At 74.8% G+C, this 461,373-nt stretch carries 347 protein-coding genes, 4 tRNA genes, 3 rRNA genes, 1 other RNA gene, 15 pseudogenes and 1 riboswitch (1 of these 371 only partly in view); of the genes and pseudogenes, 164 read left to right on the forward strand and 206 right to left on the reverse strand.

Features of this window, described 5'->3' with window-relative positions; genetic code table 11:
• Window positions 1-123: 123 nt before the first annotated feature.
• The 6 genes from CP974_RS10905 to CP974_RS10930 all read right to left on the reverse strand — a co-directional run bounded on the left by CP974_RS10905 (window position 124) and on the right by CP974_RS10930 (window position 9,412).
• A complete protein-coding gene (locus CP974_RS10905; protein ID WP_031131401.1) occupies window positions 124-1,548 on the reverse strand; it encodes an NAD-dependent malic enzyme in 1,425 nt (474 codons plus the stop codon).
• Window positions 1,549-2,204: 656 nt separating this feature from the next.
• Window positions 2,205-4,502, reverse strand: coding sequence for a HelD family protein (locus tag CP974_RS10910; RefSeq protein WP_031131399.1), 2,298 nt, complete (start codon window positions 4,500-4,502; stop codon window positions 2,205-2,207).
• A gap of 159 nt (window positions 4,503-4,661) precedes the next feature.
• A complete protein-coding gene (locus tag CP974_RS10915) occupies window positions 4,662-5,318 on the reverse strand; it encodes a CGNR zinc finger domain-containing protein (RefSeq protein WP_031131397.1) in 657 nt (218 codons plus the stop codon).
• A 360-nt stretch (window positions 5,319-5,678) separates the two neighbouring features.
• Window positions 5,679-6,824 (reverse strand): uroporphyrinogen-III synthase, encoded by a 1,146-nt coding sequence (locus tag CP974_RS10920; protein WP_031131395.1) that lies wholly within the window; start codon window positions 6,822-6,824, stop codon window positions 5,679-5,681.
• Between the two features lie 75 nt (window positions 6,825-6,899).
• Window positions 6,900-8,258: a nitrate/nitrite transporter gene (locus tag CP974_RS10925; protein ID WP_031131393.1), complete on the reverse strand. Its 1,359-nt coding sequence runs from the start codon at window positions 8,256-8,258 to the stop codon at window positions 6,900-6,902.
• A gap of 188 nt (window positions 8,259-8,446) precedes the next feature.
• The gene (locus CP974_RS10930; protein WP_031131391.1) at window positions 8,447-9,412 is read right to left on the reverse strand and encodes a LysR family transcriptional regulator; all 966 of its coding nucleotides are present in this window, start codon (window positions 9,410-9,412) and stop codon (window positions 8,447-8,449) included.
• Window positions 9,413-9,496: 84 nt separating this feature from the next.
• Here CP974_RS10930 and CP974_RS10935 point away from each other — a divergent pair, with 84 nt between their 5' ends.
• A complete protein-coding gene (locus tag CP974_RS10935; RefSeq protein WP_223844589.1) occupies window positions 9,497-10,933 on the forward strand; it encodes an MFS transporter in 1,437 nt (478 codons plus the stop codon).
• A gap of 219 nt (window positions 10,934-11,152) precedes the next feature.
• Window positions 11,153-11,611 (forward strand): hypothetical protein, encoded by a 459-nt coding sequence (locus tag CP974_RS10940; protein ID WP_031133232.1) that lies wholly within the window; start codon window positions 11,153-11,155, stop codon window positions 11,609-11,611.
• A gap of 151 nt (window positions 11,612-11,762) precedes the next feature.
• Here the strand turns inward: CP974_RS10940 and ssrA are convergent.
• The 5 genes from ssrA to ftsE form a co-directional block, all read right to left on the reverse strand.
• Window positions 11,763-12,132, reverse strand: a transfer-messenger RNA (tmRNA) gene (ssrA, locus tag CP974_RS10945).
• A gap of 134 nt (window positions 12,133-12,266) precedes the next feature.
• Window positions 12,267-12,746, reverse strand: coding sequence for an SsrA-binding protein SmpB (smpB, locus tag CP974_RS10950; protein ID WP_031133233.1), 480 nt, complete (start codon window positions 12,744-12,746; stop codon window positions 12,267-12,269).
• Between the two features lie 18 nt (window positions 12,747-12,764).
• The gene (locus CP974_RS10955; RefSeq protein WP_031133235.1) at window positions 12,765-13,991 is read right to left on the reverse strand and encodes a S41 family peptidase; all 1,227 of its coding nucleotides are present in this window, start codon (window positions 13,989-13,991) and stop codon (window positions 12,765-12,767) included.
• 69 nt (window positions 13,992-14,060) lie between these two features.
• Complete coding sequence (ftsX, locus tag CP974_RS10960; RefSeq protein WP_031133237.1) at window positions 14,061-14,978, reverse strand: permease-like cell division protein FtsX; 918 nt, start codon at window positions 14,976-14,978, stop codon at window positions 14,061-14,063.
• 62 nt (window positions 14,979-15,040) lie between these two features.
• Window positions 15,041-15,730 carry a cell division ATP-binding protein FtsE gene (gene ftsE / locus CP974_RS10965; protein ID WP_031133239.1) on the reverse strand — a complete coding sequence of 230 codons (690 nt, stop codon included), beginning with the start codon at window positions 15,728-15,730 and terminating at the stop codon, window positions 15,041-15,043.
• A gap of 277 nt (window positions 15,731-16,007) precedes the next feature.
• Between ftsE and CP974_RS10970 the strand changes: the two genes are divergently transcribed.
• The gene (locus tag CP974_RS10970; protein ID WP_031133241.1) at window positions 16,008-16,205 is read left to right on the forward strand and encodes a hypothetical protein; all 198 of its coding nucleotides are present in this window, start codon (window positions 16,008-16,010) and stop codon (window positions 16,203-16,205) included.
• Between the two features lie 240 nt (window positions 16,206-16,445).
• Here the strand turns inward: CP974_RS10970 and CP974_RS29595 are convergent, their stop codons facing one another.
• The 4 genes from CP974_RS29595 to CP974_RS10990 form a co-directional block, all read right to left on the reverse strand.
• Window positions 16,446-17,498 carry an LPXTG cell wall anchor domain-containing protein gene (locus CP974_RS29595; protein ID WP_031133243.1) on the reverse strand — a complete coding sequence of 351 codons (1,053 nt, stop codon included), beginning with the start codon at window positions 17,496-17,498 and terminating at the stop codon, window positions 16,446-16,448.
• Window positions 17,499-17,978: 480 nt separating this feature from the next.
• A complete protein-coding gene (gene prfB, locus CP974_RS10980) occupies window positions 17,979-19,091 on the reverse strand; it encodes a peptide chain release factor 2 (protein ID WP_031133245.1) in 1,113 nt (370 codons plus the stop codon).
• 222 nt (window positions 19,092-19,313) lie between these two features.
• Window positions 19,314-20,558, reverse strand: a complete 1,245-nt coding sequence (locus tag CP974_RS10985) for a serine/threonine-protein kinase (RefSeq protein WP_031133247.1) — start codon at window positions 20,556-20,558, stop codon at window positions 19,314-19,316.
• 539 nt (window positions 20,559-21,097) lie between these two features.
• Entirely contained in the window at window positions 21,098-22,843 is a 1,746-nt protein-coding gene (locus CP974_RS10990) for a serine/threonine-protein kinase (RefSeq protein WP_037938323.1), read from the reverse strand.
• 589 nt (window positions 22,844-23,432) lie between these two features.
• Between CP974_RS10990 and CP974_RS10995 the strand changes: the two genes are divergently transcribed.
• From CP974_RS10995 to CP974_RS11010, 4 genes are all read left to right on the forward strand, one after another.
• Window positions 23,433-27,053, forward strand: a complete 3,621-nt coding sequence (locus CP974_RS10995; protein WP_085921494.1) for an FHA domain-containing protein — start codon at window positions 23,433-23,435, stop codon at window positions 27,051-27,053.
• Window positions 27,054-27,182: 129 nt separating this feature from the next.
• Window positions 27,183-28,553 carry an ABC transporter substrate-binding protein gene (locus CP974_RS11000; RefSeq protein ID WP_031136575.1) on the forward strand — a complete coding sequence of 457 codons (1,371 nt, stop codon included), beginning with the start codon at window positions 27,183-27,185 and terminating at the stop codon, window positions 28,551-28,553.
• Window positions 28,554-28,661: 108 nt separating this feature from the next.
• The gene (locus tag CP974_RS11005; RefSeq protein WP_085921495.1) at window positions 28,662-30,056 is read left to right on the forward strand and encodes a carbohydrate ABC transporter permease; all 1,395 of its coding nucleotides are present in this window, start codon (window positions 28,662-28,664) and stop codon (window positions 30,054-30,056) included.
• Entirely contained in the window at window positions 30,053-31,027 is a 975-nt protein-coding gene (locus CP974_RS11010; RefSeq protein WP_223844667.1) for a carbohydrate ABC transporter permease, read from the forward strand. Before CP974_RS11005 ends, CP974_RS11010 begins: the two co-directional genes overlap by 4 nt.
• Window positions 31,028-31,166: 139 nt before the next feature.
• On the opposite strand, the gene CP974_RS11015 is transcribed toward CP974_RS11010, so the two are convergent.
• Window positions 31,167-31,790 carry a TetR/AcrR family transcriptional regulator gene (locus CP974_RS11015; protein ID WP_031132864.1) on the reverse strand — a complete coding sequence of 208 codons (624 nt, stop codon included), beginning with the start codon at window positions 31,788-31,790 and terminating at the stop codon, window positions 31,167-31,169.
• A 192-nt stretch (window positions 31,791-31,982) separates the two neighbouring features.
• Here CP974_RS11015 and CP974_RS11020 point away from each other — a divergent pair, with 192 nt between their 5' ends.
• From CP974_RS11020 to CP974_RS11030, 3 genes are all read left to right on the forward strand, one after another.
• A complete protein-coding gene (locus CP974_RS11020) occupies window positions 31,983-32,939 on the forward strand; it encodes an ABC transporter permease (RefSeq protein WP_085921256.1) in 957 nt (318 codons plus the stop codon).
• Window positions 32,932-33,738, forward strand: coding sequence for an ABC transporter ATP-binding protein (locus tag CP974_RS11025; protein WP_031132868.1), 807 nt, complete (start codon window positions 32,932-32,934; stop codon window positions 33,736-33,738). The genes CP974_RS11020 and CP974_RS11025 overlap by 8 nt, the downstream gene beginning before the upstream one ends.
• A gap of 260 nt (window positions 33,739-33,998) precedes the next feature.
• Window positions 33,999-35,294: a glycosyltransferase 87 family protein gene (locus tag CP974_RS11030; protein WP_085921254.1), complete on the forward strand. Its 1,296-nt coding sequence runs from the start codon at window positions 33,999-34,001 to the stop codon at window positions 35,292-35,294.
• 134 nt (window positions 35,295-35,428) lie between these two features.
• Here the strand turns inward: CP974_RS11030 and CP974_RS11035 are convergent, their stop codons facing one another.
• The 3 genes from CP974_RS11035 to CP974_RS11045 all read right to left on the reverse strand — a co-directional run bounded on the left by CP974_RS11035 (window position 35,429) and on the right by CP974_RS11045 (window position 42,436).
• Window positions 35,429-40,369, reverse strand: a complete 4,941-nt coding sequence (locus tag CP974_RS11035) for an NAD-glutamate dehydrogenase (RefSeq protein WP_031132871.1) — start codon at window positions 40,367-40,369, stop codon at window positions 35,429-35,431.
• A gap of 853 nt (window positions 40,370-41,222) precedes the next feature.
• Complete coding sequence (locus CP974_RS11040; protein WP_031132873.1) at window positions 41,223-41,885, reverse strand: HAD family hydrolase; 663 nt, start codon at window positions 41,883-41,885, stop codon at window positions 41,223-41,225.
• Window positions 41,886-41,926: 41 nt separating this feature from the next.
• Window positions 41,927-42,436 (reverse strand): DUF6912 family protein, encoded by a 510-nt coding sequence (locus CP974_RS11045; protein WP_031132875.1) that lies wholly within the window; start codon window positions 42,434-42,436, stop codon window positions 41,927-41,929.
• Between the two features lie 832 nt (window positions 42,437-43,268).
• Here CP974_RS11045 and CP974_RS11055 point away from each other — a divergent pair.
• Window positions 43,269-43,751: an Rv3235 family protein gene (locus tag CP974_RS11055; protein ID WP_373366045.1), complete on the forward strand. Its 483-nt coding sequence runs from the start codon at window positions 43,269-43,271 to the stop codon at window positions 43,749-43,751.
• A gap of 453 nt (window positions 43,752-44,204) precedes the next feature.
• Here the strand turns inward: CP974_RS11055 and secA are convergent, their stop codons facing one another.
• Window positions 44,205-47,015, reverse strand: coding sequence for a preprotein translocase subunit SecA (secA, locus tag CP974_RS11060; protein ID WP_031134693.1), 2,811 nt, complete (start codon window positions 47,013-47,015; stop codon window positions 44,205-44,207).
• 251 nt (window positions 47,016-47,266) lie between these two features.
• On the opposite strand from secA, the gene CP974_RS11065 reads away from it, so the two are divergent.
• Together CP974_RS11065 and CP974_RS11070 are read left to right on the forward strand one after the other, a co-directional pair.
• Window positions 47,267-47,848 carry a GNAT family N-acetyltransferase gene (locus tag CP974_RS11065; protein ID WP_031134695.1) on the forward strand — a complete coding sequence of 194 codons (582 nt, stop codon included), beginning with the start codon at window positions 47,267-47,269 and terminating at the stop codon, window positions 47,846-47,848.
• A 57-nt stretch (window positions 47,849-47,905) separates the two neighbouring features.
• Window positions 47,906-49,072: a winged helix-turn-helix domain-containing protein gene (locus tag CP974_RS11070; RefSeq protein WP_031134698.1), complete on the forward strand. Its 1,167-nt coding sequence runs from the start codon at window positions 47,906-47,908 to the stop codon at window positions 49,070-49,072.
• Between the two features lie 149 nt (window positions 49,073-49,221).
• Here the strand turns inward: CP974_RS11070 and CP974_RS11075 are convergent, their stop codons facing one another.
• The 8 genes and pseudogenes from CP974_RS11075 to mtnA form a co-directional block, all read right to left on the reverse strand.
• On the reverse strand, window positions 49,222-49,635 hold the full coding sequence (locus tag CP974_RS11075) for a hypothetical protein (RefSeq protein WP_031134700.1): 414 nt from the start codon (window positions 49,633-49,635) through the stop codon (window positions 49,222-49,224).
• A gap of 241 nt (window positions 49,636-49,876) precedes the next feature.
• Window positions 49,877-50,647, reverse strand: a complete 771-nt coding sequence (locus CP974_RS11080; protein ID WP_031134701.1) for a response regulator — start codon at window positions 50,645-50,647, stop codon at window positions 49,877-49,879.
• A 191-nt stretch (window positions 50,648-50,838) separates the two neighbouring features.
• Window positions 50,839-51,528, reverse strand: a complete 690-nt coding sequence (gene hpf, locus CP974_RS11085; protein WP_031134703.1) for a ribosome hibernation-promoting factor, HPF/YfiA family — start codon at window positions 51,526-51,528, stop codon at window positions 50,839-50,841.
• 762 nt (window positions 51,529-52,290) lie between these two features.
• A pseudogene (locus CP974_RS30130) lies at window positions 52,291-53,058 on the reverse strand (ComF family protein); the annotation flags it as partial.
• 104 nt (window positions 53,059-53,162) lie between these two features.
• Complete coding sequence (locus CP974_RS11095) at window positions 53,163-55,025, reverse strand: LpqB family beta-propeller domain-containing protein (protein WP_031133713.1); 1,863 nt, start codon at window positions 55,023-55,025, stop codon at window positions 53,163-53,165.
• A complete protein-coding gene (gene mtrB, locus CP974_RS11100) occupies window positions 55,015-57,156 on the reverse strand; it encodes an MtrAB system histidine kinase MtrB (protein ID WP_078915737.1) in 2,142 nt (713 codons plus the stop codon). Before mtrB ends, CP974_RS11095 begins: the two co-directional genes overlap by 11 nt.
• Before the next feature lies 1 nt (window position 57,157).
• Entirely contained in the window at window positions 57,158-57,847 is a 690-nt protein-coding gene (gene mtrA, locus CP974_RS11105) for a two-component system response regulator MtrA (protein WP_187703247.1), read from the reverse strand.
• Window positions 57,848-57,851: 4 nt separating this feature from the next.
• The gene (gene mtnA / locus CP974_RS11110; protein ID WP_031133717.1) at window positions 57,852-59,003 is read right to left on the reverse strand and encodes an S-methyl-5-thioribose-1-phosphate isomerase; all 1,152 of its coding nucleotides are present in this window, start codon (window positions 59,001-59,003) and stop codon (window positions 57,852-57,854) included.
• A gap of 194 nt (window positions 59,004-59,197) precedes the next feature.
• Between mtnA and CP974_RS11115 the strand changes: the two genes are divergently transcribed.
• The 5 genes from CP974_RS11115 to CP974_RS11135 are packed head-to-tail and all read left to right on the forward strand — an operon-like array spanning window position 59,198 to window position 64,626.
• Window positions 59,198-60,427, forward strand: a complete 1,230-nt coding sequence (locus CP974_RS11115; protein ID WP_031133719.1) for a DUF7847 domain-containing protein — start codon at window positions 59,198-59,200, stop codon at window positions 60,425-60,427.
• A gap of 4 nt (window positions 60,428-60,431) precedes the next feature.
• Complete coding sequence (locus CP974_RS11120; protein ID WP_031133722.1) at window positions 60,432-61,124, forward strand: DUF4129 domain-containing protein; 693 nt, start codon at window positions 60,432-60,434, stop codon at window positions 61,122-61,124.
• Window positions 61,121-62,323 carry a DUF4350 domain-containing protein gene (locus tag CP974_RS11125; protein ID WP_031133724.1) on the forward strand — a complete coding sequence of 401 codons (1,203 nt, stop codon included), beginning with the start codon at window positions 61,121-61,123 and terminating at the stop codon, window positions 62,321-62,323. The genes CP974_RS11120 and CP974_RS11125 overlap by 4 nt, the downstream gene beginning before the upstream one ends.
• Complete coding sequence (locus CP974_RS11130) at window positions 62,320-63,312, forward strand: AAA family ATPase (protein WP_031133726.1); 993 nt, start codon at window positions 62,320-62,322, stop codon at window positions 63,310-63,312. The genes CP974_RS11125 and CP974_RS11130 overlap by 4 nt, the downstream gene beginning before the upstream one ends.
• 3 nt (window positions 63,313-63,315) lie before the next feature.
• A complete protein-coding gene (locus tag CP974_RS11135) occupies window positions 63,316-64,626 on the forward strand; it encodes a DUF58 domain-containing protein (RefSeq protein WP_031133728.1) in 1,311 nt (436 codons plus the stop codon).
• Window positions 64,627-64,755: 129 nt separating this feature from the next.
• Here CP974_RS11135 and rrf read toward each other — a convergent pair.
• The 4 genes from rrf to CP974_RS11155 all read right to left on the reverse strand — a co-directional run bounded on the left by rrf (window position 64,756) and on the right by CP974_RS11155 (window position 71,487).
• Window positions 64,756-64,872, reverse strand: a 5S ribosomal RNA gene (rrf, locus tag CP974_RS11140).
• A gap of 78 nt (window positions 64,873-64,950) precedes the next feature.
• Window positions 64,951-68,069, reverse strand: a 23S ribosomal RNA gene (locus CP974_RS11145).
• Window positions 68,070-68,385: 316 nt separating this feature from the next.
• Window positions 68,386-69,913 (reverse strand): 16S ribosomal RNA (locus CP974_RS11150).
• The 16S, 23S and 5S rRNA genes sit together here, the layout of an rRNA operon.
• A 566-nt stretch (window positions 69,914-70,479) precedes the next feature.
• Window positions 70,480-71,487 (reverse strand): stage II sporulation protein M, encoded by a 1,008-nt coding sequence (locus CP974_RS11155; protein WP_031137042.1) that lies wholly within the window; start codon window positions 71,485-71,487, stop codon window positions 70,480-70,482.
• A 120-nt stretch (window positions 71,488-71,607) separates the two neighbouring features.
• On the opposite strand from CP974_RS11155, the gene CP974_RS11160 reads away from it, so the two are divergent.
• Window positions 71,608-72,660 carry an RDD family protein gene (locus tag CP974_RS11160; protein WP_174887810.1) on the forward strand — a complete coding sequence of 351 codons (1,053 nt, stop codon included), beginning with the start codon at window positions 71,608-71,610 and terminating at the stop codon, window positions 72,658-72,660.
• 122 nt (window positions 72,661-72,782) lie between these two features.
• Here CP974_RS11160 and CP974_RS11165 read toward each other — a convergent pair whose 3' ends face one another.
• From CP974_RS11165 to CP974_RS11205, 8 genes are all read right to left on the reverse strand, one after another.
• Window positions 72,783-73,397: a hypothetical protein gene (locus CP974_RS11165; protein ID WP_031136435.1), complete on the reverse strand. Its 615-nt coding sequence runs from the start codon at window positions 73,395-73,397 to the stop codon at window positions 72,783-72,785.
• Window positions 73,398-73,544: 147 nt separating this feature from the next.
• The gene (ahcY, locus tag CP974_RS11170) at window positions 73,545-75,002 is read right to left on the reverse strand and encodes an adenosylhomocysteinase (protein WP_031136433.1); all 1,458 of its coding nucleotides are present in this window, start codon (window positions 75,000-75,002) and stop codon (window positions 73,545-73,547) included.
• A 351-nt stretch (window positions 75,003-75,353) separates the two neighbouring features.
• Window positions 75,354-76,271: a cation diffusion facilitator family transporter gene (locus CP974_RS11175; protein ID WP_051840045.1), complete on the reverse strand. Its 918-nt coding sequence runs from the start codon at window positions 76,269-76,271 to the stop codon at window positions 75,354-75,356.
• Between the two features lie 130 nt (window positions 76,272-76,401).
• Complete coding sequence (gene manA / locus CP974_RS11180; RefSeq protein WP_085921284.1) at window positions 76,402-77,577, reverse strand: mannose-6-phosphate isomerase, class I; 1,176 nt, start codon at window positions 77,575-77,577, stop codon at window positions 76,402-76,404.
• A 112-nt stretch (window positions 77,578-77,689) separates the two neighbouring features.
• Entirely contained in the window at window positions 77,690-78,829 is a 1,140-nt protein-coding gene (locus CP974_RS11190) for an SIS domain-containing protein (RefSeq protein ID WP_031137277.1), read from the reverse strand.
• Between the two features lie 59 nt (window positions 78,830-78,888).
• Window positions 78,889-79,071 carry a Trm112 family protein gene (locus tag CP974_RS11195; RefSeq protein ID WP_031137275.1) on the reverse strand — a complete coding sequence of 61 codons (183 nt, stop codon included), beginning with the start codon at window positions 79,069-79,071 and terminating at the stop codon, window positions 78,889-78,891.
• Window positions 79,072-79,741: 670 nt separating this feature from the next.
• Entirely contained in the window at window positions 79,742-81,103 is a 1,362-nt protein-coding gene (locus tag CP974_RS11200) for a phosphomannomutase/phosphoglucomutase (protein WP_031130196.1), read from the reverse strand.
• 289 nt (window positions 81,104-81,392) lie between these two features.
• Window positions 81,393-81,821, reverse strand: coding sequence for a DUF3499 domain-containing protein (locus tag CP974_RS11205; protein WP_078915494.1), 429 nt, complete (start codon window positions 81,819-81,821; stop codon window positions 81,393-81,395).
• Between the two features lie 285 nt (window positions 81,822-82,106).
• Here CP974_RS11205 and CP974_RS11210 point away from each other — a divergent pair, with 285 nt between their 5' ends.
• On the forward strand, window positions 82,107-82,535 hold the full coding sequence (locus CP974_RS11210; protein ID WP_078915491.1) for a metallopeptidase family protein: 429 nt from the start codon (window positions 82,107-82,109) through the stop codon (window positions 82,533-82,535).
• A gap of 223 nt (window positions 82,536-82,758) precedes the next feature.
• Here CP974_RS11210 and CP974_RS11215 read toward each other — a convergent pair whose 3' ends face one another.
• The 3 genes from CP974_RS11215 to CP974_RS11225 all read right to left on the reverse strand — a co-directional run bounded on the left by CP974_RS11215 (window position 82,759) and on the right by CP974_RS11225 (window position 89,098).
• Window positions 82,759-84,435 carry a DUF5719 family protein gene (locus tag CP974_RS11215; protein WP_031130193.1) on the reverse strand — a complete coding sequence of 559 codons (1,677 nt, stop codon included), beginning with the start codon at window positions 84,433-84,435 and terminating at the stop codon, window positions 82,759-82,761.
• Window positions 84,432-88,253 carry a glycosyltransferase family 2 protein gene (locus CP974_RS11220; protein WP_031130192.1) on the reverse strand — a complete coding sequence of 1,274 codons (3,822 nt, stop codon included), beginning with the start codon at window positions 88,251-88,253 and terminating at the stop codon, window positions 84,432-84,434. The genes CP974_RS11215 and CP974_RS11220 overlap by 4 nt, the downstream gene beginning before the upstream one ends.
• Window positions 88,254-88,834: 581 nt before the next feature.
• Window positions 88,835-89,098, reverse strand: a complete 264-nt coding sequence (locus CP974_RS11225) for a WhiB family transcriptional regulator (RefSeq protein ID WP_031130191.1) — start codon at window positions 89,096-89,098, stop codon at window positions 88,835-88,837.
• Window positions 89,099-89,897: 799 nt separating this feature from the next.
• On the opposite strand from CP974_RS11225, the gene CP974_RS11230 reads away from it, so the two are divergent.
• Genes CP974_RS11230 through CP974_RS11240 form a run of 3 tightly spaced genes read left to right on the forward strand, consistent with a single transcriptional unit; the run spans window position 89,898 to window position 92,794 of the window.
• Entirely contained in the window at window positions 89,898-90,527 is a 630-nt protein-coding gene (locus CP974_RS11230) for a cysteine dioxygenase (RefSeq protein ID WP_031130190.1), read from the forward strand.
• Window positions 90,528-90,539: 12 nt separating this feature from the next.
• Complete coding sequence (gene cofD, locus CP974_RS11235; RefSeq protein WP_031130189.1) at window positions 90,540-91,496, forward strand: 2-phospho-L-lactate transferase; 957 nt, start codon at window positions 90,540-90,542, stop codon at window positions 91,494-91,496.
• The gene (locus CP974_RS11240; RefSeq protein WP_031130188.1) at window positions 91,493-92,794 is read left to right on the forward strand and encodes a coenzyme F420-0:L-glutamate ligase; all 1,302 of its coding nucleotides are present in this window, start codon (window positions 91,493-91,495) and stop codon (window positions 92,792-92,794) included. The genes cofD and CP974_RS11240 overlap by 4 nt, the downstream gene beginning before the upstream one ends.
• A gap of 195 nt (window positions 92,795-92,989) precedes the next feature.
• On the opposite strand, the gene CP974_RS11245 is transcribed toward CP974_RS11240, so the two are convergent.
• The 3 genes from CP974_RS11245 to CP974_RS11255 all read right to left on the reverse strand — a co-directional run bounded on the left by CP974_RS11245 (window position 92,990) and on the right by CP974_RS11255 (window position 97,796).
• Window positions 92,990-93,949 (reverse strand): DNA-3-methyladenine glycosylase family protein, encoded by a 960-nt coding sequence (locus CP974_RS11245; RefSeq protein WP_051839240.1) that lies wholly within the window; start codon window positions 93,947-93,949, stop codon window positions 92,990-92,992.
• Between the two features lie 803 nt (window positions 93,950-94,752).
• Window positions 94,753-95,835: a mannose-1-phosphate guanylyltransferase gene (manB, locus tag CP974_RS11250; RefSeq protein ID WP_031130186.1), complete on the reverse strand. Its 1,083-nt coding sequence runs from the start codon at window positions 95,833-95,835 to the stop codon at window positions 94,753-94,755.
• A gap of 167 nt (window positions 95,836-96,002) precedes the next feature.
• A complete protein-coding gene (locus tag CP974_RS11255) occupies window positions 96,003-97,796 on the reverse strand; it encodes an N-acetylmuramoyl-L-alanine amidase (RefSeq protein ID WP_037937395.1) in 1,794 nt (597 codons plus the stop codon).
• Window positions 97,797-97,924: 128 nt separating this feature from the next.
• Between CP974_RS11255 and CP974_RS11260 the strand changes: the two genes are divergently transcribed.
• From CP974_RS11260 to CP974_RS11275, 4 genes are all read left to right on the forward strand, one after another.
• Window positions 97,925-98,734, forward strand: a complete 810-nt coding sequence (locus CP974_RS11260; RefSeq protein ID WP_031130185.1) for a TIGR03089 family protein — start codon at window positions 97,925-97,927, stop codon at window positions 98,732-98,734.
• Between the two features lie 280 nt (window positions 98,735-99,014).
• Window positions 99,015-100,238, forward strand: a complete 1,224-nt coding sequence (locus CP974_RS11265) for an LCP family protein (protein WP_031130184.1) — start codon at window positions 99,015-99,017, stop codon at window positions 100,236-100,238.
• 258 nt (window positions 100,239-100,496) lie between these two features.
• Window positions 100,497-102,386 carry an LCP family protein gene (locus CP974_RS11270; RefSeq protein ID WP_031130183.1) on the forward strand — a complete coding sequence of 630 codons (1,890 nt, stop codon included), beginning with the start codon at window positions 100,497-100,499 and terminating at the stop codon, window positions 102,384-102,386.
• 30 nt (window positions 102,387-102,416) lie between these two features.
• On the forward strand, window positions 102,417-104,303 hold the full coding sequence (locus CP974_RS11275; RefSeq protein ID WP_174887809.1) for an LCP family protein: 1,887 nt from the start codon (window positions 102,417-102,419) through the stop codon (window positions 104,301-104,303).
• 125 nt (window positions 104,304-104,428) lie between these two features.
• Here CP974_RS11275 and CP974_RS11280 read toward each other — a convergent pair whose 3' ends face one another.
• Window positions 104,429-105,724, reverse strand: a complete 1,296-nt coding sequence (locus tag CP974_RS11280) for an LCP family protein (protein ID WP_174887808.1) — start codon at window positions 105,722-105,724, stop codon at window positions 104,429-104,431.
• Window positions 105,725-105,843: 119 nt separating this feature from the next.
• Between CP974_RS11280 and CP974_RS11285 the strand changes: the two genes are divergently transcribed.
• The gene (locus tag CP974_RS11285) at window positions 105,844-106,377 is read left to right on the forward strand and encodes an acyl-CoA thioesterase (RefSeq protein ID WP_031130179.1); all 534 of its coding nucleotides are present in this window, start codon (window positions 105,844-105,846) and stop codon (window positions 106,375-106,377) included.
• A gap of 363 nt (window positions 106,378-106,740) precedes the next feature.
• Here CP974_RS11285 and CP974_RS11290 read toward each other — a convergent pair whose 3' ends face one another.
• Complete coding sequence (locus CP974_RS11290; protein WP_443078504.1) at window positions 106,741-108,465, reverse strand: LCP family glycopolymer transferase; 1,725 nt, start codon at window positions 108,463-108,465, stop codon at window positions 106,741-106,743.
• A gap of 207 nt (window positions 108,466-108,672) precedes the next feature.
• Between CP974_RS11290 and CP974_RS11295 the strand changes: the two genes are divergently transcribed.
• The 7 genes from CP974_RS11295 to CP974_RS11325 all read left to right on the forward strand — a co-directional run bounded on the left by CP974_RS11295 (window position 108,673) and on the right by CP974_RS11325 (window position 115,764).
• Window positions 108,673-109,683 (forward strand): glycosyltransferase family 2 protein, encoded by a 1,011-nt coding sequence (locus tag CP974_RS11295; RefSeq protein WP_031131801.1) that lies wholly within the window; start codon window positions 108,673-108,675, stop codon window positions 109,681-109,683.
• A 586-nt stretch (window positions 109,684-110,269) separates the two neighbouring features.
• Complete coding sequence (locus CP974_RS11300) at window positions 110,270-111,916, forward strand: amino acid adenylation domain-containing protein (protein WP_031131803.1); 1,647 nt, start codon at window positions 110,270-110,272, stop codon at window positions 111,914-111,916.
• 4 nt (window positions 111,917-111,920) lie between these two features.
• A complete protein-coding gene (locus tag CP974_RS11305; protein WP_051839433.1) occupies window positions 111,921-112,190 on the forward strand; it encodes an acyl carrier protein in 270 nt (89 codons plus the stop codon).
• Window positions 112,191-112,260: 70 nt separating this feature from the next.
• On the forward strand, window positions 112,261-113,217 hold the full coding sequence (locus CP974_RS11310; RefSeq protein WP_031131807.1) for a chlorinating enzyme: 957 nt from the start codon (window positions 112,261-112,263) through the stop codon (window positions 113,215-113,217).
• A 78-nt stretch (window positions 113,218-113,295) separates the two neighbouring features.
• The gene (locus CP974_RS11315) at window positions 113,296-113,949 is read left to right on the forward strand and encodes an alanyl-tRNA editing protein (RefSeq protein ID WP_031131809.1); all 654 of its coding nucleotides are present in this window, start codon (window positions 113,296-113,298) and stop codon (window positions 113,947-113,949) included.
• Complete coding sequence (locus CP974_RS11320; RefSeq protein ID WP_196786107.1) at window positions 113,936-114,943, forward strand: DMT family transporter; 1,008 nt, start codon at window positions 113,936-113,938, stop codon at window positions 114,941-114,943. Before CP974_RS11315 ends, CP974_RS11320 begins: the two co-directional genes overlap by 14 nt.
• Window positions 114,940-115,764 carry a thioesterase II family protein gene (locus tag CP974_RS11325; protein WP_051839434.1) on the forward strand — a complete coding sequence of 275 codons (825 nt, stop codon included), beginning with the start codon at window positions 114,940-114,942 and terminating at the stop codon, window positions 115,762-115,764. The genes CP974_RS11320 and CP974_RS11325 overlap by 4 nt, the downstream gene beginning before the upstream one ends.
• Before the next feature lie 91 nt (window positions 115,765-115,855).
• Here CP974_RS11325 and CP974_RS11330 read toward each other — a convergent pair whose 3' ends face one another.
• Complete coding sequence (locus CP974_RS11330) at window positions 115,856-117,013, reverse strand: acyl-CoA dehydrogenase (RefSeq protein WP_031131815.1); 1,158 nt, start codon at window positions 117,011-117,013, stop codon at window positions 115,856-115,858.
• A gap of 209 nt (window positions 117,014-117,222) precedes the next feature.
• Here CP974_RS11330 and CP974_RS11335 point away from each other — a divergent pair, with 209 nt between their 5' ends.
• Entirely contained in the window at window positions 117,223-118,566 is a 1,344-nt protein-coding gene (locus CP974_RS11335) for a UDP-glucose dehydrogenase family protein (protein WP_031131817.1), read from the forward strand.
• A gap of 161 nt (window positions 118,567-118,727) precedes the next feature.
• On the opposite strand, the gene CP974_RS11340 is transcribed toward CP974_RS11335, so the two are convergent.
• The 3 genes from CP974_RS11340 to CP974_RS11350 all read right to left on the reverse strand — a co-directional run bounded on the left by CP974_RS11340 (window position 118,728) and on the right by CP974_RS11350 (window position 121,649).
• The gene (locus CP974_RS11340; protein ID WP_037937909.1) at window positions 118,728-119,885 is read right to left on the reverse strand and encodes a dipeptidase; all 1,158 of its coding nucleotides are present in this window, start codon (window positions 119,883-119,885) and stop codon (window positions 118,728-118,730) included.
• 116 nt (window positions 119,886-120,001) lie between these two features.
• Window positions 120,002-120,499 (reverse strand): 5-(carboxyamino)imidazole ribonucleotide mutase, encoded by a 498-nt coding sequence (purE, locus tag CP974_RS11345; RefSeq protein ID WP_373276775.1) that lies wholly within the window; start codon window positions 120,497-120,499, stop codon window positions 120,002-120,004.
• Window positions 120,500-120,527: 28 nt separating this feature from the next.
• Window positions 120,528-121,649, reverse strand: a complete 1,122-nt coding sequence (locus CP974_RS11350) for a 5-(carboxyamino)imidazole ribonucleotide synthase (RefSeq protein ID WP_231717402.1) — start codon at window positions 121,647-121,649, stop codon at window positions 120,528-120,530.
• Window positions 121,650-121,876: 227 nt separating this feature from the next.
• Here CP974_RS11350 and CP974_RS11355 point away from each other — a divergent pair, with 227 nt between their 5' ends.
• Window positions 121,877-122,428 (forward strand): GtrA family protein, encoded by a 552-nt coding sequence (locus CP974_RS11355; protein WP_037937904.1) that lies wholly within the window; start codon window positions 121,877-121,879, stop codon window positions 122,426-122,428.
• A gap of 38 nt (window positions 122,429-122,466) precedes the next feature.
• Here CP974_RS11355 and CP974_RS11360 read toward each other — a convergent pair whose 3' ends face one another.
• Together CP974_RS11360 and CP974_RS11365 are read right to left on the reverse strand one after the other, a co-directional pair.
• On the reverse strand, window positions 122,467-123,759 hold the full coding sequence (locus CP974_RS11360; protein WP_031131827.1) for a sensor histidine kinase: 1,293 nt from the start codon (window positions 123,757-123,759) through the stop codon (window positions 122,467-122,469).
• Between the two features lie 11 nt (window positions 123,760-123,770).
• Window positions 123,771-124,451, reverse strand: coding sequence for a response regulator transcription factor (locus CP974_RS11365; RefSeq protein WP_031131829.1), 681 nt, complete (start codon window positions 124,449-124,451; stop codon window positions 123,771-123,773).
• A gap of 421 nt (window positions 124,452-124,872) precedes the next feature.
• Here CP974_RS11365 and CP974_RS11370 point away from each other — a divergent pair, with 421 nt between their 5' ends.
• From CP974_RS11370 to CP974_RS11380, 3 genes are all read left to right on the forward strand, one after another.
• Window positions 124,873-126,372, forward strand: a complete 1,500-nt coding sequence (locus CP974_RS11370) for a peptide MFS transporter (RefSeq protein WP_031131831.1) — start codon at window positions 124,873-124,875, stop codon at window positions 126,370-126,372.
• Window positions 126,373-126,981: 609 nt separating this feature from the next.
• The gene (locus CP974_RS11375) at window positions 126,982-128,043 is read left to right on the forward strand and encodes an LCP family protein (RefSeq protein ID WP_031135924.1); all 1,062 of its coding nucleotides are present in this window, start codon (window positions 126,982-126,984) and stop codon (window positions 128,041-128,043) included.
• Window positions 128,044-128,259: 216 nt separating this feature from the next.
• Window positions 128,260-128,970: a CDP-alcohol phosphatidyltransferase family protein gene (locus CP974_RS11380; RefSeq protein ID WP_031135922.1), complete on the forward strand. Its 711-nt coding sequence runs from the start codon at window positions 128,260-128,262 to the stop codon at window positions 128,968-128,970.
• Between the two features lie 41 nt (window positions 128,971-129,011).
• Here CP974_RS11380 and CP974_RS11385 read toward each other — a convergent pair whose 3' ends face one another.
• Window positions 129,012-129,485 (reverse strand): FAD synthase family protein, encoded by a 474-nt coding sequence (locus CP974_RS11385; RefSeq protein WP_031135921.1) that lies wholly within the window; start codon window positions 129,483-129,485, stop codon window positions 129,012-129,014.
• Window positions 129,486-129,621: 136 nt separating this feature from the next.
• Between CP974_RS11385 and CP974_RS11390 the strand changes: the two are divergent.
• From CP974_RS11390 to CP974_RS11400, 3 genes and pseudogenes are all read left to right on the forward strand, one after another.
• A pseudogene (locus CP974_RS11390) lies at window positions 129,622-130,863 on the forward strand (glycosyltransferase); the annotation flags it as partial.
• A gap of 344 nt (window positions 130,864-131,207) precedes the next feature.
• A complete protein-coding gene (locus CP974_RS11395) occupies window positions 131,208-133,220 on the forward strand; it encodes a lipopolysaccharide biosynthesis protein (protein WP_169731624.1) in 2,013 nt (670 codons plus the stop codon).
• A 53-nt stretch (window positions 133,221-133,273) separates the two neighbouring features.
• The gene (locus CP974_RS11400) at window positions 133,274-134,500 is read left to right on the forward strand and encodes an MATE family efflux transporter (protein ID WP_085921181.1); all 1,227 of its coding nucleotides are present in this window, start codon (window positions 133,274-133,276) and stop codon (window positions 134,498-134,500) included.
• Between the two features lie 60 nt (window positions 134,501-134,560).
• On the opposite strand, the gene CP974_RS11405 is transcribed toward CP974_RS11400, so the two are convergent.
• Complete coding sequence (locus CP974_RS11405) at window positions 134,561-136,051, reverse strand: hypothetical protein (protein ID WP_223844519.1); 1,491 nt, start codon at window positions 136,049-136,051, stop codon at window positions 134,561-134,563.
• A gap of 509 nt (window positions 136,052-136,560) precedes the next feature.
• Here CP974_RS11405 and CP974_RS11410 point away from each other — a divergent pair.
• The gene (locus CP974_RS11410) at window positions 136,561-137,100 is read left to right on the forward strand and encodes a WcaF family extracellular polysaccharide biosynthesis acetyltransferase (RefSeq protein ID WP_031131211.1); all 540 of its coding nucleotides are present in this window, start codon (window positions 136,561-136,563) and stop codon (window positions 137,098-137,100) included.
• Entirely contained in the window at window positions 137,097-138,254 is a 1,158-nt protein-coding gene (locus CP974_RS11415; RefSeq protein ID WP_051839354.1) for a glycosyltransferase, read from the forward strand. The genes CP974_RS11410 and CP974_RS11415 overlap by 4 nt, the downstream gene beginning before the upstream one ends.
• A gap of 143 nt (window positions 138,255-138,397) precedes the next feature.
• Here the strand turns inward: CP974_RS11415 and CP974_RS11420 are convergent, their stop codons facing one another.
• The 3 genes from CP974_RS11420 to gmd form a co-directional block, all read right to left on the reverse strand.
• Window positions 138,398-139,141: a hypothetical protein gene (locus CP974_RS11420; protein ID WP_031131207.1), complete on the reverse strand. Its 744-nt coding sequence runs from the start codon at window positions 139,139-139,141 to the stop codon at window positions 138,398-138,400.
• Between the two features lie 72 nt (window positions 139,142-139,213).
• Window positions 139,214-141,925, reverse strand: coding sequence for a CBM96 family carbohydrate-binding protein (locus tag CP974_RS11425; protein WP_031131205.1), 2,712 nt, complete (start codon window positions 141,923-141,925; stop codon window positions 139,214-139,216).
• A 288-nt stretch (window positions 141,926-142,213) separates the two neighbouring features.
• Window positions 142,214-143,227 (reverse strand): GDP-mannose 4,6-dehydratase, encoded by a 1,014-nt coding sequence (gene gmd, locus CP974_RS11430; protein WP_031131203.1) that lies wholly within the window; start codon window positions 143,225-143,227, stop codon window positions 142,214-142,216.
• Between the two features lie 122 nt (window positions 143,228-143,349).
• Here gmd and CP974_RS11435 point away from each other — a divergent pair, with 122 nt between their 5' ends.
• Complete coding sequence (locus CP974_RS11435) at window positions 143,350-144,360, forward strand: GDP-L-fucose synthase family protein (RefSeq protein ID WP_031131201.1); 1,011 nt, start codon at window positions 143,350-143,352, stop codon at window positions 144,358-144,360.
• Between the two features lie 11 nt (window positions 144,361-144,371).
• On the opposite strand, the gene CP974_RS11440 is transcribed toward CP974_RS11435, so the two are convergent.
• From CP974_RS11440 to CP974_RS11450, 3 genes are all read right to left on the reverse strand, one after another.
• Window positions 144,372-145,871 carry a sugar transferase gene (locus CP974_RS11440; RefSeq protein WP_373366027.1) on the reverse strand — a complete coding sequence of 500 codons (1,500 nt, stop codon included), beginning with the start codon at window positions 145,869-145,871 and terminating at the stop codon, window positions 144,372-144,374.
• 162 nt (window positions 145,872-146,033) lie between these two features.
• Window positions 146,034-146,558, reverse strand: a complete 525-nt coding sequence (locus tag CP974_RS11445; protein ID WP_031131196.1) for an ATP-binding protein — start codon at window positions 146,556-146,558, stop codon at window positions 146,034-146,036.
• A 200-nt stretch (window positions 146,559-146,758) separates the two neighbouring features.
• Window positions 146,759-147,127, reverse strand: coding sequence for an STAS domain-containing protein (locus CP974_RS11450; RefSeq protein ID WP_031131194.1), 369 nt, complete (start codon window positions 147,125-147,127; stop codon window positions 146,759-146,761).
• Window positions 147,128-147,381: 254 nt separating this feature from the next.
• Between CP974_RS11450 and CP974_RS11455 the strand changes: the two genes are divergently transcribed.
• On the forward strand, window positions 147,382-148,281 hold the full coding sequence (locus tag CP974_RS11455) for an RNA polymerase sigma factor SigF (protein WP_031131192.1): 900 nt from the start codon (window positions 147,382-147,384) through the stop codon (window positions 148,279-148,281).
• Between the two features lie 110 nt (window positions 148,282-148,391).
• Here CP974_RS11455 and CP974_RS11460 read toward each other — a convergent pair whose 3' ends face one another.
• The 5 genes from CP974_RS11460 to hutU all read right to left on the reverse strand — a co-directional run bounded on the left by CP974_RS11460 (window position 148,392) and on the right by hutU (window position 154,644).
• The gene (locus CP974_RS11460; RefSeq protein ID WP_031131190.1) at window positions 148,392-148,598 is read right to left on the reverse strand and encodes a DUF4287 domain-containing protein; all 207 of its coding nucleotides are present in this window, start codon (window positions 148,596-148,598) and stop codon (window positions 148,392-148,394) included.
• Between the two features lie 508 nt (window positions 148,599-149,106).
• The gene (gene hutI, locus CP974_RS11470) at window positions 149,107-150,366 is read right to left on the reverse strand and encodes an imidazolonepropionase (RefSeq protein WP_031131188.1); all 1,260 of its coding nucleotides are present in this window, start codon (window positions 150,364-150,366) and stop codon (window positions 149,107-149,109) included.
• Between the two features lie 29 nt (window positions 150,367-150,395).
• Window positions 150,396-151,742, reverse strand: coding sequence for a formimidoylglutamate deiminase (locus CP974_RS11475; protein ID WP_031131186.1), 1,347 nt, complete (start codon window positions 151,740-151,742; stop codon window positions 150,396-150,398).
• On the reverse strand, window positions 151,733-152,935 hold the full coding sequence (locus CP974_RS11480; protein ID WP_031131184.1) for an allantoate amidohydrolase: 1,203 nt from the start codon (window positions 152,933-152,935) through the stop codon (window positions 151,733-151,735). Before CP974_RS11480 ends, CP974_RS11475 begins: the two co-directional genes overlap by 10 nt.
• A gap of 50 nt (window positions 152,936-152,985) precedes the next feature.
• On the reverse strand, window positions 152,986-154,644 hold the full coding sequence (gene hutU, locus CP974_RS11485) for a urocanate hydratase (protein ID WP_031131182.1): 1,659 nt from the start codon (window positions 154,642-154,644) through the stop codon (window positions 152,986-152,988).
• A gap of 141 nt (window positions 154,645-154,785) precedes the next feature.
• On the opposite strand from hutU, the gene CP974_RS11490 reads away from it, so the two are divergent.
• From CP974_RS11490 to CP974_RS11510, 5 genes are all read left to right on the forward strand, one after another.
• Window positions 154,786-156,117: a type III PLP-dependent enzyme domain-containing protein gene (locus tag CP974_RS11490; protein ID WP_031131180.1), complete on the forward strand. Its 1,332-nt coding sequence runs from the start codon at window positions 154,786-154,788 to the stop codon at window positions 156,115-156,117.
• Between the two features lie 552 nt (window positions 156,118-156,669).
• Window positions 156,670-157,164 carry a hypothetical protein gene (locus CP974_RS11495; protein ID WP_031137324.1) on the forward strand — a complete coding sequence of 165 codons (495 nt, stop codon included), beginning with the start codon at window positions 156,670-156,672 and terminating at the stop codon, window positions 157,162-157,164.
• Entirely contained in the window at window positions 157,164-158,171 is a 1,008-nt protein-coding gene (locus CP974_RS11500; protein ID WP_223844612.1) for a hypothetical protein, read from the forward strand. Before CP974_RS11495 ends, CP974_RS11500 begins: the two co-directional genes overlap by 1 nt.
• Window positions 158,172-158,210: 39 nt before the next feature.
• Window positions 158,211-158,648, forward strand: coding sequence for a roadblock/LC7 domain-containing protein (locus CP974_RS11505; RefSeq protein ID WP_174887807.1), 438 nt, complete (start codon window positions 158,211-158,213; stop codon window positions 158,646-158,648).
• A 101-nt stretch (window positions 158,649-158,749) separates the two neighbouring features.
• Complete coding sequence (locus CP974_RS11510; RefSeq protein WP_031134376.1) at window positions 158,750-159,124, forward strand: hypothetical protein; 375 nt, start codon at window positions 158,750-158,752, stop codon at window positions 159,122-159,124.
• 340 nt (window positions 159,125-159,464) lie between these two features.
• Here the strand turns inward: CP974_RS11510 and CP974_RS11515 are convergent, their stop codons facing one another.
• Together CP974_RS11515 and CP974_RS11520 are read right to left on the reverse strand one after the other, a co-directional pair.
• Window positions 159,465-160,031, reverse strand: a complete 567-nt coding sequence (locus tag CP974_RS11515) for a hypothetical protein (RefSeq protein ID WP_031134378.1) — start codon at window positions 160,029-160,031, stop codon at window positions 159,465-159,467.
• A gap of 143 nt (window positions 160,032-160,174) precedes the next feature.
• Window positions 160,175-161,035: a MurR/RpiR family transcriptional regulator gene (locus tag CP974_RS11520; RefSeq protein ID WP_031134380.1), complete on the reverse strand. Its 861-nt coding sequence runs from the start codon at window positions 161,033-161,035 to the stop codon at window positions 160,175-160,177.
• A 532-nt stretch (window positions 161,036-161,567) separates the two neighbouring features.
• On the opposite strand from CP974_RS11520, the gene CP974_RS11525 reads away from it, so the two are divergent.
• From CP974_RS11525 to CP974_RS11540, 4 genes are all read left to right on the forward strand, one after another.
• On the forward strand, window positions 161,568-162,008 hold the full coding sequence (locus CP974_RS11525; protein ID WP_051839779.1) for a hypothetical protein: 441 nt from the start codon (window positions 161,568-161,570) through the stop codon (window positions 162,006-162,008).
• A gap of 13 nt (window positions 162,009-162,021) precedes the next feature.
• Window positions 162,022-163,461: a hypothetical protein gene (locus tag CP974_RS11530; protein WP_031134384.1), complete on the forward strand. Its 1,440-nt coding sequence runs from the start codon at window positions 162,022-162,024 to the stop codon at window positions 163,459-163,461.
• A gap of 11 nt (window positions 163,462-163,472) precedes the next feature.
• Complete coding sequence (locus CP974_RS11535) at window positions 163,473-164,087, forward strand: hypothetical protein (RefSeq protein WP_031134392.1); 615 nt, start codon at window positions 163,473-163,475, stop codon at window positions 164,085-164,087.
• Between the two features lie 63 nt (window positions 164,088-164,150).
• Window positions 164,151-164,999: a hypothetical protein gene (locus tag CP974_RS11540; protein WP_031134394.1), complete on the forward strand. Its 849-nt coding sequence runs from the start codon at window positions 164,151-164,153 to the stop codon at window positions 164,997-164,999.
• Window positions 165,000-165,609: 610 nt separating this feature from the next.
• On the opposite strand, the gene CP974_RS11545 is transcribed toward CP974_RS11540, so the two are convergent.
• A complete protein-coding gene (locus CP974_RS11545; protein ID WP_031134395.1) occupies window positions 165,610-166,995 on the reverse strand; it encodes a cystathionine beta-synthase in 1,386 nt (461 codons plus the stop codon).
• 116 nt (window positions 166,996-167,111) lie between these two features.
• On the opposite strand from CP974_RS11545, the gene CP974_RS11550 reads away from it, so the two are divergent.
• The 3 genes from CP974_RS11550 to CP974_RS11560 all read left to right on the forward strand — a co-directional run bounded on the left by CP974_RS11550 (window position 167,112) and on the right by CP974_RS11560 (window position 170,882).
• The gene (locus CP974_RS11550; RefSeq protein WP_174887806.1) at window positions 167,112-168,095 is read left to right on the forward strand and encodes an SGNH/GDSL hydrolase family protein; all 984 of its coding nucleotides are present in this window, start codon (window positions 167,112-167,114) and stop codon (window positions 168,093-168,095) included.
• Window positions 168,096-168,495: 400 nt separating this feature from the next.
• Window positions 168,496-169,716, forward strand: coding sequence for an acetyl-CoA C-acetyltransferase (locus CP974_RS11555; protein WP_031136868.1), 1,221 nt, complete (start codon window positions 168,496-168,498; stop codon window positions 169,714-169,716).
• A gap of 236 nt (window positions 169,717-169,952) precedes the next feature.
• Window positions 169,953-170,882 carry a hypothetical protein gene (locus CP974_RS11560; protein WP_031136870.1) on the forward strand — a complete coding sequence of 310 codons (930 nt, stop codon included), beginning with the start codon at window positions 169,953-169,955 and terminating at the stop codon, window positions 170,880-170,882.
• A gap of 381 nt (window positions 170,883-171,263) precedes the next feature.
• Here CP974_RS11560 and CP974_RS11565 read toward each other — a convergent pair whose 3' ends face one another.
• The 3 genes from CP974_RS11565 to CP974_RS11575 all read right to left on the reverse strand — a co-directional run bounded on the left by CP974_RS11565 (window position 171,264) and on the right by CP974_RS11575 (window position 173,043).
• Window positions 171,264-171,689: a hypothetical protein gene (locus CP974_RS11565; protein WP_085921341.1), complete on the reverse strand. Its 426-nt coding sequence runs from the start codon at window positions 171,687-171,689 to the stop codon at window positions 171,264-171,266.
• 232 nt (window positions 171,690-171,921) lie between these two features.
• Entirely contained in the window at window positions 171,922-172,812 is an 891-nt protein-coding gene (locus CP974_RS11570) for a Bax inhibitor-1/YccA family protein (RefSeq protein ID WP_031135579.1), read from the reverse strand.
• Between the two features lie 150 nt (window positions 172,813-172,962).
• Window positions 172,963-173,043 (reverse strand) — tRNA-Leu (locus tag CP974_RS11575).
• A 420-nt stretch (window positions 173,044-173,463) separates the two neighbouring features.
• On the opposite strand from CP974_RS11575, the gene CP974_RS11580 reads away from it, so the two are divergent.
• Together CP974_RS11580 and CP974_RS11585 are read left to right on the forward strand one after the other, a co-directional pair.
• Window positions 173,464-174,234: an ABC transporter ATP-binding protein gene (locus CP974_RS11580; protein WP_031135581.1), complete on the forward strand. Its 771-nt coding sequence runs from the start codon at window positions 173,464-173,466 to the stop codon at window positions 174,232-174,234.
• A 208-nt stretch (window positions 174,235-174,442) separates the two neighbouring features.
• Complete coding sequence (locus CP974_RS11585; protein WP_031135583.1) at window positions 174,443-176,974, forward strand: ABC transporter permease; 2,532 nt, start codon at window positions 174,443-174,445, stop codon at window positions 176,972-176,974.
• A gap of 93 nt (window positions 176,975-177,067) precedes the next feature.
• Here CP974_RS11585 and CP974_RS11590 read toward each other — a convergent pair whose 3' ends face one another.
• The gene (locus CP974_RS11590) at window positions 177,068-178,411 is read right to left on the reverse strand and encodes a class I SAM-dependent methyltransferase (RefSeq protein WP_031135586.1); all 1,344 of its coding nucleotides are present in this window, start codon (window positions 178,409-178,411) and stop codon (window positions 177,068-177,070) included.
• Window positions 178,412-179,490: 1,079 nt separating this feature from the next.
• Complete coding sequence (locus CP974_RS11595; protein ID WP_078915747.1) at window positions 179,491-180,870, reverse strand: NAD(P)/FAD-dependent oxidoreductase; 1,380 nt, start codon at window positions 180,868-180,870, stop codon at window positions 179,491-179,493.
• 572 nt (window positions 180,871-181,442) lie between these two features.
• On the opposite strand from CP974_RS11595, the gene CP974_RS11600 reads away from it, so the two are divergent.
• The 4 genes and pseudogenes from CP974_RS11600 (at window position 181,443) to CP974_RS11615 (ending at window position 182,682) form a co-directional block, all read left to right on the forward strand.
• Window positions 181,443-181,715: a type II toxin-antitoxin system Phd/YefM family antitoxin gene (locus CP974_RS11600; protein ID WP_085921342.1), complete on the forward strand. Its 273-nt coding sequence runs from the start codon at window positions 181,443-181,445 to the stop codon at window positions 181,713-181,715.
• A pseudogene (locus tag CP974_RS11605) lies at window positions 181,712-181,989 on the forward strand (type II toxin-antitoxin system RelE family toxin). Before CP974_RS11600 ends, CP974_RS11605 begins: the two are co-directional and overlap by 4 nt.
• A 154-nt stretch (window positions 181,990-182,143) precedes the next feature.
• Window positions 182,144-182,416: a type II toxin-antitoxin system Phd/YefM family antitoxin gene (locus tag CP974_RS11610; RefSeq protein WP_048457331.1), complete on the forward strand. Its 273-nt coding sequence runs from the start codon at window positions 182,144-182,146 to the stop codon at window positions 182,414-182,416.
• Window positions 182,413-182,682, forward strand: coding sequence for a type II toxin-antitoxin system RelE family toxin (locus CP974_RS11615; protein ID WP_069976691.1), 270 nt, complete (start codon window positions 182,413-182,415; stop codon window positions 182,680-182,682). Before CP974_RS11610 ends, CP974_RS11615 begins: the two co-directional genes overlap by 4 nt.
• A gap of 37 nt (window positions 182,683-182,719) precedes the next feature.
• Here the strand turns inward: CP974_RS11615 and CP974_RS11620 are convergent, their stop codons facing one another.
• The 11 genes from CP974_RS11620 to CP974_RS11675 form a co-directional block, all read right to left on the reverse strand.
• Window positions 182,720-183,646, reverse strand: a complete 927-nt coding sequence (locus CP974_RS11620; protein WP_031133871.1) for a Ppx/GppA phosphatase family protein — start codon at window positions 183,644-183,646, stop codon at window positions 182,720-182,722.
• Window positions 183,643-184,194: a DUF501 domain-containing protein gene (locus CP974_RS11625; protein ID WP_031133873.1), complete on the reverse strand. Its 552-nt coding sequence runs from the start codon at window positions 184,192-184,194 to the stop codon at window positions 183,643-183,645. The genes CP974_RS11620 and CP974_RS11625 overlap by 4 nt, the downstream gene beginning before the upstream one ends.
• Before the next feature lie 85 nt (window positions 184,195-184,279).
• On the reverse strand, window positions 184,280-184,768 hold the full coding sequence (locus tag CP974_RS11630; RefSeq protein ID WP_031133874.1) for an FtsB family cell division protein: 489 nt from the start codon (window positions 184,766-184,768) through the stop codon (window positions 184,280-184,282).
• A gap of 99 nt (window positions 184,769-184,867) precedes the next feature.
• A complete protein-coding gene (gene eno / locus CP974_RS11635) occupies window positions 184,868-186,157 on the reverse strand; it encodes a phosphopyruvate hydratase (RefSeq protein WP_174887805.1) in 1,290 nt (429 codons plus the stop codon).
• A 452-nt stretch (window positions 186,158-186,609) separates the two neighbouring features.
• Window positions 186,610-187,314, reverse strand: coding sequence for a LysM peptidoglycan-binding domain-containing protein (locus CP974_RS11645; protein WP_031137219.1), 705 nt, complete (start codon window positions 187,312-187,314; stop codon window positions 186,610-186,612).
• Window positions 187,315-187,317: 3 nt separating this feature from the next.
• A riboswitch (cyclic di-AMP (ydaO/yuaA leader) is annotated at window positions 187,318-187,490 on the reverse strand.
• Window positions 187,491-187,750: 260 nt separating this feature from the next.
• The gene (locus CP974_RS11650) at window positions 187,751-188,809 is read right to left on the reverse strand and encodes a LysM peptidoglycan-binding domain-containing protein (protein WP_079140092.1); all 1,059 of its coding nucleotides are present in this window, start codon (window positions 188,807-188,809) and stop codon (window positions 187,751-187,753) included.
• A gap of 97 nt (window positions 188,810-188,906) precedes the next feature.
• Window positions 188,907-190,178 carry a cytochrome P450 family protein gene (locus CP974_RS11655; protein ID WP_037939275.1) on the reverse strand — a complete coding sequence of 424 codons (1,272 nt, stop codon included), beginning with the start codon at window positions 190,176-190,178 and terminating at the stop codon, window positions 188,907-188,909.
• Between the two features lie 167 nt (window positions 190,179-190,345).
• Window positions 190,346-191,479 (reverse strand): nucleoside triphosphate pyrophosphohydrolase, encoded by a 1,134-nt coding sequence (locus CP974_RS11660; protein ID WP_078915851.1) that lies wholly within the window; start codon window positions 191,477-191,479, stop codon window positions 190,346-190,348.
• Between the two features lie 23 nt (window positions 191,480-191,502).
• Window positions 191,503-192,153 (reverse strand): SurA N-terminal domain-containing protein, encoded by a 651-nt coding sequence (locus CP974_RS11665; protein ID WP_031135665.1) that lies wholly within the window; start codon window positions 192,151-192,153, stop codon window positions 191,503-191,505.
• Between the two features lie 83 nt (window positions 192,154-192,236).
• Complete coding sequence (locus CP974_RS11670; protein WP_078915850.1) at window positions 192,237-192,719, reverse strand: GtrA family protein; 483 nt, start codon at window positions 192,717-192,719, stop codon at window positions 192,237-192,239.
• Window positions 192,716-193,678, reverse strand: coding sequence for a glycosyltransferase family 2 protein (locus CP974_RS11675; RefSeq protein ID WP_031135661.1), 963 nt, complete (start codon window positions 193,676-193,678; stop codon window positions 192,716-192,718). The genes CP974_RS11670 and CP974_RS11675 overlap by 4 nt, the downstream gene beginning before the upstream one ends.
• Before the next feature lie 358 nt (window positions 193,679-194,036).
• On the opposite strand from CP974_RS11675, the gene CP974_RS30140 reads away from it, so the two are divergent.
• Entirely contained in the window at window positions 194,037-196,847 is a 2,811-nt protein-coding gene (locus CP974_RS30140; protein WP_223844610.1) for a YfhO family protein, read from the forward strand.
• A 10-nt stretch (window positions 196,848-196,857) separates the two neighbouring features.
• The gene (locus CP974_RS11690) at window positions 196,858-197,640 is read left to right on the forward strand and encodes a hypothetical protein (protein ID WP_031136485.1); all 783 of its coding nucleotides are present in this window, start codon (window positions 196,858-196,860) and stop codon (window positions 197,638-197,640) included.
• Window positions 197,641-197,815: 175 nt separating this feature from the next.
• On the opposite strand, the gene CP974_RS11695 is transcribed toward CP974_RS11690, so the two are convergent.
• The 4 genes from CP974_RS11695 to CP974_RS11710 form a co-directional block, all read right to left on the reverse strand.
• Window positions 197,816-198,118: a hypothetical protein gene (locus tag CP974_RS11695; protein ID WP_031136487.1), complete on the reverse strand. Its 303-nt coding sequence runs from the start codon at window positions 198,116-198,118 to the stop codon at window positions 197,816-197,818.
• A gap of 104 nt (window positions 198,119-198,222) precedes the next feature.
• Window positions 198,223-199,890, reverse strand: a complete 1,668-nt coding sequence (locus CP974_RS11700; RefSeq protein ID WP_031136489.1) for a serine/threonine-protein kinase — start codon at window positions 199,888-199,890, stop codon at window positions 198,223-198,225.
• Entirely contained in the window at window positions 199,887-200,519 is a 633-nt protein-coding gene (locus CP974_RS11705; RefSeq protein ID WP_031136491.1) for a hypothetical protein, read from the reverse strand. Before CP974_RS11705 ends, CP974_RS11700 begins: the two co-directional genes overlap by 4 nt.
• Before the next feature lie 191 nt (window positions 200,520-200,710).
• Window positions 200,711-202,927: an N-6 DNA methylase gene (locus tag CP974_RS11710; protein WP_085921581.1), complete on the reverse strand. Its 2,217-nt coding sequence runs from the start codon at window positions 202,925-202,927 to the stop codon at window positions 200,711-200,713.
• Between the two features lie 238 nt (window positions 202,928-203,165).
• Here CP974_RS11710 and CP974_RS11715 point away from each other — a divergent pair, with 238 nt between their 5' ends.
• A complete protein-coding gene (locus tag CP974_RS11715) occupies window positions 203,166-204,002 on the forward strand; it encodes a DUF4190 domain-containing protein (RefSeq protein WP_031133201.1) in 837 nt (278 codons plus the stop codon).
• A 234-nt stretch (window positions 204,003-204,236) separates the two neighbouring features.
• On the opposite strand, the gene CP974_RS11720 is transcribed toward CP974_RS11715, so the two are convergent.
• From CP974_RS11720 to CP974_RS11755, 8 genes and pseudogenes are all read right to left on the reverse strand, one after another.
• A complete protein-coding gene (locus CP974_RS11720) occupies window positions 204,237-204,986 on the reverse strand; it encodes an N-acetyltransferase (protein WP_031133199.1) in 750 nt (249 codons plus the stop codon).
• Window positions 204,987-205,047: 61 nt separating this feature from the next.
• Window positions 205,048-205,242, reverse strand: a pseudogene (locus tag CP974_RS11725) (hypothetical protein); the annotation flags it as partial.
• Between the two features lie 72 nt (window positions 205,243-205,314).
• On the reverse strand, window positions 205,315-208,845 hold the full coding sequence (gene mfd / locus CP974_RS11730; RefSeq protein WP_031133197.1) for a transcription-repair coupling factor: 3,531 nt from the start codon (window positions 208,843-208,845) through the stop codon (window positions 205,315-205,317).
• A 443-nt stretch (window positions 208,846-209,288) separates the two neighbouring features.
• On the reverse strand, window positions 209,289-209,858 hold the full coding sequence (locus tag CP974_RS11735; RefSeq protein ID WP_140160881.1) for a phospholipase: 570 nt from the start codon (window positions 209,856-209,858) through the stop codon (window positions 209,289-209,291).
• Between the two features lie 414 nt (window positions 209,859-210,272).
• A complete protein-coding gene (locus CP974_RS11740; RefSeq protein WP_031133193.1) occupies window positions 210,273-210,488 on the reverse strand; it encodes a hypothetical protein in 216 nt (71 codons plus the stop codon).
• Window positions 210,485-210,889, reverse strand: coding sequence for a DUF6415 family natural product biosynthesis protein (locus CP974_RS11745; RefSeq protein ID WP_488199799.1), 405 nt, complete (start codon window positions 210,887-210,889; stop codon window positions 210,485-210,487). The genes CP974_RS11740 and CP974_RS11745 overlap by 4 nt, the downstream gene beginning before the upstream one ends.
• A 48-nt stretch (window positions 210,890-210,937) precedes the next feature.
• Window positions 210,938-212,122 carry a helix-turn-helix transcriptional regulator gene (locus CP974_RS11750; protein WP_031133189.1) on the reverse strand — a complete coding sequence of 395 codons (1,185 nt, stop codon included), beginning with the start codon at window positions 212,120-212,122 and terminating at the stop codon, window positions 210,938-210,940.
• 50 nt (window positions 212,123-212,172) lie between these two features.
• Complete coding sequence (locus CP974_RS11755; protein WP_031133187.1) at window positions 212,173-212,820, reverse strand: HAD family hydrolase; 648 nt, start codon at window positions 212,818-212,820, stop codon at window positions 212,173-212,175.
• Window positions 212,821-212,856: 36 nt separating this feature from the next.
• On the opposite strand from CP974_RS11755, the pseudogene CP974_RS11760 reads away from it, so the two are divergent.
• From CP974_RS11760 to CP974_RS11770, 3 genes and pseudogenes are all read left to right on the forward strand, one after another.
• Window positions 212,857-213,498 (forward strand): annotated as a pseudogene (locus CP974_RS11760) (NsdA family TPR-like regulatory protein); the annotation flags it as partial.
• A gap of 374 nt (window positions 213,499-213,872) precedes the next feature.
• Window positions 213,873-214,202 carry a hypothetical protein gene (locus CP974_RS11765; protein WP_031133183.1) on the forward strand — a complete coding sequence of 110 codons (330 nt, stop codon included), beginning with the start codon at window positions 213,873-213,875 and terminating at the stop codon, window positions 214,200-214,202.
• Window positions 214,203-214,371: 169 nt separating this feature from the next.
• A complete protein-coding gene (locus tag CP974_RS11770; RefSeq protein WP_140160880.1) occupies window positions 214,372-214,878 on the forward strand; it encodes a hypothetical protein in 507 nt (168 codons plus the stop codon).
• Between the two features lie 46 nt (window positions 214,879-214,924).
• Here the strand turns inward: CP974_RS11770 and CP974_RS11775 are convergent, their stop codons facing one another.
• Together CP974_RS11775 and CP974_RS11780 are read right to left on the reverse strand one after the other, a co-directional pair.
• The gene (locus CP974_RS11775) at window positions 214,925-218,086 is read right to left on the reverse strand and encodes an SUKH-4 family immunity protein (RefSeq protein ID WP_150485799.1); all 3,162 of its coding nucleotides are present in this window, start codon (window positions 218,084-218,086) and stop codon (window positions 214,925-214,927) included.
• Window positions 218,087-218,093: 7 nt separating this feature from the next.
• Entirely contained in the window at window positions 218,094-219,083 is a 990-nt protein-coding gene (locus tag CP974_RS11780) for an SMI1/KNR4 family protein (RefSeq protein WP_031130608.1), read from the reverse strand.
• Between the two features lie 231 nt (window positions 219,084-219,314).
• Between CP974_RS11780 and CP974_RS11785 the strand changes: the two genes are divergently transcribed.
• Both CP974_RS11785 and CP974_RS11790 read left to right on the forward strand, forming a co-directional pair.
• The gene (locus CP974_RS11785) at window positions 219,315-219,854 is read left to right on the forward strand and encodes a YwqJ-related putative deaminase (protein WP_031130606.1); all 540 of its coding nucleotides are present in this window, start codon (window positions 219,315-219,317) and stop codon (window positions 219,852-219,854) included.
• A gap of 10 nt (window positions 219,855-219,864) precedes the next feature.
• Window positions 219,865-220,368, forward strand: coding sequence for an SUKH-3 domain-containing protein (locus tag CP974_RS11790; RefSeq protein ID WP_031130604.1), 504 nt, complete (start codon window positions 219,865-219,867; stop codon window positions 220,366-220,368).
• 201 nt (window positions 220,369-220,569) lie between these two features.
• On the opposite strand, the gene CP974_RS11795 is transcribed toward CP974_RS11790, so the two are convergent.
• The gene (locus CP974_RS11795; RefSeq protein ID WP_037937598.1) at window positions 220,570-221,976 is read right to left on the reverse strand and encodes a sensor histidine kinase; all 1,407 of its coding nucleotides are present in this window, start codon (window positions 221,974-221,976) and stop codon (window positions 220,570-220,572) included.
• A 125-nt stretch (window positions 221,977-222,101) separates the two neighbouring features.
• Between CP974_RS11795 and CP974_RS11800 the strand changes: the two genes are divergently transcribed.
• The 7 genes from CP974_RS11800 to CP974_RS11830 all read left to right on the forward strand — a co-directional run bounded on the left by CP974_RS11800 (window position 222,102) and on the right by CP974_RS11830 (window position 228,290).
• Window positions 222,102-222,174 (forward strand) — tRNA-Gln (locus CP974_RS11800).
• 116 nt (window positions 222,175-222,290) lie between these two features.
• A complete protein-coding gene (gene glmU, locus CP974_RS11805; RefSeq protein WP_031130600.1) occupies window positions 222,291-223,736 on the forward strand; it encodes a bifunctional UDP-N-acetylglucosamine diphosphorylase/glucosamine-1-phosphate N-acetyltransferase GlmU in 1,446 nt (481 codons plus the stop codon).
• A gap of 111 nt (window positions 223,737-223,847) precedes the next feature.
• Window positions 223,848-224,825 (forward strand): ribose-phosphate diphosphokinase, encoded by a 978-nt coding sequence (locus tag CP974_RS11810; protein ID WP_031130598.1) that lies wholly within the window; start codon window positions 223,848-223,850, stop codon window positions 224,823-224,825.
• A 501-nt stretch (window positions 224,826-225,326) separates the two neighbouring features.
• Window positions 225,327-225,914 carry a 50S ribosomal protein L25/general stress protein Ctc gene (locus CP974_RS11815; protein WP_031130596.1) on the forward strand — a complete coding sequence of 196 codons (588 nt, stop codon included), beginning with the start codon at window positions 225,327-225,329 and terminating at the stop codon, window positions 225,912-225,914.
• 213 nt (window positions 225,915-226,127) lie between these two features.
• On the forward strand, window positions 226,128-226,724 hold the full coding sequence (gene pth / locus CP974_RS11820) for an aminoacyl-tRNA hydrolase (protein WP_031130594.1): 597 nt from the start codon (window positions 226,128-226,130) through the stop codon (window positions 226,722-226,724).
• A 150-nt stretch (window positions 226,725-226,874) separates the two neighbouring features.
• Complete coding sequence (locus tag CP974_RS11825) at window positions 226,875-227,297, forward strand: hypothetical protein (protein ID WP_051839296.1); 423 nt, start codon at window positions 226,875-226,877, stop codon at window positions 227,295-227,297.
• 219 nt (window positions 227,298-227,516) lie between these two features.
• Entirely contained in the window at window positions 227,517-228,290 is a 774-nt protein-coding gene (locus CP974_RS11830; protein ID WP_031130590.1) for an LAVTG motif-containing sortase-dependent surface protein, read from the forward strand.
• A gap of 104 nt (window positions 228,291-228,394) precedes the next feature.
• On the opposite strand, the gene ppc is transcribed toward CP974_RS11830, so the two are convergent.
• Entirely contained in the window at window positions 228,395-231,124 is a 2,730-nt protein-coding gene (ppc, locus tag CP974_RS11835) for a phosphoenolpyruvate carboxylase (protein WP_031130588.1), read from the reverse strand.
• A gap of 302 nt (window positions 231,125-231,426) precedes the next feature.
• Between ppc and CP974_RS11840 the strand changes: the two genes are divergently transcribed.
• Together CP974_RS11840 and CP974_RS11845 are read left to right on the forward strand one after the other, a co-directional pair.
• Window positions 231,427-232,410: an acyl-CoA desaturase gene (locus tag CP974_RS11840; protein ID WP_373276774.1), complete on the forward strand. Its 984-nt coding sequence runs from the start codon at window positions 231,427-231,429 to the stop codon at window positions 232,408-232,410.
• Window positions 232,407-233,081 carry a TetR/AcrR family transcriptional regulator gene (locus tag CP974_RS11845; RefSeq protein WP_037937596.1) on the forward strand — a complete coding sequence of 225 codons (675 nt, stop codon included), beginning with the start codon at window positions 232,407-232,409 and terminating at the stop codon, window positions 233,079-233,081. The genes CP974_RS11840 and CP974_RS11845 overlap by 4 nt, the downstream gene beginning before the upstream one ends.
• A gap of 301 nt (window positions 233,082-233,382) precedes the next feature.
• On the opposite strand, the gene CP974_RS11850 is transcribed toward CP974_RS11845, so the two are convergent.
• Window positions 233,383-234,210, reverse strand: a complete 828-nt coding sequence (locus CP974_RS11850) for a trans-aconitate 2-methyltransferase (protein ID WP_031130583.1) — start codon at window positions 234,208-234,210, stop codon at window positions 233,383-233,385.
• Between the two features lie 129 nt (window positions 234,211-234,339).
• On the opposite strand from CP974_RS11850, the gene CP974_RS11855 reads away from it, so the two are divergent.
• Complete coding sequence (locus tag CP974_RS11855; RefSeq protein ID WP_031130581.1) at window positions 234,340-234,837, forward strand: MarR family winged helix-turn-helix transcriptional regulator; 498 nt, start codon at window positions 234,340-234,342, stop codon at window positions 234,835-234,837.
• On the opposite strand, the gene CP974_RS11860 is transcribed toward CP974_RS11855, so the two are convergent.
• The 8 genes and pseudogenes from CP974_RS11860 to CP974_RS11895 form a co-directional block, all read right to left on the reverse strand.
• Window positions 234,796-235,569, reverse strand: coding sequence for a response regulator transcription factor (locus tag CP974_RS11860; protein ID WP_031130579.1), 774 nt, complete (start codon window positions 235,567-235,569; stop codon window positions 234,796-234,798). The genes CP974_RS11855 and CP974_RS11860 overlap by 42 nt on opposite strands.
• Window positions 235,570-236,008: 439 nt before the next feature.
• A complete protein-coding gene (galK, locus tag CP974_RS11865) occupies window positions 236,009-237,190 on the reverse strand; it encodes a galactokinase (RefSeq protein ID WP_031130578.1) in 1,182 nt (393 codons plus the stop codon).
• Window positions 237,191-237,285: 95 nt separating this feature from the next.
• Window positions 237,286-238,236, reverse strand: a pseudogene (gene galE / locus CP974_RS11870) (UDP-glucose 4-epimerase GalE); the annotation flags it as partial.
• Entirely contained in the window at window positions 238,233-239,282 is a 1,050-nt protein-coding gene (galT, locus tag CP974_RS11875) for a galactose-1-phosphate uridylyltransferase (RefSeq protein ID WP_031130574.1), read from the reverse strand. The gene galT and the pseudogene galE, both read right to left, overlap by 4 nt.
• A gap of 561 nt (window positions 239,283-239,843) precedes the next feature.
• On the reverse strand, window positions 239,844-240,536 hold the full coding sequence (locus tag CP974_RS11880; RefSeq protein ID WP_031136903.1) for a helix-turn-helix transcriptional regulator: 693 nt from the start codon (window positions 240,534-240,536) through the stop codon (window positions 239,844-239,846).
• Between the two features lie 234 nt (window positions 240,537-240,770).
• Window positions 240,771-242,699: an outer membrane protein assembly factor BamB family protein gene (locus CP974_RS11885; protein WP_150485800.1), complete on the reverse strand. Its 1,929-nt coding sequence runs from the start codon at window positions 242,697-242,699 to the stop codon at window positions 240,771-240,773.
• A gap of 69 nt (window positions 242,700-242,768) precedes the next feature.
• Window positions 242,769-244,823 (reverse strand): outer membrane protein assembly factor BamB family protein, encoded by a 2,055-nt coding sequence (locus CP974_RS11890; protein WP_085921173.1) that lies wholly within the window; start codon window positions 244,821-244,823, stop codon window positions 242,769-242,771.
• A gap of 270 nt (window positions 244,824-245,093) precedes the next feature.
• Window positions 245,094-246,929, reverse strand: coding sequence for an ABC-F family ATP-binding cassette domain-containing protein (locus CP974_RS11895; RefSeq protein WP_031134865.1), 1,836 nt, complete (start codon window positions 246,927-246,929; stop codon window positions 245,094-245,096).
• A 110-nt stretch (window positions 246,930-247,039) separates the two neighbouring features.
• On the opposite strand from CP974_RS11895, the gene CP974_RS11900 reads away from it, so the two are divergent.
• Window positions 247,040-247,912, forward strand: a complete 873-nt coding sequence (locus CP974_RS11900; RefSeq protein WP_223844608.1) for a lipoprotein — start codon at window positions 247,040-247,042, stop codon at window positions 247,910-247,912.
• Window positions 247,913-248,475: 563 nt separating this feature from the next.
• Window positions 248,476-249,543: a hypothetical protein gene (locus CP974_RS11905; protein ID WP_031134861.1), complete on the forward strand. Its 1,068-nt coding sequence runs from the start codon at window positions 248,476-248,478 to the stop codon at window positions 249,541-249,543.
• Between the two features lie 196 nt (window positions 249,544-249,739).
• On the opposite strand, the gene CP974_RS11910 is transcribed toward CP974_RS11905, so the two are convergent.
• The 7 genes from CP974_RS11910 to rsmI all read right to left on the reverse strand — a co-directional run bounded on the left by CP974_RS11910 (window position 249,740) and on the right by rsmI (window position 257,679).
• Window positions 249,740-251,218: an acyltransferase family protein gene (locus CP974_RS11910; protein WP_031134859.1), complete on the reverse strand. Its 1,479-nt coding sequence runs from the start codon at window positions 251,216-251,218 to the stop codon at window positions 249,740-249,742.
• Window positions 251,219-251,387: 169 nt separating this feature from the next.
• Window positions 251,388-252,281 (reverse strand): 4-(cytidine 5'-diphospho)-2-C-methyl-D-erythritol kinase, encoded by an 894-nt coding sequence (locus CP974_RS11915; RefSeq protein WP_031134858.1) that lies wholly within the window; start codon window positions 252,279-252,281, stop codon window positions 251,388-251,390.
• Window positions 252,278-253,135, reverse strand: a complete 858-nt coding sequence (rsmA, locus tag CP974_RS11920) for a 16S rRNA (adenine(1518)-N(6)/adenine(1519)-N(6))-dimethyltransferase RsmA (RefSeq protein ID WP_031134855.1) — start codon at window positions 253,133-253,135, stop codon at window positions 252,278-252,280. Before rsmA ends, CP974_RS11915 begins: the two co-directional genes overlap by 4 nt.
• Window positions 253,132-254,874 (reverse strand): resuscitation-promoting factor, encoded by a 1,743-nt coding sequence (locus tag CP974_RS11925; protein WP_308425553.1) that lies wholly within the window; start codon window positions 254,872-254,874, stop codon window positions 253,132-253,134. Before CP974_RS11925 ends, rsmA begins: the two co-directional genes overlap by 4 nt.
• Before the next feature lie 175 nt (window positions 254,875-255,049).
• The gene (locus tag CP974_RS11930) at window positions 255,050-255,922 is read right to left on the reverse strand and encodes a TatD family hydrolase (protein ID WP_031136542.1); all 873 of its coding nucleotides are present in this window, start codon (window positions 255,920-255,922) and stop codon (window positions 255,050-255,052) included.
• A gap of 169 nt (window positions 255,923-256,091) precedes the next feature.
• Window positions 256,092-256,547, reverse strand: coding sequence for a hypothetical protein (locus tag CP974_RS11935; protein ID WP_031136541.1), 456 nt, complete (start codon window positions 256,545-256,547; stop codon window positions 256,092-256,094).
• 244 nt (window positions 256,548-256,791) lie between these two features.
• Window positions 256,792-257,679: a 16S rRNA (cytidine(1402)-2'-O)-methyltransferase gene (gene rsmI, locus CP974_RS11940; RefSeq protein ID WP_037939792.1), complete on the reverse strand. Its 888-nt coding sequence runs from the start codon at window positions 257,677-257,679 to the stop codon at window positions 256,792-256,794.
• Window positions 257,680-258,236: 557 nt separating this feature from the next.
• Between rsmI and CP974_RS11945 the strand changes: the two genes are divergently transcribed.
• Complete coding sequence (locus CP974_RS11945) at window positions 258,237-260,069, forward strand: dolichyl-phosphate-mannose--protein mannosyltransferase (RefSeq protein ID WP_031130570.1); 1,833 nt, start codon at window positions 258,237-258,239, stop codon at window positions 260,067-260,069.
• A gap of 355 nt (window positions 260,070-260,424) precedes the next feature.
• Window positions 260,425-262,053, forward strand: a complete 1,629-nt coding sequence (locus tag CP974_RS11950) for a penicillin-binding transpeptidase domain-containing protein (RefSeq protein ID WP_031130569.1) — start codon at window positions 260,425-260,427, stop codon at window positions 262,051-262,053.
• Between the two features lie 265 nt (window positions 262,054-262,318).
• Here CP974_RS11950 and CP974_RS11955 read toward each other — a convergent pair whose 3' ends face one another.
• The gene (locus CP974_RS11955) at window positions 262,319-264,055 is read right to left on the reverse strand and encodes a fibronectin type III domain-containing protein (RefSeq protein ID WP_078915531.1); all 1,737 of its coding nucleotides are present in this window, start codon (window positions 264,053-264,055) and stop codon (window positions 262,319-262,321) included.
• 218 nt (window positions 264,056-264,273) lie between these two features.
• A complete protein-coding gene (locus tag CP974_RS11960) occupies window positions 264,274-265,449 on the reverse strand; it encodes a serine hydrolase domain-containing protein (RefSeq protein WP_031130565.1) in 1,176 nt (391 codons plus the stop codon).
• A 243-nt stretch (window positions 265,450-265,692) separates the two neighbouring features.
• Here CP974_RS11960 and CP974_RS11965 point away from each other — a divergent pair, with 243 nt between their 5' ends.
• Window positions 265,693-266,097 carry an SsgA family sporulation/cell division regulator gene (locus tag CP974_RS11965; RefSeq protein WP_078915530.1) on the forward strand — a complete coding sequence of 135 codons (405 nt, stop codon included), beginning with the start codon at window positions 265,693-265,695 and terminating at the stop codon, window positions 266,095-266,097.
• Between the two features lie 296 nt (window positions 266,098-266,393).
• Here CP974_RS11965 and CP974_RS11970 read toward each other — a convergent pair whose 3' ends face one another.
• Together CP974_RS11970 and CP974_RS11975 are read right to left on the reverse strand one after the other, a co-directional pair.
• Window positions 266,394-268,676, reverse strand: coding sequence for an MMPL family transporter (locus tag CP974_RS11970; protein WP_031130561.1), 2,283 nt, complete (start codon window positions 268,674-268,676; stop codon window positions 266,394-266,396).
• Window positions 268,677-268,851: 175 nt separating this feature from the next.
• Window positions 268,852-269,427 (reverse strand): TetR/AcrR family transcriptional regulator, encoded by a 576-nt coding sequence (locus CP974_RS11975; RefSeq protein ID WP_031130559.1) that lies wholly within the window; start codon window positions 269,425-269,427, stop codon window positions 268,852-268,854.
• Between the two features lie 203 nt (window positions 269,428-269,630).
• On the opposite strand from CP974_RS11975, the gene CP974_RS11980 reads away from it, so the two are divergent.
• Together CP974_RS11980 and CP974_RS11985 are read left to right on the forward strand one after the other, a co-directional pair.
• Complete coding sequence (locus CP974_RS11980) at window positions 269,631-273,293, forward strand: S41 family peptidase (RefSeq protein WP_031130557.1); 3,663 nt, start codon at window positions 269,631-269,633, stop codon at window positions 273,291-273,293.
• A 240-nt stretch (window positions 273,294-273,533) separates the two neighbouring features.
• On the forward strand, window positions 273,534-274,109 hold the full coding sequence (locus tag CP974_RS11985; RefSeq protein ID WP_031130556.1) for a DinB family protein: 576 nt from the start codon (window positions 273,534-273,536) through the stop codon (window positions 274,107-274,109).
• Window positions 274,110-274,217: 108 nt separating this feature from the next.
• Here CP974_RS11985 and CP974_RS11990 read toward each other — a convergent pair whose 3' ends face one another.
• The 4 genes from CP974_RS11990 to CP974_RS12005 form a co-directional block, all read right to left on the reverse strand.
• Window positions 274,218-274,418, reverse strand: a complete 201-nt coding sequence (locus CP974_RS11990) for a hypothetical protein (RefSeq protein WP_031130554.1) — start codon at window positions 274,416-274,418, stop codon at window positions 274,218-274,220.
• Window positions 274,419-274,514: 96 nt separating this feature from the next.
• Window positions 274,515-275,396 (reverse strand): SDR family oxidoreductase, encoded by an 882-nt coding sequence (locus tag CP974_RS11995; RefSeq protein WP_031130552.1) that lies wholly within the window; start codon window positions 275,394-275,396, stop codon window positions 274,515-274,517.
• Complete coding sequence (locus CP974_RS12000; RefSeq protein WP_031130551.1) at window positions 275,393-276,352, reverse strand: alpha/beta fold hydrolase; 960 nt, start codon at window positions 276,350-276,352, stop codon at window positions 275,393-275,395. Before CP974_RS12000 ends, CP974_RS11995 begins: the two co-directional genes overlap by 4 nt.
• Window positions 276,349-278,013 carry a flavin-containing monooxygenase gene (locus CP974_RS12005; protein ID WP_051839286.1) on the reverse strand — a complete coding sequence of 555 codons (1,665 nt, stop codon included), beginning with the start codon at window positions 278,011-278,013 and terminating at the stop codon, window positions 276,349-276,351. The genes CP974_RS12000 and CP974_RS12005 overlap by 4 nt, the downstream gene beginning before the upstream one ends.
• A 155-nt stretch (window positions 278,014-278,168) precedes the next feature.
• Here CP974_RS12005 and CP974_RS12010 point away from each other — a divergent pair, with 155 nt between their 5' ends.
• A complete protein-coding gene (locus CP974_RS12010; RefSeq protein ID WP_051839295.1) occupies window positions 278,169-278,795 on the forward strand; it encodes a MerR family transcriptional regulator in 627 nt (208 codons plus the stop codon).
• 34 nt (window positions 278,796-278,829) lie between these two features.
• Here the strand turns inward: CP974_RS12010 and CP974_RS12015 are convergent, their stop codons facing one another.
• The 3 genes from CP974_RS12015 to CP974_RS12025 all read right to left on the reverse strand — a co-directional run bounded on the left by CP974_RS12015 (window position 278,830) and on the right by CP974_RS12025 (window position 280,805).
• On the reverse strand, window positions 278,830-279,159 hold the full coding sequence (locus CP974_RS12015) for a hypothetical protein (RefSeq protein ID WP_031130545.1): 330 nt from the start codon (window positions 279,157-279,159) through the stop codon (window positions 278,830-278,832).
• Window positions 279,160-279,230: 71 nt separating this feature from the next.
• Window positions 279,231-280,142, reverse strand: coding sequence for a hypothetical protein (locus CP974_RS12020; RefSeq protein WP_051839293.1), 912 nt, complete (start codon window positions 280,140-280,142; stop codon window positions 279,231-279,233).
• A 72-nt stretch (window positions 280,143-280,214) separates the two neighbouring features.
• Window positions 280,215-280,805: a DNA-binding protein gene (locus CP974_RS12025; RefSeq protein WP_085921643.1), complete on the reverse strand. Its 591-nt coding sequence runs from the start codon at window positions 280,803-280,805 to the stop codon at window positions 280,215-280,217.
• Between the two features lie 288 nt (window positions 280,806-281,093).
• Here CP974_RS12025 and CP974_RS12030 point away from each other — a divergent pair, with 288 nt between their 5' ends.
• From CP974_RS12030 to CP974_RS12040, 3 genes are all read left to right on the forward strand, one after another.
• Window positions 281,094-281,291: a hypothetical protein gene (locus CP974_RS12030; protein ID WP_079140095.1), complete on the forward strand. Its 198-nt coding sequence runs from the start codon at window positions 281,094-281,096 to the stop codon at window positions 281,289-281,291.
• 390 nt (window positions 281,292-281,681) lie between these two features.
• Window positions 281,682-282,863, forward strand: a complete 1,182-nt coding sequence (locus CP974_RS12035) for a helix-turn-helix domain-containing protein (RefSeq protein ID WP_031130260.1) — start codon at window positions 281,682-281,684, stop codon at window positions 282,861-282,863.
• 78 nt (window positions 282,864-282,941) lie between these two features.
• Window positions 282,942-283,142 (forward strand): hypothetical protein, encoded by a 201-nt coding sequence (locus tag CP974_RS12040; RefSeq protein ID WP_079140096.1) that lies wholly within the window; start codon window positions 282,942-282,944, stop codon window positions 283,140-283,142.
• Window positions 283,143-283,383: 241 nt separating this feature from the next.
• Here the strand turns inward: CP974_RS12040 and CP974_RS12045 are convergent, their stop codons facing one another.
• The gene (locus CP974_RS12045; protein ID WP_031130259.1) at window positions 283,384-284,181 is read right to left on the reverse strand and encodes an exodeoxyribonuclease III; all 798 of its coding nucleotides are present in this window, start codon (window positions 284,179-284,181) and stop codon (window positions 283,384-283,386) included.
• A gap of 66 nt (window positions 284,182-284,247) precedes the next feature.
• Between CP974_RS12045 and CP974_RS12050 the strand changes: the two genes are divergently transcribed.
• Window positions 284,248-284,733 carry a GNAT family N-acetyltransferase gene (locus CP974_RS12050; RefSeq protein ID WP_031130258.1) on the forward strand — a complete coding sequence of 162 codons (486 nt, stop codon included), beginning with the start codon at window positions 284,248-284,250 and terminating at the stop codon, window positions 284,731-284,733.
• A gap of 180 nt (window positions 284,734-284,913) precedes the next feature.
• Window positions 284,914-285,960 carry a trypsin-like serine peptidase gene (locus tag CP974_RS12055; RefSeq protein WP_031130257.1) on the forward strand — a complete coding sequence of 349 codons (1,047 nt, stop codon included), beginning with the start codon at window positions 284,914-284,916 and terminating at the stop codon, window positions 285,958-285,960.
• Window positions 285,961-286,113: 153 nt separating this feature from the next.
• Here CP974_RS12055 and CP974_RS12060 read toward each other — a convergent pair whose 3' ends face one another.
• Window positions 286,114-287,133, reverse strand: a complete 1,020-nt coding sequence (locus CP974_RS12060; protein ID WP_031130256.1) for an asparaginase — start codon at window positions 287,131-287,133, stop codon at window positions 286,114-286,116.
• Between the two features lie 126 nt (window positions 287,134-287,259).
• Here CP974_RS12060 and CP974_RS12065 point away from each other — a divergent pair, with 126 nt between their 5' ends.
• The gene (locus CP974_RS12065; RefSeq protein ID WP_031130255.1) at window positions 287,260-287,715 is read left to right on the forward strand and encodes an Lrp/AsnC family transcriptional regulator; all 456 of its coding nucleotides are present in this window, start codon (window positions 287,260-287,262) and stop codon (window positions 287,713-287,715) included.
• 228 nt (window positions 287,716-287,943) lie between these two features.
• On the opposite strand, the gene CP974_RS12070 is transcribed toward CP974_RS12065, so the two are convergent.
• The gene (locus tag CP974_RS12070; RefSeq protein ID WP_031130254.1) at window positions 287,944-288,318 is read right to left on the reverse strand and encodes a hypothetical protein; all 375 of its coding nucleotides are present in this window, start codon (window positions 288,316-288,318) and stop codon (window positions 287,944-287,946) included.
• Between the two features lie 150 nt (window positions 288,319-288,468).
• Window positions 288,469-294,726 carry a DNRLRE domain-containing protein gene (locus CP974_RS12075; RefSeq protein WP_223844447.1) on the reverse strand — a complete coding sequence of 2,086 codons (6,258 nt, stop codon included), beginning with the start codon at window positions 294,724-294,726 and terminating at the stop codon, window positions 288,469-288,471.
• A 319-nt stretch (window positions 294,727-295,045) separates the two neighbouring features.
• On the opposite strand from CP974_RS12075, the gene CP974_RS12080 reads away from it, so the two are divergent.
• Complete coding sequence (locus CP974_RS12080; protein WP_031130252.1) at window positions 295,046-296,833, forward strand: FG-GAP-like repeat-containing protein; 1,788 nt, start codon at window positions 295,046-295,048, stop codon at window positions 296,831-296,833.
• Window positions 296,834-297,066: 233 nt separating this feature from the next.
• Here the strand turns inward: CP974_RS12080 and CP974_RS12090 are convergent, their stop codons facing one another.
• Both CP974_RS12090 and CP974_RS12095 read right to left on the reverse strand, forming a co-directional pair.
• Window positions 297,067-298,188, reverse strand: coding sequence for a CU044_5270 family protein (locus CP974_RS12090; RefSeq protein ID WP_031130251.1), 1,122 nt, complete (start codon window positions 298,186-298,188; stop codon window positions 297,067-297,069).
• Between the two features lie 197 nt (window positions 298,189-298,385).
• The gene (locus CP974_RS12095) at window positions 298,386-298,949 is read right to left on the reverse strand and encodes an RNA polymerase sigma factor (protein WP_037937456.1); all 564 of its coding nucleotides are present in this window, start codon (window positions 298,947-298,949) and stop codon (window positions 298,386-298,388) included.
• Window positions 298,950-299,271: 322 nt separating this feature from the next.
• Between CP974_RS12095 and CP974_RS12100 the strand changes: the two genes are divergently transcribed.
• A complete protein-coding gene (locus tag CP974_RS12100) occupies window positions 299,272-300,900 on the forward strand; it encodes a hypothetical protein (RefSeq protein WP_031130249.1) in 1,629 nt (542 codons plus the stop codon).
• On the opposite strand, the gene CP974_RS12105 is transcribed toward CP974_RS12100, so the two are convergent.
• On the reverse strand, window positions 300,885-301,334 hold the full coding sequence (locus CP974_RS12105) for a DUF4259 domain-containing protein (RefSeq protein WP_037937448.1): 450 nt from the start codon (window positions 301,332-301,334) through the stop codon (window positions 300,885-300,887). The genes CP974_RS12100 and CP974_RS12105 overlap by 16 nt on opposite strands.
• 171 nt (window positions 301,335-301,505) lie before the next feature.
• Here CP974_RS12105 and CP974_RS12110 point away from each other — a divergent pair, with 171 nt between their 5' ends.
• Entirely contained in the window at window positions 301,506-301,940 is a 435-nt protein-coding gene (locus tag CP974_RS12110; RefSeq protein ID WP_051839252.1) for an ester cyclase, read from the forward strand.
• Window positions 301,941-301,969: 29 nt separating this feature from the next.
• Here CP974_RS12110 and CP974_RS12115 read toward each other — a convergent pair whose 3' ends face one another.
• A complete protein-coding gene (locus tag CP974_RS12115) occupies window positions 301,970-303,235 on the reverse strand; it encodes an erythromycin esterase family protein (protein WP_031130246.1) in 1,266 nt (421 codons plus the stop codon).
• A gap of 126 nt (window positions 303,236-303,361) precedes the next feature.
• On the opposite strand from CP974_RS12115, the gene CP974_RS12120 reads away from it, so the two are divergent.
• Together CP974_RS12120 and CP974_RS30145 are read left to right on the forward strand one after the other, a co-directional pair.
• Complete coding sequence (locus tag CP974_RS12120) at window positions 303,362-303,898, forward strand: hypothetical protein (protein ID WP_223844448.1); 537 nt, start codon at window positions 303,362-303,364, stop codon at window positions 303,896-303,898.
• Between the two features lie 431 nt (window positions 303,899-304,329).
• Complete coding sequence (locus CP974_RS30145; protein ID WP_223844449.1) at window positions 304,330-304,614, forward strand: hypothetical protein; 285 nt, start codon at window positions 304,330-304,332, stop codon at window positions 304,612-304,614.
• Between the two features lie 145 nt (window positions 304,615-304,759).
• On the opposite strand, the gene CP974_RS12130 is transcribed toward CP974_RS30145, so the two are convergent.
• Window positions 304,760-305,584, reverse strand: a complete 825-nt coding sequence (locus CP974_RS12130) for a DUF4253 domain-containing protein (protein ID WP_223844450.1) — start codon at window positions 305,582-305,584, stop codon at window positions 304,760-304,762.
• 218 nt (window positions 305,585-305,802) lie between these two features.
• On the opposite strand from CP974_RS12130, the gene CP974_RS12135 reads away from it, so the two are divergent.
• The 3 genes from CP974_RS12135 (at window position 305,803) to CP974_RS12150 (ending at window position 307,453) form a co-directional block, all read left to right on the forward strand.
• Window positions 305,803-306,282 (forward strand): hypothetical protein, encoded by a 480-nt coding sequence (locus CP974_RS12135; protein WP_031130243.1) that lies wholly within the window; start codon window positions 305,803-305,805, stop codon window positions 306,280-306,282.
• The gene (locus CP974_RS12140) at window positions 306,279-306,638 is read left to right on the forward strand and encodes a hypothetical protein (RefSeq protein ID WP_031130242.1); all 360 of its coding nucleotides are present in this window, start codon (window positions 306,279-306,281) and stop codon (window positions 306,636-306,638) included. Before CP974_RS12135 ends, CP974_RS12140 begins: the two co-directional genes overlap by 4 nt.
• Before the next feature lie 638 nt (window positions 306,639-307,276).
• Window positions 307,277-307,453, forward strand: a complete 177-nt coding sequence (locus CP974_RS12150; RefSeq protein WP_174887761.1) for a hypothetical protein — start codon at window positions 307,277-307,279, stop codon at window positions 307,451-307,453.
• Here CP974_RS12150 and CP974_RS12155 read toward each other — a convergent pair.
• Window positions 307,454-307,789: pseudogene (locus tag CP974_RS12155) on the reverse strand (UTRA domain-containing protein); the annotation flags it as partial.
• A gap of 2 nt (window positions 307,790-307,791) precedes the next feature.
• Between CP974_RS12155 and CP974_RS30970 the strand changes: the two are divergent.
• The 3 genes and pseudogenes from CP974_RS30970 to CP974_RS30975 all read left to right on the forward strand — a co-directional run.
• Window positions 307,792-307,944, forward strand: a complete 153-nt coding sequence (locus CP974_RS30970) for a MerR family transcriptional regulator (RefSeq protein ID WP_031137070.1) — start codon at window positions 307,792-307,794, stop codon at window positions 307,942-307,944.
• A gap of 180 nt (window positions 307,945-308,124) precedes the next feature.
• Window positions 308,125-308,502: a hypothetical protein gene (locus CP974_RS30150; RefSeq protein WP_224354475.1), complete on the forward strand. Its 378-nt coding sequence runs from the start codon at window positions 308,125-308,127 to the stop codon at window positions 308,500-308,502.
• A 203-nt stretch (window positions 308,503-308,705) separates the two neighbouring features.
• Window positions 308,706-308,936 (forward strand): annotated as a pseudogene (locus CP974_RS30975) (tyrosine-type recombinase/integrase); the annotation flags it as partial.
• Window positions 308,937-309,087: 151 nt separating this feature from the next.
• On the opposite strand, the gene CP974_RS12170 reads toward CP974_RS30975, so the two are convergent.
• The 7 genes from CP974_RS12170 to galU form a co-directional block, all read right to left on the reverse strand.
• A tRNA-Ala gene (locus CP974_RS12170) sits at window positions 309,088-309,161 on the reverse strand.
• 84 nt (window positions 309,162-309,245) lie between these two features.
• On the reverse strand, window positions 309,246-310,388 hold the full coding sequence (sepX, locus tag CP974_RS12175) for a divisome protein SepX/GlpR (RefSeq protein ID WP_150485801.1): 1,143 nt from the start codon (window positions 310,386-310,388) through the stop codon (window positions 309,246-309,248).
• A gap of 140 nt (window positions 310,389-310,528) precedes the next feature.
• Window positions 310,529-311,152 (reverse strand): GNAT family N-acetyltransferase, encoded by a 624-nt coding sequence (locus CP974_RS12180; RefSeq protein WP_031131032.1) that lies wholly within the window; start codon window positions 311,150-311,152, stop codon window positions 310,529-310,531.
• Window positions 311,149-311,649 carry a MogA/MoaB family molybdenum cofactor biosynthesis protein gene (locus CP974_RS12185; RefSeq protein ID WP_078915560.1) on the reverse strand — a complete coding sequence of 167 codons (501 nt, stop codon included), beginning with the start codon at window positions 311,647-311,649 and terminating at the stop codon, window positions 311,149-311,151. Before CP974_RS12185 ends, CP974_RS12180 begins: the two co-directional genes overlap by 4 nt.
• Entirely contained in the window at window positions 311,634-312,113 is a 480-nt protein-coding gene (moaC, locus tag CP974_RS12190) for a cyclic pyranopterin monophosphate synthase MoaC (protein ID WP_031131036.1), read from the reverse strand. Before moaC ends, CP974_RS12185 begins: the two co-directional genes overlap by 16 nt.
• A gap of 92 nt (window positions 312,114-312,205) precedes the next feature.
• A complete protein-coding gene (gene glp, locus CP974_RS12195; protein ID WP_373276742.1) occupies window positions 312,206-313,594 on the reverse strand; it encodes a molybdotransferase-like divisome protein Glp in 1,389 nt (462 codons plus the stop codon).
• A gap of 77 nt (window positions 313,595-313,671) precedes the next feature.
• Window positions 313,672-314,583, reverse strand: coding sequence for a UTP--glucose-1-phosphate uridylyltransferase GalU (galU, locus tag CP974_RS12200; protein WP_031131040.1), 912 nt, complete (start codon window positions 314,581-314,583; stop codon window positions 313,672-313,674).
• Window positions 314,584-314,793: 210 nt separating this feature from the next.
• Between galU and CP974_RS12205 the strand changes: the two genes are divergently transcribed.
• Window positions 314,794-315,387, forward strand: a complete 594-nt coding sequence (locus CP974_RS12205; protein ID WP_031131042.1) for a 5-formyltetrahydrofolate cyclo-ligase — start codon at window positions 314,794-314,796, stop codon at window positions 315,385-315,387.
• Between the two features lie 79 nt (window positions 315,388-315,466).
• Here CP974_RS12205 and CP974_RS12210 read toward each other — a convergent pair whose 3' ends face one another.
• Window positions 315,467-318,280 carry a penicillin acylase family protein gene (locus tag CP974_RS12210; RefSeq protein ID WP_031131044.1) on the reverse strand — a complete coding sequence of 938 codons (2,814 nt, stop codon included), beginning with the start codon at window positions 318,278-318,280 and terminating at the stop codon, window positions 315,467-315,469.
• A gap of 788 nt (window positions 318,281-319,068) precedes the next feature.
• Between CP974_RS12210 and CP974_RS12215 the strand changes: the two genes are divergently transcribed.
• The 7 genes from CP974_RS12215 (at window position 319,069) to mscL (ending at window position 327,521) form a co-directional block, all read left to right on the forward strand.
• Entirely contained in the window at window positions 319,069-320,562 is a 1,494-nt protein-coding gene (locus CP974_RS12215) for a potassium/proton antiporter (RefSeq protein ID WP_078915557.1), read from the forward strand.
• Between the two features lie 384 nt (window positions 320,563-320,946).
• Window positions 320,947-322,233 carry an MFS transporter gene (locus tag CP974_RS12220; protein ID WP_031131048.1) on the forward strand — a complete coding sequence of 429 codons (1,287 nt, stop codon included), beginning with the start codon at window positions 320,947-320,949 and terminating at the stop codon, window positions 322,231-322,233.
• A gap of 68 nt (window positions 322,234-322,301) precedes the next feature.
• A complete protein-coding gene (locus CP974_RS12225; RefSeq protein WP_031131051.1) occupies window positions 322,302-322,622 on the forward strand; it encodes an FmdB family zinc ribbon protein in 321 nt (106 codons plus the stop codon).
• A gap of 146 nt (window positions 322,623-322,768) precedes the next feature.
• Window positions 322,769-323,605, forward strand: a complete 837-nt coding sequence (locus CP974_RS12230; protein WP_031131053.1) for an S-methyl-5'-thioadenosine phosphorylase — start codon at window positions 322,769-322,771, stop codon at window positions 323,603-323,605.
• A 340-nt stretch (window positions 323,606-323,945) separates the two neighbouring features.
• Complete coding sequence (locus CP974_RS12235; RefSeq protein ID WP_078915561.1) at window positions 323,946-325,865, forward strand: ATP-binding SpoIIE family protein phosphatase; 1,920 nt, start codon at window positions 323,946-323,948, stop codon at window positions 325,863-325,865.
• A 927-nt stretch (window positions 325,866-326,792) separates the two neighbouring features.
• On the forward strand, window positions 326,793-326,918 hold the full coding sequence (locus tag CP974_RS30840; RefSeq protein WP_308425534.1) for a hypothetical protein: 126 nt from the start codon (window positions 326,793-326,795) through the stop codon (window positions 326,916-326,918).
• A gap of 111 nt (window positions 326,919-327,029) precedes the next feature.
• The gene (gene mscL, locus CP974_RS12245) at window positions 327,030-327,521 is read left to right on the forward strand and encodes a large conductance mechanosensitive channel protein MscL (RefSeq protein ID WP_031131058.1); all 492 of its coding nucleotides are present in this window, start codon (window positions 327,030-327,032) and stop codon (window positions 327,519-327,521) included.
• A 56-nt stretch (window positions 327,522-327,577) separates the two neighbouring features.
• Here mscL and CP974_RS12250 read toward each other — a convergent pair whose 3' ends face one another.
• Window positions 327,578-327,790: a hypothetical protein gene (locus CP974_RS12250; protein WP_031131059.1), complete on the reverse strand. Its 213-nt coding sequence runs from the start codon at window positions 327,788-327,790 to the stop codon at window positions 327,578-327,580.
• A gap of 367 nt (window positions 327,791-328,157) precedes the next feature.
• Between CP974_RS12250 and CP974_RS12255 the strand changes: the two genes are divergently transcribed.
• Window positions 328,158-329,309 carry a P1 family peptidase gene (locus CP974_RS12255; RefSeq protein ID WP_051839343.1) on the forward strand — a complete coding sequence of 384 codons (1,152 nt, stop codon included), beginning with the start codon at window positions 328,158-328,160 and terminating at the stop codon, window positions 329,307-329,309.
• A gap of 133 nt (window positions 329,310-329,442) precedes the next feature.
• On the forward strand, window positions 329,443-330,222 hold the full coding sequence (locus CP974_RS12260; RefSeq protein WP_031131062.1) for a DUF6227 family protein: 780 nt from the start codon (window positions 329,443-329,445) through the stop codon (window positions 330,220-330,222).
• 392 nt (window positions 330,223-330,614) lie between these two features.
• Here CP974_RS12260 and CP974_RS12265 read toward each other — a convergent pair whose 3' ends face one another.
• The gene (locus CP974_RS12265) at window positions 330,615-332,189 is read right to left on the reverse strand and encodes an MFS transporter (protein ID WP_223844452.1); all 1,575 of its coding nucleotides are present in this window, start codon (window positions 332,187-332,189) and stop codon (window positions 330,615-330,617) included.
• Here CP974_RS12265 and CP974_RS30160 point away from each other — a divergent pair.
• Together CP974_RS30160 and CP974_RS12270 are read left to right on the forward strand one after the other, a co-directional pair.
• Window positions 332,188-332,400: a hypothetical protein gene (locus tag CP974_RS30160; protein ID WP_223844453.1), complete on the forward strand. Its 213-nt coding sequence runs from the start codon at window positions 332,188-332,190 to the stop codon at window positions 332,398-332,400. The two genes, CP974_RS12265 and CP974_RS30160, sit on opposite strands and share 2 nt — an antisense overlap.
• A gap of 37 nt (window positions 332,401-332,437) precedes the next feature.
• Window positions 332,438-333,488, forward strand: a pseudogene (locus CP974_RS12270) (helix-turn-helix transcriptional regulator).
• Between the two features lie 262 nt (window positions 333,489-333,750).
• Here CP974_RS12270 and CP974_RS12275 read toward each other — a convergent pair.
• The gene (locus CP974_RS12275; RefSeq protein WP_031136143.1) at window positions 333,751-334,749 is read right to left on the reverse strand and encodes a sigma-70 family RNA polymerase sigma factor; all 999 of its coding nucleotides are present in this window, start codon (window positions 334,747-334,749) and stop codon (window positions 333,751-333,753) included.
• 675 nt (window positions 334,750-335,424) lie between these two features.
• Between CP974_RS12275 and CP974_RS12285 the strand changes: the two genes are divergently transcribed.
• Window positions 335,425-336,804 carry a questin oxidase family protein gene (locus CP974_RS12285; protein WP_223844454.1) on the forward strand — a complete coding sequence of 460 codons (1,380 nt, stop codon included), beginning with the start codon at window positions 335,425-335,427 and terminating at the stop codon, window positions 336,802-336,804.
• 45 nt (window positions 336,805-336,849) lie between these two features.
• Here CP974_RS12285 and CP974_RS12290 read toward each other — a convergent pair whose 3' ends face one another.
• Window positions 336,850-337,611 carry a dioxygenase family protein gene (locus CP974_RS12290; RefSeq protein WP_031137057.1) on the reverse strand — a complete coding sequence of 254 codons (762 nt, stop codon included), beginning with the start codon at window positions 337,609-337,611 and terminating at the stop codon, window positions 336,850-336,852.
• A 270-nt stretch (window positions 337,612-337,881) separates the two neighbouring features.
• Between CP974_RS12290 and CP974_RS12295 the strand changes: the two genes are divergently transcribed.
• Both CP974_RS12295 and CP974_RS12300 read left to right on the forward strand, forming a co-directional pair.
• The gene (locus CP974_RS12295; protein WP_031137055.1) at window positions 337,882-338,418 is read left to right on the forward strand and encodes a MarR family winged helix-turn-helix transcriptional regulator; all 537 of its coding nucleotides are present in this window, start codon (window positions 337,882-337,884) and stop codon (window positions 338,416-338,418) included.
• Window positions 338,419-338,716: 298 nt separating this feature from the next.
• A complete protein-coding gene (locus CP974_RS12300) occupies window positions 338,717-340,030 on the forward strand; it encodes a M6 family metalloprotease domain-containing protein (RefSeq protein WP_031132195.1) in 1,314 nt (437 codons plus the stop codon).
• 183 nt (window positions 340,031-340,213) lie between these two features.
• Here CP974_RS12300 and CP974_RS12305 read toward each other — a convergent pair whose 3' ends face one another.
• Both CP974_RS12305 and CP974_RS12310 read right to left on the reverse strand, forming a co-directional pair.
• Window positions 340,214-341,959, reverse strand: a complete 1,746-nt coding sequence (locus tag CP974_RS12305) for a class I adenylate-forming enzyme family protein (protein WP_037938015.1) — start codon at window positions 341,957-341,959, stop codon at window positions 340,214-340,216.
• A gap of 283 nt (window positions 341,960-342,242) precedes the next feature.
• Window positions 342,243-344,795 carry a heavy metal translocating P-type ATPase gene (locus CP974_RS12310; protein ID WP_078915627.1) on the reverse strand — a complete coding sequence of 851 codons (2,553 nt, stop codon included), beginning with the start codon at window positions 344,793-344,795 and terminating at the stop codon, window positions 342,243-342,245.
• 310 nt (window positions 344,796-345,105) lie between these two features.
• On the opposite strand from CP974_RS12310, the gene CP974_RS12315 reads away from it, so the two are divergent.
• A tRNA-Arg gene (locus CP974_RS12315) sits at window positions 345,106-345,178 on the forward strand.
• A gap of 132 nt (window positions 345,179-345,310) precedes the next feature.
• Here CP974_RS12315 and CP974_RS12320 read toward each other — a convergent pair.
• The 3 genes and pseudogenes from CP974_RS12320 to CP974_RS12330 all read right to left on the reverse strand — a co-directional run.
• Window positions 345,311-345,781, reverse strand: a pseudogene (locus tag CP974_RS12320) (integrase); the annotation flags it as partial.
• Between the two features lie 119 nt (window positions 345,782-345,900).
• Window positions 345,901-346,671 (reverse strand): very short patch repair endonuclease, encoded by a 771-nt coding sequence (locus CP974_RS30170; protein ID WP_223844455.1) that lies wholly within the window; start codon window positions 346,669-346,671, stop codon window positions 345,901-345,903.
• A 5-nt stretch (window positions 346,672-346,676) separates the two neighbouring features.
• The gene (locus CP974_RS12330; RefSeq protein ID WP_031132186.1) at window positions 346,677-348,035 is read right to left on the reverse strand and encodes a DNA cytosine methyltransferase; all 1,359 of its coding nucleotides are present in this window, start codon (window positions 348,033-348,035) and stop codon (window positions 346,677-346,679) included.
• 135 nt (window positions 348,036-348,170) lie between these two features.
• Between CP974_RS12330 and CP974_RS12335 the strand changes: the two genes are divergently transcribed.
• Both CP974_RS12335 and CP974_RS12340 read left to right on the forward strand, forming a co-directional pair.
• Window positions 348,171-348,869, forward strand: a complete 699-nt coding sequence (locus CP974_RS12335) for an Eco29kI family restriction endonuclease (protein ID WP_051839483.1) — start codon at window positions 348,171-348,173, stop codon at window positions 348,867-348,869.
• A 287-nt stretch (window positions 348,870-349,156) separates the two neighbouring features.
• Window positions 349,157-349,496 (forward strand): annotated as a pseudogene (locus CP974_RS12340) (transposase); the annotation flags it as partial.
• Here the strand turns inward: CP974_RS12340 and CP974_RS12345 are convergent.
• Window positions 349,468-349,803 carry an ankyrin repeat domain-containing protein gene (locus tag CP974_RS12345; RefSeq protein WP_031132182.1) on the reverse strand — a complete coding sequence of 112 codons (336 nt, stop codon included), beginning with the start codon at window positions 349,801-349,803 and terminating at the stop codon, window positions 349,468-349,470. The pseudogene CP974_RS12340 and the gene CP974_RS12345 sit on opposite strands and share 29 nt — an antisense overlap.
• Window positions 349,804-349,996: 193 nt before the next feature.
• On the opposite strand from CP974_RS12345, the gene CP974_RS12350 reads away from it, so the two are divergent.
• A complete protein-coding gene (locus CP974_RS12350; protein ID WP_031132180.1) occupies window positions 349,997-350,401 on the forward strand; it encodes an SCO4402 family protein in 405 nt (134 codons plus the stop codon).
• An 870-nt stretch (window positions 350,402-351,271) separates the two neighbouring features.
• A complete protein-coding gene (locus CP974_RS12355; protein ID WP_031132178.1) occupies window positions 351,272-351,598 on the forward strand; it encodes a GYD domain-containing protein in 327 nt (108 codons plus the stop codon).
• Between the two features lie 384 nt (window positions 351,599-351,982).
• Here the strand turns inward: CP974_RS12355 and CP974_RS30175 are convergent.
• From CP974_RS30175 to CP974_RS12390, 6 genes and pseudogenes are all read right to left on the reverse strand, one after another.
• Window positions 351,983-352,452 (reverse strand): annotated as a pseudogene (locus tag CP974_RS30175) (type II toxin-antitoxin system VapC family toxin).
• Window positions 352,445-352,711, reverse strand: a pseudogene (locus CP974_RS30180) (type II toxin-antitoxin system Phd/YefM family antitoxin); the annotation flags it as partial. The pseudogenes CP974_RS30180 and CP974_RS30175, both read right to left, overlap by 8 nt.
• A gap of 641 nt (window positions 352,712-353,352) precedes the next feature.
• On the reverse strand, window positions 353,353-353,736 hold the full coding sequence (locus CP974_RS12370; RefSeq protein ID WP_031132174.1) for a hypothetical protein: 384 nt from the start codon (window positions 353,734-353,736) through the stop codon (window positions 353,353-353,355).
• Between the two features lie 65 nt (window positions 353,737-353,801).
• A complete protein-coding gene (locus CP974_RS12375; protein ID WP_085921199.1) occupies window positions 353,802-355,412 on the reverse strand; it encodes an aldehyde dehydrogenase family protein in 1,611 nt (536 codons plus the stop codon).
• A gap of 2 nt (window positions 355,413-355,414) precedes the next feature.
• Window positions 355,415-358,033 carry an aminotransferase class III-fold pyridoxal phosphate-dependent enzyme gene (locus tag CP974_RS30845; protein ID WP_317984097.1) on the reverse strand — a complete coding sequence of 873 codons (2,619 nt, stop codon included), beginning with the start codon at window positions 358,031-358,033 and terminating at the stop codon, window positions 355,415-355,417.
• A gap of 740 nt (window positions 358,034-358,773) precedes the next feature.
• Window positions 358,774-360,939 carry a restriction endonuclease gene (locus tag CP974_RS12390; RefSeq protein ID WP_031132169.1) on the reverse strand — a complete coding sequence of 722 codons (2,166 nt, stop codon included), beginning with the start codon at window positions 360,937-360,939 and terminating at the stop codon, window positions 358,774-358,776.
• 250 nt (window positions 360,940-361,189) lie between these two features.
• Between CP974_RS12390 and CP974_RS12395 the strand changes: the two genes are divergently transcribed.
• Together CP974_RS12395 and CP974_RS12400 are read left to right on the forward strand one after the other, a co-directional pair.
• Window positions 361,190-361,423 (forward strand): cold-shock protein, encoded by a 234-nt coding sequence (locus CP974_RS12395; RefSeq protein WP_031132167.1) that lies wholly within the window; start codon window positions 361,190-361,192, stop codon window positions 361,421-361,423.
• Window positions 361,416-361,835 (forward strand): VOC family protein, encoded by a 420-nt coding sequence (locus CP974_RS12400; protein WP_069976796.1) that lies wholly within the window; start codon window positions 361,416-361,418, stop codon window positions 361,833-361,835. The genes CP974_RS12395 and CP974_RS12400 overlap by 8 nt, the downstream gene beginning before the upstream one ends.
• A gap of 29 nt (window positions 361,836-361,864) precedes the next feature.
• Here the strand turns inward: CP974_RS12400 and CP974_RS12405 are convergent, their stop codons facing one another.
• Both CP974_RS12405 and CP974_RS12410 read right to left on the reverse strand, forming a co-directional pair.
• The gene (locus CP974_RS12405; RefSeq protein WP_373276743.1) at window positions 361,865-363,640 is read right to left on the reverse strand and encodes a DUF8823 domain-containing protein; all 1,776 of its coding nucleotides are present in this window, start codon (window positions 363,638-363,640) and stop codon (window positions 361,865-361,867) included.
• Between the two features lie 238 nt (window positions 363,641-363,878).
• Window positions 363,879-366,557: a D-alanyl-D-alanine carboxypeptidase gene (locus CP974_RS12410; protein WP_031132161.1), complete on the reverse strand. Its 2,679-nt coding sequence runs from the start codon at window positions 366,555-366,557 to the stop codon at window positions 363,879-363,881.
• 179 nt (window positions 366,558-366,736) lie between these two features.
• Between CP974_RS12410 and CP974_RS12415 the strand changes: the two genes are divergently transcribed.
• The 3 genes from CP974_RS12415 to CP974_RS12425 all read left to right on the forward strand — a co-directional run bounded on the left by CP974_RS12415 (window position 366,737) and on the right by CP974_RS12425 (window position 369,191).
• Window positions 366,737-367,477: a GOLPH3/VPS74 family protein gene (locus CP974_RS12415; RefSeq protein ID WP_031132159.1), complete on the forward strand. Its 741-nt coding sequence runs from the start codon at window positions 366,737-366,739 to the stop codon at window positions 367,475-367,477.
• 399 nt (window positions 367,478-367,876) lie between these two features.
• Window positions 367,877-368,770 carry a helix-turn-helix domain-containing protein gene (locus CP974_RS12420; RefSeq protein WP_037938008.1) on the forward strand — a complete coding sequence of 298 codons (894 nt, stop codon included), beginning with the start codon at window positions 367,877-367,879 and terminating at the stop codon, window positions 368,768-368,770.
• Window positions 368,771-368,987: 217 nt separating this feature from the next.
• A complete protein-coding gene (locus CP974_RS12425) occupies window positions 368,988-369,191 on the forward strand; it encodes a DUF397 domain-containing protein (RefSeq protein WP_031132155.1) in 204 nt (67 codons plus the stop codon).
• A 576-nt stretch (window positions 369,192-369,767) separates the two neighbouring features.
• On the opposite strand, the gene CP974_RS12430 is transcribed toward CP974_RS12425, so the two are convergent.
• A complete protein-coding gene (locus CP974_RS12430) occupies window positions 369,768-370,889 on the reverse strand; it encodes an ADP-ribosylglycohydrolase family protein (RefSeq protein ID WP_031129372.1) in 1,122 nt (373 codons plus the stop codon).
• A 187-nt stretch (window positions 370,890-371,076) separates the two neighbouring features.
• Between CP974_RS12430 and CP974_RS12435 the strand changes: the two genes are divergently transcribed.
• From CP974_RS12435 to CP974_RS12445, 3 genes are all read left to right on the forward strand, one after another.
• Complete coding sequence (locus tag CP974_RS12435; protein ID WP_223844457.1) at window positions 371,077-372,144, forward strand: ABC transporter substrate-binding protein; 1,068 nt, start codon at window positions 371,077-371,079, stop codon at window positions 372,142-372,144.
• An 86-nt stretch (window positions 372,145-372,230) separates the two neighbouring features.
• Window positions 372,231-373,250 (forward strand): FecCD family ABC transporter permease, encoded by a 1,020-nt coding sequence (locus tag CP974_RS12440; RefSeq protein ID WP_223844460.1) that lies wholly within the window; start codon window positions 372,231-372,233, stop codon window positions 373,248-373,250.
• A complete protein-coding gene (locus CP974_RS12445; protein ID WP_037936897.1) occupies window positions 373,247-374,056 on the forward strand; it encodes an ABC transporter ATP-binding protein in 810 nt (269 codons plus the stop codon). The genes CP974_RS12440 and CP974_RS12445 overlap by 4 nt, the downstream gene beginning before the upstream one ends.
• A gap of 2 nt (window positions 374,057-374,058) precedes the next feature.
• Here the strand turns inward: CP974_RS12445 and CP974_RS12450 are convergent, their stop codons facing one another.
• Window positions 374,059-374,895 (reverse strand): helix-turn-helix domain-containing protein, encoded by an 837-nt coding sequence (locus CP974_RS12450; protein WP_140160791.1) that lies wholly within the window; start codon window positions 374,893-374,895, stop codon window positions 374,059-374,061.
• Window positions 374,896-375,517: 622 nt separating this feature from the next.
• On the opposite strand from CP974_RS12450, the gene CP974_RS12455 reads away from it, so the two are divergent.
• The 5 genes from CP974_RS12455 to CP974_RS12475 all read left to right on the forward strand — a co-directional run bounded on the left by CP974_RS12455 (window position 375,518) and on the right by CP974_RS12475 (window position 382,047).
• Window positions 375,518-376,189: an HAD-IA family hydrolase gene (locus CP974_RS12455; RefSeq protein WP_051839067.1), complete on the forward strand. Its 672-nt coding sequence runs from the start codon at window positions 375,518-375,520 to the stop codon at window positions 376,187-376,189.
• Between the two features lie 32 nt (window positions 376,190-376,221).
• Entirely contained in the window at window positions 376,222-377,199 is a 978-nt protein-coding gene (locus CP974_RS12460; protein WP_031129367.1) for an L-tyrosine/L-tryptophan isonitrile synthase family protein, read from the forward strand.
• Entirely contained in the window at window positions 377,196-378,005 is an 810-nt protein-coding gene (locus tag CP974_RS12465; RefSeq protein WP_031129366.1) for a TauD/TfdA dioxygenase family protein, read from the forward strand. Before CP974_RS12460 ends, CP974_RS12465 begins: the two co-directional genes overlap by 4 nt.
• 494 nt (window positions 378,006-378,499) lie before the next feature.
• Entirely contained in the window at window positions 378,500-380,272 is a 1,773-nt protein-coding gene (locus CP974_RS12470) for an NAD(P)/FAD-dependent oxidoreductase (protein ID WP_078915392.1), read from the forward strand.
• A 173-nt stretch (window positions 380,273-380,445) separates the two neighbouring features.
• Window positions 380,446-382,047 (forward strand): FAD-binding oxidoreductase, encoded by a 1,602-nt coding sequence (locus CP974_RS12475; RefSeq protein ID WP_051839066.1) that lies wholly within the window; start codon window positions 380,446-380,448, stop codon window positions 382,045-382,047.
• Between the two features lie 118 nt (window positions 382,048-382,165).
• Here the strand turns inward: CP974_RS12475 and CP974_RS12480 are convergent, their stop codons facing one another.
• On the reverse strand, window positions 382,166-383,758 hold the full coding sequence (locus CP974_RS12480) for an MFS transporter (protein WP_078915391.1): 1,593 nt from the start codon (window positions 383,756-383,758) through the stop codon (window positions 382,166-382,168).
• 392 nt (window positions 383,759-384,150) lie between these two features.
• Between CP974_RS12480 and CP974_RS12485 the strand changes: the two genes are divergently transcribed.
• Genes CP974_RS12485 through CP974_RS12495 form a run of 3 tightly spaced genes read left to right on the forward strand, consistent with a single transcriptional unit; the run spans window position 384,151 to window position 387,256 of the window.
• Window positions 384,151-384,399 (forward strand): hypothetical protein, encoded by a 249-nt coding sequence (locus CP974_RS12485; protein ID WP_031129362.1) that lies wholly within the window; start codon window positions 384,151-384,153, stop codon window positions 384,397-384,399.
• Entirely contained in the window at window positions 384,396-386,759 is a 2,364-nt protein-coding gene (locus CP974_RS12490) for a heavy metal translocating P-type ATPase (RefSeq protein ID WP_031129361.1), read from the forward strand. The genes CP974_RS12485 and CP974_RS12490 overlap by 4 nt, the downstream gene beginning before the upstream one ends.
• On the forward strand, window positions 386,756-387,256 hold the full coding sequence (locus tag CP974_RS12495) for a copper chaperone PCu(A)C (RefSeq protein WP_031129360.1): 501 nt from the start codon (window positions 386,756-386,758) through the stop codon (window positions 387,254-387,256). The genes CP974_RS12490 and CP974_RS12495 overlap by 4 nt, the downstream gene beginning before the upstream one ends.
• A 90-nt stretch (window positions 387,257-387,346) precedes the next feature.
• Here the strand turns inward: CP974_RS12495 and CP974_RS12500 are convergent, their stop codons facing one another.
• The 10 genes from CP974_RS12500 to CP974_RS12545 form a co-directional block, all read right to left on the reverse strand.
• Entirely contained in the window at window positions 387,347-388,216 is an 870-nt protein-coding gene (locus CP974_RS12500) for an alpha/beta hydrolase (protein WP_051839064.1), read from the reverse strand.
• A gap of 192 nt (window positions 388,217-388,408) precedes the next feature.
• Window positions 388,409-389,821 (reverse strand): NDP-hexose 2,3-dehydratase family protein, encoded by a 1,413-nt coding sequence (locus CP974_RS12505; RefSeq protein ID WP_037936894.1) that lies wholly within the window; start codon window positions 389,819-389,821, stop codon window positions 388,409-388,411.
• On the reverse strand, window positions 389,818-390,972 hold the full coding sequence (locus tag CP974_RS12510; protein ID WP_078915390.1) for an NAD-dependent epimerase/dehydratase family protein: 1,155 nt from the start codon (window positions 390,970-390,972) through the stop codon (window positions 389,818-389,820). The genes CP974_RS12505 and CP974_RS12510 overlap by 4 nt, the downstream gene beginning before the upstream one ends.
• Complete coding sequence (locus CP974_RS12515) at window positions 390,963-391,565, reverse strand: dTDP-4-dehydrorhamnose 3,5-epimerase family protein (protein WP_031129356.1); 603 nt, start codon at window positions 391,563-391,565, stop codon at window positions 390,963-390,965. The genes CP974_RS12510 and CP974_RS12515 overlap by 10 nt, the downstream gene beginning before the upstream one ends.
• A gap of 95 nt (window positions 391,566-391,660) precedes the next feature.
• The gene (locus CP974_RS12520; protein ID WP_031129355.1) at window positions 391,661-392,785 is read right to left on the reverse strand and encodes a DegT/DnrJ/EryC1/StrS family aminotransferase; all 1,125 of its coding nucleotides are present in this window, start codon (window positions 392,783-392,785) and stop codon (window positions 391,661-391,663) included.
• Window positions 392,786-392,984: 199 nt separating this feature from the next.
• Complete coding sequence (gene rfbB, locus CP974_RS12525; protein ID WP_031129354.1) at window positions 392,985-393,965, reverse strand: dTDP-glucose 4,6-dehydratase; 981 nt, start codon at window positions 393,963-393,965, stop codon at window positions 392,985-392,987.
• Window positions 393,962-394,870 (reverse strand): glucose-1-phosphate thymidylyltransferase RfbA, encoded by a 909-nt coding sequence (rfbA, locus tag CP974_RS12530; protein WP_031129353.1) that lies wholly within the window; start codon window positions 394,868-394,870, stop codon window positions 393,962-393,964. Before rfbA ends, rfbB begins: the two co-directional genes overlap by 4 nt.
• A gap of 227 nt (window positions 394,871-395,097) precedes the next feature.
• On the reverse strand, window positions 395,098-396,462 hold the full coding sequence (locus tag CP974_RS12535; RefSeq protein WP_051839062.1) for a cation:proton antiporter: 1,365 nt from the start codon (window positions 396,460-396,462) through the stop codon (window positions 395,098-395,100).
• 126 nt (window positions 396,463-396,588) lie between these two features.
• Window positions 396,589-397,701, reverse strand: a complete 1,113-nt coding sequence (locus CP974_RS12540) for an L-tyrosine/L-tryptophan isonitrile synthase family protein (protein WP_078915389.1) — start codon at window positions 397,699-397,701, stop codon at window positions 396,589-396,591.
• 110 nt (window positions 397,702-397,811) lie between these two features.
• Entirely contained in the window at window positions 397,812-399,128 is a 1,317-nt protein-coding gene (locus tag CP974_RS12545) for a cytochrome P450 family protein (RefSeq protein WP_037936892.1), read from the reverse strand.
• A 746-nt stretch (window positions 399,129-399,874) separates the two neighbouring features.
• Here CP974_RS12545 and CP974_RS12550 point away from each other — a divergent pair.
• Window positions 399,875-403,000, forward strand: a complete 3,126-nt coding sequence (locus tag CP974_RS12550) for an AfsR/SARP family transcriptional regulator (protein WP_224354476.1) — start codon at window positions 399,875-399,877, stop codon at window positions 402,998-403,000.
• A gap of 319 nt (window positions 403,001-403,319) precedes the next feature.
• Here the strand turns inward: CP974_RS12550 and CP974_RS12555 are convergent, their stop codons facing one another.
• From CP974_RS12555 to CP974_RS12600, 10 genes are all read right to left on the reverse strand, one after another.
• A complete protein-coding gene (locus CP974_RS12555; protein WP_078915827.1) occupies window positions 403,320-403,649 on the reverse strand; it encodes a ferredoxin in 330 nt (109 codons plus the stop codon).
• 21 nt (window positions 403,650-403,670) lie between these two features.
• Entirely contained in the window at window positions 403,671-404,312 is a 642-nt protein-coding gene (locus CP974_RS12560; protein ID WP_223844562.1) for a dTDP-4-dehydrorhamnose 3,5-epimerase family protein, read from the reverse strand.
• Window positions 404,313-404,568: 256 nt separating this feature from the next.
• Window positions 404,569-405,720, reverse strand: coding sequence for a nucleotide disphospho-sugar-binding domain-containing protein (locus CP974_RS12565; RefSeq protein WP_031135193.1), 1,152 nt, complete (start codon window positions 405,718-405,720; stop codon window positions 404,569-404,571).
• 151 nt (window positions 405,721-405,871) lie between these two features.
• The gene (locus CP974_RS12570) at window positions 405,872-407,092 is read right to left on the reverse strand and encodes an FAD-dependent oxidoreductase (protein ID WP_031135195.1); all 1,221 of its coding nucleotides are present in this window, start codon (window positions 407,090-407,092) and stop codon (window positions 405,872-405,874) included.
• 50 nt (window positions 407,093-407,142) lie between these two features.
• Complete coding sequence (locus CP974_RS12575; RefSeq protein ID WP_031135197.1) at window positions 407,143-408,345, reverse strand: cytochrome P450; 1,203 nt, start codon at window positions 408,343-408,345, stop codon at window positions 407,143-407,145.
• Between the two features lie 1,193 nt (window positions 408,346-409,538).
• Window positions 409,539-410,573 carry a ParB/RepB/Spo0J family partition protein gene (locus CP974_RS12580; protein ID WP_078915772.1) on the reverse strand — a complete coding sequence of 345 codons (1,035 nt, stop codon included), beginning with the start codon at window positions 410,571-410,573 and terminating at the stop codon, window positions 409,539-409,541.
• 195 nt (window positions 410,574-410,768) lie between these two features.
• On the reverse strand, window positions 410,769-411,629 hold the full coding sequence (locus CP974_RS12585) for an ABC transporter permease (RefSeq protein ID WP_031134329.1): 861 nt from the start codon (window positions 411,627-411,629) through the stop codon (window positions 410,769-410,771).
• A gap of 61 nt (window positions 411,630-411,690) precedes the next feature.
• Window positions 411,691-412,719, reverse strand: a complete 1,029-nt coding sequence (locus tag CP974_RS12590; protein WP_031134327.1) for an ATP-binding cassette domain-containing protein — start codon at window positions 412,717-412,719, stop codon at window positions 411,691-411,693.
• Window positions 412,720-412,725: 6 nt separating this feature from the next.
• Window positions 412,726-413,019 (reverse strand): DUF3817 domain-containing protein, encoded by a 294-nt coding sequence (locus tag CP974_RS12595; protein ID WP_037938682.1) that lies wholly within the window; start codon window positions 413,017-413,019, stop codon window positions 412,726-412,728.
• A 5-nt stretch (window positions 413,020-413,024) separates the two neighbouring features.
• Window positions 413,025-413,516, reverse strand: a complete 492-nt coding sequence (locus tag CP974_RS12600; RefSeq protein ID WP_031134323.1) for a hypothetical protein — start codon at window positions 413,514-413,516, stop codon at window positions 413,025-413,027.
• 103 nt (window positions 413,517-413,619) lie between these two features.
• Here CP974_RS12600 and CP974_RS12605 point away from each other — a divergent pair, with 103 nt between their 5' ends.
• The 4 genes from CP974_RS12605 (at window position 413,620) to CP974_RS12620 (ending at window position 416,338) form a co-directional block, all read left to right on the forward strand.
• Window positions 413,620-413,964 carry a PadR family transcriptional regulator gene (locus CP974_RS12605; RefSeq protein WP_031134321.1) on the forward strand — a complete coding sequence of 115 codons (345 nt, stop codon included), beginning with the start codon at window positions 413,620-413,622 and terminating at the stop codon, window positions 413,962-413,964.
• On the forward strand, window positions 413,961-414,686 hold the full coding sequence (locus tag CP974_RS12610; RefSeq protein WP_218046248.1) for a permease prefix domain 1-containing protein: 726 nt from the start codon (window positions 413,961-413,963) through the stop codon (window positions 414,684-414,686). Before CP974_RS12605 ends, CP974_RS12610 begins: the two co-directional genes overlap by 4 nt.
• A gap of 212 nt (window positions 414,687-414,898) precedes the next feature.
• Window positions 414,899-415,588, forward strand: a complete 690-nt coding sequence (locus CP974_RS12615) for a hypothetical protein (protein WP_069979709.1) — start codon at window positions 414,899-414,901, stop codon at window positions 415,586-415,588.
• A gap of 156 nt (window positions 415,589-415,744) precedes the next feature.
• A complete protein-coding gene (locus CP974_RS12620) occupies window positions 415,745-416,338 on the forward strand; it encodes a sigma-70 family RNA polymerase sigma factor (protein ID WP_031134315.1) in 594 nt (197 codons plus the stop codon).
• A gap of 163 nt (window positions 416,339-416,501) precedes the next feature.
• Here the strand turns inward: CP974_RS12620 and CP974_RS12625 are convergent, their stop codons facing one another.
• Window positions 416,502-419,087: a bifunctional FO biosynthesis protein CofGH gene (locus tag CP974_RS12625; RefSeq protein WP_031134314.1), complete on the reverse strand. Its 2,586-nt coding sequence runs from the start codon at window positions 419,085-419,087 to the stop codon at window positions 416,502-416,504.
• A 601-nt stretch (window positions 419,088-419,688) separates the two neighbouring features.
• Between CP974_RS12625 and CP974_RS12630 the strand changes: the two genes are divergently transcribed.
• The gene (locus CP974_RS12630; RefSeq protein ID WP_196786105.1) at window positions 419,689-421,458 is read left to right on the forward strand and encodes an NAD(P)/FAD-dependent oxidoreductase; all 1,770 of its coding nucleotides are present in this window, start codon (window positions 419,689-419,691) and stop codon (window positions 421,456-421,458) included.
• A gap of 51 nt (window positions 421,459-421,509) precedes the next feature.
• Here the strand turns inward: CP974_RS12630 and CP974_RS12635 are convergent, their stop codons facing one another.
• From CP974_RS12635 to CP974_RS12660, 6 genes are all read right to left on the reverse strand, one after another.
• A complete protein-coding gene (locus tag CP974_RS12635; RefSeq protein WP_051839967.1) occupies window positions 421,510-422,805 on the reverse strand; it encodes an FG-GAP repeat domain-containing protein in 1,296 nt (431 codons plus the stop codon).
• A gap of 86 nt (window positions 422,806-422,891) precedes the next feature.
• Window positions 422,892-423,395 carry a DinB family protein gene (locus CP974_RS12640; protein WP_031135806.1) on the reverse strand — a complete coding sequence of 168 codons (504 nt, stop codon included), beginning with the start codon at window positions 423,393-423,395 and terminating at the stop codon, window positions 422,892-422,894.
• A gap of 205 nt (window positions 423,396-423,600) precedes the next feature.
• Window positions 423,601-423,918 (reverse strand): cupin domain-containing protein, encoded by a 318-nt coding sequence (locus CP974_RS12645; protein ID WP_031135804.1) that lies wholly within the window; start codon window positions 423,916-423,918, stop codon window positions 423,601-423,603.
• 201 nt (window positions 423,919-424,119) lie between these two features.
• Entirely contained in the window at window positions 424,120-425,685 is a 1,566-nt protein-coding gene (locus tag CP974_RS12650) for an APC family permease (protein ID WP_031135803.1), read from the reverse strand.
• Between the two features lie 480 nt (window positions 425,686-426,165).
• Window positions 426,166-427,098: a serine/threonine dehydratase gene (locus CP974_RS12655; protein ID WP_037940192.1), complete on the reverse strand. Its 933-nt coding sequence runs from the start codon at window positions 427,096-427,098 to the stop codon at window positions 426,166-426,168.
• Window positions 427,099-427,103: 5 nt separating this feature from the next.
• Window positions 427,104-428,138, reverse strand: a complete 1,035-nt coding sequence (locus CP974_RS12660) for a 2OG-Fe(II)-dependent halogenase WelO5 family protein (RefSeq protein ID WP_223844561.1) — start codon at window positions 428,136-428,138, stop codon at window positions 427,104-427,106.
• Window positions 428,139-428,538: 400 nt separating this feature from the next.
• Here CP974_RS12660 and CP974_RS12665 point away from each other — a divergent pair, with 400 nt between their 5' ends.
• The 3 genes from CP974_RS12665 (at window position 428,539) to CP974_RS12675 (ending at window position 433,357) form a co-directional block, all read left to right on the forward strand.
• A complete protein-coding gene (locus tag CP974_RS12665) occupies window positions 428,539-429,288 on the forward strand; it encodes an SDR family oxidoreductase (protein ID WP_031135045.1) in 750 nt (249 codons plus the stop codon).
• Window positions 429,289-429,592: 304 nt separating this feature from the next.
• On the forward strand, window positions 429,593-432,928 hold the full coding sequence (gene afsR / locus CP974_RS12670; protein ID WP_223844560.1) for an SARP-family global regulator AfsR: 3,336 nt from the start codon (window positions 429,593-429,595) through the stop codon (window positions 432,926-432,928).
• A gap of 201 nt (window positions 432,929-433,129) precedes the next feature.
• The gene (locus tag CP974_RS12675; protein ID WP_069976839.1) at window positions 433,130-433,357 is read left to right on the forward strand and encodes a hypothetical protein; all 228 of its coding nucleotides are present in this window, start codon (window positions 433,130-433,132) and stop codon (window positions 433,355-433,357) included.
• 126 nt (window positions 433,358-433,483) lie between these two features.
• Here CP974_RS12675 and CP974_RS12680 read toward each other — a convergent pair whose 3' ends face one another.
• A complete protein-coding gene (locus CP974_RS12680) occupies window positions 433,484-434,017 on the reverse strand; it encodes a hypothetical protein (protein WP_051839863.1) in 534 nt (177 codons plus the stop codon).
• Between the two features lie 191 nt (window positions 434,018-434,208).
• Between CP974_RS12680 and CP974_RS12685 the strand changes: the two genes are divergently transcribed.
• Window positions 434,209-435,021 carry a hypothetical protein gene (locus CP974_RS12685; protein ID WP_078915817.1) on the forward strand — a complete coding sequence of 271 codons (813 nt, stop codon included), beginning with the start codon at window positions 434,209-434,211 and terminating at the stop codon, window positions 435,019-435,021.
• Between the two features lie 82 nt (window positions 435,022-435,103).
• Here the strand turns inward: CP974_RS12685 and afsK are convergent.
• Both afsK and kbpA read right to left on the reverse strand, forming a co-directional pair.
• Window positions 435,104-437,634, reverse strand: a pseudogene (gene afsK / locus CP974_RS30980) (protein serine/threonine kinase AfsK).
• A gap of 356 nt (window positions 437,635-437,990) precedes the next feature.
• Window positions 437,991-438,818 (reverse strand): AfsK-binding protein KbpA, encoded by an 828-nt coding sequence (kbpA, locus tag CP974_RS12700; RefSeq protein WP_031136751.1) that lies wholly within the window; start codon window positions 438,816-438,818, stop codon window positions 437,991-437,993.
• A gap of 543 nt (window positions 438,819-439,361) precedes the next feature.
• On the opposite strand from kbpA, the gene CP974_RS12705 reads away from it, so the two are divergent.
• The 3 genes and pseudogenes from CP974_RS12705 to CP974_RS12715 all read left to right on the forward strand — a co-directional run.
• Window positions 439,362-440,009, forward strand: coding sequence for a TetR family transcriptional regulator (locus CP974_RS12705; RefSeq protein ID WP_031136749.1), 648 nt, complete (start codon window positions 439,362-439,364; stop codon window positions 440,007-440,009).
• A 327-nt stretch (window positions 440,010-440,336) separates the two neighbouring features.
• Window positions 440,337-440,966, forward strand: coding sequence for a pyridoxine/pyridoxamine 5'-phosphate oxidase (locus CP974_RS12710; RefSeq protein ID WP_031129589.1), 630 nt, complete (start codon window positions 440,337-440,339; stop codon window positions 440,964-440,966).
• A gap of 101 nt (window positions 440,967-441,067) precedes the next feature.
• Window positions 441,068-442,240, forward strand: a pseudogene (locus tag CP974_RS12715) (flavin-containing monooxygenase); the annotation flags it as partial.
• A gap of 364 nt (window positions 442,241-442,604) precedes the next feature.
• On the opposite strand, the gene CP974_RS12725 reads toward CP974_RS12715, so the two are convergent.
• Window positions 442,605-443,951: a COG1361 family protein gene (locus CP974_RS12725; protein WP_031129586.1), complete on the reverse strand. Its 1,347-nt coding sequence runs from the start codon at window positions 443,949-443,951 to the stop codon at window positions 442,605-442,607.
• Window positions 443,952-444,266: 315 nt separating this feature from the next.
• On the opposite strand from CP974_RS12725, the gene CP974_RS12730 reads away from it, so the two are divergent.
• Window positions 444,267-446,237, forward strand: coding sequence for an acetate--CoA ligase family protein (locus CP974_RS12730; RefSeq protein WP_373276764.1), 1,971 nt, complete (start codon window positions 444,267-444,269; stop codon window positions 446,235-446,237).
• Between the two features lie 117 nt (window positions 446,238-446,354).
• Here CP974_RS12730 and CP974_RS12735 read toward each other — a convergent pair whose 3' ends face one another.
• The 3 genes from CP974_RS12735 to CP974_RS12745 form a co-directional block, all read right to left on the reverse strand.
• Window positions 446,355-447,176 (reverse strand): hypothetical protein, encoded by an 822-nt coding sequence (locus CP974_RS12735; RefSeq protein ID WP_051839113.1) that lies wholly within the window; start codon window positions 447,174-447,176, stop codon window positions 446,355-446,357.
• A gap of 497 nt (window positions 447,177-447,673) precedes the next feature.
• A complete protein-coding gene (locus CP974_RS12740; protein WP_078915417.1) occupies window positions 447,674-448,150 on the reverse strand; it encodes an ATP-binding protein in 477 nt (158 codons plus the stop codon).
• A 347-nt stretch (window positions 448,151-448,497) separates the two neighbouring features.
• A complete protein-coding gene (locus CP974_RS12745) occupies window positions 448,498-448,896 on the reverse strand; it encodes an STAS domain-containing protein (protein WP_051839111.1) in 399 nt (132 codons plus the stop codon).
• Between the two features lie 206 nt (window positions 448,897-449,102).
• Between CP974_RS12745 and CP974_RS12750 the strand changes: the two genes are divergently transcribed.
• Window positions 449,103-449,687 (forward strand): sigma-70 family RNA polymerase sigma factor, encoded by a 585-nt coding sequence (locus tag CP974_RS12750; RefSeq protein WP_031129580.1) that lies wholly within the window; start codon window positions 449,103-449,105, stop codon window positions 449,685-449,687.
• The gene (locus tag CP974_RS30200; protein WP_373276763.1) at window positions 449,684-450,997 is read left to right on the forward strand and encodes a zf-HC2 domain-containing protein; all 1,314 of its coding nucleotides are present in this window, start codon (window positions 449,684-449,686) and stop codon (window positions 450,995-450,997) included. The genes CP974_RS12750 and CP974_RS30200 overlap by 4 nt, the downstream gene beginning before the upstream one ends.
• 157 nt (window positions 450,998-451,154) lie before the next feature.
• Here CP974_RS30200 and purU read toward each other — a convergent pair whose 3' ends face one another.
• Both purU and CP974_RS12770 read right to left on the reverse strand, forming a co-directional pair.
• Window positions 451,155-452,006: a formyltetrahydrofolate deformylase gene (purU, locus tag CP974_RS12765; protein ID WP_031129576.1), complete on the reverse strand. Its 852-nt coding sequence runs from the start codon at window positions 452,004-452,006 to the stop codon at window positions 451,155-451,157.
• A gap of 108 nt (window positions 452,007-452,114) precedes the next feature.
• On the reverse strand, window positions 452,115-452,597 hold the full coding sequence (locus CP974_RS12770) for an SCO4402 family protein (RefSeq protein WP_078915415.1): 483 nt from the start codon (window positions 452,595-452,597) through the stop codon (window positions 452,115-452,117).
• 215 nt (window positions 452,598-452,812) lie between these two features.
• Between CP974_RS12770 and CP974_RS12775 the strand changes: the two genes are divergently transcribed.
• Window positions 452,813-454,081, forward strand: coding sequence for an ABC transporter substrate-binding protein (locus CP974_RS12775; protein ID WP_031129574.1), 1,269 nt, complete (start codon window positions 452,813-452,815; stop codon window positions 454,079-454,081).
• Window positions 454,082-454,154: 73 nt separating this feature from the next.
• Here the strand turns inward: CP974_RS12775 and CP974_RS12780 are convergent, their stop codons facing one another.
• Entirely contained in the window at window positions 454,155-455,804 is a 1,650-nt protein-coding gene (locus CP974_RS12780) for a hypothetical protein (RefSeq protein WP_051839109.1), read from the reverse strand.
• A 226-nt stretch (window positions 455,805-456,030) separates the two neighbouring features.
• The gene (locus tag CP974_RS12785) at window positions 456,031-457,413 is read right to left on the reverse strand and encodes an NsdA family TPR-like regulatory protein (protein ID WP_031129571.1); all 1,383 of its coding nucleotides are present in this window, start codon (window positions 457,411-457,413) and stop codon (window positions 456,031-456,033) included.
• 322 nt (window positions 457,414-457,735) lie between these two features.
• Here CP974_RS12785 and CP974_RS12790 point away from each other — a divergent pair, with 322 nt between their 5' ends.
• The 3 genes from CP974_RS12790 to CP974_RS12800 form a co-directional block, all read left to right on the forward strand.
• A complete protein-coding gene (locus tag CP974_RS12790; RefSeq protein ID WP_031129570.1) occupies window positions 457,736-458,416 on the forward strand; it encodes a bifunctional DNA primase/polymerase in 681 nt (226 codons plus the stop codon).
• Window positions 458,417-458,841: 425 nt separating this feature from the next.
• Entirely contained in the window at window positions 458,842-459,660 is an 819-nt protein-coding gene (locus tag CP974_RS12795; RefSeq protein WP_031129569.1) for an ABC transporter ATP-binding protein, read from the forward strand.
• 62 nt (window positions 459,661-459,722) lie between these two features.
• Window positions 459,723-461,373 carry the 5' portion of a transporter gene (locus tag CP974_RS12800; RefSeq protein WP_373276765.1) on the forward strand. It continues 5 nt past the right edge of the window, so the window shows 1,651 of its 1,656 coding nt (coding positions 1-1,651); the start codon lies at window positions 459,723-459,725; its stop codon lies off the right edge, out of view.

Raw genomic sequence — 461,373 nt, forward strand, 5'->3', positions numbered from 1 at the left:
AACGACGTCCCGGAGTCGGACCGCAACCCTACGGGCGGATGCGGAGGCGCACGGTCCGCGACGCGCCGGGCGCCGCGCGACCGTGCGTACCGTCACATCGGGCGACAGGCCCCGGGGGCGGCGTCAGAGCGGCTTGCCGTCGGCCGTGGCGGCCTTCGCGGCGTTGCGGACGGCACCGGCCACGGCGCCCGCGACCTTGTCGTTGAAGACCGACGGGATGATGTAGTTCGGGTTCAGCTCGTCGCCGGTGACGACGTCCGCCAGGGCGGCCGCGGCGGCGAGCATCATGTCCGTGTTGACCGTACGGGACTGGGCGTCCAGCAGGCCGCGGAACACACCGGGGAAGACCAGCACGTTGTTGATCTGGTTGGGGAAGTCGGACCGGCCGGTGGCCACGACGGCGGCGGTCTGGCGGGCGACGGCGGGATCCACCTCGGGGTCCGGGTTCGCGAGCGCGAACACGATGGCGTCGTCGGCCATGGCGGCCACGTCCTGCGCGTCCAGCAGGTTCGGGGCGGAGACGCCGATGAAGACGTCGGCGCCGACCACGGCCTCCCTGAGCGTGCCGGTGACGCCCTCCGGGTTGGTGTTGTCGGCGATCCAGCGCAGCGGCGACTCGGGCGCGGCGTCCACCAGGTCCTCGCGGCCGGCGTGGACGACACCGTGGATGTCGGCGACGACGGCGTGCTTGACGCCCGCCGCGATGAGCAGCTTCAGGATGGCCGTGCCGGCGGCGCCCGCACCGGACATGACCACGCGGACGTCCCCGACGGCCTTGCCGACGACGCGCAGGGCGTTGGTGAGCGCGGCGAGGACGACGATGGCGGTGCCGTGCTGGTCGTCGTGGAAGACCGGGATGTCGAGGGCCTCGCGCAGGCGGGCCTCGATCTCGAAGCAGCGCGGCGCGGAGATGTCCTCCAGGTTGATGCCGGCGAAGCCGGGCGCGATGGCCTTGACGATCTCGACGATGGCGTCGGTGTCCTGGGTGTCCAGGCAGATCGGCCAGGCGTCGATGCCGGCGAACCGCTTGAAGAGGGCCGCCTTGCCCTCCATGACCGGCAGGGCGGCCTTCGGGCCGATGTTGCCGAGGCCGAGCACGGCGGAGCCGTCGGTGACGACGGCGACGGAGTTGCGCTTGATGGTGAGGCGGCGGGCGTCCTCGGGGTTCTCGGCGATGGCCATGCACACGCGGGCGACACCGGGCGTGTAGACCATGGAGAGGTCGTCGCGGTTGCGGATGGGGTGCTTCGACGCCATCTCGATCTTGCCGCCGAGGTGCATCAGGAACGTACGGTCGGAGACCTTGCCGAGCACGACGCCCTCGATGCCGCGCAGCTTGCCGACGATCTCGTCGGCGTGGGCGGTGGAGGTGGCCGCGATGGTCACGTCGATCCGCAGCTTCTCGTGGCCGGAGGCGGTCACGTCGAGGCCGGTGACCGAGCCTCCGGAGGACTCCACGGCCGTGGTGAGCTGGGAGACCGCTGTTCCGCTCGCGGGCACCTCCAGCCGGACCGTCATCGAGTACGAGACGCTGGGCGCCGTTGCCATGGCCGTGTTCCTCTGCTTTCCCTGGTCTGCTGCCGCCTCCGGCCGCGCGGGCGGCCGTGCGAGGCCTTCCGATAGTCGCACCTACCGGCCGGTAGGAGGTAATACGGTCGTTTCGTTCTCGGAAACAGCTTTCCACGATGCGAGAGACCGGGCGGCGGCGCGTCGGCGGCGGTCGCGGTCCGGCGGTGGGGCGGCGGACGACGGGCCACAGGCGGCGGGCCACGGGCGAGGAGCCACGGGCGGCGGGTCACGGGCGGCGGGCCACGGGCGGCTGGCCACGCGGAAGGTCCGCGCCGTCGACCGGAGGCACAGCACCGGGACGACGCGGACCTGATCGCATGCGGCGCGCACGGCCCGTGGGGCATGTGCGGCGGTGAGGAGAAGGTGACACCGGCCCGCCATGCTCGCCTCGCGGCAAGTGGTCGCTCGTGGCGACGAAGGTTGGGCCCGGGGGCTTGGATCGAGCCGGTGTCTCCTCCAGGCTAACAAACCCCTCGCGGTTCGGCTGCGTTCCCGCTCGACCTGGTCCTCGCCCGCTCCCGGTCCGACCCGGGCCGGCCCGACCCGGTCCAGTCCGACCCGGTCCAGTCCGGGCCGGTCCGGGCCGGCAGCGGTGCGCGCGGGGCCGGCAGCGGCCCCGGGCCGCCCGCCGCGCCTCAGTCGCGCAGGAGGTCGGGCACCCCGGCCTGGTCCGGGTCGTCCCGCCGCCCGGAGACGACCGTCAGCTGCTGGGTGGCGCGCGTCAGCGCCACGTACAGCACCCGCAGTCCGGCCGGGGACTCGTCGGCGATCTCCGCGGGCGACACGACCACCGTCGCGTCGTACTCCAGGCCCTTCGCCTCCAGGCTGCCCAGCGCCACCACGCGGTCGCCCAGGTCCGCGAGCCAGGCCGCCGCCTGCTCCCGGCGGTGCATGGCGACGACCACGCCCACGGTGCCGTCCACGCGCTCCAGCAGGCGGCGCGCCTCGTCCCGTACGGCCTCCGCCAGGTCCCGGTCCCCCACGGCCGCGAACCGGGGCTCCACGCCCGTGGAGCGCACCGCGCGCGGCGACCGCGCCCCCGGCATGGCGAGGGCCAGGACCCTGGCGGCCAGCTCGGCGATCTCGGCGGGGTTGCGGTAGTTCACCGTGAGGGTGAAGCGGCGGCGCGGACGGCTGCCGAGGGCCTCGTCGCGGGCCTCGCCGGCCTCGTCCGGGTCCGACCAGGACGACTGGGCCGGGTCGCCGACCACGGTCCAGGTGGCGTGCCGCCCGCGGCGGCCGACCATCCGCCACTGCATGGGCGTCAGGTCCTGCGCCTCGTCCACGATGACGTGCGCGTACTCGATGCGCTCGCGCTCCAGCCGCTCGGCCCGCTCGCGCTGCGTCTCCTCCCGTACGGGCATCAGCTCCTCCAGGCCGGTGAGCTGGTCCAGCGGGTCCAGCTCCCGCTTGCGGCGGGGCCGGGCGGGGGCGCCGAGGAGGGTCTGGAGCTCGTCGAGGAGGGCCACGTCGTGCACGGAGTACGCGTCGCGGCGCAGCGAGCGGGCGAGGCGGCGGACCTCGCCGGGGTTGAGGACGCGGCGCGCCCAGCGGCCCAGGCGCCTCTCGTCGGCCATCGCGGCCAGCACGCCCCGCGGGGTCAGCTCGGGCCACCAGGCGTCGAGGAACTCGGTGAACGAGTCCTCCGAGGTGACGTCCTCGTCGAAGGAGGAGCGCAGCTCGGCGGCGAGCTCGGGGTCGTTCTGCCGGGAGCCCGCGCCCGTCTTGGCGTACAGGGCGTCGAGGACCAGGCGGCGGGCGCGGGGGCGCAGCAGGTTGACGGGGGCGGTGCCGCCCAGGGCCGCGTGGCGGATGCGCCGCAGCTCCTCCGCCTCCAGCTCGACGCGGCGGCCGAAGGCGACGACCCGCAGCCGGTCGGGCGCCTCGCCGCGCTCCAGGGCGCCGCGCGCGGCCTTGCGGAGCACCTTGAGCATCCGCGAGGAGCCCTTGACGCGGGCGACGGCCGGCTCGTCGTACGCGGTGGCCTCCACGCCGTCGACGAGGCTGCCGACGGCGCGGATGGCGACCTGGCCCTCCTCGCCCAGCGACGGGAGGACGCCCTCGGTGTAGGCGACGAGCAGCGGGGTCGGCGAGACGATGAGGATGCCCCCGGCGTACCGGCGGCGGTCCTGGTACAGCAGGTACGCGGTGCGGTGCAGGGCGACGGCGGTCTTGCCCGTGCCGGGGCCGCCCTCGACGTACGTGACGGAGGCGGCGGGCGCGCGGATGACGAGGTCCTGCTCGGCCTGGATGGACGCCACGATGTCGCGCATCGTGTGGCCGCGGGCCCGGCCGAGCGCGGCCATGAGGGCGCCGTCGCCGATGACGGGCAGCTCGGCGCCGTCGAGGGTGGCGGTCAGCTCGGGGCGCATCAGGTCGTCCTCGACGCCGAGGACGCGGCGGCCCTTGGAGCGGATGACGCGGCGGCGCACGACCCGGCCGGGCTCGACGGGCGTGGCCCGGTAGAACGGCGCGGCGGCGGGGGCGCGCCAGTCGATGACGAGGGGGCTGTAGTCGGCGTCGAGGACGCCGAGGCGGCCGATGTGGAGCGTCTCGGCGATCTCGGCGGTGCCGTCGGGCCGCACGGCGTCGTCGGCGGGCTCGACGGAGGTGTACGCCCCGTCGGGGCCCTTCTTGCCGTCCTTGCCGCGCAGGAGGTCGATGCGGCCGAAGAGGAAGTCCTCGAACTCGGAGTTGAGCCGGTTCAGGTGGATCCCGGCGCGGAACACCTGGGCGTCCCGCTCGGCGAGCGCGCCGGGGGTGCCGACCTGGCCGCGCTGGGCGGCGTCGTGCATGAGGAACTCCGCCTCGTGGATCTTCTCCTCGAGACGGCGGTACACCTGGTCCAGGTGGTCCTGCTCGACCGCGACCTCACGGTCCCGGATCGTGTCGACCTCGCGGTCGACCACACGATCGGCTTCCTGCGCGGCCACCGGGGCCCCCTTCTGACGTGCACTGGGCAGCCGTCGAGGGTACGCCACGTTCCGGCCCCGTGTCAGTCCGGGCACCCCGTTCGACCTCCCCGGAAGCCGGCCGCGCCACCGCACCCGCCCCGCGCCGGGCGGGCGGGGCCGTCGAGGCCGTCGGGGCCGTCAGGGCGGAGCGCCCCGGCGCGGCCCGGGGCCTTGCCCGGAGGAGTCGCGGGCGGCCCCGGTACGGGCCCGGTGGCGGGCCACCCGGTCGCGGTTGCCGCAGGCCGCGCTGGAGCACCAGCGGCGGCGCCCGCCGTGGGAGGCGTCGAGGTACACGCGGTGGCAGCCCTCGCCCTGGCACCGGCGCAGCCGCGCCCGCGCGCCGGGGTCGGTGAGCAGGTCGACGGCGTCGCGCGCGAGGGCGGCGAGGAGGGCGCCGCAGCCGGGAGCGGCGTCCAGGACCCGTACGAGCCGCCCGTCGGGCCCCGGCACCGCGCGGTACGCGGGCGGCGCGACGGCGGCCAGCGCGTTGACCCGGGCGAGCCGGGCACGCAGGACGGAGGGGCGGCCGGGGCCGGGCGGACCCTCAAGGCCGGGCGGACCCCCAAGACCGGGCGGGGCCGTCCCGGCCAGCTCCGCCCGTACGAGGGCGTCCACGCACCCGCGCAGTTCGGCGAAACGTTCCACCCAGGTGGCGTCCACGGCGCCCAGCGGTGTGCCCTCCGGGACGAGGCCGCACTCCACCAGCCACCCCGCGAGCGCGCCGGGCCCGCCGCGCGGCGAGTCCAGCAGGGCCAGGCACCGCCGCCCGGCGTCGAACCGCCGCCCACCCGCCACGCCCGCTCACCCCCCCCCCGGGGCCGCCTGCCCTCCCCCAGCGTGCCCGCATATCCCGTTCCTGGGGACCCCATCGGAACGCCCACGTGATGACGCGCGGAGCGCCGCCGCAGGACCGAGGCACGCTCGCGCCACTTGCGAGCGGCGCGGACGCGGGATGAGGAGAGCTTCCGGCAGGCGCACGTGCCGGGGAGAAGGACACCGCCTGACGTGCTGCGCCACCCAGTCGACTCGACGGCCGTACGGCGCCTGCCGCGTGACCCCGCCCTGGCCGCGGCGTGGGCGCACGGAACCGACGAGGGGAGTCCCGGCTCCGGGCACAACGTGCACGCCGTCCCCGTGCGGGAAGGACGGCCCCGCCTATCCCTCCCCGTCCGCGGGCGGCGCGGACGTCGGGTCGAGGGACAGCCGGTAGCCGCGCTTGACCACCGTCTGGATCAGGTTCGGGGCGCCCAGGGCCGTGCGGAGGCGGGCCATCGCGGTCTCCACGGCGTGCTCGTCGCGGCCCGCTCCGGGCAGGGCGCGCAGCAGGTCGGCACGGGAGACGACCCAGCCGGGGCGGCGGGCCAGCGCGTGCAGCAGCGCCATCCCGGCGGGCGGCACGGGCCGCAGCCCGCCGTCGACCAGCACCGCGTGGCCCCGGATCTCGACGCGCCGCCCGGCCACCGGCAGCGTCCGGGCCCGCGCGGGCAGCTCCCGGCACAGGAGCTGGACCAGCGGGCCGAGCCGGAAGCGGTCCGGCTGGAGGGTGTCCACGCCCCGGCTCTGCAGCGGCACGGCGGTGACCGGCCCGACGCACGCCGGCAGCACGTCGTGGCGCAGCGCCTCCAGCACGTCGGCGCGCAGCCCCCGGTGCTCGGCGCGGGCCAGCATCGACGCGGCGGCCGGCGCGCTGGTGAAGGTGACCGCGTCCAGGGTGCGGGCGGCGACCGCGTCCAGCAGCCGGTCCAGCGGGGCCGGGTCCTCGGGCGGCATCCACCGGTAAACCGGGACGACCACGACCTCCGCGCCCGCGTCCCGCAGCGCCTCCACGAAGCCGGGCAGCGGCTCCCCGTGCAGCTGGAGGGCGACCCGCAGCCCGGCCACGCCCTGCTCCAGGAGCCGGTCGAGGACCTCGGCCATCGACTCGGAGGCGGGCGACCACTCCTCGGTCAGCCCGGCCGCCCGTACGGCGCCCTTCACCTTGGGGCCGCGCGCGAGGATCCGCGACCGCCGCAGGCAGGCGAGCAGTTCCTCCCCGTGCCCCCAGCCGTCCGCCGCCTCCAGCCAGCCGCGGAAGCCGATCGCCGTCGTGGCGACGACGACGTCCGGGGCGTCGGCGACGAGGGCCGCTGTCGCCCGGAGGAGTTCCGCGTCGTCGGCGAGGGGCACGATCCGCAGGGCCGGGGCGTGCAGCACGGCCGCGCCCCGGCGCTGCAGCAGCGCACCCAGTTCGTCCGCGCGGCGGGCCGCGGTGACACCGACCGTGAAGCCCGCGAGGGGGCCGTTCTCCTGCTGCTCGTGCATGGCGTCCGAGCCTGGCAAAGGCGCGTGACGGGCCGGGTTCGCGGACGTTTCCCCGCCGTTACGGACCATGCGCGATCAGACCTCCGAGTAGTCGAGCCGCCGCCGGGCCGGGGCTTCGGAAGCGGTCGCCGCGCCGGTCGGGGCCGGCCCGCGAAGGTATACCGCCCACGTCACGGCGATGCACACAGCGTAGAAGGCGAGGAAGGCGGTGAAGGCGTAGGCGCCGGACCCGGTGGCCTGGAAGGACTGGCGGAAGGCGAGGTTGATGCCGAGCCCGCCGACCGCGCCGACGGCGCCGATCAGCCCCATGGCGGCGCCGGAGAGGCGGCGGCCGTACGCGTCGGCGGCCTCGCCGGTGAGCCCGGCGGCGTACGCCTGCGACCGGAAGATGGCCGGGATCATCTTGTACGTCGAGCCGTTGCCGAGGCCGCTGAGGACGAACAGGGCGGTGAACCCGACGAGGAAGACCGCCAGGGACTCGACCGCCGACGCGTACACGACGACGCCCGTGGCGGCGGCCATCGCGGCGAACGTGCCGAGCGTGATGCGGGCGCCGCCGTAGCGGTCGGCGAGCCAGCCGCCGACGGGCCGGATCAGCGAGCCGAGGAGCGGGCCGACGAAGGTGAGGGACGCCGCCTGGAGCGGGGTCCGGCCGAACTGGGTCTGGAGGACCAGGCCGAAGGCGAAGCTGTACCCGATGAACGAGCCGAAGGAGCCGATGTAGAGGAGCGCCATGATCCAGGTGTGCCGGGCGCGCACGGCCTCCCGGGCGGCTCCCGTGTCGTTCCGCACGGGCGCCAGGTTGTCCATGAACAGGGCGGCGCACACGGCGGCGGCGACGATGAGCGGGATGTAGACGCCGAGGACGATCCTCGGGTGGGCGGCGCCGGCGGTGCCGATGACCGCCAGCCCGGCCAACTGCACCACGGGCACGCCGATGTTGCCGCCGCCCGCGTTCAGGCCGAGCGCCCAGCCCTTGCGGTGGAGCGGGAAGAAGGCGTTGATGTTGGTCATGGAGGAGGCGAAGTTGCCGCCCCCGACGCCGGTGAGCGCCGCGACGAGCACGAACGTCGTGTACGAGGTGCCCGGCTCCATCACCGCGTACGCGGCGCCCGTCGGCAGCAGGAGCAGCAGGGCGCTGAAGACGGTCCAGTTGCGGCCGCCGAACCGGGCCACCGCGAAGGTGTACGGCACCCGGACGACGGCGCCGACGAGCGTGGCGACGGCGATCAGGAAGAACTTCCCCGCCGGGTCGACGCCGTACTCGGGGCCCATGAACAGGACCATCACGGACCACAGGGTCCACACGGAGAAGCCGATGTGCTCGGAGATCACCGAGAAGAGGAGGTTCCGGTTGGCGATCCGCCGCCCCGTCGTCCTCCAGAACGCCTCGTCCTCCGGGTCCCAGTGCTGGATCCATCGTCCGCCGCTCATCGCGCGCCACCTCCGCCGTGTCGATCCCTGGTGCTGAACCCGTCGGGGCCGACGCTAGGGAGGCCGCGTTTCATGCCGGTCATCCGAGGTGACCGGCCGGAAACCTTGCTCTCACGCGGGGGCGGCGGTCGCTGTGAGCGACGGGGGCGGGGCGGTGGCGGACGGGTGGCCGAGCGGGTCGGCAGGGCTCACGCGGGGCGCATCAGGGCGGCGTCGGGCTCGGGGAGCCACGCCCCGTCCGGCACGGCGAGCCAGTCCTCCTCGGCGGCGAGGCGGGCGGCGGCGGTCCGCAGCGCGTCCAGGGCCGGGTGCTCCAGCCCCTTGCGCCACACGAGCGCGATCGGCGACAGGGGCACCGGGTCCACGAGCGGGCGCAGGACGGCGTCCGGCATGGGCGGGAAGCCGACCGCCGCCAGCACGGGCGTACGGGTCTTGGCCATGACCCGGCGGAACTCCTCGACGCCCACCGCGAGCGGGGCGGGCGGGGCCACACGGATGCCGTGTTCGGCGAAGAGCAGCGCCGCCAGGTCGGTCCACTCGCGGGTGCGGGGGTTGCCCGCGCCCGCGTACACGGCCTGCCCGGCGAGCGAGGCCAGGTCCACCTCGGCGCGGGGGGCCAGCGGGTGGTCCGCGGGCAGGATGACGGCCATCGGCTCGTACCGCACGGGCTGCCAGGCGAGCCGGGCCCGGACCGCCGGGTCGAGGCCGGCGACCCGGCCGAACGACGCGTCGAGGCGCCCGGCGAGGATCTCGACGGCGGCGCCGGTCAGGCCGCTCTCGAAGCGGGCCATCAGTTCGCAGTCGGGCGCGAGCCGGCGGGCCAGCTCCAGGACCCGGTCGGCGCTCAGGCCGGGCGAGTTGAGGTCCACGAGCAGGGGGCGGGGCCCGCTGCCGGAGAAGGCGCCGGCCAGGTCGTCGTAGGCGGCGAGCACGGCCCGCGCGTACGGGCGGAGCCGCTCGCCGTCGGCGGTCAGGGCGACCTGCCGGGTGGTGCGGACGAACAGCTCGGTGCCGAGCTGCCGCTCCAGTCGCCGGACGTCCCGGCTGAGGGCCTGCTGGGCGACGTACAGGCGGGCGGCGGCGCGCGTGAAGTGCAGTTCGTCCGCGACGGCGTCGAAGGCCCGCAGCAGCCGGGGGTCGATGTCGGGAAGCACTCGTGGAACTTACAACAGCGGTGCGTGAATGCGCTCCGAACAGGTGTTGGACCGGGTCCGGGGCGGACCGGGAGGCTGTGTGGCATGCCCCCGCAGACCACCGCACCGGCCACGGAGCCGGCCGAGACACCGACCACCACACCGGCCACGGAGCCGACCGAGACACCGGCCACGGCGCGGGCCACGGGCGGCACGGCTCCCACCACCGCGCGCCACCCGGACGCCTCCGCACCCACCACCGCGCCCTACCCGGATGCCTCCGCACCCGCGTCCGCGCCCGCCGCCACGCCCGGTCCCGGAGCCCCCGCCTCCGCGCCCGCCGCGCGCCGGCTCCCCCGCAACCCCTACCTCCGGCTGTTCACCGTGCCGGGCACGCGGGCGTTCACCGCGGGGAACCTCGTCGCGCGCGTCCCCATGGGCATGTTCACCGTCAGCGCGGTCATCATGATCGCCGGGTCGCGCGGCTCGTACGCCCTCGCCGGGGCCGTCACCGCGACCGGGCTCGCCGCGACGGCGGTCGTGGCGCCCTTCACGGCGCGGCTGATCGACCGGTACGGGCAGGCGCGGGTGGCCGTACCGGCCACGGTGCTCGCCGTCCTCGGCTCGCTCGCCCTGCTGCTGTGCGTGCGATACGGCGCGCCGGACTGGACGCTGTTCGCCGCGTACGCCGCGACCGCGACGACCCCGAACATCGGCGGCATGTCCCGCGCCCGCTGGGCCCACCTGTACCGCTCCGACCCGCGCGCGGCGCACACGGCGAACGCCTTCGAGCAGGCCGTGGACGAACTGTGCTTCATGACCGGCCCGGTGCTGGCGGCGTTCCTGTGCGCGGCGCTGTTCCCGGAGGCGGGCACGCTGATCGGCGCGGTCATGCTGCTCGCCGGGATGCTGCTGTTCACCGCGCAGCGCGCGACGGAGCCGCCGGTCGCCCCGCGCACGGCCGGACTGCGGGCGCGCTCGCCGCTGCGTACGGCGGGCATGCCCGCGCTGCTGTCGGTGTTCCTGGCGACGGGCGCGATCTTCGGGTCGATGGAGATCGTGACGCTGGCGTACGTGGAGGGGCCGTGGGCGGGCCCGGTGATGGCGCTGCAGGCGTTCGGCTCGTTCCTGGCGGGGCTGGTGTACGGCTCGGCGCGCCCGGCGGCGGACGCCCGGCGGCGGCTGCTGGTGTGCCTCGCGGGGATGACGGTCCTGATGTCGATGCCGCTGCTCGCGGCGTCCGCCGCGGGCTCGCTGCCCGCCCTGGCGGGGGCGCTGCTGCTGGCGGGGATGGCGACGGCGCCGACGATGGTGACGGGCATGTCCCTGGTGCAGCGGCTCACCCCGGCCGGGCAGCTCAACGAGGGCATGACGCTGGCCGTGACGGCGCTGCTGGGCGGCATCTCGGCGGGCGCGGCGGGCGGCGGCTGGCTCGTGGAGCGGGCGGGGGCGGCCACCGCGTACGTCCTGCCGGTGGCGGCGGGCGCGGCGGCGCTGTGCCTGGCGGCGGCCGGTGTCCGGGCGCGCAGGGCGGTGGCGTAGGCCCCGCACGCGGCGGAAGGGGCGGGGAGGCGCGGCCGGCCCGACCCGCCTCCCCGGCCCGGGGCGCCTCTCCGGCCCGACCCGCCTCCCCGGCCCGGCCCGCCTCCCCGGCCCGCGGCGACCCGGCGGCACGGGGGGGCGGGGGCAACGGATACGCTGCGGCGCCCGCCCACCGCTCGGGCGGAGCCGTACCGTCCCTCCCCTCCCCGTGGAGTCCCCGTGGCCATCAAGAAGGCGACCATCCAGCAGCAGGTCGCCGCAGCCCTCGCCCAGGCCAATCCGGCCGACCGCCCGCTCGTCACGATCCAGGCCGTCGCGGGCCCGAGCGTCTGGCTGATGAGCATGCTGGGCCTGATCGGCCAGCTCTTCCTGACGTACTACTTCGTCACCGTGACCGAGCAGGCGGTCGTCATCCACAAGGCGGACCGCCTCACCAACCGCCCCGACGAGATCGTGTACGCGCTGCCCCCGGCGCAGGTGGCGGGCGCGATCGGCGACATACGCCGCAACACGCTGTGGAGCTCGTTCCGCTTCCGGCTCCCGGGCCGGGCCCAGCCCACGCGGATGAACGTCCACCGCCAGTGGCGCGACGAGATGGACCACCTCCTCACGCTCCTCACCGGCACGAACCCGGCCCCCGGCGCCGCCGGAGCCGCCGTGCCCGGCCCCCGCGCCTGAGGCACATCGCCTGCCGCCGCGAACCGTCATACGTCGCGAACCGCTGCGGGCCGCGAACCGTCACGCGTCGCGAAACGCCCCCGCCCGGCCGCTCCGGGCACGGCGAAGGCCCGGCCGCCTTGGGGGCTGCCGGGCCTTCGTCTACATGGGAAAGTGGAGATGGCGGGAATCGAACCCGCGTCCAACGGTGCGGAACCAGGGCTTCTCCGTGCGCAGTCCGCTTCGCTTTTCTCAGCCCCGGAGATCACGCGAACAAGTCTCCGACGGGCTCAGTCACTGTTTGTTGTCCCTCTACACCCCGCGACCGGGCCTAGAGGTGGAGTTCCCTAGCTGATGCCAGGATCCGGGTCGGGAACAGCCCCGGGCTGACACTTCGCGAGTCGCTACTTAGGCAGCGAGGGCGAAGGAATCGCGCTTGGTGTTGGCGATTATTGGTTTCGGCCTGTGGTTTACGAGATCATGGCCGCTTCCTCGACACGCTTCCCCTGCTTCGACATCCGCTGTCGAAACCGATCATCCCCATGTTGATCTTTCAAGCCCCCGGAGGGGCGCCGCCCCTGCCGTGAGGGGCAAGAGCCATCGTACGGGACCAACGCCGGACCGCGCCAACATATTTCCCCGGACGTGTGACGCGCGCCACGCGGACCCGCGGCGGTCAGGCGCGCTGGCGGCGGCGGACCGCCGAGATGACGCGCTCGGCCTCGCGGCGGTCCTGCTTCTCGCGCAGGGTCTGCCGCTTGTCGTACTCCTTCTTGCCCCTCGCCAGGGCGATCTCGACCTTGGCCCGGCCGTCCTTGAAGTACAGCGCGAGCGGCACGATCGTGTGCCCCGTCTCCTGCGACTTCGACTCCAGCTTGTCGATCTCCGCCCGGTGCAGGAGCAGCTTCCGCTTGCGCCGGGCGCTGTGGTTGGTCCACGTGCCCTGGCTGTACTCCGGCACGTGGACGTTGTGCAGCCAGGCCTCGTTCCCGTCGATCTGCACGAAGCCGTCCGCCAGCGAGGCCCGCCCCTGGCGCAGCGACTTCACCTCGGTGCCGGTCAGCACGAGACCGCACTCGTAGGTGTCCAGGATGTGGTAGTCGTGCCGCGCCTTCTTGTTCTGCGCGATCAGCTTGCGCCCTTTTTCCTTAGCCATAGTGCGCCCATTTTCGCACTACGCCCCCGCCCCGAGGCCACTCAATACCGTGCGGGCCCGCTCCTCGGCGCGGGCGGGCGCCGGAACGTCCGGGGCGATGCCGCGCCCGTCGACCGTCGCCCCCGCCGGAGTGCGGTAGTGGCCGACCGTGAGTTCGGCGACCGAGCCGTCCGGGAGGCTGCTCGGCATCTGCACCGAGCCCTTGCCGAAGGTGCGCGCCCCGACGGTGACGGCCCTGCCCCGGTCCTTCAGGGCCCCGGTCAGCAGCTCGGCCGCGCTCATCGTGCCGCCGTCGATCAGGGCGACGACGGGCCTGCCGGTGTCGCCGCCCGGCTCGGCGTACAGGGCCGTCTCCCGGCCGTGCACGTCGTACGTGGCGACGAGCCCGCCGTCGAGGAACGCGGAGGCCGCGTCGACCGCCTCGGTGACCAGCCCGCCGCCGTTGCCGCGCAGGTCCAGCAGGACCCCGGCCCCGGCGGGCGCCCGCGCCACGGCCTCGCGCACCCGCGCGCCGCTGCCGCGCGTGAACGCGCTCACCCGGATCAGCACCACGTCGCCCACCCGCCGCACGGTGACCGCCTCGGCGGCGAGCCGGGCGCGCCGCAGGGTCACCGTCCACACGCGCGTACCGCGCTGCACGTCCAGGGCCACCCGGGTGCCGGCCTGCGCGCGCGCGGCGCCCCCGTCCGGGCCGTCGCCGCGCAGCAGGGCGACCACCTCGGCGGCGGTGCGCCCCCGCACCGGGCGGCCGTCGATCGTGCGGAGCCGGTCGCCCGGCCGCAGGCCCGCCCGCTGGGCCGGGCCGCCGTCCTGCACGCGGGCCACCTCCACCCGGCCGTCGGCGGTGCGGCGCGCCCACAGCCCGACGCCCGTGTAGGAGCCGTCCAGGGCCCGCTGGTAGTCCTCGTACTCACTCCTGTCGTACACGGCGCCCCACCGGTCCCCGCTGCGGCTGACGACCTCCTCGGCGGCCTTCGCCGCCGACTTGCCGTCCGCGGCGGCCTCGGCGGCGGCCCGTACGACCTCGTCGCGGACGGCGCCGTCCCCGGGCTGGGGGGCGGGGCGCGGCGCGGGGTGCGCGGAGGGGCCGCCGCGCACGGCCCGCGCCGCGTCGGCCTCGTCGCCGGGCGGCAGCGCGCCGGTGGCGGCGGCCGTCACGAGGACGGCCGCGAACAGCACGGTCAGTGCGGCTCCGCGCCCGAGGTGGCGCGGCCGGAGCGAGTACGCGGGACCCGGCAGCGACATGCCGCCCACTCTAGGACAAGCCGAAGGCGCCGTACGGGCGTTGGCCGCACGGCGCCTCCGGGGTGCTTGTCACACCTTCAGGTACTTGCGCAACGCGACCGCGGCCGCCAGCGACGGCATCAGCAGGCCGAGGACGAGGACCAGCGGCAGGACGGAGAAGACCGCGTCCCAGCCGATGAACTGGACCAGCGGCATCTGCTCGGCCAGCGACAGGCCCGCGTCGATCAGGAAGTACCGCCCCACCAGCAGCAGTACGCAGGCGACCAGGCCGCCCAGCAGCCCGGCGAAGGCGGCCTCCATGATGAACGGCATCTGGATGTAGAAGCTGGAGGCGCCGACCAGCCGCATGATCCCGGTCTCGCGGCGGCGGCTGAACGCCGACACCCGCACCGTGTTGACGATCAGCATCAGCGCGATCAGCAGCATCAGGCCCATGACGACGAGGGCGGCGACGTTCATGCCGCGCATCATGTTGAACAGGGTCTCCAGGATGCCGCGCTGGTCCTGCACCGAGTGGACGCCGGAGCGGCCCGAGAAGGCCGTGGCCACCACCTCGTACTTCTCCGGGTTCTTCAGCTTGACCCGGAAGGACTCCTGCATCTGGTCCGGGGTGATGACGCTGGCGATCGGCGTCTCGCTGTACTGCTCCCGGTAGTGCTTGTACGCCTCCTCCGCCGACTCGTGGTGGACGGTCTCCACGATGTCGAGCTTCTTGAGGTCCGCCTCGATCTGCTCCTTCTGCTGGGCGGTCACGGCGCCCTTGGAGCAGGTCTCCGCGCCCTCCGCGTCGTTCTTGTTGCAGAGGTAGATGGTGACGTTGACCTTGTCGTACCAGAAGTCCTTCATCGCGTCGACCTGCTGGCCCATGAGCACGGCGCCGCCGAACAGGGCCAGCGACAGGGCCACGGAGACGATGACGGCGAAGGTCATCGTGAGATTGCGACGGAGGCCGACACCGATCTCCGAGAGTACGAACTGGGCGCGCATCGCGTGCGTAGAGCCTTTCCTTGCCGTGCCTGAAGCCTGCTGCTGCTACTGCCCGCCGCGGGTCAGTGCTGGTAGCCGTAGACGCCGCGGGCCTGGTCGCGGACGAGCCGGCCGTTCTCCAGCTCGATGACGCGCTTGCGCATCTGGTCGACGATGTTCTGGTCGTGGGTCGCCATGACGACGGTGGTGCCCGTGCGGTTGATCTTGTCGAGGAGCTTCATGATGCCCACCGAGGTCTGCGGGTCGAGGTTGCCCGTCGGCTCGTCCGCGATCAGCAGCATCGGCCGGTTGACGAACGCGCGCGCGATGGCCACGCGCTGCTGCTCACCGCCCGACAGCTCGCCGGGCATCCGGTCCTCCTTGCCCGCGAGGCCGACCAGGCCCAGCACCTGCGGCACGGACTTGCGGATCTCGCCGCGGGACTTGCCGATGACCTCCTGCGCGAAGGCGACGTTCTGCGCGACCGTCTTGTTCGGCAGCAGCCGGAAGTCCTGGAACACCGTGCCCAGTTGGCGGCGCATGTGCGGCACCTTCCAGTTGGACAGGCGGGCGAGGTCCTTGCCGAGGACGTGCACCGTCCCCGTGGAGGCGCGCTCCTCGCGCAGGAGGAGCCGCAGGAAGGTGGACTTTCCGGAGCCGGAGGACCCCACCAGGAAGACGAACTCGCCCTTCTCGATCTCCAGGGAGACGTCCCTGAGGGCGGGCTGGTTCTGCTTCGGGTAGGACTTGGAGACGTTGTCGAATCGGATCACGGATGCACCCACGGTCGGCCGGGAGGAGTAGGTGAGCGTGACCATACGCGAACCGGGACGCCCCGCGCAGGCACCGTTCGGGCTTGCCCGGTTTGCCCCACATCGCCGGTCGGGGTGTACCGCCTGACCGGCGGGGATCCGGCGGGGCGCGCCTAAACTCGTGGGACCTGGCACAGTGGGGATGGGGAACGGACGCGTTTCCCTGAGCGTTGTGCGGAGAGAACCGGGTGGACGGTCCGCGGTCCGGCGGCTCCGCCGCGCGGGAGGAGGAGAGCGCATGACCTACGACCGACTGGTGTGCGCCAACTGCGCCGCGCCCGTGACCGAGGGCCGCTGCCCCGTCTGCCGGGCGAACCGCGCGCGGATGCAGCAGCAGAGCCCCTGGGGCAATCTGGGCCCGTCGGCGCTGCTGGCGCTGTTCCTGCTCCTGGTGGCGACGGCGGCGGCGCTGGTCGTGGCCCACCAGCCGGCCTAGCCGCTCCCGCCACCCGGCCCGGTCCCCCGGCCTGGCGGACCGGTGCCCCGCCGGGCCCCGGGCGGCCGGCCCCCGCGGCGCCTGTCCTCGTGCGCCCGACCGCCGGACGGCGGGGCGCCCGCGCGGACGGGTCCCACGGCTCGGGGCCGCCACGTGCCGTACGGAAGGAGAGGGCCCGGTCACCGCGCGTGCGGTGGCCGGGCCCTTCCGTGTGCCCGGTCACCCGGGCACGGGGGTCGCTCAGGCGGCGGCGCGCCCGCCGCCGACCACGCGCGGCAGCATGCGGAAGCCGATGCCGCCGGCGATCATCGTCGCGGCGCCGATGAGGAGGAACGAGGTCTCGGCGGCGCCGGTCTCCGCCAGCTCCTCCTTGGCCTCACCCTGCTGCACCGGCTGGGAGCCGGCGTTGTTCGGGCCGGGGTTGTTGTTGGTGGTGTCGGCGCACTCGGCGCCCTCGGCGGTCACCTCGCACGCGCCGGCGCCGCCGCCGGCCGTGCCGGAGCCGCCGGTGGACGCGGTGCCGCCACCACCGGTGCTGGAGCCGCCGTTGCCGGAGCCGCCGTTGCCGGAGCCGCCGTCGGTGCCGGTGGAGCCGGTGCTGCCGGTGGAGCCCGTGGAGCCGTTGCCGCCGGTGGAGGAACCGCCGTTGGAGGAGCCGCCGTTGGAGCTGCCACCGTTGGAGGAGCCGCCGTTGGAGCTGCCGCCGTTGGTGGAGCCGCCGTTGGAGGAACCGCCGTTGGAGCTGCCACCGTCGGACGAACCGCCGTTGGAAGAGCCACCGTCGGACGAACCGCCGTTGGAAGAGCCACCGTCGGACGAACCACCGTTGGAGGCGCCACCGTCGGAGGAACCGCCGTCGGAGGAGCCACCGTCGGAGGAGCCACCGTCGGACGAACCACCGTCGGACGAACCACCGTCGGAGCTGCCACCGTCGGAGGAACCACCGTCGGACGAACCGCCGTCGCTGGAGCCACCGTCCGTGGTGGAGCCGCCGTCGGAGGAACCGCCGTCGGACGAGCCGCCGCCGATGGACACGCCGCCGCTCACGGTCGTACCGCCGTCGGAGGTGGAGCCGCCGTCGGACGAACCGCCTTCGGAGGAGCCACCGCCGGAGGAAGTGCCGCCGCCGGTGCTGTCGTCACAGGTGGGGTCGAGCGGGGAGCAGGCCTCGCCGCCGAAGCCGAGCTCGATGCCCGCCGCCTGAGCGGCCCCTGCCGCGGTCAGGGAGGCACCCGCGGCGATCACCGCACCAGCGGCTATCCGCGCGACCCTGACCCGCATCTTCTTGGTCATATAGCTGCTACCCCCAGTAGCTGTTCTCGTCAGTGGAGCAGCGCACCAGGGCCAGGACAGGGGGGTGCGACATCACCGGACCAGCCCCCGTACACACGCGCCCCGGTTTCCGCGCATGCCGCGCTCCAGCCTTTCGGCTTTTGGAGGGGGCGTCAAGGACGTTGTGCCGCCTAGGGAAGGGAAGGTGACGCTTTGCCCGCTATACGGCATGCAACTGTGACGTAAACACGAAAGCCGCAGGCAGCAGGGCTGATCACCTTGTCGACAAAGCCATCCGGGCGGACGGCTGCGGCTCCGGTCAGACCTCGCCCGGCCCCTGGGCGGACCCCCGGGCGCGGGGCCGGCGCCCGCGCGGGCGGGCCCTCGGCGGCACGGCATCAGAGCGCCGGCGCCGCACCCCCTTCGCGGGGTGCGGCGCCGGCGGTGCGTCGTGGGCGAGCGGCGGGCGGGGGCGCGCTTCGCCGCTCGCGTCCGAGCCTCCTACTTCTCCTGCTCCTGCTGCTTGCGCCAGCGGATGCCCGCCTCCAGGAAGGCGTCGATCTCGCCGTCGAGGACCGCCTGCGGGTTGCCGACCTCGTGCTCCGTGCGCAGGTCCTTCACCATCTGGTACGGGTGCAGGACGTAGGAGCGCATCTGGTTGCCCCACGAGCTGCCGCCGTCGCCCTTGAGGGCGTCCATCTTGGCGCGCTCCTCCTGGCGCTGGCGCTCCAGCAGCCGGGCCTGGAGGACGCGCATCGCGGACGCCTTGTTCTGGATCTGCGACTTCTCGTTCTGGCAGGAGACGACCACGCCCGTGGGGATGTGGGTGATGCGGACGGCGGAGTCCGTGGTGTTGACGGACTGGCCGCCGGGGCCGGAGGACCGGTACACGTCGATGCGGAGCTCGTTCTCCGGGATGTCGATGTGGTCGGTCTGCTCGACGACCGGCAGCACCTCGACGCCCGCGAAGGACGTCTGGCGGCGGCCCTGGTTGTCGAACGGGGAGATGCGGACCAGGCGGTGCGTGCCCTGCTCGACGGAGAGCGTGCCGTACGCGTACGGCGCGTGGACGACGAACGTGGTCGACTTGATGCCGGCCTCTTCCGCGTACGACGTCTCGTAGATCTCGGTCTTGTAGTCGTGCCGCTCCGCCCAGCGCAGGTACATGCGCTGCAGGCGCTCCGCGAAGTCGGAGGCGTCGACGCCGCCGGCCTCGGCGCGGATCGTGACCAGGGCCTCGCGCTCGTCGTACTCGCCCGACAGGAGCGTGCGGACCTCCATCTCGTCCAGGGCCTTGCGGACGTCGGCCAGCTCCGCCTCGGCCTCGGCGAGGGTGTCCTGGTCGTCCTCGGCCTCGGCGAGCTCGAACAGCACCGCCAGGTCGTCGATCCGGCCGCGCAGGGACTCCGCCTTGCGCACCTCGGCCTGGAGGTGCGAAAGCCTGCTGGTGATCTTCTGCGCCGCCTCGGGGTCGTCCCACAGGGACGGCGCGGCCGCCTGCTCCTCGAGCACGGCGATGTCTGCCCTCATCTTGTCGAGGTCGAGGACCGCCTCGATGGACCCCATGGTCGAGGTGAGGGACTTCAGCTCTTCGGATACGTCGACGACTGCCACGGGTCCAGCGTAACGGCTGGCCGCGACAGTCCCCTCCCCCGAGGGCTCCGGACCGCCGCCGGGGCCCCCTCGCGCGCCCGCCGGGGTCGTGCGGGGCGGCCCGCGCGGGCGGCCCCGCACGGGCGGGCCTCGGGGGCGTCCCCCGGCGGCTGTCCGGTGGTGCGCACCCTCGGTCGGCGTCCCCCGGCGCCTGCCGGGCCGCGCCTCCCGCGCGGTGCGGCGTCAGGGCTCCGGGGCGGTCTCGGGGGCCGAGCGGCGGGGGTCCTGGCGCGGGGCCTCGACCTCGTCGCCGCCCGCGGCGAACCAGCCGCCGACGCCCACCGCAGCGACCAGGGCGACACCCGCCACGGACAGCGCGAGACGGCGCCTGCGGGCGGCGGAGGGCTTGTTGCGGGCCGATCCGGGACGGCGCTGGCCCGGCGCGCGCGGGGCGCGGGCCGTGCCCAGGGGGCCGCCGGACAGCTCGTCGGGCCCCGGTACCCGCATGGAGGTGTGGGTGTCGCGGCTGGAGTCCGCGTACGAGCCGGGCACCAGCGGGACGGCGGCGCGGCGCGGGCCGTCGGGCAGCGTTCGGTACGGGTCCTCCTCGCGCGGCTCCGGCGACGGCTCGGCGCCGGGCTCGTCCACCTCCAGGGGCGGCATGTGCGCGACGAGCGGCGCCAGCTCGTGCAGCCGGGCGGCCATCTCGGAGGCCCGCAGCCGGGACGCGGGCGCCTTGGCCAGGCACTGGACGATCAGCTGCCACAGCTCGTCGGGGATGCCGGGCAGCGGCACGACGGTCTCGGTGACGTGGCGGCGCAGCACCGCGCCCGGGTGCCCGCCGCCGAACGGCGTGAAGCCGGCCAGCAGCTCGTACAGGACCGTCGCGAGGGCGTAGATGTCGACGGCGGCGCGCGGCGGCAGGCCCTCGACGATCTCGGGGGCCAGGTAGTCGGGGGTGCCGATGATGCGGTTGGTGCGGGTGCGGCGCGGGGTGTCGATCAGCTTGGCCACGCCGAAGTCGGTCAGGAGGGCGGGGTGGGCTCCGCCCGGACCGAGGGGCCCCTCCATGTCGAGGAGGATGTTCTCGGGCTTCACGTCCCGGTGGACGACCCCGGCGGCGTGCGCGGCGGCGAGGCCCTCGGCGACGTCGGCGGCGATGGCGACGGCCGCGGCGGGCGCGAGGCGGCGCTCGCGGTCCAGACGGCTGCGCAGGTCGGTGCCGCGCACGAGGTCCATGACCAGGGCCAGGTCGTTGCCGTCGACGACCAGGTCGCGCACGACCACCACGCGCGGGTGCTCGAGCCCGAGCAGGGCGGTGCGCTCCCGGACGAAGCGGCCGACGAGTTCCTGGTCCGAGGCGAGGTCCTCGCGCAGCAGCTTGATGGCGACGGGGCCCTCCGGGCCCTCCCCGAGCCACACCGTGCCGGCGCTGCCCCGCCCCAGGATCTGGTGAGCCGTGTACCGGCTGCCGATTTTCCGTGCCAAGACTGCTCCCTCAGCGGCTGGCGTTCCCGACCAAGTTACGCGGGTGCGGGGACCGCCACTCACACGGGAGCGGAAATCACCCGCGTGAAGTCGACAAGTCGATGGGGTGGGCGGTGGAGGGCCGCGGCGCCCGCCGCGGGTGGCGGGTGGCCTGCGCCGTGGAAGCGGGCGGACGGCCTGCGCCGTGGGCGCGGGCGGGTGGCCCGCGACGGGGGCGCGTGGGCGAGCGCGGGTGGACGGCCGTGCGCCGGGGCGCACGGGCGCCGGACGGGCGCCCGTGGCCGCGTGCGCGTGCTGGGCGGGGGCTGGAGGGTGCGTCGACCCTGCCCCAGCTCCGTCGTGGCCGCGTGACGCGCGCGGGGCGGGGGTGGGCGACGGCTGTGGGGCCGGGCCCGCGAGCGGGGTGGCGGTCGTACGGGCGGGGTGCCGGCCGTCCCGGCGGACAGCGGCGGGGCGGCTCGCCGGGTGCGGCGGCCCGTGCGGGGCCGGCTGCGCGGGCCGCGCCAGAGGGCGCCGGGGCCTTCGGGCCCCGGCGCCGGTCACTGCTGGACGTCCGGGGTGGCGGGGGTCTCCGTGCTGCCCGTCAGCTCGGAGATCCAGTCGCTCACCGCCGTGAACGCGTCGCCGATGGCCTGCCAGTAGCCCTTGCCATGGGCGATCCAGTCCTGGAGCGGGGTGAGCTCCCAGATCAGCCAGCCGGCCACGACGAACAGCACGATCGTGAACAGGCAGCCCTTCAGGCAGCCCAGGCCGGGGATGCGCATCGGGTTGGCACTGCGCTGCCGCGGCGCCCGGGGCGCCGGCGGCTGGGGCTGCTGCGGCTGCTGTGGCGGCTGCGGGGCGTACTGCTGCCGGGGCGGCTGGGGCTGCGGCTGGGGCGCCGGGGCGTACTGCTGCGGGGGCTGCGGCGCGTACTGCGGCGGCTGCTGGGCGTACGGCTGGGGCGGCTGCTGCTGCGGGCGGTACTGCGCCGGCGGCGGCGCGGGGTGCTGGGGCGCGGCCGGCTGGGGCGCGGAGTGCTGCGGCGGCTGCGGGCGGCGCTGGGGGCGGCGGCGCAGCGGGTCCTCGGCGGGGTCGAGGTACTGCATCTGCGTCTGCTCGTTGCGGTCCCGCGCGGCGCGCAGCTGGGTCTGCCACGGGTGCGGCTCCTCCGGCCGCGGTACGGGGGGCATGACCGCGGTCGGGTCGGCGGCCCCCGGACCGCCCGCGTCGGCGCCGGGGCCGCCCGGGCCGGGGCCGGTCTGCGGCAGGACGCTGGTCGCCGCCGCGGGGTCGTACTGGGAGGCGGCGCCCTGACCGGTGCTCGGCAGGACCTGCGTGGCGTCGAAGGCGCCCGGCGCGTCGGGCTCCGCCGTGCCGGGGACGGGCGCCGGGGACGGGTCGGGGGCCAGCAGCGCGCCGACCCCGTCGGCCGCCTCGATCTCGGCGACCGACGCGTGCACGCCGATGCCCGCCGCTACCGTGCGCAGCGCGCGGGCCAGGCTCTCCGCGCCGGGGCGGCGGTCCGGGTCCTTGCTGAGGCACCGCTCGATGACCGTCCACAGCGGGGCGGGCACCGTGGAGGGGCGGCGGGGCTCCTCGCTGAGGTGCCGGTGCAGGACCTCCAGCGCCGTGCCGCCCGCGAACGGCGGACGGCCGGTGACCAGCTCGTACAGCAGGATGCCCGCGCCGTAGACGTCCACGGCGGAGGTCTGCGGGCGGCCCTCGGCGGACTCGGGCGCGACGTAGGCGGGCGTGCCGACGAACTCGTGGGTGCGGGTCAGTCCGGGCGAGTCCGCGAGGCGGGCGATGCCGAAGTCGGTGAGCATCGGGTGCATCTGCCCGCCCCGCTCGGCGAGGAGCACGTTCGCCGGCTTGAGGTCGCGGTGCACGATGCCGTCGGCGTGGCTGGCGGCGAGCGCGTCGGCGATCTGCGCGGTGAGGAGCGCGGCCGCGACCGGGGTCAGCGGGCCGTTCTCGCGGAGGTACCGGTGCAGGTCCGGGCCGTCGACGAGGTCCATGACGAGGGCGAGCAGGTCGCCCTCGACCACCAGGTCGCGGGTGCGGACGATGTTGGGGTGGGTGAGGCGGAGCAGGACGGACCGCTCGCGCAGGAAGCGCATCACGACGTCCGCGTCGCTCGCCAGCTCCTCCTTGAGGACCTTGATCGCGACGGTCTCGCCGGGCTGGCCGGGTACGGCCGCCTCGGCGCCCGCCGTCTCCCGCTGGCGGGCACGCCAGACGGTGCCCGTGGCGCCGCGTCCGAGCGGCTGCTCGAGCAGGTACTTGCTGCCGACTGGCCGCACGGTCATGTGCTCCCTGCGATCGTGGTCCGAAGCTGCGTTCTGCGTCCGACCCACTCTAGGGCCTGCGTTCCGTATCTTCCCCGGTCCGCGGGGGCCCGGCCCACGCGCGTGGGCGGGGTCCCCGCCTCGCGCGCGGGTGGTGCGCGGGGCGGGCCGGGGCCGCGCCGGGCGGCCGGTCGGGTGCGGGGCGCCGACGGTGGCCCCGCGGGCGGTCCCCCGGCGTCGCTCCGGCCGCCGCGCCGCTCCCCGGACACCGGGTCCGGTGCTCCGGTGCGCGGTGTCCCGGCATGGGGGAGGACGTCCGGGGAGGGCCTGCGGTTGCCCGGTGCGCAGATGCGATCAGGTGGGGCGCAATCCGGCGTTTCCTCCGGAGACCCCGGAATTCCAAGATCGTTTTTTGCCCTTCGGCGGGCATCGTGTCGGTGGCAGGTGGGAGGATGCATCTGCACGGCGCAGCGTGGGGCGGCAGTCCCGCGGGCGGGCCGTGCAGACCTGTACCGGACGACGTGTCCGCGCGCGGGCGGGGGGACGTGCTGGGCCTGTCCCCGCCGCTGCCGGGCGCGTCGCGCAGAAGGGACCGCTGACCGCGATGCAGATCCGGCTGACCGTCCTCGCGGCGCCGCCCGGCGGGCAGACCGCACGGCGCGCCTGCGACGTGCTCGTCACCGCCCCCGCCGGGACCGCGCTGGCCGCCGTGGCCTCGGGTGTGGCCGCCGCCGTGGCGGGCCCGGACGGTGCGGCGGGCACGGGCCCCGTCGTGCTGTACGCCGGGGGCGAACGGCTCGACCCGCAGCGCTGCGCCCTGGGCGAGCCGCCGCTCGTCGACGGGGCGGTGCTGGCGCTGCAGGTCCCGGCGGAGGGCGCGGCCGTCCCGGACGGCGCGGTCGCGCGCCTGCACGTGGTGGCGGGCCCCGACGCGGGCGGCGTCCACCTGCTGCACCCCGGCCGCGTCCGCGTGGGCCGCTCCACCGAGGCCGACGTCCCGCTGGACGACCCGGACGTCTCCCGCCTCCACTGCGAGCTGACGGTCGGCGACGACGGGCGGGTGACCGTCGCCGACCCGGGCTCGACCAACGGGACCACGCTCGACGGCCGCCCGGTCGGCCCGCGGCCCGTCCGGCTGCCCGCGGGGGCGCTGCTGCGGGTCGGGGAGTCGGCGCTGCGGCTGACGGCGGGCGCCGGCGCCTCCGCTCCGCTGCCGACGGCCCCCGACGGCGAGGGCCACGTACGCGTCGCTCGCGTGGACGCGCCGGTCTCGCCGGGGGCTCCCGGCGACGAGGGAGCCCGGTCTCCGGACGGCTCCGCCGACGAAGCCCCGGCCGCGACCGGGACGGCGGGAGCCGCCCGCGCGCCCGGGGGCCACGACGGCCCCCACGCGGGCGGCGGCCGCGACGGCTTCCCGGACGGCGGGCGCGGCACCACCGGGGCGGGCACGGGTACGGCGCCGGGGCTCCGGAGGGCCGGCGCGGCTCCGGCGCCCGAGGGCCCTGCCGGCGCCTCCGGCGGGCATGGAGCCCCCGGCGGGCATGGAGCCCCCGGCGGGCATGGAGCCCCCGGCGGGCACGGCGCCGGCCGGGACGGCTCCGGCGCCCACGCGGGCGGCCCGGCCCCGCGCCCCGGCGCGCACCTGCCGCACGCCCGGCCCGGCGGCGACGGCGCCCGTCCGGGCGGGTCCGGTCCCGCGCGCGAGGGCGGCCCGTCCGGTGCCTCCCCGGCCCCGGCGGACCCCCGGTTCGGCGCCGCCGCCGCGTACGACCGCGCCGCCCCCGGCCACGCCCCGTACGCCGAGAGCTCGGACGGCCCCGCCCCGTCCCCCGGCGGGGCCGCCCGCGACGGCGCCGCCGAGCCGCACGGCACCGCCGGGCCCGGCGCGTACGACGGGATGGCACACGACCAGGGCGGCGCCGCGGGGACGCCCGCGCGGGGCACCCGCCTGCCCGAGCCGCCCGCCCGGCGACGCGGGATAGGCGCCTGGGCGCGGCGGCTCACCGGGGCGCGCGGCGACCAGCCGGCCCCCGGCCCCGGCGGCCCGCAGGGTGCAGCCGGGGCGCCGGGCACCCCGCTGGGAGCGGGCGCCGAGGCGTGGCCCGACCCGGCCGCCGTCCTGCTGACCGCCCTCGGGCCCGGCGCGCGGCTCTGGGAGCGGACGCACGGCCACCCGGAGGCGCTCGCGGTGCGGCTGGGCACGACGGACCGGGAGGGCCTGGCGGCCGTGCCCGTCACGGTGGGACTGCGCGAGGCGGGCTCGCTGGGCCTGGCCGGACCGCGCCCCCGGCTGCTGGGCCTGGCCCGGTCGGTGGTGGCGCAGCTCGCCGCCCTGCACGCCCCGGCCGACCTGGAGGTGGTGCTGGTCTGCGCCGACCGGTCCAGGCCCCTGGAGGAGCGGCGCCGCGACTGGGGCTGGCTGGGCTGGCTGCCGCACGTGCGGCCCGCGCACGGCCAGGACTGCCGGCTGCTGCTGGCCTACGACCGCGACCAGGCCGCCGCGCGGGCGGCGGAGCTGACGCGGCGGCTGGACGACGGCCCGCTGGGCCACGGCTGGGCGGAGGCGGACCACAGGGCGGTCGCCGAGGCGGCCGAGCGGTTCCGCCGGGACCACCTGTCGGGCGCCGGCAGCGGCACGTACACGGTGGTCGTCGTGGACGGCGACCCGGGCACGGCCGAGCTGAGGGAGACCGTGGCGCGGCTGGCGGGCGCGGGCGCGGCGGCCGGGATCCACCTGGTGTGCCTGGCGGAGACGGCGCCCGCGACGGCGGTGTTCCCGGCCGCGGCGGCGTACGAGGCGGCGTGTGCGGCGGCCCCGGCGTTCCGCGAGTGCGGGGCGGTGGGCCTGCTGACGGGCGATGTGGCGTCGGCGCTGCGGGTGATGCGGACGGCGGGCGGGCACCCGGCGGGCCACGGCACGGTCGCGGCCGTCGACGCGGTGTCGCCGGCGTGGGCGGAGCGGTTCGCCCGCGCGCTGGCGCCGCTGCGCGCGGACGGGACGGAGCGGCGCGGGCGGGCCGCCGTGGCGCTGCCCCGGTCCTCGCGCCTCCTGGACGAGTTGGAGCTGGCCCGCGCGACCCCCGCGTCGCTGATGGCCCGCTGGGCGACGGCCCCGGACGGGACGGCGGTCCTCGGCGCAGGTCCGCACGGCCCGCTCAGCGTGGACCTGACGGGCCCGGACGGGCCGCATCTGCTGGTGGAGGGCCCGGCGGGCAGCGGCCGCACGGAGCTGCTGCGGTCGGTCGCCGCGTCGCTGGCCGCCTCGTCCCGGCCGGACCGGCTGGCGCTGCTGCTGGTGGACGGCGCGGGCGGGGAGCGGGGCGACGGGCTCGCCCCGTGCACGGACCTGCCGCACGCGGTGGACCATCTGGCCGCCTCCGACCCGGTGCGGATGCGGGCCTTCGCGCAGGCGCTGGGCTCCGAGCTGAAGCGGCGCGCGGAGCTGCTGGGCCGGGGCGGGTTCCCCGGCGCGTACGGCGAGGAGCCGGACCACGCGATCGCCGGCCGCCCCGCGCGCGAGGGCGACCGGCCGACACGGGAGCGCCCCGCGCGCGAGGGCGAGGGGCCCGCGTGGGATCCCGGGCGCCCCGCGCGCGAGGCGGTGCCCGGACAGCGCGGTGGCGAGCCGGGCCCGGCGGCCGGCCGCACCCCGCGGCCACGACCGGGGGCGGGCGCCGCGCCGCCCCGCCTGGTCGTGCTGGTCGACGACCTGGACGCCCTGGTCGCGCCCGCGCTCGGCAGCCCCGGCCGCCCCGCCGCGGGTTCGGTCGTACGGGCGCTGGAGGCCGTCGCCCGCGACGGTGAGCGGCTCGGGGTGCACCTCGTCGCGTCGACGGCGCACCCGGACCGTACGGCCGGCACGGAGCCGGACCGCCGGGCGCGCACGCGCGTCGTGCTGGACCCGCCGCCCGGCTCGCCGGGCCCCGACGATCCGGCGCCCGGCCGGGGGCGGCTGTGCGGCGCCGACGGGCGGGTGACGCCGTTCCAGGCGGGCCGCGTGACCGGGCGCATCCCGCGCACCGCGACGCTCCGCCCCACCGTCGTACCGCTGGAGTGGGAGCGCATGGGCGACCCTCCGGCGCGGCGCCCCGTGCGGGAGCTGGGCAACGGCCCGACGGACCTGGCGCTGCTGGCCAGCGCCCTGGACCGGGCGGCCCGCTCGGTCGGCGCGGAGCCCGTGCCACCGCTGGCCCCCGTCTCCGGCACGGCGGGATCCGTCCGGTGACGGGACGTCACGAGCCCATCACGATAGGGGAGTAGGGCCCGACGGCGGTATTGCGGGCCCCCGGTGTGCGGCGTAGACCAGAGCGAAAGGGACGACAGGGACGACGCACACGGGAGAAACGGGGCAGTGATGCGTACGACTGCGCGCAACCGCCGGACCGTCGCCGCCTTCGCGGCCATCGGGGCCCTGGCGCTCACCCTCGCCGGCTGCGGCGGCGGTTCCGAGGGCGCCTCCGCCCCGGAGGCGTCCACCGAACCCACCAGGCCGTCCGTCGCGTTACCGAGGCTGGAGGGGCAGCGGCTCCAGGTGGTCGCCGTGTGGACGGGGCCGGAGCAGGAGGCGTTCACCAAGGTCCTCAAGGAGTTCGAGAGGCGCACCGGCGCGCGCGTCTCGTACGTGCCGACCCAGGACGCGATGCTCAACTACATCGGCACGAAGATCGCGGGCGGGTCACCGCCCGACGTGGCGATGCTCCAGCAGGTCGGCGCGTTGCGGCAGGCCGTCGAACGGAAGTGGGCGAAGCCCGCCGGCGCCGACGCGAAGGCGCAGCTGGCCAGGAACTACTCGCAGGGCTGGCGGGACCTCGGCGCGGTGGACGGCACGCAGTACGGCGTGTACTTCAAGGCCGCCAACAAGTCGCTGATCTGGTACAACACCGCCGTCTTCGACAACGCCGGCGTGTCCGAGCCGAAGACGTGGAAGGAGCTGCTGGCCACCGCCGAGACGATCTCCGCGTCCGGGGTCACGCCCGTGTCGATCGGCGGCGCGGACGGGTGGACGCTCACGGACTGGTTCGAGAACGTCTACCTGTCGCAGGCCGGGCCGGAGAAGTACGACCAGCTCGCCCGGCACGGCGTCAAGTGGACCGACCCGTCGGTGACCCGCGCCCTCACCACGCTCGCCGAGCTGTTCGGCAGGCCGGAGCTGATCGCGGGAGGCGCGGCCGGGGCGCTGCAGACGGAGTTCCCGGCGTCGGTGACGCAGACGTTCACCGGCGGCGACCAGCCGAAGGCCGCGATGGTCTTCGAGGGCGACTTCGTGTCCGTCAACATCGCCCAGACCGAGGCGAAGGTCGGCACCGACGCGAAGGTGTTCCCGTTCCCGGCCGTGGGCGGCGGCGACGCGCCCGTGGTGACCGGCGGGGACGTGACGGTGGCGCTGACGGACAAGCCGGCGGCGCAGGCGCTCCTGACCTTCCTGGCGTCGCCGGACGCGGCCGCGGTCTGGGCGGCGGAGGGCGGGTTCCTCTCGCCCAACAGGTCCCTCGACCCGGCCGCGTACCCCGACGACGTGCAGCGCGGCATCGCCAAGGCGCTGCTCGACGCCGGTGACGACTTCCGCTTCGACATGTCGGACCAGATGCCGCAGTCGTTCGGCGGCACGCCCGGCAAGGGCGAGTGGAAGGCGCTCCAGGACTTCCTGAAGAACCCGAAGGACATCGCGGGGACGCAGGCGCGCCTGGAGGCGGACGCGGCCAAGGCGTACCGGAACGAGGGCTGAGCCGTGGCAGCCGCTCCCCCGCCGCCGCCTCCCCCGCCCCCGCCGCCTCCCCCCGGCGCGCCTCCGCCACCGGGCGCCGCTCCTCCGCCGGACCGGACCCCGTCCCCGGTGGTGCGGGGGCGGCCGGGGGCGGCCGGCGGGGCGGGCGCGCGGCGGTCCGCGCGCGGGGGCGCCGGCAGTGGCGGCGGCGCGCGGGGCGCGAAGGGCGCACGCCGGGGCGTGACGGGGACGCGCGGGCTGCTCGCCGCCGCGTTCCTGCTGCCCGCGCTGGTGCTGCTGGGCGCGCTCGTCGTGTACCCGATCGGATACTCCGTCCGGCGGTCGTTCCTCGACCGGGCGGGCACGGGCTTCGCCGGCCTCGACAACTACGTGGAGATCTTCACCGACGACACGATCCTGACGGCGGTGCGGAACAACGCGGTCTGGCTCGTCGCCGCCCCCGCCCTGGCGACCGCCCTCGGGCTGGTCTTCGCCGTGCTGACCGAACGCGTCCGCTGGGGCACGGCGTTCAAGCTGGTCGTCTTCATGCCGATGGCCGTCTCCATGCTGGCCGCCGGGATCATCTTCCGGCTGGTGTACGAGCAGGACCCGGAGCGGGGCGTGGCGAACGCGGTCTGGGTGGGCGTCCACGACACGTTCACCGAGTCGGCCGGGTACCCGAAGGCCCGCCCGCTGCCGGTGCACCCGCTGGAGGCGGCCGGCGGGGGCGCGTACGTGACGAAGGAGCCGGTACGGGCGGGCACCCCGGCGCTGCTGCCGCTCGTCGGCGTGGCGCCCGCCGCGATGCCCGGCGACGCCCGGCCCGCGAGGCCACCGGTGCCGGAGCCCGGCGCGGTGACCGGCACGGCGTGGCTGGACTTCACCAGGGGCGGCGGGGGCACCCCCAACACCGTCGACGCGCGCGAACCCGGCCTGAAGGGGCTGCGGATCGAGGCGGTGAAGGACGGCAGGGTCGTCGCCGCGGCGACGGCGGCGGCGGACGGCTCGTTCAGCCTGCCCGCCGCGGCGGACGGGGCGCTGCTGCGGCTGCCCGAGGCGAACTTCCGGGAGCCGTACAACGGTGTGGACTGGCTGGGCCCGACGCTGGTCACGCCCGCCGTCATCGGCAGCTACGTGTGGATGTGGGCGGGCTTCGCGATGGTCCTCATCGGGGCGGGACTCGCCGCTCTGCCGCGCGAGCTGCTGGAGGCGGCGCGGGTGGACGGCGCCGGCGAGTGGCAGGTGTTCCGCCGCGTGACGGTGCCCCTGCTCGCTCCGGTGCTGGCGGTGGTGCTGGTGACCCTGATGATCAACGTACTGAAGATCTTCGACCTGGTGTTCATCATCGCGCCCGGTTCGGTCCAGGACGACGCGAACGTCCTGGCGCTCCAGCTGTACCGGTCGTCGTTCGGCACGGACGCCCACCTGGGCGTGGGCAGCGCGATCTCGGTGCTGCTGCTGTTGCTGGTGATACCGGTGATGTTCTTCAACATCCGGCGGATACGGAGGGAGTCGCGGCGATGACGTCGTCTCGTACCGGAGCGCTCCCGCCGGATCCGCCCCCGCCGGCTCCGGGCGGGCCGCGGGCCGGGGCGCGGGGCTCCAGGGCGGGGGCGGGCGGCTCGGGGCGCTCGGGGTCGCGGGGCGGGTCGCGGGCGGGCGCGTGGGCCGCGCGGCTGGGCGGGGGCGCCGCGCGGCTGTTCCTCGTCGTGGTCGCGCTGTTCTGGCTGATGCCGACGGTGGGCCTGCTGCTGTCGTCGCTGCGGTCGCCCTCCGACATCAGCGGCAGCGGCTGGTGGACCGTGTTCACGGCGCCCGCGCAGCTGACGGTGGAGAACTACTCGGCGATCCTGCGCGACGGCACCATCACCGGCTCGCTGCTGTCCACCGTGATGATCACGGTGCCGGCGACGCTGCTGGTCGTGGTCGTCGGATCGCTCGCCGGGTACGCGTTCGCGTGGATGGAGTTCCCGGGGCGGGACTGGTGGTTCCTGGCCGTCGTGGGACTGCTGGTGGTGCCGGTCCAGGTGGCGCTGGTACCGGTGTCGAGGCTGTTCGGGGAGATCGGCGTCTTCGAGACGACCCTGGGCGTGGTCCTCTTCCACACGGCGTTCGGCCTGCCGTTCGCCATCTTCCTGCTGCGGAACTTCTTCGCGGAGATCCCCCGCGAGCTGCTGGAGGCGGCCCGGCTCGACGGGGCCGGCGAGATCCGCCTCTTCGCGCGCGTGGTGCTGCCGCTCGGCGGACCGGCCATCGCGTCGCTCGGCATCTTCCAGTTCCTGTGGGTGTGGAACGACATGCTGGTCGCCCTGATCTTCGCCGACTCGGACGCCCCGCCGATCACGGTGGCGCTCCAGCAGCAGGTCCGCCAGTTCGGCAACAACATCGACGTGCTGGCGCCGGGCGCGTTCGTGTCGATGGCGGTGCCGCTGGCGGTCTTCTTCGCGTTCCAGCGGCAGTTCGTGTCGGGCGTGATGGCGGGGGCGGTGAAGTAGCGGGCGGGACGACCCGGTGGGCTCCGGTCGCGCCGGGTCGTCTGGCGCGGTCTGCCGGCTCCGCATGGTGCGCCGGATCGCCTTGCGCGGTCCTGCCGGCTCCGCATGGTGCGCCGGACCTCGGCGGTTCCCGCGGTGGTCAGGCCCGCAGGGCCGCCACCGCCGCCGCGGCCAGGTCGTCGAGGTACCCCTCCGGCAGCCGCGCGTCCCGGACGACCACCAGCCGCCAGTACAGCGGCCCCACGACGAGGTCGAGCGCCCGGTCGGGGTCGGCGCCCTCGGCCAGCTCGCCCCGTGCGACCGCGTCCCGCACCACGCTCGCGACGACCCCGCGCTGGCCGTCGAGGAGCACCCCCCGCACCGCGTCCGTGATCTCCGGGTGCCGGGCCGCCTCCACCAGCAGGTCCGGGATGACCTGGGAGGCCACCGGGTGGCGCAGCGCGTGCGCGGCGACCTCCAGCAGGGCGCGCACGTCTCCGTACAGCGAGCCGGTCGCGGGGGCGGGCAGCCCGTCGGCGGCGAACGCGGTCAGCAGGTCGAGCACCAGCGACAGCTTGGACTTCCACCGGCGGTAGACGGCCGTCTTGCCGACGCCCGCGCGGCGCGCGATGCCCTCAATGGACATGCGCGCGAACCCGACCGCGGCCAGCTCCTCGAAGACGGCGGCGCGGATCGCTTCGGTCACGTCCGCGCGGAGCACTGCGGCCCCTGCGGGTGCGCGGCGGGGGGTACCGGGCGGGGGTGGCGTCATGCCGGGGATCATAGCGCGCCACCCGCGTCACGACGGGATGGTTGCGTTCCGGCGCACCGGCGCCCTAACCTCGCCGTAGCGACGATACGGACGCGTCCCGACGACGTGCCGTACCAGGATCCAGACCCCGGACCCCGGACCTCAGACTCCAGACTCCAGACTCCAGACGAAAGGGGGGCGCCCCCGGTGAGTCCCGTGAGCACCATCGCGCCACCACCGGCCGCGCCTCGACCACCCGCTCCCGGGACGGAGGCGGGCGCCGCCTACGAGGTCCCCGCGTACGAGGTCCCCGAGGAGGATCTGCGGGCCCTCGCCCTGCGGCACGGGCTCACCGTCAGCGGCTCCCGCCCGCAGCTCCCCCGCTATGCGCGGCAGTTGTGGGAGCGGCGCCACTTCATCACCGCGTTCGCCACCGCCCGGCTGACCGCCCAGTACAGCCAGGCGCGGCTCGGACAGCTGTGGCAGGTGGTGACGCCGCTGCTCAACGCGGCCGTGTACTACCTGATCTTCGGCGTCCTCATGGACACCAGGAAGCAGGTCCCCGACTTCGCGGCGTTCCTGGTGACGGGCGTCTTCATCTGGACGTTCACCTCCAGCACGATCACCGCCGGGACGCGGGCCGTCAGCGGCAACCTCGGGCTGGTGCGCGCCCTGCACTTCCCGCGCGCGAGCCTCCCCCTGGCACTGGCGCTCCAGCAGCTCCAGCAGCTGGCGTTCTCGCTGGCCGCGCTGCTCGCGATCCTGGTCGGCTTCGGGGCGCGGCCGGGGCCGGCCTGGCTGCTCGCCGTCCCCGCGCTGGCGCTCCAGACCCTCTTCAACGCGGGCGTCTCGCTCGTTCTGGCGCGGCTGGCGGCGCGGACGCCGGACGTGGCGCAGGTGGTGCCGTTCGTCCTGCGGACCTGGATGTACGCGTCGGGCGTCATGTGGAGCGTCCAGCACGTGCTGGCCGGGCGGGACCTGCCGGGGCTGGTGGAGCTGGCCCTGCGGTACAACCCGGCCGCGCTCTACATCGACCTGGTCCGCTTCGCGCTGATCGACAGCTTCACCGCGGCGCAGCTGCCGGCCCATGTGTGGGCCGCGGCGGCGGGCTGGGCGCTGGCCGCCTTCGCGGGCGGGTTCATCTACTTCTGGCAGGCAGAGGAGACGTACGGCCGTGGCTGAACGCGTTCCGACCGTCGTCGTCGACGGCGTCCACGTGACCTACACCGTCCAGGGGGCGGGGCCGGCCGGCCCAGCGGCCCGGCACCCCGAGGTCGGCTCGCCCGGTCCGAGCGGCCGGGCGGGCGCGGCGCTCGGCCGGCTCCTCGCGCGCGGGAGGGCCGTCCCGGCCACGCGCACGGTGCACGCCGTCAAGGGCGTCAGCTTCGCCGCGTACAAGGGCGAGGCCATCGGGCTCATCGGCAGCAACGGCTCCGGCAAGTCCACGCTCCTGAAGGCCGTCGCCGGCCTGCTGCCGCCCAGCCGGGGCCACGTCTACACGCAGGGCCAGCCCAGCCTCCTCGGCGTCAACGCCGCCCTGATGGGCGACCTGACGGGCGAGCGGAACATCGTGCTCGGCGGCCTGGCCATGGGCATGACCCGCGAGGAGGTGGCGGAGCGGTACCAGCGGATCGTGGAGTTCTCCGGCATCAACGACAAGGGCGACTTCGTGTCGCTGCCGATGCGCACGTACTCCTCCGGCATGGGCGCCCGGCTGCGGTTCTCCATCGCCGCCGCCCGCTCGCACGACGTGCTGCTCATCGACGAGGCACTGGCCACCGGCGACGCCGCGTTCCGGCGGCGCAGCCAGGAGCGGATCAACGAGCTGCGCGCCGAGGCCGGCACGGTCTTCCTCGTCAGCCACAGCAATTCGACCATCCGGGAGACCTGCGACCGGGCGATCTGGCTGGAGTCCGGCCGCGTCCTGATGGACGGCCCGTCCGACGAGGTCGTCACGGCGTACGAGCGCGCCACACGCTGACCGCCCCACCCCGTCCTCCGGCCACCGCAGACCTCACCACCCGTCACACCCGACCCTCCCGCGCACCTCACCACCCGTCACCCCGCGCCACGCCGACGCCTCACCACCCGCCACCCTGCACCCGCGCGCCCGGCACCCCAGCACCCCGGCACCCCGGCACCCCGGCACCCGTGACCTCCGCACCCGACACCCGCCTCCCGTCACCCCACCGCCGCAGACAACGGGCGTACCCTCCCAAACCGTCACTAGTGTTCGCGGGGATGACCAAGCACCGGCTCAGCCCCTCACAGACCTTCAGCCGGCGCCGGCTCCGCATCCGGGAGCGGCGCCGCCCCGAACTGCTGCCCCTCCTCGCCGTCTGGGCGGTCAGCCGCGCCGCGCTCCTGTGGCTGCTGACCCACGACACGCTCGGCATCGGCCAGGTCGGCCAGGAGGTGCACGTCCTCTACCGGCACTGGTACGAGCGGATCGCCGGCGGTGACCTGCCCGGCGACGAGACGACCTGGCAGTACCCGCCCGGCGCCGCCCTGGTGCTGCTCGCGCCCGGCGCGGTGCCCGGCCTGACGTACTTCCAGGCGTTCGTCGCGCTGGCCCTGCTCGCCGACCTCGCGGTCGTCCTCGCCCTGGCGCGGGCCGGCGGGGACGGCGCCTGGTACTGGACCGGCGGCCTGCCCCTGCTGCTCCACACCCCGCTCGCCCGCTACGACCTGCCCGTCACCGCGCTGGCCGTGGCCGCCCTCCTCGCCCTGTACGCCGGGCGGGCCCGGCTCGGCGGCGCCCTGGCGGGGCTCGGGGCGCTCGCCAAGGGCTGGCCACTGCTGACCCTGACCGGCACGGCACCGGGGCCCGGCACGCGGCGGTCCTGGTGGTCGGCGGTCGCCACCGCGCTGGGCGGGGCGGCGGCCCTGGCGGTGGCGTTCCCGCACACCCTGGACTTCCTGCGGCACCAGGGCGGCCGGGGCGTGCAGGTCGAGTCGGTCGGCGGGACCCTGCTGTCGCTGGCGCACCTGGCGGGGTGGCGGGGCCAGGTCGTCTACCGCTACGGGGCGTACGAGTTCACCGGGCCGTTCACGGACGCCGTCGCGGCCGGGTCGCTGCTGTGCACGGGGGCGGCCGTGCTGTGGCTGGTGGTGTGGCGGGTGCGCTCGCCGCACCGGTCGCGGGCCACGCCCCTGGACGCCGCGCTGGCCGCCGTCCTGCTGGTGACGGTGACGAGCCGGGTGATCAGCCCCCAGTACCTGGTGTGGCTGCTGGGGCTCGCCGCCGTGTGCCTGACGGCCCGCGACACCACGCAGCGGCCCGTCGCGCTGCTGCTCCTGCCCGCGGCGGTGCTGACCTCGTTCGCGTACCCGCTGCTGTACGGGGAGGTGCTGGCCGTCAGTCCGCTCGGCTGCCTGCTGATGCTCGCCCGCAACGGGCTGCTGGTCGCCGCCGCGCTGCTGTCGGGCCGGCTGCTGTGGGCGGAGTCGGCGCCCGGCGTGCTGCGGGTGCCGCGGAGCACGGCACGCGGCGTGGCGCGGGAGGCGGCGGCGAAGAGCGCGGCGCCGGTGCCCTGAGCGGGGGGCGCCTGAGCCGGCAGGAGGACGCCGTGAGCCGGCGGGAAGCCGCGGGACGGGCGCCGTGAGACGCGCCGGGGCGCCCACCCGCGCGGGTGGGCGCCCCGGCCACGGCCGTGCGTACGGCCGGCGGCTCAGCTGTGGGCGCGCAGCAGGGTGCGCATCGTCCGCATCGCCACCGACAGGTTCGCCAGGTCGAACGCGTCGGAGCCCTGGATCTCCTCCAGCGTCGTGCGGGCGCGGGCCAGCAGGGAGGCGTTCTTCTCCTCCCAGGCCGCGAACCGCTCCTCCGGCGTGGACGTGCCGTTCCCGGCCGACAGCACGTCGGAGGTGAGGGCCGCGTGCGCCGCGTACAGGTCCTCGCGGATCGCGGCGCGCGCCATGGACTGCCAGCGGTCGGCCCGCGGCAGCTCGATGATCCGGTCCATGAGCTGGGTGATCCGCAGCCGGTCCGCGAGGTCGTAGTACACCTCGGCGACGGCCAGCGGGTCCTTGCCCGTGCGGTCCGCGATGGCGACGATGTCCAGCGTCGGGAAGGCCGAGGAGAACCCGGCGACCCGCGCCGCCAGCTCGCCCGGCACGCCCGCCGCGGTCAGCTCGGCGACCAGGCCCTCGTACCACTCCAGGTCGGCGCCGCGCAGCATCTTCGGCAGCTCGGCCCACACGTGCTCGACGCGGTCGCCGAAGAAGTCGATCGTCTCCGCGAGCTGGAGCGGCTGCTGCCGGTTGTTGAGCAGCCAGCGCGTACCGCGCTCGACGAGCCGGCGGGAGTGCAGCCGGATGCGCGACTGGACCTCGGCCGGGACCTTGTTGTCGAGTGCCTCGACGGCGTCCCAGACGGCACCCAGGCCGAAGATCGCGCGGGCGGCGGTCTGCGCGCGGACGATCTCCGCGATCGACGCGCCGGTCTCCTCGCGGAGCCGGTGCAGGAACGTCGAGCCGCCGCTGTTGACGGTGTCGTTCACCAGGATCGTGGTGATGATCTCGCGGCGCAGCGCGTGCCCGTCGACCTGGTCGGGGAACTGCTCGCGCAGGATGGTCGGGAAGTACGTGTGGAGCAGGCTCCGCAGGTACGGGTCGTCCGGCAGGTCGGTGGCGATCAGCTCCTGCGCCACCGTGATCTTCGTGTACGCCATGAGGACGGCCAGCTCCGGCTGGCTGAGGCCCTTCCCGGCGTTCAGCAGCTCGCGGATCTGCCGGTCCCCCGGCAGGAACTCCAGGTCCCGGTCGAGGTACCCGTCGCGCTCCAGGCGGCGCAGGAACCGCTGGTGGGCGTGGAGCAGCGAGTGGGACTGGTGGACGGCGAGGGCGAGCGCCACGTTCTGCGCGTAGTTGTTGCGCAGGACCAGGCGGCCCACCTCGTCGGTCATCTCGGCGAGGATCCTGTTGCGCTGCTTGACGGTCATGTCGCCGTCGGTGACGAGCCCGTTCAGCAGGATCTTGATGTTCACCTCGTGGTCGGAGGTGTCGACGCCCGCGCTGTTGTCGATGGCGTCGGTGTTGACCTTGCCGCCGGTGCCGGCGGGGCCGCCGGCGCGGGCGAACTCGATGCGGCCGAGCTGGGTGAGGCCGAGGTTGCCGCCCTCGCCGACGACCTTGACCCGCAGGTCCTCGCCGTTGACGCGGATCGCGTCGTTGGCCTTGTCGCCGACGTCGGCGTGCGACTCGGCGGACGCCTTGACGTAGGTGCCGATGCCGCCGTTCCACAGCAGGTCGACCGGCGCCTTCAGGACGGCCTTCATCAGCTCGGCGGGGGTCAGCTTGGTGACGCCCTCGTCGATGCCGAGCGCCGCCCGCATGTGCGCGTTGACCGGGATGGACTTGGCCTGCCGCGAGTGGACGCCGCCGCCCGGCGAGAGCAGCGCGCGGTCGTAGTCGGCCCAGGAGCTGCGGGGCAGCTCGAACAGGCGGCGCCGCTCGGCGTACGAGACGGCCGCGTCCGGGTTCGGGTCGATGAAGATGTGGCGGTGGTCGAAGGCGGCGACGAGGCGGATGTGCTCGGACAGCAGCATGCCGTTGCCGAAGACGTCGCCGGACATGTCGCCGACGCCGACGACCGTGAAGTCCTGCGTCTGCGTGTCGTGGCCCAGCTCGCGGAAGTGGCGCTTGACCGACTCCCAGGCGCCGCGCGCGGTGATGCCCATGCCCTTGTGGTCGTATCCGGCGGAGCCGCCGGACGCGAAGGCGTCGCCGAGCCAGAAGCCGTAGCCGACGGCGACCTCGTTGGCGATGTCGGAGAAGGTCGCCGTGCCCTTGTCGGCGGCGACGACCAGGTAGGTGTCGTCCTCGTCGTGGCGGACCACGTCGGCGGGGGGCACGACCTCGCCGCCGACCAGGTTGTCGGTGATGTCGAGCAGCGCCGAGATGAACGTGCGGTACGAGGCGACGCCCTCGGCCAGCCACGCGTCGCGGTCCACGGACGGGTCGGGCAGCTGCTTGGCGACGAAGCCGCCCTTCGCGCCGACGGGGACGATGACGGTGTTCTTCACCATCTGCGCCTTGACCAGGCCGAGGATCTCCGTACGGAAGTCCTCCCGCCGGTCGGACCAGCGCAGGCCGCCGCGCGCGACCTTGCCGAAGCGCAGGTGGACGCCCTCGACCCGCGGCGAGTACACCCAGATCTCGAACGCGGGGCGCGGCGCCGGCAGGTCGGGGATGGCCTGCGGGTCGAACTTCATCGACACGTAGGCGTGCGGCCTGCCGTCGGCGCCCTTCTGGAAGAAGTTCGTCCGCAGGGTCGCCTTGATGACGGTGAGGAAGGAGCGCAGGATGCGGTCCTCGTCGAGGGACGCGACCTGGTCGAGGGCGCCGTCGAGCTCCTCCAGGATGCCGTCCGTCAGCTCCGTGCCGGCGCGCTGCCGCTCGGGCGCCATCCGCGCCTCGAACAGCGAGACGAGCAGGCGCGTGGTGTGGACGTTGTCGCGGAGGGTGTCCTCCATGTAGTCCTGGCTGAAGGTCGAGCCGGCCTGCCGCAGGTACTTGGCGTACGCGCGCAGCACCATCGCCTGGCGCCAGTTGAGCCCCGCGGTGAGGACGAGGGCGTTGAAGCCGTCGTTCTCGGCCTGCCCGGTCCACGTCGCGGCGAACGCCTCCTGGAACCGCTCGCGGGCGTCGTCGCCGAGGTAGTCGCCGCCGTTGCCGGTGGGCGCCGGCATGCGCAGGCCGAAGTCGTAGATCCAGGCGTGCGTGCGGTCGGCGCAGCGCAGCTCGTACGGGCGCTCGTCGACGACCTCGACGCCCAGCCGGTTGAGGACGGGCAGCACGGCGGAGAGGGAGACCTGCTCGCCCCGCTTGAAGATCTTGAAGCGGCGGTCGCCCGGCGCGGCGCCGACCGGTTCGTACAGGGAGAGCGCGAAGTCCTCGCCGCCCTGTGCGAGCTGCTCCAGCTGGAGGACGTCGGCGACGGCGGCGCGCGGCGGGTGGTCGGCCTTGTACCCCTCCGAGAAGGCGTTGCCGTAGCGGCGCATCAGGTCGGCGGCGCGCTCCTCGCCGGTCTCGGCGTTGAGGGCCTCGCTGAAGCCGTCGGCCCACGAGCGGGCCGCCTCGGCGAGGCGGTGCTCGATGCGGTCGGCGTCGTCGTCGGTGAGCGGGGTGACCGTGGTGCCCTGCGGGACGCGGACGACGAAGTGGAGGCGCGAGAGGACCGACTCGGTGTTCCAGGCGGTGAAGTCGACGCTGGTGCCGCCGAGCTCCTCCTTCAGGATGTCGGTGAGCCGCTCGCGGACCGTGGTGTTGAAGCGGTCGCGCGGCAGGTAGACCAGCGCGGAGTAGTAGCGGGCGTACTCGTCGCGGCGCAGGTAGAGGCGCAGCCGGCGGCGCTCCTGGAGGTACAGGACGCTGGTGGCGATGGCCATCAGCTGGTCGACGGGCGTCTGGAACAGCTCGTCGCGCGGGTAGGTCTCCAGGATCTGCAGCAGGTCGCGGCCGTCGTGGCTGGCGGGCGCGAAGCCGGCGGCGTCGAGGACCTCGGCGACCTTGCGGCGGATGACGGGGACGCGGCGCACGGACTCGGTGTACGCGGCGGACGAGAACAGGCCGAGGAAGCGGCGCTCACCGATGACGTTGCCGCTCGCGTCGAACTTCTTGACGCCGATGTAGTCCAGGTACGACGGGCGGTGGACGGTGGAGCGGCTGTTGGCCTTGGTGAGGATCAGCAGCTTGTGCTCGCGGGCCTTGGCGCGCGCGTCGGCCGGCAGCCGGTTGAACGACGGAGAGACGGGGTGGCCGTGGACCTCCTCGCCGCTGTGGTGCGGGTCGGAGCGCAGCACGCCGAGGCCGGTGCCGGGGACGGCGGCGAGGCCGTCGCCGTCGACCAGGTCGTACTCGCGGTAGCCGAGGAAGGTGAAGTGGTCGTCGGCGAGCCAGCGCAGCAGCTCGCGGGCCTCCTCGACCTCGCCGGGCCGCAGGTCCGCGGCGGTCGGCTCGTCGGCCAGGCCGTCGGCCAGGCGCAGCGCCGCGTCGCGCATCTTCTCCCAGTCCTCGACGGCCTCGCGGACGTCGGACAGGACGCGCAGCAGGTCTGCGGTGATCTGCTTGAGGTCGGCGCGGTCGGTCTCGCGGTCGATCTCCACGTGGATCCACGACTCGACGAGCGCGTCGTGCGGCCTGGTGCGGGCGCCGTTCTCGGAGCCGGGGCCGGAGGGGAGGACCTCGACGAGCCTGCCGGTCACGTCGCGGCGGACGACCACCTGGGGGTGCACGACGAGGTGGATGCCGCGGTTCTGCCGGGACAGCTCGTTGGTGACGGAGTCCACCAGGAACGGCATGTCGTCGGTGACGACCTCGACGACGGAGTGGCTGCACGTCCAGCCGTTCTCCTCGACGGTCGGCGTGTGCACGCGGACGCTGGCCGTGCCCTGGGGACGGTTCTCGGCCAGGCGGTAGTGCGAGAGCGCCGCGCCGTACACGTCGACGGGGTCGCGGTCCGTGAGGTCCTCGGGAGCGGTGTGCAGGTAGTAGCGCTGGAGGTACTCGAGCACCGTGCCCGCGTCGGGCCGGTCCCCGGACTCGTTCTCAGCTACCCGGGCGGCCCGTTCGAGCAGCTCGGCCTTGGCTTCGTCCAGCTTGGTCTGCATGTCCTCTGGCTCCTGTCGCGCGCCGTTGCGTGACGTAGGGGAAGGGGGTGGCAGGTCGGTCACGCTTCCAGGCGGTGTAACCGCTCGGCGTGGTCGCCATGCCCGAATGAGAGAAGCCCGGATCGCCACCGGCCGGCTTCGGCCGCTTGGCCTGGGACGGCGGGGGAACCGGGCGGGAAGGACCAGCTGCCGCCCGGGCACGAAGGCACTCCGGGCGCCGGCCGGGGGCTCCGCTGCCCCCACGGCATATAGCGCTGATCACGGGTCCAGGCTATCGCCCCTCACCCCTCGGCCGTCATGAGCCGTATGTGTACAAAAGACGACCCCGAAGTTTGACAGTGTGGACAGCGACAGACGCGCGCGATGCGCACCCGCCATCCCGCCCGGTGCCGAATCCCTCCCTTTCCGGTACGAAACCCCCATGCGGAGCAGGTACGACGGCCCTGCGGCCGTGTCCGAAACCCTCTCCCCCGCGCGCCCGCCCCCTCCCGCCTCCGGCGGCCCGCCGACGGTGCCCGGGTCGCACCGGGTCCCCCGCTCGGACGCACCCGCCCGTGAGCGGCGCACGGCCGGCCCCGCGACGTCACCCGGCGCGCGGCCCCACCCGCCCGCCACACCCGCCGCCGGGACCGCGGGTCCGTCCCCGGCCGCACGCGGCGGCCGCGGGGCGGGCCGTACGCGGCCCTACGAGGACGTAGGCGGACGTGCGCGGCCGTGGCGGACGTGCCCCCGGCCCTGCGCGGCCGTGGCGGACGTACCCCGGCCCTGCGCGGCCGTGCGGGCCGTGCGGGCCGTGCGCGGACGAAGGCCGCATGGGGACGGAGGCCGCATGGGGACGGAGGCCGCACGCGGCTCAGGCCAGCATGTCCTCCGCCACGGCGACGGCCTCCGCCAGTGTGTCGACCACCGGGGCGCCGGCGGCCCGCAGGCTGGCGCGGCTGTGGGAGCCGCCCGTGTACAGCACGGCGCGCGCGCCGACATGGGCGGCGGCGACCGCGTCGTCGGCGGCGTCCCCGATGACGACGATCCGCTCCGGCGCCACGCCGTCCAGGGCCTCCAGGTGGCGCACCATGTGCTCGGCCTTGCCGGACGCGGAGTGGCCCGTGCGCCCGTCGACGCGGACGAACCACTCCTCGATGCCGTACCGCCGCACCAGCGGCACGAGGCGCTCGTGCGGCGCCAGCGACAGCAGCGACTGCGTCCGGCCGAGCTCGCTCGCCGCCGCCAGCAGCTCGGCGGCCCCGGCGGTGAGCCCGCAGGCGTCGGCGCGCGCCCAGTAGTGCCGGTGGAACGCGCCGTCCATGACGGCCCACTCGTCCTCGCTGGGGAGCCGGCCGAGCAGCCGCTCGTAGAACAGGGGGACCGGCACGCAGTACAGCTCCCGGTACCGCTCGAGCGTGATCGGCGGCAGGCCTATCTCCTCGAAGGCGGCGTTCGTCGCCTCGATGACGGCGCCGATGTCGTCGAGCAGCGTTCCGTTCCAGTCCCAGACCAGATGCGTGCGGTGCTTCCCCATGCGGAAACCGTACCGGCCGGGTCCGACAACGGGCCCGCGCGTCAGCCGACCAGGCTCGGGATCTCCTGGACGCCGTACCAGAGCAGCTCGTGGTCCTCGGCGCCGTCGACCGTGAACCGGGCGTCGTCGTCGCCCAGGTCGGCCGCGCCGAGCGCGTCGGCCGCGGCGGTCACGTCGGCCTCCGCCTCGTCGGAGTCGGCGTGCACGGCGGCGGCCTTGGCCAGCGGCACCGGACCGGCGATCCGGACCTCGCCGACGGACGCGGGGTCCAGGCCCCGGTCGGGGTCGGCGGTCGCGGCGCCGTCGGGGACGTCCACGGCGACGACGACACGGCGGCGCGCGGCCCGCGGGTCGGCGGCGAGGAGGCGCAGCGAGCCGGCGGCGGCCCGGCTGAGCGCCGCGTACTCCAGTTCCTCGATGTCGTCGGAGACGTACCACTCGCGCAGCCCGGGCGTGACGGCGTACGCGGTGAGCGGCCCGCCGGCGCCGATCGCGCCCGTCCGGTGCGCCTGCGCGAGACCGGGGAGGGTCAGGGGAACGTACACGCGCATGGCAGGCCGCTTTCGTAGTCGGAGGACGTCCCCAGGATACGTGCGGCGGCACCCCTTCGGGGGCTCCTGCCGCCCCTCCCGGACGTCCACCCGGCGATACGCCGACCCGGCCCGCGGCCAGGCGCCCCATGGGCCCCGCCACCCGTACAGGTGAATCCGGGTCGTCGCGCCACGGACTTGACGGGTCGTTGCGGGGCGCGGTGCGCCCCCGTAGAAGTGGGCCACCGCGAAGTTACCGCCCGGTAATGCCGGGCTGACGGAAGGGACCACGCCGATGCCGCACCCCCCGACCCCCGCTCCCGCCCCAGCCCCTGCTCCCGCACCCGCGCCCGCCCCAGCTCCTGCTCCCGCACCCGCGCCCGCCCCAGCTCCTGCTCCCGCACCCGCGCCCGCTCCAGCTCCCGCCCCCGCTGCTGCTCCTGCTCCTGCTCCCGCTCCAGCTCCCGCTCCAGCTCCCGCCCCCGCTGCTGCTCCCGCTCCCGCGACGCGAGCCTTCGCCGCCGCCCCCGGCGCGCGGGCCCTCCGCGTTCCTGCGGCGCGGGGCCCTGCGGACGCGAACGCCGCCCGCGCCCTGTGGAAGGCCCCGGAGGGGCTGGGCACGGCAGCCGCACGCAACGCGGCCGCGTACCTCCTGAGCCCGACGGCCCCCGCCCCGGCACCCGGCCCCGCCCCGCGGGACACCGCACGGGGCGCCTCGGAGCACGCCCCGCAGGGCGGCTCGCGGGCCGTCCCGGTGTCCGCGGCGACGGATCTGCTGGCCGCGGGGGCCCCGGCGGGAGCAGCGGAAGGGAGGGCGGCACGCGCGGCGGGGCGGCCCGGCGGACGGCGCGACCTGCGGCGCCCCGGCGGCGGGGCGCGGCCGGGCGGCGCCCGCCCGGGCGAGGCCCGTCCGGGCGCCGTACGGCCCCGGCCGCCCCGCCCGCCGGCCGGCTCGGGCACCGGCGCCGCAGGCGGTGCCGCCCCGGGGGCCCGGCCGCGCCTCGCGCCGCCGTACGTCGTGTTCGCCGAGCGGCTGCTCGCCGTGCTGACCGGGGAACGGCCGGTGCACTGGATGCTGGGCCAGACGATCGGTGACGCGTACGAGCAGCTCGTCCGCCTGGCACCGGCCAACCCCCTGCGCCCCTCCGGCACCGCCCGGCGCTCGCGCCCCGTGCTGCGCCGCTGTCGCAGCGCCTCGCCCGGACCGGACGTGCTGGAGGCGTACGCCAGCATCGTGACCGGGGCGCGCGTGCAGGCGATGGCGTTCCGCCTGGAGCGGGGCGCCGACCGCAGGTGGCGCTGCGCGGCGGTGGAGCTGGGCCCGGCGGCCACGTAGCGGCCGGTACGGGTCCGGGCGCCCGGGGCTCGGGGCCCGGCGAACGGCCCCAGCGCCCCGGGAGCCCCGAGTCCCCGCCCGCCCAGAGCCACGTCCCGCCCGGACGGCTGCGGGCGACCGCAAGGGACCCCCGCTACCGGCACGGCGCTTCGGCCCGAAGCGCCCGAGCCGGGCGCCCAAGCCGGGCCCAAGCCGACGCCCGAGCCGGCGCCCCAGCCGGCGCCCCAGCCGGCGCCCGAGGGGCCGCCGTCCCCGCACGTCCCCGCCCTGCGCCGGCCCCCGGCACACCCGGCCCGACGGCTCCCGGCCCCGGCCCCGCCGCCGGGAACGCGCAAGGCGGGACCGGCCCGTACAGGTTCCCGTACGGTCCGGTCCCGCCTTCCGACGGAACTCCCACCCCGAAGGGCCCCGGCCCCCGGTCACCGGCCACGGGCCGGGGCCGGGGCACCGCCGTCACTTCTTGCGACGGCGACCGCCCTTCTGGGCCTTGCGGCGCTCGGCGCGCGTCATGCCGTCCGTCTCGGACCGGGCGGCGCCGTTGTCGAAGTCGCCCTCCACGACACCGCCCTCGCCGTCGACGGTCGGCGCGGAGAAGTGCAGCCGGTTGGGCCGCTGCGGGGCCTCCAGGCCCTTGGCGCGGATCTCGGGGCGGCCGGCGCCGGCGGGGACGGCGGCCTCCTTCTCCAGCGACGGCCGCTCGGGCGCCGCCTCCACCGGGACCTCCTCGACCTGCTGCTCGACCTGGACCTCCAGGTTGAACAGGTAGCCGACGGACTCCTCCTTGATGCCCTCCATCATGGCGTTGAACATGTCGAAGCCCTCGCGCTGGTACTCGACCAGCGGGTCCTTCTGGGCCATCGCGCGCAGGCCGATGCCCTCCTGGAGGTAGTCCATCTCGTACAGGTGCTCGCGCCACTTGCGGTCGAGCACCGACAGCACGACACGGCGCTCCAGCTCACGCATGATGTCGGAGCCGAGCTGCTTCTCGCGGGCCGCGTACTGCTCGTGGATGTCGTCCTTGACGGACTCCGCGATGAACTCCGCCGTGATGCCGGCGCGGTCCCCGGCGGCGTCCTCCAGCTCCTCGATGGTGACCTTGCACGGGTAGAGCTGCTTGAACGCGCCCCACAGCCGCTCCAGGTCCCACTCCTCGGCGAAGCCCTCGACGGTCTCGGCCTGGATGTAGGCGTCGATCGTGTCGTCCATGAAGTGGCGGATCTGCTCGTGCAGGTCCTCGCCCTCCAGGACGCGGCGGCGCTCGCCGTAGATGACCTCGCGCTGCCGGTTGAGGACCTCGTCGTACTTGAGGACGTTCTTGCGCGTCTCGAAGTTCTGCTGCTCGACCTGCGACTGCGCGGAGGCGATGGCCCGCGTGACCATCTTGTTCTCGATCGGCACGTCGTCCGGCACGTTCGCCATCGCCATGACGCGCTCGACCATCTGCGCCTTGAACAGCCGCATCAGGTCGTCGCCCAGCGACAGGTAGAAGCGGGACTCGCCGGGGTCGCCCTGACGCCCGGAACGGCCGCGCAGCTGGTTGTCGATACGCCGCGACTCGTGCCGCTCCGTGCCGAGCACGTACAGGCCGCCGAGCTCCTTGACCTCCTCGGACTCGGCCTTGACGGCCAGCTCCGCCTTCTCCAGCGCGGCGGGCAGGGCGGCGACCCACTCCTCCGCGTGCTCCACCGGGTCCAGGCCGCGCTGGCGCAGCTCCGCCTCGGCGAGGTCGTCCGGGTTGCCGCCGAGCTTGATGTCCGTACCGCGGCCCGCCATGTTCGTCGCGACCGTGACGGCGCCCTTGCGGCCCGCCTGGGCGACGATCGACGCCTCGCGCTCGTGGTTCTTCGCGTTCAGCACCTCGTGCGGGATGCCGCGCTTCGACAGCTGCTGCGAGAGGTACTCGGACTTCTCGACCGACGTCGTGCCGACGAGGATCGGCTGGCCCTTCTTGTGCTTCTCCGCGATGTCGTCCACGACGGCCGCGAACTTCGCGACCTCCGTACGGTAGATCAGGTCGGACTGGTCCTTGCGGACCATCGGCCGGTTCGTCGGGATCGGCACGACGCCCAGCTTGTAGATCTGGTGGAACTCGGCGGCCTCGGTCATCGCCGTACCGGTCATGCCGGACAGCTTGTCGTACAGGCGGAAGAAGTTCTGCAGGGTGATCGTGGCGAGCGTCTGGTTCTCGTCCTTGATCGGGACGCCCTCCTTCGCCTCGATCGCCTGGTGCATGCCCTCGTTGTAGCGGCGGCCCGCGAGGATACGGCCCGTGTGCTCGTCGACGATCATGACCTCGCCGTCGATGACGACGTAGTCCTTGTCCTTCTTGAACAGCTCCTTCGCCTTGATGGCGTTGTTCAGGTAGCCGACGAGCGGCGTGTTCACCGACTCGTAGAGGTTGTCGATGCCCAGCCAGTCCTCGACCTTGGCCACGCCGGCCTCATGGATGCCGACGGTCCGCTTCTTCTCGTCGACCTCGTAGTCGCCGGTCTCCTCGATGCCCTTCAGCGGATTGCCCGGCTCGCCGCGCTTCAGCCGCCGCACCAGCTTCGCGAAGTCGCCGTACCACTTCGTCGCCTGGTCCGCGGGGCCCGAGATGATCAGCGGCGTACGGGCCTCGTCGACGAGGATCGAGTCGACCTCGTCGACACAGGCGAAGTTGTGGCCGCGCTGCACCAGCTCGTCCTTCGACCACGCCATGTTGTCGCGCAGGTAGTCGAAGCCGAACTCGTTGTTCGTGCCGTACGTGATGTCGCAGTCGTACTGCGCGCGGCGCTGCGCCGGCGACATGTTCGCCAGGATGCAGCCGACCGACAGGCCCAGGAACTGGTGGACCCGGCCCATCATCTCCGAGTCGCGCTCGGCGAGGTAGTCGTTCACCGTGATCAGGTGCACGCCCTTGCCGGACAGCGCGTTCAGATACGCGGGGAGCGTACCGACCAGGGTCTTGCCCTCACCGGTCTTCATCTCCGCCACGTACCCGAGGTGCAGCGCGGCGCCGCCCATCAGCTGGACGTCGTAGTGACGCTGGCCGAGCACGCGCTTGGCCGCCTCACGCACGGTCGCGAAGGCCTCCGGGAGCAGGTCGTCGAGGCTCTCACCGTCCTGGTACCGCTGCTTGTACTCGTCGGTGAGGGCACGCAACTCGGCGTCGGAGAGGTTGACGAAGTCCTCTTCGATGGAGTTGACCTGGTCCGCGATGCGGTGCAGTTTGCGCAGGATCTTGCCTTCGCCTGCACGCATGAGCTTGTTGAAGACGGACACTGAGGCTGGTCTCCTTGCCGGTCGGGCCTGGCACTGGGTCTTGTCATGGACACGGGCACGGGCACGGCAGGCGGGCCCCACCGCAACGGTCATCGTAAGCGAGGACCCCGCCCCGCCGGGAGGTCCGCACCTCCGGGGAACGCCCGTCCGGGCCCCAGCCGCCCGAAAGAAGAACGCACGGGACGCGCCGAAGGTGCCGCACCCCGCCGAAACAGTTCGCCCGCGCGCCCCTCCCCCACCACAATCCCGGCATGGAACCCGTCACCCTCACCTCCGAACGCCTGCTGCTGCGCCCCTTCGGCCCCGGCGACGCCGAAGAGGTCCGGGCCGCCGTCCAGGACCCGCAGATCACCCGCTGGATACCGCTGCCCGACCCGTACGGCATCGCCGAGGCGCAGGACTTCGTCGGCCGGTACGCCCCCCAGGCCTGGCGCGACGACACCGAGTACACCTTCTCCGTACGCCCCCGCGGCCGGCACGACGGCCCCCTGCTGGCCTCCGCCGGCCTCCACCACCCGCGCGCCGGCACCTGGGAGGTCGGCTTCTACACGGTCCGCGAACACCGCGGCAACGGCTACGCCACCGAAGCCACCCGCACCCTCGCCCACTGGGCGTTCACCGCCCTCGGCTGCGTCCGCCTGGAATGGCGCGCCGAGGTCGGCAACACCGCCTCCCGGCTCGTCGCCGAGAAGGCCGGCTTCACCCCGGAGGGCACCCTGCGCGCCGCGTTCGCCCGCCCCGACAGCCACCGCGACTGCTGGCTCGCCTCCCTGCTCCCCTCCGACCTCGGCCTCCCCTCCCGCACCCCGTACCTGCCCGCCCGACAGCCCTGACCCCGCCCTGTGGAGAACCCGCCGGGCGTGTCAGTGGCGCCGTCTATCGTGCGAAGCATGACCACGACGCCGCCGCGACCCACCACCGACCTCTCGGCCGACGACGCCCGCCGCATAGCCCTGCGCGCGCAGGGCTTCCTCGGCGCCCCCGACCGGCGGGCGGGCGTGCGCGGCGTCCTGCGGCACCTCGGCGCGGTCCAGCTGGACACGATCTCCGTCCTGGCCCGCTCCCACGAGCTGGTGCCCTACGCACGCCTCGGCGCCGTGGGCCGCCAGGCCGTCGACACGGCGTACTGGACGGGCCGGCACGCCTTCGAGTACTGGTCCCACGCAGCGTGCGTCCTGCCCATCGAGGAGTGGCCGCACTTCGCGTTCCGCCGCCGCGCCTACCGGCGCAGCCCCCAGTGGCACCACGACCTCCCGGACGGCGCGTACAACGCCGTCATCGGCCAGCTGCGCGCCGAGGGGCCCCTGACGGCGACGGAGCTGGGGGGCGCCAAGAACGGCGGCGAGTGGTGGGACTGGTCCGCCTCCAAGGTCGCCGTCGAGCGGGCGCTGATGTACGGCGAGGTGGTGTGCGTCGAGCGGCGCGGCTGGAAGCGCGTCTACGACCTCGCCGAGCGCGCCGTCCCCGCCGACCTCCTCCACGACGAGCTGGACGACACCGAGTGCCTGCGCCGCCTCGTGCGGCTGGCCGGACAGGCCCTGGGCGTCGGCACCCGCGCGGACATCGCCGACTACCACCGCATCAAGGGCGAGCAGTTCGACGCCGTCGTCGCCGACTCCGGCCTCCTGCCCGTACGGGTCGAGGGCTGGGACAAGCCCGCCTGGGCGGACCCGGCGGCGCTGGCGAGCGAGCCCCGCGGCCGGCACCGCACGACACTGCTGTCCCCCTTCGACTCGCTGATCTGGGAGCGGGCCCGCACCGAACGGATCTTCGGCTTCACACACCGCCTGGAGGCGTACGTGCCGAAGCAGAAGCGGGTGCACGGCTACTTCGCGATGCCGCTGCTGGCGGGCGGCAGGCTGCTCGGCCGCGTCGACCCGGCCCGCGAGGGCGGCACCCTGGTGGCCCGGCAGCTGTCGCTGACGGGACCCAAGGCGATAGCCCCGATGGCCCAGGCCCTGCGCGAGGCCGCGGAGTGGGTGGGCTGCGACGCGGTACGCATCGAGCGCACCGACCGCCCCGATCTCACCCCCGCACTCACCGCCGCACTGGCCTGACGCCCACCGGGCGGCCCCGGCGGAGAGGCCCCGGCGGGATGGCCACCTGGCCGCCGGGGCGCCCGGCCCCCGCCGAGCGGGAGGCGCGCCGCGCCCGATCCGGCCGGCCGGCAGTTCGAGGGCCGGCCGGCGTCACACGAGGCTGAGGGTCAGGCCCTGTCCGGGGCGGAGCCGACGGCACCGGCCGAGCGAAGCGAACGCCCGAGGTCCCCGGTGAGGATGCGGGGATGGCGCCGCCACCACCACAGGTCGGGGCCGGGCAACCCGTGAAACCGGTCGAGGGCTTGGCCGTCGTCGTCGACGGTCGCGGCCTTGAACCGCGCGTCCAGGGCTTTGATCCGCGGGGTCCAGAGCTGGACGATGTAGTCGTCCAGCAGGAGCCACGCCTCGTGCAGCCAGCTCCGGCAGTAGAGGTCGTTGGTGTACTCGTAGATGTCGTCGCCGTAGCCGCGCTCGACGGCGCTCACCAGGGCGGCCCAGGCGTTCACCCTTTCAGCGACCGTGAACGCCGCCCGCCAGCCGCGCCGGTGCAGCAGCCGTCCCACCTCGGTTTCCGTAGCCACGGGTGTGAGACTCTCATGCAAGGCGTGAGAGGCCCCGAACCAAGTCCGCCGTCGGCAAGACCACCACGATCACGATCGGCGGCTGCCCAGGAACCGGGCCCTCGTCCCACCGCCGCCGCGTAAGCGCCGGGCCGATCGGACAACCGGGCAACCGGGAAGCCGGGAAGCCGGGCAACCGGGAAGCCGGGAAGCCGGGCAACCGGGCAACCGGGCAACCGGAAGACCATGCACGGGACAGCCCTCAGCGAATCTCCAGGATCTTCTCCCGCATCGCGTAGACCACGGCCTCCATCCGGGAGTGCAGCTGGAGCTTCTCCAGGATGTTGCGGACGTGGTTCTTCACGGTGTTCTCGGAGATGAACAGCTCCTTGGCGATGTCGCGGTTGTTCATCCCCGTCGCCACCAGCTTCAGCACCTCCAGCTCACGGTCGGTGAGCCGGGGCGCGGGGACGAGGCGGCGCTCGTCGGTGCGCTGGATCATCGACTTGAACTCGGTGAGCAGCTTCGACGCCATGGAGGGACTGATCTGCGACTGCCCGTCGGCGACGGCCCGGATCGCGGTGGCGACCTCGTCGGTGGAGATCTCCTTCAGCAGGTACCCGGTGGCCCCCGCCTTGATCGCGTCGTAGAGGTCGGCCTCCTCGTCGCTGATCGTCAACATGATGATCTTCGCGCTCGGCGCGACCTCCTTGATGGACGTGCACGCCTCGATCCCGCCCCGCCTGGGCATGCGCACATCCATCAGCACGATGTCGGGAAGCAGGTCGGCGGCCTTGTCGACGGCCTCCGCGCCGTCCCCCGCCTCGCCCACGACCTGGATGTCCTCCTCCTGCGCGAGGACGATCTCCAGCCCTCGGCGGAAGAGCGCGTGATCGTCCACGACGAGGACCCTGATGGGCTCCTTCCGGGACGCGTCATCCCTCCCGTGCCCGGAGGCGCCGTGCGAGGCCGCCCCGCAGTCCGGGGCGCCGGAGCCGCCCGGATGGTGCACCGGGCCGAAGCTGTCCGCCATCGTTCCTCCCCCTGCGGGCCGGGGCCCTCAAGTACACGGTCGACGCACCAACACCGGCCCCGCAGGGACCGGTTGGTACGTGTCGCCATGATTTCATGCCCCGGAGGCACCGCGGTGATCCTCTGGTGGCACGGGGGTGCCCCCGGGGGCGCACGGGGCGCTCCCGGGGGCACCACTTCCTCCGGGGCCGGTCAGCCGCCGAGCGCACCGCCCGCGCCGCTGCCCTCGCTCCCCGCCAGGGGGTCGTTCTCCAGGTGGATGACGCCGTAGTCGTAGGCGTGGCGCCGGTACACGACGCTCGGCTGCTTCGTCTCGGCGTCGACGAACAGATAGAAGTCGTGCCCGACCAGCTCCATCTCGTACAGCGCCTGGTCGAGCGACATGGCGGCCGCCTTGTGCGTCTTCTCCCGGACGACGAGCGGCCCCTCACCCTGCACCTCGAGCGAGCCGATCCTCGTGGTCGGAACGGCCTCCTCGGACTCCTCCAGTACGGCGACTCCCGCGCCGTTCAGCCGGGCGACGCCCGGCACCACGTCGGCCACCTCCGCGGCTGTCAGCCGGCCGTTGCCGCGGCGGGTGTGCCGCTTGTCGTGCTGCTTGCGCAACCGCGCCTCGAGCTTGGCGGTCGCGAGGTCGAGCGCTGCGTACGGGTCGGCCGCGGCCGCCTCGGCCCGGATGACCGGGCCTCGTGAGTGGAGGGTGATCTCCACGCGGTCGGACCGGTCGGCCTGCCGCGGATTGTGCTCCTTGGACACCTCGACGTCGAGGCTGATCACCTTGCCGTCGAGCTTCTGGATCTTCTCCAGCTTCAGCTTCTCGGCCACGTGCTTGCGGAACCGCTCGGGCACCTCGGTCTTGCGGCCCTTGACGACGATGTCCACGCAGAACTCCGTTCCCGGATCGCTCCGACCAGCTCAACCGCTGGCGAGCATCTCCCTTTCGCACCAGACCCCGATGAGCACCGGAGTCTCGGACTTGGCGACTTACACCTCCTCCTCCCCAGCCGACAAGATTCCACCCCCACGACTTCGATGTGCTGACCGGCTCCGGTTCCGTACGGACGCATGGCTGCTCATTCGGTGAAGGGCGGCATTCGCCATTCCTGTACAACCGAACATAGCTCGCCGGGACGCGTCTCGGCACCCGCTACCAGCACAAACCTCCGATCAGGTGCCCTGACGCCCTCACTACCTGCAACGTTCGACGACGTTCGGCGGTTCCGGTTTATCCGCGAACGCTTTTGGAGAAGCAGCCACTACAGCCGCGCCGATCAGCACACCCCCATGATCGCCCCGCGGCAATTCCCCGCGCCCGGGGCCACAAGTCGCCGGACTGGTTCCGAAGGTCCCGCGTACCCCCGCCGAATCCCCTTCATTCGCCCTCCTGCGCCCCGGTGTCCCCCGCAGGATCACGGGGCCGCCCCCCGGCCGCATTCCGCCGATCCGGCGCATCTCCGCCCGGCGCACGGCCTCGGCCTCGGCCTCGGTCTCGGTCTCGGTCTCGGTCTCGGTCTCGGTCTCGCGGACCGTGCCCGCATCGCGCCCATCCCGCGTTCCGCCCACCGCCCATGTCCCGGACCCGGCCCCTGCCCCGCCCTGGCCCCCCGCCTCGCACCCAGGCCCCACCCCGAAGTCGGGCGCGGCCCCGCGCCCCATCCCCGCCTCACGCACGGTCCCCGCCTCGCACAGTGCCCTCGCCGCCTCGTTCAGGGTGGCGCCCGTCGTCATCAGGTCGTCGACCAGCACCACCCGCGCGCCCGCCAGCAGCCGGGCGCCGCCCGGAACCACCTCCAGCGCACCCGCGAGGTTGGCGTGCCGCTGCCGGGCGCCGAGTCCCGCCTGGTCGGCCACGACCCGCCGCTGCCGCAGCACCGGCGCCACCCGCGCCTCGATCCCGGTCCGCCGCAGCTCCCGCGCCGCGGCCACCGCCACCCGCCGAACCGCGTCGTGCCCCCGGGCCCGCACCGAGCGCCGCGCCGACGGAACCGGGACCAGCGCCAGGGGGAGGGCCCCCACCCCCACCCCTCCCCCACCCGCCCCCTCCACCGCCTCCGCCCCCATCGACGCCGCACCGCCCACTGCGGCCACCCCACCGGGCCACAGCCCCGCAGCCGCGGCCGCGACCGCAGCGGCTCGCGCCGCGCCCGCCAGGGCCTCGCCCAGGGGAGCGGCCAGGGCGAGGGCGCCGCGCTCCTTGTGGGCGAGCAGGGCCGCCCGTACGGCGCCCTCGTACGGTGCGGCGGCCCACACGTCGGGGAGCCCGCCGGGCTCCGGTTCGGGTCGTACGTGTGCCGCCGGCCGCTTGTGGAGCGACCGGGCGCACACGTCGCACAGGGTCGTACGAGGACGGCCGCAGCCGGCGCAGGCCACCGGTAGTACGAGCCCGGTGATCTCCTGCCACCATCCCCGCATGGCTTCTACGGTGCCCTGGCGGGGCGGGCCCCGCCACCCCTGTGGAAAACCGGCTGTGGACAACCGGTGAGCCGCTCGCCCGGCCGCTTCGGGGCGTCGCTCGGTCAGCCCGGATAGACGGGTGAGGTGCCCTTCTCGACCATGGGCTGCCAGTTGACGCCGGACTGCAGTCGGACGATGCCGTCGTCGGCGGCGGCGACCAGCGGGGCGCGTTCGTCGCTGGCGGCGGCGACGCTCTTGACCTGGTTGAGGCCGGGGATGACGGCGGCGGAAGCGGAGCCGTCCGTCTGCAGGTAGCGGACCTGCTGGACGCCTCCGGCCTGCTTGCCGAGGACGATGAGGCGGCTGGGGCCCGCCCAGGACACGGATGTCACCGACTCCATGCGGGGGGCGATGGACTGGATGTCGACGACGGAGACCTTCTGGCTGTCGCCGGAGCCCTGCCGTTCGACGCGGCCGATGTGGAGGGTGGTCTTGCCGTTGCGGGTGAGGCGCAGGGCGATGCGTACGCCGTCCTCGGACAGGCGCAGTTCGTCGATGCGCACGTCCGAGTCCAGCCAGGGCGTGTGAACGGTGACGGGTTCGCCGGTGCCGCCGCGGAGGACGAGCAGCCGGGGGGCGGCGGGGTTGCGGTCGGCGACCCACAGGTCGTTGCGGCCGTCCCAGCTGGGGGCGGAGAGCCGGTTGCCGGGGTGGCTTCCGCGGCTGGTCACGAGAGGTTCGGGAAGGTCGTTGTCGGATTCGATGGAGGCGACGCGGAGGCTGCGGCCGTTCTCGGAGACCGCGGCCGCGAGCTTCTCGTCCCGGGCCACGGCGACGGACTCGACTTTGGCCGTGCCGTCGCCGAACGGCCCGTAGACGTGGCGGGGCTCGACGGATTCCCGGGCGCCGGGGAGGAGCTGGGCCAGTTTCCCGGCGGCGTCGACGTAGTAGGGCACCTCCCGGAGACCGGGGGTGGGGTCGGCCATGAAGTCGGACTTCTGGCCCTCGCCGAACACGCAGAGGGAGCGGCCGTCGGCGCGCTGGAGCTCCACCTGCTCGACACGGGTGGAGGCGAGGTCACCGACGGTGAAGAGGACCTGTGCGGCCATCTTGCGGCACTGCTCGTGGCCGACGGCGCTCGCCTTGTCGTTGAGCGGGACCTTGAGGGTGTTGCGGTCGTCGGTGGTGAGGGCGGTGGTCTCCTTCCTCAGCTCCGTCCCCGCGGGGAAGCGCGTGTCGACGGCGGGCTTGAGCCAGTTCGTGGGCCCTTCGAGGAGCGCCTCCACCGTCTGTGTCAGGAAGTCCATGCCGGTCACGGGGTCCTGGCGCTTGCGGATCCACACCGGGTCGGCGACGACCCAGTGCCGGCCGGACGCGAAGTAGTACTTGTTGACCGAGCGGTAGTTGCGCTGGAAGTCGGACTCGCTGAGGAGGAGGCCCTGCGGGAGGGCGTCGATCCGCCAGTCCTGCTGCTTGCCGTCGGCGGAGCGCTGCTGTACGAGCTGGATGGACTCGCCGTAGGTGACGGACCCGACGGGCTGGTAGGCGTGCCGGTCGTCGACGGTGGCGATCTTCTGGCCGGAGAGGCGGTAGAGGAGGGTCTCGGGGTCGCCGAGGGCGCCGTTCGGCTGCGGGCCGGTGCCGCTCTGCTGGGCGACGGGGGCGGCGCTGAGGACGGTGGTGCGTTCCTCGGGCTTCCAGGTGCGGGCGGCCTGCTTGGTGAGGTACTTGCGGGCGGTGGCGAATCCGGGGTCGTCGCCGGTCATCGCTTCGAGGAAGCCTTCGACGATCTCGGCCGGCTCGGCGTTCTCGCGGGGCGGTACGGGGTAGACGCGGACCTGTGAGTCGCCCTGCCGGGACGCCTTGACGCCGCTCACGTCGCCGCTGTCGGGCATGGAGGCGCAGCCGGCGAGGAGGGCGGCGGAGCCGAGGACGGCGACGGCGCGGGTGGTGCGGCGGTGGGTGGGGCGGCGGTCAGCGGCCACGGGTGGTGTCCTTCCGCTTCGTCCGGTCCTGGTCTTCGCCCTGGTCCGTGGGCTGCGGCTGCTGTCGTGCGGGGGGTGGTGCGCCGGTTCCGGTGGTCCCGGTGCCCTCGGTGGTCCCGGTGGCCCCGGTGGTTTCGACCTGCCTGGTGGTGCCGGAGCTGCCGGTGGTCGCGGTGGTGCCGCGTGGGACGACACGGGTGCCGTTGCCGGGGAGCGCGGTGGGGTCGGCGGTGGCGGCGCGGGCCTGGCGGGGCGGTCCGGGCAGGGTGCGGCCGGTGCCGCCGCTGCTTCCTCCCTGCGCCTGTCCGGGTACGGCGGTGCCGGTGTGCCGCGTGTTCTCGGGGGCGTGGCCGGTGGTGTCGTGCTGCCGGTTGCGGCGGGAGTCCTCGGGTTCGAGCGGTATGGGTGAGCCGCGCAGGGGCTCGTCGGCGGTGCGGGGCAGGGTGAGGCGGAACTGCGAGCCGCCGCCGGGTTCGCCCCAGGCCTGGAGCCAGCCGCCGTGGAGGCGGGCGTCTTCGAGGGCGATGGACAGGCCGAGGCCGGTGCCGCCGGTGGTGCGGGCGCGGGCGGGGTCGGCGCGCCAGAAGCGGTTGAAGACGCGGGTGGCTTCGCCGGGCTTGAGGCCGACCCCGTAGTCGCGTACGGCGACGGCGACGGCGCCTCTGGCGGAAGCGAGGCGTACGACGACGTCTCGTCCCTCGCCGTGCTCGACGGCGTTGACGACGAGGTTGCGCAGGATGCGTTCGACGCGGCGGGCGTCGGCTTCGGCGATGACGGGCTGCTCGTCGCCGACGACGCGGATGTGGCCGCCCTTGTGTTCCGCGAGGGGCCGGGCGCCGTCGATGACGCGGTGGACGACGTCGCGGAGGTCTATGGGCTCGGCTTCGAGGGCGGCGGCGCCGGCGTCGAAGCGGCTGATCTCGAGGAGGTCGGCGAGGAGGCTTTCGAACCGGTCGAGCTGGTCGCCGAGGAGTTCCGCGGAGCGGGCGGTGACGGGGTCGAAGTCGCCGCGGGCCTCGTAGATGACGTCGGCGGCCATGCGGACGGTGGTGAGGGGGGTGCGCAGTTCGTGGGAGACGTCGGAGACGAAGCGGCGCTGCATGCGGGACAGGTCCTCCAGCTGCTGGATCTTGTGCTGGAGGTTCTGCGCCATCTTGTTGAAGGCTTCGCCGAGGCGGGCGATGTCGTCTTCGCCGGTGACCTTCATCCGTTCCTGGAGGCGTCCGGCGGAGAGACGTTCGGCGACTCCCGCGGCCATGCGGACGGGGTTGACGACCTGGCGGACGACGAGCCAGGCGATGGCGCCGAGGAGGACGACGACGAAGAGCCCGGCGGTGGTGATGGTGGTCTTGACGAGGGCGAGGGAGGCCTCTTCCTGGGTGAGGGGGAAGAGGTAGTACAGCTCGTAGGTGTTGCCCTCGACGTCGTTGAGGCGCTTGCCGATGACGAGTCCGGCCGCGGAGCGCTGTCCGTCGGTGTAGTGGATGCGGGTGTACGTCTGGAAGGTGCCGGTGCCCTGGGCTACGGATTCGCGGAGGGCGACGGGGATGCTCTCGACCTTGACTCCGCCGGAGGCGCGGGCGCCGCGGCTGGGGGCGGTGCCGGCGGAGTCGGAGCTGAGGGCGACGACGTCGAAGGCTCCGGCGCCGCCGCTGGCGAGCTGGACGACGAGGTCGGAGCGCCAGTTGAGGAGGGAGCGGGAGGGGGCGCCGGGGGTGTCGGCGTCGGCGGGGGCGGAGCCGGTCGCGGCGCTGGCTTCTTCCTGCGCGGCGGAAAACCCTCCGGCGGCCTGGCTCTGCGCGGCGCGTTCCTTGGCGTCGAGGAGGCCGTTGCGGACCTGGCCCATGACGACGAAGCCGAGCAGGAGGACCACGCCGAGTGACATGAGGAGGGTGGCGGCGACGACGCGGAGCTGGATGTTGCGCCGCCACAGCCGCACGGCGGGCAGGAGGGGGCGGCGGAACCAGCGGGCCAGGAGGCGGAGCACCGGGCCTGCCGGTGCTCCGTCCTGGAGGATGCGTCCGCCGTGGAGGAGGCGGCCCAGGCGGTTGGGGCCGTGTCCGGTCCCGGCAGCCCGCCCCGCACGGACTCCCGGCTTCCCGGGCTTCGGAGCAGCGCTGCCTCGGGTCATGTCAGTTCGGTCCCGCCTTGTAGCCGACGCCGCGGACGGTGACGACGATCTCGGGCCGCTCGGGGTCCTTCTCGACCTTGGAGCGGAGTCGCTGGACGTGGACGTTCACCAGGCGTGTGTCGGCGGCGTGGCGGTAGCCCCAGACCTGTTCGAGGAGGACTTCCCGGGTGAAGACCTGCCACGGCTTGCGGGCGAGGGCGACGAGGAGGTCGAACTCGAGGGGGGTGAGGGCGATGGACTGCCCGTCGCGCTTCACGGAGTGCCCGGCGACGTCGATGACGAGGTCGCCGATGGTGAGCTGCTCGGGTGCGGGCTCCTCGGACCTGCGCAGGCGCGCGCGGATGCGGGCGACGAGCTCCTTCGGCTTGAACGGTTTGACGATGTAGTCGTCGGCTCCGGATTCGAGGCCGACGACGACGTCGACGGTGTCGCTCTTGGCGGTGAGCATGACGATCGGTACGCCGGATTCGGCGCGGATGAGCCGGCAGACCTCGATGCCGTCCCGTCCGGGCAGCATGAGGTCGAGGAGGACCAGGTCGGGCTTGGTCTCCCGGAATGCGGCGAGTGCCTTGTCGCCGTCCGCTACGAACGACGGCTCGAACCCTTCACCACGCAGCACGATTCCGAGCATCTCGGCCAGTGCGGTGTCGTCGTCGACGACAAGGACGCGTCCCTTCATAATCGACATCATCCCATTAGCTAATCGTTACCTGGAGTGACCTGGCACACAGCTCGGCGATTCCGTCTCCGGTCACCGGGGAGACGACTCCCGCCTCGGTGACGATCGCGGTGACCAGTTCGGGCGGTGTGACGTCAAACGCCGGGTTGTAGGCCCGCGTTCCCGGAGGCGCCGAGGCCGCCGGACCGCCGGGCGGGGCCGCCGCCACCCCCGCCGCCCCCAACACTGTGAGCTGCGTCACCTCACTGGCCGGTCGTTGTTCGATTTCGATGGACGCGCCGTCGGGGGTACCGATGTCGATCGTGGTCACGGGGGCGACGACGACGAACGGTACGTGGTGGTACTTGGCGAGGACCGCGAGCGGATAGGTGCCGACCTTGTTGGCGACGGAGCCGTCGGCGGTGATCCGGTCGGCGCCGACGAGGACGGCGTCGACCTCGCCGGCCGCGAACAGCGATCCGGCGGCGTTGTCGGTGAGCAGGGTGTGGGGGAGGCCGTTGCGGGCGGCCTCGTACGCGGTGAGGCGGGCGCCTTGGAGGAGGGGCCGCGTCTCGTCGACCCACAGCCTCTGGAGCCGTCCGGCGCGGTGGGCGGCGAGGGCGACGGCGAAGGCGGTGCCCTCGCCTCCGGACACGAGCGCTCCGGTGTTGCAGTGGGTGAGGATGCGGTGGCTCCCGCCGGGGAGGAGCTCGTCGAGAAGGGCGAGACCGCGGGCGGCCATGGCGGTACTGGCGTCGGCGTCCTCCCGGTGCAGGCGCCGTGCCTCGTCCAGCGCCGCCCGCGCGGCCTCCTGCCGGTCGGCGCCCCGTTCCGTGACGGCACGGTGCGCGGCGAGGGCCCGCCGTACGCCGTAGGCGAGGTTGACGGCCGTGGGCCGCGCCCCGGAGAGCTGCAGGGCGGCCTCCTCGACGTCGTAGCCGCGGGCGGCGGCGAGCGCCACTCCGTACGCTCCGGCGATGCCGAGGAGGGGTGCTCCGCGCACGGCGAGGGTCTGGACGGCCCGGACGAGGGCGGGCACGTCGGTGCAGACGACTTCGGTCTCCTCGGCGGGGAGCCTGGTCTGGTCGAGGAGCACCACGACGGGCCCCTCCGGGGGTTCCGCCCAGCGGAGGGCGGACGGTGCGGGCGGCTGTCCGCCGAGGTCCGTTCCTGCGTACTGATCAGCCATTCGCCCAGTCTGCCCGCTGAGCCGGTGACAATGAAGGTGTCGCGACGGGCGGCGGGGGCGTCAGGGCCCTGGCCTTCGGCCGGGTGGCTCGTGGCACGATGGCTGCCGACCTGCCGCTCCGCGGGGTGGCGGGCCGCCGTGACCGAGCCGGCTCGACGAGCGGGCCCCACGACCAAGCCACGAGGTGGACGACTGTGAACGACTCTCCGGGCTGGGCCTCGCCCGGATCTCCTTCCCCGTCCGGTGACCAGGGCACCGGTTCGCCCCAGCCGGCCGGCGATCAGGCCGGGTCCGCGGCCGGGCCCGCTCCGAAGTGGTCGGAGAAGCAGCCGCCGCCCGGTCAGTGGTCGCCGCCCGCGGCGCAGCCCGGTGGCCGGGTGCCGCCCGCTCCCGCGCCGGGCTGGGGCGGTGGAGGCCCGCACGGGGGGTGGGGGCCGCCGCCGGCACCGAAGCCGGGGGTGATCCCGCTGCGCCCGCTCGGTGTCGGGGAGATCCTGGACGGCGCCGTGTCGACGCTCCGCGCGCACTGGCGGACGGTGCTCGGGATCACGCTCGCCGTGGCGACCGTGGTGCAGATCGCGGAAGTCCTCCTGCAGCGGTACGTGCTGCCGCGGGCACCGGCGCTGGACGCCGACGCGAGCCCGTCGGAGGTGCTGGAGCAGACGGCCGAGTCGCTGCGGGTGAGCATGGTGGGGGCGGTGCCCTCGACCCTGCTGGGCCTGGCCGCGACGTTCGTGACGACGGCGCTGCTGACGTTCGTGGTGAGCCGCTCTGTGCTCGGACGGCCCGTGACCTTCGGCGACGTGTGGCGGGACGCCCGGCCGCGGCTGGTGCCGCTGCTGGCCCTGACGCTCCTCATCCCGCTGATCGTCGTCGCCGTCGTGGCCGTGGGTGTCCTGCCCGGCTGGCTGGTCGGCTCGACCGCTGGTGCGCTGCTCGTGTTCTTCGGCGGTCTGGCGGCGCTGCTCGTGGTGGTGTGGCTGACCGTGCGGTTCAGCCTCGCGTACTCGGTGGTGATGCTGGAGGGCCAGGGCGTCGTCGCCTCGCTGCGGCGCTCCGCGAAGCTCGTGCGGGGCTCGTGGTGGCGGATCTTCGGCATCCTGCTGCTGACGGCCCTGCTGACCGCGCTCATCACCGTGATCATCGTGATCCCGTTCTCGCTGATCGCCCTGGCGCTCAGCGAGGGGGGGATGAGCGGCGTGCTGGAGGGAAACCCCGAGTACAGCTGGTCGTTCCTGATCGTCACCGCTGTCGGCGGAGTCATCGCATCGGCGATCATGTATCCGATCTCGGCCGGGGTGACGGTCCTGCTCTACGTGGACCAGCGCATCCGCCGTGAAGCGCTCGACCTCGAGCTCGCCCGCGCGGCGGGCGTACCCGGCTACGGCTCCGTGTCGCCGGGCGACACGACTCCTGGGAGCTGATGCGGTGCCCGTCACGGGGGGAACGGCGGCGGAGCCCACGCGCGCCTCGGCGGACGGCGACGGCCCGCCGCTGGACATCCCGCGCCTACCGGCTCGAGAGGCGGCGGAGCGAGAGCTGTCCAAGCCGATGTACGAGGAGGACGAGCAGAACATCGCGCTCCGCGCCTTGGACGCCTTCCTCGACTGGCTCGACGACCTGTTCGACGCAGCGTCCGGGGCCTCTCCGGGCGGCTGGCTGGGCATCGCGGTGATCGTCGTCATCGTCGTGGGGCTGTTCGCCGCCCTGTGGTGGCGGCTCGGCACTCCCCACCGGGTCCCGGCACCGGCGGACTCCCTGTTCGACGAAGGGCCGCGCACGGCGGCCGACCACCGGGCGGCCGCCGATCGGCACGCCGCGGCGGGACGCTGGAACCAGGCCGTGCAGGACGGGATGCGGGCCGTCGTCCGCTCCCTGGAGGAGCGCACGCTCCTCGACCCGCGTCCCGGCCGCACGGCGGACGAGGCGGCCTCCGAGGCGGGCCGCGCACTGCCCGCCCACGCCGACGAGCTGCGGGCCGCCGCCCGCGCCTTCGACGACGTCACATACGGCGGCCGCACCGCCGACGGGCGTGCGTACCAGCGGGTGAAGGACCTCGACGCGGCCGTGCAGCGGGCCAAGCCCCAGTGGAGCCACACCGTCGAGGGAGCCGCCCAGTGACCTCCGCCGGCACGTCCCTGTCCCGGAGCCCCGCCCACGTCTGGTCGCGGGCACGGGGCATCCTGCTCGCGCTCGCCCTGCTGATCATCGCGGGGCTCACCCTGGCCCTGCTGCGCACCGGCGAGGCGTATGGCCGGCTCGACCCCCGCTCCGCCGACCGCAACGGCAGCCGTGCCGTCGCCGAGCTGCTGAAGGCCCGCGAGGTGTCCGTCAGGATCGCGACCACCCTCGACGAGGTCACCGCGGCCGCCGGACCCGACACCACCGTCCTCGTCACGGCCCCCAACCTGCTCAGCGCCGGGCAGCAGACCGCGCTGCGCTCCCTGGCCGACACATCGGGCGGCCGGACCGTGCTCCTCGCCCCGGACTCGTTCTCCCTCGACGTGCTGGTCCCCGGCGTCACGGCCGGAGAACCCGCCACGGTCGCGACCGCCCAGCCGGGCTGCGACCTGCCGGAGGCCCGCCGCGCGGGCGCGGTGAGCCTCGGCGGCGAACGGTACGAGACCGCCACCTCGGTCTCCGCGGACAGGTGCTACCACCGCGGTGGCCTGCCCACCCTGATCAGGGTGGAGAACCCCGCCGGCGGAGACACCGTCCTCCTCGGCGCGGCCGACCTGCTGCTCAACGAGCGCCTCGCCGACGAGGGCAACGCGTCCCTCGCCCTGCAACTCCTCGGCTCCCGCAGTCATCTCGTCTGGTACCTCCCGTCGCTCGCCGACCCGTCCGCCGCCGATGACCCGGACGGTGGACAGCGGGTGGAAGGGGAGGCCGACTTCCTCGGCCTCATCCCCTCGGGCTGGTTGTGGGGCACGCTGCAGCTCGCCCTCGCGGCGGTCCTGGCCGCGATCTGGCGCGCCCGCCGTCTGGGCCCGCTCGTCCCGGAACGCCTCCCCGTCGCCATCCGCGCGTCGGAGACGACGGAGGGCCGTGCCCGCCTCTACTTCCGTGCCGACGCCCGGGACCGTGCCGCCGCCGTACTCCGCTCGGCGGCCCGGCTCCGCCTCGCTCCTCTCGTGGGCGTCCCGTCGCGGGAGGCCCACTCCCCCGACGCCCTGCTCCCCGCCCTTTCCTCCCGCCGCATCGCCGACTCCGGCGACCTTCGGGACCTGCTGTTCGGTCCGGCTCCCACCGGTGACGCCGAACTCGTCCTCCTGGCAGACCGACTCGACGCCCTCGAAAGAGAGGTACGCACCTCATGAGTGCCCCGACCCCCGAGACCCCTGAGAACTCGGACGGCGCCCGCTCCTCCCTGGAAGCCCTGCGCACCGAGATCGCCAAGGCCGTGGTCGGGCAGGACCCCGCAGTCACCGGGCTGGTCGTCGCCCTGCTCTGCCGTGGCCACGTCCTGCTGGAGGGCGTGCCGGGTGTCGCCAAGACGCTGCTGGTCCGCGCACTCGCCGCGTCCCTGGAACTCGACACCAAGCGCGTCCAGTTCACCCCCGACCTGATGCCCAGTGACGTGACGGGCTCCCTCGTCTATGACACGAGGACCTCCGAGTTCTCCTTCCAGCAGGGGCCCGTGTTCACGAACCTGCTACTCGCCGACGAGATCAACCGCACGCCGCCCAAGACCCAGTCGTCGCTCCTCGAGGCGATGGAGGAGCGCCAGGTCACCGTCGACGGCACCGCGCGGCCGCTGCCCGAGCCGTTCCTGGTCGCGGCGACGCAGAACCCTGTCGAGTACGAGGGCACCTACCCGCTCCCCGAAGCACAGCTGGACCGCTTCCTGCTGAAACTGACGGTCCCCCTGCCCTCCCGAGAGGACGAGATCAACGTCCTCACCCGTCACGCGGAAGGCTTCAACCCTCGCGACCTGAAGGCCGCGGGTGTACGCCCCGTCGCGACCGCCGCCGACCTGGAGGCCGCCCGCCAAGCGGTCGCCCGCACCTCGGTGTCCCCCGAGATCGCCGGCTACGTCGTCGATATCTGCCGTGCCACGCGTGAATCCCCCTCGCTCACCCTTGGCGTCTCACCCCGAGGCGCCACCGCCCTGCTCTCCACCGCCCGCGCCTGGGCCTGGCTCACCGGCCGGGACTACGTCACCCCTGACGATGTGAAGGCCCTCGCCCTGCCCACGCTGCGCCACCGGGTCCAGCTCCGCCCCGAGGCGGAGATGGAGGGTGTGACCGCCGATTCCGTCATCAACGCGATCCTCGCCCATGTCCCCGCCCCGTCGCTGAGGCAGTGATCCATGGCCCTCACCGGACGCACCGCACTCCTGGCCGCGATCGGCTCGCTGCCGGTCGGCATCCTGGCTCCCAGCTGGACGGGGATGCTGGCGGTCAACGCCCCCCTGTCCCTCGCAATTCTGTGCGACTACGCCCTGGCCGCGCCAGTGAGAACGCTGCGGTTCACCCGAAGTGGTGACACGTCCGTTCGATTGGGTGACAGCGCCGAAGTGGACCTGCTGGTGGCGAACAGCTCCCGGCGCCGCCTACGCGCCCAGATCCGGGACGCCTGGCCCCCGAGCTCCTGGCCGGCGGGCACCGACCAGGAGGCGTCACGCCACGGCGTGACCGTCCCCGCGGGCGAGCGGCGCAGGCTCACCACCGTCCTGAGACCGACGCGCCGCGGCGACCGGCAGGCGGACCGGGTCACGGTCCGCTCGTACGGGCCACTGGGGCTCGCCGCCCGTCAGGGGTCTCACCGTGTGCCGTGGACCGTCCGCGTGCTGCCTCCGTTCGCCAGCCGGAAGCACCTGCCGTCGAAGCTGGCCCGGCTGCGGGAACTGGACGGCCGGACGAGCGTGCTCACCCGTGGCGAGGGCACGGAGTTCGACAGCCTCCGCGAGTACGTGCCGGGTGACGACACCCGCTCCATCGACTGGCGGGCCACGGCACGCCAGTCGACTGTCGCCGTCCGTACCTGGCGTCCGGAGCGGGACCGGCACATCCTGCTCGTCCTGGACACGGGCCGCACCTCGGCGGGGCGCGTCGGCGACGTTCCCCGCCTGGACGCGGCGATGGACGCCGCTCTGCTGCTGACCGCGCTGGCCTCGCGCGCCGGCGACCGCGTGGACCTCGTGGCCTATGACCGCCGGGTCCGCGCGCGTGTGCAGGGCCGCGGGGCGGGTGACGTGCTGCCGGCCATGGTGCAAGCCATGGCCACACTGGAGCCCGAGCTCGTGGAAACGGACGCGCGGGGCCTGAGCGCCGCGGCGCTGGCCGGTGCTCCACGGCGATCCCTCGTGGTGCTGCTGACGAGCCTGGACGCGGCGCCGATCGAGGAAGGTCTTCTCCCGATGCTGTCGCAGCTCACGCAGCGCCACACGGTCGTCGTGGCGTCCGTGGCGGACCCGCGTGTGGACGCGATGACGGAGTCCCGCGGTTCGACCGAGGCGGTGTACGAGGCTGCCGCCGGCGCTCAGGCACAGGCTCAGCGCCGCAACACGGCGGAGCAGTTGCAGCGCCATGGTGTGACGGTCGTCGACGCGAAGCCCGAGGACCTGGCTCCGGCTCTGGCCGACGCGTACCTGGCGCTGAAGGCCGCAGGCCGGCTCTGACACCGCCGTACGTCGGTACGAGGGGCGGGCCCCCGAAAGGGGCGTCCGCCGTCTCGTCTGCTGGTCGGTCTGGTCCCGGAAATGCGGAAAGCCCCGTGCCATCAGGCACGGGGCTCCCCGTCAACAATAGTTCGGCGGCGTCCTACTCTCCCACAGGGTCCCCCCTGCAGTACCATCGGCGCTGAAAGGCTTAGCTTCCGGGTTCGGAATGTAACCGGGCGTTTCCCTAACGCTATGACCACCGAAACACTATGAAGATAACAACCAACCGGCAACATGGTGGTGTTCGTTACTTCAGAACTAACACAGTGGACGCGAGCAACTGAGGACAAGCCCTCGGCCTATTAGTACCGGTCAACTCCACCCATCACTGGGCTTCCATATCCGGCCTATCAACCCAGTCGTCTACTGGGAGCCTTACCCTCTCAAGGAGGTGGGAACACTCATCTCGAAGCAGGCTTCCCGCTTAGATGCTTTCAGCGGTTATCCCTCCCGAACGTAGCCAACCAGCCATGCCCTTGGCAGAACAACTGGCACACCAGAGGTTCGTCCGTCCCGGTCCTCTCGTACTAGGGACAGCCCTTCTCAATGTTCCTGCGCGCGCAGCGGATAGGGACCGAACTGTCTCACGACGTTCTAAACCCAGCTCGCGTACCGCTTTAATGGGCGAACAGCCCAACCCTTGGGACCGACTCCAGCCCCAGGATGCGACGAGCCGACATCGAGGTGCCAAACCATCCCGTCGATATGGACTCTTGGGGAAGATCAGCCTGTTATCCCCGGGGTACCTTTTATCCGTTGAGCGACGGCGCTTCCACAAGCCACCGCCGGATCACTAGTCCCGACTTTCGTCCCTGCTCGACCCGTCGGTCTCACAGTCAAGCTCCCTTGTGCACTTACACTCAACACCTGATTGCCAACCAGGCTGAGGGAACCTTTGGGCGCCTCCGTTACCCTTTAGGAGGCAACCGCCCCAGTTAAACTACCCATCAGACACTGTCCCTGATCCGGATCACGGACCCAGGTTAGACATCCAGCACGACCAGAGTGGTATTTCAACGACGACTCCACCATGACTGGCGTCACAGTTTCACAGTCTCCCACCTATCCTACACAAGCCGAACCGAACACCAATATCAAACTGTAGTAAAGGTCCCGGGGTCTTTCCGTCCTGCTGCGCGAAACGAGCATCTTTACTCGTAGTGCAATTTCACCGGGCCTATGGTTGAGACAGTCGAGAAGTCGTTACGCCATTCGTGCAGGTCGGAACTTACCCGACAAGGAATTTCGCTACCTTAGGATGGTTATAGTTACCACCGCCGTTTACTGGCGCTTAAGTTCTCAGCTTCGCCCGGACGAATCCAAGCTAACCGGTCCCCTTAACGTTCCAGCACCGGGCAGGCGTCAGTCCGTATACATCGCCTTACGGCTTCGCACGGACCTGTGTTTTTAGTAAACAGTCGCTTCTCGCTGGTCTCTGCGGCCACCCCCAGCTCACACTGCAAGAGTGATCACCAGAAGTGGCCCCCCTTCTCCCGAAGTTACGGGGGCATTTTGCCGAGTTCCTTAACCATAGTTCACCCGAACGCCTCGGTATTCTCTACCTGACCACCTGAGTCGGTTTAGGGTACGGGCCGCCATGAAACTCGCTAGAGGCTTTTCTCGACAGCATAGGATCATCCACTTCACCACAATCGGCTCGGCATCAGGTCTCAGACTATGTGTCACGCGGATTTACCTACGTAACGTCCTACACCCTTACCCCGGGACAACCACCGCCCGGGCTGGACTACCTTCCTGCGTCACCCCATCGCTCACCTACTACCAGTCTGGGCCACCGGCTCCACCACTCCGTGCTTGTCCGAAGACGCACACGGCGGTTTCACGGGCTTAGCATCGCTGGGTTCAGCGCTGGCGCTTCAAAACGGGTACCGGAATATCAACCGGTTGTCCATCGACTACGCCTGTCGGCCTCGCCTTAGGTCCCGACTTACCCTGGGCAGATCAGCTTGACCCAGGAACCCTTAGTCAATCGGCGCACACGTTTCTCACGTGTGTATCGCTACTCATGCCTGCATTCTCACTCGTGAACCGTCCACAACTCGCTTCCGCGGCTGCTTCACCCGGCACACGACGCTCCCCTACCCATCACAGCACCCGTTGGGGCTTATGCTGCAATGACACGACTTCGGCGGTACGCTTGAGCCCCGCTACATTGTCGGCGCGGAATCACTTGACCAGTGAGCTATTACGCACTCTTTCAAGGGTGGCTGCTTCTAAGCCAACCTCCTGGTTGTCTCTGCGACTCCACATCCTTTCCCACTTAGCGTACGCTTAGGGGCCTTAGTCGATGCTCTGGGCTGTTTCCCTCTCGACCATGGAGCTTATCCCCCACAGTCTCACTGCCGCGCTCTCACTTACCGGCATTCGGAGTTTGGCTAAGGTCAGTAACCCGGTAGGGCCCATCGCCTATCCAGTGCTCTACCTCCGGCAAGAAACACACGACGCTGCACCTAAATGCATTTCGGGGAGAACCAGCTATCACGGAGTTTGATTGGCCTTTCACCCCTAACCACAGGTCATCCCCCAGGTTTTCAACCCTGGTGGGTTCGGTCCTCCACGAAGTCTTACCTCCGCTTCAACCTGCCCATGGCTAGATCACTCCGCTTCGGGTCTTGAGCGCGCTACTCGATCGCCCTATTCGGACTCGCTTTCGCTACGGCTTCCCCACACGGGTTAACCTCGCAACGCACCGCAAACTCGCAGGCTCATTCTTCAAAAGGCACGCAGTCACGAGACATGCAAAGCATGTCCGACGCTCCCACGGCTTGTAGGCACACGGTTTCAGGTACTATTTCACTCCGCTCCCGCGGTACTTTTCACCATTCCCTCACGGTACTATCCGCTATCGGTCACCAGGGAATATTTAGGCTTAGCGGGTGGTCCCGCCAGATTCACACGGGATTTCTCGGGCCCCGTGCTACTTGGGTGTCTCTCAAACGAGCCGTCAATGTTTCAGCTACGGGGGTCTTACCCTCTACGCCGGACCTTTCGCATGTCCTTCGCCTACATCAACGGTTTCTGACTCGTCTCACGGCCGGCAGACCGTGAAAGAGAGATCCCACAACCCCGCATGCGCAACCCCTGCCGGGTATCACACGCATACGGTTTGGCCTCATCCGGTTTCGCTCGCCACTACTCCCGGAATCACGGTTGTTTTCTCTTCCTGAGGGTACTGAGATGTTTCACTTCCCCTCGTTCCCTCCACACTGCCTATGTGTTCAGCAGTGGGTGACAGCCCATGACGACTGCCGGGTTTCCCCATTCGGACACCCCCGGATCAAAGCTCGGTTGACAGCTCCCCGGGGCCTATCGCGGCCTCCCACGTCCTTCATCGGTTCCTGGTGCCAAGGCATCCACCGTGCGCCCTTATAAACTTGGCCACAGATGCTCGCGTCCACTGTGCAGTTCTCAAGCAACGACCAGCCACCCATCACCCCCGGACAAGATCCGGAGTTCACTGGGGCCGGCGTGTGAAGGAACAAGACCATACGGCCCGTACCTTCAGACACCCAACAGCGTGCCCGACCTGGTCCCGTCCGAAGATCACGCGTTCCACGCTCCGAAGAGCAGTACTTGCGGCCTTCGACCCGTGAACCAGATCGAGTAGTCAACGTTCCACCCATGAGCAACCAGCATCAGACGTTCGCTGATGTACTGGCCTCTGACCAAGCAAGCTTGGTGAGAAGTGCTCCTTAGAAAGGAGGTGATCCAGCCGCACCTTCCGGTACGGCTACCTTGTTACGACTTCGTCCCAATCGCCAGTCCCACCTTCGACAGCTCCCTCCCACAAGGGGTTGGGCCACCGGCTTCGGGTGTTACCGACTTTCGTGACGTGACGGGCGGTGTGTACAAGGCCCGGGAACGTATTCACCGCAGCAATGCTGATCTGCGATTACTAGCGACTCCGACTTCATGGGGTCGAGTTGCAGACCCCAATCCGAACTGAGACCGGCTTTTTGAGATTCGCTCCACCTTGCGGTATCGCAGCTCTTTGTACCGGCCATTGTAGCACGTGTGCAGCCCAAGACATAAGGGGCATGATGACTTGACGTCGTCCCCACCTTCCTCCGAGTTGACCCCGGCGGTCTCCCGTGAGTCCCCAGCACCACAAGGGCCTGCTGGCAACACGGGACAAGGGTTGCGCTCGTTGCGGGACTTAACCCAACATCTCACGACACGAGCTGACGACAGCCATGCACCACCTGTACACCGACCACAAGGGGGCACCCATCTCTGGGTGTTTCCGGTGTATGTCAAGCCTTGGTAAGGTTCTTCGCGTTGCGTCGAATTAAGCCACATGCTCCGCCGCTTGTGCGGGCCCCCGTCAATTCCTTTGAGTTTTAGCCTTGCGGCCGTACTCCCCAGGCGGGGAACTTAATGCGTTAGCTGCGGCACGGACGACGTGGAATGTCGCCCACACCTAGTTCCCAACGTTTACGGCGTGGACTACCAGGGTATCTAATCCTGTTCGCTCCCCACGCTTTCGCTCCTCAGCGTCAGTATCGGCCCAGAGATCCGCCTTCGCCACCGGTGTTCCTCCTGATATCTGCGCATTTCACCGCTACACCAGGAATTCCGATCTCCCCTACCGAACTCTAGCCTGCCCGTATCGAATGCAGACCCGGGGTTAAGCCCCGGGCTTTCACATCCGACGTGACAGGCCGCCTACGAGCTCTTTACGCCCAATAATTCCGGACAACGCTTGCGCCCTACGTATTACCGCGGCTGCTGGCACGTAGTTAGCCGGCGCTTCTTCTGCAGGTACCGTCACTTTCGCTTCTTCCCTGCTGAAAGAGGTTTACAACCCGAAGGCCGTCATCCCTCACGCGGCGTCGCTGCATCAGGCTTTCGCCCATTGTGCAATATTCCCCACTGCTGCCTCCCGTAGGAGTCTGGGCCGTGTCTCAGTCCCAGTGTGGCCGGTCGCCCTCTCAGGCCGGCTACCCGTCGTCGCCTTGGTGAGCCGTTATCTCACCAACTAGCTGATAGGCCGCAGGCTCATCCTGCACCGCCGGAGCTTTCCACCACCATCAGATGCCTGAAGTGGTCGTATCCGGTATTAGACCCCGTTTCCAGGGCTTGTCCCAGAGTGCAGGGCAGATTGCCCACGTGTTACTCACCCGTTCGCCACTAATCCCCCACCGAAGTGGGTTCATCGTTCGACTTGCATGTGTTAAGCACGCCGCCAGCGTTCGTCCTGAGCCAGGATCAAACTCTCCGTGAATGCTTCCCGGTACTCCGGGTGAACACTCGCGTTGAGCGGAACCGGAAGGAGGAATGATCCTTCTGGTTCTCAGCGTCCTCGCTGTGTGTTTCAAAGGAACCTCGTCTCTGAGAGACGGGGTTATCAACATATCTGGCGTTGACTTTTGGCACGCTGTTGAGTTCTCAAGGAACGGACGCTTCCTTTGTACTCACCCTCAGGCTTCCCTGCGGGCTTTCCTCCGGGCGCTTCCCTTCGGTGTTTCCAACCTTACCAGATCCTTTTCCGTTCCGTTTCCGGTGCGGATTTCGTTTCCGGTGGCCGTTGGAGGGCCTTTGCCTTTCGGCTTGATTCGACTTTATCAGATTCAGTCCGGCTGATTTACATCAGCGTTCGCGATCCGAGTGTGGAATCAGTTGGCTCCAGTGGGAACCTGACCGGTTCCGCGGAGCGAGAGAGACTCTAGACGCCACCCGCGAGCTTGTCCAGCTCCAGGCAACCGTTTAAATCTACCTCCCCACCATGCCTGTGTCAACAGGTTTGGCGGGCGAAGAGGACAGTAGCAGGTCCGAGGGGTGGAACGCACATCAGGCGGCGGTGGGCAGCTCGGCGCTTCGCTGGTCGGCGTCCACGTCGCCCGCCTCGCCGGCGCGGGAGGCCCGGCCGCCGAGCACGTACACGTACACGAGGAAGGCGGCCTCGGCGGCGACTCCGATGGCGACGCGGGCCCAGGTGGGCAGACCGGACGGGGTCACGAAGCCCTCGATCACGCCCGATACGAACAGGACCAGCGCGAGGCCGATGGCCATGCCGATCGCGGCGCGGCCCTGCCGGGCGAGGGCGGTGCGGCGGGAGTACGGGCCGGGGTCGATCAGCGTCCAGCCCAGGCGGAGGCCCGTACCGGCGGCGACGAAGACCGCCGTGAGCTCCAGGAGGCCGTGCGGGAGGACCAGGCCGAGGAAGGTGTCGAGGCGACCGGCCGACGACATGAGGCCGATGCCGACGCCCAGGTTGAGCATGTTGATGAACAGGACCCACAGCACCGGGAAGCAGAGGAACGCGCCCAGGGCGAGGCACAGGGCCGCCGCCCGCGCGTTGTTCGTCCACACCTGGGCGGCGAAGGACCCGGCCGGGTGGCTGGAGTAGTACGTCTCGTACTCGCCGCCGGGGCGGGTCAGCTGGCGCAGCTCGTCGGGGGCCGCGATGGCGGCCTGGATCTCGGGGTGCGTACCGATCCACCAGCCGATGACCGCCGCGAGGAGGGTCGAGAGCACTGCGGTGGGGATCCACCAGTGGCGGGAGCGGTACACGGCTGCGGGGAACCCGGCGGTGAGGAACCGGACCACGTCGCGCCAGGTGGAGCGGCGGGTGCCGGTGACGGCGGACCGCGCGCGGGCGACGAGCTGGGTGAGGCGCGCGGTGAGCGCCGGGTCCGGGGCGGTGCTCTGGATGACGGAGAGGTGCGTGGCGGTGCGCTGGTACAGCGCGACGAGTTCGTCCGCTTCGGCGCCGGTCAGCCGGCGGCCTCGCTTCAGGAGGTGGTCCAGGCGGTCCCACTCTGCGCGGTGGGCGGTGACGTAGACGTCGAGGTCCATGATCGGCTGAGGCTCCAGTGCACGGGGTGCGTACGGTGCGTACTACTGCGGCGCGCTGCCGGTCAGCTTGGCAGACTGGCCCGGGGAGCGGTTGCGCAAGGTCGGAGAAGGGTGGGCGGCATGAGCGAGGTCGTGACGGGGGACGCGGTCGTGCTGGGGCTGCGGCCGGCCAGGCTGCCGAGCCGGGCGCTGGCGCTGCTCATCGACCTCGTCGTGGTGTGGACGGTGTACCTGGTCATATCCATCGCGCTCGCCCTGGCCACCGCGTCGTTGGACGAGGCGGCGGTGATGGCGGTGTCGATCGCGTCGTTCGTGCTGGTGCTGATCGGTGGGCCGATCATGGTGGAGACGCTGAGCCGCGGGCGGTCGCTGGGGAAGATGGCGTGCGGGCTGCGGGTGGTGCGGGATGACGGCGGGCCGATCCGGTTCCGGCACGCGCTGGTGCGGGGGCTGCTCGGGATGGTGGAGATCCTGATGTCGTTCGGGGTCATCGCGTGCATCGCCTCGCTGGTGTCGGCGCGCGGGCGGCGGGTCGGTGATGTGTTCGCGGGGACGCTGGTGGTGCGGGAGCGGGTGCCGGTGGGGCGCACGGCTCCGGTGCCTCCGCCGCCGCCGTGGCTGGTGGGGCGGTTCTCGCAGCTGGACTTGTCGGCGGTGCCGGACTCGTTGTGGCTGGGGATACGGCAGTGCCTGACGCGGATGGGGCAGCTGGACCCCGAGGCGGGGAGGGCGCTGGCCGAGCGGCTGGCCGATGAGCTGGTGGCGCGGACCGGGGCGCCCGCGCCTGCGGGGGTGCCCGCGGTGATGTTCCTGGCGGCCGTCGTGCATGAGCGGCAGGAGAGGGAGGCTCGGCGGGTGGCGCCTGGAGGCGCGGGTGTGGGGGTCGCTGGGGCTGGTGTGCTTGGGGCTGGGGTTGGTGTGTCTGGGGCTGGTGTGGCCGGGGCCGGTGTGGTGGGTGGTGGTGACGCTGGGGTCGTGGGTGGTTTCGGTGCGGTGGGTGGTGCTGGCGTGGGTTCGGGGGCTGGGGTTGACGGGGCTGGGGGTTCTCGGGGTGGAGGGGGCTTCGGTGGGGTGGCTGAGGCGGTGGGCCCCGGTGCGGCGAGGGTGCGGGGTGACGGTGGTGAGAGCGTGCCGGAGGGGCGGCCCGCCACGGGGTTCGCGCCGCCTGCCTAGTCGGCGACTGCTTCCGCCCGGGCGCGGCCGGGGGTCGGGGCCGCGGTGCGGTGCGTCGTCGGGTCGGCGGCGCTGCGGGTCGGGGGCGGGGGTCCTGGCGGCGCGGCGGCTTGCGTCGAGGGTCAGGTGAAGGCGGAGGGCGGGTCCTGGAGGTCTTCCAGTTCGATGCCGGGGGCCGCGAGGACCACGTCGCCGGCGATGTGGACGGTGTGCCGCTCGCCGGTGTCCAGGGCGCTGACCTGGTACTCGTCCACGGTGAGGGGGCCGTTGTCAGTGGCGTGCGCTTCACTGTTCACCAGGGCCCAGGACTGGTCGACGGTCAGGGGGGCGAGGACCGGGTCCGTGAAGGCGACGAGGCGGACGCGGGTCGCGTCGGAACGGGGGGTGAGACGCAGGAGACGGGTCAGGGCCACCAGGAAGGCCGGGGAGCTGCCGGTGAAGGTGTGGGCGCGCACATTGCCTTCGGCGGCGTGGGATCCGGTGGGGTCGGTGCGTACCCAGGTGACGCCGTCGAGGGCGGCGCCGCGTACCTGCCAGCCGCCGGCGTGGAGTTCGAGGCGGAGGGGGCGGCCGAGGTCGTCGAGGGCGAGGTCGACGGAGCCGGCGTGGTCGCCGGAGGGGGTGGTGCGTTGCGCGACGTAGCGCCAGCCGGAGGGACCGGGGGCGCAGTGGAAGTGTTCTTCACCGAGGGGGGTGTGATCGTGCGGATCGTGGAGCGAATAGCGTCCTCGGGGCATGGGTCCTCGGGGGTCTGGTCGGGGTCCGGGCGCCGCGGCTGAGCGGCGGCCGGGTCGGCCGGGTACGGGGCAGGCCCCCGACACGGGGGTGCGGGGGCCTGCCTGGGTACCTGCTGCCGGGCGCGGCGGGTGGCCGTGCGGGCGGGGTCAGTAGCGGTAGTGGTCCGGCTTGTAGGGGCCTTCGACCTCGACGCCGATGTACTCGGCCTGCTCGGGGCGGAGCGTCGTGAGCTTGACGCCGAGCGCGTCCAGGTGGAGGCGGGCGACCTTCTCGTCGAGGTGCTTGGGCAGGACGTAGACGTCGGTCGGGTACTGCTCCGGCTTCGTGTAGAGCTCGATCTGGGCCAGGGTCTGGTCCGCGAACGAGTTGGACATCACGAAGGACGGGTGGCCCGTGGCGTTGCCCAGGTTCAGCAGGCGGCCCTCGGAGAGGACGATGATCTTCTTGCCGTCGGCGAAGGTCCAGGTGTGGACCTGCGGCTTGACCTCGTCCTTGACGATGCCGGGGATCCGGGCGAGGCCGGCCATGTCGATCTCGTTGTCGAAGTGGCCGATGTTGCCGACGATGGCCTGGTGCTTCATGCGCTGCATGTCCGCGGCCATGATGATGTCGCGGTTGCCGGTGGTGGTGATGAAGATGTCGGCGGTCTCGACGACCTCGTCGAGGGTGGTGACCTGGTAGCCGTCCATCGCGGCCTGGAGCGCGCAGATGGGGTCGATCTCGGTGACGATGACGCGGGCGCCCTGGCCCCGGAGGGACTCAGCGCAGCCCTTGCCGACGTCGCCGTAGCCGCAGACGACGGCAACCTTGCCGCCGATGAGGACGTCGGTGGCGCGGTTGATGCCGTCGACGAGGGAGTGGCGGCAGCCGTACTTGTTGTCGAACTTCGACTTGGTGACGGCGTCGTTGACGTTGATCGCCGGGAAGAGCAGGGTGCCGTCGCGGTGCATCTCGTACAGGCGGTGGACGCCCGTGGTGGTCTCCTCGGTGACGCCGCGGATCTCGGAGGCGAGGCGGGTCCACTTCTGCGGGTTCTCGGCGAGGGTGCGGTTGAGGAGGCGCAGGATGTGGGCGTACTCCTCGCTGTCGGCGGTGGAGGGGTCCGGGGCCTGGCCGGCCTTCTCGAACTCGACGCCCTTGTGGACGAGGAGGGTGGCGTCACCGCCGTCGTCGAGGATCATGTTGGGACCGCCGGTGGGGCTGTCCGGCCAGGTCAGGGCCTGCTCGGTGCACCACCAGTACTCCTCCAGCGTCTCGCCCTTCCAGGCGAAGACGGGGACGCCCTTCGGGTCGTCCGGGGTGCCGTCGGGGCCGACGGCGATGGCGGCGGCGGCGTGGTCCTGCGTGGAGAAGATGTTGCAGGAGGCCCAGCGGACGCGGGCGCCGAGGGCGACGAGGGTCTCGATGAGGACGGCGGTCTGCACGGTCATGTGCAGGGAGCCGGTGACGCGGGCGCCGGCGAGGGGCTGGGCGGCGGCGTACTCCTCGCGGATCGCCATCAGGCCGGGCATCTCGTGCTCGGCGAGGGTGATCTCCTTGCGGCCGAACTCGGCCAGGGAGAGGTCGGCGACCTTGAAGTCCTGTCGGTTGTCGACAGTGGTCATGTCGGGCTGCTCCTCGTTGTCGGGTGCGAGGTGGGTACGGCTGGCTCCGCGCCGGCGGACACAAGGATGCCCGGGCACGCGCGGTGCAGTCGTCGGAGGCCCTCTCTCCCTCGGCCGGTCCGTCGGGACCGCCCGACCGCCATCAGCAGCGACGTCTGGCTCGGTATTCGAATCTACACCGATCCGGTGCGCGGGCTTCAAGTCCGCCGGACCGGTTCCGTTCGTCCGGTGCTGGGGGGCGGGCACGCGCGAGGCCCCGGTAGGTGGACCGGGGCCTCGGGGTCGGCGGGTGTGGGGGGGCTTTGGCCGGCGCTTGGTGGAGGGCTTGGTGTGGCCGGTGGGTGCTGTGGGTCAGCGGGGGGTGCGGAGTATGTCGGGCTCGAGGTAGATGACCCGGGCGATCGGGACGGCGCTGCGGATGCGCTGCTCGGCGGCGTCGATGGCGGAGGCGATCTGTGCGGCCGTGTCGTCGTGCTGGACGGCGATCTTGGCGGCGACGAGGAGTTCCTCGGGGCCGAGGTGGAGGGTGCGCATGTGGATGACGCTGGTGACGGTGGTGCCGTCGACGAGTGCCGCCTCGATCTTGCGGACCTCTTCCAGGCCGGCGGACTCGCCGAGGAGCAGCGACTTGGTCTCGGCGGCGAGGACGATGGCGATCAGGATGAGCAGGACGCCGATGCAGAGGGTGCCGATGCCGTCCCAGACGCCGTTGCCGGTGACGAGGGCGAGGCTGACGCCGGCGAGGGCGAGGATCAGGCCGACGAGGGCTCCGAGGTCCTCCAGGAGGACGACGGGCAGCTCGGGGGCCTTGGCGGTGCGGACGAAGTCCTTCCACGAGCGCTTCCCGCGGACTTCGTTGGACTCCTTGATGGCGGTGCGGAAGGAGAACGTCTCGGCGATGATCGCGAAGACGAGGACGCCCACGGGCCAGTACCACGCCTCGATCTCATGGGGGTCCTTGATCTTCAGGTAGCCCTCGTACAGGGCGAACATGCCGCCCACGGAGAAGAGCACGATGGAGACCAGGAAGGCGTAGATGTAGCGCTCGCGGCCGTAGCCGAAGGGGTGCTGCGGGGTGGCCTCGCGCTGCGCCTTCTTGCCGCCGAGGAGGAGCAGTCCCTGGTTGCCGGAGTCGGCGAGGGAGTGCACCGACTCGGCGAGCATGGACGAGGACCCGCTGAAGAGGAACGCCACGAATTTGCTCACGGCGATCGCGAGGTTGGCGGCGAGTGCCGCCACGATCGCCTTGGTTCCGCCTGACGCGCTCATGCGTGTCCTGTCCCTTCGCTGGTCCCGCCGGTCCCGGTGGCCCCGGTGGTCCGGGGCCCGGGCGGCCGAATGGATTCGGCCCGTCCCTACGGCGGGCCATTGTTGCAGCAGCGGGTGACGGCGGTGTGGGTCAGGCCAGCACCGTGGCTCTGAAGAGGGTGCCGCCGCCGGAGAGTTCGACGGTCTCCCCGGCCGGCACGAACACCGACTGGCCGGGGGTGAGGGTGAGTTCGCCGACGCGGGGGCTTCCCGCGGTGGCGAGGAGGATCTGCGGGGTGGCGGTGGTGAGGTCGGCGGGGGCGGCGCCCTCGGGGCGCGCGTACCGGGAGAGGCGGAACTCGTCGACGGGCGTCTCGTACACCTCCTCGCCGGCCGGGGACGCCTCGGGGCGCAGGACGCCGGGGTCGCCGGCCTCGAAGCGGACGACGCGGAGGAGCTCGGGGACGTCGATGTGCTTGGGGGTGAGGCCGCAGCGCAGGACGTTGTCGGAGTTGGCCATGATCTCGACGCCCAGGCCGGTGAGGTAGGCGTGGGGGACGCCCGCGCCGAGGTAGAGGGCTTCGCCGGGCTGGAGCAGGACGTGGTTGAGCAGGAGGGCGGCGAGGACGCCGGGGTCGCCGGGGAAGTGGTGGGCGAGGGCCGCGTACGGGGCGTGGGCTCCGCCGAGGCGGGCGCAGGCGGCGGCGGTCTCGTCGACGGTGGTGGCGATGCCGGCCGGGTCGGCGGTGAGGACGGCGGTGAGGACCTCGCGGAGGGCGGCGTCCTCGGGGTGGGCGTGGAGGAGGTCCACGTACGGCTTGAGGGAGTCGACATCGAGCGCGGCGAGGAGGTCGGCGGTCTCGGCCGGGCGCCGGAAGCCGCAGAAGCCCTCGAAGGGGGTGAGGGCGCAGATCAGTTCGGGCTTGTGGTGGGGGTCCCGGTAGTTGCGGTGCGGGGCGTCGAGGGGGATGCCGGCGCGTTCCTCGGCGTCGTAGCCGGTGCGGGCCCGGGCCGCGTCGGGGTGGACCTGGAGGGAGAGGGGGGCGCCGGCGGCGAGGATCTTGAGCAGGAAGGGGAGGCGGGGGCCGAACCTGGCGAGCGCGGCGGGGCCGAGTTCCCGCTCGGGGTCGGCGGCGATGACCTCGTCGAGGGACAGTTCGCGTGCGCCTTGGGGTGTGTGGCGGGTGACGCGGGAGGGTGCGCCGGGGTGGGCGCCCATCCACATCTCGGCCTGTGGCTCGCCGGTGGGGGCGGTGCCGAGCAGTTCCGGGATGGCCGTCGTGGAGCCCCAGGCGTAGGGGCGGACGGTGGTGGAGAGGCGGTCCATGGGCGGTGCTTTCCGTGTGCGCGGTGCGGGAGGGAGGGGCGGAGGGCGGAGGGGGGAAGCGCGGAAGGGGGGAGGGAGGGGGAGGTGAAGGGGGATGGCCTGGGGGTGGAGGTCAGGGGCGGCGGGAGGAGGCCAGGGAGAGGTAGCAGGCGGCGAAGTCGGTGATGGCCAGCAGTTCGGCGAGCGCTTCGAGTTCGGTGCTTTCCTCCGGCTCCAGCTCGCTGATCGGGGTGTCGTGGCCGAGGGCGAGTTCGCGGGCGGCGGGGACCGCGCTGAGGCCGCCCGCCGCGGCCGGCCGGTCGCGGAGGAGCAGGACGCGGGCGTGGAGCGCCTGCGGGTCCTCGACGCGGTCGCGGAAGAAGTCGTCCGGGTCGGCGCCTCCGGCGAAGTCGCCCGCCAGGAGGCCGGCGTGGGCGTGGAGCGCCTCGGGCAGCTCGGCGGCGAGGGCGGGGCGGCCGGCGAGTTCGGCGAGGACCGCGGCGAAGCGTCGGCCCACCGGGGCGGCGGCCGTGCCCTCCGTCCAGATGAGGGGCAGGGCGTCGGCCAGTTCCGCGGCGAGTGTCTTGGCGGGGTTGCTGTACGTGGCGACGGCGGGGCCGCAGCGTTCGGCGGTGCGGTCGAGGCGGTCGGCGACCTTCTCCAGTGTGTCGCCGGGGGCCGTGAACAGGCCGACGCGGTCGAGGAGGGCGAGCAGCGGGGTGAACAGCGCCCACAGCGCTCCGGGGCCCGCGCCCTGCGGCTCCTCGTCCACCTCGTGGGGTGCGGTCGCCATGGGCACGACGAGGCCGTGGGTGCTGCCGACCGCCTCGGTGATGGGCGAGCGGTGCGGGGCCACGGCGACGACGGTGACGCCGCGGCGGTACGCCTGCTCGGCGAGGGTGGCCAGGCCTGGCTCGGAGCCGTCGTGGGTCGGGATGAGGAGCAGGTCGACGGAGCCGGCCCACCCCGGCAGGTTCCAGCGCAGCGCGCCGCCCGCCGCGGCCACCCCGTGCGGGCGCAGGCGGACGACCGGCGCGGAGGCTCCGGCCAGTGCGGCGATCAGGTCGGCGGCGCAGGTGGCGGCCGTGCCCGTCCCCGCGACGAGGACGGTGCGGGGGCGGCCCTCCGGCTGGAGGGCGGTCACCCCGGCCTCGGCTGCGTGCCGGGCGGCGGTGCGTACCCGCGCGCCGGACGCGGCGGCGCCGCGCAGCAGGCCGCGGTGGTCCGCCTCGGCCAGGGCGTCGGGAGCGTCGAGCAGCGACTCGTCGAGCATGGGTGGGGCCTCCGATCGCCGGTGCGGGATGTCGCCGGGGCGGTGCGGTGGATGGCTGGTCAGGCGGGGCGGCGGGCCTCGTCGACCAGGAGGACCGGGATGCCGTCCCGTACCGGGTAGGCCAGGCCGCAGTCGTCGCTCGTGCAGACCAGCTCGGGGGTCTCGTCGGCCGTGTGGTCGCTCAGCGGGGCGCGGCAGGCGGGGCAGGCGAGGATGTCGAGGAGGCCGGCTTCGAGCGGCATGGGGGTGGTTCCCTTCGGGTGCTTCGTTGGCGCCGGGGCGGTGGCCGGGTGCGGGTGCGCTTCGGTCGGGTGCGCCGGGGCCGGGGTGGGGTGGGGTGGGGTGGGCTGGGCTGGGGGTCGGTGTGGTGCTGGCGTGCTGTTTTCGTTGTGCGTGGTCGGTGCCGTCCGTGCGGGGCGCGGTGCGGGCCCGGCGGCGGTGTACCGCGCGTGCGCCGGGCGTGCCCGGCGTCGTCAGCCTACCGCCGGGTGGCGGGCGATGCCGGTTCGCGGGCCGTGGAGTGTGGGGCGGGCCGCGGCTCGTGCCGGGGCGGTGCGCCGGGGTCGGGGCGGGGTTCCGGAGGCGGGGCCGAGGCCGGTCGCGGGGTGCGCGGAGGCGCGGAGTGGAGCGGGGGCGTGGTGCGGGGGGGCTTGGGGCCCGGCCGCTGGATGGGGATGGGGGTGGGGTGGGGTGGGGCGCGGTGGGCGGGTGCTGGGCGGTGCGGGCGGGGTGCGGGGCTGGGTGGTACGGGATTCTGTGGCCGTCCGGCCCGGTGCCCGGTCCGCTTGTGCGGCACCGGGCACCGGGCCGGGTCGGTCGGTGCAGGGGCGGTCGGGTCGGCAGGCCGGCCGGCTGACCGGTCGGCCGGTCGCGCGAAGGCGCCCGGGGCGGGGGCCGGGTGGTGCGCCGACGTCAGGCGCGTACGAGGGCGAGGACCTCGTCGCGGACCTTGGCCATGGTGGCTTCGTCCTGGGCCTCGACGTTGAGGCGGAGCAGCGGCTCGGTGTTGGACGGGCGGAGGTTGAACCACCAGCCGTCGCCGCTGACGGTGAGGCCGTCCATCTCGTCGGTGGTGACGCCGTCGCGGGCGGCGAACGTCTCGCGTACGGCGGCGGTGCTGGCGGACTGGTCGGTGACCGTGGAGTTGATCTCACCGCTGGCGGCGTAGCGGTCGTACTCGGCGACCAGCGCCGACAGGGTGCCCTCCTGGCCGCCGAGTGCCGCGAGGACGTGGAGGGCGGCGAGCATGCCGGTGTCGGCGTTCCAGAAGTCGCGGAAGTAGTAGTGCGCGGAGTGCTCGCCGCCGAAGATCGCGCCGGTGCGGGCCATCTCCGCCTTGATGAAGGAGTGGCCGACGCGGGTGCGGACCGGGTTGCCGCCGTTCTCGCGGACGACCTCGGGGACGGAGAGGGACGTGATCAGGTTGTGGATGATCGTTCCACCCGGGTGCTTGGCCAGCTCGCGGGCGGCGACCAGGGCGGTGATCGCGGACGGCGGGACGGGCTCGCCGCGCTCGTCCACGACGAAGCAGCGGTCGGCGTCGCCGTCGAAGGCCAGACCCAGGTCGGCGCCCTCGGCGCGGACGCGCTGCTGGAGGTCGACGATGTTGGCCGGGTCGAGCGGGTTGGCCTCGTGGTTGGGGAAGGTGCCGTCCAGCTCGAAGTACATCGGTACGAGCGTCAGCGGCAGTCCTGCGAAGACGGTGGGGACCGTGTGGCCGCCCATGCCGTTGCCCGCGTCCACGACGACCTTGAGCGGGCGGATGGCCGTGAGGTCGACCAGGGACCTCAGATGCTCGGCGTATCCGGTCAGGGTGTCGCGCTCGGTGATCTCGCCGCGGGTGGCGGCGGGCTCGGGGGCGCCGGAGCCGTGCCACGTCTCGACCAGGGCGCGGATGTCGGCGAGGCCGCTGTCCTGGCCGATGGGGGCGGCGCCGGCGCGGCACATCTTGATGCCGTTGTACTGGGCCGGGTTGTGCGAGGCGGTGAACATGGCGCCCGGCAGGTCGTAGTGGCCGGAGGCGAAGTACAGCTGGTCGGTGGAGCACAGTCCGATGAGGGTGACGTCGGCGCCCCGTGCGGCGGCCCCGCGCGCGAAGGCGCCCGACAGGCCGGGGGACGACGGGCGCATGTCGTGGCCGACGACGATCGCGTCGGCGCCGGTCACCTGGACGAAGGCGGCGCCGAACAGCTCGGCGAGCGTCTCGTCCCACTGGTCCGGCACGACCCCGCGGACGTCGTACGCCTTGACGATCTGCGACAGATCAGCAGTCACTGATCAACCTCCTGCGAGCCTGTGTGGGGTACACAAGCTACCCGCAGGGATGTCGGGTACGTGCCGGGGGACCTACGGAGGGTCGCCGGGAGGGGACGAGGGGACGTACGGGGCGAGTGGGGCGACCGGGGTGCTCGCGGCGGGTGCTCGCGGCGGGGGTGGTGGCGCGACGGCGGGGGTGCGTGGCGCGGCCTGGGCCGGGTGGGGCGATGGGCCGGGTGGGGCGTAGCGGGTGCGCGGGACGTGCGGGCGGGTGCGCCGGGGGCGGGGCGCCGTGGGGTGGTCCCGGTCAGTTGTCCGGGGAGCGCAGGACGCGGAGGTGGCCGCGGCGGCCGACCTCGACGGGGTCCGCGCCCCGCGCGCCGTTCTTCCCGCCCGCCTGGGCCGTGCGCTCCTGGGGGCGGGCGGCCTCGCGCACGGCGTTGGCGAGGGCCTCCAGGTCGTCCCCGCTGGGGCGGGTGGGGCCGGACGCGTCGGACAGCCGGACGACCTCCCAGCCGCGGGGCGCGGTGAGGCGTTCGCTGTGCTCGGCGCACAGGTCGTAGCAGTGGGGTTCCGCGTAGGTGGCGAGCGGGCCGAGGACCGCGGTCGAGTCGGCATAGACGTACGTCAGTGTCGCGACGGCAGGGCGGCCGCACGCGGTGCGCGAACAGCGACGTACAGGGCTCACGACGTTGGACGGTACCGCACTCTTGAGCGGGCCGCGACGACTCTCCACCAGGTCACTCGCCCGTGTCGCGGTGTGACGTCGGGCACAGGGGCGTTCCGGAGGGCCTCCGCGACCTGCACCGGGAGGTCGCGCGGGGGAGCCCGGGAGGCTCGAAGCGGCCGGAGCGGGGCGGTGGCGAGGGGGCGAATCCGGTCGTTTCCCGCGGGAGGGACGAACGAGTCATCGTGCCGAATCGCGCCGCCCCGTGGCTTGAATGCTCATCTGACGACATGCCGGGGTGTGGGTGCGGGGAGGGAACGCGGCGCGTCCCGGAGAGCTACGCTGCGTCAGGTGATGGACAGTCCAGGACCCCACCGCCCGACCGAGCCGCGACCGCGCCGCCGCGACCGCCACGGCAGAGGGATGCGCGGTCCCGTGGCACCGCCCCAGGTCCCGCTGTCCCTGTCGCGGGCCGACACGTTCCGGGACCTGGTGCAGGACTCGGTGGAGCGCCTGGAGCGGCACTGGCCGCAGCTCGCCGAGGTCGAGTTCCACGTACTGGAGGTGCCGGAGCCGCGGGACGACACGGTGCCGCTGGGCAGCTCGGCGCCCGCGACGCGGGACCGGCACGCCCGCGTGGTGGTCTACCGGCGGCCCGTGGAGCTGCGGGCGAAGGGCCGGGACGAGCGGGCGCTGCTGGTGCACGAGGTCGTGGTGGAGCAGGTCGCCGAACTGCTGGGCCTGGCGCCCGAGTCGGTCGACCCGCGGTACGGGCAGGACTGAGCGGCGGGATGGGCGGGCCCTCCAGGCCCTCGCGCGTCCGGGCTCCCCGCTCCGTCAGGCGCTCGACCTCCGCGACGGTGACCATCGTCGCGAGGCTCCCGGGAGGGCTCGACCGGGTTCTCCGGCGGGCCGCCGCCCCCACCGGCCTCGTCTCCGACGGCCCGGCTGCGAAGGCGGAGGGCCCCGCCGCCCTCGGACCGGTCGTCCGGGCGGCCTGTGGCCGTCAGTCCTCCAGGACGGCGAGGTCCTGCTCCGCGTTCGGGACGGCGACCCTCGCCCGGTCGTCGGTGAGGGTCTGGATGGTGAACATGGCGATGCCGTCCTCCGGCAGGGCCAGCATGCGGGCCGCGTGGACGGGGCCGCCGGAGAGGGTCTCGACGGTCAGGGCGTAGCCGCCCTTGAGACCGGCCGGCACGGGCGGGGTGAACGCCAGCGTCGTGCCCGCCTTGACCGTGTACGTCTTCGTGGCGGGTGTCCCGCCCCCGGTACCGGGCGAGGCGGTGACGCGCACCTCCGCGGCCTTGCCGGGCGCGGTCAGGGACAGCGTGGAGCCCTTGGCGCGGTTGTCGGCGACGGTCGCCCGCTCCCCCACCGGGCCGGTGGCCGGGATGAACGCGACCTCCTGCTTCTCGCCGGAGCCGCGCACCACGCGCAGGGCGGCGACCACCGGGGTGGCGCGGCTCGCCTGGGCGGGCGTCAGCAGCAGGGCGCCCGCCTCGCCGCTGGTGAGGCCCTTCAGGTCGGCCGAGGCGGTCATGCCGGACTTCACGCGGATCGTCTGCTGGACGGCGGGTGTGATGGTGCCCGTGGAGCCGGCGAGCTGGATCTTCAGCTCGGCGTCCTCCTCGCCGGGCGCGTACGCCATGAGCTGTACGGACGTGGCGTCGGCGGGGATGCCGGGCAGGACCAGCGACGGGGCCGGGTCGGCGGAGGCGGGCAGCCAGTCGCTGCCCAGCTGGTCGACGGCGGAGCGGACGACGGCGCCGACGCGGCCGCTGCGCGTGGTGACGTGGACCGTGACGTCGGACGTCGCCGGGTCGGCGGTGAGCGTGGACAGCAGGACGGGAACGCTCGACCGGGCGGGCACCGGGATGCCGTCGGTGAGCTGCGACTTCAGGGCGCCCTCGGGGCCGTACAGCTCGATGTCCACGACGGCGGCGGTGTCGTCGGGGTTGGTGAGGTGGACGTAGTCGCGGCGGTTCTCGGCGGTGGAGGTGCCGGGGAACCAGAAGTCCGTGTCGGGGGGTGTGCAGGCCACGCCGAGGAGGCCGCGGGCGCCGCCGGCGGGGACGAGGGTGGTCTGCTGCGTGGTCCAGCCCGGCGCGAGCTTGCCGGAGGCGGCGCCGATGAGGGCCGGGGCGTCGGCGCCGTCGGCCTCCGCCGCGACGGGTGTGCCGGGGGCGGTGGCCGTGAGGACCGGCTTGTCGGCGGCGGGCTCCCCGTCCGCCTTCTCCTCGTCCTTCTTCTCCTCGTTCGTCTTGTCCTCGTTCGTCTTGTCCTCGTTCGTCTTGTCCTCGTCCTTCTTGTCCTCGTCCGTCTTGTCGCCGTCCGTCCCGCCGTCGTCCTTCTCGGGCGGGGTGGCCGTTGTGTCGCCGGTGGCGGCGGACGGCTTCAGCTCGGCCCTGTCGGGGAGGGCTTCCCCGCCCGCCGGGGCCTTGGAGCCGGGCTCGGCCGCGTCGCCGGTCGTGGCGGGCGTGTACGACGTGTACGTCGTCTCGGCGACCTCGGAGGTGCTGGGAGCGGGGCACAGGAGGCTGCTGCGTTCGACGGGGAGCCTGACGGGCGCCGCGCCGGTCGCCGCGGCGGGCTCGTCCGCGCCGGGGGCCGTCACGGCGGCGACCCCGGTCAGGGCGGCGAGGGCCGTCGCCGCGGCGAGGAGGGAGAGGGTGCTGCGGTTCACTGGTGGCTGCTCCCGTCGGGACGCTGCTCGCTGTCGGGGTCGTACGGGTCGTACGGGCGCGGCTGGTACGTGTACGGCTGCTGGTCGTACCGCTGCCCGCCGTAGGCGGCCGGGTCGTACGGGTCGTCCTGCCGGTAAGGGGTGGCGGCGTCGTAGGGCTGGGCGTGGGGCGCGGGGTACGGCTGGTCGGTGTAGGGCTGCCCGGGGTACGGCTGCTCGGTGTAGGGCTGCCCGCCGTCGCCGTACTGCTGCGGGGTGCCGTACTGCTGCGGGTAGGTCCGGTCGTCGCCGTCCTGGCCCGCCGGCCAGTCCGCCGTGTGCTGCGGCGCCGGCGCGGCCGAAGGCGCGGGCTGGGGCGGGGACGGGTCGCGCGGGGCGGGGACGGCGTACGGGTCGGCGTCCACGGCGGTCGCGCCGTCCATGCCGTGCGTGCCGTACGTGCCGTCCGCGGGGACCGGCTCCGGGTCGGCGGCGGCGTGGGCGGTGGCCGGGCCGGCCCCGGTGTCGGCGGTCGCGGCGCGGAGCCTGCGCGCGCGGCGCCCCTCGCCCGTGCCGTCCTGGGCGGCCAGGGCCGCCGCGGGCTCGTCGGGCAGGTCGTCGTCGATGTCGCGGCGGCGGCCCGGAAGGGCGAGGACGACCAGGACGACGGCGAGGGCGCACTGGGCCCAGATCCACGCGGTGTGGGTCAGCGGGGCGTCGTAGGTGAGGTCGAGGCGGCCGCCGTTCGCGGGCAGCTCGAAGCCCTGCGCCCAGCCGTCGACGGTGACCTTCTCCAGGGGCTCACCGTCGAGCGTGGCCTGCCAGCCGTCGTCGGCGCGGTCGGCGATGCGCAGGACGCGCCCCTCGCCGCCGGCCGGGATGTCGGTGTGCGCCTCGACGGGGCCGGAGCCGACCGGGAGGGGACCGCCGCCGGACGCGCCGCCCTCCGCCGCCGCACCGGAGGGGGCGGGGACGATGACGGCGCGGGCGACCTGGCGGTCGACGCGCCACAGGGCGCTTCCGTCGCGCTGGCTGAGCCGGCTCAGGCCGGGCGTGGCGTCGAGGACGCGGCCCATGTCGCGCGGGGCGCCGTCCCGCACCAGGACGTAGCGGATGGCGAAGCCGCTGAGCTCGGCGGTCTGGTCGGCGCCGGAGCCCGCGACGAGGTGCGCGACGACCTTGTCGAGGCGCGGGTCGCCGCCGCCGGTCGCGGTCAGCTCGGCGTCGCCGAGGCGGGCGCCGGACCCCCGCACCAGGGCGTAGGTGACCTTCGCGGCCGACTGGCCGTCGAGGACCAGTGTGCGGGGCTGGTCGCGGGTGGTGCTCTCCTCGGCGACGAACGCGGGGACCTGGGTGGGGTCGCGGCGCTCCAGCGGGCCGGCCGCGCCGCCGATCATCCAGTTGGCGGCGGAGACGAGCGGGCCGACGGCGGCGGCGAGGGCGATCAGGGCGGCGACGGGCTGGCGCCAGCCGAAGCTCTGCGCGGCGACGCGGGTACGGCCGCCTTCCGCGCCGAGCACGCCGGCGGCGAGGAGGGCGAGGCCGTAGACGAGGGTCGCGGGTCCGGCCCAGCCGGTGGCGTGCTCGCCCGAGCCGTTGGTGAGGACGGCGAACAGGAAGCCCGCCAGGGCGACGGCCCAGGCGCAGCGGACGGCGAACTGCCGCTCCGCGCGCAGCAGCGCGGCGAGCGCCGCCAGGACCAGGCCCAGCAGGACGATGCCGCCGACCGCGCGGGGCCCGCCGGGGCTGGCGCCCAGCAGGTCGAGGGCGGACGCCGGGCCGGTGCGGATCTGCGTGCCGGCCTCCCTGAGGAAGGCGGCCGGGTCGGTCAGCAGGGACAGCGACCAGGGGGCGAGGACCAGCAGCGGGGTGCCGGCGACGGTCAGGAGGCGCAGTCCGTACGCGGTGACGTCGTCGCGCCGCAGCACCAGGGCGGCGGCGCCGAGGAGGACGGCGAGCGGCCAGACGACGGGGGTGAACGCCATCGTGAAGGTGAGGAGCAGCGTGTACGCCCAGGTGGCGCGCCAGCTGCCGCGCGGGGCGCCGGGCCCGCCGCCGCGCAGCCCGTACGCGGCGACCGCGGCGCGCGCCATGAGGGGCAGCAGCACGGCGAGGACGGCCGTGCCGAGCCGCCCGGTGGCGAGGGCGCCGGTGGCGGCGGGCAGGAAGGCGTAGGCGATGGCCGCCCACGCGCGCAGAAGCCGGGACTCCACGAGCGAGCGGGAGGCGAGGTACGCGGTGAACCCGGCGAGCGGTACGGAGCAGACCAGCAGCAGGGTGAGCGCGAAGCCGGTGGAGCCGAGGAACAGGCCGGACAGGCCGGCGATCAGGGCGAGGTAGGGCGGGGCGCTCTGGGTGCCGCCGGTGCCCAGCGGGTGCCAGGCGTCGGCGTACCGGCTCCACAGCTCGCCGACGGTGTCGGGGACGGGCAGCAGTGCGCCGCCCGCGAGGGAGCCGCCGCCGAACAGGCCGCGGCAGGCGACCAGGGAGACGAGCAGCAGCAGGGCGAAGAGGACGGGGCCCGGCTTGCGGGCGATCTTCTTCAGCCGGGCGAACTGCTCGACCTCCAGGTAGTCGGCGTCGTCGCCGCCGGGGCCCGACTCGACGGCACCGTGCCGGGAGCCGCCGGTGTCGGCGTCGCCGCCGCCGAAGTTGGAGGCGACCTGTTCGACGGTGGCGCGGACGGTGGCGCCGGGCGGCGGGAAGAGGGGGCGCAGTTCGGCCGGGTCGACCGCGCGGGCGGAGCGTGCGCGGCGGGCGGCGAGGATCCGCTCGGGCCGCAGCAGGACGCCGCACAGGCCCATGACCTCGTCGACCGCCTGGACGGGCGCCTTGCCCACGAGGTAGGCGAGGGTCCGCAGCAGGGTGCCGACGAGGAGGCGGACGAGGACGTACGGGAGGGCGGCTCCGCGCGCGTTGGCGAGCAGGGTGTAGACGGCGCCGGCCTTGTCGACCCGGTGCGGGTTGGCGACGGAGCGGCCGGCGCAGTCGACGGTGCGGCGCTCGCGCGAGGCGGCCTCGGCGTGGCGCAGGACGGCGTCGGGGGCGACGAGGACGCGGTGGCCGGCGGCGTGGGCGCGCCAGCACAGGTCGACGTCGTCGCGCATGAGGGGCAGGCGGCGGTCGAAGCCGCCCAGCTCCTCGAAGACGTCGCGGCGGACCAGCATGCCGGCGGTGGAGACGGACAGGACGGGGCGGACCTGGTCGTGCTGGCCCTGGTCCTGTTCGCGGCGGTCGAGGCCGGTCCAGCGGCGCCCGCTGTTGGCGATGGTGACGCCGACCTCGAGGAGCTGCTTGCGGTCGTACCAGCCGCGCAGCTTGGGGCCGATGACGGCGGCGTGCCGGTCGGAGTCGGCGACGCGGAGCAGCTCGGCGAGGGCGTCGGGGGCGGGGGCGCAGTCGTCGTGGAGGAGCCACAGCCACTGGACGGGCTCGCCGTGCGGGAGGTCGGGCAGGTCGTGGACGTCGTCGCGCCAGGTCCTGCCGACGGGGTCCCAGCCGCTGGGCCGCTTCAGGTAGGGCAGGTCGTCGGGGCCGAGGACGGGGGCCGTGCGGGCGGCCTCCCCGACGGCGGCGCCGAAGCCGGTGCGGCGCGCGAGGTGCAGGACCCGCTCGTCGCCGAGGGCCTCGCCCACGAGCCGGGCGGACTCGTCGGCGCTGCCGGTGTCGGCGGCGATGACGTACTGCGCGGGGCGCTCCTGGCCGAGGAGTCCGGCGAGGGCGTCCGGCAGCCAGCGCGCCCCGTCGTGGGTGACGAGCACGGCGGTGACGACATGCCGCGGGAACTCGGGCTGCTGCGGCTCGGAAGCGGTGGAGAACGCGGCTGTGGTGGCGGACATCGAGGTACGGGCCCTCCGGCCAGGGGGTCGCCCGCGTCGCGGGGCGTCGGAGCGTCGTTGACGGGGCTCCACACTAATGGCTGGCACGGCGGCGGTCCGCCGCCTGTGGACAGAGCGCGGGCGGCGGACCGTTGGACGGGTGCGGGCGGGCGGCGTCCACGCTCCGGCGGGTGGGCCGCGGACCTCCGGCGGTGACGGCCGCGGACCTCCGGCGGGTGGGCCGCGGGAGCCGTGCCGGGCGGGGTCGGAGCCCGGACGCACGGACCGGGGACTCGACAGCTGAACGTACGGGCTGCGGGCGCACCAGCCGCGGGCGTAGGGGCCGCGGGTGTACGAGCCGCGGGGGCGCCGGCCGCGGACGCACGGGCCGCAGACGCACGTACCGCGGGCGCACGGGCCGCGGGCGCACGGATCGGGCCGCACGGATCGGGCGGGCCCCGGGGGTGCGGGCTACGCGCGCACCGGCTGCGGGCGCGCGAGTCGCGCTGCGTACGAGCCGCCGCTGCGCGAGCCGCGCAGGCGGCGCCGGGCGGTGTGCGGGCCGCGGGCGTACGGGCCGTCGGGGGCCCCGGCGGGGCGGGTCAGACGGCCGCCTTCTTCAGGCGGCGGCGCTCGCGCTCCGACAGGCCGCCCCAGATTCCGAATCGCTCGTCATTGGCCAGCGCGTATTCGAGGCATTCCGAACGGACTTCGCAGGCGAGGCAGACCTTCTTGGCCTCGCGCGTGGACCCGCCCTTCTCGGGAAAGAAGGACTCGGGGTCGGTCTGGGCGCACAACGCGCGCTCCTGCCAGCCGAGTTCCTCCTCCGCGTCCTCGACCAGCAGCTCCTGGAACAACTCGGTCATCTGCGCCCCTCGTCTGTCTTATACGTCCCCGTGATGCCGCACCGTTTCCCATTTCCGGCCGAACGACACGAGTGAAATTACAAGTGTGTAGCTCCGAGGCAGTCAAGCTGAGATCTGCTATTGGGCCCGGTATTCACTCTGCGGAACCAAGGAAGTGCGGAAAGTGTTCAAATCGGCAAAAATGAGACACTCCCCGGCGCCTGCCCCGTGCTTCCACCGCCGGACGCCTTCACCAGGGGAGACGACCCGGCGCGCGATCCTGTTGCGGCCGGGCCGGCGAAGCGACCCGGATCACAGTCCGATCACGGACCCCTGACGGTGTTTGCGCGGATGGTTCCTGCGCCATGTGACCCGGACCGGGCGAGCACAAACCTTTCTTCCGGGCGGCTGACCGGATGAGGTGAACCGGTGCCCCCGAACCGGTCACCGAGTTGACAGAACGGAGCGGCCCGGTCCACCGTGGGGGGCATGCCAGCGACCACAGCGCTCCACGCGACCCACGTTGCCCGTGGGTTCCGCCGCGCTGTCCACGCGCGCTGTTGCTGTACGTGCTGTTGACGCCGTAGCGCTCCGGCCACCCCGGCGAGTCCCCTCGCCGCACCCGCCCCGCGTGCCCGGCCCGGGCCGCCCGCCCGCGCCGCGGTCCCGCCCCTCACCGGCAGCCGCCGCCCGTCCCGGCCTCCCACCCGATCCGGGAGCCGGAACCCCGTCGGCCGCCGGGAGCCGGTTCGCCCGACCGGCCCGCGTCCCGCCGCACCCCTCCCTTCGCCGCACAGCACCGCCGAGGACCCAGCACCCCATGAACAGCGACAGCGACCTCCAGATCGCCGGCGACATCCTCGCCGTCCAGCACCTCCTCCAGCCCGCCCGGGAACACCCGGCCACCGTCGCCGAGTTCGCCGGGATGGCCCGCTCCATCGCCGCCGACCGCCGGCTGTGGGCGCCGCTCGTCTCGTACGACGCCACCACCCGCTGGTACCACCGGCTGCGCACCGGTCCCGGCTACGAGGTGTGGCTGCTGTCCTGGCTGCCCGGCCAGGGCACGGGCCCGCACGACCACGGTGGCTCGACCGGCTACTTCACCGTGCTGGAGGGGGAGCTGACGGAACGTACGGAAGGGGGCGTGCGGACGCTCACCGCGGGGGCGCGGACGACGAGCGCGAAGGCGCCGGCGAGGACCGGGGGCGCGCGCGGTGTCCCGGGCGCCGGGGCCGGGACCGGATCAGGGGGTGGTGCGGGGGCGGGAGCGGTGGCCGTGTCGGGGCGGGTCGTCGCGCCTGGCCGGGTCCACGAGCTCGTCAACGACTCCCTCGAACCCGCCGTCAGCCTGCACGTCTACTTCCCCGGGCTCACCGACATGCCGATGCACGGCGCGACCGGAGTTGTCCACAGGTTCGCCCCGAGCGCCCGGAGTGCCGTCCGGGCCTGACAGACTGCCCGTATGCGCATGGTGGTTCTGGCCGGTGGCATCGGCGGTGCCCGCTTCCTGCGCGGCCTCAAGCGGGCCGCGCCCGACGCGGACATCACGGTCATCGGCAACACAGGTGACGACATCCATCTCTTCGGGCTGAAGGTCTGCCCCGACCTGGACACGGTGATGTACACCCTCGGCGGTGGCATCGACGAGGAGCAGGGCTGGGGCCGCGCCGACGAGACCTTCACGGTCAAGGGCGAGCTCGCGGCGTACGGGGTGGGGCCCGAGTGGTTCGGCCTCGGCGACCGCGACTTCGCCACGCACATCGTGCGCACCCAGATGATCGGCGCGGGCTACCCGCTCAGCGCGGTCACCGAGGCGCTGTGCGACCGGTGGCGGCCGGGCGTGCGACTGCTGCCGATGTCCGACGACCGGGTCGAGACCCATGTCGCCGTCGAGGTGGACGGCGAGCGGCGGGCGGTCCACTTCCAGGAGTACTGGGTGAAGCTGCGCGCCTCCGTGGACGCGCTGGCCGTGGTGCCGGTCGGCGCCGAGCAGGCCAAGCCCGCGCCCGGCGTGCTGGAGGCCGTCGCCGAGGCGGACGTGGTGATCTTCCCGCCGTCCAACCCGGTCGTCAGCATCGGCACGATCCTGGCCGTGCCCGGCATCCGGGAGGCCATCGCGGAGGCCGGGGTGCCGGTGGTGGGGCTCTCCCCCATCGTCGGCGACGCCCCGGTGCGCGGCATGGCCGACAAGGTCCTCGCCGCGGTGGGCGTGGAGGCGACGGCCTCGGCCGTCGCCCGCCACTACGGCTCCGGGCTGCTCGACGGCTGGCTCGTCGACACGGTCGACGCGGACGCGGTCGCCGAGGTGGAGGCCGCGGGCATCCGCTGCCGGGCCGTGCCGCTGATGATGACCGACGTCGACGCGGCGGCGGCCATGGCCCGCGAGGCGCTGGCCCTCGCGGAGGAGGTACGGGGATGACCCCCGCGTACCGGGTCTGGGCGCCGGCCGGCATCCCGGAGGTCGCGAAGGGCGACGACCTGGCCGCGCTGATCGCCGCGGCCGAGCCGGGCCTCGCGGACGGCGACGTCGTCCTCGTCACGTCCAAGGTCGTCAGCAAGGCGGAGGGGCGGGTGGCCGAGGCCGCCGACCGGGAGGCCGCCATCGACGCGGAGACCGTCCGCGTGGTCGCCCGGCGCGGCGCGCTGCGCATCGTGGAGAACCGCAACGGCCTCGTCATGGCCGCCGCCGGGGTGGACGCGTCCAACACGCCCGCCGGGACGGTGCTGCTCCTGCCCGAGGACCCGGACGCGTCCGCCCGGTCCATCCGCGACGGGCTGCGCGACCTGCTGGGCGTGGAGGTGGGCGTCGTCGTCACCGATACCTTCGGCCGGCCGTGGCGCAGCGGCCTGACCGACGTGGCGATCGGCGCCGCCGGGGTGCGGGTCCTGGACGACCTGCGCGGCGGCACCGACGCGTTCGGCAACCCGCTCGTCGCGACGGTCGTGGCCAGCGCCGACGAGCTGGCCGCCGCCGGGGACCTGGTGAAGGGCAAGACCGCCGGGCGGCCCGTCGCCGTCGTACGCGGCCTGCCGCACCTGGTCGCGGGGGCCGGGGACGGCCCGGGCGCGCGGGCGCTGGTGCGCGGGGCGGAGGGCGACATGTTCCGGCTCGGCACGTCCGAGGCGGTTCGGGAGGCGGTCACGCTGCGGCGCACCGTGCGGGCGTTCACCGACGAGCCGGTCGACCCCGGCGCGGTACGGCGGGCGGTGGCCGCGGCGGTGACGGCGCCCGCGCCCCACCACACGGCGCCGTGGCGGTTCGTGCTGCTGGAGAGCGCCGCGTCGCGGACCCGGCTGCTGGACGCCATGCGCGAGGCGTGGATCGCCGACCTGCGCCGGGACGGGCGGAGCGAGGAGGCCGTCGCACGGCGCGTCCGCCGCGGCGACGTCCTGCGGAACGCGCCCTGCCTCGTGGTGCCCTGCCTCGTCGCGGACGGCGCCCACCACTACGGGGACGCGCGGCGGGACGCGGCCGAGCGGGAGATGTTCGTCGTGGCGGCGGGTGCCGGGGTGCAGAACTTCCTGGTGGCGCTGGCGGGCGAGGGGCTCGGCTCGGCGTGGGTGTCGTCCACGATGTTCTGCCGGGACGTGGTGCGGGAGGTGCTGGAGCTGCCCGACGACTGGGACCCGATGGGCGCGGTCGCCGTCGGCCGGCCCGCCGAGCCGCCGAAGCCCCGCGCGGACCGCGATCCGGAGGACTTCCTGACGGTGCGGTGAGCGGCGGCGGCCGGGCGCCGGGAGGGGGTGGTGCCGGGGGGGCCGGGGTGCGGTGCTTCCTGGGGGGCAGTGCCCGCTGATGCCTGGGTGGCGGTACTTCCGCGGGGGCGGTGCCCACGGGGCCGGGGGCGCGGGACCGGGGGGGCGGGGGGCCGCGGGGGCGTTCGGGCGCGGTGGTGCCGGCCGCGCGGGTCGTCAGAGGGCGGCGATGTTGCCGGGGGTCATGCGCGGGGCGCGGCGGGGCGGTACCCGGCCGCTGAGGAGGATCAGCCGGGCGGCGCGGTGGCGCTGGCCCGCGTACGGCTCCAGCAGGGCCAGCATCTCCTCGTCGTCCGCGTCCCGGTTGCCCGCGAGCGCGTGGCCGACGATGCCCGGCAGGTGGTAGTCGCCGGTCGTCACCGCGTCGGGCGCGCCGTTGCTGCGCTGCACCGTCTCGGCTGAGGTCCAGGGGCCGATGCCGGGGACCAGCTCCAGCCTGCGCCGGGCGTCCTCGGGCGCCATCGCGGCGGCCTCCTCCAGGCGGCGCGCCACCCGCACGGCGCGCAGCACGGTCGCCGACCGCTTGCCGTCGACGCCCGCGCGGTGCCACTCCCAGGACGGGACGAGCGCCCAGGTGCGGGGCTCGGGCACCACCGACAGGCGCAGTTCCGCCGGGGCGCCGGGCGCGGGCTCCCCGTACCGGCGTACGAGCAGCCGCCACGCGCGGTACGCCTCGCCCGTCGTGACCTTCTGCTCCAGGATCGACGGGATCAGCGATTCCAGCACCAGTCCGGTGCGCACCAGCCGCAGGCCGGGGCGGCGCTGCCGGGTCACGGCGAGGAACCGGTGGCGGGGCGTGAACGCGTCGGGGTCGTCCTCCTCGCCCAGCAGGGCGGGCAGCCGGTCGAGGAGCCAGTCGGCGCCGCTCCCCCACGCCTCGGCCTCCACGGCGCCACCGCGCGCGGCGACCCGCAGCGTGCCGGGGCCGCCGGGGGTGCGGCAGGTCCGCCAGAACGCCCCGTCGGGGGTGGCGCGGAAGGTCGGGTCGCCCGGACCGCGCCGCAGCGGGCCCAGGGTGAGCGCGAGGTCCAGGGGCCACGGCGGCACCCACGTCCGCCGCCGGGGCTCCGGTGCGGGGCCGCGGGCGTGGGCCGGGCCGCCGGCCTGGGCGGGCACACGGGGCCGGACCGGGCCACCCGCGGCGTAGGCGGGGCCGTGCGGGCCGCCGCTGCCGGAGGCGGAGCCCGAGCGGGAAGCGGAGCCCGGGGGGGAGGCGGAGCCCCGTCCGGAGGCGGAGTTCGAGCCGGGCGCACCGGAGGGGCCGGGCGCACGGGGCGACAGGCCGGGCGTGGCGCCCAGAGCCTCGTCGGCGGGCACCCCGGGTACGCCGGGGCCGCCCGGCGCGGGGGTGCGCCGGGGACGGGGGGCGTAACGGCCGGCCACGGGGGCTCCAGGGGCGGTGCGGAAGGCGAAGGGGGACCCGAACAGGGTAGACCCCGGCGCGCCGGGCCACCGGTCGGGCGGGACGCCCCGGCCACCGGTCGGGGCGGACGCCCCAGCCGCAGGGCGGAGGAGAAGCCACCGGCCGGACGGCACGCTCCGGCGCTCGGCCGAAGGGGGGGACAGGCCCCGGCCACCGGTCGGGACGGGCCCGGCACCGGCACCGGCACCGGCACCGGCCGGAGGGGACAGACGCACCACCAGCCGGCGGGGACGGGCCCGCCACCAGTCGGCGAGGACCCGCCACCACCGCGCGGACGCGGCGTCGCCCGCCACCACCGGACGGGACGCGCCCGGCCACCGGGCGGCACGCGCGCGCCCGGCAACCGGGCGGGCAGGAGCCGCGTGCCCCCGGCCGGAGGGAGACCCCGTGCCCCCGGTCGCGGCCGAGCGTCGACGCCGCCCGTCGCGCGCGGGGCGACCGGGGCGGTGACGCCGGCGCCCCGCACCAGCGGCCCGGCCGCAGGAGTACCCGGGGCCTACTGGTCGGAGGAGAACCGCACCGAAGCGTCGGGGAGGCGGGCGCCGCACCAGACGCGCACGCCGTCCCGCAGTTCGTTGTCGGCGCCCACGTGCGCCCCGTCGCCGATCACGGCGCCGTGCAGCACGGTCCGGGCGCCGATCCGGGCGCCCTCGCCGACGAGCGAGTCGGTCACCACGGCGCCCGGCTCCACGACCGCGCCGGCCATGACGGCGCTGCCGTCGATCCGGGCGCCCGCGCCGACCGTGGCGCCCGCGCCGACGACCGTGCCGCCGGTGAGCTTGGCGTCCGGGGCGACGGACGCGCCGGCCACCACGAGGCGGTCGCCGCAGCGGCCCGGCACGGCCGGGGAGGGGGCGCGGCCCAGGACCAGGTCGGCGGAGCCCCGCACGAACGCCTGCGGGGTGCCGAGGTCCAGCCAGTACGTGGAGTCGACCATGCCCTGGAGGTGGGCGCCGTCCGCGAGGAGGCCGGGGAACGTCTCCCGCTCCACGGAGACCGGCCGCCCGGTCGGGATGGTGTCGATGACGGACCGGCGGAACACGTACGCGCCGGCGTTGATCTGGTCGGTGACGATCTCCTCCGGCGTCTGCGGCTTCTCCAGGAAGGCCGTGACCCGGCCGGTCGGGTCCGTCGGGACGAGCCCGAACGCGCGCGGGTCCTCGACGCGCGTGAGGTGCAGGGAGACGTCGGCGCCCGAGGTCTCGTGGGTCTCGACGAGGGCGCGGATGTCGAGGCCGGTGAGGATGTCCCCGTTGAAGATGAGGACGGGCTCGTCCGGCCCCGACGTGAGCCGCGAGGCGACGTTGCGTATCGCGCCGCCGGTGCCCAGGGGCTCCACCTCGGTGACGTACTCCAGGTGGAGCCCGAGTGACGATCCGTCGCCGAAGTACGGCTCGAACACCTCGGCCAGGTACGACGTCGCCAGCACGATGTGCTCGACGCCCGCCGCGCGGGCCCTGGCGAGCTGGTGCGTGAGGAACGGCACGCCCGCCGCGGGGACCATCGGCTTCGGCGTGTTCACCGTCATCGGTCGCAGCCTCGTGCCCTTGCCGCCGACCAGGAGGATCGCTTCTGTCACCTGTCGTCTCTGCTTCCTGCTGGGCCGGTCGTCGGATGGTGGGCCGATCCGGCGCTTCGAACACGGCCGGAGACCGCTCATATGATCGGCACGACCAGGCAGTGTAGGCAGATCCTAGGCAGACCTGGACAGACGGTTCGACACCGCGTCCCCCTTCGACAGCCCCGTCAGGGCCTGCCCTGGAGGCCGGCCGCGGTGGAGCGGACGGTGCCGAGCTTGGCGTACAGCTTGGCGCCGGGGCAGGCGGTGGAGTAGCCGTCGCGGTGCCCGGAGACCGTGTTGAGCTGCACCTTCGTGCCCTTCGCGTACTTGTTCCCGCCGGCGGACGTCAGGGTGCTCTTGCCGAGCGGGTTCCTGGCGTGCAGGCCCAGCTTCCACGCCGTCAGCTTGGCGACGCCGGTCACGGCCGCGGCGGGCGGCGTGGTGGTGGCGAACGAGCCGAGCACCGCGATGCCCGTGGTGTTGCTGTTGAACCCGAGGGTGTGGGCGCCCTGGACCGGCCTGGCCACGCCGCCCGCGCGGCCCTCGTAGATCTTCCCGCACTTGTCGACGGCGAAGTTGTAGCCGATGTCGCGCCAGCCCATGCTCTGCACGTGGTAGCGGTAGATGCCGCGCAGGACGGAGGGCGCCTGGGCGCAGGTGTAGTTGTTGCCGGTGGCGCTGTGGTGGACGAAGGCCGCGTGGACGGACGTCGTGTAGAGGAAGTTCGGCTCGCGCAGCTTCTCGTCGGCGCCCCAGCCCTTGCGGGTGACGATGCCGGGGCGCGGGCCGATGTACGTCTTCGCGGCGACCGGGGCGGGGGCCTCGGCTCCGGCGCCGCCGTCGGGACCGGAGGCGGCGCCCCCGCCGGGGCCTCCCCCGGTGCCGGTGCCGCCGTCCGTGGCCGTGCCGGTGTCCGTGCCGGTGCCGCCGTCCGTGCCGGTGCCGCCGTCCGCGGCCATGGCGGCCAGGCTCGCCTCGGTCTCCTCCTTGGTGAGCTCCGCGATCTCCAGCGCGCCGAGGGCGGCCAGGCCGGCGTTGGCGGCCGAGGCGGCGGACTCCTCCGGGGTGAGCGGGCCGGCCGGCGCGTCGCTGCCCGGCGCGGCCGCGGCCGACGGGCGGGGAGCCGTCGGGTCGGCGGCCGTCGGGTCGGTGGGGGCCTGCGCCCCCTCCTCGTCGGCGGGCGCCTCGGCGCCGGGGTCCGTGTCCGTACCGGTGTCCGCCTCGGCGCCGGGGTCCGTGTCCGTGCCCGTGTCCGTGCCCGTGTCCGGGGCCGGCTCCGTACCGGAGTCGGCGCCGTCGCCGGCACCGGAGGCCGTGTCGTCGTGCGGGGTGTCGTCCTGCGGGTCGGCGTCCGCGCGCCCCTCGGCGGGCGCCGCGTCGCCGGGCGCGGCCGACGGGGTGTCGCCCGGGGCCGCCGACGGGGCGTCACCGGGGTCGACCAGCTCGACGCGCAGCCCGCGCGGCAGGGCCGGGGGCGCGGCGCCGCGCTCCCCCGGCTCCTCGGGCCGTACGCGCACCTCGACACCGTCGGAGTCGCCCACCCACAGCGGCGCGGTCCCGCCGCGCACCGCCGTCGAACGGGCCTCCGCCGCACCGGGGTCGGCGGCGTGCTCGTGCTGGTGGGTGTCCAGGTCCTGCCACGCCGACCAGGCGCCGGTCGCGGCGGAGCGCGTACGCACCTGGACGGTGCCGTGCAGTTCGGCGCCGGGGTCCTCCCAGACGACGCCGACCATGGAGAAGGGTTCGACGTCCCGGCGCGGCAGGCCCTGGGCGGCGCGGGTGCCGGGCGCCGCGCTGCGCTCGTGGCCGGCGAGCGGCACGAGGGGCAGGGAGCGGGTGGAGCCGAGGTCCGGCGCGGCGCCCGCCCGGGGGGCGGCGACGGCCGTCGCGGAGAGGGGCAGGGGCAGCGCGAGGGCGGATCCGGACGCGGTGGCGACCGCGACCGCTACGCCGATCAAGGGAACTCGAATGGAACGCATAGCCAGATACTGGACATTCGGCCGGAGTTGCGCTTCCCGGGTTTCCTGACGCCCCCTCGCCCCGGAAGGAGTACCGGATCACCCGCTCGGCCCCGCCGCGCCCGCCGCGCCCGCGTACGCTGGGCCGCGTGAACGCCAGCGACCGCACCCCTGCCGACCTGCTGCGATCCGCGCTCGCCGCGGACCCGGCCCGCCCCTTGGTCACGTACTACGACGACGCCACCGGTGAGCGCGTCGAACTGTCGGTGGCCACCTTCGCCAACTGGGTGGCCAAGACGGCCAACCTGATCCAGGACGGGCTCTCCGCGGAGCCTGGCGAGCGGGTCGCGCTGCTGCTGCCCGCGCACTGGCAGACCGCCGTGTGGCTGCTCGCCTGCGCCTCCACCGGCGTGGTGGCCGACCTCGGGGGCGACCCCGCCGGGGCCGACCACGTGGTGGCGGGGCCCGACCGGCTGGAGGAGGGCCTGGCCTGCACGGGCGGGCGCCTCGCCCTGTCGCTCGCGCCGCTGGGCCGCCGCTTCCCCGCCCCGCCGGCCGGATACGACGACTACGCGGTCGAGGTGCCGAGCCAGGGCGACCGGTTCGCCCCCTACGTCCCGGTGGACGCGGACGCCCCGGCCCTGGCCGTGCCGGAGTCGGCGGCCGGCCGTACGGAGCCGACGGAGCCGACGGAGCCGACGGAGCCGGCGGAGCTGACCGGCGCCGAGCTGGTCGAGCGGGCCCGCTCGGACGCGCGGCGGCGCGGCCTGGAACCCGGCTCGCGGCTGCTGTCCGGGCTGGCGTGGGACTCCTGGGAGGGGGTGTCGGCCGGGCTGTACGCGCCGCTCGCGGCGGGCGGCTCCGTCGTCCTGTGCCGCCATCTCGACCGGCTCACCCCGGAGGCGCTGGCCGCGCGGATCGAGAGCGAGCGCGTCACCCACCGCGCCGACGCGAGCTGACCCCCCGTCCGCGCCCCCGCCCGGCGGGCCGACCGCCCTGTGGGCCGCCCGCCCGGTGGAACACCACCCGGCCCGGCGGGCCGCCCGCCCGGTGGAGCACCCGCCCGGTGGACCACCCGTCCGGCGGACGGCGTGCCGAGTCCGCCGGGTACGGGGGGCCTCGCCGGTACATCATCGGCGTACGCCTCACCGGGCGCACAACCCCGCGCGGGGATCCGCCGTCTCACGGGGCGGCGGCCGCACCGGGGGCCGCCGACGCTGCGAAGGACGGACTGACGACGTGACGGACACCGCCGGCACTCCCCCCGGGCCGGACGCCCCGGCCGGACGCCGGCCGACGTGGCTGCGCTGGGCGGCGCTCGGCGCGTCCGTCGTCGTCCTGGCGGCGGCCGGCACCGGCTGGTGGCTGTACCGGAAGCTCGACGGCAACATCACGACCGACGCCCGCGCGCTCGCCGAGCTGAAGCGGTACGAGCGGGAGCGCCCCGCGCCCGTCCCGCGCGGCGGCAGGAACATCCTGCTCATCGGCTCCGACAGCCGCGCCGGGGAGAACGCCGCGTACGGCAGGGACCAGGGCACGCAGCGGTCCGACACGACGATCCTGCTGCACCTGTCGGCGCGCGGCCACGGTGTGACGGCCGTGTCGATCCCGCGCGACCTGATGGTGGACGTCCCCGGCTGCCGCACGAGCGGGGGCGAGCGGTCCGCGCCCCGGTTCGCCCAGTTCAACCTGGCGTTCCAGATCGGCGGGACGGCGTGCACGATCCGCACGGTCGAGAAGCTGACCGACATCCGCGTCGACCACCACATGGTGATCGACTTCCACGGCTTCAAGGACATGGTGAACGCGGTCGGCGGCGTCCGGGTGTGCGTCCGCGAGCCCATCGACGATCCGGACGCCAAGCTGCGGCTGCGGGCCGGGCCGCAGACGCTCGACGGCGAGGAGGCCCTCGGGTTCGTACGGGCCCGCAAGTCGCTCGGCGACGGCAGCGACACCGAGCGGATGGACCGGCAGCAGGAGTTCCTCGGCGCGCTGGTGACGAAGATGCAGAGCAACGGCGTCCTGCTCAACCCGACCAAGCTGTACCCGGTCCTGGACGCGGCCACCAGGTCGCTCACCACGGATCCGGGGCTGGACTCCCTGAAGGACCTGTACGACCTGGCGCGGCGGCTGCGCAGCGTGCCCACGGAGAAGGTGCAGTTCCTGACGGTCCCCCGGAAGCCGTACCAGGCCGATCCGAACCGGGACGAACTGGTACAGCCCGACGCGCAGCGGCTGTTCAGGCGGCTGCGCACGGACGGCCCCGTCGCGGTCGTCCCGACGACGGGGCGGGACGGCGACGGTACGGCGACCCCGCCGACCGCACCCCCGACGAGCGGCCCGACCGGCGGTCCGACCGGGGGCCCGACCGGGGGCCCGACCGGAGCGCCCGGTGAATCCGGCAGCCCGTCGCCCGCGCCCACGTACACCGGCACCAACGCGGCGGTGAGCGCGTGTCCGTAAGGCGCCGAGGCGGGCGAGACCCACGGGGGAGGTGTGAGGAAAGTCGTGACGGGGGCGGCGGAGTATGACGATTGGGCGGTATGCCCACTTGTAAGGGGCGTGGAATTTGTCACGCACGTCGACCGGCGTTGAACTGGGCGGATAGTGTGACGCGATCCGGTGCGGACGACCGCAGCAGGACGCGCACCGTGGATGGGAAGACCGAGCGCCCGAGGGGGAGGGCGCCTCGCGTGGCACCGACGGAGGATTCAGGCGACCGTGGACGCGCACAGCCGTGGAGGGGCGGAGGAGATCGACCCCGCCGACCAGTGGGTACTCAACCCGCAGACCGGCAACTACGAACTGCGACTGGATCACTCCGCAGGGCAGCCACCCTCACCGTCGCCCTCCTCCGCCGCCTCGGCGCCCCGGGCCGCCGCGCCGCCCCCGCAGGGCCGCCGCGCCGCCCGTGAGCCGGCCCGCGAGGCCGCCCGCGAGCACCCGCGCGAGGCGGGCGACCGGGGAGCGGGCCGCGACACCGGCCGGGAGGCCGCTCCGAGGACCGACTCCGGGCAGGAGCAGCCCACCGGCTCCCGGCGACGCGCGGCGGAGGTGCCCGGCCAGCGCCGGCGCCGCGCCGCCGAGCCGGCCGCGCCCACCGAACGCCGGGGCTCCGCCCAGACGGCGGCCGGGCGGCGCCGCGGCAAGGCGAAGGAGAAGAAGGGCCGCACGAAGAAGGTCCTCGTGTGGACCGGCGGCGTCACCGCCTTCGCCCTGCTGGCCACCGGCGGCGTCGCCTACTACCTGTACCAGCGGCTCGACGGCAACCTCAGCACCATCGACGTCGCGGGCGCGGGCGGCGGCAGCGGCTTCAAGAGGGACCAGGCCATCAACATCCTGGTCATCGGCACCGACAAGCGCACCGGCGACGGCAACTCCGGCTACGGGGACAAGAACAGCCCCGGCCACGCCGACACGACGATCCTGCTGCACGTCTCGAAGGACCGGACGAACGCCACGGCCCTGTCCATCCCGCGCGACCTGATCACCGACATCCCCAAGTGCGACGTCAAACTGGAGGACGGGACCGAGAAGACGGTCCCGGCCGAGAGCGGCGTACGCTTCAACACCAGCCTCGGCCAGCTGGACCGGAACCCCGGCTGCACCATGGCCACCGTCCACGAGATGACCGGCATCCCCGTCGACCACTTCATGATGGTCGACTTCAACGCCGTGAAGACCCTCTCCACGGCGGTCGGCGGCGTCGAGGTCTGCGTCGAGCAGGCCGTGAAGGACAAGAAGTCCGGGCTCGACCTGCCGCAGGGCAAGAGCGTCATCCAGGGCGAGCAGGCCCTCGCGTTCGTGCGTACGCGCCAGGCGTTCGGCAACAAGAGCGATCTCAGCCGCATCCAGACGCAGCAGCAGTTCATGGGGTCGATGTTCCGCCAGATGAAGTCCAGCGAGACGCTGACCAGCCCGTCGAAGCTGCTGGACCTCGCCGACGCGGCGACCAAGGCGCTCACCGTCGACGCCGGCATAGGCAGCGTCAAGAAGCTCCAGGAACTGGGCATGGAGGTGGCGAAGGTCGACCCGAAGAACATCACCTTCGCCACGGTCCCGGTGCTCGACAACCCCGCCGAGAAGATCAAGGCGACGGTCGTCCTCGACGAGGCGAAGGCCGAACCCCTCTTCAACATCATCAAGAACGACATCTCGCTCAGCGAGGTGGAGCAGCAGGAGAAGGACGCCAAGAACGCCGCGAAGGCGGCGCAGGCGGCCCTCCTCAAGGGGCCGCGCGCCCAGCCCTCCGACGTGCGCGTCGACGTGTACAACGGCAGCGGCGTCCGCGGCGGCGCCCAGTCGACGATCAACTGGCTGCAGAACTCGGCCGGGGTGCTGAAGTCGACCAACAAGGCCAACGCTCCGGCGGACATCGCGAAGACGACGCTGGAGTTCGCGCCGAACCAGGCGGACCAGGCCCGCGCGCTCGCGGACCTGATGGGACTGCCGGCGACGGCGCTGAAGCAGGGGACGGCGGACGCGGGGGAGCGCGAACCGATGACCCTCACCCTCGGCAAGGACTTCAGGGGTGCGGGTGTCCCCCTCACCGGTCCGGCGAAGGCGCCGGAGGGTGCGGTGGCAGCGGACAAGCAGGTGTGCGCGAAGTGACGCGGACCTGATTCACCAGGGGAGACATGGGTGGGACACAGCAGCGTGCGCGGGGAGGGGACGCGGGAGAGCGTTCCGCACGCCCGAGGCGCCCGTGACGGGGGCCGGGGCGACGCCACCGGCACGGACGGCGGCACGCCCGCCGGTACGGAGGACGGCACGGACGGCGGCACGCCCGCCGGTACGGAGGACGGCACGGACGGCGGTACGGCCGCCGGTACGGGATCGGGCGCCGGTACGGGATCGGGCGCCGGTACGGGACGCGGCCCCGGCGCACGGGGTCGCGGCTCACGCGGCCCCGGCGCACAGGGCCCCGGCGCACAGGGCGGCGCGAAGAACGGCCGGCGCGGGCCCGGCCGGCAGCCCGCGGGCCCGGCCGGACGGCGGGCCCAGCGGCGCGCGAACGGCAAGGGCGGGCGGCGGGTCTTCCGCTGGGTCGCCTCCGTGCTGTCGCTGCTCATACTCGCCACGGCCGGCGCCGGCTACCTCTACATCGAGCACCTCAACGGCAACATCCGCAGCGGCGGCCGCAGCGGCGGCGAGAGCGGCGTGCAGAAGGCCGCGCCCGACGCGTCCGGCAACACCCCGCTGAACATCCTTCTGATCGGCGCCGACGGCCGCAACTCCAAGGAGAACCTGGCGCTCGGCGGCGCCAAGGACACCGTCGGCGACAAGCCGCGCGCCGACGTGCAGATGCTCCTGCACGTGTCCGCCGACCGCAGGAGCGCCGCCGTGGTGAGCATCCCCCGCGACACCCGCGTCGACATCCCGGCCTGCAAGGACCCGGAGACCGGCGAGAAGTTCGCCGCCACCAACCGGATCATCACCGAGTCGCTGCAGCGCGGCGGCCCCGGCTGCACCCTCACCACCTGGGAGAAGCTGAGCGGGGTCTACATCGACCACTGGATGATGGTCGACTTCGCCGGTGTGGTGCGGATGGCCGACGCGGTCGGCGGCGTGCCGGTGTGCGTCAAGCAGAACGTGTGGGACCGGCCGACGGCTCAGGTCAAGGGCGGCTCGGGGCTGAAGCTGCCCGCGGGCGAGACGTACGTCAAGGGCGAGCAGGCCCTGCAGTGGCTGCGCACCCGGCACGCGTTCTTCAACGACCAGGGCCGCGCCAAGGCGCAGCACATGTACATGAACGCGATGCTGCGCCAGCTCAAGGAGCAGAACGCGTTCACCGACACCGGCCGCATCATGGACCTGGCGGAGGCCGGGACGAAGGCGCTCCAGGTCTCCGAGGAGCTGGGCACCGTCAAGGCGCTCTTCGACCTGGCGATGGAGTTGAAGGACGTCCCCACCAACCGCATCACCATGACGACGCTGCCGACGGTCGAGGACCACCGCAACCGCGCACACCTGCTGCCCGCGGACAAGCCCGCGCGGCAGATCTGGAAGATGCTCCGCGAGGACATCCCCTTCGACGGCAACGGCGGCCCGGCCGCCGCGTCCGAGCCGACCGCCGCGCCGAAGCCGTCCGGCCCGGCCGCCGCCGCTCCGGCCACCCTCTCCGTGACGGTCGTCAACGGCACCGGCGGGGACGGGCGGTACGCGGTGCGGGGCCGCGCGGGCGGCGTCGCCGAGGCGCTGCGCGGCAAGGGCTTCACGCTGGCCACCGCCTCGCAGACGGCCGCGCCCGCGGAGGAGACCGTCCTGGCCTACCCGAAGTCCGCCGGCGAGCAGGGCAGGGCGGACGCGCTCTCCGTGGCGAAGGCGCTCGGCGTGCCGGCCGGCGCGGTGCGGGCGACCGGCGACGCCCAGGGCATGACGCTCACGGTCGGCGCCGACTGGCGGGAGGGCGACACGTACCCGGTGCAGGACTCCCCCAAGGCCGGCGACCTGCCGACGGAGGCGGAGAACTCCAACGGCGCCGACGAGGGCGCCTGCATGGAGGTGTACAAGCCGTACCAGTGGTAGGGCGGGCCGGGGCACGAGGTACGGCCAGGGGCGGGGCCGGTCACCGTACGGTGTGACCGGCCCCGCCCCGTACCGCCGCCGCCCCGTACCGCCGCCGCGCCGGGTGCCGCCCCGGGGCTCGCCGGTCAGTCGGCGGTGACGGTGACCTTCTCGTCGTTCTGGATCTGCCCCACCAGCTGCTTGACCTTCGCCTTGTCCCAGACGAGGTTGCCGCCGCGGCTGCCCGAGACGGGCATGTTCATGGACGTGCCGTCGCCGCCGTTGACGCCCTTCATCGCGAAGAACATCTCCGCGAGGTCGAACAGCGACATGTCCTTGTCCACGATGAGGGTGTCCAGGCCGGCGCCGAGCGTCGGGTACAGCCGGAACGGGTTGAGGACCGTGCCGGGCGACGCCGCCTGGCTCGCGAGCGCGGCGAGGAACTTCTGCTGGTTCTTCGTCCGCGCCAGGTCCGACTCGGCGAAGGCGTACCGGGTGCGGACGAAGGCGAGCGCCTGCTCCCCGTCGAGGGTCTGCCGGCCCGCCTGGAAGTCGGCGCCGGACCTCTTGTCCTTGAAGCCCTTCTCGATGTCCAGCTCGACCCCGCCGAGCGCGTCCACGATGTTCGCGAAGCCCGCGAAGCCGATCTCCGCGTAGTGGTCGATGCGCAGCCCGGTGTTGTACTCGACCGTGCGGACGAGCAGTTCGGGGCCGTCCTCGGCGTACGCGGCGTTCAGCTTCACGCGGCGGCCGGTGCCCTTGAAGGTCTTGCCGGACTCGGAGCCGACGAAGGTGGGGATCTCCACGTCCGAGTCGCGCGGCAGGGAGATCATCGTGTTCCCGCCCCCGCAGGCGGCGAGGATCATCATGGAGTCGGTGCGCTTGCCGTCGGCGGAGCCGGTGTGCAGGCGCTTCTTGTCCTCGGCCGTCATGCCCTCGCGGCTGTCGGAGCCGACGATGAGGTACGTCGTGCAGTCGTCCTCCTGCGGGCGCTCGATGACCTTCGCGAGGTCGACCTCGCCGCGCATCCTGCCGGAGGCCCAGGCGTACGTGCCGATCGTCGTGGCCAGCACGGCGACGGCGACCGCGATCGACCCGATCTTGACGCGGCGGCGCCAGTCGGGCGCGGGGCGCGCGCCGGGGCTGTACGCGGGCGGGGGCGGCGCGCCGGTGCCGCGGCCCCCTCCGCCGTAGGGCCCGCCGGGGTCGGCGGGGCCCGCGGGGCGCGGGATGCCGTAGACCTGGCCCGTGTTGTATCCGCTGTCGTACGGTGCGCCGGCGTGGCCGGCCGCGTCGTCGTACCCCTGCCGCTGCCGCGGCGGCACGGACCCGGGCCGCCGCACGTGGGGCATCACGCGGGCACCCTCCGGCTGGGCGTCGCCACCGCCGCCGCCGTGACGCCCGTCACGGCCGCCGGACCATCCTTGAGGCCAGTCATTCATGCGCAACAGTGTGCCGCGCGCCCGTGCGACCCTCACAGGGCGGGTGAGGAACGGGGGCGCCGCTGTAGCCAAGCTGATGCAATGCGGACCTTCCCGACTCCGGGCATATGGTGGAGGGCATGACAGATCAGGCCATCCCCGAGGGCAAGCCGACCTCGGCCTCCCGCACCACGCTCAGCCACATCATGACGGGCAACGACACCAACCTGCTCGGTACCGTCCACGGCGGCGTGATCATGAAGTTGGTGGACGACGCGGCGGGCGCGGTCGCCGGCCGGCACTCCGGCGGACCCGCCGTCACCGCCTCCATGGACGAGATGGTCTTCCTGGAGCCGGTCAGGGTCGGCGACCTCGTCCATGTGAAGGCGCAGGTCAACTGGACCGGCCGGTCCTCCATGGAGGTCGGCGTGCGGGTGCTGGCGGAGCGGTGGAACGAGTCGACGCCGGCCACGCAGGTCGGCTCGGCGTACCTGGTGTTCGCCGCCGTGGACGCGGACGGCAGGCCCCGCCCCGTACCGCCGGTGATCCCGGAGACGGAGCGGGACAAGCGCCGCTACCAGGAGGCCCAGATCCGCCGCACCCACCGACTGGCCCGGCGCCGCGCCATCAAGGAGCTCCGCGAGCGCCGCGCGGCCGAGGGCATCGACGACTGAGCCCGGCCGGCGAGGCGACCCGGCCGGGCCCGGCGGGCGCCCCGCCCCCGCGACCTCACGGTGTGGGGTAGGGAGGGCCGCGTCAGGCGTGCCGGGACCGTCAGGCGAGAACGTCCCGCAGGGCGTGGACGGCCCGTCAGGCGGGGTCACGCGCAGGTCCCTTGGGCGGGCCGGCCCTTCAGGCGGCGGTGCGGGGCCGGCCCGGCGGCCGCAGTCCGTCAGTCGGTGCCGGGTCGGTCCCACCCGGCGGGGACTGCCCGCCGGGGCGGCGCCACCCGTCCGGCGGGCCGCCCACCCCGGGCGCCGCGCCCCGTCCGGCAGGGGGCGCCCACCCGTCGCGAGCGCCCCCGTCCACCGCTCCCCTCAGGGGCAGACCACCCGGTCCCCCGTGACGGCCTTCCCGCCGCCGGACGGGTCCGCCCCGGCCGGAGCTTCGGTGCGCACCGGCCGCACCTCCGTGAAGTCCGCGCCCACCGTCACCTTCATCAGCGGCCCCTGGCCCTCCACCGCCCGCAGCCGGGCGCCCGGCAGGGCCGCCGCGAGGGACTTGACGGAGCGGTCCCAGCGCGGGTCGTACAGGACGAGGGTGTGGGCCGCGTCGCGGCGGTCGGCGTTGCGCGGGGTGCGGGTGGTGTCGAAACCGGTCGCCCGCAGCGCCGCGTCCGCCCGCGCGCCCAGTCCGCTCACCGACGTCCCGTTGTACACCTGGACCCTGATCCGCGAGGGCGCCACGTCCACGAGCGTGCGGCCCGCCCGTTCCTCGGCGGCCTTCCCGGTGAGCGGCCGGTCCTCGCGGATGGCCGCGAACAGCTCCTGGGCCCGTTCCGCGTCCCAGTTCACCGTCGAGCCGACGCCCTCGATCCGCACGCCCGTCCCGCCGACCGGCACGGACGTGAACTCCGACGACGCGGTCGTCAGGCCGCGCATGGTCCGTGCCAGCGCCAGCATCTCCTCCGTGCCGAACCCCTGGTCGGCGCGGACCGAGCCGGCCATGGCGTCGAGGACCTGGCGGAAGCGCACCGGGTTGAGGAGCGCACCGCTGCCGGCGGCCCGGTCGATGAAGGCGGCCACGAACCGCTGCTGGCGCCGCATCCGCTCCAGGTCCGAGCCGCCGTCGACATGGCGGGAGCGCACGTACTGCAGGGCCCTGCCGCCGTCGAGGGTGTGCGTCCCGGCGGGCAGGTCGAGACCGGTGTACGCGTCCTTCATGGGCTTGGCCGTGCAGACCCGGACGCCGCCGATCGCGTCCACGGTGCGCATGAAGCTGGTGAAGTCGACCTCCAGGTAGTGGTCGATCTTCACGCCGGTCATCCGCTCGACGGTCCGCACGGTGAGGTTGGCCCCGCCCTCGGCGTACGCGGCGTTCAGCTTGACCGGGTGGCCGTCGTGGCGCTCCCCCGTGGTGGCGTCGGTGTGCTCGGGCAGTTCGGCGTAGGAGTCGCGGGGCAGCGAGACGACGCTGACGCGCTTCCGGTCCTCCGAGATGTGGGCCAGCATGATCGTGTCCGTGCAGTTGCAGGGTGCGCCGCCGAGCCGGTAGCGGGCCTTGTCGGCGGGGGTGACCTTGTCGCGGCCGTCGGTGCCGACGAGCAGGATGTTCGTGCCGTGCCCCGCGGCGGGACGATTCTTCATGTCCTTGAACGCGTCGACGCGGCCGATGCCGGTGTCGAGGCTGGTGACGACGGCGTGGCCGATGCCGCCCGCGGCGAGGACCACCACGGAGAGGGCGGTCGCGAGCCGCGCGCCCCACCGGGCGCGGCGCCGCCCGCGCTGCCGGGGGCGCGGCTGCGCCGGCGGGCGCCGGTGGGGGCGCTGCCCGGGCCGGTGGTCGGGGCGCTGCTGGTCGGGGTGCCGCTCGGGGCGCGGCGCCGGCCGGCGCTGGTACGGGCGCTGCTGGTGCGGCGGGGGGTACGCGTGCGCGTACGGCTGGGGGTGCGGCCGGCTCTCGGTGGGGCGCGGGGGCGGCTGGGTGCCGCGCGGCTGCCGGGGCCTCGGCTGCGGCTGCCCTCCCCCGCCCGCCGGCCGTCTCGCGCCGGTGGCCGGCGGGCGGGGGACCGGGCGGGCGGGTCGGCGGGGCGGCGTGGGCACGAGGGGACACCTCCGCGGGCGGATGGGGGGACCGTCACAGTAGGCCCATACGATCAGCGACCCGTCGCACCGCCCTGGGCGGGTCGCACCGGTGTCCCCCGTTCGCGGTAACGTGGCGGGCGTTACCGCTGTCCGCCCGCCGGGGTCGCCACCCGGCGCCGCGCGGCCGTCGCCGCCGCGCGATGTCCTACGTACCTCCGAGGAGCCATGCCCCTGCCCCCGGTCTCCGTGATCATGCCGGTCCTCAACGAGGAGCGGCATCTTCGCGACGCGGTCCGCCACATCCTCGACCAGGAGTACGACGGCGAGATGGAGGTGGTGATCGCGCTCGGCCCGTCCACGGACCGCACCGACGAGATCGCCGCCGAGCTGGTCCGCGAGGACCCGCGCGTCCACACCGTGCCCAACCCGTCGGGCCGCACGCCCGCCGCGCTGAACGCCGCGATCAAGGCGTCGCGCCACCCGGTCGTGGTGCGGGTCGACGGCCACGGCATGCTGTCGCCGAACTACATCGCGACGGCGGTGCGGCTGCTGGAGGAGACCGGCGCGCAGAACGTCGGCGGCATCATGCACGCCGAGGGCGAGAACGCCTGGGAGGACGCCGTCGCCGCCGCGATGACGTCCCGGATCGGCGTGGGCAACGCCGCGTTCCACACGGGCGGCGAGGCCGGTCCGGCGGAGACGGTGTACCTGGGGGTGTTCCGGCGCGAGGCGCTGGAGCAGCAGGGCGGGTACAACGAGGAGTTCATCCGGGCGCAGGACTGGGAGCTGAACTTCCGCATCCGCGAGGCGGGCGGGCTCATCTGGTTCTCGCCGGAGCTGCGGGTGCGGTACCGGCCGCGGCCGTCGGTGCGGGCGCTGGCGAAGCAGTACAAGGACTACGGCCGCTGGCGGCACGTCGTGGCCCGCTACCACCAGGGCTCCATCAACCTCCGCTACCTGGCGCCGCCGGCGGCGGTCTGCGCCATCGCGGCCGGCCTCGTGGTGGGCGCGACGCTCACCCCGCTGGGCTTCGCCGTCCCCGGCGGCTACCTGGCGGCGATCACGCTGGGCTCCGTACCGGCGGGCAGGGGCCTGCCGTTGAAGGCCCGCGTCCGGATCCCGGTGGCCCTGGCGACGATGCACATGTCGTGGGGGTACGGGTTCCTGACGAGCCCGCGCAGCCTGGCGAGGAAGGTCATCGCCAGCCGCCGCCCGGCGGTCCGCACCCCGGCCTGACCCGGCCCGCCTCCCTCGACCCCACGCACCACCGCACCACCACCCCGCCCCACCACCCCGCAGCCCCGGTGCCCGCGTCGGCACCGGGGCTGCGGGCCACGGTCCGCGGGCCGCCGTCCGCGGCTACGGTCCGCGGTGCCGCCGTCCGCGGTGCCGCGCACCCCGCACTCCGGCGCCCTCAGGCCCACCGCCCCGGGCCACCGCCTCGGCCCACCGCCCCGGGCCACCGCCGACACCCGGCCGACGCCCGCCCGGCACCCGGCCGACGCCCGGGGCCGCCGGGACGCCCCCCTTCGGCGGGCCCGTTCCCCACCCGTGCCGGGCCCGCCGTGACGGCGGCGCATAACCGCCATCGCGCCCGTGCATCTCCTTTCACGAAAAGGTCACACGCCCCGACTTCCAGCGGGAATGGCCGATTCCCCTGTCCCGTCAAGACAACGAACCGGCCAGATCCCCTTCTGAGCCGCCGCCGCGAAACGCAAAGCCCGAGCCACGGAAGGCAGCAGATCGCGTGGAATTAAACCTTGACAGTCAAATGTGATCAGGATCACACCCCCTTGCCCTCGGGTCGGTTTGACATGTAGGAATGCGAAGCGGTGATGATCCGTATCGGACTGATGGTTTCGGTCAACCACACCCATGGAGCATTGTGTCCGAGAACAGAGCCGGAATTCCCTTACCAGGGGATGCCGAATCGAGCGCCACACTGGTCGAGTTATTCTCCCGGGCCGCCACCCGAAGTCCCGGGCGCACCGCCCTGAGAATCGAGGGCGAGGAATTCGGCTACGGCCGTCTCTCGTCCTGGTCCGAGGCGGTCGCGGGCCTTCTCCACGAGACCGGGGTGAGGAGGGGCGACCGGGTCGCGTTGCGCATGCGGCCGGGCGCGAACGCCATCGCGGCCGTGCTGGGCATCCTCCGGGCCGGCGCCGCCTACGTCCCCCTGGACACCCGCAACCCGCCCGCCCGCGACGCGTTCATCGTCTCCGACAGCGGCGTGGCCGCCCTGGTCGGGGACCCCGGGGAGGCCTCCGGGCACCCCGGGCCGGTGATCACCGAGGAGGCGGTCGCGGCGCTGCGGGAGCACCGCGCGACCGGGGACGCCGCCCCGGAGCCGCCCGGCCCGCAGGACGTCGCCTACATCATCTACACCTCCGGCACCACGGGCCGCCCCAAGGGCGTCCCCGTCCGGCACGCCAACGTCACCGCCCTGCTCGGGGCCGCATCCCGCCTGTTCGCTTTCTCCCCCGACGACCGGTGGCTGCTCTTCCACTCCCTGGCCTTCGACTTCTCGGTCTGGGAGGTCTGGGGCGCGCTCTCCACCGGCGCGGAGCTGGCCGTACTGCCGTACTGGACGGCCCGCACCCCCAAGGCGACCGCCCACGTCGTGCGGGACCTGGGCATCACGGTGCTGAACCAGACGCCGACCGCCTTCACGGCGCTGACCGGCGCCGTCCTCGACGAGGGCATCGACCTGCCCGACCTGCGCTACGTCGTCTTCGGCGGCGAGAAGCTCACCCCCTCCGCCGTGCGCCCATGGGCGAAACGTTTCGGCATGGAGCGGCCGCACCTGGTCAACATGTACGGGATCACCGAGACCACGGTGCACGCCACCTTCCACCGGCTCACCGACGAGGACCTGGCACAGGAGGAGTCGGTCGTCGGCCGGCCGCTGCCCGGCTTCACCCACCGGATCGTCACCGAGGACGGACGGGACGCCGAGCCGGGCGAGCAGGGCGAGCTGTGGCTGGCCGGACCGCAGGTGAGCGAGGGCTACCTCAACCGGCCGGAGCTGACCTCGCAACGCTTCACCACGGGTCCGGCACCGGACGGCGGACCGTCCCGGCGCTACTACCGCTCCGGCGACCTGGTCAGCCGCCGCCCCGGAGGGGACCTGGTCTACCGGGGCCGGGCCGACCTCCAGGTGAAGCTCCGCGGCCACCGCGTCGAACTCACCGACGTGGAGGCCGCCGTGCGCGCCCACCCGGAGGTGGCCGACACGGTGGTGTGGATGCGCGAGTTCGCCCCGGGCGACAGCCGGCTGGTGTGCGCCTACACGGCGGCACCCGGCCGGGACGCCGGCGTCAGCGTCCGCTCACTGCGCGGTCATGTGAAGGCGGCCCTTCCGTCGTACATGCATCCCGCGCATTACATGGAGCTTTCCGAACTGCCGCGCACCGTCAACGGAAAAGCCGACCGGGCCGCGGTGGCCCGGCTCTTCGAGGACAGGAGATAGGGAAATGTCGGAAACCCTGAGCGGCACCGAGAGCGTGCGGAGCGCCGAGGAGGTCCAGCGGCTCACCCTGGAATGGGTCGCCGAAATGCTCGAAGAGCCCGAGGCGCGCCCCGAGGACAACTTCCTCGACCTGGGCGGACACTCCATGCTCGCCCTCCAGCTCAGCGAGCGCGCCAAGAAGGAATTCGGCGCCGAGTACGACATGGAGGTGCTCTTCGAGAAGAGCATCGCGGACGCCGCCGCCGAACTGTCCACCCGCGCGGGACGCGACTGACGGGCCGTTCCCCGCACTCCGACGTACCACCCATGAGCGGTAGACCAGCCATATCGAAGGGTGACCACGCATGAAGATCAACGAGCAGACGGACTTCCGGCTCAGCGCCGAGGAGCTGGAGAAGTTCGAGCGTGACGGCTTCATCGGCCCCATCAAGATCTACGAGCCGGAGGAGATGGAGGAGCGCTGGGACGCCATCCGGCGCCGCCTGCCGAACCGCTCCCGCGCCATCTACCCGGTCGACGCGCACGGTGCCGTCACGAACATCTCCAACTACGACCGGCACCTCGACGTCGACCTGCTCTCCGAGCACATCATGAACGAGCGGATCGTCGACCGCGTCGTCTCCATCCTCGGCCCCGACGTCCTGTGCTGGCGCACGGAGTTCTTCCCCAAGTACCCGGGCGACGAGGGGACCGACTGGCACCAGGCGTCCACGTTCGCCAACGCCAGCAAGAAGCCGCAGATCATGTGGCCGTCCGAGGAGGGCCGGCCCTCGTTCGGCGGCACCATCACCGTGTGGACCGCCTTCACCGACTCCACCCTGGAGAACGGCTGCCTCCAGCTCATGCCCGGCACCCACCGGCACATGAACTACGACGAGTCCCTGGCGATGGACTACGACCCCGACGCCATCAACGGCCGCGAGAAGGACGGCGTCAAGCGCGGCTTCTTCGGCTACGACTACCGCCAGCTCCAGAAGGACCCGAACTGGAAGCCGGACGAGTCCAAGGCGTTCCCCCTCGTGATGAAGAAGGGCGAGTGCGTCATCTTCTGGTCGACCCTGATGCACGCCTCGCTCCCCCACACCGGCGGCAGCAAGGACTACCGCATGGGCTTCGCCGCCCGCTACGTGCCCACCCAGGTGCAGGTCTACCCCGGGACGGAGACCGTGGCCGAGTACGGCGGCGGCATCCCGCTCGACAACTACGGCGCGGTCGTGGTCGCCGGTGAGGACACGTACGGCATCAACCGCATCGCGACGGAGAGCCGGACCGGTTTCCCCTTCACCCCCCGGCGTTTCTGAGAGTCTGTGACGAGGCGGGGGCGGCCCGCCCGGCGGACCGCCCCCGTACACCGCCAACTCTCGACCTCGGAGCCTTCGTTGCAGCGACACATCTACCTTGAGGACACGTACCGGTTCACCGTCACCACGCAGGTGGTGGACGCCGGGACCGGCGAACTCGGCAGCTGGCTGACCCTGCGGGACAACGTCTTCCACCCCCAGGGCGGCGGACAGCCGGGCGACGTGGGCACGGTCGGCGACATGGCCGTGCGCCCCTTCAAGGCACCCGGGACGGACACCCACGTCGTACGCCTCTCGTGCGAGCGGCTCCTCGAGGTCGGCGACGAGGTCACGAGCAGCGTCGACCCCGAGGTGCGCCGCCGCCACGCGGCCCTGCACACCTGCGGCCACGTGGTGGACGGGTTCGTACGGGAGCTCGGCTTCCGCCACCGGGTGAGCAACCACTTCCCCGGCCAGGCGCGCATCGAGTTCGACGCGGGAGCGGACAAGCCCGACCTGGAGCAGCTGGCGAGGACCGTGGAGGAGCGCACCCTCCGGGCCATCGAGGACGACCGCAAGGTGTACGCGAGCGAGAGCGGCGACCTGCGTCTCATCGGCATCGACGGTCTCCACGAGGACCCGTGCGGCGGCACCCACGTCAGCTCGCTCGGGCAGCTCACGGGCTTCTCGCTGCGCTCGGTCAAGGTCAAGGGCGGCGTCCTGAAGGTGGGGTACGTCGTTGAGCACGTCTGACCGCGCCGCGAAGACCGTCACCGAGGCGGGCCCCTCCGGTGCGGGCCCCGCCGGGCGGCCCGCGGCCGCGCCGGCCGCGCGCCCGTCCGGCACCTGGCTCGTCGACCTCGGGGTCCTGGGCGTGGCGATCGTGTGGGGCTCCACCTACGTGGCGATGCAGTGGTCGGGGCAGTTCATCTCCGTCCCGGCCTTCCTCTTCTTACGCTTCGCGATGGGCGCCCTGGTCATCACGCTGCTGTCCCTGCGCGCCTGGCGCAAGGTCAGCCGCGAGGAGTTCTCGCTCGGCGTGCTGTTCGGGGTCCTGCTCTTCGGCATCCTGTTCCTGGAGACGCTGGGCGTCCGCTACACCCTGGCGTCCAACGCCGGCTTCCTCATCTCCCTGTCGGTGATGCTCGTCCCGCTGATCGAACGGATCTTCCTGCGGGCGCGCATCGCCCCGAGCATCTACCCGCTGACCCTGCTCTCCCTCGCCGGCTGCGCGCTGCTCACCCTGAACCAGGGGTTCTCCGTGCGGAGCGGCGACCTCATCATCCTGGCCGCCGCCGTCATCCGGGCCGCGCAGATCGTGCTCTTCGGATCACGTGCGAAGGGCCGCGAGGTATCACTCGTCCGGGTGACGGCCATCGAGCTGTGGGTGGTGGCGGCGGGCGGTCTGCTCTTCTCGCTCGTCCAGCCGGCCCGGTCCTGGCACGAGATCACACACCTGCCGGGCGACGCCTGGCTGGTCATCGCGTACCTCGGGGTGGCCGGCACGGCGTTCGCCTTCCTCACCCAACTGCACGCCGCACGGGTGTCGAGCCCCACCCGGGTGGGCCTGGTGCTGTCCACCGAGCCCTTCTTCGCCGCGGTCTTCGCGGTCGTCCTGCTCAGCGAGCACCTCGGCCCCCTCCAGCTGGCGGGCGGAGCGCTGGTGCTGCTGTCGGCCTACCTGGGACGCTGGGTGGACGCCCGGCGGCGCACACCCCCACCACCTGCACGGGAGGTCACGGAGTGAGTCGCTACCCACTGGTCCTGCTCCACCATTCGGGCGGTACCGCCCAGGTCTTCAGCGGACTCGTCAGAGCGCTGCCCGACTGGATCGAACCGGTCCCGCTGGAACTGCCCGGCCGGGGCCGCCGCCGCCGGGACGCCCCGGTCCACACCGCCGAGGACGCCGTGGACGACCTCGCGGCCCGCCTGGAGGACGCCGGGGTGACCGGGGAGTTCGCGGTCTTCGGCCACAGCATGGGGGCCTACCTGGGGCTCTCGCTGGCCGCCCGGCAGGAGCGGGCGGCGGGGCGGGCGCGCTGCTCCGTCCTCTTCGCCTCGGCGAACGCCGGGCCGCTCGCCGCGAAGCCGCTGTTCGACGGGGACCCGTTGGAGGCGGACGACGAGGAGGTCCTGCGCGTCGCCGGGCGGTTCGGCGGGCTGGCCCCGCAGATCCTGGAGCACGAGCAACTGCGCCGTCACGCGGCACGGCTGCAGCGGGCGGACTTCGCCGTGTGCGACTCCTTCATACGCACCCTGCGGGGCACGAAGACCGAGAGCCACCTCGTGGTGTGCTGCGGGACGGCGGACGTCTTCACCGACGCGGAGCTGGACAGCTGGCGGCTGAGCTCCGCGGCGTCCACGGAGCGGGTGCGCTTCCCGGGCGGCCACTTCTACCTCGCCGACCAGGCGGAGGCGGTGGCCGAGACGGTGGCCACCCGACTGGCGGCCCTCGCGAACCCGGCGGCCCTCGCGGACCCGGCCGTCGCGGGCCCGGCCGTCGCGGACCCGGCCGCCGAGCCGGCCCTGTCGGGCGCCGACCCGGCACGCCCCGGCCTGCCCGTCTGAACCCTCCCCGCACCAGGACAGCGGCACTCCCACGCGAACGGCCCCCGGCACGATGCCGGGGGCCGTCGTCTTCCCCGCGGGGGCGACGGTGCTACGGGAGGTTCCTGGCCATGACGATGCGCTGGACCTGGTTGGTGCCCTCGTAGATCTGGGTGATCTTGGCGTCGCGCATCATGCGCTCGACCGGGTAGTCGCGGGTGAAGCCGTATCCGCCGAGGAGCTGGACCGCGTCCGTGGTGATCTCCATGGCGACGTCGGAGGCGAAGCACTTGGCCGCCGCGCCGAAGAACGTCAGGTCGGCGTCGACGCGCTCGGACTTGGCCGCCGCCGCGTAGGTGAGCTGGCGGGCCGCCTCCAGCTTCATCGCCATGTCGGCGAGCATGAACTGCACGCCCTGGAACTCGGCGATGGCCTTGCCGAACTGCTTGCGCTCCTGCACGTAGCCCTTGGCGTAGTCGAGGGCGCCCTGGGCGATGCCGATGGCCTGCGCCGCGATGGTGATGCGGGTGTGGTCCAGGGTCTTCATGGCCGTGGCGAAGCCGGTGCCCTCCTCGCCGATCATGCGGTCGGCGGGGATGCGGACGTTGTCGAGGTAGACCTCGCGGGTCGGGGAGCCCTTGATGCCGAGCTTCTTCTCCGGGGCGCCGAAGGAGACGCCCTCGTCGGACTTCTCGACGACGAAGGCGCTGATGCCCTTGGAGCGCTTCGACGGGTCGGTGACGGCCATGACCGTGTAGTACTCGGAGACGCCCGCGTTGGTGATCCAGCGCTTCACGCCGTTGAGGACGTAGTGGTCGCCGTCGCGGACGGCCTTGGTCTTCATGCCGGCCGCGTCGGAGCCGGCGTCCGGCTCGGACAGGCAGTACGAGAACATCGCGTCGCCCTTGGCGAGCGGGCCCAGGTACTTGCTCTTCAGCTCCTCGGAGCCGGAGAGGATCACCGGCAGCGAGCCCAGCTTGTTCACGGCCGGGATGAGGGAGGACGACGCGCAGACGCGGGCCACCTCCTCGATGACGATCACGGTCGCGAGTGCGTCGGCGCCCGCGCCGCCGTACGTCTCGGGGACGTGCACCGCGTGCAGGTCGGAGGAGACGAGGGCGTCCAGCGCCTCCTGCGGGAAGCGGGCCTCCTCGTCCACGGCGGCGGCGTGCGGCGCGATCTTGGCCTCGGCGAGCGAGCGGACGGTGTCCCGGAGCATGTCGTGCTCCTCGGACGGGCGGTACAGGTCGAAGTCAGGCGTTCCCGCCATGTCTCTCTCACTCCCCAGAGCTGCGGTGCTAACTACCGTTAAGTAACCCGAATTTTAGTGCGCGCCGGCCGTCCCGGCCTACGAGAGGCCCACGTGAGCTTGCTGACAGCGCCCGCCGACGGCCCGCGCACCGCCCGATGCCTGCCCCGGAGCGCTCCCGACTATGCTCGGTTCGCATTCCCGGCACGTACAGCACTGGAGCGGCGCACATGGCCCTGAAGATCACCGTGATCGGCACCGGATACCTCGGCGCCACCCACGCCGCGGCCATGGCGGAGATCGGCTTCGAGGTGCTGGGGCTCGACATCGACCCCGCGAAGATCGAGATGCTCGCCGACGGCCGGGTGCCCATGTACGAGCCCGGTCTGGAGGACCTGCTGCGCAAGCACGTCGCCGGCATCGAGGGCTCCACGGGGCGGCTGCGCTTCACCACCTCCTGGGAGGAGGCCGGCGACTTCGGCGACGTCCACTTCGTCTGTGTGAACACGCCGCAGAAGCAGGGCGAGTACGGCTGCGACATGAGCTTCGTCGACGCGGCCTTCGGCGCGCTCGCCCCGCACCTGAGGCGGCCCTGCCTGGTCGTCGGCAAGTCCACCGTCCCCGTCGGCAGCGCCGAGCGCCTCTCCCGGCTCCTCGCGGAGCGCTCCCCGGCCGGCGCGGACGTGGAGCTGGCGTGGAACCCGGAGTTCCTGCGCGAGGGGTTCGCCGTCCAGGACACCCTCCGCCCGGACCGGATCGTCGTCGGCGTGGAGAGCGAGCGCGCCGAGAAGGTGCTGCGCGAGGTGTACGAGGTCCCGGTCGGCGAGGGCGCCCCGTTCGTCGTGACGGACTTCCCGACCGCCGAGCTGGTGAAGACGGCCGCGAACTCCTTCCTCGCCACCAAGATCTCCTTCATCAACGCGATGGCCGAGGTGTGCGAGGCGGCGGGCGGCGACGTCGCCAGGCTCGCGGAGGCCATCGGCTACGACGAGCGGATCGGCGCCAAGTTCCTGCGCGCCGGGATCGGCTTCGGCGGCGGCTGCCTGCCCAAGGACATCCGGGCGTTCATGGCCCGCGCGGGCGAGCTGGGCGCCGACCAGGCGCTGACCTTCCTGCGGGAGATCGACTCCATCAACATGCGGCGCCGCGGCCAGATGGTCGGCATGGCCCGCGAGGCCCTCGGCGACGGGACGTTCCTCGGCAAGCGGGTCGCCGTGCTCGGCGCCGCGTTCAAGCCGGACTCCGACGACGTGCGGGACTCCCCCGCGCTGAACGTCGCCGGGCAGATCCACCTCCAGGGCGGCCAGGTCACCGTGTACGACCCGAAGGCCATGGACAACGCCCGCCGCGTCTTCCCGACGCTCGCGTACGCGGACAGCGCCCTGGAGGCCGTGCGGGGCGCCGACGTGGTGCTGCACCTGACCGAGTGGCGCGAGTTCCGCGAGCTGGACCCGGAGGAGCTGGGCGGGGTCGCCGGCGCCCGGGTGATCCTGGACGGCCGCAACGCCCTGGACGCCGAGCTCTGGCGCTCGGCGGGCTGGACCTTCCGCGCGATGGGCCGCCCGCGCGCGTAGCGGGGGGCGGGAGCGGGCGTCGGCGCGGGAGCGCGTCCCGGCGGTTCGGGGCCGCCCCCTGCGCCGGCGGCGACGCCCCGGCCGGGCGCCCGTGTCCCGGTGCGTACGCCGCGTGCCCGCCCCCACGGGGAGGGCGGGCACGTGGCGCGGGTACGGGCCGGTCAGCCGTCGAGGTCGGCGAGGGTCGCCGTGGACGGGCCCCGGCGGGCGGACGCGTCGCGGGCGACGGCCTCCGCGTCCCGCAGCGCCCGGACCGCGTTGTGCCACGTCAGCTTGGCCACGTCCGTACGCGACCAGCCGCGGCCCAGCAGCTCCGCGATCAGGTTCGGATAGCCGGCCACGTCGTCCAGGCCCCGCGGGGTGAAGGCGGTGCCGTCGAAGTCGCCGCCGATGCCGATGTGGTCGACGCCCGCGGCCTCCCGCATGTGGTCGAGGTGGTCCGCGACCGTCGCGGCCGTCGCCACCGGGCGCGGGTTCGCCGCCTCGAAGGCGGCGTGCAGCCGCATCGCCTCCGGCGTCGTGTCCAGGTGGTGCAGGCCGTGCGCCCGCAGGTTCTCGTCCGCGCGGGCCGTCCACTCCACCGCCTCGGGCAGGATGAACTTCGGTACGAAGGTGGCCATGGCGACGCCGCCGTTGGCGGGGAGCCGCTCCAGCACGTCGTCGGGGACGTTGCGCGGGTGGTCGCAGACGGCACGGGCCGACGAGTGGGAGAAGATCACCGGCGCCTCGCTCGTGTCGAGCGCGTCCCGCATGGTCGTGGCGGCCACGTGCGACAGGTCCACCAGCATGCCCAGGCGGTTCATCTCCCGGACGACCTCGCGGCCGAACGCGGACAGGCCGCCCACGCCCGGCTCGTCCGTCGCCGAGTCCGCCCACGCGATGTTGTCGTTGTGCGTGAGCGTCATGTACCGCACGCCCAGCGCGTACAGGGCGCGGAGCGTGGCGAGCGAGTTGTTGATGGAGTGGCCGCCCTCGGCGCCCTTGAGCGACGCGATACGGCCCTGGGCGCGCGCCGCCTCCATGTCGTCGGCGGTCAGCGCCGGGGCCAGCTCCGCGGGGTGGCGGGCCAGCAGCCGGTCGACGCAGTCGATCTGCTCCAGGGTCGCGCTGACCGCGTCGTCGCCCGCCATGCCGGCCCGCACGTACACCGACCAGAACTGGGCGCCCACCCCGCCCGCGCGCAGCCGCGGCAGGTCGGTGTGGAGGCGGCCGGTCTGGTCGGCGGCCACGTCGAGGCGGTCCAGGTCGTACCCGGCCTTCTCGCGCAGCGCCCACGGGAGGTCGTTGTGCCCGTCCACGACGGGGAACTCGGCCAGCAGCCCGCGCGCCGCGTCGAGGTCCCGGCCGGGGGCCGTCCCCCCGGCCGTGCCGGGACCCGGGCCGCCGGAGGCGTCACCGGGGCCCGTGCCGCCGGGTGCCCCGGCGCCGGCGCCGGTCACTTGGCGAAGCCGAAGGACGCGGAGCCCTCGACCTTCGCCCGCAGGCGCTTGCCCTTCTCCGTGGCCTGGTCGTTCAGCTCCTGCTGGAAGTCCTTCATCCGGGCCAGCAGCTCCGCGTCGTGCGCGGCGAGGATGCGGGCGGCCAGCAGGCCGGCGTTGCGCGCGCCGGCCACGGAGACCGTCGCGACGGGGACGCCGGCCGGCATCTGCACGATGGAGAGCAGCGAGTCCATGCCGTCGAGGTACTTCAGCGGCACCGGCACGCCGATGACGGGCAGCGGCGTGACGGAGGCGAGCATGCCCGGCAGGTGGGCGGCGCCCCCGGCCCCGGCGATGATCGCCTTCAGCCCGCGGTCGGCCGCCCGCTCGCCGTAGGCGACCATCTCGCGCGGCATGCGGTGCGCGGAGACGACGTCGACCTCGTACGGGATCTCGAACTCGTCGAGGGCCTGGGCGGCGGCCTCCATCACGGGCCAGTCCGAGTCGGAGCCCATGACGATGCCCACGAGCGGCGCGGGTGCGTTACTCAACGATCGTTCCTCGCAGGTAGTCGGCGGCGTGGCGGGCGCGCTCCAGCACGTCGTCCAGGTCGTCGCCGTAGGTGTTGACGTGGCCGACCTTGCGGCCGGGCTTCACGTCCTTTCCGTACATGTGGATCTTGAGCTGCGGGTCGCGGGCCATGCAGTGCAGGTAGCCCTGGTACATGTCCGGGTAGTCGCCGCCGAGGACGTTCGCCATGACCGTCCAGCGGGCGCGGGGGCGCGGGTCGCCGAGCGGCAGGTCGAGGACGGCCCGCACGTGGTTGGCGAACTGCGAGGTGATCGCGCCGTCCTGGGTCCAGTGGCCGGAGTTGTGCGGGCGCATCGCCAGCTCGTTGACGAGGACGCGGCCGTCGCGGGTCTCGAACAGCTCCACCGCGAGGTGGCCGACGACGCCCAGCTCCTCCGCGATGCGCAGGGCGAGGCGCTGCGCCTCCAGGGCGCGCTCCTCGGGCAGGCCGGGCGCCGGGGCGATGACCGTGTCGCAGACGCCGTCGACCTGGCGGGACTCCACGACGGGGTAGGCGACGGCCTGCCCGTGCGGGGAGCGGACGACGTTCGCCGCGAGCTCCCGTACGAAGTCGACCTTCTCCTCGGCGAGGACGGGCACGCCGGCGAGGAACGGGTCGCGGGCGTCCTCCTCGGAGCGGACGAACCACACGCCCTTGCCGTCGTAGCCGCCGCGCACCGTCTTGAGGATGATCGGGAAGCCTCCCCCACCCTCGGCGGCGAAGGCCGCCGCGTCGGCCGGGTCCGCCACGATGCGGTGGCGGGGGCAGGGCACGCCGATGGCGTCGAGCTTCGCCCGCATCACGCCCTTGTCCTGGGCGTGGACGAGCGCCTCGGGGCCGGGGCGGACGGGGATGCCGTCCGCCTCCAGGGCCCGCAGGTGCTCGGTCGGCACGTGCTCGTGATCGAAGGTGATCACGTCACAGCCGCGCGCGAAGTCACGCAGCGTGTCCAGGTCGCGGTAGTCGCCGATGACGACATCGCTCACGACCTGCGCCGCGGAGTCCTGGGGGGTGTCACTGAGAAGCCTGAACCTGATGCCGAGGGGGATGCCCGCCTCGTGGGTCATACGGGCGAGCTGACCGCCGCCGACCATGCCGACTACCGGGAACGTCACCCTCCTAGGGTATCCGCCGCCCGTCGCGGCGCGTGACGGCGGCCTGCGGGGCGGGCTCCGGGGGCTCTCCGGGGGCTCTCCGGGAGGCTCGTCCGAGGTCCTGCGGGGCCGGTCCGCGCCGCCGTTCACCCGCGCGTCCCGACCGGGTGATGGTTAGCATGACGGGGTTGACGCACATGGCCGGCGGACGGGACGAAACGATCATTATGACGGAACGGAGCGCCCTGCGCGTGCGCCTGGCGGAGCTCGTCCGGGAGATAGCGAAATTCGGTCTCGTCGGCGGACTCGGCGTGCTCGTGAACATGGGCGCCTTCAACCTGCTGCGCCAGACCACCGATCTCCCGGTGGTCCGCGCCAGCCTGCTGGCCACGGTCATCGCCATCGCGTGCAACTACGTCGGCTTCCGGTACTTCACCTACCGGGACCGCGACAAGACGCGCCGCACCCGCGAGGCGACGCTGTTCTTCGTGTTCAGCGCGGCCGGTGCGGTGATCGAGAACGGGATCCTGTACACGGCGACGTACGGCTTCGGCTGGGACAGCCCGCTGCAGAACAACTTCTTCAAGTTCTTCGGCATCGGGGTCGGCACGCTGTTCCGCTTCTGGTCGTACCGCACCTGGGTGTTCCGGGCGCTGCCGGTCGCCGGTGAGGGGGCGGGCGCGGAGGGCGACGGCGACGGCCCGCCGGGCGACGCGCCCGCCACCATCCGGGGCCAGCGCACGCCGAGCGACACACCGACCCCCGCGGGCCGCCGCTGAGGAGCCGACCGCGCGGGGCGTCGCGGTGGACGCCGCCGTCAGCGGATGGGGCGGGGCGGGGCCGGGTCGTCGCGCCGGTCCTCGTCGCGGTCCCGGCGGCCCGTCTCACGGCTCAGGAAGAGCGCGAACACCGCGGGCTTGAGCTGCACGAGCTCCAGCCGCCCGCCGTCCGCCTCCGCGAGGTCGCGGGCGACCGCGAGGCCGATGCCCGTGGAGTTGCGGCCGCTGATGGTCCGCTCGAAGATCCGGGCGCCCAGGTCCGCCGGGACGCCCGGCCCCTCGTCGGTGACCTCGACCACGACCTGGTTGCCGGTGACGCGGGTGCGCAGGGCGACCGTGCCGCCGCCGTGCATCAGCGAGTTCTCGACCAGCGCGGCCAGCACCTGGGCGACCGCGCCCGGCGTGCCGACCGCCCGCAGGCCGGTCTTCCCCGACCGCACGAGGGCCCGGCGCGCGCTGCGGTACGCCGGGCGCCACTCCTCGACCTGCTGCTTGACGACCTCGTCCAGGTCGAAGGGGACCGCCGAGCCGGTGCGGGGGTCGCGGGAGTTGGTCAGCAGCCGCTGGACGACGTCGGTGAGCCGCTCCACCTGGGCGAGGGCGATCGTCGCCTCCTCGCGGGCGGTGTCCAGGTCGCCGGTGACGGCGATCTCCTCCAGCCGCATCGACAGCGCCGTCAGCGGGGTGCGCAGCTGGTGGGAGGCGTCGGCGGCGAGGCGCCGCTCGGCGGTGAGCATCCGGGCGATCCGCTCGGCCGACGCGTCCAGCACGTCCGCGACGCGGTCCAGCTCGGGCACCCCGTAGCGGCGGTGGCGGGGGCGCGGGTCGCCGGAGCCGAGCCGCTCGGCGGTCTCGGCGAGGTCGGTGAGCGGGGAGGCGAGCCGGTTGGCCTGGCGTACGGCGAGCAGGACGGCCGCGACGACGGCGAGCAGCGCGACCGCGCCGATGATCAGCAGGGTGCGGCCGACCTCGCGGGTGACGGACGACCGGGACTCCTCGACGGTGACCCGCTCGCCCCGCTCCCCCACCGCGGTGCCCCGGATGACGCTGCCGTCGGGGCGTTCGCCCAGCTCGATGCGGGGGCTGCCGGGGATCTCGATCCTGGCGTAGCGTTCACCGCCGCCGTGGCCGGAGAGGATGTCGGGGTCGACGCGCTCGCCGCCGACGAGCCGGCTGTCGACGATGCTGGCGAGCCGCAGGGCCTCCGAGTCGACGCTCTCCTGGGCGCTGCTGGTGATGGTGCGGGTCTCGACGATGACCAGGGAGACGCCGAAGACGGAGATGACGACCAGCACCACGGCGAGCGTGGAGCTGATCAGGCGGCGGCGCACGGAGGGCCGCCTCAGCTCTTCTCGAAGCGGAAGCCGACGCCCCGCACGGTGGCGATGTAGCGGGGGTTCGCCGCGTCGTCGCCGAGCTTCTTGCGGAGCCAGGAGATGTGCATGTCGAGGGTCTTGGTCGACGACCACCAGGTGGTGTCCCACACCTCGCGCATGAGCTGGTCGCGGGTGACGACGCGGCCGGCGTCGCGGACCAGGACGCGCAGCAGGTCGAACTCCTTGGCGGTGAGCTGGAGCTCCTCGTCCCCTATCCAGGCGCGGTGCGACTCGACGTCGATGCGGACGCCGTGCGCCGCGGCGGGCTGCGGGGCCGGCTCGGCGGCGCCGCGCCGCAGCAGGGCCCGTACCCGGGCGAGCAGCTCGGCCAGCCGGAACGGCTTGGTGACGTAGTCGTCGGCGCCGGCGTCCAGGCCGACCACCGTGTCCACCTCGTCGGCGCGTGCGGTCAGGACGAGGATCGGCACCGTGTGCCCCTCGGAGCGCAGCCGGCGGGCGACCTCCAGGCCGTCCATGCCGGGCAGGCCGAGGTCGAGCACGACGAGGTCGACGCCGCCCTGCAGTCCCGTGTCGAGCGCGCTGGGTCCGTCCTCCCGCACCTCGACCTCGTACCCCTCCCGCCGCAGGGCGCGGGCGAGGGGCTCCGAGATGGATGCGTCGTCCTCGGCGAGCAGTACACGCGTCATGCAGTGATGGTAGTCCGCAGGACGTGTGGGTCGTGGGGGGATCGGGTCAAGATCGCCCGCACCTGGGTGTCAGGGGAGTCATCCTGGAAATGACCTTTGAAACCGAGAGCGCGGTTCCGGCGACGCCTGTGATCCATCTCTCAAGTCCTTCCATATGCCGCACTGTCGTGTCGTATGGTGGCGAGACGCTCGAAGTGGTAATCCAGGACCTTTGGCGGCTTCACTCCTCGACGCACCAAAGGTCTCTTCTCTGCTCGGCGTACGGAATGACCTGTGGGCCGGACTCCCCGGCGCGACCTCCCGTCGCGCCCGGCGGGGCGTGGATCCCGGTGCGGCCCCCGCCGCTCCGGTGCCGGCCGCCCGGAGCGGGCGCGGGGTCGCCCACGAAGCGACGCGCGTCCCGAACGAACAAGGATCGACCATGGCGTCCAGCCTGACGAAGGACTCGGCCGGAACCCCGGCCTACGAGAAGACCTTCCTCGGCCACCCCCGCGGCTTGGCCTACCTCTTCATGACGGAGATGTGGGAGCGCTACAGCTACTACGGCATGCGCGCCCTGCTCGTGCTGTACCTGTCGGCCCAGGCGGCCGACGGCGGTCTCGGCATCGAGGACGCCACGGCGATCGCGATCTACTCGGTCTACAACGCGATGGTCTACCTGCTCGCCCTGCCGGGCGGCTGGTTCGGCGACCGCGTCTGGGGCGCCCGCAAGACGGTGGCGATCTCCGGCACGATCATCATGATCGGCCACTTCCTGCTGGCCCTGCCGATGGAGGCGTCGTTCTTCATCGGCCTGGCCTTCATCGCCGCGGGCTCCGGTCTGCTGAAGGCCAACATCTCCACGATGGTCGGCCACCTGTACCGGGACAAGAACGACCCGCGGCGCGACGGCGGCTTCACCATCTTCTACATGGGCATCAACCTCGGTGCCTTCGTCGCCCCGCTGACCATCGGCCTCGTCGGCCAGACGATCAACTGGCACCTCGGCTTCGCCATGGCCGGTGTCGGCATGGGCCTGGGCCTGCTCTTCTACTTCCTCGGCTTCCGCAGCCTGGCCCCCGAGTCCAGCCAGGTGCCCGCGCCGCTGACCCCCGCCGAGCGGGCCGGTCTCCTCAAGCGCGGCCTGATCTGGCTGGCCGTGGCCGCCGCCGCGTACGGCCTGCTGGGCCTGAGCGGCCAGTTCACCATCGACTGGGTGCTGTGGCCGCTGACCGTCCTGGGCCTGGCCCTGCCGACGTACTACCTGGTGAAGGTGCGCCGCGACAGCGACCTGGAGCCGGTCGAGCGGTCCCGGATGTCGGCGTACGCCTGGTTCTTCGTGGCCGCCGCCGCGTTCTGGGCGATCTACGACCAGACCGGCTCCACGCTGACCCTGTTCGCCAAGGACAACACCGCGAACACGCTCCTCGGCTTCGACTTCCCGTCGAGCTGGTTCCAGTCGCTGAACCCGCTGTACGTGATGGCGCTCGCGCCGCTGTTCGCCTGGCTGTGGGTGGCCCTGTCGCGCCGCGGCAAGGAGCCGAGCACGCTGAGCAAGTTCGCGACGGGTCTGCTCCTCATCGGCAGCTCCTTCTTCGTGATGATGCTGGCGCAGACCGCCTCGGCGGGCGGTGTGAAGGTGACCCCGCTGTGGCTGGCGTCGGTGTACCTGATCCAGACCGTCGGTGAGCTGACCCTCTCGCCGGTCGGCCTCTCCCTGACGACGAAGCTCGCCCCCGCCAAGTACGCCTCGCAGATGATGGGCGTGTGGTTCCTGGCCGTGACCGCCGGCTCGTCGGTGATCTCGCTGCTCCAGCTGGTGGGCGCGCCGACCGACACCGAGTGGTGGTTCGCCAGCCAGGGCGCCATCGCCGTGCTCGGCGGCGTCGCGATCCTGATGTTCCGCAAGCGGGTCCAGCCGCTCATGGGCGGCGTGCACTGACGGCCGCCGCGCCGACGCGCCGGAGGGCGCCGCACCGGGTCACCGGGGCGGCGCCCTCCGGCGTCGGGGGGCGCTTCCGGCGTCGGGGGGCGCTTCCGGCGTCGGGGGGCGCTTCCGGCGCCGGGCCGTGCGGGACGCTCGGGCGGCGGGCGGCGGGCGGCGGGCCGGGTACGGCCGGGCGGGCGGGCGGGTGCCGGGGCGTGTCCGGCCGCGGGGCCGGGGCGCGGGGCCGGGGCGCGGGGCGGCCGTGCCGGCGGGCGGTCGCCCGGCGACGGGGGGGGCGTCCTCCGGCTGTCGCGGGCGGATCCGCTCGCCCCTCCCTCGCGGGGCCGGGGGGCGTCTATAGTGCACCGACCGGTCGGGGGGCCGGGTTCGTGGAGGTTCGTGGAGGGGGAGACCGTGGCCGAGCAGGACGGACGGAGCGTGTCCGGGGCGCACGGCGGCGGGCCGGCAGCGCCGGCCGGGGACGGCGGGATCGCCGGGGACGGCGGCGTCGCGGTCGGCCGGGGCGGGGACGGCGGGATCGCCGGGGACGGCGGCGTCGCGGTCGGCCGGGGCGGGGACGGCGGTCACGGGAACGGTGGAGACGGGGGCGACGGGGACGGCGGGGTGAGCGGGGCCGGGCACGCGCCGGGCGACCGGGCCCGGCCCGCGCGCCGGCGGGTGTGGCGCTGGGTCGGCGCCGCGTGCGCACTGGCCCTGCTGGGGAGCGCCGGGGCCGCCTGGTGGGCGTACAGCAGGCTGGACGGGAACATCGAGGCCGTCGACATCGAGCGGGCCCTCGGCGACGACCGGCCGCCGAAGGCGCCCGCGGCGCTCGGCGCGACCAACCTGCTGGTGCTGGGGTCCGACTCGCGCGCCGGTGACAACGCGGCGCTCGACGGCGGCGCCGTGGGCGGCGCCCGGTCGGACACCGCGCTCGTGGTGCACGTGTCGGCGGACCGTACGAAGGCCACGGCCGTCTCCATCCCCCGCGACACCCTCGTGGACCGGCCGTCCTGCGCGAAGCCCGGCGGCGGCGAGACCGGCCCGGCCACGCGGGTGATGTTCAACTCCGTGTACGGCACGGGGGGCGCGCCCTGCGTGGTGAAGACGGTCGAGCGGATGTCGGGCGTCCGCATCGACCACTTCATGGAGATCGACTTCGCGGGGTTCAAGGAGCTGGTGGACGAGCTGGGCGGGGTGACCGTCGAGGTCCGCGAGCCGATCCGGGACACGAAGGGCGGCTTCACCCTGGAGCCCGGCACGCACCGGCTGGACGGCACCGACTCGCTGAGGTTCGTCCGCACCCGGTACGGCTACCGCGACGGCAGCGACCTGGGCCGCATCGGTCTCCAGCAGCAGTTCCTGATGGCGCTGCTGCGCGAGGTGCAGCGCCAGGACCTGCTCGGCAGCCCGGCGAGGACGTTCCGTATCGCCGAGTCCCTGACCGAGTCGCTGACCACCGACTCCGACCTCGCCTCGCTCTCCGCGCTGGTGGACTTCGGACGGAGCATGCGCGGGATCGACCCGGTCGCGATGGACACGATCATGCTGCCCGTCTCGTACGACCGGACCGACCCCAACCGGGTCGTCCCGGCCGAGCCGCAGGCCGGCGCCCTGTGGCGGGCGCTGCGGGAGGACGCCCCCGTACCGGAGTCGGCACGCAAGTCCCCTGCGGCGGCGCGCTGAGACACGCGCGCTGCCATCATGAACGCTCGTATCGGGACGCAGGGGGTGGCGATGGCCAAGGCGGCGAGCGGCACGGCGGACGGGCCGGGGGGCCCGTCGGGAGCGGCGGGCACGGCGGGGACGACGGAGGCCCCGGGAGCGGCGGGGACGACGGAGGCGGCGGGCGGGCCCCCGGAGCGGGGCGCGGGGACGGCCGGGAGCCGGGGCGCCGCGCGGATGACCGGGGGCGAGGCGCTGCGGCGGCTGGCCGGGGCGCAGAAGACGGCGAAGGGGGTGTCGCTGTACTCGCGGTTCGTCAACCGCCCCGCGGGCCGCCTGCTCGCGGCGGGCTCGTACGTCGCCGGGCTCACGCCCAACCGGGTGACCCTCGTCAGCGCGGCCTTCAGCTTCTGCGGGATCGCGGTGCTCGCGCTCGCCGCGCCCTCCTGGTGGGCGGGCGCGCTGGTGTGGTCGGCGCTCGCCGTCGGCTTCGCCTTCGACTCGGCGGACGGGCAGCTCGCCCGGCTGCGGGGCGGCGGCAGCCCGGCGGGCGAGTGGCTGGACCACGTGGTGGACTGCGCCAAGACGACCGCGCTGCACTCGGCCGTGCTGATCGCCTTCCACCGGCACCCCGGCCACTTCGGCACCGGCTCCGACGTGCTGCTGCTGGTGCCGCTGGTGTTCCTGCTCGCCTCGACCGTCACGTTCTTCGGCGGGCTGCTGACCGAGCAGCTGAAGCGGAAGGCCCCGCCCGGCGCCGTGCCCGCCGCGCCGTCCACGCTGCGCGCGGTGGCGCTGCTCCCCGTGGACCACGGCGTCTTCTGCCTGGTCTTCCTGCTGCTGGGCGGCGGGCCGCTGTTCCTGTGGGGGTACGGGCTGCTGGGGGCCGCCGCCGTGCTGTACCTCCCGCTGTTCCTGGTGAAGTGGTTCCGCGAGCTCAGCCGCTGAGCCGCCCGCCCGGCCCGGCCGGCCCGCCGGTGGCCGGCCGCTCAGCCCGGGAGCTGCTCGCCCTGCGGGGCGGAGGCGGGCGCCCCGGTCAGCGCGTCCAGCGCGCGGCGGAGCTGCGTGCTGGAGGTGTGCACCGTGTACGGGAAGTAGACGACGTCGACGCCGACGGACGCGAAGTCCTTCTCCAGCCGGTCGCCGCGCGGGGTGCCGCGCCAGTCGTCGCCCTTGAAGAGCACGTCGAAGCGGACCTGCTTCCACGTCTCCAGCTTGTCGGGCACCGTCTCGACGAACGCCGCGTCCACGTACTTGATGTTGCGGACGATCTCCAGCCGCTCGATGAGCGGGATGACCGGGCGGTGCCCCTTCGCGCGCTCGGCCATCTCGTCCGAGACGACGCCCGCGACGAGGTAGTCGCAGTGCTGCCGGGCGTGCCGCAGGATGTTCAAGTGCCCTATGTGGAACAGGTCGTAGGCCCCGGGCGCGTACCCCACCCGGTATGGTTTGCCCTCCGACATGACTTGCCGCCCCCCTCCGAACGGTCCGCCCCCCGTGTCCGGGCTCGTCCCGGCCGACAGTACCGTGCACACTTCGCGGGGGACAGGTGAACGATTAGGGTGCGGCGAGCGACTGTTCGTCTGAGGGGGGCTTCCCATGGGGGACGCGGACGGGACCGGCGGGGGCGGACGGCGGCGGCGCCTGCTGCTGGTGTCCACCAACTACGCCCCGGAGCACACCGGGATAGGCCCCTACGCGACCCAGATCGCCGAGCACTGGGCGGCCCTCGGCCACGAGACCCACGTCCTGGCCGGCATGCCGCACTACCCGTCCTGGTCCGTCGACCCGGCGTACCGGGGCGCATGGCGGCGCACGGAGGCGCGCGGAGGCGTGACCGTGCACCGCAGGCGCCACACCGTCCCGCCCCGCCAGACGGCGGTGCGGCGCGCGCTGTTCGAGGGCTCGGTCCTCGCCCACCAGCTCGCCGCGCCGCCCCGGATGGCCCGGCCCGACGCGGTGGTGGCCCAACTGCCGAGCCTGGCCGGGGGCGTGGTGGCCGCGCGGCTCGCGGCGCGCTGGCGGGTGCCCTTCGTCCCGGTCGTGCAGGACCTGATGGGCGCCGCCGCGGCGCAGAGCGGCATCGAGGGCGGTGACCGGGCGGCGGCCGCGGCCTCGCGCGTGGAGGCGTACGTCCTGCGGCGGGCCGCGCTGGTCGGCGTGATCCACGAGACCTTCACCGCGCGGGTGACCGCGCTGGGCGTGGCGCCCGGAAGCATCCGCGTGGTGCCCAACTGGTCGCATGTGGCGGCGCCTTCGCGACCGCGCGAGGAGACGCGGCGCCGGCTCGGCTGGGCGCCCGCCGACACGGTGGTGCTGCACTCGGGGAACATGGGCCTCAAGCAGGGCCTGGAGGTGCTGGTCGGCGCCGCGCGGCTCGACCCGGCGCTGCGGGTGGTGCTGATGGGCGACGGCAACCAGCGGGAGGCGCTGGGGCGGCTCGCCGCGGACGTGCCGAACCTGGAGTTCCTGCCGCCCGCGGCCGACGCGGACTTCCCCGAGGTGCTGGCCGCCGCCGACGTGCTGGCGGTGACGCAGCGGGCCTCGGTGCTCGACATGAGCGTGCCGTCCAAGCTGACCTCGTACTTCGCGGCCGGGCGGCCCGTCGTCGCCTCGGTCGCCGACGGCGGCGGCACCGCCGAGGAGGTGCGCCGCTCGGGCGCCGGGGTGCTGGTGCCGCCCGAGGACCCGGCCGCGCTGCTGGCGGCCGTACGGGGGCTGGCCGCCGACCCCGGGGCCGCGGACGCGCTGGGCGCCGCGGGCCCCCGGCACGTGGCGGCGCACCTGAGCCGCGCGGCGGGCCTCGCCCGGTACGACGCGCTGCTGGAGGAGGTCCTGGGCGGGGTCCTGGACGGGGTCCTGGACGGGGTCCGGGTCGGGACCGCCCGTACCGGTGTGACCGGGGGCGGCGAGGGTGGGCCCGGCGGGGCGGCTCCCGATGGGGCGGCTCCCGGCGGGGCGGCGTCCGATGGGGCGGCGTCCGGTGGGGCGGCTCCTGGCGGGGCGGCTCCTGGCGGGGCGGCGTCCGATGGGGCGGCGTCCGGTGGGGCGGCTCCCGGCGGGGCGGCTCCTGGCGGGGCCGGTACCGGTGGGGCCGGTACCGGTGGGGCCGGTACCGGTGGGGCGGCGTCCGATGGGGCCGGCGGGGGGCGCGCGGGGCGCGCCGGGGTGGAAGGAGCGGAGAGGTGACGCAGGTGAACGGCGGGCAGGCGGCGGCGCCGCCCATCCTGGTGGACGACGAACCGGACCTGCTGCGGGACCAGTTCCGGCAGCTGCTGCGCTACCCGCGGCTGATCGCGGGCGGGGTGCTGCTCGGGCTGCTGGGCGGCGCCTGGCTCGGGTACAGCACCTCCGACACGTACGTGGCGACGAGCGACGTGGTGCTGCGCGTGCCGATGGAGGACCCCTTCAACCCGTCCGTCGCCATCGAGAAGACCCTCGACATGAACACCGAGCGGCAGGCCGCCACCAGCCGCCGCACCGCCGAACGCGCCGCCGCGGAACTGGACTTCCCCGGCGACCCGGCGGACCTCGTCGCCGGGCTCCAGGTCACCAACCCGCCCAAGTCGCAGGTCCTGCGGTTCAGTTACACCACCGCCGACCCCGGCCTGTCGGCGCGCCGGGCGAACGCGATGGTCTCGGCGTACCTGGCGGACCGCAGGGAGCAGACCGCGCAGACCCGCGACACCATGATCAAGGGGCTCCAGGCGCAGCTCGCCCCGATCGCCCGGCAGCACGACGAGCTGGCGGAGGAACTCGACGGCAGGACCGGCCCCGAGGCGGAGGGAGACTACGCGGTCAAGGCGAACCTGCTCGGCCGGATCACCGAGCTGAGCAACCGCATCAGCAAGCTGAAGGCCCTCGACATCAGCCCCGGCAAGGTGATCAGGACGGCGACGCCGCCCACCTCGTCGGACGGCCCCGGCTGGGCGCTCTCCCTGGGCCTCGGCGGCGCGGTCGGCATCGCCCTCGGGCTGCTGATGGCCTGGGTGCGGCTGGTGTTCGACCCGGCCGCCCGCTCGGAGGGCGACGTCGCGCGGGCGCTGCGCGCGCCGGTGCTGGGCTCCCTGCCCCGCACCCGTGACACGGACCCGCTGCTGACGGAGGACCGCGAGGACTCGCCGCTGGCGGAGGAGTACCGGTCGATCGCCTACCGGCTGGCGTACGACCAGCGCTTCGCGGGCCGGCGGCGCCTGCTGGTGGCGGCGCCCCGCGGCTCCAGCCGCACGGCCGCGGCGGTGGCGGTCAACCTGGCGGCCTCCTTCGCGGAGACCGGCAAGCGGGTGCTGATCGTCGAGGCCGAGCTGCGGCAGCCGTCGCTGGAGGGCCAGCTGCGGGCGCGCGAGGTCGGCCGCACCGCGTGGCCGGGCGACGGCGAGGGCGAGGACTGGCCGGGCGGGCGGCGCCTCGTCGTGGACGCCGGGGAGTCGGGCGGCTTCGACCTGGTGCCGGGCGCCCGGGTGCGGAACGTGGCGCGGGCGCTGACGTCGCCGGAGATGTCCCGGCTGGTGGAGGAGGCCGACGACCCGAACGTGACGGTGATCGTGCTGACCCCGCCGGTCTTCGCGTACGCCGACGCGCTGGCACTGGTGGACCGGGTGGACGGGGTGCTGGTCGTGTGCGACCCGCGCGGGGTGCACCGGTCGCAGCTCGCGCGGCTGAGGGACCTGATAACGGGCGCGGGCGGCACGGTGCTCGGCACCGTCATGCACCGGGGCCAGCACAGCGGCAGGACGGGTCGGGGCGGCCGGAAGAAGGCCGGGAACGCGGCCGGGGCGCGCAGCCCGCGGGGCACTCCCGGTACGCCGGGTGCGCCGGGTGCGCCGGGTGCGCCGGGTGGGCACGCGGGGCGGGGTGCGCACGGTTCGCCCGGTGCGCCGGGCCCGCACGCGGCGCGGGGCGTGCAGGGCGCGCACGCGGCGCAGGGCCGGCCGCGCGGCCCGGTCCCCCGGCCCGCTCCGGGCGCGGGCGGTGGCGCCGGCGGCGGCCGGGCCGGAGGTGGCGGCCGGGCCGCCGGGCCGGGCGCGCGCACGGGTGGCGGCCGGTCCGGTGGCCCTGACGACCGGCCGGGCGCGGGCCGGGCGGGTGACGACTGGCCGGGCGCGGCGCAGGCCCACGCGGCGGACACCGGGGCGCACGAGGACCCGTCCACCACCATGGCCCTGCGCGCGATCGACCCGCCCGCCGAGCGGCCGTGACCGGGGGCGGGCCCGCGCCGGGTGGCGGCGGGGCCGTCCGGCCCGGCGGGGCGCTGCGGGGCCGGACGGCCGCCGTGGCCGCCGTGCTCGACCAGGGCGCCGCCGGGCTGACCAACATCCTGGTGCTGGTGCTGGCCGCGCGGCTGTCGACGGCGGCCGGGTTCGCCGAGTTCTCCATGGTGTACCTGGTGTTCACCGTGGCGCTGGGCCTGTTCATGGCGTACGTCGGGCAGGCGCTGGTGCTGGTGCGCGGCGGCGCGGACACCGTGGCGGCGGCCTGCCGTTCGGCGCTGGGCTTCACCGCCGCCGGGGCGCTCGCGACCGGCGCGGTGCTCGCCGCGGCCGGGGCCGTGCTGCCGCCGGGCGGGCGGGCCCTGGTGGCGCTCGGCGCGGTGCTGCCGGTGGTGCTGCTCCAGGACGCGGCGCGGTACTGCTTCTCGCTGCTGGGCCGCCCGCACCACGCGCTCGCCGCCGACGGACTGCGGCTCGCGGCGACGGTGGCGGTGCTGGCGGCGCAGCCCGCCGGGGCGTCGCCGGCGCGGCTGGTGCTCGTGTGGGGGCTGGCGGCGCTGCCGGGGCTCGCGGTGGCCGGGCTGCTGCTGCGGCGCCCGCTGGCCGGGGCGCGGGGCGAGCCGCTGCGGTATCTGCGGCCGGGGCACCTGGGGCGGCGGTTCGTCGTGGAGTACGCGGTGGGCAACGGCGCGGGGCAGGTCGCCGTGCTGTGCCTCGGGCTGGTGGGCAGCCCGCTGGCGGTGGGCGCGCTGCGCGGCGCGTCGGCGCTGTTCGGGCCGCTCAACGTCTTCTTCGGGGCCGCGAACGGCTTCGGGCCGCCGCTGCTGAACCGCCTGGGCGGCGGGCGCTCCGTGGTGCGGGTGACGCTGCTGCTGGGCTGCGCGCTGGCCGCGACGGGCGCGGCGTGGGGCGGGGTGTGGTGGCTGCTGCCGGACGGCTGGGGCGGCCGCGTGCTGGGCGAGTCGTGGCCGGCCGTCGCGGCGCTGCTGCCCGCGTCGGCGGCGCAGTACACGCTGATGGGTCTCGGTGTGAGCGCCCTGCTGACGCTGCGGGTGCTGAGCCCGCGCGAGACGCTGCCGGTGCAGGTGGTCTTCTCGCTGCTGTCGGTGGCGCTGCTGTACGCGGGGTTCGCGGCGGGCGGCGCGGCGGGCGCGGCGTGGGGGCTGGCGGCGGGGTCGGGGGCGAAGGCGCTGGCCGCGTGGGTGCGGGTGGCGCGCGTACGGCGCCGGGCGGACGCCCCGGAGGCCGCCGCCGTCGCGAGGGCGTGACGCGGCGCCGGGCGGACGCCGCACGGGCCGCCGTCGCGAGGGCGTGACGGCGGGCGCCGGTCAGCGCGGGCGGGACGGGGAGCGGTCGAGGCGGGCGCCCCCGTCGGTGCGGTAGGTGGCGATGAGCGCCAGGCACAGCGCGGCGATGGCGACCTTCCCCGTGGCCTGGAGCAGCGGCCCCCGTACGAGGATGAACGAGTACCCCGCCACCAGCGGCGCCGTGATCAGCAGCAGGCTCCCCGTCGGCGAGCCGCGCACGGCCCGGCGGGCCACGCGCCGGTCGACGCGCGCGGCGGCGTACCCCACGGCGGCCATGCCGCCCGTCATGCCGACCGGCCCGAAGTCGATCCACAGCTCGGCCCACACCGGGGACGACAGGTTGGTGTTGACCGCGCCCATCCACTCGCCGACCATCACCCCCGTGTCGGACGGCTTGTCCGCCCACACCGAGCGGGGCACGGCGAACAGCAGCGAACCGGCGAGCTGGCGGCCGTACGTGTGGCCCTGGCCGGACTCCACGTACGTGATCGTGTTGGCGAACATGCCGACCTGGTCGTAGTCCTTCAGCGCCAGCGGCTCCAGGAACGACGTGGTCTCGATCTGCCGCGCGTTGTTCTCGTCGTACCGGAAGCGGTCGGCGAACGGGAAGACGAGCAGCGCCACGACCACCCCGAGGCTCAGCGACGCCCGGTACATGGCGGCGCTCACCGGGAACGCGGTGAACAGCAGGGCGAACAGCACCGTGAGGAACCAGTAGCGCGGGTTCGAGATCGGGTTGTTGACGACCACGTTCAGCACGGCGAGCGCGCCGAACACGGTCACCACCGACCAGGTGCGGCGGGCCCGCCGGGACGTGATCAGCCAGCGGGTGTACACGAGCAGCGCGATGAGCGGCGGCACCGTGCCGAAGCCGCGCAGGAACGCCTGCCCGGCCTGGGAGCCGTCGCCGGAGACGCCCGCGTCCTCGATGCTGGCGATGATCTCCTGGCGGCTGCTGAAGAAGACGGCCGGGCCGCCCAGTTTCACGATGAGCAGCCCGCCGCACGCGAACGCCGCGAGGACCAGCAGCATCAGGCGCCTGCGGTGGATGAGCACCGGCCGGCCGTCCGGGTCGGCGCCCCGCCCGTCCGCGCCCCGCTCCCGGTGGCGGGGCGTGCGGTACCGGGCGAGGAGGGCGCCCACGTCGAAGGCGAAGCAGCCGAGCAGGACCAGCGACACCGCCTGCACCAGGTCCTCGCGGGGGCCGACGACCGGCGTGGGGACGCGCCCGAGGACGGACTGCGCCAGCGGGGCGACGCCCATCGCCATGTAGCAGAACATCCAGAAGGTCGCCTGGAGCAGCTTGCGGCGCGAGGTCAGCACCATCGCCGAGAGCCGCACCCCGCAGTAGACGGTGAGGACCACCTGGAGCCAGAACGCCGCGTCGCGCGGGCCCTCGCCGGACTGCGAGACCACGATCAGCGGCAGGAAGCAGGAGAGGCCGAGGACGAGCGGTACGGACAGCGCCCGCGACAGCAGGGTGCGCGGCCGGAACGGCGGCGGCAGCGGCACGGGGCGGGGGGCCCGGCGGTCGGGGGCACCGCCCTCGGGTGGGCCGCCACCGGGCGGGCCGCCCCCGTCCGGCTCGCCGCCGCCGGGCGGGGGGTCCTCGCCGGGCGGGGGGCCGCCGGCGGGCGGGCCACCGGCGGGCGGGGTGCCTTCGCCCGGCGGGCCGCCCTCGGGTGGGCCGTCGCCGTACGGCGGTCCGTCGCCGGGCGGGCCGCCGGCGGGCGGGGGTGTGCCGGGCGGGCCGTACGGCGGGGTGCCGGGAGCGGGGCGGGGTGTCGTGCCGACCGTCACTCCGTACCCCCCGTCGCCGTGTGCGAGGCCGTGTCGCCGTGTGCGAGGCCCCGTCGCCGTGTGCGAGGCCGTCCCGGCCCTGGCCGCCCGCCTCGCGCCCCGCGCCCCGCGCCCCGCGCAGTCTAACGAGCGGGTCCCTCCATCCCGCCCCCTCCGGCGCGAACAGCGGTTAATGTGACCGTCATTCCGCATCGGGGGGTCACAGGGGGGAGTCCGACGCCATGCGCGACCTGTCCGCGTTCACGCTGGCCGGGTACGACAAGGGCCGGGGCCGACTGACCCAGGCCCTGTGGTTCGCCGTCATGAACCTGGTCTTCAGCACCTGGTGGTGCCCGGCCCGGCTGCGGGTCGCCCTGCTGCGCGCCTTCGGCGCGACGATCGGCGAGAACGTCCTCATCCGCCACCGGGTGCGCGTGCTGTGGCCGTGGAAGCTGACCGTCGGCGACCACACCTGGATCGGCGAGGGCGCCTGGCTGCTCAACCTGGAGCCCATCACCCTCGGGGCGCACGTCTGCGTCTCGCAGGAGGCGCTGCTGTGCGCGGGCGGCCACGACCACCGCGCCGCCGACTTCCGCTACCGCAACGCGCCCATCCACGTCGAGGACGGCGCCTGGGTCGCCGCGCGCGCCACCGTCCTCGCCGGCACCCGCGTCGGCCGCCACGCCGTCGTCGGCGCAGGCGCCGTCCTCCACCGCGACCTCCCCGCGCTGACCCTGCACACCGCCGACGGCACCCGCCGCCCCGTCGAGGAGCCCACGTGACCGCCGCCTTCCCGCGCGTCCTGCACGCCGTCACCCTGCACTCCCCCACCGGCGCGTTCGGCGGCCCCGTACGGGTCGCGCTGAACCTGGCGCACGGGCTGCGCGAGCGGGGCCACCACCCGCGGCTGCTGGCCCTGGCCGACGGGTTCGGGCCGGTGCCGCCCACCGAGGTGGAGGGGGTGCCCGCCCGGCTGTACCCGGCGCGGCGGCTGCTGCCGCTCGGCTTCAGCGGCATCACCTCGCCGGCGCTGCTGGCCCGCGCGGGGCGGCTGGTGCGCGGCGCCGACCTCGTCCACGTGCACCTCGCGCGCGACCTGGTGACCCTGCCCGTGGCGCTGGCGGCGCTGCGCGCGGGCGTCCCGCTGGTGCTCCAGACCCACGGCATGGTCGACCCCAGCGACCGGTTCCTCGCCAGGGTCCTCGACGCCCTGGCCGTACGGCGGGTGCTGCGCGGCGCGGACGCGGTGCTGCACCTGACGGCGCACGAGCGGCGCGGCCTGGACGCGGTCCTCGGCTCGCCCCTGCCGAACGCGGTACGGCTGGTCAACGGCGTGCCCCGGCAGGAGGCCCGGCCGGCGCCCGAGGGCCCGCCCAGGATCCTGTACGCGGCGCGGCTGCAGGCCCGGAAGCGGCCGTGCGACTTCGTGGCCGCCGCGCCGGAGGTGCTGCGGCGCCACCCGGACGCCCGCTTCGTGGTGGCCGGGCCCGACGAGGGGGAACTGCCCGCCGTGCGGGCGCTGATCGACCGGCTGGGGCTGCGCGAGCGGGTGGTGTGCGTGGGCGCGCTCGGCTCGGCTCAGGTGCTGGACGAGCTGCGCCGGGCGCACGTGTACGTGCTGCCGTCGGTGGACGAGCCGTTCCCGATGTCGGTGCTGGAGTCGCTGTCCGTGGGCACCCCGGCCGTGGTGACCGGGTCCAACGGGCTGGCGTCGGCGGTCCGGGAGGCGGGCGCGGGCCGGGTCGTGGCCGACGCGTCGGGCCTCGCGGGCGCTGTGCTGGAGCTGCTGGAGCCGGAGGCGGCCGTCAAGGCGTCGGCGGCGGCGCACGCCCTGGCCGGGTCGGCCTTCTCGATGGACGCCGTGGTGGACGGACTGCTGGCCGTGTACGGCCGCGCGGTGGCCCGGGGGGCGGGCGGCCGGGCGCAGCGGCCGTGACCCGGCGGCCCCGCGAGGGGACCGCCGTGCCCTGCGGGCGGCCGACGCGGGCCGGGGCGCGACCCGTCAGGCGCGTGGCCCGGCGAGGGCCCGGACGTACCCGTCAGGCGCGTGACCGGCCGACGCGGGCCAGGACGTACCCGTCAGGCGCGCAGCCAGGCGTAGCAGCCGGTGGACTGGAGGCCGGCCGCGCCGGCCGGGACGGTCAGGGTGTGCGGGGCGGTGGCGCCCGGCGCGGGGCCGGCCGCGAGCTGGGTGCCCCGCGCGTCGGTGATCTGCCAGGTGCAGTCCGGGCCCGCCGACACGCTCCGGTAGCGGCCGGCGGCCGGAGAGGCGTGGGTGCCGTCGGGGTAGCCGCCGCGGGCCGCGTCGAGGACGGGCCGCTGGTCGGGGCAGAGGTGGGCGACCGCGTCGGCGGCGTCGCGCACGTCCCCGGCGACGACGGCCGCCGCGGCGGCGTCCTTGTCGTGCCGGGCGGTGCGGGAGAGCCGCTGGCAGGTCTCCCTGCCGATGTCGAGGACGGCGGCGGGGTCGGCGGCCACCGGCACCCGGCCGCTGAGGTACTTCTTCTCCTGCGGGGTGAAGGTGCCGGTGGCGGGGGTGAGCGCCGCGTCGGGGCGGACGGGCCCGGCCGGGGCGGACGGGCCGTGCACGGGTCCGTCGGGGGCGCCGGACGCGGTGGGCCGGGCCGGGGCGGAGGCGGTGGGCCCGCCGGTGGGGGCGGTGCCGTCCTGCTCGCCCGCGACGCGTTCGGCCGCCGAGAGGGACGGCGCCGAGGCGGTCGGCGCCGCCTCCGTGCGGCCGCTCCCGCCGCCGGACGAGCAGCCCGCGGCGAGGGCCGCCGCCAGCACCAGCGAGGCGGCGGAGCGGCGGAGGGGGGTGCGCATGGGGAGGCTCCTGATCGGTCGGTACGGCGAGGGGGCGGCGCCCGGGCGGGCACCGCCCCCTCGCGGTGCCCGCTACAGCGGCGAGAAGGTGAGGACCAGCTTCGGGGTGCCGCCCGAGGCGGGGGCCTCCCTGGACCACAGCCACAGGGCGTCGGTGCCCTCGCCGGTGAGCGCCAGGTCGTAGTCGCCGCCCAGCGCGGCGGCGACGGCGGTCCGGTCGAGCTGGACGGACGCCCCGGAGCTCGGGCCGGCCGGCGGGGTGAGCGTGCCCACGACGCCGCTGCCGAGCGCCGGCTTCGTCGCGTACGTGACCCCGGTCTCCGTCCAGGCGCCGGTGATCGGCCGGACCAGCACCGGGTCGGTGGACCCGGCGGTGGACGAGGAGTCGGTGCGGACCTCCAGCGCGGCGCCGCTCAGCCGGGTCCCGGCGGGCGCGGCGGGCAGCGTGAAGCGCAGGTACGTCTCGTAGGCGGCGCTGCCGCGCACGGCCAGGGAGGTGCCCGTGCCGTAGTTGGTGCCGGTCGAGGCGCCGTTGACGTACGTGTCGGCGGCCGGGGTGACGGTGGTGACCGTGTCGCCCTGCTGGGAGGCGCGGGCGTAGTGGTTCGCGACCTGGGTGGCGGTGAGCGCGGTCGGGTAGACGGCGGTCTCGTCGAGCTGCCCGGCGAAGTAGTTGCTCGACGGGCGGGACGGCCAGTTGCCGACGGCGTCGCCGCCGATGTGCCAGTACCCGGCGTACCGCTCGTGCCCGGAGTAGGAGTTGCCGCCGACGCGCTTGCCGTCCACGTACAGGGTCATCCCGGAGGGGCCCTGCGTACCGACGACGTGGTGCCACTTGCCGTCGTTGTACCTGGTCAGCGTGTTGAGGTAGCGGGTCCCGCCGTCGTAGGCGCCGAAGTACAGCTGGCCCCAGTTGTTCATGTAGATGTGCTTGTCGTAGCGGCCGCTGTTGCGCGTGGTGTTGTTGCCGAAGCCGATGAGCTTGCCGCCGCGGCTGGTGGTCGTCTTGAACCACGTCTCGATCGTGTACGCGTCGCCGACGGTGACCCGCCGGTCGCTGTACACCTTGGCGTCCGTGCCGTCGAAGCCGAACGACGAGCTGCCGTCCGCGACGGCGCCCGGCTGGCCCTGGGCGGGCGCGCCCGACTGGAGGCCGCTGGTGTCGCCGTTGGAGGTGTCCGCGGTGTACGGGGTGACCGTGTCGTCGTAGCGCCAGTACAGCGTGGCGCCGTCGGCGACGACCTGGGAGGCGTACGGCTGGGCGGAGACCGCGGCCGTGGCGCTGACCGTGGCGGACAGGCCGCTGACGTTGCCGGCGCCGTCCGTGGCGGTGATCCGGTAGGTGTGGGTGCTGCCGGGGCTCAGGCCCTTGTCGGTGAAGGACGCCTGGGGCCGGTGCCAGGGCAGCGAGTCGGCGGTGACGGTGGCGATCGGGGCGGCGGCGCCGTCCCGGTACACGCGGTAGGTGAGGCGGCTGTCGTCCAGGTCGAGGCTGGTGCGCCAGCGGACGTGGATCTCGCCCGGCTTCACGCTCGCCGCGCTGGCGACCGGCACGGTGGGCCGGCCGGTGTCGCCGGTGGAGGCGAAGCGGGTGAGGCCCTGGGCGGGGGCGCCGTTGACGGTGGTGAACTCGCCGCCGGACCACAGGTACTCGACGCCGTCCTTGGCGGCGATCGTCATCACGCGCGGGCCGATGCCCTCGCCGATGCCGTCGTTGGTGTCCGGGAACCAGCCCAGCTTGCCGACGGACGTGGTGGGCTGGGCCAGGAAGTGGTAGCGGCGGCCGTCGGGGAACTCGCCGACGAGCCCGCAGTCGTGCGCGTGCGAGGCGCTGTACAGCACGCCCTTGTGCGACTCGACGGCCTGCGTCGCGCCCAGGCAGGTGTCCCGCCAGCGCTCGTCGAGCGTGCTCAGCTCCAGGGCGATCCGGCCGTCGAAGCCGCCGGTGCCCTCGTTGGCCGTGTAGAAGCCGGTCGCGTCGGTGTCGATGTCCTTGACGACCGAGCTGTTCATGATGAAGTTCGGGTACGTCCTGACGTTCGCCCCGGTCGTCGCGTCGACCACGGCGAGGGCGTGCGAGGAGGCGCCGTTGACGGTGAAGAAGTCGCCGCCGATCAGGGCGTGCCGCCCGTCGGGGCTGATCTCGATGGCGCGGCCCGGCTCGTCGACGTCCGTGCGGAACGGCCGCAGGGCGCCCGTCGTGGCGTCGACGGCGGCGTACCGCTGCCGGGTCTGGCCGTTGACCGTGCCGAAGTCGCCGCCCGCGTACACCGTGTCGTCGGTGACGGCGAGCGCCCGCACGGTGGCCGGGAAGGCCGCGTGGAAGCCGTCCTTCGGGGTGCAGGTGGCGATGTCGATGGCGGCGGCGCTGGAGACGGGCTTGCCGTTGACGGCGCCGAAGTAGCCGCCCGCGTACAGGGTCCGCCGGTCCGGCGAGACCGCGAGGGCCCGCACGGTGGCGGTGCCGGACGAGACCGTGAAGGACAGCCGGCAGTCGGTGGGCGCGCCGGTCGCCGCGTCCAGCGCGACGAAGTTGAGCGCCTGCTGCTCGGTCCCGGAGCCGCCCTCGGGCGGCCGTACGGCGGAGAACGTGCCGCCCGCGAAGACCACGCCGTCGGCCTGGGCCATCGCCCAGACGATGCCGTTGGTCTGCCAGGTGGGCAGGTTGTCGGCGGTGAAGGCGACGGGCGGTGTGAGCGCGGCGGCCTGCGGGGCGGCGACCGCCCCGAGGCCGGCCGCCAGGGTCAGGGCGAGGGCGGCGGACAGCCCTCTGGATCTCTTCATGTACCCCCCAAGACGGACGTCTTGACGCCGTGAGCGCTGGTCGGCGCGGCTACGGGCGCCTGGTGACACGCCCAAAAGTGTGAATGAGCCGAAGAGTAGCGGCTCTTGTCTCATTTCTGGCCAACTCCGGGGAAAATCCCGGCCAGTGGCCGGGCCGGTGCGCGCGGTGAGACGCTCCGCGCGCACGGCGGCGGCGCACGCGCCGGCCGGGCCCCCGGCGGCGACCCGCGCGCGCGGCGCGGGACGCCCCGGGCGGGCGCCGTCGGCCGGGGCCGGGCCGCGCGGACGTCAGCGGTCCACGCGCACGGTGGCCCCGGCCAGTTCGTCCTGGACGCGGCGGATGTCGGCGTCGACCATGATCCGGGCCAGCTCGTCCACCCGCACCTCCGGCTTCCAGCCGAGCAGTTCCTCCGCCTTGCTGGCGTCGCCGATCAGGGCGTCCACCTCGCTGGGCCGCTCGTACTTGGCGTCGTGGCGGACGTACTCCCGCCAGTCGAGGTCCGCGTGGCCGAACGCCGTCTCCAGGAACTGCCGCACGGTCGCCGGGACGCCCGTGGCGACGACGTAGTCGGTGGGCTCGTCGCGCTGGAGCATCCGCCACATGGCGTCGACGTACTCGGGGGCGTACCCCCAGTCGCGGACCGCGTCGAGGTTGCCGAGGTACAGCTCGCTCTGGAGGCCCGCCTTGATCCGGGCGACCGCCCGGGTGATCTTGCGGGTCACGAAGGTCTCGCCGCGGCGCGGCGACTCGTGGTTGAACAGGATGCCGTTGACGGCGTACATCCCGTACGCCTCGCGGTAGTTGACCGTCGCCCAGTAGCCGTACACCTTGGCGACGCCGTACGGGCTGCGCGGGTGGAACGGGGTCCGCTCGTTCTGCGGGGGCGGGGTCGCGCCGAACATCTCCGACGACGACGCCTGGTAGACGCGGGTGTCGATGCCGGACGCGCGGACCGCCTCCAGCAGCCGCAGCGCGCCGAGGCCGGTGGCGTCACCGGTGTAGAGCGGCGCGTCGAAGGAGACCCGCACATGGGACTGGGCGCCCAGGTTGTACACCTCGTCGGGCCGTATCCCGCGCAGCAGGTTCACCAGCGCCACCCCGTCGGTCAGGTCGGCGTGGTGGAGCAGGAAGGACCGGCCGGACTCCTGCGGGCCCTGGTAGATGTGGTCGATCCGCTCCGTGTTGAAGCTGGACGAGCGGCGCACGAGCCCGTGCACCGTGTACCCCTTCGACAGCAGCAGCTCGGACAGGTACGAGCCGTCCTGCCCGGTGACCCCCGTGATCAGTGCGGTCTTGCTCATGCGTGGCTTCCCCTCCCGGAGGAGCCGGGCGCCGGCTCCGTCCCCGTTCCGCTCTTGTCCTGTCCCGGCCGATGCGGGCGACGGGCACGGGTCGCGCCGCCGATCCTGGCATGATCCGGCTCATGACCGACTCGCAGGCGGCCGTGCCGCCCCCCGCCCCGTCGTCGTACCTGCCGTCCGCGGCCCGGATATTCGTCGCGGGCCACCGCGGCCTCGTGGGGTCCGCGATGGTCCGCCGGCTGACCGCCGACGGCCACGAGGTGATCACCCGCGACCGCGCCTCGCTCGACCTGCGGGACGCCGCCGCCACCGGCGCGTTCCTCGCGGGCGTACGGCCTGACGCCGTGGTCCTGGCGGCCGCCAAGGTCGGCGGCATCCTCGCGAACAGCACGCAGCCCGTGCCGTTCCTGGAGGACAACCTGCGCATCCAGCTCAGCGTCATCGCGGGCGCCCACGCGGCCGGTGTGCCGCGGCTGCTGTTCCTCGGCTCGTCGTGCATCTACCCCAAGCACGCCCCGCAGCCCATCCGCGAGGACGCGCTGCTGACCGGCCCGCTGGAGCCCACGAACGAGCCGTACGCCCTGGCGAAGATCGCCGGGATCTGCCAGGTCCAGTCCTACCGGCGGCAGTTCGGCGCGGCGTACATCTCGGCGATGCCGACGAACCTCTACGGGCCGGGCGACAACTTCGACCTGGAGACCTCGCACGTCCTGCCCGCCCTGGTGCGCCGCTTCCACGAGGCGCGCGAGGCCGGCGCCGACGAGGTGACCCTGTGGGGCTCGGGCACCCCGCGCCGGGAGTTCCTGCACGTCGACGACCTGGCGGACGCCTGCGTGACGCTGCTCGCCGGCTACGACGGGGACGCGCCGGTCAACGTCGGCTGCGGGCGGGACCTGACCATCCGGGAGCTGGCCGAGACGGTCGCGGACGTCACCGGGTTCACCGGCCGGATCGCCTGGGACACCACCAGGCCGGACGGCACGCCCCGCAAGCTGCTGGACGCCTCGCGGCTGACGGAGTTGGGCTGGGCACCCCGCGTCCCGCTGCGGGAGGGCATCGCCGCCACGTACGCGTGGTGGCTGGCCCAGGGCGCCGCAGGGGGCCGCGGCCGCGCCGGCGGCCCGCCCGCCTGACGGGGGCGCCATCAGTACGCTCCGCGGCCGTCGACCACGGCCCGGAGCGTGCGGCTCATCACGTCCAGGTCGCTGCTGAACGACCAGTTGTCGACGTAGTGCAGGTCCAGCTGGATCGTTTCGTCCCAGGACAGGTCGGACCGGCCGCTCACCTGCCACAGCCCCGTCATGCCGGGCTTCACCCGCAGCCGGCGCAGCGCCGTCGCGTCGTACGCCGCGACCTCCTCGGGCAGCGGCGGGCGCGGTCCCACCAGGGACATGTCACCCCGCAGGACGTTCAGGAGCTGCGGCAGCTCGTCCAGGGAGGTGCGGCGCAGGAAGCGGCCCACCCGCGTCACGCGCGGGTCGCGGCGCATCTTGAACATCAGTCCGTCGCACTCGTTGCGCGCGGCCAGGTCGTCCTTGCGGACGTCGGCGTCGGTGACCATGCTGCGGAACTTCCACATGGTGAACGTCTCCCGGTCGCGGCCGACCCGCACCTGCCGGTAGAACGCGGGGCCGGGCGAGTCCAGCCGTATCAGCAGGACGAGCAGGAGCAGCAGCGGCGACAGCGCCAGCAGCCCGAGGGCGGCGCCGCAGCGGTCGACGGCGGTCTTCAGCGCGGTCTGCGCGCCCCCGCCGAGCGGCGGCTCGACGCGCAGCACGGTCAGCCCGGCGACGGAGGCGACCGTCAGCCGCTTCACGGACGTCTCCACCAGGCCGGGTGTGAGCGCCACGTCCAGTCCGGCGTCGTGCAGCGCCCAGCACAGCTCCCGCAGCCGGTCCCCGGTGAGCCGGGAGCCGGGCGCGACGAGGACCAGTTCGGCGCCGTGGCGGCGGGCGGCGTCCACCAGGCGGTGCCACGCGGCGCGGTCGTCCGGCCGCGGGTCGAGCACCCCCGCGCCGGCCGCCCCGCCCGCCAGTGCGCCGGCCGCGTCGGGGCCGTCGGTGACGGCGACGGTGCCGACGACCGCGTACGGGTGGTCGGTGCGCGCGGCGAGCCGCCGCACGGCCGCGTCCAGGGCGCCGGGCTCGCCGACGACGAGGACCCGGTCGACGGCCTCGGCGGCGCGCCGCGCGGCGGTGAGGTGGCGGTGCAGCCGTCGCCGGCACACGACCGCCGCCACCAGCGAGGGCAGGAGCGCCGCCAGGGCCGCGTACGGCTGCGGGGTGCGGGCGGTGGCGACGCTCAGCACGGCGAGCGCCGCCACCAGGATGAGCCAGTCGTGCAGCACGGGCAGCGCCCCGCGCGACTCGCCGAGCTCGCCGGCGCGGTAGCGGTGGCGCGCCGTCCGCACGGCGAGCCACGCGGCGGTGGCGACGGCGGCGGCGCGCAGCGGGTGCGGCTGCTGGGCCCGGTCGAGGACCAGGGCGACGGAGACGGCGGTCACGGCGGCGTCGGAGCCGAGGACGGCCGGCAGGTACCAGCGCGGCTTGGCCCGGCGGCCCGCCGCGGTGCGGCGCCGGCCGGCGGCGCCGCGATCGGATGTCAGACGTGTCGTACGAGCGTCGTGGATCGAGGTGTCACCCAAAGTTCGCACGCCCCCCCAGGCCTGGAAAACCGTGCTCCCCGCCGTGGTCGGTTCGGCGGTTCACACATTTCCTTCACGCGAGGGCACACTACGCCACGCGGGCGCCGCGCAGAACACGGCCTTTCGTAAGCTTTCGTATACGCACCGTTTCCGGTCGGTCGCTTACGCGGGCGCGGCCAGCTCCGCCCATACGGTCTTCCCCGGCGCCTCGGCGTTCCTCGCGACGCCCCAGTCCAGGCAGAGCCGCTGCACGATGAACATGCCGTGCCCGCCGGGGCGGCCGGCGCGGTGGGGCGTGCGGGGGGCGGGCTCTCCGGCGCCGCGGTCCTCCACCTCCAGGCGGAGCACCTTGTCGTGCAGGGTGACCCGCAGCTCCTCGGGACCCTCGGCGTGCAGGCAGGCGTTGGTCACCAGCTCGGAGACGACCAGCAGCACGTCCTCGGCGGCGGCGCGCCGGTCGGCCGAGGCGGCGGGGAGCCAGCCCCAGTCGTAGAGCGCCTGCCGGGTGAAGTCGCGGGCGAGCGGGACGATGCCGCTGGCGCCGTTCAGCGTGAGGCGGCGCGTCTCGCGGTGCGCCCCCCGCCCGTCGGGCGCGCCGTCGGGTGCCACGGGCCGCGCGGAGGGGCTGGCCGGGCGGTCCGGCTCGGGGCCGAGGCCGCTCGGCGGTTGCTGCCGGGTGGCACCCATCAGCGCGTCACCTCACCGATTCACCAGGTCGTCATTGCGTCGACGTACGTCATCGTCTTTCTTGGCAGTGCCGGGCCCTCCGGCCACCCGCTCCGGGAGCCTTCTGGCTTCTTCTGCCCGCCCGTCCCCGGGCGACACCACTCGGATCGCCCGCGTCCGGACCGCGGCGTCCACACGCCGCGGGTGCCGCCACCGGCGGCCTACCCGCCGAGGGCGGCCTCCAGGGAGTCGTGGATCTCGAAGACCACGCCCGCCCCGGTGATCTCGAAGACCCGCGCCACGGCGGGGCGCATCGCGGCGAGGTGGACCACCCCGCCGGACTCCTCCGCCTTGAGCCGTGCGCCGAGGAGTACGTTCAGCCCGGTCGAGTCGCAGAACTCGAGCTGCGAGCAGTCGACCACGAGCCGTGTCCGGCCCCGGGCGACCGCCGCCTCGAGCGGTTCGCGCAACAACTCCGCCGTGTGGTGATCGAGCTCACCCGCCGGGGTCAGGATCTCGCTGGCGCCTTCCGTCCGGACCCCGACATGGAGCCGGCCCTGGTTCGCGCTGCCGACTGTCTCGCGGCCCATTCCCGTCCCTCTTCGCCGATGCCGTTGGGTCGGATGCACCCTACGACGAATCGCTTTCCGCCGGTAGTCGGAGGTCGCCGAAAACGGTATATACGGGGAAAATGGCAATCACACCGGCCACTTGCACCGACACCGCCCGACCCGATAGGGCTAGTAGGGCAACCCACCGACACGGCCGGCTTTGGAGGCGCCGCACACCGCAATCCCACGCATGGGCATCGGCGGCCATATGCCGAGAACGATGGAGGACGACCATGTCACCCCGGCTCGACGAGACGCGTACCCGCGACGCGGCGTCGGCAACACCGTTCCACCCGATCGATCCGTCCGGCTCCCCGGACCCCCTGGACCTTCCGGACCTCCCCGAGATCCCGCCCTACGCGCAGGTGGAGGCCGTCGACGCGCGAGCGCTCTCCAAGACGCTGTTCGCCCGGCTGGAGACCCTCGACGAGGGCACCCCGGAGCACGCGTACGTCCGCAACACCCTGGTCGAGCTCAACCTCGCCCTCGTCAAGTTCGCCGCCTCCCGCTTCCGCACGCGCAGCGAGCCGATGGAGGACATCATCCAGGTCGGCACCATCGGCCTGATCAAGGCGATCGACCGCTTCGAGCTGAGCCGCGAGGTCGAGTTCCCGACCTTCGCGATGCCGACGATCATCGGCGAGATCAAGCGCTTCTTCCGCGACACGTCCTGGTCGGTGCGCGTTCCCCGGCGCCTCCAGGAGCTGCGGCTGGAACTGGCGAAGGCCGGTGACGAGCTCGCCCAGGAGCTGGACCGCTCCCCGACCGTCGCCGAGCTGGCCGAGCGGCTCGGCATCAGCCGGGAGGAGGTCGTCGAGGGCATGGCGGCGAGCAACGCCTACACCGCCAGCTCCCTGGACGCCCAGCCCGAGGAGGACGACACCGAGGGCGCCCTCGCCGACCGGATCGGCTACGAGGACCACGGGCTGGAGGGCATCGAGTACATCGAGTCCCTCAAGCCGCTCATCGCGTCGCTCCCCGCGCGGGACCGCGAGATCCTGTCCCTCCGCTTCGTGGCCGGGCTCACCCAGTCGCAGATCGGCGAGGAGCTGAACATCTCGCAGATGCACGTCTCGCGCCTGCTGTCCCGCACGCTGGCGAAGCTGCGCAAGGGCCTCACCCTGGAGGAGTGACCCCGGCGCACGCCCCCGGCACGGTGCGCCCGCGCCCCGCGCGGGCCGTCCGCGCGCCCCGCACCCCTCGCCCGAGGGCCCGCCCCCGCACCGGGGCCGGGCCCTCGGGTTCAGGCGCGCTCGGCGAGGGTGTGGGCGACGAGGGCGTTGGCGTGGCCGTGGCCCAGGCCGTGCTCGGTCTTGAGCCAGGCGACCAGCTCCATGTGCCGGGTGAGCGGGGAGGTGCGGATGAGCTCCTTCCACTCCGCGACGGGCCGCCCGTACTTCTTCTCGATGGACGGGAAGTAGCTCGCGGGGCCCTTCGCCTGCTGGGTCATGTTCTGGTCCTCCCTGCCGGGGCGCGCCGTGGTGCGCTGCCGTGAGGTGGGACCCCGCCCGCCCCCGGATCTCACCGGCGACCCACTGTGATGCCCGTCACACGCGCGCCCGCCCCGGTGGCGGTCCGGCCGGCACCGCGACGACCTGGAACCGGTCCTCGTAGACGATGCGGCCCGGATCGGACGTCTCGACGCGTACGCAGGGGACGCCATGGGCCGCGAGGAGCGCCAGACAGCCGTCGACGCGCGCGATGAGGTGGCTCGCCGTCGCGACCTGAACCAGGCCACCGCTCCCGGGTTCACGTCCGGGTCGTAGACGGAGGGGTCGGTGTCCGACGGGTTCGGGTGGTTCGCGTCGTACCAGTCGTTCGACGCGCGCCAGAGCAGGTGCTCGTCGACGGAGCGCCGTCCCTCCCTCGCCAGTGCGTTGGCCAGGGCGAACACCCCCGGGTGGTGGCCCCGGGGTGCCGGGCGGGCGACTGGAAGCGGACGTACGGAAGGCGCGGGGTCACCCGTCCGACGCTACGCCCCCGCGCCAGACCCGGGCGACGAGCGGGACGCCGGGGCGGTAGGCGAGGTGGACGTGGGACGGGGCGTCCAGGAGGGCCAGGTCGGCGCGGGCGCCGGGGGTGAGGCGGCCGACGTCGGTGCGGCGCAGGGCCGCCGCGCCGCCCGCCGTGGCGGACCACAGCGCCTCGTCGGGCGTCATGCCCATGTCCCGCACCGCGAGGGCGACGCAGAAGGGCATGGACGAGGTGAACGACGAGCCGGGGTTGCAGTCCGTGGACAGGGCCACCGTCACGCCCGCGTCCAGCAGGCGGCGCGCGTCGGGCCACCGCGCGCGCGTGGAGAACTCCGCGCCCGGCAGCAGCGTCGCCACGGTCGAGCCGCTCGCCAGGGCGTCCACGTCGGCGTCCGTCAGGTGGGTGCAGTGGTCGGCGCTGGCCGCGTCCAGCTCCACCGCGAGCCGCACGCCGGGGCCGTACGAGAGCTGGTTGGCGTGGACGCGCGGGAGCAGTCCGCGGGCCTTGCCCGCGGTGAGGATCGCGCGGGCCTGGTCGCCGTCGAAGGCGCCCTTCTCGCAGAAGACGTCGATCCACCGGGCGTGCGGCGCACAGGCGTCCAGCATCGGGCCGGTGACCAGGTCCACGTAGGCGGCCGGGTCGTCCGCGTAGTCGGGGGAGACGATGTGCGCGCCGAGGTAGGTGACCTCCTCGGTGTGCCGGGCGGCGATGCGCAGCGCCCGCGCCTCGTCCTCGACGGTCAGCCCGTAGCCGGACTTGGTCTCGAAGGTGGTGGTGCCCTGGCGGAGCGCCTCGCGCAGGTAGCGGGTGAGGTTCGCCTCCAGTTCGGCGTCGGTGGCGGCGCGGGTCGCGGCGACGGTCGTGCGGATGCCGCCGGCCTCGTAGGCCCGGCCGGACATGCGGGCGTTGAACTCGGCGGTGCGGTCGCCGGCGAAGACGAGGTGGGAGTGGGAGTCGACGAAGCCGGGGATCACGGCCCGGCCGCCGGCGTCGACCCGGTTGTCAGTGGCGGGTGCTTTGCTGGATTCACCGGTCCAGACGACGCGGTCGCCCTCGATGACGAGCGCCGCGTCCTGGATCAGTCCGAGGGGGGATCCGTCACCGAGGGAGGGGTCGTTGGTGACCAGACCGGCGATGTTGGTGATGAGCGTGGCCGCGGTGGCCGCCGGGGCGACGGCGCTGTTCGTCGTGTCGGGGCCCGCGGTCGCGGGGGCGCTGTTCGCGGGGTCGTTGCCGCTGTTCATGGTGCGGGAGCTCTCCTTCGGGCGGGTCGTCAGTCGTGCAGGGCGGCGACGGCGTCCCGCAGCGCCCGCGGCACGTCGGGGACGAGGGCGTGGGCTCCGTCCCGTACGACATGGCGGCCGCCCACGACGGTGTGGCGCACGTCCGCGGCCGACGCGGCGAATACGGCCGTCTCGGCTGCCAGACGCGGTGGCGGTCCGGCCGTCCTGACGGTGTCGAGCGCGATCGTCGTGAAGTCGGCGAGCGCGCCCGCCTCCAGCCGGCCCGCGTCGGGCCTGCCCAGGGCGGCGTGCCCGTCGGCGGTGGCCGCGCGCAGCAGCGCGGCGGCCGTCCAGTTGCCGCGGGTGCGGGTGCGCAGCCGCTCGTCCAGCTCCATGGCGCGCGCCTCCTCCAGGAGGTCGATCACGGCGTGGCTGTCGGAGCCGAGGGACAGGGGGCTGCCGGCCCGCTGGAGGGCCGCGGCGGGGCCGATGCCGTCGGCGAGGTCGCGTTCCGTGGTGGGGCACATGCAGGTGCCGGTGGCGGAGCCGCCGAGGAGGGCGACGTCCTCGTCGGTGAGGTGGGTGGCGTGGACGGCGGTGGTCCGTGCGCCGAGGACGCCGTGGTCGGCGAGGAGCCGGGCGGGGGTGCGGCCGTGGGCGGCGAGGCACGCCTCGTTCTCGGCGGGCTGTTCGGAGAGGTGGACGTGCAGGGGCGCCGCCCGGTCGCGCGCCCAGGCGGCGACGGTGGCGAGCTGGTCGGCGGGGACGGCGCGCACGGAGTGGACGGCCGCGCCGACGCGGACCGCGGAGTCGGCGGTGTCCTTCAGCGCCGAGACGCGTTCGGCCCAGGCGTCGGCGGTGCCGTCGGAGAAGCGGAGCTGGTGCTCCTCGGGGGGCGCGCCGAAGCCGGAGGAGAGGTAGGCGGTGTCGAGGAGGGTGATGCGGACGCCCGCGTCGGCGGCGGCGGCGATCAGCGCCTCGCCCATGGCGTTGGGATCGGCGTAGGGGGCGCCGCCGGGGGCGTGGTGCAGGTAGTGGAACTCGCCGACGGCCGTGATGCCGGCGAGGGCCATCTCCGCGTACACGGCGGTGGCCAGGGCGCGGTAGGTGTCGGGGGTGAGCCGGGAGGCGACCTGGTACATCGTCTCCCGCCACGTCCAGAAGGTGCCCCGCTCGGCCTGGACGTGGCCGCGCAGGGCCCGGTGGAAGGCGTGGCTGTGGGCGTTGGCCAGGCCGGGGAGCGTCAGCCCGCGCAGGGGGGTCGCGCCGGGCGGCGGGGCGGGCGTGCCGGGGCGGACGGCGGTGATCCGGCCGTCCGCCGTGTCCAGGGCGACGCCGGAGGCGACGGCGCCGTCCAGCCAGGCGTGCTCCAGCCAGTAGGCGGCGGTCATCGGCATGCCAGTCCCTCCAGTACGTCGGCGAGGGCGCGCACGCCCGCGACGCAGTCGTCCTCGGTGGCGGACTCGGCCGGGGAGTGCGAGACGCCCGTGGGGTTGCGGACGAACAGCATCGCGGTGGGCACGGAGGCGGAGAGGATGCCCGCGTCGTGCCCGGCGCCCGTGCCCAGGACGGGGACGGGGCGCTCGCCGCCCCGGTCGAGGATCCGCCCGAGCTCGTCGCGCAGGGCGTGGGCGAACTCGACGACCGGGGTGAACGACTCGCGTACGACGGCGAGGTCGACGCCCTGCCGGTCGGCGGCCTCCCGCGCGGCGGCCTCCACGGCGGCCGTGACGGTGTCGAGCGTCGCCTGGTCGGCGGCGCGCGAGTCGAGCCAGCCGCGCACGAGGGACGGGATGGCGTTGACGCCGTTCGGTTCGACGGCGACCTTGCCGAAGGTGGCGACGGCGCCCGCCAGCTCCGCGGCGCGGCGGGCGGCGAGGACGGTCTCGGCGTAGGGGAGCATCGGGTCGCGGCGGTCCGCGAGCCGGGTGGTGCCCGCGTGGTTGGCCTCGCCCCGGAAGTCGTACCGCCAGCGGCCGTGCGGCCAGATCGCGGAGGCGACGCCGACCGGGTCGCCGGTCAGGTCGAGGGCGCGGCCCTGCTCGACGTGGAGCTCCACGAACGCGCCGATCCGGGCCAGGCGCCCGGGGTCGGGGCCGATGGCGGACGGGTCGTGTCCGGCGGCCTCCATGGCGTCCGGCAGGGCGACGCCGTCGCCGTCGCGCAGCGCGTACGCGGCGTCCCGGGTGAGCTGCCCGGCCGAGAGGCGGGAGCCGACGCAGGCGAGGCCGAAGCGGGCGCCCTCCTCGTCGCCGAAGTTGACGACGGCGAGCGGCCGGGTGGGGGCGGCGCCCCGCCGGAGGAGTTCGTCGACGGCGGCGAAGGAGGACACGACGCCGAGCGGCCCGTCGAAGGCGCCGCCGTCCGGGACGGAGTCCAGGTGGGAGCCGGTGACGACGGCGTCGGTGCCGTCCGGGTCGCCGAGCCAGGCCCACTGGTTGCCGTTGCGGTCGGTCTCGTAGGCGAGCCCCCGCGACTCGGCCTGCTCGCGGAACCAGGCGCGGCACTCGGTGTCGGCGCCCGTCCAGGCGTAGCGGCGGTAGCCGCCGGAGGCGGGGTCGCGGCCGATGCCGGCCAGCTCCTTCCACATGGTGGGGAAGGACGGGCCGGGCACCGGCTGCCGCCGCTCGGACGACGGGGTCACGCGTCCTCCCGCATCGGGACGCGGACGCCCCGCTCGGCGGCGACCTCGTCGGCGCGGTCGTATCCGGCGTCCACGTGCCGGATGACGCCCATGCCGGGGTCGTTGGTCAGGACGCGGCGGATCTTCTCGCCGGCGAGCGGGGTGCCGTCGGCGACGGTGACCTGGCCGGCGTGGAGGGAGCGGCCCATGCCGACGCCGCCGCCGTGGTGGAGGGAGACCCAGGAGGCGCCGGAGGCGACGTTGACCATGGCGTTGAGCAGCGGCCAGTCCGCGATGGCGTCGGAGCCGTCGAGCATGGCCTCGGTCTCCCGGTACGGGGAGGCGACGGAGCCGCAGTCGAGGTGGTCGCGGCCGATGGCGAGCGGGGCGGCCAGTTCGCCGGAGGCCACCATGTCGTTGAAGCGCTCGCCGGCGCGGTCGCGCTCGCCGTAGCCGAGCCAGCAGATGCGGGCGGGCAGGCCCTGGAAGTGGACGCGCTCGCCGGCCATCCGGATCCAGCGGGCCAGCGACTCGTTCTCCGGGAACAGCTCCAGGATCGCCTTGTCGGTCTTCGCGATGTCGGACGCCTCGCCGGACAGGGCCGCCCAGCGGAAGGGGCCCTTGCCCTCGCAGAACAGCGGGCGGATGTAGGCGGGGACGAAGCCGGGGAAGGCGAAGGCCCGGTCGTACCCGGCGAGCTTCGCCTCGCCGCGGATGGAGTTGCCGTAGTCGAAGACCTCGGCGCCGGCGTCCATGAAGCCGACCATCGCCTCGACGTGCCGCGCCATCGACTCGCGGGCGCGCGTGGTGAAGCCGGCCGGGTCCTTGGCCGCCGCGTCCGCCATGTCCTCGAACGCGACGCCGACCGGCAGGTAGGCGAGCGGGTCGTGGGCGGAGGTCTGGTCGGTGACGATGTCGATGGGCGCGCCCATCGCGAGGAGCCGCGGGAGCGCTTCGGCGGCGTTGCCGAGGACGCCGATGGACAGGGGCCGGCGGGCGTCGCGGGCCTCGGTGGCGAGCTTCAGGGCGTGGTCGAGGGAGTCGGCCCGCACGTCCAGGTAGCGGTGCTCGATGCGGCGCTCGATGGCGCGCGGGTCGCAGTCGACGCAGAGGGCGACGCCGTCGTTCATCGTGACGGCGAGCGGCTGGGCGCCGCCCATGCCGCCGAGGCCGGCGGTGAGGGTGATCGTCCCGGCCAGCGTGCCGCCGAACTTCTTGGCGGCGACGGCGGCGAACGTCTCGTAGGTGCCCTGGAGGATGCCCTGGGTGCCGATGTAGATCCACGATCCGGCGGTCATCTGCCCGTACATGGTGAGGCCGAGGGCCTCCAGGCGGCGGAACTCCTCCCAGTTCGCCCAGTCGCCGACCAGGTTGGAGTTGGCGATCAGGACGCGCGGGGCCCACTCGTGGGTCTGCATCACGCCGACCGGGCGGCCGGACTGGACGAGCATCGTCTCGTCCTGCTTCAGGGTGCGCAGGGTGCGGACCATGGCGTCGAAGGAGCGCCAGTCGCGGGCGGCCTTGCCGGTGCCGCCGTAGACGACGAGCTTGTCGGGGTGCTCGGCGACCTCGGGGTCCAGGTTGTTCTGCAGCATCCGCAGGGCTGCCTCCTGCTGCCATCCCAGGGCGCTCAGTTCCGTACCGCGCGGGGCCCGTACGGGGCGGGGTCCTGACATGGGGGTGCCTCCTCGGATGCCCGGCCCGCGGCCACTGCGCCGCGGGCCACTACTGTGAGACCAGCTATTCACATCCTGCTGGAGTGAATAGTTGTAGTCAACAGGTGCGCGGGCGCGCGGCGGGATGTTTGGCTGGGGGACATGGCTTCCGCCCCGGCACCCCACCGCCGCGACCGGGCCGTCCGCGCGGCCGTGTCCCAGTCCCTGCTCTCCCCCGACCGGCCCGTGGCCGCCCTCCTCGACACCGAGGGCGTCCGCGCCTCCGCCGCCGCCCTCCGCGCCGCCTTCGCCGCCGTCACCGACGCGCCCGTGCTGCACGCCTTCGCCGTGAAGGCGTCCCCGCTCGTCCCCGTGCTGCGCCTGCTGTACGAGGAGGGCCTCGGCGCCGAGGTCGCGAGCCCCGGCGAGCTGGCCCTCGCCAGCGCGGCCGGTGTCCCGCCCCACCTGACCGTCCTCGACTCCCCCGCCAAGACCGCCGCCGAACTGCGCGAGGCCCTCGCCCTGGGGATCGCCGTCAACGCCGACAACCCGCAGGAGCTGGCCCGCCTCGACGCGCTCGTCCCCGCCGCGGCCGCCCCGCCGCCGCTCGGCCTGCGGGTCAACGCCCAGGTGGGCGGCGGCTCCATCGACGCCATGTCCACCGCCACCGACACCTCCAAGTTCGGCGTCGGCCTGCGGGACCCCGGCGCCCGCGCGTGGATCGTCCGGGCCTTCCTGGACCGCCCCTGGCTCACCCGCCTGCACACCCACTCCGGTTCGCAGGGCGTCCCCCTCGCGCGCATGGCGGCCGGGGTGCGCGCCGTGTACGAGCTGGCCGAGGAGATCAACGCGGCGGCCGGGCGGCGCCAGGTCGACACCGTCGACATCGGCGGCGGCCTCCCGGTGAACTTCGCCTCCGACGAGGAGACGCCCACGTACGAGGCGTACGCGCGGCTGCTCGCCGCCGAGGTGCCCGGCCTGTTCGACGGGCGGTACGGGCTGGTCACCGAGTTCGGCCGGTCGCTGCTGGCCAGGCACGGCACGGTCCTCGCCCGCGTGGAGTACACCAAGACGACCGGCGCGCGGCCCATCGCCGTCACGCACGCCGGCGTCCAGGTCGCCGCCCGCACCGTCTACGCCCCCGGCTCCTGGCCGCTGCGCATCGCCGTGTACGACGCGGAGGGACGGCCCAAGGGCGGGCCGGCCGTCGACCAGGACGTGGCCGGGCCCGCCTGCTTCGCGGGCGACCTGCTGGCCGCCGCCCGGCCGCTGCCGCTCCTGGAGCCGGGCGACGTGGTCGCGGCGCTGGACACCGGCGCCTACTACTTCGCCCACCACTACGCCTACAACTCCCTGGTCAGGCCGGGGGTGTACGGCTGGACGACCCGGCCGGACGGCTCGGTGCGGTTCGCCACCGTACGGCCGCCGCAGTCGGTCGCGGAGATCGTCGCCGAGGCGGGCGGGGACCTGCGGGACGCACTCGTACGGGAGTAGGCGCGCGGGCGGGCCGGGGCACCGGCGTGGGCGGACGGCCAAGCGCGGGCCGGGCGGCGGGCGGCCCTGCGCCGGGGCCGCACCGGGGCGGGGCGGGCGCGGGGCGGGGCGGGCGCGGCCGGCGGCGCGGGGCGGGCGCACCGTGGCGGTGCCACCGGGCGGGCGCACCGGCGCGGGGGACGTGGGTCGGGGCGCGGCGGAACGGAGCCGGGGCGGCGCGGTGCGGGCGCACCAGGGGGGCAGGCGCACCGGGCGGGGCAGGGCGGGCGCGGGGCGGGCCGCACCGGAACGGAGCCGGGGCGGCGCGGGGGTTGCCCACCCTGCGGCGGGGCGGGGCGGGGCGGGGCGCGGGGCGCCCACCCGCGGCGGGGCGGGGCGGGGCGCGGGGCGCCCACCTGCCTCGGGGCGGATCGGTCGGGTAAGGCGGCGGACCTTACCGCGCCCAGGGCACGTTCCACGGGAAAATGCCAGAAGTCCCGCCCAGGGGCGGGACGTTGCGTAACCTCTCCGCTACCGAGGTCGCCGCCACAGCGCCATGGGAGGGGAACCCGCGTGCCCGGAATCGACGAGTGCCTGCTGGAAGCGATGACCCTGCCGGGTGCGCGCGGCGCGGCCCTCGTCGACTGGACGAGCGGGCTCGCCCTGGGCACCGCCGGGGAGTCCCCGGTCGGCGACCACGAGACGAGCGCCGCCGAGGCGGCCGAACTGGCGCGCGCGGCGGCCGAGTACGAGTCGTTCGGCCCCGCGCCCGGTCCTCCGGGCCCGGCGCCCGGGGCACACGGAGCGCCCGCGGCTCACGGAGCACCCGGCCCCCGCGGCGGCGGGGGCGCGCCGGGCGGCGCGGCCGATCGACCGGACGACGAGGAGGGGGCCGCCCCCGTCGAGGACCTCATCGTCACCACCCGCACCGGCTACCACGTGCTCCGCTTCGTCACCACCAACTTCGACAGCAGCCTCTTCCTGCACCTCTGGCTCGACCGCGCCACCGGCAACCTGGCCCTCGCCCGATTAAGGCTCCGGGACCTCGCCGAACGGCTGGTGCTGTGATGGGCGCCGTCGTCTCCCCCATGCTCCGGCGCCTCGCCGCCGACCGGGCGACCGGCGCCCTCGTACGCGACCACGGCACGCTCTACCTGGTCGACGGCGCGGTCGTGCACGCCGAGAGCCCGGTCGCGCCCGGCCTGGAGATCCTGCTGGCCGGGGGCAGCGACCGCCGGTCCGCCGCCCGGTCCCGCTCCGGCGGCCCCGCCCGCATCGGCGAGGGCGAGCGCGAGATCTGCCGTCTGGGCGCCCTCTTCGACGCCGCGTTCTTCGCCCTGGCCCCCGGCCGGAGCCCGGCCCGCTTCCGGTACGGGGCCACCCCCCGCCACGCCGGTGCGGGGCGCCCCGTGCCGGCCGCCGCGCTGGAGCGCGAGACGCTGCGCCGCCGCGAACTGCTCGACAGCGTCTGGCCGTACCCCGCGCTCGACGCGGCCCCCGTCGTCCCCCGCCCGGCCGCGCCCGGCCAGACGGTCACCGCGCGGGGCCGCGCCCTGCTGGCCCGCGCCGACGGCACCCGCACCCCGGCGCAGCTCGCCTGGGTGCTGGGCCGCCCGGCCTTCCACACGGTCCTGGAGATACGCCGCCTCGCCGCGGCCGGCCTGGTCGAGACCCCCGTCCTCCCACCGACCCCCGCCGTCCCACCCGGTCCTCTCCGCCCGCCCAGCCCCACCCACCCGTCAGGCCCCCTCACCCCGCCCGGCCCCGCCCACCCGTCAGGCCCCGTACCCCCACCGGTCGCAGACCTCCCGCCCCTACCGGCCACCCCGCCGGACACGGCCCTCCCTCCCGGACCCGCCGCCCCGCCGGGCCCCGCCCCGCCGCCGCACCCCGCGCCGGGCGGCGGCCCCGCGTCCGCCTCCCCGCCGCCCGGCGCACCGCCCCTCCCCCCGGGCGCCCCGCCGCCGGCCGGGGCACCGCACCTGTCCCCGGGCGGTGCCCTCCTCACGGCGGCCGACCTCCCCGACATCGCCCTGCTCCGCCGAGTCCGTGACGCCCTGGAGGCACGCCTGTGACCACCCGCTCCACCCCCCTGCCCTCATGAGGCCCGCGTCATGAGGCGCGCCCTGCGGCAGCGCGCCGAGAGGAGACAGATGATGACGGCCGAACCGTACGTGCTCGGCGAGCTGCGCCGGCTCCGCGCGCGGGTCCCGCAGCTCACCGGAGCCCTGGCGGCCAGCGTCGACGGGCTGGTCCTCGCCCAGGACACCGGGGACGCCGAACCGGAGGGCGTCGCCGCCCTGACGGCCGCCGCGCTGGGCGTCGCGCTGCGGCTCACCGACGCGACCGGGCGCGGCGCGTTCCGGGAGCTGCTGGTGCGCGGCGAGCACGGCTACGTGGCGACGTACGCGGCGGGCGGCGCGGCGGTGCTGACACTGCTGGCCGAGCCCCGCGTCAACGTCGGCCGGCTCCACCTGGAGGGCCGCCGCTCCGGAGCGCGCATCGCGGAGCTGGTGGACGGCGCCCTGGAGCGCCCCGACCTCGGTCCGTAGCCCCGCCGCGTCCGGCCCCCGGCCGGAGTTCCCCCTCCCCGCACCACCCCTCGACCACCCCACACGCCATCCCGTCACCCAACGAAAGGAAGTGCGCGTTCATGGCCAACGCGGAGACAGCCCTCAAGGAAGCCACCACGGCGATCGACGGAGCGATCGGCGCGGCGCTCGTCGACTACACCAGCGGCATGGCGCTCGGCACCGTCGGCGGCGGCAACGACCTCGACCTCACGGTCGCCGCCGCGGGCAACACCGACGTGGTGCGCGCCAAGGTCCGCACCATGGAGATGCTGGGCCTGCACGAGGAGATCGAGGACATCCTGATCACTCTGGGCAGCCAGTACCACCTGATCCGGCTGCTCAAGGGGCGCGGCGCCAACGGCCTCTTCCTGTACCTCGCGCTCGACAAGAAGCGGGCGAACCTGGCGATGGCCCGCCACCAGCTGAAGAAGATCGAGAGCGAACTGGAGGTCTGACCCGCCCACCGGCCGCCCCGCGGCGCCCCGCGCCCCGCGCACCGGCCGCGGGCGCCGCCCCCGGCACCGGTCACCCGCCCCCGACACCGGCCGTACGCCACGCACCGGTCACCCGCCCCCGGCACCGTCCGTACGCCACAGCACCGCCACCGCCACCGCCACCGGCAGCACACAGCCGGCACGGGCACCGGCGACGGAGCCCCAGCACGGTGGACGCCACCGGCCGGACCGCGGTCCGACGGCGCCCGGCCACAGGTCAACGGCACCGGACCGCGGTCCGACGGCGCCCGGCCGCACGTCGGCTGCGCCCGGCCGCACATCGGCGGCACCCGGCCGCGCGTCAGCGGCGCCGCGCCCCTCCGGGTGCGGCGTCGCCCGCGGCGATGCCCGTCGCCCGGTACGCGGTGACGTGCCGGCCCGCCGGGCCACCGCCCGCCGCGAGCCGGTCGGCCGACACCCACAGCAGCCGGTCCCCGGCCGCCTCGCGGCGGCCGATCCACAGGGCCTTCAGCCACAGCCCCGCGCCCAGCCCCGCGACAAGCAGGCCGCCCGCCACGGGTACCGCGAACGAGGAGGCGACCGCGGCGGGGAAGGCCGCGAGCAGCCACCAGCGCCGGGCCCGCCGCCGGTTGCGCAGCGTCACGGCACGGTCCTGCAGGATGTCCTGCCGGGCCGCCCGCCCGGCCTCCGCCGCGAGGCGCGCGTACCGGCCGCGCCGCGCGAGGAACACCGCGGCGGCGGCGAGCAGCAGCAGCGCGGCCCCCGCGAACACCCCGACGCGCCGCCCCGTCAGTCCGGGCGGCAGCGCCCCCACGGCCGCCCCGAGGACACCCGACCACCACAGGGGCGCGGCCCCGGCCCGTACGGCCACGGCCACCCTCGCCAGCGACTCCCCTCCGCGCGCCACGTCCCGTCCTCCTTCTGCCTCGGCTGAGAGATGCGGATGTGCGCCGGCACGGTACCGCCGCTCCGTGAGAGTTCCCTGAGAGAGCGCCGGAGACCCGCCGCGCGGGACGCCGACGGGAGAACGCCGCCGCGCGTCGCGCGCGGCTACTCCACGAACAGCCCGCGCGCGGCGGCCCGCGCGTCGAACTCCTCCAGCCGGGCCTGCGCGTCCGGCAGCCCGTCGCACATCGCCTCCAGCAGCACCCGGCCCAGCAGCATCGGCCCGCACGCGGTGTCGAAGGCGAGGGCGGTGCCGACGGCGGCCGGGAGGAGCAGGTCGCTGTGGCGGGCGACCGGCGCGAACGCCGAGTCGGCGACGGTCACGACGGTCAGCCCGGCGGCCCTGGCGTACTCCAGGGCGTCGACCACCTCGCGCGGGTGGCGGGGCAGCGCGAAGCAGAGCAGGGCGCTCGCCCCGGCCCGTACGGCGGTGTCGATCCGGTCGGTGAGCATCGAGCCGCCCTCGTCCAGGACCCGCACGTCCGGGTGGACCTTGGCGGCGAAGTACGCGAAGCCGCGTGCCTGGGCGGCCGCGGCGCGCAGCCCGAGGACGGGCAGCGGGCGGGAGGCGGCGAGCAGCCGGCCGGCCCGTTCGGCGGGCGCGGGGTCCGCGAGGAGCTCCGCGAGGTGGCGCAGGTTCTCGATCTCGGCGTGGACGGCCTGCTGGTACGCGTTGGCCTCGGCGCCCCCGGAGGGCGCCGCGCCGGGGGCGGGCCGGGCGGGCTCGACGGGGGCGACCTCGCGCAGGTGCCTGCGCAGCGCGGGGTAGCCGTCGAAGCCGAGCGCCACGGCGAAGCGGGTGACGGACGGCTGGCTGACCCCGGCCAGTTCGGCGAGCTCCACACTGGAGAGGAACGGCACGTCGGCGGCGCGCCGCACCATCCAGTGGGCGATCCGCCGCTGCGTGGGCGTCAGCCGATGGCCCTCGAACAGGGCCTGGAGCCGCGCACCGGGGGTGTCGTTCATGCCCCGCCCTCTCCTCCACCTCTGGTCTATTCAGTCACGGGGGTGACTGAATAGACCATATGCACGTCCACCCCCACCAGGAAACCGCCCCGCACCCCCACCACCCCGCCCCGCCGGAGCGACCGGGCCCCGCACGGCCGCCGGGGCCCGCCTCGCGCGACGCGATCGGGCCCCGCACGACGCCGGGCCCGGCCCGAGACGGGAAGCCGACCCCAGCCCCGCGAACATCCGGCACTCCGCTCGCCCCGCCCCGCGTACCGATCAGCAGGGCACGGACGGACGCGGCAGACCCGGCGCGGGGCCCACGGTGGGCCGGCGTGGGGCGGCGCCCCGCGCGACGGCCGGAATCCACCGTTATCCACCCGCCTCCACCTTCTCCATCAGATCACCACAACATCCGGATCTCCCGTGCGCACACGGCACTTGAGTGCGGAACCGCACCCCCGCGGACTGCGTGATGACCTTCGGCGCCCTACCTTTGCGGTCATAGAATGCGGCGCAAAATCGTTTACCTGCATCGGGGGTCGCGCACATGGGATTCGACGAGGAATGGGCCCAACTACGGTCGGAGGCCGCGCAGCGGCTCGACACGTCGATGCGCCTGAACCAGCTTCCCGCGGATCAGGGCGGCGGAGGCGGGGGCGGGAGCGGCAAACTGGTCTCGTCGGCGGCGGCGAAGACCGCCGCGGCGAACACCATCCAGACCGAGCTGATGCCCTCGACCCAGACGGCCGGGAAGCACGCGGCCGAGTCCACGAACGGCGCGGCGAGCGAGTTCAGCGGCTGGGCCACGGGGTCCGCCCTCAAGAAGATGCAGACCACCTGGGAGGGCCAGGTGAAGACCCTGATGGGCCGGCTCGGCAAGGAACGCGACGGCCTGCGCCAGACCAACGTGACCCTCTCCGGCGTCGACACGGACCGCGGCGGCCAGATCCGCAAGGTCCCGTCGGGCCTGGACGACATCAAGAGCTGAGCCGGGACGCCGCATGCTGACGTATCACGAGATCATGACGACCGACTTCAAGAAGCTCTCCTCCGCCGCCGACAAGTGGCAGTCGATGGCCGGGGAGTTCAAGAAGGTCGAGAAGCGCTACCGGGACAGCATCGAGAAGATCACCATCGACGACTCCTGGCAGGGCGAGAGCGCGACCGCGGCGGGCATGAACTTCGCCGCCACCCGCTACGAGTACCAGGCCGCGCAGGCGCAGGCGAAGGCGACGGCGACCCTGCTGCGCAACGCGCACGAGCAGTTCACCGAGCTGAAGCAGAAGCTGGTGGACGCGCGGGCCGATGCCGTCAAGGAGGGCATGAGGGTCTCCGAGCAGGGCAACGTCTCCTACGACATGGAGCGCGCCACCCCCGCGGAGCGCAACGCCATGCGCCACGACCCGGACTTCGCCAAGGGCGTCCGGGAGAGCGAGCAGTCCTGGGCCGAGTACATCAAGGCGTGCGTCAAGGCCGTCGACGACGCCGACAAGGACCTCCAGAAGGACCTGGAAGCGGTCGTCAAGGACTCCGGCGGCGCCAAGAACGACGGGACGGCCGGCGGCTTCAACGGCGACGCGGCCGCCGTCGCCGCCGCCGACGACAAGCAGCGCCGCGACCGCATGGACCTGGCGTCCTTCGCGATGCGCGAGAACGAGACGCTGGAGGACTGGCTGGCGCGCATCCAGCGCGACGGTGTCGAGAAGCTCACCGGGAACAAGCAGCTCGCGGACCTGCTCGCCGGCGTCCAGAAGGGCACCGTCACGGCGGGCGCGTTCGCGCTGGCCCTCGGCACGAGCCTCAAGGGCAGCTTCAAGCTGTACCAGTTCCTGAAGAAGGGCAAGACGGTCACCGCCCCCGGCACCTTCCTCACCAGCCGCATCAACGAGCGGATGATGCTCGCCCAGTCGGGCAGCCTGTGGAGCAAGCTGCCGCCCGGATTCGTCTCCGCGCTCACCGGCTCGGAGGAGGCCGCGGCCCTGGGCAGTCACATGAAGAACGGCAAGTTCTTCATCCCGACCGCCGCCGAGGCCAACCTGGCGCGCGTCGCCCATCAGGGCGGCCTCGCCAACGCCGCCAAGGCCGCGGGCTGGCTCCGCGGCGCCGGCGTCGTCGGCAGCGCGGGCGCCACGGTGTTCGGCATGGCCAACCTCGCCACGTACAACACCGACATGATCAAGGCGGACCCGGGCAAGTTCGCCACCGACCTCAGCGGCACGGCCTTCAACGCCTCGCTCACCGCCCTCGCCGTCGCCCCGAACCCCGTCACCGTCGGCCTGGCCGTCGGCACCGGCCTCGTCTACGGCGGCTGCCTCGTCTGGGAGAACCGGGAAGCCATCGGCGACGGCCTGGAGAAGGCCGGCGAGTGGGTGGGAGACAAGACGGAGGAGGCCGTGGACGGCCTGAAGAAGATCGGCAGCGCCCTCAACCCCTTCGACTGACCAGGGAAGCCATGCACACCGCCATCACCCCGTTCGCGCTCGCCCGCTGGAAGTCGCCGAAGACGCCGGGCGAGCCCCGGCAGTACGGCTGGACCGGCACCTCGCCGGAGTTCGGCGAGGTCCGCGTGGTCTGGCCCGCGCTGCCGCACGCCACCAGCGCGGTCGTCACGGAGGTGACGGGCGGGCACCTTCCCGCCGCCAGGTTCGAGACCCGCGGCCTGCTCTCGGACCTGGTGAGCAAGCCCACCCTGAACCGGGCCACGTGCCGGGTCGACGGGCGGCTCGTCGCCATGGAGCGCAACCGGTGGGCCGTCACCCACCGGGGGCGCGCCCTGCGCATGCGGTACATGGGCGACGACTACCGGCTGACGGCGCTGGGCAAGCACGCCTACCGGCTGGAGCGGCTCCGCGACGACGAGGACCCCGGCGTCGTCGTCACGGCCCACGAGACGGGCGTGGGGAGCGGCAGGCGGGTGACGCTGCGGGCGGCCGGGCGGGTGCTGCCCGCGGACCTCTCGCTGGCCGCCCTCTTCTCCGGGGTCGACCGGTCGGTCCTCACACGGCGGGGCGCCGTGCGGGCCGGCTTCAAGAGGATGTTCAGCTTCTGGGCGGAGACGACGTACTGACGTGCCGGCAGCGGCCCGCCGCGTGCCCGTCCTTCCGAGCCCGACCTACCGAGTGAGTGGTGTATGCCTTCCATTGACCTTTCCCGGTCCCGTTTCCGGCTGACCGACGAGCACCTGGTGGTGCTCTCCGAACTGGCGGCTGGCCGGCCGGTGGACCAGGAGTTCGCCGCCGCCCGCAAGGAGGTGGAGGACAGCGGCCTGGTCACCGCCGAAGGGCGGCTCGTCCAGGCGCTGCTGCCGCTCGTGCAGACCTTCCTGACGCCCGGTGTGGTGATCTCCCTGGAGGCGGGCAGCCGCCAGGGCACGCTCCGGCACGGGATGTTCATCGGCGACGAGCACGTCGTCGCGCACGAGGCCTGGCCGGGCGAGGCGGAGGAGGAGTACTCCCTCGTCGAGCCGAAGACGCTGGTCTTCAAGCTCGCCTCGATGGTGAACCTCCGCCAGTCCCCCGCCGCGCGGCAGACGGCCCTCACGGCCGTCGAGACGACCGTCTCCGGCGTCGAGGGCGCGCTCGCGGCCCTCAAGTCGGTGGCCGGCCCCGGCCGCACCGCCGACGACGAGCAGGCCGCCGTACGGCAGGCGCTGGCGGCCGACGGCACGCTCGGCGAGCCCGCCCTGTCGCTCCTCGCGGAGCTGGTGTCGGAGCTGCGCTGCAGCTGGCGCATGACCGCCGCCTGGCAGGGCCGCCAGGGCGGGCAGGAGGGCGTGGAGGGCCGCGGCTTCGCCGTGTGGGACTGCGGGCCGCTCGGGTACTGGCTGCGGGAGCTGCCGCAGGAGCCGCTCCCGGCCGAGGAGGTGACGCCGTCGAGCCCGTTCCGGCTGGTCCGCACGGACGCCAGGTCGATCTGGACGCTCATCACGGACCTGCTCCCGGACGCCGAGGAGATCCGCGCCGCGCGGGCCGGCCGCTGAGCGGGGCGTCGAACCGCCCGCCGGGCGGGGACGGCCGCCACCGGGTGGCCGCGGATGACGGAAGGGGGCCGGCCCGGTGTCGGGCCGGCCCCCTTGCGTGGGGCGTTTCGCGCGGGGACCACCGCACCCCCGGAGCTCCGGGGGGCGGGACGACGGCGGTCCCCGCGAGGACGCGGGCCCGGGTCAGGGCCGGTCACCGCGTCCGCGGCGTGCGCGGAGGTCCGGGAGCCGCTCCGGACGTCCTCGACGCCGACACCCCCTACGGTGCCGGGCGCGTGTTAAGCCGGTGCTGCCCGCACGTGTCGTCCCCGTACCGTTTGCGCGAACCCCGCGCCACGGGGGCGCCGGGCCGTGCACCGGCCCGGCCCGCCGGGCGCGCCGGGCCGTACGCCTCCGGGAGCGGGCACCCCCAGCGCCCCGCCGTACCCCCGCGGGGAGCGGGCCGCCACCGGCGCCCCGCCTGCGGGCGCACCCGGCCTCGGAGGCACCGGCCCGCGCCGCTCCGGGCGCACCCGGCCTCGCGGGCGCCGGCGCGTGCGGCTCCGGGGCGCCGCCGTCCCGTGCGCGCGGAGCTCACCGCCGCGGGCGCCGGGCCGGGCGCCCACCGGGGTCACTTGCCGTCGCGGGCCAGGAAGGACAGGAGGTCCTGGCGGCTGACCACGCCGGTGGGCTTGCCCTCGACGAGGACGATCGCCGCGTCGGCCCGGCCCAGGACGGCCATCAGGTCCTCCACCGGCTCGCCGGAGCCGACCTGGGGAAGCGGGGCGCTCATGTGCTTCTCCAGCGGGTCGTTCAGGGAGGCGCGCTGCGCGAACAGCGCCTCCAGCAGCTCCCGCTCCACGACCGAGCCGACGATCTCGGCGGCCATCACGTCCGGGTGCCCGGCGCCCGGCTTGACGATGGGCATCTGCGACACGCCGTACTCGCGGAGGACCTCGATGGCCTGGCCGACCGTCTCCTCCGGGTGCATGTGCACCAGCTTCGGGATGTCGCCCTCCTTGTGGCGGAGCACGTCGCCCACCCGCGCGGACGGGCCGGCGTCCTCCAGGAAGCCGTAGTCCGCCATCCACTCGTCGTTGAAGATCTTGGAGAGGTAGCCGCGCCCGCTGTCCGGCAGCAGCACGACGACCACGTCGTCCGGGCCGAGCCCCTCGGCGACCCGCAGCGCGGCGACGACGGCCATGCCGCACGAGCCGCCGACGAGGAGGCCCTCCTCCTTGGCGAGGCGGCGGGTCATCTGGAAGGCGTCCTTGTCGGAGACGGCGACGATCTCGTCCGTCACCGTCCGGTCGTACGCGGACGGCCAGAAGTCCTCGCCGACGCCCTCGATCAGGTACGGGCGGCCGGAGCCGCCGGAGTAGACGGAGCCCTCCGGGTCGGCGCCGATCACCTTGACGCGGCCGTCGCTCGCCTCCTTGAGGTAGCGGCCGGTGCCGGAGATGGTGCCGCCCGTGCCGACGCCCGCGACGAAGTGGGTGATCCGCCCCTCCGTCTGCTCCCACAGCTCGGGACCGGTCGTCTCGTAGTGCGAACGGGGGTTGTTCGGGTTCGAGTACTGGTCCGGCTTCCAGGCTCCCGGCGTCTCGCGGACGAGGCGGTCGGAGACGTTGTAGTACGAGTCCGGGTGCTCGGGGTCGACGGCCGTCGGGCAGACGACGACCTCGGCGCCGTACGCCCGCAGCACGTTGATCTTGTCCGTGGACACCTTGTCCGGGCAGACGAAGACGCACTTGTAGCCCTTCTGCTGCGCCACGATCGCCAGGCCCACGCCGGTGTTGCCGGACGTCGGCTCGACGATCGTGCCGCCGGGCTTGAGCTCGCCGCTCTTCTCCGCGGCCTCGATCATGCGCAGGGCGATGCGGTCCTTCACCGAACCGCCCGGGTTGAAGTACTCGACCTTGGCCAGCACCGTGGCCTGGAGGCCCGCTGTCACCTGGTTGAGCTTCACCAGCGGGGTGTTGCCGACGAGGCTGATCATCGAGTCGTGGATTTGCACCGTAAGTCTCCGGGGTCTCCGTAATGGTCCAGTCAGCGTAAGCCGAGTCGATGCGTAGGCGGGCACGGTTCCGGGGCAGTTAGCTCACAGACCGTACGGAGGAGGTGGCGGCGCCTATGTCGAGGGCGAGGGTGGCGCGGCGGATCGCCGCGGGCGCGGCGTACGGCGGCGGGGGCATCGGGCTGGTCGGGGTCGCCGCGGTCGGGGTGGTGCTGGCGGAGGTCCAGCTCGCGAAGCGGTCGGTGGGCGGGTGCGTCGCCCCGCTGCCCCCGGCGGCGGACGGGCTGTACGGGCGGGGGTTCGACGGGGTGCCGCTGCGGCTCGCCATGCTCGGCGACTCCACGGCGGCGGGCCAGGGCGTGCGGCGCGTCGGCCAGACGCCGGGCGCGCTGCTGGCGTCCGGGCTCGCCCAGGTGGCGGAGCGGTCGGTGGAGCTGCGCAACGTCGCCCTGCCCGGCGCCCGCTCCGACGACCTGGAGCGGCAGGTGGCGCTGCTGCTGGCGCAGCCGGGCGGCGCGCCGGACGCCTGCGTGATCATGATCGGCGCCAACGACGTCACGCACCGGATGCCGCCGACGCGGTCGGTGCGGTACCTGTCGGAGGCGGTACGGCTGCTGCGCGCCGAGGGCACCGAGGTGGTGGTGGGCACCTGCCCGGACCTGGGCACCATCGAGCCGGTGTACCAGCCGCTGCGGTGGCTGGCCAGGCGCCTGTCGCGGCAGCTCGCCGCGGCGCAGACCATCGTGGCCGTGGAGAACGGCGCGCGGACCGTGTCGCTGGGCGACCTGCTGGGCCCGGAGTTCGCGGAGAACCCCCGCGAGATGTTCGGCGCCGACAACTACCACCCGTCGGCCGAGGGGTACGCCACGGCGGCCATGGCGGTGCTGCCGACGGTGTGCGCGGTGCTGGGCGTGTGGCCGGAGCCGGAGCGGCTGGACGCGCGGCGGCGGGAGGGGATGCTCCCGGTGGCCGTGGCGGCGGCCGAGGCCGCGGCGGAGGCGGGTACGGAGGTCACCGGGGCGCGGGCGCCCTGGGCCCTGCTCCGGCACCGCAGGCGGCGGCGCGTGCAGGAGCCGCCCCCGCCGGACCCGGCCGCCTGACCCCCCGGCCGGGCGGGGCGGGGCTTCCGGGGCGGCGGAGCCGCGCGGGGCGGCGGGGCTGGCGGGGCGGCGGGGCTTGGCGGGGCGGAGGGGGTCCGGGCGGGTGCCGTCTCGTCCGTCCGCCCCGACGGCCCCGCCCGAGAGCGTCCACCTCTCCGGCCCGTCGGCCCAGCCCCAGGCCGTCGGCCCGAGCGTCCCGCCCGCCGGGCCGTGCCGGACCGTCCAGCCGCCCGTCACGCCCCGGCCCCACCCGTCCGCCGCCGGGGCGGCGGGGCCCTGCGGGGCGTAGGCTCGACAGCGGGTGAGCGGGTGCTTAGGGTCACACCGCCCATCCGGTGACCCCGGCGCTACGTAGGGGTAACTTCCTCTCAGCCGCACACCCGCCCACCCTGGAGCCGTGATGCCCGAAGCCGTGATCGTCTCAGCCGCCCGCACCCCCATCGGCCGGGCCTTCAAAGGCTCGCTGAAGGACCTGCGGCCGGACGACCTGACCGCCACGATCATCCAGGCCGCCCTCGCCAAGGTCCCCGAGCTGGACCCGCGCGACATCGACGACCTCATGCTCGGCTGCGGTCTGCCCGGCGGCGAGCAGGGCTTCAACCTGGGCCGTATCGTCGCGGTGCGCATGGGCATGGACCACCTGCCGGGCTGCACCCTGACCCGCTACTGCGCCTCCTCCCTCCAGACGACCCGGATGGCGCTGCACGCCATCAAGGCCGGCGAGGGCGACGTGTTCATCTCGGCGGGCGTCGAGATGGTCTCCCGGTACGTGAAGGGCAACTCCGACACGCTGCCCGACACCCACAACCCGTTCTTCGCCGACGCGGAGGCCCGCACCGCCGACGCCGCCGAGAACGGCGCCTCCGGGTGGCGCGACCCGCGCGAGGACGGCCTCGCCCCGGACGCCTACATCGCGATGGGCCAGACCGCGGAGAACCTCGCCCTCCACAAGGGCGTCAGCCGCGAGGAGATGGACGAGTTCGGCGTACGGTCGCAGAACCTCGCCGAGCAGGCCATCGCGAACGGCTTCTGGGAGCGCGAGATCACCCCGGTGACCCTCCCGGACGGCACGGTGGTCAGCAAGGACGACGGCCCCCGCGCGGGCGTCACGCTGGAGGGCGTCCAGGGCCTGAAGCCGGTCTTCCGCCCCGACGGCCGCGTCACCGCCGGCAACTGCTGCCCGCTCAACGACGGCGCCGCCGCCCTGGTGGTCATGTCCGACACGAAGGCCCGCGAGCTCGGTCTCACCCCGCTCGCCCGCGTCGTCTCCACCGGCGTCTCCGGCCTCTCCCCCGAGATCATGGGGTACGGCCCGGTCGAGGCCAGCCGGCGGGCGCTCGCCCTGGCCGGCCTCACCGTCGACGACATCGACCTGTTCGAGATCAACGAGGCGTTCGCCGCCCAGGTGATCCCGTCCTACAAGGACCTGGGCATCCCGCTCGACAAGCTGAACGTCAACGGCGGCGCGATCGCCGTCGGCCACCCCTTCGGCATGACCGGCGCCCGCATCACCGGCACCCTGATCAACAGCCTCCAGTTCCACGACAAGCAGTTCGGCCTGGAGACCATGTGCGTCGGCGGCGGCCAGGGCATGGCCATGGTGATCGAGCGCCTCTCCTGATCCGGGCCCGTTGAACCGCGCCGCGTCCCGGCCGTGACCGAATCTCCCCCAGGATGTGACCTACGTCCCGGGGGAGATCCGTTTACGCAGGTCACCGCCGTGGGAGCGGCCAACAACTCCAGAAATAAACTGTCCAATTCGTGACGTAATGCACTGACACCGGGCCCACGGCTGGCACAAGCTGATGTAGGAAGTGCGGGGGATCGATTGAAACCGGGAGTACGTCAGTGAGCGCCATGCCTCTCGCCCTGCTGCTGACCACGGCCACCGCGACGGCCGTGGGAGCCGCCGCCCTGTTCGCGGCGCACGGACTGCGCCGGCAGATCACCGCCCTGCGCGCCGACCTCGCCGAGGCGCGCGCCGCCGCGGAGGCCGCCGCCGGGGCCGCCCCGGCCGTCCCGCACGCCCGCACCGCCGACGCCACCATGGCGGAGGAGATACGCACGGCCGTCGCCGAGGCCCTGGCCGAGGAGCGCGAGCGCGAGCTGGCCGAGGCGCGCGCCTTCTGGGCCGCGCAGGAGGCCCGCGACGCGGACTCCCCCGCCTCCCCGCTGGGCGGCGTCCCCGGCACGCTGGGCGGCGCCGGCGAGGACGGCCCCTTCTTCGTACCGCGCCAGGCGGACTTCGCGGGCCTGGAGTCGCTCGACCTGGACGCCGACTACGACACCGCCGACCTGGCCGACTACCCCGACGCGGACCTGCCCGGTCTGCCGGGCCTGACCGGCCTGCTCGGCGGCGACCTGCCGGAGCCGGGCGCCGCGGGCGACTGCCCCGAGTACGCCGAGGACTCCCCGGAGCTGGCCGCGGCCCGCCGCCGCCACCCCTCGCACCCCGACTTCGTGCCCGTCCGTACGCCGGTGGTCACCGACCACGAGCGGACCGTGGCCCGCCTGGAGGAGCTGGCCGACGCGCGCACCGCACTCGCCGACGTCCGCCCCGGCCCGCTCGGCACGCTGGACGTGTACGTCTTCGAGGACGGCACCACGCTCTGCATGACGCCGGGGCACCGGGAGACCTCCGAGCGCCTCGCCGACGCCCTGCGCGAGGGCGCCGAGCCGTTCCTGCTGGGCGGCTCGGGCATCTCCGGCGCGTACGCCCTGACGTTCTCCTGCGGCGACGGCGAGAACGTCTACATCCTCGCCGACCGCGTCATCGCCTCCCTCTGACGCCCGGGGGCCACCCGGCCCCCGCCCCGTCACCGGACCCGGCTCTCCCCGCCGGCCCGGGGCCCGGATCTCCCGCCCGCCCCGTCCAGGACCCGGCCCCGCCGGCCCCTCCGGCCCCTCCGCGGCCCGGCCTCGAAGCCCCCGGACCCGGCCCGCACCCGCTCCCGGCACCGCCCCGGCCCCGCACCGGCTCGCACCCGCTCCCGGCACCGCCCCGGCACGCCCGGACCGCCCGTCCGCCTCGGCACCGCCCCGGCACGCCCGGACCGCCCGTCCGCCCCGGCACCGCCCCGGCACGCCCGGACCGCCCGTCCGCCCCGGCACGCCCGGCTCCGCCCCCGCACGGCAGGCCGCCGCCCCGGCGGTCCGTCCGCCCGCCGCCTACAGCCCGGCGCGCTCAGCCGCCGCGCGGACCCGCGCCAGCGCATCCGCCAGCACCGCCTCGGCGCCGCCCGCCACGACGGGGCCGACCGCCTCGGCGCCCCCCGGCGCGGCCCCCACCTGCCCGGCGCCCCCCGGCGCCCCGTCCGCCCGGCCCGGCCCGCCCTCCCCCCGTGCGGCGGCCCGCAGCGCCTCGGCGAGGTCCGCGCCCGCCACGGCGAGCTGGTCCCCCACCGCGAAGACCCCCGCGTCGGGCATGACGCGCACCTCCGGCGCGCCCTCCAGCCGCTGCGCCAGCGCCGCCAGCTCCCTGGCCAGCGCCAGCCCCTCCGCCGCGGCGCCCTGCCGCAGCCGGCTCTGCGGGGCGGCCCGCAGGCGGTCGGCCAGGCGGTTCACGGCCTCGTCCAGTTCCCTCGTATCGCGCACGCCGCGACCCTATGCGCCGCCCCGGCGCCACCGCCAAACGGCCACCGCCACCGCCACCGCCCGCCGGGAAGCCGCCACCCGGCCGCCGGTCGCCCGCCGACGGGCCAGCCGCCCAGCCGCCGCCGGGAAGCCGCCCGGCGGCCCGGCCGCCCGTCCCCGGGAACGGCGAAGGGCCCGCCCGGGCGAACCGGGCGGGCCCTCTCAGCCGCTCATGGGGCCGACGGCGCGACGATCAGTCCTCGCCGGACAGGATCGACACGAGCCGCAGGAACTCCAGGTAGATCCACACCAGGGTCATGGTGAGGCCGAAGGCCGCCAGCCACGACTCCTCGCGCGGAGCGCCGTAGGTGATGCCGTCCTCGACCTGCTTGAAGTCCAGCGCGAGGAAGCAGGCGCCGAGGATGATGCCGATGACACCGAACAGGATGCCGAGGCCACCGCTGCGCAGGCCCAGGCCGTCACCGCCGCCGAACACGGCGAACAGCATGTTCACCGCCATCAGCAGCACGAAGCCGAGCGCGGCGGCCATCACGAAGCCGTAGAAGCGGCGCGTGACGCGGATCCAGCGCATCTTGTACGCGATGAGCACGCCGGCGAAGACGGACATCGTGCCGAGCACCGCCTGCGGGACCGCGCCCGCCGCGACGTACGTGGTGACGGCGCTGGAGATGACACCGAGGAAGACGCCCTCGAACGCCGCGTACGCCAGGATCAGCGCGGGCGACGCCTTGCTCTTGAAGGACTGCACCATCGCGAGGACGAAGGCGACCAGGGCCGCGCCGATGCCGATGCCGTACGACTTGCCGAGGTTCGCCGGGTCGACCGGCAGCAGGAACCAGGCGAGCGTGGCGGTGACGAAGACCGTGCCGAGCGTGATGGCCGTGCGGGACACCACGTCGTCGATGGTCATGGCGCCCGTGCGCGCGGGAGCCTGCGGCGGGGCGCCCTGCTGGACGCCCTGCGCGTACGGGTCCGTGGCGTACGGGTTGGTGGCGTACGGGTTCGTCGCGTACGGGTTGGTTCCAGCGGCGGGGCCCCCGGCCTGCTGCTGCGCGTTGAAGCCCGCGTAGCCGTTGTCGCGGCTGAACCCCCGTCGCGAGAAGACCGGGTTGCTGCTCCTCATCTCACTCCTTCATGGCCGCCGTGCGCGGCCTTGTCGACAAGAGTAATGGGGAAGCAAAGGAAACACCCTAGTGCTCGGGGAGGATCTTTCCGCTCCGAGGTCTCGATCACGCATCCCCCGTGTCGCACCGGAACCTCCCCGAGCCGCCGGTGCCCGGAGCGGGACTCGAACCCGCACGGCCGTAGGCCAGCGAGGTTTAAGCTCGCCGTGTCTGCGTTCCACCATCCGGGCAGGACGCGCGGCTTCTGCGCGTCAGCACAGGAGCCTATCCGGGCGCGCCTTCCGAACTGGGGGGAAGTGGCCCGATGTTGTCTTATTTTATTGGCGCCTGAGGGACCGTCAGCGGGAATGCGCGGCGCTGCCCAGCAGTGGCGGGCGGTTCGCGGCCGCACATGCCACCGGCAGGGAATGACGGAAAGTCGCCGTCCGTCCACGGCGAGTCCATGCCAGCGTGGCCGGCGCCCGCCCCCGTACGCCCCTCCCGGGCGCCTCTCGGGGGCGCCGTCATACCTCAGGAGGAGAGCCGGGCGGCGCCGTCAGACTCCAGAGGGCCCCGCGAACGGGCACGCGGACGGACGTGGGCCGGGGGTGGCGGCGCCGACGATGGAACGGTCCTCGACGAACCACCCCGCGACAGGAGCCCTCCCCGTGATCCCCACCCCGACGACCGCACGCCGCGCCACCGCGGTGGCCGCCCGCGCCACGGATCTCTCCAAGGTCTACGGACAGGGCGAGACCCGCGTGGTCGCCCTCGACCGGGTCACCGTGGAGTTCCCGCAGGGCGAGTTCACCGCGATCATGGGCCCCTCCGGGTCCGGCAAGTCCACCCTGATGCACTGCGTCGCCGGCCTGGACACCTTCTCCTCCGGCTCCGTCCGCATCGGCGACACCGAGCTGGGCTCCCTGAAGGACAAGCAGCTCACCCAGCTCCGCCGGGACAAGATCGGCTTCATCTTCCAGGCGTTCAACCTGCTGCCGACGCTCACGGCCCTGGAGAACATCACGCTCCCCATGGACATCGCGGGCCGCAAGCCGGACCGGGAGTGGATGGACCGGGTCATCGACATGGTCGGCCTCTCCGCCCGGCTCGGCCACCGGCCGGCGCAGCTCTCCGGCGGCCAGCAGCAGCGCGTCGCCGTCGCCCGCGCCCTGGCCTCCCGGCCGGAGATCATCTTCGGTGACGAGCCGACCGGCAACCTCGACTCCCGCTCGGGCGCCGAGGTGCTCGGCTTCCTCCGCAACTCGGTGCGCGAGCTCGGCCAGACGGTCGTGATGGTCACCCACGACCCCGTCGCCGCCTCCTACGCCGACCGGGTGATCTTCCTGGCGGACGGGCGGATCGTCGACGAGATGCACGCCCCGAGCGCCGACCGGGTGCTGGACCGCATGAAGGCCTTCGACACCAAGGGCCGCACGAGCTGACCGGGGCGCGCGGACCCCGCGCCCCCGCCGTCGCCCTCCCGCCCCCGGACCCTCCCCGCGGGCCCGCCGCCGGCCGCCCCGCGACCGGCCGTCCACCGGACCCGCCACCGGCCGTCCGACCGGACCGCCACCGGCTCCGCACCGGCCCTCCGGCCGGCACCCGACCGGTCCCGCCCCTGACGGACCCTCCACCCCAGGACCTCACCTCATGTTCCGAACCGCCCTGCGCAACGTGCTCGCGCACAAGGCCAGACTGCTGATGACCGTCCTCGCCGTCATGCTCGGCGTGGCCTTCGTGTCCGGCACCCTCGTCTTCACCGACACCCTCGACCGGGCCTTCACCCGGCAGGCCGCCAAGAGCTACGACGACGTCGCCGTCGCCCTCACCTCCCACCCCGACCCCGACGAGGCGAAGCGCGAGCCGGGCCTGTCCGGCGCCACGCTCGACAAGATCGCCGCCCTGCCGGGCGTCGCCTCCGTCTCCGGCCGCGTCGAGGGCTTCGCCGGCGTCCCCGACCCCGACGGGAAGCTGATCGGCGTCGGCTGGTCCAACAAGGGGTCCAACTTCGCCCCCGGCAAGGACGGCGAGGACCCCCGGTACGCCTTCACCGAGGGCGGCGGCCCCGTCGCGCGCGGCCAGATCGCCCTCGACCGGGAGACCGCCGAGAAGGGCCGGTACAAGGTCGGCGACACCGTCCGCGTCGCCACCAACGGCCCCGTGGAGGAGTACCGCCTCCAGGGCGTCTTCACCACCGACGACGGCGCCGTCAGCGCCGGCGGCAGCCTCGTGCTCTTCGACACGGGGACCGCGCAGGCCCTCTACCTCAAGCCCGGCTTCTTCCAGGAGGCCACGGTCGCCGCCGCGCCCGGCACCGACGACGACGCGGTCCTCTCCGCCGTCGAGCCGCTGCTGCCCGGCCACACCTCGGCGCAGACCGGCGCGGAGCTCTCGGCCCAGCAGGCCAAGGAGATCGAGGCCGGCCTGAGCGCCTTCAGCCAGGTCTTCCTCGGCGCCGCCGCCATCGCCCTGTTCGTCGGCGTCTTCCTGATCGCCAACACCTTCACCATGCTCGTCGCCCAGCGCACCAAGGAGGTCGCGCTGATGCGGGCCGTCGGCGCGTCCCGCCGGCAGGTCACCCGCTCGGTGCTGGCGGAGGCCGCGATCGTCGGCCTGGTCGCCTCCGTCGCCGGCTACCTGCTCGGCATCGGGCTCGCCGTGGGCCTGCGCTCCGGCATGGCGGCCTTCGGCATGAAGATCCCGGACGGCCCGCTCGTCCTGGGCGCCACCCCCGTGCTGGCCGCCCTCGGCGTCGGCCTCGTCATCACCATGCTCGCCGCGTGGCTGCCCGGCCGCCGCGCCGCGAAGATCCCGCCGGTCGCCGCGATGAACAGCGTCCACGCCGCGCCCACCCAGAAGTCGCTGGTCGTCCGCAACAGCATCGGCGGCGCCCTGGCCGCCCTCGGCTGCGGCCTGATCGTCCTCGGCGCCGTCAAGGCCGGCGACACCGGCCGGCTCCTGATCGCCGGCGGCGCGTTCCTCACCCTCATCGGCGTGATCATGCTGATCCCGCTGCTGTCGCGGCCGCTGATCGCCGCCGTACGGCCGCTGCTCGCCGGGCCGTTCGGGATCTCCGGCAAGCTCGCCGGGCAGAACGCCGTCCGCAACCCGCGCCGCACCGGAGCGACCGCCTCGGCGCTCGCCATCGGCCTCACCCTCGTCACCGGCCTGTCGGTGCTCGGCGTCACCGTCGGCTCGTCCCTCGACCGGGCGACCACAGACCAGGTCAAGGCCGACTACATGGTCCGCATGGCCAACGGCGGCCCGCTCGGCCCGTCCGTGCTGACCGCCCTGGAGAAGGCCCCCGGCGTCACCGCCGTCTCCCCGCAGCAGGCCTCCGGCATGGAGATCGGCGGGAAGTGGACCTCCGCGTCCGCCGTCACCCCCGGCGCCATCGAGAAGGTGCTGAAGGTCGAGCCGACCGCCGGCTCGCTCGACTCGCTTGCGGACGGGCGGATCGCGGTGGCGGAGAAGACCGCCGCGTCGCGCGGCTGGAAGGTCGGCACCACCGTCCCCGTCACCTACCCGGACGACGAGAAGGGCACGCTGACCGTCGGCGCGCTCTACAAGGACTCCGGCTTCCTCTCGCCGGTCCTGATCGACCGGAAGGCCGTCGCCGCGCACGACCCGGAGCCGTACATCCCGGAGATCTTCGTCTCCACGGAGGGCGGGGAGAGCGCCGCCAACGAGAAGGCGCTGATCCAGGCCCTGGGTGACAACCCGGCCATCAACTTCATGGACAAGCAGGACATCCGCGACTCGTTCGGCGGACCCATCAACATGCTGCTGAACATCATGTACGGCCTGCTGGCGATGGCCCTGATCATCGCCGTCCTCGGTGTCGTCAACACGCTGGCCATGTCCGTCTTCGAGCGCCAGCAGGAGATCGGCATGCTCCGCGCGATCGGCCTGGACCGGCGCCGCGTGAAGCGGATGGTCCGCCTGGAGGCCGTGGTGATCTCGGTGTACGGCGCGGTCGTCGGCATCGTGCTCGGCTCGTTCCTCGGCTGGGCGATCGGCGAGACCTTCAAGAGCAGCCTGCCGGACTACTCCCTGGTCCTGCCGTGGGACCGGATCGGCGTCTTCCTGCTGCTCGCCGCGCTGGTCGGCGTCCTGGCCGCGATGTGGCCGGCGCGCAGCGCCGCGAAGCTGAACATGCTGAACGCCATCAAGGCCGAGTAGCGGGCGCGGCGCCCGCGCGGCACCGCCAGGGCCGGGCCCCCGTCACGGGGGCCCGGCCCTTCGGCGTGCCCGTGGGCCCGGCCGCCCGGCGGGTCAGTCGCCGCCGTGCTCGTCCCAGACGCGGGCGCGCAGCGGCATCCCGGACGCCCCGTCCTCGGGCGTCCGCACGGCGAGGACCTGGTTGACGCCGATCCGGTTGCGTTCGAAGGCCAGGGCGCTGGCGGCCATGTAGAGCCGCCAGATCCGGGCGCGGCCCGGCGAGGTGAGGCGCGCGGCCTCGTCGAAGCGCTCCTCCAGGTTGGCGACCCAGCGGCGCAGGGTCAGGGCGTAGTGCTCGCGGATCGCCTCCACGTCGCGCACCTCGAAGCCGGCCTCCTCCAGCGTCGCGGTGGTCCGGCCGAGCGGGGCCAGCTCCCCGTCGGGGAAGACGTACGCGTCGATGAACGGGTCCACGCGGTACTCCTCGTCCCGCGCGTCGGGGCGGCGCGAGATCTGGTGGTTGAGGAGCCGCCCGCCCGGCTTCAGCAGGCCGTGCAGCACCTGCGCGTACCTGCGGTAGCGGACCGCGCCGACGTGCTCGGCCATGCCGATCGAGGCGATGGCGTCGTACGGCCCGTCCCGGACGTCCCGGTAGTCCTGCACCCGGATCTCGACCCGGTCGGCGAGCCCCTCGTCGGCGACCCGCTTGCGGGCGTACGCGGCCTGCTCGGCGCTGAGCGTGACCCCGACGACGCGGGCGCCGTGGTGGCGGGCGGCGTGCAGCGCCAGGGAGCCCCAGCCGCAGCCGACGTCGAGCAGCCGGTCGCCCTCCCGGAGGGCGAGCTTGCGGCAGACCAGCTCCAGCTTGTCGCGCTGGGCCTCCTCCAGGGTGCCGCCCTCGGACCAGTAGGCGCACGAGTACACCATGGACGGGCCGAGGACCAGCTCGTAGAAGTCGTTGCCCACGTCGTAGTGGTGGCTGATCGCCTCGCGGTCCCGCGTCCTGGTGTGCAGCGGGCCGCTGCGGCGCCGGACCTCCTCGGCGGGCGGGGTGGGCGGCGGCCACGGCCCGGCGAGGCGCAGCACCTCCCGCGCGGCGGCGCGGGTGCGCGGGTCCCGGGCCGCGCGCAGGGCGCGGGCCGCCTGGCCGGGCAGGCCCGCGGGGGCGCCGCCGCCCTGCGGGTCCCGCTCCCAGACGAGGCCGGCGAGGCGGGTCAGCGCCTCGTACAGGTCGCCCTCCACGTCCAGCTCCCCGGCGACCCAGGCGCGGGCCAGGCCCAGTTCGCCGGGGCGCCAGGCCATGCGGCGCAGCGCCCTGCGGTCCCGGACGACCAGCACGGGGACGCCGGGGCCGGGCGGGCCGGCCTCGCTGCCGTCCCAGGCGCGGACCCGCACGGGCAGCGGGACCCCCAGCAGGTCCCCGGCGAGCGCGGCCAGCCGCGAAGCGGCGTCGGACATGGTGCACACCTCCGTGATGTCGATCCCAGAAACGCCCCGGTTGCCCAGGTGACTTGCTCGGCACCATGGGAACACCGACGGCCGCGGAAAGCAGTCCCCGCACCGCGCGCGCCCGGCGGAGCGGCGGCGGTATCCGGCCACACCGCCCGGCCGCCCGTGCCGCCCCCCGGCGCCCCGCCCTGGGCCCGCCCCGGTCGGCCCGGCCGGTCGGGAGGCGGGGCCCTCGGTCTCGGTCCGCGCCGGGCGAGCGGGCCGAGCGGCGGCCCCGAACGGCGGGTGGGCGACCGGGCGGCAGGCGGCGTGGGGGCGGGGGCCCGCGCCCGGAGGCGGGCGGGCGGCGCCGCGGCCGGACAGCGGGTGGGCCCCGCGGACGGCCGAGCGGCGGGCGGTCGGCGCGACGGCGTGGAAGGGAGCCGCACGGGAACCGGAAGGCGGGCGGACCCGCCACGGCCCGGACGGCGGGCCGGCCCCGGCGCGTCGGCCCAGGGGCGGGCGGGCCCGCCGCGGCCGGGGCGGGCGGGCCCCGTGGAGGCCGGGCGGCCTGCCGCCCACGCACGGGGACCGGTGGACGGGCGAGCCCCGCGCCACCACCCGGCGAGGCGGTCCGCCACGGCCGGGCGGACGGGCCCCGCGTCGGAACCGGAAGGCGGGCGGGCGCCGCGGCGACCGGGAGACCGCCCCGACCGCGCGACGGCGCGACGGCCGACGGACGGCGGAGGCGCGGGCGGCGGCCGAGGGACGCGGCCGAACCGCGGGCCCGCACACGACGGCCGAGAGACGGCGCCCGGACGGCGGGCCAGCGCACGACGGCCAGAAGGCGGGCCGACGCACGGCTGCCCGCACACGACGGCCGAGAGACGGCGCCCGGACGGCGGGCCCGCGCACGACGGCCAGAAGGCGGGCCAGCGCACGACGGCCAGAAGGCGGGCCAGCGCACGACGGCCAGAAGGCGGGCCGACGCACGACGGCCGGAAGGTGCGCGCGCACGGGGGAACGCCGAAGAGGGGCCTCCCGCACCACGGATGGCGGGTGGCCCCTCTTCGGGACGTGCGGTGGCGGCCGGGTGGACCCGGCGGCCGTCAGCTGGCCTTGGCCTTCTCCGGCTGGGCGGCGGCCGGAGCCGGGGCCGGCTTGGCGGCCTCGTAGAACTCCTCGCGCGGCGACTCGATGGCGCCGAGCGAGACGACCTCGCGCTTGAGGAACATCGCGAGCGTCCAGTCCGCGAAGACGCGGATCTTGCGGTTCCAGGTCGGCATGGCCATGCCGTGGTAGCCGCGGTGCATGTACCAGGCGAGGCGGCCCTTGAGCTTGATCCTCATCTTGCCCATGACGATCATCGCGACGCCCTTGTGCAGGCCGAGGCCCGCGACCGCGCCCTTGTTGGCGTGGCTGTACTCCTTCTGCGGGAAGCCCCGCATGCCGGAGAGGACGTTGTCGCCGAGGACCTTGGCCTGGCGCAGCGCGTGCTGGGCGTTCGGCGGGCACCAGGCGTTCTCGTTGCCGGCCTTGCGGCCCACGAGGTCCGGGACCTGGGCGTTGTCGCCCGCGGCCCAGATGTAGTCGGTGCCGGAGACCTGGAGCGTCGGCTGGCAGTCGACGTGGCCGCGGGGGCCGAGCGGCAGGCCGAAGCGGGCCAGCGCCGGGTTCGGCTTCACACCGGCGGTCCACACGATGGTGTTGGAGTCGACCTCCAGGCCGTTCTTGAGCACCACGTGGCCGTCGACGCAGGAGTCCATGGACGTGCTCAGGTAGACCTCGACGCCGCGGCCCTCGAGGTGCTCCTTGCCGTACGCGCCGAGCTTCGGGCCGACCTCGGGGAGGATCTTGTCGGCGGCGTCGACCAGGATGAAGCGCATGTCCTCGCGGGACACGTTCTTGTAGTACTTGGCCGCGTCGCGGGCCATGTCCTCGACCTCGCCGATCGTCTCGGCACCGGCGAAGCCGCCGCCGACGAAGACGAAGGTCAGCGCCTTGCGGCGGACCTCCTCGTCGGTGGTCGAGTCGGCCTTGTCCAGCTGCTCGAGCACGTGGTTGCGCAGGCCGATGGCCTCCTCGATGCCCTTCATGCCGATGCCCTGCTCGGCGAGGCCGGGGATCGGGAAGGTGCGGGAGACCGCGCCGAGCGCGATCACCAGGTAGTCGAAGGGCAGCTCGTACGCCTCGCCGACGAGCGGCGCGACGGTGGCGACCTTGCGGTCCTGGTCGATGGTGGTGACCCGACCGGTGAGGACCTCGGCCTTGGGCAGCACGCGTCGCAGCGGGACGACGACGTGCCGCGGCGAGATGCTGCCGGCGGCGGCTTCGGGGAGGAACGGCTGGTACGTCATGTACGAGCGCGGGTCGACGACCGTGACGGTCGCCTCGCCGTAGCGCATCTTCTTCAGAATGCGTCGAGCTGCGTACAGGCCTACGTACCCACCGCCTACTACGAGGATCCTGGGACGCTCCGTGGTGCTCATGCCATCGAGTATCCACCCCCCGGACGGGGGTCGCTCGTGCGCCCCTTCACAAGCTTCCGACACACCTCTGCTACACTGCGCCGCCCACGTGACGGAGGTCATGGCGCGGCACGGGAACCAGGGTGTAACGGAGGACGTTGTTCACTGCCGCCTCACCCCTTGTGAACTGGCCCGGAGAGCCTTTCGTCACGTTGGACCACCGCCTTGGTTCACATGGCCGAAACGGTTCTGCGGTTTCGAAAGCCGGGGCGCGGCGGAGCCCTGGCAGGGCTCAGTAAGGGGCGCATCCCCGTGGGAGACCCTCATCAGGGCCTTTTTCCTTGTGAAGAAGTTCACGAACCTTTTCCGACGCGCTGTCACCGGGCCGCCCGCACCCCGCCCGGACGCGCCGGAACCGCCTCGTCCGCCCGACTTGTCCGCCCCTGCCGGGCCACGGGGGGCGGTCCGGACGCCTTGCGGACACCCGCACGCCGGGGCGGGGCAGCCCGGGCACAAGCCCGGGAACCCGAACGCGCACAAGTCGCCCCCGCTTACGGAGGGGCCGTGTACACGCAACTGCGTACACCGGCGCCATGACGGAGCACACCGTGACCGTGCGGGAAGCCCGCGCCCACTTCGCCGACCACATCGACCAGGCCGAAGAAGGCGTTCCGACCGTCATCACGCGCAATGGCGCCCCGGTGGCGGCCGTGGTGCCGATCTCGGACTTCGAAGCGTTGGAGGAAGCGGCCGACGTGATGCCGGCACGCGAGGCCGAAGCGGTGCCGGCCGAGGGCGGCACCACCGTGACCATGGCGGAACTGCTCGCGGACCCGTTCACCGAGCAGGACGGCGAGGCGGCGTGAAGTACGCCTTCCGCTTCACCACGGCGGCACGGCGGCACGGCGTCAGCTTCGGGTGATCAGCCGGCTCGATGCCATGCGCATCCTGACCGCGTTGACCGCACTCGGTGACGAGCCTTACCGCCAGGACGCCGACGTCGAGAAGCTCACCGGCCCGTCGGGCCTGTACCGGCTCCGGGTCGGAAGCTACCGGGTCGCCTACCAGATCGACGACGGAGAACTCGTCGTCCTCGTGGTCAAGGTGGGCGACCGGCGGGACGTCCATCGCAACCTGTGACATCCCGCCCGGTGCGGGCACTGCCTCATCGCGCCGGTGCGGCCCCGCTCGTCGCCGGGTCAGACGAGCGACCAGGCGATCCCGTCGAGGATCGCCCACGAACGCAACTCGCGACAGACACCGACGTGTACACGAACGCGCGTACACTTGCCTCATGACTGAGAACACCGTGACCGTACGGGAAGCCCGAGCCCACCTCGCCGACCACATCAACCGGGCCGAGGAAGGCGTTCCGACCGTCATCACGCGCAATGGCGCCCCGGTGGCGGCCGTGGTGCCGATCTCGGACTTCGAAGCGTTGGAGGAAGCGGCCGACGTGATGCTGGCACGCGAGGCCGAAGCGGTGCTGGCCGAGGGCGGCACCACCGTGACCATGGCGGAACTGCTGGCGGACCTGTTCACCGAGCAGGACGGCGAGGCGGCGTGAAGTACGCCTTCCGGTTCACCACGGCGGCGCAGCGGCAACTCCGGACCATCAGCCGACCCGACGCCATGCGCATCCTGACCGCGCTGACCGCACTCGGTGACGACCCGTACCGCCAGGACGCCGACGTCAAGAAACTCACCGGCCCGTCCGGGCTCTACCGGCTGCGGGTCGGAAGCTACCGGATCGCTTATCAGATCAACGACGGCGAACTCCTCATCCTGGTCGTCAAGGTGGGCGACCGGCGGGACGTCTACCGCAACCTGTGACGTCCCGCCCGGCCCCCATATCGCCGGGCACCGCCCCTCAACGTGCCTCGCTCGCCGCGTAATGAGCGATGCCGTCGAGGATGTCGTGTTCGCTGACCACGACCTCCTTCGCGCCCACGTGGGCCATGATCTCCTGGAGGACCAGGGCTCCGGCGATGATGACGTCGACCCGGCCCGGGTGGATCACCGGGATCGCGGCGCGCTCGTCGTGGGTCATGGACCGCAGCGCCTCCGCCACCTCGACGACCCGCTCGTAGGGGATGCGGGAGCGGTGGATCGCCGCCGAGTCGTACTCCTCCAGCCCCAGGGCGATGGCGGCGACCGTCGTGACGGAGCCGGCCAGGCCGACGAGGGTGCGGGCGTCCCGCAGGGGGACGGTCTCCTCGGCCAGCGCGATGGCCGCGCGGACGTCGGCGCGGACGGCGGCGGCCTCGGCCTCGCCCGGCGGGTCGGTGCGCACATGGCGCTCGGTCAGCCGTACGCAGCCGATGTCCACCGACCGGGCCGCCTCGACGTGCTCGGTGCCCACGACGAACTCGGTCGAGCCGCCGCCGATGTCCACCACCAGGTACTCGTCGGTGCCCTCCAGCTCGCGGGTGGCGCCGGTGAAGGAGAACTCCGCCTCCTGACCGCCGGTGATGACCTCCGGTTCGACGCCCAGGATGTCCAGGACGCCCCGGACGAAGTCGTCCCGGTTCTCGGCGTCGCGGGACGCGGACGTCGCCACGAAGCGGACCCGCTCGGCGCCCAGCTCGCGGATGACGGCGGCGTACTCGCGGCACGCCGCGAACGTGCGCTCCAGCGCCTCCGGGGCGAGCCGCCCCGTGCGGTCCACGCCCTGGCCGAGGCGGACGATCGTCATCCGCCGGTCCAGGTCGACGAGGGTGCCCGCGACGGGGTCCGCGTCCGCCACGAGGAGGCGGATGGAGTTCGTACCGCAGTCGACGGCGGCGACACGGGTCATCGGGCGTCCTCCTCCCGCTGCGCGCACGCGCCGCTCCCGGCGCTCACGCAGGGGCCCTTCGCCCACCACTCGGGGAGCATCGCCAGCGCCTCGTCGCCCAGCGGGTTCACGCCGGGACCGGCGACCAGGGAGTGGGCGACCAGCACGTGGAGGCACTTCACGCGGTCGGGCATCCCGCCGGCGCTGGGGAACCCGGCGAGGACCTCGATGGCGTCGCGGCGGGCGATGTAGTCCTCGTGCGCGGCCCGGTAGGCGGCGGCCAGCTCCGGGTCGGCGGCGAGGCGCTCGGTCATCTCCTTCATGACGCCGTTCGCCTCCAGCGTGCCGATCGCGGAGTTCGCGCGGGGGCACGTCAGGTAGTACGTCGTCGGGAAGGGCGTGCCGTCGGGGAGCCGGGGCGCGGTCTCCACCACGTCCGGCCGGCCGCACGGGCAGCGGTGCGCGATGGCCCGCAGGCCGCGCGGCGGGCGGCCGAGCTGTTCCTGGAATGCCTCGACGTCGGCCTGGGTCGGCTCGGTGCGTTCGGTCTGCGGAGGGGGCGTCTGCATGCCTGCCTTGATCCTGCTCGGTCCTGGTGGGGCGGTCGGGGCGGAGCCGCGGGGCCTCGGGGGCCGCCGCGGGTCACCGGTCGTTCTACGGGTCCTGCCGGCCGGCGCGGGTGCGGTCGGCGCGGTCGACGCCGTCCCAGACGTCGGAGTACCAGGGGCTGCCGGTGCCGCCCTGGTCGGTGCGCCGGGACCGCGCCGCGTCCGGGTCGTTCATGGTGTAGGCCGTCTCGCCGGGCAGCACGTAGTGGAGGTGCTGGCGGGCGAGCCGCCTGACGTAGGCGTCGTCCTGGAGTCGGGCCTTCTCGTCGCGCAACCTCTCGACGCGGGCGGCGGCCTGCTCGGCGAGGCGCTCCTGCTCGGCGATCTCGCCGCGCTGCGACACGTACTGCCGCATCGGGTAGGCGAGGGCGACGACCATGGTGCAGACGACGAGGGCGAGGAACGCGGCCCGGCCGGTGAGGCGGGAGCGGCGCGCCTGGCGGCGGCTCTGGGAGCGGTAGACGCGCGCGGCGGTCTGCTCGCCGAGCAGCCGCAGCCTCGTCGCGGTCGAGAACCGGTCCCGGTCCTGGCCCATCGGTGCGCCCCTCCTCACGTACGACGTCCCCGGACACGGTACGGGACCGTGGCCGGGGACGTACGCAACCGGGGCGACGGGACGTCAGTCCCGCCCGGCTCAGGCGTCCGCGGGGCGGAACCGCGGGAACGCGCTGCGGCCGGCGTACACGGCGGCGTCGTCGAGGATCTCCTCGATGCGCAGCAGCTGGTTGTACTTGGCGACGCGCTCGGAGCGGGCCGGGGCGCCGGTCTTGATCTGGCCGCAGTTGGTGGCGACGGCCAGGTCGGCGATGGTGACGTCCTCGGTCTCGCCGGAGCGGTGGGACATCATGCACTTGAAGCCGTTGCGCTGGGCCAGCTCGACGGCGTCCAGGGTCTCGGTGAGGGAGCCGATCTGGTTGACCTTCACGAGCAGGGCGTTGGCGGCGCCCTCCTCGATGCCGCGGGCCAGGCGCTCCGGGTTGGTGACGAACAGGTCGTCACCGACGAGCTGGACCTTGGAGCCGAGCTTCTCGGTGATGGTCTTCCAGCCGTCCCAGTCGTCCTCGAACAGCGGGTCCTCGATGGAGACGAGCGGGTACGCCTCGACCAGCTCGGCGTAGTACTCGGTCATCTCGGCGGCCGTGCGGGACTTGCCCTCGAACTCGTACGCGCCGTCCTTGTAGAACTCGGACGCGGCGACGTCGAGCGCCAGGGCGATGTCCTTGCCCGGGGTGTAGCCGGCCTGCTTGATCGCCTCCAGGATGAGGTCGAGCGCGGCGCGGTTGGACTCCAGGTCCGGGGCGAAGCCGCCCTCGTCGCCGAGGCCGGTGGACAGGCCCTTCTCCTTCAGCACCTTCTTGAGGGTGTGGTAGACCTCGGTGCCCCAGCGCAGGGCCTCGGAGAAGGACTCCGCGCCGACGGGAGCGATCATGAACTCCTGGATGTCCACGTTGGAGTCGGCGTGCGAGCCGCCGTTCAGGATGTTCATCATCGGCACCGGCAGCAGGTGCGCGTTGGGGCCGCCCAGGTAGCGGAAGAGCGGGAGGTCGGACGCCTCGGAGGCGGCGTGCGCCACGGCGAGGGAGACGCCGAGGATGGCGTTGGCGCCGAGCGAGGACTTGTCGGGGGTGGCGTCCAGGTCGAACATCGCCTGGTCGATCAGCCGCTGCTCGGTGGCGTCGTAGCCGACGAGCTCCGGGCCGATCTGCTCGATGACGGCGAGCACGGCCTTCTCGACACCCTTGCCGAGGTAGCGGTCCTTGTCACCGTCGCGGAGCTCGAGGGCCTCGAACGCACCGGTGGAGGCACCGGACGGAACGGCAGCACGGCCGGTGCTGCCGTCGTCGAGGCCGACCTCGACCTCGACCGTGGGGTTGCCTCGGGAGTCGAGGATTTCCCGGGCTACGACGACGTCGATGGACGGCACGAGCATCTCCTTCTGGGATGTGACGCGTGGAGTGCGGGACCTTGAGTCCTGCGGCACGAGCCTAACCGGCGGGGCGCCCCCGGCCCGCTACCGCCCGCCCCCTGGGACGAAAAACCGGATGGGCCGGGGCGTTCGGGGCGAACGCCCATGTTCCCTACCGGACGGTAACCGGCTTGAGCGGGCTCGCACTCATCCGGCGTGGGGGGATGTGCCCCGGTATGGGGCCCGGCCGGACGCCTCGGGCGGCCGGCCGACGGTGGCCGGGCGGCCATGGGGGGCGGTCGCCGGGCGGGCGGCCCCGGGGGGCGGGGCGGGCGGCCGCTCGGCCGGGAAGCGCGGCGCGGAGGAGGGGGAAGGCCCCGGGCCGTCGCGTACGGGGGATGCGCGACGGCCCGGGGCCGGACCGCGGAGGCGCCCCGGACCGGTCTCCCGGCCGCGGGGCGCGCCTGAGGTCAGCTCAGGTGGAGCTGCTGGCCCGGGTAGATGAGGTCGGCGTCCGCGACGATGTCCTTGTTGAGGTCGAACAGCTTCTTCCAGCCGCCCTTGACCTTCTCCGCCGCGGCGATGCTGCTGAGCGTGTCGCCGGCCTTCACCGCGTACTCGCCGTCGCCCTTCGCGACCTTCGCCCCGGTCGGCGTGGTCACGGTCTTCTTCGGCGCCGCCTTGGGCGCGGCCTTCGGCGTGGAGGGCTTCGGCGCGGACGGCGCGGCCTTCGGGGCCGTGCGCTGCTCGCTGCGCGTGGTGGGCTGCTCGGCCGCGCGCTCGGGGGCGGCGCCGCCGTACGGGGCGGAGGACAGGCCGACGCCGCAGCTCGGCCAGGCGCCCTTGCCCTGGCCCGCGAGGACCTTCTCGGCGATGGCTATCTGCTGGGACTTGCTGGCCTTGTCGGCCGTGGAGGCGTACTGCGTGCCGCCGTACGCGGCCCAGGTGGAGGCCGAGAACTGCAGGCCGCCGTAGTAGCCGTTGCCGGTGTTGATGGACCAGTTGCCGCCGGACTCGCACTGCGCGACGCGGTCCCACTCGGCGGCGGTCGCGGCGCCGGCGGGCGCGGCGCCCATCAGCGGGGCGGCGACGGCCACACCGGTGATGCCGGCGAACGCGGCGAGACGGACGGCCTTGGACGGGCGGCGGTGCTTGCCCTTGCCGGAATTCAGCATGGCGGATCTCCTCACCGACGCCTGCGAGGTGAGCTGTCGGGTTCGGGCCTGGTGAGTGCCCGGCCGCGCGCCGGGTGGCGCGCGGCTTCACCCCGAGCCGGTTCCGCTCGTCTCCCGACGACCGGGCCCGGCACCTACCTTGGGTCCCCCGCTCCTGCCTACGGCGCTCGAAGCGTCGACTGTTCCCGTCGTCCGGCGGCAGGATTCGGCGTTACCGGTCGAACGGGGCCCGCGTTGGCGAGCGGTATCGACGGTACGCACAGACCCGCGCGGAGATCAAAGTCAGACATCCCGGTCAATCCGCCCCTACGAGCCTCCCTCGTGAGGGTGTTTGCGCAGGTAGGGGCGGAAGCGGACCGATCGGGCGGCGTGAGGGCGCGAGTTGGAGTGAAGAGACTCTTGTCTCACTTCGAGGAAACGGACATTCAGCCCGTAACTACCCCTGATTCGCGCCCAGCTCCAGGCTCTGGCCAGGGCGGATGAGGTCGGGGTCGCTTCCGACGGTGCCGCGGTTCGACTCGTAGAGCGCCGGCCAGCCGCCGGGGACCTCGTGGGTGTCGGCGATGGACCAGAGGTTGTCGCCGGGCTGGACGGTGTACGTGCCGTCGGGGGCCAGGCCCTCGCCCGTACGTGCCGTTCCGTCACCACGTGAGGGGTGTCCACCGGTTTCGCGCGGCTCGGCCGGAACACCGGTTTCGCCCGACTCGCCGGATCCGCCCGGTACGGCCGGGGCGGCGCCGGCCTCCTCCTTGGCCGGCTCGCCGCGGTGCTTGCCGGTGCCGGGCGCGGGGGTGCCCGCGCCGTTCCCGGCCGCCGGCGCCTCGCCGGGGGCGGCGGGGCCGGTGGCGGGGCCGCCGGGAGCGGTCGGGCCGGCCGTCGCGTCGGGGGCGGCCGGGCCGCCGGACTCCGCCGGGTCCGCGCCCGGCTCCGCGGAGCCCTCGGCGCCCTCCGTGCCCGCGGGGGCCTCCTCCGGCGCGGCGGGCGCCCCTTCGCCGGCCTCCCCGCCGGTCTCCGCGTCGGCCCCCTTGCCGGTCTCCTTGCCCTTGCCCTTCTCCGCTCCGGTGCTCTCGGAGGGCTGGGGCACGGCGGTCGGGTCGGACTCGACCGGGGCCGAGCCCTCGTCGCCGCCGAGTCCCGCGATCGGGGCGCAGGTCTCCCACGCGGCGGAGCCCTGGGCGGCGTAGACCTTCTCCGCGACCGCGATCTGCTGGGAGCGGCTGGCGAGGTCGGCGCGCGGCGCGTACGCCGTGCCGCCGTACGCCTGCCAGGTCTCCTGGGAGAGCTGGAGGCCGCCGTAGTACCCGTTGCCGAGGTCGGCGCTCCACATGCCGCCGGTCTCGCACTCGGCGACCCGGTCCCACGTGGGGGCGTCGGCGGCGGACGCGGTGCCCGCGCCGAGCAGCGGCAGGGCGATCGCTGATCCGGTCACGCCCGCGGCGACGACGAGGGCGGGTGCTTGACGGGGTCGACGGTGTCGTCCGTTACCGGAGCGCATGCGGTGGACCTTTCGCGTGACTGCTGCTGAGGTGACGGTGAACGTAGCGGCATTCGAACGTCAGTCACAAGTCGATGCAGCGGGGATAACGCGAACATCACAGTATTGACGTACCGTCAGCTTTTTCCGGTGTAAAGGCCACCGGAAGCGTGCGCAGGCCGCGCATGATGAGGCCGCCGCGCCACCGGAGTTCGGCCGGATCGGCGGCCAGCCGCAGGTCCGGCAGGCGTGTCAGCAGCGTGGCGAGCGCGGTCTGCCCCTCCAGCCGCGCGAGCGGCGCGCCCAGGCAGTAGTGGATGCCGTGCCCGTACCCGAGGTGCTGGTTGTCGCGGCGCCCGAGGTCCAGGACGTCCGGCTCGGCGAACCGCGCCGGGTCCCGGTCGGCCGCCGCCAGGACGACCAGGACCGGGTCGCCGCGCTCGATCCGCTGCCCGCCCAGCGTGAGCGGCTCCGTCGCGTACCGCCAGGTCGCCAGCTCAACTGGCCCGTCGTAGCGAAGGAGTTCCTCCACTCCCGTGGCCAGCAGCCCCGTCTCCCCGGCCGCGAGGGACGCCTGGAGGCGGGCGCGCTCGGCGGGCTCGCGCAGCAGGGCGTAGGTGCCGTTGCCGATGAGGTTCACGGTCGTCTCGAAGCCGGCGAACAGCAGGATGAACGCCATCGCCGCGGCCTCGTTCTCGGTGAGGTGCTCACCGTGGTCGGAGGCGCGGATCAGACCGGAGATCAGGTCGTCCCCGGGGTCCGAGCGCTTGCGGTGGATCAGCTCCACCAGGTACGCCCGCATCCGCTTCACGGCGCGCGCCACCCCGCCGCGCGGCCCGCCCCCGTGCCGGATCATCTGCCCGGCCCAGTCCCGGAAGTCGTCCTGGTCCTCGGCGGGCACACCGAGCATGTCGCAAATGGCGTAAATGGGGAGCGGAAAGGCGAACTCGTGGATGAGGTCGGCCTCTCCTTTTGTTGCGAAACCGTCGATGAGACGGTCCGTCAGTTCCTGCACGCGCGGGGCGAACTCGGCGACCCGGCGGGGCGTGAACGCCTTCGACACCAGCCGCCGCAGCCGCGTGTGGTCCGGCGGGTCGATGTTCAGCAGGTGCGTCATCAGCTCGGCCTTGCGCTCCCCCGGGATGCCCGTCTTGCCCCTGGCGTGGGCGGGCTCGTCGTGGTGCGCGGGGTTCTTGCTGAGCCGCTGGTCGGCGAGCGCCTGCCGGGCGTCGGCGTACCGGGTGACCAGCCACGCCTCGACCCCGCTGGGCAGCCGCGTGCGGTGCACCGGCGCGTGCTCCCGCAGCCAGGCGTACGCCGGGTACGGGTCGGTGGCGAACTCCCAGGTGAAGAGTTCCGGGGGCGTGGCGGGGTCGTTCGCGGCGTTCACCCCTCGACGGTATCCGCCCGGCCGGCGCGGGGGCGGCGGCCCCCGTGCCGGGTGGCTCGGGTGCTGCCCGCGGCTCGGGTGCTGCCCGCGGCTCGGGCGGGGACGCTACGCGAGGGCGGGGCGGTCACCGGGGGCCGAGGGGGGCCGTCACGCGAGGGCCGCACCGTTCACGCGGGCGCGTGGCCGTCCGCCGGGTCGCCGCCGTCCGCCGGGACGTCGTCCGCCGCCGGGTCCCCGCCGTCCGCCCCGTCGTGGGCCCCGTCCGCCGGGTCGCCGTCCGCCGCCGGGTCCCCGTCGTCCGCCCCGTCGTGGGCCCCGTCCGCCGGGCCGTGGCCCTCCGCCGCGCGGATGGCGTCCCGGTACGCGCGGGCCGCGGCGCGCAGGGCGGCCTCCGGGTCCACGCCGTCCGCCTCCGCGCGGGCCGCCGCCTCCAGCAGGGCGTGGCCCACGTCCTCCCCCTCCGGGAGCGGGACGTCCAGGCCCGCGGCGCGCACGCGCCCCGCCAGCTTCGCCGCCAGCGCCAGTCCGGGCTGGCCCAGGGGGACGCCGTCCGTGACGGAGGTGCGCCGCTTCTCGGCGGCCTTGGTGCGCAGCCAGTGCTCCTTGACCTCCTCGGGCGTCTCGGCGGTCGCGTCGCCGAAGACGTGCGGGTGCCGGTGGACGAGCTTGTCGACCAGGCCCCCCGCCACGTCGTCCAGCGAGAACGGCTCCTCCTCGTCCTCCTCGGCGATCCGCGCGTGGAAGACGACCTGGAGCAGCACGTCCCCCAGCTCCTCCCGCAGCTCCGCGCGGTCGCCGTCCTCGATCGCCTCGACCAGCTCGTACGCCTCCTCGATGGCGTACTTGGCCAGGCCCCGGTGCGTCTGCCGGGACGACCAGGGGCACGCGCGGCGGATGCGGTCCATCACCTCGACCAGGTCGAGGAGGCGGGCGCCGGGCAGGTCGTACGAGCCGGGCAGCAGCTCCAGGTCGGGCATGGCGGTGCGGCCGGACCCGGCGAGCCGGGCCAGGCCGTCGGTCAGCGCCCGGTCGCCCTCGCCGGACGCGAGGACGACGACCGTGCGGCCGCCGGCGCAGGCGTCGACCAGTTCCTCTGCCGTGGGCGCGGCGATCCCGACGGTGACGCCGGCCTCCCGCAGGTACGGGAGCTGGGGGTGGCCGGCGTCGGGGCACAGCACCGCGTCGGCGGCGCGCAGGGTCCGCCACGCCGGCCAGGACAGCACGCCGGGCGCCACCCGGTGGCTGGTGGTGAGGAGGACGACGCGGCCGGTGCCGGGGGTGTCTGCGGGTTCGGCGTTCACCCCTCGAACCTACCGCCTCGCCCCTACCCGACGGCCGGGACCGCCGCCGGGTCCTGGCTGACCTGGCGCAGCCAGGGGGCCTGCTGCTCGCCGAGCTGGATGCGGTCGTGGTCCCAGGTGCCGTACCGGGGGTTCACGTCGACGCCGAGCTCCTTGGAGGCGGCGCCGAACAGCTTGGTGAGCTTCTCCTGGCCCTCGGGGGTGTTGGTCACCCCGTACCTCTCGGCGATCTTGTTCATGAGGACGTTGCGGCGGACCAGGCCGTCGATCTCGCCGGGGGCGGTGCCCTGCTGCCGCAGGAGCATCTCGGCGAGCCCGCGGTCGCCGCCGTACTGGCGGGCGGCGTCGCTCCGGGTCCGCTGGACCTCCTTGCGGCTGGCGGTGATGCCGGCGTCGGCGGCGACCTTCTCCACCACCCGGTCGAAGATCATTCCGTTGAGCTTCTCGCGGCTGAGGTCGCCCGTGGCGCGGATGAGCTGGTCGCCCTGGGGCGACGCCTCCTGCGCCGTGCGGACGTCCCGGACCTGGGCCTGGAGGGCGGTCGTCTCGATCCGCTGGCCGCCGACGACGGCCGCCGCGCCCGGGTGGGCGTCGCTGCCGCAGGCGCTGAGGAGTGGGGCCGCGGCGACGAGGGCGGCGGACACGGAGAGGGCGGTGCGACGGCGGCGGTGCAAAGGGGGCCTCCCGGCGTGGGTCGTACGTCAGTGTCAACGACCTTGCGGTGATCGATGGTAGGCAGTGGCCGTGGTCCGGGCCACTACTTCGGAGCCACTTCTGCCAACGAGTCACGGTCCCCCGGGTTCCCGCGCCCTCGCCGTCCTCCCCGCCCTCTCGGCCCTCCGCGCCCTCCGCGCCCTCCGCGCTCCTCGGGGCGCAGCATGATCGTCCGGGAGACGACGAACGTGACGGGGATGGCCGCGGCGGCCGCGAGCAGCGGCGCGTACCGGCTGGACAGGCCCGCCACCCCGACCAGCAGCCACACCCCGGCGGTGGTGATCACGAAGTTGGCGGCGTTGGTGAGGGGGAAGAGCAGGAACTTCCGCCAGGTGGGGCGGGTGCGGTAGGTGAAGTGGCTGGTGAGGAAGAACGAGCCGGTCATCGACAGCAGGAACGCGACGACGTGCGCGGCGACGTACGGCAGGCCGAGCGCGAGGAACAGCAGGTAGCAGCCGTAGTAGGTGCCGGTGTTCACCACCCCGACCAGGGCGAACCTGACGATCTGGCCGCTGACGCCGGTCATCTTCGACTGAACTCCCCGGGTGACGGTCGGGTGCGCGGGGCACCGGTGTTCGCCGCCTTCACCAGGAAGTGGGGGCGCCGCTTCACCTCGTAGTAGATACGGCCCACATACTCCCCGATCACGCCGAGCATGACCATCTGGACACCGGCGAGCGCGGTGACGGCGACCAGCAGGGTGACGTATCCGGGCGTGTCGACGCCGTTGACCAGGGCGTCGCCCACGATCCACGCCGCGTACAGGGACGCGGTGCCCACCAGGACGAGCCCCAGGTGGAGGGCGAGGCGGAGCGGTTTGTCGTTGAAGGAGAGCAGCCCGTCCAGCCCGTAGTCGAACAGCTTCCGGAGCGTCCATTTCGAGCGGCCCGACTCGCGGCCCTCGTTGCGGTACTCGAAGGTCGTCGTGGGGAACCCGACCCAGGCGAAGATCCCTTTCGAGAAGCGGTTGTACTCGGTGAGCTCCAGGACCGCGTCGACCGCGCGGCGCGACAGCAGCCGGAAGTCGCCGACGCCGTCGACCAGCTCCACGTCCACCAGCCGGTTGATCACCCGGTAGTAGCCGCGGGCGAGCAGGGTGCGGGTGACCCGGTCGCCGTCGCGGGTCCGGCGGGCGACGACCTGGTCCCAGCCCTCGGCGTGCAGCTCCAGCATGCGGCCGACGAGGCGCGGCGGGTGCTGGAGGTCGGCGTCCATGAGGACCACCGCGTCCCCGGCGGCATGGCGGAGCCCGGCGAGCATGGCGGCCTCCTTGCCGAAGTTCCGGCTGAAGGAGACGTAGCGCACGCGCGGGTCGGCGGCGGCCCGCTCCTGGAGCAGCTCCAGGGTGCGGTCGCGGCTGCCGTCGTCCACGTAGACGAGCTCGAAGTCCGCCGCGATGTGACCCAGTTCCCGGGTGACGTGCTCGTGGAACCGGGCGATGATCTCCTCTTCGTCGTAACAGGGCACCACTATCGAGATCAGCACGCGGTACACGGAAACCGCCGAGCGTGTCGGGTGCGGACCCCTCCTGTGGCGGGCAGGCGGCCATCCGGTGAACTCGCCCGTGGGGAACGGGTATCGGGCGATTTCCGGCGCCGCCCGGTGCCATATTCGGGGCGTGGCCGGATTCCGTACCTGTGGTGGGACTGGGGCCGGGACCGGGACCGGTCCTGGCGGTGACGTCGATGCCGGGGACGGTGCCGGGCTCGGTGATGCCGGGGGCGGGGCCGGGGGCGGTGCCGGGCTCGGTGGTGACGCCGGGGCCGGGGCCGGGGGCGGTGGTGGTGGTGGTGGTGCGGGTGGGGGCTCGGGGGCTTCGCCCGGTTCCGCGCGGGGCGCCTGGGTGGCCGCCCTGCCCGCCGCGCTGCTGGCCGTGGCGGCGGTCTGCGCCGGTGACGCCGCCGCCCGCACCTTCCCCTTCGGGGCGCGCACCCGTGCCGTCAACGACCTCGGCAACCAGTTCGTGCCGTTCCACGCCCACCTGTGGGACCTGCTGCACGGTCGGGCCGGCGGCGGGGTGCTGCTCAACTGGCGCTCGGGCTACGGGACCAGCCTGCTCCCCGATCTGGGCACCTATCTGACCAGCCCGTTCGCCCTGCTCGTCGCGGTCTTCCCACGGGAGCGGATCGACCTGGCCGTGTACGTGGTGACGGCCCTGAAGCCGGGCGCCGCCGCTGCCGCCATGGCCGTGGTGCTGCTGCGGCAGCGGCGGGGCCCCCGGTGGGGCGCCGCCGTGCTCGGCGCCGCCTACGCGCTGTGCGGCTGGGCGGTGGTGGAGGCCGCCTACAACCCGATGTGGCTGGACGGGCTGATCGCCTTCCCGCTGCTGTGCCTGGTGGTGGAGTGGGTGCGGGAGGGGCGGCGGACCGCGCTGGGGCCGGTCGTCGTGGCCCTGTGCTGGGCGGCGAACTTCTACACGGCGTACATGGCCACGCTGGGCGCGGGGCTGGTGCTGCTCGTGCGCATCGCGGTGGGGGCCGGGGCGGGGCGTGCGGGGTCCGCGGAGCGTGGGTCCGGGGGCGTCGCCGGGCGCGGGACGGGGGCGGTGCTGGGGCGGGCGGTGCTGACCGTGCTGCTGGGGGTGGGGCTGGCGGCGCCGGTACTGGTGCCGGTGTTCCTCGGGTCGCGGCACGCCTATCCGGGGTGGACCCGCCGGTTCGAGGCGGCGGAGTGGGCCGACGTGGCCGCGCGGGTGCTCCCGGTGACGTACAGCTTCTTCACCCCCGCGCTGTTCCTGGGCGCGGGGGCGCTGCTGCTCGCCGCCGCGTTGCCCTTCCACCGGGCGGTGGCCGGGCGGGAGCGGGGCGGGTGGTGCGCGCTGGCCGCGGGGGTGGTGCTGTCGGCGCAGTGGGAGCCGACGCACCTGGTGTGGCATGTGTTCGCCACGCCGAACGGCAGCCCGTACCGGCAGACGTTCGTCCTGGCCGGTGTGGTGGTGATGGCGGCGTGGACGGGGGTGGCCGCGGGCGGCTGGCCGGGATGGCGTCCGCTGCTGGGCGGGGCGGCGGTGCTGGGCGCGGTCGCGGCCGGCGCGGCGGGCAGCGCGCTGGTGTCGGGCGCGGCGTACGGGCTGTTCGGCGGCGCGGCGCTGGTCGCGGTGGCGGGGGTACTGCTGCTGCGCGCGGGGGCGGGGCCGGTCCGGGGGGCGGGGTCCGGGCGGGAGGCGTTGAGCGAGGCGGGGCCCCGGGGGGACGGCCTGTGGGGAGCGGGGGCGCTGCGGCGGGCGGGGGGCGGACGGCGGTCGCCGCGGGGTGCGGGGCTCCGGGGTGTGCTCCGTGGTGCGGGGCTCCGGGGTGTGCTCCGTGGTGCGGGGCACGGGCGGCGGGTGCTGCGGGGGGCGGGGGGACTGCTGCTGGCGGGCACCGTGGTCGTGCCGGGGGCGGCCACCACCGCGTACGCCGACCGGGAGCGGCCCGCGCGGCTGGACCACTACCCGTCCTGGGGCGCCGCGCACGACGCGCGGGCGGCGGCCGTGCGGGGCGCGGACGGCTGGCCCGGCCACCGGACGGAGCCGGGCCGGCCGCAGCTGACGGGCAACGACCCGCTGCTGGTCGGCGGGCAGGGCGCCGCGTACTACAGCAGCCACACCCCCGAGGTGTGGACCCGGACCCTCGCGGCGCTCGGGGGCGGCTGGACCTCGCACGGGCGCAGCCTCCAGAGCCTCGACAACCCCGTGACGGACGCCCTGTTCGCGGTGGGCGCCCGGTGGCGCGACGGGCGGCTGGTGTGGAACGCGCAGCGGCTGCCGCTGGTGACGGTCCGGCCGTCCAATCCGCGCGAGCTCCGGTACGGCGCCTCCGCGTTCCGCAACCAGGAGCTGCTGCTCGGGTCCCGCGTCTACGGCCTCCCCTCCGACGGGGTGTGCCCGGTCGGCCACGAGGTCTTCGCCTGGGCGCCCGACTTCACCGGAACGGCGCGCCTCGGCGGCGGCCGGCCGGTCGAGCTGCGCGGCGGGCTGCCCAAGCGGCGGGCCGCCATGACCCCGCTCGGCGTCCAGCGCGTGGCGGGCGCGCGCGTGGAGTGGCGGGGCCGGGGTGCCGTGCCGGGGGGTTCCGTCGGCTGCCTCGACCGGGCGCTGCTGGGCGAGGCGGTGGCCCGGCTGCGCGCCGGGGCGGCGGTGGACGTACGGGTGGACGGCGACCGGGTGGAGGCCCGGCTGGCGCCGGGGGCGCGCGGGGTGGCCGTCCTGGCGGCGCCCCGGATCGCCGGGTGGCGGTGCGAGGGCCGGCCGGCCGGGGAGCACCTGGGGCTGATGGCCGTTCGGGTGCCACCGGGCGCGCGGTCGGTGAGCTGCGCGTTCCGCACGCCGGGGCTGCGCGCCGGGGCGGCCGCCGGGGCGCTGGCGGTGGCGGGGCTGGTGGTGGCGGGGTTCGCCCTGCGGCCGCCGGGGCCTGCGGGGCCTGCGGGGGTCGCACGGCCGGCGGGGGTCGCACGGCCGGCGGGGCCGTCGGGGGCCGCGGGCATGGCGCGGGCGTCGGGGGTGGCGGGGCCTGCGGGGGCGTCGGGGGTGGCGGCGCCTGCGGGGGTGGTGCGGGCGGTGGGGGCGGTGCGGGCGGTGGGGGCGCGGCTCCGGCGCGCGCGCCGCCCGTACGCCACCAAGACTTCACCCGCGCACCACCGTGCGGTCTCCCGCGAGCGGGGCGGCGCGGCGTAGCTTGCCCCGCATGCCCTCTCTTCTGAGCAACCCGCTGACGAGGCGGCTGCTGCGGCCCGCCGTCTCCCTGGTCGAGCAGCGCATGGAGCACGTGACGCACGCGTTCCAGAAGGACCTGGACGCCCTCCACCACGAGCTCGCCGATCTGCGGCGGCGCAGCTACGGGCTCGGGCTGCTGCTCGACCACACGGGCCGCGACGCGCACCGGATGCCGACGCCCGAGCAGGTGGACCGGCTCGTCGCCGAGCTCGGCGCGCTGACCGGCGCGGCGGACGAGCGGGCGCGCGGCGACGTCACGGTGGCGTACCGGCACCTCGTGGCGCTGGAGGCGCTGGGCGCCGGCGGGATCGGGGGCTCGGTGTCCGACGTGTGCGGCCGGCTGGCGGCGGTGCCCCGGCTCGTGGGCGCGGCCCGCGGCGGCGTGGTGGAGGTCCTGGAGACCGGAGCCCGGCACGGGCTGTTCGCGGCGGCGCTGCGCAGGATGCTCCGGCGCCAGGGCGTGGAGGCCCGGCTGACGCTGACCGGTGCGCTGGACGAGGACGCGGTGCGGGACAACCTGGCGCTGGGCGGGGCCGGTTCCGGCGAGACGCGGCTGGTGCGGGGCGGGCCGGACGGGCCCGAGGTGCGGGACCGGCGGTACGGCGTGCTGCTGCTGGACGCGGCCTGCGAGGACGTCCTCGGCCTGGCCGCCCCCGACGCGCTCCTGGTCGCCCCGCCGGCCGCCTCCGCCGGCCTGGGCCTGCGCCCCCTCGGCCGGGTGGCCGACTCCGCGTACCACTCGGCCGCGGCGTAGGGCCCCCGGACCGTACGGGCCGGGCGCCGGGGCCCGGGGTGCGGCGGGGCCGCTCGTGGCCGGCGCGGGGACCGGGCCGCTTCGTACACCCGGTTCGCCGTCACGGCACGCGCGGAGCCGGCACATGCCCCAGCCGTCGCCCGCACCGGCTCCCTGCCCGCCCGCCGCGATGCCGTCAGGTTAGGACCGCCAGCCCGGCGGCCGCCGCGCAGACGACCAGGACGGCAACCGCGGCCGCGGCGGGGCCCCGCCGGTCGGCGGGCAGGCGCGGGAAGAGCCGCGAGAGCGCGCCGAGGACCGCGAGCGGGGGCGCGGCGCGCCAGACGTCCCGTCCGGTCCTGCTCCCGGCGGCGGCGACGACGCCCGGCAGATGCCCGACGGCGCGCAGCAGCGGCCGTGCCATGGCCCGGCTGCGGCCGTGGACCGGACGCCCGGCCGCGGCCCGCTCCAGGGCCTCGCGCAGGGCCGGTTCGTCCAAGCAGGGGCGTCCTGGCAGCCGGGCCAGGGCCGGCCGGGTACGGCCGACGGGCCGTCAGCGGGCACGGCCGGGCGGGCCGTCAGCGGGCACGGCCGGGCGGGCCGTCAGCGGCCGCGGATCTGCTGCTGGTGGGACAGCGCGCGGCGCAGTTCGCCCGCGAGCGGGTGGTACGGCCCGTACGTCCGCTCCGTGTCGTACAGCAGGTTCTGGAGCTGCTGGTGGGCTCCCGAGTGGTCGCCCATCGTCAGCAGGAGGTGGCCGATCCGGTGCCGGATGCCGAACGCCCGGCTCGGGTCGGCGCCGGGCTGCCGCCGGGCGCTCTCGTGGTACGGCAGGATCGCCCGGTACTCGGCGAGCGCCTCGGCCGCCTGGCCGAGCTGCTCCAGGCAGACGGCCACGTCGTGCCGGTACTGCAGGGTCTGCGGGTCGGCCGGGCCCGCCTCGGCCTCCCGGTCGGCGGCGAGGCGGCGCAGCTCGGGCAGGGCCCGCCGGTACTGGCCGTCGTCCATGAGGGTCGTGGCGTACTGCTTGCGCAGGACCCGCACCACGTGCGAGTGCTCGCCGTGCGCGGCCGCGGCGGCCGGGAGGATCGCGCCGAGGATGTCGACGGCCTGCGTGATGCGGCCCTCCCCCAGCAGCCGCTTCACCTCGTCGACGGCGGCGGCCACGTCGGGCCGCCCGGCCGGGGTCCCGCCGGTCGCCCCGGCACCGGCGAACATCCCGCCGGCCCCCGTCCCCCCGCCGTGCACCCCACCGGTGGACGCCCCGCCCGTGGACGCCGGACCGGCCTGCCCCGGCGCCCCGGCGGACGGCGGGACGGTCGGCGGCGGCGGTACGGGCACCGCCGGGGCGGGCGCCGAGGCGCGCTCCGGCCAGGGTGCCAGCGGCCGGGTGAACGGCCTCGTGGGGTCCAGCGGCCCGGCCGGTCCCGTGGACCGCGCGGGCAGCAGCGGGGCGAGCGCCTCGTACACCTCCTGAGCGCCGGACGGCCGGTGCTGGGGGTCCTTCGCGAGGAGCCGCAGCACCAGCGCCTCCAGCGCCTCGGGGACGTCGGCGCGCAGCGACCGGACGGGCGGCGGCGCCTCGTACAGGTGGCGGTGGAGGACGCCGAGCGCGGTGGAGCCCGCGAAGGGGACGTTCCCGCTGAGGAGTTCGTGCAGGACGACCCCGAGCGCGTACAGGTCCGTGTACGGGCCGACGGCGCCGCCCATGGCCTGCTCGGGCGCCATGTAGGCGGGGCTGCCGATGGGCGAGCCGGTGTGGGTGAGGCGCGTGGTGTCGGTGTCCAGCACGGACGCGACGCCCAGGTCGAGGACGGTGATCGAGCCGTCGGGCCGCACCATCACGTTGCGCGGCTTCAGGTCGCGGTGGACGATCGGCACGGCGTGGACGGCGGCCAGCACGGCGCACAGCTGCGCGGCGACCGCGACGGCCCACGGCCACGGGTACGGATCGTGCTCGGCGAGGTGGTCGGAGAGGTCGGCACCCTCGACGTACTGCATGACCAGGTACAGGTCGTCGCCGTCGCCGCCGGCGTCGTGGACGGTGACCAGGCCGGGGTGCGAGACCTGCGCGGTGACCCGGCACTCGCGGACGAAGCGGCGGCGCATCTCCTCCGCGACGGTGGCGGCCGCCATGTGGTCGGGGCGCAGCAGCTTGACGGCCACGCGCCGGTCGAGCCGCCGGTCGTACGCCGTCCAGACCTGGCCCATGCCGCCCTGGCCGATCAGTGCGGACAGCTCGTACCGGTCGGTGATGACCCGTCCGTTCACCGGCCGCCCTCCTCCTTCCGCAGGAGGTCGCTCAGCTCGTCCAGCTCGGCACGCACCTGGTCGATGCGGGGGGCCGCGGGCGCGGCGCCCTGCTGCGGGGCGGGCACGGGCGGGACGTGCGGCGGGGCCGGGGCCCGCGGGGGGACCTGCGCGGGGGGCGTGAGCTGCCCGTACGGGGTGGGGGCCGCCGGCGTGGCGGGGTACGGCGTCCTGCCGTGGGCGGCCGGGTAGCCGTAGCCGGGGCCCGCCGACGGGACGGTGCCCGCGTACGGCGAGGGGCCCGCGAGGGCGGCCGGGCCGTGCGGGCGCCGGTCGAAGTGGCGGATGTCCGCGTACAGGAAGTACCCGGTGACCAGCGCGGCGTGCAGCAGGAGGCCGCCCACCGAGAGGTCGGCCTGGAGCGTCTCCGTGTCCTCCGGTATGAAGGCTATGCCCACGATCGTCACGATCACGGACGCGCCGAACAGCCACCAGTCGCGGGGCCTGCGGGTCACCAGCGCGAGCCGCAGGAGCGCCCCCGCGGCGAGCATGCCGCAGCTCAGCAGCGGCAGCACGGCGAAGAGCACACGGAGCACGACGACGTGGGTCGGCGTGCCGCCCTGCGGTGGCACGGGGCCGGGGCCGTACATGGCTCCTCCAGGGACCGGGGGTGGAACGACGCTCGCAGACAGGAACGAGCGTATACAGCGACTCCGACAACGGCCGTACGGTTGCACGCGTATACCGTTCCGTTGTCTTCGCCCGCCCCGCGCCCCGCCCCCGCGCCCCCGCACCGCGCCACGCGCCGCGCCTCGCGCCGGGCGCCCCGGGCGCCGACGGGTCAGGCCTCCAGGGTGCCGTCCGTCAGCCCGTCGTACAGGCCGCGCACCAGCCGCTCCCCGAGGCGGCCCGCCTGCCGCAGGGCCTGCTCGAACTCGGCGAGGGCGCGGAACCGTTCGCCGTACCGGCGCTGCTCGGCGAGCGGCAGCCGGGGCAGCTGGAGGCGGCGCACGTCGACGCGGGTGGCGGTGGAGGCGTAGCTGCTGGCCTGGCGCTGGTTGGCGGTGCCGCGCAGGAACCCGGCGAGGAACCAGGGGTCCAGCGCGGCCGGGTCGGGGCGCAGCAGGTGCAGGCCGCGCCCCAGGGCGGCGCCCTCGGCGGCCTCGTCCACCACGCGCGCGACGGGGCCGCCCGCGAGGGCGGGGACGACGACGTCGCCGGCGCGCAGCAGGACCGGCGCCTCGCCGCCCGGCGCGGTCTCGGGGAGGACGCCGCTCGGGTCCTGTCCTGTGAGGACGTCCTGTTCGGTGAGGACGCGCGGGGGCGCGGCGCCGGGCGCGGGGGCCTTGCCGGGCGCGGGCGCGGGGGCGGGCGGGTGCGCGCCGGCGCCGCCCGCGTGGAGGCGCAGGGCGCCGGTCCGGGCCAGTTCGCCGACGGTCACACCGGGCGCGGCACCGGGCGCGCCGGGCGGGGTGCCCGGCGCGGCGACGGGCGCGCCGGGCGCCGCCGGCTGTGGGGCGCGGATGCGGCCCGGCGGCGGGGTCAGTTCGACGGTGCGGCGCAGGTGGGCCGCGAGTCCCTCCGCCGCGGCGGCCAGCTCGGCCGCGCCGCCGCTCGCCGCGGGGGGCGGCAGGTGGCGGGCGGGCGCGAGGTCCACGTCGTCGCCGAGCAGGTCGATGACGGGCACGGACCTGCTGCGGCCGGGCCGTACGGGAGCGGTGCCGTCCGCGTCGAACGGGGTCCACGCGTCCAGTACGGCGCTGTGGACGGCCCGCCAGTCGAGCCGGTCCCGCCCGCCGGCGCCGCAGCCGGAGGTGTCGACCACCAGCAGCTCGGGCGACGGGGCGGTGGCACCCGGTTTGCGCAGCACCCACAGGTGGAGCGGGATGCCGTACGGGGGCGCGGCCCCCGCCGGGAGGGCGACGACCGCGCGGAGGGCGCCGCGCCGCAGCAGGTCGGCGCGGATGCGGCGGCCGGAGCGGCGGGACGCGGCGGCGGGCGGCATGAGCAGCACCGCCGTCCCGCCGGGGCGCAGGCGGGCCAGGGCGTGCTGGACCCAGGCCAGCTCGGACTCGGTGCGGGCGGGGAAGCCGTACTCCCAGCGGGGGTCGTACGCGAGCTCGTCGTGGCCCCAGTTGCGCTCGTTGAACGGCGGGTGGCACACGACCGCGTCGGCGGCGAGCCGCGGGTGGGCGTCCGCGCGCAGGGCGTCCCCCGCGCGCGCGTGGACCTCGGTGCGGGCGCCGAGGGCGAGGCGGAGCGCGACGAGGGCGGCCAGGTCCGGGTCGGCCTCCTGCGCGTACAGGGCGGCGGGCGCCTCGACGGCGCGCAGCAGGGCGCCCGTACCGCAGGCGGGGTCGAGGACGGCGGGGGGCGCGGCGCTGCCGGGCGGGGCGGCGATGGCGGCCATGAGCGCGGCCGTACCGGGCGGGGTGACGGTGAACTGCCGGGGGTTGGCGTCGAGATGGCGGCCGAGCAGGAACTCGTAGGCGGCGGGGGCGCCGCCGCTGCCGGCGGCGAGCTCGACGGCGGCGCGCAGCAGCGGGACGGACGGGGCGAGTTCCTCGGCGGTGGGGGTGGCGACGGGCCGGCGACCGCCGAGGCGGGCGGTGAGGACGCGGTCGAGGACGGGGGGCAGGAGCGCGGCGAGCCGGTCGTCGGCGGCCCCGCCGGTCGCGCCCTCGGCCCCGCCGCCCGGCCCGCCCCCCTCGGCGCCCCCGTCGGCGCCTCCGTCGCCGGCCCCGGCGCGGGCCACGGCGCCGTCGGCGGGCCAGAGGGCCGGCTGCTCGTGGACGAGGAGGAGGGCGCACCCCGCGTGGACGAGCGCGGTGGCGACCCCGCCGGGGTGGCCCGCGGCCTGCTGCCAGACCCTTTCGCACAGCGGCACTTCGGCGAGCTTGCCCTGCGCGCGCAGCCAGCGCTCGACGTCGGCCAGGGCGAAGGACGGGCTGGTCTCGGTGCCCCCGACCGGCTTGGGGAAGTCGGCGTGGCGGCGGCGCCAGTTGCTGACGGCCGCCCGCCCCACCCCGGCCAGCCTGGCGATCTCGGCGGCAGTCACCTCTGTCGCCGCCGTCTCCGTCGTGTTCCCGCCGTCCGGCACGTGGCCACCCCCTTGCGTCCGATGTGCCCCGCATCCTAGTGCGGTACCGCTGACACCGTTTCACACCGTGAGTAGGAATAGTTAAGTGACTTCGTGTTGACTCGGTTCACAAGCTCTGGTCTGATTGACCCAGTCGTTCACGGGGCTGCCAAAGGCTCCGCATCACACCTTCACGCCATCGTCCGGAGGGCACCCCATGTCCCAGCCCACGCAGCCCCAGTACGGCGCGTCCTATCCCGCCCCGCCGGCGCCCCCCGCGCAGCCGCGCAACGGGCTGGGCACGGCCGCCCTGGTGCTCGGCATCATCGGCACCGTCGTCGCGCTCATCCCGCTGCTGTTCTGGCTGGGCGCCATTCTCGGCGTGATCGCCCTGATCCTGGGCGCGGTCGGCATGGGCCGCGCCAAGCGCGGCGACGCCACCAACAAGGGCGTGGCGATCGCCGGCACGGTCCTGGGCGTGGTCGCGCTGATCGTGGGCGTGGTGATGGGCGTCCTCACGGTCATCGCCGTGGACAAGACCGTGGACGAGATCAACAAGGAGCTGTCCAGCACGGCGCCGAAGGGCACGACCGGCGGGGACAAGGGCAAGGGCGCCGCGGGTGACGCCGGCACCGCCGACGGCGGCACGGACGGCGCTGCGGTGCCGGAGGTCCTGGCCGGCGGCGAGACGATCATCTACGACGACGACCTGCAGATCACCGTGTCGGCGGCGAAGGCCTTCACGCCGAGCGACGTCGCGGCCGGCCACACGGCGGGCAACAAGGCGTACAAGGTCACCGTCGTCGTCGAGAACGGCGGCAAGGCCAAGTTCGACACCGACACGGTGCTGCTGGAGGGTCGCGCGGGCAAGGACGGCGTGACCGCCGAGCAGGTCTTCGACGAGGGCCTGGACGGCGTCACCGGCACGCTCGCCCCCGGCAAGAAGGCCACCGGCACCTACGCGTTCAGCGTGCCCGCCGACGCGAAGACCCTCACCGTGGAGGTCACCCCGGGCTTCGACCACGAGGCCACGCAGTGGGAGCTGAAGTTCTGAGGGCGAGGCCCCGGAACGGGTGAGCGGCGCGCGGACCTCCGCGCGCCGCTCATCGGCGTTCCGGCCGGGCCCCTGGGCGTCCCGGCCGGCCCGGCGCCCCGCCCGCGCCCGCCCGCCCGCGTCCCGGCGGGTACGGGCGGGTCCGGGCGGCGCCCAACGCGTCCCGGCGGGGTCCCGGCGGCGCACGGGCGAGTCCGGGCGGCGCACCGCTCCGGGCGGCGCACCGGCGGGTGTTCACACCCGGTGGCGCACCCAGACGTTCGGCTCGACGTACACCGCGTACCCGTGCGACGCCTCGCACCGGACCGGAACCAGCGCGAACGGCACCTCCACCGGCCCGTCCGTGTCGAACGGCAGGCCCGTCCACTCCCGCCACCGCTCCACCGACCCGCTGATCGTCATGGACGTCGCGGCCACCGAGTCGATCACCCCGCCCGCCCGGACGTGGACCCGCAGCCACGGGTCCTGCGGCAGCCCGTCCTCCGGCCGGGTGCGCGCCGCGTACTCGGCCATCGGCGTGTGCGGCTCCAGGTGCTTGCCGTTGGGCCGCACCGGCGCCACCACCTCCGCGAAGCCCCGCTCGCGGGCGTGCTCGCGCATCGCGGCGAGCATCCGCCCCGACAGCCCCTTGCCGAGCAGGTCCCGCGCGACCGCGATCTCGATGGCGCTCATGGTGTCCGGAGCGCGGCCGTCCCGCCAGTCCTCCATCGCCCACATCAGCACCTGGTCCCAGCCCCGGTCCGGCAGCGCCCCGTCGCGCCCCTCGGCGCCCAGCGCGAACGGCACGCTGAACGAGCGCGCCACGACCCGCCCGTCGCCGTCCAGCGCCACGGAGACGTACTCGGGCGCCTGCGCGACCATCCAGGCGTAGCCGAGGTCCGACACCGGGTCCTGCTGCATGAACTTCGGCCACAGGTGCGGCATGGCCCATATCGCGTCCAGCACCTCGGGCCGCTCGGCCAGGCTGACGATCTCCAGTTCCATACCGGCGAGGCTAGGTCCGGCCCACACGCCCCGCCATCGGATTTCCCTCCGGGCCGGCGCGTCAGGGCAGCGGCTCGGACGGGCAGCCGGTCAGCACCCGCCGCATGGCGGCCCGCTCGGCGGAGGTGACCCACACGCCGTACTTCTTCTTCACCGCGACCTGCCGCGCCACGTACCGGCAGCGGGACCCCCGCGACGGAGGCAGCGAGATGGCCGTGTCCCCGTCGCCCTTGCGGCGGCCGGCGGACGCGTCGACGACCCGGGGCGGGGCCGCGCCGGGCCCCCACCGCCCCGGGGCGAGGCCCCCGCACCCCTGGGACCGGTCCCCCTACGACCCCAGGATCGTCGTCAGGAACTCGCCCGTCCACGCCAGCAGGTCGCGGCCCACCACCGGCTTGCCGCCGATCGTGCCCGCCGTGGGGCGGGGCACCAGGATCTGGCGGGCCGGGGCCTTGATGACCGTGCGCGGGTACAGCCGCTTCAGCCGCAGCTCCTGCGACTCGCGCAGCTCCACGGGCGCGAAGCGGATGTTGGCGCCCTGCAGGACGATCTCCCCGACCCCGCAGGCCCGCGCCAGCATCCGCAGGCCCGCCACGAGGAGCAGGTTCTCCACCGGCTCGGGCAGCTTGCCGTACCGGTCCGTCAGCTCCTCGCGTACGGCCCTGATGTCCTCCTCCGAGTTGGCGGAGGCGATGGCCCGGTACGCCTGGAGGCGCAGCCGCTCGCCGGGCGCGTAGTCGTGCGGGACGTGCGCGTCGACCGGCAGCTCGATCTTGACCTCCAGCGGCGGCTCCTCCTCCCGCCCGCCCTCCAGGGACGCCCGGTAGTCGGCCACGGCCTCGCCCACCATCCGCACGTACAGGTCGAAGCCGACCCCGGCGATGTGGCCGGACTGCTCGCCGCCGAGCAGGTTGCCCGCGCCGCGGATCTCCAGGTCCTTCATGGCGACGTACATGCCGGCGCCCATCTCGGTGTGCTGGGCGATCGTCGCCAGGCGCTCGTGCGCGGTCTCCGTGAGCGGCTTCTCCGGCGGGTACAGGAAGTACGCGTACCCGCGCTCGCGGCCCCGGCCGACCCGGCCGCGCAGCTGGTGGAGCTGGGAGAGGCCGAAGTTGTCGCCGCGCTCCACGATCAGGGTGTTGGCGTTGGAGATGTCGATGCCCGACTCGACGATCGTCGTGGAGACCAGCACGTCGAACTTCTTCTCCCAGAAGTCCACGACGACCTGCTCCAGCGCCTGCTCCGACATCTGGCCGTGCGCCGTCGCGATCCGCGCCTCGGGCACGATCTCGCGCAGGCGGGCGGCGGCCCGGTCGATGGACTCGACCCGGTTGTGGATGTAGAAGACCTGGCCCTCGCGTAGGAGTTCGCGGCGGATCGCGGCGCCGATCTGCCTCTCCTCGTACGGGCCGACGAAGGTGAGGACCGGGTGGCGCTCCTCGGGCGGGGTGGTGATCGTCGACATCTCGCGGATGCCGGTGACGGCCATCTCCAGGGTGCGCGGGATCGGCGTCGCGGACATCGTCAGCACGTCGACGTTGGCGCGGAGCTTCTTCAGCTGCTCCTTGTGCTCGACGCCGAAGCGCTGCTCCTCGTCGACGATGACCAGGCCCAGGTCCTTGAACCTCGTCTCGGACGAGAACAGCCGGTGGGTGCCGATGACCACGTCGACGGAGCCCTCCCGCAGCCCCTCCAGGGTGGCCTTGGCCTCCGCGTCCGACTGGAACCGCGACAGCGCCTTCACGACGACGGGGAACTGCGCGTACCGCTCGGAGAACGTGCCGAAGTGCTGCTGCACCAGCAGGGTCGTCGGGACGAGCACGGCGACCTGCTTGCCGTCCTGCACCGCCTTGAACGCGGCCCGCACCGCGATCTCCGTCTTGCCGTAGCCGACGTCGCCGCAGATCAGCCGGTCCATCGGGACGGACTTCTCCATGTCCTCCTTCACCTCGGCGATGGTGGACAGCTGGTCGGGCGTCTCCGCGTACGGGAAGGCGTCCTCCAGCTCCCGCTGCCAGGGCGTGTCCGGGCCGAAGGTGTGGCCGGGCGCCGCCATCCGCGCCGAGTACAGCTTGATCAGGTCGGCGGCGATCTCCTTGACCGCCTTCTTGGCGCGCTGCTTCGTCTTCGTCCAGTCGGCGCCGCCGAGCCGGTGGAGGGTGGGCGCCTCGCCGCCGACGTACTTGGTGACCTGCTCCAGCTGGTCGGTGGGGATGTACAGCCGGTCGCCGGGCTGGCCGCGCTTGGCGGGCGCGTACTCGACGAGGAGGTACTCGCGGGTGGCGCCCTGCACGGTGCGCTGGACCATCTCGATGTACCGGCCGACGCCGTGCTGCTCGTGGACGATGTAGTCGCCCGCCTCCAGCGTGAGCGGGTCGATCGTCTTGCGGCGGCGCGTCGGCATGCGGCGGCCGTCCTTGCCGGCGGCCTTCTGCCCCGTCAGGTCGGTCTCCGTGAGTACGGCGAGCTTCAGGCCCTCGTCGACGAAGCCGTGCTCGACCGACCCGCACGCCACGTGCACCACGGACGGGGCGATGTCCCCCAGCTCGCCCTCCAGGCGGGCCGCGATGCCCTCACCGCCGAGCACCTCCACCGTGCGGGCGGCGGGGCCGTGGGCCTCCGTCACGTACACGGTGCGCCAGCCGTCCGCGAGCCAGCCCTTCGTGTCGGCGAGCGCGCGGGCCGTGTCGCCCCGGTACGCCTCCGGGGCGTGCATGCCGAGCTGGATCGTGTCGGCCTCCAGCTCGGCGTCGGGCGCGAACGGCGACACCGTCCACCAGGGCATGCCCAGCTCGCGCGCCCGGTCCCGGACGTCCGCGATGGACCACAGGGACGCGGCGCCCACGTCGATCGGGGCCTCTCCCCCGCCGGCCGTGGCCGCCCACGACGCCTGGAGGAACTCCTGCGAGGTGGCGACCAGGTCGGCGGAGCGGGTGCGGACCCGCTCCGGGTCGCAGACGACGGCCATGGAGCCCTGCGGCAGCACGTCCAGCAGCAGTTCCATGTCGTCGACGAGGACCGGCGCGAGGGACTCCATGCCCTCCACGGCGATCCCCTCGGCGATCTTGCCGAGCAGCTCGCCCAGCTCGGGGTGGGCCTCGGCGAGCGCGGCGGCCCGCTCCCTGACCTGCGGCGTCAGCAGCAGCTCCCGGCAGGGGGGCGCCCACAGGCCGTGCTCGGCGACCTCCAGGGACCGCTGGTCGGCGACCTTGAAGTAGCGGATCTCCTCGACGTCGTCGCCCCAGAACTCGATGCGCACCGGGTGTTCCTCGGTCGGCGGGAACACGTCGAGGATGCCGCCGCGCACGGCGAACTCGCCGCGCTTCTCGACCAGCTCCACCCGCTGGTACGCGGCGGCGGCCAGGCCCTCCACGACCGCGCCCAGGTCGGCGCTCTGACCGGTCCTGAGACTGACCGGCTCCAGGTCGCCGAGGCCCTTGACCTGCGGCTGGAGCACGGAGCGGACCGGCGCCACCACGACCTGGACGGGGCCGGCGGCGGGGTCGTCGGGGGACGGGTGCGCGAGGCGGCGCAGCACGGCCAGGCGCCGTCCCACGGTGTCGCTGCGGGGCGACAGCCGCTCGTGCGGCAGGGTCTCCCAGGAGGGGTACTCCACGACGCGGTCGGGGTCGAGGAGGCTGCGCAGCGCGGCGGCGAGGTCCTCGGCCTCCCGTCCGGTGGCGGTGACCGCCAGCACCGGCCGGCCGGCGTCCCTGGCCAGCGCCGCCACCGCGAAGGGCCGCGCCGCCGGGGGGCCGACCAGGTCGACGTGGGCCCGGCGCCCGTCGGCCGCGGCTTTGACGGCCTCGGCGAGGGCGGGGTCCTTGACGACGGCGTCGAGCAGACCGTGCAGGCTCATGGAGCTTTTTCCGTCCCTGGGGTCATGGGTCATGGGTCATGGGTCATGGGATGGGCAACGCGAAAGACCCGACGCGAGTACGGGCCGGGTTCTTCTCAGCCTACGCCCGCCCACCGACACCCGCTCCGGAAGTCGAGCCGGGGGGCGGGGCGAGCTGCGGGAACGGTCCACACCGGGGGCGGGCCACGGTACGCGGCGACGGCGGGCACGGGCGGCGCGGGTACCGCTGCGGTACGGGTGTGGGCGGGCACGGGCCGGCGGGGCGGCGCGGGGCCCCTGCCCCGCCGGGGCGGGGACGCGGGCCGGCCCCGTGGGCCGCCGGGAGGGAGGCGGGGCCACGGGGCCGGGGGCCGTACGGCGTCACGCGCCCGCGTCGGTCCGGTTGGTCAGTCCGGTCCGCGCGGCGGCGCGTGCGCGTACGGCGCGGGATGCGCGCGGGGTGGTCAGCCCAGCGCGCGCACGGCGGAGTAGTACTTCTTCGCCGTCTTGAGGCAGGCGGCCTTCGCCTTCTTCCGGCCGGCCGGGGTCAGCGGGTCGGCCCAGAATCGCGCGTTGCAGACCTGGTTCATGTCCTGCAGGAATACGTCGTCGATCCGCTTCTTGTGCTGGCTGCGGAATTTCGAGTGCCCGACCAGGCTCTTGTAATTCCGGTATCCGAAGTCATGCCGGTGGCACGGGAACGTGAAATCGTAACCGCCCGGAATCTTCTCCGGGGACTTGGAGCAGCCGTCGGTCGACCAGTTGAACTTGTACGGGTTCTTGCCCTTCCGGTACTGGCCGAGCCCGGCGTACCAGGCGTCGAGGGACGCCTGCCCCTTGACGGTGAGCTTGCCGAGCCGCTTGATGCGGTCGGCCTTGCTCGCCATGGGGACCTTGCCGCTCGCCACCGCGGCGGTGGGCCCGGTCACGGCCCGTCCGCCCGCGGGGGCCGCCGCGGCGGCCGGGGCCACCGAGGTGATGCCGATGACACCCGCGAGCACAGCGCCGCCGAGGGCGCTTCGCGCTTTATTCACTTGGACTCTTCCCCGTGCACAATTGTGTTGTGTCGGCCGCATTCCCCTGCGGCCGGGAAGAACACTACGACAGCCGGGCTCGGCCCGTAAAGCCGATTCGAGAGCGAAACCGCGAAGACCTCCCCGGTATCCGGGAAAGCTCAAGAGAAGCTCAAGGGAAGCGCACGGAACGCACAATTCCGCCGCACGGCGAAGGGGAGGGAAGGGGGCCGGCCCCCGCCGGGCCCCCACCCCCGTGGAGGGCCCGGCGGAGAACCGCCGCCTCCTGGGTACCAGCCACCCCACACCGCCCCCAACCCGTTTTCCGGAGCCCGGCGGGGGCCCGAGCGCGCGCCCTGCCCCGCGCGGGGTGCCCCCTCCGGGCGGAGCGGCCCGGCGGGGAGCCGGCCACCCCGAAGCGCGTCCGGACCGCCGTCACAGGCCGGGCCGCAGGGCGAGGCCGCCGTCGCCACGGCCGCCGGGCGGGGGCAGGGGGACGAGCGTCCACGCCCTGGCCCTCCACACGGCGTCCGTGTAGACGGCGGCCAGGGTGTACCAGCCGCCCCGGTCGGGCGGCCCTGCGACGGTGGCGACCTTCATGCGGGCGGTGTCGATGACCCGGGTACCGGGCGCGAGCGGCACCCGGCTCACCGCACGCCTCCGCCGCCCTCGGAGCCGTACCGCAGAACCATGCGCGCCCCCATGGCGAGGAGCCGCAGGTGGGCGGCCGGGTCGTGCACCGGGTCGGCGGCGACGGCCCGCGCGTGCGCGACGCCGCGCAGCGCGATGTCCCGCTCCCGCCCGTCGGCGAGCCCCCGCGCACGCGCCTCGGCAGCTCCGGCGTACGCCCGGACGTACCCCCGCAACCGCTCCCGCACCACGTCGGCCGCCTCCCCGCCGGGGCTCGTGGAGGCGAGCACCAGGGCGAGTTCCACCTCCTGCGCGACGGTCGACGCCGCACCTGCCCCCGTCCCTGTTGTCCCTGTCCGGCTCACCAAGGCTCCCCTCTGTCGTTCGCTCGGTCGAGTCGGATGGTGCCGCTCCAGGGCCATGGCAAGTGCCACACCGTGTGTCACGCGGCCGGTGTGTGAGGCCGAGCGTCAGACCGCTCCGATCCACTCCGCGAAGGACGTCAGCGCCTCGGCGTCGGCTCGCCTCAGCCGTCGGAGGGTCGCGGCGGTCTCACGGGCCCACGGATGTTCGCGGGTGTGCTGAGGAGCGATGTGGCGTGCCGCCTTCAGGGACTCGAACGCGCGGTCCACACGCCCGGACCAGAGTTGCGCGCGGGCCGTCTCGATGAAGTACCCGGAGCGCCGCTCGGCCGGCAGCTCCTCCGGAGGCCGCCAGTCTCCGTTCAGGTGCAGGACACCCGTCGCGTGATCTCCACCCAGGCCGACCGCGACGGACGTCCGGTGGACGCGCACGGACGCGGGGCCGAAGGCCGTGCCTCCGTACACGCCCTCACGCACGCCGTCGGCCAGCCGCTCCGCATGCCGAAGATGCACGTCCGCGGCGTCCACGTCACCGGCGCGCCCCGCGATGACCGCCGCCCGCATGTGAAGCGCGCCGAGTGCGGCCGTGCTGCGGCGGCACACCGCGTCCGGGGCCTCGTCGATCGCGGACTCCAAGGCGCGCAACCCGGCCTGATGAGCGCGTGCGACGAAGAAGATCTCGGCTCTCACATAGCCGACGGTGGCGCAGAGCAGTGGGTCGTCCGACTGCGGAGCAGCCCAGCGCATCAGCTCGATGAGCCGGGCGGACAGGTCCCTCGCGCCGAACTTGTACGCCACGGCGTCCGCCGAGCGGGCCACGGACACGAGGAGCCGTGCGGCCCGTTGCCGCTCGGGCCCTTCGGGGGCCCCGTGAACAGCCGCGATGGACTCCGTCACGAGCCGGGGAACGACGGTCGCGAGCCGCGTGTACTGGGCCCCGAGGCGATACGCCTCCGCCTGCGCCGCCGTCTCCTCCAGCACGGCCGGCGGTCGCCAGGGAGCGTCCACGGCGATGTCATACGCGGCGATGGCCGCCGACAGGGCGGGCAACGTGGCGCGCACGCGTCCGCCCGTGCGCGCGGGGTCATCGATGAGGCGGCTCGGGTCCAGGCGGAGTGCGTCCGCGATGGCGTCCAGGGTGTGGTCGCCGGGAGCACGGCTTCCCTGTTCGACCTTGCGCAGCATGCTCAGGGAAAGGTGTGCGGCAGCCGCCAGTTCCGGCTGCGTCATGCGGCGCGCGCGCCGGGCTGCGGCGATGCGGCGCCCGACCTCCCGCCTCGGGTCGCTGGACATGAGGCGCACCGTACTGGGCGACGTGGTGATCCGTCGCCGATGGAGCCGCGTTACCCCGATGTGGTGACGATGCCCACCAGTTCCGCGAGGGACCGGACCGAGTAGTCCGCCGCCGCCCGCACTTCGGGGTCGTCGGCCCAGAAGTGGCCCCAAGGGCCCCGGCGGAGATGGGCCGTCAGCAGACCGTGCGCCGCGGCCGGGTACACGTCGTTGACCGGGTGGTCTCCCACGTACAGCGTCTCCCCCGGCAAGGCTCCCGCGGCTTCGGTCACCTGGGCGAAGAACTCCGGTGACGGCTTGGCGCAGCCCCATTCGCCGCTGGTCGCGATGACGTCGGCGGGCAGGGCGAGGTTGCGCAGGAGCGCGCCCGCCTTCCTCGTCTGATTGCCCGCGACCACGACACGCACCCCCGCGTCCCGGAGCGCGGCGAGGGCGGGCACCACGTCGTCGTACAGGTCGCCCGCGTCGAGCCGCTCGCCACGTCCCGCCGCCTCGCGCGCCCGGTACTCGGCGTCGACGTCGATCCCGGGCCGCAGCAGGCGCAGTGCGTCGGCGTTGTCCCTCCCCAGCGCCACCACGGCACCCACCAGTGCGGACAACGTGTGGCACGGCACGCCCAGCCAGTCCGCCCAGGCACCCCAGTACCGGTCGTCGCGTACGAGGGTCTCCCCGATGTCGAGCGCTACCGCACGGATCATCCGGCCAGCCTACGACGCGGTGGTGCCGTCCCGGCACTGGCCGGGTATCGCAGGGAAAGACTCCCAGGCGCACCGGAGCCGGGGGCGGTCGGGTCGGATGAGGGGGCGGCGGTGAGAGCACGTACAGGCACCATCCAGACGTGGTCCCGGCGGAGTGTCCTCGGGGCCGGGCTGTACAGCGCGGCGCTGCTCGTTCCCGCCTTTCACGAACTGGCGGGGCGGGCCGAGGCGGTGCGGGCGGGGCGGACCGTACGGATCGGGGACGGGGACGTGGCGACCGTCCGGCGCATGACGGACAAGGTCGCGGAGATCCTGGACGAGATCGGCGCCGGGCACGCCCGCCCGATGGCCGCGGCGTTTCTGGCCAACACGGTCGGGCCGTACCTGAAGGCGTCCGGCCCCGAGCGCGTGCGGCGCGAGATGCGCGCGGCGGCGGCCGACCTGGTGTACCTGACCGGGTGGATGGCCATGTACGAGGACCGGCAGGCTCTCGGGCAGCGGTACTACGTCAAGGCGCTGCGGCTGGCGGGCGAGGCGGAGGACCACATCACGTACTGCCGCACCCTGCGCGGCATGAGCCTCCAGGCGTCGCACCTCGGGTACGGGCCGAAGGCGCTGGAACTCGCCGATGGGGCCGCCGCCGCGGCGCCCTCGGCGGGGCCGCGCCTCCTGAACTACTCCATCGACAACTTCGGAGACAGCGGCGACCAGACCGGACGCGACCAGCTGTACGGGCTGGATCGCTACCGCCTGGCGGACTTCGGCCGCAGTGAGAGCGGCGCCTTCCTGCGCGCGCTCGCCTCGGACGCGGACGCCTACGAGACGGTCTCCGCCGCACAGCAGCTCTACGGCACCAGCATGATGGCGGCGGCCGGTGACGCTACCGACGCGCAGACCATCGGCAAGCACAGTGTGTACATGCACGGGGCGTTGGATGGAGCCCGTTCGGAGGCGATCGGCATGACGATGCCGCCCGACGGAATCTTGAGCTTCAGAAGCAAGCCGCCTGGCGTGAGTACGTCACATCCGCGGTTGTCGGGGCCGGGGTAGGAATGGGTACCGCCCTCGTCACCGGGACCGGGGTGGGGGCCATCCTCATCCCGGTGGCCATCGAGACCGTGGGCGGCGCCGTGGAGACGCATGTGCAGACACAGATGATGGACTGGCTCGAAGCGAACAAGTACAGCAACAGCGCTGAAGCCGTCGCGAGCCTGGACGACGCGCGTGAGGCCGGTGAGAAGCGCGCGATGATTCCCCTGCTGGGATGGGCCACGTCGGAGGGCTTCTCCAAGCAGGAGGTAACCGATCTGCGGGACGGCGCCGAGAGCAAGTACGGGGCCGGCCGGGACTTCAGCGACACCGACGACGGGCGGGGCCACTGATATGCGCAAGCTCCTCGCCATGGCGCTGCTGGCCCTGGGTCTCAGTGGTTGCGCGGAACCCCCCAGGCAAGAGACGCCCACCGACGATCGCGCGAGGTGCGAGAAGGTTCTGCCGGCTTCCGCGATGAGTTGGCTGAGCAGCCGGGCACGGGGCGGCACGCTGAGCTTCATGTTGTCCAGCGAGGTCGCCGACGTCCGCGATCTGCTGCTGGACGACTTCCGTGCCTGGCGGCCGGACGCACCACACGGGACCGACGCCCGATCGGCGCGGGTGTGCTCCGTCAGCGGTCCGGCGAGTGCGGCCCGCTACAGGCTCGCGTACGAGATGTCCGGGGAAACCCTCGACGCGGTCCAAGCGCCAGGGCGCGGCTCCTTGGTGCGGGTGAACGGTGATGTCGTTCTCACTTCCTCATGGAGGCCCCCCGTGGAGGGGCTGCCCGGCGCTGTCGGCAGAGGCGAGTACGCGGTGTACGTGGCCTGCCGGATACCGGGGGCCGACCCCGGGCAACTGGAAGGCGCGCCCCTGAAGGGTGAGCTGGAGGACAGTCTGACCAACGAAAGCAGCGCCCGGATCCACTACACGCACCTGCTCCACTCCACGCGGCTCCTGGTGGAGGCGCTCGGGTGCACCAACAAGCCGGTCGTGCCCGCGGAGCCGCCCCCGGCCGTGAAGTGAGCGGGGCCCCGGCGTCGGTGGTGCGCCGGGGCCCTGCTCGCGGGGGCTACAGCAGGCCGTCCCACATCTGTTCCAGGAGGACCGACCACCAGCTCTCCGGGGAGGCCAGGGCGGCCGGGTCCAGCATGGCGAGCTGGGCCTGGAAGTCGACGGTCCAGCGGCCGGCCTGCTCCGGGGTCAGGCCGAAGCGCAGCCGCCACATGCGGCCCAGCAGGGCCAGGCACCGGGTGAACTCGGGCAGGCCCGTGTTCACGAACTGCGGGGCCACCGGGCGGGCGCCCGGGGTCGCCTCGACCGGTACCGCGACGATGTGCGCCGTGCCGTACTGGACGCACAGCGCCCGCCCGAAGTCGGAGCCGAGCACCAGGTAGGAGCCCGCGTCGGAGGCCGGCTGGACCTGGCGCTGCATGGCCAGTTCGGCCAGCGTCGGGACGACCGGCTGCGCGGGCTGCGCCCAGAAGAACGGCCCGAAGTCCGCGGGCAGGCCCGCCCACACGAGGGTGCGCGCGACCAGCTCCGGCACGCCCTGCCGGGACACGGCCCGCTGGTCGAACCGGCAGATGCCGTGCGGCCCGAACGCGGCCACCAGCTCCTGCGCGATGCCCTCCGGCGGGATCGGCGGCGCCGGCGGCACCTGCGGCAGCGGCGCCCGTACCGGCGCGGGGCGCGCGGGGCCGTCCGCCACCTGGTGCAGTTCGCCCTGGTGGGCGATGAGCTGCTGCATGCCCTGCTGGCGGCTGGCGTGGTCCCGGCCGTACGGGGCGATCGACGTGATGCGCGCCTGCGGCCACGTCTCCCGGATCATCCGGGCGCAGTAGCCGCCGGGCAGCTCGCACGACGCCAGCTCCGTGTGCAGCTCCAGCACCTGCTGCGGCGGCACGTTCATGGCGCGCAGCTCGTGCAGGATCTGCCACTCGGGGTGCGGCGTGCCCGGCGCGGAACGCCGGATGATCTGCGCCTCGGAGCCGTCCGGCGCCCGGTAGCGCAGCACCACCTGGTAGCCGGGGCCGACCGTGGGCAGGCCGCTGTGCTGCGGGTAGCCGTACGCCGCGCCCGGTGGCGGCACCGCGCCGGGGTGCGGCATCGCGCCGTGGTGCGGTACGGCTCCGGGGGGCGGTACCGCTCCGGGCGCGCCCGGCATGCCCGGCATGCCCGGTGCTCCGGGCGGGCCGGGGGGTGCCGGGGGCCCACCGGGGCCGGGGTGGGCCAGCATCGTGGCCGCGTGGTGCACCCCGCCGGGCGGTGTCCCGCCGGGGGCGCCGGGCGGAGGCGGCGGCGTGCCGGGCGCACCCGGTGCTCCGGGCGGGCCGGGGGGCGCCGGGGGGCCACCCGGACCGGGGTGGGCCAGCATCGTCGCCGCCATGTCCACGCTCGCCCCACCGGGCGGCGTCGCACCGGGCGGCGGCGTCGGGGCGCCGGGCGGCGGGGGCGGGCCGGGCGGGCCCACCGGGCCCGTGCCGGGCCTGCCGGGTACGCCGGGCGGGCCGGGGGGCGCCGGGGGGCCACCCGGACCGGGGTGGGCCAGCATCGTCGCCGCCATGTCCACGCCCGCGCCACCGGGCGGCGTCGCACCGGGCGGCGGCGTCGGGGCACCGGGCGGCGGGGGCGGGCCGGGCGGGGTCGGGGCGCCGGGCGGGGTCGGCCCGTCCGGGCCCAACTGCGCGACGAGCTGCGTCGGCGCGTACCCGCCCGCGGGCGCGCCCGGCACGCCCGGCGCACCGGGCGGCGGCGGGGCGGCCGGGCCGCCCCCGCGCGATCCGCCCGGGGGCGTGCGCAGCGACACCGGGGCCTTGCCGGTCTCCGCGTCGGCGATGCGGGCCGCGTCCGCGTCGGCGTCGACGCGGGGCACGACGGCCGTGCGGGGCAGCCCGCTGCCGCCCTGCATCAGCGCGGTCGGCGCGTCGGCCGGTACGGCGGGCGGCGGGGTGTCGTCGTCGTCCGAGCCCGACAGGGGCGGTGCGAACACGGTCGCCGGGAGCGGTACGGAGGCGTCGTCGGCCGTGCTGAGCGAGGTGCTCGTGTCGTTCCACGCCGAGGGCGGCGGGGTGGCGTGCGCCGTGGACGGGGGCGTGACGGGCACGCCGTCCTGCGCGGTGGGCTCGTACTCCGGTCCGTGGCCCCCCTCCGGGTCACGGGCGCCCTCCGGCGCCTCCTCCTCCCGCGGGGCGGGCACGGCGCCGCCGGTACCGGTACCACCGGCCGGGGTGTCCGCGTGCGCCGCGGTGCCGGCGGGAGGGGTGCCGCCGGGCGCCGGGACGCCCGCGGCCGGGGTGCCCGGGACCGGGGTGCCCGGGACCGGGACGCCCGGGGCCGGGGTGCCCGCGTGCGAGGTGGCGTCCGCGGCAGGGGGCGCGTCGGCGTGCGCGGTGGTGCCGGGGGTGGGCACGCCCTCGGCCGGGGTGCCCGTCCGGGGGGTGGTCCCGGACGCCGGGGTGCCCTCGGCCGGGGTGCCGGGGATCGGGGTCCCAGGGATCGGGGTGCCGGGGATCGGGGTCCCGGGGGCCGGTGTGCCCACGGCCCGGTCGCCCGCCTCGTGCGGGGCCTCGGGGTCCCGGGTGCCCGCGGGCGGGGTGGCGTCCGCCGACCCGGGGGTCCCGTCCGCCGCGGGGTCACCGGACACGGGCGTGTCCCCGCCGTACCGGGCCGCCTCCCCGGCGTCCGCCCGCGACGGTGCCTGGGGGTCGCCCGTCGCGTGGGTGCCCCCCGCCGGGGTCCGGGCCGTGCCCCCGCCTGTGCCGGCGGCGCCCGCAGCCGGGCCCGTACCGGCATCCGAGCCGGAACCGGAGCCGGTGTCAGGTCCCGTGCCCGGCCCCTCGCCGCCCCTGCGGTCCGGGATGCCCATGCGGTCGGCCGCGTCCTGCAGCCACTCCGGCGGGGTCAGCAGGAAGGACGTCTGGTTCAGGTCGATGCGCTCCGGCTCCCGCCGCGGCGGGGCCTCCTCCGCCGCCACGGTGCCGTACTCCTCCTCGTAGCGGCGGATCACCTCGCCCACCGGCAGCGCCGGCCACAGCGTCGCCTCACCGCCGTCGCGGGCGATGACCAGCCGCTGCCCGCCGCCGTCCGAGGACGGGCCGTCCGGCCGGTCCTCGGCCCAGGCGACGAAGCCCAGCTCGAACTCCCGCACCCGCACCTCGCGGTGCAGGTACGGCGGCACGTCGCCGTTGACCCACTCCTCGGCGCGCTCCTGCGCCTGTGCGAACGTCACCATCGGACCGTCACCCGTCACCCTTCACCGTGACCGGGACGGCGCGCGCGAAGCCGCCGTCCACCATCAGGTTCGCCACCGTCTCCAGCTCCGGCGGGCTGCCCGCCAGCCGCAGCAGGAACGCGTCGAAGTCGTCGCCGCACGGCAGCAGCAGCCGCTCCATGCGCTCCTGGATCGCCGACCCGTCGCCGTCCCTGGCGTCGTCGTACGGGCAGAACCACACCGACCCGGCCCGCGCGCCGCGCACCTTCACCGCGACCAGGCCGCCCTGGACGAAGGCGACGCCCAGGTAGTCCTTGGTCAGGTGGTCGCGCAGGCACTTGTTGGCGTACACCAGGTCGTTGGCGCCGGCCTCGTCGCGGACGGTGAGGAACGGCTGGTCGACCAGGAGGCCCAGCTCCGCGTCGAGGGCGACGCCGACCGGGGCGCAGCCGCCCGCCGCCTTCAGGAAGGAGCGGTAGGCGCCCGGCAGCCGGTAGCCGAGGTCCTCCTCGACGTCCTGCAGCTGGGTCTCCGTCACGGAGACGGCCCCGCGCGGCAGCCCGAAGTGCGCGGGGCGGGTCTCCTGGAGGGGCCGCGTACCGCGCTTGTGCTGGTCGACGGCCGCGGTGGCGAGCCCGCCGTGGTGCCGCAGCAGGGCCTTCACCTCGACGGGGACCAGCTCCATGCGGCGCGTGCGGGGCACGTGGTGCCAGGTCCAGCCGTGCGGCGTCGCCACGGCCGGGAGGCCGTCCCACAGGGGGTGGCCGTCGGCCTTGAGGGCGGCGTTGGCGGAGACGTAGTCGGTCAGCCGCAGCTCGTCGACGCCGAAGCCCTCGGGCGGTTCGGCGATCTCGGCGGCGGCGCGCGCGTACGCGGAGAAGTCCGGGAAGCCCTCGGCGTCGACCCGCACCCCTCTGGGGTGGCGGGCGGCCCGGACGGGGTCCGGGAAGTGCACGACCTGCCCGGCGTATGCCGCGTTCGGCGGCGCGGCGGGATGCCCGAGCCGACCTGTCGTCATGGCGGTTGCCCCCTGGCTGCTGCTGGCTGTTCCGCACAGCCTATGCGGTGGGTCCAGGGGGCGGCCCCGGCCTCCGGGGCGGTCACGGACCGTCACAATCGGGTGACCGGAGGACCCTTTCGCACAACACACCGACGGGCCGAATCGGCGGTCTCGTTTCCCATCTCCTCACCCATTTGGCAGTCTGTCCACGCAACTGGGGGGATTGCACAGAGGGGATACGTACGCACCATGCACACAGCGCAACCAGGAACACCGCCCGCCGCCCGCACATCCGGGTCCGGCGGCGGGGACCCGCGCCTCACGTGGAGCGCCGCCGCCCCCGACCGGGCGCCCGAGCTCCGCCACCGCCGGGACGGCATACTGCCGACGGTCGGCGCGGCGCTGTCGGTACGCGGCGAGACCCTGACGTGCACGGCGGCGCGGGGCAACCGGGCACCCGTCCTGCACCCCCTCGTCCAGGACTTCCTGGACACCCTCACCAGCGGGCAGCGCGAGCGGTTCACCGGCCGCTGCCCGGAGGCGATCCTGGTGTCGCGGCACCTGGCCGCCGCCGAGGCCGGCCGGTCGAAGCGGGCCCGGCGCAAGCCGCTGACGACCGGTGAGGCCAAGCGGTTCCTGCGCAACGCGAAGATCACGGCCCGGCGCATCCGGGAGGACGGCGACCCGCTGCACGGCAGCTACGCCGCGCCCTGCCGCTCGTGCGCGGCGCTCCTCGCGCACTTCGGTGTACGTTCCGTCGACCCGACCCCGTCCCACCAGAACGGCTGACCGCACCCCCATGCCCGATCTCGACACCACCCGTTTCCCCGTCGCCGTGGACGCCGCCCTGCGGGAGGCCGGCTGGCAGCCGGGCCGCTGGGACATGGCGCGGGCCGAGCAGTGGGCCGACACGCTGCGGGCGCACGTGTCGCCGGCGGGGCACCGGCACAGCGTGTTCCCGGCGGCGGTCGAGGCGTGGGCCGAGTTCGGCGGGCTGCGGATCGCACCGCCGGCGCAGGGGCGGCAGATCGCGCCGAGCCCGCTGCTGCTGGACCCCCTGGGGGGGCTGCACCTGGCGCGGAGCCTGTCGGACCTGGGGCGCGCCCTGGAGACGGAGCTGGCGCCGCTGGGCGTGGAGGGGGACGAGCGGGGCGTGCTCGCCATCGACGTGCAGGGGCGGGTGTACGCGCTCGACCACGCGGGGGACTGGTACCTGGGCGCGGACCTCGACCACGCCCTGACGGCGCTCGTCACCGGCACCCACCCGGTCCGCCTCACCAACCCCGAGCCCGCGCACCCCTGACGGCCCGCGGGCCCACCGGGCCTGGCCCGTCAGCGCACCGGCCCATCCGCCCGCCGGCCCGTCCGCCCACCGGACCGGCCCACCAGCCCGTCAGCCCACCAGCCCGTCCGCCCACCGACCCGTCCGCCCACCAGTGCACCGGGCCGGCCCGTCAGCGCACCGGCCCACCGGCCCGTGCCGTCGGACGCCCGTCGTGCACCGTCAGCCGTCGGCAGGCGCCGCACCCGGGGCCGCACCCGCGGCCGGGCCGGGAGCCGGGAGGACCGCGCTCACGCGGAAGCCGCCGTCCTCCGTCGGGCCCGAGACGAAGACCCCGCCCAGCGCCGTCACCCGCTCCCGCATCCCCACCAGGCCGTTGCCGCCGCTCGGCAGGCGGGCGCTGGTGGCGGCGGCGTCGGAGGGGCCGTTCTCGACCTGCATGGCGACTTCCTCCTCGCGGTGCGCGAGCCGTACGACGACCTCGGCGCCCGCCGCGTGCTTGTGGACGTTGGTCAGCGCCTCCTGCACCACCCGGTACGCGGTCTGCCCGACCTCCGGGGCGTACGCCCGCGGCTCGCCCCGCACCAGCAGTTCGACGGCCGTGCCCGTCGCGCGGGACTGCTCGACCAGCTCCTCGACCCCGTCGAGCCCCGGCCCGTCCTCCGCCGCGGAGCCGTGCCGCCGGGCGGCCGACGCCGCCGCCCGGCCCACCGCCGCCAGCGGCTCCCCCTGCGGGGACGACGGCGCCGCCCCGGACGAGGCGGCGGACGATGCCCCGGACGAGGAGGCGGACACGGGCGCCGGGTCGGCGCGCAGCACGCCCAGCATCTCCCGCAGCTCGGTCAGGGCCTGCCGCCCCATCTCGCCGACCAGCGCCGCGTTGCGCACCGCCTTCTGCGGGTCCTTCGGGGCGACCGCCTGGAGCGCCGCCGCGTGCACGACCATCAGGCTCACCCGGTGGGCGACCACGTCGTGCATCTCGCGGGCGATCCGGGTCCGCTCCTCGGTGCGGGCGAGCTGGGCGCGCTGCTCCGCCTGGTCGGCGAGGAGCGACAGCTCCTGCTCCAGGGAGTCGGCGCGCTCGCGCAGGCTCTCCATCAGCCGGCGCCGCGCCCCTATATACAGGCCCAGCAGCACGGGCGGCGCGGTCAGACCGACCGCCATGAACACCGACAGGAGCGGCACGTACCAGGCGCCGGCGTCGAAGTCGGCGGCGGCGACGTCCTGCCGCAGCCGCACGAAGGTGACCAGGAAGACCGCGACCAGCGACGTCCCGGCGAGCGCGGCGGTGATCCTGCGCGGCACCTCCGAGGCGGCGAGCGTGTAGAGGCCGACGACGGCCATGAGGTAGCCCATCTCGGCGGGTGTGACGGCGATGGAGACGAGGACGACCGCGATCGGCCGGCGCCGCCGCACGGCGAGCACCGATCCGGCCAGCAGCCCGAAGACCAGCCCCGCCGAGGGCGGCAGTTGCGCGCCCTCCGCGAAGTCGGCGCCCTCGGCCGCGCACTCCACGGCCGACAGCGCTCCGAGCCCGATGTCCAGTGCGGCGGCGCGCCGCCTCTCCCACCACCCGAATCCGCGGGCGGTCGTGCCCGCGGCGTCCTGGTGTGCCCCCGTTGTGGTCATGCATCCCAGCCTAAGGGCGGGCTTTCCGGCCGCGCCGGGCACCGTCGCACGGAGGCCGTCCGGTACGGCATAGTGGTGCGTGCCGGTCCGGCGACCCGACCTTGTGTCCGGTTCCGCCGGACTGATCCCCCATGGTGTAATCAGGCAGCACTGCGGGTTTTGGTCCCGTATGTTCAGGTTCGAATCCTGATGGGGGAGCCTCCCACCGCCGTACGCACGGGTCCTGGCCTCGCGGCCGGGACCCGCCCTCGTTTCGGCTCCGATACCCCCCGGTATCCTGCGGGTGTCCATCACCCGAAGCCGAAGGGCCACCCGTGAGCGCCAACCCCCCGGCCGCAGTCATCGTCCTCGCCGCGGGTGAGGGCACCCGCATGAAGTCCAAGACCCCGAAGGTCCTGCACGAGGTCTGCGGACGCTCCCTCGTCGGACACGTTGTCTCCGCCGCGCGCGAGCTGGACCCCGATCACCTCTGCGTCGTCGTCGGCCACGCCCGCGAGCAGGTCGCCGCGCACCTGGAGGAGCACTACGCCGGGACGCGCACCGCCGTCCAGTACGAGCAGAACGGCACCGGCCACGCCGTGCGCATGGCGCTGGAGGAGCTGGGCGGCGTCGACGGCACCGTCGTCGTGGTGTGCGGTGACACGCCGCTGCTGTCCGGCCGGACGCTCGGCGCGCTGGCCGCGACGCACTCCGCCGACGGCAACGCCGTGACCGTGCTGACCGCCGAGGTGCCGGACGCGACCGGGTACGGCCGCATCGTGCGGGACGCGGGGACGGGCGCCGTCACCGCGATCGTCGAGCACAAGGACGCCACCGAGGAGCAGCGCGCGATCCGGGAGATCAACTCCGGGGTCTTCGCCTTCGACGGCCGCCTCCTCGCGGACGCCCTGGCGCAGGTCCGCACCGACAACAGCCAGGGCGAGGAGTACCTCACCGACGTGCTGGGCATCCTGCGCGAGGCCGGACACCGCGTCGGCGCCTGCGTCGCGGACGACCACCGCGAGATCCTCGGCATCAACAACCGCGTCCAGCTCTCCGAGGCGCGCGCGCTGCTCAACCGGCGCCTGCTGGAGCGGGCCATGACGGCGGGCGTGACGGTGATCGACCCGGCGTCCGTGCAGGTCGACGTCACGGTGACGTTCGAGCGGGACGCGGTGGTCCACCCGGGCACGCAGCTGCTGGGCGCCACCCACGTCGCCGAGGACGCCGAGGTCGGCCCGAACACCCGCCTGAAGGACACCGTGGTGGGCCGGGGCGCCCGCGTGGACAACACCGTCGCGGACGGCGCCGAGGTCGGCGAGGGCGCCTCCGTGGGCCCGTACGCCTACCTCCGGCCGGGCACGCGCCTCGGCGTCAAGAGCAAGATCGGGACGTACGTCGAGACGAAGAACGCGACGATCGGCGAGGGCACCAAGGTGCCGCACCTGTCGTACGTGGGCGACGCCACCATCGGCGAGTACTCGAACATCGGCGCCGCCAGCGTCTTCGTGAACTACGACGGCGAGAAGAAGCACCACACGACCATCGGGTCCCACTGCAAGACGGGATCCGACAACATGTTTGTGGCTCCTGTCACGGTCGGGGACGGCGCCTACACGGCCGCCGGCTCCGTGATCACCAAGGACGTACCGGCCGGCGCGCTGGCCGTGGCCCGTGGTCAGCAGCGGAATATCGAGGGCTGGGTCGCCCGCAAGCGGCCCGGCAGCGCCGCCGCCCAGGCCGCCTCGTCGGCCTCCGGGCAGGCCGTCGGCGAAAGCTGACCGAAAACACGTACGCCGTACTGGGCGTACCGTGATACGTGCACACAAATTCGGCTGGTTCGCGGCGACACGGGACACGCGGCCAGGGAACACGTCTGAGGAGACAGTGCTGTGACCGGGATCAAGACGACCGGCGAGAAGAAGCTGATGCTCTTCTCCGGCCGCGCCCACCCCGAGCTGGCCGAGGAGGTCGCGCACCAGCTCGGTGTCGGCCTCGTACCGACGAAGGTCTTCGACTTCGCCAACGGTGAGATCTACGTCAGGTACCAGGAGTCGGCGCGCGGTGCGGACTGCTTCCTGATCCAGAGCCACACGGCTCCGATCAACAAGTGGATCATGGAGCAGCTGATCATGATCGACGCTCTGAAGCGGGCCTCCGCGGCGAGCATCACCGTGATCATCCCGTCCTACGGCTACGCCCGCCAGGACAAGAAGCACAAGGGCCGCGAGCCGATCTCGGCGCGCCTGGTGGCCGACCTGCTGAAGACGGCGGGCGCGGACCGCATCCTCACCGTGGACCTCCACACGGACCAGATCCAGGGCTTCTTCGACGGCCCGGTCGACCACCTGACCGCCCTGCCGGTCCTCGCGGACTACGTGGGCGCGAAGGTCGACCGCTCCAAGCTGACCGTCGTCTCCCCCGACGCCGGGCGCGTGCGCGTCGCCGACCGCTGGTGCGACCGGCTGGACGCGCCGCTGGCGATCGTCCACAAGCGCCGCGACAAGGACGTCGCCAACCAGGTGACCGTCCACGAGGTCGTCGGCGAGGTCAAGGGCCGCGTGTGCGTCCTGGTCGACGACATGATCGACACGGGCGGCACCATCTGCGCCGCCGCCGAGGCGCTGTTCGCGCACGGCGCCGAGGACGTCATCGTCACGGCGACGCACGGCATCCTCTCCGGCCCGGCCGCGGACCGCCTGAAGAACTCGAAGGTCAGCGAGTTCGTCCTGACCAACACGCTGCCCACGCCGGGCGAGCTGGAGCTGGACAAGATCACGGTGCTCTCCATCGCGCCGACGATCGCCCGCGCCGTGCGCGAGGTCTTCGAGGACGGCTCGGTCACCAGCCTCTTCGAGGAGCAGCAGTAGTCCCGTAGGGGCGACCCGGGGCACGACCGGTTGCGGGCCGGGCGCGCGCCGGTCCCTGCCGGACAGCCCGCGGAAGGCCGCTTCCCCCCTCGGGGGGGCGGCCTTCCGCGTGCCCGGCCGCCGAGGTACGGGGGCGGGCGGCGGCCGGAGGCGTGGTGCGGGGACGGCCGGGCACGGGGGCGGGCGGCGGGCGGCGGCCGGAGGCGTGGTGCGGGGACGGCCGGGCGCGGGGGCGGCGCTGCGGCGGGCAGAGGTGAGGGCGGACGGTCGCGGTGACGGCGGCGGGGCGCGGCGAGAGCGGCGGGGCGCGGGCGAGGGCGGCGGTGATCGATTGGGCGGGCCGGGGGGCGCCGAGTAGACTGTCGGAGTTGCTCGGCGAGGGAGGCCGTGGCCCAGGTGGCCCCGGCGGTCCGTTATCGACGCGCTCTTCGTAGCAGGCCAGTCCAGTCGTGGCCGAGTGACCGCGACCAGATATCCGCCGACGCATACGAGGAGTGCGCCATGTCCGAGGTGAAGATCACCGCCGAGACCCGCAGCGAGTTCGGCAAGGGTGCCGCCCGCCGCATCCGCCGCGAGAACAAGGTCCCGGGTGTCCTGTACGGCCACGGCACCGACCCGGTCCACCTGACCCTGCCGGGCCACGACCTGATGATGGCGCTCAAGACGTCGAACGTCCTGCTCTCCCTGGACCTGGACGGCAAGACCGAGCTGGCCATCCCGAAGGCCGTGCAGCGCGACCCGCTGAAGGGCTTCCTGGAGCACGTCGACCTCCTCCTCGTGAAGCGCGGCGAGCAGGTCAACGTCGAGATCCCGGTCGTCACCGAGGGCGAGCTGGCCCCGGGCGGCAACCTGCTCGAGCACGTGCTGAACGCCCTGCCGGTCGAGGCCGAGGCCACCCACATCCCGGAGTCGCTCTCCGTCTCCGTCGCGGGCCTGGAGGCCGGCGCCTCCGTCCTGGCCAAGGACATCGCCCTGCCGAAGGGCGTCTCCCTCGCCGTCGAGGCGGACACCGTCGTCCTGCAGGTCCTGGCCGCCCAGGCCGAGGAGCCGGCCGAGGGCGCCGAGTCCGCCGAGTCCGCCGAGGCCTGAGCACCGTCCGCCGCGCCGGGCGCGGTGTGACCGCGGGCCCGGCCACGGCCCGGCGCCGCGACCGCGGGCCGGCGCCCGGCCGCGGCCCGTCGCCGTCGTGACGGCCCGAGGCGTCGCTCACCGCGCCTCCGGGGCGCTGTGAGCGGGTCCCTTCGGCCGTCGTGGGGGGTGCGTCCAGCACCCCCCACACCCCTTTCCTGGAGGCAGACGCAGATGACGACCGACGCAAGCGCCCCCTGGCTCATCGCGGGGCTGGGCAACCCGGGCCCCGGCTACGCGGGGAACCGGCACAACGTCGGCTTCATGGTGGCCGACCTCCTCGCCGAGCGGATCGGCGGCTCCTTCAAGCGGCACGGCAAGGCGCAGGCCCAGGTCGTGGAGGGGCGCATCGGCGCTCCCGGCCCGGCCGGCCGCCGGGTCGTCCTCGCCAAGCCCATGTCGTACATGAACCTCTCCGGCGGGCCGGTCACCGCGCTGCGGGACTTCTACAAGGTGCCCACCGGCAACATCGTCGCCGTCCACGACGAGCTGGACATCGACTACGGCGTCCTCCGCCTCAAGCTGGGCGGCGGCGACAACGGCCACAACGGCCTGAAGTCGATGACCAAGGCGATGGGCCCCGACTACCACCGGGTGCGGTTCGGCATCGGCCGCCCGCCCGGCCGGATGCCGGTCGCCGACTTCGTCCTCAAGGACTTCTCCCCGGCCGAGCGCAAGGAACTGGACTACTTCGTGGACCGGGCCGCCGACGCCGTCGAGGCGCTGGTCATCGAGGGCCTGGAGCGGGCCCAGTCCACGTACAACTCCTGACGGCCGGCCACCGGGATTGACCGGGCGCGGCCCCATGGCCAAGGATCGCGCCCCATGAGCCCCAAGCGTCCCCGGAGCCCGCAGCGCCCGCAGCGCCCGAAGCGCCCGAAGAAGCGGACCTCCGCCCTCCCGTACCTCCTGGCCCTCGCCATGGCGCTGGTGGCCCTGGTGCTGGTGGCGGCCGGGGTCTGGGCCTCGTGGGACACCGCGCAGCACGTCCTGCTCTCCAAGGGCCGTGAGCACGGCACCATGACGGTCACCGGCTGCGGCGACGAGGTGTGCACGGGCCGGTTCGCCCCCGAGGCGCCCGGCGCGCCGTCCCGTACGGACATGACGATCCCCCGGTCCGTCGCCGTCGAGAAGGGCGGGGTGTACGAGGTGGTCGTGAAGCCCGACACGACCGAGGCGGTGCGCGCCGGCCTGGCCGGCGGGCTGCACGCGTGGCTGCCGCTGGGCGGCGCGCTGCTGCTGGCCGCCCCGGTGCTCGGCGGCGGGCTGCGCTGGCCCCGCGCCGCGTGGGCGTCGGGCGGGGCGGGCGGGGTGCTGCTCGTGGCCTCGTTCCTGGCGCTCTGACGATGCGTCAGTCGCCCTGGTTACTAGCAGGTCGTGGCCGAATCTCTACGAAGTTCCGTACAACCAAACCAGATGTGATCACATTGTTATCGATCCGTCAGGGCTCAAACGGAGCAGACCGGCCCATACACCCCTGATCCCCCTTGACTGGTTCTCGACGTCGAAGGAAGCTGAGCCGCCCCCCCCACGGCCTCCGTCACCTCTCACGTTGGACTGCCCATGCGCACCCTTTCGAAGACCACCGGCGCTCTGGTGGCGGCCGCGGCCTGCGGTCTGCTCCTCGCCCCCGCCGCCCACGCCACCAAGGGCGACAACGGCACCGTGAAGATCCACGACTCGAAGACCGGCGAGGAGCTCAAGAAGAACGAGCCCAAGGTCTGCGAGTTCTACCTCGACGCCTTCAAGTTCGACGCCGCCCAGAAGGTCACCTGGGAGATCCAGGCGTGGGCGAACAACGAGCTCGAGAAGGGCACCACCGTCGAGGAGGGCGCCTTCACCCTGGACGGCCAGGGCCACGGCCGCACCGAGGACATGACCCTCCCCGACGGCCAGTACAAGCTGTTCTGGAGCTGGGAGGGCATGAAGGGCGCCCCCAAGCACAAGGTCTTCAAGAGCGACTGCCCCGACGAGACTCCGGACCCGAGCGGCTCCCCGTCCGAGGACCCGTCCGGCACCCCGACCCCGACGGACACCCCGTCCGAGGAGCCGTCGGGCACGCCGTCCGAGAACCCGTCGGGCACGCCGTCCGAGAACCCGTCCGAGACCCCCTCGGCCACCCCGTCCGAGACGCCGGGCACGCCCGCGCCGTCCGAGACCGCTCCGGGCGGCGCCGAGCCGACCGCCGCTCCGTCCGCCTCCGAGGGCGCCGTCGACGGTGACCTCGCCGAGACCGGCAGCAGCACCCCCGTGGCCGCCCTCGCCGCCGCGGCCGCCGCGCTCGTCGCCGGCGGTGCCTTCCTGGTGATGCGCCGCCGCAAGGCCCAGCAGCACTGACGACGCGCCCCGCGCGCGTGAAACGGGCGGGCCCCCGCCGGAGCGATCCGGCGGGGGCCCTTCCCGTGTGCGGGGCCCGCCCCTGCGAGGGGCGGGCGCGGGCGTCAGCCCGTGTTGCGCAGGCCCGCCGCGACACCGTTCACGGTGAGCAGCAGGGCGCGGGCCAGCAGCGGGTCGGCCGGCTCGTCGGCGGCGGCCGCGTCGCGCTGCCGCTTCAGCAGGGCGACCTGGAGGTAGGAGATCGGGTCCAGGTAGGCGTCGCGGATGGCGAACGTCTGCTTCAGCACGGGCTGCGCGTCCAGCAGCTCCCGCTCGCCGGTGACCCGCAGGACCTGCTCCACGGTCAGCGCGTGCTCGGCCTCGATGGTGGCGAAGACGTGCTTGAGCGGCTCGGGGACGAGCGTGTCGACGTAGTGGCGGGCGATCCGCAGGTCCGTCTTGGCGAGGGTCATCTCGACGTTCGACAGGAAGTTGCGGAAGAAGTGCCACCGCTCGTACATCTCGGCGAGCACGTCGTCCAGGCCCGCGTCCCGCAGCGCCTTCAGGCCGGAGCCGACGCCGTACCAGCCGGGCACGATCTGCCGCGACTGCGTCCAGCCGAACACCCACGGGATGGCCCGCAGCCCGTCGAGCCCGGCGCCCGAGTCGGGGCGGCGGGACGGGCGGGAGCCCAGGTGCAGCTCCGCGAGCTGGTCGACGGGGGTGGAGGCGAAGAAGTACGCGGGCAGGTCCGGGTCCTCGACGAGCGCCCGGTACGCGGTGTGGGCGGCCTCCGAGGCGGTGTCCATCGCCGCGTCCCAGCGGGCCAGGGCCTCCTGGGGCTGACGCGGCCCGGTGTGCAGGGCGGACGCCTGGAGCGTCGCGGCGACGGTCAGCTCCAGGTTCTCCCGCGCCAGGGACGGGATCAGGTACTTGTCGGAGATGACCTCGCCCTGCTCGGTGACCTTGATCTCGCCCTCCAGGGTGCCCCAGGGCTGGGCGAGGATCGCGTCGTGCGAGGGGCCGCCGCCGCGGCCGACCGTGCCGCCCCGGCCGTGGAAGAGGCGCAGCCGCACGCCGTAGCGGTGGGCGACGTCGCGGAGCCTGCGCTGGGCGCGGTGGATCTCCCACTGGGAGGTGGTGATCCCGCCGAACTTGGAGGAGTCGGAGTAGCCGAGCATGACCTCCTGCACGTCGCCGCGGAGCGAGACCAGGCGCCGGTACGACGGGTCGGCGAGCATCTCGTCCAGGATGACGTCGGCGGCCCGCAGCTCGTCGGTGGTCTCCAGCAGCGGCACGATGCCGATCTTGGCCCAGCCCGCGTGCAGGTCGACCAGGCCGGCCTCGCGGGCGAGGACGGCGGCGGCGAACACGTCGTCGGCGCCCTGGCACATCGAGATGATGTACGACTCGATGACCTCGGGGCCGAACCGCTCGAACGCCGCCTTCACCGTGTGGAACACGCCGAGGGTCTTCTGCCCGGCCGCGTCGAGCGGCGCCGGGGTCGGGGCGAGCGGGCGGCGGGAGCGCAGCTCCTTGGCGAGGAGCTTCTGCCGGTACTCGCGCGGCATGTCCGCGTACCGCCACGACTCCTCGCCGAGCCGGTCGAAGAGCTGGCCGAGCGCGTGGTGGTGGGCGTCGGCGTGCTCCCGCACGTCCATGGTGGCGAGCTGGAGGCCGAACGCGGCGAGCGTGCGGATCGTGCGGTCCAGGTGGCCGTCGGCCAGCAGGCCGCCGCGGTGCTCGCGCAGCGAGGTCTGGATGAGCGTGAGGTCGTCGAGCAGCTCGGCGGTGCCGAGGTAGTCGCGGCCCTCCTGGTGCGGGGTGCCCTGGGCGAGGCGCTCGCGGGTGTGCACGAGCTTCTGCCGGACGCAGGTGGCCTTGAGCCGGTAGGGCTCCTCGGCGTTGAGCCGCTTGTAGCGGGGGCTGATCTCGGGCAGCCGGTCCAGGTCGCGCTGGAGGGAGTCCAGCAGCTCCTGGGTGGCGCCCGCGTAGCGGATGGAGTTCGACAGCAGGCCGCGCAGCTCGTCGATCATCTCGATGGCGTCGGTGAGGCCGTGCTCGTGCTGGAGGATCAGCACCTCCCAGGTGACGGCGGGCGTCACGTTGGGGTTGCCGTCGCGGTCGCCGCCGATCCAGGTGCCGAAGGTCAGCGGGCGCGTGCCGGGCGGCAGCTCGTAGCCGACCCGCTCCAGCTCGGCGGCGAGGTCCTCCAGGACGTCGCCGACGGCGCCGGCGTGCAGCTCGTCGAGGTAGTAGATGGCGTTGCGGGCCTCGTCGGCGGGCTCGGGCCGGACGACGCGCAGCTCGTCGGTCTGCCAGACGAGGTCGATGTTCTCCGCGAGCCGCAGGTCGTGGCGGCGGCGGTCGGCGGCGGTGACCGGCTCGTCGAGGAGGGCGGCGATCCGGCGCAGCTTGTTCAGCACGGAGCGGCGCGCGGCCTCGGTCGGGTGGGCGGTGAAGACCGGGCGGACGTTGAGGTTGCGGATCGACTCGCGGACGTGCTGCGGGTCGCCGTCCTTCAGCATGTCCGCCGTACGGGCGAGGAGGCCGCCCTCGGCGGCCCGGCGGGCGCGCATCTCGCGGCCCCGGTGGACCTGCTCGGTGACGTTGGCCAGGTGGAAGTAGGTGGAGAAGGCGCGGACGAGGCGGGCGGCGGTCTCCAGGTCGGTGTCGCCGAGCAGCTCGGCGGCGGCCTCGCCGTCCTCGCGGGTCAGGCGGCGGACCTTCTCGACGAGGTCGAGGAGCTCGTGCCCCTCCTGCCGTACGAGCGTCTCGCCCAGCAGGTCGCCCAGTCGGCGGATGTCGGCGCGCAGTTCGGCGCTGGCGGAGGGGGTCTGGTCGGCACTGCTCACAGGTGCGGCTCCTTGCAGTGATGAGCACGTCTGGGAGGGGGTACTGCTGAGGTGTCCCCGGGAAACGCCCTTCGTGCTACCGGCCGGTTGCGCGAGGCGGTCCCAGCGGGACGCTGCGGACCGCGCTGTCCGACGGACCCAGGATAGGTGTCCGTCCGTGCCACGCCGCTCGCAGCCCTCTTGCCGCGGGCCCCGGCGCTGCCATACTTACGACTCCGTAGGTTACGGCACCGTAGGAAACCGGACCGTACGGAACACCCCCACAGTCCCCCTTCGTCTCACCCCCGAGGACGCCCATGACCATGAGCCAGGAAGTGCTCTCCCGCTCCGAGCGACAGTCCGAGCGCCGGGCCGACCCGCCGCCCAACGCCACGCTCGGCGGCGACAGCAAGCGGTCCGTCGAGCAGATCGCCCTGCTCCTCTTCATCGTCGTGCCGTTCCTCGCCCTGGTGGCGGCCGTGCCGCTGGCCTGGGGCTGGGGGGTGAGCTGGCTCGACCTCGGCCTGATGACGGCGATGTACTACATCGGCTGCCACGGCATCACGATCGGCTTCCACCGGTACTTCACCCACGGCTCCTTCAAGGCGAAGCGGCCGCTGCGGATCGCGCTGGCGATCATGGGGTCGCTGGCCGTGGAGGGCCCGCTGGTGCGCTGGGTGGCGGACCACCGCAAGCACCACCGCTACTCCGACGCGGAGGGCGACCCGCACTCGCCGTGGCGGTTCGGGGAGACGGTGCCCGCGCTGATGAAGGGCCTGTGGTGGGCGCACATCGGCTGGATGTTCGACGAGGAGCAGACCCCGCAGCAGAAGTACGCCCCGGACCTGATCAAGGACCCTGCGCTGCGCCGGATCTCCCGCCAGTTCGTGCTCTGGACGATCGTGTCGCTGGCGATCCCGCCGCTGGTCGGCGGCCTGGTGACGATGTCGTGGTGGGGCGCCTTCACGGCCTTCTTCTGGGGCTCGCTCGTGCGGGTGGCGCTGCTGCACCACGTGACCTGGTCGATCAACTCGATCTGCCACGCGGTGGGCAAGCGCCCCTTCAAGTCGCGTGACCGCTCCGGCAACGTGTGGTGGCTGGCCGTCCTGTCGTGCGGCGAGTCGTGGCACAACCTCCACCACGCGGACCCGACGAGCGCCCGGCACGGGGTGCTGCGCGGCCAGGTGGACTCCAGCGCCCGCCTGATCCGCTGGTTCGAGAAGCTGGGCTGGGCGTACGACGTGCGCTGGCCCACGGAGGACCGGATCGAAGCCCGCCGCCAGACCGCGTCCGCGAACGCGGCATGATGGACGGCGTGGCGATCGACGGCAGCAGTACCAGCAGCGACAAGCCCCGACGCGGGCGCCGGGTCCGGATGACGGGGGCGGAACGGCGCCGGCAGCTGCTCGACATCGGCCGGACGCTCTTCGCCGAACGCGGATTCGAGGGCACGTCGGTGGAGGAGATCGCGGCGAAGGCCGGGGTGTCCAAGCCCGTCGTGTACGAGCACTTCGGCGGCAAGGAGGGGCTGTACGCGGTCGTCGTCGACCGGGAGATGCGGCGGCTCCTCGACATGGTGACCGGCGCGCTCACGGCGGGGCACCCGCGCGAGCTGCTGGAGCAGGCGGCGTTCGCCCTGCTGGACTACATCGAGACCGACACGGACGGCTTCCGCATCCTGGTGCGGGACTCGCCGGTGGCGCAGTCCACGGGTACGTTCGCGTCGCTGATCTCGGACATCGCCACGCAGGTGGAGGACATCCTGGGGCTGGAGTTCAAGGCCCGCGGATTCGACTCGAAGCTGGCGCCGCTGTACGCGCAGGCGCTGGTGGGCATGGTGGCCCTGACCGGGCAGTGGTGGCTGGACGCCCGGAAGCCGAAGAAGGCGGAGGTCGCGGCCCACCTGGTGAACCTGGCGTGGCACGGGCTGGACGGCCTGGAGGCCAAGCCCCGCCTGATAGGCCACCGCAAGTCCTGACCGGCGCCGCGGTCGCGGGGCCCGCACCCGCCCGGCCGTCCGCACCGCCGCCGCCCGCACCGCCGCCGCTCACGGCGGCGCGGGCACGGCACGAACCGCGGGCCCGTGTCCGTTGCGCACGCGCCCGGCCCCGCACCGCTCAAGGCCGCGGCCGGGCCGGCACCGCTCATGGCCGCGCCCGGCCCCGCTCCGCGCCCGGGGGCGCCGCACCGCACCGGCGGGCGGCGCCCTCGCGCTCGCGGCGACCGCACCGGCGGGGCTCCGGCACCCCGGAGGCGCGGCCGGCGCCGTTCGGCGCTCCTCAGCACTCCTTCCGGCCCACCGCGAAGACGCGGCGGTAGGGGAAGACCGTGCCGTGCGGGCCCGGCGGGTACGCCTTGCGGAGCAGGTCCCGGTAGTGGGACAGGAACTCCGCGACCGCCTCGGCGTCCTCCCCCAGCGCGGTGAGGACGGGCCGCAGCGCCGTGCCCTTGACCCAGTCGAGGACGGGGTCCTCGCCCTGGAGGAGCTGGGCGTACACCGTCTCCCACACGTCGGCCGCGCAGCCGAGGTCGGCCAGCCGCTCCAGGTACTCCGTCGCCTCCAGGATGTGGACGTAGCGCCGCCCGTGGTCGCCGAGCCGGTCGCGCCAGCGCGGCGACTCGCACATCTCGGCGAGCAGCGCGTGACTGGGCGAGGTGAAGTTGGCCGGGACCTGGAAGGCGAGGGTGCCGCCGGGGACGATGCCGTCCAGCCAGTCGCCGAAGGAGTCGGCGTGGCCGGGGACCCACTGGAGCGCCGCGTTGGAGACGATCAGGTCGTACGGCTCGTCCGGCGTCCACCGGGCCGCGTCGGCGCGCCGGAAGTCGATCGCACCGCCGCCCGGCGTGGGACCGGCGTGGTCCGCCTCCGCCCGGTCGAGCATCTCCCGCGAGAGGTCGAAGCCGGTGATCCGGGCGTCCGGCCAGCGGTCCGCGAGCAGGGCCGTCACATTGCCGGGGCCGCAGCCGATGTCCGCGATGCGCGCGGGGCGGCCCTCCTTCTCGGCGGGCAGCTCGGGAATCCTGGCCAGCAGGTCGAGGAACGGGCGGCCGCGGTGTCCCGCGTGGCGCAGATACTGGTGAGGGTCCCACATCGGTGCGGACTGCATGGTTGTTTCCCCTTGCTGTTCGAGCGTCTCAGCGAAACGTTGCTCCAGTCAGGGCCCACTCAATCGTACGAACGCATATTTCTTGACGTCAAGAGACTTCATGTCGACAGATCCCCTACACTGATCGTCATGGAGGACGAGGTCGACCGGCTGGTCGCTGCATGGCGCCGCGAGCGCCCGGACCTCGACGTGGAGCCGCTCGAGGTGCTGAGCCGGGTGTCCCGCCTGGCCCGCCACCTGGACCGGGCGCGCCGTCTGGCCTTCGCCGAGCACCAGCTGGAGCCGTGGGAGTTCGACGTCCTGACGTCGCTGCGCCGCGCGGGCGCCCCGTACCAGCTCTCCCCCGGCCAGCTCCTCACCCAGACGCTCGTCACGTCCGGCACGATGACCAACCGCATCGACCGGCTCGCGAAGAAGGGCCTCGTGGAGCGGCTCCCCGATCCGACGGACCGGCGCGGCGTCCTCGTCCGGCTGACCGCCGAGGGACGGGACCGCGCCGACCAGGCGCTGTCCGGGCTGCTGGACCAGGAGCGGGCCATCCTCTCCCGGCTGTCGCGCGCCGAGCGCGCCGGTCTGGCGGCGCTGCTACGCCAGCTGACCGCCCCGTTCGACAACATCCCCGGCTGACGGCGGCTCGGCGGGCCCCACCCCGGCGCGGCGGGCGAGCGCGACGGCCGCCAGCGTGGAGTGCACGCCCAGCTTGCCCAGCACGTTCTGCATGTGCGTACGGACCGTGTGCGGCGACAGGAAGAGGCGCTCGGCGACGGCCTTGCGGCCGAGCCCGGCGACCATGCAGCGCAGCACCTCCCGCTCGCGCGGCGTCAGGGACTCCACCAGCCGCTCGCTCTCGGTGCGGTGCCTGCGCGCGGCCGTCAGCTCCCGCAGCACGCCCGTGAGGAGCGCGGGCGCCAGGTGGGTCTCGTCGCGCAGCACGCCCCGGATCACGCCGAGGAGCCGCTGGAGGGAGCAGTCCTTGGCGACCCAGCCGTTGGCCCCGGCCTGGAGGGCGAGGGCGGCGCGGCGCGGGTCGTCCCTCTCCGCGAGCACCACGATCCGCACGGGCGGCTGCGCCTCGCGCACCCCGGCGACGAGGGAGATGCCGTCCACGATGCCGTCGGCCGCGCCCCCGTCCGGGACGACGCGGGCGACGGCCTGCCCGGCGCTCACCCCCAGGTCGGCGTCGACCAGGAGGACGTCGAACCGGCGGCCCTCCGCCGCGGCCCGGTCCAGGCAGCGCATCGCGGCGGGGCCGCTGCCGGCCGCGGTGACGTCCACGTCCGGCTCGGCGGCCAGGGCCGCGGCGAGCGACTCGGCGAAGATGCGGTGGTCGTCCACCACCAGGACCCGGATACGGACCATGGACACCCCCATGCGTCGAGGAAGCGGGCCGGCGCGGATGCGCTGCCCGGAGCAAGGGCGCTGTCCCCTGGACGCACGGCCGCCGCCGTGCGGTGAGTGCTACCCAGGCCCCGGACGCCGTACCCGGCTGTCCCGCCCCCTGATCGGCATCGGCCCCCACCGATGATGTGCATCAGGGTACGGGCGCGGGCCCGGACCGGAAGCCGATTTGCGGAACTGACCGACCGGGGTGTTTCCCGTGTGTCCGCTGTGCCGTAACGGGGCGGAAATCGACGGTTCCCGTTCCGGAGGGGGGATGCCCGTGCCGGGCGGGGCGGGGCGTGCCGGGCGGCGTACGGGCCGTGCCGGGCGGGGCGTGCCGGGCGGCGGGCGGGGCGTGCCGGGCGGTGGGGCGGCCCGCCGGAGCGCCGTACGGTTCGCCCACCGCCCCGCGGGCAGCTCACAGCAGGCGGCGCGCCCCCGCCGACGGGGCGGCCGGGAAGATCCGCGGCGCCCGGTACCCCTCCGCCGCGAAGGCCGCCCGGACCGCGGCGGCCGTCTCCTCCACCGCGCCGGCCTCCGCCAGGACGACCGCCGAGCCGCCGAAGCCGCCACCCGTCATCCGGGCGCCCAGCGCCCCGGCGGCGAGCGACGCCGACACGGCGAGGTCCAGCTCCGGGCAGGAGACCCGCAGGTCGTCCCGGAGAGAGGCGTGCCCCTCGGTCAGCACGGGGCCGACGCCCCGCAGGTCGCCCGCGTCGAGCAGCGCCGCGACCCGCCCGACCCGGTGGTCGTCGGTGACGACATGGCGGACGTACCCGCGCACGACCGGGTCGCCCAGCCGCTCCAGCGCCTCCGGCAGGCGCGCGTGGGCGACCTCGCGCAGCGAGCGCACCCCGAGCGCCCGCGCGCCCGCCTCGCACCCGGCGCGCCGCTCGGCGTACGCGCCGTCGCCGAGCGCGTGCCGGACGCGCGTGTCCACCACCAGCAGCGCGAGCCCGTGCGCCGCGGGGTCGAACGGCACCTGCCGGCACGTCAGGTCGCGGGTGTCCAGGTGCAGGACGTGCCCCTCGGTGCAGCACGCGGACGCCATCTGGTCCATGACGCCGCAGGGCACGCCGACGAAGGCGTTCTCGGCGCGCTGGGCCAAGGCGGCCAGGGCCGGGCGGGAGAGCCCCAGCCCGTACAGCCCGTCGAGGGCGAGGGCGGTCGCGACCTCCAGCGCGGCCGACGACGACAGGCCGGCGCCCGTCGGCACGGTGGACGTCACATGGACGTCGGCGCCCGTCACCGGGTGGCCGGCCGCGCGCAGCGCCCAGACGACGCCCGCCGGGTAGGCGGCCCAGCCCATGCACGCGGCCGGCCCCGGCGCGGCGGCGTCGAGGTGGACGACCCCGGCCGGGGAGGCGTCGGCGGCCTGCGCCGAGTGGACGCGCAACCGCCCGTCCGTGCGGCGGGCGACGGCCGCGAGGGCCGTGTGCGGCAGGGCCAGCGGCATCACGGACCCGTCGTTGACGTCCGTGTACTCGCCGATGAGGTTGACCCGGCCGGGCGCGGCCCACACCCCCTCCGGCGCGGTGCCGTACAGCTCGCGGAAGCGTGCGGCGGCGGCCTCCGCGGCCCGCGCCCCGGGGTCGGTCACCGCCCCTCCCGCGGCCCCGGCCCGCGGCCCTCCGCGCGGTCGGCCTCCGGCCCGTGGCTCTGCGCCTCGCGGTTCTCCGCCGCGCGGTCCTCCGCCTCGCGGCGGCGGGCGAAGTCCCAGGCGTCGCGCACGATGCCGGCGAGGTCCGTGCGCGTGGGGCGCCAGCCCAGGCGCTCCCTCGCGGTCTTCGACGACGCCACGAGGACGGCCGGGTCGCCGGGGCGGCGGGCGGCGGTGACCTCGGGCACCGGGTGGCCGGTGACCCGGCGCACGGTCTCGACGACCTCCCGCACCGAGAAGCCGCTGCCGTTGCCCAGGTTGCAGATCAGGTGCTCGCCCGGGACGACCGCGTCCAGGGCGAGGAGGTGGGCCTCGGCGAGGTCGGCGACGTGGATGTAGTCGCGTACGCAGGTGCCGTCCGGGGTCGGGTAGTCGTCGCCGTACACGGAGATCGACGCGCGGCGGCCGAGGGCGACCTGGAGGACGAGCGGGATGAGGTGCGACTCGGGGTCGTGGCGCTCCCCCTGGTCGCCGTAGGCGCCCGCGACGTTGAAGTACCGCAGGGACGCGGCGGCCAGGCCGTGCGCGGCGGCCTCGCCGCCGATCATGTGGTCGACGGCGAGCTTCGTCGCCCCGTAGGGGCTCGTGGGGGCCGTCGGGTCGGTCTCCGTGATCGGTGTGGACACCGGTTCGCCGTAGGTCGCGGCGGTGGACGAGAACACCAGGCGGCGCACCCCGGCGGAGCGCATCGCGTCGAGCAGCGCCATGGTGCCGCCGACGTTGTTCTCCCAGTACTTCTCCGGGTGCGCGACCGACTCCCCCACCTGCGAGAACGCCGCGAAGTGCAGCACCCCGCCGTAGGAGCCGTCGAGGACCCGGGCGGCGTCCTGCACCCGGCCCTCCACGAACGCGGCGCCGTCCGGGACCGACGCGCGGAAGCCGGTCGACAGGTCGTCCAGGACCGTCACCTCGTGGCCGGCCTCCAGCAGACGCGCGGCGACCGCCCCGCCGACGTATCCGGCCCCGCCCGTAACCAGGTACTTCATGATGCGCTCGCTACCTCTCGCAGTCGCCGGGCCGCGGCCTCCGGCGGGACGTCGTTGATCCACACGCTCATTCCCGATTCGGAGCCCGCGAGGAACTTCAGCTTGCCGGACGCACGGCGGATGGTGAAAAGCTCGAGATGGCAGGCGAACGCGTCGCGCCGCGGGTCGGCGAACGGCGCCTGGTGCCACGCGGAGACGTACGGCGTGGGCGGCCGGCCCTCCCCGAAGATCCGGTCGAAGCGGCGCAGCAGCTCCAGCTGGACGCGGGGCAGTTCCCCGCGCGCCGCCGCGTCCAGGCCGCGCAGGTCGGGCACGCGGCGGCGGGGGTAGAGGTGCACCTCGTACGGCCAGCGGGCGGCGTACGGGACGAAGGCGGTCCAGTGGTCGGTGGCGAGGACCACGCGCTCGCCGTCCTCGCGCTCCCGCCGTACGACGTCGTCGAAGAGGTTGCCGCCGCCGGTGCGCGCCGCGTGCTCCCGCGCGGAGCGCAGCATCAGCTCCGTGCGGGGGGTGGTGAAGGGGTAGCCGTAGACCTGCCCGTGCGGGTGGGCGAGGGTGACGCCGATCTCGGCGCCCCGGTTCTCGAAGCAGAAGACCTGCTCCACGCCGGGCACGGCGGCCAGTTCGGCGGTGCGGTCGGTCCACGCCTGGAGGACGAGGGCGGCCCGCTCCTCGGTGAGGTCGGCGAAGGAGGCGTCGTGGTCGGGCGTGAAGCAGACGACCTCGCAGCGGCCGGCGCCGCCCGCGAGGGACGGGAAGCGGTTCTCGAAGACGACCACGTCGTAGTCGCTGTCGGGGATCTCGGTGTGCCGCCCGTCGCGCGAGGGGCAGAGCGGGCACTCGTCGGCCGGCGGGAGGTGGGTGCGGCCCTGGCGGTGGGAGGCGATGGCGACGCGGTCGCCGAGCAGCACGTCCTCGCGGATCTCGGCGCGGGTGGAGACCGGGTCGAGGGGCCGCCGGTCGACGGCGTCGCGCACGACGTCGTCACGGGAGTCGTAGTACACCAGCTCCCGCCCGTCGGCGAGGCGGGTGGAGGTCTTCTTCACGCGGGGCTCCTCGCTCGGGTCCACATCAAGCGGATTCAACAAGACCCAACACAAGTAAGCAGAATCCAACACCCGGGTCAATGAGGCGCGGGGGGGAGGCAGGGGCCGGTGGGGCTCGGGGCAGGCGGAGTGGCGGTAGCGCCGCGGATGCCGGGGCGGGCGGAGAGGGGGGCGCGCGAGGCGGGGCGAGCACGTCCAGTGCGGCGGAGCGGGACGCGGGGCGGGCGCGGTGGGACGGGGCGGGGCGGTGGGGCGGGGCGGGGGGCGGTCGGGCGGGGCGGGGGGCGGTGGGGCGGGGCGGGGTGAGGGACGTCCGCGCGGTCGGCGGGGCTCCGTCGTGGAGACGCGGTGGCGCGCGGTCGACGGGCCGCTGCGGTGGCGGGGCGGCACCGGTGGCGGAATGGCGGGATGGCGCTGGGGCCGGAGTGACGTGAGGGAGGGGGTGATACCGGGGTGTGGTGCGTGCCGGGGTGCGCCGGGGCGCTCGGTGCCGGGCCCCGGGGCACGGGAGGTCAGGGGCTCGGCGGGAGGCCAGGGGCACGGGGCCGGGGGCCCTGCGGGTCAGCGGGGGTGGGGGACGCGGGGGTGGCCGGCGGTGGCGCGGTCCAGGAGGCCGGTGCGGGCGGCCAGCGCGGCGGCCTCCAGCCGGGAGCCCACGCCGAGCTTCATCAGGACGCGCTGCACATGGGTGCGGGCCGTACTGGGGGCGATCCCCATTCCGGCCGCGATGAGCCGGGTGTCCTCGCCCTCCGCGACCCGTACCAGCACCTCCACCTCGCGGGGCGTCAGCATCCGCAGCAGCCGCTGCCCCTCGTCGTCCGGGGTGGCGGCCGGGTTCAGCAGCTCGGTGAAGGCGCCCTGGAGGAGCTGCGGGGCGACGGCGGCCTCCCCCGCGCGGGCCTTCATGATGGCGCGTTCGACGCCCTCGATGCGCTCGTCGTGCCGTACGTACCCGGACGCCCCGGCCGCGAAGGCCGCCGCGATGCCGCGCGGGCTGGGCACCGGCCCGAGGACCACCACCGCGACCTGCGGGCGGTCCCGCTTGATGCGGACGACCGGGTCGAAGGCGCCCGGCTCCGCGGGGGTCGCCGTGCCCAGCAGGCAGACCTCCGGGGCGCGGCTCACCACCAGTTCGGCCGCGCCCGCGGCGGGCGCGGCGGCGGCGAGCACGCGGTGCCCGCGCAGCTTCAGCGCCGAGGCGAGTGCCTCGGCTAACAGGCGGTGGTCGTCGACCACCATCAGGCGCACGCCCATCGAGAACCCCCAACCCCCGGCCGCCCCCCGGCCGTCCATGACCCGGCAAGCTACACGCTTGTTCGACGTCACGCGCCCCCTACCGGCGAGGCGCCCCCCACAATGTCGAATTCTTCGCCGGTGCGGGGTAGTTGACGGGACAGGTGCTGACGCCCCGCCGCCCCGCCGGCCCCCGGCAACGCCCGCGGCCCGGCCCGTCCGGGGGGACGGGCCGGGCCGCGGGGGCGCACGGGATCACTGGGTGGTGAACACCAGCGCCAGGTAGCGCGTCTCCTTGACGACCGTCGACGGCTTCGAGACGAAGCGGTCCGCCAGGTAGAGCCGTCCGTCGCGGTAGAGGATCGGCTCCCGGCCGACGAGGGCCCGCTCGATGGTGCTGATGGTCCGGTCCGCCGGGGTCTTCATCAGCAGCGTCTCCTTGAAGGTGCCGCCGTCGACACTGACGACCTCGCCGCCGCGCTCGTAACCGGGCGTCCGGTAGACGATCAGGTTGCCCCCGTCCATCCGCACGGGGTACAGCTCCACGCCGTCGCCGGAGTCCAGCCGGTCGCCGGTGGGCTTCCCCGTGGTCAGGTCGAACGAGACGATCTCGTTGACCCGGCGGGAGTCCGTGCCGCCCTCGTGCTGCTCGGTCGGCAGGTAGAGGCGGTTGTTCCCGACGACGAGCTTCTCGCACCGCTCCACGTCGGTGGCGCCGCACTCGGCCGCGTACCGGTCGGCGTCGGCGGGGATCTGCGCCTTCAGCTTGCCGGTCTTCTCGTCGATGGAGAAGAAGTCCGAGATGCTGGAACCGTCACCGGCCGTGTCCCCGACGTCGGCCGCGACGACCAGGGGCCGGGTGGAGACGACCGACGCGTACTCGACGCCGGTCGGCATCTTGAACTCGGAGACGGGCGCGCCCGTGGCCGGGTTCAGGTTCTGGATCGTCACGGACACGTTGTCGCTGTCGCCGCACTTGCGCGCCGCGACGAGCCCCTCACCGCCGCCGTAGCCCATGTCGCGGCAGCCCTCGGCGTTGTCCTGGGGCCGCCACAGCTCCTTGCCGGTGGCCAGGTCCCAGGCGGCGCCGCCCTGCACGGCCGCGGCGGCGACGGTGCCGGCGCCGATGGTGACCTCGCTCATGTTGAGCTTCCGGCCGCCGTCGAGCGAGACGGACCTGGTCCACAGCAGCTTGCCCGCGTCGAGGTCGAGGACGGCGACCTCCGAGCAGCCCGGGTACTTGTTCTGCGGCGTCGGCTTGGCCGCGGCGAAGACCAGGGCGGTCTTGTTGTCCTTGACGTGCCGGGTCGAGGCGCAGAGCTCGCCGGGCAGCGGCACGCTCCACAGCTTGGCGCCCTTGACGGGGTCGTAGCCGACGACCTCGTTGACGCCCGACTTGACGTACGTCTTGTCGGTCAGCCACGAGCCGGTGGTGGTCACCATGTCGGTGACGACCGGGACGGGGATCTGGAAGGCCACCTTCGCCTGGGTGTTGCCGGGCACCTTCTCCTTGCCGGGGCCGTCGGGGGCGGCGGGGCCGCCGTCCGCCTTGCCGCCGTCCGTTCCGGTGCCGCCGGAGGTGCCGCCCGCAGTCGCCGGGGCCGGGTCGCCGCCCTTGGTGGAGGCGTACCAGACGCCGGTGCCGACGATGAGGGCGACGGCGACGACCGCCGCGATGACGATCTTCATCTGGGCGGACAGCCCGCCGCGCCCGCCCTGGCCCGCCGGGGCGCCGGGCATGCCGGGCGGGGGCATCTGGTGCATGGGCGCGGTCGGGTAGCCGTACCCGGGCGGCTGGCCGGGGGCGCCGGGCGGGGGCTGGTAGGGCGGCTGGCCCGGGTAGCCGTACGGGGCGGTGGGCGGCTGGCCGGGCGGCGGCACACCGGGGCCCTGCGGGGCGGCGGGGTGCTGCGGGGCGCCCGGGGGCTGGGGGGCCGGGGGCTGGGGGGCCGGGGGCTGGGCGCCCGGGGCCGGGGGCTGGGGCGCCTGGGGGTAGCCGTACGCGGGGCCGCCCTGCGGAGGCGGGGCGGGCGCGCCGAAACCGCCGGGCGGCGGGTCCTGGGGCGCGCCGAAGCCGCCGGGGGGCGGGTCCTGCGGGGCGCCGAAGCCGCCCTGCGGGGGCGGGCCGGGCGGCTCGTCCGGCGGGCCGGGGGGCTGCTGGGGCGGCGGGGGCGGTTGCGTCATCGGTGCGTACCTCTGCGGGAAGGGAAGTCGTCGGCGGGGGCGGCGGCGCCGGTCACGGCGCGGGCCGGGCTACTTGCCGTACGCGATCACGGTCTTGGTCTCCAGCTCGGCCTTGTCGTTCTGGGCGCTGACCCGGCCGCTGGCGATGAAGAACCGGCCGCCGGCGTAGGCGTACCGGGGCTGCCAGAAGTCCCGCTCGATCTTGGCGACGGACGCCGGGTGCTGGAGCAGCACCGACGGCTGACCGCCGGTCGGGGCGAGGGTGGCGACGGCGCCGCCGCGGTCCCAGGAGCCCTCGACATAGACGAGGAGCCTGCCGCCCTCCATGCGCAGCGGGAGCATCGTCTTCTCCGCGCCCGCGTTGGCGCGCCACTTGGGCTTGCCGGTGTTCAGGTCGAAGGCGACGACGTCGTTGGTGCCGCGCGTCAGCTTCGTGGGCTCGGTCGACATGTAGAAGGTGCTCGCGTCGGCCGCGACGCCGACGCAGCCCTGGAGGCGCTGGCCGAAGACGATCAGACCGCCGCCGCCGCACTGGGAGCGGAACTTGTCGCCGCCGCCGGAGAGCTGGGAGCGCAGCCGGCCCGCGTCGGTGAGGGCGAGGACGGTGCGCTGCTTCTTCTGCTCGTGGACGGCGTTCACGACGAGCGGGCTGACCGAGTAGACCTTGTCGACCTCCCAGCCGCGCGCCAGCTGGTACTTCCACTTGGGCTTGCCGGTGGCCGGGTCGACCTCCCAGACCTCCTGCTGCGGGTTCTTGTAGTCGGAGACCCGGCAGCTCGCGGCGGCGATCAGGCGGTTCCCCTCGCCCGCGAAGGCGTAGGGCTGGCAGCCGTCGGAGGGCTTGCCGAACAGCTGCTTGCCGTCGGTGAGGGAGAAGCCGTACGAGTTGCCCGTGCCGGCGGCGGCGACCGTGCCGCCCGCGATGGCGAGCGTCGGGTCGGAGAGCGCGCTGAAGCCGGTGCTCTTGGGCACCTCCGTCTTCCAGCCCGCCTTGCCGTTCTTGAGGTCGACCTGCTGGAGGACGCGGCAGTCGGCGCGGTCGCCGGTGCCGTCCTTGAGGCCGAGGACGATGACGCCGTCCGCCGTGGGGGCGTGCGGGGCCTCGCACACGTCCGTGGCGAAGGGGATGCTCCACTTCTTGCCGCCGTCGGCGGTGGAGAAGCCCTCGACGCTCCGGTACATGGCCTTGACCAGGGTGTCGCCGACGATCCAGGGGCCGTAGACGTTGGCGCCGTTGCGCGGCAGGTCCACGTCGTTCTTGAGCAGCCACTCGACCTTGGCCTCGCCGGGCTGGCGGCCCGCGTTGAGGTCGTCCTCGGCCTCGCGGTCGCCGCCGCCCTCGTCGTCCGTGTCGCCGGTCGCCGGGGCGCTCGGTCCGGACGGTTCGGACGGGGAGCCGGACGGCTGGGCGACGGTCGTCCCGCCCTGCTCGCCGTCCCCGCTGAGGGCCCACCAGCTGACGCCGCCGACGGCGAGGAGGGCGGCCACCGCGCCGGCGACGGCCATCTGCGTCCTGCGCTTGGCGGGACCGCCCGGACCTCCGGGACCGCCGGGCGGCACGGGGCCGCCGGGGTACTGGGGCTGGGTCGGGTAGGCCCCGTAGGGGTTCGGCTGCTGCCCGTAGGGGCCGGGCTGCTGCGCGTACGGGCCGGGCTGCGCGTACGGGCCGGGCTGGGCGTAGGGGCCGGGCTGGCCCGGCTGGGCGCCGTACGGGTTCGGCTGCCCGTAGGGGCCGGGCTGCTGCCCGTAGGGGCCGGGCTGGCCGGGGGCCTGCGGGTAGCCGTAGCCGGGCGCGGGGGGCTGGCCGGGGGCCTGCGGGAACCCGTAGCCGGCCGCGGGCTGGGCCGGGGCGGTCGGCGGCTGCGCGGGCTGCTCCGGCGCGGCGGGCGGCTGGGCCGCAGGGGCGGCCGGGGGCGCGGCGGGCGGCTGCGCGGGCTGCCCCGGGGCGGCGGGTGGCTCGCCCGCGCCCTCGCCCTTGGCGAGCGAGGCGGGCGGCTGCGCGGGCTGCCCCGGGGCGGCGGGCGGCTGCGCGGGCGGCGCGGCGGGCGGCTGGGGGACCCCCTGCGGGTCCTGCGGAGACCCGGAGCCTCCCTGCGGCGGTTGCTGGCTGGGCGGCTGAGTCATCAGCGCTTCCCCCTTCGTGCGATCCGCTGACCGACCGGCCTCCCCCGCGATTCCGACGCGAGGCTCGTCGCCGGAATGGAGCGATTCGGACAGGGATGTCGCACTGTTACGTGAGTCGAGCGGGGTTTCTTTCTACCACCCGGCTCGGACAGGCGAACGGGCCGGACCTTCCCTTGTTCCCAAGGGAGGACCGGCCCGTGACGGCCTCGTTATCGGCTCTCCACGCCTTCCCCACGCGGGCTTCGAAGGCGCTCGCGCACCCCCGCCGCGTCAGGCGTCGTCGGCCAGTTCCAGCCAGCGCGTCTCCAGGTCCTCGCGCTCGGCGGCCAGTTCCCTCAGCTCCGCGTCGAGCTTCGCCACCTTGGCGAAGTCCGTGGCGTTCTGGGCGATGTGGTCGTGCAGGGTCGATTCGCGGCCCGCGATCTTCTCCAGCTGCCGCTCGATCCGCTGGAGTTCCTTCTTCGCCGCGCGGGCGTCGGCCGCGGAGGCCGCCTTCGCCGCCTTCTCGGCCTTCGCGGACGCGGCGGCCGGAGCGGCGGCCGTCGCGGTGCCGGCCGGCACCGCCGCCTCCACCATCCGCTGACGCCGCTCCAGGTACTCGTCGATGCCGCGCGGCAGCATCCGCAGCGTCGCGTCGCCGAGCAGCGCGAACGTCCGGTCCGTCGTCCGCTCCAGGAAGAACCGGTCGTGGGAGATGACGACCATCGAGCCGGGCCAGCCGTCGAGGAGGTCCTCCAGCTGCGTCAGCGTCTCGATGTCCAGGTCGTTGGTCGGCTCGTCGAGGAACAGGACGTTCGGCTCGTCCATCAGCAGCCGCAGCAGCTGGAGGCGGCGGCGCTCACCGCCGGACAGGTCCCCGACCGGCGTCCACTGCTTCTCCTTGGTGAAGCCGAACCGCTCGCAGAGCTGGCCCGCCGTCATCTCCCGGCCCTTGCCGAGGTCCACGCGGTCGCGGACCTGCTGCACCGCCTCCAGGACGCGCAGCGCCGGGGGCAGCTCCGCCACGTCCTGCGACAGGTAGGCGAGGCGCACGGTCCGGCCGACCGTGATCCGGCCCCCGGCGGGCTGCTTCTCGCCCTGGGTGTCCGACGCCTCGGCGAGGGCGCGCAGCAGCGACGTCTTGCCCGCGCCGTTCACCCCGACCAGGCCGATCCGGTCGCCCGGACCGAGCTGCCACGTCAGGTGCTTCAGCAGCACCTTCGGCCCGGCCTGGACGGTCACGTCCTCCAGGTCGAAGACCGTCTTGCCGAGCCGCGCCGACGCGAAGCGCATCAGCTCGCTCGTGTCGCGCGGCGGCGGCACGTCCGCGATCAGCTCGTTCGCCGCCTCGATGCGGTAGCGGGGCTTCGAGGTGCGGGCCGGGGCGCCGCGCCGCAGCCAGGCCAGCTCCTTGCGGACCAGGTTCTGCCGCTTGGTCTCCTCCGTCGCGGCGATCCGCTCCCGCTCGGCGCGCGCGAAGACGTAGTCGGAGTAGCCGCCCTCGTACTCGTGGACCGCGCCGCGCTGGACGTCCCACATGCGGGTGCACACCTGGTCGAGGAACCAGCGGTCGTGGGTGACGCAGACGAGCGCGGAGCGGCGGGCCCGCAGGTGCGCGGCCAGCCAGGCGATGCCCTCCACGTCCAGGTGGTTGGTCGGCTCGTCCAGGACGATCAGGTCCTGCTCGGCGATGAGCAGCTTCGCGAGCGCGATGCGGCGCCGCTCGCCGCCGGAGAGCGGCCCGATCACCGTGTCCAGGCCCTGCGGGAAGCCGGGCAGGTCCAGGCCGCCGAAGAGGCCGGTGAGCACGTCGCGGATCTTGGCGCTGCCCGCCCACTCGTGGTCCGCCAGGTCGCCGATCACCTCGTGCCGCACGGTCGCGGCCGGGTCCAGCGAGTCGTGCTGCGTCAGCACGCCCAGACGGAGCCCGCCGCTGTGGGTGACGCGGCCGGAGTCGGCCTCCTCCAGCCTGGCCAGGACGCGGATCAGCGTGGTCTTGCCGTCGCCGTTGCGCCCCACGACGCCGATCCGGTCGCCTTCGGACACGCCGAGGGACACCCCGTCGAGCAGGGCACGGGTGCCGTACACCTTGCTGACGGCCTCGACATTGACCAGGTTCGCGGCCATTTCACTCCTGCGGGTGGCGGGTGGATCGACCCTCCAGGGTAGTGGGCGCCGGGGGGTGCCCGGCGGGCCGTGCGATAGCGTGCGGCGGTCGTCCGACGGGAGGGGCCGGAGTGCTGGTGACGCGGGGTGCGGACCGGGGGCGGGGCTGGGCCGTGAGCCGGGGCGCGGACGGGGGTGTGAGCCGGGGCGCGGACGGGGGTGCGGACCGCCGCCGGGACCCGGACCGGAGCGTGCGCCGGGGCACGGGCCGGGGCGCGGGCCGGAGCGCGGGCCGGGGCGCGGTGGCGGTGGCCGCGGCGGTGCTGCTGGCGGCGGGCTGCGGCTCGGGCGGGGAGTCCGCCCGTACGGACGGGGCCGCGTCCGGGGGGTCCAGCCCCTCCGCCCCGGCGTCGTCCCCGGCTCCCGCGTCGTCACCGGCCCCGGCCGCCGTGGCGCCCGCGGCGAAGGGCGGGACGGTCGGGGCGGCCGGGTCGGCGTGCCCGCTTCCGGTGGCGTTCGACGTGGCCGCCGAGTGGCAGCCGAAGAAGGTCGAGCCGGTCGGGGACCCGGACCTGGCCGAGCTGAACGAGCTGCTCAAGCAGGGCCCGTTCACCATGGCCTGCGAGATCGACGCCAAGCCGGCCGGGCGGATCGGCTTCCTGCGGGTGTGGACCGGCGGGGGTGGGACCGGGGCCGGACGGGGCGGGGGCGCCGCGCCGCGCGCCGCGCTGGAGTCGTTCGTCACGGCCGACGACGACGCGCCGTCCTCCGCCGTCTACCGCGACGTGCGGGTGGGCGCGGACGGCGCCGTCTCGGCGACGGAGGTGACGTACGTGGTCACCAGCGCCCTCCTCGGCGAGCGGAAGCCGGTGCGCGCGCTGGCCGTGGCCACGCCGCGCGGGCCGGTCGTGCTGGAGCTGGGCGGCATGGACGGCGAGGAGCACATGGCGATGCTGCCCGCCTGGGAACTGGCGAAGAGGTCCCTGACCGCGGCCGGTGGCTGACGGCCCGCCGGTCCCGGAGGCAGCCGGTCCCGGAGTCCGTCGGGACCGGAGCCTGTCGGGCCCCGAGTCTGTCGGGTCCGGAGCCGGTCGGTCCCGGAGCCTGTCGGGTCCGGAGCCTTCGGGTCCGCGGCCTGCCGCGGTCGCGCTCGGCCGCGCCGGGGCGGCCCTTGCGAGTCCGGGGCACTCGGCCGGAGCCCCGGCCGGGGCCGAAGGCGGATGCGGGACGGCGCGGGCGGAGGCGGGGCGGGGCCGCTTGCCCGCGCCGTGCCGACCGGGACCTGCGCCTCGCCGACCAGGTGCTGCGCCTTGCAGGCCGGGGCCGGGAGGCGGAAGCCGGACCGGACGGCGGAGGGGGGCCGGGGCCGGAAAGCCGGAGCCGAAGGCCGGGCTGGACCGGGCGGCCGGGGGGCCGGAGGCGATGCCGGGCGGGGGCCCGGAGTACGTCCGGGGGCCGGGGGCCGGGGGGACGCGGCGGGCCGGGAGAATCGGCGGAGCGCACGAAACCGGAGGACGCCGTACCGCGTGTCCGTGTCCGTACGACGTCCATCTGCGAGAGGTACGACATGAGCGAGGACAGCAGAGACCAGACGGCCCCGGCGCCCCGGCGGCGCCGGGGGGCCCGGCCGGTGGCCATCGCGTCGGCGGTGGCCGCCGTCGCCGCCGGCGGGGCGTTCTGGCTGTCCGGCGGGTACGACGGCGGCTCCGAGGCCGCGCTCGACGGCGCCTGCCAGGGGGACCTGGCGGCCGGGCGGGTACGGGCGCTGCTGCCGGGCGCCGCGCTCACCGCGTCGAGCGAGCTGCGGCCGGACGGCTGGTACTGCACGGTGTCCGCCGGGGGCGGCGACGGCGCCGAGGTGCGGATACGGGTGCGGAACGCCGGGGAGCCGATCGGCTCGGACACCTCGCTCGACCCCGGCGCGGTCGCCGTGCCGCTGGGGGGCGGCTGGACGGGCTCCTTCTCGTACGGCGACGCCGACACCGGTCCGGCGCGCGGCCGGGCCGTGCTGCTGCTGGACTGCGGCGACGACTCCGGTGACGGGCTGCTGGCGGTGGCCGACGCCCGCCTCGCCGGGGAGCGCACCTTCGAGGACGGCGCGGACCGGGCGCGGCTGGTGTCCGCCCTGACGGACACGGCGCGGGCGCACGCGCGGCGCACCGGCTGCGACACGGGCGGCGACACCGCGAAGCCGGTGGAGGACGTGGCCGCCCCGGCGGTGGACGCGAAGCGGCCGGTGGCCCGGGCCTCCGGGACGTGCCGGGGCGTCGTCGACGCGGCCACCGCGCGGCGGTGGGGGGCCGGGACGGTCGCCGAGACGGCGGCGGAGCCCGCGCCGGTGGAGCGGTGCGCGCTGGGCAGCGCGCTCGGGGCGCCGCTGTACACGTTCACGGCGTCCTACGGGCCGTACGGTGAGGCGGCGCTGGCGGGCGACGCCCTCCCGGCGAGCGGCGCGGCCCAGTCCCCGGCGGGGCACTACCGGATGCAGGCCGAGTGCCCGGGGGCGGACGGGACGGGCGTGTACGAGATCGTGCCGGACGACGGGCTGGCACTGGACCACGCGTCGCTGCGGGCCGCGCTGAAGACGTACGCCTCGGCCTCGGCCGCCCGGCACGGCTGCCGGCCCCCGGCCTGACGCCCGCGCGGCTGTACGCGGCCGGTTCGGTGCGGGGCCGGTTCGGGTTCGGTGCGGGGCCGGTTCGGGCCCTGGCGCACCGGGCCCTGGAGCACCGGGCTCGCGTGCTCTGGCCGGCGCATCCGGCCCGGGCGCCGTGGCGGCCCGCCCGGACCGCGGGCCGGGGCCTCCGGGCCGGGGCCGGGCCGGGCCGGGCTCAGCGGCGCAGCTCCACGAGGAGCCACCCGGCCAGGGTGAGGGCGAGGGCCTGGGGCGCCGTGACGGGGAAGGCGATCAGGGTCGCGGCGCGCCCCTCCAGCAGGCCGCCGTACCCGACCATGGACAGGCCCAGGACCCCCAGCACGCTCAGGGTGATGCCCAGCACCGCCAGTGGCGCCGCTCCCCGCGCCCCCGGCCCGCCCGCCACGGCCGCCCCCGGCGCCCCGGTCGCCCTGGACGCCCCGCCCGCATGGCCGGCCCCCACCGCGCCGGACGCCCCGGACGTCCCGCCCACCCCGGCCGCGTCGGCCGGACCACCCGCACCACCCGCGCCGGACGCCTCGGGCGTCCCGCCCGCCCCGTCGCCCCGCGCAGCCGGGTGGCGCGCGCCCGGTCGTTCCGCCCGCTGGAAGACGCCGACCAGCAGGGCCGTCACGGCCACCGCCGCCGCCACGCGCAGCGGCAGCCCGGCCCACCAGCCGGCCGACGCGGGCTCCGGGAGCGGCGCGCCGAGGGCCAGCAGGGCCCCGTACACCGCCAGCATCGCCGTCAGGTGCCACAGGAACGCCGTCATGGCGACGCCGTTCGCGGCGACGACCGCCCGCCACACCCGCGCGCGGGCCGCCAGCCGCGTGCCCGGTCCGCGCAGCAGCTCCACCGCGCCCACCAGCCACACGCCGTGGCACAGCAGCGCCAGCGTCGGGGGCGCCATGTTGGACACCTTCTCGCCGGGCATGCCCACCATGGACAGCGGATACGGCCCGAACGCGACCAGCGCCACCGCGCCGGCCAGCCCCGCGCCCGCGAGCGCCCAGGGCGCGCCGAGCCGCCCGTCCGCGCGGAGGAAGCCCAGCTGGTGGACGGCCAGCCACACGAGGGCGAAGTTCAGGAACTCCACGTACGGCACGCCCGCGGCGAACCGCAGGCCGTCCACCGCCGCCGCGCCGCCCGCCAGCGCGGCGAAGGCGCCCCAGCCCCACCGCCGGTGCAGCCGCAGCAGCGGCGGAGTGAAGGCGACCATCGCCAGGTAGATGCCGATGAACCACAGCGGCTGCGTCACCAGCCGCAGCGCCGTGCCGGTCAGCCCGCCGCCCGCGCCCGCGAGCTGGACGGCCAGCGCGACCGCGCCCCACACGGCGGCGAACAGCGCGGTCGGGCGCAGCAGCCGCCGCACCCGGCCCCGCACGAACGCGGCGTACGCGGGTCGGGACCGGTACGACAGGGCGTGGGCGAAGCCGCCGACGAAGAAGAAGACCGGCATCACCTGGAGCGCCCAGGTGAGGATCTGGAGCCGCGGGACGACCGCGAGGAGGTTCCCGACCTTCCCGTCGGCCGTGACGGCGGCCATCAGCCAGTGTCCGAGGACGACCACCGCCAGGGAGGCGACCCGCAGGAGGTCGATGTAGCGGTCCCTGGTGGCGGGCGTGGCGGCGGCGAGTTCCCGCGCGGTGGGTATGGCTCCGGTGCGTGGCTGCATGCCGGTAAGCGTCGCCGCGGCGCCGCGCGGCCGGGAGAGTACGGCTACTCAGTTCACGCGCTCACGTAGCCCCGTCATGTGCGCCGCCGGCCACCACGTCCCGGCGCCCCCGCCCGGCCGCCACGTCCCGGCCGCCACGCCCGGCCCCCGGTCGGCGGCCGTCCACGCGTCAGGCCGGGACGATCCGCGCGCCCGGGGCCGGGGAGGTGGCCGTGCGGGCCGTGCGGCAGGTGCCGGAGGCGACGAGGGCCGCCGCGACCGACCGGGCCGCCTCCGCGTCCTTGACCAGGAACGCCGTGGTGGGGCCCGACCCGGAGACGATCCCCGCGAGGGCGCCGGCCGCCGTGCCCGCGGCGAGGGTGTCGGCGAGCGACGGGCGCAGGGACAGGGCGGCGGGCTGGAGGTCGTTGGCCAGGGCCCCGGCGAGGGCGGCGGTGTCGCCGGTGCGCAGCGCGTCCAGCAGGCCGGGGGAGGCGGCCGGGGCGGGCGCGGCGGGCGTCAGCCGGTCGAACTCGGCGTACACGGCGGGCGTGGACAGGCCCCCGTCGGCGACGGCGAACACCCAGTGGAAGGTGCCGCCGAGGGGCAGTTCGGTGAGGTGCTCGCCCCGGCCGGTGCCCAGCGCGGCGCCGCCGACGAGGGAGAACGGCACGTCGCTGCCCAGCTCGGCGCAGATGTCGAGGAGTTCGGCGCGGCTCGCGCCCGTGCCCCACAGGGCGTCGCAGGCGAGCAGGGCGCCCGCGCCGTCGGCGCTGCCGCCCGCCATGCCGCCCGCGACGGGGATGTCCTTGGCGATGTGCAGGTGCACGTCGGGGGCGATGCCGTACCGGGCGGCCAGCAGCTCGGCGGCGCGCGCGGCCAGGTTCGTGCGGTCCAGGGGCACCTGGTCGGCGTCGGGGCCCTCGCAGGTGACGCGGAGCGACTCGGCGCGCGTGGCGGTCACCCGGTCGTAGAGGGAGACGGCGAGGAAGACGTTGGCCAGGTCGTGGAAGCCGTCGGGGCGGGCGGGCCCGACCGCGAGCTGGACGTTGACCTTGGCCGGGACTCGGACGGTGACGCTCACGCTCGGGCCTCCGCGATACGGGCGAACTCCTCGACGGTCAGGGACTCGCCGCGCGCCTGCGGGGACACCCCGGCGGCGAGGAGGGCGGCCTCGGCGGCGGCGGGCGACCCGGCCCAGCCGGCGAGCGCGGCCCGCAGGGTCTTGCGGCGCTGCGCGAAGGCGGCGTCCACGACGGCGAAGACCTCCCGCTTGGTGGCGGTGGTCTCCGGCGGGTCGCGGCGTACGAGGGAGACGAGGCCGGAGTCGACGTTCGGCGCGGGCCAGAAGACGTTGCGGCCGATGGACCCGGCGCGCTTGACGTCCGCGTACCAGTTGGCCTTCACGGACGGCACGCCGTACACCTTGTTGCCGGGCCGGGCGGCGAGCCGGTCGGCGACCTCGGCCTGGACCATGACGAGGGTGCGCTCGATGGTCGGGAAGCGGTCCAGCATGTGGAGCAGCACGGGCACGGCGACGTTGTACGGCAGGTTCGCGACGAGCGCCGTGGGCGGCGGGCCGGGCAGCTCCCGGACGTCCATCGCGTCGGAGTGGACCAGCGAGAAGCGCGTGGCCCGCTCGGGCATGCGGGCGGTGATCGTGGCCGGCAGGGCCGCGGCGAGGGTGTCGTCGATCTCGACGGCGACGACGCGGTCGGCGGCCTCCAGCAGGGCGAGGGTGAGGGAGCCGAGTCCGGGGCCCACCTCCACCACCACGTCGTCGGGGCGTACCTCCGCGGTGCGGACGATGCGCCGGACGGTGTTGGCGTCGATGACGAAGTTCTGGCCGCGCTGCTTGGTCGGCCGTACGCCGAGGGCTGCGGCCAGTTCGCGGATGTCGGCGGGGCCGAGGAGGGCGTCGGGCTCAGTGGTGCTCACCGATACAGCCTACGGCCGCAGTGCGGCCACGGACTCGCCCCCCTTTGCGCGTAGAGCTTCTTCGCCCGGTATGTCTGTTCGGCGGCGGAGGCGTGCTGGGGCAGGCCGCTGCCGCCGACGGAGGCCCAGGTGCGGGCGTCGAACTGGTAGAGGCCGCCGTAGGTGCCGGAGGGGTCGACGGCGTCGGGGCGCCCGCCGGACTCGCACTGCGCGAGGGCGGCCCAGTTCAGGTGGTCGGCCCCGGCGACGGACGCGGGCCGGCCGGGTGCCTTCGCGCCGGGCCCGGCGGCCGGGGCCTGGGAGCGGGCCGGGGCCGGGGCGGGGGCCGGGGCCTGGGGCCGCTCCTGGGCCTGTGCGCCGCCCTGGGGGCGGGGCTGGCGGGCGGGCCGGGAGCTCGGGCGGGGGCGGGTCCGGGTGCCGACGCGGACGATCCGGGCGACCGGCTCGCGGACGAGCTCGCTGCCGGTCTCGCGGGTGCGGTGGGGTACGCCGTCCACGGTGCGGGTCACGTAGGTGAGGCGGCGCAGACCGGTGCGGCCGGGCCGGTCCACGACCTCGGTGCCCTCGTACAGCCCGGGGTCCTCGACGTGGCGGACGGCGTACGGGACGGTCTCGTGGCGGGTGGTGCGGCGGTCGGCGACGCGCCGCACGGTGACGGTCTGGCCGTCGCGCGGGAAGGCGCCGGGCGGCACGGAGGTGGTGTCCAGGGCGCCGAGCGTGATCCCTGCGCCCCGCAGGGCCGCGGCGACGGTGGCGGCGTGGGTGCGGACGGTGCGCTCGCGGCCGTCGGCGCGGACGGTCAGGGCGCGTTCGGTGCGTACGGCGAGGGCGAGCCCCTCGCGGCGGATGGGCGCGGTGCGGGAGACCGACAGGCGGGCGCCCTCGGCGCGGACGCCGAGCCCGCGCAGGGCCTCGTCCACGGTGCGGGCGGTGGTCCACAGGCGGCGGGAGCGGCCGTCCACGTCGAGGCGCAGGGGGCGGCCGTAGCGGACGGCCACCTCGTCCCCGCCGCTCAGCGGCGCGTCGGGGCCCGGCGCGACCCGGTCGTGGGCGCCGGGGGCGATGCCCTCGTCGGCGAGGAGCTCGCCCACGTCGTCGGCGAAGGTGTGCAGGGTGCGGGGCGCGCCGTCGACGGTGAGCCGCACCGCCTTGTGGTCCGCGGCGAGGACGCCCCCGGCCGCGAGCACGGCGGCGAACCCGGCGCCCACGAGCGCCCGCGGCACGTACCACCGCAGGCCGGGGCGGACGGCGGGCGCCGCGGCGGTGGGCGCCTTGGCGGTGGGCGCCTTGGCGGCGGACTGCCGGCCGGAGGGCGCCTTGGCGGTGGGCGCCTTGGCGGCGGACTGCCGGCCGGAGGGCGCCTTGGCGGTGGGCGCCTTGGCGCCGGGTTGCCGGCCGGAGGGCGCCTTGGCGCGGGGCTGCCGGTCGGCGGGCTTCCCGGCACGGGACGACCGGCCGGAGGGTGCCTTGCCGGGCGACCGACCGGAGGGCGTCTCGACGTGGGGCGAACGGCCGTCGGGGCTCTTGCCGCCGGGCGGCCGGTCGGCGGGGACCTCGGCGCGAGGCGAACGGTCGGCAGGCGTCGTGCCGCCGGGCGACCGGCCGGCGGGCTTCTTCCTGGCGCGGGGCGCCCGCGCGGGCGCCGTGGCGCGGGGCGACGACCGGTCGGCGGGCCCCTTGGCGCGGGGCGACCGGGCGGCGGGGGCCGGACGGTGGCGGCTTTCGCGTGAGGTCTCCACGAGGCCGGGACCTTAGCCCACGCCGGTCACTTAAACGTATCATTCGACTACTCACCGTCGTGTCGCGGTCACCCGTACGGCCGCCCCGCCGCGCCACCTCGGCGTGCCCCGCCGCCCCGCCTCCGCACGCCCCTCCGGGCGTCGGCGTCCGGCGTCGCGCGCGCCGCCTCCCGCCTCAGTAGCCGAAGGCGCGTGCGGTGTTCTCCGCGAGGGCCGTCGCCATGGCCTCCTCCCCGATGCCCCGCACGGCCGCCATGGCGCGCACGGTGACCGGGACGAGGTACGGGGCATTCGGGCGGCCCCGGTACGGCGCGGGCGTCAGGAACGGCGCGTCCGTCTCGACCAGGACCAGCTCCAGCGGGGCGACCGCCAGGGCGTCGCGCAGCGGCTGGGCGTTCTTGAAGGTGACGTTCCCGGCGAACGACATGAAGTAGCCGCGCTCGGCGCAGACCCTGGCCATCTCGGCGTCGCCCGAGTAGCAGTGGAAGACGGTCCGCTCCGGGGCGCCCTCCTCGGCCAGGACGCGCAGCACGTCCTCGTGGGCCTCCCGGTCGTGGATGACCAGCGCCTTGCCGTGCCGCTTGGCGATCTCGACATGGGCGCGGAACGAGCGCTCCTGCGCCTCCTTGCCCTCGGGGCCCGTGCGGAAGTAGTCGAGGCCCGTCTCGCCGACCGCCTTGACGTGCGGAAGGGCGGCGAGCCGGTCGATCTCGGCGAGCGCGTCGTCCAGCGCGGCCTCCCCGCCGGCCTCGCGCACCCGCTGCCGGGGCCCGCCGTCCCCGGAGTCGCCGAGGACGATGCGGGGGGCCTCGTTGGGGTGGAGGGCGACGGCGGCGTGCACGTTCGCGTACCGCTCGGCCGTCTCGGCCGCCCACCGGGAGCCCTTCAGGTCGCATCCCACCTGCACGACGGTCTCCACGCCGACGAGGGCGGCCTTGGCCAGGGCCTCCTCGACGGTCGTGGACTGCATGTCGAGGTGGGTGTGCGAGTCGGCCACCGCGACGGGCAGGGGCTCGGGCAGCGGGGGCGGGGCGTCCTTGGCACTCATGCCCCGATCGTACGAAAGCGGGCCGCCGGGTCGGGCCGGGCGGTACGGGCCGGGGGCGCGGTGCGCCGCGGGCGGCGGACCAGACCGGGGCGGGGGGCATGCCGGATCGAGTGGGGGCATGCCGGATCGGCACCCCCGTACGGCCCGCCGCACCGGGGCGGGCGGACGGTCAGTCGCGGTGGAACGGGTGCAGCAGGGACGACCTGCGGCGACGCTCGGGCTCCTGCCCGGAAGCGCCGGTGGCTCCGGCCCCGGACGCTCCGGTGGCGCCGGTCGCACCGGCACCGGTCGCACCGGCACCGGACGCTCCGGTGGCGCCGGTCGCACCGGCACCGGTCGCGCCGGAGCCGCGGGCCTCGGGGCCGCCGGGCGCCAGGATGCCCGAGATGCCGGAGATGCGGCCGGAGCCCATGATGCGCACGGAGTGGTGGCCGCAGTTGGGGCAGGTCGACTTCACCAGGGGTGACGACACGCGGCGGCCGTCCGTGCGGTAGACGACGAAGTCGCGGCCGGCGGCGTCCGTGTGGTGCTCGATCTCGTACGCCTGCTCCCAGCCGTGGCCGCACCGCAGGCAGGCGAAGGAGTACGCCTCGTGGCCGACCGGGACGCCGGGGATCTCGCTCATGCCCGCTCCTTCCCACCGCCGTGGGCCCGCCCTCGCGGGCGGCGCGCACCGACGGGTGTGCTCCCACGATAGCCCTACGCTCGCATTACCCGCTTATCGGACAAAGAATGCGAGACGGGACACGGGGGCCAGGCCCCTGCCGTGCGGCCCCGTCAGCGTCCTTCCGGCCCTTACGGCCGATCCCGGCCTTCCCGGCCTTCCCGGCCTTCCCGGCCTTCCCGGCCGCCCTGGTCTTCCCGGCCGCCTAGCCCCTCCCGGCCGCCTCGCCCTTCCCGGCCTTCTCGGCCTTCTCGGCCGTCTTGGCGGCGACCACCGCGTCGAACACCTCCCGCTTGGGCAGCCCCGCCTCGGCGGCGACGGCGGCGATGGCCTCCTTGCGCCGCTCCCCCGCCTCCTCCCGCACCCGGACGCGCCGCACCAGCTCGTCCGCGTCCAGCTCGGCCGGCCCCGGCTCGGGGGCGCCCTCCACGACGACGGTGATCTCGCCCCGCACCCCCTCGGCGGCCCAGGCGGCCAGCTCGCCGAGCCCTCCGCGCCTGACCTCCTCGTACGTCTTGGTCAGCTCCCGGCAGACGGCGGCACGCCGGCCGGCGCCGAAGACCTCCGCCATCGCGGCGAGCGTGTCGTCCAGGCGGTGCGGGGCCTCGAAGTAGACGAGTGTGCGCCGCTCGGCGGCCACCTCGCGCAGCCGTGCCAGCCGCTCGCCCGCCTTGCGGGGCAGGAAGCCCTCGAAGCAGAAGCGGTCCACGGGGAGGCCGGACAGGGCGAGCGCGGTGAGCACGGCGGACGGGCCGGGCACGGCGGTCACCCTGACGTCCCGCTCCACGGCGGCGGCGACCAGCCGGTAGCCCGGGTCGGAGACGGAGGGCATGCCCGCGTCGGTGACCAGCAGCACCCGGGCGCCGCCCACGAGCGCCTCGACCAGCTCGGGCGTCCGCGCGGTCTCGTTGCCCTCGAAGTACGACACGACCCGCCCGCGCGGCTGCACGCCGAGCGCCTGGGTGAGGCGGCGCAGCCGGCGGGTGTCCTCGGCCGCGACGACGTCGGCCTCCGCCAGTTCGGCGGCGAGGCGGGGCGGGGCGTCGGCGATGTCGCCGATGGGGGTACCTGCGAGTACGAGGGTTCCAGTCACCCGGCCAGTCTCGCAGCCCCGCGCCCGGCGGACCCCGCCCAGGGCGGCGGCGGACCGGGCCCGCCCGCCGGCGGCCGGACAGTCCGCCGCGGCGGCGCGGCGGCGCGGCGCGGCCGGGCAGGCGGTGCGACCGGGCCGGGCGGTACGAGGCTGCCGGGCGGCACGCGGCGCCGGGCGGTACGCGGCACGTGGCACGCGGCGGCCGGGCGGCCCGGCAGGCGGTGCGACCGGGCGGTACGCGGCGGCGCGGCAGGGCGGCGGCCGGCAGGCGGCACGCGGCTGCCGGGCGGTACGCGGCTGCCGGGCGGCACGCGGCGGCCGGGCGGCACGCGGCGGCCGGGCAGGCGGTGCGACCGGGCGGTACGAGGCTGCCGGGCGGCCGGCAGGCGGCACGCGGTACGAGGCACACGGCACGCGGCGCCGGGCGTACGCGGCACGTGGCACGCGGCGGCCGGGCGGCCCGGCAGGCGGTGCGGCCGGGCGGTACGCGACGGCGCGGCAGGGCGGCGGCCGGGCGTGCGGGCGAGTCGTACGGGGGCGTTCCCTACGATGGCGCGGTGACCAGTACTGCCCAGAGGGCCCCGCACGGACAGGACGGCCCGGAGACCCCCGCCGCCGGACCGCGGGGCGGCGGCGAGCCGCCCGCGTGGGAGCGGCGCCTGCGCCGGTTCGGGTACCGCCCGCTCGGGGCGCCGGGCCTGCGGGAACGGCTGGTGCCGCCGTACGCCGGGCCGCCGGGCAGCTTCGGCGGCCCGGCGTACGGCGGCGGGCTCGGGCTGCCGCCCCGCGCGGCGGCGGCCCTGGCGCGCCTCGCGCCGTGGGGCGGCCCGCTGCTGGTGGCGCTCGTCGCGGGCGTGCTGCGGTTCTGGAACCTGGGCTCGCCGCACGCGGTGATATTCGACGAGACGTACTACGCCAAGGACGCCTGGGCGCTGATCCACAACGGGTACGAGGGGTCCTGGCCGAAGGACGTCGACGCGACGATCCTGGCGGACCCCGGTTCGGTCGACGTGCCGGTCGACCCCGCCTACGTGGTGCACCCGCCGGTCGGCAAATGGGTGATCGGGCTCGGCGAGTGGCTGTTCGGCTTCGAGCCGTTCGGCTGGCGGTTCATGGTGGCCGTGTGCGGCACGCTGTCGGTGCTGATGCTGTGCCGGATCGGGCGGCGGCTGTTCCGGTCGACGTTCCTGGGCTGCCTGGCGGGCGGGCTGCTCGCCGTGGACGGGCTGCACTTCGTGATGAGCCGCGCGGCCCTCCTGGACCAGGTGCTGATGTTCTTCGTGCTGGCCGCCTTCGGCTGCCTGCTCGCCGACCGGGACTGGGCGCGGCGGCGGCTGGCGGCGGCGCTGCCGGTGGACGCCGACGGGGTGCTGCGGCCCGACGCGCGGATCGCGGCGACCCTGCGGCTGGGGTGGCGGCCCTGGCGGCTGGCGGCCGGTGTGGCGCTGGGCCTGGCGGCGGCCACGAAGTGGAACGGCCTGTACATCATGGCGGCGTTCGGGCTGCTGACCGTGGCGTGGGACGTGGGCGCGCGGCGGGTGGCCGGCGCGCACCGCCCGTACACGGCGGTGCTGAGGCGGGACGTGCTGCCCGCGTTCGTGTCGACGGTGCCGGTGGCGCTCGCGACGTACGTCGCGTCGTGGAGCGGCTGGATCGCCTCCGACCGGGGCTACTTCCGCACCTGGGCGTCGACCGGCGACGGCCGGGAGAGCTCGTGGTCGTGGCTGTTCCCCGACTGGTGGCGGAGCCTGTGGCACTACGAGTCGGAGGTGTACACCTTCCACGTCAACCTGACGTCGGGGCACACCTACGAGTCGAACCCGTGGAGCTGGATCGTCCTGGGGCGGCCGGTCTCCTACTTCTACGAGTCGCCCGCGCCGGGCCGGGACGGCTGCCCGGCGGACGCGGCGGAGAAGTGCGCCCGCGAGGTCCTGGCGATCGGCACGCCGCTGCTGTGGTGGGCGGCGTGTTTCGCACTGCTGTACGTGGTGTGGCGGTGGCTGTTCCGCCGCGACTGGCGGGCCGGGGCCATCCTGTGCGCGGTCGCGGCCGGGTGGGCGCCGTGGCTGCTGTACCAGGAGCGGACGATCTTCCTGTTCTACGCGGTGGTGTTCGTGCCGTTCCTGTGCCTGGCGGTGGCGATGATGATCGGCGCCATGCTGGGCCCGGCCGCCCACCCGCCGGGCACGAGCGGGGCGGACCCGGACCCGGTGGCCGCGGCGCGGGCGTACGGCCGCGCGGAACGGCGCCGCACGGTCGGCGCGATCGGCGCGGGCGTGCTGGTGCTGCTGATCGTCTGGAACTTCATCTACTTCTGGCCGCTGTTCACCGGCGAGGCGATCCCGATGGACCAGTGGCGGGCCCGGATGTGGCTCGACACCTGGGTCTAGCCGCACAGACGGACAGGGAGGGCGCGGCCGGCGGTCGCGCCCTCCCGTGTTCCCGCGGTGGCCGCCGACGGCACCGCGACGGCCGGGGGACGGCCCGGGGACGGCCCGCGGACGATCCGGAGGCGACCCGACCGCCCGCCGGAGGGACGGCTCCGGCGGGCGCCGGCCGGGCTCGCGGAGCCGGCCCGGAGAGCGCCGATCCGGGGTGGCCGGATCGTGCGGGTGCGGGGGCCGGCGTTGATTCCGTTCCCGTAACGGGCCGGGCGGGTGGCGCGGCGCCCCGCGTAGGGTGGCCTGGACCGGGGGGATTTGAACACGTTCAAACGGGCGTGTCGAGCGGAGGGGGAACCGCACCATGCGCAGCGGAGCGAAAGTGGCGGTCGTCGGCGGGGTCTTCGCCGTCGTCGCCGGGGGCGTCGGGTACGCGGGGTACAACCTGTGGGAGGGGATGACCGGCGGTACGACCACCACCGTGTCGGCCGAGGGCACGCCCCGGCGGACGGGGCCCGTCACGGCGGAGGAGACCCGGACCACGGCCGAGGGCTTCCTCGCCGCCTGGGCTGCCGGGGACGCGGCCAAGGCCGCCGGGTTCACCGACGACCCGTCGACGGCGCACTCCGCGCTCTCGGCCCATCTGACGAACACCCACATCGAGGGCGTGAAGACCGTGCCGGGGACGCCCACCGGCACGACGGTCCCCTTCACGGTGAGCTCCCTCGTCTCGTACGGCGGCGACCGCGTCCCGTGGACGTACGCCTCGCGGCTCACCGTCGTGCGGGGCCTGTCCACCGGGCAGCCGCGCGTCGACTGGTCGCAGTCGGTCCTCCACCCGCAGCTGAAGGACGGCCAGGCCCTGAAGGTCACCTCCGGCGGCGCCCCCGCCATCAGGGCGCTGGACCGCCACGGCACGGAGCTGACGGCGGAGCGGTACCCGTCGCTGCGGCCCGTGCTGGACGAGCTGCGCAAGCGGTACGGCGCCGAGGCGGGCGGCACGGCCGGCGTCGAACTGGCCGTCATGAGCGAGGGCGACACCCCCGACCGGACGCTGCTGACCCTGCGGAAGGGCAGGGCCGGGGAGGTGCGGACCACGCTGGACGCGGGCGTGCAGGCCGCCGCCGAGAAGGCCGTGCGGCGGTACCCGGAGTCGTCGGTGGTCGCGATCAAGCCGAGTACGGGAGAGGTGCGGGCCGTCGCCAACAACCGGAAGGACGGCTGGAACGCGGCCTTCCTCGGCAAGCAGGCCCCCGGCTCCACCATGAAGATCGTCACGGCGTCGCTGCTGCTGGAGAAGGGCCTCGTGGCCGCCGACCGGGTCGCCGAGTGCCCCGCCGAGGCGATGTACCACGGCACCCGGTTCCGGAACCTCGACGGCTTCCGGCTCGACGGCCAGACGTTCCGGCAGAGCTTCGCCCGCTCCTGCAACACCGCCTTCGTCAAGCTCATCGACGACGTGGACGACGACTCCGCGCTGGGCACCCAGGCGCGGGACGTGTTCGGCATCGGGCTGGAGTGGAAGACCGGCGTGCCCACCTGGGACGGCTCGGTGCCCGCGGAGACCGGCGGGGTGGCCGCCGCCCAGTACATCGGGCAGGGCACCGTGCAGATGAACGCCCTCACCATGGCCTCCGTCACCGCGACCGCGAAGACCGGCGTGTTCCGGCAGCCGATCGTCGTCCCGGCCTCGCTGGACGACCGGGAGATCGCGCGCACCCCCCGCGCCCTGGACGGCTCCGCCGCCCGGCAGCTGCGCGACATGATGCGCGCGACGGCACGCGGCAACGGCACGGGCGCGGCGGCGATGGCGGGCGTGGGCGGCGACAAGGGCGCGAAGACGGGCTCGGCGGAGGTCGACCTCCAGGGGCAGGCGAACAGCTGGTTCGCCGCCTTCGCCGACGACCTGGCCGCCGCGGCCGTCGTCCAGGCCGCCGGCCACGGCGGCGACGCGGCGGGCCCCCTGGTGGCGTCGGTCCTGAAGGCCCGCTGAGGCGTGGCGCCCGCCCCTCCCGTATCGGGTGCGGGCGGCCGCGTGTGACCCGCCGAGGCGTGGCGCCCGCCCCTCCCGTACCGGGTGCGGGCGGCCGCGTGTGACCCGCTGAGGCGTGGCGCCCGCCCCTCCCGTACCGGGTGCGGGCGGCCGCGTGTGACCCGCCGAGGCGTGGCGCCGGCCCCTCCCGTACCGGGTGCGGGCGGCCGCGTGCCGCCGCGGGCGCGGGGCGGGTCCCGCTCCGCCCCGCGGCGGCCGAGGCGGCCTACCCCTCCGGCGGGGCGCCCAGCTCCGTGACGGTGACCCAGGCGAAGTCCTGGCCGGTCAGCGGCGCGCGGCCGTTGCCCCACTCGTCGGTGGCGACGACGGCGTACAGCACCGTCTCGCCGTCTGCCGGTGACGCGTGCAGGTGGCTCGTCTCCGTCTTCCCGAGCCAGGCGATCTGGCGGAAGGACCACACCCCGTCCTCGCCGCCGACCGGGCCCTCGCCCAGCCAGACGGCCCGGTACACGTCGTACCGCTTGAGGTCCGGCTCCTGGTTCGGCTGCCACTCCAGCAGCACGCCGTCCTCGCGGGGCGTGGCGGTCAGCCCGGCGACGACGGCCGGGGGCACGCGGTCGCCCGCGGACGTGAACAGGAGCGGTGCCGAGCGGGTCTCGTTGCCCCCGCGGTCCACGGCGACGACGACGTACTCGTGCGTGGTGCCGGGGGCGACGCCCCCCTGGTCCTGGAACGCGAACGTGTACGGCCGGGTCGTGTAGTCCACGACCCGGGCGTGGATGCCCGGGAACGGCTCCCCGTCCCGGTAGACGCGGTACTCGGCCACGTCGTCGCTGACGGAGCCGGACCAGCGCAGTTCGGCGCCCCGGTAGACCTGGGCGGCGGTCAGCCCGGTCGGCGGGGCGGGCGGGTGGTCGCCGCGCGTGACGGCGACACGGGCGGGCTGGGGGGAGACGTTGCCCGCGGCGTCGACGGCCTTCACCGAGTAGGTGTAGCCGGTGCGCTCGGGCGCGGTCGTGTCCGTCAGGGCCGGGGACGTGACGGTGGCGACCTGTACGACGGGCTGCGCCTCGCCGTACACGGGGTCCGCCTGCCGGAACACGGTGTACCCGGCCGCGCCCGCGGTGGCCGCCCACGCGAGCGTCACACCGCCCGGGGCGTCGGCGCCGGTGAGGCCGGTCGGCGCCGGGGGCGGGGTGCGGTCCACGGGGACGACCGCCAGGTCGGCGCTGCCCACCGACTCGTTGCCCGCCTTGTCGACGGCCCGGACCTCGTACACGTACGTCGCGCCCGTGGCGGGCGGGGGGTGCGCGTACGTGCCCGAGGCGACGAGGCCGGTGCCGCTGACCCGCGTCCAGGCGGCCGAGGTGGACGGGCGGCCGTACACGCGGTACCCGGCGAGGTCCATCTCCTTGTTCGCCGCCCAGCGGAGCGTGGTCCTGTTGATGGTCCGGTCGTAGGAGGCGGACGTGCCGGTGGGAGCGAGCGGGCGGACCTTGTCCACGGTGGAGGTGGTGCGGGGCACGTACGCGAACTTGAGGTTCGCCGCGCCCGTCCAGGCGACGAAGTCCACGCGTATGGTGTGGCGCCCGGCCGGTAGGGAGAGGTTGAGCGCGGTCTTCTGCGTGGCGGTGACGTTCCGCCACATGTCGATCCTGCGGACGCCGTCCACGTACACGCGGATGCCGTCCTGCGACTCGGCGGTGAGGTAGAACGGACCGCCGGAGCCGAAGTCGCGGGTGAGCGTCCAGCGGGCGGAGAAGTTGTCCTTGGGCAGCGTGACACCGGCGGGGTCGCCGTAGCCGTAGTTCTGGTGGGGCGCGGCCTCGCAGAACGACGCCTTCGGCGGGCCGCTCAGCGTGGTGTTGGCGTAGAAGCTCACCGACCAGCGGGGGGACGGGCAGGAGGCGGCCGCGGCGGTGGGGGTGGCGGTCGGCAGACCGCCGGTGACGGCGAGCGCGGCCGTGGCGGCCAGCACTCCCGCCCGGGAGCGAGTGATCACGTAAGGGTTGACCTTTCAGCCCACATCATTCGGGGAACGTGCGTGGGGGAACGGCGGTACGGGTGGGGCCGGTGATCCGCCAGGGCCGGAATGCTACTCGCCTGTCATGCCCGCGCCCACGTGGGCGTACCGGTCGGGGCGGCCTCGGCGGCGGGCCGGGCCCGCCGCCTCGCCCGCGGGGTGGTCGGGAAGCGACCGCCCCGCCGCGTCAGGCGGGGTCAGGCCGTCGCCTTGGCCACCGCCCGCACCAGCGCCTGCGCCCTCGGGTCGGCCGTCACGCCCTTGCGCATGCCGTTGGTGACGTAGGCCAGGGCGGTGCCCGACTCCGGGTCGGCGAAGGCCAGGGAGCCGCCGCGGCCCGGATGGCCGAAGGAGCCGGGGCCCAGCAGCGGCGACGCCGGGCCGTGCAGCATGTAGCCGAGGCCGAAGCGGGTGGCGACCACCAGGACGCGGTCGGGGCCCGCCGACTCCTCGGAGCGGGCCATCGCCAGGGTGGCCGGGGCGAACAGACGGTGGCCGTCCACGGGGCCGAGCAGCGCCGCGTAGAACCGGGCCAGGGCGCGCGCCGTCCCGATGCCGCCCGAGCCGGGCAGGCCCGCCGCCCGGTACTCGGGGGCGTTCTCGTCGGGCGCCGGGTCGATCACGGCGAACGCCCGCCGGGTCAGCGAGTCCGCGTCCCGGTACGCCTCGGCCACCGACCGCTTGGGGCGCAGGACCAGTCCCCCGGACGCCGACGCGGGCGGCTCCTCCAGCGGGCCGATCCGGCCGACGCGGTGGGCCTCCTCGCCGGGCAGGCCGAGCCACAGGTCGAGGCCGAGCGGGCGGGCGATCTCCTCGGCGACCCACCGCCCGATGGGCCTGCCGGTGACCCGCCGCACCAGGGCGGCCAGCAGCCAGCTGTAGGTGTGGGCGTGGTAGCCGTGCGCGGTGCCGGGCTCCCACGCGGGCGCCTGGGCGGCGAGCGCCGCGGCGGCCCGCTCGAAGCCGCCCGCCGCGTCCAGCGCCTCGCCCGGCGTGAGCGGCGCGTCCAGCACGGGGACGCCCGCGCGGTGCGCCAGCAGGTGCCGTACGAGGGTCCGCTCCTTGCCCGCCGCCTTGTACTCGGGCCAGTACGTGCCGACCGGCGCGTCCAGGTCGAGCTGGCCGCGCTGGTGCAGCAGCAGCGGCACGGCCGCCGCGACGCCCTTCGTCACGGAGCGCACCACCTGCGCGGTGTCCACCGCCCACGGGGCCGGGCCGTCCACGTCGCGGGTGCCGGCCCACAGGTCCACGACCTTGCGGCCGTCCCGGTAGACGGCGACGGCCGCGCCCCGCTCCCCCCGCTGCTCGAAGTTGCGGGTGAACGCGTCCCTCACCGGTTCGAAGCCGGGGTCGACGGTGCCCTGGACGTCCACTTCGCACGCACTCTCTCTCGGGTCGGGGTCGCTCGCTCACCCCATGGTGCAACGGCCCGGCGCGGACCCGGGATCCCGGGTCCGCGCCCGCAACGGGCCGGGACGGCGGCGGCACGTCCCCCGGGGCCGGGCCGGGGCGGCCGCCGGCCGGGCGGAAAGCGCTTCCCGGCGGTCGGGGGGACTGGTCCGGCGTTCTCGGGGTACACGGCTTCTCGCAGGTGACGCGAGTGTGAGGAGCCCGCGATGTGCCCCGCCGACGTACACCCCGAAGAGGATCGCCCCGCCGGGGAACGCGCCGCGCAGCCGGTGGAGGTCCGGGCGCGGGGCCTGGTCGTGACGGAAGGGCCGCTGTCCCGAAGGGTCCAGGTCGTGCTGCGCTACGGCCCGGACGTGGAGCCGGGGTGCGTGCGGTTCGTGCTGCCGGGCGGCGGCGGGAGCTGGACGTTCCCGCGCGCCGTGCTGGAGCGGGGGCTGCGGGCGCCCTCGCACGCCGGGAACATCGACGTGTGGCCGTGCGGGCGGGTGCAGACGGTGGTCGAGTTCCACTCGCCGGAGGGCACGGCCGTGGTGGTGCAGTTCGACGCGTCGGCGCTGCGGGGCTTCCTGCGGCGTACGTACGCCTCCGCGAGCGAGCCGGTCACGCACTGATCCGCCGCCCCCTCGCCGGTCCTCGGCTCCGGTGCCTCCCCGGCACCGGCACCGGCACCGGCATGCGGCATGCGGCGTGCCCCCGGCGACGGCGGCGGCCGGTCACGGCGGCGGCCGGTCACGGCAGGGGCCCGGCGACCACCGGCACCGCGCACGGCAGGCCCGGCGACGGCACGGGCCGGCACGCACGGCGGGCGGCCGGCACCCGGGCGCCGTCCGGAGGTGTCGCCACCCCCGTCGGACGCCCCGGTGCCGGCCGCCGGTGATCGAGCGGCGCCGGTGAGCCGGCGGGCCGGTCAGACCCCGACGAGCCGGTTCGGCCGGTCGGCGTCCGGGTCGGCGGGCCGGTCGGCGTCGTCGCCCAGCCGCTTGCGCAGGCCCTCGCCCTCGACGTCCACGTTGGGCAGGACGCGGTCCAGCCAGCGCGGCAACCACCACGCCTTGTGGCCGAGCAGGGCGAGCACGGCGGGGACGATCGCCATACGGACCACGAACGCGTCGAACAGGACGGCCGCGGCCAGGCCGAAGCCGATCATCTTGACCATCTGCTCGCTGGCGCCGATGAAGCCCGCGAACACCGCGATCATGATGACGGCGGCCGCGGTGACGACGCGGGCGCCGTGGCGGAAGCCGGTCACGATGGCCTCGCCGGGCCGCTCGCCGTGGACGTACGCCTCCCGCATGCGGGTGACGAGGAAGACCTCGTAGTCCATGGCGAGGCCGAAGACGACGCCCACCATGAAGATCGGCATCATGCTCATGATCGGGCCGGTCTGCTCCACGCCGAAGACCGAGCCCAGCCAGCCCCACTGGAAGACGGCGACGACGGCACCGAGCGCGGCGACCACCGACAGGAGGAAGCCGAGGGCGGCCTTCAGCGGGACGAGCACGGAGCGGAAGACGACCATCAGCAGCAGGAAGGCGAGGCCGACGACGAGCGCCAGATAGGGCAGCAGCGCGTCGTTCATCTTCTGCGAGAAGTCGATGTTCATCGCGGTCTGGCCGGTGACGAGGACGTCGTCGCCGGTCCGCTCGCGGATGTCGTGGACGAGGTCCTCGGTGGCCGTGGACGACGGGCGGTCCTTCGGCACGACGGTGATCATGGCCGTGTCGCCGGCCTTGTTCGGCAGGGGCGGGGTGACCGCGGCGACGCCCTCGAGCTTCTTGATCGTGCCGGCGGCCTTGGCGGCGGCGTCCCGGTCGCCGTCCACGACGACCATCAGCGGGCCGTTGGAGCCGGGCCCGAAGCCCTCGGAGAGCAGGTCGTACGCGCGGCGCTGGGTGGTGGAGGTCGGCTGGGCACCGTCGTCGGGGAGGCCCATCTCCAGGGAGGCGGCCGGTACGGCGAGGGCACCGAGGCCGACGACGCCGACCAGCAGCACGGCGATCGGGCGGCGCAGCACGAAGCGGGCCCAGCGGGTGCCGCCGTTCGGCGCGGCCTCGGCGGCTTCCCGGTCGCCGTCCTTCTTGCCCAGGACCACGGTCTTGGCCGCGCCCTCGGAGTCGGCCGGGTCCGCGGCGGTCCCGTCCGCGTCGGACCGGCTCCCGTCGAGCGCCTTGCGGGCCTTGCGGCCGAGGATGCGCCGGCCCGAGTAGCCGAGCAGCGCCGGGATGAAGGTGAGGGCGATCAGGACGGCGATGGCGACCGTGCCGGCGGCGGCGACGCCCATCTTGGTCAGCATCGGGATGTTGACGACGGCGAGGCCGACCAGGGCGATGACCACGGTCAGGCCCGCGAAGACGACGGCCGAGCCGGCGGTTCCGACGGCGCGTCCCGCCGCGTCCTCGGGGTCGCGGCCCTCCGCGAGCTCGGCGCGGTAGCGGGAGACGATGAACAGGGCGTAGTCGATGCCGACGGCGAGGCCGATCATCGTGGCGAGGGTGCCGGTGGTGGTGCCGAGGTCCAGGGCGCTCGCCAGGGCGGTGATCGACGCGACGCCGATGCCGACGCCGACGATCGCGGTCAGCAGCGGCAGTCCTGCCGCGACGAGCGAGCCGAAGGTGACGACGAGGACGATCCCGGCGACGACCACGCCGATGATCTCGCCGGTGCCGGTCTCCGGCATGGCCTGGAGGGCGTCGCCGCCTATCTCGACGGTCAGTCCGCCGTCGCGCGCCTCCTCACCGGTCTTCGTCAGCGCGTCGCGCGTCGCGTCGGTCAGCTCCATCCCGTTCGCCTTGTAGGCGACGTGGATGTAGGCGGTGGCGCCGTCGCGCGAGACGGCCTGCGCGGTGTAGGGGTCGGTGACGCTCGCGACCTGGTCGGAGCCGGCGCGCAGGTCGGCGACGGCCTTGTCGACGCGGGCCTTGTTCGCCGGGTCGGTCATCTTCTGGCCGTCGGGCGCCTTGAAGACGACCCGGGCGGTGGCGCCGTCGGCGCTGCCGCCGGGGAAGCGCTCCTCCAGCAGGTCGAAGGCCCTCTGGGCCTCCGTGCCCGGCATGGAGAAGGAGCCGGAGGTGGGTGCGGGCGCGGTCGCGGCGCCGGCCCCGGCGAGGGCCAGCAGCGCGACCCACAGCAGGGTCACGGCGTGGCGGCGCCGGAAGGCGAACCGGCCGAGTTTGTAGAGGAACGTGGCCACTGGGGCGTACTCCCGGGGTGAGTGGACGGGGCAAGGACGTTGGGGAGTCGGCCCGACAGCGTGAGCGGTACGTGTCAGGTACGGGTGTCCGGGCGGTCGGCGGGGTCGCGGCGTGGGGAGCGCCGGGGCCGGCCGGCCCGTTTCCGCCCACCCCTCGCGGGGCGGACGGGGTGGGTCAGGGGGCGCCGAGGGCGGGGAGCACGACGGCGTCCACGTAGGTGGTGAGGTACGCCTGGTCGACCGGCAGGTCCTCGATGAGGGGCCGGGCGACGAGGGCGCCGATCATCATGTGCGGGACCAGTCCGAGCGCCGGGTTCCCGGCGTCGACCTCGCCCCGTGCGACGGCGCGGCGCAGGAGGAGGTCGAGCCCGGTCATCTCCGGTTCGATCAGCAGTGCGCGCATCGCCTGGAGCAGTTCGGGGTTCTCGCTGACCGCGTGGGCGAGGCCCCGCATCATCGCGGAGTCCTTCTCCATGCGGCAGTCGTCGGAGCGCCGGATCATCTCGTGGAAGTCGCCCCGGAGCGTCCCGGTGTCGATCTCCGCTATCCGTACGGGCTTGTGGTGCCGCAGCGACTGCGCCACCAGCTCCGGCTTGCTCCCCCACTGGCGGTAGAGGGTGGCCTTGCTGGAGCGCGTCCGCGCGGCGATGGCGTCCATGGTGAGGCCGTCGTAGCCGACCTCGCCGAGGAGGTCGATGACGGTCGCGTACAGCTCGGACTCGCGTTCCGGGGTGAGTCTGCTGCGTGCCATGGGCGGTTCCATCCGAACGAAACGGTTTCGTACAGCAGAAGCGTAGACCGCCCCCGCAGCGAAACGAAACCGTTTCGTACGTGGCGTGGGTCACGGTGGCGGTGGCCGCACCCGGCGCCACGGGGGGGCAGGGGCGGCCGGGAACATCTGACCGATGCGCCGGTCGAGTTGCCGCGTGCGGGCCGCGCGGAAAGCATGAGAACGTGAGCAGCGACGGCGCGTACCTCCGGTATCCCCACGTCCACGGCGACCTGCTGTGCTTCACCGCGGAAGACGATCTGTGGATCGCCCCGCTCGCCGCCGGGGGCGAGGCCCCCGGCCGCGCCTGGCGGCTGACCGTGGACCGCACCAGGGTCGGCCACCCCCGCTTCTCGCCGGACGGCCGGCACATCGCGTACACGAGCTGGCGCAGCCTGGACCCGGAGATCCACCTGGTGGCCGTCGACGGCGGGCCCGCGCGGCGGCTGTCGTACTGGGGGTCGCTGGACACCCGTGTCTGCGGCTGGGACCCGGACGGCAACATCCTGGCGGTCGCCTCGCACGGGCAGCCGTTCTCGCACTTCTCGTGGGCGTACAAGGTCTCCCCGGACGGCAGCCCCGGCCGCCGCCTGCCGTGGGGGCCGTGCGCCGACATCCAGGTCGCCGACGTGGACGGGGAGCACCGCACCCTGCTGCTGACGGGCAAGCCGCCGCACGAGCCGGCCTCGTGGAAGCGGTACCGGGGCGGGGCGACCGGGCGGCTGTGGATGCACGGCGAGCGGCTGCTGCCCGACCTGGGCGGGCACCTGGACTGCGCGATGTTCGTGGGCGGCCGGGTGGCGTTCCTCTCCGACCACGAGGGCGTCGGCAACCTCTACTCGTGCCTGCCCGACGGCACGGACCTGCGCCGCCACACCGACCACGACGCGTTCTACGCCCGGCACGCCTCGTCGGGCGGGCGCCGCGTGGTCTACCAGTGCGCCGGGGACCTGTGGATGCTGGACGCCCTGACGCCGGAGGCGCGGCCCCGGAGGCTGGCGGTACGGCTCGGGGGCCCGCGCGCGGGGCGGCGCACGTACCAGGTGCCGACCGCGCAGCACATCCAGTCGGTGGCCGTGGACGAGACCGGGCGGGCCAGCGCGGTGTGCGTCCGGGGCAGCCTCTACTGGCTGACGCACCGGGACGGGCCGGCGCGGTCCATCGCGGACACGCCGGGCGTGCGGGTGCGGCTGCCGGAGATGCTGGACGGCGGGCGGGTCGCGTACGTGACGGACGCGGAGGGCGAGGACGCGGTGGAGATCGCGTACCTGCCGCGCGCCAGCGGCCAGCGCCCGCCGCGCCGCCTGGCCGCCGGCCTGCTGGGCCGGGTGCTGGAGATGGTCTCCGACCCGGACGGCGACCGGCTGGCCATCGCCTCGCACGACGGGCGGCTGCTGCTCCTGGACGTGTCGGAGGAGGCGGTCGAGGCGGCGGGCGAACCGGCCGAACCCGCGCGGACGCGGGGCCGCCTGCGCCGGCTGACGCTGCCGGGGGACGGGGACGGGGCGGGGGCGGACGGGACGCCGGGCATGGACGGGACGCCGGGGGCAGACGGGACGCCGGGTACGGACGGGACGGCGGGGGCGGACGGGACGCCGGGCACGGACGGGACGCCGGGCACGGACGGGAGGCCGGGTACGGACGGCGGGGCGCCTACCTCGGCCCAGGCCCCGGAGGCGGACCCGGCCCAGGCCCCGACGGCGGAGGCGGCCCAGCCCCAGACCCCCGACCCGGCTCCTCCCGTAGGGGCGCCGGCACACGACGACGCCCCGGACGCCACACCGGAGGCCGCCGCGCCCTCCTCCCCCACCCGCACCGGCGGTGACGCCCCCGCCCCCCTGGTCACGGAGCTGATCCGGTCCGGCAACGGCCCCGTGCGAGACCTCGCGTTCTCGCCGGACGGGCAGTGGCTGACGTGGTCGCACCCGTTCATCGGCCGGTCGCTGCGGCAGATCAAGATGGCCCGCATCAAGGACCGCCTGGTCGTGGACGTGACCAACGGGCGCTTCGAGGACGAGAGCCCCGTGTTCACACGGGACGGCCGGTACCTGGCGTTCCTGTCGTGGCGCGGCTTCGACCCGGTGTACGACGTGCACACGGGCGACCTGTCGTTCCCGCTGGGCTGCCGCCCGTACCTCGTACCGCTGGCGTCGACGACGCCGTCGCCGTTCGCGCTGTCGCCGGAGGGGCGGCCGGCGGCGGGCGGCCTCGACCTGGGGGACGACGAGCGGGCGGGCGACGGGACCGTGCTGGTGGAGGTGGAGGGCCTGGAGAGCCGGGTGACGCCGTTCCCGGTGGCCGCGTCCAAGTACTCGTCGCTGCACCCGGTGAGCGGGGGCGGGCTGGTGTGGCTGCGGTGGCCGATCTCGGGCGCGCTGGGCGAGACGTTCGTGAACCCGTCGGACCCGTCGGAGCGGCCGACGCTGGAGCACTTCAACCTCGCCAAGGCGCGCAAGTCGGAACTGGTCGCGCACCTCGACTCGTTCGCGGTGAGCGGCGACGGGACGCGGCTCGTCGTGCTCGACGAGGGCGACCTGCGCGCGGTCCCCGCCAACGAGACGGGCGACGTCGACACGACGGTGTACGTGGACGTGCGGCGCGTCCGGCACGAGGTGGACCCGGGCGCCGAGTGGCGGCAGGCGTACGACGAGGCGGGCCGCATCACACGGGCGTACTTCTGGGAGCCCGGCATGGCGGGCATCGACTGGGACGGGGTGCTGGACCAGTACCGGCCGCTGGTCGAGCGGGTGGCGTCGCCCGACGAGTTCGCCGACCTGCTGCGGGAGGTCCTGGGCGAGCTGGGCACGTCCCACGCGTACGTCACGCCCGCCCGGCGCAACGAGGGCCCGCCGCACTACCAGCGGGCGATGGGCCTGCTGGGGGCGAACCTGGTGTGCCGGGACGGGAGATGGGTGGTCAGGCGCATCCTGCCGGGCGACTCGTCGGACTCCAAGGCGCGCTCGCCGCTGGCCGGCACGGGCATCCGGGAGGGGGCCGTGCTCACCCACGTGGACGGCCGGCCGGTGGACCCGGTGGCGGGGCCGTACCCGCTGCTGGACGCGGCGGGCGGGACGACGGTGGAGCTGACGTTCGCGCCGGGCGACGGGGAGGCGGGGCGGCCCCGGCGGGTCGCGGTGGTGCCGCTGGTCGACGAGCGCCCGCTGCGCTACCAGGACTGGGTGGCCAAGCGCCGGCAGGTCGTCCGGGAGCTGAGCGACGGGCGGTGCGGCTACCTGCACATCCCGGACATGGGCGGCTCGGGCTGGGCGCAGTTCAACCGGGACCTGCGCCTGGAGGTGTCGCGGCCGGCGCTCATCGTGGACGTGCGCGGCAACGCGGGCGGGCACATCAGCGAACTGGTCGTGGAGAAGCTGACGCGCCGCATCCTGGGCTGGGACCTGACGCGCAACGCGCAGCCCGTGTCGTACGCGTCGAACTCGCCGCGCGGGCCGGTCGTGGCGCTCGCGGACGAGGCCACGTCGTCGGACGGCGACATGATCACGGCGGTCTTCAAGCTCCAGGGCCTCGGCCCGGTGGTGGGCCAGCGCACCTGGGGCGGCGTGGTCGGCATGACGGGCCGCCATCGGCTGGGCGACGGCACGGTGATCACGGTGCCGATGAACGCGGCGTGGTTCGAGGCGTACGGCTGGGGCGTGGAGAACCACGGCGTGGAGCCGGACATCGAGATCGAACGCACCCCCCTGGACTGGGCGGAGGGCCGCCACCGCCAGCTCGCGGACGCGGTGGGACTGGCGCTGGACCTCCTGAAGCAGCGCCCCCCGTCCAGCCCCCCGGACTACTCCGGCACCCCCGACCTCGCCCGCCCACCCCTGCCCCCGAGGCCGTAGCGCGCCGCCGCCCGACCGCCGCCGCACGTGCTCCCGCACGCCCCGCCCCCGTACGGGCAGCAGCACGTCCCGTACGGGGGGCACGTCCCGTACGGGCAGCACGTCCCGTACGGGCACGGCTTGCCGCCGGGCGGGCCGCCCGCGCGGGCGGGCCGCCCCCACCCGCACCGGTCGCCGGCTGCGGCCGACCGGGTCCGATACTCGGTGGCGGTCCGGGGCGATGCGCACCTCGATGCCGTCATGGACTCAGGCGAGCGCGACGGCGAAGCAGCGGTGACCCGGTGGACCCCCTCCACCGTCCACCCCGACATGTGGGTCGACCCGGACGACGACCCGCGCGAGACCGGGGCCGGGGCGGCGGACGAACGCGGCGCGCTGCTGGGCAGTCTGCGGCACTTCCGACTCACCGTCGAGATGAAGTGCGCGGGCCTGGACGCCGGGCAGATGGCCCGGCGCTCCGTGCCGCCGTCCACGATGTCCCTGCTCGGGCTGGTGCGGCACATGGCCGAGGACGAGCGGCACTTCCGCCGGATGGCCGGCGAGGAATCGCCCAGGATCTACCGCACCGCCGAGGACCGTGACGGCGACTGGAACGGCGCGGTCGCCGACCCGGCGGTCGTGGAGGACGCCTGGCGGCGGTGGCGGGCCGAGCGCGAGGCGACCGACCGTTTCATCGCCGGCTTCGCCGACCTCGGCACGCGCACCGGGGAGGCGCCGCTGCGCGAGATCCTGGTGGCGCAGATCACCGAGTACGCCCGGCACTGCGGGCACGCCGACCTGCTGCGCGAGCGGATCGACGGCCGAGTGGGCCAGTGACCGAGCCCCCGGGCGGCCGGGCGACGGGGCGCCCCCCGCGCCCCGGGCAGCCGGGTGCCCCGGGCGGCGGGGGCCGGCCGGGGCACTCGGGGGAAGGGAGCCGGAGGGTCAGACCTCGTCGTCTTCCAGCATGGTCTGCCGGTCGCGCATCGGCGCGTCCTCGCGCTCGCGCTCGGGCTGGGCGCCCTGCTTCTTGCCCTTGCGCTGCTGCATGCGCTGCTGCGCCTCGTCCTTGATGCCCTGCGCGCGCTCCTTGCCCTGCTGCTGGAGCTGCTCGGCCTTGTCCTTGAACTGGTCTGAGATACCCATCCGGTTCTCACTCCTACACGGGGTGCGGGGAACGCGGAGCCGTGAGCGGCCCCGCGCCGACCAGCCTGGCACGAGCGGACATCCCTCGCATTTCGATCAGTTACGCTCCGCACGCGCCCGCTCGTCGGCCGCGCCTCCCGCGCCGACCAGCCCCCGCGCCACGCTCCCCAGCCGCGGCTCGAAGCGCCGCATCTCGCGCTGCCCCACGGCCGCGATGAGCGCCGGCAGGTAGCCCCGCACGGACTGCATGCCGCGCAGCCACCACTGGGCGTACACATGGGCCGAGCGGCGTTCGACGCCCTCGACGATCCGGTCCACGGCGGGGCCCAGCGGATAGGTGCGGTTCGCCGGCCAGGGCAGCCGCTGCCGCAACTCCCGCATCACGTCGTCCTGGTCGGCGCCGCGCACCATGTCGGTGTCCGTCCACGACAGGTAGCCGACGCCGACCCGCACGCCCCGGTGGGCGACCTCGGTGCGCAGGCTGTGCGCGAACGCCTCCACGCCCGACTTGGACGCGCAGTACGCCGTCATCATCGGCGCCGGGGTGATCGCGGCGAGCGACGCGATCTGGAGGAAGTACCCCCGGCTCTCCAGCAGTACGGGCAGGAACGCCCGCCCGGTGACGGCGCCGCCGATCAGGTTGACCTCGATGACGCGGCGCCACGCGACGGGGTCGGAGTCCGCGAACGGACCGCCCGCCGCCACACCGGCGTTGGCGACGACGACGTCCACCTTGCCGAAGCGCTCCTTCACCTCGGCGGCGACCCGCTCCATCGCCTCGTGGTCGGTGACGTCCGCGTGCCACCAGTCGCTCTCGGTGTGCAGCCGCTCCGACACCCGCTTCAGCTCGTCCGGTTCCAGGCCGACGAGCGCGATCCGCGCGCCGCGCGCGGAGAGTTTGCGCGCCAGCAGCTCGCCGACGCCGCGCGCGCCGCCGGTGACGACGACGACCTGCCCTTCGAGACCGGCCCTGCTCATACGGCTTCCCCTTCCGTCTCCGTGATGCCGTCGCCGCGGTCCGCGGCAGCGGTACCGCTGCCGCCGTCGCCTAGGTACGCCGCCGTCAGTTCGCGCAGCCGCGCCGTGACGGCCTCGGGCGCCTCCACGGGCGTCATGTGCCCGACGCCCGGCAGCACGTCGAGGCCCACGCAGCGCGGCAGCGCGGCGGCCAGCCCGTAGGCGTGGACCGGCGGGGTGAGCCGGTCGGCGGCGCCCACGACCACCACGGCCGGCACGTCCAACTGCCGTACGCCCGCCTCCAGGTCGAGTCCGGCCAGCACCCGCGACCAGGCGACGCGCACGGCGCGCGGGCAGGCGTGCACGATGCGGGCGCACTCCGCGACCCGGTCGGGCGCCGCGCCGGGGCCCATCGTGGCGTACTTGAGCAGGGCCTTCGACACGGGTGTGACCGGCCCGAGCGGGGCGCGGGCCCCGATGATCGCGCCGGTGATCCGGGTACGCAGGGCGCCGGCGCGCAGCGGTACGACGAGCGACTCGGGGACCAGCCGGGACGGCCCGGTGCTGCACAGCAGCACGGCGGCGGCGTGGGCGCGCAGGGCGGGGCGCCCGGCGGCGGCCATCAGCGTCATGCCGCCCATGGAGTGCCCGGCCAGGACGGCCTTCTCGCCGGGGGCGAGCGCGGTGGCCAGGACGGCCTCCAGGTCGTCGGCGAGGGCGCGGGTGGAGTACCCGGAGGGCCCGGCGGCGGGCGGGGTGGCGCCGTGGCCGCGCTGGTCGTAGACGACGACCCGGTGGTCGGCGGCGAGGTCCCGGACCTGGGCGGCCCAGAAGTCGGTGGAGCAGGTCCAGCCGTGGGCCAGGACGACGGCGGGCGCGCCCTCGGGGCCGTACACCTCGACGTGCAGGGACTGGCCGTCGTTGGAGACGGCGGTCAGGACGCGGGGCGTGGCCGCCGCGTACGGGGTGGGCTTCACGCGGCGGCCCCCTCGCGGCTCGCGGCCCCGCCGGACGAGGCGGCCCGCCCGGACGAGGCGGTGCCGCCCGGTGCGGCGCCGTGCCCCGTCGCGGCGGGCTCGCCGGACGAGGCGGTGCCGCCCGGTGCGGCGGACCCGCCCGGCGCGCGGACGATCTCGTACTCGCCGAGGTCCACCGAGCGCGTCTCGCGCCGGAACTCGGAGGTGGTGCCGGGCCACAGGGTGGTGTTGCGGCCGTTGGCGTCGAGGTACCAGCTGTCGCAGCCGCCGGACTTCCACACCGTGCGCTCCATCCGCGCCTGGACGCGGCGGTTCCACGCGGCGACGGCGGCGGGGCGGGGGGTGAGGGCGCGGCCCTCGCCGAGGAGGTCGAGCCGGCGCATGTAGTCGGCCAGGTAGTTCAGCTGCGACTCGATCATGAGGATCATCGAGGAGTTCCCGAGCCCGGTGTTGGGGCCGATGATCGTCATCCAGTTGGGGAACCCGGCGGCGGTCGCGCCGCGCAGTGCCTCCATGCCGTCCTTCCACGCCTCCGCGAGCGTGACGCCGTCGGCGCCGACGACCCGGTCGGCTATCGGCATGTCGGTGACGTGGAAGCCGGTGCCGAAGACGATCGCGTCGACCTCGGCCTCGGAGCCGTCCGCGCCGACGGCGGTCCGGCCGCGCACCTCGGCCAGCCCGGCGGCGACGACGTCGACGTTCGGGCGGGCGAGCGCCGGATAGTAGTCGTTGGACAGCAGGATGCGCTTGCAGCCGATGCGGTACGCCGGCGTCAGCCTGGCGCGCAGGGCGGGGTCCTTGATCGCGCGGTGCATGTTGGCCCGGGCGAGCGCCTCGACCAGGCCCAGCGCCTCGGGCCGCTTGGTGAACGCGCCGACCTGGAGCTCCCGGATGCCCCACAGCAGGCCCCGGCGGGCCTTGCCGGTGAAGGGGAGCTGCCGGTGGAGCCAGCGTTCGGCGCCGGTGACGGCGCGGTCGACGCGCGGCATCACCCAGGGCGGGGTGCGCTGGAAGAGGGTGAGGCGGGAGGTCTTCGGCTGGATGGCGGGGACGATCTGGATGGCGGAGGCGCCGGTGCCGATCATCGCGACGCGCTTGCCGGTCAGGTCGTAGTCGTGGTCCCAGCGGGCGGAGTGGAAGACCTTGCCGCCGGCCTCGCGGAAGCCGTCGAGGCCGGGGACGTCGGGGATGCGCGGGTCGGAGAGGGGGCCGGTGGCGGAGACCACGACGTCGGCGGTGAGGGCGCCCCGCGAGGTCGCGATCTCCCAGCGCAGCGCGCCGGCGTCCCAGCGGGCCGACAGCACCTCGTGGTTCAGGCGCAGGTGCGGGCGGAGCCCGAAGGTGTCGGTGACGTGCTCCAGGTAGGCGCGGATGTGCGGCTGCCCGGAGAAGGTGCGCGGCCAGTCGGGGTTGGGCGCGAAGGAGAACGAGTACAGGTGCGACGGGACGTCGCAGGCGCAGCCGGGGTAGCTGTTGTCGCGCCAGGTGCCGCCGACCGCGTCGGACCGCTCCAGGACGACGAAGTCGGTGATCCCCTCGCGGCGCAGCCGCACGGCGGCACCGAGGCCGCCGAAGCCGGATCCGATCACCGCCACCCGGACGTGTTCGCGCACGTCGCCGCGCACGTCAGGGCGCACGTGGTCGCGCACGTGGTCGCTCATGCCGCCTCCCAAGACTCTGCCAGCAATCACTGGCACTGTTTCGGAGGGTAGAGGCAGGCCCCTACCGAGCGGTAGAGGGCGGAACGAGGAAGTTACCGGTGGTACGACATAGGCTGGCCGGCGTGGCGAACGAGGGTGAGGACCGTGAGTACCGCATGGAGGAGCTGGCCGAGGCGGCCGGCATCACCCCCCGTACGCTGCGCTTCTACCGCGAGCGCGGGCTGATCCCGCCGCCGCGCCGCGAGGGGCGCATCGCCTGGTACGGCCCGCACCACCTGGCCCGGCTGCGGACGATCGCGGCGCTGCTGGAGCGCGGCCACACGCTGAACGGCATCGCGGACCTGGCCGCCGCGTTCGAGAGCGGCCGGGACGTGGGCGAGGTGCTGGGGCTCGGCGAGCCGACGGAGGAGGAGCCCGTGCGGCTCACCCCGGAGGAACTGGCCGACCACTTCGGCGACCAGGTCACCGTGGAGAACTTCGCCGCCGCCCTGGACCTGGGCTACCTCGCCCTGGACGGCGAGGCGATCGTGCACGTGAGCCGCCGGCTGCTGGACGTGTCGTCGGCGCTGGTACGGGAGGGCGTGCCGCTGGCGGCCGTGCTGGGCGCCGCGCGGGACGTGCGCACCCACGCGGACGCGCTGGCGCGCCTCTTCACCGACCTGCTGCGGGAGCACGCCCACGCCGAGGACGCCGAGCGGCTGCGGCCCCTCGCCAAGAGCGTGGTCGACGCGGAGCTGTCCCTGGCCCTGGACCGCCGCATGCGGGAGCCGCGGGACAGCTGAGCGCCGGGCCTTCGGCGACCGCGGAATGCGGCGGTCACGGGGCCGCGAGCCGCGCATCGATCTCCGCCGCCTCGGAGGGCGTGAGGTGCACCGGTGCGCCGTCGGACCGGTGCGCGACGCACCCCCGACCGTCAACGGGACCACGGTCGAGTCGGATCACCCGCAGCCGCGGCACGGCCGCGCGGACAGCCGAGGCGGCCTCCGCGGCGGCCTCCGCCACCGAGCCGCCGGAGCCCGTCACGCACAGGAGGTCCACACCTCCGGCTCGGGCCAGGAGCGCGTCGCGGTGCTGCCGCAGGGTCTCGACGGCGGCCCGGTCGTCCACGTCGACGCCGGAGACCGCGAAGGTGAAGTCGTATTCCATGGCCGTCCTCGCGTTCTCGATCGCCGGCGCACAGGGCCCCGGCGGTGGCGGTGCGGTGTCGCGCCTTCGGGTCAGGGCCGCTCGACCTCGGCCATGAGGAGGCGCAGGGTCAGGGAGTGCTTCACCGGTGGCAGCGCCGCCAGCGCCGCCCGCGCGTGCGCGGTACCGCCCGCCGCATCACCCGAGCGAATCAGCATGAGCCCCCGGTGCAGGTCGAGATGCGTGGCGAAGCGGGGCAGTTCGGCGGGGAGCTCGCGTCGGGCCGCCTCCTGGGCGGCCACCGCCGTGCCCTCGTCCCCGAGACGCGCCGCGAGTAGGGAGACGAAGACGTTCACCCGCCACCACGGCACCGCGTAGTCGCTCGTCTGCTCGTGGGAACCGGCCTTGTCGAACACCTCCCGGCCCCGTGCCATCAGCCGGCGCGCCGTCTCCGCGTCGCCCCGGAGGGCAGCGGCGTGGGCCTTGCCGTAGAGGGCGTTCAGCAGGCCGAGCGACGGCCGGTCGCTGATGGCGATGGCCTGGTCGGCCAGCATGTCGGCGACACCGAGCGACGCCCCCTCGTAGCCGAGGGCGATCGCGGCCCGGCCCCGCACCCACACGCGGGTCCCGTCGTCCCCCGACTCGTCGGCGGCCCTGGCCGCCATGCGGTACCAGTTCACCGCCCGCGACCCGTCGGAGCCGGGGAACGTCTTGGCGTACAGCGTCATGAGGCGGGCGGCCACGCTCCACAGCCGTGGGGTGTCCGGCTGCTGCTGCACCACCACCAGCTCACCGGCCACCCGGCGCTGGATGTCGGCGGCGCCCAGGCTCATGTACTGGGTGCCGCACGTGGCCAGCTTCGCCTCCCAGTCGTCCGGTGACGGCCCCCCGGCGAGCCGGGCGGCGAAGCCGGCACCGAGCAGATCGGACGCCACGACGGGGGCTATGGCGGCTGCGGCGACATCGTTGATGAACGTACGGCGCTTCACTTCACCCTCGAACAGGGCTGAAGGCTCGTCCCGGGGCGTGCCCAGGACAGCCGCGGGAAGGTCGTGCGAGGACGCCACCGCCGTACCTCAGGCGGACCGGGGCGAGCGGGGCTCGGCACGCTCCCACAGCTCCTCGCCGTGGGCCGCGAACCGGTCGAACATGCCGCCCCCGCCCTGGCGCCTCAGGTGGAGCAACGGCGAATCGTGGCCGACGAGCCGCGCGAGGTGCGGTGTCACCAGCATCTGGTCGTCGAAGCGGAAGACGGAGAGGCTGACGTGGTTGACGGCGTCCTCGGGTGAGGAGAACCGGACCTCGACGCCGTCCATGGGGCCCAGCCGGTCCAGGTGTTCCAGGGTGATCCTGATGCGTGTGCTGACGGAGAGGGCGACGTCCTCGACGATCTCCCGCCGGCGCGTCACCTCACCCTCCGGGTCGCCCAGGAGGAACCGCACCCGGCATCCCGCCGAGGCCTTCCTGCGGATCGTGTCCGCGAAGTGCGGGACCTGCGTCCAGAAGAAGTAGTCGGTGTAGCCGGCGAGGAAGAGGTCTTTGCCCGCGCCCTCGACCAAGCCGGTCCAGACCGTGGACGGGCAGGCGGACCGGTAGGGGTAGCTGTGCACCAGCTCCCGGTCGGCCCCGGTCTTCACGCGCTCCCGCACCGCTTTGGGCCACAGCATCTCTTCGTCCACTCCCAGCGCCCGGCAGGCATCTGCCCGGTTCCTCGCGTGTGGTGTCAGATCGGCATCGCCCAGCCATCGTTCCACCTGCTTGGCGGATACTCCCACCCGGATCGCCAACTGGCGGGGCGATAAACCCGCGTCGCTCATCGCGGAACGGAGTGCGGCGTTCACGTCAACTCCCCCGGCACGTCCCTTCAGGCCGTCTGGGACTGTAGCGCCGAAAGGTCCCGACTGTCCGTGGGATCCCGAGCATCACATCCCAAAAGGTGGGCGACGATTCCGCCCATGACGCATCCGACGAGTTTCAGCGCTCCCCCGGTCGAACTGTCCCTGTGGCCGCCACCGCCGCCCGTGCCCGTCGATGGCTGCCCGGTGTGTGCGGACCTGGCGGCCTTACGGGACCGGGCGCGGGGGCGGGGGGACCTGTCGGCGGTGTGCGACTGCGACGTCCTGCTGCGGCGGCACCAGGACGGGCACCGGTGACGCGGCCGGACGGCGGACGGGGCCGGGGTGACGGGGAGGGCGGCCGGGACGGCGGGGGCCGGGGCCAGGAGGGGTGGCCGGTGCTGACGCTGCGGGTGTCGCGGGACGGGGGGCGTACCTGGGGCGAGCGCACGGTCGTCCGGGTGCGCGACCGGCTGGTCCCGCCGCACTCCTCCGTCTGGCCGCCCTGCGCCTGCCCCCGCTGCGGGCGCCCGGACGGTCAGGGCCCGTAGACCACCGTCACCGGGGCGTGTCCGTACCGTCTCGCGGGCCCGCACGGCGCGGCGACCCGTGCTCGGGCGTCGGACGCCGATGCGATTACGCACGCGCAGGGCTGACGGCGAGTCATCACCGTGCCGGTGGGCCCTCCGCGCGCGTACGCTCTGCTGCATGCCTGCCGACTTGGGTGACCGGCTCAGGAGTGTGCGCAAGCGCCGGGGGATGACGCAGCAGGGGCTCGCCCGCGAGTCGGGGGTGTCCGTGTCGCTGATCCGGAAGCTGGAGCAGGGCGAGCGGAACGACGCGCGGCTGGAGACGGTGCGCCGGCTCGCGGCCACCCTGCGGGTGCCGACCTCGCGCCTGGTCGTGGACGTGGCCGAGGAGGGTGCGAGCGCCGCCGTCCTCGACACATGGGCGCCCGTCAGGGCGGCGCTCACCGCCCCATCGGGCGACGCGGTGGCACTGGACGAGCCCCCCACGGCGGAGGGGGTGCGCGCCGCGCTGGCCGCCGCCGTACCGCTGTTCTCGGGCGACCGGTTCGCGGAGCTGCGGGTGGTCCTGCCCGCCCTGCTGCGCGACAGCGCCGTCCTGGCGGGGCTCGATCCGGAGGGACGCGCCCTGCGCGTGCGCCTGCTCCAGCTCACCGGCTGGCTCCTCACGCAGACGCGCCAGTTCGAGGCCGCCGAGTGGTGTCTGGGCGCGGCCCTGGACGGTTCGGCGGACCGGTTGCAGGGTGCGTCGACCGTGAACACGCAGTGCTGGCTGCTGCTGCGGCAGGGCAGGCTCGGCGAGGCGCGGGCGCTGGCCACCCACTGGGCGGACGAGACGGAGCCCCGGCTCTCGCGGGCGGCGCCGGACGAACTGGCGGCCTGGGGATGGCTGCTGCTGCGCCTGTCCGCCGCCGCCGTGCGGGACAACAGGCCCGACGAGGCCGAGGACGCCCTGCGGCTGTCCCACGCGGCCGCCGTCGCCCTGGGGAGGGAGTTCGCCCCGGACGGGGACTTCCTCCGGGCGTTCGGGCCCGTCACCGTGACCCTCAAGCGGACCGAGAACGCCATGGTCATGGACCGTCCCGACGTGGTGCTGAAGCTGGCGGCCCGCATCCCGGCGGGCGGCCTGCGCCCCACGTCCAACAACCGCAACCGCCATCTGCTCGACGTGGCCAACGCGTACACGATGACCCGCCGGTACGCGGAGGCCGTCGAGACGCTGGCGGGCGTCCGCGACGCCGCCCCCCAGTGGCTGCCGAACCAGCGGTACGCCCGCGACATCCTGGGCCGCGTCGTCGCCCGGCGACGGACCCTGACCGAGTCGATGCGCTCCCTCGCCGACACGGTGGGGCTCCCCGTGTGACGCTGCGTGTCACAACCCCGCGATCAACGACGGAACTGCCATTGCCGCTGGTCAGCGGCGTGCCTAGCGTCGGTGGACGTGAACAGCGAACCCACTTCCTTCAGCGCTGCCCCGGTCGAACTGTCCCTGTGGCCGCCACCGCCGCCCGTGCCCGTCGATGGCTGCCCGGTGTGTGCGGACCTGGCGGCCTTACGGGACCGGGCGCGGGGGCGGGGGGACCTGTCGGCGGTGTGCGACTGCGACGTCCTGCTGCGGCGGCACCAGGACGGGCACCGGTGACGCGGCCGGACGGCGGGACGGGTCGAATGCACGGCGGGCCGGAGCGCGTGGGCGAGGGCGGCGGCCGGGACGGCGGGGGCCGGGGCCAGGAGGGGTGGCCGGTGCTGACGCTGCGGGTGTCGCGGGACGGGGGGCGTACCTGGGGCGAGCGCACGGTCGTCCGGGTGCGCGACCGGCTGGTCCCGCCGCACTCCTCCCTCTGGCCGCCCTGCGCCTGCCCCCGCTGCGGGCGCCCCGAGAGTCAGGGCCCGTAGACCACCGTCACCGGGGCGTGGTCCGACCAGCGGGCGGTGTGGGATTCGGCCCGCTCCACCCACGCCTTCAGCGCGCGGGACGCCAGGCCCGGCGTGGCCATCTGGTAGTCGATCCGCCACCCCGAGTCGTTGTCGAAGGCGCGGCCCCGGTACGACCACCACGAGTACGGGCCCTCCTGGTCGGGGTGGAGGGCGCGCACCACGTCCACGTACGCGGCCTCGTCCAGGACGCGGCCGAGCCACTCGCGCTCCTCCGGGAGGAAGCCGCTGCTCTTGCGGTTGGCCCGCCAGTTCCTGAGGTCGGCCTCCCGGTGCGCGATGTTCCAGTCGCCGCACACGACGACCTCCCGCCCGTCCGCCGCCGCGCGCTCCTTGAGCTCCTTCAGGTACGGCAGGAAGGCGTCCATGAAGCGGACCTTCTCGTCCTGGCGCTCCGTGCCGACCTCGCCGGACGGCAGGTACAGGCTCGCGACGGTCACCCCCGGGAGGTCGGCCTCCAGGTAGCGCCCGGAGCCGTCGAACTCGCTCGACCCGAAGCCGACGCGCACCGCGTCCGGCTCCCGCCGGGTGTACAGGGAGACCCCCGCGCGGCCCTTCGCGGCGGCCGGGGCGTGGGCGGCGTACCAGCCCTCGGGCGCCCGCACCGCCTCGGGGAGCTGGGACTCCTCGGCCCGGACCTCCTGGAGGCAGAGCACGTCGGCGGCCGTCCCGGCCAGCCACTCCACGAAGCCCTTCTTGGCGGCGGCGCGGATTCCGTTGACATTGGCGGTGGTCACAGTGAGCATCCCGGCACAATACGACAGACCGACGCGCGGCCACCGCCCCCTACGCATAGAAGTACGATACCTCGCATGATTATACGCCCGATGCCGTTCGACCACCCCGACGCCGTCAAGCTCAACGACCAGGTCCAGCTCGAGTACGCCGAGCGGTACGACGGCGACGGCGACGAGACCCCGCTCGATCCGGCCATGTTCGATCCGCCGCGCGGCCTCTATCTGATGGCCTACGACGAGCGCGAGCGCCCCGTCGCCACGGGCGGCTGGCGCGCCATGGACGAGAACGGCGAGGGCTACGCGGACGGCGACGCCGAGCTGAAGCGGATGTACGTGGTCCCCGAGGCGCGCGGCCTGGGCCTGGCCCGACGCATCCTGGCCCGGCTGGAGGAGGACGCCCGCGCGGCGGGGCGGCGGCGCATGTGCCTGGAGACCGGCACCAAGCAGCCGGAGGCCATCTCCCTGTACCTGTCCAGCGGTTATCAGCCGTGCGCCAAGTTCGGCCTGTACCGGTTCCACGAGGACAGCCGCTGTTTCGCGAAACTCCTGACCGGTCAGTAATAGGGCGTGACGCGCTCCTGACAAAGCCTCGGAGGATGCGGGGGCGCGGCACTCCGCGTCCGCCCGCTCCTCGGGCGCGCGGCTCGATCCGGCACCGCGATCCCCCACCGCCCCCTGCCCGGAGGACGGCCGCCGCCACGGCGTCCCCGCCGCCCCCGGGCGCGGCAGAAGGAGACACGTGTGAGACTGCATCGCCCGTCCGCGGCCGTCCTGCTCGCCACCGCCGGCCTCCTGGCCGGCGCCCTCACCGCCGCCCCCGCGACCGCCGCCCCCGCGCCCGAGGCGGAAGGGGCCGCCGGGGCCGTCGCCGCCCGGACCGTGCCCGCCGCCGAGCAGCGCGGCGCCGCCGGCTTCTGGACCGCCGAGCGGATGCGCGGCGCCACCCCGCTCGACCTGCGCCCGACGCCCGGCCGGCTCGCCGCGCTCAAGGCGCCGGAGCCGGGCGGCCCGACGAGGACCGTCGCCCCGACGGCCGCGTCGGCGAGCACGGCCGCCGCGCCCTCGACGGCGGCCGGCGCCCCCTCGAACGAGGTGGGCGCGCTCGCCTTCCCGCAGGCCGGGGGCGCCTGGACGGGCGGCGGGGCCGTCGTGAAGACCTCCGGGCGGGTGTTCTTCACCTTCGACGGCCGCACCGCCTCCTGCTCCGCCAACGCCGTGACCAGCAAGAACGAGTCCACCGTCATCACGGCCGGGCACTGCGTGAAGTACCAGGGGAGCTGGCACACCAACTTCGTCTTCGTCCCCGCGTACGACAACGGCCAGGCCCCGTACGGTCAGTGGACCGCGACCAGGACGCTCACGACGCCCCAGTGGGAGGCGAGCGAGGACATCAACCACGACGTCGGCGCCGCCGTCCTCGCCCCGCTGAACGGCCAGAAGCTGACGGCCGTGACCGGCGCGCAGGGCATCCAGTTCAACGGCGGCTACAACAAGGCGATGTACGCCTTCGGCTTCCCGGCCGCCTCCCCGTACGACGGGTCCAGGCTGATCTACTGCAGCGGGAACTCCTCCAAGGACTTCCTGTTCTCGCAGGACCACAGCCTGGGCTGCAACATGACCGGCGGGTCGAGCGGCGGGCCCTGGTTCACCGGCTTCAGCGAGGCGTCCGGCACCGGGCTCCAGGTGTCGGTGAACAGCTTCGGCTACACGTTCCTGCCGAACCGCATGTTCGGGCCCTACTTCGGCAACGAGGCGCAGGCGCTGTACGACACCGCCCAGTCCTCCTGACACCGCCGCACCGGCGGCGAGCGGCCGGCCGCGCCCCCGTGCAGCGGGGGGCGGCCGGCCTTCGCGGGCGTGGGCGCCCCGCGGGCGGGCGCCGGACGCCCCGGCGGGGCGGCCCCGGCGGCCGAGGCCGCCCCGCCGTCAGTCAGACCGCCGTCAGACCGCCGCCAGGCCGGGCGCGGGGACCGGTTCGCCGAGGGCGTGGCGCAGGAGCCGTACGCGCTCCGCCGGATCGGCCGGCTCCGGCGCGGCGAGGAGCGCGGCGAGCACGGCGATGCGGGCCTGCCCGGCGCGCAGCGTCCCGGTCGGGACGGCGCCCGCCGCGACCAGGTCCACGGCGCCGCCGTGGGTGTAGATCTGCGCCACGGGCCCGGCCGGGACGCGGGTGGTGAGCGCCACGAGGACGCCCCGCGCGGTGGCCTCGGCGACGGCGGCGGCGATCTCGGGCGTGGCGTTGCCGGCGCCCGTGGCGACCAGGACGAGGCCGCGGGCCCCCGCGTCGACGGCGGCGCGCAGCAGCAGCGCGTCGCCGTCGGCGTGGTGCATCACCATGTCGACGCGCGGCGGGGCGCCGGCCGGGACGTCGGGCAGCGGCAGCGGGGCGGGCCGCTCGGGGCGGCGCGGTACGGACACCTTGCCGAAGCCGATGGTGCCCAGGCGGGTGCCGGACGGGTCGGCGAAGGCGTCGGCGTCCAGGGTGTGGGTCTTCACCGTGCCGCGCGCGGCGTGCACCTTGCCGTCGAAGGCGATCAGGACGCCGAGGTCCCGGCAGCGATCGGCGGTGAGGAGCGCGTCGTAGAGGTTGCGCGGCCCGTCGCCGTCCTCGGCGTCGAGGGGGAGCTGGGCGCCGGTGAAGACGACGGGGCGCGGGTCGCCGTGGTGCAGGTCCACGAGGAAGGCGGACTCCTCCAGGGTGTCCGTGCCGTGGGTGACGACGACGCCGTCGACACCGGGGTCGGCCAGCACCTCGTGGACGGTCCGCACCAGGGTGAGCTGGTGGGCGGTGGTGAGGCGGGGGCTGTTGACGCTGAAGAGGTCGACGACCTCGACGGTGACGCCCTCCGGTACGCAGGCGGTGGCCATGACCTCCCGCCCGTGCGCCTCGGCGGCGAACCCGGAACCCTGCCAGCGGCTGGCTATCGTGCCGCCGGTACTGATGACGACGATCCGTCCCACGCTGCCCCGACCTCCTCGACCTGTCCTCGCAACAAACGTTCGAACAAGCAATGATAGGAGAGTGGCCGCGCAATCGGATCGCGTACTTCTCCGCCGTTCGGGCGGATCATGGAGGATGATCGCGTGATGGACGCGATCGACCGCGCTATCTTGCGCGAACTCCAGGCGGACGGACGGCTGAGCAACCAGGAGCTGGCGGCGCGCGTGGGCCTGACCCCGTCGCCGTGCATGCGCCGGGTGCGCCAGCTGGAGCAGGACGGGGTGATCCAGGGCTACCGGGCGGTGATCGACCCCGAGGCGGTGGACCGGGGCTTCGAGGTGCTGGTCTCCATCGAGGTGGAGCGGGACCGCGAGGTGGTGGAGGCGTTCGAGGCGGCGCTCCAGGACATCCCGGACGTCGTCGAGGCGTACCGGCTGTTCGGCAGCCCCGGCTGCCTGCTGCGGATCGCGGTGGCGGACCTGCGGGCGTACGAGCGGCTGTGGATCGAGAAGCTGACCGCCCTGACGGGGGTCAAGGAGGTCAACTCCCAGATCATCATGAAGCGCGTGAAGGAGCCGACGGGGCTCCCGGTGGACGGCTGAGGGCCGGGCCGCGAGCCCCCGGCCCCGGCGCGCACCCGCGACGCCCGCGGCACCCGCGGCGCCCGCGGCACCCCCGGCACCCGCGGCACCCGCGGCACCCGCGGCACCGGCGCGCACCTACCGCACCACCGCGGGCCACCCGGCGCAGCGGCCCCGGCCCCGGCGCACGACCCCGGCGCACGGCCCCGGGCGCGTACCCCTCGCCCCCGCCGCACCCGGCGCGCCCCCTCAGCCCCGCCGCTCGCGGCTGCCCCGCGCCTCGCGCACGAAGTGCCGCACGAAGGCGGCGATCCCCCACACGAGCAGCACGTTCAGGATCGCGCCGCCGACGTACTGCGGCAGGAAGTCGAGGGCGCCGACGCTCTCGTCCGCCACGTCCGCCCCGTCCGGCCCGCCGGCACCGAGGAGCGCGGGCAGCAGGTAGTAGCCGAGGAAGGCGGCCAGCACGGCGCCGGGGAAGGTCGCCAGCAGCAGCGGGGCGCTCCACCCCTCGGGCGCCCCGGCGGCGCCGTAGGCGAGCGCGGCGGCGGCGACCGCGCCGACGTAGCCGGCCGCCACGAGCCGGGCCGTGCGCCGGGGGCGGGGAGTGTCGGTCTGCGCCATCTGGGGTCTTCCGTCTCTGCGAGGGGCCCCGGCGGATCGCGGGGCCGTGCGGGCATGCGGCGGGCCCGCGCCCCGTGAAGGGGTCGCGGGCCCGCCGGGCTCCATTATTGAACATGTTCAAGTCAGGAGCCAGGCTCCCGGCCGAACCGGTCAGAACTTGTCCCGGACCACCTTGCGGAGGTTCTTCCCGAGCTTGTCCCAGTACGGCTTGGCCTGGTTCTCGTTGCAGGTCCGGTTGCAGATCGCCGCCAGCCCGCCGAGCTTGCCGCGGACCTCCAGCTTCATCCGGCCCTTCTTCTTGTACAGGTCGAAGCCGACCCAGCCGCCCGGCCAGTCCGGGTGCCCGAAGCGGGCGCCGAGCTGGAGGTAGCTCTTGCCGATGCTGTTGACCTTCACCGGGAAGTCCCAGCGCCTGCCGAACGCCTTCGGGTGCAGCGTGAACTTCTGCCCCTCGTGCGTGATCTTCTTCGGGCGGCCGGGGATCGGGAAGATCGCCTTGAAGTGCTTCTTCCAGTACGAGAAGACCTTCGTCGCCGAGGCGCCCGTCTTGCCCAGGTCGTAGTACCGGTAGTAGCTCGCCTCACCGCTCAGGTCGCGGCAGCCGACCGGGTCGCCGCCGCAGTACACGTACGCGTTGGCGCCGCCGTCGTACTGCGGGTCGACCTGGAGGAAGCGTCCCGTGTCCGGCTCGTAGGCGCGCGCACCGGTCAGGACGACGCCGCTGAGCGTGTCCGAGGAGACCTGGGCGCCGCCCTGCCAGCCGTACCGGGTCGCCCCGGTGTCACCGTCGGGCGTGCCGAACTCGTCGTACCGCTGCACGCTGGACGCCGACGGGTCGGCCAGGTCCAGCCGCACCGCCACGTCGCCGGCGAGGTTGGCCAGCTCCAGCACCACCCGGCCGCCGGTCGTCGTCGCGGCGAGCGCGCCCGTCGCGTCGCCGACGAACCGGGTCACCGTGCCGTCGCCGCGCACCTCCCAGTCGGGGGAGGTCGACTCGTCGCCGTAGTGCTGGGTGACCGTGCCGGCCACCGTCCAGGCGCCGTCCGCGCCGCGGGTCTCCGTGGTCGCCAGGGCCGGGCGGCCCGCGGCGTCCAGGTCCCAGGTGCGGCGCCGGTCGCCGACGGTCTCCGAGCGCAGCCCGTCGCCGGTGTAGTACCCGTACTGCACGCCGTCCCTGGCCGTGGTCCGGCCGAACGCGTCGTACACGCGCCCGCCGCCCGTCAGCCGGTCCGCCGAGTCGTAGGCGTACGCCGTCTCGTCCACGGTCGCGTCGGACGTGGCCGGGTCGCAGTCGTCGCGGGTGACGGTGCGGGTGAGCCGGTTGCTGTTGGCGTCGAAGCCGTACGCGCGGACCGCGCAGCCCTCCACGCCGCTGTCGGCGGCGCGGGAGAGGCGGCCGAGCGCGTCGTACGCGTAGTCGGTCGACACGGCCGTGCCGTCCGTCTGCGTACGGCCCGACCGGCGGCCCGTGATGTCGTACTCCGCCACGTCGGCGAGGACGGTGGTGCCCTCGGCGTCGGTGTACACGCGCTCGGTGGGCCGGCCCAGCGGGTCGGTGGCCACCTCCAGCGTGTGCCCACCGGGCAGCGTCTGCGACACCAGCGTGCCGTCGACCGCGTACCGGGCGGTGAACGTGCCCGCCGCCGAGTCGGTGACGGTCGTCAGGTCGCCCGTGCCGTCGTACCCGTAGGCGGTGGACTCGCCCGTGGAGTCCGAGGACTTCACGGGGCGGTCGAGCAGGTCGTACTCGGTCCGCGTGGTGTTGCCCGAGCCGTCCTGGTAGGAGATCCGCCGGCCGAGCGAGTCGTAGCCGTGGGCGACGCTCTTCCCGCCGGAGGAGACGGTCAGGGTGCGGCCCGTGTCCGGGTCGAACGTGTACGTCGTGGCGGGCGTCGCCGTGCCGGCGCCGCCGGTCAGCTCGCTCTTGACGCGGCGGCCCGCGTCGTCGTAGGTGATCGTCAGGACGCTCGTGACGCCGTTCGCCGTCTCGGTCGTCTTGGTGACGCCGCCCCAGCGGTTGTACTCGAACGCGCTGGTGACCAGCTGCGCCGGGTTGGCGCCGCCGCCCGTGACCGGGCCCGCCGGGGCGGTCCGGCACAGCAGGCCCGCCCACTCGGGGCGGCCCGCGCACGCACCGGTGCCCGTCGCGGTCCAGTACGTGTACGTCAGCGTGCCCGCGTCGGCGCCGTCCGACTTCGGCAGGCTGGTGGTGGCCAGCCGGCCGTCCGCGCGGTACGTCGAGCGGGTCGCGCTGAGCTGGGCGCCCTGGGCGTTCTCGGTGACCAGCTCCTCGCCGGTCGCCCAGTTGTAGGCGGTGGTGGTCCGCTGGACGTCGGCGTCCTGGGCGTAGCCCTCGACGGCCGCGCCCGTGGCGGTGGAGGTGGACATCCCGGAGACGGCCGCGTCGGCGGGCCGCCCCTCGTCGTACCGGTACGCCGTGTGGCGGCGCGCCGGGACGGCCGTGCCCGCGGCGAGCGCCGGACTGCCGCCGGACGCGGCGAGCGGGCCGGCGAGGGTCACCCGGTGCAGCGGGTCGTAGGTGTCGGTGATCCGCTGGCCGTCCTCGGTGTACACCGTGGTGGACGACAGCAGTTCGGCGCGCTCGGCCGTGGTGCGCCCGTCGAGGTCGAGCGCGGCGAGCCGGGCCGCGGCGTCCGGGGCGGTGCCCAGGGCGAGTTCGCGGTTGGCGGCGGTGAGCTGGGCGACGGTGTTGCCGTACCGGTCGAACTCGGTCGCGTCCAGGCCGCCGCCGGGGCGGGCGGTGTTGGTCTCGCGGCCGTTGGCGTCGACGTACGTGACGGTGGCCCGGCCGTAGCCGGTCGCCGGCAGGTCGGCGCCGGTGGAGGAGGCCGGGACGGAGTCGGCGGGGAAGACCGCCGTCGCGTCGGTGGGCACCTCGTCCTGCGCCCACGCGCCGACCGCCGCCGCGCCCATCTGGTGGGGCGCCTTGGCCCCGGTCAGCGGCACGTCGTAGACGACGGTGGTGGTGGCCGTGGACTCCACGGTGTCCGCCGTGCCCTGCTTCAGGCTCGGGCGGGTCATCTTCAGGAGCATGCCGTCGCCGGAGGTCAGCGACGAACCGGCGGTGCCGTAGTGGAAGTTCCACGGCTGCTCGGAGCCGGGCATCATCCAGAAGACGCGGCCGGCGGAGTCGTACGAGTACTGGACCTGCGTGCCCTGCGAGTAGTGCGGGTTCCACTGCTGGCGCAGGCGGCCCGACGCGTCGTAGCGGTACGAGGCCAGCGTCTCGTCGCGCGCGGTGGCGGCGCCCGGGTCGGCCGCCCACAGCTTGATCGCCTTCACCTGGCCGGCGTAATCGCCGAAGTCGGCGGCGGTGGACCAGCCGGTGGCGGTGGTGGCCGTCGCGTAGACGAACTCCACGACGCGGCAGCCGCGCGTGGAAGGCGCCGTCTGGCAGGTGGCGGCGGGTACGGCCTCGGACGGGGAGATCAGGTACTTCGGGCGGGCGAGGGTCTCGCCGCCCTGGACGACCGTCTCGGAGACCACGGTGACCGTGGAGTCGTCCACGGCCGCGGCCGAGGTGGCCAGCGTCCACGTGGTGGCGCCCGCCCCGGCCTTGCGGAAGACCGACACGGTCGCGTCGGTGTCCTTCAGGGTGAAGGCGTCACCGGTCAGCGACCCGGTCAGGGTGAGCGTCCCGGCGCCCGCCTCCGGCTCCCAGCCGCCGCCCGCGGTGGCCGTGAAGGCGGTGGAGCCGCCCTCCGCGTCCAGGATCTCCACCGAGGTGGCGGAGGTCCGGCGCAGCTGCGTGTAGCCGCTGCCGGAGGTCTGCGCGCTGACCGACGGGACCCAGCCGGGCCCGAAGATCGCCGCCTGGCCCTCGGTGTCGGAGGGGTTGGCGCGCGAGGAGAACGTCCGGTTCACGGACACCTCGAACGCCTCGACGTCCTTGGCGCCGATCTTGAAGTCGCCGGTGAGGAGGTTCAGCGAACCGGGGCCGACCGCGCTGGTCGGGGCCTCGCCCGCCTTGCGGTCGACGACGACCTCGGTGCCCGGCGAGGCGTCGGTGGCCGTGCCGGCGGAGAAGACGGCGCGGATCTCGACCGGGCCGTCGTTGGGCAGGGTGGAGGTGATGTTCCAGTACAGGGAGGCGGGCTTGCCGCCGGTCACGGCGAACGGCCAGGCGGTGACGGCAGCGCCGTCGGAGCTGCGCCGCACGTCGGCGACCGGCACGTCCTTCCAGCCGTCGGCCTCGCCGTGGCGGTACTGGTAGCGCACCCCGGTGTGGGTGTCGCGGCCCTCGGCGGTCAGCACCACGCGGCGGGCCGGGCGGTCGCCGTCCGCCGGGGAGGTCAGCGCCGCGCCCCTGCCCGCGGAGAACGCGTACGCGGTCTCGGTGGAGAGGTTGCCGGCCGCGTCGCGCGTCCGGGCGGTCAGCGTGTGCTCGCCCGCCTTGAAGGTGAGGGTGCGGGTGACGGGCGCGCCCGTGGTGGACACGGTCGTCCAGGACCCGCCGTCGAGCCGGTACTGGACGCTCTTGGTGTCGGTGGCGGGCGGCGTGAAGGTGAACGCCCCGCTGAAGTCGCCGTTCTCGTCGGCCGTGCCGGACCACTGGCCGGCCGGGAAGTCGGTGGAGGAGACGGCCGTGGCGGCGGGCTTCGCGGTGTCGACCGTGAAGGTCTGCCACGCCGACCAGGCGCCCGTGGCGGTGCCGTCCGAGGCGCGGGCCCGCCACTTGTGGGCGCCCTGCGCCAGGGCCGTGCCCGGGGTCCAGGACGCGGTCGCGCCGGAGTTCACCTTGGCGGTGGTGCCGGACTGGAGGGCGGCCGTGCCGTCGGAGCGCCACACCTCGAAGGTGAGGGCGACCGTGTTGCCGTCGGCGTCCGTCGCCTTGCCCGACAGGGTGGGCGTCGTGTCGGCGGTGGCCGTGCCGGTCAGCGGGGACAGCGGGGTGACGGCGCCGGGCGTCGAGTTGTACTGCACGGTGAGCGACGGCTCGTGGGTCGCGTTGTGGGAGCCGTCGACGTAGTTGGCGGAGCGGTAGCGGCGCCAGGTCAGCGGGTCGCTCTCGCCGGCCGCGGCGAGCCGCAGACCGTGGTTGGGCTGGCCGCCCGCCCACGCCTGCGCGATCGCGTCGATGTCCCAGGTGCTGTACCCGGCGGGGCAGGACGCCGAGTAGCCCTTGGCGTCCTTGACGGTGACGGCGCCGCTCGTGGTGGTCGACGGCTGGGCGGACCAGCTGATCGCCGCCGGGTCCCAGGCGGCCGTGATCCGCCGCGCCTCGATGCCCGCGTTGTCCGTGCTGCAGGTGGACGAGTAGGACGAGTACAGGCGCAGCTTGGCGTCGAGGACCTGCTTGCCCGCGTACTTGGAGACGTTGAACTTCAGGAAGGAGCGGGCCTTCTCGGAGCCGTCGTACGTGCCGGCCTTCAGCTCGGTCGAGCCGCGCTGCGAGGTCAGGTAGTCGTCGTACTGGATCCAGGTGTCGGTGACCGGGCCCATCAGGGAGTCGGTCGGGTCGATCGTGACGGGGTACTTCACGGCCGGGTCGGCGAGGAAGGCGGCGCTCGGCCTGAGCACCAGCACCTGGCCCTCGCCGCCGCGGCCCTTCTCGATCTCCACGTCGACGCCGGCGATCCGCTCCGGCTCCCCGGACGCCCGGTCGAGGGAGGAGTCCCACATGACGGGGGCGGGCGCGGCGGCCTTGGTGCGGCCCTTCGCGTCGTGCCACAGCAGCCGCTTGTCGGCGGTCTCCTTCAGGGTGAGCCCGGCGGCCTCGACGGGCAGCCGGTACTCGACGGGCCCTTCGGGCCGCTCCCGCAGGACGACGTTGTGCTGGAAGCCCTCGCGCAGCGCGGTGACGACCAGGTCGCCGCCCTCGACGGCGCCCGGGTACGTGGCGGTGGGGCCGTCCAGCTCGGGCTCGGGCAGCGTGCCGGCCCAGCCGACGCCGAGCGCCTGCGCGCCCCGCTCGACCTGGGCGAGGGGCTCGGCCGTGCCGCCGCCGGACAGGGTCACGTCGGCCGCCGCGCGGCGGGGCCGCACGCCGTCCCCGGTGGCGACGAGCGTCATGTCGATCGGGCGCCAGGCGCCCTTGGCGTCCTTGACGCGGATCGGCCCGGTGTGGGCCTCGACCGTGGTCGTGCCGTCCGGCTCGGCCCAGGTCGTCGTCGAGTCGGTGCGCTCACCGGTGATCTCGATGCGGCGCTGCTGGAGCCGGGCGAGCAGCATCGCGGTGGGCGCGTCGGCCGCCTCGGCGGGGCCGAGCGGCTTGGCCTTCGCGGCCCCGGCCGTGCCGGCCGCCGCCCTGGGCGCGGTGGCCGCGGCCACCCCGGCGTCGACCAGCGACACCGACATCACCACGGCGGCGGCCAGGGCTATGCCCCTCAGCCGTGCCGCGCGCGGCGCGGGGTACCGCCCGCGGGGGGCGGGTTCCCTCTCTGTCATTCGCGGGATTCTCCTTGCTGGAAAGGGAGGTGACATGTCGTCACCTCCGCCGTCGAGATCATCGCGGACTGTCGGGAACATGACGAGCGAATACAGGGAGGACAGATGCGACATGCACGGAAATGAGCGGAGAGCCGTGGAGAACTCGTGACCAAAACGTGTCGCCGCGTCCGCGACGACGTATCAACAAATCCCTACGGCCCCCACGGAAGGCGCATGTATGCTCCATGCGCCGCCGGGCCCCCGCGCGCGTGCCCGCCCGACGGGCGCCGCCGCCGCGCCCGCGGCCTCTGATCACTCACCCCAGGGGGGGTTCCGCATGGCATTCCACCGCACGGGCCGCGCGCAGACGCGTGCCCGCCGACTCGCCTCGTGCACCGCGCTCGCCCTCGCGTCCGGCCTGCTGCTCACCGGCACGGCCGGCACGGCGTCCGCGGCCGACGGCGACGGCGCACCGGCGCCGGGGCGCACGCTGACCGAGCGCACCGCACCGGCCGACGAGCGGCCCGAGGGCAAGTTCCCGGCGAAGCGCAGCCGCATGTCGACGGGCACCGCGCAGAACCAGGCGACCGGCGCGCCGACCCGCTACGACTTCACCGGCGACGGCGAGAGCGACCTGCTGTACCGCTGGATGGACGGCAGCTACTACCTGTGGCGGTCCGAGGCCCCGGCCGAGCAGGACACCGAGTTCAGCCTGTACGGGTCCTACGGCGAGAAGCTCAAGGACGTCATCCCGGTCGGCGACATCACCGGCGACGGCACGGCCGACCTGCTCACCCTGTCCCCGTACGGCACGCTCGCGTTCCGCGAGACGTACTTCGGGGGCAGCGGCGCCGCCGACCCGTCCTGGACCGGCAGCGGCTGGAACATCTACAACAAGGTCCTGTCGATCGGCGACGTGACCGGCGACGCCAAGGTCGACGTGCTGGCCCGCACGCACGACGGCGACCTGTTCCTCTACCGGGGCACGGGCAACCCCGGCGCCCCGCTCCAGGCCCGCACGAAGGTCGGCTCGGGCTGGCACATCTACGACCAGATCGTCGGGGTGAACGACGCCAACGGCGACGGCCTCGGCGACCTGTACGCCCGCACGCCCGGCGGCGACCTGTTCTTCTACGCGGGCAGCGGCAACGCCGCCGCCCCGTTGAAGGCGCGCGTGAAGGTCGGCACGAGCTGGCACACCTACAACCAGCTCGCCAGCATCGACGACATCACCGGCGACGGCCGCCCCGAGCTGCTCGGCCGCACGATGGGCGGCGCCCTGTACTTCTACGAGACGGACGCTTTCACGGGCCGCCCCACCGCGCGCTACACGCTCGGCACCGCCGGCTGGAACACCGCGGAGCTCATGGCGCCGTCCGGCGGCAACCCGCAGACCGGCAAGGACAGGATCCTCGGCCTCGACCGGCAGGGCACGCTGTACGCGTACTACTCCCGCAACAACGGCACGCTGACCGCGCGCGACCAGTGGAGCGACATCGGGGGCTGGAGCGGCGCCCGGGTCCACTTCCCCAGCTCCCTGAACGCCGACGGGTACGCCGACCTCCTGGAGGTCTACGACGGCACCCTGTACAACTACCTCGACAGCGGCGCGTACCCGCTCGGCCGCGGCTGGGGGGCCTTCAACGTCCTGACCGGCCCCGGCGACCTGAGCGGCGACGGCAAGGGCGACCTGCTGGCCCGCACCTCGGGCGGCGCCCTGTACCTGTACAAGGGCAACGGCCAGGGCACCGGCTTCGCCGGCCGCACCAGCGTCGGCACCGGCTGGGGCGCGTACAACGCCCTCGTCGGCGCGGGCGACATCACCGGCGACGGACGCGCGGACCTGCTGGCCCGCACGCCGGGCGGGACGCTGTACCTGTACCCGGGCACGGGCAACGCGAGCGCCCCGTTCAAGGCCCGCGTGAAGGTCGGCACGGGCTGGCAGGCGTACACGAAGCTGGTCGCCCCCGGCGACATCACCGGCGACGGCCGCGCCGACCTCCTGGCGGTCACGTCGGGCGGCACGCTGTACCGCTACATCACCACCCACACGGGAACGGCGAACCCCTTCACCACCCGTACGAACATGGGCACCGGCTGGAACACCTACACCCAGCTCCACTGACCCGTCCGGTCACCCGACGCGCCCCGCGGGGGCCGTCGCGACCGTGGGGAGCCCCGCCGGCCACCAGGCCGGCGGGGCTCCCGCCGTACGGGGCCGGCGACGGTGCCGCCGTACGGGGCAGGCGCACGGGCGGCGCGGGCCGGGGCGGGCCGGGCCCGCGCCGTAGGGTGCCCGCCGGGCAGCGGCACGCACCCGGGCGGTGCGTACGGGCCCCACCCGGCGGCCGGGCTGCCTCACCGCCGCCCAGGCCCCTCCCCCGCACCGGGAACCTCCCCGGCACGGTCGACGGCGGCCCTGGCGAGCACCGCCGAGGTGCCGACGACGGTACCGGCCGGGCCCGCGTCGCCGGCCTCCGTGAGCACGGTGCGCTCACCGAGGAACGCGTACGTCACCCGGTCGAAGACCCACTGCGTCTGCCGGCCGTGCGCCGTGCGGGCGACCGCGACACCCTCGCGCCCGGCGGCGTCGCGGGCCCCGTCCACCACCGTCACGCCGGGAATCCTGGCGGCGGCCCGGTACAGCGCGGCACCGACCTCCGGCGGCGCCCAGGTCTCCGCCAGCAGCCCGCCGATCGCGTCGAACGCCCGCTGGTCCGGGTCCTGGCCCCCGCCGGTCTCCTCGCGGATCAGCGCCAGCAGGGTGTCCGGGTCGGTGGGCAGCGACGCCACGTACGCGTGGGTGGGGTCGCCGACCGAGGGCCGGCCGTCCGACAGGGTGCCCGGACGGGGCGTCGCCCCCGGCCCGTCGAGGTGCTGGACCGGCGCGTCGCCGCCGAGGACGCTGTCGGGCCTGCCCTCCTCGCGGAGCAGGCCGGGGCGGCTGCCGTCGGAGGACAGCCACACCTGCCGCCGGTGCGCGGGCGCCAGGGAGGCGGGGCCCCCTCCCGCGCTCTGGGCGGCGTAGGCGACGCGGCTCTCGACGTACACGAACTGGTTTGCGCGGACCGCCGGTTGCTTCTGCTCGGCGGCGGCGAGGGCGATGCGGTCGAGGAGCCGCGCCGCCTCGGGCGTTCCGGGAGCGGCGGGGCCGGCGGGGGCACCGCCCCGCGCGGTGCCGGCACCGGGCCCGGCGGAGTCGGGGAGGTTCACCACCACCACGCCGCCGACCGCCACGGTGCAGGCGAGGGCCGGGCCCAGCACGCGGGCCAGCCGCCACCGCGGCGGGCGCGGGGCCCGCGCGGGGCGTGCGCGGGACGCCTCGGAGGCGGCGGCCTCGCGGAGCAGCGCCTCCTTGAGGAGCAGCCCGCGGTGGGGGTCGAGGTCGGGCACGGACGGCGGGGGCAGCAGGGCGGTGAGGTCGAGGCGTTCGCTCTCCTCGGAGGAGTGGGGGGAGCGGCCGCGGGGGCTGGTGGTCACGGGGTCCTCCTGGTAGGGGCGGTGGCGCGGGGTGCGCGGTGCGGTGCGGGTGAGCGGGGAAGGGGCGGACGGACCGGCGCTCGCCGGGCCGGCCGACGGGCCGACGCGGGACAGGCCGACGGCGGACGGGCCCGATTGGCCGACAGTCCGACGGGCCGACGGGCCGCCGTCGGAAGCCCCCCCGCGGGGAACGGCCCTCAGGGCGCGGCGGCCGGGCGGGCCGTGGCGGAGCGCATCTCACGGGCGGTCAGTTCCCGCAGCCGCGTGCGGGCACGGGACAGCCGGGAGCGGACCGTGCCGACGGGCACCCCGAGCGCCTCGGCCGCGGCCGCGTAGTCCAGGCCCGCCCACACCACGAGGGTGAAGACCTCCCGGTCGCGGCGGCGCAGCCGGGCCAGGGCGGCGTGCGCGGCCCGCAGGTGCTCGGCGTCGGCCAGGTGCGTGACGAGGTCGTCGGCGAAGTCCGGGACGGAGCCGCGCTCCGGTACGCGGGCGAGCGCGACCTCCCGCCGCCGCCGCGACCGGGCGTTGCGGCGCATGACGTTGGTGGCGATGCCCAGCAGCCACGGGCGCAGCCCGTCCCCTTCGGGGCGCAGCTTCCCCCGGCCGCGCCAGGCCTCCAGGAAGGTGGCCGAGACGACGTCCTCCGCCTCCGCCCAGTCGCCCGTCACCCGCAGCGCGTAGCGGTACAGGACCCGCGCGTGTTCGTCGTACAGCTCGCCGAGGGCGTCGGGGTCCCCGCGGCGGAAGCGATTCCTCATGACTGATTCCACACTCGGCACTGCCTCCCGGATCACCCCCGTTCCGGTGACGTGCGCCACAGGCGCGCCCACCCGGAGCCGGCGCCCCACCGACCGCGGCCACCGCAAGAGCGCCCAGGCCCCATCAGCGACAGCCACCCGGCACCGACCCACGACCCACCCGAGGCAGCCCCGCCCGACACGAACCCACAACCCACCCGAGGCAGCCCCCCGACACGAACCCACAACCCACCCCGGCGGCGACCTTCCCCGAACCGGCACCCCACCCACCCCTGTGACGCGGCACACAGGAACTCCCCCTCCCCCGGGCGCAGTACAGGGCATGACCACTTCTTCCGCACCCCGACCCCGCCGGAGCGTCCTGCGCGCCCTGGCGCTCGCCGCACTGCTCGGCGGGCTGACGCCGGTGGGTCCCGCCTCGGCCCTCGCCGCCGAGCCGGAGACGTTCACCCTCACCATCAGGCACCTGGACCGCACCGGCCGGCCCGCGACCGAGTACGGCACCCAGGTGCTCGGTCTCGCCGGCGAGGGCGCCGACGAGGCCGTCCACCCGTACGACGCCTCCGGCACGACGACCGTGCGGCTGCCCCGCGGCCGGTACATGCTGAACAGCGCCCTCACCGACCGGCGGGGTGGGATCAGCACGGACTGGATCGTCCAGCCCCGCCTGGACCTCGACCGCGACACCGTCGTCACCGTCGACGCCCGCACCACCGCCCCCGTCGACGTGCGGCCCCCCGACCCCGCCGCGGTGTTCCGGCGCAGCGGCATGTTCGTCGAGGTCAGCCACGGCGGCGTCAGCCGCGAGGTCAACATCGTCAACGCCACCCCGAGCCTGCGCGTCGCCCACCTCGGCCCCGATGCCGAACCCGGCTCGGTGCGGCAGTGGTTCGACGCGTACTGGTCGAACGACACCGCCCAGTACGCCCTCGGCCAGACCTTCACCGGCAGCCGCGCCCTGACCGGGCTGACCCGGCACTACGCCCAGAAGGACCTGGCCACCCTGCGGCTGCGGGCCGGGGCGCGACCGGGCACCACGGGGACCGCCCGGTACGACCTCCAGCCGAAGGGCGACACGACCGTCTCCGCGTACGGGCAGCTGACGGCACCCGGCACCACGACCTTCCACGTGACCCCGGACCGCGGCACCTGGAACATGACCTATACCGCGCCCACCGCACCGGAGGGGACGCCCAACCGCTACGTCGCCGACATCACCGCACGTGCAGGGGCCATGACGACCCACACCTTCGACAACCCCGTCTTCGGCCCCTCCATCAACGGCCGGCCGGGCGCCGAACGCGACGGCGACAAGCTGCTGATGGACGTCCCGATGCTCGCCGACGGCGACGGCCACGCGCCGTCGTCACCGTCGTACGACACGGCCTTCACGACGCTGACCCGCGACGGCGTGCGGATCGGCACCCACTCGGGCACCCCCGGACAGGCCGAGTTCACCGTGCCTCCGTCGCGGGCGGCCTACCGGCTGACCAGCACGGTCAGCCGCAGGGGCGCGACCGGCGCCACCACCCGCGCGACGGCGTCCTGGACCTTCACCTCCGAAGCAAGCACCGCGCGGACCGCCGGAAAGACCCGCGGACACACCCCCCTCAAGACCACCGGCACCAGCACCCCCGGACGGTCCCCCCTCCCCCTCAGCACCGTGCGCTTCTCCCCTCCACTCGACGCGACCGGCACCGCGACCGCGGACACCCCCGTCCGCGTCCCCGTCACCGTGGAGGGCGCGGCGGCGAACGGCCGCGTCCGCTCGCTGAAGGTCTCGGTCTCCACCGACGGAGGCGCCTCGTGGACCCGCCTCCCGGTCGAGGACGGCGCCGTCACGATCCACAACCCGCGGGCGGGCACCGGTGTCTCGCTGCGCGCCGAGCTGACCGACACCGCCGGCAACACCCTGGAGCAGACCCTGGTCGACGCCTACCGCACCGAGTGACCCTCCGCCCGTGACGGATGGCGGCCCTCCGCGACCTCCTGAACCAGGAGTACGTCCCGCAGACGGCGGACGCTCGCGAGCCAGGGGCCGCCATCCGACTCCGCCCACAGCTCCAGCAGCTCGGACGGCTCCGTCATGACCCGGTCGAGGGCCTGCACCGCGTCACCGCGCAGAGCCGAGAGATCGGGAAGGGGCTCCTCGGGCCCGTAGGCGGAATCGACCGGGTCGCCGCCGGGGCACTGCGCGGCGACCAGCGCGGCGGCTGCCACCGCCTCCTCCCCCTCGGGCGCCTCGAGGTAGTCGGCGGTGCCGACCACCCTCAGGAGAGCGCCGCGGACGACGCCCTCCCGCTCTCCCTCCGCCGCCTCGTCGAGTGAGCCGCAGAAGTCCGCGGCGGTGTCGTTGTCGAACGGCCCGATGTCCCAGGTGCCCATGGTTCCCCCCAGATGGTTGCCGACCTCCCTGCATCCTGGCACCCACCACTGACAACGGCGGTCCACGGCCAGCGGGCCCGGCCCCCACCCGGCCGAAGCTGCGCCCCCGGACCTCCAGGACCACCATGGAAGAGAAGGAGCAAAGAGGACACGACACCAGAGGAGGCCCCCATGGCCGCCGACAACGAGACCTTCGTGCGCGACCTCTTCCGGGCCTGGAACGACCGCGACTACGACGCCATAGCCGGGTCCGTCGCGGCGGACTGCACCCTGATCGAGGAGGGCAGCGGACGGAAGCTGAAGGGCCCGCAGGAGTTCACCCAGCTCGCCAAGGCCATGTTCGACGCGATGCCGGACGGCAGGTTCACCCTCGACCACCTCACGGCCCAGGGGGACACGGTGGTCGTCGAGTACACCGGCGAGGGAACCCAGACCGGCGACCTGACCCTGCACGCGGGCACCCTCCCCGCCACGGGCCGCCACGTCACGGTGCACGCCTGCGACATCTACGAGGTCAAGGACGGCAAGATCCAGCAAGGCCGCGCCTACCTGGACACCGGCGCGATCATGAGCCAACTCGGCCTGACCGAACAACTCCAGACCTGACCGCGACCGTCCGGACCGACGGCAGCCGGTCATGGCCCCGGAAGGGGGCGGGAGCAGGAGGAGACACCGATGTAGGCCAGCCCGTCGTACGCCTGCGACAAGGTCACCGGGCTCCGGTGGAAGCGGTAGGTCAGCCGGGGCGCCAAAGCCCCGAAGCTGCGCGCCGGACGCGGTTCACCGAGCCACTGCCGCACGGCCGGCGGCGCGGTGACCGCCCGGCGGAGATCCAGCAGATGGTCACCGGGATGGGCGGCGGCGAGCCACGCCTCCACGCAGTCCGCGGGGGCGGGACCGATCCGGTGGGCGGCGACCGCGCCAAACCGGGCGCGCCGCCACGGGCCCGGCCGGAGACGGCGGGCGCGGAAGGCACCACTGCCGAACAGGAGACCGAGCGCGTAGTAGGCGTCTCCGTACCGGTCGCGGAGGTGCCGGCCCAGCACGGGGACCGCACCGTCGTGTCGCTGTGTGGTGACGTGGCCGTTGTGCGCCCAGACGGCGACCCTGGCGGACGGATCGGTGAGGAGTTCCGCGACGGCGTCCGCCATGCACCGGTCGCGTGCGGCGAAGGCCGTCCGTTCGGGGCACGTGTCGCGTCGGGGGCGTGTCACCAGGTCGGCGGCCCGGACCAGGATCCGGGCATCCCGTAAGGCGTCGTTCGTTTCGGAGGCGTGTCCGCGGAGGAGGTCCAGCACAGCCTCGGCATCGCGCACCAGGCGCCGCCGGGGGTCCGGCAGTGCCCCGGGATACGCCGTGGCGAGTACCCGCAGAGGCGCCAGGAGCCCTGCCGAACGATCCGGCATCAGCTCGCGCAGGACCGGTTCCAGGCGGGCCAGGGAGTGACCGCAACGCTGGGGGTCGACGCCGGCGAAGCGCACCCGCCGAGCCGAGGGCCGGCCGCGGTTGTAGGCGCGCATCCACTCGACCACCGCCAGCACCTCTTCGGTCCGCCAGGTCCAGAAACCGAGGTCCGTGATGGCCTTGGCGGGGTCGCCGACGCCGTCGCGCACATACGCGTCGACGGCCGGTGCGGCCGATGCGCTCGCTTCCATGGCGAGGACGGTAAAGCCCAGTTCCGTGACGAGGTACTCCAGCAGACGGTGCTTGAGCTGGAAGAACTCACGCGTACCGTGGGTCGCCTCGCCCAGGCCGACCACCCGTACGCCCTCGAGCACACCGGCGAGGGCCCGCAGGTCGGAGCCGTCACCACCCGGTACCAGACCGCTCAACGGCATGGCGTTGCGCGCCAACCAGGACGTCACCTCACGGACCACCGGACCGCGTTCCGTCGCCGACATGGATGCCGAGACTACTCGTGCGAACGCATGACACGCGAGACCCGCGAGCGCCGCTACCAGGCCCGTGAGACCGTCGGAACCCGCGTACGCGTATCGATGTCAGTGGCAGGCGGTTGGACGACGTCCATGACCGTCCAGACGCTGCTGCCCCTGCTTCCCGACCCTGACGCCCTGCTGGCCAGGTGCCGGGCGCTGGCGCTGCTCGACTTCGCCCTCGACGCGGACATCCCGACCCACGGGTTCGTGTCCGAATGGCGTGGTGGCGTCGACCTGGCCTGGAGGGACAACGGCTCGGGCGACCAGTACGCCGTCGTGTTCGATCCGGCCGGAGTGTTCCTCCATGGCTTCGATCACGAGAGTGACGCCACGCCCTGGCGGGAGTCGCCCCGCGCGCACTGGCACGGCCTTCTCGACGGCCTGCCCGCGTCGCTCGCGCACTACCCGGCGGCGCCGGAGTTCCGGTTCGACGGGTTCTTCGACGCGACGGTGTGCGTGTGGCGCGAGAGGGGGCCGGGTCCTGGCAGTGCGGTCCGGTCGAGTTCGCTCCTGACGAGACCGACGGGGCTGACTGGCTGTTCGAGCTTCTCACCGATGGCAGCGCGGACGCGTACGTCGGCCTCGCGGAGGACTACTACGAGCGGAGCATCGACCGCGACGCCGTGACGGCGATCCTGTCCCAAGTGCCGCTGAGCCGCAGGACCATGGCTTCCCTGTCACCCACAGCCGACTTCGCGACTGCGGCGAGGCGCGCCCGCACACTCGGCTCCACCGTTGCGCACCAGCCCTGGTTTGTCAGAGGCCGCCCCTATCGTGCGGGCGACAGTGCTGGTGAGAGGAGCAACCATGGGGTTCTCGGGTGAGCTGGGGTCTTCGGTCGTAGTGCGCGTCCGCTCATCGAGGCACCCGTCTTCGGGGGAGCGCAGGAGGACGACGAGGGCGGCATAACCGCTTGGTGGCCACGACCCGGCGGCTGGCAGACGTGGCAGTTCCACGGCACCCTTCCCCGCGGGACCGAGGCAGTCCTGCGAGCCGTGGTCGAATGGACGGGGGCTCCGGCCTGCGTGGCGTCCGTGCACGACAGCGACGTAGCGGTGATGTCGGGTATGGAACCCGGCGGCGAGCAGTGGGACATGTGGCTGAACCTCCGGATCGCGGCGGAGGTGTCGGACTGTCCGCTCGCCGAATTGGACTCCCGCGTGCCCGGCGACGCCCGCCGCGCCCTGGCCTGGGCGCGCTCTGCGGGAGTCGGCGACGGCGTGGACCCGACCACGATCGAGGAGGCCCTGCGGTCCGACCGGACCTTCGTGGAAGACCTCTACGACGCGCTTCTGGACCGCCTCGGCTTCCCGCTGGCAGTCGACCCTGACACATCGTGCTGAGCAAGGACCACCTTCGCCAAGGGGCCGCCCGGCGTCGGACTCCCTTCCCGCTCGGCCGACCAGGGTATTCACCGCTGCAAGCCGCTTCCCGGGTCCTCGAGAGGACACGCACGCCGGATCGATGAACGTTTCTGAGAGGCGCGCCTCAGTCCCACCAGAAGTCCCAGCGATGGGCGCCGGTGATCCGCTCGGCGTAAGCGGCCAGTGTGTACGGGCTGCTGCCCTGCCAGATGTTGTCCGGGCAGAAGGCGAAGTGCTCGGCCGCGACCAGGAGAGCTTCGCGGCCGTCGGCTGGCGGCGAGGCGACGCTGAGGTGCAGCGTGGAAAAGCCGACTGCGACGACCCGGGCGCCGAACCGGTGCTCCCAGTCGCGGACGACGGCGGAGAACTTCGCGGTGTCCGGGTCGTAGTTGCAGGGTCCAGCCCAGCCCACGGCCGTCAGCGCCTCGGCACCCGATGCCGCCGCGACCAACCCGAGACGCGCAAGCGGGCCGTCGCCGAGGAAGGCCGTCGCGAACTCGGCAGCCAGCTGGCCGGGGTCCGTCATCGTCTCCCGGCTGGGCGCGGGGCCGGGCCAGGTCTTTCCGAACGGGGCGGTGACGGCGAGGTGCTCATCGTTGTCGACGATGTCGTCTTCTTCGTCGACGGTCGTGTAGGTCGTCCACCACTGTGCGAGGAGGCCCGCAGGGTCGTGGCTTGCCGGGGAGGACATCCGCTCGGGGAAGACCTCCCGCGCCCACGAGAAGGGCGCGTGGGTCAGGGCTCCGGACACCCACGGGCGGAACTCGCCGTCGTACGGATCCGGAACGAGCAGCAGCGGCCACAGACCGGTACGAGCGTGCTCGGCACGCAACCGCGTCCACAGCCCGGCCGTCGCCGGCCCGTCACTGACCCACAGCGGCTGCACCTCTCCGTCGCCCTCATCGGCCGTGACCATCCGACCGGGCGGGAGATCCCATCGGACTTCCATCTCCATAGAGTGGGCGGCGCCGCCGTCCCCGCGGGGCATCACAGCCTGGCTCCCCTCACTCGATTCCGGAACTGCTGGCAAGCATGCCAGTCGGAAGTCCGCCCCGATGCGGTCAGGGTCCCCTCGACCCAGCCGCGACTCGGAGGAGCCCGAGGGCGGCCCAGAACCCCTCCTTCAGGCGATAGCGCGGACGCGAGTTTCGAAGTAGTTTCAAAGACATGGGTATCGAGGGCGCCGCCGTGAACTTCTCCGAGCTGGTGAACAAGAACAAGCAGACGCTGGCCCGGCTCAAGGAGTCGCCGAGACTGCTCCTGCACCGCAGAGACGGTGAAGATCTGGTCCTGACCACCGCAGCGCGGGCGGAGCAGGACCGGACCGTGGTGTCGGCAGCCACCCGCATGCTGGCCGCGATGGCGCGCCGGGAGCCCGGCAGCATGGAGCTGCTCCTGGACGTACTGCCGGATGCCTTCCCATGGGTCCGTTACCTGCCCGACCCGGATCTCCACGCCTTCGCCGTCGAACTGGTCGACACCATGCGCGCCGCCGACTCCGTGGGCAACAACGCCTCCGTCGCCCAGCTGCTCACCGCCTGGCAGCACACCGCCGAGGTCTACTCCGACCCTGAGTTGCTGGCCGCGCTGACCAGGGACCACGGCGAGGACTACGGCCCCGCGCCGGACCCGCGGGGAGCCGCGTGAGCGCGGGCCGCGGCGACCGGGCCGCACCGCCGGCACCAGAAGGCCACTGGGAAGTCCGCTTCGCCGACGCGGCCTCCGCCAAGGGATGGGAGAACCTCACCCGGCAAGCAAGGGAGAACACGTACCGCGCCTGGACCACCATGCGCACCGACCCCAGGCCGGCCACCGAAACGCCCCGGCACCACCGGCTCAAAGGCGCCTTGGCGCACGGCACTCACCGCGGACAGACCTGCGAACAATGGCAGATCGAGGTGACCGGCGGCGGCCGCGTCTGGTACCTCCTGGACACGGCCCGCGACACCTGCTGGATCACCTTCGCAGGCACCGGGCACCCACGGGCCACAGACCGGCAATGAAACCGCCAGGGCCCAGAAGAGCGGGGCCAGACCATCCCGGCGCATCGGGCGCCTTCACAGCCGCACACCAAGACAAAGCCCCCGCCCGGAGAACCCGGCGGGGGCTTCGATGTGCGTGGACCTGAGGGGATTTCAACCCCTGACCCCCTCGATGCGAACTACGGGCGGGAGGGGCGCTGAGGTCTGCAAGGCTGATCGAGCGGCTGCATGGGGGCGGTGGCGGTCGACTGCGGTCGCGGTGGTTGCTGTACTTTCCTGCTGTACGGCGGCCGGATGATCGGGGGGGCATGGCAGCGCTGGGGTTCTTCTTCATCGTCCTGCCGTGCCTCGCCGTCGTCAGCTTCACATGCTTTGCCGCATGTCGAGCCCAGAGACACAAGGCGTTCAAGGCTTTGGCCTATGCATGCCTGTGCCTCGGGCTCGTATGCGGCCTCACTCCCATAGGGATTGTCGTCTGGGCGTCTTTCCTGTAGATGCCGTGCGCCGGCCCCTTGTTGCCGGGTGGTTCCTGGTACGTGGCGAGGGCACTGGCTTGGAAGACCCCGTACGCGGATGCCCGCTGACCTGCGAGGTTGCTGACCTGGACCGGAGCAGTCTTGTTGCCTTGATTCACCATGGTTCCCTCTTTCGTCCGGCCCGTGATATCCGTGGTGCACGCGGCGAAGCTCACGGTCAAGGGTGCGAACCCGCCGGTGCTCGTCCTGGCGGTCGAGCACATCGACCGGGTGCTGTCGGGGCTGTCGCCGGTGCTTTCGCCTGATCAGGTCGCCCACATGTACGGCGTTGCCCGGCAGGCCCACACCTGGGCTGGATGATCAGGCATCGAAGTCGTACTCCAGCACGTATGCGGCGGAGTCAAGGACCATCTCGTTCACTTCGACAGGGCGCCCCTCGGCCGCGAACGCCGTGCGACAGATCATGATCACCGGGGTGCCCATCGAGAGCTGGAGACGATTCGCTTCCTCTTGCGATGGCATCCGGCTCCGGATCTCCTCGCGGAAGTGCACGGGCTTGTAGCCCAGCTCGGCCAGACGGGCGTAGATGCCGCCGGGGCCGGTTTCCTGCTGGGTGATCGCCGAACCTGCGACCGGATCCGCGGGCAGGTACGACGTGGCCAGCAGCGCGGGCTTGTCGTCCAGCACGAAGCGACGGCATGCTCGGCTTCGGCCTGTCCAAGACCAAGATGCTCGTCCTGACCGGGGAGATCCGCTCCGTCAAGGTCGGCCGCAACCGCCGCATCCTCCCGGCCTGGGTGGACGAGTACGTACAGCGCGTCACCGCCGATGCCGAAGGGCAGGCGGCATGAGCGGCAAGCGTGGCAACGGGGAAGGCTCCATCTACCCGTACAAGAACGGCTACGCCGCCTACGTCTGGGTGACCAAGCCGGACGGCAAGCGGGCCTGCCCGGAAGTACGCCTACGGCAAGACCCGCGAGGAAGTCCACGACAAGTGGCTCAACCTCCACACCGAAGCGAAGAAGGGCCCGGTGGCCACGTCCACGCCGACGCTGGCCCAGTACCTCGACCGGTGGCTCAAGGAGGTCGTGGAACCGGACCTGAAGCCGACTCGGCGGGAGGAACCGCGTTGCTGCGCTGCCGGTGACTGCTGTGATCAGGTGCCTTCTCGGCGCACCGTGCAGGATGCTCGGGCCGTGCTGCGGTCGGCCCTCACCAACGCCATGACGGAGGAGTTGATCAGCAAGAACGTCGCCGGGCTGGTCAAGGTGCGCTCGGGCCGGAAGATGAAGCGGATGCCGTGGTCAGTCGAGGAAGCCCGCCAGTTCCTCGAAGCCGCTCGGGCCGCCCGTGACCCGCTCTACCCGGCCTACGTGCTGATCCTCGTCCTCGGCTTCCGACGGGGGTGAGGTGCTGGGGCTCACGTGGGCGAACGTGGCCCTCGACACCGGTGAGATCACGGTGCAGCACCAGTTGCAGTGCATCCGGCGCCGCCTGGTCCACGACGAGACCATGACCGAGGCGTCGTCGGCCACGCTGCCCCTGCCGCAGATCTGCGTGGCGGCTCTCCAGCTCCGGCAGAAGGAGCAAGCCGCAGCCAAGCAGACGGCCGGTGAGCTGTGGTCGGAGTCGGACTTCGTCCTCACCACGCGGTACGGGACGCCGATCGAGCCGCAACTTCAACCGGACCTTCACCGACCGGTCCGGCAAGGCGGGCGTCCGGCGTATTCGGCTGCACGACACCCGGCACACGTGCGGGTCGCTCCTCGCCGCGCTCGACGTGCACCCGCGCATCGCCATGCAGATCCTTCGCCACAGCAAGATCGCCGTGACGATGGAGGTGTACACGCACGTTCCGTCCGAGGCGACCCGCAAGGCACTGCGGAAGCTCCGGAAGCACCTTGGTCGGCAGTCCGACGTAGTTGCTGTACTTCGCTGCTGTACGGCAAGACAAAGCCCCCGCCCGGAGAACCCGGCGGGGGCTTTGATGTGCGTGGACCTGAGGGGATTTGAACCCCTGACCCCCTCGATGCGAACGAGGTGCGCTACCAGTCTGCGCCACAGGCCCTTGCGACGTGTGAAACATTAGCATCCCGATCGGGGTGCTCGGAAATCCGCTTCCCGGCCGGGGCTCGGAGGGCGGGGCGGGCGGTCATTCGTTGGCCGCCCGGGGGCGGTCGTCGTCGGCGTACTGGTCGAAGAGCGGGGTGCGGCCGTGGTCGCGGGGGCGGCGCGGCGCGGTGGCCGACGGGTTGGGGTTCTTGCGGGTCGGCGGGGGCGGGGTGGGCTCCGCCGGGGAGGAGCGGGCGGCGCTCCAGGTCTCCGGGTCGGTCACGTCGACGCCGCCCGTCGCGCGCGGGGCGACCGGGGCGGTGACGTAGGTGGGGAGCGGGACCGGTACCGGGTCCCAGCTGTCCCCCCGGGCCGGGCCGCGGTCCCGCTGCTGGTCCACCCACTCGGCGTGGTCGGTCTGCTCGACCAGGGCGCGGCGGTCGGCTTCGGCCGGGGACACCTGCGGTACGGCGACCGGCTCCGGGTGGGCCGGGGGCTCCTCGCCCTGGGCGGGGACCGCCGGGCGTCCGCGGCGCGGGCGGCGGTTCTCGCGCAGGCGCTGGGCGGCGGCCTCGGCGCGGCGCTGGTCCATCACGTACACGAAGCGGCGGCGCTCCTGGCGGCGCAGGTACACGATGTACGCGCTGAGCAGGACCGCCGGGACGCCGGGCGCCCACAGGAAGGCGAGGCCGCCCACGGCGGCGACGACGGCGCCGACCGTGAAGGCGAGGAACAGCAGCACCGTCGTACGGCGGCGGCGCGCCAGGACGCGGGTGCGGCGGGCCCGCTCCGCCGCCGCCCGGGAGTCCGCCGGCTCGGAAGCGGCGGGCGGGGGCGGGGTGGCGGGATGCGGGGAGGGGTGCGCCGCAGGGTGCGCGTGGGCGGCGGACGGCGGGGCGGGGCGGTGCACGGCCGGGGGGCGGGGGTCCGGGAGCTCCAGGCGGGCCTCCGTGTGGGACGGGGGCGCGGCGAAGGCCCGGACGTCGACCGAGTCGATCTGCTCGGTCTCGGCGTCCGGGTCCACGTCGGGCACCCGCCAGTCCTCGTCGGCGCCGCGGGCGCGCAGCTCCTTGGCGTACCGGCGCTCCATCCCCGCCCTTCCGGACAGGAGCCGGATGGCGGTGCTGAAGCGTTCGGTCGGGCGGGCTTCGTTCAGCTCGTCCTGCCTGCGGAGCCACATCGGCACCAGATAGGCGGCCCAGGCTCCGACGATGACTGCGTAGATGAGGCCGCTGCTGCTCACGCCTCACACGGTAGAGGGGTTCGCCTTGGGCCATCGGCCAATTGGGCCGGTGTGTCGCACGATCTGGCTGATATCACTGACATTTTTGTGATTGGTCAGACCGATTTCGCCCGGGTAAGCGCTTAATTCGAACAAGTGATTTATTTTGGTTGGCGTTCCCGCCTCGACCTGTGCCAGCGGCGCACCAGGCCGTCCGGGACCTCCTCCGCGGTCAGCGCGAAGACGAGGTGGTCGCGCCAGGCTCCGTCGATATGGAGGTAGCGGGGGCGCAGCCCCTCCTCCCGGAATCCCAATTTCTCCACGACGCGGCGGCTCGGCCCGTTCTCGGGGCGAATGCACACCTCGATCCGGTGCAGCCCGACCGACCGGAAGCAGTGGTCCACGGCGAGTGCGACCGCCGTGGGCATGACCCCGCGCCCCGCGACGTCCTGGTCGACCCAGTAGCCGACGTGCCCCGAGCACATCGAGCCCCAGGTGATCCCGGCGACGGTGAGCTGGCCGACGAGCCGCCCCCGGTACTCGATGACGAACGGCAGCATCCGCCCGGCGTTGGCCTCGGCGCGCAGGTGGCGGACCATCTGCCGGTACGTGGGGCGCTGCACGGGCGGCGCGCCGGGCGCCGGCGGCGGCACGGTGGCCTCCCAGGGGCGCAGCCAGTCGCGGTTGCGCCCGTTCACCTCCCGCCAGGCGCGGTGGTCGCGCACCCTTATCGGGCGGAGCATCACGTCCCCGTCGGCGAGGGTGACCGGCCAGGCGGGGTTCATGACGCCGGGCGCGGATGGTCGCCGCCGCGCAGCTGGTCGACGGCGTGCACCAGGATCGGCTCCAGGACGGCCAGGCCGTCGCGTACGCCGCCGGTGGAGCCGGGCAGGTTCACGATGAGGGAGCGGCCCGCGACGCCGGCCAGGCCGCGGGAGAGGGCCGCCGTGGGCACCTTGGCCCGGCCGTGGGCGCGGATGGCCTCGGGGATACCGGGCACCTCGTGGTCGAGGACGCGGCGGGTGGCCTCGGGGGTGGCGTCGGTGGGTGAGACGCCCGTGCCGCCGGTCGTGAGGATCACGTCGTACCCGGCGCGCACCCCGTCCCGCAGGGCGGCCTCGACGGGGTCGCCGTCCGGGACGACCCGCGGGCCGTCGACGGTGAAGCCGAGCGCCGCCAGGCCCTCGGCGAGGATCGGGCCGCCCCGGTCCTCGTACACGCCTGCGGCGGCGCGGTTCGAGGCGGTGACGACGAGCGCGCGGTAGGTCACGACCGGCTCCAGTCCCCGGACTTGCCGCCCGTCTTCTCCTCCACCCGCACGTCGCTGATGACGGCGGCCTTGTCGACCGCCTTCACCATGTCGACGACCGTCAGCGCCGCCACGGTCACCGCCGTGAGGGCCTCCATCTCGACGCCCGTGCGGTCCGTCGTCTTCACGGTCGCGATGATCTCCACCGCGTCGTCGGCGACCGACAGGTCGACCTTCACCCCCGAGACGGCGAGCGGATGGCACAGCGGGATCAGCTCCGGCGTGCGCTTGGCGCCCATGATCCCGGCGATCCGGGCGGTGGCGAGCGCGTCGCCCTTCGGGACGCCCTCGCCGCGCAGCAGCTCCACCACCCCCGGCGACACGAGGACGCGGCCGCTCGCCCGCGCCGTGCGGGCGGTGACGTCCTTCGCGGAGACGTCCACCATGCGGGCCGCCCCCGCCTCGTCGATGTGGGTCAGCCTGCCTTGCGTACTCAACTCACTCCGCCTCGCGATCCTGGCGCCGGTCGTCCTGTCCGGCACGGCGGCAGACACCGTACCGCCGCGCCCGCCCCGCGGGGGCCGCCCGCTCAGCCGATGAGCACCAGCTCCACCTCGGCGCCGGGCTCCACGAGCGTGGTGTCCTCCGGTACGACGATGAGCGCGTCGGCCTGGGCCAGGGCGGCCACCAGGTGCGAACCGGCACCGCCCACAGGTGTGACGGTACCCGCCCCGGCGTCGTACGTCCCGCGCAGGAACTGGCGCTTCCCGGCGGGCGACGGCAGCGGCCCGCCGGCCGCGAGGCGGGCGCGCACGCGCGGGCGGTGGAGGTCGGCAAGGCCCATGAGGGCGCGGATCGCGGGGCGGGCGAACAGCTCGAAGGAGACGTACGAGGAGACCGGGTTGCCCGGCAGGGCCAGCAGCGGTGTGTGCTCCGGGCCGACGGAGCCGAAGCCCTGCGGCTTGCCGGGCTGCATGGCGAGGCTGCGGAACTCGACGCCGCCCCCCGGCTCGTCGGCGTCGGACGCGGCCGACAGGGCCTCCTTGACCACGTCGTACGCGCCGACGCTGACGCCGCCCGTGGTCACCAGGAGGTCGGCGCGGACCAGCTGCTCCTCGATGGTGGCGCGGAGGGTGTCCGCGTCGTCCGTGACGGCGCCGACCCGGTAGGCGATGGCGCCGGCGTCGCGGGCGGCCGCGGCCAGGGCGAAGCTGTTGGAGTCGTAGATCCGGCCGGGCCCCAGCTCCGCGCCGGGCTGGACGAGCTCGCTGCCCGTCGAGAGGACGACCACGCGCGGGCGGGGGCGGACGCGGACCGTGCCGCGCCCGATGGCGGCGAGCAGGCCGATCTGGGCCGGGCCGAGGACCGTGCCCGCGCGGAGCGCCAGGTCGCCCGCCGACACGTCGCTGCCGCGCGCGCGGACGTGGGCGCGGGCCTGCGCGGGGCGGTGGACGCGGACCTCGCCGCCCGCGCCCTGGGGGGCCGCTCCGGCCGGGCGCATCGACGTGGCGGCGCCTTCGCCGGTGCCGCCGTCGGTCCACTCGACGGGGACGACCGCCTCCGCGCCGGGCGGCAGGGGGGCGCCGGTCATGATCCGCGCGGCCTGGCCGGGGCCGACCTCGGGCAGGCCGTCGCCGCCCGCCGCCACGTCCCCGACGACGGTGAGCACGGCCGGGTACTCCTCGCTGGCCCCGGCGACGTCGGCGACGCGCACCGCGTAGCCGTCCATGGAGCTGTTGTCGAAGGGCGGCAGGGCGACGGGCACCGTGACGTCCTCGACCAGCACGCAGCCCTGGGCGTCGGGCAGCTGCAGCTCGATGGGGTCCAGCGGGTGGACGGACGCGAGGATGTCGTCGAGGTGCTCGTCGACCGTCCAGACCGTTCTCTCCGGGCTCTCCGTTCTCTCCGGGCTCTCCGGGCTCTGCCGGCTCGCAGGGCTCTGCGGGCTCTCCGGGCGCCCCGAGGTCTCCGGGCTCACAGGACTTCCCGGGCTCACCGGGCTCGCCGGACTCATGGAACTCTCCGGACTCACGGGACTCCCCGGGCTCGCTGGACTCACGGCGTCTGCATCTCCTCGGTGACGTAACGGCGGAGCCAGGACCGGAACTCCGGTCCCAGATCTTCACGTTCGCACGCGAGTCTGACAATGGCCCGCAGGTAGTCGCCGCGGTCGCCGGTGTCGTAGCGGCGGCCCTTGAAGACGACGCCGTGGACGGGGCCGCCGCTTCCGTCGTCGACGGCGAGTTTGTGGAGCGCGTCGGTGAGCTGGATCTCGCCGCCCCGGCCGGGCTCGGTCTTCCGCAGTATCCCGAAGATCGCCGGGTCGAGGACGTACCGGCCGATGACGGCGTAGTTGCTGGGGGCGTCGGCCGGGTCGGGCTTCTCCACCAGGTCGGTGACCCGCACGACGTCGGACTCCCCGGTGGGCTCGACGGCGGCGCAGCCGTAGAGGTGGACCTGCGCCGGGTCCACCTCCATGAGCGCCACGACGCTGCCGCCCAGGGTCTCCCGCACCTCCACCATCCGCGACAGCAGGGGGTCGCGCGGGTCGATCAGGTCGTCTCCCAGGAGCACCGCGAAGGGCTGGTCGCCCACGTGCGGGGCCGCGCACAGGACGGCGTGGCCGAGGCCGCGCGGGTCGCCCTGGCGGACGTAGTGCATGGTCGCCAGGTCGTTGGAGGCCCTGATCCGGTCCAGCCGCTCGTGGTCGCCCTTGCGGTCGAGGGCCTCCTCCAGCTCGTAGTTGCGGTCGAAGTGGTCCTCCAGGGGCCGCTTGTTCCGGCCGGTGATCATCAGTACGTCGTGCAGCCCGGCATCCACCGCCTCCTCCACCACGTACTGGATGGCCGGTTTGTCCACGACGGGCAGCATCTCCTTGGGAGTGGCCTTCGTGGCGGGCAGGAACCGGGTGCCGAGTCCCGCGGCGGGGATGACAGCCTTGCTGATCCCGGGATGCGACTGAGTCATGGCGAGCACCCTATCCGGTCGGTATGCGAGGAAGATGAGCCTTCGGTTAACTTCCTCCACTTATAGGAGAGTACGAGAGGCGAGGGGCAGGCGATCGTGGTGACGGACGAGGCCGCGGGCGGTACGGGTGGCACGGGTACGGGCGGTGCGCGTGGGAGTGGTGCGGGTGGGACGGCCGGGGTACCCGGTGGGGCCGAAGGAGCGGGTGGGGTGCCGGACAAGGCGGGGCTGCGGGCGCGGCTGCTGGCCGCCCGCGCGCTGCTGACCACCGAGGAGGTGCGGCGGGCCGCCGGCGAGCTGTCCGCCGCCGCGCTCCGGCTGCCCGAGCTGGCCGGGGCCCGTACGGTCGCCGCGTACGTCTCCGTGGGCCGCGAGCCGGGCACGCGCGCCCTGATCGACGCGCTGCGTGCGCGGGGCGTGCGGGTGCTGCTGCCCGTACTGCTGGCCGACAACGACCTGGACTGGGCCGTCTACGAGGGCTCGCACGGCCTCGCCAGGGCCCGGCTGAGCCTGCTGGAGCCGTCCGGGCCGCGGCTCGGCCCCGAGGCGGTCACGGAGGCGGACGCGGTACTGCTGCCCGGACTCGCGGTGGACGCGCGGGGCATGCGGCTGGGCCGGGGCGGCGGCTCGTACGACCGCGTACTGGCCCGCCTCGCGCGCGTGGGGGCCGATCCGGCGCTCGTGGTCCTCCTCTACCCGCACGAGGTGGTCGCCCGGGTCCCGGAGGAGCCGCACGACCACCCCGTGCACGCGGTGGTGACCCCGGACGGGGTGCGGCGCTTCACCGCCCCCGGTCCGCGCTGACCGGGCTTCGGCCGGGTCTGCGATCAGGCCTTCGGTCAGGCTTCTGTCAGGCCATCCGTCAGGCTTCTCAGGCCATCGGTCAGGGCTTCAGGACCAGGTGGTCGGCCTTCGCCGCGTCGACCGCCTTGTCGCTGAACGGCCAGGCCAGCAGCTCGCCGCGGGCCCAGGCGTCGGTCTGGTCGGTGTAGTTCGGGTGGTAGGCGTGGCCGGAGGCGCCGGTCAGGTTGATCCAGCGGGACTTGTCCCACTCGCCGACGTTGACCACCATCCGCATGGACGGCACCCAGACGACGCCGTAGCCGCCGGCCGCGTTCCAGCCGGTCGCGTTGACGGCCGCCTCGCCGCCCGCCAGGTTCCACGGGCCCCGGTTGAGGAGGTACTTCACCGGGTCCGGACCGCCCTTGCCGAGGGTCTGGTTGCGCAGGGTCAGCTGGTGCAGCCGGCCCCAGCTCCAGGTGGAGATGTCCTTGCCGAGCTGCGCGGTCAGCTCCCAGCGGGCGTCCTTCATGGCACGGGCGAGCAGCTGGTCGCGGGTCTGGGTGGCCTCGTCGAGGCGGTTCGCCGGCGTCTTCCACCAGGCGTTGTCCTCGTCCTGGAGGAGCGGGCGGACCACCTCGTACCAGCGGTCGCCGCCGTCGGGCTGGGCGTCGTCGGCGTCGCGCTGGCCGCACTCGCGGACGAGCCGGCCGCGCTGGTCGTCCGGGACGTTCGGGTCGACGGACGGGACGTTGAGGCACTCGCCCTTGACGCGCAGCTCCTTGGGGAGCTTGTCGCCGAAGGCCAGCTTCAGGACGTTGCGCCAGACCGCGTTGAAGTACGCGGCGGCGGCGGAGTCGGCCTCCTGCGTGTAGTCCCAGCCCTCCAGCAGCTTCTGCGCCTCGCGGACGTACGGGTCGGAGATGTCGACCTTCAGCAGGAGCGGGGTCAGCTGCTTGGCGATCTCGCTGCTGTTGTCCATCTGCATGGTGCGCATGTCGTCGGTCGAGATCTTGCCGCCGTCCTTGATCTTCGACTCGATGAGGTCGTTGATGCGCTGGCTGCGGGAGCCGTAGCCCCAGTCCGCGGTGAGGTGGTGCGGGTACGCGTCGTCCACGACGGCCTGGTTGGCGGTGACGATGTAGCCGCGCTTGGGGTCCTCCTCGTACGGCAGCTCGTCGAAGGGGACGTACTCGTCCTTCCAGTCGTACGAGGGGTCCCAGCCGGGGGCCGGGAGGGTGCCGTCGTGGCCCTTGGCGCGGACCGGGATGCGGCCGGGGGCCTGGTAGCCGATGTGGCCCTCGGCGCCCTTGGCGTCGGCGTAGACCAGGTTCTGCGAGGGCACCTCGAAGTCGCGGGCGGCGTCGCGGAACTCCTCGAAGTCGCGGGCCTGGTTGAGCTTGAAGACGGCGTCCATGGACTTGCCGGGAGTGAGCGCCGTCCAGCGCAGGGAGACCGCGTATCCGTCGGCGCGGTCGGGCGCGGCGTTGGCGACGGGGGCCTTCTGGCCCACCTTCTCCAGTTCGTCGCTGCGGTCGGAGATCAGCGGGCCGTTGTTGGTGGTGCGCACGGTGATGGTGCGGCTTCCGCCCCCGGCGATCTTTATGACCTCCTCGCGGGTCTCGAACGGCACCTCCTTGGTGCCCCGCAGGTAACCGCGGTCGGTGACCTTCTGGAGGTACAGGTCGGTGACGTCGGCGCCGAGGTTGGTGAAGCCCCAGGCGATGTCCTGGTTGTGGCCGATGATGACGCCCGGCATCCCGGCGAAGGTGTAGCCGGCGACGTCGTAGCGGCACTTGTCGGAGACGGCGCGGCAGTGCAGGCCCATCTGGTACCAGACCGACGGCAGCTGCGGGGCGAGGTGCGGGTCGTTGGCGAGCAGCGGCTTGCCGGTGGTCGTGTGCTTGCCGGAGACGACCCAGGAGTTGGAGCCGATGCCGGGGCCGTTGGGGCCGAGGAGGGCGGGGACGGAGTCCAGCGCGTCGGACAGGGCGGCGAGCTGGGACTGGAGGCCGCCCTGGGAGCCGCTCCCGATGCCGCCCTGGGAGCCGCTCTGGAGGCCGCCGCCGGTGCCCGTACCGGAGCCGGAGCCGCCGCCGAGGCCGGCGCCCTGGCCGGTGCCGTTCCCCGTGCCGTCGCCGTTGCCGTTCCCGTCCTCGTCGTCACCGCCGGCGCCCTCGGGCTTGAAGCCCTCGACGACGGGGCGGTGGGTCTTGAACGGGTAGGCCGGGTAGAGGTCCTTGATCTGCTCGGCGCTGAGCCGGCTCGTCATGAGCGAGCGGTCGATCTCGTCCTGCATGTTGCCGCGCAGGTCCCAGGCCATCGCCTTGAGCCAGGCGATCGAGTCGACCGGGGTCCACGGCTCGATCGCGTAGTCGTGGGAGAACTCCAGCACGGAGTACTCGACGGAGACCTCGCGGGGCGTCTTGTCCTTCAGGTAGGCGTTGACGCCGTCCGCGTACGCCTGGAGGTTCTTCTTCGTCTCGTCCGAGAGGACCTTGTCGTACTCCTCCTGCGCGACCCGGTGCCAGCCGAGCGTGCGGAGGAAGGCGTCCGTGTCGACCGCCTCCTTGCCGAGCATCTCGGAGAGGCGGCCGGCCGTCATGTGGCGGCGGACGTCCATCTCCCAGAAGCGGTCCTGCGCCTGGACGTAGCCCTGGGCGCGGAACAGGTCCGCGTCGGTGGAGGCGTAGATCTGCGGGATGCCGCGGGCATCGCGCTTGACGTCGACCGGGCCGGTGAGGCCGGGGAGCGTGAGCGTGCCGGTGGTCTGCGGGAAGGGCGCCCGCACGGTGCTGACGCTCCAGTAGGCGCCGTACCCGACGCCCGCGACGAGCGCCAGCACCAGGGCGATCACGAGCAGGCGGGCACGTCGCCCCTTCTTCTTGGGCGAAGAGACGGTGGTGTTGGCGGGCATCGCTGTCCTTCGAGGCGCAGGCTTGGTCCAGGAGTGCTGGAGCAACCATAGGCGCAGCGGCGGGGCGGCCCGGACGCGGTGTCAGTAAGGGCGCCCTTCACCCGAACGGGCCCCGGCGTCAGGAACGCGTTAATGATTAGGTAAGGTAACGAAGTAACCACGTCGTGAACCCCTCCCACGGTCGGGCATACCCGGCAATCACCCGCCCCCGCGGCGAACCAGGCGCGTTCACCGCGCCGCGGCGGGGCGCGGCGGGGCGGTGAGCCGGGCCCACGCGCGCGTGGGCGGGCGCAGGACGGCCGGCTGCGGTCGTCCTGCGCGCTTCGGGCGGTGGCCGTCCGGTGCGCGGGCGGTGCCGTCCGGTGCGCGGGCGGTGCCGTCCGGTGCCGCAGGCGGGGGCGGTGGCGCGGCTCGGTGTGCGGCCGGGGCTGCCCGGACGTCCGGGCGGGGCGGCCGCACAGCCGGGGGCTGCCACGGCGTGCGGCCGGGTGCCGGCCCGACAGCCGGCGGGCGCCCGGCCGCACGGCCGGACCCGTCCGGCAGCCGGCGGGTGTCCGGCCGCACGGCCGGACCCGTCCGGCAGCCGGCGGGTGTCCGGCCGCATGGCCGGGGCGCGCCCTCCCGCGCGGCGGAGGCCCGCCTTCCCGGGAGGCGCGACGACCGGGGTGCGGCCCGCACACGCGGCTCACGCGCGCCCGGGGCGTGCGGCCCGCGCCCCGCCGCCCGCCCGGCGGGCGCACAACTGAAGAGGTCCCGCCCGCGCACCATCTCCCGGAAAGGTTCGGCCCCTGACTGTCCACCAGCTCAACGAACTCCTGCTCGTCGGCTCTCTCGTCCTGCTCGTCGCCGTCGTCGCGGTCCGCGTGTCCTCGCGCAGCGGCCTGCCCAGCCTGCTGCTGTACCTCGGTATCGGCGTCGCCATGGGCCAGGACGGCATCGGCAACATCACCTTCGACAACGCCGAGCTGACCCAGGTCATCGGCTATGCCGCGCTCGTCGTGATCCTCGCCGAGGGCGGTCTGGGCACCCAGTGGAAGGAGATCCGGCCCGCCCTGCCGGCCGCGAGCGTCCTCGCGACCGCGGGCGTCGCGGTGAGCGTCGGCATCACGGCCGCCGCCGCGCACTACCTGATCGGCCTGGAGTGGCGCCAGGCGCTGCTCATCGGCGCGGTCGTCTCCTCCACCGACGCCGCGGCCGTCTTCTCCGTGCTGCGCAAGGTGCCGTTGCCGAAGCGGGTGACCGGCACCCTGGAGGCCGAGTCCGGGTTCAACGACGCCCCCGTCGTCATCCTGGTGGTGGCCTTCTCGACGACCGGGCCCGTGGACAGCTGGTACGTGCTGATCGGCACGATCGCGCTGGAGCTGGCCATCGGAGCGGCCATCGGCCTCGCGGTCGGCTTCGGCGGGGCGTACGCGCTGAAGCGGGTCGCCCTGCCGGCCTCCGGCCTGTACCCGATCGCCGTCATGGCCATCGCGGTCGCCGCGTACGCGGCGGGCGCCCTCGCGCACGGCAGCGGCTTCCTCGCCGTGTACCTGGCGTCCATGGTGCTCGGCAACGCGGGTCTGCCGCACCAGCCCGCGAACCGGGGCTTCGCCGAGGGCCTGGGATGGATCGCCCAGATCGGCATGTTCGTCCTGCTGGGCCTGCTGGTGACGCCGCACGAGCTGCTGGGCGACTTCTGGCCGGCCGTGCTCATCGGGCTCGTCCTGACAGCTGTGGCGCGGCCGGTGTCGGTGTTCCTGAGCCTGACGCCGTTCCGGCTGCCCTGGCAGGAGCAGGCCCTCATGTCCTGGGCGGGGCTGCGCGGCGCGGTGCCGATCATCCTGGCGACGATCCCGATGGTCTCCGGGATCGAGGGCAGCGAGAAGGTCTTCAACATCGTCTTCGTGCTGGTCGTCGTCTACACCCTGGTGCAGGGCCCGACGCTGCCGTGGCTCGCGAAGGCGCTGCGGCTGGGCGACGGGTCGGCCGCCACCGACCTGGGTGTGGAGTCGGCGCCGCTGGAGCGGCTGCGCGGCCATCTGCTGTCCCTGTCGATCCCGGAGCGGTCCAGGATGCACGGTGTGGAGGTCGCCGAACTGCGGCTGCCGCCCGGCGCCGCGGTCACGCTCGTCGTCAGGGACGGCAAGAGCTTCGTGCCGTCCCCGGCGACGGTGCTGCGGCGCGGCGACGATCTGCTGGTCGTGGCGACCGACCCGGTGCGCGACGCCACGGAGCAGCGCCTGCGCGCCGTGGGGCACGGCGGCAAGCTGGCGGGCTGGCTGGGCACGGGGGGCGGCTGAGCGGGGTCCGGGGGGCCGGAGCGGGGTCCGGGGCGGGGCGTTCGCGGGGAGCGGGGCCCGGGCGTTCCCGGGTGCTGCCGGGGCGTTTCCCAGGGTGCCGCCTGGGCGTTCCCGGGTGCTGCCGGGGCGTTCTTCCCAGGGTGCCGCCTGGGCGTTCCCCGGGGCGTCGCGCACTTCACAGGAGCCGCCCCGCGCCTCCCCCTGTACCATGAGGACACCTGATCGAACCAACTCTGCCTGATGCAGGGCTGGCGCGACCGTATGGCGGCCGAGTCCCCCCTCCGCGGGACCCCGGTATCTACCGCGCTTCCGCGCAAGAGGACAGCCCTCGGCTGCTCCCGGCACTCCCGGTGAGCGCTACCAGGCGGCAGAAAGGCACGGGCCGTGGCATCCACGGTCACCTCGAACGCTGCGAAGCGCCCCGGTTACGGGCAGCTGCTGCGCACCCCCGGCGCGTGGGGGTTCCTCCTGCCCGGCTTCGCGGCGCGGCAGCCGTTCGCGATGCTCACCATCGGCATCGTCCTGCTGGTGCAGCACACCACCGGCTCGTACGGCACGGCCGGCGCCGTCGCCGCGGTGACCGGCGTGTCCATGGCGCTGTTCGCCCCGCAGAGCGGCAAGCTCGCGGACCACTTCGGGCAGCGCGCCGTACTGGTCCCCGGCGTCCTCGTGCACGCCGCGTCCGTGTCCGCGCTGACGGCGCTGGCCCTGGCCGGCGCCCCGCTGTGGGCGCTGTTCGCGGCGGCCGTCCCGAGCGGCGCCTCCGTCCCGCAGGTCGGCCCCATGGTCCGGGCGCGGTGGGCGGCCCGGCTGGACGGCTCGCCGCTGATGTCGACCGCGGCGGCCTTCGAGTCCGTCACGGACGAGTTCACCTTCGTCGTCGGCCCCGTCCTCGCGACGGCGCTGTGCACCGGCGTGCACCCCGCGGCGGGCCTGATCGCCGAGGCGTCCCTCACGCTCTTCGGCGGTCTGCTGTTCGCCGCCCAGCGGAGCACCCAGCCCGCCCACGGGCCGCATCCGGGCGCCGGGTCGCGGCCCCGCGCCTCGGCGCTGTCCGTGCGGGGCGTCCGCGTGCTGGTGGTGGCGTTCCTCGGGATCGGCTCGGTCTTCGGCGGCATGCAGGTCTCCCTCACGGCGTTCACCGAGGAGATCGGCAGCCCCGGCGCGAACGGCCTGCTGTACGGCCTGTTCGCGGCGGGCAACATGCTGGCCGGCGTCGCCGTCGGCGCCATCGCCTGGAAGTCCGGGCCCCGGCGCCGCCTGATCCTCGGGTACACGGCTCTCACGGCCGCCGCCTCGCTGCTGTGGTCCGCCCAGTCGGTGGCGCTGCTGGGCGCCCTCGGGCTGGTGGTCGGCCTGTGCATCGCCCCCGCGCTGATCACCGGGTACACGCTGGTCGAGTCCCTGGTGCCGGCCTCGGCGCGCACGGAGGCGTTCACCTGGCTGACCGGCGCCGTCGCGCTGGGCCAGGCCGCCGGGGTGACCGTCGCCGGGCGCCTCGCGGACGCGTACGGCTCGGCCGCCGGCTTCCTGGTCCCGCTGGGCGGCACCGCGCTGGCGCTCGTCACGCTGGTGGCGCTGCGGTCCTGGCTGGCCGCCCCGGCGTCCGCCCCCGCGGACACGGCCCCGGCGCGTGGCGTCGGTCACCGCGCGCCCGTGGCGGTGGACTGACGCGCCGGAATGCGTCACTATGGTTCGTCGTTAGCACTCATCGAGTGAGAGTGCCAGGAGGAAGACAAGTGCCGACCTACCAGTACCAGTGCACCGAGTGCGGCGAGGGCCTCGAGGCGGTGCAGAAGTTCACCGACGACGCCCTGACCGAGTGCCCGAGCTGCCAGGGACGCCTGAAGAAGGTGTTCTCGGCGGTCGGCATCGTCTTCAAGGGCTCCGGCTTCTACCGCAACGACAGCCGCGGCGCCTCCTCGAGCAGCTCCCCCGCGCCCTCGAAGTCCTCGTCGGCTTCCCCGGCCGCGTCGGCGTCCTCGTCGTCCGCTTCGTCCTCGTCCTCCTCGGACGCGAAGCCCGCGGCGTCGAGCACCGGCGGCTCCTCCGCCGCCTGACCGGCCCACCACACCACCCGAAGGCCCCGCCGTCCCGTACGGCGGGGCCTTCGGCGTACGGGACTCGGCCGTCCGCGGCGAGCAGCCGCAACCGATGGGGTCCGGGGGGCTTCGGAGGCGGGGTGTGCGCGTCTAGGGTGAGGCGCATGGCGACGCAAGCAGAGATCGGCGTGATCGGCGGTTCCGGGTTCTACTCCTTCCTGGAGGACGTGACCGAGGTCGAGGTCCCCACCCCGTACGGAAGCCCCAGCGACTCCCTCTTCGTCGGCGAGGTGGCCGGGCGCCGGGTCGCCTTCCTGCCCCGCCACGGGCGCGGCCACCGCCTGCCGCCGCACCGCATCAACTACCGGGCCAACCTGTGGGCGCTGCGCTCGGTCGGCGTCCGGCAGGTCCTCGGGCCGTGCGCGGTGGGCGGCCTGCGCGCCGAGTACGGTCCGGGCACCCTCGTCGTACCGGACCAGCTGGTGGACCGTACGAAGTCGCGCGTCCAGACGTTCTTCGACGGGGAGCCGCTGCCGGACGGCACGGTGCCCAACGTCGTCCACACCTCGTTCGCCGACCCGTACTGCCCCGAGGGGCGGCAGATCGCGCTGAAGGCCGCGCAGGGCCGGGAGTGGGAGGCGGTCGACGGCGGCACGATGGTCGTCGTGGAGGGGCCGCGCTTCTCCACGCGCGCGGAGTCGCGCTGGCACGCCGCCATGGGCTGGTCCGTCGTGGGGATGACCGGCCACCCCGAGGCGGTCCTCGCGCGCGAGCTGGGCCTCTGCTACACGTCGATGGCACTGGTCACGGACCTGGACGCGGGCGCCGAGACGGGCGAGGGCGTATCGCACACGGAGGTGCTGCGGGTGTTCGGCGAGAACGTCGAACGGCTGCGGACCGTCCTCTTCGACGCGGTCGCCGCGCTGCCGGCGGCCGACGCGCGGGCGTGCCTGTGCACCCACGCGCACGACGGCTGGGACCTGGGCATCGAACTGCCCTAGGGCAGCGGCCCGCCCGGCCAGGACTCGGGAGGCCTTGTCCCGCCGCCGTTCCCCCGGACGGCGGCGTGGGGGGCGGCCGAGGGGCTGGGAAGCCCGTACGAGAGCAGAATCGAAGTGACCGGCCGGGCGGCCGGTCGGGGGCCGGGGCCCGGGGCCACCCGCCGAGGCCGTGGCGGCAGCCCATGGCTCGGGCTCAGGCCCAGTCGCAGGGCGGCGTGATCCCGGGGCCGGGGCGCGTCGAGGCACCGTGGCGTCATCACGGAGCCGACCACGATCGGAGGTGCACCGCATGGCCCCCCTCGCTCGGACCCGCATGGCCGGCCGGGCCCGCATGGGCGGCATGGCTGGTCTCGAGCGGCTCGGCGAAACGTTCCGGCGCGCCGTCCACGCCGTCACCACGGCCGCCGACGCGCGCCGCCTGGCCTGGCTGAACAAGGCGGACTCCCACATCGGCACCACCCTGGACCTCCAGCGCACGGCCAAGGAGCTCGCCGACTTCATCGTGCCCAGCCTCGCCGACGGGGCCGCCGTCGACCTGCTGGAGTCCGTGCTCCTCGGCGGCGGTGCCGCCCGGCCCACGAGCGCGCGGGTGCCGCTGACCAGGGCCATGGCGGTCTCCGCCATCGACCGGCTGGCACACCTCGAGCCGGACCCGGTCGGCGAGCTGTCCACCTTCCACCCGACGCCGAAGCTGGCGCACAGGTGCCTGCTCTCCGGCCGCCCCATCCTGGTCCGGCACATCGCCCCCGACGCGTACGAGACCATCGCCCCCACGCCCCACGCGGCGGCGCTCCTGCGGGAGGCGGGGGTGCACAGCTACATGGTGGTGCCGCTCATCTCGCGCGGCGTCCTCCTCGGCCTGGCCGACTTCATCCGCTGCGCGGGCCGCCCGCCGTTCACCCCCGCCGACATGGCCCTGGCGGCCCAACTGGCGTCCAAGGCCGCCGTGCTCGTGGACAACGCCCGCCTCTACGGGCGGGAGCGCGAGACGGTCGTCACCCTCCAGCGGGCCCTGCTCCCGAAGGCCGCCCCGCCCACGCTGGGCCTGGAGGTCGCGTCGAGCTACCGCCCAGCCGCGAACGCCAGCGGAGTGGGCGGCGACTGGTTCGACGTCGTCCCCCTGCCGGGCGGGCGCACCGCGCTGGTCGTCGGCGACGTGATGGCCCACGGTCTGGAGGCGGCCGCCACCATGGGCCGGCTGCGCACGGTCGCCCGCACCCTGCTGAACCTGGACATCTCGCCCGAGAGGGTGCTCGCCCGGCTGGACCTCGCCGCCCGCGACCTGGAGGAGGACCAGGTCGCCACCTGCCTGTGCGTGCTGTACGACCCGGCGCTGGGGACGTACCGGGTGGCCAGCGCCGGACACCTGCCGCCGCTGCTGATCGACGCGGCCGGGAACGCCGAGTTCATGGACCTGGCGGTGGGCGCGCCCCTCGGGACCGGGGTCATCCCGTACGACCCGGTCACCGTGGAGGCGCCCGAGGGCAGCCGGATCATGATGTGCACGGACGGTCTGATCAAGGACCGGACCGGTGACGCGGGGACCTGGCTGGAGCGCCTGCGCGCGGCCGCTTCCGGGCCGCAGCCGCCGTTCGCCGACGCGTTCGACATGATCTGGGAGCGGACCGGCTGCGGTGAGCGCGGCACGGCCGGTGCCGCTCCCGGCGACACCGACGGGAACGGGTACGGGGGCGGATCCGGGTTCGGGGGCGGGTCCGGGTCCCGAGGCAGGTCGGGCGGTGGAGCCGGGCCCTCGGGGAACGGGGCAGGGGACGGCGGCGGGGGCGGCGGCCGGTTCGACGACGCGATCATGCTGGCGGCGGCACCGAAGTCGCTGAGCGAGGCGGTGATCCGGGAATGGCCGCTGCCCGCCGACGGTACCGCGGCGCGAACCGCCCGCCGTCTGGTGCGCACCCAGCTCGACGACTGGGAGCTGTCGGACCTGACCGAGGTGATGGAGCTGGTCGTCAGCGAACTCGTCGGCAACGCCCTGCGGTACGGCGGCGGCCCCGGCAACCTCCGCCTCCTGCGGCACAGCAGGCTGTGCGTGGAGGTGTCGGACAGCGGACCGGACCTGCCGCAGATCCAGCACGCGATGCTCAGCTCCGAGGGCGGGCGGGGGTTGCAGCTCATCAACACGATGTGCCGGCGCTGGGGCTCGTGCCGCACGCCCACCGGGAAGGTGGTGTGGGCGGAGCAGGACCTGCCCGCTCCGGGACCGTCCCCGTCGGGGGGCGGTGACGGGTCTCGGGGCCGATGAGGCACAGGACCGACACGGCACAGGGCGGGCGAGGCCCAGGGCCGACAAGGGCTCAGGACGGGTGAGCCGGTGGGGTCGAGCACAGGGATGTGCGGCGGTGGCGGACGCCGGGCGGATGGGGGCGGACGCCGAAGCGGACGCCGGGGCCTCGGGGTGCTCGTGCGGGTGGCGGACTTTTCCACAGGGCGTCCGCCTGTCCACAGGGCTGAGCGGGATGGGCGGGAAGACGGCAGGGTGAGGGGGTCGGCGTTCCGCCGGCGATAGGCGTCTCACGACAGGCGGTGAGCCATGACCTCTCGTACCCCGTCCCCCTCCCTGCCCTTACCCCCGCGGTCCCCCTCGCGGTCTCCTGCGCCGTCCCCCTCGCGGTCTCCTGCGCCGTCCCCCTCCACCCCTCCTTCCGCCGTGCCTGAGACATGCGCGGTGCCGCGGTTCGCGCCGGTGCGGGTGCGCGGCGGGAGGTACGCCTGGGCGCGGGGCGTACGGCGGGGGCGGCGGGCGGTGGCGGCCGGGCTGGCGATGACGGCCGCGGCGCTGGCGGCGTCGGGCTTGCGTGAGCCCGCCCCCGAGGTGGGCCCAGAGGCGCGGCGGGCGGTGGGCGCGGTCACCGTGGCGGGCGGCCCACCGGGGGCTGCGGAGAAGCCGGCGCGGCCGGCGCCGGAGGTCGTGTCGGCGCCCGTGCGGATCGCGGACGGGGCGACGGTACGCCTCCTGCGGCCGGGGGACCGGGTGGACGTCATCGCGGCGCCGCACACTCCGGCGGGCTCGTCCGCGGAAGGCGGCGGTCCTCCGGCGAGGGTCGTCGTGTCCGGCGCCAGGGTGGCGGCCGTACCCGGGGCGGAGTCCGCGGATGGCGCGGGCCACCCGCACCACCGGGCGGGCGGGTACCCGGGCCTCCCGGAAGGGGAAGGTGATCCTCCGGATGGGGTGGACGCGTTCGACGGCACGGGGCAGAGTGGCGGTGCGCTGCTCGTGCTCGCCGTACCGCGGGCGGCGGCGCCGGGCCTCGTCGCCGCGTCCGCCACCTCTCGGCTGGCGGTGGTCCTGTGCTGACTCGCACGTACGGTCTGGCCGGTCACCGGTCCGTGTGCGCCGATTGGACGGCCCCGCGCCGCACACGGCCTAATGACTGCGCCCACTGCACAAGCGACGAAAGGCACCCAGGTGAGCCAGGAGAACAAGACAAGCCTGCTGGAAGGCTTCAAGGCGTTCCTCATGCGGGGGAACGTGGTGGATCTGGCGGTGGCCGTCGTCATCGGTGCCGCGTTCACCAACATCGTCAACTCGATCGTGAAGGGCGTCATCAGCCCGATCGTCGGCGCCTTCGGCACCAAGAGCCTGGACGGCTACCAGTCCTGCATCAAGGGCCCGTGTGTGGTGCAGGGCGGCGAGGTCACGAGCGGCGTGGCGATCCTGTGGGGCTCGGTGCTCAGCGCCACGCTCACCTTCCTGATCACGGCCGCGGTGGTGTACTTCCTGATGGTGCTGCCGATGGCCAAGTACCTGGCGCGGAAGGCCGCGCGGGAGAAGGCCCTGCACGGCGCCCAGGACACCGTCGAGACCACCGAGCTGGACGTGCTGAAGGACATCCGCGACGCGATCGTGCAGCAGCGGGGCGGAGAGGCCACCGCGGGCTCGGGCGTCCGCACTCCGTAGACCGGCGGCACGCACAGCCGGGAGAGATCGGCGACGGCAGGCGGTGGGGCGGAAGGTCAGAGGTGGTGGGGCGGCTTCTCGTCGAGGAAGCGGGCCAGATCGTCGGCCCCGCCGTCGCCGCCGGGAGCCCGCTCGCCCCACCCACGGTCCGTATCGTCCGCGGACTGCTGCTCCAGCGGATCGTCGAAGGCCAGCGCCGGTGCCTTCTTCTTCACGGACTCGGGCCGGTCCTCCGCAGCGCGCGGTCCGGGGGCGGGGGCGGTACTCATGCACCCAGCGTACGCCGCCCCGCGCCGGCGCGGCCCGGGTGCTTCTCCCCGACCCGGCCCCGCCCCGGTCCTTGCCCGGTCCCCGGCCCGCCGGGGAGCGGGAGACCCGGGGCGGGGGCCGGGTGCGAGGATCCGGGGGCCGGATTCGCGGGGCCGGGTGGGACGGCGCGGGGCCGGGCGGCGCGGGGCCGAGTGGGGCGCGGCGGGGCCGAGTGGGGCGCGGCGGGGCCGGGTGGGACGGGGTCCGGCCGGCCGGAGCCGGGCCGCATGTGACCAGGCCGAGTGCGACCCCCGCCGGGTGTCTGCCCGGTGCGGTCGGCGGTCGGCGGGGTGCCGGTCTTGGGGGTGCCCGTGCTAGGCAAGGGGGATGGACTCCTGGACGCTGACGGACGGGCTGACGGATGTCGCCGGATTGCGCGTGGGACACGCGCGGGTGCCCGGCGAGCGGGCGCTGAGCGGGACGACGGTCGTCCTCGCGCCGGAGGGCGGTGCCGTGGCCGCCGTGGACGTGCGGGGCGGCGGGCCCGGGACGCGGGAGACGGACGCGCTGCACCCGGGCAACGTGGTCGACCGGATCGACGCCGTCGTCCTGACGGGTGGCAGCGCGTACGGGCTCGACGCGGCCGGGGGCGTCATGGCGTGGCTGGAGGAACGGGACCGCGGGGTGCGGGTGGGGCCGGACGTGGGGCAGGTGGTGCCGGTCGTCCCGGCGGCGTGCGTGTTCGACCTGGGGCGGGGCGGCGACTGGCGGGCCCGGCCCGGTGCGGCCACCGGGCGGGCCGCCGTGGAGGCGGCCGCCGCGACGGAGCCGGGCGCACCGGTGGTCTGCGGGAACGTGGGCGCCGGGACGGGGGCGGTCGTCGGCGGGCTGCGCGGCGGGGTGGGGTCGGCCGGCACGGTGCTGGACGGTTCCGGCGTGACCGTGGCCGCACTGGTCGTGGTCAACGCGGTCGGTTCGGCGGTCGACCCGTCGACGGGTGTCCTCTACGGAGCGTACGGGGACCCGGTCTTCGCGGCGGACGGTATGCCGGGACGGCCGGCGTATCCGGACCCTCAGGTGCACGCGGCGGCGGCACGGCGGTTGGCGGAGGCGAAGGAGCGGAGCAGTACGCCGTCGCTCAACACGACCCTCGCCGTGGTGGGGACGGACGCGGCGCTGACACGCGCTCAGGCGCAGAAGGTCGCGGGGGTGGCGCACAACGGCATCGCGCGCGCCGTAAGACCCGCCCACCTGCTGAACGACGGGGACACCGCGTTCACATTGGCGACGGGCGCACGCCCGCTCGCAGAGGGGCGCGAACCACTCGCGCTGAACGCGGTGCTGGTGGCGGCCGCCGACGTGGTGTCGCGCGCCATCGTACGGGCCGTACTGGGAGCGCGGCCGACCTCCGGCACAGGTGGCGACTTCCCGTCATACCGCAGCCTGTACGGGACGCTGCCGGGGCTCGAAGGACCGTGGGACGGCGCGGGCACGGATGGGGCGGAAGCCCTGAACAGGCGGCGCGGCCCCGGTTGTTGACCGCCCGGTAGGGGGGCGCGCGGGAACTCGTCGCGTGCGCCGTCCGTTTTCCGGAAGCCGGTCGCGTTGTCGCACCGAGGCACTACCTTGAGCAAGCATCGAGTAACACGCGGCGACGGCCTGGAGACCCACCTTGAACGATCCGATCGATCGGAACGATCCATACGAGACCACGGAGCTGCACGTCGAGCGGCTCCTGGGTCGGGCGCTCAACTCCTTCGACCTGCCCGATGCCCTGGTCGAGCGGCTTCGTACGGCGCTGGCGCACGCGAGTGCGCTGCACGCCTCGCACCACAGCCCGTTCCTGCACCGCGCCACGTACCGGCACACGTACCTGCTGGCGGACGGTGAGTCGCTGACGCTGTGGGAGCTGGTGCACCACACGGGCACGGACGGCCGCGACCACCACGAGCTGTACGCGGACCAGGCGGAGGTGCGGATGGCGGCGGCGCGCCTGTCGTCGGCGTTCGGGGCGCCTGGCGCCGCGGGGACGGCCGACCCGCTGGACGACGACCTGGACGCGGACCTGGAGCTGCTGAGCGCTCTGCTGGTGCGCCCGCTCACGCCGGCGCCGCGCCGGTACGTGCCGGACGACTCGGCCGACCACGCGCGCCGGGTGCTGCGCCGCGCGGAGAACGCGGACCGGCCCGGCGAGGCGGTGGCGGCGCGGCTGCGGGAGGCGTTCGCCCACCACATCCAGCAGGTCTTCGGCCGGCAGTGCGGGGTGGCGGGCGGCAGGGACGCCGGGTTCTCGCTGTACGAGCACGCGTTCCTGCTGATGGACGGCACGGAGATGAGCGTGTGGGAGGTCGAGCACACGGCGACGCCGGACGGGCGGCACATGTGCGAGGTGTACGAGGACGAGCGCTCGGCGCGGGCGGCCATGGAGGTCCGCGCGGCGCGGGCGTGGTGAGCCGGATGGCGGCCGGTCCGGGGCGGTGTCCCCGGGCTCGAAGAGGTCTCAGGGGCCCGGGGCATTCCTAGAGGCACGGGGGATCTCCAGGGCCCGGGCGCCCCAGGGGCCGGCCGCGGGGCCCGGGGTCTGCGGAGGGGGACCTCCGGAGGGCCGGTTCGGGTGGACGGCCAAGGAAGACCGGCAGGGGGCACGACGGTTCGGGGAGGACGGCTCAGGAAGACCGGTGAGGGGAACGACGGTTCCCGGAGGCCGGCACCGGCGGGGGCGGCCTCCTCGGCCCGGCGGGGCCCCGCGCCGGGAAGCCCCGGCGCGGGGCCGGCGCCGGGCGGGCCGGCCACCGCACGGGCCGGCGCCGCCCTCCGCCCCGGCCCCCCTCCCGGCGGAGATCCCTACGGGGTACGGGCTCCGCGTGCCGCCGCCACCGGTTCCGGCCGGGCCCCGCGCGGCCCCGTCACGCCACCCCGGCCGGCGCCCCCGGCTCCACCGCCGGGCCCTCCGCCGGGTGCCTCCCCGACGCCCCGTGCGCCCCGCGCGGCCCCGGCCGCCGAACCGCCCCCGGCGGTCTCGTCCGGAGACGCCGCCCCGCCGGAGCCCTCCTCCGCGTCCTCGCCCTGTCGGCGCGGCCGGGCCGGCAGGGCGAACATCACCAGGAACACCGCGCCCAGCACCACCGCGACCCAGCCGAGCGCCCCGGTGGCCGCGTCCACCACGGCCCGTCCCGGCCCGGTCGGCACGAAGACGACCGACACGAGGCCGAGGCCCAGGGCGTTGCCGAGCTGCGTCACGGAGTTGACGATCCCGGAGGCGGACCCGGCGTGCTCGCGCGGCACGTCCGACAGCACCGCGTCCGTCAGCGGCGCCACCACCAGGCCCATCCCGGCGCCGAGCACCACGAGCGGGGCCGCCATCTGCCACGGCTCGATGCCCGTGCCGTACCGGTCCGCCTCCCAGAGGTAGAGGCCGACGCCGGCGATCATCGTCAGCGCGCCCGCCTGGAGCACCCTCCGCCCGAAGCGCGGCACCAGTACCTGCACCGACACGCTCGCCGCGACCGACACCGCGAGCGAGAACGGCACCCCGGTCAGCCCGGCCCGCAGCGGGCTCCAGCCGAGCCCGGTCTGCATGTACAGCGTCCACACCAGGAAGAAGATGCCGAGCGCGATGCCGAACGTCAGCTGCACGGCGACACCGGCCGCGAAGCTCTTGACCCGGAACAGCGACAGCTCGACCAGCGGTGACCCGTCCCGCGCCCCGCGGCGCCGCTCGTAGAGGACGAACGCCGCCGCCACCGGGACGCTGCCGGCCATCATGACGAGGCACCACAGCGGCCAGTCCAGCTCGGCGCCGCGCGTCAGCGGGTACATCAGCAGCAGCATCGCGGCGACCGCGACGGCGACGCCCGGCAGGTCGAGCCGCAGCGCCCGCGGGGCCTTCGACTCGGTGATGAACACCCGGCCGAGGAGCAGCGCGGCGATCCCCACCGGCAGGTTGATCAGGAAGATGGGCCGCCACCCGAGCCCGAACAGGTCGCCCTCCATGAGCAGCGCGCCCAGCAGCGGACCGGACACGGAGCCGAGCCCGACGATCGCGCCGAACAGCCCGAAGACCTTTCCGCGCTCGTGCGCGGGGAACGTGGCGTGCACGATCGACAGGACCTGGGGGACCATCAGCGCCGCCGTGCCGCCCTGCAGCACGCGGGCGGCGACCAGCATCTCCGGGCCGGTGGCCAGGCCGCAGAGCGCCGACGCCGCGGTGAACCCGGCGACCCCGGCGAGGAACAGCCGCTTGCGGCCGTAGATGTCGCCGAGCCGGCCGCCCGTGATCAGGCCGGCGGCGAAGGCGAGCGCGTACCCGGCGGTGATCCACTGGGCGGTACCGAAGCCACCGCCGAGGTCCCGCTGGATCGACGGCAGGGCGATGTGGACGATCGTGACGTCGACCAGGTCCATGAAGGCCGCGGTCATGACGATGGCGAGGGCGACCCAGCGGCGGCGGTCGGCCGCCGGCGCGGCCGGGGCGGTCCCCGGCGGGGGCGTCGCCTGCGCGGCGCCGGTACCGGAGGACCCGCCGGTACTGGCGGTACTGGAGCTGCTGGGGCTGCTGGGGCTGCTGGAGCCACGGGCGGTGGCCGAGGGGTGGGAGGAGGTCATGGGCGGCACCGTAGGAGCCGTATAGGACGGACCATGTCCTAGATCACCGGCAGGCTGTACGCATGACGGACACCCCGGCACGCCTCCTGACTCTGCTGTCCCTCCTCCAGACGCCCCGCGAGTGGCCGGGCAGCGAGCTGGCCTCCCGGCTCGGTGTGACCCCGCGCACGGTCCGCCGGTACGTGGACCGGCTGCGCGGCCTCGGCTACCCGGTGGAGGCGACGAAGGGCGCGGTCGGCGGGTACCGGCTGGCGGCGGGCAAGGCGATGCCGCCGCTGCTGCTGGACGACGAGGAGGCCGTGGCCATCGCCGTGGGCCTGCGGGCCGGCGCGGGGCACGCCATCGAGGGCGTGGAGGAGGCGTCCGTACGGGCGCTGGCGAAGCTGGAGCAGGTGCTGCCGGCGCGGCTGCGGCACCGGGTGTCGACGTTGCAGAGCGCGACGATGCCGCTGGCGCGCGGGGACGGCGCCGCCGTGTCGGCGCGGACGCTGACCGCGCTGGCGGCGGCGGTGGCGGGCCGGGAGCGGCTGCGGTTCGGCTACCGGGCTGGCGACGGGACGGAGTCGCGGCGGCAGGCGGAGCCGTACCGGCTGGTGTCGACGGGGCACCGCTGGTACCTGGTCGCGTACGACCTGGAGCGGGAGGACTGGCGGACGTTCCGCGTGGACCGGGTGGACGAGCCGTACGCGACGGGCGCGCGGTTCACGCCGAGGGAGCTGCCGGGCGGGGACGCGGCGGAGCTGCTGGGGCGGTCGCTGCGGCGCAGGCGGGAGGGGCTGGAGGTGGACGTGTCGTTCGCGGCGCCCGCGGCGTTCGTGGCGGCTCGCCTGCCCGCCTACCTGGCCCCGGCGGTGGTGGGGGCGGAGGATTCGGGGGCAAGGGAGCGGGTGGGCGTGGATGGGGCTGGGGGGACTGAGGGGGTCGATGGGGCTGAGGGGGACACCTGCCGCGTACGGGCGCGGGTGACGGACTCGGTGGAGTGGCTGGCGGTACGGCTGGGCCCTGGTGGACGCCGAGTTCACCGTGCACGGCCCGCCCGAGCTGGCCGAGTACGTCACGTCCCTGTCCGCCCGGCTGGGCCGGGCGGTCGGGGCGCACGGCCGGACCGGGTGACCGGACCGGGTGACCGGACGGGGTGACCGGACCGGGTGGCCGGGGGTTCCGGGACCGGGCCTGATGACCGGCAGGGGTGGCCGTCGCGAGTGACCGGGCCGGGTGATCGCGCCGGGTGATCGCGCCGGGTGACCGGGCCGGGGCCGGAACCCGCCGCCGGACAGGCCGCAGCCCCTCACCGGGGGGGGAAGGCAAGGGGCTGCGGGTCTTGGGCCACCGTCCCGCCCCTGGGGGGATCCGGGCGGGACGGTGGGTCTGTGGGTCACGCCGCCGCGTCGAAGCCCGTGTCGCGGGCCATCCGCTTCAGCTCCAGCAGGGCGTGCTTCTCGATCTGGCGGATCCGCTCCCGGGTCAGGCCGTGCTCCTTGCCGACCTCCGTGAGGGTCCGCTCGCGGCCGTCCTCGATGCCGTACCGCATCCGGATGATGGAGGCGGTGCGGTTGTCGAGGCGGTCGATCAGGTCGTCCAGCTCCTCGCTGCGCAGCAGGGTCAGCACCGACTGCTCGGGCGAGACCGCCGACGTGTCCTCCAGCAGGTCGCCGAACTGGGTCTCGCCGGCGTCGTCCACCGACATGTTCAGCGACACCGGGTCGCGGGCCCAGTCGAGCACGTCGGTCACCCGCTCGGGCGTGGAGCCCAGCTCGGCGGCCATTTCGGCGGGCTCCGGGTCGCGGCCGTGCTCGCGGTTGAACTCGCGCTGCACACGGCGGATGCGGCCCAGCTCCTCCACCAGGTGGACGGGGAGCCGGATCGTGCGCGACTGGTCCGCGATGGACCGGGTGATGGCCTGGCGGATCCACCACGTCGCGTACGTCGAGAACTTGAAGCCCTTGGTGTAGTCGAACTTCTCCACCGCGCGGACCAGGCCCGCGTTGCCCTCCTGGATCAGGTCCAGCAGGGGCAGACCGCTGCGCGGGTAGCGCCGGGCCACGGCGACGACCAGACGCAGGTTGGACCGGATGAAGACGTCCTTCGCACGCTCACCCTCCGCGACCAGGCGCTCCAGCTCCTCGCGGGTCGCGCCTCCGGCCTCCGTCTCCACCTCGCCGTCCAGGATCTGCCGGGCGTAGACACCGGCTTCGATGATCTGGGACAGCTCGACCTCCTTGGCGGCGTCGAGCAGCGGCGTGCGCGCGATCTCGTCGAGGTACATGCCGACCAGGTCGCGGTCGGCGATCTCCCCGCCCACGGCGCGAACACTGTTGGCCCGATCGGTCCCGGTGGTGGCGGACTCGGGACGGGCGACGGCACGGGTTGCCATGCGAGCTCCCTTACTGAGTAGGTCGCGACACCCTTCCGGGTGCCCTGCATCCGACGGAAACAACGACTGGAATCAGGACAGAATTCCCAAGCCGCCCATCGGATTGGCGGATCATGCAGTACCCTGCGCCGCCCGGCGGGCGGGGCATCCCATGATCACTAGAGTGGAAACGCAGGTCGGAACGGGTGCGGCGGCTCGTCTCCCGCGCCTGGCGGGACCGCGCGGCACCCGCGCGTGAGATTCCCGTCACACAGGTCACGGTGCCTCACCCCCGAACGGCGTCACCCCGGCTGCCTCCGGCCGGGAAGACGATCCCCATACCCGCCCGGTTGCCCTCAACAACGGCCCGACCGGCCGGGATGTTCCGGCGCGACGTCTCGCGTCCCAGAGTGCGGACGGACGGAAACCGCATGGTGGTCCCCGACGGCCGGCGCGGACGGCGAGGCGGTACGGGCTTCAGGACCGGAGACCCGCACGGGACGGTACGGGAGGCAAGGACCTGAGACCCGCACAGGACGGTACGGGGGGCCAGGACCGGAGACCCGCACGGGACGGTACGGAGGCCCAGGACCGGATGCGGGCGGCCGGTGCGCCGCGAGGACCAGGACGCAGGGCCACCCGGGCTCCGCCCGCGGGCCGTTACCGCCCCGTGCGGGCCTCCCTAAGGTGCGGTGCATGGACGACACTCGCACCCCCGAGGCGACCGAGAAGGCCGACACGACAGCCACCACAGCCACGGCAGGCACGGCAGGCATGGCAGGCATGGCAGGCACGGCAGGCATGGCAGGCACGGCGAACGCGGCAGCCACGGCAGGCCCGACGGGTGCGCCGGGACCAGCGGACGCGGCAACGCCCACCGCCGCACCCGGCGCGGAGACGACCGGCGTGCTGGACGAGGCGCTGGAGCGGCTGCACGCCGCCGGTCCGGAACGGCAGGGATGGCTGAGCAACCACGCGCCGATGGCGGTGGAGGCCCTCGTACGGCACGGCCACGCGCCACGCGTGCACCGCTGGCTCGACGGGTACCGCGCCAAGCTGGAGGACATGCCGGCCCCCCGTGCGCGTGTGACGCCGGAGAACTGGCGCGAGGCGCTCGGCGACCCCACCCGTATCGCGGACTGGACCGGCTACTTCGAGCGGGACACCGCCGCCCGGCCCTGGCGCGAGGTCCTCGCCGAGTGGTGGCCCCGCCTGCTGCCCGGCATCGCGGGCGGCGCGACCCACCCGGTGATCCGGGTGGGCCACGCCGTACGGACGCTGCTCACCGGCGGGGAGACGGCGCCGCGCGTCACCGAACTGGCGCATGCCCTCGGCTACTGGGCCGCCCGCCACCAGCCCCTGCCGCCCCTCACCCTCCTGGACCCGTCGCCCCACGCGCCGGGAGCCCCCGCCCGCCCGGCACCCCTCGCCCACCCGGCGCTCCCCACCCACCCGACGACCCCCACCCACCCGGCGCCTCCCGCCCACCCGGCGCCTTTCGGCGCCCCGGACCGCCTCGTCCCGGTACCGGCCTCGGCCGCCCTCGACGCCGTGGCGGCCGTCCCCGACCAGTCGGCGGGCATCCGGCACCGGCTGGCCCAGCTGACCGCCCTCCCGCGGTGGGGCGCCGACGGGACCGACCCGGACACCGCGCGGGCCCGCCTCACCGAACTCGTCGCCGCCGCCACCCACCGGTACGCCACCCACGGGCACGGCGAACCGGTCATGCTGGTGCACGCGGCGACCGCGCCCAACGCCGTTCTGCGCGCCCTGCCCGCGCTCCCCCGCTCCCTGTGGGCCCCCAGCGTCGGCGCCGCGTGGGCGGCGAGCGCGGCGGTCACGGCCGCGTACACACCGGCGGCGCCCGCGGCCTACGCGACGGGCGCGGCCTACGCGACGGGCGCGGCCTACGCGGCGGGCGCCGCCCCGGACCCCGGCGAGGTGTTCGCGCGGGCGGCGGCCCACGGCGACGACCACGCGATCAAGTTCGCGGACACCGCCCTGGACGTCGGCGACCCGCTCGCCCTGACCGCCGCCGCCCTCGCCGTCGAGCTGATCGGCCCGGACGCGGCCTGACCCGGGGGGCCGGCGGACGGGGCGGGCGGGCCACGCCCGCCGGGCTCAGCCGAACTGCACGGACCGCTTCGCGAGGCCCATCCAGAACCCGTCGATGACACTGCGGGCCGTGCCCAGGTCGCCCGCCGCGTCCGCCGCGCCCAGCGTCACGAACAGCGGCGCGAAGTGCTCCGTACGCGGATGGGCGAGCCGCCCGGCCGGGGACTTGTGCAGGAAGTCCAGCAGGGCGTCCACGTCCCGCGCGGCCAGGGCGCGGCGGCCCCAGTCGTCGAACTCGGCCGACCAGGCCGGAACGCCGCCCTGCCGCAGCGCGGCCAGGTTGTGGGTGAAGAAGCCGCTGCCGACGATCAGCACGCCCTCGTCGCGCAGCGGCGCCAGCCTGCGGCCGAGGTCCATGAGCCGGGCCGGCTCCAGGGTGGGCAGGGACATCTGGAGGACCGGGACGCCCGCGTCCGGGAACATCTCGACGAGCGGGACGTACGCGCCGTGGTCGAGCCCCCGGTCGGGGATGTCCTGCACGGGGGTGCCCGGAGCGCGCAGCAGCTTGCGCACCGCCTCGGCGAGCGCCGGGGCGCCGGGGGCCGGATAGCGGACCGTGTAGTAGTGCTCGGGGAAGCCCCAGAAGTCGTGGACGAGCGGCACCGTCTCGGTGGCGCCCAGGGCGAGCGGGGCCTCCTCCCAGTGCGCGGAGACCATCAGGACGGCCTTCGGCCGGGGCAGGCCGGCGGCCCATGCGGCGAGCTGGCCGGGCCAGACGGGGTCGTCGGCGAGCGGCGGGGCGCCGTGGGAGAGGTACAGGGCGGGCATCCGCCCGGCGAAGGCGGCGCCCCCCGTGGCGGCGGTGGTCCCGGCAGCGGCGGTTCCGGTGGCGGCAGCGGTTCCGGCGGCGGCAGCGGTTCCGGTGGCGGTGGTTCCGGTGACGGCCGCGGCGGGGTGCGAGGGGGCGGAGGGGGTACGGGTCATGGCGGTGGTCGTCCTGTTCGCGTCACGTGGGCCTCACGCTTGAACGTTCAAGCTCTTACAGGGCCTACGGTAACGCTGTTTAGTTGAAGCTTCAAGAAGAAGTACAGTGGATGCATGAACACCGCATCCATCGACGGCGAGGGCGCCGCCGGACCGGGCACCACGGACGGGACGCGCTGGCTCACCGACCGGGAGCAGCACGTCTGGCGTGCGTACCTCCACGCCACCATGCTCCTGGAGGACCACCTCGACCGGCAGCTCCAGCGCGACGCCGGGATGCCGCACGTCTACTACGGGCTGCTCGTCCAGCTCTCCCAGGCGCCCCGCCGCCGGATGCGGATGACCGAGCTGGCCAAGGCCGCCAAGATCACCCGCTCCCGCCTCTCCCACGCCATCGCGCGCCTGGAGAAGAACGGCTGGGTGCGCCGCGAGGACTGCCCCTCCGACAAGCGCGGCCAGAACGCGTACCTGACGGACGAGGGCTTCGAGGTGCTCCGCCGCAGCGCTCCGGGCCATGTGGAGGCCGTGCGGCAGGCGATGTTCGACCGGCTCACGCCCGACCAGGTCGACCAGTTGGGCAGGATCATGCGGGTGGTCGCCGACGCGCTGGAGCCCTCGGACCCGACCGCGGACCTGCCCTGGCTCCGCTGAGGCGCCGGCACCGGCCGTCGCCTCCCGCGCCCTGACCCGACGGGCACCGCCGGGCCCCGGCGCACCCCGACCGGCCGGCGCCCGACCGGCCCGGCACCCAACCTGCCCGTTGCCGACCGGCCCGGCGCCCGGCCGGCCCGGCGCCCGCCGCCGGGCCCAGCGCTCCCACCCGCCGCCGCGCCCCCGCACCACCCGCCCGCGCCAAGCGCGTCGCGGCACGGCCTGGAGCCCCCACCCGCGTTCACGCGATCGGGTCACCCGGCGCGCGCCCCCGCACCACCCGCCACAGGCTGTGGGCATGCAGCAGCCGACCAGCCGACGACGGCGAATACGCCAGACGGCCGCGCTCGGAGCCGCCGCGGCCGTGGCCGTGGGTGCCCTCGCCACGGCGAGCGCCACGCTCGACGGGCCCGCCCCCGCCACCGCGGGCCCCGCGGCCTCCGACCCGGCGGCGGCGCGGGCGCTCGCGGAGTCCGCCGACGCCGGCGGCCTCGCCGCCTGCCGCATCCGCGCGGAGTCCGGCGTCCAGATGTCCGAGGGCATCCCGACACCGCCCGGCTACACCCGTTCCACCGGCGTGGTCCGCGCGCTCAACCTGATGATCGACTTCCCCGACACGCCGGGCGAGGGCCCGGCGATGCGCCGGTACCGCGAGTTCTTCCCGCAGACCGCCGACTGGTTCCGCGTCAGCTCGTACGGGCGGCTGCGCTACGTCCCGTACGCGCCCGTGCCGTCCTGGCTGCGGATGCCGCTGCCGTTCACCGAGTACGGCATCGACCGGGGCGCCCCCTACGAGCCGGGGTACCGCAAGCTGGTCGAGCACATCGTGGAGGCGGCCGACGACCGCGTGGACTTCAGCGCGTACGACCTGGTCAACGTCCTGGTCACGCCCAACGCGGGCCCCTCGGCGCTGGACACGGTCCTGTCCGTCACCTTCTCCGGCAACGGCGAGGCGCCGAGCGCGGACGGGGTGACGCTCTCCAACACGTCGTTCGTGTACAGCCGCCAGGACGACGGCTCCGGTTCCTTCCACGAGACCGGCTACCGGGTGCTCCCCCACGAGAACGGCCACGTCTTCGGCCTGCCCGACCTCTACACCGCCGAGGGCGGGGCGGCGGTCGGCCACTGGGACATCATGTCCGAGGACTGGGGGGCCAACAACGACCTGCTGGGCTGGCACAAGTGGAAGCTCGGCTGGCTCGACGCCTCCCAGGTGCGCTGCGCGTCCAGGCCCGGCACGCGCGAGTACACGCTGACGCCCCTGGCCCGGCCGGGGAGGGGCGTGAAGCTGGCGGTCGTCCCGCTGGGCGAGCTGGCCGGGTACGCGCTGGAGGTCCGCACCGGCGAGGGCAACGACGAGGCGGTGTGCGACCCGGGCGTGCTGGTCTACCGGGTGCGGGCCGACGTGGACACCGGCCAGGGTCCGGTGACCGTCCAGGACGGCGACCCCGGCAGCGGCGGCTGCACCCGGCACCCGAACGTGCACGCCGAACTGTCGGACGCGCCGTACGGACCGGGGGAAACGTTTCGTGACGCGGCGGCCGGGGTGACGGTCACGGTCCTGTCCCGTGAGCGGAACGGGTCGTACCGGGTCCGCGTGACGCGCGGCTGACCCGGCCGGGACCGCGGCTGCACCGGCCGGGCCCGCGGCGGGACCGGGCGGACCCGCGGCGGGACCGGGCAGACGGGCACGGGCGGACGGGCGGACGGGCGGACAGGCGGACAGGCGGACAGGCGGACGGGCGGACGGGCGGGAGGCTCTCATGCCGCTCCGGCAGCCCTGAGGGAACGACGGCTAGCAGCCCCCCGCAGCCGCGAGCGCATCCCGCAACCGGTCCTTCAGCACCTTGCCGCCGGCGTTGCGGGGCAGCGGGAGGTCCTGGAGGACGACGTGGGCCGGGACCTTGTAGGCGGCGAGGCCACGGGCGGCGTGCGCCCGCAGTTCGCCGGCCGTGACCGTGCCGGACGCCTCGCGGAGCCGTACGACCGCGGCGACCTCCTCGCCCAGTACGGGATGGGGGACGCCCACCACGGCGGCCTCGGCGACGGCGGGGTGACCGTACAGTGCGGCCTCGACCTCGGCGCAGTACACGTTCTCCCCGCCCCGGATCACGACGTCCTTGACGCGGTCGACGACGCTGATCCGCCCGTCCTCGCGCACCACGGCCAGGTCACCGGTCCGGAACCACCCGTCCGCGGTGAACGCGGCGGCCGTCGCCTCCGGGTTCCGCCAGTAGCCGCGGACGAGGCTCTGGCCGCGCAGCAGCAGCTCGCCGGTCTCGCCGTCCGGCAGCGGCCGCCCGTCGGGCCCGGCGACGCGGGTCTCGGTGACGGGGGTGGGGCGGCCGACGCTGTCGGGCCGGCGGCGGTACGCCTCGCCGTAGTGGGCGAGGACGCCGCCGCAGGTCTCGGTCAGCCCGTAGCCGTTGCGCGGCTCGATCCGGTCGCCGTACGCGTCGGTGAGGCGCCGCACCAGTGCGGGCGGGGCGGGGGCGCCGCCGGTGTTCAGGTTGGTGAGGGTGGCCAGGCGCCGCCCGGCGGCGGCGTCGAGGAGCTGGAGGGCGGTGGCGGGGACGCCCGCGTAGTGGGTGACGCGGTGGCGGTCGACGAGGTCGAGGGCCTTGGCGGCGTCCCACCTGCGCATCAGCACGAGGGTGCCGCCCGCGGCCATGACGGCGTACACGGAGGTGAAGGCGGCGGCGTGGAAGAAGGGGAAGGTGGTCAGCGACACCGGCGGCCGGGCGGTGGCGGGGGCGCCGCCCCGGTCGAGCGCGGCGGCGGCGGCCTGGTAGCGCGGGTTCATGGCGGCGGCGACCTGCGCGCTGTGGGTGGCGACGGCGCCCTTGGGGCGGCCGGTGGTGCCGGAGGTGTAGAGGATGGTCGCGTCGTCGTCGGGCCGCACGACCGGGAGCGCCGGAGCGGCGGACCCGCCCTCGCACCCGGCGCCCCCGCACGCATCCGGGACGCCCCCGCACGCATCCGGGACGGTCCCGCCCGCACACCCGGCGCCCTCGCACGCATGCGCGGCGGCCTCCCGTGCGGCGGCCCGGAAGTCCAGGCAGGGCACCCCGTTCCGCGAGGCCCATCCCCCCAGGAGCCGGACCCGCTCGTCGTCGGCGAGGAGGACACCGGGCGCGCAGTCGTCGAGGGCGTACGCGCACTCGCCGGCGGTCCACCAGGCGTTCAGCGGGACGGCGACCAGCCCGGCGAACTGCGCCGCCCAGAACGCGACCTGCCACTCGGGGTGGTTGCGCCCCGCGATCACGGCCCGGTCGCCGGGCCGCAGCCCGTACGCACCGGCCAGCCGCCGCGCCAGCGCCCGCGCGGCACGGAGGAAGAGGCGGTACGTGTACACGGTGCCGTCCTCGCCGACGAGGAACGGCGCGTCACCGTGGGCGCGGGCGGCGTCGGCGAACTCCGGCAGGGTGCGCGGCCCGGCGGCGTACCGCAGCCGCCCGTCGCCGCCCCGCACCACGGCGAAGGGCGCTCCGGGGGCGGTGAGCAGGGCCTCGGCCCGCGACGAGGTCTCGACGTACGACACGCGGGGACGCTACAGCACCGCCCTCAGGCCCCCGCGGACGGCCCGGGCAGCCGCCCGCGCGAGAACCCCGCGTGATCACGCGGCGCCGGTCCACGGCCGCCGATGACCCCCGGGCCCCGGCTCGCCCAGCCCCACCCGCCGGGCCGGACTCCCACGACCCGACCCGCAAGACCCGACCCCCACGACCCGACCCGCGAGACCCGTCCCGCAGAACAGGCCCCCCACGGCCAGGCCCCCACGGCGGCCCGGCCCCGTCATGGCCCCGCCCGCACGTGCGGGCGGCTCAAGGCTTCCGCGCCGCGGCCACCCCGGCGGCCTCCTCCGAACGGTCGGCGCCCGCCGCGCTGCCGGGCAGGCGGAGGCGTTTGAGGGCGAGGGCGTTGACGGCGACGATGACGCTGGAACCGGACATGGACAGTGCGGCGATCTCGGGGCGCAGGACCAGGCCGGTGGCGGGTTCGAAGACCCCCGCGGCGATGGGGAGGGCGACGGCGTTGTAGCCGATGGCCCAGCCGAGGTTCTGCCGCATCTTGCGCACGGTGCCGCGGCCGATGCGCAGGGCGGTGGGGACGTCGAGGGGGTCGGAGCGCATGAGGACGAGGTCCGCGGTCTCGATCGCCACGTCGGTGCCGGCGCCGATGGCGATCCCGAGGTCGGCCTGGGCGAGGGCGGGGGCGTCGTTGACCCCGTCGCCGACCATGGCGACCTTCCGGCCGCCGCGCTGCAGCTCCGCGACCTCGGCGGCCTTGTCGCCGGGCAGAACCTCGGCGATGACGGTGTCGATGCCGAGCTGGTCGGCGATGCGCCGGGCGGTGGCCTCGTTGTCGCCGGTCAGCATGACGACCTCGACGCCGAGGGCGTGCAGTTCGGCGACGGCCTCCCCCGACGACTCGCGGGCCGCGTCGGCGATGCCGACGAGCGCCGTCGCCCGGCCGTCGACAGCGGCGATGACGACCGTACGACCGGTGGCGGCCAGTTCCTCGCGGCGCGCGGCCAGCCGGCCCAGGTCCACGCCTTCCCGCTCCATCAGGCGGCGGTTGCCGACGGCGACGCGGTGTCCCTCGACGACGGCGGTCGCGCCGTGACCGGGCACGTTCTCGAAGTGGCGCGCGTCCGCCCGGGGTACCCGCCGGCCTTCCGCGTGGCGTACGACCGCCGCGGCGAGCGGATGCTCGGACTGCCGCTCCACGGCGGCGATCAGGCGCAGGGCCTCACCCTGATCCGCGCCGGGGACGGTGACGACGTCGGTGACCTCCGGTTCGCCCTTGGTGAGGGTGCCGGTCTTGTCCATGACGACGGTACGGATGGAGGCGGCGGTCTCCAGGGCGACGGCGTTCTTGAACAGCACGCCACGCCGGGCCCCCATCCCCGTACCGACCATGATCGCGGTCGGGGTGGCCAGGCCGAGGGCGTCGGGGCAGGTGATGACGACGACGGTGATCGCGAAGAGCATGGCGGCGCCGAAGGGCCGGTCGGTCGCCAGCAGCCACACGGCGAGGGTCAGCGCTCCGCCGATCAGAGCGACGAACACCAGCCAGAAGGCGGCCCGGTCGGCCAGCCGCTGCCCGGGCGCCTTGGAGTTCTGCGCCTCCTGCACGAGCTTGACGATCTGGGCGAGTGCCGTGTCCGCTCCGACCCTCGTGGCCCGCACGCGCAGGGTGCCGTTGGCGTTGACGGTCGCGCCGACCACCGGTGCGCCCGGCGCCTTGTGCACGGGCAGGCTCTCCCCGGTCACCGTCGACTCGTCCACCTCGCTCTCCCCCTCCTCGACCACACCGTCCGCGGCGATCTTGGCGCCGGGCCGGACCAGCAGGAGGTCGCCGACGGCGACGTCGGCCGTGGGCACCTCGACCGGTTCGCCGTCGCGTAGGACCAGGGCCTTCGGCGGGGCCAGATCGAGGAGGGCGCGGATGGCGTCGTTGGCGCCGCCCCTCGCGCGCATCTCGAACCAGTGGCCGAGGAGCACGAACGACGCCAGGACGGTCGCCGCCTCGTAGAAGACGTCCCCGCCGCCCGTCAACGTGATGACCAGCGAGTACAGCCAGCCCGCGCCGACGGCGACCGCGACGAGGACCATCATGTCGAGGGTGCGGGCGCGCAGGGCCCGTACGGCCCCGCCGAAGAAGATCGTGCACGAGTAGAAGATCACCGGCAGGCTCAGCAGCAGCGCCCACACGTCCTGCCGCAGGCCGAACGGCACGGGGACATGGAGGCCGAACACGTCCTCGCCGATGGGCGACCAGATCACGATGGGGATCGAGAAGACCAGCGCGACGAGGAAGCGGTTGCGCATGTCGGCGACCATCGCCGCCATCGACATGCCGGCGTGCCCGCCGTGGCCCATGACCTCGTCCGGCGAGGGGCCGCCTTCGCGGGGGGCCTGCGCGGGCGGCCCGGTCGGGGGGTGGGCGCGGGGCGCCCCCGGTCGGGCCGCCGCGACGGGCCCGGCGGGCGCGGCGGGCGCGGCCCCGGCCGCACCGGACGGGGCCGTACCGGAAGGGACCGCACCGGACGGCACCGGCTCGGCCAGGGGGTCACAGATGTGCGCGGGCACGGCCTGACCGGCACAGTGGTAACCGCACTCGGTCACCCACGCGCGCAGCTCCGCCACCGAGGTACGCCGGGGGTCGATGACCACCGTGGCCTCCTGGGCGACCGGGTTCACCTCCACGTCCACCACCCCCGGCCGCCGGCGGAGCACGGCCGTGACGGTGCTCTGCTGCGAGGCCCAGTTCAGGCCCCGGACGTCGAGCACCGCCGTACTGCGGTCCTCGCCCGCGGGAGGCTGCCGGGGACCGCGGCGTTCGCCTCCGTGGCCGTTGGACGGATGGGACATGTAGATCCCTCCAGCTGCGTACGGGCGCCCCGGCCTCCCCCGCGCGGCGACAGGTCCGCAACCAGTGTCGCGCGCCCCGTCCCATCGCGCCGCCCAGCCGGGTCCTCACGAGCAGGGGGCGCCCACCACACCGACACGACCACCCCGCCCCACAGCCCCCGCATGATCGAACCGATTCGCCGCCCTCGCCCCCATCACCCCACCCCGATCCGCTAACCTGTGTGAGGCCGCCCTCAGCAGCGGCCCACCCTTGCAGGTGCTCGGGCGAACTCCCCCTGGGAGTACCCACCCACCCGGCACCCAAGGCCCCGCCTCCGTAGCTCAGGGGATAGAGCACCGCTCTCCTAAAGCGGGTGTCGCAGGTTCGAATCCTGCCGGGGGCACAGCCAGAAGGGCCAGCTCAGGAGGGGTTTCCTCCCAGGCTGGCCCTTCGCCATGTGCGAAGTCGTGCCACTCGCGCCGCTACTGCCACGCGAAGGCCACATCCCCCAGCCGGAGCCCCCTCCCCCACCGCCCTACGAGAGCGGCCAGTGAACAACCGTCGCATCGTCGTGCGTCTTGCCGCGAGGCCAGCGCCGACCGTCGGGGTCGCCGCCCTCCACCTCCCGCACGCGGCGGATCAGCCCATCCGGGCCGGTGGAGTCCAGGACGGCCAGCACCTCCCGCCAGTCGGCGAGGGCGAACTTGTCGACGAGGCGCGTGGCGCCGTCGCTCAGCAGCGTCACGGACGCCAGCGATTCCAACGGCACCGTCCCCGCCAGGGCGTGTTCCGCCGCAAGCGGGTCGGGGCCGGCGATCCAGAACCCGCCCGGCCGGTTACGCAGACCCGTCAGGGCATCGCGGTACTCGGCGAGTGCGGCGGCGTGTTCGGGTGTGCCGGTGGGCAGCGCGTCGACCGGCCCGCGCAGCCGCTTGCCGACCTCGTCCAGGCGCCGATCGGCAACGGCGGTCGTCTCCCCCTCCCAGTTCGCGAGGAGGAGGGTGGAGTGGCGCGCTCTCCACCTGGACACCAGGGGCCAAGCCCGCTCCACTGCGTGTGGGTCGAAGGCAGACGGGATGGGAGCTGGGGAGGCTGGTGGGTAGAGGTTGGTGGGCCTGAGGCAGCTCACGACTTCTTGCCAGCTTGTACGTCCCGTACGGCGCGCGTGATGCGCCGTGCGGCCTCGGCAGGATTCTCGTGTTCCCAGACCCGGATCACCGTCCACCCATCGGTGCGCAGCAACTCGTTGGTCTCAGCATCGCGAGCACGGTTGCCTTCAAGCTTGGTTCTCCATGAATCAGCGTTCTTCTTGGAGGCGCGCATGTGCTCAGGACAGCCGTGCCAGAAACACCCATCCACGAACACGGCGATTTGTTCTCTCGGGAAGACGATATCGGCCCGGCGGCGCACCCCTTCCAATGGTTGGGTATCCACGCGATAGCGCAGGCCAGCTCGGTGCAACAACGAGCGCAACGCCAGCTCCGGCTTGGTGTCCCGACCACGGTTGGCCCGCATGACCGCGCGGACCTCCCGAGAGGATGCCTTGGAGCCGGGCGGTAGCGGCTCCTCGGTCAACATCCCAGCGGCTCGGGCCTGCTGCCAAGCTTGAGCGAGGTTGGCGGCGCGCGTCTTGTGGTCAACCTCTCCGATGTACCGCTCCTGAGTCTTACCGTCTTGGGACCAGCGAAGGTAGGCACGTATGCGGCGGTTGCCTTTGGGCAGCCGCAACGAAACGGACGCGCGCGCGTACCGGTCCTCGCCGATGGCGACAGTGCGGCGGTGGCGACCGCCAGCGGCGCGGTCCTGTTCGGCGGTCGGCTTGACGCCCTTGCGTCGTTGGTACGCGCGCTCGGGCGGTCGCGTTTCCTTCCAGGTGCGCGTGTCCACAATCACCACGCCGCTTAGTGGCCGACGGACGCGAGAGCAGCGGCGACCTTCTTGGCGAAGAACTCGGCGAGTACGACCGGCACGGCGTTTCCAAGCTGGCGCATCTTCTCGCCGCGCGGGCCGGCCCCGTGCCACTCGTCGGGGAACGTCATGACGCGCGCTGTCTCGCGGACTGTCATGTAACGGTGCAGCCGACGCCATCCCCCCGGCGCGCTAGCGTCATGCTCCCGGTCGTCCAGGAGCACGACGGATTCACCGCCGGGGACTCCATGCACACCTGCCTTAACGGTCTTGGCGGGGCGATCGAGCTCGTTCGGGGTGTGACCCTTGTAAATTCGGGCGTTGGGCCAGCCGATATGGTCGGTGATTTCGCCGCCCTGCGGGGTCTTCCTGTCAAGCTTCCCCAAATCGATAGCGGGCAGGGCGGGAAGACGCTCGTCAAGCCCGTAGCCCTGGATGGCATCACGCAAGGTCCGCCACGGCCTGACCTTCCGCTCCTCGTTCTCGCTCTCAGGGCCGAGGTCTTTCGGAAGCCGGTCTCGAACCTCGTCACGCACATAGTCCTCCACCTTGTGCCTTCCCCAGTAGGAGCCGTCCACATCGCGCATCGTCCGGTACAGGGCTTCCTGATCGAAGGGAGTCCGGGTGACGTCCTTGACGAAGGCATCGACGTCCACAGCGAGGTCTTCACGGAAGGCAACAATGATCACGCGGTGACGGATTTGCGGCACGCCGTAATCAGCCGCGTTGACCGGAATGTGCCGTACGACGTACCGCTGGTCGGCGGTCCCGCCCCCGCCCCCCTCGATCAGTTTCGTCAGCTGCCGGTCGTGCTCTTGCCAGCGCACCTCGTCATCGCGCTCGACGAACGGAAGCGTGAGTTCGTGCTTGATGTACTCGAAGTAGTCCCGGAACGAGGGACGCAGCAGACCGCGGACATTCTCGCAGATGACGGCCTTCGGCTGGGTCTCGCGGATGGCCTTGAAGACGGCCGGGAACATGTTGCGCTTATCCTCGTCGCCCTTGGCGACACCACCCGCGCTGAAGGGCTGGCATGGGGGGCCGCCGGCGAGGAGATCAACCTTGCCGTGGAAGGCGCTCAGATCGAGATCCTGCACGTCACCAGGGAACAGAGGCGCTGGCTCACCGGGTGCCGGCGGCTGGGGCTTGACCTCCAGGGTCCGCTGGATACCGTCCGAGCCAAGGGTCAGCTTGGCGCTCGCTTCGAGCGTCTCACAGGCCCGGTTGTTGAACTCGTTGAACAGCAGTGGCCGGAACCCCGCGTGGTGGACTCCCATCGCAAGACCCCCGCCTCCCGCGAACAGCTCAACGCTGGTGCGGTCTGCATGTTCGTATCCGTGCTGTTCAGACATGCTGAAATCGTACCGCGGAGTTAGCGATCACATGCGTGGGGTCACGCAGAGCTGGCTCACCAGGGAAAAGGCGCTCGTTACAGTTACCACCACAACCGCGTACGCGGCATCGTCCAAGGAGGGGGACTGCTCTACATGTCGGAGGCACAGCCGGTGAACGGCGCCCGCAAACCGCGCAATTGGAGGGAAATCGCACTTCGTCCCGATCCATACGACCCTCTGAGGCTGGACAACCTCGGGCGCAGCATCGAGATGCGGATGCTGGAGATGGAGCCGGAACCCCTTACAGACGTCCCGCTGATGATAGGGGCCGGGATCTACGCCATCTACTACGTGGGCGATCACGAGCTGTACTGGCCCATCGCAGAGCCCTACTGCCAGACGCCGATCTATGTCGGGAAGGCGACCCCAGAGGGCGGACGTAAGGGGGGAGGAGCCGGAAATCCCGACGATGAGGATGCCCTGTGGGATCGGCTCCGCGAACACCGCCGCTCTATCGAGCAAGCTTATGATCTCGACGTAGCCGACTTCCGGGTCCGCTACCTGGTCGCCGTTGACTTCTTCGTCTCACTTGCCGAGCAGGTGATGCTCCGACAGTTCCGGCCCGTATGGAACGCTATCGTGGATGGCTTCGGCAATCATGCGCCGGGTAGCGGTCGAACCAACCAGGCGCGGCCTCCATGGGACGACCTCCACCCAGGCCGCGCATGGTCCGCGCCAGACAAAATGTCGAAGCCCAGCCAGTATACAGCCCTGGAATCCAAGATCCGCATCATCAATCACTGGAAACAGTTGGGTCTCCTTCCCGAAGACGCTTCTCTTCCCACGGAGTAATCGCGGCCAATCCGGATACAACCACGGGTCAGGGACTCCTGACATCCACGGCTGACATCAACAGCGTCGGACGGAGGTGTACACCAGCGTCCCTGTCCCACTCTCTCCCCAGTCGCTGGCCGGAGCCGGAGCGGGCCTGAATCGAACTCCTAAAGCGGGTGTCGCAGGTTCGAATCCTGCCGGGGGCACAGCCAGAAGGGCCAGCTCAGGAGGGTTTCCTCCCAGGCTGGCCCTTGGTCGTTCCCGGCGCAGTGCCACACGTAGGCCACTACATCCGCTCGGCGCGTTCCGCGGCCCTGATCCCCCTGGTGAAGACATACCGCCGATCCGCTCCCGCCGAGGACCCCGGCGACGCAGACCTGGCAAGCTGCACGCCGACAAGGGCTTCGACTAATCCCACCGGCGGCGGTGGTTACGTGAGCGGGGCATCACCCACCTCATCTTGCCCGTAAGGGCGCCGAGTCCTCGCAGCGGCTGGGCCGACACCGCTGGCCCATCGAACGCAGCATGTCCTGGCTCGCCGGATGCCGCAGACTGCACCGACGCTACGAGCGCAAAGCCGAGTACTTCCTGGCATTCACGGCCATCGCCTGCACATTCATATGCCTCCGCCATCGTGCCTGTTGATGTGTCGCCGCAACAGCTCCATCGCCAGCGTGTGGTCGTAGTGCTCGGCCATGCGCATGGGCGTGTGACCACCGGGATCCGCGAGCTGCGGGTCCGCGCCGAAGGCCAGCAGGATGGCCGTGGTGTGCACGGCCAGCGGGCGCCCGCTCTGCAAGGTACTGTCTCCCTCAACGTCGATGGCGTGCGTCAAGAGCGTCGAGTTGCCCTGCACCTCATTGGGATCAGCACCGGCGGCGAGCAGACGCGCCAATGTCTCGGCGTCCTCGTGCTCCACCGCAGAATGAGCCGGCGTCCAGTAGTCGTTCACGAGGCCATTCAACCCGCCCCACCCGTGCCCGCCAACGAGCTTTCTCGCTGCCCGCACCACCCATCGAGATGACGTCCAAAGTGGTGACCGCTTGCCCGGCCGTCGTACACCCGTGCGGCCGCCAGCATGCCGCCGTCTGCGGTGAGGTGAAACTGAGGGCGCTGGTCCGCAGGCTGCCGCTACCCTCTCACCCGTGAGAGAGGACAGCCGACGTCTGGCGAACTTCCGAGTCCACCTCGTCCCGGCAGTCCTGGCCCTGGCCAACCCTCCATGGCAGCGGGACGTATGGCTGGACCCGTCAGCGTTCGAGAGCCTGGACCGCGTCTTCCACACCCTCTTCGACGACTTCTGCGACGCCCACAGCCCCGAGAGCTACCTGGGCACCAGCCTGAGAACCCAGGAAGAGGTCGTCCTCATGCGGCAACTCGGCACCGCACTCAACGCGGCGACGGCCGACGCGCCCAACGACACCGACGAAGAGCACCTTGCCTCGCGAGCGTGGCCCGAGGTCGTGGCGATCGCCGGACGTCTCGCACAGGTCATGGTCGCGAATGACCTGACGGAGCTCGTCGCGCTGCACGAGTCCGAGCCGACATGACGTGCTGCCCCGCACGTGAGGCCGCACCGCAAGCACACGAGATCGAGTGGGGAACAACGGGGACTCATGGCGAGGAGGAACCCAGTCTGAAGAGCGGCAGGGGCACCGTTCGCCCAGTGCAGTGCCCTGACAGGTTCCAACGCTCCGCGGCTTCCCAGGCTCATGACGTCACCGCCTCGAGCCAAGGCAGGTTGCGTCCCATGACAGCAGCTCCGCCCACAGGTCCCGAGTGCGCTCAGACTATGAGGGCCGGCGGCCTTGTCCTCAGCGGCCGGGAAGATGATGGCGCACGCGCCTGCCGCATGCTGTGGCGGTGCCCCGCTCGGCACGTCTGGTGGAAGTGGGCGGCCCGTCCGGATGACCCGCTGGAGCCCTGTCCGCACCCCCAGCTCTTCCGAACCTGACATCCACGGCTGACGTCAACGAGGGCGCACAGCCGCATCCGCCAGCGACCCGGGGCGGTGGCCGGACGTCCCGGCGTGGGTGTGGCAGAGCACCTTTGATCGAACTCCTCACGCGGTGCTCGCGTCACCCGTGAACTAGTCGATTGCCCTCTAGCTCTGGCTGTAGCGGCCGTGATCACTGCCGTTACAGCTTGATCCCTGTGGCATGGGGGCCAGACCTAGGGCGGCCGAGGACGGAAGAGGAGGCCGCCGAGCTGTTCCATGCAGTCGCGTGCCTACGTCAGCCCGTGGCTGTTCATCTATGCGGCCGGGGCACAACCCCGGATCAGGTCGAATCCGACACCACTTCTCAGGAGACGCAACCGGACGCCGTGACCGCTCCGGCCGTTCGGGGGATACGCGGGCGACCTCGGAGACGTATCCCGCCCTGCGCGGGCATCTCTTGCTGGGACGAAAGGGAGACGTGATGCCGCTCTATCTATCGAGGTTCAGCTACACGCCGGAGACCTGGGCGAGACTCATCGGCCACCCCGAGGACCGCGCGAAGACCGCTCAGGCGTACATCGAGTCCGTCGGCGGCAAGCTCCACGGCTTCTGGTACGCGTTCGGCACCCGCGACGGCTACAACCTGTGGGAGGCCCCCGACAACGTCTCCATGGCCGCCGTTGCCCTGGCGATCAGCGGAGGCGGCGCACTCAGCTCGTTCGAGACGACCGTTCTCCTGACCATCGACGAAACCATGGATGCCCTGCGCAAAGCCGGGCAAGTCCAGTACCGGGCTCCCGGCGCGTAGCGGTCCAGACGGCTGGCGGCTGCTGGGTTCAGGCATCGAGAAGACGACAGCGATGTACAGCAACCGTCCGTGTCCAGTAGTGGTCGACCTCCGTAGAGCTACAGATCAGGGGGCTCTGACCTCTACAGCTGACATCAACGACACCGGACGGGGGCGGACACCAGCGACCCTGTCCGCCCGTCGTATCAGTCGCCGACAGCGTCCGAAGCGAGCATGGATCGAACTCCTGCAGCGGGTGCCGCAGGCTCGAATCCTGCCGGGGCGCACGATACAGGGCCGGTTGGTGGGGCTTGAAAGCTCGAGCCGGCCCTGCTGCGTGACCACTTCGGTGCCTACGGCGTACCAAGAAGTCCGGTCTGCGCCCACCACACCAGTGCCTTGCCGTCAGCCTTCGTGGGGCACCCTTGGGCGGGTGACCGGTACGACGGTGAGGAGGTCGTCCAACCCTGTGAAGTCGTCAGGGTTGATGGTGAAGAGGGGAAGGTCCTCGGCCACGGCGATGGCAGTGATCATCAGGTCGGCCACCCGGCGGCGTGGCTTGCGGCCGGCGCCGATCACTGCGGCACAGATGCGGCCGTAGATGCGCGCCGCTTCGGCATCGAAGGGGATCGGGTCGAACTCGTTCTCGGCGCGTTGCAGGACGTCGAGTCTGCGGGCGCGTTCGGCGTGTCCGCTGTAGCTGCTCTGTTCGTCGCTGCCGCGACGGACTTGTGCGGACCGGCGGACAACTCGGCCAGGGTGATTGCGGTGATCGCCATTTCGTCCGGTAGTTCCTCAGGGGCCACCCAGCGACGCAGAATCATGATGCTGGTGTCGAGGATGCCCTGCTGGTACGTCGAGCGGCCAGCGGTCATAGGGGTCGTCCGGGTGGGTGTCGGCCGTGGCCTCCTGATCGGCCCGGAACCTGTCGAGGTCGATGCCGGGCGCGGTCCTGGACATCGCGGCGAATTCCTGGCGGGAGACGAACCGACGGCGCCGACGCAGCGGGACGAGCCGGCCGATCGGATGTCCGTCACGGGTGACGGTGACCGACTGACCGCTCTGTATGGCATCCGTGATCTCTCGGGACCGGCTGCGTAGGTCCCGTTGAGTGATCTCGGGCTGAACGCCCATACCGACCAAGGTAGCGCCCAGTGCTACCACGTGACACATGGTGGCCGAGGGCTTGCATCGACGAGCCTTCGGCCGTAGCGGACTGCGGCTGCGACCAGCTGCGCCGTTGACTGCGCAAGCGCGCGCTCATCAGGCGCAGCGCCGTCCGCGAGGGCGCGTCGAGTCCCCCCTCGCGGCCGCGCCCACTTCGCTCGACGATCGAGCGCACGATCTCCTGGCTCGACGCGAACGCGATGCCGAGTGCTCCCTGTCGGCCACCTCCGTCGCCTGCGGCTCATCCGCATCCGCGGACTCACCACGTGAGACGACGCCCGGCAGCGGGACGGGTGTCGCTGGTTCGACTTCTGCCGTGGGCACCGGACACGGTGGCTCTGAGCTGGGGTTTCTCTCCTGGGGAGAGGCCTGCCTCGGCCTCGCGTCTCGTCCGGGGGCCGTTTGCGTGGACGATGCCGTGCACACCGTCTCATCGGGCGTGCTCTGCGCTCCACCGCCCTGCGGCCGCGTCCGTTGCCAAGCGCTGTCCACGGTCCTGGAGCGGCGTGCAGCCGCCGTGTATCGGACTCGATCGCCTGCGGCATCTCGCCACCTCGTAGCAGCCGGCACACGTGACCGGCGGGCGCTGGGCTTGCGGAACCGCGGGACTACCGCCGGCGGGTCAGGGTGGCGATCGTCGCGGCGGTGGCGGCGGTGGCGGCCAGGGTGCCCAGCATGACCAGGGCCACCCCGACCATGTACAGGCCGCTGGCGTCGTCCGACCAGTCGACGAACGCGGCGACCGTCATGCCGGTCGTGGTGCCGAGGACGGCGCCCACCACGTCCTGGCGGGACGCCGCCCAGTACAGCGGCGCCAGCAGGGTCAGCACCAGTCCGATCACCTGCCAGGCCTCGTACGGGCCGGTCGTGGAGCCGTCGGGGTGTACGTCGCGGTGCTGGTCCCAGCCGAGCCAGGCGGCCCACAGCACCGCCGCCGCCACCGCCGTCACGAGGTACGCACCCGCCTGGGAGTCGAGCTTCGGTCGTCGCATGGCCCCCAGCCTGCCGCCCCGGGAGCGGGGCGGGCAGAGTACGCGTACTCAGGTGCGAGCGGCGGTCACGTGGGGTGGGTGGTGAAGGTCTTCGCGCGCATCAGGAACTCGCCCAGGTAGCCGTCGTGGGGCAGGCCGGCGGTCAGGGCGTGGGTGGGGTGGTCGCCCACGTGGAGGCTGCGGACGGTCGGTTCGCGGAGCAGGGCGCCGATCAGGTGCCGGTCCGTCGTGAGGGCGGTGAGGACCAGCGTGTCGCGCAGCGGCGCCACCCCGTCGGCGTCGCGGCTCCACGGCGCCACCCACACGCACGGGAACGGCATCTCCAGGCGGGTCTGCGGCGCGTCGGCGCCGCCCACCTGGAACACGGCCGGGCGCAGCGCCGCCGACCCGTCGCCCAGGTCGTCCGCGAAGCCGTCGCCGCCCAGCCACGGCACCGCCCCGGCCGCCTCGCCCCGCACGTACTTCTCCAGATGCCGTGCCGCGTCCAGCGGCCGGACCGGCAGGACGGCCCCGTCGTGTTCCGGAGGCAGCGACGGGAGGGCGGCCAGGCGGGCGGCCAGCGCCTCTGCGACCGGCGCCGGGTCGCCCTCGACGTACACGGCGGTGGTGTTCGTGCAGGCGGCGCCCGCCTGCCCGGCGATCGAGTCGACGAGCGTGTCGAGGTGGCGGGGCGCGGTGGCGTCCGTGTCCGCGGCGACGAGGATCTTCGCCCGGCCCGGTCCGTGCGGCAGCACGGTCGTACGGGCCCGGTACTTCGCCACGACGGCGTCCCCGCCGTAGACCATCGCCAGGTCGGCGCCCTCCACCAGGTCGTCGGCGGTCGCGTGGCCGCAGGGCAGCAGCGCCACCTGGTCGCCGCCGAAACCGGCCTCCCGCAGGGCGGTGACCAGCCGGTGCGCGCTCAGCGGTTCGCGCCGCGAGGGGCGGACGGCCACCCGGTAGCCGAGCGCCAGTGCCTCCGCCCACTGCGCGTGGACGCCGGGGTGGTTGCCCGCGGCGAGGACCGACAGCACGTCGCCCCGGCGTATCCACACGGCACCGGTCCCGCCGGGCGGCCCCGGAGGCGGGGGTGTGGGGTCGGCCACCGCGAGGGGCCGGAGCTGTGCCGGGTACGGGGCCTGGGCCGCCTCGCCGTCCCGGCTGCCGCGCGGCCGGGCCTGGGAGGCCGAGCCGTACGCGCCGGCCAGGGCCGCCGCCGTGTCGGCGGTCGCCTCCCGTACGAGGGTGATCGGCAGGCCGCTGACGCGGGCGACGGCGTACGCGTACCGCTCGGGGGTGAGGCCGCCGAGCGCGGCCGTCGCGAACAGCCGGCCCGCCTCGGCCAGCGCCGGAAGCCGTTCGTCCAGCGGCATGCCGTCCGCCCGCCGCAGCGCCGCCAGGGCCCGCCGCGCGTACAGGCGCGGCACCAGGCTCAGCTCCGCGACCGGGCGGCCGGTGACGTCCGGGACGGCCTCCCGTTCCCGCGTCCGGTACGGGCCACCGGGGCCCAGGGCGTCCAGCGCGTCCGGCGCGTCCGGTGCGTCCGGCGCGTCCGGTGCGTCCGGCGCGTCCGGTGCGTCCGGCGCGTCGAGGGCGCCCAGGCGGGGCGGCTGGGGTGTCCCCCGGGTCCGGTACGGGCCGGGTGCGTCGGCGCCCGGGGGGCCGGGCGGCTCGGGGGCCACGGGTGCGGCCGGCATCGTCAGTACACCCCCTCGATGACGGTGGTGCCGCCGAAGGTGGGCACCGGCCGGATGTCCGCCACCGCGTCCCCGGCCCCGCCACCGGCGGGGCGCACCCGCAGGGCGGTGTCCCGTTCGAGGTTGTTGGGGAGCAGCATGCTGCGGCTGACGTGGCTCATGACGACCTGGCCGCGCTCCCCGTACGGCACCGTCGCGCCGGTCGCCGGGTCGACCACGCGCAGGCTGATGAACGGGTACGGCGGGTCGAAGGTCGAGGGCTCGTGCGGGCCCGACCCGGCACGCTCGTACATGCCGCCGCCGACCATCGTGCTGCCGTAGAACCCGATGAGCCGCGCCCCCGGGAACACCTCCTCGCGCAGCAGCGTGCGGGTGTCGACGCTCATGGACGCCCCGCCCCAGATCAGGGTGGAGACCTTGCGGTCGAGGAGGCCGGCCAGCTCGTCGTCCCCGGCCATCGCCTCCAGCAGCGGGGGCGTGGTGAAGACGACGCCGACGTCCTGGCTCCGCAGGATCGCCCTGACCTGGTCGAGTACGTGCTCCGCGTACCGCTTGGCGTCCTCGGCCCTGCCCTCGGCGACGCACTTCTTCACCCAGCGCGGGTCGAGGTCCACGGTGAACGGGATGCCGCCCCGCCGGTGCGCCATCGTCCGGCTGATGGGGCCGAAGACGTGCGGTCCGCTCGGGCCGATCGTCAGCCAGTTCACCCCGCGCGGCACCCCGCGCGCGTCGAGCGCCTCGCAGTGCCACGCCGTCAGCCGCTCGTGGAGGTCGGGCAGCCAGGCGACGCGCTTGGGCGCGCCGGTCGTGCCGCCGCTCTCGTACACGTCCGGCGGCACCGGCACGTCACCGTAGCCGCGCGGTACGAGGTCCTCCACGCGGACGTCGCGCAGCTCGTCCACGACGTTCGGGAAGAGCGCCAGGTCGGCTTCGGTGCGGACGTCCCGGCGCGGGTCGAAGTCCAGGGTCCGGGCGCGCTCCAGCCAGAAGCGGGAGCCGGTCTCCGGGCTGAAGTGCCACTCCATGGCGGCGGCCAGCAGGTCGGGCATGGACGGCGGCCGGTTCCAGGGCTCGTCGAGGAGTGGGTGTGCGGTGGGTGCCGGAGCGGCCGGCGGGGCTGCCGGGGCGGGGGGTGAGGCGGGGGAGGCGGGAGCCGGGCCGGAGGCTGAGGCGGGAGCCGAGGCGGGGGAGGCGGGTGCGGCTGTGGGCGCCGGTGCGGCGGCGGTGGTGCGCGGTGTGGTCCGCCCGTGGGTGCGGCGGTCCGCGTACTCGGTGAGGACGTCCGTCACCGCGTCCGCCACCCGGTCCGCCTCCCAGCGGCTCATCACCAGGGGCGGACTGAGCAGCACGGTGTTCGGGTTGTTGCGGACGATGACCCCGTGCCGCTCGCGCACCAGGGGCGGCACCCGGTCGGCCGGCGCCGGCTCGCCGGTGGCCGGGTCGGCGGTCAGCTCGATGCCCAGCATGAGGCCGATCTGCCGCACCTCGGCCACGACCGGCAGCTCCTCCAGTGCGCGCAGGCGCGTGCCGAGGTGGCCGCCGATCTCGGTGGCGGCGGCCGGCAGGCCCTCCCGCTCTAGGATGCGGAGGTTCTCCAGCGCCACCGCGCACCCGGTCGCGTGACCGCTGTACGTGTACCCGCCGAGGAACCCCTCCTCGCGGGTGACGACGTCGGCGACGTGCCCGGCGGCCAGCAGCGCGCCCATCGGGAAGTAGCCGGAGGTCAGGCCCTTGGCGGTGACGATCAGGTCCGGGGCGACGCCCAGCCGCTCGGCGGCGAACCAGTGCCCGGTCCGGCCGAAACCGGTGATCACCTCGTCCAGGACGAGCAGGATGCCGTGGGCGTCCAGCAGTTCGCGGACGCGCGGCCAGTAGTCGCGGGGCGGCTCGACCACTCCGGCGACGCCGAGGATCGGCTCACCGATCATGGCGGCGATCCGGCCGGCGCCGATGTCCTCGATGGTCTCCCGCAGTTCGCGCAGGCAGTACTCGGTGGGGTCCTCTCCCCCGTACATCCCGGGGTGCGAGGGCATCGGCGGGGTCAGGTGCCGCACGCCGGGCATCATCGGACCGAAGCCCCGGTGGAACATGGGCATGCCGGTCACCGCCGCGCCGCCGTAGGTGACACCGTGGTAGCCGAAGTGCCGGGCGAGGACCCAGGTCCGGTCCGGCTCGCCGCGCCGGTGGTGGTAGAGGCGGGCCATGCGCAGGGCGGCGTCGACCGCCTCGGCGCCTCCGCTGGTGAAGTAGACCCGCTCCATCGGGGCGGGCGCCAGGTCGACGAGCCGCTCGGCCAGCCTGATCGACGGCTCGTTGGTGAACTCGTGGAAGCTGGTGTAGTACTCCAGCCTCGCCATCTGCCCGGCCGCCGCCTCGACCAGCTCGCGCCGCCCGTGCCCGACGTGCGCGAGCATGAGGCCACCGGTCGCGTCGAGGTACTCGCGGCCGTGCGCGTCGCGCAGCCGGCAGCCGGAGCCCTCCACCATGACGACGCGCTCGGTGACGCCGCCCGGCAGGTGCGGGTGGATCAGCCGGGCCCGGTCCGTCGCCGCGAGGGCGTCGGGGTCCGTGCGCTGGGCGGTGGGCGGTGCCGGGCTGTCGCCGTACGGCGGCTGCTTCATCGCATCCTCGCAAGAAGTCGCAGAGAATCAGAATGTGGGTCGACCGGGGGTTCCCTTTCCCTCGGGTTCCCCTCGCTTTCTCGCACGGCCCTTTGAGGGCTTCGCGGGGAGGTTAATCTCCGCTGCGGAAAGAGGGACAGCGGGTCGTTCAAGTGGTTCCGGCGAAGGCGCGGAAAGGATCAGGGGAATTCGCTCCTCGGCCGCGCCCGACGTTTCGCGGCGGGCCTCCGCCGGCGGGGCAGGAGGTCTCGGACCGGCGTGGAAACGGCCGTCCGGGGCCGCCGTGACGGCGTGCGGGCACCGCGACTGCGACGGCGGGGCGGTGGCGGGCCGGATTCCGGTTGCCCGGCCCGCGGGGCGGGAAGCCGGGTGGGGATATCCGTCACGCGCACGTCGTCCCGTACGCCTGTCGCATTCCGGGGCGGGGCGGGCGGCGGCGGATCGGCCGATCCCCGATAACGGGGATATCCGTAGCGGCGCGTTCCGCCGGTGCGGTCCTTTCCCGCTCAAGGAGCAGACCGGCCATCTCCCCGGGGAGGTGCACCGGATCTTCGCGAGCGACCCGTCTTCTCACGGCGCCACTTGAACGGGGCTTTCGGATTCCGCTTGAAGGACGCTCCGGATGCCGCCTCCTGTACGGGACGGGGCGCCGCCTCCTGTACGGGCGGGGCGCCGCACCCCGTACGGGCGGGGGCGGGGCCGACGTCCGCGCCGCGGGGCCGGGGCCCAGGGCCGGTCGCCTACTCGACCTCGATGCCGTACTCCCCGACCAGTTGCTCCAGGCCCCCCGCGTATCCCCGGCCGCCGAGCACGAAGTCCCAGTCGCCGTTCGGCCTGCGCCGGAAGGAGCCCAGCACCAGCGCCGTCTCGCCCGGCCGGCCGTCGGAGACCTCCAGCCGTCCGACCTCCGACCGCGCGGGGTCGAGCAGCCGGACGCAGGCGTCGGTGAAGCCGGACAGGTCGGCGCCCGGGTTGACCTCCGGGTCCACGGCGGCGACCAGCACGAACCGGTCGGCCTCCGCCGGGAGCCCGTCGAAGGACACGCGGATGGCCGCCTTGTCCGGTGGCGTGGCCGGTATCGCGCCGACGCTGCCGTCCGGGGTCTGCGGGTTGTTGAAGAACACGAAGTGGTCGTCGCTCAGCACGCGCGTGCCCCGGCACACCAGCGCGCAGACGTCGAGCGCGACGTCGCCCGACCACGACATGCCCAGCACGCTGTAGTCGTCCGGCGGGGCGGCGCCGGGCGCCGGGGCGGCGCCGCCTCGGCGTCGACCGCTCCGGCCCTGGCCCGGGTCCCGGCCCCGGCCACCGTCCGGTCCGGAGTCCCCGTCGTGGGCCCGGCCGCCCGCCCGCCCGGGAGCCGGGGCGCCTCCTCCCGCGTCCCCGAGCCGGCCGCTCAGTCCGTGCCGGTGCAGCAGGTCGACGAGTTCGGCGCCCGAGACCAGCTCCAGGGGCTTGCCGTTGGCGAAGGTGTGCGAGCCGGGCCCGAACCGGGAGGTCGTCACCAGCACGCCCTTGTTCGCGCCGACGTCCTGGACCGTTCCGTACAGGTCGCGCACGGCGGTGGGCGGCACGGTGCCGCGGTACCGCTTCACCTGCACGACGATCTTGCCGCCGCGGATCGGCGCCGGGTCCAGCGCGTCGACGTCCACCCCTCCGTCGCCGGACCGCTGCGTGGTGACCGCCTGCATGCCCATGGCGCGGAACAGCTCGGCGACGAGGGCCTCGAAGGCGAGCGGGTCCATCGCGAACAGATCGGGCTCGTCACCGGCGTCCCCGCCGCCGTGGGTGACGACCCGGTTGCCGATCTCCTCCGGCCGCCGCACCGGCCGTACGGCCGACAGCTGGTCCGGCTGGGCCGCGAGCCGTCCCCGGAGCGCGCCCGTCAGGCAGCTGATGGCGTCCACCTGCTCCAGGCGCAGCTCCGTGAAGGTGGCCCTCGGCGCCATGACGGTGCCCAGGTGGATGTGGGAGGGACGCCCCGTGGCGGGGTCGTGCCCGTCCACGAAGCCGTTGAGCGCCACCGACTCCAGGGCGGCGGACTCGTCCGCGGCGAACAGTTCGTGCAGGACGAGCAGCAGGCACTGGGCCAGCACCTCCCGGTACAGCGCGCGGCGCTGGGTCACCGGGCGGGCCGTCTCCCTGTCCTCGTCCGTCCCGGCCACGTAGCGGACCGACTTCACCGCCGGCACCGTGTCGTAGCCGGGCAGCTCCCAGTCCAGGATGAGCTGGCGCGCCGCCGCGTCGTACGCCGCCGACACCTGCCGCGGGAAGCCCTCCGGCCACGCCGTGGAGCTGTACAGGGCGGCGGAGAAGTACTCGACCACGGAGTCCGGGTCGCGCCGCCGCACGCCCTCGGCGACCTCGGTGACCCCGGCGTTGTGGCGGCGCAGCTCCGCGAGCCGGGCCTGGGCCCATCGGTCGTACTCGGCCCGGTACGCGTCGAGTTGCCGTCGGCGCTCCGCCTCGGCGGCCTGCGCGGCGTGCCAGTCCCGCTCGAACCGGGCACGCGCCTCCGCCTCCGCCTGGGCGCGGCGGCCCGCCGTCCAGCCGCCCTGCGCCTGGTAGTGCCGCGGGTCCGGCATGGGCAGCGGCTGCGCGAGCGGCCCCGGCGCGAAGGGCTGGACCTCCTCGGCGCGCATCAGCGACGCCGCGCGGAAGGCGGGGGCCCGGCACCCGGCGGCCAGGAGCCCGCGCAACGCCTCGACCTCCGCGTCCAGTTCCGCCGTACGGCGACGGGCCTCGGCCTGCCGGTACTCGCGGTGGCTCTGCGCCACCCGCCGCTGGTACGCCGCCGCCTGGCGGGCCTGCTCCCGCTGCCGCCGTGCGTCCGCCTCCAGCTGGCGCTGCTGCTGGCGCTGCACCTCGGCCCAGACGCCGACCGAACCAGTAGAGCGACGACTCATGGACGGCAGGCCCTCCCCAGGACACCGGCAGCGCCGGAAACTGGTTGCCCCCGCAACCAGTTGTGACGAGCCGACTCTATCCAGCGATGTCGGTCCCGCACATCACGTTGCGGAAGGTGGTGCACCGGACGCGGCGCGCGGGTCGCCGCGACAGGGAGGTGGGCGGCGGTGTCGCGGGGAGGTGGGCGGCGGTGCGGCGGGGGCGCTTCGGCGGTTTCGCCCGGGGCGTTCGGCTCGTAGAGTCGCGATCATGGTTATTGCGACTGTTCGCGAGTGGCGTGACACGGAGGGGTGGGGCGTCGTCGACTCACCGGAGACGCCGGGCGGCTGCTGGTGCCACTACTCCACCATCGAGATGACGGGCTTCCGCACGCTGGAGCCCGGCCAGCGGGTCGAACTCGAGTGGCAGGCGCCCGGCTTCCAGCAGGACGGGTACGACTACCGCGCCGTGCGCATCGTCCCCCGAGCGGGCCGGGGTGGCTGAGCGGGCGGCGCCGGGCACCGTCCCGGTGCTCAAGGACGTCATCGTCGACTGCGTCGATCCGGAGCGGCTGGCGGCGTTCTGGTCCAGGCTGCTGGACAGGCCGGTGGCGGGGCGGACCGGGCCGTACGTGTGGCTCGCGCGCGGCGGCGGGCCCGGCCTGGGCTTCCAGCGGGTCGCCGAGCCGAAGGCCGGCAAGAACCGCGTCCACTTCGACCTGGCCTCCGCCGACCCGGACGCCGTGCGGGCGCGGGTCGAGGCGCTGGGGGGCCGCCGGCTCGACCGGTACGCGGACGGGGGCTTCCTGGTCCTCGCCGACCCGGAGGGCAACGAGTTCTGCGTCATCCCGCCGGGGCCGTTCGAGGTGGACGACGACGGGCGCACGGACTACCTGGGCGAGGGGCGTACGGACTGACCGGGCGGCGGGCGTACGGACGACCCGGGCTACGGGCAGGGCGTGCCGCGCGGGAAGGCGGTGTAGGGGGAGCCCAGCCGGTACGTGCCGGGGGCGGGGGCGTGGAGCTCCGTCCACACGTCGCCCTCCGCCGTGCGGGGCGCGGCGCGCAGGCACGGCGCCCGGCCGCTCCCCGCCGCCGGGGCCAGGCGCTCGCCGTCGCCGTCCACGAGGGACAGCCACGGCGAGTACGCCACCTTCACCAGCACCGTGCCGGGCCGCTCCACGCGCAGGGTGACCCCGTCCGCGGCCGCCCGTTCGACCGTCGCGCCGGGCCCGGCCAGGGGCGCCGCGCCGCGCACGGCGAACAGCCGCCAGTGCCGGTCCGCCCACACCTGCTCCAGGTACGGCAGGCCGCCCGCGACCAGGGCGGCCTCCTCGCGGGCCCCGGTGTCGGGGGCGCCGGCCGGCAGGGCGACGTACCGGACGGCCCAGCGGTCCAGCCACGCCCGGTACCCGGCGGCGGTCAGGGAGCCGTCGTAGAGCCCGGGGTTGCGCTCCAGGTCGGCCTGGCGATTCCAGCCGCGCGCCAGCGTGACGTACGGGGCGAGGGCGCTGGACTCGCGGTGGCTGCGGGCGGGGACGACCTCCACGCGAGACCGCGCCGCGCCGCGCCGCTCCAGCTCGTCGAGGAGCGGCCGGACCGCGTCGTCGGCCCACGCGGCGTGCGGCGCGGTCACGCGCACGTCGTCGACGCTCTTGAAGCCGACCCAGCCGTGGAAGACGACGAGCGCGGCGAGCAGCCCCAGCCGGGCCCGCCGCGACCGGGCGTACGGCAGGGCGGCCAGCAGGACCACCCCGGCGAACAGCATCGGCAGGCGCGTCACGTTCGACCCGACCTGCGAGTCGACCAGCCAGGTCAGCACCGCGCCGGCCGCGTACACGGCGGCGGCCGTACGGACCGTGCGCCACGCGCGGGGCGCGGCCAGCAGGCACAGCGCGGCGAACACGAGCGGCAGCAGCACCGTCCCGAACGCCAGCGGCTGCGTCCCGGCGAAGGGGAACAGCAGCGCCGTCGCCGCGACCACCGCCGCCGGCGGCACGCCCAGCGCGTACGCGGCCGTCCGCCGGCCCCGCAGGAACAGCGCGGCGGCGAGGACCCCGAGGAACAGCCCCGCCACCGGGCTCGCGGCCGTCGCCGCGCCCGCGAGGAGCGCCGCCGCCGCGCCCCGCGCCCACCGGTTCGCGCGGGCGCCGCGCGGCCGGGGCCACGGGCCGAGGAGGGCGACGACCGCCGCGCCCAGCGCGAACAGCAGCCCGAGGCCGAACGTGGTCCGCCCCGACAGGGCGTTGCCCAGCAGCGCGGCGACGGCGGCCAGGGAGCAGGCGAGCGGGTTGCGGACGGCCGGGACGCGCACCAGCAGCAGCGCGGTCAGCGCGGCGGACAGGGTCCCGGCGACCGCCATCGTCGTCCGGACGCCGAGCAGCGCCATCACGTACGGCGAGAGGACGCTGTACGACATGGTGTGCATCCCGCCGTACCAGCCGAGGTTGTACGCCGAGCCGGGGTGCCGGGCGGCGAAGGCGGCCCACGCGTCCTGCGCCGCCAGGTCGCCGCCGCTGTTGGCGGCGAAGAGGTACCACCCGAGGTGCAGCAGCGCGGCGAGGCCCGTCGCCAGGACGACGACCCCGTACGGCCCGCCGGACCACCGGGGATGCGTGGGCGGGTCGGGCCGTACGGGCTGCCCGGCCGCCTGCGCCGGCTCCGTGGGCTCGTCGCCGGCCGGGCCGCCGGGCAAGCCGGCGGGCGGTCGTGTGCTCGTCACCCGCCGACTCCCTGTCCGATGCCCTGCCCGCTGCCTTGCCCGGTGCCTTGACCGATGCCCTGCCCGGTGCCTTGACCGATGCCTTGTCCGGTGTGCTTCCGTCTGCGTACGTCCGGTGGCTGTCCGGTGCCGGCCGGTTCCCCCGGCCGGTGTCCGTCCGGTACGGGCGGGGGCGCCCCGGTGTACGGGGCGCCCCGGCGCCGTGCCCCGCCGTGCCGTGCGGCCCGGCGGTGCCGCGTCAGCCGATCCGGGTCAGCCGGGCGCCGAAGCCCGGCTCGTCCAGCGGCTGCCCGAGCTCCACGGGAACGCTGACGCGCCCCGTACCGGACCCGGCCGACAGTTCGCCGACGACCGTTCCGGCGGCGGCCGTGCGCGGCAGGCCGCCCTTGCCGTCCTCGCCCGCGGTGAGCTTCAGCTCCACCTCCAGACCCGCCCAGCCGACCGGCTTCAGGTCCTTCGCCGCCACGACCGGGGTACGTCCGCCGAGCCCGTCGTCCACGTACCCGACGACGTCGCCCTTCTTCACCGCCACCGCCGACACGACACCGTCCTGCGCGGACCGGATGAGGCCGTAGCTGTACGTCTCCACCGCGAGCTTCGTCTTCTCGGAGAGCGTCGCGCCGGACTTGACGTTCATGACGACGCCCAGCACCCGCCGCACCTCGCCGTCGACCACCGTGTTGGCCGACCAGAGCAGGTTGCCGCCGGCCGGGGTGGACGTGCCGGTCTTGATGCCGTTGACGCCGTCCTTGAGCAGGATCGTGTTGCCGTTCTCCAGCTGGCGGCCGATCTGCGGCAGGTTGACGTTCGGCATGTCCACGATCTCGCGGAACGCGTCGAACCTCATCACGGCCTTGGCCAGCTTCAGCTGGTCCTTCGGCGTCGACACCGTGCCCTTGTCGAAGCCACTGGCGTCCGTGTACGTCGTCTCGGTCATGCCGAGGTCCTTGGCCGCGTCGTTCATCTTCTTGATGAACGCCTCCTCCGAGCCCGCGTCCCAGCGGGCCAGGAAATGGGCGACGTTGTTGGCGGAGCGGACCATCAGGAGCTGGAGCAGCTCGCCCTGCGTGTACTCCTGGCCCTTCTCGACCGGCGCGGTCGACCAGTCGGGGTTGCTCGCCTGGTCCTCCGTCACCTGGTCGATCACCAGCTTCGGGCCCGCGTCCTTGTCCTTGATCGGGTGGTCGCGGAGTATCACGTACGCCGTCATCGCCTTGGCGACGCTCGCGGTCGGCGCGGGCTTCTGCGGCCCGTACGTGCCGATCACGCCGACGCCCTCGACCTCGACGGCACCCTGGCCCTCGGTGGGCCACGGCATCTTCAGCGCGCCGCCCTCGAAGGTGTACGCCGGGCCGGCGGACAGCGCCAGCGACGGCTCGGGCAGCGGGCGGAGCAACTGCACGGTCGCAAAGACGATCACCAGCAGGATCACCAGCGGCGTCCAGATCTTGACCCGGCGGGCGAGGGTCCGCAGCGGCGTCTCCGGCGGCGGCGGCGTGTTCGTCAGCTCCGCCAGCAGGTCCAGCGGCGGGAGCGGCGGCACGGGCTGCTGCCTGGTCCGCTCCGCCTCGGTGAGGGACGGCGGTGCGACGGCCGCCGTGACCTCCGCGTCGCCGCCGACGCCGGTACCGGTACCGGACGCCTTGCCGGGCGCGGTGGCGGCCGCCCGGGCCTCCCCGGCTCCCGCGGACCCGGCCTCAGGCTCGGTACGGGATCCGGTGCCCGCGCCGGGCGCCGTGGCGGTGGCCGTGCCCGACCCGGCCCGGTCTCCGCGCGCGGCGGGGCGGGCGGACGGGTCCGGGCGGATGTCGTCGGAGCGCAGCGGTACGAACGTGCCGGGCCGCCCGCCGGAACCCCGGCCGTCGCGGCCGCCGCTGCCGTCGCGGTCACGGTCGCCGCTGCCGTCGCGGTCGCGGTCGGAGTCGCCGTCGCGGCCGGTGCCGCCGTAGCGGCCGGTGCCGCGGTCAGGGCCGGTGTCGCCGTCGTCCGCGCCCGCGGCCCACTTGGGCGCGGGCTTGCGGCCGGACGGCTTGGACCCGGACTCGTCCGGGAGCGCCTTGAGCGCGGTGGTGGGCTGGTCGACGGCGCGGGCCGGCTCGCCGCGCTTGCCGAACGCCTGGAACACGGCGGTCGGCTGGTCCACGGGCCGGTCCTCGGAGCCCGGCTCTCCGGGTGCCTCGTCGTCGGCCCCGGAGCCGGTCACCGGCTCGGCACCGGACTCGTCCCCGGACCCGGACTCGTCCCCGGACCCGGACTCGTTCCCGGACTGCTGGGCCTCGGACCGGGGCCGGGCCCCCGCCGCACGGTCGGAGGCGGGCTCGGCGTCCGTCCGCCGCGGACCGCCCGATGCGACCGCTTCGCCCTTCTCCGTACCGGAATCGCCGGATGCCCTCGCCGTACGCGCCGGCGGAGCCTCCGCCCCGGACGCTTCCGGCGTCTCGGACCCTCCGGACCCACCGGGCTTCCTGGCAGGCGCGGGCGCCTCGGAGCCCCGGGCCGCCTCGGCAGCCTTCGGCCCCGCCGAGCCCTCGGGCCGCTCCGGCCCCTTCGACTCCCCGGCGTCCGGGCCGCCCGCGCCCCCGTCCTCGCCCTGGCCTTCGTCGTCGTCCGCGTCCCCGTCCGCGTCCCGCGTGCGCGGCGGCGCGGGGGCCGGGCGCTGGGCGACCAGGGACGGCTTCGCCGACGGGGGCTCGGCCGTGTCCGTGGCCGTGTCGGCGCCGGCGGTCGCGCCCGCCTCCGCGGTCGCGTCCGCGTCAGGCTCCGAGGGAGGCTTCGGCGCCCTGAAGACGGCGGTCGGCTGGTCCACTCCAGCCTGCGGCGCGTCACCCAGGGCGGCGAGCCGCGGATCGCGGCCGCCCGCAGCCGTCTCCCCCGGAGACCTACGCTGCTCCGACTTGTCGGGGGACTCGCCCGCCACCGTGCCTCCTCAACCAACGCGTTGTCCGAACCGTGTACCAGTGTCCTGTGTGAGCCCCTTGGCCCCCGTGCTAGACGAGAACGACATACCTGCCGGTTCCCGTACGAAGCACCCAGGCACTCTCGACAGATGAATGTGAGAGGGGTCACCCTGTCTCTCATCCACGCGGGGAGGCATGGATGGGCAGGAGCCGCAGAACACTTCCGGAGGAGCTTCTGCTGCTCGCTCTGGACCCGGCCACGGGTACCACAGCGCAGCCGCAGTCGCTCGACCTCGGCCTCGCCGGAGCACAGCTAGTGGAGCTGGCTCTGGCAGGGCGGATAGCCCCTGACGGGGATCGTATCGCCGTGGTGATGCCACGGCCGACAGGAGATCCGACGCTGGACTCCGCACTGGAGCTGCTGCGCAGGCGCGGCAGTCCGGTACGGGCCGTCCACTGGATAGGCGGGCCCCGGCTGGGGCTGCGTCAGACGTACCTCTCGCACCTGGAGCGCTGCGGCATGGTCCATGCCGTCGAGAGCCAGATGTGCGGGGTACTGCCGACCACCCGCTACCAGGCGACGGACACGGCCATCAGCCGGGAGATCAGGGCCCGGCTGGACAGCGCGATCCGCACCGGCGTGCCGCCGGACCCGCGGACCGCCGCACTGGCCGCGCTCGCGCACGCGGTGGGTCTCGGCAAGCACCTGTACCCCGGGAACGAGGGGCGCTCCTCGCGCTCCCGGCTCCGGGATCTGATCCGGCACGACCCCATGGGCGGACTGGTGGCGCACGCCGTCATGGACGTCCAGAACGGCGTGGGCGCGCAGCCCCGCCGTGCCGCCGCACCGGGAGGCGCCGGCCGCCAGGCCGCCGCGGCCCCGCTGCGGTCCCCCTCGCGGCCGGGGCCCGGCTCCATGGCCCGCGCCGCCGCCCGCTGAACCGGGCACGCCCGCGCACCACCACCGCGCGGCGGCACCACCCGCACCACCCGGGCGCCACCGGCACGACCGGCACGACCGGCGCCGCACGCACCACCGGGATCCCGGCACGACCGGCGCCCGCGCGCACCCGCACCACCCAGACCCACCGCACCACCAGACCCACCGCACCACCAGATTCACCGCACCACCGACACCCCGCCCGGCCGGGCCTCCACACGAGCCCGGCCGGGCGCCACACCGGGCACGCGGGGCGGCCACCGGCCGGCCCGCGCGTTCGCGTTCACTCACCCGTGTGGCAATTCTCCAGCGCCGCACGCCCTTTGGTGGCAGTCTGCTGAACATCAGATACGCAGAGCAACGCCAGAACGAGTGTCAGGCAGCCGGAGGTGCAGTTCCGTGGCGTCCAATGTCAACCCCACCGTCAGGCGACGCAGACTGGGCATGGAGCTCCGCCGGCTGCGCGAACAGAAGGGCATGACGGCGGAGGAGGTGGCCGAGCGCCTGCTGGTCTCCCAGTCGAAGATCAGCCGCCTGGAGAACGGCCGCCGCTCCATCAGCCAGCGCGACGTCCGCGACCTGTGCGGGGTGTACGAGGTCGACGACCGGCGGATCGTCGACTCGCTGATGCAGATGGCCAAGGACTCCCGCCAGCAGGGCTGGTGGCACGCCTTCGGCGACATCCCCTACAGCGTCTACATCGGGCTGGAGACCGACGCGGCGTCGCTGCGCGTGTACGAGCCGCAGATCGTCCCCGGACTGCTGCAGACCAGGTCGTACGCCCAGGCCGTCATCACCGGCGCCCTGCCGGAGGCGCCGGCCGCCGACATCGACAAGCGGGTGAACGTCCGCACGCGCCGCCAGGACCGGATCAACGACGCGCAGAAGCCGCTGCGGCTCTGGGCCGTCATCGACGAGGCGGCGCTGCGCCGGGTCGTCGGCAGCCGGGAGCTGATGGTGGCCCAGCTGGAGGCGCTGCTGGAGCAGTCGCACCTGCCGCACGTCACGGTGCAGGTGATGCCGTTCGAGATGGGCGCGCACCCGGGCATCAGCGGGCACTACGCGATCCTGGAGTTCCCCGACGCGTCCGACTCCTCGGTCGTCTACATCGAGGGCGTCACCAGCGACCTGTACCTGGAGAAGCCGAACGACGTCCAGCGGTACACGGTGATGTACGAGCACCTGCGCGCCCAGGCGCTGGGCGTGGAGCAGAGCCGCCGGTTCATCGCACGGATGGCCAAGGAGCACGCCGAGAGCGGGCCGCCCGCTCTGCCCGGGTTCAACCGCGCCTGACCGGTTCGAGGCATGGCGGGTCGGCACCGTACACCGGGGCGGGCTCCCACCGGAAGGTCGGGCCGGCAGAAGCCATCCGGTCGAGTGAACGGCGGTGCCAGGCGCGGAGGTTGGGCCGGTAGCGTCGATCACGCCAGCCTGGCGGAGCGACCACGCCGCCCCGACGGGCCGGCGTGATTGCCAGCCAGCCATCACCAGCCAGAACCGGAGCAAGATCATGGCCATTACCCAGGGCGCCACGGACAACTGGACGAAGTCCTCCTACTCCGGCGGGAACGGCGCGTGCGTCGAGGTCAAGTCCCCCGTCGCCGCATCGATCGCGGTCCGCGACTCGAAGGTCCCGGCGGGCCCCTCGATCACCTTCGTACCGGACGCCTGGAACGCGTTCGTCCGCGAGGTGGGCACCACCGGCTCCCTCTGAGCCCCGCGCCCCGTTCCCCCCGCACACGCGTGAGCCCTCTCGACTGGTCCGCCGTCCCGGCCGAGGGGGCTCTTCCGCGTCCGCGGGGACGGAGGCCCGCCCGCGGACCGCGAACCGCCCGGCCCTCCGCCCGGGGGCCCGCCCGCACGGCGCCCCGCTGTCCGGCCGGGCCGGTTCGGGTCCGGTCGGGTCCGGTCTGGTCTGGTCAGCTCGGGTCGGGTCGGGTCGGCGGTCCGGGGCGCCCGTCGCCTTGGCCGTTCCTTTTCCGGTCCTTTCCGTACGGGCGGTCGACATACCCACGAGTACGCGGCAGGGTGACCCGTGAGCGATGCCGTGGTCCCGCCTCCCCGCTCCGGACCGCCGGCACCCGCCCGCACGGCCTCCCCGGCGCGCCGCGCCCCGCCCCACGGCCCCGCGCCGCCCCGGCCCGGAGCCCGCACCCCCACGCCCCCGCACCGCCACCCGGCCCGGCGCCACCCCCCGCACCCCGCGCCCCCACGACCCCAGCGCCCCGAGCCCCACGCCCCCACCTCCCCGACGCCCCCACCCCGCCCCGAGAACGCCGCCCGCCCCGCCTCACCCCCGCGGGTAGCGGGCCAGCCAGCCCGGCGAGGCGGCCGACGGGCCGTGCAGGGCCGGGCCCTGCGTCATCTCCATCGCGAAGTCGTCGGCCAGCTCCAGCAGCGTGGCCCGGCCCTCCAGCTCCGCCAGCCACGCCGGCGGCAGCGCCGTCTCGCCGTGCAGCGCCCCCAGCAGAGCGCCCGTCAGCGCGCCCGTCACTTCGGAAGGCCCGTCGTGGTTGACCGCCAGCCGCAGCCCGTGCCGTATGTCCTCGCCCACCAGCGCGCAGTAGACGGCGATGGCCAGCGCGTCCTCCGCCGACTCCCCGTCGGTGTCGCCCAGCGACGCGATCCGGTCCGCCGAGGGCGCCCCCTCCCGTACGGCGGCGGCGGCCCGCTCCAGCGCGCCCGCCACCGGCTCATGGCCCGGCCGGGCGGCGAGCTCCGCGCCCGCGGTCCGCACCGCGGTCTCGATGTCCCGGCCGCGCGCGACCCCGTGCACCACCACCGCGAACGCCCCCGCCGCCAGGTAGGCGACGGGGTGGCCGTGCGTCTGCGCGGCGCACTCCACGGCGAGCTGGCACACCAGGTGCGGCTCCCAGCCGACCAGCAGCCCGAACGGCGCCGACCGCACCAGCGCGCCCGCGTCCCGCGCGGCCGGGTTCCGCGGCTCGGCCGGGGTGCCCGGCACCTCGCCCGCCAGGCCGGTCAGGCAGGCGCGGGCCGGGTCGCGGCGGGCGTACAGCCACTCCTGCGCGGCGAGCCACCCGTTGTCCTTGCGGCGCTCGTCCGGCCCCCAGTCCCGCTGCGTCGCCGCCCAGCGCAGGTAGGCGCGGTGCAGGTCGGTCGGCGGGTGCCAGGCGCCCGTGTCGCGCCGCACCTGGGCGCGGATCAGCCCGTCGACCGTGAAGAGGCTCAGCTGCGTCGCGTACGTCACGGCGCCCCGCCGCCCGTAGGCCGGCGCCAGGTCGGTGAGCCCCGCGGCGCCGTGCGCCTCCCGGATGGCCTCCACCGGCAGGCGGGCCACGGCCGCGCCGAGGGCGTCGCCGACGGCACCGCCCAGGAGGCAGCCCCGTACGCGGGCGCGGTAGTCCTGCTGCTCGGCCCGGCCCCAGACGGCTGCCGCTGCGGTACTCACGGAAGAGGCCCTCCCCCACGACGTGGCTCCGGCGCAGCACTGTAATCGAACGGCCCCCGCGCGCAGGGGCGGTGGAGGAAGCCCGTGCACGGAAGGGCGGACACGCCGGGAACTCGCGGGGGCGCGGCGCCGACTACTTGTCCGGGGCCGCTCTCGGGTCCCGTACGGCGTGAAGGAGTCGGCAGTGGTGAGGAAAGCCCCCGTGTGGTGTGGTGTCGCGGCGGTCCTGGCGTTCGCCGGGGCCGGCTGCGGCACCGTCGCGCCGCCCGCGAAGCCGGCCGGGGGCGCGGGCGGCGCGGGCTTCCCCGTGGAGGTGACGGACTGCGAGGGCACCCGTACGACGGTCGGGAAGGCTCCCCGCGCGATCGTCACCAGCAACGCCTCCGCGCTCGAACTGCTCCTGCGGCTCGGCGCGGGCGACCGGGTCGCCGGCACCGGCTTCCCGCCCGGCGCCGGCACCCTTCCGGCGGAGCTGGACGAGCGGGCGCGGAAGGTCCCCGTCCTCGGCAGGACCGTCATCCCCAAGGAGAAGCTGCTCGGCTCCGGCGCCGACCTGTACGTCGACACGTTCGCGACCGTGAACCGGGGCGGCCACGGCATGGGGGAGACGGCGACCGGGGAGGAGCTGGCGGCGGCCGGCGTCACCCGGGTGTTCCTGAAGTCGACGGCGTGCGCGGGCACGGCGAAGAAGCCGGTCACCGACCTGACAGCGGTGGCGGAGGACATCCGGACGCTGGGCGCGCTCACCGGCACGGGCGACAGGGCGGCGGAGCTGGTCGCCGGGATGGAGCGGAAGGTGGAGGGCGTCCGCGCGGCCGTCGGCTCCGTGCCGGAGGCCGACCGGCCCTCGTACTTCTTCTTCGACTACGACGCCGGCACCAAGCAGCCCGTCGCCGTCTGCAACCGGCAGGTCGCCCACGCGGTGATCACGCTGGCCGGCGCGCGGAACGTCTTCGCCGACTGCGACGACACGTTCCGGCAGGTCGGCTGGGAGCAGGTGGTCGCCGCCGACCCCGACTGGATCCAGCTCGCCGTGCGCAACCGGGGCGACGCCGCCGCCACGGAGAAGGCGTTCGACGAGGCCCGCGCCTGGCTGGAGGGGAACGCGGCGACGCGCGGCCTCAAGGCCGTCAAGGAGCGCAGGTACCTGCGGATCAACTCCGAGGCGACCACCATCGCCGGCGTGCGGAACGCCGAGACGGTGGAGCGGATCGCCGCCACCCTGTACCCGGACAAGGTGAAGGGCGGACGGTGACGCCGATAGCGGAGGCCGGGAAGCGGAGCTCCCCCGCCCGTACGGAGCCGGACCAGACGCCTGGCAGGGCGCCCGGGGTCCGGCACGTGCGGGCCGGGGTCCTCGCCGTCGTGCTGGGTGCGGTGCTGCTCGCCGCACTCACGTTCTCGGTGGCGTGGGGATCGACGGACGTGCCGCCGCGGGAGGTGTGGTCGGTGGTGCTGCGGCGGCTGTCCGGCGACGCGCCCCGGCCCGGCACGTCCGATCTGATCGTGTGGCAGCTGCGGCTGCCCCGCGCCCTGCTCGCCGCGGTGGTCGGCGCGGGGCTCGGCCTGGTGGGCACGGCGGTGCAGGCGCTCGTACGCAACCCGCTGGCCGATCCGTATCTGCTCGGGATCTCCTCGGGGGCCTCGCTCGGCGCGGTGGGCGCGCTGGTGCTGGGGCTGGGCACGGGCGGTGTGCTGGGGCTCGGCACCTCGGGCGCCGCCTTCGCCGGGGCGCTCGCCACCTTCGCGCTGGTGTGGCTGATCGCCCGGCGCGGGGGCGCGTTCTCGCCGCTGCGGCTGGTGCTGGCGGGGGTGGGCATCGGGCAGTTCCTGACCGGGTTCACCAGCTACCTGGTGCTGCGGGCCGGGGACGAGCAGCAGACGCAGGGCGTGCTGTTCTGGCTGATGGGCAGTCTCGGCGGGGCGAGCTGGGAGACGCTGGCGGTGCCCGCGTCGGCGGTGCCGGCGGCGCTGCTGCTGCTGCTGGCGCGGGCCCGGCCGCTCAACACGATGATGATGGGCGACGAGACGGCGGCGGGGCTCGGGGTGAACCCGGCGCGGCTGCGGCGCGAGCTGTTCGTCGTGACCAGTCTGCTGACCGGGCTGCTCGTCGCCGTGTCGGGCGCCATCGCCTTCGTCGGGCTGATGGTGCCGCACGCGTGCCGGCTGCTGGTCGGCGCGGACCACCGGCGGCTGCTGCCCGTGTCGGCGCTGTTCGGTGCGGTGCTGCTGGTCGTCGTGGACCTGGTGTGCCGTACGGCGCTGGACGGGCAGGAGCTGCCGGTGGGCGTCGTGACCTCGCTGATCGGCGCGCCCGCGCTGCTGTACCTGCTCGACCGGCGGCTCGGGAGGAACGCGTGAACATCGCCGTCGAGGAACTGAGCGTCGCCTACGCGGGCCGGGCCGTCGTGTCGGGTGTCCATCTGATCGCGGCCGATGGGGAGATCGCGGGGCTCGTCGGGCCGAACGGCAGCGGCAAGTCCAGTGTGCTGCGGACCGTGTACCGGCATCTGCGGCCGGCGGCCGGGCGGGTGCTGGTGGACGGGCGGGACGTGTGGGACCTGACGCCCGTGCAGGCGGCGCGGCGGATCGCGGCGCTGCCGCAGGAGCGGACCAGCGACTTCGAGCTGACGGTCGGTGACATCGTGATGATGGGCCGCACCCCGTACAAGGGGCCGTTCGCCGGGGAGGACGCCACCGACCGGGCCGTGGTGGCGGCGGCGCTGGAGCGGGTCGGGATGGCTCAGGCGCGCGGCCGGCCGTTCTCGGCGCTGTCGGGCGGCGAGCGGCAGCGGGTGCTGCTGGCGCGGGCCCTGGCGCAGGACCCCGAGGTGCTGGTGCTGGACGAGCCGACCAACCACCTGGACGTCCTGCACCAGGTCGAGCTGCTGGCGCTGCTGCGGGAGCAGCGGCGGACCACGCTGGTGTCGCTGCACGACCTGAACGCGGCGGCGTCGGTGTGCGACCGGCTGCACGTGCTGCACCGGGGGCGGGTGGTGGCGTCGGGGACGCCGCGCGAGGTGCTGACGCCGCAGCTGCTGGGCGAGGTGTTCGGGGTGCGGGCGGCGGTGCTGGACCACCCGTTGACGGGCGATCCGCTGATCGCTTTCGATCACCGCGCGCCCGCCCCGGCGGGTGCCCCGCTGGCGACGGGGGTGACCCCGTGAGGTCAGGCGCCGGCCGCCGCCGCGCGGGCGCGCATGGTGGCGAGGACGTCGTCCCGGTCGTAGTACACCTGGCGGCCGTTCTTCCGGCGGCGCCAGTGGTGGGTGTTGGCCAGCCAGTAGACCGTGCCGGCGGCGATGCGCCAGCCGGTGGCGATGTCCTGGGCGGTGAGCCCGGCCGACGCCCGTACGGCGGGGGTGCGGGCGGCAGGGGTACGGCCGCCGGACGTGCCCCCGGTGGCGGAGGTGCCTCCGGCGGCGGAGGTGCCCCCGGCGGGGGCGCGGCCGGTGCGCGGCGGCGTGGCGTGCAGCGTGTGCCACAGCTCCGGCGACCAGGTGTGCCCCCGCTCGACGGTGCAGGTGATCGCCGCACGGCCGGTGCCGGGCGCGGGAGCGCCGGGCGCCCGCGGGGCGGACGGACCGGTTCCGCTGCCGAGGTGGGCGACGAGCGTGCCCCGGCAGCCGGGGCGCACGCACGGGCCGACCACCATGCGGCGGTCGGTGCGGCCGGACAGCACGCCCCAGGCGGCGGTGACCAGTTCGTCGGTCTCGGCCACCAGGTCATCCGCCGCCTCGTGCCCGGCCAGCCAGCCGGCGTGGCGGCCGAGGAAGACGAGGAGGGCGGCCGCGTCGCGGGTGGGGGCCCGCACGCCGCGGCCCTCGCGGACCACGGCGGCCCATCCGGCGAGCACTCCGCGGATGCGGTCCCTGACCTCCAGGGCGCGGCCGTTGAGGGGGATGCCGGGGGCGCCGCGCTCCCTGACGCGCTCGACCACTCCCCGTGAGGGCCGGGCGGAGGCCAGGGAGTGGGTGAGTTCGTCGTACAGCTCTCCGAGGGTCACCAGGTTCCTGATGATCCGCCGGCGGGTCACCTGCGCGCTCGTGCTATAGGCAGGAATTGAGGCACATGGCATAGGGCATCCTCTGCAGGCGTATGACGACAGCAGGAATTAGCCTGCGGGTGCCGCCTACCAGGTCGATACCATTCCGTTCCCGCTCTCCGACGGCGTGTGGACGACCCTTGACAACGGGGCCGGGCCGCCAAGAGGATGAGTCCCAGGTTGACGTTTCATGCCCCGCTCCGGGCGACGCCCCCGGGGGTATCTCCAGAGTTATCGCGCAGGCCGCGCGCTTGACGCTGCCAGGTTCCCCCGGTGATCCCTGATTGCTATTCCCTCCCACATCAGCCCAGCTCAGACGGGCTGTGCACCATGCTCGCGGGGCGCCTCGGCGCCCCTTTCGCCGTTCCCGGGCACCTCATTCACCCACCCGGCGCGCCGCTTTGACAGGGGCTCCCCGTGTGTGATGCAGGCATGGCCGGAAACAGCCCCTTCCGGTGGCGTCCGGGATATTCCCCACCCCCGCCCCGGAACCAGATCAGCGCCGATCAGCAGCGATCAGCACCGATGAATTGAGGCCGACATCACTACGCGCACGGAAACCACGGGAACCGGCTTCCGCACCGTGGACACAGTCCTTTTCGATCTCGACGGAACCCTGGTCGACACACTGGACGACATCGTCCGCACGGTGAACTCGGCCCTGCGCGGCCTCGGGCTGCCGGCCCTCACCCGCGCGGAGGTCAGGGACCGGGTGGGCGAGGGCGGCACGGCACTGGTCGACGCGTCCGTCGCCAAGTCCGGGCGCGCCGTCGGTCCCGCCGTCGTGGCCCGCGCCCAGGAGGCGTACCTGGCCGGGTACGCCGCCTCGCCGGCCGACGAGTCCCGGCCGTATCCGGGCGCCGTGGCGCTGCTGGAGCGGCTGCGCGCGGCGGGCGTCCGTACCGCCCTGTGCACCAACAAGGCGGGCGGGGTCACCGGTGAGCTGCTCAAGGCGCTCGGCCTGGACGGCCGGTTCGACGCGGTCGTCGCGGGCGACGGGCCCGCCGGCCGCAAGCCGTCGCCCGAACCGCTGCACCACGCGCTGAGACTGGCCGGCGGCACGGCCGGGCTCATGGTGGGCGACAGCCGCCACGACCTCGCCGCGGCGCGCGCCGCGGGCATGCCCGCGGCCTGGGTGAGTTTCGGCTACGGCCGGCCCGCGCCCGCCCAGGCGCCGGATCTGGAGGTGGACCGCCTCGACGCGCTGGAGTCCGCCGCGCACACCGCACGCATCCAGTTCCACGCGGTCCGATGACCGCGTCCCACTTATCCCTCGAGGAGGGAACGATGTCCGGTTCACCCGCGGACGACATTCTCCGACTGGTCTTCTCGTTCCGCCGCCTCGCACACGGCCCGGCCGACGGCGACTGCGCCGCCGGGACGTGCGAGGAGTGCTACGCGCTGCACCGGCCGAAGGTGGAGCGCTTCATCGAGCAGGGCGTTCCCCTCCACTTCGTGATCCCGGCGTTCCCCGCCAAGTCGCCCAACCCGCAGAAGGTGCTGGGGACGCTCCCCGACATGGCGGAGCGGATCTCGCTGGAGTTCCTCCAGGAGCTGTGCGACTACACCCGCCACTACTACGAGCCGGGCGCCCGCATCACCATCTGCTCGGACGGCCACGTCTTCAGCGACCTGGTGGGCGTGCCCGACGAGACGGTCCGCGCCTACGGCACCGAGCTGGAGGCGGTGCTGGCGGCGATCGGCGCCGACGCGATCAACACGTACGGGCTGGAGGACGCGTTCCCCGGCTTCCCGTACGAGGAGCAGCGGTCCATGCTCACCAGCCACTACGCCGTCCCCGTCGAGGAGGTGCGCGCCCGGACCCTGGCGGATCCGGGGGCGCGCGACATCTTCGGCGGGATCCACCGGTTCCTCTTCGAGGACCGGATGGCGCTGAGCACCGGCCGCAGCCGCAACAGCGTCCGCGAGGAGACCAAGTCCCTGGCGTACCAGGTGATCCAGCGGAGCGACGCGTGGAGCCACCTGGTCGAGGACTTCTTCCCGGAGGCGCTGCGGCTCTCCATCCACCCGCAGGTCAGCCACTCCCCCAAGATCGGCATCCACATGATGCGGACCAGGGACAACTGGCTGACGCCCTGGCACGGGGTGGCCCTGGACGACGGGGAGGGCATCCGCCTCGTCAAGCGCCACGAGGCCGAGCGCATGGGCGCCACGCTCGTCATGCGCGGGGGCCGGGTCAGCCACTACATCGCCCCGAACGTCTCCGCGTCCGTCAAGCCGCTGATCGAGGAGGTCGCGTCATGACCGAGTACACGGCCGAGTACACCGTCACCGCGATGAAGCCCTTCGGCGCCGTGGTCGAGGCCCGGCGGGAGGAGACCGACCTCGGCGCGCTCGACGTCGCCGCGGTCCGCGCGCTGGTCGCCGAGCACCGCGTCGTCGTCCTGCGCCGCTTCCGCGCCTTCGCCGACAAGGACGACCTGGTCGCCTACGCGCGCCGCTGGGGCTCCATCCTGTCCTGGAACTTCGGCGAGGTCCTGGACCTGGAGGTGCACGCCGACCCCAAGGACTACGTCTTCACGCCGGGCCCGGTGCCGTACCACTGGGACGGGGCGTTCGCCGAGAAGACCCCCACCCACCAGGTCTTCCAGTGCGTGAAGGCGCCCGCGCGCGGCACCGGCGGGCGGACCACCTTCTGCGACACGGCCAAGGTCCTGGACGGGCTGCCGGCGGCGACGCGCGCCGTCTGGGAGCGGCTGGGCATCACGTACCGCAAGGAGAAGACGGCGCACTACGGGGGCCACATCACCGCGCCGCTCGTGCAGCGCCACCCGCACACCGGGGCGCCCGTCGTCCGGTACGCGGAGCCGCTGGCCCCCGAGGACTTCCTCAGCCCGCTCTTCCTCGACGTGGAGGGCCTGCCCGAGGGCACCGCACCGGAGGACTTCTTCGCCGAGATCCGCGAGCGGCTGTACGACGCGGACGTGATGTACGAGCACGCGTGGGAGGACGGCGACTACGTCATCACCGACAACCACGCGCTGCTGCACGGCCGTACCGCCTTCACGCAGGGCTCACCGCGCCACCTGCGGCGCGTGCACGTCCTGTGACCGGCGGGAGCCCGGCCGGCGGTCCCGCCGCGCGCTCCCCCCGCTGAACCGCCGGGTGCCCGGCCGGCCGATCCGCCGGGCACCCGGCCGCCACGCCTCCTCGCCAGACCCGCGGGAAGCCCCTCCGGTGCACGGAGCCGGCGCACGGCGCACACCGCTGCCGGCGCCGACGACTCCGCCGCCGCCGATGCGCCGACGCGCCGGCCGGTACCGCCGGGGGCCCCGCCCACAGACGCCGACAGCACCACCCGCACCACCGCATCATCCGCACCACCGGCACCACCGGCATCACCCGCACCACCGCACCACCGGCACCACCGGCATCACCCGCATCACCCGCATCACCCGCACCATCCGTACCACCGCACCACCGGCATCACCCGCACCACCGCACCATCCGCACCACCGGTCCTCGCGGCACCACCGGTACGGCCGGGAGGACCGGCACCACTCGCACGCTCCGTACCACCCCGGACACCGAGAGGCCAGAAGTGATGCGACCGTACTACGACGTGGTGATCATGGGAGGCGGCCCCGGCGGGTCGTCGCTCGCCGCGCTGCTCATGAAGCAGGGCGGCCTCAGCGTCGCCGTGTTCGAGAAGGAGGAGTTCCCCAGGGAGCACATCGGGGAGTCCTTCGCCCACCCACTCATACCCGTCCTCGAGGAGACGGGCGTCCTCGACAAGGTCATGGCCAGCGACTGCTGGGTGAAGAAGTTCGGCGGCATCTTCCAGTGGCGCGGCCGGGACCCGCACGTGGCCTTCTTCGACCACGCCAACACCGTCCGCGACGGCGCCCACCGCTGGGCGATCCACGTCAACCGGTCCGAGTTCGACAAGATCCTGCTGGACCACGCCGCCGAGCTGGGCGCCGAGGTCTTCGAGGGCACGTCCGTCGCGGCGTGCACGCCCCTGCCCGACGGGTCGGGCCGGGAGGTCGTCCTCAAGGACGGCCGCACCGTGCGCGCCGGGTTCTTCGTGGACGCCTCCGGCCGCCGCAACAGCATCGTCACCGGCAAGCGGCGCGAGTGGCTGTCCGGCTACCGGAACATCGCCATCTGGCAGCACTACCTCGGCGGCAGGCCGGCGCAGACGCTGGAGGGCGACTGGAACGTCTTCCGCGAGGGGGACATGTCCCCGATCGGCTGCTTCGCCTTCCGCGACGGCTGGTGCTGGTACATCCCCGTCCCGAAGGTCCTCGACGGGAAGCGGGTCACCACCCACTCCATCGGCATCGTCACCGACCCGAACATCCTCAAGCAGCCGGGCACCGACTTCACCGACCCCGAGGTCTTCCTCCGCACGGTCAAGGAGGTGCCGAAGCTGCGGGAGCTGATCGGGGACGTCACCCCGATCGACGACAAGATGCTCACCGCCACCAACTACTCGATGATCAACGACCTGTTCGCGGACTACGACGGGCGCTGGATCCTGCTGGGCGACGCCTCCTACTTCGTCGACCCGCTCTTCTCCTCCGGGGTCGCCTTCGCCACCAACCAGGCCCGCGCCGCCGCCGCCCTGATCCGCGAGACGCGCCGCGGCGAGCACACCGAGGACGAGGTGCGCGGCCTGTGGCGGGACTACGACACGGAGTGGCACGGCATGGCCGCCTCGTTCGCGCTCTCCATCGACCAGTGGTACCACGCCATCGGCAAGGACAACCCGGAGAGCGTGTACTGGAACAGCCGCGGCACCGACGGCCTGTCCGCCCCCGACCACGAGGCGACCTTCCACGCGCTGCTGAACACGGCGTTCACCCCGGACCTGCTCCAGGTGCTGACCCGCGGCGAGGGCCTGGCCGCGCTCGACGTGGACGGCCCGTTCATGACCGCGTACGCCGAGGCCAACGACCTGCGGCTGGACGCCGACACGAAGGTCGCGCTCAAGGAGGGCGTCACCGCCTCGCGGGGCCCGGCCCTGGACATCCCCGGCTTCAAGGCGGCCATCCCGCCGGACCCGGACCTCATGCCGGCGGCGGAGCAGAAGGCCGTCGCCGCCTACTGGGCCGACCCGGTGCGCAACGGCGACCTGGTCGAGTCGCCGCTCGCCCGGACGCTGCCGGCGCACCGGTTCCGCTTCGCCGACGACCCCGAGGGCGCGCAGGTGCGGGGCCTGGACGAGCGGGACGGCGCCGCCGCCCTGTGGGAGCGGCTGCGCGGCGGGCCCGTGCTGTGGCGCGACCTCGTGGCCGGCCTCGACGAGGGCGCGCAGCGGCTGCTGAAGCGGCTGCTGCACGCCGGGATGCTCGATTTGGGCGCCCACGCCTGACGGCCCGCCGGCCGCGGCCGTCCGCGCCCACCGCCTGACGGCCCGTCGGCCGCGGCCACCGCAGTACCCGGCCGGGCCCCGGGCCGCCGCCCGCGTGCGGCGGCCCGGGGCCCGGCCCGCACGCACCAGCCTCCAGCACGTACCAGTCCGTTCCAGCAGAGGGCGAGGGTCGCATGGGCCAGCACAGCGGGGAAGGCGAGAGCAGGGAGAACGAGAGGGGGGAGGGCGGAACCAGGCACGGCGAGAGCGGGGAAGGCGAGCGGACAGCGGGCGAGAGAACAGCGGCCGAGCGGACAGCGGCCGAGAGGCGGGCGGTCGCGCGGTGGCGGGACATCGCCGGGGCCGACGCCGTCGCCGACGACGAGGCCGCCCTGGCCGCCGTCTCGCGCAACACCTCGGCGTTCCGGCCGCGGCGGGTGGTCGCCGTCCTGCGGCCCTCCGACGCCGCGCAGGTGGCCGCGATCGTACGGGTCGCCCGCGAGGAGAAGGTGCCCCTCCACCCCTACAGCACCGGCTTCAACTGGGGCCTCGGCTCGCGCCTCCCCGTGCGGGACGGCTGCGCCCTGCTCGACCTGTCCCGCATGGACCGCGTACGGGAGGTCGACCCGGCCGGCCGGTACGCGATCGTGGAGCCGGGCGTCACCCAGCTCCAGCTCGCCGACCACCTGGCCGCCCACCACCCGGACCTGGTCGCCAACGTCACCGGTTCCTCGCCGCACTCCTCCGTGGTCGGCAACCTCCTGGAGCGCGGCACGGGCTTCCGCCGCCACCGCGCCGAGGAGGTGCGCGGCCTGGAGGTCGTCCTCGGCACCGGGCAGCCGATGCGCACCGGGCTGTGGGCGGGCGAGGGGAGCCGGCAGCTCCACCACTACCCGTACGGCGTCGGCCCGCGCCTCGACGGGCTGTTCGTCCAGTCGGGGCTGGGCGTCGTCACCGCCGCCGTGGTGGACCTGCTGCCCCGCCAGGAGTGCCTGCGGCTGCTGGTGTTCACGCTCTCCGAGGCGGCGCTGCCCGGTGTGGTGGACGCCGTGCGCGAGCTGTTCCTGCGCGGCACGCTCCGGTCGATCGTGCATGTCTTCAACGACAAGCGGGTCCTCGCCATGGCGGGCGGCGGGCGGGTGCCGACGTGGACCGGCGCCGTCGCCGTGGACGGCACCGCCGAGCAGGTGGCCCTCGCCGTGGCAGACGCGCGGCGGACCCTGACCGCGGCGGGCGCCTCGCCGCGCGTGCTCGCCGAGGCGGACGCCGCCGCGCCCGGCGCCGACCCGGTGGTCACCGCCCTGTGGGACGTGCACACGGGGCGGCCCACCACGGCGTTCCTGCACGGCCTGTACCAGTCGGTGCCCGGCAAGGAGACGCCCGCTGACCCGGACGTCCTCGACGGCACCTCCGTCGGCTACCTGGCGTGCATGCCGGTCGCCGCCGTCGACGGGCGGACCGTCGCGGAGCTGGTGGCGCTCGTGGAGAAGACCTGCGCGGAGCACGGCATGGTCCCGGCCATCGCCGTGAACCCGACGGGGCCCGACTACTTGGAGTCCGTCGTCAACCTGTACTTCGACCGCGACGACCCCGCGCAGGAGGAGGCCGCCCGCGCCTGCAACACGGCGCTGCACCGGAGGCTGTACGAGGACGGCTTCCGGTTCTACCGCGTCGGCGTGGAGACCATGGAGGCCCTGACGGGGTGGGACACCGCCCCGTGGGAGACGATCGGCCTGCTGAAGGCCGCCCTGGACCCGGACGGCATCCTCTCCCCCGGCCGGTACGCCCCGCTCTGACGGCGCCGCCGACCGGGCGGCCGGGTGGCCCGGCGGACGGACGGCCGGGCCAGGTCGACGGCCCTGCCGGACCGTGGCCCCGGCGCCCGTACGGAACGGTCCGTACGGGCGCGGCGGCTCAGCGGGCGGCCGGCTCCGGCTTCGGCTCGGGGCCGGGCTCCGGTGCCGCGCCGGGCTCCGGGCCCCCGGCGGGGGCGGTCGCCGCCGGGGCGGCCTCCGGTTCCGGGCGCCCGGAGCGGGCGCCCGGCGCACCGCCGCGGCCACCGCGCCGGGCGGCGAGCAGCAGCACGCACAGCCACGCGGCCACCGCGGAGATCACCAGGCCGTACCGGGCGCCGTCCGCCCCGCCCGCCAGGCCCCACGCGGCGCCGGCCAGCGCCGGGCCCATCGCGAAACCCAGGCTGCGGGAGAGCTGCACCAGCGACCCGGCGATGCCCGTGGCGCGCGGCGGCGCGGCGGTCATGACGAGGGTCTGCGTCGGCCCGCCGTACAGCCCCATGCCCGCCCCGGCGAGGGCGAGCCGCCAGGCGATGTCGGCCTGCGTCCAGTGGTCGCCGGTCAGCGCGAGCAGGGTGAGGCCGACCGCGGTGACACAGGCGCCCGCGACGGCCGTGGGCCGGGGGCCGACCCGGTCGGCGAGGCGCCCGCCGAGCGGTCCCATCAGCCCCATGGCGAGGGGGAACGCCAGCACGGTCAGCCCGGTCGCGGTCGCCGACAGCCCGCCGCCGCTCTGCAGGCGCAGCGCGACCACGTAGTGCATGGCCGCGAACCCGGCGGCGAGCGCGAACACCGCCCCGTACACCCCGGCGACGCCCGAGGCGCGGACCACGTCGACGACGGGCCGCGCGGCGGGGCGCCGCGTCCACCACACCAGGGGCGGTACGGCGGCGAGGCACAGCAGCAGCCAGGCCGGCACGCCGGGCGCCAGCGTCAGGCCGAGGAGCAGCGCGGCGACGGCCCCGCCGACGAGCGCCGCGTCGGTGAGGGGCTGCCGGCCGGGCGGGGTGAGCCCGCCGTGCCGGGGCAGGACGCGGGCCACGACGACGAGGGCGACCAGGCAGACGGGCAGCTTCACCAGGAGCACGGCCCGCCAGCCGAAGGCGTCCAGCAGGACACCGCCGACGGCCGGCCCGGTCACGGCGCCCAGCGGGCCGAGCGTGGCGGGCACGCTCATCGCCCGGCCCCGCATCGACGCCGGCACGGCCCGCATCACCAGCACGGGCATCAGGACGAACAGCAGGGCGCCGAAGACGCCCTGGGCGACACGGGCGACGGCCAGCCACGCCATCCACGGGGCGAGCGCGGCGAGCATCCCGCACACGGAGAAGCCGGACACGGCCAGCAGCAGCGCGGGCCGCAGCCCGACACCGCCGCCGCCTCCCCCGGCCGAGCCGCCCGGCCCGCCGGGGCCCCGCCCGGCGTCCAGCCAGCGGCCGGCGGGCAGCAGCATCGACACGACGGCGAGCTGGTAGCCGAGCACGGCCCACTGCGCCATCGACGGGGAGACGTCGAGGTCGGTGGATATCGTGGCCAGCGCGATGTTCACGACGTTCATGTCGAGCATCGCCGTGAACGCCAGCGCGCCCGCGATGGCGACGAGGATCCACGGACTGCGCCCGCCGGTCAGCGGGTTCTCCGGGGCGGGCGGCTTCTCCGGGCCGGGCGGGGTCCCCCGGCCGGGTGCTGCGCCCTGTGCGTCGTCGTGCGGCATCGCGCGGTCCTTCCCTCTCCGCCGTACGGCGGGTTTCGTCGTCATCGTCGCAGGTGGAGATCGATCGGGTCAGCGCCCTTTCGGGACACCGGAGGCCGGAAACAGGCCCTCCCCGCAAGGGAGTTGGCCGACGTGACGGCGGAGGCTTTCTCCAGGTAGTCGGCCCGCGGCGCGCACGGGTTCCCGGCGCGGAACGGGAGAATGCTCACGTGCGGCATCCCGGCCGCGCCGGGTGGTTTCCGCGGGTTTCCGTGCCAGCATGAGTGGCCGGGCCGCGGGAGGACCCCTCCCCGCAGCGGCCCGTCCCTTGTCGGCCCGTCAGCCGCGTGTCCGGGCCATCCCCCGTACCGGGAGTCGTGGCTGGCGGGCGCTCGTCGCAGGAGCGGAGCACCATGAAGGACGCCCGGCCCGAACCGGCCACGCCCGACCGCCCGGACGCCTCGCCGCGCGGGCCGCTGCCGGGCCTGGCCGGGTTCCTGATGCTGCTGGCGGCCCTGCTCGCCGCCTCGTACGCCGTCGGAACGCTCGCCGGGCCCGTCGCCCCCGGCCTCCACCCCGGCTACAGCGCCCCCGCCGGGACCTCCGGCGGGGACGGCGGGGCGGACATGGGCGGCATGGACATGGAGGAGATGAGCCGATGACCGCCCCCGGACCCGTGGCCGCCGCCACGGTCACCACCGACCTGCTCATCGGCGGCATGACCTGCGGGGCGTGCGTCGCCCGCGTGGAGAAGGGACTCGCGAAGCTGGACGGCGTGGTCGCGTCGGTCAACCTCGCCACGCACACCGCGCGCGTCACCCACCCGGCGTCGTACACCGTCCCCGACCTGGTCGCCGCGGTCGAGCGGTCCGGCTTCACCGCCGAGCCGCCCGCCCCGCCGAAGACCCGGGAGGAGCCGGAGGCCGCCCGGCAAGAGCGCCGCGACGAGGAGGAGGCCGCCGAGGTCGCCGCCCAGCGGCAGCGCATGTGGATCACCGTCGCCCTCGCGGTGCCGGTCCTGGCGCTGTCCATGGTCCCGGCGCTCCAGTTCAGCAACTGGCAGTGGCTCTGCTTCGCGCTCACCGCGCCCGTCGTCTTCTGGAGCACCTGGCCCTGCCACGTGAAGGCGGTGCGCGGGCTGAGGCACGCCGCGTCGACCATGGACACGCTGGTGTCGCTGGGCACGATCGCGGCGTTCGCCTGGTCGACGTACGCCCTCTTCCTCGGCGGAGCGGGCGTGCCCGGCATGGTGATGCCCTTCAGCCTGCTGCCGTCCCCGTCGGCGGACGTGGCGCACATCTACCTCGAAGCCGCCGTCGCCGTGCCGATGTTCGTGCTGACCGGGCGGTACCTGGAGGCGCGCGCCAAGCGCGGCACGGGCGCCGCGCTGCGGTCGCTGGCGAAGCTGGCCGCGAAGGACGTGGCCGTGCGGTGCGAGAAGTCCGGGCGCGAGCGGCGCGTCCCCATCGAGGAGCTGCGGGTCGGCCAGGTCTTCGTCACCCGGCCCGGCGAGAAGGTCGCCACGGACGGCGTCGTCGTCGAGGGCAGCTCGGCGCTGGACCTGTCGCTGGTCACCGGTGAGAGCGAGCCCGTGGAGGTCGGCCCCGGCTCCCCCGCCGTCGGCGCCGCCGTCAACGCGGGCGGGATGCTGCTCGTGCGGGCGACGGCCGTCGGCGAGGACACGCAGCTCGCCCGGATCACCCGGCTCGTCACCGACGCCCTCGCGGGCAAGGCGCGGGCGCAGCGCGTCGCGGACCAGGTCGCCGGGGTGTTCGTGCCCGTCGTCCTGGCGCTGGCGGTGACCGTGCTCGGCTTCTGGCTGGGCGCCGGGGCGGACCCGCAGGTCGCGGTGACGGTCGCCGTCTCCGTCCTGGTCGTCGCCTGCCCGTGCGCGCTGGGCCTCGCCACGCCGACCGCCCTGCTGGCCGCGACCGGGCGGGGCGCGCAGCTCGGCATCCTCGTCAGCGGGCCGCGCGCCCTGGAGACGCTGCGCAACGTCGACACGGTCGTCCTCGACAAGACCGGCACGCTCACCACCGGCAAGCTGAAGGTCACCGGGGTCACCCCGCTGGGCGGGGCGCACCGCGACGACGAGCGGCGCGAGGTGCTGCGGCTGGCCGCCGCCGTCGAGCAGGGCTCCGACCACCCGCTGGGCCGGGCCGTCACGGCCTACGGGCGCCGCACGCTGGGCGAGGACGCCCTGCCGGGGGTCGCCGGCTTCGTCTCCACGACCGGGGTCGGCGTGGCCGGGCGGGTCGAGGGGCACCGCGTCGAGGTGTGCGCGCCGGGCGACGCGGAGCTGCCCGGACCCCTGGCCGAGGCGCTGGCCGCCGCCGAGGAGGCCGCGCACACGCCGGTCCTGGTCAAGGTGGACGGCGCCGCGCGGGCCGTGATCGCGCTCGGCGACACGCTGCGGCCGGGCGCCTACCGGGCCGTGGAGCGGATGCGCCGCCTGGGCCTGCGGCCCGTGCTGGCCACCGGGGACCGGGACGCCACGGCGCGGGCCGTCGCGGCGGAGCTGGGCATCCCGGAGGCGGACGTGCACGCCCGGTGCACCCCGGAGGGCAAGGCGGAGCTGGTCGCCGCGCTGAAGGCGGACGGCCGCCGGGTCGCCGTCGTCGGCGACGGCGTCAACGACACGGTCGCCCTGGCCGGGGCGGACCTGGGCGTCGCCATGGGCGGCGGTACGGACGCGGCGATCGGCGCCGCCGACGTGACGCTGGTCCGGGAGGACGTCGAGGCCGTCGCGGACGCCGTGCTGCTGGCCCGGCGCACGCTCGGCACGATCCGCATGAACCTCGTCTGGGCGTTCGGGTACAACGCCGTCACCATCCCGCTGGCGGCGACCGGCTGGCTCAACCCGATGGTGGCGTCCGCCGCCATGTCGGTCAGCTCGGTCATCGTCGTCACCAACAGCCTGCGGCTGCGCGGCTGGCAGCCCGGCCGCCCCGCGCGGCCGGCGCGCCCGGCCGGGGCGGCCCGGCCCGCACGCCGCGCGTCGGCATCGGAGGCCCGCGTATGAAAGCCCTACGGGACCGGGTCGAGCCGTTCCTGCCCGCCCTGTCCGCCGTCGTGGCGAGCGCCGTCGCGCTCGGCGGGCTGACCGCCTGGACGGCGGCGGGCGCGGCCGGCTCCCCGGCGGAGCTGGAGGTCACCCACGCGCGGCTGCTCCAGCCGTTCCCGGGCCGGGAGTCGACGGCGGTGGTCTTCACCGTGGAGAACCGGGGGACCTCCGCCGACCGGCTCCTTTCGGTCGACTCGCCGGCGGTCGACTCGGCGATGTTCTCGCGTGACGCCGACGCCGGACGGGCCGCCGCGAAGATGCAGATGATCGACTCGGTCGAGGTGCCGGCGCGCGGGACGCTGGAGATGACCCCGTACGGCACGGACGTGATGGTGGAGCTGCGGGGCCCGGTGGAGCTGGGGCAGCGCATCCCCTTCACCCTGCGCTTCCGGCAGAGCGGCACGGTCACGGCGCAGGCCGTGGTGGTCCGCCACGCGGACTGGGCGTCCCGCTAGCGCGGCGCGGGAGCGCGTACGGCCCCGCCCTCCGGCCGACCGGCCGGGGCGGGGCCCTTCACGTGTCAGGCGCGCCTGGGCGGGGGCGTGTCAGGCGCGGGTGGGCTGGGGCGCCGGGCGGCGGGACCGGGCGCACGCCGGGTGGCGCAGGCAGTCCTCGAAGAACGCCAGCGCCCGCCGGTGGTACGACGCCGCCGCCCACCCGAGGCTGATCCGGTGCCCCGCCGCGGGCTGCCGGGCCACCTTGACCCGCGGCGACGCCGTGAAGTGGGCGGTCAGCTCCGCCAGCGCCTCCGCGTCGTGCCGCCACTGCGCCTCGTGCTCGGCGAAGGTCAGCCGCACCGGCACCGCCGTGCGGGCCGCGACGGCCGGGAAGTCGCGCGGCCAGCGCGCCGCCTGCGCGGCCTCCGCCGCCGGGGCCTCGCACACCGGGTCCGCCCCCGCGGCGAACGTGCCGGGCGGGTACAGGCTGGGCGGCCCCCACGGCGACGGGGCCGCGCCCCGGTCGGGGGCGCGGCGGTGCCCGCACCCCGACAGGTCCACGCCCACCAGCCGGCCGTCCAGGCCGCCGCGCGCGGCGGCGACCAGGGCGACCTGCCCGCCGAAGGCGTGGCCGAGCAGCAGGACGCCGGGGCCGACCGGGTGCCGGGCGGCGAAGTCGGCGAAGGCCGCCCGGACCAGGTCGGCCTGCTCGTCCCGGTCGGCGCCGTCCGGCAGGTGCGGCGCGGACGCCCCGTAGCCGGGTCGGTCGACGGCTAGCACGGTGAAGCCGAGCCGCGCCCCGAGCGCCAGGAGGGAGACGCTCGGGTGGGCGCGGCCGTCGAAGTAGCCCGCGGTGGTCCCCCCGCCGTGCAGTGCGAGCACCGTCCCCCGCGGCTCCCCGGCCGGCTCGGCGAGCAGGCCGGAGAGCGCGAGGCCGCCGGCGTCCAGCGAGACGCGGGACGGGGGAGAGGGGGGCATGGGTCCTCCTGTTCTCGAGGGGATCGGGATCACGGGGCGCGGACGGCCGCACGGCCGCACGGCCGCACGGCGGTACGGCCGCACGGCGGGACGGCGGGACGGCGGGACGGCGGTACGGCGGGACGGCGGGACGGCCGTCGGCGGGGTCCGTGTGCGGCCGGCCGGGCCCGAGGGGGCCGGCCGGCCGGGGGGTCAGAGGCGGACCGCGCCCGTCGTGAGGCAGGCCAGCAGGGTGCGGGCCTGCACGTTCACGTAGTGGCCGTGCGCGGTGAGGGAGTTGAGCTGGTCGACGCTCACCCACCGGTAGGAGGGCGGCGGTTCGAGGGGCGCCGCCTCCTCGTCGGCCGCCACGAACAGGTACCGGATGCGGGCCTGGAGGAAGCGGCCGCCCTCCTCCGAGTGCTCCGCCGCGTAGTGGGCGGCGCCCCGCCGGTCGGCGTCGAGCACGGCGTCGAGGAAGGGAGGCCGCTCGTCGGCGCGCACCGGGTCCCAGTTGCCCGGCGTGCACTGGACGGTGGGGGCCAGCTCGATGGTGTCGAGGTATCCGGCCTCCACCTTGGCGTGCGCCAGCAGGTGCGGTACGCCCCCGAAGCGCCGGTACAGGAACGCCGCGACGCCCGTGCCGCACGGTTCGAGCAGCGGCTGGTCCCAGCCGGTGACCTCCCGGTTGCCCGCCTCGACGGTGACGCCGGTGACGCGGAAGTACCGCCCGTCGGGGCGCCCGATGCCGTCCGCGCCGCGCCGCCAGCCCTCGACGCCGTCGAGCGGCACGAGCCGCACGTCCACGTCGTGGCGGGCGCGCTCGGCGGTGAACCATGACAGCAGCTCGGTGTCGGTGTGCAGGGCCTCGGGTCCGGGCGCGGCCATCGGCAGGCAGGCCAGCACGGTCCTGGCGTCCATGTTGACGACGTGGTCGAGGCGCAGCAGCTCGCCGATCTGGCCGAGCGTGAGCCAGCGGAAGTCCTCGTCGGCCGGTACCTCGGCGGTGGTCTCCACCAGCATGTTCCGGTTCGACTTGCGGTAGAACCACGAGCCGTGCTCCGACTGGAGGGAGTCGGCGAGGACCCTGCCGCCGCGCGCCGGGGCGGCGAAGTGCTCCAGGTACCGCACCCGCGCGCCCTGGTGGACGCGCTGGTAGTTGCTGCGGGTGGCCTGCACGGTCGGGGAGAGCTGGAGCAGGTTCGGGTTGCCGGGCTCCATCTTGGCCTGCATCAGGAAGTGCAGGACGCCGTCGAACTCCTTGGCCAGGATGCCGAGGATGCCGACCTCGGGCTGGTGGATGACGGGCTGCTGCCAGCGGGTGAACGGCCCCTCGTCGACGGTCGCGGCGAGTCCGCGCACGGAGAAGAACCGGCCGCTGTGGTGGACGAGGTCGCCGCCGTCCGGGGTGAAGGACCAGCCGTCGAGCCGGTCGAGCGGGGTGCGGCGGACTGCGAACCGGTGGGCGCGGGCCCGCTCGGCGAGCCAGCCGGGGACCTCGTCGGTACGCAGGTGGTGGCCCTGCCCGGTGGCGGCGGCCGACCGGGCGAGCCGGGCGGGCAGGTCGTGCGCGGCGCGCGGGCGCAGCGCGGCGGGGGCGCCGGGCGGCGGGGCGGCGGCGGTCACGCGGTGCCCCCCGCGGTCCGCTCCTCCCCGGACGGGCCGGGGGCCGCCTCCGCCACCGGGGCCCGTGCGGGCTCGGGGGCCCGGTTCCGTACGGGCTCGGCGGGCGGGTTCCGCAAGGGCTCGGCGGCCGTGGCGCCTGCCGCCTCCGCAGCCCGGTCGCGCTCCGCTTCGGCGGCCAGGTGGTCGACGGTGCGGCGCAGCGCCTCGGCGAGCGGGGTGCGCGGCGCCCAGCCGGTGGCGGTGCGGAAGGCGGAGGCGTCGATGGTGACGTCGGCGAAGTCCCCGGCCTCGGCGTGGGCGGGCGGCTCGACGGAGACGACGGGCACGGGCGGCCGGCCGGTGCGGTCGGAGACGAGCACGGCGACCTGCTGGAAGACCGGGCCGAGCGGGCGCCCCTCCCCGGTGCCGAGCAGCCAGTGCCGGCCGGCGAGCGTCTCGGCGTGGTCGACGCCCGCGACGACGGCGCGGGCGAGGTCCTCGACGTACAGCAGGTCGCGCCGCACGGAGCCGTCGTGCCACATGGTGATGGGCTCGCCGGCGAGGGCGCGGCGGGTCATGGCGGAGACGACGCCCCGGTCGCGGGCGGTGGAGCCGGGACCGTAGCCGAAGACGGTGGGCAGCCGCAGGGAGGTGGCGAGGCACACACCGCGGGCGTGGGCGTCCAGGAGGACCCGTTCGGCGGCGAGCTTCTGCCGGTCGTACGGGCCGGCCGGGCGGTCCTCCTCGGTGCCGTCCAGGACCTCCTTGCCGGTGGGGCCGACCTGGGAGGCGGCGCCGGTGAAGACGACCCTGGGCAGGGGGCCTCCGGGGGCGCGGGCGGCGAGGGCGTCGACGAGGTCGCGGGCGAGGCCGACGTTGACGCGCTCGGCGGCCGAGTCGCCGTCCTCGACGCGCCAGGTGGCGGTGGCCGCGCTGTAGAGGGTGGCGAGGACGACGGTGTCGGCGCCCTCGACGGCGGCGGCCATCGCGCCGGGCTCGGTCAGGTCGGCGGTGTGCACCTCGACGTCGGCGGCGGCGCCGGGCGGTACGGCCGCGGGGCGCCGGGACACGGCGCGCAGGCGCACCTCGCGGGTGGCGAGCAGGCGCAGCACGGCGGAGCCGACGAAGCCGGTCGCGCCGAGCACGGCGATCAGGGGCGGGTTCACTGCCACAGCTCGGCCTCCACCTTCCGGCAGGTGTCGTACGAGGGCAGCAGGCCCTGCGCGAGCGCCTCGGCGAGGGTCGGGGCCGCGGTGTCCCGCTCGGACTGGGCGAGGTCGTACCCGTCGGGCAGGGGCAGGCCCAGCTCGGGGTCGAGGGGCGAGACGGCCAGTTCGTTCTCGGGGACGTAGCCGTGCGACATCACGTAGACGACCATCGAGTCGTCCTCCAGGGAGAGGAAGGCATGGCCGACGCCGACCGGGATGTACAGCGCCCGGCAGTCGTCGCCGCCCAGTTCGGCGGCCTCCCACCGGCCGAAGGTGGGCGAGCCGACGCGCAGGTCGACCAGGTAGTCGTGGACCCGGCCGTAGGGGCAGTAGACGTACTTGGCCCGGCCGGGCGGGGTGGTCGTGTAGTGGATGCCGCGCAGCACGCCGCGCGCGGAGAGGTTGTGGCTGATGTCGCGGACGGGGAAGAGCGAGGTGCCGCGGGCGCCGGTGAAGGGGGCGTCCTGGTACGGGGAGGTGAACAGGCCGCGGTCGTCGCGGTAGACGGGCGGGGTGAAGGCGAGGGCGCCCTCGATGCCCAGTTTCCTTGCCTGCACGGTGGTGGGCCTTTCCGGTGGGGTGGCGTGCGCGGGGGTGCGCGGGTCCGCCGTCACGGGGCGGCGGTCACGGACGGGCGGTCACGGACGGGCGGTCACAGCGCGGTGACGACCTCGCGCAGGGCGGTGATGACGCGGTCCTGCACGGCCTCGGGCAGCGAGGGGTACATGGGCAGGGAGAAGATCTCGCCGGCCAGCTTCTCGGTGACGGGCAGGGACCCGGCGGCGTAGCCGAGGTGGGCGAAGCCGGTCATGGTGTGGCAGGGCCACGGGTAGCTGATGTTCAGGGCGATGTCGTGGGCCTTGAGCGCCTCGATGATCCGGTCGCGCTCGGGGTGGCGGACGACGTAGACGTAGTAGACGTGGGTGTTGCCGGGGTTGGTGGTGGGCAGGCGGAGCCCGCCGGGGCCGGTGAGGTCGGCGAGGCCCTCCTCGTAGCGGCGGGCGACGGCGTTGCGGCCGGCGACGTAGGCGTCGAGGCGGGTGAGCTTGCGGCGCAGGATCTCCGCCTGGACCTCGTCCAGGCGGGAGTTGTGGCCGGGGGTGCGGACGACGTAGTAGACCTGGTCCATGCCGTAGTAGCGGAGCTGGCGCATGGCGCGGTCGGTGTCCTCGTCGGCGGTGAGGACGGCGCCGCCGTCGCCGTAGGCGCCCAGGACCTTGGTGGGGTAGAAGGAGAACGCGGCGGCGTCGCCCATCGTGCCGGCCGGGCGGCCGTGGTGGCGGGCGCCGTGGGCCTGGGCGCAGTCCTCCAGGAGCTTCAGGCCGTGCCGTTCGGCGATCGCCCTGAGGGGTTCCATGTCGGCGCACTGGCCGTAGAGGTGGACCGGGAGGAGCACCTTGGTGCGGTCGGTGATGGCGGCCTCGACCTGGTCGGTGTCGATGAGGAAGTCCTCCTCCCGGACGTCGACGAAGACGGGGGTGGCCCCGGTGGAGACGATCGCGACGACGGTGGGGGCGGCGGTGTTGGAGACGGTGACCACCTCGTCGCCGGGGCCGACGCCGAGGGCCTCCAGGGCGAGCTTGAGGGCGTTGGTGCCGTTGTCGACGCCGGTGCAGCGACGGCCGGTGCCGTGGTAGGCGGCGAACTCCTCCTCGAAGCCCTTGACGCTGTCGCCGAGGACGAGGCGGCCGGAGGCGAAGACCTTCCCGACCGCGTCGAGGATGTCGTCCTTCTCCTTCTCGTACTCGGGCAGGTAGTCCCATACGTAGGTGGTCATGGCGCTCTCCTCCGGTGTGGGGCGTGGCGGTCGTGCGTCGTGCGGGGGCGGGCCGGTGGTCCGGTGGTCCTGAGGGGGTCCGGTGGTCCGGTGGTCCTGAGGGGGTCCGGTGGTCCGGTGGTCCTGAGGGGGTCCGGTGGTCCGGTGGTCCTGAGGGGGTCCGGCGGTCCGGGGGTCCTGAGGGGGTCCGGGGTGGTGGTCAGGGGCCCGGAGGCGTGTCCGCGTCCGCCTTCCACCAGCCGGGGTGGTCGCGGTACCAGGCGACGGTGGCGGCGAGGCCCTCGTCGAGGGTGTGGCGGGGCGCGTAGCCCAGCTCCTCGCGGATCTTGCCGTCGTCGACGGCGTAGCGCAGGTCGTGGCCCTTGCGGTCGGGGACGTGGCGGATCATCGACGGGTCGGCGCCGCAGAGCGCGAGGATGCGCTCGGTCAGCTCGCGGTTGGTCAGTTCGTCCCCGCCTCCGACGTTGTAGACCTCGCCGGCCCGGCCGCGGGTGAGGACCAGGTGCAGGGCCCGGCAGTGGTCGTCCACGTGGAGCCATTCGCGGCGGTTGCGGCCGTCCCCGTACAGGGGCACGGGCTCGCCCCGCAGCAGGTGGGTGACGAAGCGCGGGATGACCTTCTCGGGGTGCTGGCGGGGCCCGTAGTTGTTGGAGCAGCGGGTGACGGAGACGTCCAGGCCGTGGGTGCGCCAGTGGGCGCGGGCGACGAGGTCGGAGCCCGCCTTGGAGGCGGCGTACGGGGAGTTGGGCAGCAGCGGGGACTCCTCCGTCCAGCGGCCGCTCTCCAGGGAGCCGTACACCTCGTCGGTGGAGACGTGGACGACCCGCCCGACGCGGGCGCGCACGGCCGCCTCCAGGAGCGTCTGGGTGCCCAGGACGTTGGTGCGGACGAAGTCGGCGCCGCCCTCGATGGAGCGGTCCACGTGGGACTCGGCGGCGAAGTGGACGACGGCGTCGTGACCCGGCAGCACCCCGGCGAGCAGGCGCGGGTCGCAGACGTCGCCGTGGACGAAGGAGAGGCGGTCGTGGGCGGCCGGGAGGTTGTCCCGGTTGCCCGCGTAGGTGAGCTTGTCGAGGACGGTGACGGTGTGGGCCGCGCCCGGCTCGTAGACGTCGTCGAGCAGGGCCCGTACGTAGTGGGAGCCGATGAACCCGGCGCCTCCGGTCACCAGGACCCTCATGCGCGCTCCTCCGTCCTCGTGGCGCCGCCGTCGTGGCGGGCGTCGCTGGTGATGTCCATCAGGTACCGGCCGTACGGCGAGCGGGAGAGGGCCGCGCCGAGCCGGTGGCAGGTGTCGCGGTCGATGTACCCCATCCGCCAGGCGATCTCCTCGACGCAGCCGATGCGCACGCCCTGCCGGTGGGAGAGCATCTGCACGTACTGCCCGGCCTCGGTGAGGGCGTCGTGGGTGCCGGTGTCGAGCCAGACGAAGCCGCGCCCGAGCTGGACGAAGCCGGCCTTGCCGCGCTCCAGGTAGATCCGGTTGACGTCGGTGATCTCCAGCTCGCCGCGCGCGGAGGGGCGCAGGGAGCGGGCGATCTCCACCACGTCGTTGTCGTAGAGGTACAGCCCGGTGATGGCCAGGTTGGAGCGGGGCCTCGCCGGCTTCTCCTCCAGCCGGACGAGCCGCCCCTCGGCGTCGATCTCCCCCACGCCGTACCGCTCGGGGTCGGCGACGGGGTAGCCGAACAGGACGCAGCCGTCGACGTCCCGGGCGCTGGTGCGCAGGATCTCGCCGAAGCCGGGGCCGTGGAACAGGTTGTCGCCGAGGATGAGGGCGACCTGGTCGTCCCCGATGTGCTCGGCGCACAGCACGAACGCGTCGGCGAGGCCGCGCGGCTTGTCCTGCTCGGTGTACGTGAGGGTGAGGCCGAGTGCGGAGCCGTCTCCCAGCAGCCGCTGGAAGCCGGGCACGTCGCCGGGGGCGGCGATGATCTGGATCTCGGTGATGCCGGCCAGCATCAGCACGGAGAGCGGGTAGTAGATCATCGGCTTGTCGTAGACGGGCAGCAGCTGCTTGGAGACGCCCAGGGTGATGGGGTGCAGCCGGGAGCCGCTGCCTCCGGCCAGGATGATGCCTTTCATCCCGTGCCCTCCCTTCCGGAGTCGTGGTCGTCACGACGCCCGCGCGGGCGTCGCGGGCCCGCGCGGGCGTCGTGTGCGCAGGGGCGTCATGTGGGTGCGGGCGCCATGCGCGTACGGGCGTGAGGGCCCGGTGGGCGTGAGGGCCGGTGGTGCGTCATGGCCCCGGGGGCGGGGGCGTGACGGGGCCGCGTGGGTCACGGCCCGGGTGCGTCACGGGTCCGCCGTCGTCACGGGTCCGCGGTCGTGGTGGGGGCCGGGGTGGGGGCGGGCGCCGGGGCGGCGCCCGTCCGCGACAGGAAGCGGTGTCCGCGCAGCTCCTCCTCCGCCGTCTGCTCGACCCGGTTCATGGCGAAGCGCAGCACCGGCGGGGCCATGAGGGACGTCAGGACGGCGACGAGGACGACGATCGAGTACATCTCCACCGTGAGCAGGCCGAGCCGTACGCCGATCAGGGCGATGATCACCTCGATGACGCCGCGCGCGTTGATCCCCGCGCCGAGGGCGAGCGACTCCCAGCGGTTCATCCGGGTGGTGAGCCCGCCGAGGAAGGCGCCGAGGAACTTGCCGGCGACGGCGACGGCGAAGACGGCCAGCCCCCACAGGGCGATCTCCGGGTCGGCGAGGGAGGTGAGGTCCATCCGCAGTCCCGCGGTCGCGAAGAACAGCGGGGCGAGCACGGCCATGACGGTCGTGTTCAGCGGGGCGAGGGACGCCGTGTCGAACTCCCGGGTGCCGCCGATGAGGATGCCGCAGAAGAACGCGCCGAGCGCCGCCTCCAGTCCGAGGGCGTGGGTGCCGGCGGCGGAGAGCGTCATCAGGACGACGGCGGTGACGACGGGCAGCCCCGGCACGCCGGCCCGGCCGGCGGCCCGCATCGAGGCGCCGACCAGCCACCGGCCCGCGGTCGCGGTCGCGAGGAGCAGCAGGCCGACCTCGCCGAGGGTGGTGAGGACCTCCCCGGTGTAGAGGCCGGTGGTGGCCATGGCGGCGACCAGCGACAGCAGCACCCAGCCGACGGCGTCGTCGATGGTGACGGCCACCAGGATCATCTGGCCGACGTCCCGGTGGATGAGCTTCATGTCGATGAGGGTGCGGGCGATCACGGGGATGGCGCTGACGCACATGACGACGCCGATGAACAGGGCGAAGACCGTGTGGTCCGCGCCCGGGGCCCGCAGCGCGGCCGGCATCAGGAGGCCGAGCCCGGCGCCGAGGACGAGGGGGACGAGGAGGCCCGCCGCGCCGACCCCGGCGGCGCGGGCGCCCTGTCTGCGGACGAGCTTGAGGTCGAGGTGGATACCGCTGAAGCCGACGAGGAGGATCACCCCGAACTGGCCCACGGCGTCGAGCAGGTGCATCTGCTCGGTGCTCTGCGGGAACAGCCAGTTCCCGACGCCGGGGGCGAGGTGCAGGAGCAGCGAGGGGCCGAGGAGCACCCCGGCCGTCAGCTCCCCGACGACGGCGGGCATGCCGAGGCGCTCGGCGAGCCGTCCGAGGAGCAGGGCGCACAGCAGCAGGACGCCGAGCTGGAGGAGCAGGACCATCAGGGCGTGGCTGGGGAGGGGCTGGACCACCGAGGCGGCCACGGACATGGGCGGGACTCCCTTCCGTACGACATCTCCGTACGACGTCGCCGTACGGCGTCTCCGTACGACATCGCGGGCGCGCGGCCCGGGCGGCACCGGGCGCGGCCCGGGCGGCCGGGCCGCGCTCGGGCGTCAGGCCGCTGCGACGGTCCTCGCGGCCGGGTCCGCGCCGGTACGGAGGTCGGAGCCCGCGCCGGTACGGACCTCGGAGCCCGCGCCCGCGCCGGCACGGGCGTCCGTACGGGTGCCGGCGGAGGCGTCCGTACGGGCCTCGCCGTCGCCGGTCCCGTCGGTGAACGCCTCGAAGTGGCTCGGCCGGCCGTCCTGGTGGACCTCCCGGCCCAGCTTCTCGGCCTCGCGGCGGTGCATCAGCTCCCAGGTGCCGTCCGCGCGGTGCAGCAGCACGGAGTGCCAGGGGGTGGTCCACGCGTCGGCGGCGCCGAGGAGGCGGATGCCGAACTTCACGGAGCCCCGGTTCTGCGGGTGGATGGAGAGCCGGACGTTGCGCGGGTAGCTCTCGGCGATGAGCTCGCTCCAGGCGCGGCTGCGCAGGATGACCTCGTACGCCCGGCGGCGGCAGTCGCGCTGCAGGGCGGACCGGGAGCCCTCCCAGCCGGCCGTGTCCTCCACGAGGAACCGGGTGATGCCCCGGTACATGCGCAGGCTGGCCTCGTCCTCGCGGACCTCGGCGCGCAGCTCCTCCAGGGTGGGGCCGAGGGTGACGGCGGCCTTCTGCCGCTTCTCGTCGTACGACAGGTCGGGGCCGTAGCAGTCCCGCAGGTCGAAGCAGTCGAGGTGGTCGGCGAGGCCCTCGGCGTGGATCATGTCGAGCAGCGCGTCGTTGTAGGCGTCGATGTGCTCGTCCGGGACCCGGATCACGTCGCCGAAGATGTGGCCGTCGGAGCAGATCAGGACGCGGGCGCCGGGGGCGTAGACCTTGCCGATCTCGGCGCACAGCGAGTCGAGGAAGCGCAGGGCGAGCCGCTCGCCGTGGTCGGGCAGGTGGCCGAAGACCTTGTCGGTGTTGGGCGACTTGCAGGGGAAGCCGGGCAGGCTGAAGATGACCTGCTCGTTCTTGCCGACGAAGTCGGCTATCTGGCGCAGCTGCTCGGGGAAGTCGTCGGGCTTGTCGAGATGGGTGTCGGGCTCCACCGTGCGGCGGTGCGGGATGAGGAGCCGCACGATCTCCTGGCTGACGCGCTCGACGTCGGGCGTCAGGACGGTGGCGGTGGCGGACTCGGACATGGGTAATCGGCTCGCTTCCGTGTGTCGTGGTGCCGTCGGCGGTGTGACGTGGTGGGGCGGCCCGGCGGCGGTCGCCGGGCCCGGTTCGTACGGCATGGCGGGGGCGCGGGTCAGTGCGCCACGGGGCAGCCGCCGGAGCGCGGCGCGGCGTCCCGCGGGCCGTAGGCGACGGGCAGTTCGTTGACCCCGCGCGCCAGGACGGCGCCGACCCAGGCCAGGTCCTCGTCCGGGACGGCGAGGCGGATCTGCGGCAGCCGGGTGAGCAGCGCGCGCAGGGCGATGCGCAGCTCGACGCGGGCGAGGGCGGCGCCGGGGCAGAAGTGGATGCCGTGGCCGAACGCCATGTGCGGGTTGGGGGTGCGGTCGAGGTCGAGCGTGTCGGCGTCGGGGAACCGCTCCGGGTCGCGGTTGGCGGCGCACAGCGACACGATGACCGAGTCCCCGGCGGGGACGGTGGTGCCGAAGAGGTCGGAGTCCTCGGCGAAGAACCGCCAGGTGGTCAGCTCGAAGGCGCTGTCGTAGCGGAGCAGTTCCTCGACGGCGCGGCCGAGCAGGGCCTCGCCGGCGTCGTCCGGCTCGCCGGCGACGGCCTCCTGGAGGCGCCGGAGCTGGGCCGGGTGGCGCAGGAGGGCGATGAGGGCGGTGGTGATCTGGTTGGTGACCGGCTCCTGCCCGGCGACGAGGAGCTGGAAGACGATGGAGTCCTGCTCCTCCTTGGTGATCTCCCCCGCCTCGCAGGCGCGTACGAGCTTGGTGAGCAGGTCGTCGCCGGGGTGGGCGCGCTTGTGCTCGACGACCTCGGTGATGTACTCCTGCAGGCCGCGCAGCCGCCCCTCGTAGACCGGCCGCAGCGGGTCGCTGGGGCCGACGGGCTGGACGACCTTGCCCCAGTCCCGGTCGAAGCGGGCGGCGATCTCCTCGGGCAGGCCGATGACCTCGGCGAGGACGCGGAAGGGGAAGTGCGCGGCGAAGGCGGAGACGACGTCCACGACCCCGCCGCTCCGGTCGGCCTCGCCGGTGGCGGTGCCGAGGGCGGCGTCGAGGAGTTCGGTGGCGATCTCCTCGAAGCGGGCGCGCCCCCGCTCGACGTTGCGGGGCGTGAAGGCCTCGGTGACGAGCTTGCGCATGACGGTGTGCTTCGGCGGGTCCTGGTGCAGCAGGTGCACCTGGAGCTGGGAGTGCTGCGGCTCCGGCATGATCGCCGCGCGCTCGCGCCAGGCGCTGTTGCCCAGGTCGTGGTTCTTGCCGAGGCGGTCGTCGGTGAGGGCGCTCTGGGCCGCCTCGTACCCGGTGACCAGCCACGCGTTGACGCCGCTGGGGAAGTTGACCCGGTGGACGGGGCCCTCCTCGCGGAGCTTGCGGTACAGCGGGTACGGGTCGGACTTGTACTCCTTGCCGTGCAGGGGCAGCGGTTCGGGACGCGGCATGGCGTGGTGCTTCCTTCCTGGTGGGTGGTACTGCCCCGGTGGGCGGGGGCGGAGGTTCGCGGGGCGCCGCGCGCACGGCGGCGGCGGACGCGGGCGCACGGGGCCCGCACCCGGACGCGCGGGGGCGCCGGGCGGCGGTGCCGTCGGGGCGTGGCGGCGCGGGGCGGGGCTCGGGCGCGGGTGCGGCCGGGGAGGGGCGGGTCGGGTGGCGGAAGGCGGCGGCGGTGGGCGCGGGCCGGCCTTCGCGGGGGTGGATCTCCGTGGTGTCCCGGCTCAGCCGCGAGAGGCGCGGGGCCGGTGGTACGTACGGTGACGCGTCGTCAGCGCAGACACGTCACCAACAGTGAGCGAGTATTCTTGGCCACAGGTCAACATGTCAAGGCGGATCTGTTTCTTGGTCAACTCGAACGGTGCTGACCGGAATTGATCAAACAACTGGCCAAATTGACTGGCGCGGCCTCGGGGTTCATCCCATAGAGTTCATTTCCATGATGGCCTCACGGGGGAGCGCTGTCCGGTTCAGCATTCTGGGCACGTTGATGGTTTCGGTCGGAGGGCGCGAGCTCCACCTGGGCGGACCCCGCGTCCGCGCGGTCCTCGCCGCACTCCTGCTGGAGGCCAATCGGCTGGTCCCGATTTCCCATCTGGTGGAGGCGGTGTGGGAACGCGTACCGCCCGCCACGGCGGAACACCAGATACGTAAGATCGTTGCGAATCTGCGTTCACGCATTCCTCACGCGCAGGAAATGATCGTCACCGACGGACCGGGCTACCGGATCATCGTCGACGAGGAACAACTCGACCTCATCCGCTTCGACAGGGCCCTCGACGAGGCCCGCCGCAGCGCCACCGTCGACGGCGAGGCCGCCGCCCTGGAGAGCGCCCTCGGCCTGTACCGGGGCCGGGTCCTCCCCGACAGCCGCAGCCCCGCCCTCACCTCCGCCGCCGCGGCCCTGGAGGACCGCTACCTGGGCGCCCGCGAACGGCTCCTGGAGCTGCGCCTGGAGCAGGGCCGCGCCCACGACGCCGTCGGCGAGCTGATGCCCCTGGTCGCCGAGCACCCGCTGCGCGAGTCGCTGAGCGCCCTGCTGATGGTCGCCCTGTACCGGACGGGCCGGCAGGCCGACGCGCTCCGCGTCTACCACGACCTGCGCAACCTCCTGGCCGAGCAGCTCGGCATCGACCCCAGCAGCGCCGTCAACTACCGCTACCAGCAGATCCTGCGCAACGAGCCGGCCCTCGACACCCCGCCCGGCGCCCGCCGCGACCACCCGGCCGCCCCGCAGGCCCCGGCGCCGCCGCCCCGCTCCCTCCCGCACGACCTGCCCGACTTCACCGGCCGCGACGCCGAACTGGAGCGGCTGCTCGCCCACGTCCCGCCGGCCCCGGCGCCCCCCGGTCCGGGCGCGGCGGGTGCGGGCCCCGCGGCCGCGCTGCCCGCCGGTCCCGCCGCCGCCGGACCGGGCGCCGCGCCCCGCGCCCGCTCGCGCACCACCCCGGCGGCCCCGCGCGCCGCCCGCGGCGCCGCACCCGACCGCCCGGACACCCCGCCCCCCGCCGGCGCCGCCCCGGTCTCCGGCACCCCCGCGCCCCCCGCTGCCGGTCCCGGGGCCGGCACGGGAGCGGGCACGGGCGCGGGCACGGGACTTGGCGCGGGCGCGGGACTTGGCGCGGGCGCGGGACTTGGCGCGGGCGCGGGAACAGGCGCGGGCGCCGCCCGCCGGGCCGTGCGCATCCTCACCGTCGACGGCATGGCCGGCAGCGGCAAGACCGCCCTCGCCGTGCACGCCGCGCACCGGGTCGCCGACCGCTACCCCGACGGCCAGGTCTTCCTCGACCTGCACGGCTTCAGCCCGCACCGCGAACCCGTCGAGCCGCACGACGCCCTGGGCACGCTGCTGCGCGCCCTCGGGGTCCCGGCCGACGCCCTCCCCGAGGACCCGGCCGACCGGCAGGGCTTATGGCGCGGCATGACCGCCGACCGGCGCCTGCTGCTCCTCTTCGACAACGTTCTCTCCTCGGACCAGGTACGCCCGCTGATCCCCGCCGGACCGGGCTGCCTGGTCCTCGTCACGAGCCGCCCCCGCCTCGCCGGGCTGGACGGGGCCGTGCCGCTCCCCCTGCCGCTGCCCTCCCCCGCCGACGGGCTCGACCTGCTGGGCCGGTTCATCGGCCACCGGCGGGTCGCCGCCGAGCAGGAGGCCGCCGCCGAGCTCGTCGCCCTGTGCGGCCGGCTCCCGCTGGCCCTGCGGATCGCCGGCTCCCGGCTCGCCAACCGGCCCCACTGGAGCCTCGCCTACCTCGCCGGGCGCCTGCGCCACGAGGCGCCCCGCCTCGACGAGCTGACGGTCGAGCAGCGCGGCGTCCGCACCGCGCTGCACCTCTCGTACGCGGCCGTGCCGCCCCGCCACCAGGAGCTGTTCCGGCTGCTCGGCGCCCACCCCGGCACGGACTTCGACGCGGCGGGCGTCGCCGCCCTGGCCGGGCTCGCCCCGCACACCGCCGAGGCGCTGCTGGAGGACCTGCTCGACGCGCGGCTCCTCCTCCCGCGCTCCCCCGGCCGCTACACCTTCCACAGCCTGGTGCGCGCCCTGGCCCGCGAGGCCGCCGCCCGGCAGGCGGACGCCACCCGCGAGGCCCGCCACCGGCTCCTCGACCACTACCTGGGGGTGGCCGAGGAGGCCGCCGGCCTGCTGCGGCCCCGCCGCGAACGCCCCGGCCGGCCCGGCACCCGGCAGGTCCCGCCCGGCACCCGCCCCGGCCCGCCGGGCACCGTTCCGGACCCGGCCGCCCCACGGCCGCGGGACGCCGCCGACGCGCTCGGCTGGTTCGACGCCGAGCGGGACAACCTGCTCGCCGCCCTCGCCCACGCCGAGGAGGCCGGGCACGACCGCCACGCCGCCGCGCTGCCGCTGGCCCTCGCCCCGTACCTGCACGCGCGCGGCCACATCGAGGACGAGCTGGGGGTGCTCCGCAAGGCGGCCGCCGCCGCCCGCCGCCTCGGCGACCCCGCCCTGGAGGCCGCCGCCCTCACCGGCATGGCCGCCCCCTACGGCCACCTCGGCCGGGTCCGCGAGGGCCTGGAGTGCGCGCGGGAGGCGCTGGCCCTCACCGAGCGGGCCGGGGACCGGGTCGGGGCGGCGTTCTGCCTGGGCCGGATCGGCATGTTCCACAACGCGCTGGGCCGGTACGAGAGCGCCATCGACGCCCTCCACCGGGCCCTGGTCGTCCTCAGCCGCGCCGACGCGCACGACGAGGAGAGCGCCGTCCTCGCCGCCCTCGGCGAGGCGCAGGCCGCCCTCGGCCGGCACGCGGAGGCGCTCCAGACGAGCCGGCTCGTCGTCCTGCACGGCCGCCGGCACGGCGACGCGTACGGGGAGCTGACCGGCCTGCTCGGCGAGGCGTCCGCCTACGCGGGCGCGGGGCAGCTCGACATGGCCCTCGACCGGCTCGCCGAGGCGTCCGGGCTGGCCCGGCGTACGACGACCCCGGACGGCCACGCGCCCATCCTCGTCCAGTACGCCGACGTCTACCGCCGCCAGGGCCGCCACCGCGAGGCCCTCCAGGCCGGCCACACCGCGCTCCAGCTCCTGCGCCGGGTCCGCCGCCCCGCCCTGACGGCCGCCGTCCACAACGTGATCGGCACCGTCCACCGCGACCGCGGCGACTACGAGCGCGGCGAGGGCCACCACCAGGAGGCCCGCCGCCTCGCCCAGCGGGCCGGGCTGCGCCGCGAACTGGCCCTCGCCCTCGACGGCATCGCCCACGCCCGCGCCCACGGCGAGGACCCGCACGAGGCCAAGGAGCACGAGCCCAGGACCGACACGGCCCCCGCCCCCGCCCCCGCTCCGACGGGCTGCCCGGCCCGCTGACCGCCCCTCACGGTCCGCACCGCGCGCCGCCGGTCACGCGTGACGCCGACCGGCCCGCTCCGGCGGGCACCCGGCGCGGACGTCACGTCGAGCGCGGCGGGCGCCGGCCCCGGACCGAGCCCCGTGCACGACCCTCCGGAGCCGCCGCACCGCCGCGTCCGGCACCGCCGCGCCCGCCAGGCCCACCGGCACCCGAGCGGGACCGGCCGACGCCCCGGGCTCCGAACAGGCCCACCCGCTCGGGCGGGGCGCCCCGCGCCCCGCCACCGAGGCCGGGGCCGGGCACCCCCCGGCACGGGCGGCGGCGGGACCGGCCGGGTCACCGCAGCGGTGCCAGCACCTCCCCCGTCCCGGCGTCCCGGACGGTGATCGCCTCCATGGGGCAGGTCTCGGCAGCGTCGAGCACCGCCTCGTCCGGGTCGATCACCTCGTCCACCGGGCGCGCCCGGCCCCCGTCCAGCCGCATCCGGCCGTGCGCGGTGCCGAGGCACAGGCCGGTGCCCGCGCAGCCGAGGCGGTCCACCTCGATCCGCCACGCACCGGTGGCCCCCTCCCCGGCCGCCTCCCGCACCCGGCCGTCCGCCGGGTCGTGCGCCCGGCCGTCCGGGTCGTGCGCCCGTCCGCGCGTCGTCTCCTGCTCCTGGGACATGTCTGGCGTCTTCCTCTCGGGTCACGGGGCGACCGGCGGCGGCACCGGCGCGGGCCCGCTCCGGGCGGCCCGCGCGCACGGCCGGCGCTCGGCCGCCGGCGCGGGGGCGTAGCGGGGCAGGATGCCCCGGCGCTCCGCCTCGGCCAGCGTCACCGCCGCCCGGTCGCGCTCCGACATGATCAGATCCGGGTCGTCGGGTATCGGCAGGCCCAGATCCGGGTCGTGCACCGACACCGCCTCGACGTCCTCCTCCGCGCGGGGCGCGGAGAGCAGGTCCGTGATGACGGTGTCCTCCAGGGCCACGTACGCGTGGCCCGTCCCGGCGGGCAGGTACACCCCGCTCGGGTGGTCGGCGTCCAGCACGAGGGACTCCCACGCGCCGAAGGTCGGTGAGCCGACGCGGACGTCGACCACCACGTACAGGGCGCGCCCCCGCGAGCAGTGCGCGTACGAGGCGGCGCCCGGCGGGGTGCGGGTGAAGTGCACCCCGCGCACGGTGCCCCGCAGCGACCGGCTGTGGTCCGCCTGCCGCACGGGGAACAGCGGGCCCCCGGTCACGGCGCGGAAGTCCTCCTCCCGGTAGGGGGAGGCGACGTGGCCGCGCGCGTCGCGCAGCGTCCGGGGGACGAACAGGTAGGCCCCCGCGGTCCGCAGTTCACGCACCTCCACGAACGTCCCGCCCTCCCCCTGCCGCGGCACCCCTCACCGCCGCCCCCGCGGCGGCGCCCCGCTCGCGAGGCGCCCCCGGCCCCGGCGGTCGCCCGCCCCACCGGGCCGCTCCCCCGCCAGACACCGCCCCGCCAAGCGCCGCACCGCCAAGCCACCCCATCGGACACCGCCCCGCCAGGCCACCGCCCCACCGGGCGGTCCCCCACCGGTGGGGCGCCCCACCGGGCGGCGCCGCCGCGCGCCGCCCGTGTCAGCGCGCCGCCAGCTCCTCCAGCCGGCCGACGACCGTGTGCGCGGCCGGCATGGCGGCGATCTCCGCGCGGACCTCCGCCGCGGCCCGCCGTACGGACGGGTCCGCGGCGACCGACTCCAGCAGCTCCGGACCGATGTCGCCCGGCTCCACGACGACGCCCAGCCCCCGGTCGGCGACGGCCTTGGCGACGACCGGCCGGCCGAGCCCCTTGAAGCCCGGCATGACCTGCGGCAGCCCGTGGTACATGGCGCCCAGCGCCGTACCGGGACCGGCGTGGTGGACCACCGCGGAGCAGGTCGCCAGCAGCGCCCCGTACGGCACCCAGTCGAAGGCGCGGACGTTGCCGGGGAGCGTGCCGAACGGCTCCAGGTCGACGCGCGGCAGCACGACCACGAACTCGGCGTCCGCCTTCGGCGCGGAGTCGATGATCCGCTCCAGGATGACGGCGGCCTCGCCGGGCACGGGCCCGCTGCCGAGGGTCACCGCGACGCGCGGCTTCTCCGGCCGGGTGGTGAGGAGTTCGTAGAGCGGCTTCGGCAGGGGGCCGCCGCCGTTGTACGGGACGTACCCCATCGGCCACATGCCCTCACCGGTCGGCAGGACGCTCGGCGGGGTGATGTCGATGGTGGCCCGCGTCCGCGGCAGGGACACGCCGTGCGCGTCGAACAGGTCCCGGTGCAGCTCGCCCATCATCTCGGCGGACGGGTTCACGAAGCCGAAGCCGTGCTGCACCGCGGGCACGCCCAGCTTGGCGGCGGCGACCATGCCGGGGGTGAACAGCGGGGAGTGCACGACCACGTCGGGCCGCCACTCCTCCGCCGTGCGGATCACGGCCTCGACCATGTCGGGCTGGAGCCGCAGCGCCGCGGCGACGGCCCCGCCGACGACCTCCAGGTACGGCACGCCGGACGCCTCCTGGAGGAGCTTCGCGGCGATCTCCGGGTGCCTTCGCGCCAGTTCGCCGACCATCCGGTCCAGGGAGAGGCCGGGCGCCACGTCGACGACGCGGGCGCCCGCCTCGCCGAGGGCCAGGCCGGGCCCGCTGGACGCCACGAGCACTTCGTGGCCGGCCGACTGCAGGGCCCAGGAGAGCGGCACCATCGGATAGGTGTGGCCGGTGCCCGGGGTGATCGTCATCAGTACGCGCATGGGTGGCGTTTCTCCATTCCATTCGGAAGGTGGCGGCGGTACGCGGAAACGTGCTGGACGGAACGGCGGCTTCGCGGGAGACGGGTGCGGCGGGGGTTCCCGGCCGAGGCCCCCCGTGCGGCGGGCGGGCCCCGGCCGGGGCCCCCGCGGCTCAGCGCAGCATCGGGTCGGGGCGCTCGGGGCGCAGCCCGATGGCCATGGTCCGCGCCGGTCCGCCCTGGAGCGGCGGGACGCGCTTGAGCGCCCGCAGCACCACGGGCGTGGTCGACTTCCCCTCGCCCCGCACCCACGGCTCCAGGAACCTGGTCTGCAGGAAGCGCTGGACGCGCTGGGTGGCGGCGGTCGGGGGCATCCGCCGCTTCTGCACCCGCGCCAGGTGCTCGTCGGCGAGGGTGCCGTCGCGCAGCGGGCGGGCGAGGACGTTGGCGGCGGCGACGGCGTCCTGGACGGCCAGGTTGATGCCGACGCCCATGATGGGCGACATGGTGTGGGCGGCGTCGCCGAGGCAGAGCAGGCCGGGCCGCCACCACCGGTCGAGCCGGTCGATCTGCACGTCGAGCACCTTGACGTCGTCCCAGCTGCGCAGGTCGCCCTCCAGGCGGCCGGCGAGGAAGGGGGTGAGCGCGGCGAGCTGCTCCCGGAAGCGGTCGAGGCCCCGGGCGCGCAGCTCCTCGTAGCCGCCCTTGCGGACGGCGATGGCGGCCTGCCAGTGGCCGACGCGCTCGATGCGGACGAAGAGCTGCCCGTCGGAGAGGCGCCCGACCATGCCGCCCGGGTCGCCGTCCTCCTTGGTCAGCCGGAACCACAGGACGTCCATCTTCGAACCGAAGACGCGGGGCCGCATGCCCGCGCTCGCGCGGACCGCCGAACGGCGCCCGTCGGTGCCGACCGTCAGGTCCGCGCGCAGCTCCTGCTCCTCGCCGTCGGCGTCCTTGTAGCGCAGTCCGGTGACCCGGCGGCCGGCGGTGGTGACCCCGAGGACCTCGGCGTTCTTCACGAACCTGAAGTTCGGGAAGCGCCGGGCCTCCTCCAGCAGGAAGTTGAGGAAGTCCCACTGCGGCAGGAAGGTGATGTACGGGAACCTGCCCGGCAGCCGGGTGAAGTCCGCCAGCGTGAACGGCCCGTCGTCGGTGACGACCTGGAGGCGCTCGATGCGCTGGTGGGCCAGCTTCCGGAAGGCCGCGCCCAGGTTCAGCTCGTCCATCAGCTGGTGGGTGGAGGCGTGCACGGTGTCGCCCCGGAAGTCGCGCAGGAAGTCGTCGTGCTTCTCCAGCACGACGGTGTCGACGCCCGCCCTGGCCAGGAGCATGCCGAGCATCAGCCCCGCGGGGCCGCCGCCGGCGATGGCGCACGTGGTCCGACTGGTTGCCATGTTCTCCCTCGTTCGTTCGTGCGTCTCGCGTCATCGCGCTCGGGCGGAGTTCACCAGGTGACGAGGAGGGACTCCGGGGCGCGCGCGATGAGGCCCGGCTTCCACGGGACGTCCTCCGGGGTCCCGGCGAGCCGGAGGGAGGGGAACCTGCCCATGAGTCCCTCCAGTGCCACCCTGATCTCGGCGCGGGCGAGGCTCGCGCCGAGGCAGTAGTGCATGCCGTGGCCGAATCCGAGGTGGGGGTTGCGCTCCCGGTCGAAGCGGATCGTCTCGGGGTCCTCGAAGACCCGCTCGTCGCGGTCGCCCTGGGCGCGCTGGAAGATGACGGTGTCGCCCGCGCGGATGGTGACGCCGCCGATGACGACGTCCTCCGTGGCGCGGCGCGGGAAGCTGCCGACCGAGCGGAGCGGGATGATCCGCAGCATCTCCTCGATGGCGGGGTCGACCAGCTTCGGGTCGGCGCACAGCGACGCGTACAGCTCGCGCTGGGCGAGCAGCAGGAAGGAGACGTTCGAGATCATGCTGAGCGAGGTCTCGTGCCCGGCCATGAGCACGCCGATCCCGGTCCGCACCGCCTCGACCTCCGACAGCTCGCCGGCGTCGAGCGCCTCGATCAGCACGGACACCAGGTCGTCGGAGAGGCTGGAGCGGCGCGTGGCGATGAGCCGGCGCAGGAAGTCCTCCAGCCCGTCGCGGGCCGCGTCGATCTCCTCCCGGGTGTGGGCGGAGGTGGCGACGAAGACGTCCGAGTAGCGGCGGAACTCGGCGCGCTGCTCGTACGGGACGCCGAACAGCTCCACGATCATCCGCACGGGCAGCGGGATCGCGAGCCGCTGTACGAGGTCGCCGGGCGGGCCGGCCTCCTCCATGGCGTCCAGCTCGGACGCGACGAGGTCGCGCATGCGGTCGGCGAGCTGGGAGACGATGCGCGGGCGGAAGGCGTGGGCGACGACCTTGCGGATGCGGCCGTGGTCCGGCGGGTCCATGCTCAGCAGGTTGCCGGGGCGCAGCGGCAGCGGGGTGACGCGGGCCGTGTCGGGCGCCGTGGCCGCGTGGGAGCTGAACCGGGGGTCGGCGAGGAACTCCTTGATCTCGTGGTAGCCGGTCAGGAGCCACGCCTCGCCGCCGTACGGCATCGTCACCCGCGACACCGGTTCGTTGCGGCACAGCTGCGCGTACCGGGGGTGCAGGTCGAGTCCGACGACGGGTCCGAAGGGGTACTTCGGCGCCCCGGCGGTCTGAGCGACGGTCATGGATTGCCACCTTCCGCGGGTCGTCCATCGCACCGGGAGGAGACGGCGGGGCGCTCAGGCGGTGGTGGCACACACGGGGCCGAGGCGCGGCTCTCCGGTGGAGTCCCGGCGATGCGACGGTGAGGAGAAGAGGTGCGTGAGAGAGAGCTTCTGCGGGCGGCGGTCGGGCTGTCGGACGGCGCTGGCTCGGTCGCACGCCGAACCGCCTCTCGTACCGCGATCCTCTCACGGCGGCCCGGTGCCGAAGCGGTGTTCGATGCCCTGTTCCGGGCGCCCGCGGCGGGGGCGCGGCGGGCGTACGGCCCGCGGGAGCGGAGGTGCGCCGGCCTGGCGGCGCGGAGGCGGGCGGCGCGCGCGAGTGCGGGGTGCCGTCACCGGCCGTCGCGCCCCCGGACGGGCCGGGCGGTCCTGATGCCCCGCCCCGGCGGGCCCGGCGGACGGCTGCTGCTGGGGGCCGGGCGGCCTTCCGACAGGCCGGGCAGTCCCGCGCCGAGCGGCCCTCCCCGACAGACCGGGCAGTCCCGCGCCGAGCGGCCCTCCCCGACAGACCGGGCAGTCCCGCGCCGAGCGGCCCTCCCCGACAGACCGGGCAGTCCCGCGCCGAGCGGCCCTCCCCGACAGACCGGGCAGTCCCGCGCCGAGCGGCCCTCCCCGACAGACCGGGCAGTCCCGCGCCGAGCGGCCCTCCCCGACAGACCGGGCAGTCCCGCGCCGAGCGGCCCTCCCCGACAGACCGGGCAGTCCCGCGCCGGGCAGCCCTCCCCGACAGACCGGGCAGTCCCGCGCCAGGCGGCCCTCCCCGACAGACCGGGCAGTCCCGCGCCGAGCGGCCCTCCCCGACAGACCGGGCAGTCCCGCGCCGAGCGGCCCTCCCCGACAGACCGGGCAGTCCCGCGCCAGGCGGCCCTTCCGACAGGCAGGGTGGTCCTGCGCCGGGCGGCCTTCCGACAGGCCGTGGTCTTCCCGACGGGCCGTGGTCTTCCCGACGCGCCCGGTCCTCGGACGGGCCGCGCACGGGTCCACGGGGCGGGCGGACGGGCCCGCGCCGGGGCACGCGGACGGGCCCGCGCCGGGGCGGGGTGGCGGGGCTCGTACGGGGCGGCGGAGACTCCCCCGCCGGGCGGCGGCCCGAGGGGGCGCCCGGACGGGCGGGGCCGGCGCGGCGCCCGGACGGGCGGGGCCGGCGTGAGACCTCAGGCGCTGGTGTGGGAGCGCTGCCCGGAGCGGCCGTTGCGGGCCTCGCGGTCGACGCGGTCGGCGAAGCGGAGCCACATGTCGGCACACTCGCGGGCCAGCCTGCTGACGCCGTCGGCGGAGTGCGGCGGGATCGTCGCGGCGAGCCGCGCCCACACGGAGGCGTCGACGTCGTGGACGGCGAAGCAGCGCAGCAGGAAGCGGCCGGACTGGGAGAGCCGCAGCGCCGGGTCCTTGCGCAGCCGGTCCAGCAGTTCCGCGGAGTCGCGGGGCGCGGCCGTGTCGCGGGGGGCCTGCCGGGGCGCGGGCACGCGCGGCTCCAGGCGGTCGGGCGTGCGGGGCGCGCCGCGCCCGTCCGGCACCGGGTCGCGGCCCAGCAGCAGGCGCTTCTTCACGTCGTGCGCGGTGCCCAGGGAGATCCCGGCGGCGCGGGCGATCTCGCGGAGGCTGGCGTCGGGCCGCTCCAGCATGAGCCGGCCCGCGCGCTGCCGGCCGCTGGCGACGCCCGCCACGTCGGCGGGGCGCCGCTTGCCGTCCAAACCGATGCGGGTGTTCGACTGCGGAACCTCGTCGGTTGAACGCCGTACGCGGGAGACGGTGCGGGGCGACAGGGCGGTGACCGAGGCGACGTACCGGTCGGACAGCGCGGGGTTCTCGCGCAGGATGCGGCCGGCCGCGGCCAGCCGGTCGCCGTGGGTGAGGGGCTTGCCGTGCGTGATGTTGAGGCTGACGGAGACCGCGAAGAGGCTGTGCTCCGGCACGTCGAGCAGGAAGGCGCCGATCGTGCGGTCGCCGCGGGCGCGGGCCGCCGCGAGCCGGTGCATGCCGTCGACGACGCGCCGGGTGGGGCGGTGCACGACGATGGGCGGCAACTCCTCGCCGAGGGCGGCGAGCGAGTCGACGTAGTCCTGGTCGAGGCCGCCGGTACGCGGCGAGTCGGCCGGCAGGAGCACGGCGACCGGGACCTCGGTCCGGGTGGCCGCACTGAGCATGGGCGATAAGGGCCGTATGCCGTCGACGTCTGCGCTACTCATCGAATCCCCCGCGTTCCCCCGCCATGATCGATGGTGCCGTGCCAGAGACGGTAGCAACCGTCAACCGGCCAGAGCAAGGAGTTCACGGGCGGGCGCGGCGGCCCGGTGCGGAAGGCAACCTGCCTGCACAGAGGGGATGTTGGGAGTGCGGCCAGGAGGCGCGAACCGGCCACCGGGACCGGTCCGCGCCGATGCTCACCTGCGGTTGTAGAGGCGCACGGTCAGGCTGCCGAAGACGGCGACGAGCGCGGCCGACCAGCCCAGTGTCCACGCCACCTCGGTCCCCGGCCAGCCTCCGTCCATGAGGCCGCGCACCGCCGAGGCGACCCGGGTGATCGGGTTGTGCTCGACCAGCCGTTGCAGCCATTCGGGCATCGTGCCGGGGTCGACGAAGATGTCGCTGAGGAAGTTCAGCGGGAAGACGACCATCATCGAGGCGCCCATCACGGTCTTCTCGTCCCGCACGAGCAGGCCGAACATCGTCCCGATCCACGAGAAGGCGAAGGCGAAGACGATGAGCAGCAGGATGCCGGCGAGGACCCCGGCGACGCCGCCGTCCGGGCGGTAGCCGATGGCCAGCCCCGCGGCGAGCATCACCACGGAGGCGATCGAGTACCGCAGGACGTCCCCGAGGAGGTAGCCGACGATCGTCGCCGGGCGCCAGATCGGCAGGGTCCGGAAGCGGTCGAAGACGCCCCGCTCGATGTCCTTGTTGATGGCGATGCCCGTGTACATGGTGGTCATCGCCACCGACATCACCATCACGCCGGGCAGCAGGTACTGGATGTACTCGCGGGGCGAGCCGGCCAGCGCGCCGCCGAAGAGGTGCGTGAACATCAGCACCAGCATCACCGGGAGCACGGTCACGTCGAAGAGCTGCTCCGGCACGTGCTTGATCTTCAGCATGGCCCGCCAGCCGAAGGCCGCCGACGCGGCGAGGGGGCCGGGCCTGGCGGGCCGCTCCCCGGTGCGGAGGAGTCCGGCGAGGGTCTGCGGCGCGACGGGCACCGCCTCGTCGGCGTGCGGGGCGCCCCCGCCGGTCGTCACGGGGCTCATACGGCGCCCCCGCCGGTCGTCGCGGGGCCCGTACGGCGCCCCCGCCGGTCGTCGCCGGGCTTCATGCGGCGGCCCCCTCCTTCGTCCCGGGGGACGCGGTCGCGGCGTCCGCCCTCCGGTCGGTCAGCGCGAGGAACACCTCGTCCAGGCTGGGCTGGCCCAGCGCGAAGGTGTCGACGGTGATGCCCCGCCGGGCCAGTTCGGCCAGCGCCCGCGAGGCGCGCTCGGCGGCGCCGCGGTCGCCGTCGGCGTCGCCGACGCGGGCGGTCAGCGCCACCGGGTCGGGGTCGAGCTGCACCTCGGCGGCGAGGTGGAGGGCGAGGACCCGCTCGGCCTCGGCCCGCTGGCCGGGGTCGCGCAGCCGCAGGTGGACGGAGCCGGCGCCGACGGACGCCTTCAGCTCGCCCTTGGTGCCCTCCGCGATGACCCGGCCCTTGTCGATGACGGCGATCCGGGAGGCCAGCTGGTCGGCCTCGTCCAGGTACTGGGTGGTCAGCAGCACGGTGGTGCCCAGCTCGACGATGGCGCGGACGACCTCCCAGACCTGGTTGCGGGAGCGCGGGTCGAGGCCGGTCGTCGGCTCGTCCAGGAAGAGCAGGGCGGGCGTGCTGAGGATGGACGCGGCGATGTCCAGGCGCCGCCGCATGCCGCCCGAGTAGTTCCGCACCTGCCGGCCGGCGGCGTCGACCAGGGCGAACGCCTCCAGCATCCGCCCGGCGCGCTCCTTCGCCGCCCGCTTCGGCAGGCCGGTCAGCCGGCCCAGCAGGACCAGGTTCTCCTGGCCCGTCAGGTCCTCGTCGAGCGAGGCGTACTGACCGGTGAGGCTGACGAGGCCGCGGACGGTGTCGGCCTCCCGCACGACGTCGTGCCCGAAGATCCGGGCGTGGCCGCCGTCGGGCCGCAGGAGCGTGGCGAGCATCTTGACGGTGGTGGTCTTCCCGGCGCCGTTCGGCCCGAGGACGCCGTACACGGTCCCGGCCTGGACGGTCAGGTCGACGCCGTCGACGGCCCGGTCGCCGCCGAAGGTCTTGACCAGGCCGGCCGCCTCGATGGCGGGGCCGGAGAGCGGGGCGCGGGTCCGGTCAGCCACGGCCGCTCACCCCACCGGGTCCTTGGCGGGCGCCTTGACCGCCTCCGGGTGGCGGCGCAGCCAGTTCAGCACGAGCATCCCGCCGACGCCGGGCACGAACGCCAGGCCGCGGGCGGCGCCCGCCGCACCGGCCACGGTGAGCGAGAAGGTCGACACGATGGTGATCAGGTACGCCGTGCCGTGCGTCGGCCCGCCGAGCGAGGTGATCGCCTTCGCGTGGATCGTGAAGAGGTTGACGAAGAGGATCAGGATCGAGGCGGCCTCGACCGCCGCCGCCACCCGCAGCACCTTGATGTTCATGTCGGTCACACACCCGTCGTGGAGCCGGGACGGACGATCATCAGCACGACGACGACCGTCCACAGCAGGTTGAAGATTCCGGTCAGCATGCCGAGGCGGGCCGCCGCGGCGCCGACCCCCTCGACGGCCGCGCCGCCCGTGCGCGCCATGGTCAGCATGCGCTCCTGGCCCGGGATGATGGCCATGGCGAGCATGAACGCGGCGACGGCCGTCAGAATCATCGAGGTGATCAGCCAGGCGTCGCCCAGCACGCCCAGGTGCGCGCCGGTGGCCAGTCCGAAGACCGGCACCACGAGCCCGGCGACGGCGTAGATCCGGCAGATGCGGTGCAGGAAGGCGGCGATGCCGACGGCCCTGCCCTTCTCCTCCCCGCCTTCCGGCGGGGTCTCCGCCGCCGCCAGCTTGGCGAAGCGGGGGAAGAGCGAGGCCGCGACGGCGATCGACCCGACCGCCAGGATGGCCGCGATGACGTGTACGGACAGGAGGAGCTTGCCCACGGTGGTGCCTCCAAGCGGGACCGGCGGGACCGGATCAGACCCTCGATAGATTGGCTACCAATAGATAGCACGCCTACAGGACGGTTGGGTAGAATGGCTGGTCATGAGGACAGACGCGGTGCGCGGCCACTTGGACGGACTCCTCCTGGCCGTGCTGGAACCGGGCCCGCTGCACGGCTACGCGATCATCGCGGCCGTCCAGCAGCGCAGCGGCGGCGCGCTGGAGCTGCGCACGGGCACGATCTACCCGGCGCTCCAGCGCCTGGAGCGCCTCGGCCTGCTCAGGAGCAGCTGGGACTCCGTCGGCGAGCGGCGGCGCCGCTGCTATGAGCTGACCGAGGCCGGCAGGCGTAGCCTGGCCCATGAGCGGAACGCCTGGCGGGAGTTCACGACGGCGATCGGCTCGGTCCTCAACCCGCCGGCACCCTCGACGGGTCTGGCCACATGAGCACCGGGGTGGGCATGGAGACGGGCATCGGCGCCGGGGCGTCCGGCAAGCGGCGCCCGGCCGCGCCCTCCGACCCGATCGACGCCTACGTGGCGGCGCTCGCCGAGTCCCTGCACGGCCCCAGGAGCGCCAAGTCCCGCCTGGTCGCGGAGATACGGGACGGGCTGGACGACGCCGTCGCGGCGCACACCCGCGCGGGCGTCCCGTACGAGCGCGCCGCCGAGCTGGCCGTCCGGGACTTCGGCGCGCCCGACCGCCTGGCGCCGACGTTCCAGCACGAGCTGACCATCGCGCAGGCCCGGCACACCGCCCGCGCCGCCGCGCTCACCGTGCCGCTCGCCGTCGGCTGCTGGTTACTGATCTGGACCGCCAGCCACGACACCGCCACCTGGCAGCTCCCCCGGACGACCTCCCTGCTCACCTTCCACCTGGTCACGGTCGCCGCCGTCGCCTCGGTCCTCTCCGCGGCGACGCTCGCCGCGACCGGCCGGCTCGCCCGCTGGCTGCCGACCCCGCACCGGCTGCCCCTCGCCGTCGCCTGGACGGGCACGGCCGCGAGCATCGCCATGGCCGTCGCCGCGCTGGTCCTGGTCACCCTCTCCGTCGTCGTCACCAACTGGCCGCTCGCCGCGGCCGCCGGGGTCCTGGCCGCCGCGTCGCACGCCGTGGTCGCCTCCTCGGCCCGCACCTGCCGGCAGTGCGCCCGCCTGCCGGTGGACTGAGGCGGCGTGCCCCGCGCGTCCGCCGCGGCGCACCCGTCCCGGCAGCGCCGGGGCAGCGGTACCGGCAGCGCCGCCGGGACCGCGGTACGGCAGGACGGTCCGCCACCGCGACCTCTACGCTCGAAGCCACGCGGAAGACCGGACCCCACGACTCCGAGGCGGGGTGACGTGCGTTGCTGACTCCCGCGGGCCCCGGGCCCGCCCTGCGGCTGATGCGTGCCGCCGTCTTCGCCGCCGTCTGCGTCCTGACCGCCGCGCTGGGCCACTCCCTCGCCGCCGACTACGCGTTACCCGCCGGCTTCCTCGCCGGGGCCATGGCCGTCACCACGGCCGCCGCCTGGGCGCTCGCCCGCGTGGAGCGCGGCGCCCTGTCCATCACGGCGACCACCGTCGGCGTCCAGCTCGCCCTGCACACCCTCTTCTCCTTCGCGCCCGTCCCCGGCGGGGGCGGGCACCACGCGCACGGGCAGCAGGCCGTCGTCGTCCCGCCGCAGAGCGTCTGCATGGGCGGCGCCGTCGACCCGGTCGCCCAGGCCGTGTGGGCCGCCCACACCGGCACGGCCGCGCCGCCCCCGCCCGGCCCCGAGTCGCCCGTCGCGTACGTGGTGGAGCTCATCACCCACGGCTCGTGGACCATGTTCCTCGCCCACGTCCTGGCCGCCCTGGTGTGCGGGCTGTGGATGTGGCGCGGCGAGGCCGCGTTCTTCACGATCGTCCGCTCCCTGCACTGCGCCTTCTTCGAACCGCTGCGGCTCGCCCTCGCCGGGCTGCCCCCGGCGAGGCCGCTCGCCGTCCCGCGCGGTGTCCCCGTCACCCCGCACCCGCGCCGGCTGCGCGGGCTGCTGCTGCGGCACGCCGTGTCCCGGCGCGGGCCGCCCCGGTGGTGCCCGGTCCCCTGCTGACCCGGCCGCCACGGCGGCGGCCGGCCCGGCGGGGTGACCGGTGCGCGCGTTCCCCACCAACCCCCCGCACGTGCGCCGCCGCGCCGGCCCCGACCGCGCGGCGGACACGCGTGGCCGGACGCCCCCCCGCGTCCCGCAGCAACGAAGGACGTTTCCATGCCCACGCACCTCAGTGGCGTACGCGACCGTGCCGCCGCTCCCGACGACGACCAGATCACCGAGTGGGCGCTGGCCGCCGCCCGGGGCGACGCGACGGCGACGGAGGAGTTCATCGCCGCGACCCGCCTGCACGTCTGGCGGTTCATCACCCGCGCCTGCGGCGACGCCCACAGCGCGGACGACCTCACCCAGGAGACCTATCTGCGGGCCCTGCGCAGCCTGCCCCGGTTCGCGGCGCGCTGCCACGCCCGGACCTGGCTGCTGTCGATCGCCCGCCGGGTCGTCGTCGACCGCTACCGGTCGAACGCCGCCCGCCCCCGCCTCGCCGACACCGCCGACTGGCAGGCGGCGGCCGAGCGGACCCAGCAGACCGGGCTGCCCGGCTTCGACGAGGGCGTGGCCCTGCTCGACCTGCTGGAGTCCCTCGACCGGCCGCGCCGCGAGTCGTTCATCCTGACGCAGGTCAAGGGGCTCTCCTACGAGGAGGCCGCGTCCATCGCGGGCTGCCCGATCGGCACGGTGCGCTCCCGCGTCAACCGGGCCCGGCAGAACCTCACGCGCCTGCTGGAGTCGGCGGAGAGCGCCGCCTGAACGGGGGCGGCCGGGGCCCCTGACGACCCCCGGCCGCCCCTCCCACCCGGCCGGCCGGCCGCGCGTCGGGCCGTCGGGCCGTCGGGCCGGGAGCCCGTCGCGCCGTCGGTGGGGCCGCAGGCCCCTCGGTTCGGCCGCCGTCGGCCCGGCGGCCCGCGGCCCCTCAGTCCGTCAGGACCGGCAGCAGCTCCGGCAGGTGCCCGTCCGACGCCTCGGCCGCCGCCCGCCGCTCCTCCGGCACCTCGCCGTACAGCGTCGTCCGGGGACGCGCCGGGCGGCCGGCCGCCCGCGCGATGCCCACCAGCTCCCGCACCGACTTGTACGAGCCCCAGCCGGACCCGGCCATCCGGGAGATGGTCTCCTCCATGAGGGTGCCGCCGAGGTCGTTGGCGCCCGAGCGCAGCATCTGCGCCGCGCCCTCGGCGCCGAGCTTCACCCAGCTGGTCTGGATGTTCGGGATGTGCGGATGGAGCAGCAGCCGCGCCATCGCCGTGACCGCCCGGTTGTCGCGGACGGTCGGGCCGGGCCGGGCGATGCCCGCCAGGTACACGGGCGCGTTGGTGTGGACGAAGGGCAGCGTCACGAACTCGGTGAAGCCGCCCGTCTCCTGCTGGAGCCGGGCCAGGGTGCGCAGGTGGCCCAGCCAGTGCCGGGGCTGGTCCACATGCCCGTACATCATCGTGGACGACGAGCGGATGCCCAGCTCGTGCGCGGTGCGGACCACGTCGATCCAGGTGGCGGCGGGCAGCTTGCCCTTGGTGAGGACCCAGCGCACCTCGTCGTCCAGGATCTCCGCCGCCGTGCCGGGGATCGAGTCGAGCCCGGCCTCCTTCGCGGCGGTCAGCCAGTCGCGGACGGACATGCCCGTGCGGGACGCGCCGTTGACGATCTCCATCGGGGAGAAGGCGTGCACGTGGATGCCGGGCACCCGCTCCTTCACCGCCCGCGCGATGTCGAAGTACGCCGTGCCCGGCAGGTCCGGGTGGATGCCGCCCTGCATGCACACCTCGACGGCGCCCACGTCCCACGCCTGCGCGGCCCGGTCGGCGACCTGCTCCAGGGAGAGGGTGTACGCGTCGGCGTCCGTGCGCCGCTGGGCGAAGGCGCAGAAGCGGCAGCCGGTGTAGCAGACGTTGGTGAAGTTGATGTTCCGCGTGACGACGTACGTGACGTCGTCGCCGACCGCCGAGGCGCGCACGTCGTCGGCGACGCCGCACAGCGCGTCCAGCGCCGGGCCGTCGGCGTGCAGCAGCGCCAGCGCCTGCGCGTCGGTCAGCCGCTCCGGGTCGTCGGCCGCGACCCGCAGCGCCTCCCGCACGTCCCCGTCCACCCGCTGCGGTACGAGGCCGGGCGCGGCGGCCTCCCGCAGGGCGTCCCAGTCGCCGTACACGGCGTCGAAGTCGCCGCGCCGGTCGCCGGTGCGGCCGTCCGTGTCGATGGTGCGGTGCAGGTCGGTGCGGCCGGTCGCGGTGAACGCCTCGTCCGGCTCCTGCCAGGGCAGGCCGCGCGGCACCGCGCCGGGGCGGGCGAGGCCCGTCTCCGGGTCGGCGAGCGCGGTGACGTGCGGCAGCACCCGCGGGTCCAGCCACGGCTCGCCGCGCCGCACGAACTCCGGGTACACGCAGAGCCGTTCCCGCAGGGAGAAGCCGGCCGCCGCGGAGTGCGCGGCCAGCTCCTCGATCCGCGGCCAGGGCCGCTCCGGGTTGACGTGGTCGATGGTGACCGGCGACACCCCGCCCCAGTCGTCGATGCCCGCGCCGATGAGCCGCGCGTGGGCGTCGTCGACCAGGTTCGGCGGGGCCTGGAGGCAGGCGGACGGGCCGAGCACCAGCCGGGCCACGGCGACCGTCGCCACCAGGTCGTCCAGCTCCGCGTCGGGCGCGGCGCGCATCGCCGTGTCGGGCTTGGCGCGGAAGTTCTGGATGATCAGTTCCTGGAGGCCGTGGTGGGCGCGGGCCACGCGGCGCAGCGCGAACAGCGACTCGGCGCGCTCCTCGTAGGTCTCGCCGATGCCGATGAGCAGTCCGCTGGTGAACGGCACCGACGACCGGCCGGCGTCCTGAAGCACCCGCAGCCGCACCGCGGGCTCCTTGTCGGGGGAGCCGTGGTGGGGGCCGCCGGGCTCCGACCACAGCCGCTCGGCGGTGGTCTCCAGCATCATGCCCATGGACGGGGCGACCGGCTTGAGCCGCTGGAAGTCCTCCCAGGTCAGGACGCCCGGATTGAGGTGGGGCAGCAGCCCGGTCTCCTCCAGGACCCGGATGGCCACGGCCCGTACGTAGGCGAGGGTGTCGTCGTAGCCGTGCGCGTCCAGCCACTCCCGCGCCTCGGGCCAGCGGTCCTCGGGCTTGTCGCCGAGCGTGATGAGGGCTTCCTTGCAGCCGAGCGCGGCGCCCCGGCGGGCGATGTCGAGGACCTCGTCCATCGACAGGAACATCCCCTGCCCGGCGCGGCGGAGACGGCCGGGCACGGTGGCGAAGGTGCAGTAGTGGCAGGTGTCGCGGCAGAGCCGGGTGAGGGGCAGGAAGACGCTCCGGGAGTACGTGATGACGCCGGGCCGCCCGGCCTCGGCGAGGCCCGCGTCCCGCACCCGCCCCGCGATCCCGGCCAGCCGGTCGAGGTCGGCGCCGCGCGCCCGCAGCAGGACGGCGGCCTCGGTGACGTCGAGCGCGACTCCGTCCCCGGCCCTGCGCAGGGCGCGGCGCATGGCGTTGTCGGTCGGTCGGCTTCCGGTTCCCGTGGAGGTCATTGTCCGAGGATACGAGCGGGTCGGCGGCGGCGTCCGCGCCCGTACGGCGGTCCGGCGGGACCCTACCGCGCCCGGTCCCCGCGCGGCAGCCGTTCACGCGCGGGCCGCGAGGGGGTGTTCAGGCCGGGCGTGGACCGGCGGTTGGCCGGGACGTACCGTCAGGGGCGTCGCCCCCGCGAGGGGGGTGCGGGACGGGGGGTTTCGCATCGTGGCGCACAGCGGACCGACCGGCGGGAGCGGCGCGCCCCGCCCGAGCGCCCCGGCCGGGTAGGGCACGACGCCCGGCGCCCGCGGCGGCCGGACCCGGCTCCGCCCCGCCCCGCCCCACCATGCCCCGCCCGTGCGGTGCCGCCGCGCCGGGCACGGCGCGCCCCGCCGGGCACGGGCACGGGCCCCCGGACCGCCCGGTCCCATTCGGACCCCCCGCCCCCCGTCGGACACCCGCGGCACCGGCCCGTAGGACCGGCACCCCCGTGAGACCGGAACCGCCCCCCGCGAGACCGGCGCCCGAGAGCCCCGAAAGCCCCCGGCAACCCCCCGGAAGCCCGGCACTCCCCCGCAACACATCCACGTACCACCAGCGGACGAAAGGTTCAGACACGTGCGGGAGTTCTACGACGTCGTGATCATGGGTGGTGGCCCGGCCGGGTCCACCCTCGGGGCCCTGCTGGCCCAGCGCACCGACCTGCGGATCGCCCTCTTCGACCGGGAGGTCTTCCCCCGCGAGCACATCGGCGAGTCCTTCGCCCACCCGGTCGTCCCCGCGCTCCAGGAGAGCGGGGCGCTGGCGAAGGTCCTGGCCAGCCCGTGCTGGGTGAAGAAGTTCGGCGGCGTGTACGCCTGGGACCCGGGGCGGCCGAGCGTGGCCCTGTTCGACCAGGCGCCGTTCGAGAAGGACGGCGTGCACCGGTGGACGATGCACGTCGACCGGGCCGAGTTCGACCACATCCTGCTGGACCACGCCGCCGACGTGGGCGTGGAGGTCTTCCAGGGCGTCGCCGTCACCGCGTACGAGCCGGGCGGGCACGGCGGGCTGGTCCGGCTCGGCGACGGGCGGGCCGTGCGGGCCGGGTACTTCGTGGACGCGTCGGGCCGGCAGAGCGGCGTGTCGGCGGCGCGCAACAAGCGGGGCTGGCTCTCGAACTTCAAGGACATCGCGATCTGGCAGCACTTCACCGGCGGCGTCCACACCCAGAACCTGGCCGAGGACTGGAACCCCTTCACCGCCGACAACCTCTCCCCCATCGGCTGCTTCGCGTTCCGCGACGGCTGGTGCTGGTACATCCCCGTCCCCAAGGTCATCGGCGGGCGGCGGGTGCTGACCCACTCGGTCGGCATCGTCACCAACCCGGCCGTCCTCAAGGAGCCGGGGCGGGACTTCACCGACCAGGGGACGTTCCTGGAGACGGTGCGGCGGGTCCCGTATCTGAAGGACCTGGTCAAGGACGCCGTGCCGGTCGCGCCGGGGATGCTCACGGCGACCAACTACAGCCGGGTGAGCGAGGAGTTCGCCGACTACGACGAGCGGCACCTGCTCGTCGGGGACGCGGCGTTCTTCGTGGACCCGCTGTTCTCGTCGGGCGTCGCGGTCGCGCTGACGCAGGCGTCGGCGGCGGCGCTGCTGATCGCCGAGACGGTGGGCGGCGCCCTGGACGAGGCGGACCGGCGCGCGCTGTGGCGGGACTACAACGACAAGTGGCACGGCACGGCGGAGACGTTCGCCCTCATGATCGACCAGTGGTACCACGCCATCGCGAAGAACAACCCGGACAGCGTCTACTGGAACACCCGCGGCACCGGCGCGGACCTCGGCATCCGCGAGCAGACCTTCGACTCGCTGCTGAACACCTCGTTCCAGCCGACGCTGCTGGAGGTGCTGACACACGGCACCCGCAGGATCGAGGACCTCGACGCGGCCGGCCCGTACCTGGCGGCGACCGCGCTGGCGGACCCGGCCGACCTGACGGACGGCGCGCTGGTGGAGCCGGCGCCGGGGACGGCGATCCGCGACAGCGTGACGCTGGCGGTGCCGGGCTTCAAGGCGACCCACCCGCCGGCCACGGTGCAGCTCCCGCAGGAGGTCCTCGACGGGATGTCGGAGTACTGGCGCAATCCGCTCACCCGCTCCGAGGCGGCCCCGTCGCCGCTGCGCGCCACGGTGCCGTGCCGGCGGATCTACTCGCGGGACGACCCGCACGGCCCGAGCGTGGCGGCGGACCCGCGCGTGGACGGCGTGGACGAGCTGTGGTCGCTGCTGGAGGCCGGCCCGGTCCGGTACGGGGAGCTCGCCCCCCGCCTGACCCCGCTCCAGGTCCGCCTGGTCAAGCGGCTGTGCGTGGCGGGCTTCCTGCGGATCACCCCCGCCCCGTGACGGCCCGCCGGATGCCGGGCGCGCCGTGCGCGGCGCGCCCGGCCCGGCCGGTCACATCCAGGCGTTGTACGGCTGCGACCGCTCGGCGGCCGGGGTGCGGGCCCGCAGCGGCGCCGACGCGTCGCCCGTGCCGCGGTACCAGTACAGGACGCCCTCCCGGTCGCGGACGAGGAGCGCGCCGCGGCCGTCGGGGTGGCCGTCGCCCGGGGCGATGATCGCGGTGTACGCGTTCCAGCCGGACCGGCCCGCCTGGATCCGCGGCGCGTAGGGGCGGGCCGGGTCGCCGGTGCCCTGGTACAGCCAGAGCGCGCCGGCCGAGTCGCGGGCGTACAGGTCGGCGTGGCCGTCGCCGGTGGAGTCGACGCCACCGGTCATGGCGTTGTACACCTGCCAGCCGGAGCCGACGCGGGTACGGGCGGCGAACGGCGCCGTCTCGACTCCGGTGCCCCGGTACAGCCACAGCACGCCGGCCATGTCGCGGGCGACGAGGTCCGCGTGGCCGTCGCCGGTGACGTCGCCGGTGCCGCGCACCGAGTTGTAGGCCGACCAGCCGGTGCCGACCCGTACGCGCGGCTTGAGGACGCGGTCGGTCCACTTCACCCCGGACGGCGGGTAGTACCAGAGCGTGCCGTTCGGTTCGCGGGCGACGACGCCGCCGCCCCGGTTGTCGGTGGCGATGGGGGCCAGCTTGGTGACCGCGTCGTAGGCGCCCCAGCCGGAGCCGTGGTCCTGCCGCCACCAGGGGTCGAGCGGCGGGGTGTCCTTGGACAGCGTCTGGTGGGACCACAGGCGCCCGCCCGCGTCACGGCCGAAGACGCGGTACGACTTCTCCACCGGGTCGTCGCCGAGGACGTGGAAGACGGACTGCCCGGTCGCGGCCGGCGAGCCCTCGTCGGGGCGGAAGTACACGTTCACCTCGACGCCCCACGCCTCCATGTCCGGCGTGGGGGCGACCGTGTAGGTGAGGGTGTGCTCGCCCGGCGGCAGGTCGCAGACGGCGAGGGCCTCGCCGTTCTCGTACGGCTCCTCCCGGCAGACCTCCGGGCCGCCGGTGGGGGTGGACCGGCGCAGTTTCGGCGCCTCGTCGACCAGGTCCCACCAGCGGAAGCCCTCGGCCGGCTCCATGTGCAGTTCGAACCGGCCCTTCTTCGCCGCGTTCACCGTCACGGTGTGGGTGGCGCCGCCGCCCGCCGGGGCGTCCGGCGTGGTGATACCGAACGTCGCCGGGGCCGAGGCCGGGGCCGGCGCCGGCGCCGCTCCCGCCGTGCCCGCCGCCCCCGCCAGTACTGCGGCGGCGGCCGCCAGTGCGACGGCTCCCCGCCCGATCCCTCTCCGCTGCTCGCGCACGCGTCCTCCCCTGTCGGATCTGATGTTCCGTCGGATGGTGGGACCCGCGCGGAGGCGAGACGGTTGTACGAGGGGCCTGTGCGGTGTCAGGTGCCGGTGGTGCCGTCGGCGAGTTCGCGGATGGCGTCGAGGTGGCCGTTGTGGCGGGCGGTCTCCTCGATGAGGTGCATCAGGATCCAGCGCAGGGTGACGGGGACGCCGCCGCGGGCGGGGCGCTTCGCCTCGGTGTCGAGGCCGTGCCCGGCGATCACGGGGCGGAGGCGGTCCGCCTGCTCGCGGTAGTCGGCGATCAGGCGCTCCAGCGGCACGTCCAGCGCGATCCGCATCTCCCGGTCGGGGTCCTCGGCGCTCCACGGCGCCCGGTTCTCGCCCCCGAGGAAGACGGCCTCCAGCCAGTAGTGCTCCACCCAGCGCAGATGGCCGATCAGCCCGGCGGCCGTCATCAGCGGGGAGCGCGGCAGCGGCGCCTCGCGGGCGCCCTCGTCGGAGAGTCCGTCGCACTTGGCGACGGCTGTGTCGCGGACGTAGTCGAGGAAGGTGACCAGATGGGCGCGCTCGTCCGGCGCCGGGGGCAGGTCGGTACGTGTCATCCCCGCATGCCGGCGCCCGCCCCGCCCCGGTGTCGAAGCCTTTCCCGAGGGCGGCACCCACCGGAGGCGACGGACGGCGGGGGGCGGTGGACGGCGGGGGAAGCGGCGGACGGCGGCAGGGGCACGGACGGCGGGGCACGGACGGGAGCGCGGGGTGGGCGGGAGGCCGGACGGGGCGCGGGCTCGGCCGTCCGCGCCCGCGGAGTCAGTCGTTGACCGCCGTCAGCAGGAAGGCGGCGTCGGTGACCGCGACCACGCTGTGGCGCTCCGGGGGGATGAGGAAGAGGTCGCCCATCGTCAGCTCGACCTCCTCCGACGCGCTCTTCAGCTTCACGACCCCGCGCAGCACCTGGAGGGACGCGGCGGGCGGCGTGGTGTGCTCGTCCAGCTTGGTCCCGGAGGTGAGGGCGATGACGGTCTGCCGCAGCGGGCGCTCCCGGAGCAGCAGGTTGGCGCTGCGCCCGTGCTCGGAGCGGTGGGCGGCGATCATGTGTTCCTCGGCGATGGCGTAGAGGTCGTACATGCGTCCACCCTGCACCACCGCCGTCCGGCCCGCACGGAGAACGCGCGTCCGGGCGAGGGGCGGGCGGGGCGCCCGTCGGGGGCGCGCGGCGACGCGGCGGTCGTGGAGCGCGGGGGCCCGGCTCCTCGGGGGAACGGCGCGCGGCCGGGGCCCCGTGGGGGCTCCGGCCGCGCGCCGCTCAGGTGGGGGGGTGGGGTCGGGTCAGTCCTCGACCACCAGGGCGGGGGTCTCCTTGGTCAGCACCTCGCCGCGGAAGAAGGCCGGGCTGCGGCGGTGCATGACCGCCATGAGCACCGCGCCCACCAGCAGCAGGCCCACGCCGATGACGAAGACGGAGCCGACGCCGAGGACGGACGAGCCGCTGCCGTAGGCCGGGTCCCACATGTCCTTGAGGGTCTGGGCGAAGACGGCCGTCAGCATCAGGCCGCCGAGGCCCGGCAGGACGCCCTTGACCAGCAGGTCGCGCACCGAGCGGGTCAGCTCGCGGCGGAAGAACCAGACGCAGGCGAAGGCGGTGATCGCGTAGTAGAAGCAGATCATCAGGCCGAGCGCGTAGATCGTGTCGACCAGGACGTTCTCGCTGACCAGGGTCATCACCGAGTAGAAGACGCCGGTCGCGACACCGGCGACGACGGTCGCGCGGCCGGGGGTCTTGTGGACCGGGTGGACCTTGGCGAAGGCCGGCGGGAACGCCTCGTACGTGGACATCGCGAGCGCCGTGCGGGCGACCGGGATGAAGGTCGTCTGGAGGCTGGCGGCGGCGGAGGCGAGGACGGCGACGAACAGCAGGATGCCGAGGCCGGAGCCCATGACCGGGGAGGCCAGGGCGGCGAAGACGTTGTCGGAGGTGTCCGGGTTGCCGAGGCCGGTGCCCTGCTCGCCGATCCCCGCGTACATCTGCACGGCGACGGCGACCATCAGGTAAGAGGAGACGATCACGACGATGGCGAGCAGCGCGGCGCGGCCGGGGGTGCGGGCGCTGCCCACGCTCTCCTCGTTCACGGAGAGGCAGGTGTCCCAGCCCCAGTAGATGAAGATCGACAGGGAGAGCCCGGCGGTGAACGCGGCGAAGGACTCCACCGCGAAGGGGTTCATCCAGGTCCAGGAGAAGGAGAGCGACCCGGCGACCTCGTCGGCCTTGGTCACGGCCATGGCCGCGAAGACGGTGATCACGAGGAGCTGGAGGCCGACGAGCGCGTACTGGAGCGACTTCGTCGCCGTGATGCCGCGGTAGCTGACGAACGTCGCCGCGGCGACGAAGGCGAGGGTCGTGACGATGTGGACGGCCTTGTTGCCGTCGAGGGCGGCGATCGACGGATCGCCGGTGATCTCGCCCGCGGTCAGCCAGAAGAAGGAGGTGGCGACGCCGGCCAGGTTGGACAGGACGACCACGGTGGCGACCAGGAGGCCCCAGCCGCACATCCAGCCGACCCTGGGGCCGAAGGCCTTCACCGACCAGGTGAAGGAGGTGCCGCAGTCCGGGACCGCCCGGTTCAGCTCGCGGTAGGCGAAGGCCACCAGGAGCATGGGCAGGAAGCCGGCGAGGAAGATCGCGGGCATCTGGAGGCCGACCTCGCCGACGGTGGCGCCGAGGGTGGAGGTCAGGCAGTAGACGGGGGCGACGGTCGAGATGCCGATGACGGCACCGCCCATCAGCCCGACGGAGTTGCCGCCGAGGCCCTTGGTGCGTACGCCACCGGTCTCGCCCGTCGCGTCGACGTTCCTTACCGTGTCTCCGGCCTGGGGCCGTGCTTCCACCTGAGTCATGTGCAGGACGTTAGGTGCTGCGGTTTCCACATACGGAGGTGCCAACTCCGGGATCTTGCCCTTGCTTTGACAGGCGTCGTGCGGCTTCGCGGCGAGGAATTCATGGCTTGTTCATCTTTGGATCATGTTTCCCTTGGTCATGGTGGCCACGGCTCGGTATGCGGGAATCGCAGCCATGTCCATTTTGCCCCCTTTCAAATTTTCCCGCGCCGGTTTCGCGGGGCGGTGCCGGCCAGCCGTCCCCGGGGTGCTCCGGGGGGGCTCCGGGGGGGTCCGGGGGGGGTTCCGGGGGGGGGCTCCCGGATGCTCCCTCCGGCCCTGCGGGGCCCAGCGCGGGCTCTGCGGGCTCTGCGGGGCCCTGCGGCGGGGGCTTCTGGGGGTTCTGCGCTGCGGCGGGCTCCCGTGCGGGGTCCTCCGGGGGGGGGCCTGCGGGCCTCCAGGGGGGCCTGCGGGTTCAGGGGGGCCTGCGGGGCGGCGCCGTCAGGCCGGGCGGGCCAGGTCCCCCGGGTCCGTGTTGGCCCCGCACAGGACGACCGCGGCCCGCTCGCCCGCCGCGGGCCCGTAGACGCGCAGCCCCGCGAGGGCGGCGGCCGCCGCGTGCTCGACGGCGATCCGGTGCTCGTCCCACAGGTGCCTCCGGGCCCCCACGATCTCCCCGTCCGGCACCAGGACGGAGCACACGTCGTACCGCTGCGCCGCCCACAGCGCGAGCGGCGTGACCCGGCGGGCGCCCAGCGCGTCGGCGGCCACCGAGACGACCGTCACGTCCACCACCTCGCCCGCCGCGAGCGCCGCGTTCAGGGCGCGGCACTCCTGCGGCTCGACCGCCACGACGCGTACGCCGTGCTCGTGCGCCGACGCGGCCACCCCGGCGAACAGTCCGCCCCCGCCGACGGAGACGACGACCGTGTCCAGGTCGGGCAGGCGCTCGCGCAGCTCCTCCATGAGCGTCCCGGCGCCCGCCGCGATGAGCGGGTGGTCGTACGCGTGGGAGGCGAGCGCCCCGCTCCCGGCGGCGTACGCGCGGCAGGCGTCCAGGGCCTCGGCGTACTCCGCGCCGGTCAGCCGCACGTCGGCCCCGTACCCGCGCAGCCGGGCGACCTTCACGGCGGGCGCCGTCTCCGGCAGGAACACCGTCGCCCGCACGCCCTGGTCCCGCGCCGCCCAGGCGCAGGCGAGCCCGGCGTTGCCGCCCGACGCGATGGTCACCCCCGCGTCGGGGAGGGTGCCGGCCTCCTGGTGCGCGCGGATGAAGTTGATCGCGCCGCGCGCCTTGAACGTGCCGGTGTGCTGGAGGAACTCCAGCGCGAACCACGTCCCGTCGTCCTCGGCCGGCGCCACCGCGAGCGGCCGGACGCGCCCCGCGACGCGCCCGGCCGCCGCCGTCACGTCCCCGTACGTGAGGTGGTCCATGTCCGTCATGACCAGACGACGAGCCGGCCGCCGGTGGTGATGCCCAGGAAGAAGGCGAACGCGATCCGGCGCCCGCCGCCCCGGTTGGGCTCCACCGCGTGGAAGTGGGCCGGGTCGAACAGCAGGCCGTCACCGAGGCTCGGCGGCAGCTCCACGCGCTGGCAGCCCGTCACGGCGCCCGGCCGGTAGCCGTACGCCTCCCGGTGCTCCTCGTCGGCGGGCTCCCAGCGGTGCCGCCACACGAACGTCGCGCCGCCGCCGGACGGGACGTCCACGTACAGGTTGAACGCGAGCTGGCCGATGACGTGCTGGTCGAACAGGCCGTCGGGGAACTCCCGGTTGATGTCGTCGGCGTGCATCAGCAGCCCGGTCTCGATCTCCCGCACGGTACCGCCGAAGGCCTCCCGGCCGCCGATCGTGGCGGGGCCCACGGGGGCGCCCCACGCCTCGCCGATCCGGTCCATCGCGTGCGCGACCGCGTCGGGGCGCACGGCGGCGCGGTCCCAGGCGGTACGGGCGGCGTCGGCCTGCGCCCAGTAGCGGTCCGCGTCCAGGACGCCGCCGGGCAGCCGGTGGTCGTTCAGCGCGGGCCCGAACCGCAGGACCCGCGTCGGCACCCGGCCGCGGTCGTACGGGGCGGTCGGCAGCCGGTCCAGCGCCTCCGTCACGGCCCGGCACTCGGCGGGGCCGAGGAAGTGGGGGACGCGCACGGCGGCGAGGGTGCCGCCCGCGAGCCGGGCGAGGTGCCGGGCGGTGAACGCGGGAGCGTCGACGGCGGTGAACAGCGGGTCGGGGGCGGGGGGCGCGGGCGCGGTGGGGGCGGGGGCCCCGTCCGGCGCGGGGGTTGCGGGCCGCGTGGACGCCCCGTCCGGGCGCCCGGCGGTCGCGGGCCCCGCGGTCGCGCCGGTGTGCCCGGCGGTCGCGGTCTGTCCTGTGCGGGCGGCCTGTTCGGTCGCCGCGGTGTGCGCGGCGCTCGCGGTCGGCGCGGTGTTCGTGGTGTGCGCGGTCGGCGCGGTGTGCGCGGTCGGCGCGGAATCCATGTCGCCTCCCCGATTGGAGGACGTACGGGGACATTTCGACCATACGGCGGGCCTCTGGGCCCCGCATGTGCGCGCCTCGCGGGGCCGGTTCGGGGGATGGCCGAAACGGCCCCGCGGGCGGCGCGCGGCCCCTAGATTCGGAGCCTCGCACCAACGCGCCGCACGGCAGCGGGAAGGCCCCGCGGCGGCGGGCCGGCGCCGCACGGCGCCCCCGCCCGGCCGGGCGCGCCGACCGTCGCGGGACCACGGCGGAACGCCGCGGGACCGTCGCGGCCCGCGGGGCCGTCGGCCGGGAGGCCGCACGGGCCGCCGGGGCCGCGGGCGGGCACCGTCCGCGCGGGCCGCCGGGGCCGTCGCGGGCCGTCGCGGATCACCGCCGAGCATCGAGGGGAAGCGCAGCATGGACGTCTTACGGGGCAGGACCGCCGTCGTCACCGGGGGTTCGCGGGGGATCGGCCGGGGGATCGTGGAACGGCTCGCCCGCGACGGAGCGGAGGTCGTCTTCAACTACGCCCACGACCGGGAGGCCGCCGAGGACGCCGTGCGGGGGGCGAAGGCCGCCGGGGGGCTCGCCCGCGCCGTACGGCTGGACCTGGCCGAACCGGGCGCGGCGGAGGAGCTGATGCGCACCGCGTCGGAGGAGTCGGCGGCCGGGCCGGTCGCGATCCTGGTCAACAACGCGGCGGTCGGCTTCGCGCCGACCCCGCTGGACGAGACCGGCGAGGAGCTGTTCGACCGGGCGATGGCGGTCAACGCGAGGGCGGCGTTCCTGACCGTCCGGTACGCGGCCCGGTTCATGCCGGAGGGCGGCCGGATCGTCAACGTGTCGACCCTCAACACGACCCGTCCGGGGCGCGGCATCGTGCCGTACATGATGAGCAAGGGCGCCCTGGAGCAGCTCACGGCGGCCGCCGCGGTGGAGCTGGGCCCGCGCGGGATCACGGTCAACACCGTCTCGCCCGGCGCGACCGACACGGACCTGCTGCGGGGCACCAACCCGCCCGGCGCCCTGGAGATGGCGGTCGGCCTCACCCCGCTGGGCCGCCTCGGGCTGCCGTCCGACATCGCGGCGGTGGTGGCGTTCCTGGTGGGCCCGGACGGGGCGTGGGTCACCGGCCAGAACCTCCGCGCGACCGGCGGCCTCGGCTGAACCCGCGCCGGGACGGCACGGGGCGGGGCCCGACCCGGCGGGACGGCACGGGGCGGGGCCCGACCCTGCGGGACGGCACGGGGCGGGGCCCGACCCTGCGGGGCGGGCCGGGAACCGGCGTGCGGCCCCGCCTCACATCCCCTTCACCGCTCCCTTACAGCGCCCGATATGACGACACATCAGATGTGCCGGGGTCGTCGGAAGTGTCACGACCTTGTGCGGAGCATCACCCGATACTGACGCGCCCGCCGTCGACAAGGCAGACTGTGGGCGGCGATACCAGGCGGTACGGGCAGGGGGAGCTATGGGCCGTGACGACGGGCCGCGAGTGCCGGAGCAGCGTGTTCCACGGCAGGCGCAGGCACCGGGCGGTCAGGCACCGGACAGCGGTCTGGCCCCCGACCGCAGCCGCACGCCCTCGAACGGCGCCGGGCGGCAGCACGGCGCGCCCGGCCCCGCCCCCCGAAGCGCGCCCCGCACCCGCCCGCACGACGCCGGAACCGCCGCCTCCGCCACGGCCGAGGCCCACACGGAGGACCGACCGGAGAGCAGCGCGCACGGCATCCCGGTCACCCGCGCCGACGCCCACCCGGACGGCCACGCCCACGAGAACGCCACGACCGGCCACGCCCACGAGAGCGCCACGACCGGCCACGGCCTGACCGCCCACCCCACGACCGGCCACAACCCGTCCGCCCACGCCGCAGCCGGCCGCGACGCCGCACCGGACGGTGAGACCGGCGGCGGCTGCGCCGACCTGCGCTTCGGCGTGCTCGGCCCCGTACGGGCCTGGTGCGACGGCCGCCCGCTCCCGTCCGGCTCCCCCCAGCAGCGGGCCCTCCTGGCCGCCCTGCTGCTGCGCGACGGCCGCACGGCCACGGCCGCCGAACTGATCGACGGCATCTGGGGCGACGAGCCCCCCTCGCAGGCCCTCGCCGCGCTCCGCACGTACGCCTCCCGCCTGCGCAAGGTCCTCCCGCCCGACGTCCTCGTCACCGAGTCCGGCGGGTACGCGATCCGCTGCGCCCCGGACGCCCTCGACCTGCACGTGGCGCAGGAGCTGGCCGCCGAGGCGGAGAAGGCCCGCGCCTCCGGCGACCGCGCCCAGGCCGTCACCCTCATCGGCAAGGCGCTCGGGCTGTGGGACGGCGAACCCCTCGCCTCCGTGCCCGGCCCGTACGCCGAAACGCAGCGCGCCCGCCTGGAGGAGTGGCGGCTCCAGCTCGTCGAGGCCCGCCTCGACCTGGACCTGGAGTGCGGCCACCACGCGGAGGCCGTGTCCGAGCTGACCGCGCTGACCGCCGCGCACCCGCTGCGCGAGAGGCTGCGCGAGCTGCTCATGCTCGCCCTCTACCGCAGCGGCCGCCAGGCGGAGGCCCTGGCCGTGTACGCCGACACGCGCCGCCTCCTCGCCGACGAGCTGGGCGTCGACCCCCGCCCCGAACTCGCCCGGCTCCAGCAGCGCATCCTCCGCGCCGACAGCGACCTGGCCCAGCCCGTGGAGCGCCCCGCCCCCGCCGAGGCGCCCGTCGCCCGCCCCGCGCAACTGCCCGCCACGGTGCCGGACTTCACCGGCCGGAGCGCCTGCGTACAGGAGCTGAGCGACCTCCTCTCCACGGCGGAGGGCTCCGTCATGGCCGTGTCGGCGCTCGCCGGCATCGGCGGCGTCGGCAAGACGACCCTCGCCGTGCACGTGGCGCACCAGGCACGGCCGCACTTCCCGGACGGGCAGCTCTACGTCGACCTGATGGGCGCCGGCGCGCGGGCCGCCGAGCCGGAGACCGTCCTCGGCTCCTTCCTACGCGCCCTGGGCACGCCGGACTCCCAGATCCCGGAGACCCTCGACGAGCGGGCCGCCCTCTACCGGTCGACGCTCGCCGGGCGGCGGGTCCTCGTCCTGCTGGACAACGCCCGCGACGCCGCCCAGGTGCGTCCGCTGCTGCCCGGTACGGAGGGCTGCGCGGCGCTCGTCACCAGCCGCATCCGCATGCTGGACCTGGCGGGGGCGCACCTGGTCGACCTGGACGTGATGTCCCCGGACGAGGCGCTCCAGCTCTTCACCCGCATCGTGGGCGCCGAGCGGGTGCGGGCCGAGCGGGAGGCGGCCCTCGACGTGGTCGCGGCGTGCGGCTTCCTGCCGCTGGCCATCCGCATCGCCGCGTCCCGCCTGGCGGCGCGGCGCACCTGGACGGTGTCCGTGCTGGCGGCGAAGCTCGCCGACGAGCGGCGGCGTCTGGACGAGCTCCAGGCGGGCGACCTCGCGGTGAAGGCCACGTTCGAGCTGGGCTACGGGCAGCTCGAACCCGCGCAGGCCCGCGCGTTCCGCCTGCTGGGCCTCGCGGACGGGCCCGACATGTCCCTCGCGGCGGCGGCCGCCGTCCTGGACCTGCCGCCGGAGGAGACCGAGGACCTGCTGGAGAGCCTGGTCGACACGTCGCTGCTGGAGTCGGCCGCGCCCGGCCGCTACCGCTTCCACGACCTGGTCCGGCTGTACGCCCGCGTGTGCGCCGAGCGCGACGAGCAGCCCCCCGCCGAACGCGAGGCGGCCCGCTCCCGCCTCCTGGACTTCTACCTGGCGACGGCGGCCCGCGTGTACGCCATCGAACGCCCCGGCGACCGCCTGGTCGACCACCTGGAGCCCACGACGTACGACGGCCTCGCCTTCACCGACCGCCACGAGGCCCAGGACTGGCTCCACCTGGAAGCCGGCTGCATCCTGGCCTGCGTCCAGCAGTCCCTCACGCCCGCCACACTGCGGCGCGCCATCGACCTGCTGCTGTGTTCCAAGGACCTGCGGGAGTCCGGCGCCAGCGCCCTCCCGTACGAGGCGGCCACCACCGCCGCCGGCGAGGCGGCGGCCGCCGCCGCCGACATCCATGCCGAGGCCCGCGCCCGCGTCACACTCGCCCAGGTGCACAGCACGGCCGGCCGCTTCGAACGGGCCGGTGTCGAGGCCCGGCGGGCCGCCCAACTGGGCGAGACCACCGGTGACCCGTGGACCTGCGGCAACGCCCCCAACGAACTGGGCATCATCGCCATCTGCACCAGCGACCACGCGGAGGGCGAGGCGCACCTCCTGCGGGCCGTCGAGGCGTTCCGCGCCGACGGCAACCGGCCCGGCGAGGCGAGCGCCCTGTGCAACCTGTCCCGCGTCGTCGCCTCCATGGGACGTACCGGCGAGGCCGCCGACCTGGCCCGGCAGGGCGTGGCCATATACGACGAGCTCGGGCTCACCTTGCGGCTCGCCAACGCCCGATACGCCCTGGGCATCGTGCTCACGCAGGCAGGGCGGTTGCCGGAGGCCCTGGACGAGCTGTCCCGTGCGCTGTCCGTCTTCAAGGAGAGCAGGCAGCGCCTCTGGGAAGGCACCACCCACTTCCGCATCGCGCAGGTCCACCTGTCCTCCGCCCGGCCCGCGAACGCCGCCCAGCACGCCGAGCAGGCGCTCACGCTGGGCTGCATCGGCGGCGAGTGGATGCAGGCCCACGCGCAAACCCTGCTCGGCAGGTCCCTGCTCGAGCTCGGCCAGACCGGGCGGGCCCAGGTGTGCTGGCGGGAGGCTCTGGTCATCTACGAGGAGTCCGGCGCCCCCGAGGCCGCCGAGGTGCGGCGGCTGCTGTCCCCGCTGCGGACGGTCTGACCGCCGGGAGGGGCGTTCATCGAACGTTTATGAGGAGCTGCCACTCTCAAGGGCATGGACTCGTCGCGTCGGGGGGCAGGCGAGTCACCGGTGCCTCACCACTAGGGTGAGCGTCCACCGGAACGCCCGTTCGGCGGCCCTCGGGGGAGTCGCCGAGCGGGCGTTCACCAGTCAAGACGCCCTTCAAGGGGGAGCTGAGCCATGAGCGACATCCTGAGGAACGAAGACATCACCACCCTGGACAGCCACGCACCGGCCCCGCCGGCGGGCAAGGGTTCCGCGCTCACGGTGCCCGACGGCCGGACGGATGTCCCGCAGCAGGCCGACGCGACCGAGCTCGAGTCGCTCGACAGCCACGCGCCCGCGCCGGCGGCCCTGGACGACATCGCCACCATGGACAGCCACGCCCCGGCGCCGCCGGCCAGGTAAGCCAACCAGCACGGGGTGCGGCCGCGGTGGCGCGGAGGGGGAGCCACCGCGGCCGCTGCATGCGCGCGACCGGACGGGCCGGGCGCGGCGGCCCCGTGCGGCGGCCCCGTGCGGCGGCCGGCAGCGTCAGGTGAGTGTGCGGGCCGCCCGGGTGACGGAGCACCGGGTGTACTCGGCGCCGTTCTGCGTGCCCGTGTACGGGGTGGTGGCCTCGGTGGTCTTCGTGCCGTTCGCGGGGACGACCAGGTCGCGCAGGGACACGGCGGCGTCCGGGGTGCCGGAGCCCGCGGCGCCCCGGAACTGGACGGTGGCGTCGTACTCGTAGTCCACCGGGCCGTTGTTGGTGATCGTCAGGCGGGCGACGAGGTTCTTGCCGGACGCGTCGAGACCGCACCGGTCGACACGGATGTCCCGCATCGCCCCCTTGCCGGAGCCGGAGCCGCCCGGCACCGTGACACCGCCGCTTCCGGAGCCGCCGGTGTCGCCGTGGCCCGCGGTGCCGCCGCCGTCCGTGTCGCCGTGGCCGCCGGACCCGCCACTCGTGCCGGAGCCGGAGCCGGAGCTGGAGGACCCGCCGCAGCTGCCGCCGTTCGAGCCGCGGGCGCCGGTCAGGGCGATCAGGACGACCGCGCAGACGGCGACCGCGCGAGCATGACGCATTTTCACGTTTCAACCCCCGTTGAAAGTGGAAAGATCCAAGGCTCGTCTGTGACGAGTGCACGTCACCCTAGCAGCGGGCTTCCCCTCCCGCCCGCCACCGCGCGTGATTCCTCCGCCCCCGTACGGGTACCCGGCCGTCGGACCGGGCCCTGACCAGGGCGGTCCGGCACCCGTAACCGAGGGAGGCCGAGATGATCCGCAATGTCGTCGGCGCCGTACTGGCCGTCGTGGGGGCGGTCGCCGCCGTCTGGAGCGTCTTCCGCGCCTGGTACGACGGCCGTCTGGGGCGGTACTACGAGATCGACGACCTGTTCGGAGGGATCACTTCCAGCCGCGCCGACCTGTGGTGGTCGCTGTTCCTGCCCATGGCCTTCGCGGCCCTGCTCACGCTGCTGGGCCTGGTGATGCGCTCCCGCGCGCTGGTGGCGCTGGCGGGGCTGGTGGTGCTGGGGTTCACCGTGCTGTGGCTGGTGCAGCAGGGCAGGGCGGCGGGGAGCCTCACGGTGAGCGGCGACGAGCAGGGCGTCGGCTCCGGCGCCGGTCTGGCGCTCGGCGGCGGGATCCTGCTGCTGCTGGCCGCGGTGGTGATGTCGGGGCGGCGGCGCGGCCCGGCGCTGGAGGGCGGGCGCGGAGGCTACGCGGGCGCGGGCCCCGGGCCGGGCGGCCACCCGGACCAGCGGGGGTACGCCGACCAGCGGAGCCACGACCAGCCCGGATACGGGAACCAGCCCGGGTACGGAGACCAGCCCGGATACGGGAACCAGCCCGGATACGGAGACCAGCCCGGGTACGGGGACCGGCCGGGCTACCGGGACCAGCCGCCGTACGGCGACCAGCGGGGCTACGGCGACCAGCAGGGCCACGGGGAGCAGTACGGCGGAGGCGGCCACCAGGCCCCGCCGCCCGACCAGCAGGGGTACGGCGACCCGCACGACCAGGAGACCCGGCCGTACCGGACGCCTCCCCCGCATCCGGGCGACCGCCCCGACGACCCCCGGTACTAGCTCCGGCCGGGGGACCGCAGCCGGCCGGAGGGCCGCAGGGCGGGCCCCCGGCCCGCGGGGGCACCCCCGGCGGCGGCAGGTCCTACGAGGACGGCCGGGGCCCCGTGGCGGTGCCCTTCGCCGCGTCGAGCGCGTACACGCAGCGGTCCTTGCTGCACGCGTACACGACGCCCGCGCGGACCACCGGCGAGCCGGTGATCTCGCCGCCCGTCGTCAGCTTCCACCGCAGCTGGCCGCCCGCCGCGTCCAGGGTGTACAGCACGTGGTCGGCGGAGCCGAAGTGCAGCCTGCCCTCCGCGACGGCGGGGGCGCCGACGATCTCGCCGCCCGCCGCGAACCGCCACTTCGGCGTCCCCGTGACCGCGTCCAGCGTGTACATCGCGCTGCCGCTGCCCACGTGGACGTTGCCGTGGGCGACGACGACCGGCTCGATGGACTGGCGGGCCTCCGTCGCGATGCGCCAGCGGTCCTTGCCGGTCGCCGCGTCGAGGGCGTACACGGTGCCGAGGTAGTCGGCGAGGTACACCCCGCCGCCGGTGACCGACGGCCCCGGCGCGAAGGCCGGCGGCGACAGGAAGACGGCCGGCGCCTCGAAGTGCCAGCGCACGTGCCCGGACAGGACGTCGACGCACAGGATCCGCGTCCCCGCGGCCACGTACACGTAGCCGTCCTCGGCCGGGGTGAGCCGCACGGGCACGCCGCCGCAGGACGCCGCGTCGCCGATCGGGTACGACCAGCGCTCCGTGCCGGTGCGGGCGTCGAGGGCGCGCAGCCGGGCGTCCTGCCACACGTACACGGTGTCGCCGTGCACGGCGGGCCCCGCCTCGGGGGTCTCGAAGTCGGTCTGGGCGCCGGTCAGCTCCCACAGCCGGGCGCCGTTGGATGCCTCCCACGCCTGGACGCCGCCGCCGCGCGTGCCGGTGACGACGGTGCCCCGGTCGGCCTTGAGGGAGTACACCCAGGCGTCGGTCTGGAGCCGCCACAGCTCGCCCGCGTCGAGGGCGTCGAGCGCGTACAGCGTGGGCCCGTCGGAGGCGTGGACGCGGCCCGCCGCGACCGCCATGGACCAGGCCACGTCGCGGGTCTTGAAGGCGCGGCGGCCGGTCCCCACGTCGAGGGCGTGGACCTCGAAGGAGGTGACGTAGAGGAGGTCGCCGTCGACGACCGGGGTGCCCCACACGTCGTTCGACATGCGGAACCGCCAGGGCCGCCAGTGGCCGGGCGCGGGGGCGGGCGCGGCGACGGTCGGCCCGCCGTCGGCGGCACCGTGCGGACCGGGCGCGGCGGGGGACGGGGCGTGCCCGGTGCCGGCCACGGGGCGGCCGGTGGGCGGCGGGGCGTCCGGGCCGGTCAGCCCGGCGGGCGGCCGGATCCATCCGGTGGCGGGCCCGGCCGGGTCGGGGGCGGCGGCGGAGCGGCCGTCGGCACGGCGCGGGCCGGGGCCGATGGGCACCTTGGAGCCGGGCAGCCGGACGGGCGCGGCGCCGTGCGGGGCGCCGGCCGGGGGCGCGGTGTGGGCCGGGGGCCGGGCGGGGCCGTGTCCCGTACGGGGGTCGGCGCCGCGCCGGGCCGGGTCCCACTCCTGGCCGGGCACGGGGGCTCCGGGGGCGGGGCCGGCCGGGCCGTGGCCGCCGTGCGCCGGGCCCTGGTGGGCGGGGACGGGGTGGCCGGGGGCGGGCCGGGCGGTACGGGGGGCGCGGCCGGGGGCGGCGGGGTGGAGGGGCGGCCGCCGCGCCGCTGCTCGATCATGGCGGTGGCCGGCGCGGGCAGCCACGCGGAGGCCGTGCCGCTGTCGTCGCCGCCCGCGAACAGGTGCGGGGCGAGCTGCGACTGGAGGTCGGCCGGGGTGGGGCGGCGCGTCTGGTCCATCTGCATGCAGGACTCGATCAGCGGGCGCAGCTCCTCGGGCAGCCCCTCCAGGTCGGGGCCCTCGCGGAGCAGCATGAAGACCGTCTCGACCGGGTTGGCGCCGTGGTAGGGCGCGTGTCCGGTGGCGGCGAAGACGAGGGTGGAGCCGAGTGAGAAGACGTCGCTGGCGCCGGTGACGCTGCGCGAGTCGCGGGCCTGCTCGGGCGACATGTAGGCGGGCGTCCCGACGGCGACGTTGGTCATCGTCAGCCGGGTGTTGGAGACGCCGGACGCGATGCCGAAGTCGATGACGCGGGGGCCGTCCTCGACGACGAGGACGTTCGACGGCTTGAGGTCGCGGTGGACGAGCCCGGCGCCGTGGATGGACTGGAGTGCCTCGGCGACACCGGCGGCGAGCCAGCGCACGGCGGGCGCGGGCAGCGGCCCGCACTCGTTCACTATCTCCTCGAGGGACGGCGCGGGGACGTACGCGGTGGCGAGCCACGGCACGGCGGCGCGCGGGTCGGCGTCGACGACGGCGGCCGTGTAGAAACCGGACACGGCGCGGGCGGCCTCGACCTCGCGCGTGAACCGGACGCGGAACAGCTGGTCCTCGGCGAGCTCGGTCCGCACGGTCTTGATCGCCACACGGCGGCCCGACGCCGACCGCGCGAGATAGACCAGGCCCATGCCGCCGGCGCCGAGCCGGCCCAGCACCTCGAACGGGCCGATCCGTCTCGGGTCGTGCTGCGTCAGCTGCTCCACTTGCCTGCCACCTCCCCGTCAGGGCCATGGGGGTACGACCCTGTGCACCCTGATTCTTCCTGTCCGGGGCGGCGGTGGCGAACCCGGGGGCGGATCGGGGTGTCTCACCCCCAAGGGGACACCCGTGTGAGGGACGGGTGCGGCGGCGGGTGGACGCGGACGGGCGTTTTCCGGCCATAGCGGGGGCATGTCGGCCTGCGGGCGGTACGGCCCGGTGGAGGGGGCGGGGGCGCCCGGCGCCCGCGGCGGCCCGGCGGGCGCATGGCGGCGGACGCAGCGGCCCGGCCGAGGACCGGCGGCGCACACCGGCGGCCCCGTGAGGACGGCCCCGTGGGCGGCGGGCGCTGGGCGCGCGGTCAGGCGGCCTTGGGCTCGGCGAGTACCGCGAAGGCGGCGCCCTGGTCGTCGGTGAGCAGCGCGATCCGCCCGTACGGGGTGTCGAACGGGTCCTCGGTGACGCGTCCGCCCAGGCGCAGGGCGGTGGAGACGGTCTCGTCGCAGTCGGCGACGGCGAAGTAGACCAGGAAGTGGGCGGGCATCTCGGCGGGGAAGGAGGAACCGATCACGCTGCGCCCGCCGATCGCGTCGGCGTCCGTCGGCTCGCCGCTCCCCGCCGGCGACCACACGCGGAACTCGGCGGACGGGTCGTCCAGGTCGCGGGTGCGGTAGCCGAAGACGGCCGTGTAGAAGGCGTCGACGGCGTCCTTGTCGCGGGCCCGTGTGTACACCTCGGTCCAGCAGTACGAACCGGGCAGGCCCTCCTTCTCGAACCCCCGGTGCCGCTCGGCCTGCCAGAGCCCGAAGACGGCCCCGCCGGGGTCGGCGGCGAGCGCGGTGATCCCGGCGGCGCCGACGCGCATGGGCCCGGTGATGATCTGCCCGCCGGCCTCGCGGACGCGGGCGGCGAGCGCGACGGCGTCGGCGGTGGCCAGGTACACGCCCCAGGCGGTGGGCATGCGGCCGTCCCGCTTGGGGGCGAGCCCGGCGACGCGCCGCCCGTCGCTGAGCGCGGTGGCGTACGGGCCGTACGTCTCGCCGTCGTCGGCGAAGGTCCAGCCGAACAGGCCGCCGTAGAAGCGCTTGCCGGCCTCCAGGTCGGGGAGCAGCACGTCGGCCCAGCAGGGCGTGCCCTCGGGCCTGTCGTCCGGGGCGCCTCCGGGCGGGCGTTCCGTGGTCGCGGCCATGGGCGTGGTCCCTTCCCTGTGCACGGGCCTGCGCGGACCGTGTGTCCCGTACGGCTCACGCTAATGCGGGTGCGGGAGGGCCGCAGGGGGAGAAGGGCCGGCCGGGGTGCGGGCCGTTCGTGCGGCGTACGGAAATTCCGGCCGGGAGGTGCCGGGTGGGTTGACGGCTGGTGGCCGGCGGGTTCTCGGGCGGATGTCCACCGCGTTGTCCCCGCGTTGTCCACCGGGGTTTTCCACAGCCTGTTGATAATCATCCCGGCGCCATCCCGGCGGCACCGCGGTGGACAAATGCCGAGAAGAGGGGAGATGGGAATCCGTTTTGACCGACGCTCGAACACGGACGGTCACCTTCACGTTCCCCGGTGAATCCGCGCGGCGGTCTCCGGGCCCCTCGGGCCTCTTCCCGCACGCCCTTCCGGCGCGGCTTCCCGCGGGCCCTCACGCACCTGCGGGAAAACGCGCGCGGGGCAGCTCCCGCACGGCCTCGCACCCATTTGCAGTCGGCCGAATAGCGCCTGGAACACCCCTCGGTAAGCTGACGGCATGACAGGACAAGTACGCACCGTCGACGGCCGCGTGGCCGGTCGGCGCGGCCAGGCGACGCGGCAGAAGCTGCTCGACTGCCTCAGCGAGATGCTCAGCTCCTCGCCGTACCGGGACGTCAAAGTCATCGACGTGGCCCGGAAGGCGGGCACTTCACCTGCGACCTTCTATCAGTATTTCCCGGACGTGGAGGGCGCCGTCCTCGAGATCGCCGAGGAAATGGCCAAGGATGGCGCAGGATTGACCGAATTGGTGTCGGGCCGGTCATGGGTCGGCAAGGCGGCGAAGCAGACGTCCGAGGACCTCGTGGAAGGCTTCCTCGACTTCTGGCGGCGCCATGACGCGATCCTCCGCGTGGTCGACCTGGGAGCCGCCGAGGGCGACAAACGGTTCTACAAGATCCGTATGAAGGTCCTCGGCGCGATCACCGGCTCGCTCACGGAAGCGGTGAAGGAACTCCAGGCCAAGGGCCGGGTCGACAAGGACGTGAACCCCGCCGCGATGGCCGGCGCGCTGGTGACGATGCTGGCCTCGGTCGCCTCGCACCAGAAGGGCTTCCAGACGTGGGGCGTGAAGCAGGCCGAGCTGCGGCCGAACCTCGCGCTCCTGGTCCACCTCGGCATCACGGGCAAGAGGCCCCCGAAGTAGCAGCGGTTCCCGCCCTCCCCCGCCGCCGCGGCGCCGCCCGGCAACGGCACGTCCTGTCACGCCGCCGGCGGCACGCCCCGCGCCTCCCCGCGCCTCCCCGTCCGGGCACGCGGCGGCAGCGGCACCGCTCCCGCCGCGTCCGGGCGGGCGGATGATGACCGCATGACGCACTCCTCCCCGGAACCCGGGTCCGCCGCCCCCGGCCCGCACACCGCCCCCGCCTCACCCGGCACCCCCGGCACCCCCGCCGCTCCCGGCCCGCACACGGCCCCCGGTGCCCCCGCCGCCCCCGTCACTCCCGACGCCTTCGAGTCGGCGCTGCACCGGATGCGCGTGTGGGAGGCCGAGCCGCCCCGCTTCGACCCGCGGACGGCCCCGGAGGACCCGCTGGACCTCTTCCGCGCCTGGTTCGTGGACGCGGCGGAGGCCGGCCAGCCGGAGCCGCACACCACGCAGCTGGCCACCGTCGGCGCCGACGGCCGCCCCGACGTGCGGACGGTCGTCCTGCACGGGGCCGACGCGGACGGCTGGCGGTTCGCCTCGCACGCGACCAGCGCCAAGGGCGGCCAGCTCGCCGCCCACCCGTACGCGGCGCTCCACTTCTACTGGCCGCTGCGGGCCCGGCAGGTCCGGCTGCGCGGCGCCGTCACGACGGGTACGGCCCAGGAGGCGTACGCCGACCTCCACGCGCGGTCGACGGGCGCCCTCGCGGCGGCGCTGACCGGCCGGCAGAGCGCACCGCTGGCGTCCCCGGAGGAACTGGCGGAGGCGAACGAGGCGGCCTGGGAGCGGGCGGCGGCCGACCCGGCCGCCCACGCGCCGACCTGGACGGTGTACCGGCTCGTGCCGCTGGAGGCGGAGTTCTTCCAGGGGGACACCCGGCGGCGCCACGTCCGCCTGCGCTACCACCGGCCGGCCCCGGAGGGCGCGTGGTCGCGGGGCCTGCTCTGGCCGTGAGCCCCCGGGGCGGCCGTCACGCCCCGTTCGTGACCCTTTCGCAACCGATTTCCGCCTTGACCGGGACCCAACAAGGCGGGCGGCCGTTACGCTCGGCGTCCATGGCCCCAGCAAGCAACCCGCCCGCCACTCCCCCGCGGCCCGTGCTCGGTCCTCCCGTCTACGTCGTCGGCGGCGGACCCGGCGGGCTCGCCGCGGCGGCGGCGCTGCGCGGGCGCGGGGTGCGCGCGGTCGTGCTGGAGAAGGCGCCCGCCGTCGCCGCGTCCTGGCGGCGCCACCACGACCGGCTGAGGCTGCACACGACGCGCCGCATGTCCGGGCTGCCGGGGCTGCGGATGCCCCGGTCGTTCGGGCGGTGGGTGTCGCGCGACGACATGGTCCGCTACCTGGAGACGTACGCCGGGGCGCATGGCCTGGAGGTCGTCACCGGGGTCGAGGTGCTGCGCGTGGAGCGGGCGGAGCGGGAGGAGGACGGCTGGGTGCTGCACGCGTCCGGCGGGCGGCGGCTGACCAGCCGCGCGGTGGTCGTCGCGACGGGCGCCGCGCACCGGCCGGTCCTGCCGGACTGGCCGGGCCGCGAGACGTGGTCCGGCGACCTGACGCACGCCGCCGCGTACCGGTCGGCGGCCCCGTACGAGGGCCGGGACGTGCTGGTGGTGGGCGCCGGGAACACCGGGGCGGAGATCGCCGTGGACCTGGTGGAGGGCGGCGCCGCGCGGGTGCGGCTGGCCGTCAGGACCGCCCCGCACGTGGTGCGCCGCTCGGTGGCCGGGTGGCCCGCGCAGGCCACCGGGGTGCTGGTGCGGCGGCTGCCGGTGTGGCCCGCCGACCGGCTGCTGCTGGCGGTGCGGCGGGCGACGGTACCGGATCTGTCGGCGTACGGCCTGCCCCGGCCGGGCACCGGCCCGTACGCGCGGCTGCGGCGGGACGGCGCGGTGCCGGTCCACGACACGGGCCTGGTCGACGCGGTGCGGCGCGGGCGGGTGGAGCCGGTGGCGGCGGTGGCGGAGCTCCTGGAGGGCGGGGAGGTCGCGCTGGCGGACGGCTCCGTGGTCCGGCCGGACGCGGTCATAGCGGCGACCGGCTACCGGGCCGGGCTGGAGGGCCTGGTGGGCCACCTGGGCGTACTGGACCGGCGCGGCCGTCCGCGGGTGCGCGGGGCCCGTACGGCGGCGGGGGCGCCCGGCCTGTACTTCGTGGGCTTCCACCAGCCGCCGAGCGGGCTGCTGCGGGAACTGGCGGTGGAGGCGCGGCGCGTGGCCCGCGCGATAGCGGCGGGCGGCCAGCCGCCGGCCCCGTACGGGGTGCACGGCGGCCACGGCCCGGACGAGGCACCCGGCGCGGCGAGGCGCCGCGGAGCGGCGAAGACCCGCAGGACACCGGGCCCCACCACCGCGCCCCCGGCACCGGCCCGGACCGCCGAGACGCCGGAGACTCCGGACACGGCTCAGACGCAGGGGACGCCGGAGACGACCGCGGCGACCAAGGCGAGCGAGGCGACCAAGGCCACCGAGGCGAGTGGGACCACCGAGGCGGCCGAGGCGGCCGGAACGGCCGTATCCGCCACCCCGGCCGCCCCGGCCGCCTCACACCCCGGCGAGCCCCCGCGGTTCCTGTCCCCGAAGGCGCTTCCGCCGGTCAGCCTGCCGCGTTGAGGACCAGCTCGGCGGTGTCGTTCTTCGGCTTCGGGTCGACGGGCCTGGCCTCGCCCCATCCGCCGCGCAGCGTCAGCGTGCCGGTGGCGCCGGGCACGACGGTGTCGACGCGCAGGGTGAAGGGGAACGTCACGGTCTGCTTCTCGCCGACCCACATCGGCAGTTCGCACTGGTAGCGGGGGGCGCCCGACGGGCCCTCGTACCAGTCGCCGTCCAGCGTGCGGCCGAAGCAGTTCCCGGGCGCCTTCGTCACGGTGGCGCCCCGCGGGACGACGAAGTCGACGGAGCCGACCGCCTCCCCGGAGCGCAGGTTCGCGACCCACGCCGGGCCCTTGTTCCGGAAGGTCAGGTCGGCTCGCACGCTCTCCCCGGCGGCGGCCGTCAGTTCGCCGCCCCGCACGGCGAAGTCGCTCGTGTTGGCGACCCGGACGGCCCCGGACAGGCCGTTGTCGGAGGGCTCCAGGTCCGGGACGTCGCCGCCCGGCTCGACGGTCAGGTCCAGGCGCTCGTGGAAGGCGTACGGGGCGGCGGTCGCCGTCAGCGTGCGCGGCAGCGTGAAGGTGCCGCCCGGCTCGACGACGTCGTCGAAGGCGCAGTCGACCCGGCTCATCGGCACGTACCCGCCCGTCTGCTCCAGCGGCGTGGTCGTGCAGTGCGGGTCGACGGCGCCGACGTCGAGGCCGCGCGTGACGTACAGGGTGACGCGCACGCCGCGCGCCGCCTCGCCGCCCCGGTTGACGACGCCGAACGGCACGGAGACGGTGCCGCCCGGCTGGATCTCGCCGGACGGCACGGTGCCGCGCACGGCCAGGTCGGGGCCGGAGCCGAGGGTGACGGGCGTCTCCGCCTCGTACGCGACGAGTTCGCCGACGCCCGGCTGGTTCGTGGCGGCCCGCCCGGTGTACGCGATCCGGCCGGTCGCCCCCGCCTCGGCACCGGCGGCGGCCCGCACCACGAGGCGCACGCGATCGCGGCCGTCACCGGAGAGCGGCACCTCGGGCACCGTGCACACGGCGGTCGGGCCGCTGGGCGCGCAGTTGCCGGGCCAGGTCACCTCGGCGACCCCGGCGAGCCCGGACACGTCGACGGTGATCCGGCCGTCCGTCACGGTGAAGTTCCCGTTGTCGTGCGACAGACCGACCTCGAACTCCCGCTCCGGCCCGGCCGCGCCGCCGGTGCCGACGGACAGCTTCGCCTCGTACGGGGCGCTGATCCACAGCTGGTCGCTCTGCGGCTCCTCGCCGAAGGCGGGCGCCGCGCCGGCCACCGAGGCGACGACGGCGACGCACAGACCGCGCGCGAGCACCCGCGCGGGAAGGGACTGCTTCATGGGCAGGGACCTCTCTGATCAGGACGACAACACCCCTACGACGACCCACGGCCTCCCGCGTGGGTTGTATGCCGTCGGCACGCAACCCGGCCACGGGGCGGCGCCGTTGGCCGCTCGGGGGCCCGGCACCGGTCTCGTACGGACTGTTCCGCATGAGGCAACTCGTGAGTAACCTGACCGGGCGTCATGCTGGGTCGGCTGTGCGACGGGACGGCGGGAGGCGGCGGAGTGGTTGCTGGGTCTGCTCGGGGCGGCTTCGACGCGGAAGCCGGAACAGAAGCCGGGACGGTGACCGGGCCGGGGGCCGGAGGGACGGTGACCGGAACGGGAGCCGGAGCGGCCACGGCCGGGCCCGGAGCCGGTGCGGGGGCCGGAGGGGCGGCCACCGGGGCCGGTGCCGGGGCGGTACCGGGACTGGAGGCGCTGTTCCGGCCCCGTGCCGTGGCGCTCCTCGGCTCCGGTGACGGGCGGGACGCCGTCGTGGCGTGGGCGCTCGGCCGGGGCGCGCGGGTGTACGCGGTGCGCGGCGAGGCGGCGGCCGGGGTGCTGCCCGCCGGGTCCGTCGCGGCGCTGCCGGAGGACGTGGACCTCGCGGTGGTGCTGGGCGGCGACCCGCTGCCGGTGCTGCGGCAACTGGCCGACGCGAAGGTCCCGCTGGCCGTCGCCCTCGGCCCCTCCGCGTCCACCGACCGGCTGCGCGGCGGCGCGACGCGGGTCCTCGGGCCCACCGACGCGGCCCAGTTCCAGCCGCTGCGGGACGACCCGGCGGGCCCCGGCCTCGCCGTCGTCGTCCCCTCCGGCCCGGCGGGCCGGCACCTGTACGCCCTCCAGGAGCTGGGCGTCCGCGTCTCCCACTGGGCCGTCACCGGCGGCGAGGCCGACCTGACGGCCGCCGACCTCCTCGCGTACTGCGCCGAGCAGCCCGGCGTCGGCGCCGTCGCCCTCCACCTGGACGCCCTGCGGGACGCGCCCGCCCTGCTGCGCGCCGCCGACCACGCCGCCCTGCACGGCGTCCCCGTGGTCGCCCTCCCCGCCCCCGCCGACCCGGCCACCGCCCCGGTCCTCCAGGCCGCGCTCCGCCAGCACGGCGTCGTCCCGGTCGGGTCGCCCGACCAACTCCGCGACACGGCAGTCCTCCTGGCCCGCGCCCGCCCGCCCCGCGCGGAGGGCATCGCGGTGTACGACGACGGCTCCAGCGCCGCCGCCCCGTTCGCCGCCCTCGCCCGCGCGGCCGGGCTGCCCGCCGAGGCCCGGCCGGGCGCCCCCCTCGAAGCGCTGCTCGCGGACCCGGACACCGGGCTGGTCGTCTGCCCCGTCCCCGCCGCGCACCCGCCGCACACCGACCTCCTCGCGCGGGCCCTGGCGGACGCGGCGGAGACCACCGACAAGCCGGTGTGCGTCGTCTGGGGCTCCCCGGACGGCACGGAGCCCGCGTACCGGAAGACGCTCCTCGGCTCGTCCCGCCTGGTCGTCTTCCGCACCACCGCCAACTGCGTGGCCGCCCTCGCCGCGTACACCGCCCACCACCGCCGCGCCGCCGCGCACCGCTCCCCGTACGAGGAGGCGCCGGAGGCCCCGTCCCCGTCGGCCCGCAAGGCGCGGCCCCTGCTGCGGCCCGGCCACCGGCTGAGCGAGCACGCGGCGAAGCAGCTACTGCGGGCGTACGGCGTCCGCGTACCGCGCGAGCAGCTCGTGACGAGCGCGGCGGCGGCCGTCCGCGCCGCCGCGCAGATCGGGTACCCGGTCGTGCTGAAGGCTTCGGCCCCGCAGCTGTCGCGCCGCGCCGAACTGGGCCTGGTCCGGGTGGGCGTGACCTCGGCGAGCCAGGTCCGCGACACCTACCGGGACCTCGCCGAGATCGCCCGGTACGACCGGGTCGACCTGGACGGCGTGCTGGTCTGCCAGATGGTGGAGCGCGGCGCCGAGCTGTCGATCCGCGTCGGGCACGATCCGCTGTTCGGGCCGACCGTGACGCTCGGGACGGGCGGGGCCCTCGCGGAGGTGGTGGCGGACACGGCCGTGCGGGTGCCGCCGTTCGGCGAGCGGGAGGCCCGCTCGATGCTGGACGAGCTGCGCCTGCGGCGGCTGCTGGACGGCACGGGCGGCGGGCCGCCGCTGGACGCGGACGCGCTGGTGGAGGCCGTCCTGCGGGTGCGGCGCATCGCCCAGGAACTGGGCGGCGAGCTGGCGGAACTGGCCGTCGACCCCCTGGTGGTACGGGAGCGGGGCCAGGGCGCGGTCGCCCTCGGCGCCCACGCGCTGTGCCGCCCGGCCACCCCCGCCTGAGCCGCCGGCCGCCGCGGCCTGAGCCCCGACCGCACGGGCGCCGCACACCGACACGCCCCGGCCGCCCGGACGCCGCGCACCGGTACGCGTCAACCGGTACGCGTCAACCGGTACGCGTCAGCCCGTGCGCCTCAGCCGGTACAGGACGCCCGAGTCGGGGTCGCCGACGTAGGCGAACAGCTGCGGGTGCTCCCGCGTGCCGAGGGACTCCCAGTACAGGTTCGCGCAGCCCTCCACCCACACGTCCACCGCGTAGGCGCCGACCGCACGCCAGGTCCCCCTGCCCGTGCACTCCCGCGCCTCGTCGGAGAAGTCGTCCACGTCGACGCCCGCCGCCTCCGCCGTGCCGTCCGCCGCGAGGCGCAGGGTCCCGCCCTTCCCGTCGGACCAGACGCCGACGGCGGCGCCCCCCAGCAGCCGGGGGCGCTCGTACGGTTCGACCAGGCCCACCGCGCTGCCGACGAGGCCGAGCACCGCGGTCACGGCGACGGCGCCCGCCCCGTACAGCAGCGTCAGCCTGATGACCCGCCCCGTTCCGGGGCCGTCCCCCGCACGGCGCAGGACGCGCCGCACGGCGAGCCCCGGCACGGTCAGGAGAACCGTCAGGTACGGCCAGAGCGCCAGCCCTCCGCGCCACGCTCCCAGGGGCAGCGCGACGGCCATGACCAGCAGCCCGGACGCGGCGGCGGCCACGACCGGCAGCCACCACCACGCGTCACGGCCCCGTACGCGCCTGCCCGTCCACGCGGCCAGCACGGTGAGCGGTAGGACGAGCCCGACCGTGACCAGGTAGGCGAGGAGCAGGGCCGGAAGCCCGAAGACGACCAGCGCCGCCGGAGCCAGACCGTGATTGCCGGGCAGGACCGACGTCTCGCGGGTCGAGGCGTGGATGAGGTACGCCGTGCACAGGACCGCCGCCTCGACCGCCAGCGCGCCCATCGAGACCAGGCTTGCGCTCCCGTACCTCTCGGTGAGGGTCCCCTTCGGGGGAGGCGGAGGCGGAGGCCAGGAAGAAGGGGGCGACGCGGAAGAAGGGGCGGTGGATGGGGACCGGGGTGGAGGCGGGGGGCCGTCGGAAGCGGGTGCGGGCGGGCGCGGGGGCCCCGGCCGCTGCCCCACCGCCGCCGGGCCATGGGGCCGTTGCCGCCGCCGCGCGTCGTCGTCGTCGTCCACCTGAATCCCCTCCTGCGGGGATCATCCTCCCGGCGGCAAGGCGGCGCCGCACCGGGGTCGGCATGCAGAGTCGTCAGACGGAGTCGGCGTCCAGGGCCGGCGACCGCGTCCCGCCCGCCCGTCCGGCGCGGTGGCCGGCGCCGGACCCGCGATCCGCTATCGCCGAGGTACGTCATGCCCTCGTCGTCCCCTCGCGGCGGACCGCTGCTCCCAGGGTGATCAGCCGGGCGCCGGCCGTCAACCGCTCCGCGGGGGACGGGCCGTCACGCGGAGTTGGTCATCGTGCGGGGCGCCTCGTACGGGCACGGCTCGCGCACCCCGCCGGGAGCGCCCAGCGCGGCCGTCCGGTCCACCTCGCACCAGATGCGCTTGCCGCGGCCCTCCGGCGTCCAGCCCCACCGGTCGGCGAGGCCGTCGATCAGCTCGAGCCCCCGGCCGTGGGTGTCGGCGCCGTCCGCCCGGCGCTGCTGCGGCGGGCACGCGCTGCTGTCCGCGACCTCGACCCGGACGATCCCGGCACCCCTGCCGCCCGGCCCGAACAGCAACCGCAGCTCGGCCGGGCAGCCCGTGTGCACGACCGCGTTGGTCACCAGCTCCGAGATGAGCAGCACGAGCGTGTCGGTCAGCGACTCGTCCACCGCCATCCCCGAGCCGGCCAGCCGCGACCGCGCCCATCTACGGGCCCTCCCCACCTCCGCGGGGTCCGGGCCGATCTCCAACTGAACCTGAAGCACCTGCACCGCTCACACCATCCGAACCGGCGGACACATCGCCTCGCGCCTCACAGCGAACCTTGGGCGCTCAGCATGGTTGACGTAGCGTCACCGGAACAAGCGCTTCGGGCATATTCCCGCGCGAAGGAGTACGGCTGGTGCATACTGTGCGACGCACTTTCCGCCCAGTCGAACGCGAGCACGCAACCGCAACAGCCGCCCCACCAGCACCCGGACACGCCGGAAGGGACCGTTCCGCGCGCGAGACGCCGCCACCGGCCCAGCGAGTGGTCTACCCGCGGCACCGCACTCCGTACACCCCGCGCCGCTCACCGAACGTGACAGGCGGCCCGTCCGGGCGCACAGGAGCCGGCTCAGGCGGAAGCCGTCCCCGCGCTGGGCGCCGCACCGGCGGGCGCCGGCTCCGCCCCGGTCGCCGACGGCACGTCCGGGTACACCTCGAACAGCCGCCGCACCCCCAGCGCGGCCAGCACCCGGTTGACGTGGGAGCCCTCGACCGCGCCGCGCGCCGGGAGGATCAGCCGCAGCCGCCCGCGGCACGAGTGCAGCAGCCGGCGCGCCGCGATGAGGACGCCCACGCCGCTGGAGTCGCAGAACAGCACCCCGGACAGGTCGAGCACCACCTCGTGGCGGCCGTCCGCCACCGCCTCGTGCACCCGGCGCCGCACCTCCGGCGACGACACCAGGTCCAGCTCCCCGGAGATGCGCAGCACGGTCCAGGCGCCCTGCTCGGCTCGCTCCACGCTCAGCATCACGCCGCTGCGACCTCTCCTCGCCCGCCGCCGGGCTCCGGGTACGGACCATCCGGAGGATGTACTTCCCGTCCCGCCTGCCCCGTTCGCCACGCCCGAAACACACACGGCCGAGGTTGGCGGCTTCCTTACCACCACGGCGTCCGAGATTCCGGCAGTTGCCCGAAGGACGGTGCGCCGCGGGGGCCGCGCACTACATTCGAAGGATGCCCATGGAGACACCGCAGCGCTGGGATCGCAGGATGCAGCAGCGGCTGGCGCGGGGCGAGGCGGCCGCGCTGGGGGAGCTGTACGACCGCTTCGCCTCCCTCGTGCACGGCACCGCCCTGCGCGTACTGGAGGACGAGCGGGCCGCCGACCTGGTCACGCGGGAGGTGTTCGGGTACGCCTGGGAGAACCCGGACGCCTACGACCCGCGCGAGGACGGCTCGTTGCGGGCGTGGATCGCCCGGCTGGCCCGGCGGCAGTCGGTGCACCGGCTGCGGCAGAACGGCGCGCGGGCCCTGGAGGAGGGCGGCTCGGGCTCGGCGGAGGAACTGGAGCAGCGGGTGCGGCGCGCCGCCGTGGCGGCCCGCGCCGACTACATCGTCACCGCGATGCCGGCGCCGCTGCGCAGGGCGCTGGAGTCGGCGTACTTCCAGCGGCGGGACTACCGGCAGACCGCCGCGCACCTGGGCGTGACCGAGGCGGAGGCGCGGCGCCGGCTGCGGCTCGGACTGCAACTGCTGTCCACCGCGCACACCGGGCCGCTGGACGGGTCCCCGCCCGGCTCCGGAGGGAACCCGCTGTGACCGGCGTCCAGCACGGCGACGGCCCTCAGGGGCGGCCGGAGACCACCGAGGAGGCGCACGCGCTGCTGCGCTCCCTGCTCGGGGCGTGGGCGCTGTCCGCCTGCTCCGCCGAGGAGACGGCGGCCGTCGAGGACCACCTGACGGAGTGCGCGCCGTGTGCGGAGGAGGCGCTGCGGCTGCGCGACGCGGTGGGGCTGCTCCACCACGAGCGGGACCTCGACCTGGACCCGCTGCTGCGCTCCCGGGTCCTGGACAACTGCCTGGGCCGCCGCCCGGCGCGCATCCCCGTCCCGGCGTGGGCCGGTCCGTACGACGCGGAGACCGCGCGGCTGGACGCGCTGCTCCAGGACATCGGCCGCGCGGAGTGGCACGCGCCGGTGCGGCTGCGGTGGTTCGCCGACGGGCGTCCGGCGAGCCGGTCGACGGACGTCTCCGGGGTGATCGGCCATCTGCTGGCGGTGGACGGCCTGGTGGCCGCGGCCGTGGGCCTCGACGACCCGGTGGTCCCGTACGGGGAGGGCCCCCACGCGGTGGGCGCGCTCGCGCGGCACCCGTACGGAGCGGGGCCGTACGGGGCGGGGCCTTACGCGCGGCACCCGTACGGGAAGGACCCCGGCGAGGACGACCCCTACGGGGCGGAGCCCTACGGGAACGACCCCTACGGGGAGGGGAGTCCGGGTCCGGGGCCGGCCGAGCGGACGGAGGCGTTCTGGCGGGCGCTGGAGGAGAGCGGCGACGAGCGGTGCCTGCGCGACCCGTGGCGGCACCAGGCGCACACGCTGGTGCGGACGGTGTCGCTCGCCGGGCGCGGGGTGACGGAGCTGCCGGTGCCGTACGGGACGTACACGCTGCCGCTGCGGGACGCCCTGCTGGAGCGGGCGTTCGAGTGCTGGCTGCACGCGGACGACATCGCGTCCGCGGTGGCCTACCCGTACGACCCGCCGGCCGGGCCCCATCTGCACGAGATGATCGACCTGGCGGTGCGGCTGCTCCCGGCCGCGCTGGCCGAGCGGCGCCGCTCCGGTCTCGCCGGGCCCGCGCGCACCCTCGTACGGGCGGGCGCGCCGGGCCGGTCGCTGCGGCTGGAGGTGGAGGGCGCGGGCGGCGGCCACTGGTACGTGGCGCTGGACTCCCCGGCCGCGCTGGCCGGTCCGGAACGGCAGGTGGCCCTCGTGGCGCTGGACGGCGTGGAGTTCTGCCGGCTGGTCGCCGGGCACCTGACGCCGGAGGAGGCCGCGGCCGGGCAGGAGGGCGACCGCGAGGCGATCCGGGACGTCCTCCACACGGCGGCGTCCCTCAGCCACCTGTAGCCGCCCCGGCGCCGAGGGGGCGGCGCGCGGTGCGGGCGCCGTCGCACCGCACCGCACCGCACCGCCGGGGCGGGCCGGGCCGGTACGACCGTGCCGCACCTCCGGGCCGGGCCGGGCCGGTACGACCGTGCCGCCCCGGCCCCGGGCGGCCGTGCCGTCAGGCGAAGACGACCGTGCGGGTGCCGTTCAGCAGGATGCGGTGCTCCGCGTGCCACTTGACGGCCCGCGCGAGCGCCTGGCACTCCACGTCCCGGCCGACGGCGACGAGCTGCTCCGGCGTCACCTCGTGGCCGACCCGCTCGACCTCCTGCTCGATGATCGGGCCCTCGTCGAGGTCGGCGGTCACGTAGTGCGCCGTGGCGCCGATCAGCTTCACGCCGCGCGTGTGCGCCTGGTGGTAGGGCTTGGCGCCCTTGAAGCTCGGCAGGAACGAGTGGTGGATGTTGATGATCCGGCCGCTCAGCGCCTTGCACAGGTCGTCCGAGAGGACCTGCATGTACCGGGCGAGGACGACCAGCTCGACGTTCTCGCCGCGCACCAGCTCCAGCAGCCGCGCCTCGGACTCGGCCTTGGTGTCCCTGGTGACGGGGATGTGATGGAAGGGGATGTCGTACGACGCCACCAGCTCGGCGAAGTCGGTGTGGTTGGACACCACGGCCACGATGTCCACCGGCAGCGCGCCGATCCGGGCGCGGAACAGCAGGTCGTTGAGGCAGTGGCCGAACTTCGACACCATCAGCACGACCCGCATGCGCTCGTCGGCGCGGTGGATCTGCCACTCCATGGCGAAGGAGTCGCCGACGGCGGCGAAGCTGGCCCGCAGCTTCTCGACGGTCACGGGCGTCTCGGCGGAGAAGTGCACCCGCATGAAGAACAGACCCGAGTCGCGGTCCCCGAACTGCTGACTGTCCTCGATGTTGCACCCGGTGATGAACAGGTAGCTCGACACGGCGTGCACGATGCCCTGCTTGTCGGGACAGGAGAGCGTCAGGACGTACTGGTCGGTCATCCCGGCAGGATGCCACACGGGGGCGGCCCCGGCACCGGCCCGTCCGCCAGCCGGACCGCCCCGCACCCTCCCCGTACCGCCCTCGTAGGCCCCCGTCCCCGCCCGCCGCTACACCGCGCCGGTCAGCGCGCGCAGCGCGTGCAGGGGGCGCGGCGGGACGTCCGGGTCCTCGCCGTCGGCGGCGGAGAGCCGCACGTGGGCGTCGCGGGCCGCGTGCACGGCCTCCGGCCAGCCGGGGTGCTCCAGGTACGCGGAGACGGGGGCGTCCGGGCCGACCTGGTGCATGATCCGCAGGACCCGCAGCACGGCGAGGTCCACGAGCTGGGCCTCGGTCGCGTCGCGGAATATGGTGCCGACGTACTTCTCCGCCGACCAGTTGTCCAGCCAGGTGTCCTCGACCAGCCGGTACACGGCGTCCGTGACGTCCCCGTACCCGTCGGCCCCGGCCAGCCAGCACTCCTGGTGGAAGCGGACGTCGGAGAGCATGTGCAGCGCGGAGCGCACGTTGGCGCGCCAGCGCCACCAGGGCATGTCGTTGAGGGGCATGCCGCCCATGGTGGAGGAGTGACGGCCGCGACGGGAAGAGTTCATCTGCGTTCACCTTGTGGTCCCGGTCATGGCGGACCGGGCCCGGACGTGCTGCGGGGCACCCGGGCCGGCGGGCGGCGCGGCACCGGGTTCGTACGCCCTCCACCGTACGCGCTCCACCGGACGCGCCCGGTGGTGCCCGCAATTCACCTCGCCGCCACCGAGCGTTGAACCACCCTCACATCAGCGTTACCCGTGAGCCGGAATGGTGCAGACCCATGACCGGTAACGGCAGGCGACGCTTTGCCACCTCCCTCACGTCCAGGGCCGCCGCGGCTCTCGTCGCGGCGTCCCTCCTCACCGGGTGCGGTGCCCTCCCTGGAGCCACGGGGGGCTCCAGGGACCCCGTCACGGTGATGACCTGGGCCCCTCAGGAAACCAAAGCGACCAACATGCCCGGAATGCCCGCCATGGCCCAGGCGTACGCGCGCTGGGTCAACAGCCAGGGCGGCCTGGCCGGGCGCGAGCTGCGCGTGATCACGTGCAACGAGGGCAACACCGCGACGGGCGCCGCGACCTGCGCCCGCAAGGCCGTCAAGGAGGGCGTGGCGGCCGTCGTCGGCTCCTACAGCCAGCACGGCCGCGCCTTCATGGCCCCCCTGGAGGCCGCGAACATCCCGTACATCGGCGGCTACGGCCTGTCCGACGAGGAGTTCACCAGCTACCTCTCCTACCCCGTCAACGGCGGCCAGGTCGCCCTCCTCGCGGGCAACGGCATGCAGCTCGCCGCCTCCTGCGAGCGGGTCTCCCTGGTCCGCCCCGACACCATCGCGGGCGACCACCTGCACCGGCTGCTCAACTCCGGGCTGGCCCGCGGCAAGCAGCGCGAGGCGTTCGACATCCCGGCCGCCGAGGACGCCGGCGAGTACACGGCCGTGGCCTCCCGCTCCCGCTCGCGGGCCGGCGAGGAGCGCGGCTGCGTGACCGCCGCGCTCGGCGAGCGGACCGCGCACTTCTTCGACTCCTTCCGCAGGCTCTCCCCGGACGGCAGGGACGTGCGCGTCTCGTCGGTCCTCGGCAGCGTCGACCAGCTGCTGGTGGACCGTACGGGCGGGGCGTCCGGACCGTTCGAGGGCGCCTACATCACCGGCTGGTACCCGGAGCCGGCCGACACCCGCTGGGAGCCGATGCGGCGGGTGATCCGCGAGCACGCCTTCGGCGACAACCGGATCGACCCCGCCGACGCGGGCGTGCAGACCACGTGGATCGCCTACACCGTCCTCAAGCGGGTGGTGGAGGAGATCGGCGACGGGAAGGTCACCCCGGGCAGGATCGCCCTCACCCTGGACCGCGGTGTGCGGGTGGACACGGGGGGCCTCACCCCGACCCTGCGCTGGCGGTACGAGGACATGCTGGGCATCCCGGGCTTCCCGCGGCTCGTCAACCACCAGGTCACGTTCCAGGTGGTGCGCAAGGGACGCATGGTCGCCCAGCGGGCCGACTTCGTGGACGTGGGCCCGACCCTGCTGGACGCCCGCGCCTCGTGACGAGCCGGGCGGCGACCCGTCCGGCCCGCACCGCCCCGCGCCCGGCCCTCCGGGAGCGGGGCGGCGGCCGTCGCTAGAGCTGGGTGGGCTGCCGCTTGGTCAGGCCGTACGTCTCGGCGATGCCGTTCCAGAGGCGGGCCGCCTCGCGCTTGGCGCCGGTCGCCTCGCCGCTGGCGACGGCGGCCTGCGCGGTGCTGCCGGTGTTGCGGGCCTTGCCGTCCTTGCAGTTCTTCGGCTTCTTCACCTGGTCCGCCCAGGCCGCGTAGTGGTCGTCGGCCTTGGCGGACGCCTGCCACGCCTTGGTGAGGGAGGCCGACAGCTCCGTGTGGTCGGGCAGCTTGTCGATCTTGATGCCGCGCAGCCGGTTCACCAGCTCCCGGCGCTGGCCCGCGGCCTCCCGCAGGTCGGAGGCGGCCTTGTCGAGCTGCTCGCACTTCTTGATGTTCTCGACGGAGCGGATCACCACGTCACGGCTGTCGTTGCTGTCCGCGAGCAGCTTGTCCAGCTCCACCGCCTGGTCCTTCACCGGGTCCGGGGCGGGCTCGGACGAGGCGGGGGCGGACGGGCCGGGCGCCGGGGCGACGGGCGAGGCGGCACCCGCCTTGTCCACGGCCGGCTTCTCGTCGCCGCCGCTCAGCAGCGCGCCCGCGCCGAGGCCCACGACGGCGCACCCGACCACGACGGCGGCCACGAGCGGCACCTTCGAGCGGCGCCTTTCGGGCTCGTCGTAGTCGTCGTACTCGCCGTATCCGTGAGCGCCGTGAGCCCCGTGCGGCGGGGGCGCCCCGTGGGCCCCGTGCGGTGCCTGGGCTCCGTGGGCTCCGTGGGCTCCGTGGGCCGGGGGCGTCTGGCGGCCGTAGGGCGGGGGCGGCTGGTGGGCCTGGTGCGGCGGCTGGGGCCGGCCGGGCGGGTGCGGGGCGGACGCGTCGATGCGCGGCATCTGCTGCGTGGCGCCCGGGGCGTCGTTCCTGAACAGGTTGTCGAACTCCGCCGGGGGGCCGCTGTCGCTGGGCACGGGCGGAATGAACTGCGTGGCCTCCGAGTCCGGGTCCGGCTGCGGTGGCCGGTGGGGCTGGGACTGGGGCTGGTGCTGGGGCTGCTGGGGCTGGGGGTATCCCTGGGCCTGTGGATACCCCTGGGGCTGCGGCTGCTGGTCGTACGCCTGCGGCGGCTGCTGGGGATGTCCCTGGGACTGGTCCTGAGGCCGGGGGTATCCCTGCGGCTGCGGCTGCGGGGGGTACGGCTGGGGGCTCGCCTGGGGCGGCTGCTGCGGGGGGCCCGCCTGCGGGTAGCCGTAACCGGGCTGCTGCGGATAGCCGTAGCCGGGCTGCGCGTCGCCGGGCTGCGGGTAGCCGTAGCCGGCCGGGGCCGCGTGCTGCGGGTAGCCGTAGCCGGGTGACGGCTGCTGGGGCTGGGGCTGCGGCGGCTGCTGGTACTGCGGGGACTGGTACTGCGGGGGCTGCGGCTGGTACGGGGGCTGCTGGGGCGCCGGTCCCGGCTGCCCACCGAGACCGGTGCCCAGGAACGCGGTCGACTCCGCCGCGGTCTCCGCCGGGGCCTGCCCCCGCTCCGGCGGCAGCGGCGCCGACGCGGGCGGGACGGGCCGCAGGTACTGCGTGGCGGGGTCCTCACCCGGGACGGCCTGCGGGGGCGGCGGCCCCCAGGGTTGGCCAGGGGCCTGACCCCACGACTGGCCCTCCTGGCCGTGTCCGCTCTGCGTCACCGGGACTCCTACGTGTGAACCTACGGAAGCGTCGGCTCACGCTACCGGTTGTGTCCCTGACAGCGCACACGGGTACGGGCGTTACCCCGCGCACAGGTCCGCGGCGACCGTCGCACCCCCACCGCCCGCACGCCTCCCCCTCGGCCTCCGCCGCCCGATCCCGGCCCCCGCCCGGCCCCGCCCCGCCCCGGCCGCCAGGAGGCCGCGCGCCTCCCACGGCTCGGCCTCACGCCGCCTGCGGCTCCAGCCGGGCCGTGAACTCCCGGACCGCCGGCTCGTCCCGGTACGGCTCCAGCCGCGCCTGGAGGTCGTCCAGGTACTCGGCACCGCGCGACGACCGCAGCGTGCCCAGCAGTTCGGCCGCGCGGGCACCCGTGTGGCAGGCCTGCTCCACCTCCCGCTGCTGCACCTGCGCCGCCGCCAGCAGTGCCAGGCCGATCGCGCGCCGCCGCGCACGGGCCGGCGGGTGGCCCTCCAGCGCCTCGCCCGCCGAGCGCGCCGCAGCCTCGGCCTGGCCCAGGTCGCGGTGGCAGTGGGCCAGTTCGTCGGCCAGGTACGCGTGGTCGAAGTGGGCGATCCACGCGGGGTCGTCGCCCTTCTCCGGGTCGGCCCGGTCCAGCGCCTCCACCGCCCGGCCCGCCACCTCCTGGCAGGTCCGCGCGTCGCCCAGCAGGGCGTGCCCCCGCGCCTCGGCCGCCAGGAACATCGCCTCCGCGCGCGGGGTGACGTGCCCGCGCGCCCCCTCCTGCGCGGCCCGCGCCAGCTGGGCGATCTCACGCGGGTTGCCCAGCTGCGCCGCCAGGTGGCTCATCGACGCGGCCAGCACGTACCCGCCGTACGCCCGGTCGCCCGCCGCCTGCGCGAGCCGCAGCGCCTGGATGTAGTACCGCTGCGCCAGCCCCGGCTGACCGGTGTCGACCGCCATGTATCCGGCCAGCTCCGTCAGCCGCGCCACCGCCGCGAACAGCTCGCGGCCCACCGCGTCCCGGTAGGAGCCGGAGAGCATCCCGGAGACGACGCTGTTGAGGTAGTGGACGACCACGGGTCGCACGTGCCCGCTGCCGAACCGGTGGTCCAGCTCGACCAGCCCCTCCGTCATCGCCCGTACGGCGCGCACGTCCGCCAGGCCGACGCGGGCGCCCGCGGTGCGGGCCACCTGCGGGTCGGGGCCGGTGATCAGCCAGTCGCGGCTGGGCTCGACCAGCGCGGAGGCGGCGACGGCGGAGCCGGACAGGAAGTCCCGCCGCCCCACGTCACTGCGCCACAGCTCGCAGACCTGCTCGACCGCTCCCGTCACGGTCGGCGCGAACTGCAGTCCCACGCCGCCGGCCAGGTTCCTGCCGCTGGCCATGCCGATCTCGTCGATCGTCACCGTGCGGCCCAGCTTGCGGCCCAGCGCCTCGGCGATGATGCCGGGCGCCCGGCCGCGCGGCTGCTGCCCGCGCAGCCAGCGGGCCACCGACGTCTTGTCGTACCGCAGGTCGAGCCCGCGCTCCGAGCCGACCATGTTGACGCGGCGGGCGAGCCCGGCGTTGGAGCAACCTGCCTCCTGGATGAGTGCCTGCAGCCGTTCGTTCGGCTGGCGGGCGACGAGCGGCCTCGCTGCCATGACTACCCCCTGAGGTGCCGGTGGCGATCAGTCGCCCCGATCACTGCCCGGCTGATGTCCGGAGAATGCGGAAACCGTGCGGAATCTGGCGCTGTCATACCAAAACATCGGAAAGGACCGCCTGGTGCGGCGCATGCCCGGGACGTACCGCGGCGGCCGTCCCCCGACGGCCCCGGGGCCACGTCCCCGCCCCTGCCTACCCCTCCGCCGCTCCCACCGCCCGTGCGCGCCCCCGCACATGCACCCATGCGCCCCGCGTGCCGAGCCGATGCACCGCCGCGTTCACTTCTGCGCCCCGTAACCCCCCGTGGGGTGGACAGTTGTGCTGACCGTGGAAGAGACCAAGGGAGTGACGGAGGCCGCGCACATCCCCCAGCAGCGCGGCGAGCCGCTGGTGGACAGCGCCGTACGGTACGCGGAGGAGCGGCACTGGGACGTGTTCCCGGGCACCTGGCTGGAGACCGGCGACGGGCTGGAACGCTGCTCGTGCGGGGACGCGGCGTGCGCGGCGCCGGGCGCGCACCCGTTCCGCGAGGACTGGGCGGCGCAGGCCACCGGCAGCCCGGTCGCGGCGCGCCGCCTGTGGGGCAGGCACCCTCGGGCGTCGGTCCTGCTGCCGACGGGCCGGACGTTCGACGTGCTGGACGTGCCGGAGTCGACGGGCTTCCTGGCGCTGGCGAGGATGGAGCGGATGGACGTGGCGCTCGGCCCGGTGGCCTGCGGGCCGGCCCGGCGGATGGCGTTCTTCGTGCTGCCGGGCGCCGCCGCGAAGACCGCCGACCTGATCCGGGGGCTCGGCTGGTCCCCGGCCGGCCTGGACCTGGTGGCGAAGGGCGAGGGCGGGTACGTGGTGGCGCCGCCGACGCGGGTCGGCGGGCAGGGCGCGGTGCAGTGGGTGCGCCGCCCGACGCACGCCAACCGCTGGCTGCCGGACGCGGAGGAGCTGATCAGCCCTCTGGCGTACGCCTGCGGCCGCGACGCGGCGGCGGCCCGGGCCCGATGAGCGCCGGGCGGTGAAGGCGCCCTCCGCGGAGGCCCGTTGAGGCCGCCCGGGGACCACCGGGGCCCGGGCAGGCCGGTTCGGTGAGGGCGCCCGGCCGCTGGGGCGCCCTCCCGTACGGCGGGACCCTCGCCCACCGAGCGCGCGAACACCCCGCCGTACGGCCCGGCCGCGCACCCCGCCGTACGCCCCGCCGTACGGCCCGGCCGTACGCCCCGCCCGTACGCCCCGCCGTACGGCCCGCCCGTACGCCCCGCCGTGGGCCGGCCGGACGCCCCGCCGAGGCCGGGAACCCGCCGGCGGCGCCCGCACTCGGCAACGGGCGGCCCGCGCTCGCTGCCGGAATCGGAAACCGCGCTTCTGCCTGCGGCTTCGTAGGCTGGCCCCGTACAGACGATCGACGGGGACGGCGGGAGGCGGCAGTGACCATGCCGGAGCAGGGCCAGCGGGGCGACGAGGCGGGCGGGGTGCCGGACGCGGCCCCGCCCGCCGTACGCGTGGAAGGGCTGTGGAAGCGCTTCGGCGAGCAGACGGCGGTCGCCGGGGTGGACCTCGTCCTCCCCGCGGGCCGGTTCGTCGGCCTCGTCGGCCCGAACGGCGCGGGCAAGACCACGACGCTGTCGATGGTGACCGGGCTGCTCCGCCCCGACCAGGGGCGCGTCGAGGTCGCCGGGCACGACGTGTGGCGCGACCCGGCGGCGGTCAAGGCCCGCATCGGCGTGCTGCCCGAGGGGCTGCGGCTGTTCGAGCGGCTGTCGGGGCGCGAACTCCTCGCGTACACCGGCCGGCTGCGCGGTCTGCCGGGCGCCGAGGTCGACAAGCGCGCCACGCAGCTGCTGGACGTGCTGGACCTGGCGGGCTCGCAGCACAAGCTGGTCATCGACTACTCGACCGGCATGCGCAAGAAGATCGGCCTCGCGGCGGCGCTGCTGCACAACCCGGAGGTCCTCTTCCTGGACGAGCCGTTCGAGGGCGTGGACCCGGTGTCGGCGCAGACGATCCGGGGCGTCCTGGAGCGGTACACGGCGTCCGGCGCGACGGTCGTCTTCTCCAGCCACGTCATGGAGCTGGTGGAGTCGCTGTGCGACTGGGTCGCGGTGATGGCCGCGGGCCGCATCCGCGCGCACGGCCCGCTGGCCGAGGTGCGGGGCGGGGCGGCCACGCTCCAGCAGGCGTTCCTGGAGCTGGTCGGCGCCTCGGGCCGCGACACGGGCGAGTCCCTGGACTGGCTGGGCGGTGCGCGGTGACGCACGCGAACGGCGCCTCGGGTACGGGTACGACCGCGGGCGCGGGCGCGGTGGCCGGGCCGGTGGCCGGGCCGGGGGGCGCGGGCGCGGGGCGCGGGGCCGCCGCCCGGCCGCCGGGCGCCTCGGCCGGGACGCTGACCTCCGTCTTCGTACGGCTGAAGCTGTCGCTGCTGCGCAACGGACTGCGCCAGTCGTCGGGCCGTACGGCGGTCTTCGTCGTCTCGATCGTCCTCACCCTGCTGTTCGCCGCCGGTCAGCTCCTCGGCCTGGTGCTGCTGCGGGGCCATGCGCAGGCGGCCACGCTGGCGGTGCTGCTGACCGGGGTGACGGCGCTCGGCTGGGCGGTCATGCCGCTGTTCTTCCCGAGCGGTGACGAGACCCTGGACCCGTCCCGGCTGGTGATGCTGCCGCTCAGGCCGGGGCCGCTGGTGTGGGCGCTGCTGGTGGCGTCGCTGGTGGGCACCGGCCCGCTGTTCACGCTGTGCCTGGCGGTGGGCGCGGGTATCTCCGTGGCGCACGGGGCGTTCGCGGTGGCCGTGGCGGTGGTCGCGGTACCGCTGGTGCTGCTGGTGTGCCTGGCGCTGGCGCGGGCGGTCGCGGCGGCGAACATCCGGCTGCTGACCTCCCGCAAGGGCCGCGACCTGGCGCTGCTGAGCGGCCTGGTGGTGGCGATCGGCATCCAGGTGGTCAACTTCGGGGCGCAGCGCCTCGGCCAGGCGGGCGGGCTGGCGCGGCTGGAGCCCGCGGCCGACCTGGTCCGGTGGGTGCCGCCCGCGTCGGCGGTCGGCGCGGTGGACGCGGCGAGCCGGGGCGCGCACGGCACGGCGGCGGCGCAGCTGCTGCTGTCGGTGGCGGCGCTGGCGGGGCTGCTGTACTGGTGGCAGCGGAGCCTGACGAAGCTGATGACGGCGCCGGACGGGTCGACGGTCGCGGCGGCCGGGCCGGACGCGGACCGCAAGCGCCCGGGTGCGGGCGGCGGCTGGACGGCCCTGCTGCCGGAGGGCCGTACGGGCGCGGTGGTGGAGCGGGCGCTGCGGTACGCGTGGCGGGACCCGAAGGCCAAGTCGGGCTGGGTGACGGCGCTGGCGCTCGGCCTGATCGTGCCGGTGTTCAACGCGGCGCAGGGCACGGGCTCGGTGTACTGGGCGTGCTTCGCGGCGGGCCTGCTGGGGACGCTGATGTACAACCAGTTCGGCCAGGACACGTCGGCGTTCTGGATCGTCGCCATGACCGTGTCGTCGAAGCGGGACGCGTACCTGGAGCTGCGGGCGCGGGCACTGGCCCTGCTGCTGGTGACCCTGCCGTACGCGACGCTGGTCGTGGTGGTGACGGTGGCGGTGCTCGGCGACTGGGCGGCCCTGCCGGAGGGACTGGGCGTGTCGTACGGGCTGCTGGGGGCGATGCTGGGCGTGGGCGCGTGGGCGTCGGCGTACTTCCCGTACTCGATCCCGCAGGACAGCGCGTACAAGAACGCGGCGCCGGGCCAGGGCGGTCTGGCGTGGGCGTCGATGATGGGCGGGATGCTGCTCGCGACGGCCCTGTGCGTGCCGGTGGCGCTCGCGGCGTGGTGGGTGCGGACGGGGTCCGCCTCGCCGTGGCTGCTGCTGCCGCTGGGCGCGGTGTGGGGGGCGCTGCTGGTGTGGGGCGGCCTGCACCTCGCGGCGGGCCGTACGCACCGGCGCCTGCCGGAGATCCTGGCGGCCGTCAGCAAGG

Origin of the sequence: Streptomyces fradiae ATCC 10745 = DSM 40063, assembly GCF_008704425.1 — a bacterium.
Classification (GTDB): Bacteria; Actinomycetota; Actinomycetes; order Streptomycetales; family Streptomycetaceae; genus Streptomyces; species Streptomyces fradiae.

What these genes read in the sequence shown, in the direction of transcription:
- CP974_RS12650 (WP_031135803.1), bottom strand. Translation starts at nt 425,685, where the DNA reads ATGACTCAGGTGGAAGCACGGCCCCAGGCCGGAGACACGGTAAGGAAC.
- manA (WP_085921284.1), bottom strand. Translation starts at nt 77,577, where the DNA reads ATGGACCGCCTCTCCACCACCGTCCGCCCCTACGCCTGGGGCTCCACG.
- CP974_RS11000 (WP_031136575.1), top strand. Translation starts at nt 27,183, where the DNA reads ATGCGTACGACTGCGCGCAACCGCCGGACCGTCGCCGCCTTCGCGGCC.
- CP974_RS12795 (WP_031129569.1), top strand. Translation starts at nt 458,842, where the DNA reads ATGCCGGAGCAGGGCCAGCGGGGCGACGAGGCGGGCGGGGTGCCGGAC.
- CP974_RS11525 (WP_051839779.1), top strand. Translation starts at nt 161,568, where the DNA reads ATGGGATTCGACGAGGAATGGGCCCAACTACGGTCGGAGGCCGCGCAG.
- CP974_RS11175 (WP_051840045.1), bottom strand. Translation starts at nt 76,271, where the DNA reads ATGAGCGCGTCAGGCGGAACCAAGGCGATCGTGGCGGCACTCGCCGCC.
- CP974_RS12425 (WP_031132155.1), top strand. Translation starts at nt 368,988, where the DNA reads ATGGCCATTACCCAGGGCGCCACGGACAACTGGACGAAGTCCTCCTAC.
- CP974_RS12660 (WP_223844561.1), bottom strand. Translation starts at nt 428,138, where the DNA reads ATGGATTCCGCGCCGACCGCGCACACCGCGCCGACCGCGCACACCACG.
- CP974_RS11080 (WP_031134701.1), bottom strand. Translation starts at nt 50,647, where the DNA reads ATGGCGGACAGCTTCGGCCCGGTGCACCATCCGGGCGGCTCCGGCGCC.
- CP974_RS12030 (WP_079140095.1), top strand. Translation starts at nt 281,094, where the DNA reads ATGACGCATCCGACGAGTTTCAGCGCTCCCCCGGTCGAACTGTCCCTG.
- CP974_RS12490 (WP_031129361.1), top strand. Translation starts at nt 384,396, where the DNA reads ATGACCGCCCCCGGACCCGTGGCCGCCGCCACGGTCACCACCGACCTG.
- CP974_RS12070 (WP_031130254.1), bottom strand. Translation starts at nt 288,318, where the DNA reads ATGGCGCAGACCGACACTCCCCGCCCCCGGCGCACGGCCCGGCTCGTG.
- CP974_RS12575 (WP_031135197.1), bottom strand. Translation starts at nt 408,345, where the DNA reads ATGACCGTCGCTCAGACCGCCGGGGCGCCGAAGTACCCCTTCGGACCC.
- CP974_RS11425 (WP_031131205.1), bottom strand. Translation starts at nt 141,925, where the DNA reads ATGAAGAGATCCAGAGGGCTGTCCGCCGCCCTCGCCCTGACCCTGGCG.
- CP974_RS11625 (WP_031133873.1), bottom strand. Translation starts at nt 184,194, where the DNA reads ATGCAGACGCCCCCTCCGCAGACCGAACGCACCGAGCCGACCCAGGCC.
- CP974_RS12555 (WP_078915827.1), bottom strand. Translation starts at nt 403,649, where the DNA reads ATGTCCCAGGAGCAGGAGACGACGCGCGGACGGGCGCACGACCCGGAC.
- CP974_RS10925 (WP_031131393.1), bottom strand. Translation starts at nt 8,258, where the DNA reads ATGAGCGGCGGACGATGGATCCAGCACTGGGACCCGGAGGACGAGGCG.
- CP974_RS12330 (WP_031132186.1), bottom strand. Translation starts at nt 348,035, where the DNA reads ATGTCTGAACAGCACGGATACGAACATGCAGACCGCACCAGCGTTGAG.
- CP974_RS12075 (WP_223844447.1), bottom strand. Translation starts at nt 294,726, where the DNA reads ATGACAGAGAGGGAACCCGCCCCCCGCGGGCGGTACCCCGCGCCGCGC.
- CP974_RS10935 (WP_223844589.1), top strand. Translation starts at nt 9,497, where the DNA reads ATGCCCCCGCAGACCACCGCACCGGCCACGGAGCCGGCCGAGACACCG.
- CP974_RS12035 (WP_031130260.1), top strand. Translation starts at nt 281,682, where the DNA reads ATGCCTGCCGACTTGGGTGACCGGCTCAGGAGTGTGCGCAAGCGCCGG.
- CP974_RS12750 (WP_031129580.1), top strand. Translation starts at nt 449,103, where the DNA reads ATGCCCATGGAGACACCGCAGCGCTGGGATCGCAGGATGCAGCAGCGG.
- CP974_RS11370 (WP_031131831.1), top strand. Translation starts at nt 124,873, where the DNA reads ATGGCGTCCAGCCTGACGAAGGACTCGGCCGGAACCCCGGCCTACGAG.
- CP974_RS11435 (WP_031131201.1), top strand. Translation starts at nt 143,350, where the DNA reads ATGACCGACTCGCAGGCGGCCGTGCCGCCCCCCGCCCCGTCGTCGTAC.
- CP974_RS12585 (WP_031134329.1), bottom strand. Translation starts at nt 411,629, where the DNA reads ATGAGCCCCGTGACGACCGGCGGGGGCGCCCCGCACGCCGACGAGGCG.
- CP974_RS11610 (WP_048457331.1), top strand. Translation starts at nt 182,144, where the DNA reads ATGACTGAGAACACCGTGACCGTACGGGAAGCCCGAGCCCACCTCGCC.
- gmd (WP_031131203.1), bottom strand. Translation starts at nt 143,227, where the DNA reads ATGAGCAAGACCGCACTGATCACGGGGGTCACCGGGCAGGACGGCTCG.
- CP974_RS11880 (WP_031136903.1), bottom strand. Translation starts at nt 240,536, where the DNA reads ATGGGCGTGCGCCTGATGGTGGTCGACGACCACCGCCTGTTAGCCGAG.
- CP974_RS12735 (WP_051839113.1), bottom strand. Translation starts at nt 447,176, where the DNA reads ATGGGCGCGCTGGCGGTCGAGGCGGCGGTCCTGTGCACGGCGTACCTC.
- CP974_RS11505 (WP_174887807.1), top strand. Translation starts at nt 158,211, where the DNA reads ATGAGGCGCGCCCTGCGGCAGCGCGCCGAGAGGAGACAGATGATGACG.
- CP974_RS11460 (WP_031131190.1), bottom strand. Translation starts at nt 148,598, where the DNA reads ATGACCCAGCAGGCGAAGGGCCCCGCGAGCTACTTCCCGTCCATCGAG.
- CP974_RS11620 (WP_031133871.1), bottom strand. Translation starts at nt 183,646, where the DNA reads ATGACCCGTGTCGCCGCCGTCGACTGCGGTACGAACTCCATCCGCCTC.
- CP974_RS12390 (WP_031132169.1), bottom strand. Translation starts at nt 360,939, where the DNA reads ATGAGTCGTCGCTCTACTGGTTCGGTCGGCGTCTGGGCCGAGGTGCAG.
- CP974_RS11210 (WP_078915491.1), top strand. Translation starts at nt 82,107, where the DNA reads ATGGACAGTCCAGGACCCCACCGCCCGACCGAGCCGCGACCGCGCCGC.
- CP974_RS11780 (WP_031130608.1), bottom strand. Translation starts at nt 219,083, where the DNA reads ATGACGACAGGTCGGCTCGGGCATCCCGCCGCGCCGCCGAACGCGGCA.
- CP974_RS11550 (WP_174887806.1), top strand. Translation starts at nt 167,112, where the DNA reads ATGTCGAGGGCGAGGGTGGCGCGGCGGATCGCCGCGGGCGCGGCGTAC.
- CP974_RS12115 (WP_031130246.1), bottom strand. Translation starts at nt 303,235, where the DNA reads ATGTCGGCGACGGAACGCGGTCCGGTGGTCCGTGAGGTGACGTCCTGG.
- CP974_RS11445 (WP_031131196.1), bottom strand. Translation starts at nt 146,558, where the DNA reads ATGGGTGCCACCCGGCAGCAACCGCCGAGCGGCCTCGGCCCCGAGCCG.
- CP974_RS11845 (WP_037937596.1), top strand. Translation starts at nt 232,407, where the DNA reads ATGATGGACGGCGTGGCGATCGACGGCAGCAGTACCAGCAGCGACAAG.
- CP974_RS11895 (WP_031134865.1), bottom strand. Translation starts at nt 246,929, where the DNA reads ATGGCCGCGAACCTGGTCAATGTCGAGGCCGTCAGCAAGGTGTACGGC.
- CP974_RS12275 (WP_031136143.1), bottom strand. Translation starts at nt 334,749, where the DNA reads ATGGCAACCCGTGCCGTCGCCCGTCCCGAGTCCGCCACCACCGGGACC.
- CP974_RS12615 (WP_069979709.1), top strand. Translation starts at nt 414,899, where the DNA reads ATGCGTGCCGCCGTCTTCGCCGCCGTCTGCGTCCTGACCGCCGCGCTG.
- CP974_RS11885 (WP_150485800.1), bottom strand. Translation starts at nt 242,699, where the DNA reads ATGACGCAACCGCCCCCGCCGCCCCAGCAGCCCCCCGGCCCGCCGGAC.
- CP974_RS12495 (WP_031129360.1), top strand. Translation starts at nt 386,756, where the DNA reads ATGAAAGCCCTACGGGACCGGGTCGAGCCGTTCCTGCCCGCCCTGTCC.
- CP974_RS11240 (WP_031130188.1), top strand. Translation starts at nt 91,493, where the DNA reads ATGACCCCCGCGTACCGGGTCTGGGCGCCGGCCGGCATCCCGGAGGTC.
- CP974_RS12415 (WP_031132159.1), top strand. Translation starts at nt 366,737, where the DNA reads ATGGGCAGGAGCCGCAGAACACTTCCGGAGGAGCTTCTGCTGCTCGCT.
- CP974_RS11355 (WP_037937904.1), top strand. Translation starts at nt 121,877, where the DNA reads ATGACGGAACGGAGCGCCCTGCGCGTGCGCCTGGCGGAGCTCGTCCGG.
- cofD (WP_031130189.1), top strand. Translation starts at nt 90,540, where the DNA reads ATGCGCATGGTGGTTCTGGCCGGTGGCATCGGCGGTGCCCGCTTCCTG.
- CP974_RS11600 (WP_085921342.1), top strand. Translation starts at nt 181,443, where the DNA reads ATGACGGAGCACACCGTGACCGTGCGGGAAGCCCGCGCCCACTTCGCC.
- CP974_RS11450 (WP_031131194.1), bottom strand. Translation starts at nt 147,127, where the DNA reads ATGGGCCGCGAGACAGTCGGCAGCGCGAACCAGGGCCGGCTCCATGTC.
- rfbB (WP_031129354.1), bottom strand. Translation starts at nt 393,965, where the DNA reads ATGAGGGTCCTGGTGACCGGAGGCGCCGGGTTCATCGGCTCCCACTAC.
- CP974_RS11285 (WP_031130179.1), top strand. Translation starts at nt 105,844, where the DNA reads ATGACAGATCAGGCCATCCCCGAGGGCAAGCCGACCTCGGCCTCCCGC.
- CP974_RS11905 (WP_031134861.1), top strand. Translation starts at nt 248,476, where the DNA reads ATGAGCGAGGACAGCAGAGACCAGACGGCCCCGGCGCCCCGGCGGCGC.
- CP974_RS12540 (WP_078915389.1), bottom strand. Translation starts at nt 397,701, where the DNA reads ATGTCCGAGTCCGCCACCGCCACCGTCCTGACGCCCGACGTCGAGCGC.
- CP974_RS11280 (WP_174887808.1), bottom strand. Translation starts at nt 105,724, where the DNA reads ATGAATGACTGGCCTCAAGGATGGTCCGGCGGCCGTGACGGGCGTCAC.
- CP974_RS11510 (WP_031134376.1), top strand. Translation starts at nt 158,750, where the DNA reads ATGGCCAACGCGGAGACAGCCCTCAAGGAAGCCACCACGGCGATCGAC.
- CP974_RS11305 (WP_051839433.1), top strand. Translation starts at nt 111,921, where the DNA reads ATGTCGGAAACCCTGAGCGGCACCGAGAGCGTGCGGAGCGCCGAGGAG.
- CP974_RS11630 (WP_031133874.1), bottom strand. Translation starts at nt 184,768, where the DNA reads ATGGGCCAGGACCGGGACCGGTTCTCGACCGCGACGAGGCTGCGGCTG.
- CP974_RS10970 (WP_031133241.1), top strand. Translation starts at nt 16,008, where the DNA reads ATGACCTACGACCGACTGGTGTGCGCCAACTGCGCCGCGCCCGTGACC.
- CP974_RS12015 (WP_031130545.1), bottom strand. Translation starts at nt 279,159, where the DNA reads ATGGAATACGACTTCACCTTCGCGGTCTCCGGCGTCGACGTGGACGAC.
- CP974_RS11890 (WP_085921173.1), bottom strand. Translation starts at nt 244,823, where the DNA reads ATGACTCAGCCGCCCAGCCAGCAACCGCCGCAGGGAGGCTCCGGGTCT.
- CP974_RS11585 (WP_031135583.1), top strand. Translation starts at nt 174,443, where the DNA reads ATGTTCCGAACCGCCCTGCGCAACGTGCTCGCGCACAAGGCCAGACTG.
- CP974_RS12640 (WP_031135806.1), bottom strand. Translation starts at nt 423,395, where the DNA reads ATGACACGTACCGACCTGCCCCCGGCGCCGGACGAGCGCGCCCATCTG.
- CP974_RS12355 (WP_031132178.1), top strand. Translation starts at nt 351,272, where the DNA reads ATGCCGCTCTATCTATCGAGGTTCAGCTACACGCCGGAGACCTGGGCG.
- CP974_RS11225 (WP_031130191.1), bottom strand. Translation starts at nt 89,098, where the DNA reads ATGACCGAGTTGTTCCAGGAGCTGCTGGTCGAGGACGCGGAGGAGGAA.
- CP974_RS11975 (WP_031130559.1), bottom strand. Translation starts at nt 269,427, where the DNA reads ATGGCACGCAGCAGACTCACCCCGGAACGCGAGTCCGAGCTGTACGCG.
- CP974_RS11595 (WP_078915747.1), bottom strand. Translation starts at nt 180,870, where the DNA reads ATGAGCACCACGGAGCGTCCCAGGATCCTCGTAGTAGGCGGTGGGTAC.
- CP974_RS12010 (WP_051839295.1), top strand. Translation starts at nt 278,169, where the DNA reads ATGGAGGAGCTGGCCGAGGCGGCCGGCATCACCCCCCGTACGCTGCGC.
- CP974_RS11790 (WP_031130604.1), top strand. Translation starts at nt 219,865, where the DNA reads ATGCCCGATCTCGACACCACCCGTTTCCCCGTCGCCGTGGACGCCGCC.
- CP974_RS12180 (WP_031131032.1), bottom strand. Translation starts at nt 311,152, where the DNA reads ATGAACCCCGCCTGGCCGGTCACCCTCGCCGACGGGGACGTGATGCTC.
- CP974_RS10905 (WP_031131401.1), bottom strand. Translation starts at nt 1,548, where the DNA reads ATGGCAACGGCGCCCAGCGTCTCGTACTCGATGACGGTCCGGCTGGAG.
- CP974_RS12050 (WP_031130258.1), top strand. Translation starts at nt 284,248, where the DNA reads ATGATTATACGCCCGATGCCGTTCGACCACCCCGACGCCGTCAAGCTC.
- CP974_RS12235 (WP_078915561.1), top strand. Translation starts at nt 323,946, where the DNA reads ATGGCTGGTCTCGAGCGGCTCGGCGAAACGTTCCGGCGCGCCGTCCAC.
- CP974_RS11365 (WP_031131829.1), bottom strand. Translation starts at nt 124,451, where the DNA reads ATGACGCGTGTACTGCTCGCCGAGGACGACGCATCCATCTCGGAGCCC.
- CP974_RS11165 (WP_031136435.1), bottom strand. Translation starts at nt 73,397, where the DNA reads ATGCCCCGAGGACGCTATTCGCTCCACGATCCGCACGATCACACCCCC.
- CP974_RS11190 (WP_031137277.1), bottom strand. Translation starts at nt 78,829, where the DNA reads ATGCTCGACGAGTCGCTGCTCGACGCTCCCGACGCCCTGGCCGAGGCG.
- CP974_RS12550 (WP_224354476.1), top strand. Translation starts at nt 399,875, where the DNA reads ATGATCGTCACCGACGGACCGGGCTACCGGATCATCGTCGACGAGGAA.
- CP974_RS11155 (WP_031137042.1), bottom strand. Translation starts at nt 71,487, where the DNA reads ATGGACCTCGACGTCTACGTCACCGCCCACCGCGCAGAGTGGGACCGC.
- hutU (WP_031131182.1), bottom strand. Translation starts at nt 154,644, where the DNA reads ATGTCAGGACCCCGCCCCGTACGGGCCCCGCGCGGTACGGAACTGAGC.
- CP974_RS11015 (WP_031132864.1), bottom strand. Translation starts at nt 31,790, where the DNA reads ATGATCCCCGGCATGACGCCACCCCCGCCCGGTACCCCCCGCCGCGCA.
- CP974_RS12460 (WP_031129367.1), top strand. Translation starts at nt 376,222, where the DNA reads ATGTCCGGTTCACCCGCGGACGACATTCTCCGACTGGTCTTCTCGTTC.
- CP974_RS10955 (WP_031133235.1), bottom strand. Translation starts at nt 13,991, where the DNA reads ATGTCGCTGCCGGGTCCCGCGTACTCGCTCCGGCCGCGCCACCTCGGG.
- CP974_RS11645 (WP_031137219.1), bottom strand. Translation starts at nt 187,314, where the DNA reads ATGCTGAATTCCGGCAAGGGCAAGCACCGCCGCCCGTCCAAGGCCGTC.
- CP974_RS11410 (WP_031131211.1), top strand. Translation starts at nt 136,561, where the DNA reads ATGCGCGACCTGTCCGCGTTCACGCTGGCCGGGTACGACAAGGGCCGG.
- CP974_RS11310 (WP_031131807.1), top strand. Translation starts at nt 112,261, where the DNA reads ATGAAGATCAACGAGCAGACGGACTTCCGGCTCAGCGCCGAGGAGCTG.
- CP974_RS11775 (WP_150485799.1), bottom strand. Translation starts at nt 218,086, where the DNA reads ATGGTGACGTTCGCACAGGCGCAGGAGCGCGCCGAGGAGTGGGTCAAC.
- rfbA (WP_031129353.1), bottom strand. Translation starts at nt 394,870, where the DNA reads ATGAAAGGCATCATCCTGGCCGGAGGCAGCGGCTCCCGGCTGCACCCC.
- CP974_RS12570 (WP_031135195.1), bottom strand. Translation starts at nt 407,092, where the DNA reads ATGGCAACCAGTCGGACCACGTGCGCCATCGCCGGCGGCGGCCCCGCG.
- CP974_RS12775 (WP_031129574.1), top strand. Translation starts at nt 452,813, where the DNA reads ATGACCGGTAACGGCAGGCGACGCTTTGCCACCTCCCTCACGTCCAGG.
- CP974_RS11130 (WP_031133726.1), top strand. Translation starts at nt 62,320, where the DNA reads ATGAGTGCCCCGACCCCCGAGACCCCTGAGAACTCGGACGGCGCCCGC.
- CP974_RS12130 (WP_223844450.1), bottom strand. Translation starts at nt 305,584, where the DNA reads ATGGAAGTCCGATGGGATCTCCCGCCCGGTCGGATGGTCACGGCCGAT.
- CP974_RS12395 (WP_031132167.1), top strand. Translation starts at nt 361,190, where the DNA reads ATGGTTATTGCGACTGTTCGCGAGTGGCGTGACACGGAGGGGTGGGGC.
- mtrA (WP_187703247.1), bottom strand. Translation starts at nt 57,847, where the DNA reads ATGATGTCGATTATGAAGGGACGCGTCCTTGTCGTCGACGACGACACC.
- CP974_RS11255 (WP_037937395.1), bottom strand. Translation starts at nt 97,796, where the DNA reads ATGCGTTCCATTCGAGTTCCCTTGATCGGCGTAGCGGTCGCGGTCGCC.
- CP974_RS12610 (WP_218046248.1), top strand. Translation starts at nt 413,961, where the DNA reads ATGAGCACCGGGGTGGGCATGGAGACGGGCATCGGCGCCGGGGCGTCC.
- CP974_RS11420 (WP_031131207.1), bottom strand. Translation starts at nt 139,141, where the DNA reads ATGCGCACCCCCCTCCGCCGCTCCGCCGCCTCGCTGGTGCTGGCGGCG.
- CP974_RS11995 (WP_031130552.1), bottom strand. Translation starts at nt 275,396, where the DNA reads ATGAGCAGGGCCGGTCTCGAAGGGCAGGTCGTCGTCGTCACCGGCGGC.
- CP974_RS30845 (WP_317984097.1), bottom strand. Translation starts at nt 358,033, where the DNA reads ATGAAGCAGCCGCCGTACGGCGACAGCCCGGCACCGCCCACCGCCCAG.
- CP974_RS11840 (WP_373276774.1), top strand. Translation starts at nt 231,427, where the DNA reads ATGAGCCAGGAAGTGCTCTCCCGCTCCGAGCGACAGTCCGAGCGCCGG.
- CP974_RS12535 (WP_051839062.1), bottom strand. Translation starts at nt 396,462, where the DNA reads ATGTCCGTGGCCGCCTCGGTGGTCCAGCCCCTCCCCAGCCACGCCCTG.
- CP974_RS12620 (WP_031134315.1), top strand. Translation starts at nt 415,745, where the DNA reads ATGCCCACGCACCTCAGTGGCGTACGCGACCGTGCCGCCGCTCCCGAC.
- ftsX (WP_031133237.1), bottom strand. Translation starts at nt 14,978, where the DNA reads ATGCGCGCCCAGTTCGTACTCTCGGAGATCGGTGTCGGCCTCCGTCGC.
- CP974_RS11455 (WP_031131192.1), top strand. Translation starts at nt 147,382, where the DNA reads ATGTCACCCCGGCTCGACGAGACGCGTACCCGCGACGCGGCGTCGGCA.
- CP974_RS11295 (WP_031131801.1), top strand. Translation starts at nt 108,673, where the DNA reads ATGCCCCTGCCCCCGGTCTCCGTGATCATGCCGGTCCTCAACGAGGAG.
- CP974_RS12665 (WP_031135045.1), top strand. Translation starts at nt 428,539, where the DNA reads ATGGACGTCTTACGGGGCAGGACCGCCGTCGTCACCGGGGGTTCGCGG.
- purE (WP_373276775.1), bottom strand. Translation starts at nt 120,499, where the DNA reads ATGGGCTCCGACTCGGACTGGCCCGTGATGGAGGCCGCCGCCCAGGCC.
- CP974_RS12295 (WP_031137055.1), top strand. Translation starts at nt 337,882, where the DNA reads ATGAACACCGCATCCATCGACGGCGAGGGCGCCGCCGGACCGGGCACC.
- galU (WP_031131040.1), bottom strand. Translation starts at nt 314,583, where the DNA reads ATGACTCAGTCGCATCCCGGGATCAGCAAGGCTGTCATCCCCGCCGCG.
- CP974_RS11855 (WP_031130581.1), top strand. Translation starts at nt 234,340, where the DNA reads ATGGAGGACGAGGTCGACCGGCTGGTCGCTGCATGGCGCCGCGAGCGC.
- CP974_RS12785 (WP_031129571.1), bottom strand. Translation starts at nt 457,413, where the DNA reads ATGGCAGCGAGGCCGCTCGTCGCCCGCCAGCCGAACGAACGGCTGCAG.
- CP974_RS11220 (WP_031130192.1), bottom strand. Translation starts at nt 88,253, where the DNA reads ATGTCCGCCACCACAGCCGCGTTCTCCACCGCTTCCGAGCCGCAGCAG.
- CP974_RS12710 (WP_031129589.1), top strand. Translation starts at nt 440,337, where the DNA reads ATGCGCGTGTGGGAGGCCGAGCCGCCCCGCTTCGACCCGCGGACGGCC.
- CP974_RS12545 (WP_037936892.1), bottom strand. Translation starts at nt 399,128, where the DNA reads ATGCCGCGTCCCGAACCGCTGCCCCTGCACGGCAAGGAGTACAAGTCC.
- CP974_RS11755 (WP_031133187.1), bottom strand. Translation starts at nt 212,820, where the DNA reads ATGATCCGTGCGGTAGCGCTCGACATCGGGGAGACCCTCGTACGCGAC.
- CP974_RS12095 (WP_037937456.1), bottom strand. Translation starts at nt 298,949, where the DNA reads ATGAGGAATCGCTTCCGCCGCGGGGACCCCGACGCCCTCGGCGAGCTG.
- CP974_RS10995 (WP_085921494.1), top strand. Translation starts at nt 23,433, where the DNA reads ATGCAGATCCGGCTGACCGTCCTCGCGGCGCCGCCCGGCGGGCAGACC.
- CP974_RS11520 (WP_031134380.1), bottom strand. Translation starts at nt 161,035, where the DNA reads ATGAACGACACCCCCGGTGCGCGGCTCCAGGCCCTGTTCGAGGGCCAT.
- CP974_RS12625 (WP_031134314.1), bottom strand. Translation starts at nt 419,087, where the DNA reads ATGACCTCCACGGGAACCGGAAGCCGACCGACCGACAACGCCATGCGC.
- CP974_RS11950 (WP_031130569.1), top strand. Translation starts at nt 260,425, where the DNA reads ATGCGCAGCGGAGCGAAAGTGGCGGTCGTCGGCGGGGTCTTCGCCGTC.
- CP974_RS12475 (WP_051839066.1), top strand. Translation starts at nt 380,446, where the DNA reads ATGGGCCAGCACAGCGGGGAAGGCGAGAGCAGGGAGAACGAGAGGGGG.
- ahcY (WP_031136433.1), bottom strand. Translation starts at nt 75,002, where the DNA reads ATGACCACTGTCGACAACCGACAGGACTTCAAGGTCGCCGACCTCTCC.
- CP974_RS11690 (WP_031136485.1), top strand. Translation starts at nt 196,858, where the DNA reads ATGCCCTCTCTTCTGAGCAACCCGCTGACGAGGCGGCTGCTGCGGCCC.
- CP974_RS12080 (WP_031130252.1), top strand. Translation starts at nt 295,046, where the DNA reads ATGGCATTCCACCGCACGGGCCGCGCGCAGACGCGTGCCCGCCGACTC.
- CP974_RS12255 (WP_051839343.1), top strand. Translation starts at nt 328,158, where the DNA reads ATGGACTCCTGGACGCTGACGGACGGGCTGACGGATGTCGCCGGATTG.
- CP974_RS12655 (WP_037940192.1), bottom strand. Translation starts at nt 427,098, where the DNA reads ATGGACCACCTCACGTACGGGGACGTGACGGCGGCGGCCGGGCGCGTC.
- CP974_RS11010 (WP_223844667.1), top strand. Translation starts at nt 30,053, where the DNA reads ATGACGTCGTCTCGTACCGGAGCGCTCCCGCCGGATCCGCCCCCGCCG.
- CP974_RS12705 (WP_031136749.1), top strand. Translation starts at nt 439,362, where the DNA reads ATGACAGGACAAGTACGCACCGTCGACGGCCGCGTGGCCGGTCGGCGC.
- CP974_RS11535 (WP_031134392.1), top strand. Translation starts at nt 163,473, where the DNA reads ATGCACACCGCCATCACCCCGTTCGCGCTCGCCCGCTGGAAGTCGCCG.
- CP974_RS30160 (WP_223844453.1), top strand. Translation starts at nt 332,188, where the DNA reads ATGACGATGGCGAGGGCGACCCAGCGGCGGCGGTCGGCCGCCGGCGCG.
- CP974_RS12500 (WP_051839064.1), bottom strand. Translation starts at nt 388,216, where the DNA reads ATGCCCCCCTCTCCCCCGTCCCGCGTCTCGCTGGACGCCGGCGGCCTC.
- CP974_RS12470 (WP_078915392.1), top strand. Translation starts at nt 378,500, where the DNA reads ATGCGACCGTACTACGACGTGGTGATCATGGGAGGCGGCCCCGGCGGG.
- kbpA (WP_031136751.1), bottom strand. Translation starts at nt 438,818, where the DNA reads ATGGCCGCGACCACGGAACGCCCGCCCGGAGGCGCCCCGGACGACAGG.
- CP974_RS11720 (WP_031133199.1), bottom strand. Translation starts at nt 204,986, where the DNA reads ATGGAACTGGAGATCGTCAGCCTGGCCGAGCGGCCCGAGGTGCTGGAC.
- CP974_RS11530 (WP_031134384.1), top strand. Translation starts at nt 162,022, where the DNA reads ATGCTGACGTATCACGAGATCATGACGACCGACTTCAAGAAGCTCTCC.
- CP974_RS11815 (WP_031130596.1), top strand. Translation starts at nt 225,327, where the DNA reads ATGTCCGAGGTGAAGATCACCGCCGAGACCCGCAGCGAGTTCGGCAAG.
- CP974_RS12605 (WP_031134321.1), top strand. Translation starts at nt 413,620, where the DNA reads ATGAGGACAGACGCGGTGCGCGGCCACTTGGACGGACTCCTCCTGGCC.
- CP974_RS12375 (WP_085921199.1), bottom strand. Translation starts at nt 355,412, where the DNA reads ATGCCGGCCGCACCCGTGGCCCCCGAGCCGCCCGGCCCCCCGGGCGCC.
- CP974_RS12005 (WP_051839286.1), bottom strand. Translation starts at nt 278,013, where the DNA reads ATGAGCGACCACGTGCGCGACCACGTGCGCCCTGACGTGCGCGGCGAC.
- CP974_RS12685 (WP_078915817.1), top strand. Translation starts at nt 434,209, where the DNA reads ATGATCCGCAATGTCGTCGGCGCCGTACTGGCCGTCGTGGGGGCGGTC.
- CP974_RS12520 (WP_031129355.1), bottom strand. Translation starts at nt 392,785, where the DNA reads ATGACCACCTACGTATGGGACTACCTGCCCGAGTACGAGAAGGAGAAG.
- CP974_RS11930 (WP_031136542.1), bottom strand. Translation starts at nt 255,922, where the DNA reads ATGAGTGCCAAGGACGCCCCGCCCCCGCTGCCCGAGCCCCTGCCCGTC.
- CP974_RS12300 (WP_031132195.1), top strand. Translation starts at nt 338,717, where the DNA reads ATGCAGCAGCCGACCAGCCGACGACGGCGAATACGCCAGACGGCCGCG.
- CP974_RS29595 (WP_031133243.1), bottom strand. Translation starts at nt 17,498, where the DNA reads ATGACCAAGAAGATGCGGGTCAGGGTCGCGCGGATAGCCGCTGGTGCG.
- CP974_RS11670 (WP_078915850.1), bottom strand. Translation starts at nt 192,719, where the DNA reads ATGACCGGCGTCAGCGGCCAGATCGTCAGGTTCGCCCTGGTCGGGGTG.
- CP974_RS11335 (WP_031131817.1), top strand. Translation starts at nt 117,223, where the DNA reads ATGGCCCTGAAGATCACCGTGATCGGCACCGGATACCTCGGCGCCACC.
- CP974_RS12485 (WP_031129362.1), top strand. Translation starts at nt 384,151, where the DNA reads ATGAAGGACGCCCGGCCCGAACCGGCCACGCCCGACCGCCCGGACGCC.
- CP974_RS11065 (WP_031134695.1), top strand. Translation starts at nt 47,267, where the DNA reads ATGGAACCCGTCACCCTCACCTCCGAACGCCTGCTGCTGCGCCCCTTC.
- CP974_RS12065 (WP_031130255.1), top strand. Translation starts at nt 287,260, where the DNA reads ATGGACGCGATCGACCGCGCTATCTTGCGCGAACTCCAGGCGGACGGA.
- CP974_RS11715 (WP_031133201.1), top strand. Translation starts at nt 203,166, where the DNA reads ATGTCCCAGCCCACGCAGCCCCAGTACGGCGCGTCCTATCCCGCCCCG.
- CP974_RS30970 (WP_031137070.1), top strand. Translation starts at nt 307,792, where the DNA reads ATGCTCGGCTTCGGCCTGTCCAAGACCAAGATGCTCGTCCTGACCGGG.
- CP974_RS12680 (WP_051839863.1), bottom strand. Translation starts at nt 434,017, where the DNA reads ATGCGTCATGCTCGCGCGGTCGCCGTCTGCGCGGTCGTCCTGATCGCC.
- CP974_RS11985 (WP_031130556.1), top strand. Translation starts at nt 273,534, where the DNA reads ATGGACTCAGGCGAGCGCGACGGCGAAGCAGCGGTGACCCGGTGGACC.
- CP974_RS11745 (WP_488199799.1), bottom strand. Translation starts at nt 210,889, where the DNA reads ATGGCCCTGGAGCGGCACCATCCGACTCGACCGAGCGAACGACAGAGG.
- CP974_RS12465 (WP_031129366.1), top strand. Translation starts at nt 377,196, where the DNA reads ATGACCGAGTACACGGCCGAGTACACCGTCACCGCGATGAAGCCCTTC.
- CP974_RS11590 (WP_031135586.1), bottom strand. Translation starts at nt 178,411, where the DNA reads ATGTCCGACGCCGCTTCGCGGCTGGCCGCGCTCGCCGGGGACCTGCTG.
- CP974_RS12120 (WP_223844448.1), top strand. Translation starts at nt 303,362, where the DNA reads ATGACCGTCCAGACGCTGCTGCCCCTGCTTCCCGACCCTGACGCCCTG.
- CP974_RS12770 (WP_078915415.1), bottom strand. Translation starts at nt 452,597, where the DNA reads ATGAACTCTTCCCGTCGCGGCCGTCACTCCTCCACCATGGGCGGCATG.
- hutI (WP_031131188.1), bottom strand. Translation starts at nt 150,366, where the DNA reads ATGAACAGCGGCAACGACCCCGCGAACAGCGCCCCCGCGACCGCGGGC.
- CP974_RS11860 (WP_031130579.1), bottom strand. Translation starts at nt 235,569, where the DNA reads ATGGTCCGTATCCGGGTCCTGGTGGTGGACGACCACCGCATCTTCGCC.
- CP974_RS12745 (WP_051839111.1), bottom strand. Translation starts at nt 448,896, where the DNA reads ATGCTGAGCGTGGAGCGAGCCGAGCAGGGCGCCTGGACCGTGCTGCGC.
- mfd (WP_031133197.1), bottom strand. Translation starts at nt 208,845, where the DNA reads ATGAGCCTGCACGGTCTGCTCGACGCCGTCGTCAAGGACCCCGCCCTC.
- CP974_RS11825 (WP_051839296.1), top strand. Translation starts at nt 226,875, where the DNA reads ATGGCGCTGGTGGCCCTGGTGCTGGTGGCGGCCGGGGTCTGGGCCTCG.
- CP974_RS12565 (WP_031135193.1), bottom strand. Translation starts at nt 405,720, where the DNA reads ATGCGCGTACTGATGACGATCACCCCGGGCACCGGCCACACCTATCCG.
- CP974_RS11570 (WP_031135579.1), bottom strand. Translation starts at nt 172,812, where the DNA reads ATGAGGAGCAGCAACCCGGTCTTCTCGCGACGGGGGTTCAGCCGCGAC.
- CP974_RS12335 (WP_051839483.1), top strand. Translation starts at nt 348,171, where the DNA reads ATGTCGGAGGCACAGCCGGTGAACGGCGCCCGCAAACCGCGCAATTGG.
- CP974_RS11910 (WP_031134859.1), bottom strand. Translation starts at nt 251,218, where the DNA reads ATGCAGCCACGCACCGGAGCCATACCCACCGCGCGGGAACTCGCCGCC.
- CP974_RS11040 (WP_031132873.1), bottom strand. Translation starts at nt 41,885, where the DNA reads ATGGGGAAGCACCGCACGCATCTGGTCTGGGACTGGAACGGAACGCTG.
- CP974_RS11195 (WP_031137275.1), bottom strand. Translation starts at nt 79,071, where the DNA reads ATGCCGCTCGAAGCCGGCCTCCTCGACATCCTCGCCTGCCCCGCCTGC.
- CP974_RS11070 (WP_031134698.1), top strand. Translation starts at nt 47,906, where the DNA reads ATGACCACGACGCCGCCGCGACCCACCACCGACCTCTCGGCCGACGAC.
- CP974_RS12025 (WP_085921643.1), bottom strand. Translation starts at nt 280,805, where the DNA reads ATGCTGTGGCCCAAAGCGGTGCGGGAGCGCGTGAAGACCGGGGCCGAC.
- CP974_RS11965 (WP_078915530.1), top strand. Translation starts at nt 265,693, where the DNA reads ATGTGCCCCGCCGACGTACACCCCGAAGAGGATCGCCCCGCCGGGGAA.
- CP974_RS12230 (WP_031131053.1), top strand. Translation starts at nt 322,769, where the DNA reads ATGGCGACGCAAGCAGAGATCGGCGTGATCGGCGGTTCCGGGTTCTAC.
- CP974_RS30145 (WP_223844449.1), top strand. Translation starts at nt 304,330, where the DNA reads ATGTCGGGTATGGAACCCGGCGGCGAGCAGTGGGACATGTGGCTGAAC.
- CP974_RS11785 (WP_031130606.1), top strand. Translation starts at nt 219,315, where the DNA reads ATGCACACAGCGCAACCAGGAACACCGCCCGCCGCCCGCACATCCGGG.
- CP974_RS12210 (WP_031131044.1), bottom strand. Translation starts at nt 318,280, where the DNA reads ATGCCCGCCAACACCACCGTCTCTTCGCCCAAGAAGAAGGGGCGACGT.
- CP974_RS11555 (WP_031136868.1), top strand. Translation starts at nt 168,496, where the DNA reads ATGCCCGAAGCCGTGATCGTCTCAGCCGCCCGCACCCCCATCGGCCGG.
- CP974_RS11135 (WP_031133728.1), top strand. Translation starts at nt 63,316, where the DNA reads ATGGCCCTCACCGGACGCACCGCACTCCTGGCCGCGATCGGCTCGCTG.
- CP974_RS11380 (WP_031135922.1), top strand. Translation starts at nt 128,260, where the DNA reads ATGACCGGGGGCGAGGCGCTGCGGCGGCTGGCCGGGGCGCAGAAGACG.
- CP974_RS11765 (WP_031133183.1), top strand. Translation starts at nt 213,873, where the DNA reads ATGGGTACCGCCCTCGTCACCGGGACCGGGGTGGGGGCCATCCTCATC.
- CP974_RS11500 (WP_223844612.1), top strand. Translation starts at nt 157,164, where the DNA reads ATGGGCGCCGTCGTCTCCCCCATGCTCCGGCGCCTCGCCGCCGACCGG.
- CP974_RS12675 (WP_069976839.1), top strand. Translation starts at nt 433,130, where the DNA reads ATGAGCGACATCCTGAGGAACGAAGACATCACCACCCTGGACAGCCAC.
- CP974_RS12645 (WP_031135804.1), bottom strand. Translation starts at nt 423,918, where the DNA reads ATGTACGACCTCTACGCCATCGCCGAGGAACACATGATCGCCGCCCAC.
- CP974_RS12110 (WP_051839252.1), top strand. Translation starts at nt 301,506, where the DNA reads ATGGCCGCCGACAACGAGACCTTCGTGCGCGACCTCTTCCGGGCCTGG.
- CP974_RS11160 (WP_174887810.1), top strand. Translation starts at nt 71,608, where the DNA reads ATGAGCGAGGTCGTGACGGGGGACGCGGTCGTGCTGGGGCTGCGGCCG.
- CP974_RS11750 (WP_031133189.1), bottom strand. Translation starts at nt 212,122, where the DNA reads ATGTCCAGCGACCCGAGGCGGGAGGTCGGGCGCCGCATCGCCGCAGCC.
- CP974_RS11045 (WP_031132875.1), bottom strand. Translation starts at nt 42,436, where the DNA reads ATGCGCGTGTACGTTCCCCTGACCCTCCCCGGTCTCGCGCAGGCGCAC.
- pth (WP_031130594.1), top strand. Translation starts at nt 226,128, where the DNA reads ATGACGACCGACGCAAGCGCCCCCTGGCTCATCGCGGGGCTGGGCAAC.
- mtnA (WP_031133717.1), bottom strand. Translation starts at nt 59,003, where the DNA reads ATGGCTGATCAGTACGCAGGAACGGACCTCGGCGGACAGCCGCCCGCA.
- CP974_RS12595 (WP_037938682.1), bottom strand. Translation starts at nt 413,019, where the DNA reads ATGAACATCAAGGTGCTGCGGGTGGCGGCGGCGGTCGAGGCCGCCTCG.
- CP974_RS11030 (WP_085921254.1), top strand. Translation starts at nt 33,999, where the DNA reads ATGACCAAGCACCGGCTCAGCCCCTCACAGACCTTCAGCCGGCGCCGG.
- CP974_RS11830 (WP_031130590.1), top strand. Translation starts at nt 227,517, where the DNA reads ATGCGCACCCTTTCGAAGACCACCGGCGCTCTGGTGGCGGCCGCGGCC.
- CP974_RS12580 (WP_078915772.1), bottom strand. Translation starts at nt 410,573, where the DNA reads ATGAGTAGCGCAGACGTCGACGGCATACGGCCCTTATCGCCCATGCTC.
- CP974_RS11540 (WP_031134394.1), top strand. Translation starts at nt 164,151, where the DNA reads ATGCCTTCCATTGACCTTTCCCGGTCCCGTTTCCGGCTGACCGACGAG.
- CP974_RS12480 (WP_078915391.1), bottom strand. Translation starts at nt 383,758, where the DNA reads ATGCCGCACGACGACGCACAGGGCGCAGCACCCGGCCGGGGGACCCCG.
- CP974_RS12725 (WP_031129586.1), bottom strand. Translation starts at nt 443,951, where the DNA reads ATGAAGCAGTCCCTTCCCGCGCGGGTGCTCGCGCGCGGTCTGTGCGTC.
- CP974_RS12310 (WP_078915627.1), bottom strand. Translation starts at nt 344,795, where the DNA reads ATGTCCCATCCGTCCAACGGCCACGGAGGCGAACGCCGCGGTCCCCGG.
- CP974_RS11385 (WP_031135921.1), bottom strand. Translation starts at nt 129,485, where the DNA reads ATGTCGGAGGGCAAACCATACCGGGTGGGGTACGCGCCCGGGGCCTAC.
- CP974_RS11350 (WP_231717402.1), bottom strand. Translation starts at nt 121,649, where the DNA reads ATGGTCGGCGGCGGTCAGCTCGCCCGTATGACCCACGAGGCGGGCATC.
- CP974_RS12285 (WP_223844454.1), top strand. Translation starts at nt 335,425, where the DNA reads ATGGACGACACTCGCACCCCCGAGGCGACCGAGAAGGCCGACACGACA.
- CP974_RS12100 (WP_031130249.1), top strand. Translation starts at nt 299,272, where the DNA reads ATGACCACTTCTTCCGCACCCCGACCCCGCCGGAGCGTCCTGCGCGCC.
- CP974_RS11795 (WP_037937598.1), bottom strand. Translation starts at nt 221,976, where the DNA reads ATGACCACAACGGGGGCACACCAGGACGCCGCGGGCACGACCGCCCGC.
- CP974_RS11480 (WP_031131184.1), bottom strand. Translation starts at nt 152,935, where the DNA reads ATGTGGAAGGAGCTGGCCGGCATCGGCCGCGACCCCGCCTCCGGCGGC.
- CP974_RS11770 (WP_140160880.1), top strand. Translation starts at nt 214,372, where the DNA reads ATGTTGTCCAGCGAGGTCGCCGACGTCCGCGATCTGCTGCTGGACGAC.
- smpB (WP_031133233.1), bottom strand. Translation starts at nt 12,746, where the DNA reads ATGGCTAAGGAAAAAGGGCGCAAGCTGATCGCGCAGAACAAGAAGGCG.
- CP974_RS11705 (WP_031136491.1), bottom strand. Translation starts at nt 200,519, where the DNA reads ATGTACGGCCCCGGCCCCGTGCCACCGCAGGGCGGCACGCCGACCCAC.
- CP974_RS12370 (WP_031132174.1), bottom strand. Translation starts at nt 353,736, where the DNA reads ATGCGACGACCGAAGCTCGACTCCCAGGCGGGTGCGTACCTCGTGACG.
- CP974_RS12250 (WP_031131059.1), bottom strand. Translation starts at nt 327,790, where the DNA reads ATGAGTACCGCCCCCGCCCCCGGACCGCGCGCTGCGGAGGACCGGCCC.
- CP974_RS12045 (WP_031130259.1), bottom strand. Translation starts at nt 284,181, where the DNA reads ATGCTCACTGTGACCACCGCCAATGTCAACGGAATCCGCGCCGCCGCC.
- CP974_RS12265 (WP_223844452.1), bottom strand. Translation starts at nt 332,189, where the DNA reads ATGACCGCGGCCTTCATGGACCTGGTCGACGTCACGATCGTCCACATC.
- CP974_RS11850 (WP_031130583.1), bottom strand. Translation starts at nt 234,210, where the DNA reads ATGCAGTCCGCACCGATGTGGGACCCTCACCAGTATCTGCGCCACGCG.
- CP974_RS11230 (WP_031130190.1), top strand. Translation starts at nt 89,898, where the DNA reads ATGAACAGCGACAGCGACCTCCAGATCGCCGGCGACATCCTCGCCGTC.
- afsR (WP_223844560.1), top strand. Translation starts at nt 429,593, where the DNA reads ATGGGCCGTGACGACGGGCCGCGAGTGCCGGAGCAGCGTGTTCCACGG.
- CP974_RS11475 (WP_031131186.1), bottom strand. Translation starts at nt 151,742, where the DNA reads ATGCCGATGACCGCCGCCTACTGGCTGGAGCACGCCTGGCTGGACGGC.
- CP974_RS11490 (WP_031131180.1), top strand. Translation starts at nt 154,786, where the DNA reads ATGGCTTCCGCCCCGGCACCCCACCGCCGCGACCGGGCCGTCCGCGCG.
- CP974_RS10920 (WP_031131395.1), bottom strand. Translation starts at nt 6,824, where the DNA reads ATGCACGAGCAGCAGGAGAACGGCCCCCTCGCGGGCTTCACGGTCGGT.
- CP974_RS11560 (WP_031136870.1), top strand. Translation starts at nt 169,953, where the DNA reads ATGCCTCTCGCCCTGCTGCTGACCACGGCCACCGCGACGGCCGTGGGA.
- CP974_RS12290 (WP_031137057.1), bottom strand. Translation starts at nt 337,611, where the DNA reads ATGCCCGCCCTGTACCTCTCCCACGGCGCCCCGCCGCTCGCCGACGAC.
- CP974_RS12135 (WP_031130243.1), top strand. Translation starts at nt 305,803, where the DNA reads ATGGGTATCGAGGGCGCCGCCGTGAACTTCTCCGAGCTGGTGAACAAG.
- purU (WP_031129576.1), bottom strand. Translation starts at nt 452,006, where the DNA reads ATGACCGACCAGTACGTCCTGACGCTCTCCTGTCCCGACAAGCAGGGC.
- mtrB (WP_078915737.1), bottom strand. Translation starts at nt 57,156, where the DNA reads ATGACCCGAGGCAGCGCTGCTCCGAAGCCCGGGAAGCCGGGAGTCCGT.
- CP974_RS11990 (WP_031130554.1), bottom strand. Translation starts at nt 274,418, where the DNA reads ATGGGTATCTCAGACCAGTTCAAGGACAAGGCCGAGCAGCTCCAGCAG.
- CP974_RS11300 (WP_031131803.1), top strand. Translation starts at nt 110,270, where the DNA reads ATGCGAAGCGGTGATGATCCGTATCGGACTGATGGTTTCGGTCAACCA.
- CP974_RS12105 (WP_037937448.1), bottom strand. Translation starts at nt 301,334, where the DNA reads ATGGGCACCTGGGACATCGGGCCGTTCGACAACGACACCGCCGCGGAC.
- CP974_RS11035 (WP_031132871.1), bottom strand. Translation starts at nt 40,369, where the DNA reads ATGCAGACCAAGCTGGACGAAGCCAAGGCCGAGCTGCTCGAACGGGCC.
- CP974_RS11330 (WP_031131815.1), bottom strand. Translation starts at nt 117,013, where the DNA reads ATGGCGGGAACGCCTGACTTCGACCTGTACCGCCCGTCCGAGGAGCAC.
- CP974_RS11650 (WP_079140092.1), bottom strand. Translation starts at nt 188,809, where the DNA reads ATGCGCTCCGGTAACGGACGACACCGTCGACCCCGTCAAGCACCCGCC.
- CP974_RS11935 (WP_031136541.1), bottom strand. Translation starts at nt 256,547, where the DNA reads ATGAGCGAGATCCCCGGCGTCCCGGTCGGCCACGAGGCGTACTCCTTC.